The sequence below is a fragment of the Leifsonia aquatica genome (assembly GCF_014190775.1).
GTDB lineage: Bacteria > Actinomycetota > Actinomycetes > Actinomycetales > Microbacteriaceae > Leifsonia > Leifsonia aquatica.
Genome location: NZ_JACHVP010000002.1, coordinates 281617 through 692419 on the forward strand (window position 1 = coordinate 281617; position 410803 = coordinate 692419).

General features: G+C 70.6%; 414 protein-coding genes, 3 tRNA genes, 3 pseudogenes and 1 riboswitch (1 of these 421 cut by a window edge). Of the genes and pseudogenes, 267 read left to right on the forward strand and 153 right to left on the reverse strand.

Annotated features, from left to right (window positions below; all coding sequences use genetic code 11):
- A protein-coding gene (locus tag FHX33_RS11195) for a MarR family winged helix-turn-helix transcriptional regulator (RefSeq protein WP_021763621.1) crosses the window boundary here: on the forward strand, positions 1-56 show its 3' portion. The gene continues 382 nt to the left of window position 1, outside the view; the window shows 56 of its 438 coding nt (coding positions 383-438); the start codon falls outside the window, past its left edge; the stop codon is at positions 54-56.
- A gap of 27 nt (positions 57-83) precedes the next feature.
- On the opposite strand, the gene FHX33_RS11200 is transcribed toward FHX33_RS11195, so the two are convergent.
- Positions 84-311 (reverse strand): hypothetical protein, encoded by a 228-nt coding sequence (locus FHX33_RS11200; protein WP_183428517.1) that lies wholly within the window; start codon positions 309-311, stop codon positions 84-86.
- Between the two features lie 91 nt (positions 312-402).
- On the opposite strand from FHX33_RS11200, the gene FHX33_RS11205 reads away from it, so the two are divergent.
- Complete coding sequence (locus tag FHX33_RS11205) at positions 403-801, forward strand: MerR family DNA-binding transcriptional regulator (protein WP_039924366.1); 399 nt, start codon at positions 403-405, stop codon at positions 799-801.
- On the opposite strand, the gene FHX33_RS11210 is transcribed toward FHX33_RS11205, so the two are convergent.
- Positions 788-1837: a hypothetical protein gene (locus tag FHX33_RS11210; protein WP_021765636.1), complete on the reverse strand. Its 1050-nt coding sequence runs from the start codon at positions 1835-1837 to the stop codon at positions 788-790. The genes FHX33_RS11205 and FHX33_RS11210 overlap by 14 nt on opposite strands.
- Before the next feature lie 169 nt (positions 1838-2006).
- Between FHX33_RS11210 and FHX33_RS11215 the strand changes: the two genes are divergently transcribed.
- Both FHX33_RS11215 and FHX33_RS11220 read left to right on the forward strand, forming a co-directional pair.
- Positions 2007-2264: a hypothetical protein gene (locus FHX33_RS11215; protein WP_039924367.1), complete on the forward strand. Its 258-nt coding sequence runs from the start codon at positions 2007-2009 to the stop codon at positions 2262-2264.
- 38 nt (positions 2265-2302) lie between these two features.
- Entirely contained in the window at positions 2303-2869 is a 567-nt protein-coding gene (locus FHX33_RS11220; RefSeq protein ID WP_021765638.1) for a dihydrofolate reductase family protein, read from the forward strand.
- Here FHX33_RS11220 and FHX33_RS11225 read toward each other — a convergent pair.
- The gene (locus tag FHX33_RS11225) at positions 2850-3413 is read right to left on the reverse strand and encodes a hypothetical protein (RefSeq protein WP_021765639.1); all 564 of its coding nucleotides are present in this window, start codon (positions 3411-3413) and stop codon (positions 2850-2852) included. The two genes, FHX33_RS11220 and FHX33_RS11225, sit on opposite strands and share 20 nt — an antisense overlap.
- 105 nt (positions 3414-3518) lie before the next feature.
- Here FHX33_RS11225 and FHX33_RS11230 point away from each other — a divergent pair, with 105 nt between their 5' ends.
- The 15 genes from FHX33_RS11230 to FHX33_RS11300 all read left to right on the forward strand — a co-directional run bounded on the left by FHX33_RS11230 (position 3519) and on the right by FHX33_RS11300 (position 17291).
- Entirely contained in the window at positions 3519-4286 is a 768-nt protein-coding gene (locus FHX33_RS11230) for an HAD family hydrolase (RefSeq protein WP_183428518.1), read from the forward strand.
- Between the two features lie 67 nt (positions 4287-4353).
- On the forward strand, positions 4354-5379 hold the full coding sequence (phnD, locus tag FHX33_RS11235; protein WP_183428519.1) for a phosphate/phosphite/phosphonate ABC transporter substrate-binding protein: 1026 nt from the start codon (positions 4354-4356) through the stop codon (positions 5377-5379).
- An 86-nt stretch (positions 5380-5465) separates the two neighbouring features.
- On the forward strand, positions 5466-6278 hold the full coding sequence (gene phnC, locus FHX33_RS11240; protein ID WP_021763288.1) for a phosphonate ABC transporter ATP-binding protein: 813 nt from the start codon (positions 5466-5468) through the stop codon (positions 6276-6278).
- The gene (gene phnE / locus FHX33_RS11245) at positions 6275-7072 is read left to right on the forward strand and encodes a phosphonate ABC transporter, permease protein PhnE (protein WP_021763287.1); all 798 of its coding nucleotides are present in this window, start codon (positions 6275-6277) and stop codon (positions 7070-7072) included. Before phnC ends, phnE (FHX33_RS11245) begins: the two co-directional genes overlap by 4 nt.
- The gene (phnE, locus tag FHX33_RS11250) at positions 7069-7983 is read left to right on the forward strand and encodes a phosphonate ABC transporter, permease protein PhnE (protein ID WP_183428521.1); all 915 of its coding nucleotides are present in this window, start codon (positions 7069-7071) and stop codon (positions 7981-7983) included. The genes phnE (FHX33_RS11245) and phnE (FHX33_RS11250) overlap by 4 nt, the downstream gene beginning before the upstream one ends.
- On the forward strand, positions 7980-8828 hold the full coding sequence (locus FHX33_RS11255; RefSeq protein WP_021764070.1) for a metallophosphoesterase family protein: 849 nt from the start codon (positions 7980-7982) through the stop codon (positions 8826-8828). The genes phnE (FHX33_RS11250) and FHX33_RS11255 overlap by 4 nt, the downstream gene beginning before the upstream one ends.
- Entirely contained in the window at positions 8825-9712 is an 888-nt protein-coding gene (locus FHX33_RS11260) for a MurR/RpiR family transcriptional regulator (RefSeq protein WP_183428523.1), read from the forward strand. Before FHX33_RS11255 ends, FHX33_RS11260 begins: the two co-directional genes overlap by 4 nt.
- A gap of 277 nt (positions 9713-9989) precedes the next feature.
- Positions 9990-10724, forward strand: coding sequence for a hypothetical protein (locus tag FHX33_RS11265; RefSeq protein WP_021762988.1), 735 nt, complete (start codon positions 9990-9992; stop codon positions 10722-10724).
- Positions 10725-11048: 324 nt separating this feature from the next.
- Positions 11049-11315, forward strand: coding sequence for a helix-turn-helix domain-containing protein (locus FHX33_RS11270; RefSeq protein WP_021762989.1), 267 nt, complete (start codon positions 11049-11051; stop codon positions 11313-11315).
- A 157-nt stretch (positions 11316-11472) separates the two neighbouring features.
- Positions 11473-12057 (forward strand): 8-oxoguanine DNA glycosylase, encoded by a 585-nt coding sequence (locus FHX33_RS22265; protein ID WP_420870876.1) that lies wholly within the window; start codon positions 11473-11475, stop codon positions 12055-12057.
- A 340-nt stretch (positions 12058-12397) separates the two neighbouring features.
- Positions 12398-13681: a PfkB family carbohydrate kinase gene (locus FHX33_RS11280; RefSeq protein WP_081703958.1), complete on the forward strand. Its 1284-nt coding sequence runs from the start codon at positions 12398-12400 to the stop codon at positions 13679-13681.
- Positions 13669-14301, forward strand: a complete 633-nt coding sequence (locus FHX33_RS22270; RefSeq protein WP_021762993.1) for a 7-cyano-7-deazaguanine synthase — start codon at positions 13669-13671, stop codon at positions 14299-14301. Before FHX33_RS11280 ends, FHX33_RS22270 begins: the two co-directional genes overlap by 13 nt.
- Positions 14302-14948: 647 nt before the next feature.
- Positions 14949-15362: a 6-pyruvoyl trahydropterin synthase family protein gene (locus tag FHX33_RS11290; protein ID WP_081703959.1), complete on the forward strand. Its 414-nt coding sequence runs from the start codon at positions 14949-14951 to the stop codon at positions 15360-15362.
- The gene (locus FHX33_RS11295; protein WP_021762996.1) at positions 15359-16069 is read left to right on the forward strand and encodes a 7-carboxy-7-deazaguanine synthase QueE; all 711 of its coding nucleotides are present in this window, start codon (positions 15359-15361) and stop codon (positions 16067-16069) included. Before FHX33_RS11290 ends, FHX33_RS11295 begins: the two co-directional genes overlap by 4 nt.
- Positions 16070-16085: 16 nt before the next feature.
- Positions 16086-17291, forward strand: coding sequence for a hypothetical protein (locus FHX33_RS11300; protein ID WP_021762997.1), 1206 nt, complete (start codon positions 16086-16088; stop codon positions 17289-17291).
- A gap of 118 nt (positions 17292-17409) precedes the next feature.
- Here the strand turns inward: FHX33_RS11300 and FHX33_RS11305 are convergent, their stop codons facing one another.
- Positions 17410-19332: a hypothetical protein gene (locus FHX33_RS11305; RefSeq protein WP_155829018.1), complete on the reverse strand. Its 1923-nt coding sequence runs from the start codon at positions 19330-19332 to the stop codon at positions 17410-17412.
- Between the two features lie 128 nt (positions 19333-19460).
- On the opposite strand from FHX33_RS11305, the gene FHX33_RS11310 reads away from it, so the two are divergent.
- Positions 19461-20297, forward strand: a complete 837-nt coding sequence (locus FHX33_RS11310) for a hypothetical protein (RefSeq protein WP_155829019.1) — start codon at positions 19461-19463, stop codon at positions 20295-20297.
- A 210-nt stretch (positions 20298-20507) separates the two neighbouring features.
- On the opposite strand, the gene FHX33_RS11315 is transcribed toward FHX33_RS11310, so the two are convergent.
- A tRNA-Leu gene (locus FHX33_RS11315) sits at positions 20508-20591 on the reverse strand.
- A 195-nt stretch (positions 20592-20786) separates the two neighbouring features.
- Here FHX33_RS11315 and FHX33_RS11320 point away from each other — a divergent pair.
- The 7 genes from FHX33_RS11320 (at position 20787) to pknB (ending at position 29746) form a co-directional block, all read left to right on the forward strand.
- On the forward strand, positions 20787-21527 hold the full coding sequence (locus tag FHX33_RS11320) for an FhaA domain-containing protein (protein ID WP_021763000.1): 741 nt from the start codon (positions 20787-20789) through the stop codon (positions 21525-21527).
- Positions 21524-22120 carry an FHA domain-containing protein FhaB/FipA gene (locus FHX33_RS11325; RefSeq protein ID WP_183428527.1) on the forward strand — a complete coding sequence of 199 codons (597 nt, stop codon included), beginning with the start codon at positions 21524-21526 and terminating at the stop codon, positions 22118-22120. The genes FHX33_RS11320 and FHX33_RS11325 overlap by 4 nt, the downstream gene beginning before the upstream one ends.
- A 2-nt stretch (positions 22121-22122) precedes the next feature.
- Positions 22123-23373 (forward strand): Stp1/IreP family PP2C-type Ser/Thr phosphatase, encoded by a 1251-nt coding sequence (locus FHX33_RS11330; protein WP_039921683.1) that lies wholly within the window; start codon positions 22123-22125, stop codon positions 23371-23373.
- Complete coding sequence (locus FHX33_RS11335) at positions 23357-24769, forward strand: FtsW/RodA/SpoVE family cell cycle protein (RefSeq protein ID WP_021761974.1); 1413 nt, start codon at positions 23357-23359, stop codon at positions 24767-24769. Before FHX33_RS11330 ends, FHX33_RS11335 begins: the two co-directional genes overlap by 17 nt.
- A 3-nt stretch (positions 24770-24772) precedes the next feature.
- Entirely contained in the window at positions 24773-26227 is a 1455-nt protein-coding gene (locus FHX33_RS11340; protein WP_021761972.1) for a peptidoglycan D,D-transpeptidase FtsI family protein, read from the forward strand.
- Positions 26224-27948, forward strand: coding sequence for a serine/threonine protein kinase (locus tag FHX33_RS11345; protein ID WP_183428529.1), 1725 nt, complete (start codon positions 26224-26226; stop codon positions 27946-27948). The genes FHX33_RS11340 and FHX33_RS11345 overlap by 4 nt, the downstream gene beginning before the upstream one ends.
- Before the next feature lie 103 nt (positions 27949-28051).
- Positions 28052-29746 carry a Stk1 family PASTA domain-containing Ser/Thr kinase gene (gene pknB, locus FHX33_RS11350; protein ID WP_155829042.1) on the forward strand — a complete coding sequence of 565 codons (1695 nt, stop codon included), beginning with the start codon at positions 28052-28054 and terminating at the stop codon, positions 29744-29746.
- On the opposite strand, the gene FHX33_RS11355 is transcribed toward pknB, so the two are convergent.
- From FHX33_RS11355 to FHX33_RS11365, 3 genes are read right to left on the reverse strand one after another with little or no spacing between them, the layout of a single operon-like run.
- Complete coding sequence (locus FHX33_RS11355; RefSeq protein WP_021763524.1) at positions 29747-30385, reverse strand: anthranilate synthase component II; 639 nt, start codon at positions 30383-30385, stop codon at positions 29747-29749.
- The gene (locus FHX33_RS11360; RefSeq protein WP_021763525.1) at positions 30382-30540 is read right to left on the reverse strand and encodes a hypothetical protein; all 159 of its coding nucleotides are present in this window, start codon (positions 30538-30540) and stop codon (positions 30382-30384) included. The genes FHX33_RS11355 and FHX33_RS11360 overlap by 4 nt, the downstream gene beginning before the upstream one ends.
- A 1-nt stretch (position 30541) precedes the next feature.
- Positions 30542-31372, reverse strand: a complete 831-nt coding sequence (locus FHX33_RS11365; protein ID WP_221209567.1) for a class E sortase — start codon at positions 31370-31372, stop codon at positions 30542-30544.
- Positions 31373-31436: 64 nt separating this feature from the next.
- Between FHX33_RS11365 and FHX33_RS11370 the strand changes: the two genes are divergently transcribed.
- Positions 31437-31688, forward strand: a complete 252-nt coding sequence (locus FHX33_RS11370) for a cell division protein CrgA (protein ID WP_021763527.1) — start codon at positions 31437-31439, stop codon at positions 31686-31688.
- A gap of 234 nt (positions 31689-31922) precedes the next feature.
- On the opposite strand, the gene FHX33_RS11375 is transcribed toward FHX33_RS11370, so the two are convergent.
- On the reverse strand, positions 31923-32759 hold the full coding sequence (locus FHX33_RS11375; protein WP_021763529.1) for a rhomboid family intramembrane serine protease: 837 nt from the start codon (positions 32757-32759) through the stop codon (positions 31923-31925).
- A gap of 23 nt (positions 32760-32782) precedes the next feature.
- Positions 32783-33322 carry a peptidylprolyl isomerase gene (locus FHX33_RS11380; protein WP_021763530.1) on the reverse strand — a complete coding sequence of 180 codons (540 nt, stop codon included), beginning with the start codon at positions 33320-33322 and terminating at the stop codon, positions 32783-32785.
- 125 nt (positions 33323-33447) lie between these two features.
- Between FHX33_RS11380 and FHX33_RS11385 the strand changes: the two genes are divergently transcribed.
- Both FHX33_RS11385 and FHX33_RS11390 read left to right on the forward strand, forming a co-directional pair.
- Complete coding sequence (locus FHX33_RS11385; RefSeq protein ID WP_021763531.1) at positions 33448-33990, forward strand: hypothetical protein; 543 nt, start codon at positions 33448-33450, stop codon at positions 33988-33990.
- A 101-nt stretch (positions 33991-34091) separates the two neighbouring features.
- A complete protein-coding gene (locus FHX33_RS11390; protein WP_021763532.1) occupies positions 34092-34292 on the forward strand; it encodes a PspC domain-containing protein in 201 nt (66 codons plus the stop codon).
- Positions 34293-34316: 24 nt separating this feature from the next.
- On the opposite strand, the gene FHX33_RS11395 is transcribed toward FHX33_RS11390, so the two are convergent.
- On the reverse strand, positions 34317-34733 hold the full coding sequence (locus tag FHX33_RS11395; RefSeq protein ID WP_021763533.1) for an NUDIX hydrolase: 417 nt from the start codon (positions 34731-34733) through the stop codon (positions 34317-34319).
- 47 nt (positions 34734-34780) lie between these two features.
- Here FHX33_RS11395 and FHX33_RS11400 point away from each other — a divergent pair, with 47 nt between their 5' ends.
- Positions 34781-35644 (forward strand): Fpg/Nei family DNA glycosylase, encoded by an 864-nt coding sequence (locus FHX33_RS11400; protein WP_039922625.1) that lies wholly within the window; start codon positions 34781-34783, stop codon positions 35642-35644.
- Positions 35645-35659: 15 nt separating this feature from the next.
- Here the strand turns inward: FHX33_RS11400 and FHX33_RS11405 are convergent, their stop codons facing one another.
- Complete coding sequence (locus tag FHX33_RS11405; protein ID WP_021763535.1) at positions 35660-36091, reverse strand: rhodanese-like domain-containing protein; 432 nt, start codon at positions 36089-36091, stop codon at positions 35660-35662.
- Between the two features lie 93 nt (positions 36092-36184).
- Between FHX33_RS11405 and FHX33_RS11410 the strand changes: the two genes are divergently transcribed.
- Complete coding sequence (locus tag FHX33_RS11410; protein ID WP_021763536.1) at positions 36185-36658, forward strand: Lrp/AsnC family transcriptional regulator; 474 nt, start codon at positions 36185-36187, stop codon at positions 36656-36658.
- Here the strand turns inward: FHX33_RS11410 and FHX33_RS11415 are convergent.
- From FHX33_RS11415 to dnaA, 10 genes are all read right to left on the reverse strand, one after another.
- A tRNA-Ala gene (locus FHX33_RS11415) sits at positions 36649-36721 on the reverse strand. The genes FHX33_RS11410 and FHX33_RS11415 overlap by 10 nt on opposite strands.
- A gap of 11 nt (positions 36722-36732) precedes the next feature.
- Positions 36733-36809, reverse strand: a tRNA-Ile gene (locus FHX33_RS11420).
- A gap of 67 nt (positions 36810-36876) precedes the next feature.
- Complete coding sequence (locus tag FHX33_RS11425) at positions 36877-37290, reverse strand: DUF3566 domain-containing protein (RefSeq protein WP_021763537.1); 414 nt, start codon at positions 37288-37290, stop codon at positions 36877-36879.
- Entirely contained in the window at positions 37280-39838 is a 2559-nt protein-coding gene (gene gyrA / locus FHX33_RS11430; RefSeq protein ID WP_021763538.1) for a DNA gyrase subunit A, read from the reverse strand. The genes FHX33_RS11425 and gyrA overlap by 11 nt, the downstream gene beginning before the upstream one ends.
- Before the next feature lie 31 nt (positions 39839-39869).
- Positions 39870-41891, reverse strand: coding sequence for a DNA topoisomerase (ATP-hydrolyzing) subunit B (gene gyrB, locus FHX33_RS11435; RefSeq protein ID WP_021763539.1), 2022 nt, complete (start codon positions 41889-41891; stop codon positions 39870-39872).
- 123 nt (positions 41892-42014) lie between these two features.
- Positions 42015-42506 (reverse strand): DciA family protein, encoded by a 492-nt coding sequence (locus tag FHX33_RS11440; RefSeq protein ID WP_021763540.1) that lies wholly within the window; start codon positions 42504-42506, stop codon positions 42015-42017.
- The gene (gene recF, locus FHX33_RS11445) at positions 42499-43665 is read right to left on the reverse strand and encodes a DNA replication/repair protein RecF (RefSeq protein WP_021763541.1); all 1167 of its coding nucleotides are present in this window, start codon (positions 43663-43665) and stop codon (positions 42499-42501) included. Before recF ends, FHX33_RS11440 begins: the two co-directional genes overlap by 8 nt.
- 14 nt (positions 43666-43679) lie before the next feature.
- Positions 43680-44567 (reverse strand): phosphogluconate dehydrogenase (NAD(+)-dependent, decarboxylating), encoded by an 888-nt coding sequence (gnd, locus tag FHX33_RS11450; RefSeq protein ID WP_021763542.1) that lies wholly within the window; start codon positions 44565-44567, stop codon positions 43680-43682.
- Positions 44568-44603: 36 nt separating this feature from the next.
- Entirely contained in the window at positions 44604-45749 is a 1146-nt protein-coding gene (gene dnaN / locus FHX33_RS11455) for a DNA polymerase III subunit beta (protein ID WP_021763543.1), read from the reverse strand.
- Between the two features lie 428 nt (positions 45750-46177).
- Positions 46178-47602, reverse strand: coding sequence for a chromosomal replication initiator protein DnaA (gene dnaA, locus FHX33_RS11460; RefSeq protein ID WP_021763544.1), 1425 nt, complete (start codon positions 47600-47602; stop codon positions 46178-46180).
- A 455-nt stretch (positions 47603-48057) separates the two neighbouring features.
- On the opposite strand from dnaA, the gene rpmH reads away from it, so the two are divergent.
- The 6 genes from rpmH to rsmG are packed head-to-tail and all read left to right on the forward strand — an operon-like array spanning position 48058 to position 51111.
- A complete protein-coding gene (rpmH, locus tag FHX33_RS11465) occupies positions 48058-48195 on the forward strand; it encodes a 50S ribosomal protein L34 (protein ID WP_021763546.1) in 138 nt (45 codons plus the stop codon).
- 9 nt (positions 48196-48204) lie between these two features.
- Positions 48205-48573, forward strand: coding sequence for a ribonuclease P protein component (gene rnpA / locus FHX33_RS11470; RefSeq protein WP_021763547.1), 369 nt, complete (start codon positions 48205-48207; stop codon positions 48571-48573).
- 17 nt (positions 48574-48590) lie between these two features.
- A complete protein-coding gene (gene yidD / locus FHX33_RS11475) occupies positions 48591-48917 on the forward strand; it encodes a membrane protein insertion efficiency factor YidD (RefSeq protein WP_021763548.1) in 327 nt (108 codons plus the stop codon).
- 9 nt (positions 48918-48926) lie between these two features.
- Entirely contained in the window at positions 48927-49901 is a 975-nt protein-coding gene (yidC, locus tag FHX33_RS11480; RefSeq protein ID WP_021763549.1) for a membrane protein insertase YidC, read from the forward strand.
- 8 nt (positions 49902-49909) lie between these two features.
- On the forward strand, positions 49910-50467 hold the full coding sequence (locus tag FHX33_RS11485) for a Jag family protein (RefSeq protein ID WP_021763550.1): 558 nt from the start codon (positions 49910-49912) through the stop codon (positions 50465-50467).
- A 14-nt stretch (positions 50468-50481) separates the two neighbouring features.
- Positions 50482-51111: a 16S rRNA (guanine(527)-N(7))-methyltransferase RsmG gene (gene rsmG / locus FHX33_RS11490; protein ID WP_021763551.1), complete on the forward strand. Its 630-nt coding sequence runs from the start codon at positions 50482-50484 to the stop codon at positions 51109-51111.
- A 237-nt stretch (positions 51112-51348) separates the two neighbouring features.
- Here the strand turns inward: rsmG and FHX33_RS11495 are convergent, their stop codons facing one another.
- Positions 51349-51756 carry a RidA family protein gene (locus FHX33_RS11495; RefSeq protein ID WP_021763552.1) on the reverse strand — a complete coding sequence of 136 codons (408 nt, stop codon included), beginning with the start codon at positions 51754-51756 and terminating at the stop codon, positions 51349-51351.
- A 1444-nt stretch (positions 51757-53200) separates the two neighbouring features.
- Here FHX33_RS11495 and FHX33_RS11500 point away from each other — a divergent pair.
- Together FHX33_RS11500 and FHX33_RS11505 are read left to right on the forward strand one after the other, a co-directional pair.
- The gene (locus FHX33_RS11500; protein ID WP_039922619.1) at positions 53201-54118 is read left to right on the forward strand and encodes a ParA family protein; all 918 of its coding nucleotides are present in this window, start codon (positions 53201-53203) and stop codon (positions 54116-54118) included.
- Positions 54118-55053, forward strand: coding sequence for a ParB/RepB/Spo0J family partition protein (locus tag FHX33_RS11505; RefSeq protein WP_021763554.1), 936 nt, complete (start codon positions 54118-54120; stop codon positions 55051-55053). Before FHX33_RS11500 ends, FHX33_RS11505 begins: the two co-directional genes overlap by 1 nt.
- Before the next feature lie 41 nt (positions 55054-55094).
- On the opposite strand, the gene FHX33_RS11510 is transcribed toward FHX33_RS11505, so the two are convergent.
- The 6 genes from FHX33_RS11510 to FHX33_RS11535 form a co-directional block, all read right to left on the reverse strand.
- Positions 55095-56060 carry a D-alanine--D-alanine ligase family protein gene (locus tag FHX33_RS11510; protein ID WP_021763555.1) on the reverse strand — a complete coding sequence of 322 codons (966 nt, stop codon included), beginning with the start codon at positions 56058-56060 and terminating at the stop codon, positions 55095-55097.
- A 28-nt stretch (positions 56061-56088) separates the two neighbouring features.
- Positions 56089-57411, reverse strand: a complete 1323-nt coding sequence (locus tag FHX33_RS11515; RefSeq protein WP_021763556.1) for an aminotransferase-like domain-containing protein — start codon at positions 57409-57411, stop codon at positions 56089-56091.
- A 138-nt stretch (positions 57412-57549) separates the two neighbouring features.
- Complete coding sequence (trxA, locus tag FHX33_RS11520) at positions 57550-57876, reverse strand: thioredoxin (RefSeq protein WP_021763557.1); 327 nt, start codon at positions 57874-57876, stop codon at positions 57550-57552.
- Positions 57877-57889: 13 nt separating this feature from the next.
- Positions 57890-58876 (reverse strand): thioredoxin-disulfide reductase, encoded by a 987-nt coding sequence (gene trxB, locus FHX33_RS11525; RefSeq protein ID WP_021763558.1) that lies wholly within the window; start codon positions 58874-58876, stop codon positions 57890-57892.
- Between the two features lie 85 nt (positions 58877-58961).
- Complete coding sequence (gene murJ / locus FHX33_RS11530; protein ID WP_039922628.1) at positions 58962-60572, reverse strand: murein biosynthesis integral membrane protein MurJ; 1611 nt, start codon at positions 60570-60572, stop codon at positions 58962-58964.
- Positions 60565-62847, reverse strand: coding sequence for a DUF6049 family protein (locus FHX33_RS11535; RefSeq protein ID WP_021763560.1), 2283 nt, complete (start codon positions 62845-62847; stop codon positions 60565-60567). Before FHX33_RS11535 ends, murJ begins: the two co-directional genes overlap by 8 nt.
- Before the next feature lie 94 nt (positions 62848-62941).
- Between FHX33_RS11535 and FHX33_RS11540 the strand changes: the two genes are divergently transcribed.
- From FHX33_RS11540 to FHX33_RS11575, 8 genes are all read left to right on the forward strand, one after another.
- Positions 62942-64366, forward strand: a complete 1425-nt coding sequence (locus tag FHX33_RS11540; RefSeq protein WP_039922620.1) for a CCA tRNA nucleotidyltransferase — start codon at positions 62942-62944, stop codon at positions 64364-64366.
- A 272-nt stretch (positions 64367-64638) separates the two neighbouring features.
- Entirely contained in the window at positions 64639-65016 is a 378-nt protein-coding gene (gene rpsF, locus FHX33_RS11545) for a 30S ribosomal protein S6 (protein ID WP_021763562.1), read from the forward strand.
- Between the two features lie 4 nt (positions 65017-65020).
- Positions 65021-65530 carry a single-stranded DNA-binding protein gene (locus tag FHX33_RS11550; protein ID WP_021763563.1) on the forward strand — a complete coding sequence of 170 codons (510 nt, stop codon included), beginning with the start codon at positions 65021-65023 and terminating at the stop codon, positions 65528-65530.
- A 63-nt stretch (positions 65531-65593) separates the two neighbouring features.
- Positions 65594-65857 (forward strand): 30S ribosomal protein S18, encoded by a 264-nt coding sequence (gene rpsR, locus FHX33_RS11555; RefSeq protein ID WP_018189012.1) that lies wholly within the window; start codon positions 65594-65596, stop codon positions 65855-65857.
- Positions 65858-65868: 11 nt separating this feature from the next.
- Positions 65869-66321, forward strand: coding sequence for a 50S ribosomal protein L9 (gene rplI / locus FHX33_RS11560; RefSeq protein WP_021763564.1), 453 nt, complete (start codon positions 65869-65871; stop codon positions 66319-66321).
- A 514-nt stretch (positions 66322-66835) separates the two neighbouring features.
- Positions 66836-68212 (forward strand): replicative DNA helicase, encoded by a 1377-nt coding sequence (gene dnaB / locus FHX33_RS11565; RefSeq protein ID WP_021763566.1) that lies wholly within the window; start codon positions 66836-66838, stop codon positions 68210-68212.
- Between the two features lie 20 nt (positions 68213-68232).
- A complete protein-coding gene (locus FHX33_RS11570) occupies positions 68233-68640 on the forward strand; it encodes a hypothetical protein (RefSeq protein WP_039922621.1) in 408 nt (135 codons plus the stop codon).
- The gene (locus tag FHX33_RS11575) at positions 68637-69089 is read left to right on the forward strand and encodes an HTH domain-containing protein (RefSeq protein ID WP_021763568.1); all 453 of its coding nucleotides are present in this window, start codon (positions 68637-68639) and stop codon (positions 69087-69089) included. Before FHX33_RS11570 ends, FHX33_RS11575 begins: the two co-directional genes overlap by 4 nt.
- Here the strand turns inward: FHX33_RS11575 and FHX33_RS11580 are convergent.
- Complete coding sequence (locus tag FHX33_RS11580; protein ID WP_021763569.1) at positions 69086-69367, reverse strand: Tat pathway signal sequence domain protein; 282 nt, start codon at positions 69365-69367, stop codon at positions 69086-69088. The genes FHX33_RS11575 and FHX33_RS11580 overlap by 4 nt on opposite strands.
- 228 nt (positions 69368-69595) lie before the next feature.
- Between FHX33_RS11580 and FHX33_RS11585 the strand changes: the two genes are divergently transcribed.
- Complete coding sequence (locus tag FHX33_RS11585; RefSeq protein ID WP_183428530.1) at positions 69596-72424, forward strand: Ig-like domain repeat protein; 2829 nt, start codon at positions 69596-69598, stop codon at positions 72422-72424.
- Between the two features lie 110 nt (positions 72425-72534).
- Positions 72535-73071 carry a hypothetical protein gene (locus FHX33_RS11590; RefSeq protein WP_051337063.1) on the forward strand — a complete coding sequence of 179 codons (537 nt, stop codon included), beginning with the start codon at positions 72535-72537 and terminating at the stop codon, positions 73069-73071.
- On the opposite strand, the gene FHX33_RS11595 is transcribed toward FHX33_RS11590, so the two are convergent.
- The gene (locus FHX33_RS11595) at positions 73072-73773 is read right to left on the reverse strand and encodes a Pr6Pr family membrane protein (protein WP_021765233.1); all 702 of its coding nucleotides are present in this window, start codon (positions 73771-73773) and stop codon (positions 73072-73074) included.
- 97 nt (positions 73774-73870) lie between these two features.
- On the opposite strand from FHX33_RS11595, the gene FHX33_RS22135 reads away from it, so the two are divergent.
- Positions 73871-74470 (forward strand): DUF308 domain-containing protein, encoded by a 600-nt coding sequence (locus tag FHX33_RS22135; RefSeq protein WP_021765234.1) that lies wholly within the window; start codon positions 73871-73873, stop codon positions 74468-74470.
- Positions 74467-74772 carry a hypothetical protein gene (locus tag FHX33_RS11605; RefSeq protein ID WP_021765235.1) on the forward strand — a complete coding sequence of 102 codons (306 nt, stop codon included), beginning with the start codon at positions 74467-74469 and terminating at the stop codon, positions 74770-74772. Before FHX33_RS22135 ends, FHX33_RS11605 begins: the two co-directional genes overlap by 4 nt.
- Before the next feature lie 115 nt (positions 74773-74887).
- Here FHX33_RS11605 and purB read toward each other — a convergent pair whose 3' ends face one another.
- Together purB and FHX33_RS11615 are read right to left on the reverse strand one after the other, a co-directional pair.
- Positions 74888-76267: an adenylosuccinate lyase gene (gene purB, locus FHX33_RS11610; protein ID WP_021765236.1), complete on the reverse strand. Its 1380-nt coding sequence runs from the start codon at positions 76265-76267 to the stop codon at positions 74888-74890.
- 78 nt (positions 76268-76345) lie between these two features.
- Positions 76346-76729, reverse strand: a complete 384-nt coding sequence (locus FHX33_RS11615) for a phage holin family protein (RefSeq protein WP_021765237.1) — start codon at positions 76727-76729, stop codon at positions 76346-76348.
- A 92-nt stretch (positions 76730-76821) separates the two neighbouring features.
- Between FHX33_RS11615 and FHX33_RS11620 the strand changes: the two genes are divergently transcribed.
- From FHX33_RS11620 to FHX33_RS11635, 4 genes are all read left to right on the forward strand, one after another.
- A complete protein-coding gene (locus FHX33_RS11620; RefSeq protein ID WP_021765238.1) occupies positions 76822-77931 on the forward strand; it encodes a histidinol-phosphate transaminase in 1110 nt (369 codons plus the stop codon).
- A 4-nt stretch (positions 77932-77935) separates the two neighbouring features.
- On the forward strand, positions 77936-79075 hold the full coding sequence (pdhA, locus tag FHX33_RS11625; protein ID WP_021765239.1) for a pyruvate dehydrogenase (acetyl-transferring) E1 component subunit alpha: 1140 nt from the start codon (positions 77936-77938) through the stop codon (positions 79073-79075).
- A 329-nt stretch (positions 79076-79404) separates the two neighbouring features.
- A complete protein-coding gene (locus FHX33_RS11630; RefSeq protein ID WP_039923930.1) occupies positions 79405-80379 on the forward strand; it encodes an alpha-ketoacid dehydrogenase subunit beta in 975 nt (324 codons plus the stop codon).
- 25 nt (positions 80380-80404) lie between these two features.
- Positions 80405-81892, forward strand: a complete 1488-nt coding sequence (locus tag FHX33_RS11635) for a dihydrolipoamide acetyltransferase family protein (RefSeq protein WP_183428532.1) — start codon at positions 80405-80407, stop codon at positions 81890-81892.
- Positions 81893-82013: 121 nt separating this feature from the next.
- Here FHX33_RS11635 and FHX33_RS11640 read toward each other — a convergent pair whose 3' ends face one another.
- Positions 82014-83456: an APC family permease gene (locus FHX33_RS11640; protein ID WP_039921081.1), complete on the reverse strand. Its 1443-nt coding sequence runs from the start codon at positions 83454-83456 to the stop codon at positions 82014-82016.
- A 65-nt stretch (positions 83457-83521) separates the two neighbouring features.
- Positions 83522-84619: a zinc-binding dehydrogenase gene (locus FHX33_RS11645; protein WP_021758108.1), complete on the reverse strand. Its 1098-nt coding sequence runs from the start codon at positions 84617-84619 to the stop codon at positions 83522-83524.
- 153 nt (positions 84620-84772) lie between these two features.
- On the opposite strand from FHX33_RS11645, the gene FHX33_RS11650 reads away from it, so the two are divergent.
- From FHX33_RS11650 to rpsN, 8 genes are all read left to right on the forward strand, one after another.
- Complete coding sequence (locus FHX33_RS11650) at positions 84773-85888, forward strand: PucR family transcriptional regulator (RefSeq protein WP_183428534.1); 1116 nt, start codon at positions 84773-84775, stop codon at positions 85886-85888.
- Positions 85889-85987: 99 nt separating this feature from the next.
- Positions 85988-86896 carry a metal ABC transporter solute-binding protein, Zn/Mn family gene (locus FHX33_RS11655; protein WP_021760149.1) on the forward strand — a complete coding sequence of 303 codons (909 nt, stop codon included), beginning with the start codon at positions 85988-85990 and terminating at the stop codon, positions 86894-86896.
- The gene (locus FHX33_RS11660; protein WP_021760151.1) at positions 86893-87753 is read left to right on the forward strand and encodes a metal ABC transporter ATP-binding protein; all 861 of its coding nucleotides are present in this window, start codon (positions 86893-86895) and stop codon (positions 87751-87753) included. Before FHX33_RS11655 ends, FHX33_RS11660 begins: the two co-directional genes overlap by 4 nt.
- Complete coding sequence (locus FHX33_RS11665) at positions 87750-88637, forward strand: metal ABC transporter permease (RefSeq protein ID WP_021760153.1); 888 nt, start codon at positions 87750-87752, stop codon at positions 88635-88637. Before FHX33_RS11660 ends, FHX33_RS11665 begins: the two co-directional genes overlap by 4 nt.
- A gap of 9 nt (positions 88638-88646) precedes the next feature.
- Positions 88647-89054: a Fur family transcriptional regulator gene (locus tag FHX33_RS11670; RefSeq protein WP_021760154.1), complete on the forward strand. Its 408-nt coding sequence runs from the start codon at positions 88647-88649 to the stop codon at positions 89052-89054.
- A gap of 140 nt (positions 89055-89194) precedes the next feature.
- Positions 89195-89431: a 50S ribosomal protein L28 gene (gene rpmB / locus FHX33_RS11675; protein WP_021760156.1), complete on the forward strand. Its 237-nt coding sequence runs from the start codon at positions 89195-89197 to the stop codon at positions 89429-89431.
- Positions 89431-89598: a 50S ribosomal protein L33 gene (gene rpmG / locus FHX33_RS11680; protein WP_021760158.1), complete on the forward strand. Its 168-nt coding sequence runs from the start codon at positions 89431-89433 to the stop codon at positions 89596-89598. Before rpmB ends, rpmG begins: the two co-directional genes overlap by 1 nt.
- Positions 89599-89600: 2 nt before the next feature.
- Positions 89601-89906, forward strand: coding sequence for a 30S ribosomal protein S14 (rpsN, locus tag FHX33_RS11685; protein ID WP_021760160.1), 306 nt, complete (start codon positions 89601-89603; stop codon positions 89904-89906).
- Between the two features lie 68 nt (positions 89907-89974).
- On the opposite strand, the gene FHX33_RS11690 is transcribed toward rpsN, so the two are convergent.
- A complete protein-coding gene (locus FHX33_RS11690) occupies positions 89975-91078 on the reverse strand; it encodes an epoxide hydrolase family protein (RefSeq protein WP_021760162.1) in 1104 nt (367 codons plus the stop codon).
- A gap of 56 nt (positions 91079-91134) precedes the next feature.
- Here FHX33_RS11690 and FHX33_RS11695 point away from each other — a divergent pair, with 56 nt between their 5' ends.
- The 3 genes from FHX33_RS11695 to FHX33_RS11705 all read left to right on the forward strand — a co-directional run bounded on the left by FHX33_RS11695 (position 91135) and on the right by FHX33_RS11705 (position 94646).
- Entirely contained in the window at positions 91135-92103 is a 969-nt protein-coding gene (locus FHX33_RS11695; protein ID WP_021760164.1) for a helix-turn-helix transcriptional regulator, read from the forward strand.
- Positions 92104-92254: 151 nt separating this feature from the next.
- Positions 92255-92542 (forward strand): HU family DNA-binding protein, encoded by a 288-nt coding sequence (locus FHX33_RS11700; RefSeq protein ID WP_021760167.1) that lies wholly within the window; start codon positions 92255-92257, stop codon positions 92540-92542.
- A gap of 130 nt (positions 92543-92672) precedes the next feature.
- The gene (locus FHX33_RS11705; RefSeq protein WP_211235388.1) at positions 92673-94646 is read left to right on the forward strand and encodes a bifunctional copper resistance protein CopD/cytochrome c oxidase assembly protein; all 1974 of its coding nucleotides are present in this window, start codon (positions 92673-92675) and stop codon (positions 94644-94646) included.
- Between the two features lie 12 nt (positions 94647-94658).
- Here FHX33_RS11705 and FHX33_RS11710 read toward each other — a convergent pair whose 3' ends face one another.
- The gene (locus FHX33_RS11710; protein WP_021760171.1) at positions 94659-95699 is read right to left on the reverse strand and encodes a hypothetical protein; all 1041 of its coding nucleotides are present in this window, start codon (positions 95697-95699) and stop codon (positions 94659-94661) included.
- Between the two features lie 92 nt (positions 95700-95791).
- Between FHX33_RS11710 and FHX33_RS11715 the strand changes: the two genes are divergently transcribed.
- On the forward strand, positions 95792-97114 hold the full coding sequence (locus tag FHX33_RS11715) for an ATP-dependent DNA helicase (protein WP_021760173.1): 1323 nt from the start codon (positions 95792-95794) through the stop codon (positions 97112-97114).
- Positions 97115-97124: 10 nt separating this feature from the next.
- Positions 97125-97475, forward strand: coding sequence for an FHA domain-containing protein (locus tag FHX33_RS11720; protein WP_021760175.1), 351 nt, complete (start codon positions 97125-97127; stop codon positions 97473-97475).
- Positions 97476-97494: 19 nt separating this feature from the next.
- Here the strand turns inward: FHX33_RS11720 and FHX33_RS11725 are convergent, their stop codons facing one another.
- The 4 genes from FHX33_RS11725 to FHX33_RS11740 form a co-directional block, all read right to left on the reverse strand.
- Positions 97495-98145 (reverse strand): biliverdin-producing heme oxygenase, encoded by a 651-nt coding sequence (locus tag FHX33_RS11725; RefSeq protein WP_021760177.1) that lies wholly within the window; start codon positions 98143-98145, stop codon positions 97495-97497.
- Between the two features lie 121 nt (positions 98146-98266).
- Complete coding sequence (locus FHX33_RS11730; protein ID WP_183428536.1) at positions 98267-99394, reverse strand: nuclear transport factor 2 family protein; 1128 nt, start codon at positions 99392-99394, stop codon at positions 98267-98269.
- A gap of 172 nt (positions 99395-99566) precedes the next feature.
- Entirely contained in the window at positions 99567-100073 is a 507-nt protein-coding gene (locus FHX33_RS11735) for a hypothetical protein (RefSeq protein ID WP_039920936.1), read from the reverse strand.
- A gap of 29 nt (positions 100074-100102) precedes the next feature.
- Complete coding sequence (locus FHX33_RS11740; protein WP_021757536.1) at positions 100103-100516, reverse strand: DUF4383 domain-containing protein; 414 nt, start codon at positions 100514-100516, stop codon at positions 100103-100105.
- 155 nt (positions 100517-100671) lie between these two features.
- Here FHX33_RS11740 and FHX33_RS11745 point away from each other — a divergent pair, with 155 nt between their 5' ends.
- Positions 100672-101949, forward strand: a complete 1278-nt coding sequence (locus FHX33_RS11745; protein WP_021757534.1) for a serine hydrolase domain-containing protein — start codon at positions 100672-100674, stop codon at positions 101947-101949.
- A 17-nt stretch (positions 101950-101966) separates the two neighbouring features.
- On the opposite strand, the gene fliW is transcribed toward FHX33_RS11745, so the two are convergent.
- Genes fliW through flgN form a run of 4 tightly spaced genes read right to left on the reverse strand, consistent with a single transcriptional unit; the run spans position 101967 to position 105155 of the window.
- Positions 101967-102350, reverse strand: a complete 384-nt coding sequence (gene fliW / locus FHX33_RS11750) for a flagellar assembly protein FliW (RefSeq protein ID WP_021757531.1) — start codon at positions 102348-102350, stop codon at positions 101967-101969.
- Positions 102347-103231 carry a flagellar hook-associated protein FlgL gene (flgL, locus tag FHX33_RS11755; RefSeq protein ID WP_039920935.1) on the reverse strand — a complete coding sequence of 295 codons (885 nt, stop codon included), beginning with the start codon at positions 103229-103231 and terminating at the stop codon, positions 102347-102349. Before flgL ends, fliW begins: the two co-directional genes overlap by 4 nt.
- 3 nt (positions 103232-103234) lie before the next feature.
- Positions 103235-104659 carry a flagellar hook-associated protein FlgK gene (flgK, locus tag FHX33_RS11760; protein WP_021757528.1) on the reverse strand — a complete coding sequence of 475 codons (1425 nt, stop codon included), beginning with the start codon at positions 104657-104659 and terminating at the stop codon, positions 103235-103237.
- Positions 104660-104663: 4 nt separating this feature from the next.
- Complete coding sequence (gene flgN / locus FHX33_RS11765) at positions 104664-105155, reverse strand: flagellar export chaperone FlgN (protein ID WP_021757526.1); 492 nt, start codon at positions 105153-105155, stop codon at positions 104664-104666.
- 421 nt (positions 105156-105576) lie between these two features.
- Here flgN and FHX33_RS11770 point away from each other — a divergent pair, with 421 nt between their 5' ends.
- The 17 genes from FHX33_RS11770 (at position 105577) to FHX33_RS11850 (ending at position 120160) form a co-directional block, all read left to right on the forward strand.
- On the forward strand, positions 105577-106401 hold the full coding sequence (locus FHX33_RS11770) for a sigma-70 family RNA polymerase sigma factor (protein ID WP_179700712.1): 825 nt from the start codon (positions 105577-105579) through the stop codon (positions 106399-106401).
- 117 nt (positions 106402-106518) lie between these two features.
- A complete protein-coding gene (locus FHX33_RS11775) occupies positions 106519-107352 on the forward strand; it encodes a flagellin N-terminal helical domain-containing protein (protein ID WP_021762908.1) in 834 nt (277 codons plus the stop codon).
- A 148-nt stretch (positions 107353-107500) separates the two neighbouring features.
- A complete protein-coding gene (gene fliD, locus FHX33_RS11780; protein WP_039922147.1) occupies positions 107501-108883 on the forward strand; it encodes a flagellar filament capping protein FliD in 1383 nt (460 codons plus the stop codon).
- On the forward strand, positions 108883-109311 hold the full coding sequence (gene fliS / locus FHX33_RS11785; protein ID WP_183428537.1) for a flagellar export chaperone FliS: 429 nt from the start codon (positions 108883-108885) through the stop codon (positions 109309-109311). Before fliD ends, fliS begins: the two co-directional genes overlap by 1 nt.
- Positions 109301-109627: a hypothetical protein gene (locus tag FHX33_RS11790; RefSeq protein WP_246397259.1), complete on the forward strand. Its 327-nt coding sequence runs from the start codon at positions 109301-109303 to the stop codon at positions 109625-109627. Before fliS ends, FHX33_RS11790 begins: the two co-directional genes overlap by 11 nt.
- 551 nt (positions 109628-110178) lie before the next feature.
- Positions 110179-110520 carry a flagellar basal body rod protein FlgB gene (locus tag FHX33_RS11795; RefSeq protein WP_021763781.1) on the forward strand — a complete coding sequence of 114 codons (342 nt, stop codon included), beginning with the start codon at positions 110179-110181 and terminating at the stop codon, positions 110518-110520.
- Between the two features lie 14 nt (positions 110521-110534).
- Positions 110535-110927 (forward strand): flagellar basal body rod protein FlgC, encoded by a 393-nt coding sequence (locus FHX33_RS11800; protein WP_021763782.1) that lies wholly within the window; start codon positions 110535-110537, stop codon positions 110925-110927.
- Entirely contained in the window at positions 110927-111238 is a 312-nt protein-coding gene (fliE, locus tag FHX33_RS11805) for a flagellar hook-basal body complex protein FliE (protein WP_021763783.1), read from the forward strand. Before FHX33_RS11800 ends, fliE begins: the two co-directional genes overlap by 1 nt.
- Entirely contained in the window at positions 111238-112824 is a 1587-nt protein-coding gene (fliF, locus tag FHX33_RS11810; RefSeq protein WP_021763784.1) for a flagellar basal-body MS-ring/collar protein FliF, read from the forward strand. The genes fliE and fliF overlap by 1 nt, the downstream gene beginning before the upstream one ends.
- Entirely contained in the window at positions 112821-113798 is a 978-nt protein-coding gene (fliG, locus tag FHX33_RS11815) for a flagellar motor switch protein FliG (protein WP_183428538.1), read from the forward strand. The genes fliF and fliG overlap by 4 nt, the downstream gene beginning before the upstream one ends.
- On the forward strand, positions 113788-114447 hold the full coding sequence (locus FHX33_RS11820; RefSeq protein ID WP_183428539.1) for a FliH/SctL family protein: 660 nt from the start codon (positions 113788-113790) through the stop codon (positions 114445-114447). The genes fliG and FHX33_RS11820 overlap by 11 nt, the downstream gene beginning before the upstream one ends.
- Positions 114444-115757 (forward strand): FliI/YscN family ATPase, encoded by a 1314-nt coding sequence (locus tag FHX33_RS11825; protein WP_183428540.1) that lies wholly within the window; start codon positions 114444-114446, stop codon positions 115755-115757. The genes FHX33_RS11820 and FHX33_RS11825 overlap by 4 nt, the downstream gene beginning before the upstream one ends.
- A complete protein-coding gene (locus tag FHX33_RS11830; RefSeq protein ID WP_179700719.1) occupies positions 115757-116203 on the forward strand; it encodes a hypothetical protein in 447 nt (148 codons plus the stop codon). Before FHX33_RS11825 ends, FHX33_RS11830 begins: the two co-directional genes overlap by 1 nt.
- Positions 116200-116862: a C40 family peptidase gene (locus FHX33_RS11835; protein ID WP_021765331.1), complete on the forward strand. Its 663-nt coding sequence runs from the start codon at positions 116200-116202 to the stop codon at positions 116860-116862. Before FHX33_RS11830 ends, FHX33_RS11835 begins: the two co-directional genes overlap by 4 nt.
- Positions 116859-118442: a flagellar hook-length control protein FliK gene (locus FHX33_RS22140; RefSeq protein ID WP_183428541.1), complete on the forward strand. Its 1584-nt coding sequence runs from the start codon at positions 116859-116861 to the stop codon at positions 118440-118442. The genes FHX33_RS11835 and FHX33_RS22140 overlap by 4 nt, the downstream gene beginning before the upstream one ends.
- A gap of 49 nt (positions 118443-118491) precedes the next feature.
- Positions 118492-118953, forward strand: a complete 462-nt coding sequence (locus FHX33_RS11845; RefSeq protein ID WP_021764560.1) for a flagellar hook capping FlgD N-terminal domain-containing protein — start codon at positions 118492-118494, stop codon at positions 118951-118953.
- A gap of 37 nt (positions 118954-118990) precedes the next feature.
- Positions 118991-120160 (forward strand): flagellar hook protein FlgE, encoded by a 1170-nt coding sequence (locus FHX33_RS11850; RefSeq protein WP_021764559.1) that lies wholly within the window; start codon positions 118991-118993, stop codon positions 120158-120160.
- 112 nt (positions 120161-120272) lie between these two features.
- Here FHX33_RS11850 and FHX33_RS11855 read toward each other — a convergent pair whose 3' ends face one another.
- Genes FHX33_RS11855 through FHX33_RS11865 form a run of 3 tightly spaced genes read right to left on the reverse strand, consistent with a single transcriptional unit; the run spans position 120273 to position 121755 of the window.
- Positions 120273-120794, reverse strand: coding sequence for a P-loop nucleotide/nucleoside kinase family protein (locus FHX33_RS11855; protein ID WP_021764558.1), 522 nt, complete (start codon positions 120792-120794; stop codon positions 120273-120275).
- A 32-nt stretch (positions 120795-120826) separates the two neighbouring features.
- On the reverse strand, positions 120827-121237 hold the full coding sequence (locus FHX33_RS11860; protein WP_021764557.1) for an arsenate reductase ArsC: 411 nt from the start codon (positions 121235-121237) through the stop codon (positions 120827-120829).
- A 47-nt stretch (positions 121238-121284) separates the two neighbouring features.
- Positions 121285-121755 (reverse strand): hypothetical protein, encoded by a 471-nt coding sequence (locus FHX33_RS11865; RefSeq protein ID WP_155829083.1) that lies wholly within the window; start codon positions 121753-121755, stop codon positions 121285-121287.
- A gap of 123 nt (positions 121756-121878) precedes the next feature.
- On the opposite strand from FHX33_RS11865, the gene FHX33_RS11870 reads away from it, so the two are divergent.
- Both FHX33_RS11870 and FHX33_RS11875 read left to right on the forward strand, forming a co-directional pair.
- On the forward strand, positions 121879-122223 hold the full coding sequence (locus FHX33_RS11870) for an ArsR/SmtB family transcription factor (protein WP_021764555.1): 345 nt from the start codon (positions 121879-121881) through the stop codon (positions 122221-122223).
- Positions 122190-122975: a cation efflux transmembrane domain-containing protein gene (locus tag FHX33_RS11875; RefSeq protein WP_081704062.1), complete on the forward strand. Its 786-nt coding sequence runs from the start codon at positions 122190-122192 to the stop codon at positions 122973-122975. The genes FHX33_RS11870 and FHX33_RS11875 overlap by 34 nt, the downstream gene beginning before the upstream one ends.
- A gap of 129 nt (positions 122976-123104) precedes the next feature.
- Here FHX33_RS11875 and FHX33_RS11880 read toward each other — a convergent pair whose 3' ends face one another.
- Positions 123105-124394 (reverse strand): Sodium/calcium exchanger protein, encoded by a 1290-nt coding sequence (locus FHX33_RS11880; RefSeq protein WP_021764553.1) that lies wholly within the window; start codon positions 124392-124394, stop codon positions 123105-123107.
- Between the two features lie 321 nt (positions 124395-124715).
- Positions 124716-125144 (reverse strand): DUF2000 domain-containing protein, encoded by a 429-nt coding sequence (locus FHX33_RS11885; protein ID WP_039923390.1) that lies wholly within the window; start codon positions 125142-125144, stop codon positions 124716-124718.
- Positions 125145-125193: 49 nt separating this feature from the next.
- Between FHX33_RS11885 and FHX33_RS11890 the strand changes: the two genes are divergently transcribed.
- Both FHX33_RS11890 and FHX33_RS11895 read left to right on the forward strand, forming a co-directional pair.
- A complete protein-coding gene (locus tag FHX33_RS11890; protein WP_183428542.1) occupies positions 125194-125997 on the forward strand; it encodes a helix-turn-helix transcriptional regulator in 804 nt (267 codons plus the stop codon).
- A gap of 9 nt (positions 125998-126006) precedes the next feature.
- The gene (locus FHX33_RS11895; protein ID WP_039921946.1) at positions 126007-126756 is read left to right on the forward strand and encodes an ABC transporter permease; all 750 of its coding nucleotides are present in this window, start codon (positions 126007-126009) and stop codon (positions 126754-126756) included.
- Positions 126757-126774: 18 nt separating this feature from the next.
- Here the strand turns inward: FHX33_RS11895 and FHX33_RS11900 are convergent, their stop codons facing one another.
- From FHX33_RS11900 to FHX33_RS11910, 3 genes are read right to left on the reverse strand one after another with little or no spacing between them, the layout of a single operon-like run.
- Positions 126775-127602, reverse strand: coding sequence for an OmpA/MotB family protein (locus FHX33_RS11900; protein WP_021762675.1), 828 nt, complete (start codon positions 127600-127602; stop codon positions 126775-126777).
- A gap of 1 nt (position 127603) precedes the next feature.
- Positions 127604-128422, reverse strand: a complete 819-nt coding sequence (locus FHX33_RS11905) for a motility protein A (RefSeq protein ID WP_021762676.1) — start codon at positions 128420-128422, stop codon at positions 127604-127606.
- Between the two features lie 15 nt (positions 128423-128437).
- Complete coding sequence (locus tag FHX33_RS11910) at positions 128438-128719, reverse strand: flagellar FlbD family protein (protein ID WP_021762677.1); 282 nt, start codon at positions 128717-128719, stop codon at positions 128438-128440.
- A 135-nt stretch (positions 128720-128854) separates the two neighbouring features.
- On the opposite strand from FHX33_RS11910, the gene FHX33_RS11915 reads away from it, so the two are divergent.
- Together FHX33_RS11915 and fliN are read left to right on the forward strand one after the other, a co-directional pair.
- A complete protein-coding gene (locus tag FHX33_RS11915) occupies positions 128855-129742 on the forward strand; it encodes a FliM/FliN family flagellar motor switch protein (protein ID WP_183428543.1) in 888 nt (295 codons plus the stop codon).
- A gap of 4 nt (positions 129743-129746) precedes the next feature.
- Positions 129747-130466, forward strand: coding sequence for a flagellar motor switch protein FliN (gene fliN, locus FHX33_RS11920; RefSeq protein WP_179700734.1), 720 nt, complete (start codon positions 129747-129749; stop codon positions 130464-130466).
- A 70-nt stretch (positions 130467-130536) separates the two neighbouring features.
- On the opposite strand, the gene FHX33_RS11925 is transcribed toward fliN, so the two are convergent.
- Positions 130537-131286, reverse strand: a complete 750-nt coding sequence (locus tag FHX33_RS11925) for a formylglycine-generating enzyme family protein (protein ID WP_183428545.1) — start codon at positions 131284-131286, stop codon at positions 130537-130539.
- A gap of 209 nt (positions 131287-131495) precedes the next feature.
- On the opposite strand from FHX33_RS11925, the gene fliO reads away from it, so the two are divergent.
- From fliO to FHX33_RS11965, 8 genes are all read left to right on the forward strand, one after another.
- Positions 131496-132020, forward strand: coding sequence for a flagellar biosynthetic protein FliO (fliO, locus tag FHX33_RS11930; protein ID WP_021754836.1), 525 nt, complete (start codon positions 131496-131498; stop codon positions 132018-132020).
- Positions 131981-132895: a flagellar type III secretion system pore protein FliP gene (gene fliP, locus FHX33_RS11935; protein WP_183428547.1), complete on the forward strand. Its 915-nt coding sequence runs from the start codon at positions 131981-131983 to the stop codon at positions 132893-132895. Before fliO ends, fliP begins: the two co-directional genes overlap by 40 nt.
- A complete protein-coding gene (locus FHX33_RS11940; protein WP_021758882.1) occupies positions 132895-133170 on the forward strand; it encodes a flagellar biosynthetic protein FliQ in 276 nt (91 codons plus the stop codon). Before fliP ends, FHX33_RS11940 begins: the two co-directional genes overlap by 1 nt.
- A complete protein-coding gene (locus tag FHX33_RS11945; protein WP_021758880.1) occupies positions 133170-133931 on the forward strand; it encodes a flagellar biosynthetic protein FliR in 762 nt (253 codons plus the stop codon). The genes FHX33_RS11940 and FHX33_RS11945 overlap by 1 nt, the downstream gene beginning before the upstream one ends.
- Entirely contained in the window at positions 133928-135022 is a 1095-nt protein-coding gene (locus FHX33_RS11950) for an EscU/YscU/HrcU family type III secretion system export apparatus switch protein (protein ID WP_021758878.1), read from the forward strand. The genes FHX33_RS11945 and FHX33_RS11950 overlap by 4 nt, the downstream gene beginning before the upstream one ends.
- Positions 135019-137076: a flagellar biosynthesis protein FlhA gene (locus FHX33_RS11955; protein ID WP_021758876.1), complete on the forward strand. Its 2058-nt coding sequence runs from the start codon at positions 135019-135021 to the stop codon at positions 137074-137076. The genes FHX33_RS11950 and FHX33_RS11955 overlap by 4 nt, the downstream gene beginning before the upstream one ends.
- 4 nt (positions 137077-137080) lie before the next feature.
- A complete protein-coding gene (locus tag FHX33_RS11960) occupies positions 137081-137749 on the forward strand; it encodes a hypothetical protein (protein ID WP_221209570.1) in 669 nt (222 codons plus the stop codon).
- A gap of 92 nt (positions 137750-137841) precedes the next feature.
- Positions 137842-138078 (forward strand): carbon storage regulator, encoded by a 237-nt coding sequence (locus tag FHX33_RS11965; RefSeq protein ID WP_021763348.1) that lies wholly within the window; start codon positions 137842-137844, stop codon positions 138076-138078.
- 125 nt (positions 138079-138203) lie between these two features.
- Here the strand turns inward: FHX33_RS11965 and FHX33_RS11970 are convergent, their stop codons facing one another.
- Genes FHX33_RS11970 through FHX33_RS11990 form a run of 5 tightly spaced genes read right to left on the reverse strand, consistent with a single transcriptional unit; the run spans position 138204 to position 145156 of the window.
- Positions 138204-138962, reverse strand: a complete 759-nt coding sequence (locus tag FHX33_RS11970; protein WP_183428550.1) for an SDR family NAD(P)-dependent oxidoreductase — start codon at positions 138960-138962, stop codon at positions 138204-138206.
- Positions 138953-140101, reverse strand: a complete 1149-nt coding sequence (locus tag FHX33_RS11975; protein ID WP_183428552.1) for an ATP-NAD kinase family protein — start codon at positions 140099-140101, stop codon at positions 138953-138955. The genes FHX33_RS11970 and FHX33_RS11975 overlap by 10 nt, the downstream gene beginning before the upstream one ends.
- Positions 140098-141738, reverse strand: coding sequence for an aminomethyl-transferring glycine dehydrogenase subunit GcvPB (gcvPB, locus tag FHX33_RS11980; protein ID WP_183428554.1), 1641 nt, complete (start codon positions 141736-141738; stop codon positions 140098-140100). The genes FHX33_RS11975 and gcvPB overlap by 4 nt, the downstream gene beginning before the upstream one ends.
- A complete protein-coding gene (gcvPA, locus tag FHX33_RS11985; RefSeq protein WP_021764661.1) occupies positions 141735-143111 on the reverse strand; it encodes an aminomethyl-transferring glycine dehydrogenase subunit GcvPA in 1377 nt (458 codons plus the stop codon). The genes gcvPB and gcvPA overlap by 4 nt, the downstream gene beginning before the upstream one ends.
- Positions 143108-145156 carry a beta-galactosidase gene (locus FHX33_RS11990; RefSeq protein ID WP_183428555.1) on the reverse strand — a complete coding sequence of 683 codons (2049 nt, stop codon included), beginning with the start codon at positions 145154-145156 and terminating at the stop codon, positions 143108-143110. Before FHX33_RS11990 ends, gcvPA begins: the two co-directional genes overlap by 4 nt.
- Positions 145157-145323: 167 nt before the next feature.
- On the opposite strand from FHX33_RS11990, the gene FHX33_RS11995 reads away from it, so the two are divergent.
- The gene (locus FHX33_RS11995; protein ID WP_021761802.1) at positions 145324-145983 is read left to right on the forward strand and encodes a GntR family transcriptional regulator; all 660 of its coding nucleotides are present in this window, start codon (positions 145324-145326) and stop codon (positions 145981-145983) included.
- Positions 145984-146018: 35 nt separating this feature from the next.
- A complete protein-coding gene (locus FHX33_RS12000) occupies positions 146019-147086 on the forward strand; it encodes a toll/interleukin-1 receptor domain-containing protein (RefSeq protein ID WP_021761804.1) in 1068 nt (355 codons plus the stop codon).
- Here the strand turns inward: FHX33_RS12000 and FHX33_RS12005 are convergent.
- Genes FHX33_RS12005 through FHX33_RS12020 form a run of 4 tightly spaced genes read right to left on the reverse strand, consistent with a single transcriptional unit; the run spans position 147004 to position 151922 of the window.
- Complete coding sequence (locus tag FHX33_RS12005; protein ID WP_021761806.1) at positions 147004-148767, reverse strand: amylo-alpha-1,6-glucosidase; 1764 nt, start codon at positions 148765-148767, stop codon at positions 147004-147006. The two genes, FHX33_RS12000 and FHX33_RS12005, sit on opposite strands and share 83 nt — an antisense overlap.
- Entirely contained in the window at positions 148764-149654 is an 891-nt protein-coding gene (locus FHX33_RS12010; protein WP_021761808.1) for a carbohydrate ABC transporter permease, read from the reverse strand. Before FHX33_RS12010 ends, FHX33_RS12005 begins: the two co-directional genes overlap by 4 nt.
- On the reverse strand, positions 149651-150616 hold the full coding sequence (locus FHX33_RS12015; protein WP_021761810.1) for a carbohydrate ABC transporter permease: 966 nt from the start codon (positions 150614-150616) through the stop codon (positions 149651-149653). Before FHX33_RS12015 ends, FHX33_RS12010 begins: the two co-directional genes overlap by 4 nt.
- 10 nt (positions 150617-150626) lie before the next feature.
- Positions 150627-151922: an ABC transporter substrate-binding protein gene (locus FHX33_RS12020; protein ID WP_021761812.1), complete on the reverse strand. Its 1296-nt coding sequence runs from the start codon at positions 151920-151922 to the stop codon at positions 150627-150629.
- Positions 151923-152026: 104 nt separating this feature from the next.
- Between FHX33_RS12020 and FHX33_RS12025 the strand changes: the two genes are divergently transcribed.
- From FHX33_RS12025 to FHX33_RS12050, 6 genes are all read left to right on the forward strand, one after another.
- Positions 152027-152617 carry a cysteine hydrolase family protein gene (locus FHX33_RS12025; RefSeq protein WP_338092028.1) on the forward strand — a complete coding sequence of 197 codons (591 nt, stop codon included), beginning with the start codon at positions 152027-152029 and terminating at the stop codon, positions 152615-152617.
- A 190-nt stretch (positions 152618-152807) separates the two neighbouring features.
- A complete protein-coding gene (locus FHX33_RS12030) occupies positions 152808-154385 on the forward strand; it encodes an MFS transporter (protein ID WP_021765760.1) in 1578 nt (525 codons plus the stop codon).
- 2 nt (positions 154386-154387) lie between these two features.
- The gene (locus FHX33_RS22145; RefSeq protein WP_183428557.1) at positions 154388-155620 is read left to right on the forward strand and encodes a histidine kinase; all 1233 of its coding nucleotides are present in this window, start codon (positions 154388-154390) and stop codon (positions 155618-155620) included.
- Positions 155617-156255: a response regulator transcription factor gene (locus tag FHX33_RS12040; RefSeq protein WP_183428558.1), complete on the forward strand. Its 639-nt coding sequence runs from the start codon at positions 155617-155619 to the stop codon at positions 156253-156255. The genes FHX33_RS22145 and FHX33_RS12040 overlap by 4 nt, the downstream gene beginning before the upstream one ends.
- Positions 156256-156259: 4 nt before the next feature.
- Positions 156260-156883 (forward strand): TMEM175 family protein, encoded by a 624-nt coding sequence (locus tag FHX33_RS12045; RefSeq protein ID WP_021756504.1) that lies wholly within the window; start codon positions 156260-156262, stop codon positions 156881-156883.
- Positions 156884-156951: 68 nt separating this feature from the next.
- Positions 156952-157119, forward strand: a complete 168-nt coding sequence (locus FHX33_RS12050; RefSeq protein ID WP_021756506.1) for a hypothetical protein — start codon at positions 156952-156954, stop codon at positions 157117-157119.
- A 31-nt stretch (positions 157120-157150) separates the two neighbouring features.
- On the opposite strand, the gene FHX33_RS12055 is transcribed toward FHX33_RS12050, so the two are convergent.
- Entirely contained in the window at positions 157151-157372 is a 222-nt protein-coding gene (locus FHX33_RS12055; RefSeq protein ID WP_021756508.1) for a hypothetical protein, read from the reverse strand.
- Between the two features lie 109 nt (positions 157373-157481).
- On the opposite strand from FHX33_RS12055, the gene FHX33_RS12060 reads away from it, so the two are divergent.
- The 4 genes from FHX33_RS12060 to FHX33_RS12075 all read left to right on the forward strand — a co-directional run bounded on the left by FHX33_RS12060 (position 157482) and on the right by FHX33_RS12075 (position 163295).
- Complete coding sequence (locus FHX33_RS12060) at positions 157482-160364, forward strand: hypothetical protein (protein ID WP_246397261.1); 2883 nt, start codon at positions 157482-157484, stop codon at positions 160362-160364.
- 83 nt (positions 160365-160447) lie between these two features.
- Positions 160448-162691: a glycoside hydrolase family 3 C-terminal domain-containing protein gene (locus FHX33_RS12065; RefSeq protein WP_183428559.1), complete on the forward strand. Its 2244-nt coding sequence runs from the start codon at positions 160448-160450 to the stop codon at positions 162689-162691.
- Positions 162692-162760: 69 nt separating this feature from the next.
- A complete protein-coding gene (locus FHX33_RS12070) occupies positions 162761-162973 on the forward strand; it encodes a hypothetical protein (protein WP_021764498.1) in 213 nt (70 codons plus the stop codon).
- Positions 162974-162998: 25 nt separating this feature from the next.
- Positions 162999-163295, forward strand: coding sequence for a hypothetical protein (locus tag FHX33_RS12075; RefSeq protein WP_021764497.1), 297 nt, complete (start codon positions 162999-163001; stop codon positions 163293-163295).
- 159 nt (positions 163296-163454) lie between these two features.
- Here the strand turns inward: FHX33_RS12075 and FHX33_RS12080 are convergent, their stop codons facing one another.
- From FHX33_RS12080 to FHX33_RS12090, 3 genes are all read right to left on the reverse strand, one after another.
- Positions 163455-163652 (reverse strand): hypothetical protein, encoded by a 198-nt coding sequence (locus FHX33_RS12080; protein ID WP_021762919.1) that lies wholly within the window; start codon positions 163650-163652, stop codon positions 163455-163457.
- 44 nt (positions 163653-163696) lie between these two features.
- A complete protein-coding gene (locus tag FHX33_RS12085; protein ID WP_021762920.1) occupies positions 163697-164002 on the reverse strand; it encodes a hypothetical protein in 306 nt (101 codons plus the stop codon).
- An 86-nt stretch (positions 164003-164088) separates the two neighbouring features.
- Complete coding sequence (locus tag FHX33_RS12090) at positions 164089-164301, reverse strand: hypothetical protein (RefSeq protein ID WP_021762921.1); 213 nt, start codon at positions 164299-164301, stop codon at positions 164089-164091.
- Between the two features lie 142 nt (positions 164302-164443).
- Here FHX33_RS12090 and FHX33_RS12095 point away from each other — a divergent pair, with 142 nt between their 5' ends.
- Complete coding sequence (locus FHX33_RS12095) at positions 164444-165370, forward strand: phosphodiesterase (RefSeq protein ID WP_039922159.1); 927 nt, start codon at positions 164444-164446, stop codon at positions 165368-165370.
- On the opposite strand, the gene FHX33_RS12100 is transcribed toward FHX33_RS12095, so the two are convergent.
- Positions 165354-166949, reverse strand: a complete 1596-nt coding sequence (locus FHX33_RS12100) for a stealth family protein (protein ID WP_021762923.1) — start codon at positions 166947-166949, stop codon at positions 165354-165356. The two genes, FHX33_RS12095 and FHX33_RS12100, sit on opposite strands and share 17 nt — an antisense overlap.
- A gap of 59 nt (positions 166950-167008) precedes the next feature.
- Here FHX33_RS12100 and FHX33_RS12105 point away from each other — a divergent pair, with 59 nt between their 5' ends.
- From FHX33_RS12105 to FHX33_RS12155, 11 genes are all read left to right on the forward strand, one after another.
- Positions 167009-167770 carry an alpha/beta fold hydrolase gene (locus FHX33_RS12105; RefSeq protein ID WP_021762924.1) on the forward strand — a complete coding sequence of 254 codons (762 nt, stop codon included), beginning with the start codon at positions 167009-167011 and terminating at the stop codon, positions 167768-167770.
- Positions 167771-167966: 196 nt separating this feature from the next.
- Positions 167967-168698 (forward strand): hypothetical protein, encoded by a 732-nt coding sequence (locus tag FHX33_RS12110; protein WP_021762925.1) that lies wholly within the window; start codon positions 167967-167969, stop codon positions 168696-168698.
- Between the two features lie 62 nt (positions 168699-168760).
- Positions 168761-169450, forward strand: coding sequence for a hypothetical protein (locus tag FHX33_RS12115; RefSeq protein ID WP_021762926.1), 690 nt, complete (start codon positions 168761-168763; stop codon positions 169448-169450).
- A 94-nt stretch (positions 169451-169544) separates the two neighbouring features.
- The gene (locus tag FHX33_RS12120; protein WP_155829013.1) at positions 169545-170192 is read left to right on the forward strand and encodes a hypothetical protein; all 648 of its coding nucleotides are present in this window, start codon (positions 169545-169547) and stop codon (positions 170190-170192) included.
- Entirely contained in the window at positions 170189-170773 is a 585-nt protein-coding gene (locus FHX33_RS12125) for a hypothetical protein (RefSeq protein WP_021762928.1), read from the forward strand. The genes FHX33_RS12120 and FHX33_RS12125 overlap by 4 nt, the downstream gene beginning before the upstream one ends.
- Positions 170770-171420 (forward strand): signal peptidase I, encoded by a 651-nt coding sequence (locus FHX33_RS12130; RefSeq protein ID WP_021762929.1) that lies wholly within the window; start codon positions 170770-170772, stop codon positions 171418-171420. The genes FHX33_RS12125 and FHX33_RS12130 overlap by 4 nt, the downstream gene beginning before the upstream one ends.
- A 65-nt stretch (positions 171421-171485) precedes the next feature.
- The gene (locus tag FHX33_RS12135; RefSeq protein WP_039922171.1) at positions 171486-172820 is read left to right on the forward strand and encodes an RCC1 domain-containing protein; all 1335 of its coding nucleotides are present in this window, start codon (positions 171486-171488) and stop codon (positions 172818-172820) included.
- 8 nt (positions 172821-172828) lie between these two features.
- Positions 172829-174463, forward strand: coding sequence for a hypothetical protein (locus tag FHX33_RS12140; RefSeq protein ID WP_155829015.1), 1635 nt, complete (start codon positions 172829-172831; stop codon positions 174461-174463).
- Entirely contained in the window at positions 174463-174870 is a 408-nt protein-coding gene (locus FHX33_RS12145) for an Ig-like domain-containing protein (protein ID WP_021762932.1), read from the forward strand. The genes FHX33_RS12140 and FHX33_RS12145 overlap by 1 nt, the downstream gene beginning before the upstream one ends.
- Before the next feature lie 78 nt (positions 174871-174948).
- The gene (locus FHX33_RS12150; protein ID WP_021762933.1) at positions 174949-175284 is read left to right on the forward strand and encodes a hypothetical protein; all 336 of its coding nucleotides are present in this window, start codon (positions 174949-174951) and stop codon (positions 175282-175284) included.
- A 91-nt stretch (positions 175285-175375) separates the two neighbouring features.
- Positions 175376-175798: a hypothetical protein gene (locus FHX33_RS12155; RefSeq protein ID WP_051336964.1), complete on the forward strand. Its 423-nt coding sequence runs from the start codon at positions 175376-175378 to the stop codon at positions 175796-175798.
- Here FHX33_RS12155 and FHX33_RS12160 read toward each other — a convergent pair.
- From FHX33_RS12160 to FHX33_RS12185, 6 genes are all read right to left on the reverse strand, one after another.
- Entirely contained in the window at positions 175716-178157 is a 2442-nt protein-coding gene (locus FHX33_RS12160; RefSeq protein ID WP_021762934.1) for an HAD-IC family P-type ATPase, read from the reverse strand. The two genes, FHX33_RS12155 and FHX33_RS12160, sit on opposite strands and share 83 nt — an antisense overlap.
- 66 nt (positions 178158-178223) lie before the next feature.
- Positions 178224-181238, reverse strand: a complete 3015-nt coding sequence (locus FHX33_RS12165) for an alpha-mannosidase (protein ID WP_183428560.1) — start codon at positions 181236-181238, stop codon at positions 178224-178226.
- Positions 181239-181246: 8 nt separating this feature from the next.
- Entirely contained in the window at positions 181247-182536 is a 1290-nt protein-coding gene (locus FHX33_RS12170) for a glycoside hydrolase 5 family protein (RefSeq protein WP_021760397.1), read from the reverse strand.
- Positions 182536-183465, reverse strand: a complete 930-nt coding sequence (locus FHX33_RS12175) for a carbohydrate ABC transporter permease (RefSeq protein WP_039921491.1) — start codon at positions 183463-183465, stop codon at positions 182536-182538. The genes FHX33_RS12170 and FHX33_RS12175 overlap by 1 nt, the downstream gene beginning before the upstream one ends.
- The gene (locus FHX33_RS12180; RefSeq protein ID WP_021760401.1) at positions 183462-184340 is read right to left on the reverse strand and encodes a carbohydrate ABC transporter permease; all 879 of its coding nucleotides are present in this window, start codon (positions 184338-184340) and stop codon (positions 183462-183464) included. The genes FHX33_RS12175 and FHX33_RS12180 overlap by 4 nt, the downstream gene beginning before the upstream one ends.
- Positions 184341-184346: 6 nt before the next feature.
- Positions 184347-185651 (reverse strand): ABC transporter substrate-binding protein, encoded by a 1305-nt coding sequence (locus FHX33_RS12185; RefSeq protein WP_021760403.1) that lies wholly within the window; start codon positions 185649-185651, stop codon positions 184347-184349.
- Between the two features lie 135 nt (positions 185652-185786).
- Here FHX33_RS12185 and FHX33_RS12190 point away from each other — a divergent pair, with 135 nt between their 5' ends.
- Positions 185787-186842 carry a LacI family DNA-binding transcriptional regulator gene (locus FHX33_RS12190; RefSeq protein WP_021760405.1) on the forward strand — a complete coding sequence of 352 codons (1056 nt, stop codon included), beginning with the start codon at positions 185787-185789 and terminating at the stop codon, positions 186840-186842.
- A gap of 28 nt (positions 186843-186870) precedes the next feature.
- Here the strand turns inward: FHX33_RS12190 and FHX33_RS12195 are convergent, their stop codons facing one another.
- Positions 186871-187815: an endo-beta-N-acetylglucosaminidase H gene (locus FHX33_RS12195; protein WP_039921493.1), complete on the reverse strand. Its 945-nt coding sequence runs from the start codon at positions 187813-187815 to the stop codon at positions 186871-186873.
- 220 nt (positions 187816-188035) lie between these two features.
- Between FHX33_RS12195 and FHX33_RS12200 the strand changes: the two genes are divergently transcribed.
- The 3 genes from FHX33_RS12200 (at position 188036) to FHX33_RS12210 (ending at position 191129) form a co-directional block, all read left to right on the forward strand.
- The gene (locus tag FHX33_RS12200) at positions 188036-188353 is read left to right on the forward strand and encodes a DUF7882 family protein (RefSeq protein WP_021760412.1); all 318 of its coding nucleotides are present in this window, start codon (positions 188036-188038) and stop codon (positions 188351-188353) included.
- Between the two features lie 20 nt (positions 188354-188373).
- Positions 188374-188538, forward strand: a complete 165-nt coding sequence (locus tag FHX33_RS12205; protein ID WP_155828981.1) for a hypothetical protein — start codon at positions 188374-188376, stop codon at positions 188536-188538.
- Between the two features lie 236 nt (positions 188539-188774).
- Entirely contained in the window at positions 188775-191129 is a 2355-nt protein-coding gene (locus tag FHX33_RS12210) for a M1 family metallopeptidase (RefSeq protein ID WP_021760416.1), read from the forward strand.
- A 66-nt stretch (positions 191130-191195) separates the two neighbouring features.
- Here FHX33_RS12210 and FHX33_RS12215 read toward each other — a convergent pair whose 3' ends face one another.
- Entirely contained in the window at positions 191196-191630 is a 435-nt protein-coding gene (locus tag FHX33_RS12215) for a tautomerase family protein (RefSeq protein ID WP_051336878.1), read from the reverse strand.
- A gap of 95 nt (positions 191631-191725) precedes the next feature.
- Between FHX33_RS12215 and FHX33_RS12220 the strand changes: the two genes are divergently transcribed.
- The 3 genes from FHX33_RS12220 to FHX33_RS12230 all read left to right on the forward strand — a co-directional run bounded on the left by FHX33_RS12220 (position 191726) and on the right by FHX33_RS12230 (position 193516).
- Entirely contained in the window at positions 191726-192304 is a 579-nt protein-coding gene (locus tag FHX33_RS12220) for a TetR/AcrR family transcriptional regulator (RefSeq protein ID WP_155828935.1), read from the forward strand.
- Positions 192305-192377: 73 nt separating this feature from the next.
- Positions 192378-192638: a DUF7218 family protein gene (locus FHX33_RS12225; RefSeq protein WP_021755016.1), complete on the forward strand. Its 261-nt coding sequence runs from the start codon at positions 192378-192380 to the stop codon at positions 192636-192638.
- 38 nt (positions 192639-192676) lie between these two features.
- Positions 192677-193516 (forward strand): hypothetical protein, encoded by an 840-nt coding sequence (locus FHX33_RS12230; protein ID WP_021755018.1) that lies wholly within the window; start codon positions 192677-192679, stop codon positions 193514-193516.
- A gap of 93 nt (positions 193517-193609) precedes the next feature.
- Here FHX33_RS12230 and FHX33_RS21595 read toward each other — a convergent pair whose 3' ends face one another.
- From FHX33_RS21595 to FHX33_RS12245, 3 genes are read right to left on the reverse strand one after another with little or no spacing between them, the layout of a single operon-like run.
- Positions 193610-194338, reverse strand: a complete 729-nt coding sequence (locus FHX33_RS21595; protein WP_246397263.1) for a hypothetical protein — start codon at positions 194336-194338, stop codon at positions 193610-193612.
- A gap of 33 nt (positions 194339-194371) precedes the next feature.
- Positions 194372-195913, reverse strand: a complete 1542-nt coding sequence (locus FHX33_RS12240; protein ID WP_183428562.1) for an FAD-dependent oxidoreductase — start codon at positions 195911-195913, stop codon at positions 194372-194374.
- Positions 195914-195929: 16 nt separating this feature from the next.
- On the reverse strand, positions 195930-196208 hold the full coding sequence (locus FHX33_RS12245) for a hypothetical protein (RefSeq protein WP_021763848.1): 279 nt from the start codon (positions 196206-196208) through the stop codon (positions 195930-195932).
- Between the two features lie 165 nt (positions 196209-196373).
- Here FHX33_RS12245 and FHX33_RS12250 point away from each other — a divergent pair, with 165 nt between their 5' ends.
- Both FHX33_RS12250 and FHX33_RS12255 read left to right on the forward strand, forming a co-directional pair.
- Positions 196374-196985 carry a flavodoxin family protein gene (locus FHX33_RS12250; protein ID WP_021763849.1) on the forward strand — a complete coding sequence of 204 codons (612 nt, stop codon included), beginning with the start codon at positions 196374-196376 and terminating at the stop codon, positions 196983-196985.
- A gap of 23 nt (positions 196986-197008) precedes the next feature.
- Positions 197009-197815, forward strand: coding sequence for a putative protein N(5)-glutamine methyltransferase (locus tag FHX33_RS12255; protein ID WP_183428564.1), 807 nt, complete (start codon positions 197009-197011; stop codon positions 197813-197815).
- Here FHX33_RS12255 and FHX33_RS12260 read toward each other — a convergent pair.
- Together FHX33_RS12260 and FHX33_RS12265 are read right to left on the reverse strand one after the other, a co-directional pair.
- Positions 197787-198779, reverse strand: coding sequence for a CPBP family intramembrane glutamic endopeptidase (locus FHX33_RS12260; RefSeq protein ID WP_021764279.1), 993 nt, complete (start codon positions 198777-198779; stop codon positions 197787-197789). The two genes, FHX33_RS12255 and FHX33_RS12260, sit on opposite strands and share 29 nt — an antisense overlap.
- On the reverse strand, positions 198776-199408 hold the full coding sequence (locus tag FHX33_RS12265; protein WP_221209571.1) for a DUF3887 domain-containing protein: 633 nt from the start codon (positions 199406-199408) through the stop codon (positions 198776-198778). The genes FHX33_RS12260 and FHX33_RS12265 overlap by 4 nt, the downstream gene beginning before the upstream one ends.
- A 74-nt stretch (positions 199409-199482) precedes the next feature.
- Between FHX33_RS12265 and FHX33_RS12270 the strand changes: the two genes are divergently transcribed.
- The 3 genes from FHX33_RS12270 (at position 199483) to FHX33_RS12280 (ending at position 203092) form a co-directional block, all read left to right on the forward strand.
- On the forward strand, positions 199483-200325 hold the full coding sequence (locus tag FHX33_RS12270; RefSeq protein ID WP_183428565.1) for a TspO/MBR family protein: 843 nt from the start codon (positions 199483-199485) through the stop codon (positions 200323-200325).
- A gap of 159 nt (positions 200326-200484) precedes the next feature.
- Positions 200485-201882, forward strand: coding sequence for an APC family permease (locus FHX33_RS12275; protein WP_021764472.1), 1398 nt, complete (start codon positions 200485-200487; stop codon positions 201880-201882).
- 85 nt (positions 201883-201967) lie between these two features.
- Complete coding sequence (locus FHX33_RS12280; protein ID WP_183428567.1) at positions 201968-203092, forward strand: FAD-dependent oxidoreductase; 1125 nt, start codon at positions 201968-201970, stop codon at positions 203090-203092.
- Positions 203093-203096: 4 nt separating this feature from the next.
- On the opposite strand, the gene FHX33_RS12285 is transcribed toward FHX33_RS12280, so the two are convergent.
- Both FHX33_RS12285 and FHX33_RS12290 read right to left on the reverse strand, forming a co-directional pair.
- Positions 203097-203609 (reverse strand): tetratricopeptide repeat protein, encoded by a 513-nt coding sequence (locus tag FHX33_RS12285; RefSeq protein ID WP_021765783.1) that lies wholly within the window; start codon positions 203607-203609, stop codon positions 203097-203099.
- Positions 203610-203619: 10 nt separating this feature from the next.
- The gene (locus FHX33_RS12290) at positions 203620-204192 is read right to left on the reverse strand and encodes a TOPRIM nucleotidyl transferase/hydrolase domain-containing protein (protein WP_338092029.1); all 573 of its coding nucleotides are present in this window, start codon (positions 204190-204192) and stop codon (positions 203620-203622) included.
- Between the two features lie 64 nt (positions 204193-204256).
- Between FHX33_RS12290 and FHX33_RS12295 the strand changes: the two genes are divergently transcribed.
- A complete protein-coding gene (locus FHX33_RS12295) occupies positions 204257-204538 on the forward strand; it encodes a hypothetical protein (RefSeq protein ID WP_021756272.1) in 282 nt (93 codons plus the stop codon).
- Positions 204539-204541: 3 nt separating this feature from the next.
- Here the strand turns inward: FHX33_RS12295 and FHX33_RS12300 are convergent, their stop codons facing one another.
- Together FHX33_RS12300 and FHX33_RS12305 are read right to left on the reverse strand one after the other, a co-directional pair.
- Positions 204542-205087: a hypothetical protein gene (locus FHX33_RS12300; RefSeq protein WP_179700796.1), complete on the reverse strand. Its 546-nt coding sequence runs from the start codon at positions 205085-205087 to the stop codon at positions 204542-204544.
- Positions 205088-205125: 38 nt separating this feature from the next.
- Positions 205126-205401 carry a hypothetical protein gene (locus tag FHX33_RS12305; RefSeq protein WP_039921146.1) on the reverse strand — a complete coding sequence of 92 codons (276 nt, stop codon included), beginning with the start codon at positions 205399-205401 and terminating at the stop codon, positions 205126-205128.
- Between the two features lie 102 nt (positions 205402-205503).
- Between FHX33_RS12305 and FHX33_RS12310 the strand changes: the two genes are divergently transcribed.
- Positions 205504-206433: an aldo/keto reductase gene (locus FHX33_RS12310; protein WP_039921144.1), complete on the forward strand. Its 930-nt coding sequence runs from the start codon at positions 205504-205506 to the stop codon at positions 206431-206433.
- Between the two features lie 89 nt (positions 206434-206522).
- Positions 206523-207734 carry a GDSL-type esterase/lipase family protein gene (locus FHX33_RS12315; protein ID WP_183428570.1) on the forward strand — a complete coding sequence of 404 codons (1212 nt, stop codon included), beginning with the start codon at positions 206523-206525 and terminating at the stop codon, positions 207732-207734.
- A gap of 78 nt (positions 207735-207812) precedes the next feature.
- Here the strand turns inward: FHX33_RS12315 and FHX33_RS12320 are convergent, their stop codons facing one another.
- Positions 207813-208721, reverse strand: coding sequence for a 5'-3' exonuclease (locus FHX33_RS12320; RefSeq protein WP_039923631.1), 909 nt, complete (start codon positions 208719-208721; stop codon positions 207813-207815).
- 108 nt (positions 208722-208829) lie between these two features.
- On the opposite strand from FHX33_RS12320, the gene FHX33_RS12325 reads away from it, so the two are divergent.
- From FHX33_RS12325 to FHX33_RS12360, 8 genes are all read left to right on the forward strand, one after another.
- On the forward strand, positions 208830-209276 hold the full coding sequence (locus FHX33_RS12325) for an SRPBCC family protein (protein ID WP_021764899.1): 447 nt from the start codon (positions 208830-208832) through the stop codon (positions 209274-209276).
- A 167-nt stretch (positions 209277-209443) separates the two neighbouring features.
- Entirely contained in the window at positions 209444-210385 is a 942-nt protein-coding gene (locus FHX33_RS12330; protein ID WP_183428571.1) for a ribokinase, read from the forward strand.
- Complete coding sequence (locus tag FHX33_RS12335) at positions 210382-211383, forward strand: ABC transporter permease (RefSeq protein WP_021762500.1); 1002 nt, start codon at positions 210382-210384, stop codon at positions 211381-211383. Before FHX33_RS12330 ends, FHX33_RS12335 begins: the two co-directional genes overlap by 4 nt.
- 76 nt (positions 211384-211459) lie before the next feature.
- Positions 211460-212485 (forward strand): substrate-binding domain-containing protein, encoded by a 1026-nt coding sequence (locus FHX33_RS12340; protein WP_021762501.1) that lies wholly within the window; start codon positions 211460-211462, stop codon positions 212483-212485.
- A gap of 1 nt (position 212486) precedes the next feature.
- Positions 212487-214016, forward strand: a complete 1530-nt coding sequence (locus FHX33_RS12345; protein WP_021762502.1) for a sugar ABC transporter ATP-binding protein — start codon at positions 212487-212489, stop codon at positions 214014-214016.
- A 31-nt stretch (positions 214017-214047) separates the two neighbouring features.
- A complete protein-coding gene (rbsD, locus tag FHX33_RS12350; RefSeq protein WP_021762503.1) occupies positions 214048-214503 on the forward strand; it encodes a D-ribose pyranase in 456 nt (151 codons plus the stop codon).
- Positions 214504-214555: 52 nt separating this feature from the next.
- The gene (gene deoC / locus FHX33_RS12355) at positions 214556-215260 is read left to right on the forward strand and encodes a deoxyribose-phosphate aldolase (protein WP_021762504.1); all 705 of its coding nucleotides are present in this window, start codon (positions 214556-214558) and stop codon (positions 215258-215260) included.
- A 69-nt stretch (positions 215261-215329) separates the two neighbouring features.
- Positions 215330-216094, forward strand: a complete 765-nt coding sequence (locus tag FHX33_RS12360; RefSeq protein WP_021762505.1) for a GntR family transcriptional regulator — start codon at positions 215330-215332, stop codon at positions 216092-216094.
- Positions 216095-216118: 24 nt separating this feature from the next.
- Here the strand turns inward: FHX33_RS12360 and FHX33_RS12365 are convergent, their stop codons facing one another.
- Entirely contained in the window at positions 216119-216478 is a 360-nt protein-coding gene (locus tag FHX33_RS12365) for a nuclear transport factor 2 family protein (protein WP_021762506.1), read from the reverse strand.
- 32 nt (positions 216479-216510) lie between these two features.
- Here FHX33_RS12365 and FHX33_RS12370 point away from each other — a divergent pair, with 32 nt between their 5' ends.
- A complete protein-coding gene (locus FHX33_RS12370; protein WP_183428572.1) occupies positions 216511-216915 on the forward strand; it encodes an NUDIX hydrolase in 405 nt (134 codons plus the stop codon).
- Between the two features lie 130 nt (positions 216916-217045).
- On the opposite strand, the gene FHX33_RS12375 is transcribed toward FHX33_RS12370, so the two are convergent.
- Positions 217046-217555: a MarR family winged helix-turn-helix transcriptional regulator gene (locus tag FHX33_RS12375; RefSeq protein ID WP_179700809.1), complete on the reverse strand. Its 510-nt coding sequence runs from the start codon at positions 217553-217555 to the stop codon at positions 217046-217048.
- 94 nt (positions 217556-217649) lie between these two features.
- On the opposite strand from FHX33_RS12375, the gene FHX33_RS12380 reads away from it, so the two are divergent.
- From FHX33_RS12380 to araA, 7 genes and pseudogenes are all read left to right on the forward strand, one after another.
- A complete protein-coding gene (locus FHX33_RS12380) occupies positions 217650-218219 on the forward strand; it encodes an NADPH-dependent F420 reductase (RefSeq protein WP_021758322.1) in 570 nt (189 codons plus the stop codon).
- 112 nt (positions 218220-218331) lie between these two features.
- Positions 218332-219162: a mechanosensitive ion channel family protein gene (locus FHX33_RS12385; protein WP_021758321.1), complete on the forward strand. Its 831-nt coding sequence runs from the start codon at positions 218332-218334 to the stop codon at positions 219160-219162.
- A gap of 1 nt (position 219163) precedes the next feature.
- Positions 219164-219880, forward strand: a complete 717-nt coding sequence (locus FHX33_RS12390; protein ID WP_021758320.1) for a GAP family protein — start codon at positions 219164-219166, stop codon at positions 219878-219880.
- A 42-nt stretch (positions 219881-219922) separates the two neighbouring features.
- Positions 219923-220960, forward strand: a complete 1038-nt coding sequence (locus FHX33_RS12395; RefSeq protein WP_021758319.1) for a LacI family DNA-binding transcriptional regulator — start codon at positions 219923-219925, stop codon at positions 220958-220960.
- A gap of 307 nt (positions 220961-221267) precedes the next feature.
- Positions 221268-222959: pseudogene (locus FHX33_RS12400) on the forward strand (xylulokinase); the annotation flags it as partial.
- A gap of 39 nt (positions 222960-222998) precedes the next feature.
- On the forward strand, positions 222999-223724 hold the full coding sequence (locus tag FHX33_RS21365) for an L-ribulose-5-phosphate 4-epimerase (protein ID WP_021765653.1): 726 nt from the start codon (positions 222999-223001) through the stop codon (positions 223722-223724).
- On the forward strand, positions 223724-225256 hold the full coding sequence (gene araA / locus FHX33_RS12405) for an L-arabinose isomerase (RefSeq protein WP_021765652.1): 1533 nt from the start codon (positions 223724-223726) through the stop codon (positions 225254-225256). The genes FHX33_RS21365 and araA overlap by 1 nt, the downstream gene beginning before the upstream one ends.
- A gap of 139 nt (positions 225257-225395) precedes the next feature.
- Here araA and FHX33_RS12410 read toward each other — a convergent pair whose 3' ends face one another.
- Entirely contained in the window at positions 225396-226409 is a 1014-nt protein-coding gene (locus tag FHX33_RS12410; RefSeq protein ID WP_183428574.1) for a helix-turn-helix domain-containing protein, read from the reverse strand.
- A 95-nt stretch (positions 226410-226504) separates the two neighbouring features.
- Positions 226505-227476 carry an alpha/beta hydrolase gene (locus FHX33_RS12415; RefSeq protein ID WP_183428575.1) on the reverse strand — a complete coding sequence of 324 codons (972 nt, stop codon included), beginning with the start codon at positions 227474-227476 and terminating at the stop codon, positions 226505-226507.
- Positions 227477-227707: 231 nt separating this feature from the next.
- Here FHX33_RS12415 and FHX33_RS12420 point away from each other — a divergent pair, with 231 nt between their 5' ends.
- Entirely contained in the window at positions 227708-228562 is an 855-nt protein-coding gene (locus FHX33_RS12420) for an NmrA family NAD(P)-binding protein (RefSeq protein WP_021759459.1), read from the forward strand.
- Positions 228563-228681: 119 nt separating this feature from the next.
- Here FHX33_RS12420 and FHX33_RS12425 read toward each other — a convergent pair whose 3' ends face one another.
- From FHX33_RS12425 to FHX33_RS12435, 3 genes are all read right to left on the reverse strand, one after another.
- The gene (locus tag FHX33_RS12425) at positions 228682-230376 is read right to left on the reverse strand and encodes a phospholipase C (protein ID WP_021764581.1); all 1695 of its coding nucleotides are present in this window, start codon (positions 230374-230376) and stop codon (positions 228682-228684) included.
- A 61-nt stretch (positions 230377-230437) separates the two neighbouring features.
- Positions 230438-231727 carry an iron uptake transporter deferrochelatase/peroxidase subunit gene (efeB, locus tag FHX33_RS12430; RefSeq protein WP_183428576.1) on the reverse strand — a complete coding sequence of 430 codons (1290 nt, stop codon included), beginning with the start codon at positions 231725-231727 and terminating at the stop codon, positions 230438-230440.
- The gene (locus FHX33_RS12435) at positions 231724-232896 is read right to left on the reverse strand and encodes an EfeM/EfeO family lipoprotein (protein WP_183428577.1); all 1173 of its coding nucleotides are present in this window, start codon (positions 232894-232896) and stop codon (positions 231724-231726) included. Before FHX33_RS12435 ends, efeB begins: the two co-directional genes overlap by 4 nt.
- A gap of 350 nt (positions 232897-233246) precedes the next feature.
- On the opposite strand from FHX33_RS12435, the gene FHX33_RS12440 reads away from it, so the two are divergent.
- The 15 genes from FHX33_RS12440 (at position 233247) to FHX33_RS12510 (ending at position 250318) form a co-directional block, all read left to right on the forward strand.
- A complete protein-coding gene (locus tag FHX33_RS12440; RefSeq protein WP_179700821.1) occupies positions 233247-233801 on the forward strand; it encodes a hypothetical protein in 555 nt (184 codons plus the stop codon).
- Positions 233801-234595 carry a lytic transglycosylase domain-containing protein gene (locus FHX33_RS12445; protein WP_221209621.1) on the forward strand — a complete coding sequence of 265 codons (795 nt, stop codon included), beginning with the start codon at positions 233801-233803 and terminating at the stop codon, positions 234593-234595. The genes FHX33_RS12440 and FHX33_RS12445 overlap by 1 nt, the downstream gene beginning before the upstream one ends.
- Positions 234592-236433 (forward strand): serine/threonine-protein kinase, encoded by a 1842-nt coding sequence (locus tag FHX33_RS21965; RefSeq protein WP_183428578.1) that lies wholly within the window; start codon positions 234592-234594, stop codon positions 236431-236433. The genes FHX33_RS12445 and FHX33_RS21965 overlap by 4 nt, the downstream gene beginning before the upstream one ends.
- A gap of 103 nt (positions 236434-236536) precedes the next feature.
- The gene (gene pstC, locus FHX33_RS12455; protein ID WP_021762235.1) at positions 236537-237550 is read left to right on the forward strand and encodes a phosphate ABC transporter permease subunit PstC; all 1014 of its coding nucleotides are present in this window, start codon (positions 236537-236539) and stop codon (positions 237548-237550) included.
- 13 nt (positions 237551-237563) lie between these two features.
- On the forward strand, positions 237564-238877 hold the full coding sequence (pstA, locus tag FHX33_RS12460; RefSeq protein ID WP_021762233.1) for a phosphate ABC transporter permease PstA: 1314 nt from the start codon (positions 237564-237566) through the stop codon (positions 238875-238877).
- Positions 238877-240514 carry a phosphate ABC transporter substrate-binding protein PstS gene (pstS, locus tag FHX33_RS12465; RefSeq protein WP_183428579.1) on the forward strand — a complete coding sequence of 546 codons (1638 nt, stop codon included), beginning with the start codon at positions 238877-238879 and terminating at the stop codon, positions 240512-240514. Before pstA ends, pstS begins: the two co-directional genes overlap by 1 nt.
- Before the next feature lie 282 nt (positions 240515-240796).
- Positions 240797-243280, forward strand: a complete 2484-nt coding sequence (locus FHX33_RS12470; protein ID WP_183428580.1) for a hypothetical protein — start codon at positions 240797-240799, stop codon at positions 243278-243280.
- 77 nt (positions 243281-243357) lie between these two features.
- Positions 243358-244452 carry a type 2 periplasmic-binding domain-containing protein gene (locus FHX33_RS12475; protein ID WP_021763274.1) on the forward strand — a complete coding sequence of 365 codons (1095 nt, stop codon included), beginning with the start codon at positions 243358-243360 and terminating at the stop codon, positions 244450-244452.
- A gap of 29 nt (positions 244453-244481) precedes the next feature.
- Positions 244482-245528, forward strand: a complete 1047-nt coding sequence (locus FHX33_RS12480; RefSeq protein WP_021763273.1) for a hypothetical protein — start codon at positions 244482-244484, stop codon at positions 245526-245528.
- A gap of 137 nt (positions 245529-245665) precedes the next feature.
- A complete protein-coding gene (locus FHX33_RS12485; RefSeq protein WP_021763272.1) occupies positions 245666-246763 on the forward strand; it encodes a WxL protein peptidoglycan domain-containing protein in 1098 nt (365 codons plus the stop codon).
- The gene (locus FHX33_RS12490) at positions 246760-247488 is read left to right on the forward strand and encodes a hypothetical protein (RefSeq protein ID WP_183428581.1); all 729 of its coding nucleotides are present in this window, start codon (positions 246760-246762) and stop codon (positions 247486-247488) included. Before FHX33_RS12485 ends, FHX33_RS12490 begins: the two co-directional genes overlap by 4 nt.
- 98 nt (positions 247489-247586) lie before the next feature.
- Complete coding sequence (locus FHX33_RS12495; RefSeq protein ID WP_081703996.1) at positions 247587-248438, forward strand: sortase domain-containing protein; 852 nt, start codon at positions 247587-247589, stop codon at positions 248436-248438.
- Between the two features lie 10 nt (positions 248439-248448).
- On the forward strand, positions 248449-249330 hold the full coding sequence (locus tag FHX33_RS12500) for a phosphate ABC transporter ATP-binding protein (RefSeq protein WP_021763515.1): 882 nt from the start codon (positions 248449-248451) through the stop codon (positions 249328-249330).
- 73 nt (positions 249331-249403) lie between these two features.
- Positions 249404-249730 (forward strand): hypothetical protein, encoded by a 327-nt coding sequence (locus FHX33_RS12505; RefSeq protein WP_021763514.1) that lies wholly within the window; start codon positions 249404-249406, stop codon positions 249728-249730.
- A 60-nt stretch (positions 249731-249790) separates the two neighbouring features.
- Positions 249791-250318 (forward strand): DUF6328 family protein, encoded by a 528-nt coding sequence (locus FHX33_RS12510; RefSeq protein WP_021763513.1) that lies wholly within the window; start codon positions 249791-249793, stop codon positions 250316-250318.
- Here FHX33_RS12510 and FHX33_RS12515 read toward each other — a convergent pair.
- From FHX33_RS12515 to FHX33_RS12525, 3 genes are all read right to left on the reverse strand, one after another.
- Positions 250272-250838: a gamma carbonic anhydrase family protein gene (locus tag FHX33_RS12515; RefSeq protein ID WP_021763512.1), complete on the reverse strand. Its 567-nt coding sequence runs from the start codon at positions 250836-250838 to the stop codon at positions 250272-250274. The genes FHX33_RS12510 and FHX33_RS12515 overlap by 47 nt on opposite strands.
- Positions 250839-250842: 4 nt before the next feature.
- Positions 250843-251532 carry a class I SAM-dependent methyltransferase gene (locus tag FHX33_RS12520; protein ID WP_021763511.1) on the reverse strand — a complete coding sequence of 230 codons (690 nt, stop codon included), beginning with the start codon at positions 251530-251532 and terminating at the stop codon, positions 250843-250845.
- 143 nt (positions 251533-251675) lie between these two features.
- Positions 251676-252704 carry a LacI family DNA-binding transcriptional regulator gene (locus tag FHX33_RS12525; protein ID WP_021763510.1) on the reverse strand — a complete coding sequence of 343 codons (1029 nt, stop codon included), beginning with the start codon at positions 252702-252704 and terminating at the stop codon, positions 251676-251678.
- 218 nt (positions 252705-252922) lie between these two features.
- Here FHX33_RS12525 and FHX33_RS12530 point away from each other — a divergent pair, with 218 nt between their 5' ends.
- The 12 genes and pseudogenes from FHX33_RS12530 to FHX33_RS12575 all read left to right on the forward strand — a co-directional run bounded on the left by FHX33_RS12530 (position 252923) and on the right by FHX33_RS12575 (position 268766).
- Entirely contained in the window at positions 252923-254212 is a 1290-nt protein-coding gene (locus FHX33_RS12530) for an ABC transporter substrate-binding protein (RefSeq protein ID WP_021763509.1), read from the forward strand.
- Positions 254213-254289: 77 nt separating this feature from the next.
- Positions 254290-255210 carry a carbohydrate ABC transporter permease gene (locus tag FHX33_RS12535; protein WP_021763508.1) on the forward strand — a complete coding sequence of 307 codons (921 nt, stop codon included), beginning with the start codon at positions 254290-254292 and terminating at the stop codon, positions 255208-255210.
- Positions 255207-256124, forward strand: a complete 918-nt coding sequence (locus tag FHX33_RS12540; RefSeq protein ID WP_021763507.1) for a carbohydrate ABC transporter permease — start codon at positions 255207-255209, stop codon at positions 256122-256124. Before FHX33_RS12535 ends, FHX33_RS12540 begins: the two co-directional genes overlap by 4 nt.
- A gap of 2 nt (positions 256125-256126) precedes the next feature.
- On the forward strand, positions 256127-258052 hold the full coding sequence (locus FHX33_RS12545; protein ID WP_183428583.1) for a glycoside hydrolase family 127 protein: 1926 nt from the start codon (positions 256127-256129) through the stop codon (positions 258050-258052).
- 208 nt (positions 258053-258260) lie between these two features.
- Complete coding sequence (locus tag FHX33_RS21620) at positions 258261-258956, forward strand: hypothetical protein (protein ID WP_246397265.1); 696 nt, start codon at positions 258261-258263, stop codon at positions 258954-258956.
- Between the two features lie 14 nt (positions 258957-258970).
- On the forward strand, positions 258971-263167 hold the full coding sequence (locus FHX33_RS22275) for a DUF6531 domain-containing protein (protein WP_021762583.1): 4197 nt from the start codon (positions 258971-258973) through the stop codon (positions 263165-263167).
- Positions 263130-264191, forward strand: a pseudogene (locus FHX33_RS22320) (RHS repeat domain-containing protein); the annotation flags it as partial. The gene FHX33_RS22275 and the pseudogene FHX33_RS22320, both read left to right, overlap by 38 nt.
- A 130-nt stretch (positions 264192-264321) precedes the next feature.
- Positions 264322-265203 (forward strand): RHS repeat-associated core domain-containing protein, encoded by an 882-nt coding sequence (locus FHX33_RS21635; RefSeq protein WP_248616244.1) that lies wholly within the window; start codon positions 264322-264324, stop codon positions 265201-265203.
- A gap of 41 nt (positions 265204-265244) precedes the next feature.
- Positions 265245-265904, forward strand: coding sequence for a hypothetical protein (locus tag FHX33_RS12560; RefSeq protein ID WP_021762580.1), 660 nt, complete (start codon positions 265245-265247; stop codon positions 265902-265904).
- A gap of 45 nt (positions 265905-265949) precedes the next feature.
- Entirely contained in the window at positions 265950-266366 is a 417-nt protein-coding gene (locus FHX33_RS12565; RefSeq protein ID WP_169730327.1) for a hypothetical protein, read from the forward strand.
- A 383-nt stretch (positions 266367-266749) separates the two neighbouring features.
- Positions 266750-266971, forward strand: coding sequence for a hypothetical protein (locus FHX33_RS12570; RefSeq protein ID WP_021762577.1), 222 nt, complete (start codon positions 266750-266752; stop codon positions 266969-266971).
- Positions 266972-268115: 1144 nt separating this feature from the next.
- The gene (locus FHX33_RS12575) at positions 268116-268766 is read left to right on the forward strand and encodes a hypothetical protein (protein ID WP_021762574.1); all 651 of its coding nucleotides are present in this window, start codon (positions 268116-268118) and stop codon (positions 268764-268766) included.
- On the opposite strand, the gene FHX33_RS12580 is transcribed toward FHX33_RS12575, so the two are convergent.
- Together FHX33_RS12580 and FHX33_RS12585 are read right to left on the reverse strand one after the other, a co-directional pair.
- Complete coding sequence (locus FHX33_RS12580; protein ID WP_021762573.1) at positions 268767-269813, reverse strand: cupin domain-containing protein; 1047 nt, start codon at positions 269811-269813, stop codon at positions 268767-268769.
- Positions 269814-270016: 203 nt separating this feature from the next.
- On the reverse strand, positions 270017-270577 hold the full coding sequence (locus tag FHX33_RS12585) for a TetR/AcrR family transcriptional regulator (RefSeq protein WP_021762572.1): 561 nt from the start codon (positions 270575-270577) through the stop codon (positions 270017-270019).
- Positions 270578-270722: 145 nt separating this feature from the next.
- Here FHX33_RS12585 and FHX33_RS12590 point away from each other — a divergent pair, with 145 nt between their 5' ends.
- Positions 270723-271076 carry a UBP-type zinc finger domain-containing protein gene (locus FHX33_RS12590; RefSeq protein WP_021762571.1) on the forward strand — a complete coding sequence of 118 codons (354 nt, stop codon included), beginning with the start codon at positions 270723-270725 and terminating at the stop codon, positions 271074-271076.
- A gap of 29 nt (positions 271077-271105) precedes the next feature.
- On the opposite strand, the gene FHX33_RS12595 is transcribed toward FHX33_RS12590, so the two are convergent.
- The gene (locus tag FHX33_RS12595; protein ID WP_179700842.1) at positions 271106-272143 is read right to left on the reverse strand and encodes a LacI family DNA-binding transcriptional regulator; all 1038 of its coding nucleotides are present in this window, start codon (positions 272141-272143) and stop codon (positions 271106-271108) included.
- A gap of 90 nt (positions 272144-272233) precedes the next feature.
- Here FHX33_RS12595 and FHX33_RS12600 point away from each other — a divergent pair, with 90 nt between their 5' ends.
- Positions 272234-272695: a GNAT family N-acetyltransferase gene (locus tag FHX33_RS12600; protein ID WP_021762622.1), complete on the forward strand. Its 462-nt coding sequence runs from the start codon at positions 272234-272236 to the stop codon at positions 272693-272695.
- A 4-nt stretch (positions 272696-272699) separates the two neighbouring features.
- Here the strand turns inward: FHX33_RS12600 and FHX33_RS12605 are convergent, their stop codons facing one another.
- Positions 272700-272990, reverse strand: coding sequence for a DUF4287 domain-containing protein (locus FHX33_RS12605; protein ID WP_039921893.1), 291 nt, complete (start codon positions 272988-272990; stop codon positions 272700-272702).
- Between the two features lie 132 nt (positions 272991-273122).
- Here FHX33_RS12605 and FHX33_RS12610 point away from each other — a divergent pair, with 132 nt between their 5' ends.
- Both FHX33_RS12610 and FHX33_RS12615 read left to right on the forward strand, forming a co-directional pair.
- Complete coding sequence (locus tag FHX33_RS12610; RefSeq protein ID WP_155829000.1) at positions 273123-273317, forward strand: hypothetical protein; 195 nt, start codon at positions 273123-273125, stop codon at positions 273315-273317.
- Positions 273318-273426: 109 nt separating this feature from the next.
- Positions 273427-274362 carry a hypothetical protein gene (locus tag FHX33_RS12615; RefSeq protein WP_039921895.1) on the forward strand — a complete coding sequence of 312 codons (936 nt, stop codon included), beginning with the start codon at positions 273427-273429 and terminating at the stop codon, positions 274360-274362.
- Positions 274363-274368: 6 nt separating this feature from the next.
- On the opposite strand, the gene rimK is transcribed toward FHX33_RS12615, so the two are convergent.
- Positions 274369-275571, reverse strand: a complete 1203-nt coding sequence (gene rimK, locus FHX33_RS12620; protein WP_021762618.1) for a 30S ribosomal protein S6--L-glutamate ligase — start codon at positions 275569-275571, stop codon at positions 274369-274371.
- 24 nt (positions 275572-275595) lie between these two features.
- Between rimK and FHX33_RS12625 the strand changes: the two genes are divergently transcribed.
- The 3 genes from FHX33_RS12625 to FHX33_RS12635 all read left to right on the forward strand — a co-directional run bounded on the left by FHX33_RS12625 (position 275596) and on the right by FHX33_RS12635 (position 277216).
- Positions 275596-276069: an ATP-dependent zinc protease family protein gene (locus FHX33_RS12625; protein WP_021762617.1), complete on the forward strand. Its 474-nt coding sequence runs from the start codon at positions 275596-275598 to the stop codon at positions 276067-276069.
- A gap of 62 nt (positions 276070-276131) precedes the next feature.
- Entirely contained in the window at positions 276132-276623 is a 492-nt protein-coding gene (locus FHX33_RS12630) for a GNAT family N-acetyltransferase (protein ID WP_021762616.1), read from the forward strand.
- A 416-nt stretch (positions 276624-277039) separates the two neighbouring features.
- Complete coding sequence (locus tag FHX33_RS12635; RefSeq protein ID WP_021762615.1) at positions 277040-277216, forward strand: hypothetical protein; 177 nt, start codon at positions 277040-277042, stop codon at positions 277214-277216.
- Positions 277217-277235: 19 nt separating this feature from the next.
- Here the strand turns inward: FHX33_RS12635 and FHX33_RS12640 are convergent, their stop codons facing one another.
- The 3 genes from FHX33_RS12640 to FHX33_RS12650 form a co-directional block, all read right to left on the reverse strand.
- A complete protein-coding gene (locus tag FHX33_RS12640; protein WP_039921890.1) occupies positions 277236-277853 on the reverse strand; it encodes an HdeD family acid-resistance protein in 618 nt (205 codons plus the stop codon).
- A gap of 203 nt (positions 277854-278056) precedes the next feature.
- The gene (locus FHX33_RS12645) at positions 278057-279589 is read right to left on the reverse strand and encodes an ATP-dependent DNA ligase (protein WP_183428584.1); all 1533 of its coding nucleotides are present in this window, start codon (positions 279587-279589) and stop codon (positions 278057-278059) included.
- A gap of 130 nt (positions 279590-279719) precedes the next feature.
- Entirely contained in the window at positions 279720-279911 is a 192-nt protein-coding gene (locus tag FHX33_RS12650) for a hypothetical protein (protein WP_021758727.1), read from the reverse strand.
- A gap of 229 nt (positions 279912-280140) precedes the next feature.
- Between FHX33_RS12650 and FHX33_RS12655 the strand changes: the two genes are divergently transcribed.
- Positions 280141-281055: a helix-turn-helix domain-containing protein gene (locus FHX33_RS12655; protein WP_021758723.1), complete on the forward strand. Its 915-nt coding sequence runs from the start codon at positions 280141-280143 to the stop codon at positions 281053-281055.
- Between the two features lie 132 nt (positions 281056-281187).
- Positions 281188-282483: an alpha/beta hydrolase-fold protein gene (locus FHX33_RS12660; RefSeq protein WP_183428585.1), complete on the forward strand. Its 1296-nt coding sequence runs from the start codon at positions 281188-281190 to the stop codon at positions 282481-282483.
- A gap of 1 nt (position 282484) precedes the next feature.
- Here the strand turns inward: FHX33_RS12660 and FHX33_RS12665 are convergent, their stop codons facing one another.
- The 3 genes from FHX33_RS12665 to FHX33_RS12675 all read right to left on the reverse strand — a co-directional run bounded on the left by FHX33_RS12665 (position 282485) and on the right by FHX33_RS12675 (position 284590).
- Positions 282485-283195 carry a YceI family protein gene (locus FHX33_RS12665; RefSeq protein ID WP_021763065.1) on the reverse strand — a complete coding sequence of 237 codons (711 nt, stop codon included), beginning with the start codon at positions 283193-283195 and terminating at the stop codon, positions 282485-282487.
- Positions 283196-283274: 79 nt separating this feature from the next.
- Complete coding sequence (locus FHX33_RS12670) at positions 283275-284171, reverse strand: glucose 1-dehydrogenase (protein ID WP_021763066.1); 897 nt, start codon at positions 284169-284171, stop codon at positions 283275-283277.
- Between the two features lie 71 nt (positions 284172-284242).
- A complete protein-coding gene (locus tag FHX33_RS12675) occupies positions 284243-284590 on the reverse strand; it encodes a hypothetical protein (protein ID WP_021763067.1) in 348 nt (115 codons plus the stop codon).
- A 112-nt stretch (positions 284591-284702) separates the two neighbouring features.
- On the opposite strand from FHX33_RS12675, the gene FHX33_RS12680 reads away from it, so the two are divergent.
- From FHX33_RS12680 to FHX33_RS22155, 5 genes are read left to right on the forward strand one after another with little or no spacing between them, the layout of a single operon-like run.
- Positions 284703-285878, forward strand: coding sequence for an alcohol dehydrogenase catalytic domain-containing protein (locus tag FHX33_RS12680; RefSeq protein ID WP_021763068.1), 1176 nt, complete (start codon positions 284703-284705; stop codon positions 285876-285878).
- A gap of 22 nt (positions 285879-285900) precedes the next feature.
- Positions 285901-286905, forward strand: coding sequence for an acyl-CoA dehydrogenase family protein (locus FHX33_RS22150; RefSeq protein ID WP_338092030.1), 1005 nt, complete (start codon positions 285901-285903; stop codon positions 286903-286905).
- Entirely contained in the window at positions 286899-288161 is a 1263-nt protein-coding gene (locus tag FHX33_RS12690) for a PIG-L family deacetylase (RefSeq protein ID WP_021764859.1), read from the forward strand. The genes FHX33_RS22150 and FHX33_RS12690 overlap by 7 nt, the downstream gene beginning before the upstream one ends.
- Entirely contained in the window at positions 288158-288832 is a 675-nt protein-coding gene (locus FHX33_RS12695; protein ID WP_183428586.1) for a glycosyltransferase family 2 protein, read from the forward strand. The genes FHX33_RS12690 and FHX33_RS12695 overlap by 4 nt, the downstream gene beginning before the upstream one ends.
- Positions 288829-289770 carry a helix-turn-helix transcriptional regulator gene (locus tag FHX33_RS22155; RefSeq protein WP_021764821.1) on the forward strand — a complete coding sequence of 314 codons (942 nt, stop codon included), beginning with the start codon at positions 288829-288831 and terminating at the stop codon, positions 289768-289770. Before FHX33_RS12695 ends, FHX33_RS22155 begins: the two co-directional genes overlap by 4 nt.
- Positions 289771-289794: 24 nt before the next feature.
- Here FHX33_RS22155 and FHX33_RS12705 read toward each other — a convergent pair whose 3' ends face one another.
- Positions 289795-290373, reverse strand: coding sequence for a Dps family protein (locus tag FHX33_RS12705; protein ID WP_021764820.1), 579 nt, complete (start codon positions 290371-290373; stop codon positions 289795-289797).
- 124 nt (positions 290374-290497) lie between these two features.
- On the opposite strand from FHX33_RS12705, the gene FHX33_RS12710 reads away from it, so the two are divergent.
- The 4 genes from FHX33_RS12710 to FHX33_RS12725 all read left to right on the forward strand — a co-directional run bounded on the left by FHX33_RS12710 (position 290498) and on the right by FHX33_RS12725 (position 292801).
- A complete protein-coding gene (locus FHX33_RS12710; RefSeq protein ID WP_021764819.1) occupies positions 290498-291073 on the forward strand; it encodes a TetR/AcrR family transcriptional regulator in 576 nt (191 codons plus the stop codon).
- Between the two features lie 46 nt (positions 291074-291119).
- A complete protein-coding gene (locus tag FHX33_RS12715; RefSeq protein WP_021764818.1) occupies positions 291120-291701 on the forward strand; it encodes a sugar O-acetyltransferase in 582 nt (193 codons plus the stop codon).
- 74 nt (positions 291702-291775) lie between these two features.
- Positions 291776-291979, forward strand: a complete 204-nt coding sequence (locus tag FHX33_RS12720) for a hypothetical protein (protein WP_021764817.1) — start codon at positions 291776-291778, stop codon at positions 291977-291979.
- A gap of 9 nt (positions 291980-291988) precedes the next feature.
- Entirely contained in the window at positions 291989-292801 is an 813-nt protein-coding gene (locus FHX33_RS12725) for an alpha/beta fold hydrolase (protein ID WP_021764816.1), read from the forward strand.
- A gap of 34 nt (positions 292802-292835) precedes the next feature.
- Here FHX33_RS12725 and FHX33_RS12730 read toward each other — a convergent pair whose 3' ends face one another.
- Positions 292836-293288, reverse strand: a complete 453-nt coding sequence (locus FHX33_RS12730; protein WP_021764815.1) for a VOC family protein — start codon at positions 293286-293288, stop codon at positions 292836-292838.
- A gap of 102 nt (positions 293289-293390) precedes the next feature.
- On the opposite strand from FHX33_RS12730, the gene FHX33_RS12735 reads away from it, so the two are divergent.
- Together FHX33_RS12735 and FHX33_RS12740 are read left to right on the forward strand one after the other, a co-directional pair.
- Positions 293391-294341 (forward strand): helix-turn-helix transcriptional regulator, encoded by a 951-nt coding sequence (locus tag FHX33_RS12735; protein WP_021764814.1) that lies wholly within the window; start codon positions 293391-293393, stop codon positions 294339-294341.
- 99 nt (positions 294342-294440) lie between these two features.
- Positions 294441-294626, forward strand: a complete 186-nt coding sequence (locus FHX33_RS12740) for a hypothetical protein (RefSeq protein WP_039923584.1) — start codon at positions 294441-294443, stop codon at positions 294624-294626.
- 67 nt (positions 294627-294693) lie between these two features.
- Here FHX33_RS12740 and FHX33_RS12745 read toward each other — a convergent pair whose 3' ends face one another.
- From FHX33_RS12745 to FHX33_RS12760, 4 genes are all read right to left on the reverse strand, one after another.
- On the reverse strand, positions 294694-296796 hold the full coding sequence (locus FHX33_RS12745; RefSeq protein ID WP_183428587.1) for a Fe(3+)-hydroxamate ABC transporter permease FhuB: 2103 nt from the start codon (positions 296794-296796) through the stop codon (positions 294694-294696).
- A gap of 18 nt (positions 296797-296814) precedes the next feature.
- On the reverse strand, positions 296815-297873 hold the full coding sequence (locus FHX33_RS12750; RefSeq protein ID WP_021765756.1) for an iron-siderophore ABC transporter substrate-binding protein: 1059 nt from the start codon (positions 297871-297873) through the stop codon (positions 296815-296817).
- Positions 297870-298754 carry an ABC transporter ATP-binding protein gene (locus FHX33_RS12755; RefSeq protein ID WP_021765755.1) on the reverse strand — a complete coding sequence of 295 codons (885 nt, stop codon included), beginning with the start codon at positions 298752-298754 and terminating at the stop codon, positions 297870-297872. The genes FHX33_RS12750 and FHX33_RS12755 overlap by 4 nt, the downstream gene beginning before the upstream one ends.
- A 152-nt stretch (positions 298755-298906) precedes the next feature.
- The gene (locus FHX33_RS12760; protein WP_221209572.1) at positions 298907-299812 is read right to left on the reverse strand and encodes a helix-turn-helix domain-containing protein; all 906 of its coding nucleotides are present in this window, start codon (positions 299810-299812) and stop codon (positions 298907-298909) included.
- A 104-nt stretch (positions 299813-299916) separates the two neighbouring features.
- Here FHX33_RS12760 and FHX33_RS12765 point away from each other — a divergent pair, with 104 nt between their 5' ends.
- Positions 299917-300849 (forward strand): ROK family protein, encoded by a 933-nt coding sequence (locus tag FHX33_RS12765; protein WP_021763851.1) that lies wholly within the window; start codon positions 299917-299919, stop codon positions 300847-300849.
- A gap of 394 nt (positions 300850-301243) precedes the next feature.
- On the opposite strand, the gene FHX33_RS12770 is transcribed toward FHX33_RS12765, so the two are convergent.
- Positions 301244-302293, reverse strand: a complete 1050-nt coding sequence (locus tag FHX33_RS12770; protein ID WP_183428588.1) for a LacI family DNA-binding transcriptional regulator — start codon at positions 302291-302293, stop codon at positions 301244-301246.
- Between the two features lie 166 nt (positions 302294-302459).
- Here FHX33_RS12770 and FHX33_RS12775 point away from each other — a divergent pair, with 166 nt between their 5' ends.
- Positions 302460-308237 carry a GH92 family glycosyl hydrolase gene (locus FHX33_RS12775; protein ID WP_183428589.1) on the forward strand — a complete coding sequence of 1926 codons (5778 nt, stop codon included), beginning with the start codon at positions 302460-302462 and terminating at the stop codon, positions 308235-308237.
- Positions 308237-308599 carry a hypothetical protein gene (locus FHX33_RS12780; RefSeq protein WP_183428590.1) on the forward strand — a complete coding sequence of 121 codons (363 nt, stop codon included), beginning with the start codon at positions 308237-308239 and terminating at the stop codon, positions 308597-308599. The genes FHX33_RS12775 and FHX33_RS12780 overlap by 1 nt, the downstream gene beginning before the upstream one ends.
- A 12-nt stretch (positions 308600-308611) precedes the next feature.
- Here FHX33_RS12780 and FHX33_RS12785 read toward each other — a convergent pair whose 3' ends face one another.
- The gene (locus tag FHX33_RS12785; protein WP_021763294.1) at positions 308612-310315 is read right to left on the reverse strand and encodes a cytochrome c biogenesis protein DipZ; all 1704 of its coding nucleotides are present in this window, start codon (positions 310313-310315) and stop codon (positions 308612-308614) included.
- A gap of 142 nt (positions 310316-310457) precedes the next feature.
- Between FHX33_RS12785 and FHX33_RS12790 the strand changes: the two genes are divergently transcribed.
- Both FHX33_RS12790 and FHX33_RS12795 read left to right on the forward strand, forming a co-directional pair.
- On the forward strand, positions 310458-311120 hold the full coding sequence (locus FHX33_RS12790; protein ID WP_039922441.1) for a fasciclin domain-containing protein: 663 nt from the start codon (positions 310458-310460) through the stop codon (positions 311118-311120).
- A gap of 125 nt (positions 311121-311245) precedes the next feature.
- Positions 311246-311899 (forward strand): SagB/ThcOx family dehydrogenase, encoded by a 654-nt coding sequence (locus tag FHX33_RS12795; protein WP_021763297.1) that lies wholly within the window; start codon positions 311246-311248, stop codon positions 311897-311899.
- A 30-nt stretch (positions 311900-311929) separates the two neighbouring features.
- Here the strand turns inward: FHX33_RS12795 and FHX33_RS12800 are convergent, their stop codons facing one another.
- Genes FHX33_RS12800 through pdhA (FHX33_RS12810) form a run of 3 tightly spaced genes read right to left on the reverse strand, consistent with a single transcriptional unit; the run spans position 311930 to position 315240 of the window.
- Positions 311930-313102, reverse strand: a complete 1173-nt coding sequence (locus FHX33_RS12800) for a dihydrolipoamide acetyltransferase family protein (protein WP_183428591.1) — start codon at positions 313100-313102, stop codon at positions 311930-311932.
- 36 nt (positions 313103-313138) lie between these two features.
- Entirely contained in the window at positions 313139-314131 is a 993-nt protein-coding gene (locus tag FHX33_RS12805) for an alpha-ketoacid dehydrogenase subunit beta (RefSeq protein WP_021762369.1), read from the reverse strand.
- Complete coding sequence (gene pdhA / locus FHX33_RS12810) at positions 314128-315240, reverse strand: pyruvate dehydrogenase (acetyl-transferring) E1 component subunit alpha (protein ID WP_183428592.1); 1113 nt, start codon at positions 315238-315240, stop codon at positions 314128-314130. Before pdhA (FHX33_RS12810) ends, FHX33_RS12805 begins: the two co-directional genes overlap by 4 nt.
- An 89-nt stretch (positions 315241-315329) precedes the next feature.
- Between pdhA (FHX33_RS12810) and FHX33_RS12815 the strand changes: the two genes are divergently transcribed.
- Both FHX33_RS12815 and FHX33_RS12820 read left to right on the forward strand, forming a co-directional pair.
- A complete protein-coding gene (locus tag FHX33_RS12815) occupies positions 315330-315926 on the forward strand; it encodes a TetR/AcrR family transcriptional regulator (protein WP_021761562.1) in 597 nt (198 codons plus the stop codon).
- Between the two features lie 50 nt (positions 315927-315976).
- Positions 315977-316633, forward strand: a complete 657-nt coding sequence (locus tag FHX33_RS12820; RefSeq protein WP_021761564.1) for a DedA family protein — start codon at positions 315977-315979, stop codon at positions 316631-316633.
- On the opposite strand, the gene FHX33_RS12825 is transcribed toward FHX33_RS12820, so the two are convergent.
- The gene (locus tag FHX33_RS12825) at positions 316599-317609 is read right to left on the reverse strand and encodes an ATP-binding protein (protein WP_183428593.1); all 1011 of its coding nucleotides are present in this window, start codon (positions 317607-317609) and stop codon (positions 316599-316601) included. The genes FHX33_RS12820 and FHX33_RS12825 overlap by 35 nt on opposite strands.
- Positions 317606-318271 carry a response regulator gene (locus FHX33_RS12830; protein ID WP_183428594.1) on the reverse strand — a complete coding sequence of 222 codons (666 nt, stop codon included), beginning with the start codon at positions 318269-318271 and terminating at the stop codon, positions 317606-317608. Before FHX33_RS12830 ends, FHX33_RS12825 begins: the two co-directional genes overlap by 4 nt.
- A 108-nt stretch (positions 318272-318379) precedes the next feature.
- On the opposite strand from FHX33_RS12830, the gene FHX33_RS12835 reads away from it, so the two are divergent.
- Positions 318380-319156, forward strand: a complete 777-nt coding sequence (locus FHX33_RS12835) for a COG4705 family protein (protein WP_021757004.1) — start codon at positions 318380-318382, stop codon at positions 319154-319156.
- A 35-nt stretch (positions 319157-319191) separates the two neighbouring features.
- The gene (locus FHX33_RS12840; protein ID WP_021757003.1) at positions 319192-319866 is read left to right on the forward strand and encodes a phosphatase PAP2 family protein; all 675 of its coding nucleotides are present in this window, start codon (positions 319192-319194) and stop codon (positions 319864-319866) included.
- A 41-nt stretch (positions 319867-319907) separates the two neighbouring features.
- Here FHX33_RS12840 and FHX33_RS12845 read toward each other — a convergent pair whose 3' ends face one another.
- From FHX33_RS12845 to FHX33_RS12860, 4 genes are all read right to left on the reverse strand, one after another.
- The gene (locus FHX33_RS12845) at positions 319908-320126 is read right to left on the reverse strand and encodes a hypothetical protein (RefSeq protein ID WP_155828945.1); all 219 of its coding nucleotides are present in this window, start codon (positions 320124-320126) and stop codon (positions 319908-319910) included.
- Between the two features lie 12 nt (positions 320127-320138).
- On the reverse strand, positions 320139-320390 hold the full coding sequence (locus FHX33_RS12850) for a toxin-antitoxin system, toxin component, PIN domain protein (RefSeq protein WP_021757001.1): 252 nt from the start codon (positions 320388-320390) through the stop codon (positions 320139-320141).
- A gap of 13 nt (positions 320391-320403) precedes the next feature.
- Positions 320404-320856: a helix-turn-helix domain-containing protein gene (locus tag FHX33_RS12855; protein WP_051336885.1), complete on the reverse strand. Its 453-nt coding sequence runs from the start codon at positions 320854-320856 to the stop codon at positions 320404-320406.
- 76 nt (positions 320857-320932) lie between these two features.
- The gene (locus FHX33_RS12860) at positions 320933-321499 is read right to left on the reverse strand and encodes a putative immunity protein (RefSeq protein ID WP_183428595.1); all 567 of its coding nucleotides are present in this window, start codon (positions 321497-321499) and stop codon (positions 320933-320935) included.
- 90 nt (positions 321500-321589) lie between these two features.
- On the opposite strand from FHX33_RS12860, the gene corA reads away from it, so the two are divergent.
- Complete coding sequence (gene corA / locus FHX33_RS12865) at positions 321590-322558, forward strand: magnesium/cobalt transporter CorA (protein WP_021764626.1); 969 nt, start codon at positions 321590-321592, stop codon at positions 322556-322558.
- 229 nt (positions 322559-322787) lie between these two features.
- Positions 322788-323549, forward strand: coding sequence for a hypothetical protein (locus FHX33_RS12870; protein ID WP_183428596.1), 762 nt, complete (start codon positions 322788-322790; stop codon positions 323547-323549).
- Here FHX33_RS12870 and FHX33_RS12875 read toward each other — a convergent pair.
- Positions 323546-325021: a dGTP triphosphohydrolase gene (locus FHX33_RS12875; RefSeq protein WP_183428597.1), complete on the reverse strand. Its 1476-nt coding sequence runs from the start codon at positions 325019-325021 to the stop codon at positions 323546-323548. The two genes, FHX33_RS12870 and FHX33_RS12875, sit on opposite strands and share 4 nt — an antisense overlap.
- 134 nt (positions 325022-325155) lie before the next feature.
- Between FHX33_RS12875 and FHX33_RS12880 the strand changes: the two genes are divergently transcribed.
- Positions 325156-325335: a hypothetical protein gene (locus FHX33_RS12880; protein WP_021764339.1), complete on the forward strand. Its 180-nt coding sequence runs from the start codon at positions 325156-325158 to the stop codon at positions 325333-325335.
- A gap of 47 nt (positions 325336-325382) precedes the next feature.
- Here the strand turns inward: FHX33_RS12880 and FHX33_RS12885 are convergent, their stop codons facing one another.
- Positions 325383-326171, reverse strand: coding sequence for an SDR family NAD(P)-dependent oxidoreductase (locus tag FHX33_RS12885; protein WP_021764340.1), 789 nt, complete (start codon positions 326169-326171; stop codon positions 325383-325385).
- Between the two features lie 71 nt (positions 326172-326242).
- Between FHX33_RS12885 and FHX33_RS12890 the strand changes: the two genes are divergently transcribed.
- The 3 genes from FHX33_RS12890 to FHX33_RS12900 all read left to right on the forward strand — a co-directional run bounded on the left by FHX33_RS12890 (position 326243) and on the right by FHX33_RS12900 (position 328825).
- Positions 326243-326692 (forward strand): DUF5684 domain-containing protein, encoded by a 450-nt coding sequence (locus tag FHX33_RS12890; protein ID WP_155829078.1) that lies wholly within the window; start codon positions 326243-326245, stop codon positions 326690-326692.
- A 7-nt stretch (positions 326693-326699) separates the two neighbouring features.
- Positions 326700-327296, forward strand: coding sequence for a DUF998 domain-containing protein (locus FHX33_RS12895; protein WP_039924409.1), 597 nt, complete (start codon positions 326700-326702; stop codon positions 327294-327296).
- Positions 327297-327382: 86 nt separating this feature from the next.
- Positions 327383-328825, forward strand: a complete 1443-nt coding sequence (locus FHX33_RS12900) for a GGDEF domain-containing protein (protein WP_021765704.1) — start codon at positions 327383-327385, stop codon at positions 328823-328825.
- A 2-nt stretch (positions 328826-328827) separates the two neighbouring features.
- Here the strand turns inward: FHX33_RS12900 and thiD are convergent, their stop codons facing one another.
- From thiD to FHX33_RS12920, 4 genes are all read right to left on the reverse strand, one after another.
- Positions 328828-330996, reverse strand: coding sequence for a bifunctional hydroxymethylpyrimidine kinase/phosphomethylpyrimidine kinase (gene thiD / locus FHX33_RS21970; RefSeq protein WP_183428599.1), 2169 nt, complete (start codon positions 330994-330996; stop codon positions 328828-328830).
- Positions 330993-331763: a hydroxyethylthiazole kinase gene (thiM, locus tag FHX33_RS12910; protein WP_021765109.1), complete on the reverse strand. Its 771-nt coding sequence runs from the start codon at positions 331761-331763 to the stop codon at positions 330993-330995. Before thiM ends, thiD begins: the two co-directional genes overlap by 4 nt.
- A riboswitch (TPP riboswitch) is annotated at positions 331756-331847 on the reverse strand. (Overlaps the previous gene by 8 nt.)
- A gap of 55 nt (positions 331848-331902) precedes the next feature.
- Positions 331903-332670, reverse strand: a complete 768-nt coding sequence (locus FHX33_RS12915) for an SDR family oxidoreductase (RefSeq protein ID WP_021765108.1) — start codon at positions 332668-332670, stop codon at positions 331903-331905.
- Entirely contained in the window at positions 332667-333587 is a 921-nt protein-coding gene (locus FHX33_RS12920) for a helix-turn-helix transcriptional regulator (RefSeq protein ID WP_183428600.1), read from the reverse strand. The genes FHX33_RS12915 and FHX33_RS12920 overlap by 4 nt, the downstream gene beginning before the upstream one ends.
- A gap of 119 nt (positions 333588-333706) precedes the next feature.
- On the opposite strand from FHX33_RS12920, the gene FHX33_RS12925 reads away from it, so the two are divergent.
- Positions 333707-334729, forward strand: a complete 1023-nt coding sequence (locus FHX33_RS12925; RefSeq protein WP_021760562.1) for an aldo/keto reductase — start codon at positions 333707-333709, stop codon at positions 334727-334729.
- 9 nt (positions 334730-334738) lie between these two features.
- Here the strand turns inward: FHX33_RS12925 and FHX33_RS12930 are convergent, their stop codons facing one another.
- On the reverse strand, positions 334739-335080 hold the full coding sequence (locus FHX33_RS12930; RefSeq protein ID WP_021760564.1) for a winged helix-turn-helix transcriptional regulator: 342 nt from the start codon (positions 335078-335080) through the stop codon (positions 334739-334741).
- Between the two features lie 78 nt (positions 335081-335158).
- Between FHX33_RS12930 and FHX33_RS12935 the strand changes: the two genes are divergently transcribed.
- A complete protein-coding gene (locus tag FHX33_RS12935; protein ID WP_021760566.1) occupies positions 335159-335818 on the forward strand; it encodes an FMN-dependent NADH-azoreductase in 660 nt (219 codons plus the stop codon).
- A gap of 138 nt (positions 335819-335956) precedes the next feature.
- Here FHX33_RS12935 and FHX33_RS12940 read toward each other — a convergent pair whose 3' ends face one another.
- Both FHX33_RS12940 and FHX33_RS12945 read right to left on the reverse strand, forming a co-directional pair.
- Positions 335957-336478, reverse strand: coding sequence for a hypothetical protein (locus tag FHX33_RS12940; RefSeq protein WP_021760569.1), 522 nt, complete (start codon positions 336476-336478; stop codon positions 335957-335959).
- Positions 336475-337083: an RNA polymerase sigma factor gene (locus FHX33_RS12945; protein WP_021760571.1), complete on the reverse strand. Its 609-nt coding sequence runs from the start codon at positions 337081-337083 to the stop codon at positions 336475-336477. The genes FHX33_RS12940 and FHX33_RS12945 overlap by 4 nt, the downstream gene beginning before the upstream one ends.
- An 81-nt stretch (positions 337084-337164) precedes the next feature.
- On the opposite strand from FHX33_RS12945, the gene FHX33_RS12950 reads away from it, so the two are divergent.
- Positions 337165-337380 carry a hypothetical protein gene (locus FHX33_RS12950; RefSeq protein WP_021760573.1) on the forward strand — a complete coding sequence of 72 codons (216 nt, stop codon included), beginning with the start codon at positions 337165-337167 and terminating at the stop codon, positions 337378-337380.
- 68 nt (positions 337381-337448) lie between these two features.
- The gene (locus FHX33_RS12955; protein WP_021760575.1) at positions 337449-337847 is read left to right on the forward strand and encodes a VOC family protein; all 399 of its coding nucleotides are present in this window, start codon (positions 337449-337451) and stop codon (positions 337845-337847) included.
- 37 nt (positions 337848-337884) lie between these two features.
- On the opposite strand, the gene FHX33_RS12960 is transcribed toward FHX33_RS12955, so the two are convergent.
- The 3 genes from FHX33_RS12960 to FHX33_RS12970 form a co-directional block, all read right to left on the reverse strand.
- Complete coding sequence (locus tag FHX33_RS12960) at positions 337885-339204, reverse strand: hypothetical protein (protein ID WP_155828982.1); 1320 nt, start codon at positions 339202-339204, stop codon at positions 337885-337887.
- A gap of 70 nt (positions 339205-339274) precedes the next feature.
- On the reverse strand, positions 339275-339847 hold the full coding sequence (locus tag FHX33_RS12965) for an RNA polymerase sigma factor (protein WP_021760579.1): 573 nt from the start codon (positions 339845-339847) through the stop codon (positions 339275-339277).
- A 56-nt stretch (positions 339848-339903) separates the two neighbouring features.
- The gene (locus FHX33_RS12970) at positions 339904-340515 is read right to left on the reverse strand and encodes a TetR/AcrR family transcriptional regulator (protein WP_039921520.1); all 612 of its coding nucleotides are present in this window, start codon (positions 340513-340515) and stop codon (positions 339904-339906) included.
- A 129-nt stretch (positions 340516-340644) separates the two neighbouring features.
- Between FHX33_RS12970 and FHX33_RS12975 the strand changes: the two genes are divergently transcribed.
- Positions 340645-342120, forward strand: coding sequence for an MFS transporter (locus FHX33_RS12975; protein WP_021760583.1), 1476 nt, complete (start codon positions 340645-340647; stop codon positions 342118-342120).
- A 46-nt stretch (positions 342121-342166) separates the two neighbouring features.
- Complete coding sequence (locus tag FHX33_RS12980) at positions 342167-344194, forward strand: hypothetical protein (RefSeq protein ID WP_221209573.1); 2028 nt, start codon at positions 342167-342169, stop codon at positions 344192-344194.
- A gap of 58 nt (positions 344195-344252) precedes the next feature.
- Here FHX33_RS12980 and FHX33_RS12985 read toward each other — a convergent pair whose 3' ends face one another.
- Entirely contained in the window at positions 344253-345722 is a 1470-nt protein-coding gene (locus FHX33_RS12985; RefSeq protein ID WP_039923506.1) for an MFS transporter, read from the reverse strand.
- Between the two features lie 122 nt (positions 345723-345844).
- On the opposite strand from FHX33_RS12985, the gene FHX33_RS12990 reads away from it, so the two are divergent.
- Both FHX33_RS12990 and FHX33_RS12995 read left to right on the forward strand, forming a co-directional pair.
- Entirely contained in the window at positions 345845-346480 is a 636-nt protein-coding gene (locus FHX33_RS12990) for a TetR/AcrR family transcriptional regulator (RefSeq protein WP_021764691.1), read from the forward strand.
- A 253-nt stretch (positions 346481-346733) separates the two neighbouring features.
- Positions 346734-354287: a DUF5979 domain-containing protein gene (locus FHX33_RS12995; protein WP_338092031.1), complete on the forward strand. Its 7554-nt coding sequence runs from the start codon at positions 346734-346736 to the stop codon at positions 354285-354287.
- A gap of 75 nt (positions 354288-354362) precedes the next feature.
- Here FHX33_RS12995 and FHX33_RS13000 read toward each other — a convergent pair whose 3' ends face one another.
- Positions 354363-355565, reverse strand: coding sequence for an MFS transporter (locus FHX33_RS13000; RefSeq protein WP_021762407.1), 1203 nt, complete (start codon positions 355563-355565; stop codon positions 354363-354365).
- A complete protein-coding gene (locus FHX33_RS13005; protein ID WP_211235392.1) occupies positions 355562-356905 on the reverse strand; it encodes an MFS transporter in 1344 nt (447 codons plus the stop codon). Before FHX33_RS13005 ends, FHX33_RS13000 begins: the two co-directional genes overlap by 4 nt.
- A gap of 158 nt (positions 356906-357063) precedes the next feature.
- Here FHX33_RS13005 and FHX33_RS13010 point away from each other — a divergent pair, with 158 nt between their 5' ends.
- The gene (locus tag FHX33_RS13010; protein ID WP_021762409.1) at positions 357064-358014 is read left to right on the forward strand and encodes a helix-turn-helix transcriptional regulator; all 951 of its coding nucleotides are present in this window, start codon (positions 357064-357066) and stop codon (positions 358012-358014) included.
- On the opposite strand, the gene FHX33_RS13015 is transcribed toward FHX33_RS13010, so the two are convergent.
- Entirely contained in the window at positions 357998-359047 is a 1050-nt protein-coding gene (locus FHX33_RS13015) for an amidohydrolase family protein (RefSeq protein WP_021762410.1), read from the reverse strand. The genes FHX33_RS13010 and FHX33_RS13015 overlap by 17 nt on opposite strands.
- A 153-nt stretch (positions 359048-359200) precedes the next feature.
- Between FHX33_RS13015 and FHX33_RS13020 the strand changes: the two genes are divergently transcribed.
- The 8 genes from FHX33_RS13020 (at position 359201) to FHX33_RS13055 (ending at position 367764) form a co-directional block, all read left to right on the forward strand.
- A complete protein-coding gene (locus FHX33_RS13020) occupies positions 359201-359929 on the forward strand; it encodes a dienelactone hydrolase family protein (RefSeq protein ID WP_021762411.1) in 729 nt (242 codons plus the stop codon).
- Positions 359930-359938: 9 nt separating this feature from the next.
- On the forward strand, positions 359939-361222 hold the full coding sequence (locus FHX33_RS13025) for an FAD-dependent monooxygenase (RefSeq protein WP_021762412.1): 1284 nt from the start codon (positions 359939-359941) through the stop codon (positions 361220-361222).
- Entirely contained in the window at positions 361219-361686 is a 468-nt protein-coding gene (locus FHX33_RS13030; protein WP_021762413.1) for a YybH family protein, read from the forward strand. Before FHX33_RS13025 ends, FHX33_RS13030 begins: the two co-directional genes overlap by 4 nt.
- A complete protein-coding gene (locus tag FHX33_RS13035; protein ID WP_021762414.1) occupies positions 361683-362546 on the forward strand; it encodes a fumarylacetoacetate hydrolase family protein in 864 nt (287 codons plus the stop codon). The genes FHX33_RS13030 and FHX33_RS13035 overlap by 4 nt, the downstream gene beginning before the upstream one ends.
- 88 nt (positions 362547-362634) lie before the next feature.
- A complete protein-coding gene (locus tag FHX33_RS13040) occupies positions 362635-363648 on the forward strand; it encodes an ABC transporter permease (RefSeq protein WP_021762415.1) in 1014 nt (337 codons plus the stop codon).
- A 57-nt stretch (positions 363649-363705) separates the two neighbouring features.
- Positions 363706-364866: a sugar ABC transporter substrate-binding protein gene (locus FHX33_RS13045; protein WP_039921740.1), complete on the forward strand. Its 1161-nt coding sequence runs from the start codon at positions 363706-363708 to the stop codon at positions 364864-364866.
- Positions 364863-366461, forward strand: a complete 1599-nt coding sequence (locus tag FHX33_RS13050) for a sugar ABC transporter ATP-binding protein (protein WP_051336932.1) — start codon at positions 364863-364865, stop codon at positions 366459-366461. The genes FHX33_RS13045 and FHX33_RS13050 overlap by 4 nt, the downstream gene beginning before the upstream one ends.
- A gap of 4 nt (positions 366462-366465) precedes the next feature.
- Entirely contained in the window at positions 366466-367764 is a 1299-nt protein-coding gene (locus FHX33_RS13055) for a DUF3500 domain-containing protein (protein ID WP_021762418.1), read from the forward strand.
- A gap of 18 nt (positions 367765-367782) precedes the next feature.
- Here the strand turns inward: FHX33_RS13055 and FHX33_RS13060 are convergent, their stop codons facing one another.
- Genes FHX33_RS13060 through FHX33_RS13070 form a run of 3 tightly spaced genes read right to left on the reverse strand, consistent with a single transcriptional unit; the run spans position 367783 to position 370130 of the window.
- Positions 367783-368451 (reverse strand): GntR family transcriptional regulator, encoded by a 669-nt coding sequence (locus FHX33_RS13060; protein ID WP_183428601.1) that lies wholly within the window; start codon positions 368449-368451, stop codon positions 367783-367785.
- Positions 368452-368487: 36 nt separating this feature from the next.
- Positions 368488-368949 (reverse strand): MarR family winged helix-turn-helix transcriptional regulator, encoded by a 462-nt coding sequence (locus FHX33_RS13065; protein ID WP_021762420.1) that lies wholly within the window; start codon positions 368947-368949, stop codon positions 368488-368490.
- A 47-nt stretch (positions 368950-368996) separates the two neighbouring features.
- Entirely contained in the window at positions 368997-370130 is a 1134-nt protein-coding gene (locus FHX33_RS13070) for an FAD-dependent oxidoreductase (protein WP_021762421.1), read from the reverse strand.
- 103 nt (positions 370131-370233) lie between these two features.
- Between FHX33_RS13070 and FHX33_RS13075 the strand changes: the two genes are divergently transcribed.
- Positions 370234-370635: a RidA family protein gene (locus FHX33_RS13075; RefSeq protein WP_021762422.1), complete on the forward strand. Its 402-nt coding sequence runs from the start codon at positions 370234-370236 to the stop codon at positions 370633-370635.
- 3 nt (positions 370636-370638) lie between these two features.
- Here the strand turns inward: FHX33_RS13075 and FHX33_RS13080 are convergent, their stop codons facing one another.
- Entirely contained in the window at positions 370639-371562 is a 924-nt protein-coding gene (locus FHX33_RS13080; RefSeq protein WP_021762423.1) for a LysR family transcriptional regulator, read from the reverse strand.
- A 125-nt stretch (positions 371563-371687) separates the two neighbouring features.
- On the opposite strand from FHX33_RS13080, the gene hpaD reads away from it, so the two are divergent.
- The 5 genes and pseudogenes from hpaD (at position 371688) to FHX33_RS13105 (ending at position 375944) form a co-directional block, all read left to right on the forward strand.
- The gene (hpaD, locus tag FHX33_RS13085; RefSeq protein WP_021762424.1) at positions 371688-372683 is read left to right on the forward strand and encodes a 3,4-dihydroxyphenylacetate 2,3-dioxygenase; all 996 of its coding nucleotides are present in this window, start codon (positions 371688-371690) and stop codon (positions 372681-372683) included.
- Positions 372684-372700: 17 nt separating this feature from the next.
- Positions 372701-373399, forward strand: a pseudogene (locus tag FHX33_RS13090) (RraA family protein); the annotation flags it as partial.
- Positions 373386-374171: a 2-oxo-hept-4-ene-1,7-dioate hydratase gene (gene hpaH / locus FHX33_RS13095; protein ID WP_021762426.1), complete on the forward strand. Its 786-nt coding sequence runs from the start codon at positions 373386-373388 to the stop codon at positions 374169-374171. The pseudogene FHX33_RS13090 and the gene hpaH, both read left to right, overlap by 14 nt.
- Entirely contained in the window at positions 374156-374926 is a 771-nt protein-coding gene (locus FHX33_RS13100) for an HpcH/HpaI aldolase family protein (protein WP_021762427.1), read from the forward strand. The genes hpaH and FHX33_RS13100 overlap by 16 nt, the downstream gene beginning before the upstream one ends.
- A gap of 31 nt (positions 374927-374957) precedes the next feature.
- Positions 374958-375944 (forward strand): diacylglycerol/lipid kinase family protein, encoded by a 987-nt coding sequence (locus FHX33_RS13105; RefSeq protein ID WP_021762428.1) that lies wholly within the window; start codon positions 374958-374960, stop codon positions 375942-375944.
- Positions 375945-375957: 13 nt separating this feature from the next.
- Here FHX33_RS13105 and FHX33_RS13110 read toward each other — a convergent pair whose 3' ends face one another.
- A complete protein-coding gene (locus FHX33_RS13110) occupies positions 375958-376095 on the reverse strand; it encodes a hypothetical protein (protein WP_021762429.1) in 138 nt (45 codons plus the stop codon).
- Between the two features lie 145 nt (positions 376096-376240).
- Here FHX33_RS13110 and FHX33_RS13115 point away from each other — a divergent pair, with 145 nt between their 5' ends.
- The 9 genes from FHX33_RS13115 to FHX33_RS13155 all read left to right on the forward strand — a co-directional run bounded on the left by FHX33_RS13115 (position 376241) and on the right by FHX33_RS13155 (position 387390).
- Positions 376241-376807 (forward strand): flavin reductase family protein, encoded by a 567-nt coding sequence (locus FHX33_RS13115; RefSeq protein WP_021762430.1) that lies wholly within the window; start codon positions 376241-376243, stop codon positions 376805-376807.
- Positions 376808-376969: 162 nt separating this feature from the next.
- Positions 376970-378610, forward strand: a complete 1641-nt coding sequence (locus FHX33_RS13120) for an ABC transporter substrate-binding protein (RefSeq protein WP_021762431.1) — start codon at positions 376970-376972, stop codon at positions 378608-378610.
- The gene (locus FHX33_RS13125; protein WP_051336933.1) at positions 378607-379590 is read left to right on the forward strand and encodes an ABC transporter permease; all 984 of its coding nucleotides are present in this window, start codon (positions 378607-378609) and stop codon (positions 379588-379590) included. Before FHX33_RS13120 ends, FHX33_RS13125 begins: the two co-directional genes overlap by 4 nt.
- 37 nt (positions 379591-379627) lie before the next feature.
- On the forward strand, positions 379628-380533 hold the full coding sequence (locus FHX33_RS21660; RefSeq protein WP_183428602.1) for an ABC transporter permease: 906 nt from the start codon (positions 379628-379630) through the stop codon (positions 380531-380533).
- Entirely contained in the window at positions 380530-382146 is a 1617-nt protein-coding gene (locus tag FHX33_RS13135) for a dipeptide ABC transporter ATP-binding protein (protein ID WP_183428603.1), read from the forward strand. Before FHX33_RS21660 ends, FHX33_RS13135 begins: the two co-directional genes overlap by 4 nt.
- A 34-nt stretch (positions 382147-382180) precedes the next feature.
- Positions 382181-383542 (forward strand): LLM class flavin-dependent oxidoreductase, encoded by a 1362-nt coding sequence (locus FHX33_RS13140; protein ID WP_021763836.1) that lies wholly within the window; start codon positions 382181-382183, stop codon positions 383540-383542.
- Positions 383539-384729, forward strand: a complete 1191-nt coding sequence (locus tag FHX33_RS22160) for an acyl-CoA dehydrogenase family protein (RefSeq protein WP_021763835.1) — start codon at positions 383539-383541, stop codon at positions 384727-384729. The genes FHX33_RS13140 and FHX33_RS22160 overlap by 4 nt, the downstream gene beginning before the upstream one ends.
- Positions 384726-385946 (forward strand): acyl-CoA dehydrogenase family protein, encoded by a 1221-nt coding sequence (locus tag FHX33_RS13150; RefSeq protein WP_021763834.1) that lies wholly within the window; start codon positions 384726-384728, stop codon positions 385944-385946. The genes FHX33_RS22160 and FHX33_RS13150 overlap by 4 nt, the downstream gene beginning before the upstream one ends.
- 193 nt (positions 385947-386139) lie before the next feature.
- A complete protein-coding gene (locus FHX33_RS13155) occupies positions 386140-387390 on the forward strand; it encodes an MFS transporter (RefSeq protein WP_183428604.1) in 1251 nt (416 codons plus the stop codon).
- Here FHX33_RS13155 and FHX33_RS13160 read toward each other — a convergent pair.
- Positions 387356-388255 (reverse strand): LysR family transcriptional regulator, encoded by a 900-nt coding sequence (locus FHX33_RS13160; protein WP_021763964.1) that lies wholly within the window; start codon positions 388253-388255, stop codon positions 387356-387358. The two genes, FHX33_RS13155 and FHX33_RS13160, sit on opposite strands and share 35 nt — an antisense overlap.
- Before the next feature lie 96 nt (positions 388256-388351).
- Here FHX33_RS13160 and FHX33_RS13165 point away from each other — a divergent pair, with 96 nt between their 5' ends.
- From FHX33_RS13165 to FHX33_RS13185, 5 genes are all read left to right on the forward strand, one after another.
- The gene (locus FHX33_RS13165) at positions 388352-389284 is read left to right on the forward strand and encodes a carbohydrate kinase family protein (RefSeq protein ID WP_021763965.1); all 933 of its coding nucleotides are present in this window, start codon (positions 388352-388354) and stop codon (positions 389282-389284) included.
- Positions 389281-390732: an MFS transporter gene (locus FHX33_RS13170; protein WP_021763966.1), complete on the forward strand. Its 1452-nt coding sequence runs from the start codon at positions 389281-389283 to the stop codon at positions 390730-390732. Before FHX33_RS13165 ends, FHX33_RS13170 begins: the two co-directional genes overlap by 4 nt.
- 98 nt (positions 390733-390830) lie before the next feature.
- Positions 390831-391739 carry a pseudouridine-5'-phosphate glycosidase gene (locus tag FHX33_RS13175; RefSeq protein ID WP_021763967.1) on the forward strand — a complete coding sequence of 303 codons (909 nt, stop codon included), beginning with the start codon at positions 390831-390833 and terminating at the stop codon, positions 391737-391739.
- 74 nt (positions 391740-391813) lie between these two features.
- Entirely contained in the window at positions 391814-392419 is a 606-nt protein-coding gene (locus tag FHX33_RS13180) for a phosphoribosylanthranilate isomerase (RefSeq protein ID WP_021763968.1), read from the forward strand.
- 43 nt (positions 392420-392462) lie between these two features.
- Positions 392463-392762: a hypothetical protein gene (locus FHX33_RS13185; RefSeq protein WP_021763969.1), complete on the forward strand. Its 300-nt coding sequence runs from the start codon at positions 392463-392465 to the stop codon at positions 392760-392762.
- 6 nt (positions 392763-392768) lie between these two features.
- Here the strand turns inward: FHX33_RS13185 and FHX33_RS13190 are convergent, their stop codons facing one another.
- Both FHX33_RS13190 and FHX33_RS13195 read right to left on the reverse strand, forming a co-directional pair.
- Positions 392769-392939, reverse strand: coding sequence for a hypothetical protein (locus tag FHX33_RS13190; protein WP_021763970.1), 171 nt, complete (start codon positions 392937-392939; stop codon positions 392769-392771).
- Between the two features lie 185 nt (positions 392940-393124).
- A complete protein-coding gene (locus FHX33_RS13195; RefSeq protein WP_081704027.1) occupies positions 393125-393766 on the reverse strand; it encodes a TetR/AcrR family transcriptional regulator in 642 nt (213 codons plus the stop codon).
- Positions 393767-393862: 96 nt separating this feature from the next.
- Between FHX33_RS13195 and FHX33_RS13200 the strand changes: the two genes are divergently transcribed.
- Positions 393863-395188, forward strand: a complete 1326-nt coding sequence (locus FHX33_RS13200; RefSeq protein WP_021763973.1) for an MFS transporter — start codon at positions 393863-393865, stop codon at positions 395186-395188.
- A gap of 26 nt (positions 395189-395214) precedes the next feature.
- Here FHX33_RS13200 and FHX33_RS13205 read toward each other — a convergent pair whose 3' ends face one another.
- The 3 genes from FHX33_RS13205 to FHX33_RS13215 all read right to left on the reverse strand — a co-directional run bounded on the left by FHX33_RS13205 (position 395215) and on the right by FHX33_RS13215 (position 398775).
- On the reverse strand, positions 395215-395520 hold the full coding sequence (locus tag FHX33_RS13205) for an NIPSNAP family protein (RefSeq protein ID WP_021763974.1): 306 nt from the start codon (positions 395518-395520) through the stop codon (positions 395215-395217).
- A 55-nt stretch (positions 395521-395575) separates the two neighbouring features.
- A complete protein-coding gene (locus tag FHX33_RS13210) occupies positions 395576-397447 on the reverse strand; it encodes an alkyl/aryl-sulfatase (RefSeq protein ID WP_021763975.1) in 1872 nt (623 codons plus the stop codon).
- Between the two features lie 65 nt (positions 397448-397512).
- Positions 397513-398775 carry an MFS transporter gene (locus FHX33_RS13215; protein ID WP_338092032.1) on the reverse strand — a complete coding sequence of 421 codons (1263 nt, stop codon included), beginning with the start codon at positions 398773-398775 and terminating at the stop codon, positions 397513-397515.
- 55 nt (positions 398776-398830) lie between these two features.
- On the opposite strand from FHX33_RS13215, the gene FHX33_RS13220 reads away from it, so the two are divergent.
- Entirely contained in the window at positions 398831-399784 is a 954-nt protein-coding gene (locus tag FHX33_RS13220) for an ArsR/SmtB family transcription factor (RefSeq protein ID WP_021758596.1), read from the forward strand.
- A 27-nt stretch (positions 399785-399811) separates the two neighbouring features.
- Here FHX33_RS13220 and FHX33_RS13225 read toward each other — a convergent pair whose 3' ends face one another.
- A complete protein-coding gene (locus FHX33_RS13225; RefSeq protein ID WP_021758594.1) occupies positions 399812-400306 on the reverse strand; it encodes a hypothetical protein in 495 nt (164 codons plus the stop codon).
- Positions 400303-401286, reverse strand: coding sequence for an AraC family transcriptional regulator (locus FHX33_RS13230; protein ID WP_021758592.1), 984 nt, complete (start codon positions 401284-401286; stop codon positions 400303-400305). The genes FHX33_RS13225 and FHX33_RS13230 overlap by 4 nt, the downstream gene beginning before the upstream one ends.
- Positions 401287-401548: 262 nt before the next feature.
- Between FHX33_RS13230 and FHX33_RS13235 the strand changes: the two genes are divergently transcribed.
- From FHX33_RS13235 to FHX33_RS13275, 9 genes are all read left to right on the forward strand, one after another.
- Positions 401549-401809: a hypothetical protein gene (locus tag FHX33_RS13235; protein ID WP_039921274.1), complete on the forward strand. Its 261-nt coding sequence runs from the start codon at positions 401549-401551 to the stop codon at positions 401807-401809.
- Positions 401806-402141: a hypothetical protein gene (locus FHX33_RS13240; protein ID WP_021758588.1), complete on the forward strand. Its 336-nt coding sequence runs from the start codon at positions 401806-401808 to the stop codon at positions 402139-402141. Before FHX33_RS13235 ends, FHX33_RS13240 begins: the two co-directional genes overlap by 4 nt.
- A 238-nt stretch (positions 402142-402379) precedes the next feature.
- Complete coding sequence (locus FHX33_RS13245; RefSeq protein WP_039921269.1) at positions 402380-403465, forward strand: nitrilase-related carbon-nitrogen hydrolase; 1086 nt, start codon at positions 402380-402382, stop codon at positions 403463-403465.
- 111 nt (positions 403466-403576) lie between these two features.
- Positions 403577-404674, forward strand: coding sequence for a sugar ABC transporter substrate-binding protein (locus FHX33_RS13250; RefSeq protein ID WP_021758584.1), 1098 nt, complete (start codon positions 403577-403579; stop codon positions 404672-404674).
- Positions 404675-404775: 101 nt separating this feature from the next.
- On the forward strand, positions 404776-406284 hold the full coding sequence (locus tag FHX33_RS13255; RefSeq protein ID WP_021758582.1) for a sugar ABC transporter ATP-binding protein: 1509 nt from the start codon (positions 404776-404778) through the stop codon (positions 406282-406284).
- 55 nt (positions 406285-406339) lie between these two features.
- Positions 406340-407407 carry an ABC transporter permease gene (locus FHX33_RS13260; protein WP_021758580.1) on the forward strand — a complete coding sequence of 356 codons (1068 nt, stop codon included), beginning with the start codon at positions 406340-406342 and terminating at the stop codon, positions 407405-407407.
- Between the two features lie 55 nt (positions 407408-407462).
- Positions 407463-408470, forward strand: a complete 1008-nt coding sequence (locus FHX33_RS13265) for a LacI family DNA-binding transcriptional regulator (RefSeq protein WP_021758578.1) — start codon at positions 407463-407465, stop codon at positions 408468-408470.
- A gap of 17 nt (positions 408471-408487) precedes the next feature.
- Positions 408488-409429 carry an aldo/keto reductase gene (locus FHX33_RS13270; RefSeq protein ID WP_021758576.1) on the forward strand — a complete coding sequence of 314 codons (942 nt, stop codon included), beginning with the start codon at positions 408488-408490 and terminating at the stop codon, positions 409427-409429.
- 45 nt (positions 409430-409474) lie between these two features.
- Positions 409475-410803, forward strand: a 1329-nt coding sequence (locus tag FHX33_RS13275) for a GMC family oxidoreductase N-terminal domain-containing protein (RefSeq protein WP_183428606.1), incomplete at its 3' end; no start/stop codon positions are given.

The window sequence follows — 410803 nt, forward strand, 5'->3', positions numbered from 1 at the left end:
AGAGCCTGCGGGGCAGCCTGCACGGCATCATCGCGGCGGCGACGCAGGCTCAGTGACCCCGCGCCGACCGTGTTCGCGGTCGGTCAGGCGGCGCCCTGCACCTCGGGGCACACCAAGCGGGTCGCGTCGCGCTGACCACCCGGGCGCAGCACCGTGTGCTCGGTCATCGGGCGCCCGCACATCGGGCACGGCGCGGCGGGCGAGCGGCGGTCGGGGCCCTCGGGATGTCCGGCGCCGAGCTGAGCGGGACCGGCGACGCGGATCAGCTTCTCGTTCCAGCGCGCGTACCACCGCGCAAAGCCACCGGCCATGTCTCCTCGATTCATTAGGGCACTAACTAATAGTGTAGCGCGCTTGACCCTGACCTCAGGGGAGAGGTTTACGCTGTCGGCGGAGGCTCCCATGCAGATCAGCGAGCTCGCCGGCCGGGCGGGCGTGACGGTGAAGGCGGTCCGGTACTACGAGCAGCTCGGTCTGGTCGCTCCCGAGCGCCTGCCGAACGGGTACCGGGACTACGACGACGAGCAGCTCCGCGCCGTGCTCGAGATCCGGGAGCTGGCCCTGACCGGCATCCCGCCGGGCAAGGCCGCGCCGTTCATCGACTGCCTCGGCTCCGGCCACGCTCGCAGCGACGAGTGCCCCGCCTCCGTGGCCGCCTACCGCGAGGGGATCGCCGAGCTCGACGCCGCGATCGCCGACCTGGAGCGCCGGCGCGATCAGCTCGCGCGTCGGCTGGCCGACCGCGACGACAGCATCCCGTCGCCGGAGCTCGGCTGCGGCTGCGACGTCACCCCCAGCTGATCGACTGGAAGGTCGCTCCGGCGGGGCCGATGGTCAGGATGGATCCCTGCACCTCGACCTCCCCCGGCGTCGTCGAGTAGATCTCCCCGGTCTCACCGTTGGCCGCGACGCGGTAGTCGGCGTGGAAGTCGGCCGACCCCGACGTCGTGGTCGTCACGGGCCAGCAGCCGGCCGTGAGGACGGTGCCCTGGGTGCAGTCGAAGTCCCACGCGCCGAACGCGACGGCGGGAGGCGCCGTGAGCTCCCACCGGACGTTGGTCCACGTCTCGTCGTCGGGCTTCCCCGAATCCAGGCCGAACGAGCACCCCTGCGGCTGCGCGCCCCCGGCGAGGCAGGTGTTCACCCAGGCGTTCGTCGCCGCCGTCGCCGCCTCGACGCCCGCCGGCGTCAGCGTGCTGCTCGCGCGCAGGTCCGCGCTCTGGCCGAACCCGGTCAGGGCCGCGTCGGCGCCGGTGACCGAGTACCAGGCGTTTCCTCCCGGGACCGTCAGCGAATAGCGTCCGGGGAAGGCCAGCAGCCGCCGTACCTTCCCGTCCCAGTGCAGCGTCGCACCGCCGATCGTCGCATCCACGGCGTCGTGCGTTCCCACCGCGACCGTCACGGTCGAGAGCGAGACCGGCTTCAGCTTCCAGGCGTGCACGCCGAGCCACCCGACCGGCCCGTCGTCGCCGTGCGCCACCGTGAACGACGCCGCCCCCGTCTTCCCACCCGCGACGGTCTGCACGTCGACGCGCAGCTGGTTCTCACCCACGGAACGGACCCGCTCGATGCGGAACGAGGAGAGCTGCTGCGAGACCTTCGCGTACGCGGCGTCGGTGAGGAGCACCTGCGTCGCATCGGGCTTGCGCCCCTCCAGTTTCATCGCGGCCTCGATCTCGCCGTGCTGCACGTGCGTCAGGTAACGCGAAACCAGCGCCTCCGGGCGCGCCGCGTCGCGCGCGGTGAAGTAGAGCGCGAGCGTCGTCGCCCCCAGCCCCAGCACCAGCGCGGTGCCCACCGCGATCACCGCGATCCACAGCGGTCTGCGTGACGTCATCGGCGCCCCCTCGCTCCTGCGCCCCCGACCCTCCGGCGCACGAGGAATCATACCGAGGGATGACACGATCCCGACCGCGGGTGGATGCCCCGCCGCCCGCGCCCGGCTTGACTGGATTCATCGGCCGGACGGGGGTCCGGCCGCTTCAGGGGGAAGCAGGGAGAGAATCATGACGACACTGGACCACCGCCTCACGGCCACTTCGCCCGTCCCTCGGGTGAGCTCGCCGGGCCGCCGGGCACGAGGGGTGCTCGCGGCCGTGGCGGAGAACGCCTACCTCAGGCTGTTCGCGGTCCTCGTCGTCATCGCTGCCGGCGCGGCACTGCTCGCCGTCGGGATAGCCGTCGTGATCGATCTGATCGTGCCGCTGTTCTTCGGCGAGCAGCTCGCCGCGCTGGCCGCGCTCTTCCCGCGGATCGGCGGCTAGGGCTGGCCGCAGGCGGCCCGGCGTCCTAGGGTCGGCGCATGGGCCGCCTCCTCTACTCCGTGAGCGCCTCGCTCGACGGATACACCGCGGACGCCGCCGGTTCCTTCGACTGGACGGCGCCAACCGACGACGTGCACGCCTTCATCAACGAGCGCGAGCGCACGGTCGGCACCTACCTCTTCGGGCGCCGCATGTACGAGACCATGCGCGCGTGGGACGCCCTCCCGGGCCCCGGCGACCCGGCGGTGGTCGCCGGCTTCGCCGAGGTCTGGCGCGGCATCGACAAAGTCGTGTACTCCTCCACTCTCGACACGGTCGACATGGAGCGCAGCCGCCTCGAGCGCTCCTTCGACCCAGACGTCGTGCGGGCGCTGGTCGAGGGATCCGATCGGGACGTGTCCATCGGCGGCCCGACGCTCGCGGCGGCCGCCTTCCGTGCCGGGCTGATCGACGAGTTCTCGCTGTTCGTCGTGCCGGTCACCGTCGGTGGCGGCACCCCCGCCCTCCCGCGGGCTCTGTCGCTCCACCTCGAACTCCTCGACGAGCGGACCTTCTCGGGCGGGACCGTGCTGCTGCGCTACCGCGTCAACCGATCCGCAAGGTGACGCTCGGGAGGCCGAGGCCGCGCCGCAGCTCATCCAGCGTCACTCCGTGCTCGCCGAGGACGGCCAGCGGATAGAAGAAGGAATCGAGGCCGTGCCGACCTCCCGCACCGAGGGCTCCGTCGCGCTCGAACGGCAGCGGATCGCCCGCGGTGCGGGTGACCAGGTCGCCGTCGTCGCCGAGCTCCACCGACACGGTGCGGACCGGCATCCCGCCCTCCAGGTACGCCCAGCTCATCGCCGGCAGCCGCACGTCGATCATCGCGCGGTAGACGTCGCGCCGCTCGCTCAGCTCGGCCGCCACGACGCCGACCGTCTCGCTCGCCCCGTGCAGCAGCATCCACCCGTTCATCGGCGCCGTGAGCACGAGGATCGCGCCGCCCTCGCCGACGTGCGGGTTCTCGCCCCACGCGAACCGGTCGTCGACGATCTCGGCCGTGAGCTCCGCCGCGATCGCCCGTGCCGGAGCCTGGGGCAGGAAGACCCAGCTGCCGGTCCCGAACAGCTCGAACAGCTCCTCGCTCGACGCCGGGATGCCTTCGGTCACGTCCCGAGTCTACGAGCGGGCGGGCGTGTGAACACTGCGTGAACGATCGTTTCATCACGCAGATTTCTATGAACGGAACGTTCATGGACGCCTATGCTGCTGAACGTGACCGACGGAACCACCTCCATCCTGCCCCTGCTCGTCCTCGACTTCGACGGGACGGTGTGCGTCGGCGACGCCCCCGTGTGGGCGTACGCCGAGGCGGTCATCGCGGGCATCCTCGACCGGGACGACATCGCCGGCCGAGAGCTCGACGCGGGACTGCGCGCCCGTCTCGGGGCGTTCCTCGACGGCGAGCCGGGGTCGCCCGCATACGCCGACGGCTATGCCGCGGTCGCCGAGCTCGCCGCCGGCCACGCCGACGAGGAGCTTCTGCAGCGCGCCTACCAGCGCAGCCGGCGCGAGCTGGCCGGCGGCCGCCTGGACGTCTCCGCTCCGGAGGGCCTCGCCGACTTCCTCGAGGGGCTCGCCGGCACGGCCGAGCGGGTGCTGGTGACGAACGCCCCGCTCGACGGTGTGACCGAGACGCTGGAGGCCCTCGGCCTCGCCGGGTCGATCGACCGCGTCCACGCCGAGGCCCGCAAGCCCGCCGGCTGGGCGGATCTCCTCCCGCGGTTGCTCGACGGCCGCGATCCGCGCACCCTGCTCTCGGTCGGCGACATCTGGGGCAACGACCTCGCCGAACCCCTCGCGGCGGGATGCGCGACCGCGCTCATCGACCGGTTCGGGCACCGCGCCGGGCCCGCCCACCTGGTCGCGCCGACGTTCCCGGAGCTCTACCCGGGCATCGCCGCCTGGGCGGACGACCCGATCGCGTTCGCACTCGCACACCCCGTCGACCGCATGGCCCCCTCCCCCATCCCCTCCGCCTGACGACTTCTCCACCGATCCATCGCACCGCACCGTTCGAACCGACCACCCGCACAGAATGGGAACCGCAATGAAACTCCGCACGACCGCCGCCGCGAGCGCCACCGGCCTCGCGCTCCTCACCGTCCTGGCCCTCAGCGGCTGCGGCGTGAGCCAGCAGACCGCCGCCGCGGGCGGCACCAGCACCCCGGCCTCCGTCTGCTCCGGCAGCTCGGACGACACGGCGGCCGACCCCACGCAGCTCACGCTCGCGCTCGTCCCGTCGGGCGACGCCAGCAAGCTCGTCGAGACGGTCAAGCCCCTGGAGGACGCCCTCACCCAGCGCCTCGGCATCCCCGTCAAGGGCGTCATCACGCAGGACTACCAGGCGGCCGTCGAGGCCATCGGCAGCAACCAGGCCCAGATCGGCATGCTCCCGAGCCTGCAGATGAGCCAGGCGTGCGACAAGTACGGCGCGGTCCCCGCCCTGCAGACGCAGCGCAACGGCAAGAGCACCTACGCGGCGCAGTTCTTCACCAACGACCCCGACAAGTACTGCTCCGACAAGCCCGTCGCGGGCGCCAACGGGATGCTCTACTGCAACGGCACCGAGAAGGGCACCGGCCCCGCCGGGCTCGACAGCATCACCAAGATCAAGGGAGCGACCGTCTCGCTGCTCCAGGCGGCCTCCCCGGCCGGCTACATCTTCCCGGTCGCGGCGATGAAGAAGGCCGGTCTCGACGTCGACAAGGACATCAAGACCGTCCAGGTCACGGCCAACGACGCCAGCGTGCTCGCCGTCTACAACGGCGACGCCGAGGTCGGCACCAGCTACTGGGACGCCCGGAGCGTCGTCGCGAAGGACACCCCCGACGTCGGCCAGAAAGTCGTCGTCTTCGCCCTGACCGATGAGATCCCGAACGACGGCGTCTCGATCACCGGCAAGATCAGCGCCAAGTGGCAGACCAAGATCGCCGACGCGATGAAGGACTACGCGGGCACCGAGGAGGGCGTGAAGGCGCTCACCGCGATCTACCAGATCACCGGCCTCGTCGACGCCGACCCGTCCAGCCTCAAGAAGACCCAGGAGGCCGCGGCCAGCATCGGCCTCGGCTGACGACCGCGTCCGACCCCGCCGGCGCCTCTCGCCGGCGGGGTCTTCCGCACGACGCACGAAACACGAGCAGGAGAAGAGGGAGAGACGTGACCACATCCACCGCCGCATCCACCGGCGCCGGCGTCCGGTTCGAGAACGTCGGGGTCACCTACCCCAACGGCTACGTGGGGCTGCGCGACGTGAGCCTCGACATCGCCCCGGGCGAGATGGCCGCGGTCGTCGGCCTCTCGGGCGCGGGCAAGTCGACGCTCATCCGCACGATCAACGGCCTCGTGCCCATCACCTCCGGGGAGATCACCGTCGGCGACGCTCGCCTGCGCGGGCTCGGCGGCCGCAAGCTGCGCGCCCTGCGCAGCGACGTCGGCATGGTCTTCCAGAGCTTCAACCTGGCCAAGCGCACGACCGTGCTCAACAACGTGCTGATGGGCCGGCTCTACCACACGTCCGCCTGGCGCGCCCTGCTCGGCGCGTGGGCGAAGGACGACGTCGAGCTCGCCATGCAGGCCCTCGAGCGCGTCGAGATCGTGCCCAAGGCGTACTCCAGCGCGTCCGAGCTGTCCGGCGGCCAGCAGCAACGCGTCGCCATCGCGCGCACGCTCGCCCAGCGACCGAAGGTCATCCTCGCCGACGAGCCGGTGGCCTCCCTCGACCCGCCCACCTCGCACGTCGTGATGCGCGACCTGCAGCGCATCAACGCCGAGCTGGGCATCACGGTCGTGGTCAACCTCCACTTCCTCGACCTCGCCCGGCGCTACGGCTCCCGCCTGATCGGCCTCCGGAGCGGCGAGATCGTCTTCGACGGCACCGGCGCCGATGCCGACGAGAGCGTGTTCGAGTCGATCTACGGCCGCTCGCTCACCGCCGACGACGTGCTCGACGCCCCCACGGTGCAGCTGTGACGACGGCGCCCGGCTCGCTGCGCCCCGCGCGGCCGCGCACCGGCTGGAAGGCGCTGATCGCCGTCGTCGTCATCGCGGGCATCACCGTGTGGTCGGCGTTCGCCGTGCAGGTCGACGTCGGGGCGCTGTTCGCCAACGCGCAGAACGCCTCGAACACGTTCATCCAGCTCTTCCAGCCCGACTACTCCTTCTTCCCGGAGACCCTGCCCGCCCTCCTCCAGACCATCCAGATGGCGGTCATCGCGACCGCCGTCAGCGTGGTGATCGCTCTGCCGCTCTCGTTCCTCGCGTCGCGCGCGACGAATCCCAACGGGCCGGTGCTCGGCGTCGTGCGCTTCGTGATGAACATCGTGCGCAGCGTGCCCGACCTCCTCTACGCGTCCCTGTTCGTCACCGTCGTCGGCACGGGCGCGCTCTCCGGCATCCTCGCCCTCGTGCTGTTCAACGTGGGCATCCTGGTGAAGCTCGTGTCGGAGGCCCTCGATGGCCTCGACCGCGGCGGCCAGGAGGCTGCGCTCGCGTCCGGCGCCACCTGGTTCCGCGCCAACCGGGCCGCGATGGTCCCGGAGGTCGCACCCACCTACCTCTCGCAGACGATCTACGTGCTGGAGCTGAACATCCGCGCGTCGACCGTCATCGGCCTCGTGGGCGCCGGCGGTCTCGGCATGCTCATCGACAAGGTGCGGACCTTCTACCAGTACCACTACCTGAGCATGATCATCCTGGAGGTCCTGGTGCTCGTCGTGCTGCTCGAGCTGCTCAGCTCCTTCGCCCGCCGGAGGCTGCTCCGATGACCGCGATCACCGACACCGGCGCGGCCTCCGGCGCCGCACCTCGCACGGCGCCGGACGCGCCCCGCCGCCCCGGGCAGGAGCGCCCGAAGCGCCCCCTGCGCATCGGACGCGCGATCGTGTGGGTCGTCGTCACCGCGGTCGTGGTCGCCGCCTTCTGGGGTGTCGACATCTCGTGGGACGCCCTCCTCCAGCTGCCGCAGAAGCTCGCCCACTACCTCGGGCTGATGTTCCTGCCGCCGGCGTGGTCCAAGCTGCCCGACGCCCTCTCCGCCACCATGCTCTCCGTCGCCATGGCGTGGTTCGGTACCGTGCTCGGCGTGATCGTCTCGTTCCCGCTCAGCCTGCTCGCGACCCGCGGGCTCACGCCCGCCTTCGTGCGCTGGCCGCTGCGCGCGGTGTTCGCCGTGCTCCGGGCCGTGCCGGAGGTCGTCATCGCGGTGCTCATGCTGTCCGTGACCGGCCTGACCGCCTACACCGGCGCCCTGGCCATCGCGATCGGCTCCATCGGAACGCTCGGCAAGTGGGGCTACGAGAGCTTCGAGTCGGTCGACCGCGGCCCCATCGAGGCCGCCACCGCGGCCGGCGCCTCCCGGGTGCGCATCATGCGCTGGGGCGTCTGGCCGAGCGCCAAGCCCGATGTGCTCGCGTTCTGGCTGTACCGCTTCGAGATCAACGTGCGCGCGTCCGCCATCCTGGGCCTCATCGGCGCCGGCGGCATCGGCAAGATGCTGATCGACAACATCCAGTTCCGCGTGTGGGACGTCGTCGGCATCCTGATGCTCGTGGTCGTCGTGGTCACGATGATCATCGACCAGCTGTCGGGCATGGTGCGGCACCGCATCATCGCCGGCCGGTGGGAGCTCCCCGTGGTCTCCGCGCTGCGCCGTCGAGCCAGTAGGGTGACCTCGTGACCCTCGCCGAGACGCCCGCCGGCCTCCGCATCCTGCACCTGAGCGACACCCACCTCTTCAGCGACGGCAGCCTCCACTACGGCCGCGTGGACACCCTCGCCGCTCTGGACCGGACGCTCGCGCGGGCCGCCGCGCTCGACGCGATCGACCTCGTCGTCGCGAGCGGGGATCTCTCCGACGACGGCGGCGACGAGAGCTACCGGCTGCTCGCCTCGCGACTGGCGCCCTTCGCCGACGACCGTGGTGCCGATGTCGTGTACGCCATGGGCAACCACGACCTCCGGAGCGGCTTCGAGACCGTGCTCGGCGCACGCGAGACGGTCACCCTCCGGGGTGGATTCCGCGTCGTGACGCTCGACACCTCGGTGCCCGGAGCCGGCTACGGCGCCCTCGACGCCGAGCAGCTCGATCGCCTCGCCGGGATCCTGGCCGTCCCCGCTCCGCACGGCACCGTCGTCGTCCTGCACCATCCGCCTGTGCCCGCGGCGAGCGCCCTGCTCGCCGCGCTCGAGCTGACCAACCCGGAGGCCCTGCTCGACGTGTGCGCCGCCGGCGACGTGCGTCTCATCCTCGGCGGGCACTACCACCACGCCCTCGCGGCCGAGGCCCGCGGCATCCCCGTCATCGTCGCTCCCGGTGTCGCGAACAGCTCCGACCCGATCGCCGCCGCCGGAACCGAGAGAGCCGTCATCGGCTCGGGCTTCGCCGTCGTCGATCTGCCGCTCGAGGGCGAGCCGCGCGCCGTCTTCCTTCCCGCGCCCGGCCCTGAGGACGGCGTGGAGATCTTCGATCTCGACGCCGCGGAGGTCGAGCGCATCGCCGTTGCCGCCGGGAGCGGCGCATGAGCGACCCGACGACACCCGAACCGTCGCGCCCGGCCGAGCAGCGGCCCGGCGCCGTCATCGCGACGATCCGCAGCCTCCTGCCTTCCCTGCTGCCGACCGAGCGCGCCGTCGCGGCCGTGCTGCTCGAGCGCTCCGCCGAGATCGTCGAGCTCAGCTCCCAGCAGGTCGCCGACCTCTCCGGCGCCTCGCGCGCCACCGTCGTGCGCACCTGCCAGAGCCTCGGCTTCACCGGCTACCAGCAGCTGCGCGTGCTGCTCGCCCGGGATGCCGCCGCCCTGCCCGCGTCGGCCGCCGCCTCCCCCACCGGAGCCGCCGGCATCGTCGCGCACACCTTCACCCAGCTGGCCGACCGCGTCTCCGACATGCTCGCCCTGCTCGACCCTGAATCGATCGAGCAGGCCGTCACCCTGCTCGCCGGCGCCCGCCGCGTCGTGGTCGTCGGCAACGGCCTCTCGGCCCCGCTCGCGTGGGATGCCGCCGCCCGCCTGACCAGCATCGGCCGCGCCGCCGAGGCCCAGTCCGACGTCATCGGCCAGCAGATCACGGCCCGCCTGCTCCAGCCGGGCGACCTGCTGCTCGTCATCAGCGGCAGCGGCTCCAACGCCGTGACCCTGCGCACCGTCGCCGCCGCGAACGCAGCCGGCGCCGACGTCATCGCCGTCACCGCCTTCGGCCGCAGCCCGATCGCCCTGGCCGCCACCCTGGCCCTCGTCGTCACCATGCCCGACCTGACGTTCCGCGACGAGATCACCCTCGCCTCACGCCTCCCCCAGGCCATCCTCATCGAGGGCCTCGTCGCCGCAACCACCGACCGCCTCGGCGACGCCGCCCTCCACGCCAAGAGCCTCGCCCTCGACGCGATCAGCACCAACCTGGCGGAGTGACGCGGTTCCGATCCGAGCGCGTGCGATCGCCAAGCCTGAACGCCGAGCGCGGCCAAGCGTCGCCAGTGGAGCAACCCGCCAGGCGCGGGAACCTCGTCCGTGTGTCGCCCCGCCCGCCCGTGGTCTCCCGCGCATCGGGCCGGCTCGCTCACCCACACGACTCCGCACAGACGACCGCATCCTCTGGCTCGGTCGACGAGCGTTCGCGTACGCCCGTTTTGGGGGGAGACTGAGGATCTGTCACGTAGCTACGCTCGGCTCCGAACCGAGGAGCACCATGCCAGATCACCAGAACCACGAATCATCGACCGCTGAGGCGGACGACGCCGGACTCACCAGGGATCAGGTTGGCTCCACCCCGGAGGCTCCCCCGGACAGCACAGTGGAAGATCGCATTCCCCTCGAAGTGACACTCGCCGAGAGCTCTGAGGAGCCTGCTCCCGCTCCCGCGGTGGCGAAAGGCTCGGTCTTCACTCGCACGGTGACCATTCGTGCGGCAGCTATCGCCGCGGCCGCTCTGCTCTTGATCGGCGGTATCGCCGGTGGTGTGATCGGATACGTGGCCCGGCCGGCGGTGGCAACGACTGCCGAGTACAAGGCGATGCAGCACGAGTTACAGCAGGCGCTGTCCGACACGAAGTCGCAACTGGCGATCTCAACGAACGATCTTGACGCCGCGAACCAACACATCAGCGATCTCAGCGCCCGCGAAGCCGCTCTGACTGCGGGCGAGGCGAAGTTGAAAACAGATCAGGCGACCCTCGAGGCTCAGACGAAACAGGTTCAGTCGACCCAGTTCGGGGACGGTATCCACGTCGTGGGTGCTACCGTCACCCCGGGCGTCTACTCGATCAGCAACGCCAGCAACTGCTACTACGCGTGGATGTCCGGCACGGGATCGGATGCCGGCATCATCGACAACAACATCGTTTCCGGACCGTCCGTCGTAACGCTGAAGCCGGGCGACATCTTTGAAACCAGCCGCTGCGGCACCTGGACGAAGATCGGGTAAGACACTTCCGGCTTCCCGCGCGAGCCGATCACCGTCGCCCCCACACCGCACATACAAGAAGGGCCGGTCCGACGTTTCCGTCGTACCGGCCCTTCGTTCGTGGGTGCTTCAGCAAATCCGGGATGCCTTGCGTCTAGGAGCCCGTAGCAAGGTCTGCTGGCGGACGTTCCAGCTTAAGCCGTGAATTTTTCCAGCTGAGATGGAAGGAGCCGATCAAGAGGTCATTCCAACGGGGCCACCTTGCGACGGCTCGTCGCGCTTGTCGCGATGCCCGCTCGGCCATAATGGTGTTGAATGCAATTCAAATACGCGTATAATAATTGCATGGCACGGACCGCTCTTACGGACGATGAGCGAGCAGTTGGTGTCCGCCTGGGCGAGGCGCTACGACAGCGGCGCGGCATTGCACAGCTCTCGCGCGAGGGAGTCGCCCGGGATGCTCACATAAGCGTTGAAACACTGCGCAAGGCTGAGCAAGGCCACAGCCCAGCTATCTCGTTCCTGGTGCTACATCGCATCTGTCGGACGCTGGGGCTCAGCCTCGACGCCCTGGCGCAGACCTTGACCGAACCTGTGGAGGACATTGATTGACGTGACGATCACCCAATTCGGAGCGTCCCGTCTGAAAGACGGTGGGCCTACGGTCCGGCTCGAGCCGTCGTTATCCCAACCCCGTGAAGTCGCATGGGGACAACCCTGGCAGCATGGAACAGCGGCCTACTGGGTACGGGTCGCCGAGCAATCCGCCATGGCGCCCTCAGGACACCGGCTCGGCGACTCTCTCGAGGAGGAAATTGCCGCCTGCATCCTCGGTGGTTATGGATTACCGTACGAGGTCGGCCTAGCAGCGTATGAAGTAGTTCGACGGAACGTCCTCGCGTCGAGTACGCGTCCGCCAGCTGATCTACTCGAACAGCTGCTGTCGGCTCCACTTCGGGTCGGCGGCCGAAGCGTTCGCTACCGGTTCCCCCGGCAACGAGCTCGCCGTCTAGCCGGTGCATTGGATTTCCTTGCCGAGCATGACAGACCAACGTCGCCGCGTGAGATTCGGGACTGGCTCGTCCTCGCCCCTGGTATCGGGATGAAAACCGCCTCGTGGATTGTCCGCAATCATTGGGCAAGCGACGAGATTGCCGTGCTCGATGTTCATGTCATCCGAGCAGGAATTGCTGCGGGCATTTTCCCGAAAGAGGCTGACCCGCGGACGGGGTATCGCGAACTTGAGGAACTCTTCATACTCTGGGCTAACACCGGTGATGTGTCAGCCGCCACGCTAGACGCTGTCATCTGGTCTGAACAGGCATATTGGTCGCGAGTTCAAAAAGGACTCTGACCACGATCGAGGGGGCTCGAATGAGTGGGAGTGACGGACCGTCCGGAACCGGCGGACAACCTGGCGGACAGATAGTCAATGACTGCGCGAGCTTGCAGATCGACGATTGGGTCCAGTCGCCCGAGAGCGGTTACCCCTTCCACGACGGCCTGGTTTTCACTCTCCGTCTGGACCCGGACATTCCCCCGACCATCGCACTCATTGACACGGCAGGTGACGAAGTTGGGGCCGTGCAACCTCGACCTGCTTTGATTCGTTGCCTTCAGCGCGGCGTGGGCTTCCGTGCCATCGTGACTGACACAAGCGGGGGCAGCATCCAGATCCACGTCGAGGCCACCAGTTGATCATCGTCGGGGGCGCCTACTCGGAAGAGGTGGCGTACCCGGAGCGGCTTAACCCGCTAGGTGGGAGCGGCGTGCATGCGGCTCGGATCCTGCGCGATTGTGCGCCGACCTTGATCACCGCCGTCGAAAGTTCGGCGGCCGGGCAACTGGCCGAACTCGCGCGCAATTGGCCGAGCGCACCTCTCAATCTGGGGCGGGATAGCGCGGTGGCCTTCGACTACCTGACACCCGTGAGTACGCCGACGATCACGGGACTGCAAGCGAGGCTTGCCCAAGCGGTGGACGTCGACCACGATGACGTTTTGGCGTATGGGATGATCGAACACGCTCCATCGCGAAAGATCCGCGCACGGCGCGCTGTGATCGACTCGCAGAGCCCCCGAGGCGCTGGCGACCCTTTCATCTCCGAAGTGGACGCCGAGCGAACTGTCCTGTCGGCGAACGCTCGCGAAATCGCCGCATTGGCTGGCGGTGTTTCCGATGTCGCTGTCGCAGCTGCCGCCGTCCGCCAGAGAATGGATTACGAAGCCGTCATCGTGCGCTGCGGAGCTCGAGGTTTTCTCGTAGTCGACGAGCACGGTCCCCTTTGGTCGAATGCTTCACCCACACCACTGGTTTGGTCGCTAGGCACTGGCGATGTGTTCTCTGCGGTTCTCGCGAAGACCTGGTTTGACGGCGCCACCGTCGGCGAGGCGGCCGCGATTGCCTCAACCTGCACCGCCTGGTGGTCAAGCACAAAGAATCCCGACATCCCTGCGGACCTGCTGCAAGGCGGCTCAATTTTCGACCATTTCGGGATACCACGCCCTCAATTGTTCGCCAACGCCTTCAGACCCCGCATCTACCTCGCCGGACCGTTCTTCTCAGCTGCCGAGCGCTGGTTGGTGGAACTGGCGAAGGGCGTCCTGAGCGGGTTGGGCGGTGTGCCTTGGAGCCCGTTCCATCAGGTGGGTACAGGCGGCATGGAGGTCGCAGAGAAGGACATCAATGGCCTCCGTGAGTGCGACGTCGTGTTCGCCTTATTGGACGGGTACGATCCAGGCACGGTTTATGAGCTCGGTTGGGCTCACGCGCTCGGAATCCCTGTTGTGGCTCATTCGTCGCAGGTGAACGACGAGGCAAACAAAATGATTATCGGCATGGGTGGAGAGCTCCACTCCGACCTAACCTCGGCGCTTTACCGCGCGGTCTGGGTGGGACAGGGCGCCAACCATCGGCCTGGCCGGCATGCGTTCCCCGTCGACGCGGAACTTCAGGCGGGAGCAGCATGGCAAAGCTAGTCGGCGACGCCGTCGTGCTCCTTTCGGGCGGCGTCGATTCAGCTGCCCTGGCGGCATTCACGCGGCCGGCGTTAGCGTTGTTCGTCGACTACGGTCAGATTCCAGCGAGAGCAGAAGCGAGAGCGTCGAGAGCTATCGCAGATCGACTCGGGGTTCCCTATCGGGCTGTGCGCCTCCCCCTCAATGATTTTGGCGGTGGCCTCCTGCTTGATGGTGTGCCGCTCGACGACGCACCGAGCCCGGAGTGGTGGCCATACCGCAACCAGTTCCTAGGCACCGCAGGCGCTGCAATAGCGTTACAACACAATCTCACCAAGGTGCTACTCGGCTCGGTCCGAGGTGATGGCGACCGCCACATGGACGGATCACCACAGTTCTATCGAGCCTTGACCACACTGACCTCACTACAGGAAGGCTCAGTCCAGGTAGAAGCCCCTGCACTAGAACTTACGACGGTCGAATTGGTGCGAAAGGCTCGCCTCGATTCTGCGATCCTCGCTCTCACCGTTTCTTGTCATCGCGCAGCCCGCCCATGCGGAGACTGTCCCGGGTGCTGGAAGCGCCAGCAGGTCTTCGCCGAACTCGACGTCTTTCAGCCGACGGTGACATCCAATGCTTGAACGAGCGCCATTGCCAGCCCAGGAACGTAACACTACGGGTCTCGATCTACTCGATGCTTCGTTTCTGATCGGCCGCGAGGGGCCGTCAATAGAGCTCACTCTCAATCGCCGACCCGAGACCACCTTCGGCCATATGCTGGCGACTCGTCGTAGCGTTCGGCCCGACGAACCGTGCAGCCTGTCGGACATCATCGACCTGCTCTGGTACCTGCACCTGCCGACGACATCATGGATTGCAGACGACGGCTATCGCGAACGCCAAATGCCGGCACCGTCGGCCGGAGGACGCCATCCGCTGAGTCTGCTTGTAGTTGCCACTAGCTTGACGGATAGTCCTCCAGGGGTGTGGGCAATAAGCCCAGCCGACAAGCCGGTGCTCGTCCCCGTCGAAATCCCCGCCGAAACAATAGGGAAGATCCTCGCGGCTGCAGCGACCGCTCTACGCGCCTCTGAGCCGCCACCGGTCCTTCTGGTCGCGGTAGCCCGATCTGCGCGCACTCTCTCCAAGTACCCGTGGGGGAAATCTCTTATTTGGCGTGACGCAGGCGCACTACTGAATACAGCGCATCTAGTCGCGCACGACCTCGACCTCGACTCCTGCCTTGTCGGTATATCGGAAACCGTCTGCATTCCCCTCCCCAACACCGATGAGCAGCTTTACGACGTCGGAGCGTTGGCGGTGGGAGGAAGGACCACAAATGCAACCGCTGAGGACTGAGATCAGCTTCGAGTTCACGTTTCAGGCGGCGCACACGTTGCCGTGGCATTCCGGCAAGTGCCGCAATATGCACGGGCACAGCTACCGATGTGAACTCTTCTTTGCCGGACAACTCACCGATGAAGGAATCGTCGTGGACTTCGATGCCGTCGACTCCTTCGTCGCCGGTGAACTGATGCCGGTCCTCGACCACACGTATCTCAACGACAGCATGCCCAACCCCACCGCTGAATTGATCGCCGCCCGCATCTTCCTGATCGCTGATGCTGCCGGCCTCCCCATCAGCGGGGTCAGGCTTTGGGAGACGGCAACCTCGTCGGCGATCGTTCGACCAACCCCATGACAAAGACCGCGCTCCACCTCAACGAGATGTTCGTCAGCATCCAAGGTGAAGGGCCACATGCAGGCGAACCAGCGCTCTTTGTCCGCACCGCCCTCTGTAACTTGAGCTGCGAGTGGTGCGACACCGCCTACACCTGGGACTGGGCCCGATACGACAGAGCCTCCGAAGTCCGAACCGTCGACGTCGAACAAGCGTCGAGGCTCGTCCTGAGTGAGCTGCCCGCGCATGTTCGGCTGGTGATCCTCACTGGCGGGGAGCCGCTCCTTCAACAATTGGCCCTGACGGAGCTCATCTCCGAGGTGCAAGAAGAACGCCCGGATGTGCGATTCGAAGTCGAAACGAACGGCACTCGCGCGCCGTCACCGGGCTTGAGTGCCCTCGTGGCTCTTTTCGTCGTGAGCCCGAAACTCGCACACTCTGGGATCTCCTCCGGGCGCCGCATCCGGCCGGCCGCATTGAACGCTTTTCCTCCCGGACGCTCGGTACTCAAGGTCGTCATCCGTGATGGGGCGGACTTTGCAGAACTCCATACCGTCGTCGAGGCGTGCGGTTTTGATCGGGATGCGGTGTGGGTAATGCCGGAAGGAACAGACCCGGCGCTGCTGCACGCGCGCATGGCAGAACTCGTCCCCTTGTGCATCGAACACGGTTATAAGGTCACCGGGAGGCTTCACGTCACGCTTTGGGGCGACAAGCGAGGCAAGTGAACGAAGGATCAGTGACATGGAACCGTTTGAAGCGCTAGCAACGCTGGCTTCAGATCATCGTGTGCGGTTCGATGGCTCTCCTTCGCTTGCCGCGGCGGTACGGGAAAAGACCCCGAGTTCTCGGCTGAGGCCGGCCATGAACCTTGACGGGGATCAGGTGATGACGCCGGACACCGTCCTCTCACGGCTGGCACTCTCCACACCTTTGGACCTCTTAGATGACCCGTTCCACCTGTTCCGACGTTGGGCAGCGTTGAAGTACCTGGGGGCGTTCGAGAGCGTCTTGGAACCCTTTGAGTATCATCCCCGGCTTGGACTGTCCACGCGGACTCGGAAAGTCCGCGCGAACCAGCGTCGCGTGTTCAGTGAAGAACTTGGTATCGGGTTTGCGATTGAGGCAGGTGTTCGATGGCTAGCCAACGGCATTCCGGACTCAATCATTCGAACGGTCGACGTTGACAACATCGAAGACACAATCCCAGGAATTGCAGGATTGATCACTTCGTCCTCGAATCGGCGTCCCGACTACATCCAACTCCGTAGCGTCCCGTTCCAACCGAATATTCTGCTGGTGACGGCGCTGGAGGCGAAGGGGTCGAAGTTTGACAATCAAAGCCTGCTCCAACTGGGGAACGCATCTGAACAACTCGACGCTCTGACCATCGGCGGAACGCCAGTTCCCGGTTTGGCCTCAGCCGCTGTATTGAACGACTGGTCGGTGAAGGTCAATGTGTTGGAAACGTCGTGGCCGGCCGGCGACCCGCTGCCTGCCGTTGATGCCGCGCACGCGTTCGAGCGCGGGCCCAGGGATGGCGGTCAGACAATCGAAACGTTCACGGCTGCTGCATTGGTCACGTCCTGGGCTACTCAGGCAGCTGTGGTCGGCAACGAAGCCGCCTATCGTCGCTGGTCGCCACAACGCCGGGACGAGCGACGGCTTCCTCCACGAGATGTCGTCCAGACGGACGTGGGTCCTATCGCAGGGGTCAGGTACGTCGCACCAATACTTGGTGGCCTTATCGAAGCGGTGATAGGTCTCCCAGTTGACCTGGACGATGTACTTACAGAGGCTCCACCCGAGTATTTACTCTCAGCGCAAGCCCAGCGTGCCAGGGAGTTGCGAGCGACACTCCAAGAACGCCGGACCAGTGCAGGTGATGAGCCGACTACGGTCCTATCTTCGACGTCGGACGGATTAGTCATGACGCTGCGCGCTCTCTAGCCTCATATGTGGATGAGCTCGCTCGCTGAGCGCGTAAGGTTTTGTGCCCTTGTGTCGTGTTTCGCGAGGCGACGTAGCTTCTGGCGTGCATGCGACACGCTGCCCTGTAATTGCGATGTCACCCGCGCCGCTTTGGTAGGAATTGCGATAGCCGGGCCAAAACCCCACCCAGTGATCCGAACGATGCGCCAGACTGATGGACCCACACAAGACTCCAACGGCGAACAAGCGATGCACCCTGCGCCACGTAGCCGATCGGATCCCGCAGACGGGACAGGACCTCGCTCCGCGAAGCTGCGGTCGCACGAGGCGAGCTGAGTGTCACCAAGAGTGCTGCAACCCGCAACAGTAACGCTGCCTCTTCGCGCCCCAAAGACAATTTGTGCCCGTGCGCAATCGCGTTTCGTAACGTCGCCACTGGATTCCGGAGGGTTCGTAACCAGTCCTGGTCGAATCCGTTCACCTCTAGACGCTCCGCATAGACTTCCAGGCTGGGGAAGTGGCCTTCAGCGTCACCGGTCTCAATCCGGAACAGCGGCTCGCCAATCGCGAGGAGCACCCCTCGAGCGCCAGCTTCCACAAGTGGAAAGGCCGCACGACCGGCATCCGCGTAGCGGCCGTCCCAAAATGATGCAACTGCTTCGCCGAGAGCGGTTGCGAGCTCAAAGTCACTGCCGAACCGAGTGGCGAGGTGTTTCGCGAGCGCTTCTACGGTGGTCTCGCCGTACTCCGTGCGGATCGATTCAAGTTCATTCGCGACCATGATGCTGTAGGTCTTAGCCGCCATCAGCTCTAGCCGCTCCAACATCTCGTTGGCAGCTGATTCGGGGCCTGCGGACGAACGGATGGGAAGTCCCTCCGGGCTGATCTCGATGCGGGAGACCAGTTGAACGGCGCCACCGCTGCTGAGCTCACGCGCCTTCGCTAGGTTCGCTTGGTACGACCCCGTTAGAGGCGGCCCTGCAAGCCAAATCTCGAGCGCCGACAGAGCGTCCCTCGACCATCGAAAGCGCGAGAGGCGCCCGTCGAAAGCATGACGAGGAAGTAACAGATCTGTAGTGATCGAGTTCAATCCGAGGTCGTCGACCGAGATCGTCTGTAGCAAGGTGACCGCTGCTTCTCGCAGATCGGTTAAACCGTACTTCTGGGCCGCGGCCGCTGCTTCCCTCAGCCAACTCATTCTCAATAGACCGTCGCTGGACTCTGCTAGTCCCAGATACCCGTTCACGAGCGAACGCCTCGCGGAGTCCCTCTCTTCCGGCGTTGTTGCAAGCTGCTCTCGGACCTCAAAGACCGCCTCCAGCACCGTCGGTGACGAACCATGCGCATCCTCGATTGCATCTACCAACTCGACGACATCGCTCCGGTCGGGATCAGCGAAGTCAGCAGTTCTCGGAGGCACCGCCAAAGGCTCGACGGGGCGAAACAGGACTCCTGCGGGGACATCCGACGTCACAACGAATCGCTGCGCCAGCTCGAACAGCATTCGCCTCGCGTTTGCCTCGGATGGCAGCGAGAACTGTCGCGCCAGGCTCCATGCCCGCCTCAGACACGAGGCCCGGAAGTATGGTTCGAGATCGCGATCTCCCCCCAGCGCCAAGTACGCTTCCGTTAGCGAAGTTGCGGATGCCAGACCTGTTCTCTTGCCCGTGGTGAGAGCAAGGTCTGAAAACTGAGCCCGGGGAAGCGGATGGGTCAGTCGGTCTGCAAGATCAGCCCAGAAGGTCTTCTCACCGTCGTCGACGACGTCCAGAGCAGGCGGCCAGTCGCCCGCGGCAGAGGAGAACCGAAGTCCCAATGTGATGGCGCCGTACTTAGACGGCTGAGCCTCGAAGTCGTATGACAAGGCACGTTCTGCCATCACCAGCCCAGGAGTCCGTTCGACCTGCAAGCCGGGCTTGGTATGCGCCGTAGTTAGCCGTTGCAAGAGGTCCCACGGGTCGCTAGCGCTCTCGGCGAGTTCGTCAAGTTCCGCGGCCAGGGCATCCAACTCGCCATCCGCGAAGCCAGTAGTTCCGTCTCCGCTGTCGAAATCATCCAACGGTGTTCTGCTCCTCGAGACGTGATGGTCCAGGGCACTCACACTATCGGCGCACGCGGTCTCTGCGGACGGCGTGAAGCTGGCCCTCTCTCGGGATGGTCGGTCAGGCAGCTCGAAGGAGCGCAGCGGTGCCAGCGGCAGGAGTTGTCGGCACGAAGCTCGTGTGCGACTACAAGAAAAACGAGTTCGGCCAGCAGAGCGCTTACGCCGAGGCGGACATCATCATGGTCGACGGTTCCTGGTACGTGAAATGGATGTCCCAGGAACTCGTCAACGCGACCAAGGAGTATCGGCAGAAGCTCGAGGCCCTCAACGCGGGCATCGACCGCCGAGCACTATCGAAAGAAGCACGGGCTGCGCTGAAGGGGAAAAGGAAGGCGCTCGAGACAAACTACGTGGCTCAGCTCGAGTCCCGAGAGGAGTACCGACTCAAGCCGCACGGTCTACCGGACGCTGATGGGTACCAGCGCTTCACCTATCCGAAGCCTGGGTACATGGCGTTCGACCCTGCGACCGGGGAGCGAGTCCCGCCAAGCAAGTTGCCCAAGCTGCCGTCGAGTGTCAGCATTCCCATCGACGTCGGCGTAAGTACGGAGAACTCGACTGGGGAACAGCCGCCTGCTGCTCTCAAGTGGTGGCAGAAGTTTCCACACGCCACCCCGCTCCACCAGCGTTGGTATGGGATGCGGAGCATGGTCGAGAGCTTCAACAAGGTCTTGAAGGGCGCTCGGTACGAGAACCTCGGCGACCCCGGCAAGCGTTCGGGTCGTGGCTTCGCGTTTCAGTACCTCGTCTCCACCCTCATGGCCGTCTCGGCGAACATCCGCAAGATTGCCAAGTTCTTCGAGAAGGATGCCAAACGACAGTTCGGCGGACCTTTGCCTCGTACCCGACGACGCAAAACGGCGACGGGCACTGCGCTTGAGCGTCGGGAAGCCTCTCCCCCGCCCGACCCTCCGCAGTAGCTACCACTCGAACTAACTGCTCCACCACCTGCGCACAGAAGGCGCCAGCCTGCCCTCGGGCAGGCTTTTCGGCTTTCTGGCACCGATTCCGATCACGATCGCCGCGATCAACACGAAAGGCCGGCCCGACGTTTCCGTCGGACCGGCCTTTCCTCGTTCGCTTGGAGCATTTCATGATCCGGTCTCCCGGAAATCCTGAACTACCCTTCGTGCGCGAGGGGGGACTTGAACCCCCACGCCCTTTCGAGCACTGGCACCTGAAGCCAGCGCGTCTGCCAATTCCGCCACTCGCGCGAACCAAGGAAGACTAACACGGCAGCCGTCCCGACCACGAATCCGGGGCGCTCCGTCGGCGGGTGCACCGTGGCCGAGGGGCTCGCGCGCCTGCATCTCGGGGTGTATCTTCACCGGACGGTCAGGCGCCGGGAGGCCTCTTCGCAAGGGTTCCGACTAACATGCATGTAGCTGGCGAGCCGGGAGCGGGAGACTGTGGGCATACTGGACAACTTCGAGCGGGGGCTCGAGCGCGCTGTCAATGGCGCGTTCGCGAAGACCTTCCGTTCCGGTCTGCAGCCGGTCGAACTCACGAGCGCGCTGCGCAAGGAGCTCGACACGAAGGCCGCCGTCGTGGCCCGTGACCGGGTGCTCGCGCCCAACCGTTTCGTGCTGCGGATGTCGCCCGCCGACTATCAGCGCATGCATTCCATGGGCGCCGCGCTGACGGACGAGCTCATCAGCTTCGTGCAGAAGCACGCGACGACCCAGCACTACCAGTTCGCCGGCGGCATCTCGATCGAGCTGGCGCAGGACACGGACATCTCGGTGGGGATGCTGCAGGTCGACTCCGAGAACGTGAAGGGCGACGTCGCCTGGACCCCGGTGCTCGACATCAATGGCACCCACTACCCGATCACGCGCGCCCGCACGGTCGTCGGCCGCGGTGGCGACGCCGACATCACCGTCGACGACACGGGCATCTCGCGCCGCCACGTGATGATCACCTGGGACGGTCACCGCGCCCAGGTCGAGGACCTCGGCTCGACGAATGGCTCGAAGCTCAACGGTGAGCCCGTGCGCAAGGGCATCCTCGAGCCGGAGTCGGTCGTGACGATCGGCCGCACCCGCATCGTGTTCCGCGTGCTGCCGCAGGCCGCGCCGAGCCGCCCGCAGGCGCCCGTCGACGACGCGACCCGCCGCCACGACGCCGGCAACTTCTGGAGCACCTCGTGAACCCGAGCGAGCTGACACTGCTGGTCCTGCGGTTCGGCTTCCTGCTGCTGCTCTGGCTGTTCGTCTTCGGCATCGTCTACGCGCTGCGCACCGACCTCTTCGGGCAACGCGTCCGCAAGCTCCCCGAGGCCCAGGCGGCCGCGACGCCCCCCTCGCCGTTCCCGGCCTCCGCCGCGCCCGCTCCCCCGGTCGGTGCAGCCGCCGCGGCCGCCGTCACCGAGCCGGTGCAGCGCCACGCCCCGGTCTCCAGCCTCCCGTCCGGTGCGAACACCGTCACCGGTGGCACGAACGCGAGCGTGCAGACCGCGCACCGCCTCGTCATCACGTCCGGCCCGCGCGCCGGCACCGAGCTCTCCCTCGGCCGCGACCCCATCACGATCGGCCGCTCCAGCGAGTCCGGACTGGTCATCCGCGACGACTACACCTCCACCCACCACGCCCGGCTACTCCTCTGGAACGACGAGTGGATGATCCAGGATCTGGACTCCACGAACGGCACGTTCCTCGACGGCCGCCGGGTCACCGTCCCGACCCAGGTCCCGCTCGACACCCCGATCAAGATCGGGACGACCACCTTCGAGCTGCGACGGTAGCCGTGGCGAACTCCAACCGAGCGGCGGCGCTCTCGCACGTCGGCAAGATCCGATCGAACAACCAGGACTCCGGCTACGCGGGTCACGGGTTGTTCGTCGTCGCCGACGGGATGGGCGGCCACGCCGGAGGGGACGTCGCCAGCGCCATCGCGGTCAACCGCATCCGCGAGGCGGACACCGAGTACGCATCGGCGACCGAAGCCGAGTTCGCGTTGCAGTCCGCGCTGATCGCCGCGAACTCGCTGCTCGCCGAGACCGTGTTCGAGCACCCCGAACTCACCGGGATGGGCACCACGGTCAGCGCGATGATCCGCGTCGGCGACCAGATCGCGCTCGCCCACATCGGCGACTCCCGCATCTACCTCTATCGCGACGGCGAGCTCAAGCAGGTCTCGACCGACCACACCTTCGTGCAGCGGCTCGTCGACAGCGGCCGCATCACCGAGGAGGAGGCGATGGTCCACCCGCGCCGCTCCGTGCTGATGCGCGTGCTGGGCGACGTGGACGCCTCCCCCGAGATCGACACCTGGGTGCTCGACACCAAGCCGGGCGACCGCTGGCTGATCTGCTCCGACGGCCTCAGCGGAGTGGTCAAGAACGACGAGCTCCAGGCCGCACTGGCGACGCGCGACGCGCCGAAGCAGGTCGCGGAGAAGCTCCTCAAGCAGAGCCTCGACGCCGGCGCCCCCGACAACGTGACCGTGGTCATCCTCGACATCGCGGACGTCACGCCCGGCGACGTCGTGAAGGACCCGGTGACGGTCGGCTCGGCCGCTGCCCCGCTCCAGTTCGGCGAGCCCAAGCCCGCGACCCGGGCGTCGCGGCTGCCGACCCTGCGCCTGCACCCCGTGCGCCCGTCGTCCGGGCCCACCCACTTCGAGCCGCAGTCAGAGGACTACCTCGACGAGCTCATCGAGGAGGATGCCCGCCGCGCCCGCCGCCGCCGCGTCACGTGGATGGTGGGCCTCGTCGTCCTCGTCCTGGCGATCGTCGCAGCGGCTTTCATCGGCTACCAGTGGACGCAGTCGCGCTACTTCGTCGGGGCGTCCTCCGCCGGCAAGGTCGCCATCTTCCAGGGCGTCCAGCAGGACCTCGGCCCCATCAGCCTCTCGCACGTCTACGAGGAGACCCCGGTCGTCGTGAACGACCTCCCGGCCTACGACAAGCAGCTGGTGAAGCAGACCATCAACGCGGACGACCTCACGGCGGCCCGATCGATCGTGGAGCAGTTGAGCGATGCCGTCAAACAGTAGCGTCGCGGAGTCCCGCTCGACCGCCAGAGCCACGTCGAAGGCCGCCACCGGCCCGGTCAAGCGGCTGCGCCTGCCCGCCAAGCTCCGCAACCTCGAGCTCTTCCTGCTCCTCATCGCCTGCGCGATCAACGCGGCCGCGGTCGTGCTCGTGCAGCTCGGAGCGATCGGCCACGTCGACCTCACCCTGGTCTACCTCGGCGCCGGGCTCTCGGCGCTGGTGATCGGGATGCACATCGCCCTCCGCTTCGTGGCGCCGCAGGCCGACCCGTTCCTCCTGCCGATCGCCACGGTGCTCACCGGCATCGGCATCGCAGAGATCTACCGCATCGACATCCACTACGGCGACGCCGGCTGGGACAGCGCGGGCGTCAAGCAGATCGCGTGGACGGCGATCGCGATCGTCTGCGCGCTCGCGGTCATCATCGTCATCCGCAACCACCGCGTGCTGCAGCGGTACACCTACATCTTCGGCTTCGCCGCCCTGATCCTCCTGCTGCTGCCGATGCTGCCCGGCATCGGCAAGGAGATCTACGGCGCGCGGGTCTGGATCGGGATCGGTCCGTTCAGCTTCCAGCCGGGCGAGATCGCCAAGCTGTGCCTCGCGATCTTCTTCGCCGGCTACCTCGTGCAGGCCCGCGACTCGCTCTCCATGGTCGGCAAGAAGATCCTCGGGATCCGCTTCCCGCGCGCCAGGGACCTCGGCCCCATCCTCATCGTCTGGCTGATGTCGATGGCCGTGATCGTGTTCCAGCGCGACCTCGGCACCGGTCTGCTCATCTTCGGCCTGTTCCTCGTGATGCTCTATGTCGCTACGGCGCGCATCAGCTGGGTCATCCTCGGCGTGCTCCTCATCGTCGGCGGCGCGATCGTCGCCAGCCAGGTTCTCGTCTACGTGCACGACCGGTTCGAGAACTGGCTCAACCCGTTCGCGCAGAAGGTCTACGACGCCGACGGCGGCAGCTTCCAGCTGGTGCAGGGACTCTTCGGCCTGGCGCACGGCGGCCTCATCGGCACCGGCCTCGGCCAGGGCCAGCCGTGGGTCACCCCGGTCTCGCAGAGCGACTACATCATCGCCAGCCTCGGCGAGGAGCTCGGGCTCGCCGGCCTGTTCGCGATCTTCGCCCTCTACCTCGTCTTCGTCGCCCGCGGCCTCCGCATCGGCTTCGCCGGCCAGGACGACTTCGGCAAGCTGCTGGCGGTCGGCCTCGCGTTCACCGTCGGCCTGCAGTGCTTCATCGTGATCGGCGGTGTCACCCGCGTCATCCCGCTGACCGGTCTGACCACGCCGTTCCTCGCCGCCGGCGGCTCGTCGCTGGTGGCCAACTGGATCATCGTCGCGCTGCTCCTACGCCTGTCGGACACGGTCCGCAATCAGCCCCGTCTGGTGGTGAGCTAGCCCATGAACCGCGAGATCAAGCGCGTCAGCACGATCGTCCTGGCGATGTTCGTCGCCCTGCTGGTGTCGACGTCGATCCTCGCCGTCTTCCAGGCGGACTCGCTCTCGGCGGACGCGCGCAACACCCGTGCCCGCAACGACAGCTACGCCGCCCAGCGCGGCGCGATCCTGGTCGCCGGACAGCCGATCGCCCAGTCCGTCCCCTCCGACGACGTCTACAAGTGGCAGCGCGTCTACAGCAACGGCCCGCTCTACTCGGCCGTCACCGGCTTCTACCCGATCAACGGCGAGGCCACGGGGCTGGAGGGCGCGCTCGACCAGCAGCTCAGCGGCACCTCCAACTCGCAGTTCTTCGACCGCATCAACTCGATCCTCACGGGCAAGAACCCGCAGGGCGCGACGGTGGAGACGACCATCGACCCGGTCGCCCAGCAGGCCGCGTGGGACGCCCTCGGCGACTACCAGGGCGCCGTCGTGCTGCTGGAGCCCAAGACCGGCCGCATCCTCGCCATGGTGTCCAAGCCGAACTACGACCCCAACGTGCTCGCGTCCCACGACACGGCGGCCGTCAACGACACGTATCAGCAGCTGCTCGACGCGTCCGGCGACCCCCTGATCAACCGCACCATCGGCGGGAACCTGAACCCGCCCGGGTCCACCTTCAAGCCGGTCATGAGCGCGACCGCCTTCGGCACCGGCAAGTACACCAAGGACAGCCAGCTGCCCAACCCGTCGAGCCTCCAGCTCCCCGACTCCCCCACCGTGGTCAAGAACGACTCGCTGACCACGTGCGGCTCGGGCGACACGGTGTCGATCGCGACGGCGCAGATCCTCTCGTGCAACATCCCGTTCGCCGAGCTCGGGATGCAGCTGGACCCGCAGGTGATCAAGGACCAGGCCGACAAGTTCGGCTTCAACCAGGCCCTGAAGATCCCGATCCCGGTCGAGAAGAGCGTGTACCCGCTCTACGAGAACGACGCGTACCGCGCACTCGGCTCCTTCGGGCAGAAGGACGACAAGGCGTCGCCGCTGCAGATGGCGATGGTGTCCGCAGCGGTGGCGAACGGCGGCAAGCTGATGTACCCCAACCTGGTGGACTCCATCCGCTCGTCCGATCTGCAGACGATCGAGAGCTTCCAGGCGAAGCAGCTGTCGGAGCCGATGAGCCAGGAGAACGCCGACACGATCAAGCAGATGATGGTCGACGGCGTCAATGAAGGCGTGGCCAGCAATGCAAGAATAGGTGGGGTCCAGGTCGGCGGGAAGACGGGGACGGCGCAGAACGGCGACGATGAGCCGTACACGCTCTGGTTCACAGGTTTCGCGCCGGCGAACGATCCTCAGTTCGCTGTGGCAGTAGTCGTTGAAAATGGCGGTGGACGAGGTCAGAGCGGCACGGGTAACTCCATCGCCGCGCCGATCGCGAAGAAAGTACTAGAGGCGGTGCTGAATAAATGAGACCCACAGCAGGGCTCACCTTCGGAGGACGTTACGAGCTGCAGTCGCGCATAGCGATCGGCGGCATGGGCGAGGTGTGGCAGGCCACGGACCTCGTGATCGGCCGCACGGTCGCGATCAAGATCCTCAAGGACGAGTACCTCGGCGACCCCGGGTTCCTCGAGCGCTTCCGCGCCGAGGCCCGCCACGCCGCGCTCGTCAACCACGAGGGCATCGCGAACGTCTACGACTACGGCGAGGAGGAGGGCAGCGCCTTCCTCGTCATGGAGCTCGTCCCCGGCGAGGCGCTCTCGAGCATCCTCGAGCGCGAGCACGTGCTCAGCACCGACCGCACGCTCGACATCGTCGCGCAGACCGCCGCCGCCCTCCACGCCGCGCACGCGGCCGGCCTCGTGCACCGCGACATCAAGCCGGGCAACCTGCTGATCACGCCCGACGGCCGCGTGAAGATCACCGATTTCGGCATCGCCCGCATCGCCGACCAGGTGCCGCTGACCGCCACCGGCCAGGTCATGGGCACCGTGCAGTACCTGTCGCCGGAGCAGGCGTCGGGCCACCCCGCGTCGCCCACGACCGACATCTACTCGCTCGGCATCGTCGCGTACGAGTGCCTCGCCGGACGCCGCCCCTTCACGGGCGAGTCGCAGGTCGCCATCGCGATGGCCCAGATCAACGAGGCCCCGCCCGAGCTCCCTGCCACGGTCGCCGAGCCCGTACGCAACCTCGTCTTCGCCTGCATCGCCAAGAACCCGGCCGACCGTCCGGCGTCCGCGGCCCACCTGGCGCGTGCGGCTCAGGCACTGCGCCGCGGCGACGTCCGCGCCGCGGCCGCGTCGGTCCCGGCCATCCTCGGCGGTGCCGCCGCGACGGACGCCGCGACCATGCTCATGCCGTCTCCGGGAGGCTCGCCGACGCAGGCCACCACCGTGCTGCCGTCCGCGGCCGCCGCCCAGGCTGCGGACGAGACGCCGGAGGAGCCGGTCGAGGAGAAGAAGCGCAGCCCGTGGACCTGGCCGCTCATCGCCCTGATCGCGCTGCTCGCGCTGGTGCTGATCGGCACCATCATCGCGCTGGTCGCGCAGCCGAGTGGCACCAAGCCGACGGCGACGACCACCACGAGCCAGACGCCGACGCCCAAGCCGACGACACCGACCCCGACTCCGACCGCCAACACCGCGCAGATCACCGAGAGCGAGTTCCTCGGCAAGACGGCCGATGAAGCGCGCCAGATGCTCCAGGGCCTCGGCATGGTCGCCGACGTGCAGACCGGCTCGCCGGCCACGTCGAAGGATGCGGTCAACACGGTCTACCGCGTGAACCCGACCGGTCCGGTCCCGAAGGGCTCGACCGTGACGGTCCAGGTCTACGGTGACGTCGCCGCCATCCCGACGCCCACCGACACCGTGTCGGCCAACCCGGCGTCGCCGCAGCAGCTGGCCGACCCGGCCACGCAGATCACCGTGACCTTCGGCTCGGCGGGCTGCCCGGCCGGTCAGAACCTGGTCGGCCGCGCGCTCTATGTGAACGGCGCCCAGCAGACTCCGACGTCCGGCAACACCACCGTGTGGGCTCCGACCGCAGCCGGCACGTACAAGCTCTCGTACACGATCTTCTGCGGCGAGTCCGTGGAGTCGGGCCAGTCGCCGACGGTCGACTACGTGATCTCGTCGAGCACCCCTCCGGCGCAGGGCGGCACCGGAGGCGCGAGCGGAAACGGCTGACCCCGGTTCGTCCCACCCGGTACGCCTGGCCCCCGCACGAGGGAGATCTTCAGAAACAGCCCGATACACTATCCGACAGCCACCGCCCGAGAAGGAGTCCGCTTTGAGCCCAGATAGCCGCCTGCTCGCAGGCCGATATCAGCTGGGCGAGCTGGTGGGGCGCGGCGGCATGTCGGACGTGCACCGCGGAACCGACACACGGCTCGGCCGCACGGTCGCGATCAAGCTGCTGAAGCCTTCTCTGGCCACCGACCCGGCGTTCCGAACACGGTTCCGCCAGGAGGCCCAGGCGGCCGCGCGCATGGCGCACCCGACCATCGTCCGCGTGTTCGACGCGGGCGAAGAGACGGTGCGCGAGCCGAACGGCCACGAGGCGCAGCTGCCCTTCATCGTGATGGAGTTCGTCGACGGCATCCTGCTGAAAGACCTCATCAAGAAGGGCCCGCTCGAGGTCTCGGAGGCCGTGCGGATCACCGAGGGCATCCTGACCGCCCTCGAGTACTCGCACCGCGCGGGCGTGGTGCACCGCGACATCAAGCCGGGCAACGTGATGATCACCAAGACCGGCCAGGTCAAGGTGATGGACTTCGGCATCGCCCGTGCGATCAGCGACTCCTCGGCGACCGTCGCGCAGACCACCGCCGTGCTCGGCACGGCCAGCTACTTCTCGCCGGAGCAGGCGAAGGGCGAGTCGGTCGACGCGCGCACAGACCTGTACTCGACCGGTGTCGTGCTCTTCGAGATGCTCGCCGGCCGGCCGCCGTTCCGCGGGGACACCCCCGTCGCAGTCGCCTATCAGCACGTGAGCGAGGCGGCCGTCGCGCCGAGCACGCTCAACCCCAAGGTCTCGCCGGCGATGGATGTCGTCGTCGCCCGCGCACTGACCAAGGACCGTTTCGAGCGCTACCAGACCGTCGCCGAGTTCCGCGCCGACCTCGAAGAGGCCGCCGCTGGACGCGTCCCGGTCCACAAGGAGAGCGACGAGCTCTCCGAGACGCTGTTCGGCGCCCCGCCGAGCTCGGTCTCCGGCCCGGAGGCGGCGTTCCGGCAGCTCGCCGAGGACCAGACGATGACGCGCACGCAGCGCCGTCCCCCGGTCATCTGGATCTGGGCCGGCATCGCCGTCATGGCGGTGGTGATCGTCGCCGTCCTCGCCTGGGTGCTGCGGCTCGCCCCCACGACAACCATGCCCGAGACGTCGCGCACCGTGCCCACCATGGCCGGCCAGACGGTCGACGAGGCGACGGCGACGCTCGAGAAGATGAAGCTCAAGTGGACGCAGACCACCGAGACGAGCGCGACCTACCCCGAGGGGCAGATCATCCGCAGCGACCCCGGTGCCGGCATCGTCGTCGCGACAGGTGACACGATCAACCTCTACGTGTCGACCGGCAAGAAGACCGTCGCCGTCCCGGACGTGCACAACATGAATCTGGACGCGGCCAAGGCGGCGATCACGGCCGCCGGCCTCACCGTCGGCCCGGTCACGACCGAGAACTCCTCCTCTGTCGCCGCCAACATCGTGATCTCGACCGATCCCGATGCGACCGGCAAGGCGCACGAGGGAGATCCGATCTCGCTCACCGTGTCAAGCGGCAAGGTCACCCTCGCCGATCTGACGGGGCAGACGATCCAGGCGGCCACCGGCATCCTGTCGCAGCAGGGTCTCACCGCCAACCCGAAGCCCGATCCTTCCTGCCCGCAGGACAGCGGAGCCCCCCTGGTGCACACGCAGTCCGTGGCGCCCGGCGACGTGCCGCAGGGATCGACGGTCGACCTGACCTACTGCTCGGGCTGATCAGCCCAGCTTGACGAGCGGGTTCAGCGCGCGCGACGCCTCGGCAGCGCCGGCGAGGCCGGCGACCTCGAGCCAGTTGCCCAGCATCCGGTAGCCGCCCTCGGTGAGCACGGACTCCGGGTGGAACTGCACGCCGTAGATCGGTGCGTCGCTGTGCTGCAGAGCCATGATCACGCCCCCGGGTGTGCGAGCCGTGACGACCAGGTCGTCCGGGAGGGTGCCGTCGACGACCGCCAGCGAGTGGTAGCGCGTCGCGGTGAAGGGCTGGGGCACGCCGTCGAAGAGCGTGCTGTCGTCGTGGCCGACCTGCGAGGTCTTGCCGTGCATCAGCTCTTCGGCGTTGGTGACCACGCCGCCGAACGCCTCCGCGATCGCCTGGTGCCCGAGGCACACGCCGAGCAGCGGCTGGCCGGTCGCGAGCGCCTGCTCGACCACCGGGATCGAGACACCGGCGTCGGCCGGCTTGCCCGGCCCGGGAGAGATCAGCACCGCGTCGAACTCGGCGAGACGGGCGGGGATGTCCTCCACCGCGATGTCGTCGTTGCGCACGACCTCCGTCTGCGCGCCGAGCTCCCGGAGGTAGCCGTTCAGCGTGTAGACGAAGCTGTCGTAGTTGTCGATGACGAGTACGCGGGTCACGGGCCCACGGTACCTTCCTGCGGACCCAAGAGCGAATCCACCCAGGGGAAGACCCAGGTCACGAGTGCGAACAGCACGACGGCCACGAGGACCAGCAGGATGATGATGCGCACCCAGACCGGTCCGGGCAGGATGCGCCACAGCGCTGCGTACATGTCAGCCTCCCTGGCTCGTGTTCAGGACGCCGGCGAGCTCGCTGGGCACGTCCTGCGGCGGGGCGTAGTTGTCGAAGACGTTGTAGGCGATGAGTCGCTCGCCGGCCGCGAAGGGCGGATTGCAGGTGGTGATCGTCATCAGTCGCTCGGTCGGCGTCGCCTCGGGCTGGCGCGGGACCGGCAAGAGGACCTGCACGGCGGACGGCTGCACGTACTCGAAGTTGCGGAACGTGTAGGTGTACCAGCCGTCCTGCGTCTGCACGTAGATGTGGTCGCCGATGTGCAGCTTGGAGAGGTCGATGAACGTGTTGCCCCAGCCGCTGTCGTGCCCCGCCACCGCGAAATTGCCGATCTGGCCGGGCATCTGCGTGTCCGCGTAGTGGCCGACACCGGCGGTGTAGCTATTGAGCACCTTCTCCACGTCGACGGTCTGGCGGATCGTCCGCTTCCAGTCCGCGCCGAGGCGGGGGATGTAGATGACCGCGAACGCCTGGTAGTCGGCCGGCTGCGCCATCACGGGGATGTCGGTGACACCGTTCTCGTCCGGCGTCGGCGTCGGGCGGGGTGCCTTGATCGCGTCGTCGATCCACTTCTGGCTCTGGGTCGCGGCCGCGGAGCTCTGCTGGTTGTCGACGACGAGGTTGTTCCACCACATCTGCCAGCCCAGGAAGAGCAGGACGAGCACGCCCGCAGTGATGAGCAGCTCCCCGAGCACCCCGACCACGGTGGGCCTTCGAGTGGGCTTGCGAGCCTTCGTCGTCTTCCGGCCACCGCCTTCGCGCCGGTCGGCGCCGCGCGGGCGTCGCAGCTCGGGTTCGGTCGGGTCGGCCATATGACAGATTCTAAGAGGAAAAGCTGGCGGAACCCTCAGACCGGTCCCGCTACACTGTGGTGCTATGGCACGCAGCAAGTCGAAGATCAAGCCCGAGCGCACCCAGCGGACCGCAGCCGCCTCCGGAGAGGAAGCGCCCAACCCCGTCTGGTTCAAGCCGGTCATGTTCGGCTTCATGCTGCTCGGGCTCGTCTGGATCATCGTGTTCTACGTGAGCCAGAACCAGTACCCGATCCCGGCCCTCGGTGCCTGGAACATCCTCGTCGGCTTCGGCATCGCCTTCATCGGCTTCCTCATGACCACCAGGTGGCGTTGACGCCCCTCCCCGTCACTGACGCTGCGCGTCGAGAAGCCCGGTCCGTCGAGGACCGGGCTTCTTCCGTTTCCACAGTTGTCCACAGGTGCTTATCCACACTGAGGAAAACTCCCCGAGGGCGGTTCTCCCCAGTGTTAATAAGCCTGTGGAGAGTTACACGCGTGTAATTATCCCCACTGTTAACAACCCTGTGGATAACTTATCCACGTCGTGCGGGCGCCTGGGGAGAGCCGCTCAGAGGAAGCGGATGAGGCTCAGCGCGATCAGCAGGACGCTCAGCACGATGATGAGCGGGAGCTGGAGGGCGCGGCGCGACGCCTTGCGCGTCTCCACGTAGATCAGCCCCACCAGCACGCCGCCGATCAGGCCGCCGACGTGCGCCTGCCAGGCGATGTTGAGGCCCGGGAGGAATCCGATGCCGATGTTGAGGGCGACCAGCACCAGGATCTGCGTGGCATTGCCGCCCAGCCGGCGCTGGATGATGAAGAAGGCGCCGAACATGCCGAAGATGGCACCGGAGGCGCCGACGACGGGCTGCAAGGGGTTACCCAGCAGCAGCACGCCAAGTGACCCGGCGAACCCGCTGATGAGGAACAGGCCGAGGAACCTCAGGCGCCCGAGCATCGGCTCCAGGATGCTGCCGAAGATCCACAGCGTGTACATGTTGAGCAGGATGTGGATGATGCTCGCGTGCGCGAACACCGACGTCAGCATCCGCCACGGCTCGAAGGCGCGCGGATCGGAGTACACGCCGGCGTACTGGATCGCCTGTGTGACCTGTCCGCCGATGAACGGCAACGACTGCAGGATGAACACGACGACGCACACCGCGATGATCGCGTACGTGACGACGGGCGCGCCCGCACCCGTCAGGCGTGGGATCCAGGCCGGCTTGGTCTTGGGCGCGGTCGCGCGCTGCTGGGCCATGCACTCCGGGCAGACGAATCCGACCGCAGCGGGCGTCTGGCACTCACCGCAGATCGTGCGCCCGCACCGCTGGCACAGCACGTAGCTGACCCGGTCCGGGTGGCGGTAGCAGTAGCTCGCTCGCGCGTCGACGGGCTGAGACATCCTTCCGACTCGCCCGTCCGGTCTCAGACCTGCTCGATCTCGACCGACTCGATGACGACGTCGTCGAGCGGCCGGTCGCGGGCGTCGGTCGGGACCTCGGCCAGCTTGTCGACGATCTTGCGCGACGCGTCGTCGGCGACCTCGCCGAAGATGGAGTGCTTGCCCTGCAGCCACGTGGTCGGGCCGACGGTGATGAAGAACTGCGAGCCGTTGGTGCCGTGGCCGCCCTGGATGCCGGCGTTGGCCATCGCGAGCATGTACGGCTGGGTGAAGTCGAGCTCGGGGCTGATCTCGTCGTCGAACTGGTAGCCGGGGCCGCCGATTCCCTGACCGAGCGGGTCGCCGCCCTGGATCATGAAGCCGGGGATGATGCGGTGGAAGATGACGCCGTCGTAGAGCGGCGTGGTGGTCTTCTCGCCGGTGGCCGGGTGGGTCCACTCGGTCTCACCGGTCGCCAGGCCGACGAAGTTGCGCACCGTCTTCGGCGCGTGGTTGCCGAAGAGGTTGACCTTGATGTCTCCGTAGTTGGTGTGGAGAGTGGCGACGGCGGTGTGCTTAGACATGAGTCCAATTCTTGCACAGGGGGTTAGCTGGTTATCGGCAGAGGACTTCACCTCTCGGTCCATCCCCAGCCCTTTCGGTGGCAAGATGGAGACGGTTCGCTATTCCGACGCAATGGAGGTCCAGAATGAGCCTGACACGGAAGCGCAAGAAGGAGCTCAAGCGACTGCGCAGCAGCGCGGAGGAGCTGTGGGGCAAGCAGCAGGAGGTGCTCGCGAACGCGAACGCCGTCGCAGCGGAAGCCCGCAAGCAGGCCGCCTACTACACCCGCGAGGAGATCGCACCGCGCGTCCGTGACGGCTACGACTCCTACGTGCGTCCCGCCGCCCAGACGGCCGGCCACGTGGCCGGTGCCGCGCGCGACCGCTTCGTCGGCGACGTGATCCCCGCCGTGGGCTCCGCCGTCGGCACCGCGCTCTCGGTGGTCGACCACGCCCGCGCTGCACGCGCTGCGGCGTTCAACGGCGACTTCACCAAGGCGCGCAAGGAGCTCACCCGCAAGGTGCAGGTCGCTCCGCAGAAGTCCGGCCCGGGTGCCGGCACCGTGATCGCGGTCGGCCTCGGGGTCGTCGCGGCCGCCGGTCTGCTGTATGCGGTCTGGCAGACGTTCCGCGCCGACGACGAGCTGTGGGTCGCCGACGAGGAGCCGACCGCTCCCGCTGCGGAGTAGTCCCCCCGACCAAGAGAAGAGTCCACCCCGGGGTTCGCCCCGGGGTGGATTGGGGGGTTTCCCCGATGGTGGGCAGGGCATCGGGACGCGAGGCTGGAGTCATGAACATTCTCCAGCGTCCACTCCAGGGTCGAGTCCTCGGCGGGGTCTGCGCCGGGCTGGCGCAGCGGTTCGGGCTCACGCCCACCACGGTCCGCGTGCTCTTCCTCGTGTCGTGCCTGTTGCCCGGGCCGCAGTTCATCGCCTACATCGCGATGTGGATCATCATCCCGAGCGAGCGACGCGACGTCGTCACGCTCTGACGCGGGCGCGACGTCGGCGGTGCGTCAGCGGAGCCCGGCCATCCCGAGCGCCACGTCGACGAGGTCGACCCGTCGGTTCGGGATACCCGTCAGCGCGAACCAGGCCGCTTCGTCCGTCGAGCCGTCGAGCTCGTTCGTGAGCTTGCCGCCGGTGACGGTCGCCCGGTAGATGATGCGGAGCGCGTGGAGCGGTCCCGCGTCCGGTGTGAACCTCTGCTCGGCGGGGACGATCTTCGAGTCGATGCCCAGCAGCTCTCCTGCCTGCGCCGCGTAGCCGGTCTCTTCGGCGATCTCTCGCACGACGGCGTCGATCGGATCCTCCCCCGGATCGATCCCGCCACCCGGCAGCGTCCAGCCGGACCGGCCTCCCTCGTTCCAGTGGGCGAGGAGGATGCGGTCGTTGTCGACGATGACCCCGTATGCCGCAACCCTGATATCCATGCCGACACCCTACTGCCGTTGTCGGAGGAGAAGGGCAGACTGGGGTGGTGCCCGAACTTCCGGAAGTCACAGCACTCGCCGCCGATCTCGACGCGCGACTGGCCGGTCGTGTCATCGACCGGCTGAGCGTCGTCGCGTTCGCGGCCCTCAAGACGTTCGATCCCCCGGCGGATGCGCTCCACGGGCTGACGATCGCCGGCGTCTCGCGCCATGGCAAGTTCCTCGACATCGCAGCCGGCGACCTCCACGTCGTGCTCCACCTGGCGCGAGCGGGCTGGATCCGCTGGCGGGATGCGCCTCCGCCTCCGCCCACCGGACGGCCCGGCAAGGGACCGTTGGCCGCCCGTCTCGTCCTCGACGACGGGACCGGCCTCGACATCACCGAGGCCGGTACGAAGAAGAGTCTGTCGATCTCCGTGGTGCACGACCCCGCGGACGTCCCCGGTGTCGCGCGGCTCGGACCCGATCCACTCGACCCCGCCTTCACCCGCGATGTCTTCGCCGGGATCCTCGCGCAGCAGGGCCGTGCGCAGATCAAGGGGGTGCTGCGCAATCAGTCCCTGATCGCCGGCATCGGCAACGCCTATTCGGACGAGATCCTGCACGTCGCGAAGATGTCGCCGTTCAAGCCGGCGGCCATGTCGGACGACGAGCTCGACCGTCTCTACGACGCCGTTCAGTCCACGCTGCGCGATGCGCTGGCGCGAGCGGACGGTCTCGCCGCGTCCGAGCTCAAGAGCGAGAAGAAGTCCGGCCTCCGCGTGCACGGCCGCACAGGGCAGGCCTGCCCGGTGTGCGGCGACACCATCCGTCAGGTGATCTTCGCCGACTCCACCCTGCAGTACTGCCCCACATGTCAGACCGGTGGCAAGCCGCTGGCCGATCGAGTGCTGTCCCGGCTGCTCAAGTAGTGCGCGACGCGGGCGTCAGCACGCGCAGCTGACCTCGTCGACCGGAGCGGTCAGAGGATCGGCGTCGCGCGTCACGACTCCGTGGTCGTCCTCGACGGGGAGGCCTTCGCGCGCCCAGTACTCGAAGCCGCCGATCATCTCGCGCACGTCGTAGCCGAGCAGGCTGAAGGCGAGGGCCGCCTTCGTCGATCCGTTGCATCCCGGACCCCAGCAGTAGACGACCACGGGCGTCCCCGCCGGCACGAGCGATGCCGCGCGGTCCGCGATCTGCGCCGTCGGGAGGTGGATGGCCCCGACCGCGCGGCCCTGCCGCCAGGCCTCCTCCCCGCGGCTGTCGATCAGCACGAAGGCGTGGCCCGCCTCCTGCGCCGACCGCACGTCGGACGGGTCGGTCTCGAAGCGGAGTTTCGCAGCGAAATGACGGGATGCTTCTGAGGTGTCGGTCATGCACACCACGTTAGAGAAGCGGATCCACGATTTGAACAGATGATCCACGGTAATCGTGCGGGTGTGCCGCGCTTCCCGTGGCAGAATCGCCGCATGCCCGCGAATCCCCCATTCATCGCCGATTCCGTCGACCGCGCGCTCCTCACGGAGCTGCAGCGCGACGGTCGTCAGTCGATCGCCGAGCTCGCGCGCACGGTCCACATGTCCGGCAGCGCGGTCGCGGAACGAGTGCGCCGTCTCGAAGACGCCGGCGTCATCAGCGGATACCGCGCACTCGTGGATCCCGAACGCCTGGGCTACGGGATCCTCGCGTTCCTGCGGCTGCGCTACCCGAGCAGCGTCTACGGTCCGCTCCACGACCTCCTGGCCGAGACGCCCGAAGTGGTGGAGGCGCATCACGTCACCGGAGACGACTGCTTCATCCTGAAGGTCGTGGCGACGTCGATGCGGCACCTGGAGCAGGTGAGCGGGAAGATCGGAACGCTCGGCAGCGTGACGACGAGCGTCTCGTACTCGAGTCCGTTCCCGACACGGACGATCGTCCCGCCGGATGAGGGTGGAGCCTAGGAGATTCGAACTCCTGACATCCTGCTTGCAAAGCAGGCGCTCTACCAACTGAGCTAAGGCCCCGGGAGGGTGAATGGTGGGGATACGAGGACTTGAACCTCGGACCTCTTCGTTATCAGCGAAGCGCTCTAACCGCCTGAGCTATATCCCCGAATGGGCAACAGATTAGAGGGTACCTGATCTGTCACCGCAAACGAAATCGAGCGGGGCTCGATCCGTCAGTTGTTGGTGAAGCCGACGAGCAGGCCGCCGGTGATCTTCACGGAAAGGTTGTAGAGGAGCGCGAAGACCGCGCCGAGAGCGGTGACCACGACGATGTCGAGGACGGCCACCACGAGCGAGAAGCCCATCACCTGACCGAGGCCGAGCACGGCGCGCAGGTCGCCGCCTCCGGCTCCGGAGATGTCCTTGACCAGGCTGTTGACCTGGTCGAAGATCCCCGTGCGGTCGAGCACCGTCCAGATGAGGAAGGTGCCGACGACCGCGATGATCGCAAGGCAGATGCCGGCGAGGAACGAGAGCTTCACGGTCGACCAGAAGTCGATGTACACCAGCTTGAGCCGCACCTGCTTGGAGGATGCGGGCCGGCGCGACGACTTCTTGGCCAGTTTCTCGGCGACGCTACTGCTCATCTACGGTCTCTTCCTTCCCGACGGCCTCCGATTCTGACCCATCAGGCTGGTCATCCGCTGGATCCTGCGAATCGAGGTTTCGTTCGGTGTTCTTTGCCAGAGCGATGATCTTGTCGGTCTCGGCGAAACGTGCAAAGACGACACCCATGGTGTCGCGGCCCTTGGCAGGTACCTCGGCCACGGCAGAGCGTACCACCTTGCCGCTGGCAAGAACCACCAAGACCTCGTCGTCCTCATCCACGATCAGAGCGCCCACGAGGTCGCCTCGATCGTCGCTCAGCTTGGCCACCTTGATGCCCAGACCACCGCGCCCCTGGAGGCGGTACTGGTCGGCGGAGGTCCGCTTCGCGTAGCCTCCCTCGGTCACCACGAAGACGTAGCCCTCGTCGGAGACGACCGACGCGTCGAGCAGGCTGTCCTCGCCGCGGAAGTGCATCCCGATCACGCCGGAGGTCGAGCGGCCCATGGGACGCAGCGCCTCGTCGCTGGCGGTGAAGCGGATGGACATGCCCTTGCGCGAGACGAGCAGCAGGTCCGAGTCCTCCTCCACCAGCAGGGCCGAGACGAGCTCGTCCTCGTCGCGGAGCTTGATCGCGATGATGCCGCCGGAGCGGTTCGTGTCGTACTCGCTCAGCGCGGTCTTCTTGATCAGGCCGTCACGGGTCGCGAGCACCAGGTACTTCGCGGCCTCGTAGTCCCGGATGTCCAGGATCTCGGCGATCTCCTCGTCCGGCTGCATCGCGAGCAGGTTGGCGACGTGCTGGCCCTTCGCGTCGCGGCCGGCCTCCTGCACCTCGTACGCCTTGGCGCGGTAGACGCGTCCCTTGTTCGTGAAGAAGAGGAGCCAGTGGTGGGTCGTCGTCACGAAGAAGTGGTCGACGACGTCCTCGCCGCGCAGCTGAGCACCCTTGACGCCCTTGCCGCCGCGGTGCTGCGAACGGTAGTTGTCGCTGCGGGTGCGCTTGATGTAGCCGCCGCGGGTGACGGTGACCACCATCTCCTCTTCGGGGATGAGGTCCTCGACGCTCATGTCGCCGTCGAAGCCGAACATGATCTCGGTACGACGGTCGTCGCCGAAGCGGTCGACGATCTCGGTGAGCTCCTCGCTCACGATCGAGCGCTGGCGCGCCGGGTCCTCGAGGATCGCCTTGAGCTCGGCGATCTCGAGCTCGATCTGGTCGTGCTCCTCGATGATCTTCTGACGCTCGAGGGCGGCGAGACGGCGCAGCTGCATCGTCAGGATCGCGTCGGCCTGGATGTCGTCGACGTCGAGCAGCGTCTTCAGACCCTCGCGCGCGTCGTCGACCGTGGGCGACCGGCGGATGAGGGCGATGACCTCGTCGAGCGCGTCGAGCGCCTTGAGGTAGCCGCGCAGGATGTGCGCCCGCTCCTCCTTCTTGCGCAGCCGGTACCGGGTGCGACGGACGATGACCTCGATCTGGTGGTCGACCCAGGCGGTGATGAAGCCGTCGAGCGCGAGCGTGCGCGGGACGTTGTCCACGATCGCCAGCATGTTCGCGCCGAAGTTCTCCTGCAGCTGCGTGTGCTTGTACAGGTTGTTGAGCACGACCTTGGCGACCGCGTCGCGCTTGAGCACGATGACCAGGCGCTGACCGGTGCGGCCCGAGGTCTCGTCGCGGATATCGGCGATGCCGCCGACGCGGCCGTCCTTCACGAGCTCGGCGATCTTGATCGCGAGGTTGTCCGGGTTCACCTGGTACGGCAGTTCGGTGACGACCAGGCACACGCGGCCCTGGATCTCCTCGATGCTGACGACGGCGCGCATCGTGATGGAGCCGCGGCCGGTGCGGTAGGTGTCCTGGATGCCCTTGACGCCGAGGATCTGCGCGCCGGTCGGGAAGTCCGGGCCCTTGATCCGCTTGATCAGCTCCTCGAGGAGCTCCTCGCGAGACGCGTCGGGGTTGGCGAGGTGCCAGAGCGCACCGTCCGCGACCTCGCGGAGGTTGTGCGGGGGGATGTTGGTGGCCATGCCGACCGCGATGCCGACCGAGCCGTTGACCAGCAGGTTCGGGAACCGCGCCGGCAGCACGGCCGGCTCCTGGGTGCGACCGTCGTAGTTGTCCTGGAAGTCGACGGTCTCCTCGTCGATGTCGCGGACCATCTCGAGGGCGAGCGGGGCCATCTTCGTCTCGGTGTACCGAGGGGCCGCGGCACCGTCATTGCCCGGCGAGCCGAAGTTGCCCTGGCCGAGCGCGAGCGGGTAGCGGAGGCTCCACGGCTGCACGAGTCGCACGAGCGCGTCGTAGATCGCCGAGTCGCCGTGCGGGTGGAACTGACCCATCACGTCGCCGACGACGCGGGCGCACTTCGAGAACGCCTTGTCGGGGCGGTAGCCGCCGTCGAACATGGCGTAGATCACTCGGCGGTGCACCGGCTTCAGGCCGTCGCGCACCTCGGGGAGCGCACGGCCCACGATGACGCTCATCGCGTAGTCGAGGTAGGAGCGCTGCATCTCGGACTGCAGATCGACCTGGTCGATGCGGCCGTGGATGCCGAAGCCTGCGCCGGCGGTCTCTTCGTCGGTCACGATGTTCTCTTCTCCCGGGGTTCCGGTCTCATCAGATGTCAAGGAAGCGCACGTCCTTCGCGTTCTTCTGGATGAACGAGCGGCGCGATTCGACGTCCTCGCCCATCAGCGTGGCGAAGATCTCGTCGGCCGCGGCCGCATCGTCGAGCGTCACCTGGAGCAGCGTGCGCGACTCCGGGTTCATGGTGGTCTCCCACAGCTCCTTGTAGTCCATCTCGCCCAGACCCTTGTAGCGCTGCACGCCGTTGTCCTTGGGGATGCGCTTGCCGGCGGCCAGGCCCTCCGCCAGGTACGCGTCGCGCTCCCGGTCCGAGTAGACGTACTCGTGCTCGGCGTTCGACCACTTGAGGCGGTAAAGCGGCGGCTGCGCGAGGTACACGTAGCCGAGGTCGACCAGCGGCCGCATGTAGCGGAACAGCAGGGTGAGCAGGAGCGTGGTGATGTGCTGGCCGTCGACGTCGGCATCGGCCATGAGCACGATCTTGTGGTACCGCGCCTTCTCGGGGTTGAAGTCCTCGCCGATGCCGGCGCCGAACGCCGTGATCATCGCCTGCACCTCGTTGTTCGCGAGGGCGCGGTCGAGGCGGGCCTTCTCGACGTTCAGGATCTTGCCGCGCAGCGGGAGGATCGCCTGCGTCTCGGGGTTGCGGCCCTGCACGGCGGAGCCGCCGGCCGAGTCGCCCTCGACGATGAAGATCTCGGACACCGTCGGGTCCTTCGACTGGCAGTCCTTGAGCTTGCCGGGCATGCCGCCGCTCTCGAGGAGGCCCTTGCGTCGTGCGGTCTCGCGCGCCTTGCGGGCAGCCAGGCGAGCGGTCGCGGCCTGGAGAGCCTTACGGATGATGTCCTTGGCCTGGTTCGGGTTGCGGTCGAACCAATCGCCCAGCTGGTCGCCGACGACCTTCTGCACGAAGGCCTTGGCCTCCGTGTTGCCGAGCTTGGTCTTGGTCTGGCCCTCGAACTGCGGCTCGGAGAGCTTCACGGAGACGACCGCCGTCAGACCCTCGCGCACGTCGTCGCCGGAGAGGTTGTCGTCCTTCTCCTTGAGGATGTTCTTCTCACGGGCGTACTTGTTGACGAGGGTCGTCAGCGCAGCGCGGAAGCCCTCCTCGTGCGTGCCTCCCTCGTGCGTGTTGATCGTGTTCGCGTAGGTGAAGACGCTCTCGTTGTAGCTCGTGGTCCACTGCATGGCCACCTCGAGCGCGATCTTGCGCTCGGTGTCCTCGGACTCGAACGAGATGATCTCGTCGTGCACGACCTCCGCCTTCTTGGCGGAGTTGAGGTAGTGCACGTAGTCCGTGAGGCCCTGCTCGTAGAGGAACACCTCGCTGCGCGGGGTGAACTCCTCGGCGACCTCGCCGTCGACGACCTCCCCCTCGACGGGCTCGACCTCGCCGAGGTCGGTGCGCTCGTCGGTGATCGCGATGCGGAGTCCCTTGTTCAGGAACGCCATCTGCTGGAACCGCGTGCGCAGCGTGTCGTAGTCGAAGACCGTGGTCTCGAAGGTCTCGGCACTGGGCCAGAAGGTGATCGTCGTGCCGGTGCGGTCCGATGCCTCGCCCTGCTCGAGCGGCGCCTGCGGCACACCGTCGCGGTAGCTCTGCCGCCAGACCGAGCCCTGCCGGTAGACCTCGATGTCGAGTCGCGACGAGAGCGCGTTGACGACCGAGCTGCCGACGCCGTGCAGACCGCCGGAGACCGCGTAACCGCCGCCGCCGAACTTGCCGCCGGCGTGCAGGATCGTGAGCACCACCTCCACGGTCGACTTCTTCTGCACGGGGTGCTCGTCGACCGGGATGCCACGGCCGTTGTCGATGACGCGCACGGCGCCGTCGGGGAGGATGGTCACCTCGATGTTGTCGGCGTGCCCCGCGAGCGCCTCGTCGACGGAGTTGTCGACGATCTCGTAGACGAGGTGGTGGAGACCTCGTGGACCGGTGGAGCCGATGTACATTCCGGGTCGCTTGCGGACCGCTTCGAGACCCTCGAGGACCTGGATCTCATTCGCGCCGTACTCGTGATCCGTCTCGGCGCTGTTCGGTTCCGTCGTCATATGAAATTAGGCTCCTGACCGCACTCAACAGTGACTCTCCATTCTACCAAGAGCGGACTGGAGAAATGGCGGAAAATGCCCTTCTGACGCGTTTTCTTCGCTCGGTCTACCTCTTTTGTGCACTCAACCGTAAGTATCGCGTGGGCCGCGCCCTGGAATCGACCTGGGACCGCGTTTCCAGGTGGGGGCGTCCGGCCCCTGGAAGCGGATCGACTGGATGTCCGCCTCCGGAAACCTCTCGCCGATGCGCACGAGCAGTTCGGAGCGCATCATGCGCAGCTGCGTCGCCCATGCCGTCGACTCGCAGCGCACCACCAGAACCCCGTCGGTGATGGCATCCGGGATGGCGTGCTTCGCCGTCTCCTCTCCGGCCAGTTCGCGCCATCCTTCGAGCAGGTCGGACTGCGCGAGCGCGGAGGTCCAGCCCAGCTGCGACGCGAGGGCGTCGACCACGTCGCCGAGCCCGCGCGGATCGCGCCCGGCGGTGAACGGCTTGCTCCCGCCGACCTCGTCGGGGCGGACTCTGGTACGGCGGCGCGACGGGGAACCGGTGAAGAGCTCCTTCATCCGGAGGTAGACGATGCTCGCCTCGCTGAGGCCGGTGCGCTCAGGCATCCGTAGCCTCCACCACCGCCCCGGCCTCGATCCGGACCGTGTGCGCGGCCAGTTCGGGAGGCACGTCGTCGTAGACCGCAGCGGTGATGAGCACCTGCTCGTAACCGGCTACGGCGGTTGCAAGCATCCGTCTCCGCGCCTGATCCAGCTCGGCGAAGACGTCGTCGAGGATGAGCACGGGGTCGCCGGTGCTGGACTCGTGCCGCAGGAGCTCGGCCGACGCCAGTTTGAGGGCGAGGGCGAACGACCACGATTCCCCGTGGCTCGCATACCCCTTGGCCGGGAGGCCGTTGAGCTCGAAGAGCAGGTCGTCACGGTGCGGCCCGACCAGCGTCAGGCCGCGCTCGAGCTCTTTGCCGCGTACGGCCGCGAGACCCTGTCGGAAGACGGTGACGGTGTCGACACCGGATGATGCGGTTACAGGCTCCGCCTCGTCATCGTCGTCCTCCTCGACGTGCGCCCCGCGGATCGTCAGCTGCGGCAGCAGGCGCGGATGGTGGTCGTCGCCGGCGACGGATCGATAGGCGGCGACGAGCGGGTCGCTCAGTCGCGCGACCAGATCGAGCCGCGCATCGATCAGCTCCGAGCCGAGTGCGACCAGCCGGTCGTCCCAGATGTCGAGCGTTCCGAGCTGGTCGGCTTTGATCCGGGAGGCCCTGGCCGACTTCAGCAGGGTGTTGCGCTGTTTGAGCACGCGCTCGTAGTCGGCGATCACCGCGGCGTACCGCGGATTGCGCTGGATCAGCAGCTGGTCGAGGAACCGGCGGCGGATCCCCGGCTCGCCCCGGACGAGCGCGAGGTCTTCGGGGGCGAAGAGCACGCTCGAGAAGTAGCGCGGCAGTTCGCGGGGCTTGATCGCTCCGCGGTTGACCTGCGCGCGGTTGGGTGAGCTCCGGTTGAGCTGCACCTCCACGAGGAGTTCGCGCCCCTCGTGCTGGATCCGGGAGCGGACGATCGCGGCGTCCGCCCCCTTGCGGATCATGGCCTGGTCGCTCGACACCCGATGCGACCCGAGGGTGCTCAGGTAGCCGAGCGACTCGACCAGATTCGTCTTTCCCTGGCCGTTGCGGCCGACGAAGAGATTCGCGCCGGCCGCGAACGGCACCTCCGCGGTGCGGTAGTTGCGGAAGTCGGTCAGGGAGAGATGTGTAACTCGCACAGAGGGTTAGCTCGTCAGTCGACGGCCTTCACCGCGTGGCCGCCGAACTGGTTGCGCAGCGCGGCGACGGCCTTCATGGCAGGCGAGTCCGTCTGACGGGAGACGAAGCGGGCGAAGATCGAGGCGCTGATCGTCGGCACGGGGACGGCGTTGTTGAGCGCCTCCTCCACGGTCCAACGGCCCTCGCCCGAGTCCTGCACGAAGCCCTCGATGTGCTCGAACTCCGGGTCCTGCTCGAGCGCGCGCACCAGGAGGTCGAGCAGCCAGGAGCGCACGACGGTCCCGCGCTGCCACGCCTTGAAGGTGCCGGTGACGTCGTGGATGATGTCCTTGCGCGTGTCCAGCAGCTCGTAGCCCTCGGCGTACGCCTGCATCAGCGCGTACTCGATGCCGTTGTGCACCATCTTCGCGTAGTGGCCGGCGCCGACGTCGCCGACGTGGACGAAGCCCTCTTCGCGCGGACCCTCCGGACGGAGCGCGTCGAACACCGGCATGACCCGCTCGACCTGCTCCTTGCTGCCGCCGACCATCAGGCCGTAGCCGTTCTCGAGGCCCCAGATGCCGCCGGAGACGCCGGCGTCCATGAAGTCGATGCCCTTGGGGGCGAGCAGCTCGGCGTGCGTGAAGTCCTCGGTGAAACGGGAGTTGCCGCCGTCGATGACGAGGTCGCCCTTCTCCAGCAGCGGCTCCAGGTCGCGGATGACGTTATCGGTGATCTCACCGGCCGGCACCATGACCCAGACCGTGCGCGGCGCGGGGAGCGCGGCGACCAGGTCGGCCAGGGTGGCGACGTCCGACACCTCGGGGTTGGTGTCGTAGCCGGTGACCTCGATGTCGTTCTTCTCGAGGCGGGCACGCATGTTGTTGCCCATGCGTCCGAGACCGATGAGGCCGATGTGCATGATTGTCCTTCTTCTCTCGTGGAGTGGGACCGTGTCCTAGCGCAGGAGCAGGTTGGGCTGCAGCAGGTACTTGTAGGAGTCCGAGCCCGCCTGGTCCTTGGACGTCTGGCTCGTGATGAGCACAGGTCCCGGTTTGTTGGGGTTCTCGGTCTTGGTGAAAGAGATGCGCACGAATTCGGAGTGCACGGCACCGAGACCATCGAGCAGGAACTGCGGCTTCAATGAAACCACGGTCTCCTGGCCTGTGAGGAGAGCGTCGATGCTCTCGGATGCTTGAGCCTGCTCGGAGCCGATCGCTTCCAGCGTCAGTCCGTCGGCGGTGAAGGTGTAGCGGAGCGCGGCCTCACGCTCGAGCACGAGGGCGACGCGACGGGTCGCCTCGATGAGCTCCGCGGTGTTCAGCACCGCGTAGTTGTCGACCTGCTCGGGGAAGAGCCGGCGCACGGGCGGGAAGTTGCCCTTGATCAGCAGCGAGGTCACGGTCTTCTTGTCGGCCGTGAACGCGATGAGCTCACGGTCGTCGCGGTTGGTGATCGAGACCGAGACCGTGCCGCTGTGACCGAAGGTCTTGCCGATCTCGGTGAGGGTGCGGGCGGGGACGAGTGCGGTCTGCGTCTCGCCGGAGGTGGTGCCGTTGTCCCAGTCGATCTGGCGGACGGCGACGCGGTACCGGTCGGTGGCCACGAGGCCGAGCGTGTTGTCGCCGACCTCGAGCTGCACTCCCGTGATGACCGGGGTCACGTCGTCGCGGGAGGCGGCGACGCCGACCTGCGCGACGGCCTCCGCGAACTCCTCGGCCGGGACGAGGCCCGCTTCCCCGCTGACCTGGGGGATGCTCGGGTATTCCTCGACGGGCATGGAGAGCAGCGTGAAGTTGGCGGATCCGGCGCGCACGCTGATCTTGGACTCGTCGGTCGAGAACTGCACGGGGGCGTTCGGGAGCTTCGAGGCGATCTCCGCCAGGAGGCGTCCGGAGACGAGGACGCGACCCGGTTCCTCGACCTCGGCGGGGATCTGCGTCTGAGCGGAGACCTCGTAGTCGAAGGAGGAGAGCTGGAGGCCCGTGTCGGTGGTCTCGATGAGAACGCCGCTGAGGATGGGCAGTGTCGTCCGCTGCGGGAGGAGCTTCACTGCGAAGGAGACGGCCTCGCTGAAGACATCCCGGTTTGCTTGGAACTTCACGAAGACACCCCTGCCAGCTGACGGATACGGATCGAAAGAATCCTAGCGCTTGCCCTCTGGGCGAGGAGTTTGTCATTCGGTCCAGCGCTTGAGGTTGTCGACCGGCCTTAACTGAGAAGAGTTAATCATTAATCGTGTTAACCGCTGTGGAAACTGTGGATAACTCTGTTGAGTCCAGGAAATGACAGGGAACGGCGGGGGTCTCCCCTGTTGATGACCTGAGGAATCCGCTTGTTCACAAGCCGGCGAGCCGAGAGCGCTCCGAAGCGCTTTTCACAGGGCCCGGTCGTTCGTCCCCATTAATCGGCGGAGTTTCCGGAACTTCTCCACAAGTTATCCACACGTGTTAATAACGATCTCTCCCCACTCTGGGGATGAAATTGTGGATAACTCATCCGGAGACGACGGCGTGGCGCGTGTCGAGAGGGCTACTTGCCGTAGCGGTGGTTCTGCTTGATCCGGCTGGTCAGCTCGGTGACCTGGTTGTAGATCGAGCGCCGCTCCTTCATGAGCTCGCTGATCTTCTTGTTGGCGTACATCACCGTGGTGTGGTCGCGGCCGCCGAACAGCTGGCCGATCTTGGGCAGCGAGAGGTTCGTCAGCTCCCGGCACAGGTACATGGCGATCTGGCGAGCCGTTGCCACGGCTTGCGACCGGCTCGAGCCGTAGAGGTCGTCGACGCTGAGCTTGAAGTACTCGGCGGTGTTGGTGATGATGTCCGTCGGCGCGATCACGTTGTCGTCGTCGAGCGTGATCAGGTCCTTCAGCACTGTCTGCACGAGGGGCATGTCGACCGGCGTGCGGTTCAGGCTCGCGAACGCGGTGACGCGGATGAGCGTCCCCTCCAGCTCGCGGATGTTGCTCGACACCTTCGACGCCATGAACTCGAGGATGTCGTCGGGCACCTGGATCTTCTCGCTCTGCGCCTTCTTGCGCAGGATGGCGATGCGGGTCTCGAGGTCGGGCACCTGCACGTCGGTGATCAGGCCCCACTCGAAGCGCGACCGCATGCGGTCCTCGAAGCCTGTGAGGTGCTTCGGCGGCAGGTCGCTGGTGATGACCACCTGCTTGTTGTGGTCGTGGAGGGTGTTGAAGGTGTGGAAGAACGCCTCCTGCGTCTCGACCGCACGCTGGAGGAACTGGATGTCGTCGATCAGCAGGATGTCGATGTTGCGGTAGCGCGCCTGGAAGGAGGAGCCGCGGTTGTTGGCGATCGAGTTGATGAAGTCGTTCGTGAACTCCTCACTCGACACGTACCGGACGCGGATCCCGGGGTAGAGGCTCATCGCGTAGTGCCCGATGGCGTGGAGGAGGTGCGTCTTGCCGAGTCCGGAGTCCCCGTAGATGAAGAGGGGGTTGTACGCCTTGGCGGGCGCTTCGGCCACAGCGACCGCGGCCGCGTGAGCGAACCGGTTCGACTGGCCGATGACGAAGTTGTCGAAGCTGTACTTGGAGTTGAGGCGCGTGTCGCCGTTGCGCGGGGGCGCCGTGATCTCCGTGGGAGGGGACACCATCGGCGACGCGTTCTCGAGGTAGGGGGCGGGTTCTGGCTCGACCGGGCCGGCCATCGTCTCCTGCTGGATCTCGGGATTGACCACGATCGCGAAGGTGTTGACCGCGAGAGCCTCGTCCAGGGCGCCGATCGCGCTCAGGAGGGGGACGCGGCTGCGCTGCTCGATCATGCCCCGGGTGAACTCGTTCGGGACCTCCAGATAGAAGGTCCCGGCCATGATGCCCTTGGGCTCGACCAGGCTGAGGAATCCGTAGAGCTGCGGCGTGATGCGGTCGTCCGTCTCGAGCTTTCCCAGCACGGACTGCCATGCCGCAGAAATGGACTCTTCGCCGCCTGCCATCGTTCCCCGTCTTCGTTCTTCGTGTGGATGCCGTCGCCCGACGGAGACGAGTCGTCCCCCGGAGGGCTCGAGTCAGGCTGCAGCAGATGTGCCGTCGGTGGGTATTCACAGAGTTATCCACTGATGTGTCTGCAATACCGTAGTGATCTCCGGCCTTTTGTGAGCCAGGCTGGGGATAACTTTGGTCCTCACGGTAACTTGTCCACAGGTTGTGGATCAAATTCGACTCCTGGAATACGTCGCCGAAACACGGCGCGTCGCCGCGACGGATCCTGCAAATCCCGTGCATAATCAGTGGATTTGACTCGATCGGTTTGACCTCGGTCCTTTATAGGCCGTAGTTTTAATCAGTTGACTTCAGCCGTTCAGGCTGCCCTGAAACTTTTCTGGCCTCCCCGTGCTGGCGATATCCATCAGCACCGGCCTGCGAAGACACCACCACGGAGATAGAGATTATGAGCAAGAGAACGTTCCAGCCGAACAACCGCAAGCGCGCCAAGACCCACGGCTTCCGCCTCCGCATGCGCACGCGTGCCGGCCGCGCCATCCTCTCGGCCCGTCGCTCCAAGGGCCGCGAGAAGCTCTCGGCGTAGTACCGGCCGGTGCTCGCGAAAGCCAATCGCATCACGCGGGGGGCGGACTACCGGGCGACGGTGCGCAAGGGTGCCCGCTTCACCGCGGACAACACCATCGCGTACGTCCGTCCGAACGCCGACCCCGACGTGGTGCGATTCGGTTTTATCGTGAGCAAGACGGTCGGCAACGCCGTGCGCCGCAATCTGGTGCGCCGCCGCCTGAAGGCAGCTGCGTACGAGGTGCTCCCGGCTCTCCGAGAGAGTGCCGGGACGGTGGGCGGAGTGGACATCGTGATCAGAGCATTACCAGCTTCTGCGGAGGCCCGGTGGGCTACCCTGCACGAAGAGCTCACCCGAGCCGTCAGCCGCTACGTCCGTCGTAGCTCCACCAGATAAAAGGGCAACGTCCGTCCATGTACGCCGCGATCACCGCAGTTCTGCTCGTTCCGCGGAACGTCGCCGTGCTGATCCTGCGGGCGTACCGGGCGGTCATCTCGCCGCTCTATGGAGACGTCTGCCGCTACTACCCGTCGTGCTCGGCCTACGCACTCCAGGCCATCCAGCAGCACGGCGTCGTGGTCGGGAGCGTGCTCGGCGTGCGCCGCATCATCCGCTGCCATCCGTGGGCAGCGGGCGGGGTCGACGACGTCCCCGTGAAGAAGCGCCAGCGCTACCGGGTCACTCCGTTCGGATTCGTCGTCGCCACGGGCGGCAGCAGCTTTAGCCAGAGAAGGGCCTAGCAAGCAGACATGGACATCATCGGTACGATCCTCTGGCCCATCAAATGGGTCGTGGAGCTGATCCTGGTCGCCTTCCACTGGCTGTTCTCGCAGATCGGGCTCGACCCGGCCGCGGGTCTCACCTGGGTGCTGTCGATCGTGGGACTGACCGTCGTGGTCCGTGCCGCCCTCATCCCCATCTTCGTCCGCCAGATCAAGAACCAGCGGCGCATGCTCGAGGTGGCGCCGCAGCTCAAGAAGATCCAGGACAAGTACAAGGGCAAGAAGGACCAGTTCTCCCGCGAGGCCATGTCGCGCGAGACCATGGAGCTCTACAAGAAGACGGGCACGAACCCGCTCAGCTCCTGCCTCCCCCTGCTGCTGCAGATGCCGATCTTCTTCTCCCTCTTCCAGGTGCTCAACGGCGCCCAGAGCGGCAAGGCCGGCGTCGGCCCGCTCAACGAGTCGCTCGCGGTGCAGTTCGGCAACGCGAGCCTGTTCGGCGTCGCTCCCCTGCACCAGAGCTTCCAGGGCGCGATGAACGCCAACCCGCCGCAGGTGGTCGTCATGGTCATCGCGGCCGTGATGGTCGTGCTCATGACCGGCTCGCAGTTCCTGACGCAGCTCCAGATCGTGTCGAAGAACATGTCGCCGGAGACCAAGGCGAGCCCGCAGTTCAAGCAGCAGCGCATCCTCCTCTACCTGCTCCCCTTCGTCTTCCTCTTCTCGGGCTTCGCCTTCCCGCTCGGTGTCATGTTCTACTGGCTGACCTCGAACATCTGGACCATGGGCCAGCAGTTCCTCGTCATCCGCAACATGCCGACCCCCGGCTCGGACGCCGCCAAGGCGCGCGAGGCGCGCCTCGCGAAGAAGGGCAAGCTCGTCGCACAGGACGGTTCGATCGTCCTGACCGTGCAGGAGTCGGAACCGGAGAAGCCCATCACGACGCAGCGCGTTCAGCCGGTGAGCAAGAACCGCGCCAAGAAGCAGGCCGGAAAGAAGTAGGGACAGCCATGACCGACGTGCAGACCGAGACCACCTCCCCCGCCGACGAGGCGCCCGCCGTGGACACCGAGGCGGTGGATGCGCCCGCGACCGCGGCGGAGCCGACGGCCGGCGAACTCGACCGTGAAGGCGACATCGCAGCCGACTACATCGAGGAGCTGCTCGACATCGCCGACATCGACGGCGACATCGACATCGACGCCCGCAACGGACGCGCCTACATCTCCGTGAACGCGGAGGATGGCACCAACCTCCAGCTGCTCGCCAAGCCCGACACCGTGGCCGCGCTGCAGGAGCTCACCCGTCTCGCGGTCCAGAACCAGACCGGCGGCTTCTCGCGGCTCATCCTCGACATCGCCGGCTCCCGCGACGCGCGCCAGGCCGAACTCGGCCAGCTCGTCGCCCGCGCTATCGCGCGGATCGAGGAGGGTGCGGCGGAGGCGGCGCTACCGCCGATGTCCTCCTACGAGCGCAAGCTCGTCCACGACATCGTCTCGGAGCGGGGCTTCGTGTCGAACTCGCGCGGCGAGGGTCGCGACCGCCACACGGTCATCACCGCCGCCTAGTTTCAGCTGAAACCGTGACGGACACGCTGGAAACCGAGCCGCCCGCAGCAGCCGTCCTGTTCGGGGACCGGCTGGATGTTGCTCGAACGTTCACTGGGAACCTCGCGGCCCAGGGTGAGGAGCGCGGTCTCATCGGCCCGCTCGAGCTCCCCCGGCTGTGGTCCCGCCACATCCTGAACTGCGCCATCGTCTCTCCGCTTCTGCGGCCCGGGGTGGTCGGTGACATCGGCAGTGGCGCCGGCCTTCCCGGGTTGGTGCTCGCGATCGCGCGGCCGGATGTCTCGTTCGTGCTGATCGAGCCGATGGAGCGACGGATCGCCTGGCTCAACGAGCAGGTCGACGAACTCGGCCTGTCGAACGTCACCGTGGTTCGCGCGCGCGCGGAAGAGGCGAAGCTCTCCGCTCCGCTCGACCAGGTCACCGCGCGCGCGGTGAGCGCGTTCCGCAAGCTCCTCCCCCTCACCGCGCCCCTGGTTCGTGACGGCGGCGAGCTCGTCCTCATGAAGGGCGCCGGCGCTCAGGCCGAGGTGGATGCGGCGACCAAGGAGATGCGCAAGTACAAGGTGCACGACGTCGTCGTCGAAACGCTCGGCGAGGGTGTGCTGGACGAGGTCACCCGGGTCATCCGCGCCTCCGTACGCTGAGTCCTCTTCCGATTTTCTGGATTTCACGGCGATTCAGGCCGATTTTCCGTTCGGCCGGACTTCGCGATCGCGGCGCAGAATGGCTCTGACAGCGCGGAAGCGGGGTGCTTCGGCGCTGTAGGAGCCATTCTCCGGTCCGTTTCGGCGGGACGGATGGGCCGAATTCGGCGTCCGAATCGGTCGCTTTTGACGATTTCGCGTCTCGGATAGGGTCGAGGCGGATGGGTCGATGCGCTGTCAGTCGACGACGGCCGCCACGGTCTCGATCTCCACGAGCTGATCGTCGTAGCCGAGGACGGTCACTCCGAACAGGGTGCTCGGCACATCGTGATCGCCGAACGCATCACGCACGACCTCCCACGCGGCCACGAGGTCGGACTGTCGGGTCGAGGCGACGAGCACGCGCGTGCTGATCACATCGGTCAGGGTCGCACCCGCTGCGTGCAGTGCTGTCGTCATGGTCTCGATGCACTTCGCGGCCTGGCCCGCGTAGTCGCCCACCGCGGCGGTCGATCCATCGGACTCGAGCGGACACGCGCCGGCGAGGAAGATGAGCCGCGCGTCTTTCGGTGCGGTCGCTGCGTACGCGTACTGCGCGACATCACTCAGTGCGGACGATCGGATCGGGGTGACGGCGCTCGGCATGAATCCATCGTGTCACGCCCGGGCGGTGATCACTCCCCCCGCCTGATCGGGCACTGGCGTGTGCCCTCCCCTGGTTGTGCCAAATGAGGCATCGGGGCTGTGTCACGTGGAGCATGGCCGGTCAATTTGGACTAGGGCTGATCCTCGTCGGCCGCGAGGGACGACTTCGTCGGAGAAGAATGGACTGATTCGACTGGCCCCGGGGCCGGAATGCGTCTGTCGCACCAGTACTGCGAGGCAGAGAGACGGCGCGTGGACGGTCGACGGGACGTGTTAGCGGGAGCGGCTCATGGCGTGCTCACGTCTCGCAGCATCCGGAGGCCGGGCGTGCAGGGCGGGGCCGGGTCCGCCCTTGCTCTCACTCTCCGTTTCACGTGAAACTCGCCGAAGGGCGCTTGCCTTGAATGGCTCTATTGACGGGACATGAGTTGCCCGGACCACACAGTCGCGCCGCGAGGTCATGACGATCGCCAGCCACTCCCCCACGACCCCGCGGGCTCCCGTGCGAACGACGGCCTTCGTGGGCCATGCCGGACCATGGCAGGGCGCCTGGGGAGAGTACCCTTCGAGCGCCGTCACATCACGATGTCGAAGGCGCCTTCCGCGCCAGGTGCCCCGAGTGCCTAACCTTCCACGTGAAACTCGGGCAGAAGGCTCATGCCTGCGAGCTTCGCTCCGCGGCAGATCCTGAGGCCTAGCGTACGGAGGGCCGCCACTCTCACCAACCCGCTCTTCGTTTCACGTGAAACCTTCTGACCAGCGATCAAGCTGGGGCACCCCGCGTGCGATCCCGGGACTGCAGGTGCGACACAGGAGGCGGCTCCGGGCGATGAGGAATCGCCAGCCACTCCCCCGCCGCAAGCCCCCGGCGCACGGTGGCCTTCACGGGTGTACGCCGACCCTTGGGGAGCCGGCTTCGCGTGGCCCGAATGTCCCCATGGTCGGGTCGATACTCCGAGCGGCGCGCGCCTGCCATCAGCACTGACACAGAGCTGGGCCGAGGATGGGTTGGTGGGGCACCGAACCTGGCCAAAGTCTTCAGGTTCCCCTCGACACCGTCGGACCAGGACGTGAGATCACGTTTCAGCAGGTGCCGCCCGTCAGTGCCTCGCGTTTCACGTGAAACCTTGGGCTGTGTGCCCGTGCCCGAGGGGCTCGCTGGCAGGACCGACCTCGCAGCGCTCCGCGGCCGGCAGTGGTGCCGCGACCGGAGTGCCTGGGTCCGCATCATCCAGCCCACGCGTGCGCGCATTCCGGGGGTTTCACGTGAAACATCCCGCGCACCGACACCCAGCTCTCGCCCGATCGGACCCGATTCCCCCAGTTCTCCCCCGGATCGAGGGTCGCGTCAGATGCGCAAGCTAGAGTTGGGAGGAGGCGCAATCGACCCGCGCCGACCCGACCAGACCGGTGCCGCGCACCAGATCGAGCGACGAGGTTTCACGTGAAACAACCGGATCAGGATCCGTCCATCGAGGCGGAGAAGCCTGCCTTCGATGAATCGACACCCCTGGCTCGGGAAATCGAGGATCTGGCGCGCAGGAGGCAAGCGATCGCAGCGACAACCCTTCCCCTCCCCTCACGGACACGGGTGTTCACCATCTCGAACCAGAAGGGTGGTGTCGGCAAGACCACGACTGTGGTCAACCTGTCCGCCGCCCTGGCCAAGTCGGGTGCGCGTGTCCTCGTGATCGACCTCGATCCGCAGGGGAACGCCTCGACGGCGCTGAGTGTCGAGCACCGAGAGGGCACTCCCAGCGTCTACGACGTGATCGTCAACGACAAGGAGCTCGAGGAAGTCATCCAGAAGAGCCCCGAGTTCGACGGGCTGTTCGTGATCCCCGCCACGATCGACCTCGCCGGCGCCGAGATCGAGCTCGTCTCGATGGTCGCCCGGGAGCAGCGCCTGGAGCGCGCCCTGAAGCGCTTCCTCGACGAATACGACATCGACTACGTCCTGATCGACTGCCCGCCCTCCCTGGGCCTCCTCACGATCAACGCGTTCGTCGCGGCGACCGAGGTGCTCATCCCGATCCAGTGCGAGTACTACGCGCTGGAGGGCCTGAGTCAGTTGCTGAAGAACATCCAGCTGATCGAACGGCACCTGAATCCCAAGCTCCGGGTCTCGACCATCCTGCTGACGATGTACGACTCGCGCACCAACCTCGCGCACCAGGTCGCCGCGGATGTTCGCGACCACTTCCCCGACGAGGTGCTCGACACGATCATCCCGCGCTCGGTCCGCATCTCGGAGGCGCCGAGCTACGGCCAGAGTGTCATCAGTTACGACGCCAACTCGTCCGGCTCGCTCTCGTATCTCGAGGCGGCCGCCGAAATCGCACGAAGAGGAGTACCCCGCTAATGGCAGCGAAGCGCACCGGACTGGGCCGCGGCATCGGCGCCCTCATCCCCACGTCCGACCAGTCGGCCCGCCCCGTCGACGTGTTCTTCCCCGACTCCAATGCCGCCGCGGCGGAGGAGCTCGTCGCGGTGCCCGGTGCCCGCCTGGCCTACCTCTCCCCCGCCGACATCGTGCCGAACCCCGTGCAGCCGCGCACCGAGTTCGACCAGGAAGCGCTCGAGGAGCTGGTCGCCAGCATTCGTGAGGTCGGCGTCCTGCAGCCCGTCGTCGTCCGCCCGCTCGCCGGGCAGACCGACAAGTACGAGCTCATCATGGGCGAGCGCCGGCTGCGGGCGACCAAGGAGCTCGGCCTCGCGAACATCCCCGCGGTCATCAAAGACACCGCGGACGACGCGATGCTCCGGGACGCCCTGCTCGAGAACCTCCACCGTTCGCAGCTCAACCCGCTCGAAGAGGCGTCGGCCTACCAGCAGCTCCTCGCCGACTTCGGCATCACGCAGGACGAGCTGGCGACCCGGATCGGACGCTCCCGCCCCCAGATCACGAACACGATCCGTCTGCTGAAGCTCCCCGCCCCGGTCCAGAGCCGCGTGGCGGCGGGAGTCCTCAGCGCCGGCCATGCCCGCGCCATCCTCTCCCTCGGTGAGGGCGAAGAGGCGATGGTCAAGCTCGCGGACAAGATCGTCAACGAGGACCTCTCGGTGCGCGCCGCGGAGGCCGTCGCCAGCAAGTCCCCGAAGCCGGCGCGCTCGAAGGCCACCCCCGGCAAGCACCGCGGGCACCTGGACGAGATCGCCGAGAAGCTCGGCGACCGCCTGAACACGCGCGTCAAGATCACGCTCGGGGCGCGCAAGGGCCAGATCGTGGTCGACTTCGCCACGATCCAGGACCTCAATCGCATCCTCGACGAGATCGGCCAGCCCAGCTACAGCTGACGCTCCGGGCCGGCCGATCCCGGAGCGGCGGATCCGGGAGGCTACCCCTCTGCGATCGCCGCGACCGCGAGGGCGGCGTAGACGTCGCCGAGGTCCCGCCCAGAGGCGGCGATCGCCTGCGGCATGATGGAGGTCTCCGTCAGCCCGGGGAGCACGTTGGCCTCAAGGAACCACGGCACCCCCGCGTCATCGACGATCAGGTCGATGCGGGAGAGATGACGCAGGCCCAGCGCCGTGTGGGCGGTGGAGGCCGCCTGTGCGACGGCCGCTGCGACCTCCGGGGACAGGCGCGCCGGCACGTAGAAGCGGGTCTCCCCCGCGTTGTACCGGGCGTCGAAGGTGTACTCGCCGTCGACCGGCTCGATCTCGACCGCGGGAAGCGCCTCGGCGCCGTCGCCGGTGTCGATCACGGCGACCGAGACCTCCACACCCTCGACCTTGCGCTCGATGAGCGCGACCTCGGAGTAGGTGTACGCATCGACCATCGCCCGCGGAAGCTCCTCTGCGGCGGTCACGATGGTGACGCCCTGTGCCGAGCCTCCCTGCGCCGGCTTGACCACGACGGGCATCCCGAGCCCGTCGATGATCGTCGCGAGGACGCTGTTGGCACCGAGTTCGCGGAACGTCTCCTTCGGCAAGGTGACTGCGTCCGGGGTCGCGACGCCGGCACGGGCGACCACGGTCTTCGCGGTCGGCTTGGACCACGCGAGGCGGGAGGCGTCCGTGCGCGAGCCGACGAACGGGATGCCGGTGAGCTCGAGCAGCGCCCGGAGGGCACCGTCTTCGCCGCTCGCCCCGTGCAGCGCGGGCCACACGACATCGGGGCGCGTCTCGGTCAGGAATCCGAGCAGGGCGCTGTCGGGCTCCCGGACGCTCACGCGGTGGCCCAGCGAGTTCAGGCCGTCGGCGACGCGGCGGCCGCTTCGCAGCGAGATGTCCCGTTCGTGCGAGATCCCGCCGGCGAGCACGACGATCTCCAGGGCTTCGGAGGCTTCTTTTTCTGCCATGATCAGCTCTTTCTTGTGGAGCGTGCGCTCAGCGCAGGTCGGTCGGCGGGTTGGCGCTGGTCCGGTTGGTGCGCGCTGCGGTGAGCGGGCCGGTGCCGGCGAAGGTGTCGAGCAGGTCCTGCTCGCCATTGATCACATTGGCGAGACGGCGGATCCCGACCCGGATGTTCTCCGGCGTGGGATAGCAGAACGAGAGGCGGATGTTCTGGGCGCCGGACCCGTCCGCGTAGAAGGCGGTGCCGGGCGTGTACGCCACGAGCTCGGTGACGGCACGCGGGAGCATCGCCTTGGAGTCGAGATGCGACGGCAGGGTCAGCCAGACGTAGAAGCCGCCGTTGGGGTTCGTCCAGCTGAGCTCGGGCAGGTGCTCCTCGAGCGCGGAGATCATCGCCTCCTTGCGCTCCCGGTACACCCCGCGGAAGGTGTCGATCTGACCCTTCCAGTCGGCGTCGCGCAGGTACTCCGAGATCACCAGCTGACTGAACGAGCTCGGGCTCAGCACGGCGGCCTCGTTCGCGAGGATGAGCTTCTCGCGGATGGCGTGCGGCGCGAGGGCCCAGCCCACCCGGAAGCCGGGAGCGAGCGTCTTCGAGAACGTGCCGAGGTAGACGACGCCCTCCTTCTCGACCGAGCGCATCGCCGCCGGCGGGCGCTCTCCGAAGTAGAGGAGGCCGTACGGGTTGTCCTCGAGCACCAGGATGTCGTTGGCCCGTGCGATCTCGAGGATCTCGAGGCGCCGCTCCCAGGAGAGCGTCACACCGGCCGGGTTGTGGAAGGTCGGCACCGTGTACAGGAACTTCACGCGTCGCCCCGCGGCCTTCAGGCGCGCGATGTGCTCGCGGAGCGCCTCCGGGATGAGTCCGTGCTCGTCCATCGGCACGTGGTCCACCTCGGCCTGGTACGACCGGAAGATCACCATCGCGGTGACGTAGCTCGGCCCCTCGGCGAGGACGACATCCCCCGGGTCGATGAAGAGCTTGCTGAAGAGCTCGAGCGCGTGCTGAGAGCCCGTCGTGACCACGACGTCGTCCGCGCTGCCGCTGATGCCCTCCAGGGCCATCACGTCGAGGATCTGCTCCCGCAGCGCGGGCACGCCCTGGCCGGAGCCGTATTGCAGGGCGACAGGGCCTTGCTCGCGCATGACGCGGTCCATCGCGCCCACGACGAGGTCCTCGGGCAGCGCGGCGACGTAGGGCATGCCGCCGGCCAGTGAGACCACCTCGGGGCGGCTGGCGACGGCGAACAGGGCTCGGACCTCACTGGCGGCCAGGCCGCTGGTGCGCTGCGCGTAGTGGCTGTACCACGGGTCCAGATTGTTGCCCCGCTGTGGCGGGATGCCCTGTTCGGTCACGAGTCATTCCATTTCTAGTGGCGTTTAGTCATGCTATTTGGGTGGTGCGCCCTGCGGAAAATCCGCGGGGCGCGGCGGATACGAAAAAGACCCGCCCGGCGGGTGAGCGCCGGACGGGTCTGCGAAGAGGCTGGTCGGCTACGCGAGGTAGGCGGCCAGGTCGGCTTCGAGGGCGGGCTTCGGCTTGGCGCCGATGACGGTCTTGACGACCTCTCCGCCCTGGTAGACCTTCATCGCGGGGATGGAGGTGATCTGGTACTTCGCAGCGGTCTGCGGGTTCTCGTCGACATTGAGCTTGACGATCTCGATCTTGTCGGAGTGCTCCGCCGCGATCTGGTCGAGGATCGGGCCGACGGCGCGACACGGGCCGCACCACTCTGCCCAGAAGTCCACGAGGATGGTCTTCTCGTTGTTGAGGACGTCCTGCTCGAACGTCGCGTCCGTGACCGAACGTGCTGCTGACATTGTCTGTTTCTCCTTAGACGGTGGTCGAGAGTGAAAGGTCGCTGGAGGCGGGCTCGACCGCCTTCTCCAGCAGGTTCTGGGGGAGGGACGCGAGGAAGTGCTCCGCGTCGAGTGCGGCGACGGTGCCCGACGCCGCAGCCGTGACGGCCTGACGGTAGGTCGGGTCGATCACGTCGCCCGCGGCGAAGACACCGGGGAGGTTGGTCTTCGACGTGCGTCCGTCGACCGCGATGGTGCCTTCGGCCGTGAGGTCGAGCTGACCGTGGACGAGGTGGACGCGGGGGTCGTTGCCGATCGCGATGAAGAGGCCCTGGAGCTCCAGCTCGCTCTCCGCGCCGGTCTCGAGGTTGCGCAGCTTCACGTGCTGCACCTGCTCGCTGCCGCCGATGCCGACGACCTCCGAGTTCCAGACGAACTCGATCTTCTCGTTGGCGAAGGCGCGCTCCTGCATGATCTTGGAGGCGCGGAGGCTGTCGCGACGGTGGATGACGTAGACCTTGTCCGCGAAGCGGGTAAGGAAGTTGGCCTCCTCCATCGCCGAGTCGCCGCCGCCGACGACGGCGATCGTGCGCTCGCGGAAGAAGAACCCGTCGCAGGTGGCGCACCACGAGACGCCGTGGCCGGACAGACGCTCTTCGTCCTCCAGGCCCAGCTTGCGGTACGCGGAACCGGTCGCGAAGATCACGGACAGTGCCTCGTGGACCGCGCCGGAGCCGAGCGTGACGGTCTTGACCTCGCCGGTCAGATCGACCGAGACGACGTCGTCGAGCACGACCTCGGTGCCGAACTTCTCGGCCTGGGCCTGCATCTTGAACATGAGGTCGGGGCCCATGATCCCGTCGGGGAATCCGGGGAAGTTCTCGACCTCGGTGGTGTTCATCAGCTCGCCACCGGCCTCGACGGAGGAGGCGATCAGCAGCGGCTTCAGATTGGCGCGGGCCGCGTAGATGGCCGCGGTGTAACCGGCAGGGCCGGAACCGATGATGATGATCTGCCGCACGGCGGAACTCCTTGACTGTCTGCAGTGCTCCCGGGACCGGAGGCACCGACCTGTAGAACACATCCTAGGCGGATGGTATTCCGTGTCACCCGCTGTGTGGAGTTCGGCGCCGAAGGCGGTCGAGGATTGGTCCGACTCCCGCTTCCAGGTCGCTCGAACGGAAGATCGCGAGGAATCCGACGTACACGACGAGCATCACGACGCCCACGACAGCGGACGAGACGATGGCGCCGAGGATGCCGCTCACCGGGAAGGCGCCCGGCTCCACTCCCCCGAGCAGCACCAGGAAGCCCGCTCCGGCGATCATCGCGGCGAGGGCGGCCAGGAGGAACCGCCACAGCCCGCTGGCGATGCGGCGGCCGTCCACTCCCCCGACCCTGCGCCGGAGCAGCGCGAACGCGAGCACGGCCTGGATGACGCTCGCGATCGACACGACGAGGGCGACGGCCGCGGCGCGGAACTCGGGGCCGACGGTGAAGCAGGCCAGCACGCCGATCACGATCACGATCGACTGCGCGACGGTGAAGAGGAACGGCGTGCGGGTGTCCCCCAGCGAGTAGAAGGCGCGCTGCGCCATGAAGACGAGCGAGAAGGGGACCAGCCCGACCAGATACGCGATGAGGACGAGGCCCAGGGACTGATAGCTGGAGGTGAACACGCGGGCGATGGGATACGCGACGACGATCAGCGCGGCCGACGAGAAGACGATCAGGAACATGATCGACCGCGCCCCGCTGGAGAAGTCGGCGCGGAAGTCGGCGAGGGCGCCGCGGTGGGCGTGCTCAGCCATCCGCGTGTAGTAGGCGGTGACGATCGACACGGCGATGATGCCGTGCGGGAGCATGAAGATCAGCCAGGCGTTGTTCATGACGAACGAGCCCGCGTAGCCCTGGCCGGCCGAGTTCGACACGTTCAGCTCGATGAGGCCGGCGATCTGGGTCACGATCAGCATGCCGAACGTCCAGCCGGCGGCCTTGCCCGCGCTCCCGAGGTTGACGCCGCGCCAGCCGAAGTCGAATCGGAACCTCAGGCCGATGCGGCGCCAGAAGAAGAAGAGCACGAGGGCCTGCACTGCGATGCCGAGCGTCGCTCCCCCGGCCAGCAGGGCGATCATCCCGAGCGACCACGTGTCGTGCGGGTTGCCCGTCTTCGAGTACACGCCGAAGAGCAGGATGAAGCCGCCGAGCATGACGATGGCGACGACGTTGTTCAGCACCGGGGCCCAGGTGAACGGGCCGAACGACTTGCGGGCGTTGAGGACCTCGCCGAGCAGCGTGTACAGGCCGAGGAAGAAGATCTGCGGGAGCGACCAGTAGGCGAAGGTCGTGGCGAGCTGCGCCTGCTCGCCGCGGAGGCCGTAGAGGCTCATGAGGAGGGGAGCGGCCACGGTCGCGACGACGGTCACACCGGCGAAGACGACCATCCCGAGCGTGACCAGTTTGTTGATGTACGCGCGGCCGCCGTCTGAGTTGACGGACGCTCGGACGATCTGCGGCACCAGGATGGCGTTCAGGATTCCCTGGGCGATGATCGCGTAGAGGCTGTTGGGCACCGACGTCGCGGTGCCGTAGGCGTTCGCCGCAAGGCTCAGCGTGCCGATGGCCTGCACCAGCAGCCACGCCTTCGCGAAGCCGAGGATGCGCGAGACGAACGTTCCCGAGGCGAGCATGGCGCTGGCGCGCCCGATGCTAGCCACGCGGGCCGTCCTCCGGCGTCGGCGGCTCGGGCGCATCTGTCGGTTCGGGCGCATCGGTCGGCTCGGCCGCGTCGGCGGCAGGAGTCTCCCCCTCTTCCTCCGGCCGGCGCTCCTTGCGTCGGCGCAGGATGTTGCGCACGATGCCGAAGCCGAAGAGCAGCACCAGCAGGACGCCCAGGATGAGGGCGCCGATGCCCTCCCAGTCGGCGTGGACGTCGACGGTCACCGACGTGGGGTCGCCGATCGGGACGCCGGTGGGGCTGTAGAGGCGCAGGGAGAGCACCACCTGCCCGTTGCCGACCTTGGCCTTCACCGGGATGAGGACCGTGGCACGGGAGTCCTGCGGGATGCGCTTCGTGGCGGTGTCGTCGATCTCGAGCCGGCTGTTCGACGGGGCCGCGGTGAGCGCGACGGTCGCCGCCTCCCCCGTGAGCTCGTTGCTGACCGTGAACGGGATGGACCCCTGCGCGCTCACGAGATTGATGTTCTCGGTCGGCAGGATGCGGATGGAGTGGAGGGTCTTGACGGTCGACTTCTGCGACGCGGTGACAGCGGCCGTCCAGTCCGTGCGCGGGTTCTGCCAGGAGACGGCGAGCAGCGTCAGGAGCTGCGCTCGCACGTGCCCGGTGAGCGTCTCGGGGGCGTCGAGCACGGACGAGAACGCCCCGAGCGATGTTTCGTCGGCGAACAGGGCGCGGATCGAGTCGATGCGCGTCTGCGTTTCGGGGGCGTCCGTGAGTGTGAGCCCGGTCGACGGCGCTGCCGACGTCACGGAGTCGAGCGTCGACGGCGTTGCCCACGGCGAGGAGGACAGTGCGTCGAGGGTCCGTTTGAGCTGGGTGCCGCTCGATGGCCAGGAGCGGTCGAGGCCGATGAGCAGGTGCCGTGGGTCGCCTCCCTCGGCCGTGATGAGCTGCAGCTGCGCGTTCAGCTTGCCCATCGCGGTGTTCCAGGCCACGTCGCTGGGGGCGGAGATCGCGGAGCGGAGGGCGTCGGAGAGTCGCTGATCGGACGACACGACGCTGCTGCCGGTCGCCGTCACTGCGGCGTTCGGGGTCGAATCCAGATCGGCCGCGTTGGTGTTGTCGCCCGAGACGATCACGGTCGACAGACCGGCCGCGGCCAACGGTGCCAGATCGGCGGCACGGGCCGTCTTGTCACCGGGCCACGCGATGCCGGTGAGCGAGAAGTCCCAGGCGGTCAGACCCTCCAGCGTGGGGAGGGTCGGCCCCGATGTCGGAGTGGGTGTCGGGGTGGGTGCGGAGGTGCCGGTCGTCGTGGGGGGCGCGACGGGCTCGCCGATGGAGGTCGGGGTCGGCGAGAAGTTCTTCGGATCGAGCGCGTAGGCGAAGGAGGTGGGCACCAGCGGCGCGGCGGCGCCGGCCTGGATCTGCCCGGTGGGGTCGGCGTCGCCGTAACCGAGTGAGAAGGTTTCGTTGGGGAGGACCGCGAGACGGCGCAGCCAGTCGACCGCCGTGGCCGGTGCGGCATTGCCGAGCGCGCGGATCGACGCGATGATCATCGGATCGATGCCCAGCGTGACGGCGCTGTGCCCCTCCAGGCCGTCGAGATCGCGGGTCAGGACGCCGTTCGCCGCCGTGTAGGTGGCGAGGTCGGCCGAGGAGATGAGGCCGTCTGAGGTGGAGGGGCTGACGATCGGCATCACGACGCCGATGCTCGAACGCGAACCGGTGTCGGCCGCGCTCCAGACGACGGAGCCGCGCGCCTCCGTGGCGGTGGCGCCGGCGGAGACGGTCGCCCCGATGCCGAAGACCGCCGAATCCGGTCGCGTGCCGAACGGGATCGACGCGGGCGGGACGGTGACGCGCACGACGGTGCTCGTCCCGCTCTCCAGAGGAGCGAGCGTGGCCTCCCCGAGTGTCACGGGATTGGAGGCCGGGTCGGCCGATCCGAGCCAGTCCGTGAGGGACCCGCGCGATGCCATCGCCCGCGGGTCGAGCCACACCGACACCGTGCCGGTGGAGACGGGCGAGTCGGTCGGGTTGGAGACGGTCACCGAGACGGTGAGATCTTGCCCGGCGGCCAGCACGCCGGCGTTCTCGGCGGTGACGCTCGCGGTGAGCCCGGAGTCGGAGGCGGCGGACCTGGCCGTCGTCACCGCGGAATCCCTCGGTTCAGGCGCCGCCGACGCGGCCGTGGGCGTCGCGGCGAACAGCGCGGTCGCGGCGGCGAAGGCGGCGATGACCGTCGCAAGACGACCGGTCGCACGCCGGTGACGGGCACCCTGGAGGAGGGTGGGGTCGGCTGCGCTCATGCGACGACGCGCGATCCCTGCTCGGCCTCCATGACGACGATTCTAGATGCCACCCCCTGAGAGGCCGGCCAGCACGCCCGTAAACTGGATGACCATGCAGAGCGTCGCCGAATCCCTCGAACGTCTCGGCGACCTCGCGGCTTCGCCCACGGTCGCCCGACTCGCCTCCCTCTTCGCGGCGGCGGGCTACGAGCTCTCGCTCGTCGGGGGCCCTGTTCGCGACGCCCTGCTCGGGCGCGCCGTACACGATCTCGACTTCACCACCGACGCCCGTCCGGACGACATCCTGAAGGTCGTCTCCCCCCACGCCGACGCCGTGTGGGACATCGGGCGCCAGTTCGGCACGATCGGCGCGCGCTTCGGCGACGACACGGTCGAGGTCACCACGTACCGGAGCGACAGCTACGACGGCGAGACCCGCAAGCCGGACGTCGTGTTCGGGGACTCGCTGGAGGGCGACCTCCTGCGCCGGGATTTCACCGTGAACGCGCTCGCGCTGCGGATCCCGGAGGTCCGCCTCGTCGATCCGTCGGGCGGGGTCGAGCACCTCATGCAGCGCATCATCACCACTCCGTCGAGCCCGGAGATCTCGTTCGGCGACGACCCGCTCCGGATGCTGCGCGCGGCGCGGTTCGCCGCCCAGCTCGGCTTCGCGGTCGACGACGCCACGGTCGACGCGATGACCCGGATGGCCGAGCGCATCCGCATCATCAGCGCGGAGCGCGTGCGCGACGAACTCACCAAGCTGCTCTGCGCCGACGACCCACGCCCCGGCATCGAGCTGCTGGTGCAGACCGGGCTGGCCGACGAGGTGCTGCCCGAGGTGCCCGCCCTGCGGCTGGAGGTGGACGAGCACCACCACCACAAGGACGTCTATCAGCACAGCCTCACGGTGCTGGAGCAGGCCATCGGCTACGAGAAGGAGCGCCACCCGGGCGAGGCGCCCGACCTCGTGCTGCGTCTCGCCGCGATCCTCCATGACATCGGCAAGCCAGCGACGCGTCGGTTCGAGCCGGGCGGAGCCGTCAGCTTCTACCACCACGATGTCGTCGGGGCGAAGCTGGCGAAGAAGCGGCTGACGGCGCTCCGCTTCGACAAGGCGACCGTCGAGGCCGTGGCGCGCCTGATCGAGCTGCACCTCCGCTTCTTCGGGTACGCCGACGCGAGCTGGACCGACTCGGCCGTGCGCCGCTACGTGCGCGACGCCGGGGCGCAGCTCGAGCGCCTCCACATGCTCACCCGGGCGGACGTCACGACCCGCAACCGGCGCAAGGCCGACCGGCTGGGCTTCGCCTACGACGACCTCGAGCAGCGCATCCGCGAGCTCCAGGAGCAGGAGGAGCTGGACGCGGTCCGTCCGGACCTCGACGGCCAGCAGGTGATGAGCATCCTCGGCATCGCGCCCGGGCGTGAGGTCGGGCAGGCGATGAAGTTCCTCCTGGAGCTGCGGCTCGACGAGGGCCCGCTGGGCGAGGAGGAGGCGACGCGGCGCCTGCTGGCGTGGTGGGCCGCCCGCTGAGGCGCTGAGCCCTCCACAAACTGTGGCTGCGCGGAGTTCTCCACGGATCTTCGGGCACCCGCACCCGCGCGGGATGCGGCGGCGATGCTGAGGGCATGACGAACCTCCTCGACTCCCCCGCCACTCAGCTCCCCACCCCCGGCTGGCATGTTCACGCCCCGTCCGGTACCATTGGAAAGTTGCCTGGGCAGAACTCTGCCCGCACAACCGATGTACAACCCTCCTGCTGCAGACCGTCTGCAGCCGCTGAGACCAAGGGAGGTGGGTTAGTCATGCATCAGTACGAGCTGATGGTCATCCTCGATCCAGAGATCGATGAGCGCACCGTTGCTCCCAGCCTTGACAAGTTCCTCAATGTCGTTCGTAACGACGGTGGAACGATCGACAGCGTCGACATCTGGGGTCGCCGTCGCCTGGCTTACGAGATCAACAAGAAGTCCGAGGGCATCTACGCGGTCGTTCAGCTGACCGCCACCGGTGACACCACCAAGGAGCTCGACCGCCAGCTGAAGCTCAGCGAGGCCGTCATGCGCACCAAGGTGCTGCGCGCCGAGGAAGCGATCGCTCAGGTCGCCGCCGCTCAGCAGCGCGCCGACGAGAAGGCTGCCCGCAAGGCCGCCTCCGCCGGCACCGAGAAGGCCGGCGCCTAGTCCGATGGCCGGCGAGACCGTCATCACCGTGGTGGGCAACCTCACGGCCGACCCCGAGCTGCGTTACACGCAGAACGGGCTGGCCGTCGCCAACTTCACCATCGCGTCCACTCCCCGCACGTTCGACCGTCAGGCGAACGAGTGGAAGGACGGTGAGGCCCTGTTCCTCCGGGCGAGCGTCTGGCGTGAATTCGCCGAGCACGTCGCGGGCTCGCTGACCAAGGGGTCCCGCGTCATCGCTCAGGGGCGGCTCAAGCAGCGCTCCTACGAGACGAAGGAAGGCGAGAAGCGCACGTCGATGGAGCTCGAGATCGACGAGATCGGGCCGTCGCTGCGTTACGCCACCGCTCAGGTGACCCGTGCTCAGTCGTCCGGTCGCGCACCGGGTGGATTCGGTGGAGGCGCTCCCGCCGCCGTCGAAGAGCCCTGGGCCGCCTCCGCCCCCGCGGATCCGTCCGCGGGCGCCGACGTCTGGAACACTCCGGGTTCCTACAACGACGAGACCCCCTTCTAAGGGCCCTCTTACATTCATCAGCCCTCCCGGTAGCGCCGGGATGGGCAGAAAGCAAAGGAAATCATGGCTGGAAAGTCGAGCGGCGACCGCCGCAAGCCGATCCGCAAGGGCAAGGACGGCAAGAACGCCGCTCCCGCGAAGTCCGTTCGCGTCGGCGTCATTGACTACAAGGACGTCGCAACCCTGCGCAAGTTCATCTCGGAGCGTGGAAAGATCCGCGCCCGCCGCATCACCGGTGTCTCCGTCCAGGAGCAGCGCCTGATCGCCCGCGCAGTCAAGAACGCGCGCGAGATGGCACTTCTCCCCTACGCCGGCTCGGGCCGTTAAGGAGATCACCCATGTCGAAAGTTATTCTGACGCACGAGGTCACTGGCCTCGGCTCGGCCGGTGACGTCGTCGACGTCAAGAACGGCTACGCGCGCAACTACCTCGTCCCGCAGGGCTTCGCGATCGCGTGGTCGCGCGGTGGCGAGAAGCAGGTCGAGCAGATCAAGGCGGCTCGCGCCGCTCGTGAGCTGCACACCGTCGAGCAGGCCCAGGACCTCAAGGCCAAGCTCGAGGCGACCAAGGTCAAGCTCGTCGTGAAGGCGGGCCGCGAGGGCCGTCTGTTCGGCTCCGTGAAGACCGGCGATGTCGCCGACGCCGTCAAGGCGGCGGGCATCGGCGAGCTCGACAAGCGCAAGATCGAGCTCCCCAACGCGATCAAGGTCGTCGGCGACCACGAGGCGACCGTGCGTCTGCACGACGACCTCTCGGCCGTCATCACCCTGCAGGTGGTCGCTGCCAAGTAGGCGACGAAGAGAGTCAGTGTAGCGGTGGGCGCATGCCCGCCGCTACACCTCGTTAACGGACTTTTCCCCCGATCTTGTACACAGGTCGACACGCCCGGATAACGCGTTTCACCACAGTCCCCGAAGTACTTTCTACACACAACCTGGGGATAGAAAAAGGCCAGGTCAAAGCCGCTTTAGTGACAGAAATATCTTCCCTGTCCACAGACTTCCCCACATGTTCTGCACAAGCACGGCGGCGTTTCGCGCAGATTCTCCACACAGTTATCCACAGGCCGAGTTGTGGACCCCCTGCCGGGTTCGTAGGGTGAAGCGACGCCGATGGATCGCCCGCCGGATGGACCGGTTCTGTCGGTGGTCGGAGAGACCATCGGAGGCGACGGCGCGCGGTTCCCGAGCCGCCCGCGTCGGTCGTCGAACCGGCGGCGCGCCTGCGGGCATCCCGACGCCCCACGGCGAAGCTGAGACCGTGACCACGCCCGCGTGGCTGCTGCGGTCAGAGTGAGGAGAGAACGTGTCGATCGCCCATATCGGCCTCGCCGACGGAGGCGCACCCGCGACCGAGCCGCGGAGCACCGAGCGGACTCCTCCGCACGACCTGCTCGCCGAGCAGAGCGCTCTCGGCGGCATGCTGCTGAGCAAGGACGCGGTGGCCGACGTGGTCGAGGTCGTGCGCGGCACCGACTTCTACATCCCGAAGCACGAGATCATCTACGACGCGATCCTCTCGCTGTACTCCCACGGTGAGCCCACCGACGTGATCACCGTCACCGACGAGCTGACCAAGCTCGGCGAACTCTCCCGGGCCGGAGGCGCCGAGTACCTCCACACCCTGACGAGCCTCGTGCCCACCGCGGCCAACGCCGGCTACTACGCCAACATCGTGACCGAGAAGGCGCTGCTGCGCCGTCTGGTCGAGGCCGGGACCCGCATCACGCAGATGGGCTACAAGGCCGAGGGCGAGGTCCTCGACCTCGTCAACAACGCGCAGGCCGAGATCTACTCGGTGACGGGCGCCCAGGAGGCCGAGGACTACGTCCCGCTGACGGAGGCCGTCACCGTCGCCATCGACGAGATCGAGGCGGCCAAGCACAAGGACGGCTCGATGACGGGCGTCCCGACCGGCTTCAGCGAGCTCGACGAGCTGACGAACGGCCTCCACCCCGGCCAGATGGTCATCGTCGCCGCCCGACCCGCGCTCGGAAAGTCGACGCTCGCGCTCGACTTCGCCCGCGCCGCGGCCATCAAGCACGACATGCCGACCATCTTCTTCTCCCTCGAGATGGGGCGCAGCGAGATCGCGATGCGTCTGCTCTCCGCCGAGGCGACCGTTCCGCTGCAGCACATGCGCAAGGGAACCGTCGACAACCGCGACTGGACGACCATCGCCGCCACCCGGGGCCGCATCAACGACGCCCCCCTCTACATCGACGACAGCCCGAACATGACGCTCGTCGAGATCCGTGCCAAGTGCCGCCGCCTCAAGCAGCGCGTCGGCCTCAAGATGGTCGTCATCGACTACCTCCAGCTCATGACCAGCGGCAAGCGGGTCGAGAGCCGTCAGCAGGAGGTCTCCGAGTTCTCGCGTGCCCTCAAGCTCCTCGCCAAGGAGCTCCAGGTGCCGGTCATCGCCCTCTCGCAGCTGAACCGTGGCCCCGAGCAGCGCGCCGACAAGCTCCCCGCCCTGAGCGACCTCCGCGAGTCCGGCTCGATCGAGCAGGACGCCGACATGGTGATCCTGCTCCACCGCGAGTCCGCCTACGAGAAGGACAACCCCCGCGCCGGCGAGGCCGACCTCATCGTCGCCAAGCACCGCAACGGCCCCACCAAGACCGTCACCGTCGCCTTCCAGGGCATGTACTCCCGCTTCGCCGACATGGCGCCGATGTAGAACGCTGGAGAGCGAGGCCCATGCCTGCACCTCACTTCGTGCGATTCCGTTCGGCCACCGCCAATGCGCGTGGTGTGCGGGTCGGCGTCTTCGCGCTCGCCAACGGCCTCGCGCGAGCCGGGAGGCTGAACGTGGACGAGTACGGACTGTGGAGGCGCAGCAACGACTGGTTCGAGGCCGCGTACGCAGAGCCCACGCGCGCGGACCCGGCCGTCTACGACCGTGCTGTCCATGCCGGTGCCGTCGCGTGGTTCAAGCTCTCCGCCGTCGAGCTGATCGACAGGACGGCGCTCTACACCGAGCTATTGGATGCGCACCAGGTGGCGTGGGAAAGAGTCGAGACCGCGGACCCGGGGCGGATCGTCCACGAAGACGACGTGCACGTCATCGCCGTCCCGTGGCGAGAAGGGACCACCGGTCACCCATGACGACGCAGGCGTTCGACCCCGCGGCCGAACTGAAGGAGCTCCTCGAGGCAGGCGCGATCACCGAGAAGGCGCTGCAGGCCATCACGGGCATCCGGTCGGAGCGGCTGGAGGCGTTCCTCGACGAGCATGCCGGCGCGCCGGTCGGGCTCTCCGCCCGGCCGCAGGTGCTCTCCGACGACGAGATCGTCAGACTGTCCGTCCTGGCCGGGCAGCTGACCGAGGGGATGCAGGTCGGCGACGATGAACGCCTCCGTGCGATCTACGAGTCGTTGACGATCGACTGCCGCCTCACGGCGAGGAACATCGCCGACCTGGCCGGACTCGACGCAGGCGACGTGGATGCCGTGCTGCGTGACCCGGGCAGTCTGCCGGCCGAGAAGAAGTACCGCCTCGCCCTCGCGGGGAGCCACCTCATCAACGCGGTCAACCTGGCGCGGAGAGAACGCTAGTCCGCACCCAGCGCGGCCATCACCGTCTGAACGGCGACGACGATGCCGATGACGACCAGACCGCCCGCGACGGAGGCGGCGAAGGCGATGAGCCCGCGCCGTGTCCGGCGGCCGGCGAGCGTCCCGGGAGTGAAGGCCCCCGCCGAGATCTTGTCGATGTTCGGGGCCACGATGGCCACGTAGGGCTCCTGAGGATCCTCGGGCAGGCCGTACGGAAGCGGGGTGTCCGGGCCCTCGGGCCGGAACACGCCGTCCTCGTCCTGCCGCATCTCGATCACGTTCCCCCGTCGGCCGCAATTGGGGGCAGCCTACACGCGCTCCTGCCCCCAATTCGAGGGAACGTAGGCGATTTCGGGCGTTTCCGAGTCTGAGCGTTCACTAATGTCATAACGACTGAGCACCGAAGTCGCCCCACCGACGATTCGCACCCGACACGATCGACCGAAGGCGGCACGGCTACCCGATTCCGGCGCGTCCTAGCGCCGCCATACCTGCCCGAGGTTTCTTTGCGCCCGAAAACCGGCGACCGTCCCGCAACGGTCACGTCCATATCCCGTTCCCTCTTCTCCGGCGTCGCCGCTCTCGGTGTCGCCGCGCTCGTCCTGACAGGGGCCACGGCGTCGTACGCCGACCCGGTGTCGCCGCCGGCGCAGACCACCTTCGTCAACGAAGGCTTCACCGGCACGACCGCGGGCAGCGGCTACACGCTGCCGGGCGCGCCGTCCGGAGCCAACAAGGCTTGCCTGACCGCGCGCACCACGACCGCGGTCACGGCCACTGACACCATCCCCGGCTGCGGCGGAGCGGCGGATGCGGACGGCAACGGTGCGCTGCGCCTGACGTCCGCGACGCTCAACCAGACCGGCGGCGTCGGCGCCAAGCAGTCGGTGCCGATCACCAAGGGCATCGACGCGATCTTCGACAGCTACCAGTACAACGGCGCCGCCGATCAGACCGGGATCACGGCGGACGGCATCGTCTTCTACCTGGCCGCCACCGACCCGTACAACCCGGCGGTGCCGACCCAGATCGGCCAGCTCGGCGGGTCGCTGGGCTACAGCGGCACGAAGTCCGGCAGCGGCCTCGCGCACGCCTACCTCGGCATCGGCCTCGACCGTTACGGCAACTTCAACCACCCCGACTTCGAGGGCACGGGCTGCAGCCTGACCCCGACGCGCGTGCGGTACCCGGACAGCGTCACGGTGCGCGGCCCGGGCAACGGCACCACGGGCTACTGCGTCGTCAAGTCGACCGCCAACACGCCGCTCACGGGTTCCCTGAGCAAGGTGGGCGCGTCGTCCCGCGCCCAGGCGAAGGTGCCGGTGGAGATCGTCATCAACCCGACCGCGAACCCGATCGCCGCACAGCGGGCGACCACCGTCACGGTCGCCGCGGGTCAGTTCGCCGTGATCTTCACCCCGATCAGCGGAAGCCAGCAGGTCCTCACCGGATCCCTCCCGACGCTCTCGACCACGTCCAACGCCGCCTCCATCCCGGCCTCGTGGATCGACCCGGCCACCGGATACCCGTACAAGCTCACCTACGGCTGGGTCGCCGGCACCGGCGGTGCGTCCGACATCCACGAGGTCAACTACCTCGAGGCGAAGACGGCGGCCGGCCCCGTTCCCGTGCTCTCCGCGGCAGCGGGAGGCGACACCTCCGTCGCCCACGCGGGAACCGGGACCTACACGGTCACCCCGACCGTGACGACGGCCGGTGGAACGGAATCGCAGCTCATCCGTGCGACCACCACCTTCCCGGCGAACGTGCAGCCCACGCAGCCGACCGACCTTCCGACCGGATGGTCCTGCACCATCGCGGGCCAGGTCGAGACCTGCGACTACACGGTCGACGCGGCCTCGCCGATCCAGCCGGGCACGGACCTGCCGACGCTGTCCCTCCCGTACACCGTCTCGGGCAAGGCCCGCAGCGCGACGATCTCCACGGTCCTCGCCTCCACGGACGCCGAAGCCGTCACGGTCTCGAACACGTTCGCCGTGCAGAAGCAGCCGGTGCTCGTCACCGCGGGCGATGTCACGGTCGAGCGCGGCGCAACCGCCACCCTCACGGCGACGGTCGCATCGAGCGCCCCGAACGCGCCCACCCCGCCGACGGGCACCGTGACCTTCACCGACCAGGAATCCGGCGACGTGCTCTGCACGGCGACGATCTCGGGCGGCACGGCCAGCTGCACGACGGCGGCGAGTGAGATCGGTACTCACACCGTCCTGATCGGTTACGCCGGCGACGACGACCACGCCGCCGTCACCGGGACCGACCGTGCGGAACTGACCCTCACGGTGACCAAGGTTTCTACCGCCGTCGCACTGACGGTCGCGCCGACCGAGGTGCCGTACGGCACGGCCGCCACGCTCTCCGCGACCGGCCTGCCGTCCGACGCCACCGGCACGCTCACCTTCACCTCTGGAGGGAAGACCCTCTGCTCCACGACACTTCCCGTGACAAGCTGCCCGACGCTCACCACCCTCGCGGCCGGCGAGTACCCGGTCACGGTCGCGTACTCGGGTGACGACGTCTACACGAAGGCCGACTCCGCCGAGGCGACCCTCGCCGTCCGCAAGGCCGTCTCCACCATCGGCACCGGCGGCCCGGGACAGGGCGGCGGCAACGGCGGACCCGGCCAGGGCGGCGGGGGCACCGGCGGCACCGACCCGGACATCGTCACCGTCGAGCACGGCAAGACCGTCGACGTCACGGTCGACGGCGTGCCGAAGGACGCCACCGGGACGATCTCGTTCGTGCTGGACGACGGCACCGTGCTCTGCACCGCCACGCTCCCCGAGACCACCTGTGCGATCCCGGACACGCTCCGCGGCGGGAAGTACACGGTCCACGCGGAGTACAGCGGCGACGACAACCACGAGCCCGCGACGGGGTCGGACTTCACCCTCGTGGTCGCGCCCCAGCCGACGAAGCTCGCAACGCGGCACGCCCTCGCCAGCGGTGCGGTGACGCTCACCGCCACGGGACTCCCGACCGGCGCCACCGGCACCGTCACGTTCACCGACGCGACCGGGCGCACCCTCTGCACGGTCACGCTGCCGGCGACCTCCTGCCGGACGACGGCCCTCGGCGCGGGAACGCACGCGATCACCGCGACCTACAGCGGAGACGCCTCGTTCGCAGCCTCGACGTCGCAGCTGACCGTCACGGTCGCCGCGATGGCGGTGGCGGGTGACCCGGCGCTGGCCTCCACGGGCTCCAGCCTCGCGATCGGCGCGTTCGGCGCCATCGCGGCCGCGCTCCTCGCGGCCGGCGGCGTGCTGCTGCTCAGCCGGCGCCGCGCAGCGCACGGAGCACGTCGCGACGCCTGACATCGCGGATCCACGGAGGGCCGTCTCGCCACGAGGCGGCCCTCCGTCGTCCCATGCGGATCATCCTGCGGGATGACGCGCTCGCGACCTTCCGGCGCTTCAATGGAGGAATGGACACGATCCTCCTCCCCCTCCTGCAGAGCGCAGGCGCGGTCGCACTCGCGGTGGTCGCGTTCTCCCTGGCGTTCACCTGGACGGCGCTGCGCGCGCCGTTGGACCGCCTCGGCACCGAGCGCTCGCGCCTCCTCGGGTACCTCGGCCTCGGGGTCGTGCTGATGCTCGCGGCGGCCGTCGTCTACCTCGTTCCCGGCCTCCTGCTGCGGGACACGATCGGGCTCGCGCTCGCCTTCCCGCTCGCCGCCGTGTGGCTCATCGCCGCCGCGGCCCTCATCGTCACCGGGCTCGTGCAGACCGGCGCGGCCAGCGCGGTCTCGTACTCTTTCGCCGTCGTGTCGTTCGCCGGCGTAGCGGCGGGGATCGTCTCGGCCCTCTGCGCCCAGCACGGCCTCGCGGACCGGATCACGCCGACCGGCGCCTTCCTGCTCGTCATCGGCGGCATCACCGCCGTCGTCGTGTGGTCGGGGCGAGAGGACGGCACGGCCTCCCGCGCCAGCGAGCCGCGGATCGGACGGCCCGCGGCCCGCTGATCAGGCCGCGGACTCCCCCTCGACCGGCAACGGCCTGGCCCCGCGCCAGCGACGGGAGACCCAGACGACCCCGTATCCGGCGCAGAGGATGACCACCGCGATCAGCACGATGTAGAACGCCACCGAGAGATAGCCGTTGGCGGAGGTCGCCGGGTTGAGGAACGGGTACGGGTACCAGGGCTGCTTGCCGGTGTTGGGGTCGGCCGCGATCGGCGCTCGCAGCAACGTGTAGACCGCCCAGACGATCGGGAACGCCGCGATCCACCAGACGACCCGGCGGCGCAGCGGAGCGCGACCTGGCGCGAACAGCCAGTCGAGCAGCATGTACAACGGGGCGATCACGTGCAGCACCTCGTTCGACCACGCCACCGTCTGCCCCTGCGGCAACGGGAGGTTGCGCAGCAGGAGGTTGTAGACCACGCCGGTCGTGACCATGTAGGTGACCACGGCAGCACGGAGGGCGGTGAACCATCCCGGATCGTCGTCCGAGCGGGTGAAGAGCAGCACGGCGCCGATCGCGAGCACCACGACCGTCGCGACGTTGGAGTCGATCGTGAAGAAGCTCAGAAAGTTCGTGACGAGCCCGGCGACGCTGCCGCCCTTCTCCGTGGTCTGGGCGATGCTGCTCGCGAGCTGGGCGATGATCGCCGCCAGGGTGACCAGGGCCATGACCGCGCGCAGGGCGCCGAAACCGATCCGCATGGCGCGATCGTAGCGGTCGGCGGCCCCCGCGCGCGGCAAACGCGCAGGTAGGCCACGGCTAGACTGGACGGGAAACCTGTATGAGAGAGGTCGCCGAGTGGCACCCGCCGTTCCTGCCCAGATCCAGGGGATTCAGACTCCGAGCCGATACTGGGTCGTCCCCGCCGTGCGCGCCGTCATCGCGCTCATCGCGGCCGTCGTCGTCACCTTCACCCAGGGGGCGCACACCCCGGTCTTCGGGCTCGTCGTCTTCGGCTGCTTCGCGATCGCCGACGGCATCGCCACGGCCGCCCTGACGTTCGTCTTCGGCCCGCGCACGCTGACCCGCACGCTCTTCGTCATCCAGGGCGCCATCGGGATCGTCGCCGGCGTGCTCGCACTGACGCTCGCGAGCAGCGGCCTCGGCCTCTTCCTCTACCTCGTCACCGTGTGGGGCGCCCTCACCGGCTTCCTCGAGCTCTACAGCGGCCTCCGCGACCGCGGCCGTGACGCTGCCGCCCGCGACTGGCTCGTGACGGGAGCCCTCACCGCGGTGCTCGCCCTCGTGCTGCTGCTCGTTCCCGCGGACGCGCTGCTGGCCGTCGGGCTGTTCGGCGCCTGGGCCGTCATCGTCGGCGTGTTCCAGGGCATCGGCGCCGTCTCCCTGCGATCCGCCGCGCGCTCGCACGACGTCGCAGGACGGACGGAGACCTCGTGACCAAGCGCGACAAGAAAGCCCCCAGCGTGACCTCCAGCCTCAAGCCGACCCGCCGCGACCGCTTCCTCCCCGTCGAACTGCTCGCCATCTCGGGCGGACTCGGGATCTTCACCGGACTCATCGTGCTGATGGCGACCAGGGAGTTCCTGCTCGCCGGCATCTTCTTCGGCGTCGCGTTCATCCTCGCGCTCGTGCTGATGGCCCTCTTCGCGCTCGCGTTCAAGCCGAACGCCGCCGAGGTGAAGGACATCCTGGAGCAGGACGCCGAGGCCCGCGACAAGGACAAGCCCTCGGGTCACTGAGCCGTCACCGGCCCGTCACTGTCCCGTCACCGGCCGGCAGACCACCGGGTCGCAGACGTACGAGAGGCCGCCGGCAGGACGCCGGCGGCCTCTCGCGTACGCGGGGCGGGGGCGATCAGAGCAGCGCGACGAGCTCCGACGCGAGACCGACGTAGCCGGCCGGCGTGAGCTCGAGGAGGCGGTTCTTGGCCGCCTGGCTGATGTCGAGGCCGTTCACGAACTCGGTGAGGCCGGCGTGGTCGACCCGCTTGCCGCGCGTGAGCTCCTTGAGCAGAGCGTACGGGTCGGTGATCGTCGAGCGGCCGGCGGTGACCTCGGCGCGGATCACGGTCTGGATGGCCTCGGCGAGCACCTCCCAGTTGGCGTCGAGATCGGCGGCGAGCGCATCCCGGTCGAGCGAGATCTGCCCGAGGCCGCGCTGGATGTTGTCCAGGGCGAGCACCGAGTGGCCGAGGCCGACGCCGATGTTGCGCTGCGTGGTCGAGTCGGTCAGGTCGCGCTGGAGGCGGCTGGTGACGAGCGTCTGCGACAGCGAGTCGAGCACGGCGCTGGAGAGCTCCAGGTTGGCCTCGGCGTTCTCGAAGCGGATCGGGTTGACCTTGTGCGGCATGGTCGAGGAGCCGGTCGCGCCGGGCTCGGGCACCTGGCGGAAGTAGCCGAGCGAGATGTACGTCCAGAGGTCCGTGCACAGGTTGTGGAGCACGCGGTTGGCGTGCGAGATGCGGGAGTACAGCTCCGCCTGCCAGTCGTGCGACTCGATCTGCGTGGTGAGCGGGTTCCAGTCGAGGCCGAGGCTGCTGACGAACTCGCGCGAGATGCGCGGCCAGTCGGCGCCCGGGTCGGCGACGAGGTGCGCGGCGAACGTGCCGGTGGCGCCGCTGAACTTGCCGAGGTACTCGGTCTGCTCCACCTGCTTGCGGATCCGCTCGAGGCGGTGCACGAAGACGGCGAGCTCCTTGCCCATCGTCGTCGGCGTGGCCGGTTGGCCGTGGGTGCGGGCGAGCATCGCGTCGTCGCGGTACTGCAGGGCCTGCGAGCGCAGCTCGGCCACCACGGCGCGGAACTTGGGCAGCCACACCCGGTTGACCGCGGCGCTCACGGTGAGCGCGTAGGAGAGGTTGTTGATGTCCTCGCTGGTGGCCGCGAAGTGCGTCAGCTCGGCGATGTGGTCGAGGCCGAGGGCGTGGAGGCGCTCGCGGACGAGGTACTCGACCGCCTTGACGTCGTGCTTGGTGGTCGCCTCCAGCTCCGCCAGGCGATCGATCTCGGGCTGCCCGAAGCCGTCGGCCAGCGTGCGCAGCGAACGGATCTGCTCGGCCGTCAGCGGCGAGGAGCCGAACATCCGGTGCCCGGTGAGGTAGATGAGCCACTCCACCTCGACCTGCACGCGCGCCCGGTTGAGGCCCGCCTCGGAGAGGTGGTCGCCGAGGTCGACGACGGCGGAGCGGTACCGGCCGTCCAGAGGGCTCAGGGGCTGGGGAGGCAGGGCGGTCATGGGACTCCTCGCGAGGATCGGCGTGTGGGGTTCGCCGCCTATTCTCCCATCACCGCGCGCGCGGCGCTCCCGCCGCCGTCAGCTGCGGTTCGGGCGCACGATCAGGCCGAACAGCCACGCGATGATGCCGAGCACCAGCGCGCCGAGCACGCCTGCCCAGAAGCCGTCCACGTGCAGGCCGAAGCCCATCGCGTCGCTGATCCACGAGACGATCAGCAGCAGGAGGGCGTTCACCACGAGCGAGATGAGCCCGAGCGTGATGATGTAGATCGGGAACGCGACGATGCGGATGGCCGTGCCGATGACCGCGTTCACCACGCCGAAGATGACCGCGATGAGCAGGTACGTCAGCACGGTGGCGGAGGTGGTGTCCTCGTACGGGTGCACGGTGACGCCGCTGACGATGAGCGTCGTCAGCCAGAGCGCCAGGGCGTTGATGATGACCTTGAGCAGGAATCGCATGCGCCCATCATCCCAGGCGCGGCGGATTCGAGACAGGGGCCAGCGACGAAGGAATTCCCCCGGAGGAATGCGGGCGAGACTAAGTTGGTCAGGTGACTTCCGAAGACGCGCTCGGCGTGAAGCTCCGGCCCGAGATCGTGGCGGTCCCCGCCTACCGGCAGGGACGAGCCGCACCGGCGGACGGCTTCAAGCTGTCGAGCAACGAGAACCCGTACCCGCCGCTCCCCTCCGTCGTGGAGGCCGTGGCCGCCACCCTGGGCGAGCTCAACCGCTACCCCAACGCCGGTGGGGCCGACCTGCGCCTTCGCCTGGCCGAGCGCCACGGCGTCGACGTCGGGCAGGTGCACCTGGGCAGCGGCTCGGTCGCGCTGCTCGCGCAGCTGATCTCGGCCGCGGCCGGCGTCGGCGACGAGGTCGTCTACGCGTGGCGGTCGTTCGAGGCGTACCCGGGTCTCGTGACCGTGGCGGGCGCGACCAGCGTGCAGGTGCCGAACCGCGCCGACGGCGGGCACGACCTCACGGCCATGGCGGCGGCGATCACCGAGCGCACGCGCGTCGTGATCGTCTGCACGCCGAACAACCCGACCGGGCCCGTCGTGACCGCGGCGGAGTTCGAGACGTTCATGGCGTCGGTGCCGGGCGACCTCCTGGTGCTGCTGGACGAGGCCTACTACGAGTTCGTCACGGTCGACGGCTCGGTGGACGGCATTCCCCTGCTCTCGCGTTACCCGAACCTCGTCGTGCTGCGCACGTTCTCCAAGGCCTACGGCCTCGCTGCTCTGCGCATCGGCTACGCGGTCGGTCCGGCCGCGGTGCTCGACGCAGCACGCTCGGCGGCCATCCCGCTGTCGGTGACGGACGCCTCCCGCGTCGCGGCCATCGCCTCCATCGAGGCCGAGGACGAGCTGATGGAGCGCGTCGCCCGCGTGGCGATGCGGCGCGACCGGCTCCGGGATGCGCTGGTCGAGCAGGGCTGGGTGGTCCCGCAGGCGCAGGGCAACTTCGTGTGGCTCGCGACCGGCGCGCAGACCGACATCGCGAACGACGCCTTCTTCGATGCCGGGCTCACCGTGCGTGCATTCGCGGGTGAGGGCATCCGGATCAGTGTGGGAGAGCAGGAATCTGTGGACAAACTCCTTGAGGTGGCCGCCGATCTTGTGCGGAACCTACCAAATGACCACCCTGCCAAGCGGTTAGGTTAGAACGGTGGTTGCGACGAACGATACTCCGCGCCCGGCGAACACCGTCCAGCTGCTGACAGCTGACGGCCGGTTCCAGCCGAGCGACGCGGCCGGCGAGTACCTCCCCTACCTGGAGCGCCTCGACGAAGACGACTACCGCCGCTTCTACCGCGACATGGTGCGCGTGCGGGCCTTCGACACCGAGGCGGCGAACCTGCAGCGCCAGGGCCAGCTCGGCCTGTGGGTGCCGAGCGTCGGCCAGGAGGGCGCCCAGGTCGGCTCCGCCCACGCGGCGAAGCCCCAGGACCACCTATTCCCCTCCTACCGCGAGCACGTGGTCGGCATGGTGCGCGGCATCGACCCCGTCGGCATCCTCGCTCTTCTGCGCGGTGTGACGCACGGCGGCTGGGACCCGACGGACCCGGCGGTGAACAACTTCCACCTCTACACGCTCGTGATCGGCTCGCAGACGCTGCACGCGACCGGCTACGCGATGGGCATCAAGTTCGACGGCGCGGTCGGCACCGGCGACCCCGAGAAGGATGCCGCCGTCATCGCCTACTTCGGCGACGGCGCCACCAGCCAGGGCGACGTGAGCGAGGCGTTCGTTTTCGCCGCGAGTTACCAGACCCCGCAGGTCTTCTTCCTGCAGAACAACCAGTGGGCCATCTCGGTGCCGGTGTCGACGCAGTCGCGCACCCCGCTGTACCTGCGCTCGAGCGGCTTCGGCATCCCGGGCGTGCAGGTGGACGGCAACGACGTCCTCGCCTCGTACGCGGTGACGGCGAAGCACCTCGACGACGCCCGCAACGGCGAGGGCCCGAGCATGATCGAGGCCCTGACCTACCGGATCGGCGCCCACACGTCGAGCGACGACCCGACCAAGTACCGCACCGACGAGGAGACCGCCTACTGGGCGGAGCGCGACCCGATCCTGCGCTTCCGGACGTTCCTGGAGCAGCAGGGCATGGGCCAGGCGTTCTTCGACAGCGCGGAGGAGGAGGGGGCCGACCTGGCCGCCGACGTGCGCAAGCGCACCCTCCAGCTGGGCCCCCCGCCCATCCAGTCGATGTTCGACAACGTCTACAGCGAGCCGCACCCCGTCATGGAGGAGCAGCGGCGCTGGCTCGAGGAGTACGAGTCGTCCTTCGGAGGTGACGCGTGAACGAGGTGCGGAGTGAGGCCGAGTACGTGGAGGCCGAACTGATCGACGGTCACGAGGGGCAGCCGGCGCACGACGCGCCGAGCGAGCCGCAGGCCGACACGGAGGCCATCGACGTGGTCGAGATCGTCGAGAGCGACCCGGACTCGCGCGTGCTCGAGCAGCACGTGGCCGAGCAGGAGTGGGCGCGCGAGTTCTCGATCGACGACGTCAGCGCCGCGGATGTCGCGGCCGAGGAGTCGTCGGCCGAGCCGGTCGCCGAGAGCGTGTCCGAGGACGAGACGGAGACCGCGGTCGAGACCCCGGCGGCACCCGCCGCTCCGGAACCGCCGGTGCAGAGCCTCCCCCTCGTCAAGGCGCTGAACGCGGGACTGCGTCGCGCGCTCGCCGAGGACCCGAAGGTCCTCGTGCTGGGCGAGGACGTCGGCCCGCTCGGCGGCGTCTTCCGCGTGACGGAGGGCCTGCAGAAGGAGTTCGGCTCGCAGCGCGTCGTGGACACCCCGCTCGCCGAGGCCGGCATCGTCGGCACCGCGATCGGGCTCGCCATGCGCGGGTACCGGCCCGTCGTCGAGATCCAGTTCAACGGCTTCGTGTTCCCCGGCTTCGACCAGATCACCACCCAGCTGGCCAAGATGACCAACCGTCACAGCGGGGCCGTGTCGATGCCGATCGTGATCCGCATCCCGCACGGCGGCCACATCGGCGCCGTGGAGCACCACCAGGAGGCTCCGGAGGCGTACTTCGCGCACACCGCCGGCCTGCGGATCGTGGCGCCGTCGACCCCGCACGACGCTTACTGGATGATCCAGGAGGCCATCAAGTCCGACGACCCGGTGATCTTCTTCGAGCCGATGAGCCGCTACTGGCCCAAGGGCGAGGTCGACCTGGTCGAGAACGACACCCCGCTGCACGCCAGCCGGGTCGTGCGCACCGGCACCGACGTGACCGTGGTCGCCTGGGCGGGCATGGTGAGCGTCGCGCTGCGCGCGGCCGAGATCGCCGCCGAGGAGGGCCGGAGCATCGAGGTCGTCGACCTGCGCTCCCTCTCCCCCGTCGACTACGGGCCCGTCGTCCAGTCGGTGCAGAAGACCGGCCGCCTGATCGTCGCGCAGGAGGCGCCCGGCAACGTCTCGCTCGGCTCCGAGATCGCGGCGACCGTCTCCGAGCGTGCGTTCTATTCGCTGGAGTCGCCCATCCTGCGCGTGGCCGGATTCGACACCCCGTTCCCGCCGGCGAAGCTCGAAGAGGTCTACCTCCCCGACGCCGACCGCATCCTCGAGGCCGTCGACCGCGCGCTCGCCTACTGAGCGCGCCAACCGAAAGAAGTCGCACATGAGCGAGTCCCAGTTCCTGCTGCCCGATGTGGGCGAGGGTCTGACCGAGGCGGAGATCGTCTCGTGGAAGGTCGCCCCGGGTGAGCCGGTCGCGGTCAACCAGGTGATCGTCGAGATCGAGACCGCGAAGTCGCTCGTCGAACTGCCGTCGCCGTTCGAGGGGACCGTCGGCGAGCTGCTCGTCTCCGAGGGCCAGACCGTCGAGGTCGGCACCCCGATCATCACCGTGACGGGGGAGGCCGCATCCGCCGAGCCCGCCGCTCCCGTGAGCGAGGTGGCGGAGGCCGCCGCCGATGCGGCTGCCAGCGTCTCGCACGAGGTCGACGAGCCGAAGCCGGGGGCCGTGCTCGTGGGCTACGGCTCGGCCGGCCACGGCACGAGCCGTCGCCGCCGGGTCTCCCACCCGGGGACCGCCGCTCTGCCGGTCGTCACGCAGGCGACGGTCGCTGCTGCTCCTGCTTCTGCTCCTGCTGCCGCTGCGCCCGCCGCAGCCCCGGCACCGGCTGCGACTCCAGCGCCCGCTGCGGCGCCGGTCCCCGCTGCAGCCCCGGCTGCCGCCGCTCCCACGTCGGCGCCCGCCTCGCCGAGCGCTCAGGCCCCCGCCGGGCACGCGGTCTCGACCGGTGCCCCCGTGATCGCCAAGCCGCCGATCCGCAAGCTCGCCAAGGACCTCGGGGTCGACCTCACCACGGTCACCCCGACCGGACCGATCGGAGACGTGACGCGGGACGACGTGCTGCGCGAGGCGACCCAGGCGAGCGTCTTCCGCAACATCCAGACCCCGGAGTGGCCGGACGACCGTGAGGAGCGCATCCCGGTCAAGGGCGTGCGCAAGGCCATCGCGAACGCGATGACCACGAGCGCGTTCAGCGCCCCGCACGTCAGCCTCTTCGTCGACGTGGACGCCACGCGCACGATGGAGTTCATCAAGCGCCTCAAGAACTCGGCCGACTTCGTCGGCATCAAGATCTCCCCGCTGCTCATCGTGGCGAAGGCGATCATCTGGGCCGTGCGCCGCAACCCCACCGTCAACTCCACGTGGACCGACGAGGAGATCATCATCCGGCACTACGTGAACCTCGGCATCGCCGCGGCCACGCCGCGCGGCCTGATCGTCCCGAACGTCAAGGAGGCGCAGGGCATGACACTCCTCGACCTCGCGAAGTCGCTCGAGCAGCTCACCCTGACCGCGCGCGACGGCAAGACCCCGCCGTCGGACATGGCGGGCGGCACCATCACGATCACGAACATCGGCGTCTTCGGCATGGACACGGGCACGCCCATCCTGAACCCGGGCGAGGTCGGCATCGTGGCGCTCGGCACCATCAAGCAGAAGCCGTGGGTCGTGGACGGCGGGGTCCGTCCGCGCTACGTCACGACGGTCGGCGCGTCGTTCGACCACCGCGTGGTCGACGGCGACGTCGCCTCGCGCTTCCTCGCCGACGTCGCCTCCATCATCGAGGAGCCGGCGCTCCTGCTCGACTGAGCCTGCGTCGCGGCTCCCGCTGCCACGTCAGCCGCCGGACAGCGAGAAGCCCCGCCCGGGACCGTGAACGATCGACCGGACGGGGCCTCCTCGGTGGGGGATACCGAGGTCTCGCGAGACGTCAGCCGATGCCCTCCAGGACGTCGGTCTCCGTCGAGCCGATGGCGTCGATGACGTCCGGCCGGTTCTTCTTCACCCACGCGTAGCGGCCGACGCCGGCGATGACGGCGACGAGGAACAGCAGCGGGATGATGTTCAGCGGGAAGGCGGGGATCGGCACGACGTTCACCCAGAACACGTACGCCATCCCACCGACGGCCACGACCACGCAGGGCCAGACGAGCCAGTTCTTGATGCCCATGCGGCGCAGGAAGATCGGGGCGGCGATGGCGACGGCCGCGTAGGCGACCATGTAGCCGAACGTGCCGAAGGTGTCGACCCACACGAGGACGTCGTTCGCGTCGACGCCGAACAGGTAGAGCACGACGGGCACCAGGATGACCAGCGGCGCGAAGACGAGCAGCGCGCGGTGCGGGGTGAGCAGCTTGGCGTGCGTGGTGCCGAGGTACTTCGGGGCGACGCCCTCCTTGCCCATCACGTAGACGATGCGTCCGATGACGTTGAGCGGGGCGACGACGACGGCGAAGAACGACGCGGCGATGCCGAGGTTCAGGATGGGGTTGAACCAGCTGGGCAGGCCCACGATCGTCGCGATGTCGTCGAGCGGGCTGACCGACTCGCCGAGCTTGTCGCCCAGCACCACCACCTGCGTGTACGCGGCGAAGACGTAGAGCACGCCGACGCCGAGGGCGCTCCACATGATGGCGCGGGGGATGGCCTTGAAGGGGTTGCGCGCCTCCCGGCCCAGGGCGTCGGCGCTGGAGAAGCCGACGAAGCCGAGGATCGCGAGCACCATGCCGATCGCGACGCCCTGCGGCTCCACGCCCTCGAGCGAGAACTGCGACGGGTCGAACGCGGCCGGCCCGGCGTTCGCCAGGGCGATGACGAGCAGGATCGTGATGATCGTGACGGAGACGATCTCGAGCACCAGGGAGACCCGGGCCGAGACGCGCACGCCCCACACGGTGAAGAGCGCGGCCAGGCCGCCCAGCACCACCGCGATGAGGACCTGCCCGGCGACGCCGCTGATGCCGACGCCGATCTGGTTGAGGAACGCGCCGAAGTGGATGACCGCACCGCTCAGCGAGCCGGCGGCGATCCCGAAGCAGCCGATCACCAGGGTGAGGCCTGTCAGGAACGCACCGAACGGGCCGAGGCCGGCCGCCGCGTAGTTGTAGAGCGAGCCGGCGGAGGCGCGGCGCTTGGCGAACTGCGAGATGCAGTAGCCGACGGCCAGGATGACGACGGTCGCGAGGGCGAACGACAGCCAGGTGCCCTTGCCGGCCGTGACGAAGATGGCGGCGGCGGTGAAGGCGATGACGGCGGAGGGGGCGATGTTGGCGATGGCCTGGGCGACGAGCTCGGCGCCGCCCATGGCGCCGCGGCGCAGGCCGCTCTCACTCGCGTCCGGGCGTGCCGGGGTGGTGGTTTCGGTCGAAGACAACGGTGTCCTGCCTTTCGGGGGATGAGGACGGGAGGAGGTGGGGCTGGATGGGGTGGGGCGGGTGCTCAGGGGATGAGCAGGGTGCGCAGCGCGGTGCCCTCCTGCAGGGCGTCGAGCGCCTGCTCGGCCTCGGCGAGCGGACGGCGTCCGCTGACGAGCAGGTCGAGCTCCAGGTCGCCGTCCATGTAGCGGTCGACGAGCGCGGGGATGTCGATCGACGGCCGCACGCTTCCGTAGTTGGAGCCGAGGATGCGCTGGTCGGCCTCCGCGAGCACGAGCGGCTCGAACGAGGCGCGGGCGCCCGTCGGGGGCAGGCCGACGATGACCGCGGCGCCGCCGAGGCCGAGCATGCGGATGGCCTGCTCGGTGGTGGCGGTGTTGCCGATGGCGTCGAAGGCGTAGTCGACGCCGTCGGGGAGGATCTCGTGGAGCGCCTCGACGGCGTCCTGCTTGGAGGCGTCGATCTCGTCGGTGGCGCCGAGGCGGCGGGCGAGCGCCGTCTTCTCGGCGCGCACGTCGACGGCGACGATGCGCGAGGCGCCGGCGAGGCGGGCGCCCTGGATGACGGAGAGTCCGACGCCGCCGCAGCCGATGACGACGACGATGGAGCCGGGCTCGACGGCGGCGGTGTTGGTGACCGCGCCGACCCCGGTCGCGACGGCGCAGCCGACGAGCGCGATGACGTCGAGCGGGGCGTCGTCGCGCACCTTGATGGCACCGGACGCGGGCACGACCGCCTCCTCGGCGAACGACGAGACGCCGAGGTAGTGGTGGAGGGGCTCGCCGTCGATCGACAGGCGCGAGGTGCCGTCCTGCAGCACGCCGTTCGGGGCGACCACGTTGGCGGCGACCTGGCAGCGGGCCTCGTGGCCGGCCAGGCAGTAGCGGCACTCGTTGCAGGGGGCGACCCAGGAGAGCACGACATGGTCGCCCTCGGCCAGGGTGGAGACGCCGGGGCCGACGGCGGTCACGACGCCGGAGCCCTCGTGGCCCATCACCAGCGGCGACGGTGCGTCCCACTCGTTGCGGCGCACGTGGAGGTCGGAGTGGCAGACGCCGGCGGCCGCGATGCGCACCCGCACCTCCCCCGCGCCGGGTTCGGCGAGGTCGACGTCGGTGTACTCGATGGAGCTGTCGGTGCTGTCGAAGACGATGGCTTTCACTGCGGGTTCCTCAGGGGTTCGGGGCGCGTCATTACGATGGTGGAAATGCTATGAGCCGTGCTCAGCACCGGATACCCGCCGTTTCGTCCACCCCGCGGCCGCGCGCACGCCGAAACGTCATCCCGTGCTTGCGAGCGGGAGGAGAGGAAGGTCATGGACGCCGACGCCGCGACCTCCCCCGTCGTCGACGCGGCCGAGGCGCGGCTGGTCTCCAGCGGCATCATCTCCCTGACCCTGGCCGCGCGCCGTGGTGGCACCGAAGGGGTCGTGACGACCCTCTCGCGCCTCCTGAACGGCTGGGCGGTGCTGGTGGATCGCTACGGCGAGCCGATCGCGGCGGTCGGCGCCGGGCGCATCCACATCGACGACGCCGTCACCGCTGCGACGCAGCGCAGCCGCCGCCAGCGCAATCCCGAGCTGCAGACCTTCCCGGTCGGGCGGGCGGAGGATCCGCGCGCGACCCTGGTCGTCTCGGCACGGCGGGGGGCGACGAGCCGCACGCGCGACCTGTCGACGCAGGCGGCGGCGCTCCTCGACCTCACCTATTTCCCGAAGCGGGATGCCCGCCTCGAGCAGCTCGCCCGGCAGGACGTCGTGGAGGTGCTCCTGAACGCCCCGGCGTCGCTCGCGCGCTCGGTCGCCTCCCGCTGGGGCCTCACCGGCGGCGAGCTGGTGGTCTGCATCGTGAAGTCGCGCTCGCGCGCGGTCGTGCTGGAGACGAAGGCCCTCGACTGGCTCGAGGAGCTGGAGCTGCCGCCGGTCGCCGGGATGCTCGACGGCGACGTGGTGGTGGTGATCGCGCCGGAAGCCGTGCCGGCGTGGATCGACCGCGTCGTGGTGGCGGCGACGACCGAGCTCGTCCCCGTGCGCTGTGGCATCAGCGCCCCGGCCGCTCCCGGTGCGCTCGCCGAGGCGCGATCACAGGCGGACCGCGCGGTCGGGGTCGCGCTGGCGGACGACCGCCCCGCCGTGGAGTTCGCGCGCATGGCCAGCGTCGCGGAACTGCTGCGCGCCCTCCCCTCCTCGGCCGTCACCGCGCTCGTCGAGCCGCTGCGGCCGCTCGCGGCGGAGGCAGACGGGCAGCTGCTGGAGTCGCTCCGGGTGTTCCTCGCCGAGAACGGCAGCTGGGAGGCCGCGGCGACGCAGCTGGGCGTGCACCGGCACACGCTGCGCAACCGGATGCAGAAGATCGAGGAGCTCACCGGGCTGTCGATGACGAGCGCCGAGGACCGGGCACTGGCGTGGCTGGCGCTGCAGGCGCGGAGTTGATTTTGACAATCATTCTCAACAAGGCGTAGTTTCGTAGTGGCCCGATCACCGGTGCCCACGAACACGACACAGCAACGCAGACTTAGACAGGTCCCGCTCATGCAGAAGCGCCCCCTCCTCGCGATCGCCCTCACGGCCGCCGCGGCCCTCGCCCTCACCGGCTGCTCCGCCGCCTCCTCCGGTTCGTCCGCCGACGACGGGAAGGTCCGCATCGTCGCCAGCACCAACGTGTACGGCGACATCGCCTCCACCATCGCCGGCGACGCCGTCGAGGTGACCTCGATCATGGACGACCCCGCGCAGGACCCGCACTCGTTCGAGGCGAGCGCGCAGAACCAGCTCGCCATCTCGAAGGCCGACATCGTCATCGAGAACGGCGGCGGCTACGACGACTTCGTCGGCACCATGCTCAAGGCGGCGCCGAACGACAAGCGCACCGTCCTGAACGTCGTCGACATCTCCGGCAAGAAGGCCGTCGACGGCGAGCTCAACGAGCACGTCTGGTACGACTTCCCGACGGTGCAGAAGCTGGCGGACGACCTGGTCACCGCCCTCTCGAAGGCCGACCCCGCGCAGGCGTCGACGTTCACCGCGAACGCGAAGGCGTTCGGCGAGAAGCTGACCGCCCTCGAGAACCGGACCGCCGAGCTCAAGACCACGTACGCGGGCGAGGGCGTCGCCATCACCGAGCCCGTCCCGCTCTACCTGCTCGAGGCCGCCGGTCTCGAGAACAAGACCCCCGAGGCCTTCAGCGAGGCGATCGAGGAGGGCACCGACGTCTCACCCGCCGTGCTGCAGGAGATGCTCGGCGTGATCCAGGGCGGCTCCGTGAAACTGCTCGCCTACAATGAGCAGACCAGCGGCCCCGAGACCGAGAAGGTGCTCGCCGCCGCCAAGCAGGCCGGCGTCCCCGTCGTGCCGGTGACCGAGACCCTCCCGAGCGGCAAGGACTACATCGGCTGGATGAACGCGAACGTCGACGCCGTGGCCAAGGCACTCGGGGAATGACCGAACCTCTCGCGCGGGTCCCCGCGCCCACCGAGCGAGGTGTCGTGCTGCAGCTGCGCGACGCCTCGCTCGGCTTCGGCGAGCGGACCCTGTGGAGCGGCCTCGACCTCGACGTGCACGCCGGCGAGTTCGTCGCGGTGCTCGGCCCGAACGGCTCGGGCAAGACCAGCCTGCTGCGCGCCATCCTGGGCCAGCAGCGGCTCGACGGCGGATCGATCGCGTTCGACGGCCACCCCGTGCGCCGCGGCGATCGCCGGATCGGCTACATCCCGCAGCAGAAGCTCATTCCCGCCGGGACGCCGATGCGCGCGCGGGATCTCGTGCGCCTGGGTGTCGACGGCCACCGCTGGGGGTTCCCGCTGCCCAACCGCGCCGACCGCGCCCGTACGGACGAGCTCATCGACGCCGTGGGCGCCCGCCGCTACGCGGATGCACCCGTCGGCTCCCTCTCCGGCGGCGAGCAGCAGCGGCTGCGCGTCGCCCAGGCGCTCGCCGGAGACCCGGCCATGCTGCTCTGCGACGAGCCCCTCCTCTCCCTCGACCTGCAGCACCAGCGCGGCGTCAGCGAGCTGATCGACCGGCGCCGGCGCGAGAACGGCAGTGCGGTCGTCTTCGTGACGCACGACGTCAACCCGGTGCTCGGGATGGTCGACCGCGTGCTCTACCTGGCCGGCGGCCGGTTCCGCACCGGCACCCCCGACGAGGTGCTGCGCAGCGAGGTGCTGACGGACCTGTACGGGACGCCCGTCGACGTCATCCGCAGCCGCGGGCGCATCGTCGTGGTCGGCATCCCCGACTCCGAGACGCACGCCCACCACGCTCACACCACCGCACCGCACCCGGAGCCGGCCCCATGATCATGCACCTCGCCGCCTCGGGCGACCTCTGGTCGCAGCTGTTCTCGTTCGCCGACTACGGCGAGCTGCTCGCGCTCGTGAAGAACTCGATCTTCGCGGGCGCCGTGCTGGGCGTCGTCGGCGGTCTCATCGGCGTCTTCGTCATGCAGCGCGACATGGCGTTCGCCGTGCACGGCATCAGCGAGCTCTCGTTCGCCGGGGCCGCCGCCGCGCTGCTCTTCGGGGCGAACGTCGTGGTCGGCTCCCTCTTCGGCTCCCTCATCGCGGCCGTGCTGATCGGCCTGCTCGGCGCGAAGGCCCGGGACCGCAACTCGATCATCGCGGTGCTCATGCCGTTCGGGCTGGGCCTCGGCATCCTGTTCCTGGCGCTCTACCCCGGCCGCAGCGCGAACAAGTTCGGCCTGCTCACCGGCCAGATCGTCTCGGTCGACGACCCGCAGCTCGGCTGGCTGATCGGGATCGGCGTGGTCGTGCTGATCGGGCTGCTGCTCATGTGGCGCCCGCTGACCTTCGACAGCCTGGACGCGGACGTCGCCGCCGCCCGCGGCATCCCGACCCGGTTCGTCGCACTCGCCTTCATGGTGCTGCTCGGCCTCGCGGTCGCCGTGTCGGTTCAGATCGTGGGCGCGCTGCTGGTGCTCTCGCTCCTCGTCACGCCGGCCGCGGCGGCGATGCGCGTCTCGTCGTCGCCGATCGGCGTCCCGGTGCTCAGCGTCGTCTTCGCGCTGGTCTCGGTGGTCGGCGGCATCATGCTGGCGCTCGGGAGCTCGCTGCCGATCAGCCCGTACGTCACCACCATCTCGTTCGTCATCTACGTCGTCTGCCGCGTGATCGGCGTGCGGCGGGAACGCGGTTCACGGCGTCTCGTGAGCCAGGCGGGCTAGCCTGAGACCGTGAAGCGCAACACCTGGCAGCGGGAGGCCGTCCGCGAGGCCCTGACCTCGACGGAGGGCTTCATCAGCGCGCAATCGCTGCACCTCAGCCTCCACGAGACCGGCTCCCCGATCGGCCTCGCCACCGTCTACCGCGCGCTCGCCGATCTGGCGGCCGAGGGCGACGCCGACTCCCTGCAGTCGCCCGAGGGCGAGAGCCTGTACCGCGCCTGCACCGGCGGCCACCATCACCACCTGATCTGCCGCAACTGCGGTCTGACGGTCGAGATCGAGGCCGACGCCGTCGAGGAATGGGCGCGCGCGGCGGCGGCCGCCCACGGCTTCACGCAGGCGCAGCATGTCGTCGACGTCTTCGGCCTGTGCGAGAACTGCTCCGCCGGATTTGCCAGCAGCCCGGGCGTGTCGTAGAGTTGTTCTTTGGCTGAGTGGGCTCCTCCTGCTCAGATCGCGTACGAACCCCTCACACCCTTCCAAGCGTGGGGAAGTCGTGCGCCGACAAGTGACCTTGGGTGAGGCCGTCCGGCCTCACGGTATTGGAGAAGAAAGCAATGGCAGCAGTGTGCCAGGTGACGGGAGCCGTTCCAGGCTTCGGTCACTCGATCTCGCACTCGCACCGTCGCAACAAGCGCCGGTTCGATCCGAACATCCAGAAGAAGACGTACTACGTTCCGTCGCTTCGCCGTAAAGTGACCCTCACCTTGAGCGCCAAGGGCATCAAGGTCATCGACGCCCGTGGCATCGAGGCCGTCGTCAAGGACCTCCTGGCCCGTGGGGAGAAGATCTAATGGCAAAGCAGCAGGACATCCGTCCGATCATCAAGCTCCGTTCGACGGCGGGCACCGGTTACACCTACGTGACCCGCAAGAACCGTCGCAACAACCCTGACCGTCTCGTGCTCAAGAAGTACGACCCCGTCGTGCGCAAGCACGTCGACTTCCGAGAGGAGCGCTAAACATGGCCAAGAAGTCCAAGATCGCCAAGAACGAGCAGCGCAAGGTCGTCGTCGAGCGCTACGCCGCCCGCCGCGCCGAGCTCAAGAAGGCTCTCGTCGACCCGAACGGCTCCGACGAGTCCCGCGAGGCCGCGCGCCTCGGCCTGCAGAAGCTCCCCCGCGACGCTTCGCCGATCCGCGTCCGCAACCGCGACGCCGTCGACGGCCGTCCGCGCGGAAACCTCAGCAAGTTCGGCATCTCGCGCGTTCGCTTCCGCGACATGGCGCACCGTGGCGAGCTGCCCGGCATCACCAAGTCCAGCTGGTAACCAGCGACTGACGCACGAAGGGGCGTCCGGCATCATGCCGGGCGCCCCTTCGGCGTTCTCGGGCGACGTCAGGCGGTGAAGAACGAGCGGATGTCGTCGGCGAGCACCTCGGGGAACTCGAGGGCGGCGAAGTGGCCGCCCTCCGGGAACCGGCTCCAGTGCACGATCCGGGAGTTGTCGCGCTCCGCGAACACCCGGATGGTCTGGAAGTCGTCCGCGAAGACGGCGACCCCGGTGCGCGCGGCGTTGACCGCGGTCGACGGCGGCACGATGGCGTTCTCGTAGTAGGCGCGGCTCATGCCGGCGGAGGCGTTGGTGAACCACGCGATGCTCACCGCCGTGAGCACCGAGTCCAGCGGCACCCGCGACGTGCCGTTGCCGAACGACTCGAACAGCTCGCTGTAGGCGAGGAGCCCGAGCGGGGAGTCGCTGAGCGCCGCCGCGATGGTCTGGGGGCGGGAGGAGTTCATCGCGTTGTAGGCGCCGACGGACTGGAACCACTTCATGTGCTCGAGGCCCGCGTAGTCCTGCGGCTCGAGGCGCTCGAACTCCGAGGGGTCGCCCGACGGGAACGCGAAGAGCTGCTGCACGTGGAGGCCGAGGAAGCCCTCCGGGGAGAGGAGGCCGAGCTCGCGGGCGATCAGGGCGCCGTTGTCGGAACCGTGCACGCCGTAGCTGTCGTAGCCGAGGCCGCGCATCAGGGTGTCGTAGGCCGCGGCGACGCGTGCGGTCGTCCATCCGCTCTCGGTGACCGGCTGCGACCAGCCGAACCCGGGCGCGTCCGGGATCACCAGGGAGAAGTCCGCTGCGAGGGCGTCGATGAGGCCCAGGAAGTCGGCGGAGGAGCCGGGGTAGGTGTGGGCGAGCAGGAGCGCCGGAGCGTCGGGCCGGGATGAGGGCACGTGGAGGAAGTGGATGGTCTGGCCGTCGATCTCCGTGAGGAAGTGCGGCCGTGCGTTCAGCTTCTCCTCGACCGCGCGCCAGTCGAAGTCGTCGCGCCAGCGGTCGATGGCGGCGCTCAGGTAGCTGTTGGGGGTTCCGGTGCTCCAGTCGTCGGCCGGCGCGGGCTGCGGCAGCCGGGTGCGTGCGAGACGCTCGCGCAGATCGGCGAGCTGGGACTCGTCGACGCGGATCGTGAACGGGCGGAGGGCGAGGGTGGTGTTGGTTTCCATAGATCCCACGCTATGGTCGATAACGGCAGTATGACTTCCTGAATTCGGAGAGTGTGATGAGCGATTCCGCGATGCGCATCCTGGCCCTGCTCGGACTGCTCGCGACGCCCTCCGGACGATCGGGCCCCGAGCTGGCGGCCGAGCTCGGCGTCTCCGAGCGCACGGTGCGCACGGACATCGAGCGGCTGCGCGAGCTGGGCTATCCCGTCGACGGCGCGCGGGGCCCGGGAGGCGGCTACCGCTTCGGTTCGGGCGGCCGGATGCCCCCTCTCCTGCTCGACGACGATGAGGCCGTGGCGACAGCGGTCGGCCTGCGTTCGACAGCGCGTCTGCCCGGCATCGGGGAGGCGGGAGGGCGCGCGCTCGCGAAGCTCGAGCAGATGCTCCCGGAGCGGCTGCGACCCGCGGTGGAGGCCGTGTCCACGTCGATGGAGCCGGCGTCCGAGAACACGGGAAGCGACGCGGAGGACCCGGAGGTCTCCCCCGCGGCGCTGCGAGCGGTGGCCGATGCCATCCACCGCCGGCACTGGCTGCGCTTCGAGCACCGCGGCCGCCCGGTGCTGGTCGAGCCGTACCGGCTGCTCAGCTGGCAGCGCCGCTGGTACCTCGTGGCACGCGACCCGGAGGCCGACGCGTGGGCGAGCTACCGGCTCGACCACCTGGAGCTCAGGATGCCGACCAGGCGCGCGTTCGAGCCGGTGCCGTTCCCGCACGGCGACTTCGCGGCATTCGCGGTGCGGCAGGCGGCCCACAGCGGCTGGGACGTGCACGTGCGACTGCGCGTCGACGCCAGCGCCGAGGCCGTCCTCGCGCGGATCAACCCGGCGGTCGGTGCCGTCGAGGCCGTCGACGCGACCCACTCCGTGCTCCTCACGGGCGGCGACAGTCTCCATACGGTCGCCGCATACGTCGGGATGCTGGGCATGGACTTCACCGTCGAGTCGCCCGCGGAACTGGTCCCGTTGCTCCGCGAGATCGCCGATCGGTACCGCCGGGCGGTCGGCCAGGACCCCTCCTCGAGGTGAAAGAGCCGTGAGAAACGCCGAAAATCCGCGTGTTTCCGCGGATTCCTGATACATTCGAGGCGGTCATCCGACCAACCGTTATGGCCCTCCGCGGCCGTGGCTGTTCCACTGCAAGCTGTAGATCCAGCACAACGTCCGAGGAGGACACTCAATGGCTGACAAGTCGCTGAACAAGACCGAGCTCGTCGCTGCCGTCGCCGCGGCGTCGGGGCAGAGCCAGGCCACCGTCTCCGGTGTCGTCGACGCGTTCTTCGCGACGATCTCCGAGACCGTCGCCGCCGGTGGCAAGGTCACCATCCCGGGCTGGCTCGCCGCCGAGCGCACCGAGACCGCTGCCCGCACGGGCCGCAACCCGCAGACCGGCGCCGAGATCTCGATCCCGGCCGGCCACCGCGTCAAGCTGACCGCGGGCTCGAAGCTGAAGGCTGCCGTCAAGTAGTCTCACTCGCTTTGCCCGAGGGCGGCGCCGCGCACAGCGGTGCCGCCCTCGTCGCGTATCCGGGCGCTGTCGCCTCCAGGAGCGATCTGCTGTGGGCGGGCGTCCAGGCCCGGGGACGTAGGCTGGACGGGTGCCCCGTATCGTCCGTGTGATCGGCCCTGCCGCGCTGCTCGTCGCCGCCCTGGTGTCGGTCATCGCCGGTCTCGCCTTCGGCGGCGGGGCGAACGCTCCCCTGCTCGCCGACCCGGGCGCCCTCGTGCGTTGGGGCCTCCCGATCGCGACGCTGCTGGTCAACCTCAGCCTGTCGGGCGTGGTCGGCGCGCTCGTGCTCGTCTGCTTCGTCTTCGCGCCCGACCGCGAGGAGTTCGGCAAGGCGCTCGACTTCGCCGCGGGATGCGCGGCCGTCATGACCGTGGCCGCCGCGGCGACCGGACTCTTCACCTTCGTGAGCGTCTCGAACGTCCCGTGGTCGTTCGACGAGACGTTCAGCAACGGCCTCAGCTCGTTCATCACCAGCGTCTCGCTCGGGCAGGCCTGGCTCGGCGTCACCCTGATCGCCGCCGCCGTCACGGTGCTCTGCTTCGCGGTGCGCAACCACACGGCGCTCATCTTCGTCACCATCCTCGCGATGGCCGCCGTGGTCCCCATGGCGCAGCAGGGGCACAGCGCGGAGGCCGCCGGTCACGACGCCGCGGTCACCTCGTTCGGCCTCCACGTGCTGTTCGCAGCGATCTGGCTCGGCGGCCTGGTGACGATCATCGTGCTGCGCGGCGTCTTCGGCGGCGACCGGCTCGTCACCGTGATGGAGCGGTACTCGTCGATCGCGCTCATCGCGTTCATCGTCGTGGCCGCCTCCGGCTACGTGAACGCCGAGCTGCGCATCGGCAACCTGGCCCAGCTGGCGACGCCGTACGGCATCCTCGTGCTGGTCAAGGTCGCGGTGCTCGTCGTGCTCGGCCTGTTCGGCGTCTCGCAGCGGCGCATCCTGATCGGTCGGCTCAAGGCCGGCGGCAAGCGCGGCACGTTCTGGTGGATCGTCACGGCCGAGCTCGCCTTCATGGGCATCGCCTCCGGCGTTGCGGCGGCGCTCGCGCGCACGGTCACGCCCGTGCCCCAGACGCGCGCGGCGACACCGACGCCGGCCGAGATCCTCACCGGCGAGAAGCTCCCGCCCGAGCTGACCTGGGGCCGGCTCTTCACCAGCTGGAACTTCGACCTGCTCTGGGTGCTCGCCTGCGCCTTCGCCCTCTTCTTCTACCTGGCCGGGGTCTGGCGCCTCCGCAAGCGCGGCGACGCCTGGCCGATCTACCGCACGGTGCTCTGGGTGCTCGGTATCGCCCTGCTCTTCTACATCACCAACGGCGGGGTGAACGTCTACGAGAAGTACCTCTTCTCGGCCCACATGTCGGCTCACATGGTGCTGACGATGGCCGTGCCGCTGCTGCTCGTGCCGGGCGCACCCGTGACACTGGCCGCCCGCTCCATCCGCAAGCGCAACGACGGCTCGCGCGGTGGACGCGAATGGATCCTGCTCGCGGTGCACTCGCGCTTCGCCGGCATCATCTCGAACCCGATCGTCGCCGCCATCCTGTTCGCGGGCTCGCTCTGGGCGTTCTACTACACGCCCATCTTCCGCTGGGCGACGACGGACCACATCGGCCACGAGTGGATGGTCGTCCACTTCCTCATCACGGGCTACCTGTTCGTCCAGTCGCTGATCGGCATCGACCCGGTGAAGTTCCGGCTCCCGTACCCGTTCCGGCTGCTGCTCCTGCTGCTGACCATGGCGTTCCACGCCTTCTTCGGCCTCTCGATCATGCAGATGCACGGCCTCCTGCTGGCCGACTGGTTCGGGGCCATGGGGCGCACGTGGGGTGACTCGCCCCTGGTCGACCAGCAGACCGGCGGGGGGATCGCGTGGAGCATCGGCGAGATCCCGACGGTCATCCTCGCCATCGTGGTGGCCATCCAATGGAGCCGCAGCGACGAGCGGGAGACGCGACGCCGCGACCGCAACGCCGACCGCACGAACGAGGCGGAGCTGCGTGCGTACAACGACCAGCTCGCCCGGCTGGCGGAACGCGACGGGGCCAAGCAGCAGTGACAGCCGGGGCGGCTACTGCCCCACCACGATGTCGAGCGATCCGTCGCTGCGGATCACCACGCTGGTGAGCGAGACGGCGAAGCGCTCGTCGGACTCCCGCTGCGAGACGGTCCCGTCGAAGAGGGACTGGACCGTGACCGAGAGATGGGCGACGCCGACGGCCTGATCCATCGTCCACGCTGTCTGACCGGCGGTGAGGTGCACCGCGGGGTAGGTGGCCATCGTCCACGCCGGGAGGCCCTGCACGCGGTCGTCGATCTCGACGCCGAACGGGCAGCCGGCCGGCTGGAGCACCTGCTGGGTCGCGCACTGGTCCAGGAAGGCGTTCAGCTGCTTCTGGACGGCTGCGGTGAAGGCGGCGGTCGGCTGGGCGTCGACGGTGGTCTCGACCGTGCTGGCGGGCTTCGCGAGGACGACGGCCGGGGCGGCGTCGAGGTACTTCGAGGTGTGACCGAGCTCGTAGCGGCCCGGGGCGAACAGGAGGTAGTCGGCGGCGACGCTGAAGGCGGTCGCGGGCTGATCGGGTGCCGAGGCGCGCGGGCTCACGGTGTGGGATGCGATGGTGAAGTCCTGGGCGTGGGCGACGGTCACGTGCGCGACGCTGAGCGGGGTGGTCGCGAACCGCCAGAGCGGCAGGATGCCGAGCACCGATCCGGACTGCTCGACGGAGAACGTCGCGGTGACGGCGTGGCCGTCGGACTTCGCGCGCACCGTGACGCTGTGCTCGCCGCTCGGGAGCGCGCGGTCGGAGACGACGGCGATGTCGCTGATCCGCGGCAGCAGGTCGGCGCGGAGGAGCTCGTGGGAGGCGTCCGTGGGGAGGCCGGCCTTCGTCAGCGCGGTCGCGGTCGGGGCGGCGCCGGGCATGGCCAGGGCGGAGGCGACGTCGTGGGCGGCGAGCGTCTGCACGTAGCCGGTGACGAACCCGGAGGCGCTGTAGTACGTGCGCTGCACGGCCGCGAACGCGGCGACGAGCGCGAGGATCAGCAGGAGGCCGATCCCGGACCAGAGGATCAGGGCGCGCGTGCGGTGCCCCGACTCATCCCCAGCCATGAGGCCATCCTAGGGGCCTGTGCAGAGAGGGAATCGGGAGGCCGGGCGGGTTAGAGTAGATCGCCAGGTCGCGCGAGGGGAAAGGGACTCGGATGGGCCGACTCTCGCTCTCGCCGGAGCAGCAAGCGGTGTTCGAGCTGATCGAGCACACACGGGAGCACGTCTTCGTCACGGGGCGTGCCGGAACCGGCAAGTCGACGCTGCTCAACCACCTCTCCTGGAACACGGAGAAGTCGATCGTCATCGCCGCGCCGACCGGCGTCGCCGCGCTCAACGTCGGCGGCCAGACCATCCACTCTCTCTTCCGGCTGCCGATCGGGGTCATCGCCGATCACGACATCGAGCAGACCGCCGAGCTGCGCAAGCTGCTCAACACCATCGACACGCTCGTCATCGACGAGGTCTCGATGGTGAACGCCGACCTGATGGACGCGGTCGACCGCAGTCTGCGTCAGGCCAGGCAGCGGCCGGCGGAGTCGTTCGGCGGCGTGCAGGTGGTGCTGTTCGGCGACCCGTACCAGCTCGCGCCCGTGCCGGGCGACCAGGAGGAGCGCGCCTACTTCAGCGACACCTACCGGTCGATGTGGTTCTTCGACGCGAAGGTGTGGCAGGAGGCCGACCTCCGCATCGTGGAGCTGCTGCAGGTGCACCGCCAGCACGAGTCCGACTTCCGCTTCATGCTCAACGCCGTGCGCCACGGGCAGGTCACGAAGGAGATCGCCGACCGGCTGAACGAGGTCGGCGCCCGGCCCGCCCCCGACGACGGCACCATCACGCTCGCCACGCGCAACGACACGGTCAACCGCATCAACGCGCAGGCCCTCGAGCGGCTCCCCGGCCGTGCGCTGACGGCGAAGGCCGAGATCAGCGGCGACTTCGGCGGCCGCAACTACCCCGCGGAGGAGAGCCTCGAGCTCAAGGTCGGCGCCCAGGTGATGTTCCTGCGCAACGACGTCGGCCAGGGGGACGGGCCGCGCTGGGTCAACGGCACGATCGGCACCGTGACGCGCATCGACTCGACGGTGTACGTGGACGTCGACGGCGAGATCCACGAGGTGGAGCCGACCAGCTGGGAGAAGTTCCGCTACAGCTACTCCCCCGAGACCAAGAAGCTCACCAAGGACGTGGTGGCCGAGTTCACGCAGTTCCCGCTGCGACTCGCGTGGGCCGTCACCATCCACAAGTCGCAGGGCAAGACGTACGACGCGGCCATCGTCGACCTGGGCACGCGCGCGTTCACGTCGGGGCAGACCTACGTGGCGCTCAGCCGCATCACGACGCTCGACGGGCTGTACCTGACGCGGCCGCTGCGGCCGAGCGACATCACGGTCGACCCGGACGTCGAGCGCTTCATGAGCGACGCCCGCCCGGTCCACGTGCCGCTGAGCGCGGCGAGCGCCGAGTCGAAGGCGTGAGGAGACGCAGATGATCACGTTCGTACTGGACTTCAGCGACGGTCAGCATGTGGAGACGACCGGCAACGGCGTCATCGGCCGCAACCCGGTCGTCCACTCCCCCGGCACCGAGTTCGACGACCCGGCGCACGTGGAGCTGATCACCGTCTCCGACGACGCGAAGTCCGTCTCGCGCGCGCACCTGGCCTTCGGTCAGTACGACGACGTGTTCTGGGTGATGGACCTCGGGTCGGCGAACGGCACCACCATCGCGTATCCGGGCGACGGCACGTTCGCGTGCGACCCGAACACCCGCCACGAGGTCGACCCGGGCTCGATCGTCCGGTTCGGCAGCGGGAGCTTCGCCCTCAGCAGGCGCTGACCCGCACCGCCGACGTGCGTCAGGCCGCGGCGGCCTTCGCGGCGGCGAGGTCGTTGAAGAGCTCCGTGTTGTAGCGGAAGGCGAGCCCGACCTCCGCGATCACGCGGTCGCGCTCCTCCTCCGTCCAGTCGACGGCGTCGAGCTGCGAGCGGTAGACGTCTTTGAACACCTTGGGCTTCGCGATGTCGGAGAACAGGTAGAAGCCGACGCCGTTCGTCTCGAAGCCGTACTGGCGCTGCAGGAGGGTGCGGATGATCTGCCCGCCGGAGAGGTCGCCGAGGTAGCGCGTGTAGTGGTGGGCGATGAAACCACCCGGCCAGTCGTGCCCGACCTCGCGGATGCGGGCCGTGTAGCGGAAGGTGCTCGGCAGCGGCGAGATGCGGTCGCGCCAGTCGTCGCCGAGCAGGAACTCGAGGTCGGCCTCGATGGCCGGGAGGCGGGTCAGCTTCGGGGTGATGAAGAGCGCCGCGACGGGATCCCCGGCCATGTTGACCGCGGCCTCCTCGAGCGCCTCGTAGATGAAGTAGTGCTGGGCCAGAAGGTGGATGTAGTCCTCGCGGCTGCCCTTGCCGCTCATGAGGTCCTGCATGAAGGTCGCGCCCTCGCTCTCCTCGTGAACGGAACGGGTGCGCTCGCGGAGCGCCTGCGAGAAGGGGATCAGTTCGGCCATTCGGGTCTCCTGGTCAGGTAAGGCTTACCTAAATATGACGGATCCGGGTCCATCCGTCAAGCTGCGCGGACGCGCAGAAGGCCGGACGATGGACTCGCCCGGCCTCCCGCAGATCGCTCCGTCAGTTGAAGGTGACGACGACCTTGTCATCCTTGACCGAGATGTCGGCGCTGATGTAGCCGGCACGGCCGGTCAGGTTCTCCGTCGCCGGATTGCCGCGGTAGTCCGATCCCGTCAGCACGGCGGTGAACGAGCCGTCCCCGATCTTGAACTGGTAGTACGAATCGCTGTCGCCGACCTCGACCTTCGGCGACTCGACGACGGTGACGGCGACGGTCGATCCCGAGGCCGGCATGTTCGACGGGAAGCTGAGGTCGATCCCGCAGTCCTCCACGTCGTAGTAGGCGGTCTTGGTCGCGCACTCCGCGTAGTGGGCGTCGACCTGCTTCTGCACCTCGGCGATGTACGCCGCGGACGGCGTGAGGTCGAGCTTCAGGTCGGCGTAGGATCCCGCCGCGACGGTGAGGGTGGGCGAGCCCGCCAGGTCGTAGTACTTGTTCGGCGCGCCGAGTGAGTAGACGCCCGGGTACGCCGAGACCTCGGAATCGTCGGACGTGATGGTCTGCTTGGCGCCGTCCACCGTGAATCCGGCGATCGACGACGAGACGTATGGCAGCTGGTAGACGAGTCCACGGCTGACGTACCAGCCCTTGTCGTCCTTGTCGAGCTCGATGGTGTCGCGGTACGTCTTGCCCGCGAGCTTGTAGGCGACGGAGACCTGGGTCTGGTCGGAGCTGCGGCTCGAGAGTGTGCGCGTGACGGCCGGGTCCGAGATGTGCTTCGCCTTCGCGAGCACGGCGTCGGTGAGCAGGAAGTCGGACGAGTCGGCGCGGGCGAGTTTGTTGGCCGCCGACGCGTCGCCCTTCGCGATGTCGTGGAGGTACTCCTCGGCGACGCTCTTCGCGCCGTTGCCGCCGAGCAGGGAGATGAAGAGCACGATGGCGACGATGATCACCACGACCAGGGCGACCGCGCCTCCGATCACCCACCACACCCACGGTCGGATCCCCGTCTTCGTGCCGGGCGCGGGGGCGTAGGGGTTGGGCGCCGGAGCGTATGCGGCGGGCGCGTCAGGGGCGGCGGGCGGCGCGGCGGACGCCTCGGGCCCGGCCGGTGCCGCGGGTGCCGCGGTCGGCTCCCCCGTCGGGTTCTGGCTCTGGTCGCCGGGCGGAGTGTTCGGGTCGGTCACGGGATCCCCCTGTCATCGTGTGCTTCTGGTGTCGGCTCATGCCGGGGCCCGGTGCGTGTGCGCGGACATCGGCGTGCGGCCGACGGCCGGCAGGCGGATGACGGAATCCCCGAGTTCCTGTGAACAGCCTATGGGGAGAGTCGTGAGGGGGACAAAGCGGGTGTGCCCGCCGTCAGTGGTGGTGGCCGACCTTCACGGCGGCGTAGCCCGCATCGGTCAGGCCGAGCGCGGGGATGGTGACCGCGCAGACGGCGGAGGCGCTGAGGGCCAGGGCGGCGACGAAGCGCAGCGCTCCGGTGTGCTGGGAGGCAGGGCGGGCCCTCCGCAGCACGACGGCGCTGACGGCGGCGACGGCCACGTCGAGCAGCGACGCGACGGCCATCGGCAGCAGCGGGAGGCTGATCACCGTGCCCGAGCTGGCGGTCGCGCCCACGACGGCGAGAGCCGCCCACAGTCCGACCGGCACGAGGGCCAGGGCGGGGATGAGACCGAAGAGGAGGGGCCGGTCGCGCGCGAGCGTCGAGACCGACCAGCCGAGCTCCGCCACCGCGACGGCCAGGAGCACGACGAGGAGCGGAAGAGGTGCGCTGGGGGCGAGCGCTGCGTGAAGCAGGCCCGCCCCCAGTGCGGCCACGGCGAGGAACGCCCGGGCCGGAGGGGCGACCGGGGTTCCTGACATCCTGCTCAAGGGAGCCGTGGCCATGTCGGTCAGACGGCTGCCGGAGTGGAGCGCACGGTCCGCTCGGCACCGAGACCGACACCGAGGAGCACGATCGCGCTCGCCAAGTGGAGGAAGTGGTCGGGAGTGTTGAGCGCGAGGATGTTCGCGCCCGTCCCGACCAGGAAGAAGCCGACGATGCCGAGTAGCAGGTAGACGGCGCCGACGGTCGTGTTGACCGCCTTCGCGGCTGCGGCCCGGGTGAGGCCGGCGATGAGCAGCGCCGCACCGATCAGCAGGTGGGCGATGTTGTGGAGCGGGTTGACCTCGAAGATGCCGAGGAGCAGCCCACCCTTGGTGGCCACGAAGCCGACGCCGCCGGTGAAGGCGAAGCCGAGCAGGCCGACGAGCAGGTAGACGGCGCCGAAGATGGTGGCGACGAGACGGTTCGGTGATGTGCGCATGGTTCGTTCCTCCTTGGACGGCGCACGGTTGCGCGCCTCATCTGGTCTTCGCAGCACGCACGGAATCGGATTGGCGGACCGGCCGGACGGCTCTTCGCGCCCTCTCGTGCCCGGGCTAGAATCCGTACGACAGCACCACGACGACGGGGGAGTCCATGCGCGGAGCGAACCGGATCGGACGGGCCGTCCTCGCGGCCGCGGCCGGGATGCTCCTGCTCGCCGTGGCAGGCTGCACCTCGTCCGCCGCGACCGATCTGCCCACGCAGCGACCGGGCGGATTCAACGCCGATGTGCAGAAGCGACTGGACGGCGCCCTCACGGACGCCATGACCCTCGCCGACGCGTCGGCCGGGTTCGCCGGGGTGTGGGCTCCCTGGGCCGGCAGCTGGACGGCCGCCACCGGCACGACGACCCGCGGCGGCACGAAGCCCGTCACCGAGGCCATGACCTTCCGCGTCGGGCAGAACACCGTCCCGATGACGTGCTCGGTCCTCCTCGATCTGGTGGATGACGGCACGATGGGCCTCGACGACCCGCTGACCAAATGGGTGCCCGGCCTGGTCGGTGTCGAAGGCGTCACCATGCGGGAGCTCTGCCAGGGGACCTCCGGCCTCGGGGACTATTCCGCCCAGCTGAGCAGCCGCATGCTGATGAACCCGACCCGGCAGTGGCCGCCACTCGAGCTGGCGAGCGAGGGCATCGCCGCTCCGCGGACCGGCAAGCCGGGCGAGAACTACTCCCCCGCCCGCACCAACGCCGTGCTCGTCGGCATGGCCGTGCGCAACGCCGCGGGCAGCGATTGGCCCGACCTCTACGAGTCGCATGTCTTCGGGCCGCTCGGGATGGACGCGAGCGCCCTGCCCGCCTCCTCCATCCTCGCCGTCCCCGGGCCGCATCCCGCCGGGTACGCCGCCGGCGTCGACGGCGCGGGAGCGGTGGTCTGCGAGCCGATGCGCGACGTCTCGCACCTCTCTCCGTCGATGGGCTGGACCGCCGGCGGCGTCGTCTCGAACCTCCACGACCTGAAGGCGTTCAGCGAGGCGCTCGCGACAGGCTCGCTGCGCGGCGACAAGACGGCCGACGCCCAGATGAAGGGCGTGGCGAGCGGAGCCTCCTGGCAGAAGCAGGGGCTCGGCGTGCAGCTGCTCGGACCGCTGCGCGGTAGCAGCGGGGCCATCCCGGGCTATCTGTCGGCGATGTACACGGACCCGGCCTCGGGCCTCACGGTCGTCGTCGCACTGAACAACTCGACACCGGGCGCCGGGTTCGCCCAGGCGCTGGCGCAACGGCTCTCGTCCATCGTCTCCAAGGTCCCGGCCGCGGCGAAGGGGACCAAGGTCGTCGACGCGCTCCCCTGGTCGGAGGCGCAGACGGTGGACGCGATGACGAAGTCGGCGCCGTGCCCGGCGAAGGCGCCGGAAGCGGGCAAGTAGGAGCGGTCGCCCGTCGCTCAGGCGCCCGCGAGGGCGGCCAGCTCGGCGCGTACGGGGAACGCGTCGTCGTCGAGCACGAGCTGCACGGCGGCGCCGGTCTCGCGGTTCACGACGATCGGCGCGAGCAGGTTGACGGTGCTGCCCTGCTGCGACGGGGTCACGACGACCAGGAGCAGTGCCTGCTCCTGGGCCGCGATGCCCAGGTCGACGGCGCGGTCGTCGGGCAGCTCCGGCGAGTAGCCAGGGAGGTGGCGCTCCGCGTCGATCGTGAAGAGCCGGATCTCCGGGCGCTCGGTCGAGGCCAGCGTGTAGAGACCCGCGGCTCCGTCGACGGGGGTCAGCTCGAACGCGGCGAGCGGTTCCAGGCCGGGAGGCGGCGTGACGAACGCGACCGCGCTCATCGGAGGAAGTCCATCAGCGTCGGCTGCAGCACGCGGGCCGTGACGGCGATCGCGGTCTGGTAGTTGACGTCCTGCGTCTTGAGGTCGAGGAGCACCTTGCTCAGGTCGACGTCCTCGAGGCTCGAGCGCTGCGCCTCCAGCGCGTTCGCACCGACGGCGAGGGTGTCCTTCGCCTTGTCGAGGCGCGTCTGCCGACCGCCGATCTCCGCGTGCTCTCCCACGATCGCCTTCATCCTGTCGTCGATCCCGCCCAGGCGGGGGCCGACGTTCACCCCCGTCCGCAGATCGTTCGAGATGCCGTCGATCAGGGCGAACACCGAGCCGGAGCCGGTTCCGAAGACCGCGGCGCCGTCCGCATCCACCCGCACCGTCGTGTCCGGGCCGATCCTGCGCTCCACTGTACTTCCCGCCGCTCCGGTGAAGGAGTAGTCGGGCTGGAAGGCGACGCCGGCGTCGGAGTTGCCGGCGAAGACGGTGCGGCCGAGGTAGGTGGTGTTCGCCAGCGAGAGCAGCGACTTCTTGAGGCCGTCGAGCTCGGTCGCGATGGCCTCCTTGGCCTCCCCCGACAGCGATCCGTCGTTCGCGCCGGTTACGGTGAGGTCGCGCACGCGGCGCATGATGCTCTCGACCGAGGTGAGCGTGGAGTCGGCGGTGGTGAGCCAGGCGTCGCCGTTGTCGACGTTGCGCTGGTACTGCGCCGTCGCGGCCTGGTCGGCCCGCACGCCGAGCGCGCTCGCCGTGGCCGTCGGGTCGTCCGACGGTTTGGTGATCTGCTGGCGGCTGGTCGCCTGGTCGTAGAGCTGCGCCTGACGTTGCAGGCTCAGCTGCAGGTTGCGCTGCGCGGTGAGCGTCTGCGTGGCGTTCGTCACACGGGTGAACACGGATTACCTCCCGACCAGTCCGGTGTGGTTGATGAGCACGTCGAGCGCCTCGTCCACAGCCGTCATCACGCGTGCCGCACCCTGGTAGGCGTGCTGGAACGCGAGCATGTTCATGTTCTCCTCGTCGAGGTCGACGGAGGAGTTGGCCAGCAGCGCACTGGTGGCCGAGCTCGCGGAGAGCGCGGCCAGGTCGCCCTGCTGCTGCGCGACCTTGCTCGCGACGCCGATGCGCACCACGAACGCGGACCACTGCTTGTCGACGGCGTTCGTGCCGGTGCCGAGCTTCGCGATCGCGTCGGCGACGCTCCCGTCGCTGCCGCCGGCTCCCGCCGTCCCCGTGGCGATCTGCGAGACATCCGTCGGCACGACCGAGAGCCCGAGAGCCGCGGGTTTGCTCGCGTCGATGGCGAAGAAGTCGAGGCCGGTCGCGCCGGAGCTCGTCGCGCCGGTGCGGTGGATGTCGTTGACGCGCTGGGCGATCGTCACAGCGAAGCTGTTGTAGCCGGCGGCGGCCTCGGCGAGCACTCCTCCGGTGCCGGACGCGTCGGCGGGGGCGAGTGTCGAGACCGCTCCCGCGATCGAGCCGCCCTCCATCGCGATCGCGACGCCGGGCCGGTACGACCACTCCAGCCGCAGCGGGTCACCGGCCGCGTCGCTCATCCGCTGCGCACCGGCCAGAGCGACGGTCTTCGCTTCGGTGCCCTGCACCAGCGCGTTCCCGGCGACCAGCACGTCCACGGTCCCGTCCTCGTTGGCCCGGACCACTCCCCCCGCCAGCGAGGCGATCTTCGTGGTCAGGGTGTCCCGCTGGTCCATCAACTCGTTGGCCGAGTCGCCTGCGGCCAGAGCCGACCGGATGCGGCCGTTGAGCTCGGCGACGGCGCTCGCCGCGGAGTTCAGGTCGTCGACCATCCCGCTCGCCTGCGTGCGCAGCGCCGTCCACTGGTCGTCGACCGCCTGGTACCCCTGTGCGATCTGAGTGACGAGGCTGCCGGCCTGGCCGAGCAGCACCCCCGCTGGGGCCTGCTCGCCCGCCTGGTTGGAGACATCGCCCCACGCCGACCAGAACTTCTGGAGCTGGGCGGAGATGCCGTTGGTTCCCGGCTCGTTGAGCGAGGACTCGAGGGTGGCCAGCGCCTGGGCCCGGGTGCCGGAATAGCCGGCCACGGCGGACGTCGTGCGAACTCGCGAACTCAGCGCGGCGTCGTCGAGCCGCTGCACGCCGCCGACGAACACGCCCTGGCCGGGCTTCACGCCCCCGCTGAACAGGCCGGTCGATCCGAGCGGCGCGACGGCCGTGGTCGAGACCCGCTGGCGGGTGTAGCCGGCGGTGTTCGCGTTGACCAGGTTCTGCCCGACGACGTCGAGGCCCGCCTTGGCGGCGACGAGGCCGGTGTACGCGGTGTTCAGACCGCTGAAGGTGCTCATCCCTCTACGCCTCCGTGTCGAAGAATCGTGCGCCGCCGTCGCCGGACCGGCTCTCGCCCGCCGACCCGTACAGACCGGGGTCGCCCGCGGCGGAGAGGCCGCTCAGCGTCTCCTGGGTGGAGCGGGAGGCCTCGCGCAACAGGCGCTCGTTGATGTCGCGCACCTCGGCGATCTGGCCGGTCAGCTCGGTCATCGCCGCCAGGTGGGAGCCGAAGATGTCGGACCAGATGCCGTCCGGCGCCGCCGTGGCGAGCTCCCGCAGGGTCGCGTCCGGCCCGAGACCCCAGCCCTCGGCCACCTCGGCGACCTCGACGGTGCGGGTCAGACCGACGACGCGCATCCGCTCCATGACCTGCTCGACCTCACGGGTGGCGTGGGAGATCCAGCGCGACTTGCCGGCGACGAGCAGGAGCTGCTCCTCCTCCAGCTTGAACAGCAGCAGTTCCAGGAGCTCGCGCTCCTTCCAGAGCTGCGCGGACAGTTCGCTCGCGGCCATGTCGCTCCTGACTTCCTCGTGAGTCGTTGTGCGCACGCGGTCCCCTCGGGTGACGAGACGACGGACGGAATGCCCGTCGACACAAGGGACAATCGGCACCGGTGGCCTCGATGTTAGGGGCGGGAGGCTGCGAATACCCTCAGTGCGGAGCGCCGATCCACAGCATCCCCTTATCAGGTTCACAGGTCGTATCCGTGGATGTGAGTATTCCCATTTTTGGGGGTGCGCTCTGCCCTGTAGTGGGGGCATCGGAGGCGCGACCGGAGTGCGTCCGCGTTGTTACCGTGAACACGGAAGACCCCTAGCACCCGCTCGGCACCCGACCCAGCCCGAGCATCAACAGCACCGCCCGAGTACCCGTTCCGCCCGATCCTGGAGGGCCGGATTCGTGGTACCCGTCCGATGAAGAGGGGTCGCACGCGTGAACCGCAACGAACGAAACGCGCTCGTCGTAGACAACCTGCCACTGGTGGGGTACCTGGTCTCCGACCTGGTCTCGCGCGCCACGCACCTGTCCAGAGACGACCTGGCCTCGGCGGGCTCCCTCGCTCTGGTGACCGCCGCCGACGCGTACGACGCATCGACCGGCGTCCCGTTCGGCGCATACGCCCGCACCCGCATCCTCGGCGCCCTCGCCGACGAGCTGCGCGCGAGCGACTGGGCGACCCGCTCGGCGCGCAAGCGCATCAAGGAGACGGTCGCGGTGCGCGAGAGCCTCACGGCCGCCCTCGGCCGCACGCCCACCGTCGAGGAGATCGCCGACGCGCTCGGCGTCGACCGCCAGACGGCCGCGGCCGGCCTCGCCGACGCCGCACGCACCGTCACCGCCCTCGACGAGACCATCGAGCCGCTGCTCGTCTCCGACACCGTCGGGCCGGAGGAATCGCTCATGACGGGCGAGCGCACCGCCTACGTGCGCGCCGCCGTCGCCGCCCTCCCCGACCGGATGCGCTCCATCGTGGAGGCCATCTACTTCGACGACCGCACGGTCACCGAGATCGCGGAGGAGCTCGGGATCACCCACTCCGCCGTCTCGCAGCAGCGCTCGGAGGCCATCCGGCTGATGCGCGAGGGCATGGCGACGCACTACGCCGACGAAGGCGACCCCGAGGTCATCGAGGCCAAGACCTCCCAGGCCCGCCGCAGCGCCTACCTGGCCCGGCTGGCGCAGCATGCCGTCGCGCACCTCGGCGCCCACCCGGCGCCGCTCTCCCCCACTTCACCCACGTCCGTCCGCGCCTCCTGACGGCACCGCCCGCCTGCGCGGGCAGGTGCCTAACGGAGCCGACGGGACGGTCGATAGAAGGGTTTGCGGACCACGGATGGGCCGCGAACATCAAGCCCGGATCATGGAGGAAACATCATGGGTATGCAGATCAACACCAACATCGCGGCCAACAACGCCTACCGCAACCTGAACAACACGCAGAGCGACCTCTCGAAGTCGCTCGAGAAGCTGTCCAGCGGCCTCCGCATCAACCGTGCGGCGGACGACGCGGCGGGCCTGGCCATCTCGGAGGGCCTGAAGTCGCAGGTCGGCGGCATCACCGTCGCCGCCCGCAACGCTCAGGACGGCATCAGCGTCGTGCAGACCGCTGAAGGCCAGCTGACCGAGGTCCACTCGATCCTGCAGCGCGTGCGCGACCTGGCCGTCCAGGCCGGCAGCGACTCGAATAACGCCGACTCGCGCGGCGCCATCAAGACCGAGGTGGACCAGCTCCAGAAGGAGCTCACCCGTATCTCGGGCAGCGCCAACTTCAACGGCATCAAGCTGCTCGACGGCTCCAACGCGACGCTGACCTTCCAGGTCGGCGCCGGCGACGTCGCGGCGAACGACCAGATCTCGGTCGACCTGTCCGGTGCGAACGTCGCGGACGTCGCCACGGCGGTCGGCACGCTGACGTTCGACTCGGCGGCCAACGCCCTGACCTCGATCACGGCTCTCGACACGCAGATCAAGAACGTGTCGACCGCCCGCGCCAGCCTGGGTGCCGTGCAGAACCGCTTCGAGAGCGCGATCCGCAGCCTCAACGTCTCCAAGGAGAACCTGTCGGCTGCGTCGTCCCGCATCACCGACACCGACATGGCGGAGGAGATGGTGAAGTACACCCGCTCCAACATCCTGTCGCAGGCCGGTACCGCGATGCTCGCCCAGGCCAACCAGTCCGGCCAGGGCGTTCTGCAGCTGCTCCGCTAGTCGACGGGCTAGCGCGCTAGCCCCCGTCGAGCCGCAGTGAAGGCGGCCGGGATGCGATGCCCCAAAGCGCATCCCGGCCGCCGCACCGCTCCACCAGCACCACCACCAGCAGCACCAGCCACCGCCGTCCAGCAGGGAGGGATCACCGATGGGAATGGCCGTCGACGGTCTGATCAGTGGTCTGAACACCACGGATCTGATCAACCAGCTCATGCAGGCGGAGGCCGTTCCGCAGACGCTGCTGAAGAACAAGGTCACCGACTCCACCACCTACATCACGGCGATGCAGTCGCTGAACACCAAGGTGGCGGCCCTCGCCGATCTGGCGGGCACGACCGCCAAGCCGGCGGCGAGCGACCTCCACACCGCCACCTCGAGCTCAGACAAGGTCGTCGTGACCGCGGGCACCGGAGCGGTGGACGGCACCATCGACTTCACCGTCGACACGGTGGCGCAGTCGCAGGTCACCGTGACCGGCCCGCTCACACAGTGGCCGGACGAGCCGCCCGTGCTCACGTTCGTCGCCGCCGACGGAACGATGAAGCAGGTCACCGCCAGCAGCTCGTCGCTCGCCGACGTCGCCGCGGCGATCAACAAGGCCGGTGTCGGCGTCACCGCCACCCGCGTGGCCGCGGGCCTCGACCCGTCGACCGGAGAGAAGCTCTACCGCCTCCAGCTCAGCTCGACGAAGACCGGCGTCGAGGGCTCCTTCACCGCCTACCGCGGATCGACCGCCGACGTCTCGGCCGGCACCGCGTCGAACCTGCTCACCGAGCCCGGGGCCGCCCAGGTCCGCCAGGCGCAGGATGCGCAGATCACGCTGTGGAGCGGCACGGGCGCCGCCCAGGCGGTCACCTCGTCGACCAACACCTTCGCCGACGTCCTGCCCGGCGTCTCGATGACGGTGAGCGCGGCCTCCACGACCCCCGTCACGCTGACCGTCGCGCGGGACGACAAGGCGATCTCGGACGTCGCGAAATCCCTGGTCACGAGCCTCAACGACATCTTCGCGCTGATCGCCAGCAAGCAAGCGGTCAGCACGACCACCGACGCCGCCGGCGGCACCGTCGTCACGGCGGGCACGTTCACCGGCGACTCCACGGTGCGCGACGCCAACCAGAAGCTGCTCGACGCGGCTTCCGCGCCCATCGACGGCGTCTCCCCCTCGACCTACGGCATCTCCATCACCAGCGACGGCAACATGACGTTCGACGCGGACAAGTTCGCGGCGGCGCTCGCCGCGGACCCGGAGAAGGTGAAGGCGGCCGTCGGGGCCGTGGCCCAGCGCGTCGCCGATGCGGCCACTGCGGCGAGCGACAAGTACGACGGTTCGATCACCACGAAGATCACCGGCGAGCAGTCGACCGTCAAGAGCCTCAACTCGCAGATCACGGACTGGGACACGCGTCTCGCCGACCGGCGCAGCAGCCTCGAGAAGACCTACGCGAACCTGGAGGTCAACCTCCAGAAGCTCCAGTCGCAGTCGAACTGGCTGACCGGCCAGCTGGCCTCCCTCTCGACGAGTTCGTGATGACGTTGCTCAACTCCGCCGCCGCCAAGCTCTCCGCCTACAACCGGGACAGCGTGCTCTCGGCCAGCCCCGCGCGGCTGCTGACGATGCTCTACGACCGGCTCGTGCTCGACCTGACGCGCGCCGAGGCGGCCCTGACGGCCGACAACTGGCCGATCGCCTGGGAGAACCTGCGGCACGCCGATCAGATCGTCGCCGAGCTCGCCTCGAGCCTGCGCGTCGACCTGTGGAACGGCGCCGACGGCCTCCTGCAGCTGTACACCTACCTGGCCGAGCTGATCGTCGACGTGACCGTCGAGCGCGACGCCGCCAAGGTGCGGGAGGCGATCGACCTCGTCGAGCCGCTTCGCCAGGCCTGGCACGAGGCCGCCGCGGCGGCCCCGGCCGCCGGTGCGGGTGCGAGCGGGAGCGACCTCGGTGTCGCCTGAGCAGGACTCCCCCGCCGTCGAGGCTGCGGCGGTCGACGCCGCCGGGGCCTGGGCCGACGCGCTCGAGCGGATGGAGGCCGAACTCCACCGCGCGCTCGCGCAGGCCGAGCCCGTGCCGTGGCGTCCGCCGATCGCGCTGGGACCCATCCCGCCCGAGCTGCACGACCGTGCCGCTCGCCTGCTGGAGGCTCAGCTGCACACCATCCGCTACCTCGAGGATGTGCGTCAGACGACGGCGAAGCACCTGGCCGCCGTGAAGTCCGTGCCCCGCACCGAGCCGGGCCCGAGACCGGTGTATTTCGACCTGCTCGGTTGATCGAGTGCGTCGCTTCTGCTCAGATGAGCAGCACGCTTAATCGCCGCTCCGGCCCCGCCGAGCGCACCCCGGGCGTGTCCGCGGCGGTCATCGGCCGTTCACGACCCGTTCACTGGGCGAGGGTGAACCGGGGAGTCCACGACGTCTCCCGCTCCCAGAGTTGTCCACCTGTGGATAACTCTGGGGAGAAGTGGTGGATGGAGGGGCGAAAAGTGTGGAGGACACGCGCGAGATGTGTGGAGACTCAGAACACACAGGAAACCAAAAGGCCAACTGATCAGCAAAAACGCGCGAAAATCGCGTGGATCGAACATCCCTTCGAAACCACAGGCGTGTAATTCACACCCCTGTTGAAGCTGTGGATGACCCTGTGGGTATACCTCTTCCGGAGGGGAAAAATCCACACTTTCCACACCGTGATCCTCCGCGCGAGGACGACTCGCGCACATCTTGCTAACGGCCTCGCCGGAGCGGCCGATAGAGCACGCTGAGCACGGATCGCTCGACGACCAGGCCACGGATGAGCCGCCAGACCTCGATGGAGTGCAGCTGTGCTCGAATCCGTGACCAGTGCCGCCCTCGCGAGCGCCCTCGACGGCCTCGCCGCACGGCAGCGGGCGATCGCCAACAACATCGCCAACGTCAACACCCCCGGCTACACCGCCGAGCGCGTCTCGTTCGAGGACGCGCTGGCGCGCTCCGTGGCCGAGCACGACGGCCACACCACCGCGACGACCGCGCGCTCGCTCGAGCCGACGCGTCTCGACGGCAACAACGTGAACCTCGACACCGAGACCCTCTCCAACGTGGACACCGTCCTGCGCTTCCAGTTCGCCTCCCAGGCGGCCGGCGGCACGTTCACGGCGATCCGCTCCGCGCTGCGGACGAGCTGACAGGAGCACCGGCGATGACATTCGACGCGATCGGGATCGCGGGCACGGGTCTCACCCTGCACCGCAAGTGGCTGGACGCCGTCTCGGACAACCTGGCCAACATCAACACCGCGAAGCCCACCGACGGCGCGGCCTTCCAGGCGCGGTACGTCGTGGCCCAGGAGGGCCAGGGCGTCTCGGGCGCGTACGTCGCGGGTGCCGCCTACGGCAGCGCGGAGGGGCGCATGGTCTACGAGCCGGACAATCCGGTCGCCGACGCCGAGGGCTACGTGCGCTACCCCGACATCGACCTCTCCGAGCAGATGGGCGCCCTCATCATGGCGCAGCGCGGCTACCAGGCGAACGCCGCCGTGGTCGACCGCGCCAAGGAGACCTACCAGGCCGCTCTGCAGATCGGAAAGAACTGATGCCCATCCCTGCGATCTCCGCCATCGGCTCGGTCGACGCGACCAACGCCGCCGCCGCCGCCGCCGTCACCGGCACGGCCGGCAGCGGGGGAGCGGCCTTCGGCGACGCCCTCAGCGGCGCCATCGACAACCTCCAGCAGCTGCAGGGCACGAGCGACAAACTCGCGATCCAGGCCGTCACGGGCAACCTCGACGACATCCACGACGCGACGCTCGCCTCCACCCGCGCCCAGGTCACCCTCGAGCTCGTCGCGGGCGTGCGCAACAAGGCCGTCGACGCGTTCAACGAGATCATGCGGATGCAGGCCTGATGCCCCAGCAGGTGACGAGCTTCTTCCGGCGGATCGGCGACTCGATCCGCGGGTTCTCGCTGGCCCAGCGGGTCATCGCCATCATCGGCGTGGCCGTGCTCGCCCTGGGCATCACGGGGATCGCGATGTGGGCGTCCCAGCCCACGTACACGCCGCTGTTCTCGGGGCTGCAGTCCTCCGACGCCTCAGCGATCGTCGACCAGCTGCGCACCGACGGCGTGCAGTACCAGCTGACCGACGGCGGGGGCACCATCCTGGTCCCGCAGCAGAGCGTGTACGACGAGCGGTTGAAGGCCGCGTCGGCGGGGCTGCCGTCGTCGTCGACCGGGGGATACTCCCTGCTCGACAAGATGGGCGTGACGTCGTCCGAGTTCCAGCAGTCGGTCACCTACAAGCGGGCGATGGAGGGCGAGCTCGGCAACACCATCGCGGCGATGAAGGGTGTGAAGACCGCCTCGGTGCGTCTCGCCATCCCGGAGGAGACGGTCTTCGTCTCCGAGAAGAAGGACCCGACCGCTTCCGTCTTCGTCGAGACGCAGAACGGCGTCACGCTGAGTCAGGACCAGGTCCAGGCGATCGTTCACCTGACCAGCGCGGCCGTCACCGGCATGCAGCCGACCGACGTCGCCGTCATCGACGCGAACGGCACCGTCCTGAGCGCCGTGGGAACCGGCGCCGTCGGGGGAGCGGACAAGCAGGCAGGCGACTACGAGGCGCGGGTGAAGACCGCGGTGCAGGACATGCTCGACAAGGTGGTCGGGCCGGGTAACGCCACGGTCGCGGTCGCCGCCGACGTCAGCAAGGAGTCCGCGCAGCGCACCGAGGAGTCGTACACGACGCCGACCGACGCGCCGTCCCTCAGCGAGACGACGCAGAAGGAGACCTACACCGGGTCGGGCGGATCGGCGGCCGGTGTGCTCGGCCCCGACAACATCGCGGTCCCGGACGGCACGAACGGCAACGGCACGTTCAACTCCGAGTCGGCGACGAAGGACAACGCGGTCGACAAGGTCACCGAGCAGCGCACCATCCCGGCCGGCGCGATCAACCGCCAGACCGTCTCAGTTGCGCTCAACTCCGACGCGGTCGGCAGCGTCAGCACCAACGAGATCCGCAACCTCGTGAACGCTGCCGCCGGCATCGACACCAAGCGCGGCGACTCCGTCAGCGTCGAGATGGTGCCGTTCAGCAAGGCCGGGGCGACGGAGGCCGCCAAGGCGCTGCAGGAGGCGAAGGACGCCGCCGCGGCCGACCAGCTCACCGGCATCATCCGCACCTCCATCATCGCGGCGGCGGTGGTGGCCGCCCTGATCATCGTCATCGCCCTGGTGCGCCGCGGCCGGCGCCGGGCGTCGGAGCAGACGGAGATCGAGGAGGAGTCGCTGGCGTTCGAGGCGTCGCCGTTCCCCATCCCGCTCGAGCAGGCCGCGCCGACCGTGCCGATCCCGCTCGAGGCGCCCGACCCCGACAGCCCCGAGCTGGAGGCCGAGCGCCGCCGATCCGAGATCGAGGCGCTCGCCGAGCGCGACCCGCAGAAGACCGCGGAGTACCTGCGCAGCCTCATGGATGATCGGGCCGGCGTATGACGGACGCGAAGACGCCGCTGACCGGCCCGCAGAAGGTCGCCGTAGTGCTGATGAACATGGATCAGCAGCGCGCGGCCCAGGTGATGAAGCAGTTCTCCGACGAGGAGGCCGACGAGATCACCGCCGAGATCATGCGCCTGCGCCGGGTCGACCCGGGGATCGCCGAGAAGGCGATGACCGAGTTCCACGACCTCGCGGTCGGGCTGCTGGAGGCGTCCTTCGGCGCCGAGCGGGCGACCGGCGTGCTCAACCGTGTCGCGTCCAACATGGCGGGCAAGCAGTTCGAGTTCCTGGACGCGGTCGAGCCGGGCCAGGTGCAGATGCTGCTCGCGGGGGAGCTGCCGCAGACGAGCGCGCTCGTGCTCGCGCACCTGCGCGCCGACCAGGCGTCCCGGGTGCTCAGCGGCCTGGACGAGGCGGCCCGCACCGAGGTCGCGCACTCGATCGCGACGATGGGCTCGCCGAGCCCGGACGCGGTGCGCGTGGTCGCCGACACCCTCAAGCAGCGGGCGAGCGCGGTGGTCGCCTCCCGCACCGCGAGCGACGCCGTGGGCGGTGTGCAGCCCCTCGTCGACATCATCAACCGCTCCGATGCCGCCACCGAGAAGGCGCTGCTCGAGGCGCTCGAACTCCGCGACCCCGAGCTGGCCGAAGAGGTGCGCTCCCGCATGCTGACCTTCGACGACATCGTGCGCCTGGAGGCCCGCGACGTGCAGCAGGTGCTGCGCGGGGTGGATGTCGCCGTGCTCGCGGTGGCCATGAAGGGCGCCCTGCCGGCGGTCGAGGAGATCATCACGGCCAACCTCTCGGAACGCAACCGCGAGGTTCTCGCCGACGAGGTGCGGATGCTCGGCCCGGTGCGCCTGTCGCAGGTGGAGGACGCGCGCGCGGCGATCGTCCGCGCCATCCGCGACCTGGAGGCCACGGGCGTGATCACGGTGCAGCGCGGGGACGAGGACGCGTATGTCGAGTGACACCGCCTTCGCTCCGCTCGCGATCCCCGTGCTGGCGGAGACCGCGCAGGAGCAGGCCGCGCTCGCGTCGGCGCGTTCGCGCGGGTATGCGACCGGATTCGCCGACGGCCGCCGGGCGGCCGCCGAGGAGCAGGCGGCCTGGCTGGCCGCGGCCGACGAGGCGCGGGCTCTGCAGGAGGAGCAGGTGTCGGCGCGCATCGGCGTGCTGGCCCAGGCTCTCCGGGCCGCGGCCGTCGAGCTGCGCGAGGCGACCGTCCCGGTGCTTGCCGAGGTGGAGGATGTGCTGGTCGAGGCCGCTTTCGAACTGGCATCGGCCGTGGTCGGCGATGCCCTGGGCGACCGGGTCGCAGCGGCGCGCGCGGCGGTCGCGCGGGCGCTGTCGGGGGAGACCGCGGGGGAGGTCGCCGTCGTGCGCCTGAACCCGGATGACCTGGCGCTGCTCGTGGAGGCGGAGGCGGAAGCGGAGGAGCAGGCCGCTGCGGACGGGAACGATCGCACGAGCAGCGCTCTCGTCACGGGCATCCCCGCCCCGCGCCTGGTGCCCGACCCCTCGATCGCCCCGGGCGACGCCGTCGGCGAACTGCCGGCAGGCTGGCTCGACGCCCGCATCTCGACCGCTCTGGCGCGAGCCAGGGAGGCGCTCTCATGACCGCGACGCTGCCCCGCTGGGATGTCGCCGTGCGCGAGGCCGCGGCCGAACGCGTCGGCCGCGTCAAGGCCGTCGTCGGGCTCGGCGCCGAGGTCGAAGGGGTCCCCGCGGCCATCGGCGACCTGGTGACGATCGGCGAGGCGCCGGGGGTGCACGCCGAAGTGGTCGCGACGACCGCCGACTCCGCGCGGGTGATGCCGTACGGACGACTCACCGGCATCGCGGCCGGTGCGCCCGTCCGCGCCGTGCGCACGCCGCTGCTCGTCCCGACCGGGCGCGGGATGCTCGGCCGCGTGATCGACGCGCTCGGCCGTCCCGTCGACGGCAAGGGCCCGATCGAGCCGGACGGCTTCGTGCCCCTCGACAACCGCGCCCCGGATGCCATGCGCCGGGCGCGCATCCTGACCCCGCTCGGCCTCGGTGTGCGCGTGCTCGACACGATGGTCAGCGTCGGCCGCGGCCAGCGCCTCGGCCTCTTCGCCGGCTCGGGCGTCGGCAAGTCTTCGCTGCTCTCGATGATCGCGCGCGGCACCGAGGCCGACATCTCCGTCATCGCGCTGGTGGGGGAGCGCGGCCGCGAGGTGCGCGAGTTCCTCGAGGACGACCTGGGGTCCGAGGGCCTCGCCCGCTCGATCGTCGTGGTCGCGACCTCCGACGAGCCGGCGGTCATGCGCCTGCGTGCCGCGTTCGCGGCGACGCGCATCGCCGAGTCGTTCCGCGACCAGGGCGCGGACGTGGTGCTCATGATGGACTCCCTGACCCGTGTCGCGATGGCGCAGCGCGAGATCGGCCTTTCAGCGGGCGAGCCTCCCGCCACCCGGGGCTACCCGCCGTCGACGTTCTCCCTGCTGGCCCAGCTGCTCGAGCGCGCCGGCACCGGCGAGCGTGGCTCGATCACCGGCCTCTACACGGTGCTCGTCGACGGCGACGACCACAACGAGCCGATCGCCGACGCGGCCCGCAGCATCCTCGACGGCCACGTCGTGCTCGACCGGCGGCTCTCGGTCGTCGGGCACTTCCCGTCGGTCGACGTGCTCGGCTCCGTCTCCCGGCTCGCGACGCGCGTGACCTCGTCGGAGCAGCGGCAGGCGGCCACGGCGCTGCGCGCCACGCTCGCGGCCAAGGTCGCCGCACAGGACCTGCTCGACGTCGGCGCCTACAAGCCGGGCACCAACCCGCGGGTGGACGCGGCCGTCGCGAACGAGGACGCGATCAACGCGTTCCTGCGGCAGAGCATCGGCGAGCCCGCACCGGCGGGCGAATCGTGGGCGCGCCTCGGCGCGCTCGTCGCGAGGATGGGAGGGCTCTGATGGCACGCACGTTCCCCCTGGCCGGCCTGCTGCGGCTGCGGCAGATCGAGAAGGACCACGCGGCGAGCGACCTCGCCGCCGCCAACGCGCTGCGCCGCGACGTCGGGGAGCGGCAGGTGCGCGCGATCGCCGCGCTGCACGCCGTGCCCGTCGAGGCGATCGATGCGAGCACGCTGTTCGCGCTCGCCGCGGCCCGCGCCTCCAGCAGGAGCATGCTCGCCGACCTCGACGCCCTGGCGACGAAGGCCGAGGCCGAGGCCGCTGAGGCGCAGGAGGCGTTCACCGAGGCGAAGAAGCGCGCGGTCGGGCTGGAGAAGCTGGAGGCCCGGCACGCGTCCGAGCTCGCCGCGAGCGAGCTGGGCGCCGAGCAGGCGGCCATCGACGAGATCGCGACCGGCGCCTGGCAGCGCGACCGGTCGGCGGACGGACGGAGGAGCGGCGCATGACCGTGACCGATGCGATCGGCCGGATCGCGCAGATCCAGGCCACCCTCGTGCAGCTCGACAGCGTGACGTCGGGGACGGCGACCAGCGCCTCCACCTCGGCCTCGTCGTCGACCGGCGCGACCGACTTCGCCTCCGCCCTCACGCAAGCCCTCGGCGGCGCGAGCTCGGCGACCACGTCGACCGGGGGAGTGACCGGCGCGGACGTCGTCGCCGACGCGAAGAAGTACCTCGGCGTGCCCTACGTCTTCGGCGGCACGAGCGCCTCCGGCCTCGACTGCTCCGGCCTCGTGCAGCGCGTCTTCAAGGACCTCGGCATCGACGTGCCGCGCCTCGTCTCGGGCCAGGGCACGGTCGGCACCGAGGTGCCGTCCCTCGCGCAGGCCCAGCCCGGCGACATCATCGTCTGCAACGGCGGCGAGCACATCGTGATCTACGCGGGCGACGGCAAGGTCATCCACGCTCCCAGCGAGGGCCGCAATGTGAGCCTCGTGGACAACTGGCTCACCGACTCCGACATCGTGACCATCCGGCGTGTGGTGCCGCAAGCGAGCACCGCGGCCACGGCCTCCTCCGCTGCGTCGGCCTCCTCGCTCTCATCGGCGCAGTCGGACGCCCTGCGCTCGCTGTTCACCTCCATGCTGCAGGGGAGCTCGCTGTGAACCCCGCGGCCGTGGGCAGCGCGCCGGCGGCGCCGGCGTCGAGCGCGGCGCCCGCGAAGGGGGCCGGCGCGGGCAAGGCCGGCGGGGACGCTTTCGCAGCGCTCCTCAGCGGAGCGTCGGCCGACCGGGCCGACCGGGCAGATCGCCCGGACCGCGCGGGTTCGGCGCAGCACGCTCGCCCGGCGCGGGATGCGCACGGCGCCCGCGAAGCCCACGCGACTCGGCGCGGCGGGGACGCCCGGGATGCCGCACGCGACCGCGCCGCGGACGACGCGAACGCGGCCACCGACCAGGCCACGGATCCGACAGCGGCCGACGCGGCCGACGCAGCCGACGCGAGCGGTGCGAGTGGTGCGGAGACGGGCGCGGCGACGGCGGCGACTGCGTCGTCTGCGGCGGCGTCCGTGACGCTGCCGGTGCTCCCGGCCGTCGTGCCGGCTCCTTCGATCGTTCCCGCGGCCACGACGCCCGCTGCCTCCGCGGCCGGCGAGCCCGGCACCGGGGACGCGAGCGACGGACTCGTCGCGACGACCACCGTGACCGGTACGGACGCAGCGGCGGGGGCGCCTGCGGCTGCGCAGACGCTGGCCGCTGCGGGCGCCGGGCCGGCCGACCGGTCGGCGCGGCCCGCGCAGAGCGGGGGAGCGGCGGAGCGGTTCGGGACGACCGAAACGCCTGCCGACAGCTCGCCGACGGCGGGCGGGACTACGAGCGCGAACACTGGCGCGTCGCAGGGGCGTGCGACCGAAGCCACCCTGGCCCGTCCGACGGTCACGCCCTCGACCACGATGGATGCCGCCGGTGCCGCTCGGAGCGGCGCGACGGCCGCCCCCGCCACTCCCACGGGCGACGCAGTGGCGACGGCTGCGAGCGGCTCCGGGCGCCCCGACGCGGGTGCGGCCGCCGTCGATCGGGCTGTCGCCGAGACTCCAGCCGTGCGAGTCGAGTCGGCCGCGCACCCGGGGGCGGACGCCGCGCGCGGAGCCGAGCCGCAACCCGCACCGGCCGCCCCGCAACCCGCCCCCGCCGCGTCGTCGCCGACGCTGGCTGCTCCGGTGGCCGCACCACAGCCTCCCGTAGCCGCCGCACCTGCAGCGCCCACCGCCGCACCGGCCCCTGCCGCTCCGCACGCGCAGACGCTCGACGCGCAGCTTGCCCGGCCGGTGTTCACGCTCGCCGCCGCCGGCAAGGGGGAGCACGTCATGACCGTGCACGTGACGCCCGACACGCTCGGCCCTGTCACCGTGCGCGCACACGTCGGCGGCGACGGGGTGCGGGTCGAGCTGTTCGCCCCGACCGACGCCGGGCGCGACGCACTCCGCGCGATCCTGCCCGACCTGCGCCGCGACCTCAACGGTGCCGGGCTGAGCGGGACGCTCGACCTCTCGTCGCAGAACCAGCCGTCGGCGCAGCAGAACGCGTCGCAGCAGGACGGTCGCGACGGCCGCCTGCCCACGCCCCCCGAGACGCCGGGAGGCCGGCCGCGCGCCGGATCCGCGCTCGGCGAGCACCTGTCCGCCTCGCCGGGGCACGCCGCACCCGCGGACGGCCTCGCCCACTCCATCGACCTGATCGTCTGATCGCCCGATCGACGAACACCCAGCCAGAAGCCAGTAGAAGGGAGCCACCGTGGTCGACGCCGTCACCGGAACCGACACCGCCACCACGAGCGGGATCTACACCACCCAGCCCACGCGCACGCCGAAGCAGTCCCTCGACAGCGAGGCCTTCATGCAGCTGCTGGTCACCCAGCTGCGCAACCAGGACCCGAGCTCGCCGATGGACACCAACCAGATGATCTCGCAGACGACCAACCTGGCCATGATGGAGAAGCTCACCAACATGGACACGACGAGCCAGGAGGGCTTCGCCCTGCAGATGCGCACGGCAGCGGCCGCGCTCATCGGTCACACGGTCAGCTACCTCGACAAGAACGGCGACACCCAGACCGGGCTCGCCAGTTCGGTCTCGTACGCCGGATCGGTCCCCGTCGTCACCGTCGGTGACGCCAAGATCAACCTCGACGCCATCTTGGGCGTGGTCACCCCGACAGCCGAGCCCTCCGGGTCCGGCCCGACCACCGCCTCCTGAATCCTCCGCCCCGCAGCATCCACAGAAAGGCAGCGTCATGCTCCGCTCTCTCTACTCCGGAATCTCCGGCCTCCGGTCGCACCAGACCATGCTCGACGTCACGGGCAACAACATCGCCAACGTCAACACGACCGCGTTCAAGTCGTCGGCCGTGCAGTTCCAGGACACCCTCTCGCAGCTCGTGCAGGGCGCGGGCGGGCCGCAGGCTCAGACCGGTGGCACCAACCCGGCCCAGATCGGCCTCGGCGTGCTCGTCGCCGGCATCTCGACCAACTTCACCCAGGGCGCCGCGCAGGCGACCGGCCGGTCGACCGACATGATGATCAACGGCGACGGCTTCTTCGTCACCAACGTCGGCGGCGAGACCGTCTACACCCGCGCCGGCTCGTTCGACCCCGACGCCCTCGGCCGCCTCGTCGGCCCCGGCGGCGCCATCCTGCAGGGCTACAACGCCGTGAACGGCGTCATCCAGCAGGGCGGCGCACTCAGCGACATCACCATCCCGCTCAAGGCGGTCACCCCCGCAGCGGCGAGCACCTCGGCGAACGTCAACGGCAACCTCCCCTCGGACGCTGCCGTCGGAGACCAGCTCGTCCGCGACATCTCGGTCTACGACGCCAACGGCACCGAGCGGAAGCTCACCCTGACGTTCACCAAGTCGGCCACCGGCTGGGATGTCGCCGGCACCGACGGCACCGCGAACGCCACCGGCGCGCTCACCTTCACCAACGGCGTCCTGACCGCGGGCGGCGCCCTGACCGTCGGCGGCGTCAACGTGAACCTCAGCACGGTGACCGGCTACTCGGGCCTCTCCACGGTCGCCTTCAAGGACCAGAACGGCCGTGCGGCCGGCACCCTCGAGTCCTTCACCCTGTCGAAGGACGGCACGATCATCGGCCTCTTCTCCAACGGCGACAAGCAGGCGGTCGCCCGCATCGCCCTGGCCACCTTCGTCAACCCGGGCGGGCTCGAGAAGGCCGGCGGCTCCACCTACCGCGCCACCGTCAACTCCGGCGCGGCGCAGGTCGGCGGCCCGGGCGAGGACGGCCTCGGCAACATCCAGGGCGGCTCCCTGGAGATGTCGAACGTCGACCTCTCGCAGGAGTTCACGAACCTGATCGTCGCCCAGCGCGGCTTCCAGGCGAACGCCCGCATCATCACCACCTCCGACGAGGTGCTGCAGGAGCTGACCAACCTCAAGCGCTAGCGCCCGCCTCCGCCTGTCGCCCGCCTCCCGCCTCCGCCGAGGTTCACGACGTTGCGCTCATTCCACCCGGGATGGCCGCAACGACGTGAACCTCGGCGTGCGGTTCAGGGGGTCAGGGGTTCAGGAGGGCACGGACGCGGAGGGCGACGCTTTCGACGTCGACCGGGTGCTCGGTATCCACCCTGAGCACCGGGAAGCCCGAGACGGGCTGCGCGTCGCGGTGGAACAGCTCCCACTCGTCCAGGCGCTGCGCGTCGTCGTGCGCAGGATGACGCGGCCGCGTGAGATATCTCTCGCGGGCGATCTCCGCTGAAGCCTCGCACCAGAGTTCGACGCCGCTGCCGATTCCGGCCGCGTCGAGACCGCGCCGGAGGTATTCGCCATCGCGACCGGAGAACCAGAACGACTCGACGATGACCGTCCCGTCGATCAGACCCACCAGTTGCCACATCGCGTCGGATGCGATCGCACCGACCCGGCTGGTGGGCAGCGGGACGGGGACGGCGTCGGCCAGAGCCTCCTTGATGTCGTCCTTCGTGACGAGGGGAAGCCCCAGCTCATCGCAGAGGCGACGAGCGAGCGTGGTCTTGCCGGACGCGGGGGCGCCGTTGATGAGCAGAGCGCGGTCGGCCATGTCGCGACGCTACCGGAACCCGGCGTCGGCCGTCAGCGGGGGAGGAGCTCGCCCAGCAGCGCTTCGACGCGCTTCTTGATCTCGTCGCGGATCGGGCGGACCTCCTCGATCGGGCGCCCCGCGGGATCGGTGAGGTCCCAGTCCTCGTAGCGCTTGCCGGGGAAGATCGGGCAGGTGTCGCCGCAGCCCATCGTGATGACGACGTCGGAATCCTGCACGGCCTCGGTGGTGAGGATCTTCGGCGCGGCTCCCGCGATGTCGATGCCCACTTCGGACATGGCCTGGACGGCGATCGGGTTGAGCTGGTCCTTCGGCTCGGAGCCGGCGGAGAGCACCTCGACGCGGCCCGCTGCCAATTCGCGCAGGAACCCGGCAGCCATCTGCGAGCGCCCCGCGTTGTGCACGCAGACGAACAGGACGGTCGGAGTGGCGGTGTCGGTCATGGTGTGACCATTCTCCCGTCTTCCTCGACGCCGCGCGCCTCCACTGCTCACATGCAGAGCGCCGTGGCCTGATCGACGTACGCCGTCACGGTGGGTGTGAGGTCGGTGCCGGCGCTCGCCGCGGCGGCGGTCACGTCGTCCCAGAGCGCGTCGAGGTGCGCCGACTGCTCGGCGGTCAGCTGGGGTGTGCACCGGGCCGCGATCGCGGAGGCGAAGTCGGCGACATCCTGAGGCGTCGTTCCCGCCGGTCGCGATGCGTCCGCGTACCCGCCGTTGCTGCGTAGCCCGGAGTCGACGAGCGCCCAGAGCTGCGAGAGCGGTGCGTCCTGAGCGGAGACCGCCGAGTCGTTCGGCTGCGGCGACAGCGACGGATCCGGTGCGCGATTCGACGTCGTCGGGATCGAGTGGTACTCGGGAGTCTGCGACGCGCCGTCCGCCGCCGGTTGCGACGACGCCGAGCAGCCGGCCAGAGCGGCCGCGCTCAGCACGACGGCGAGCACCCCTGCGAATCGCTTCATCATTCCCCCTTCGCGTCGACGCGCTCCTGCGCCGACATCCCCGGGAGGATTCTCGCGGGACGAGCCCGCCGCCGCAAGGGTCCGGCTCTTCCGATGATTCAGCGTTCGCTGTACTGTCGAGCCATGACCCTCACGACTCCCGCGGCGACGGTCACGCACACCGCAGCCCTCGCCCGCTTCGGCCACGCGCTCTCCGATCCGACCCGTGTCGGCATCCTCCTGGCACTCCGCGAGGCCCCCGCCTTCCCCTCCGACCTCGCCGAAGCGCTCGGCGTCTCCCGCCAGGTGATGTCCAACCAGCTGGCGTGCCTGCGCGGCTGCGGCCTGGTCGAGGGGATGCCCGACGGCCGCCGCACCTGGTACCGCCTCGCCGACGGCCACCTCGCCCCCGCCCTCGACGAACTCCTGCGCGTCGTGCTCTACGTCGAGCCGGGATGCTGCGACGGCGACGAGTGCGGGTGCGCGTGAACACGTCCCTGGTCGCCTCCGAGCGGACGCTGGTGCTGCGGCGGCGGATCCGCTGGATCGTCTCCGCGACGATCGCCTACAACCTCGTCGAGGCCGTCGTCGCCCTGATCGCCGGAAGCGCGGCTTCCTCGGCCGCCCTGATCGGGTTCGGGCTCGACTCCACCATCGAGGTGCTCTCCGCGGTGGCCGTCGCGTGGCAGTTCACACGACGCGATCCGGAGAGGTGGGAGAAGGGCACACTTCGCGTGATCGCCCTCGCGTTCTTCGCCCTCGCGGCATACGTCGTCGCGAGCGCCGCGCTCACCCTGATCGCACGGATCGAGGTGCAGCACTCGCCCGTCGGCATCGCCCTCACGGCGCTCAGCGTCGTCGTGATGCCGTTCCTCTCCGCGGCCGAACGCGCGGCGGGACGCGAACTCGGGTCGGCCACGGCGGTCGCCGACTCGAAACAGACCCTCATCTGTGCGTACCTCTCGGTGACAGTGCTCGGCGGCCTCGTGCTCAACTCGCTCTTCGGCTGGTGGTGGGCGGACGCGATCGCCGGCCTCGTGATCGCCGGCTTCGCCGTGCGCGAGGGAGTCGAGGCGTGGCGCGGTGACGCGTGCGCGACCGCGGTCGGCATGGTGCTCGAGGAGCAGGAGCTGCCGGTCACTCATCCACGGAACGCGTTCGATGGGACGCGGGACGCGACGTGGCTACCGGAGCTCGAGGCGCAGCGGGAGGAGCAGGATCTGCGAGACCCTTGGTCATGAACGCTCCGTCGGCAACGTTCGAGCGAGGTCCCGTCGAGGTTCACGTCGTGGCGTCCACTAGACGCGGAATGACCGCGACGACGTGAACCTCAGCGGCTCGGGAGGCGCCCTCCGGGCCCAGGCCCCGGCCTACTCCCGTGCGGCGGCGACGGGCTCCGCCGCGGCCGCGGGCTCCTCGACCGACCGAGAGAACGGCGCGCGGAGTGTCGGCCACAGCGTGCGCCACTGGATCGCGAACAGGACGACCGCGAGCGCCGCGTACACGCCCGAGACGATCCAGCGCGCCTCGGTGCCCGTGAAGACGAACGTCGCGGCGAACAGCACGAAGAGCGCCGTCGCCCAGCGCCCGGCGAATCGCAGGCTCAGCAGCATCGCCACGCCCAGCAGGGTCTGGGTCGCGGTGAGCACGAACTCCTCCACCTGGCGGCCGTCCATCGGGAGGGCCCAGCCTCCACCGCCCAGCGCGTGCGCGATCGGGAGGGTGCCGACCAGCGCCGTCCACTGGTTCACCTTGCTGGCGAGCAGGATGCCGATGCCCATGGCCGCCTTGCCGCGCATCGCGAAGATGATCGCGATGACGAACTCCGGCGCCTCCGACGCCAGCGGGGCGAGCCACTGGACGAGCAGGAAGTCGTCGATGCCGGCGGCCCGGCCGCCCTGGATGAGGCTGTGCGCGAACGGCTCGGCCAGCAGCAGGATGACGGCCGCCGAGAACACGAAGATCGCGATGACGGTCACGCGGCGCGCGACCGTCGGCAGGCCGCCGATCGCGGCGGGCACGCCCACGAGCTCCGGCTCCTCGCTCTCGCCCTGCGCCACCTTCCACAGGTAGTAGACGAACAGTGCGAGGAGCACGACGCCGAGCAGCACGTGGATCTGGCCGGTGAGGGGGATGGTCAGGGTGAGGATCGAGGCGATCATGAGCAGCCCGAGCTCCACGCGGTTGTCGCCGGGGAGGCGCACGGCGAACGGCCGGGGGCTGACATCCGGGTCGACGGGGCGGCGGCGTGCGCGCGCGGCGCGGTAGACCACGAACGCGACCAGCAGGATGAACGGCCACCCGAAGCCGAGGAGCAGCCGGTTCGAGCCGGTCATGTTCGCTGCGGCGTACTGCGCCTGGCTCGGGTCGCTGCCGGCCGTGAAGGCGAAGTAGAGGTCGATCGCGTACTCGGGCAGGATCGCGATGATCGCGAGGAGGCCGACGGCGAGGCCGCCGGAGATGTCGACCTCGGCCGCCTCGCCCGCCCACGCCAGCGCGAACGCGGCGGCGACGATGGCGACGCCGAACATGAGGATGCCGACGACGGGCGCCGCCTCGACGCCGCTGAGGCGCAGGGCGACACCCTGCGCCGCCACCAGGGCGACGATTCCGAGCGGGATCACCAAGCGCCGGGCGCTGCCGGTCGTTCGCGTGTCCATGTAGTGCCTTCCGATCGTGACGACCGGGCAGGTACGACGAGAGGAGCCCGGTCACCGTGTGCTGATGACCGAAGGTCTCGCTCGCCCAGAGACTGGGAGGCACGCCGGGCTGCGTCTTCGCGAGCCAGTATGTCGACGTGCCGCGCGCCCGGAATCGGACGCTGAGCTACTCCCCTTCGCCCGTCAAGCCTGGCAGGAAGGGCCGTGCGGGGCCGAGCCGGGGAGGCGGATTACCAGCATTTCGCGTGCCCTAACTTGCGCGGTAGGCGAGGGGTCCGGAAATGTCGCGCGAGCCGTCAGGCGATGTCCGACCGAGCGACGTCAGTCGTGCAGGCGCGCGCCCTTCGCGATGCGGTCGACCGCGTTGCGCGGGCCGCGGACGGCGATCCCGACCAGGTCGAGGTCGGCGGTGGAGACGGAGGCGACGGCCTCCCGATTCGCCTCGTCGTGACCGGTCGAGAACAGCTCGCGGGTGTAGACGGCGGTCGCGACTCCCCGGGACTCGGCCCGGCCGCGCGCGGTGCTGAGCAGCTCGCCGTCCCCGGTCATCACCACGACGGGCTGGCGCAGCATCGGCAGGTATTCGACACCGTCGGCGTCACGGTACGGCTCCCCGACGAGGCCGGGCGCGCTGGTGGCGACGCCGCTCACGAGGAAGGCGGTGACGTTCAGCTCCTGCCAGGGCGCGAGCCCCTCGCGCAGCAGGACGACGATCTTGGTGTCGAATCGGGGGGAGGCGGCGTCTGTCATGCGTCCAGCCTCCCCGCCGGCGCACGGCCGCGTCTTGTACATTCCTTGCATGGTCGAGTCGGTCCGCGCCTGGCATCCTGCGGTGCCCGACGTGCGCGAAGTGCTGCACGCGACCTTCGACCACGCCTATCCGGCGCACACCCACGACGCGTGGACCGTGTTGCTGATCGACTCCGGCGTCGTCGCCTTCGAGCTCGGTCGCGAGGCGCACCGGGCCGCACCCGGATCCATCGCCCTGCTGCCGCCCGGCGTCGCGCACGACGGGCAGTCCGCTGTCCGCGACTCCGCCTACCGCAAACGCGTGCTGTACCTGGAGCCGGAATGGCTGCCGCGCGGGATGCCCTCCGTCGCCGTCGGCCGGCCGACGATCGGGGCGCGCTCGGCCGTCTCGGCGGTGCGCCGCATCCACGGGGCGCTCGGCTCGCCCGGCGACCTCCTCGCCGCCGAGCACTGGGTGCACGCCCTCCGCCACGACCTCCTCGCGCACCTGGGCTCGCCCGTGGACGAGATCCGGGATGCGCCGCTCGCCCGGCGCCTGCGCGAGCTGCTGGACGACCGTCTGACCGAGACGTTCACCCTCGCCGAGGCCGGAGGCGAGCTCGGCGCGAACCCGAGCCACCTGATCCGCGCGTTCTCGCAGGCGTACGGCATCGCGCCGCACCGTTACGTGACCGGGCGCCGCGTCGATCGCGCTCGCCGCCTCCTGCTCGACGGCCGCACGGCGGCCGAGTCCGCGGTGCTGGCCGGGTTCCACGATCAGGCGCACCTGACGCGGCACTTCCGGCGCACGCTCGGCACGACCCCGGGCGCGTTCGCGCGCGCGGCGGGCACCGCGGGGCCCGGCGCGGCATAGGCTCGCGTCGTGCCGATCGTCCGCGAACTCGCCCCGACGCTCCTGGGCGTCGCGGTGCTCGCGCTCATCGCGACCGCCGTGCTCGCGGTCTACCGGGTGCCGCACCGCTGGGCGCCGGTGCTGGCGATCCTCCGCGGCGCGGCCCAGCTCGCGGTGATCAGCGTCGTGCTGTCCGGTGTGATCACCAGCCCGCTCTGGGTGTCGCTCGCCCTGCTGGTCATGTTCTCGGTCGCGGCGGTGACCGCGACGCGACGGGTCGGCTGGACCGCCGGCCACGCCGCGATGATGGCGTCGGCCATGGCGATCGGCGTCGGCGTGACCTCCGTCGTCGTCTTCGCGACCGGCGCCATCGAGCTGAGCGCCCGCTATGCGCTGGCGATCGGCGGCATCGTGATCGGCAACGCCATGAGCATCGCGACCCTTTCGGGCCGGCGATTCACCGAGGCCGTCGACGACCACTGGGACGAAGTGGAGGGGTGGCTCGCCCTCGGCGCGACCCCTCGGGAGTCGACGCTGCACCAGGCGCGCACCGCGGTCTACTCGGCGCTCATCCCCTCGGTCGACCAGACCAAGACGACCGGTCTGGTGACGCTGCCGGGAGCGTTCGTCGGCGCGATCTTCGGGGGAGTGTCGCCGCTGGAGGCCGGACGGTTCCAGGTCGTCGTACTGGCGGCCATCATGTGCGCGGGAGCCATCACCGCGGTCATCGTCGCCGCGTGGCTCGCGCCGGTGCGAGTACGGCCGGCGCCGCTGCGGTAGGCGCCGCTGCAGGAGGCGTCAGCCGCCGGTCGTGGTCCCGGCGGGGGTGGTGCCCGACTGGAGCGCCTGGGGGATGAGCTCGCGGATGCGGTCCGGCTGTGCCGACAGCACCACGACATCCACGCGCCGGTTGAGGGCGAGATCCTGATCGGTCGTGCCGGTGGCGTTCGCCATCGGGCGGGCGGAGCCGAAGCTGACCGCGGCGATGCGCTCGGCGGGGAAGCCGTCGGACTCGACGAGGTGGCGCAGCACGCTGGTCGCACGGCCCGCCGAGAGCTCCCAGTTGGTCGGGTACGGGGCGCCGGGCTGGCGCACGTCGGCGTGGCCCTCCACCGACACCTGGTACACCTCGGGGGCGATCACCGGGCCGATGTCGTCGAGCACGCGCACGGCGGTGTCGCTCAGCTCGGCATGGTTGGAGTCGAAGAAGGTGGAGCTGCCGACGAGCCCGATCGTGAGGCCGCGGGCGTCGATCTTCATCTGCACCGCATCCTGCAGCCCGTCCCGGGTGAGAGCGGCCTGGATGGCGTCGCGGATGCGCTCGAGGTTCTGCGCCTCCTGCTTGGCGAGCTGGAGGTCGGTGGTGTCGCCCTTCTGATCCACCTGCGCGGGCGGGACCACGACGCCGCTGGCCGTGTCGACCTTCTCGGTCTTCACCTGGCCGAAACCGGTCGCCAGCGAGTTCTTCAGCGCCTCGAACTTCTTCTGATCGACCGTCGACATCGCGAACAGCACGATGAACATGCACATGAGCACGGTGACCATGTCCATGTAAGACGCCATCCAGCGCTCTTCGTTCTCGTGCTCCTCCGGCTCCTCCTGCTTGCGCCGGCGACGGGCGGACACGTCAGGCCGCTTCTTCGGCGGGAGCCTTGGCCGCGGCCTTCGCCGCCTTCTCGGTCTTGCCGCTCTTCGCCTCGGCGCCGCCCGGGACCATCGCGCGCAGGCGCTCGCCGAGGAGGCGGGGCTGGCTGCCGGCCTGCACGGCGAGCACGCCCTCCATCAGCAGGTTCATGCGCTCGACGTCGAGCTCGGAGAGGCGGCGGAGCCGGGCGCCGATCGGCAGCCACAGGAAGTTCGCCGACAGGAGGCCCCAGAGCGTCGCGACGAACGCGCTCGCGATCATCGGGCCGAGGTGGCCGGGGTCGTCGAGGTTCTCGAGCACGTGGGTCAGCGACACGACGGTGCCGATGATGCCGATCGTCGGCGCGTAGCCGCCCATCGACGAGAAGAACTTGGCGGCGACGCGGCTCTGCTTGGAGCGCGTCGCGATCTCGTCCTCGAGCAGGATGCGCAGCTCGTCGCCGTCGGTGCCGTCGGCGATGTTCTGCAGCGCGCCCTTGAGGAACGGGTCGGTGACGCCCTCGGCCTCCTGCTCCATGGCGAGCAGGCCGTTGGACCGGGCCGTCTCGGCCAGGCGCACGACCTCGTCGATCACCTGCTCCGGCGGCTCGATCTTGCCGCGGAAGGCGCTGGGCAGCGCCTTCACCGCGATCAGGAAGTCCTTGATCGTGCCGCTGGCGATGCCGACCGCGATCGTCGCGCCGAACACCAGCACCATCGGGGCGGGCAGCAGGAGCGCGGTCAGGTGGCCGCCCTCCAGCGTCACCATGGCGACGACGGAGCCGAACGCCAGGACGATGCCGATGATGGTTGCCGGATCCATGGGGGTTCTTCCTCGCTACTTCTTGCGTGCGTGCAGGGGGACGGCCCGCAGGCCCTCCTGCTGCTCGGCGGGGGTCGGAACCGGTCGGGGGCCGGAGGCGGGCAGGTCGTGGGCCAGCGCGATCACGCGGGCCCGGTAGGCGGCGATCTTCTCGATCACCTCGGCCATCGATTCCGTGACGATGAACTTCGCACCGTCCACCATCACGAGCGTCGTGTCGGGACTGGCGTGGATGCGCTCGATCAGATCCGGGTTGACCGCGAACTGGCTGTCGTTCAATCGGGTGACGACGATCATGGGCGCGAATCCTGGTCTCGGCTCCGGGTGAGCCGTCACAGGGGAACTATCGGCGGAGGGGGCGTCTGCGTTAGAGGGCGCACAGGATGCGCACAGGCGCTAACGGCCGCCCCGGATCTGCCGATAGACCCTCTCGTGACCTCCCTGCCCGCTCCGACCGCTCCGCTCGCGTCCGAGGCGCCGGTGTACGACTTCCGGCGGCCGACCACGCTGGCGCGGGAGCACTCGCGCGTGCTGGAGCTCGCCTTCGAGACCTTCGCGCGGCAGTGGGCGACGCAGCTGACCGCCAAGGTGCGCGTGCTCAGCCAGGTGACGTGCATGTCGGTGCAGATGCAGACGTACGACGAGTACGCGGCGTCGCTGCCGGCGACCACGGCCATGGTCCTGTGCGAGCTCGACGGGCTGGCGCCGAAGTGCGTGATCCAGTTCCCGACCGTCGCGGCGCTCTCGTGGGTGAACGCGATGCTGGGCGGGACGGGCGTCCCGGTCCCGAACGAGCGGACGTTCACCCAGATCGAGCACGCGCTCGTGCGGCGGCTGATGGACGACGCGCTCGAGGACCTCCGCTACTCCCTCGGTTCGCTGCTCGCGACGCCGATCGCGGTGGACGCCATCCAGTACAACTCGCAGTTCGCGCAGGCCGCGGCCACCGCCGAGTTGATGATCGTCGCCGCGTTCGAACTGCGCGTGGGCGAGAGCGTCGCCGAGGCGACCGTCGCCCTCCCCGCCGTCGTGCTCCTCCCGCAGCTCGGCGAGACGAACCCGACGCACAGCGCCGAGAACGCCCGCGAGCTGGTGGATGCGCAGCTCGCGCGCGTCCCCGTCGACGTCTCCCTGCGGCTCACGCCGGCGAGCGTGAAGCCGAGCGTCGTGCTCGGCCTCGCGGTCGGCGACCTGCTGCCCCTCCCGCATCCGCACCACCGACCGTTCGATCTCGCCGTCGGGGGACACCCCGTCGCCGGCGCCGCACTGGGTTCCAGCGGCTCCCGGCTGGCGTGCGTGATCGTGAAGACAGAGGACTGATCCGATGAACATGGCCACCGCATCCGGCGCCGCTCTCTCCCTCGCGCAGGCCCAGACGGCCGCCCAGGCGCTCGCGGGCGTGCTGCCGACCGGCGCGCCGCTGAGTCCGCTGCTCGAGACCGCGGGCGGCTTCGGCGGTCTGACCGGCTCGGCCGTGGTCGCCAGCTTCGTCGGCGCGTTCTCGGCCGACCTGGCCGTCGTGCTGCTCGAGGCCCCGACCCTCGTCGACGACGGAGCCGATGGCTCGCCGGTCGTCGCGCTGCAGGATGTGCTCCAGCCGGCCCTCGAGGCCGCGAGCGACACCCTCGGCGCCGGCGTGCTCGACGACGCCCGCGTGGAGGATGCGCAGGAGCTGTTCGGCGACGCCTCCACCACCGTCTTCGCCCTGCACGGCGCGAACGGCGTGGCCGGCTGGTTCGCGATCCGCGGACGCGCCCCGCTCGCCGACCGCACGCCCGACTCGTCCGCGATCTCGGGCAAGCTCGCCCGCATCAGCAACGTGGAGATGGCGCTCACGGTCGAGATCGGCCGCACCCGCATGGCCGTGCGCGACGTGCTCGCGATGGAGCCGGGCGCGGTCATCGAGCTCGACCGCTCCGCGGGTTCGCCCGCCGACGTGCTCCTGAACGGCCGCCTCATCGCGCACGGTGAGATCGTCGTCGTCGACCAGGACTACGCGGTGCGCATCACCAAGATCCTCGACGCGGCCGAAGAGCTGGACTAGGCGCCTCCCGAGTACGCGAATTCTCTGCGTACTCGGCGGGTGCGGCCCTATTTTATGCGTACTCGACGGGTCAGCGGCGCGGGGTCCAGCCGGGAGGCAGCGGGCCGGTGACGTCGGCGCGCTCGCGGTCGGCCGCGAGCGACCAGCCCTGAGCCGCGCCCTCGGCGTCGAAGCCGCCGCGCGCGACGCGTAGGCCGACGTCCTCGTGCGTCGATCGCGGCGGGCCGCCGCGTCGGGTGGAGGCGCGCACACTCCACGCATCATCCGCGAAGCCGCCGCCGCGGAACACCCGGTAGTCGTCGTAACGGGCGGGATCGAGCAGGTCCCAGCACCACTCCCACGCGTTGCCGAGCGTGTCGAACAGCCCGTTGAGGTTCGGGAGGCGGCCGCCCACGTCCGCGGGCGCCGAGAGGCCGTCGGCGCTCGTCCACGCGACCTCGGCCAGCGGCCCGTAGTGCGCGCCGGTCGAGCCGGCGCGGCACGCGAACTCCCACTCGGCCTCGGTCGGGAGGCGGAAGCCGTCGGCATCCACGTGCCAGGTCACGTCCTCCCCGTCGAAGGAGTACGCGGGGTCGAGCCCCTCCCACTCCGACGCGGCGTTGCAGAACCGCACGGCGCGCAGCCAGCTCACCCCGGTCACCGGACGGCGGGGATGCGCGGACGGCAGCCCGAGGAGCTCGGCCGCCTGCTCCTCCGTCACCGCGAAGACGCCGATCTCGAACGGCTCGAGCTCGACGCTCCAGCGCTGCTTGCGCCGGGCGTCGTGCAGCGTGACCGTGCCGCCGGCGATCCGCGCCATCTCGATGTCCGTGCCGCTCATCCCGCCAGCCTCCCACGCCCGCGCTGTCGCCCGCTGCCCCGTGTCGGCCCCGAGATTTGTGACGAATGTCGACTTACGGCGCCGCTTTCCCGACATTTGTGCCGAATCTCGGGGTGGGGAGGTGCCTAACGGGTGCGGGAGGTCGGCCGATAGTGCGCTGCGTGACCCTCCGCCGCCCCTCCCTGTCGAACGACGTGGAGGAGTAGGCCGTGGAGACCGTCTTCATCGCTCTGCGGGTGCTCGTCGTGCTCGCCGTGATCGTGCTGGTGCTCTGGTACGTGCAGCGGCGCGTGACGAAGGGCCGCGGCGCCTCCCGGCGCACCAACGCGGTGAACGTCGTGGGGCGTCAGGGCATCGGCCCGAAGGCGTCCGTCGTGGTGGTGGATGTGGACGGCAACCGGTTCGTCCTCGGCGTCACCGAGCGACAGGTCAGCGTGCTGCACACGGGGGAGCGCCCGCACGACGCGGACGTGCGCCCCCTGCGGCCCGTGCGCAAGACGTTCGCCAAGGAACTCCCGGGTGCGGCGGAGTCCGCGCCCGAGGCGACGGGCACCGGCAGCTCCACCAGCTCCACCAGCAGCACCAGCAAGGCCAGCAGTACAGACTCCAGGCAGGATGCCGACTTCCTCACGGCGCAGGGACGCGCCTCGCTCTTCGACGAGGCACTCAAAGGCTCGATCCTGTCCCCGGCTACATGGCGGCAGGCGAGTTCGGCGGTGCGGCCCAAGAAGTGACGGCCGCCGCCGACGCGCGCGCCCTGCGCCCGCGTCCCGTGCCCGGTGAGGCGGTCCGTCGGGCGTCGCGCCTCCCGCGCATCCTCGTCGCGGTGCTGCTCGTCGCGCTGATCGCCGCCGCGTTCCTGCTGCTGAACGCCGCCACCGCCCACGCCGAGCCGACTCCCGTCCCGACGCCGAACGGACCGAACGGCCCCGGCGGGACGGGCGGCATCACCGTCGACATCAACGGCCCGAACGGCACCCCGAGCGCGGCCATCCTGACCCTGCTCGGCATCACCGTGCTGTCGGTCGCGCCGGCGCTGCTGCTGATGATGTCGTCGTTCACGAAGATCTTCGTGGTGCTCGCCATCACCCGCAACGCGCTGGCGCTGCCCTCGATCCCGCCGAACCAGGTGCTCGCCGGCCTCGCGCTGTTCCTGAGCCTGTTCATCATGAGCCCGGTGCTGGTCGACATCAACAACCTCGCGGTGCAGCCCTACCTGGCCGGTCACATCGACTTCACGGCGGCGGTGCACGCGGCGGAGGCGCCGCTGCGCGGGTTCATGGCGGCGCACACCCGCGAGGAGGACATCGCGCTGATGACGCGCGCGGCGGGGCGGCCGAACCCCGAGAACGCGGCGTCCGTCCCGATGCTGACGCTCATCCCGGCGTTCATGATCTCGGAGCTGCGGGCCGCGTTCATCATCGGCTTCGTGATCTTCGTGCCGTTCCTCGTGATCGACATGGTCGTCTCGGCGGCGCTGATGTCGATGGGCATGATGATGCTGCCGCCGGTGATGATCTCGCTGCCGTTCAAGATCCTGCTGTTCGTGCTGGTCGACGGCTGGGGCCTCATCGTCACGAGCCTGATCACGAGCTACCGGGGCGGCTGATGAACGCCAACGCCGTCCTCGACATCGCCATGCAGGGCCTCCTGGTCACGGCGAAGCTCGCCGCGCCCATCGTGGTGACGGCGCTCGTCGTGGGCTTCGCGATCTCGCTGATCCAGTCGATCACGCAGATCCAGGAGGTCACGCTCTCGTTCGTGCCGAAGGCCGCGGCGGTCGCCATCGCGCTGCTCGTGTGCGGCCAGTGGATGATCGCGGAGCTGATCAGCTTCACCAACATGCTCTTCGAGAAGATCCCGTCCCTGCTCGGCGGTGGCTGATGTACATCCCCATCGACCTGGCGTCGATCGAGGCGGTGGCGCTGGCCTCACTGCGGATGGTCGCGTTCCTGGTGATCGCCCCGCCGTTCTCGTACAACGGTTTCCCGGCGCAGGTGAAGGGGATGCTGGCGATCGGTCTCGCGATCGCGGTCGCCCCGCGCGTGGGCGCCGGCTACCAGTCCGGTGACACCGGCGCGTTCCTGCTCGACATGGTGCGGGAGCTGGCGGTCGGCGCGACGCTCGGCTTCCTGGTGTTCCTGGTCTTCTCGGCGATCCAGTCGGCGGGCAGCTTCATCGATCTGTTCGGAGGCTTCCAGCTGGCGCAGGCGTTCGACCCGCAGGCGATGATCAACGGCGCGCAGTTCACGCGCCTGTTCCAGCTGACCGCCCTGGCCCTGCTGTTCGCCTCCGGCGGCTACCAACTCATCATCGGCGGCCTGGTGCGCACGTTCGACGCGATCCCGCTCGCGGGAGGCTTCGATCTGGCCGACCCGGCGAAGGAGATGGTCACCGGGGTGACCCAGATGTTCCTCGCGGCCCTGCAGATCGCGGGGCCGCTGATCGTCGTGCTGTTCCTCGCCGATGTGGGCCTCGGCCTCCTGACCCGCGTGGCGCCCGCGCTCAACGCGTTCGCGCTCGGCTTCCCGCTGAAGATCATGCTGACCGTCGTGCTGTCGGGCATCGTCGTCGTCGCCCTGCCGGGCGTCGTCTCCGGTCTGACCGACACCGCGGTCAAGACGATCCTGGGGGTGACGCGGTGAGCGACGCCCAGGAACGCACCGAGCAGGCGACCGAGAAGCGGATGAAGGAGGCCCGCGAGAAGGGCCGCCTCGGCAAGTCCAACGACCTCACCGCGTGGGTGGGGGTCGGTGCGGCCGCCGTCATGCTGCCGTTCACCATCCAGCTCGGCACGAACGCCGCGGTCGACCAGATGTACACGGTGCGCTCGGTGATCGAGTCGCCCGACCCGGCGAAGGCCGTCGCTGCGCTCGGGGCCGGGCTCGCCAGCATCCTGCCCACCATCGGGGCGCTGCTCGCCGTCGCCGCGATCGCGATCATCGGCGCGGCCGCGGCGCAGGGCGGCGTGCACCTCAAGAAGCTCGAGGGCAAGTACGAGCAGTTCAACATCGTCACCGGCATCGGCCGGGTGTTCGGGATGCGCGCCCTCTGGGAGGGGGCGAAGACCCTCCTGAAGTCCGCCGTCGTCGGCATCGGCCTCTACCTCGTCGTGCAGGGCCTCATGCCCGTGCTGCTGATGGCCGGCAGCCTGTCGCTGTCGTCGCTGCTGGAGGCGGCACAGGCGGGTGCGGCCGGCCTCCTGCAGGCGGCGATCGGCGCGGGTCTCGTGCTCGCCGCCCTCGACGTGCTCGTCGTCATGCGCCGTAACCGCAAGCAGACGCGCATGACAAAGCGCGAAGTGCGCGACGAGAACAAGAACTCCGACGGCGACCCGCTGATCCGGTCGCAGCGCCGCGCGCGGCAGCTCGCGATGAGTCGCAACCGGATGATCTCGGCGATCGGGGGCTCCGACGTCGTGCTCGTGAACCCCACCCACATCGCCATCGCGATCAAGTACGAGCCCGGCAAGTCCGCGCCGCGCGTCGTCGCGAAAGGCGCAGGCGTCATCGCCCAGCGCATCCGTGAGAAGGCGGAGGAGGAGCGCGTGCCGATCGTCAAGGACATCCCGCTCGCCCGGGCCCTCCACGCCGGCTGCAAGCTCGGCGACGAGATCCCGGTCGAGCTCTACAACTCGGTGGCGCGCGTGCTCGCGTTCGTCATGTCGCTGAAGTCGCGCGGCGCCGCCACCGGCATCCACACGATGACCCCCACCCCGCTAGGAGGGCTCACATGAAGTCGAGCAACGGACTCGGTGCCAAGGTCGCCGTGCCGATCGGCGTCGTCGGCATCATCATGCTGCTGGTGGTCCCCGTGCCCGCCTGGCTGCTGGACACCCTGATCATCGTGAACATCATGCTCGCGCTGGTCATCCTGCTGACCACGATGTTCGCGAAGAAGCCGCTCGACTTCTCCGTCTTCCCGTCGTTGCTGCTCGTCGCGACGCTGTTCCGGCTCGGCCTCAACGTCGCGTCGACCCGGCTGGTGCTGGGCGACGGGTTCGCTGGGCAGGTCATCCAGGCGTTCGGTCACGTGGCGGTGGGTGGATCGATCATCATCGGTGCGGTCGTGTTCCTCATCCTCGTCGTCATCCAGTTCATCGTGGTGACGAAGGGCGCCGAGCGCGTGGCCGAGGTGGGCGCGCGCTTCACCCTCGACGCGATGCCGGGCAAGCAGATGGCGATCGACGCCGACCTCAACGCCGGTCTGATCACGGAGGAGCAGGCCAGGCAGCGCCGCGCGGAGGTCTCGGCCGAGGCCGACTTCTACGGCGCGATGGACGGCGCCAGCAAGTTCGTCAAGGGCGACGCGATCGCGGGCATCCTGATCATCATCATCAACGTGGTCGGCGGCATCGCGATCGGCATGATCCAGCGCGGGATGGAGATCGGCGACGCCGTCAACACCTACACGCTGCTGACCATCGGCGACGGCCTGGTCACGCAGATCCCGGCCCTCCTCATGGCCGTCTCGACCGGCATGATCGTGACCCGCTCGAACGCCGAGAGCGACATCGGCACGACCGCGAGCGGGCAGCTCAGCCAGTCGCGCAACGCGCTGACGATCGCGGGATGCGCGGCGATCGTGATGGCGCTCATCCCGGGCATGCCGCCCATCCCGTTCGTGCTGGTCGGGGCGTTCCTCATCCTCGCCGCCCAGCGGATCAAGACCCGCCAGGCGGAGCAGAAGAAGGTGGAGGCGGCCAAGAAGGCCGTGGCCACCGCCGGCACGGGCGAGACCACGGACGACCTGATGGACCAGATGCGCGTCCACGCGCTCGAGATCACCCTCGCGCCCGACCTGGTCGACATCGTCAGCGGCGCCTCCGACGACCTGCTCGCCCGCGTGCGGGCGCTGCGGCGCAAGATCGCCCTCGAGTTGGGCGTGATCGTGCCGCCGGTGCGCACGCGCGACTCGGCCGAGCTGCCCCCCTCCACCTACGTCATCAAGATCGCCGGGGTGGAGGCGGGACGCGGCCAGGCTCCGTCGGGCCGGGTGCTCGCGCTCGGCGACGCGCTCGACTCCCTCCCGGGCACGCCCACCATCGAGCCGGTGTTCGGCCTCCCGGCCAAGTGGATCCCGAGCGAGATGCGGCACAGCGCCGAGCTCGGCGGCGCGACCGTGATCGACCGCGTCTCGGTGCTCATCACGCACCTGTCGTCGATCATCACCGCCAACGCCGGGCGCCTGCTCACCCGGGAGGACGTGCGCCAGCTCACCGAGGGCGTCAAGCAGGTCAACCCGTCGGCGGTCGAGGAGCTCGTCCCCGGACTGCTGTCGCTCGCCGAGGTGCAGCGGGTGCTGCAGGGGCTGCTGGCCGAGCAGGTGCCGATCAACGACCTCCCGCGCATCCTGGAGGCGCTCGCGCTGCGGGCGAAGGTCTCGAACAATCCGGAGGGGCTGATCGAGGCCGCCCGCGCGGCGCTCGGGCCTGCGGTCGTCGCCCCGCATCTCGACGGCGACGTGCTGCGCGTCATCATGATCGACCCGGGCCTGGAGCAGTCGATGCTCGAGGGGCTGCGGCCGTCGGAGCTCGGCACGCAGATCGTGCTCGACCCGGCCCGGTTGGAGGCCGTGATGTCCTCCGTGAAGCAGACCGCCGGCCAGCTCGACGACCTCGGCGTCTCGGCAGTGCTCGTGTGCGCGCCCGCACTGCGACCCGCCATCCGCCGGCTCGTCGCCGGGCAGCTCAGCGGGCTGGCCGTGCTCTCGTATCAGGAGGTCACGGCCGTGCAGGCGAACATCGAGACCGTCGGGGTGGTGAGAGGTGCCGAGTCGATCGCGGCCTGAGTGGTTGGGGCCCGAGACGGACGACATCACGCCGGCCGTCTCGACGTCTTCGCACGCGTTCCAGGCGATCCTCGACGACCTCGTGCGGACGCTGGATGCGCCGGTGGGGCCCGTGGCGCCGGCCGCGGGTGGCGATGGTGATGCTGGCGCCGGTGCCGCGTCGGCCGACGACGCCCCTTCCCTGACGGGGCCGGGCTCAGCGGCCTCACTGTCCGCGTCGCCATCGGCTGACGACGCCGCGCTCGCGGGCCCGCCTCCCGCGCGCCTGCAGGGCAAGGGCGACCTCACGATCGTCGTCGGGTTCGGCAGCGATGCCCGGGAGGCCGCCCGCATCCTGGCCGAGGGCGCGGACGCCGCCGTGCATCCCGTCGCCGACCGCCGTGCCGCCCTGGCCGCCCGGGCTGAGGGTGTGCGTCGCGGCTGCGCGATCGTCGCGCCCGTCGAGCTGGATGCGGTGGATGCGGTGGCGGCGCTCGCCGCGGGCCTCGCCTCCATCGCCCCCGACCAGGTCTGGGTGGCGGTCGACGTCTCCCGCCGCCCCGACGACACGCGCCGCTGGGTCGGCGAGGTGGATGCGGTGCTCGCCGTCGACGGCATCGCCGCCACGGGCGCCCGGCGCACCGCGGGCCCCCACGGCCTCGCCGCGCTCGCCCGCCCCATCCTGTGGCTCTGAGTTCCCCGAGGTGTGAGTAGTTGCGGGTATTCGGGCCCCGATACCCGCAACAACTCACCCCTCGGCGGCTGGTCCCCGGCTAGGCTGAACCAATGCTGGTATTGACGCGCAAGCCGGGCGAGCGGGTGCTCATCGGCGACGACATCGTCGTGACCATCCTCGACGCGCGCGGCGACGGCATCCGGATCGGGATCGACGCCCCGCGCGGCATCCGCATCCAGCGCGACGAGGTCGTCAAGGCCGTCACCGAGGCCAACCAGGAGGCCACCGAGCAGGCCGCCGGCACCGCCGACCCCGAGGCGCTCATCAAGAAGTCGCTCGGCCTCTGACGGCCGCCACCCGCCCGGCCACCTGACCAGACGCAACACGCCCTTCTCCGCGCCGTTTCAGGGCGGAAAAGGGCGTGTCGTGACGTCTCAGCGCCGACGGGGAGGGGCGCGGTGAGGGCGCAGGGCTAGGCGATGCCGCCACCGTCCACGACGAGGGCGGAGCCCGTGACGTACGACGACTCGTCGCTCGCGAGCCACACGACGGCGGCCGCGATCTCGGTCGGCTCGCCCATGCGGCCCAGCGGCCGATCGGCGGCATCGGCGAGGAAGGCGCCCGCCTCCTGGCCGAGCTGGCGGGCCTCGTCGCGCAGCATCCCGGTGTTCACGTCGCCCGGGTTGACGGAGTTGACGCGGATGCCCTGCGGGCCGTGGTCGATCGCGAGGGCGCGGGTCATGTTGACGACGGCGCCCTTGGAGGCGCAGTACGAGATGGCCTGGCCGCCGCCCTTGAGCCCCCAGCCGCTGCCGGTGTTGATGATCGAGCCCTTGCCCTTCGCCGCCATGACCGGGACGACGTGCTTGCACATGAGGAAGATGCCGCGCACGTTGACGCCGAACACGCGGTCCCACTCCTCGACGGTGGTCTCGACGGCGGTGGTGCGGCGGATGATGCCCGCGTTGTTGAAGGCGATGTCGAGACCGCCGAACGCGTCGACGGCGGTGGCGACCGCGCGCTCGACGTCGGCCTCGGCCGAGACGTCGGCCGCGATGGCGACGGCCTCCCCGCCTGCGGCGCGGATCTCGGCGGCGACGGCCTCCGCGGCGTCCTGCTGCAGGTCGACGACCGCGACGCGGGCGCCTTCCGCGGCGAGGGCGAGGGAGGTGGCGCGGCCGATGCCGCCCGCTCCTCCGGTGACGATGGCGGACTTGCCGGCTAGACGCATTCGGGATCTCCTTCGATGGGGGCCGCTGTGGCGGCACTGACAGGGTAGATGCTCGCCGTGGCGGGTCCGGTGACCACCGTGAGGTGGCCGGCCAGCCGTGCGTCGAGCGCGGGGTCGCCGGTGTCGACCAGCAGGGGCCGGCCGGCGAGGTCGATGAGTTTCTGCTCGGTGGCGACCACGAGCAGGGGACGCGGCCCGAGCGCCGCGACGACGCGCGGCGAGAGCTGCTGGTTGCCGCGGCCGAGCACGAAGCCCTGGCCGCCGATGACGGTGACGACGGCCTGCGCAGGGCGTCCGTCGATCGCCGCCAGTGCCTGGTCGGCTGTGACGTCGCCGGCGACCAGGCGGCCGTCCTCGACGACGTCGACGCCGAGCGGGGTGGTGTCGAGGCCGAGTACCCGGCCGAGCTCGGCCGTGGTGCCGCCCGGGCCGAGCAGGTAGCGCACACCGGGGAGCATGCGGGCTGCGGCCCCGGTGGCGGCACGGTGCACGGCCTCCCGCTCGCTCGCGGGGGTGGCGGCCTTGCGCGCCTGGGTGCGGCCGGGAGCGGACGGGACGGGCACGAGGGCGAACAGCCGCGGGTCCGGGCGGCCCGCGCGCATGCGCTCCTCGTCGAGGTCCAGCACCTCGGCCTCCATCGTCGGCAGCGCGCCGTCGGTCCAGGAGGCCGCGAGCGCTCCGGCGGCGGCCGGGGCGACCGCGAAGCACCCCGAGTACATCTTCACGCCGGCCGGGATGCCGAGCACCGGGACGCCCGACGGGAGGCCGCGCGCGACATCCCGGGCCGTGCCGTCGCCGCCCGCGAAGAGCACGAGCGTCGCCCCCGCGCCGTGCAGGGCGGCAGCGGCGCGCGCCGTGTCGTCGGGCGACGTGGAGGTGGAGGGAGAGCTGTAGACGACCCGCGCGACGAGCCCCGCCTCCCGCACCGCGTCCTCGCCCATCGCCCCCGCCGCCGTGAGCACCTCGGCTCCGGGATGCGCGGCCGCGAGCACGCGCAGCGCCTCCACGGCCCGCGACGACCCCCGCGGACGGCCGCCGCGGCGCAGCGCCTCCCGCTGCACCGCGGCGCCATCGCTTCCGGCCAGACCCGCGGGCCCGCCGATCCCCGCGAGCGGGTTCACGACGAGCCCGACGCTCATGCGGCGGCGCCCTCCGAGACGGGAGCCTCGACCGAGGCCGCGCCGGCCGTCGCACCCACGCCCGCAGCCGCGCCCGCACCGAAGTACTTGCGCTGGTATGCGCGCCAGGTGACCGCCCACCGCTCCGGGTCGTCCAGGTCGTCGTGGTGGGTGTGGTGCACGGTCTGGTTGTGCGGGGCGGTGCGCACGACGTCGGGCGTCTCGCGCGCCTCCCGCGCCACCTCGGCGAGCACCGCGGCGTACTCGTCCAGCTCGGCCATCGAGTACGACTCGGTCGGCTCGAGGGTGAACGGCTGCGGCACGACGTACGGGTGGTGGCTGGTCCAGTAGTGCATGCCGAAGTCGGCGGCGCGGATGCCGATCTCCTCCGAGCTGATCCCGGTCTCCTCGAACAGCTCCTGCCACGAGTAGCGCACCTGCTCGATGCGGCGGCGGCCGGTCGCGTAGGGCGCGCTCGCGCCGGGGATCTCCAGGATGCGCTTCATCAGGTAGTTGTTGTTGAGCACGGCGGTCTCGGCGACCGCGCGCAGCCCGGGGGCGCCGAGCGCGCGGATCCACGCGTAGGTGCGCACGATGTTCGGGATGACGCCGTAGAAGGGCGCGACCGACCCGATCGACTGCGGCCGATCGCCGTCGAGCACGTACCGGTCGCCGACCTTCTCGACCACCGGTCCGGGCAGGAACGGCACCAGCGCCTCCGACACCGCGTTGGCGCCTGAGCCCGGGCCGCCGCAGCCGTGCGGGGTGCCGAACGTCTTGTGCAGGTTGAAGTGGCACACGTCGAAGCCGGCGTCGCGGGCGCGGGTGATGCCGAGGATGCCGTTGGCGTTCGCCTGGTCGTACGACGCGAGCGCGCCGACCGAGTGCGCCAGGTCGACCCACTCGCGGATGCGGGGGTTGTAGATGCCCGTGTCCTCGGGGTTGGTGACCATGATGGCGGCCGTGCGGGGCGAGATGGCCGCGCGTAGGGCCTCCACGTCGGGGTAGCCGTCCGCGTCGGGGAAGATCGTGATGACCTTGTAGCCCGCCATCTTCGCAGCGGCCGCGTTGGAGGGGTGGGAGAAGATCGTGGTGATCACCTCGTCCCGCTGCTCTCCTTCGCCGCGGGAGGCGTGGTACGCGCGGATCATGGAGATGTTGGCCCAGATCGCCTCGGAGCCGCCGCTGGTCTGCAGCGACACGCGGCTCATCCCGGAGATCTCGGCCAGCATCCGCTCGGTGCGCCAGACGATCTCGAGCACGCCCTGCGCCGACTCCGTGTCCTGGAGGGGGTGCAGGTCGGTCAGGTCGGGGGTGCGGATGATCGCCTCGTTGACCTTCGGCGCGTACTTCATCGTGCAGGTGCCCTGGCCCACGTCGACGTTGAGGTCGGCGCCGAGGTTCTCCTGGCTGAGCCGCAGGTAGTGCTTGAGCACGCGCATCTGGCCGATCTCGGGCATCGCGGGCGCGACGGGGCGGCGGAGGGAGGCGGGGAGCGCCGCGACCACGTCGCCGACGGCCTCCTGCACCCCCGCTTCCACGCCGGACGGGACCACGCCGCGCTCACCGGCGGCGTGCAGCTCGAAGACGATCGGCTCGTCCCAGCGCGCCTGGTGGAAGCGGCGCAGGGCGGGCTTGGGGGCGATGGGCAGGCTCATCGGTGCGTCTCCTCGAGGGCGGTGCGGACGGCCGCGGTCAGGTCGTCGATGTCGGTCTGGGTGTTCTGCTCGGTCACGCAGACGAGCAGGCGGGTGTCGTCGAGCGCGAGCCCCGGCTCGAAGCCGCGGGCGCGCAGGGCGGCGACGAGCGCCGGTGCGGTGAGGGAGGCCGCGCTCAGGTCCAGCACGAACTCGCGCAGGTGCACGGCTCCGTCGGCGTCGCGCACGCCGGGCAGCGCGGTCAGGGCGCGGCGGGCGTACGCCGTGCGGGCGAGGAGGGTCTCGCCCAGTTCGGCCATGCCCTGCGGTCCCATCAGGGAGAGGTACACGCCGGCGGCGATGCCCCAGAGCGCGGCGGCCGTGCCGACCCACTCCTTCCCCTCCTCGCGCAGTGCGAAGGAGGTGCGGTCGTACGCGACGTCGCCGAAGCCGTACTCGCCGGGCACGTCGGTAGAGGCCAGGCCGAACAGGCGCGACGGCATCTCCATCACCAGGCGCGGGTCGTCGGCGACGGCGATGAAGCCGGCGTGCGCTCCGCCGTACCAGGGGTGCAGGCCGAGCGACTGGATGTCGCCGTGCACGATGTCGGCGCCCGCGTCGGCGGGGGAGGCCAGCACGCCGAGCCCGATCGGGTCGGTCCCCGCGACGAGCAGGGCTCCCGCGGCGTGCGCGGCGTCGGCCAGCTCGGCGATCGCGGTCTCGAGCGCACCGTGGAAGCTCGGGGTCTCGATCCACACGGCCGCGGTGTCCGGGCCGATGAGCGCGCGCGTGGCGGCCACGTCGGCGATGCCGTCCGCGGTCGGCACGACGACGAGGTCGGCGATCGGGCGCACGTAGTCGCGCACCTTGCTGAGCTTGTCGGGGTGGGCGTCGCTGACCAGCAGGATGCCGCGGCGCCCGGTGATGCGGGTCGCCATGGCCAGTGCGGTCGCGGCCGCCTGGTAGCCGTCGTAGGTGGGCACGTTCACGACGTCGGTGTTCAGCAGCTCGCCCATCAGCGACTGGTACTCGAACAGCGCCTGAAAGCGTCCGTGGTCCTCGTACGGCTCGCCGGCGTACGCGGTGAGGAACTCGCTGCGGTTGATCACCTCGTCGACGACGGCGGGCACCGCGTGGTTGTACGTGCCGGCGCCGAGGAAGAGGCGGCCCGGCTCGACCGCGCGGTTGCGGCGCAGCAGGCCGCTCACGTGGCGGGCGAGGTCCTGCTCCGCGATCAGCGGCTCCGGGAGGTCGAGGTCACGACCGAGCCGCAGGTCGGCCGGGACGTCCGCGTAGAACTCGTCGACGCTCGCCGCGCCGACGGCGTCGAGCATCGCCTGACGCGACGCGGGCGCCGTGTTCGGCACGTACGGATGGACGAAGGGGTGGGTCATGCTGGCCTCTCAGTGTTCGCAGGGCGGTTCGCGGGATGCGCGACCACGGCGACGCCGAACGCGTCGAGCGGCAGTCCGGCCCCGGCGTCGACGCCGGTGAGCAGGTCGGTGCCGCCCGGGATGCGCGGCGCGGTCCGCGCCTCCCGGCCGTGGTTGAGCACGAAGGTGTAGTCGGTGGCCCCGTCGGTGCGGGTGACGATCTCGAGCGCGGTGTCGGGCTCACGGATGGCGACGCCGGCGGCGGTGAAGACCGCGGACAGCACGGCACGCATCCCCTGCTCGTCGAGGCCGGCGGCGAGATACCAGGCGGCGCCGGCGCCGTGCGCGCGGCGGGTGAGGGCGGGGAGCGCGGCGAGGTCGCCGTCGGCGAAGCGCGCCAGCACCTCGGTGCCGTCGGCCGGCTCGATCCACTCGCCCCACACGCGGGTCGAGTGCACGCGGCCGCCGAGCTCGACGGTGCGCTGGCCGCCGTCGGGCAGCGGCCACCACTCGTCCACCTCGACGCCGAGGAGGTCGCGCAACGGCCCGGGGGCGCCGCCCTCGTGCACCTGCTCACAGTGATCGACGACGCCGGAGAACGGCCCGACGACGAGCTGGCCGCCGGCCGCGACGAACGCGTCCAGCGCCTCCGCCTGCTCCGCCGTCGCCGCGTAGAGATTGGGGACGAGCAGCACGCGGTGGTCGCCGAACGGGCCGGCGGCGCGGGCGACGTCCACCGGCTGCCCGAGGGCGAACGCGGCCGCGTGCCAGGCGCGCGCCTCCGTCAGCCAGTCCAGGCGCTGCGATGGCATCGACTCGGTCTGCGTGACGCCCCACCAGGAGTCCCAGTCGGCCACGAGCGCGACCTCGGCACGCACGCGGGTGCCGCGCACCGGCTCCAGCCGCCGCAGCTCGGCGCCGAGCGCCTTCGTCTCGCGCCAGGTGCGGCTGCGCTCGCCGCGGTGGCCGAGCATCGCCGAGTGGAACTTCTCGGGGCCGAACTTCGCCTGCCGCCACTGGAAGAACATCACGCCGTCCGACCCGTGCGCGACGGCCTGCAGGCTGCCGAGCCGCATCTGGCCGGGCGCCTTGGGCACGTTGACGTCGCGCCAGCTGACCGCGCTGGGCGCCTGCTCGAGCAGCAGCCAGGGGCGGCCCTCCTTGAGGCTGCGCATCAGCCCGTAGTTGAGCGCGGCGCCCACGTGGGCGCGGGCGTCCGCGGGGTCGGGATACGCGTCGTCGGTCACGAGGTCCTCCGCGTCGGCGAAGCGCCAGTAGTCGAGCTCGCGGAAGAGGCTCATGAAGTTGGTGGTGACGGCGATCTCGGGCGTGACCTCCCGCAGCACGTCGACCTCGGACTGGAACAGCTCCAGGAGGGCGTCCGACGAGAACCGCTCGAAGTCCACGACCTCGGCCGGGTTGATCGGGCCGGTGGCGGTGCGGGGCGGCTCGATCTGGTCGAAGCTCAGGTAGTTCTGGCCCCAGCAGCTCGTGCCCCAGGCCTCGTTGAGCCCCGCGATGCTGCCGTAGCGCGCCTCCAGCCAGCGGCGGAAGTGCCGCGCCGACTCCGGGCACCAGCACCGCGCCACGTGGTCGCCGTACTCATTCGAGACGTGCCAGAGCGCGAGCGCGGGATGCTCGCCGTAGCGCTCCGCGAGGGCGCGCGTCAGTCGCAGCGCCGCCTCCCGGAACACCGGGGAGCTCGGGCAGTACGACTGCCGCGAGCCGAACTCGAGGCGCACGCCGTCGGCGTTCCAGGGCAGCACCTCGGGGTGCTCGCGCACCAGCCAGGCGGGCGGTGTCGCGGTCGCCGTGGCGAGGTCGATCTTGATCCCGTGCTCCCAGAGCAGGTCGATCACCCGATCGAGACCCGCGAAGTCCCAGACGCCGGGCTCCGGCTCCAGCAGCGGCCAGGAGAAGACCGGCAGCGTGACCAGGTTGACCCCGGCCTCCACCATCAGGCGCGCGTCCTCGGCCCAGACCTCTTCCGGCCACTGGTCGGGGTTGTAGTCGCCGCCGTAGGCGAGCGCGTCGAGTCGGATGCTCCGGGGCGCGGGGATCGTCATCGGTCTCCTTCAACGGTGTCGTGCGGGTGCGTACGGGGTCCAGGCGGTGCGGCGTGTCTTGTGCCGCCTTCGTGTGGACTGTATTCTGTATACAGTAACGCTAGAGCGATCGCCACGACGGGTCAACCCCTAAGCTGGCGACCACGAGTCCGGCCGGGAGGGGTCACATGGCGATCGAACGCAAAAACCTGCGTTCCCAGGTGCGCGAGGAACTCATCGCGCGCATGCGCGCGGGGGACGTTCGCCCGGGGGAGAGCATCAACGAGGTCCAGCTCGCCGCCGAGCTCGGCGTCAGCCGCACCCCGCTGCGGGAGGCCCTGATCGCCCTCGAGAGCGAGGGCCAGATCGAGAGCGAGAACGGCAAGGGCTTCCGCTTCGTGCCGCTCAGCGCGCGCGAGTTCGAGGAGCTCTGCCCCATCATCGTGACGCTCGAGGGGCTCGCCCTCGACCTCTCGCCGATCGACGAGCTCGCCGCCCTCGGCGCCCGCCTCGGCTCCCTGGCCGCCGACTTCTCGGACGACGTCGCCCAGCACGCCGTCGTCAACCGCAAGGACGACGAGTGGCACAACCTCATGCTGAGCGCCTGCACCAACCACAAGCTGCTGGAGCAGATCGCGCAGGTGCGCAGCGCCATCCACCGCTACGAGTCCCTGCTCGTCGGCGGCGAGGTGCTCGTCGAGCGCTCCGCCGCCGAGCACGCGATCATCGCCCAGCATCTCGTCGAGCGTGACGTGCCCGCCGCGAAGGCCGCCCTCGCCGAGAACTGGACCAACGGCATGCGCCGACTGCTCGCCGACGCCGGCATCAAGTGGGAGCGCCTGGGGTAGGGCAGCGGCCTCAACGGTGACGCTAAGTTGGCCCTATGGCAGATCATGACTTCGATGTCGCCGTTACGTTCGCAGGCGAGGACAGGGAGTTTGTCCAAGAGGTTGTGAATCTAGTCAAGTCGGCCGGATACACGGTGTTCTATGACCAAGATTTCGAACACGATTTTTGGGGACACGATCTGACTGAATACTTTCCCGATGTATACGAGCGTCGGGCCCGCTTCGCGGTGATGTTCATATCGCAGGCCTATGCAGCCAAGCCCTGGACGCGATTGGAGCGCCGAAGTGTGCTGGCTCGCGCGATGAATGAGGGCTCGCCATATCTGCTTCCGGTGCGCCTCGATTCCACCAAGCTGGACGGAGTCCGGGACTCTATCGGGTATCTCGATGGATGGCGAGAAACCCCAGTTGGAATTGCGCGGGCTTTGGAGGCGAAGCTCGGTACGTCAACCGCGAACGACACGAGGTTGTTCAACGGACGGGTACCGCGGACGGCCGCTGAGGCCTCCATCGTTACCGGTGAGAGGCCGGCGGGCTGGGAGTACCTCTTGTTCTCATACTGTCTTGTCGAAAAGGTCTCGGCGTTGGAATCCCGGTACGACGATCACAGATTTGGGTTCGCGCTTCCTACGTCGTCGATTCCAGACGCCGAACTTTTGGGATATGTCCAAGCTCGGAACGCCCGACTTCGAGCCAGCGTCGCCATGTTCGAAGCTCTCTTGCGAGGCCCTGCGCAGCGAGAAGCGCTGGGTGACCCCGGCGAGCCTGGCGACCCTGAGAGAATCGACGGCCTTTCGAAGCGCCTGGTCGCCGTTTACGCGGACCTCTTGCAGTGGGCTCTAGAAACGCGGTCGATCGCCTCTCACTCGGACGAAGGCGGAGCGCTACTGGCGGCTCTTGCTGCCTATGCTGCACAGCCAATTGAAGCGATGCGAACGTTCGTGTTTGAATTCCGAGGGATCATCGACGAGATGAATGCTCGGCTGCTGACAGGCGAGAATGTTGTGTTGGAGTTGCCGATCAAGTTTGAGATCGATAGTGCGACCTCTCAACGCTTCGCGAAGGCGTTGAAGGGCTTCGAGCGTCACCTGAGAAGCAAATAGACGCTCCTCTATCCGAGACCTGCACAGCGAGGTCGATGAACAGCGCCGCGGACCAGCCGAAGGCGGTCGTCGCGGTGCGCGCCTTCTCGCCCGTCGCCGGGTTGAAGTACTCGTGGGGACCTCCGCCGTGCTGCACGAGCCGGAGGGTCTGCTCGATCAGCGCGCGTGACCGGTCGGCGTGGCCGGAGACGGCCAGCCCCTCCGCGAGCAGCGCGTTGACGTTGACCCACACCGGGCCGCGCCACATCCGCTCGTCCGAGTAGTCCGGATCCCGTCGCGCCACGGTGGGCACGGTCCAGGTCGTCGCGAACCGCGCGGGGTCGTCGAGCGCGGCGAGGATGCCGGCGACGTAGCGCCCGGGCAGCCGGCCGGTGAGCAGCGGCAGGAGGGAGACGACGGCCTCCGCATCCACCGGCTTCCCCGCCCCCGAGGAGCGGAAGAACCCGGCGCACTCGTCCCACATCCCCTCCAGCAGCTCGAGCGTACGGGAGGCGCGCGCGGCGAAGCGCTCGGCGCCGGTCGTGTCGCCCACGCTCCGCGCCCGCGCCGCCAGCAGGTCGTCCTGCAGGATCAGGTAGGCCGCGAGGTCGGGGGAGGCCACCGGCAGCTCGGCGTCGAAGACCGGGCTGTCGTCGAGGCCGGACGAGTAGGGGTGGCCGTATTCGGGCATCCCGTCGCCGTCGAGGTCGGAGTGCGCGTACCACCACTCCTGGCTGCGTGAGACCGTCTTCCAGGCGGCGTCGAACCAGGCCGGGTCGTCGACCAGACCCTCCAGGCGGCGGAGCGCCCATGCGGCCAGCGGCGGCTTCGTGAGCGGGATCGGCGCGGACGGATCGGCGATGGCCGAGCCGGCGCGGCGCAGGTTGTCGCGGTCGCCGGGCGGGAGGTCGTCGCTGGAGGCCAGCACGCCCTCGTCGTGTACGACATCCGGCAACTGGCCGTCGGCGGTCGGGAACGCGAAGGCGAGCTCCAGCTGCTCGCGGGCGAGCTCGGGGTCGCCATGACGGAGGCCGGACGCGATGAAGTACGCGTCCCACTGCCAGAGCCCCACGTACCCGATCTTGGAGGGCACGACGGCCCGGCCGCCGCGGCCGGGCAGCGACACGATGTTGGCGCCGAGCACCCACCAGCAGAAGGCGGTCATGTCGGCGAGGTCGTCGCGCACGGCCGGCGTGCGCGCGAACCACTCCTCCCACACGTGCGCCGTCGCCTCCAGCGCCGTCCGATGCTGGGCAGGAGAGGACTGCTCGATCGCGGCTGTGAACCGCGCGCTCTCCCTGTGCTCGGCGGCGGCGGGGGCCAGCGCGATGCGGATGGGAGCCGAGGTGCGGAGGACGGGCGCGTGCGGCAGGTCGAGCTCGACCGCCCAGTCCGTCGTCCCGTCGCCGCCGAGGCTGAGCGCGTCCGGGCCGTCGAAGGTCAGCGTGACGCCCGCCTCCCCGAACTCGATGCGATCGGGATGCACGGCGCTGACCGGCGCGACGCGTCCGTCCGCGCCGGTCACGCGCAGGGTGCGCACCAGCACGCAGTCGTCCGGGCGACGCTCGTACTCGGCCACGCGCACCGTCACCCCGCCCTCGGCGCGCAGCACGAGGAGGCGCGAGCCCGGAAAGGTGAACGGCGCCGACTCCAGGTCGAGGAACGGCGAGACCCGCGCGCCCGCAGCAGCCGCGACGCTCATCGCCCGCCCAGCCCCGACGCGGCCATCGAGTTCAGGATGCGGCGCTGACCGATCACGAACGCGATCAGCATCGGGATGGTCGCGATGGCCGACGCCGCCATGATCAGCCCGTAGTTGACCGAGCCGTACTGGCCGCGGAAGCTCTGCAGCAGCAGCGGCACCGTGAAGAGGTCCTGCGAGTTGAGGATGACGAGCGGCAGCAGGAAGTTGTTCCAGGTGCTCAGCGCCACGATGATCGCGAGCGCGCCGAGGCCGGGCTTCAGGTTCGGGAGGATGATGCTCCAGAAGATGCGCCAGCGGCCTGCGCCGTCGACGAGCGCGGCCTCCTCCAGCTCGCGCGGCAGCGACAGCACGAACTGGCGCATGAGGAACACCGCGAACGGGTTCGCGAGCGCGGCCGGCACGATCAGCGCGAGGTGCGAGTCCACCCACCCCAGCTTCGCCATGAGGAAGTAGAAGGGGATGAGCGTCACCTGCATCGGGATCATCTGTGTCGCCAGGAACAGCACGAACAGCACCTTGCTGCCGCGGAACGGGATGCGCGCGAACGCGTACCCGGCCATGGCGGCGGTGACCAGCGTGCCGACGACGACGAGCACGGCGATGTAGATCGTGTTCCAGTACGCCTGCCCGAACGGCACGTCGCTCCACGCGTCGGCGTAGTTCTGCAGGGTGAAGGGATGCGGCCAGACGCTCAGGGGGTCGTTCAGCAGCTGGGGCAGCGACTTGAACGAGGTGATCAGCATCCAGAGGAAGGGGAACACCATCGCGAGGCCGCCGAGCAGCAGGACGACGTGCAGCAGCGCCTTGCGGGTGCGGGAGGCTGCGCGGCCCGGGTGCGCGGTGGCCCGGGTGGTGGAGTCGGTGGGGACCGTTGCAGTGGTCATGCGGCATCATCCTCGTAGTGGACGAACTTCTTCTGGGCGGCGAACTGGATGCCCGTGATCACGAGGGTGATGACCAGCAGGATGATCGACGCGGCGGAGGCCGGGCCGAACTGGAACTTGCCGAAGCCCAGATCGTAGATGTGGTAGACGATCGTGCGGGTCGCGTTGTCCGGTCCCGCGTTCGCGGTGAGGATGAACACGGTGTCGAAGGTCTGCAGCGAGCTGATGAAGGCGATCACCGTCGAGAAGAAGATGATCGGCGACAGCAGCGGCAGCCGCACGCGGAAGAACAGGGTGATCGCTCCGGCGCCGTCGAGCCGCGCCGCCTCGATCACGGCCGGTGAGATGTTCTGCAGGCCGGCCAGGAAGATGATCACGTTCAGGCCGACGGACGACCAGATGGTCACGATGCAGACGGCGATGAGCGCGAGGTGCGGGTCGCCCAGCCAGTCCGGCGGCGCGATATGGAACACGTTCGCGATGAAGCCGCTCAGCACGCCGTCCTTGCGGAACAGCTGCTGCCAGATCATCGCCACGGCGACCGACGAGGTGACGACGGGCGCGAAGAAGAGGATGAGGTAGAGCGTGCGCGTCTTCAGCTTCTCCAGCGCCACAGCGAGCACCACGGCCAGGCCGAGGCCGATCGGGACGGTGATGAGGGCGATGAGGAGGGTGTTGACGATCGACCGGCCGAAGAGCGGGTCGCTCAGCTCGGTGCGGAAGTTGTCGAAGCCGACCCAGCTGAGGTCGTTGAGGCCGTCCCATTGCGCGAACGCCAGCACGAGGCTCGCGATGAAGGGCACGACCACGAAGAGGGCCATCCCGAGCAGCTGCGGGCCCACGAACACGTAGCCCCACCGGCGGTCGCGACGCCGCCAGGCGGGCTCCCTGCGGAGCCCGCCCGGCGTCGCGGGAGGGGTCTGGGCCTCGGGGGCGACCAGTGCTTCCCTGACTGCGCTCACGTCCGATGCCTCACTTGCCGCCGGTCTTGGCGGCGATCATCTTCGCGACCTCGTCCAGCGTCTCCTTCGTGGAGGCCTTGCCCTGGTAGAGCGCGAGCATCTTGTCGCTGATGTCGCTGGAGAGGCCGGGGACGGACGCCTCGGTGGCGTTGTCCTCGAAGCCGATGTCGCGCATGTCGAGCAGGGTCTGCGCGTGGGCGGGGTAGCCGTCCAGCACCACCGAGTCGGCGCCCGAGATCGACGGGACGGCGTTGCCGCCGCCCTTGAGGCGGAAGGTCTGGCCCTGGGCCGAGAGGAAGTTCGTCCAGAACTCGAACGCGGCGTCCTTGTTCTTGGTCTTCGCGTTGATGGCGAGGTAGCTGACGGCGACGCCGGTCGGCGCGGCCTTGCCGCTCGGGGTCGGCCACGGGGCGACGTCGTAGTTCTCGGGGTCGCCCGCGGCCTTCACCGTGCCGATCGTGTAGCGGCCCTGCACGAAGAAGCCGGCCTTGTGGGTGACGAACACGCTGTCGGCGCCCGCGCCCTCCGGGAGGGTGTCGGCGACCACGAAGGTGCCGTCCTGGAAGTTCTTGGCCAGCACGTCCATCGCCTTCACGCTGGTCGGGTCGGTGTTGGCGACGAACTTCCCCGAGTCGTCGAACGCCTTGCCGCCCTGGGACGAGATCCAGCTGTAGTGGGTCGACCAGTAGTTCCAGAACATCGAGCCGGTCAGGCCCGCGTCGTGGAGCTTGGCGTTCATGTCGAGGAACGCCTCGGTCGTCCACTTGCCCTCGGCGGCGAGCGTCGCCGGGTCCTCGGTGACGCCGGCCTTCTTCAGCGCCTCCTTGTCGTACCAGAGGGCGTCGGGGTTGGAGTCGTTGGGCGCCGCGTAGATCTCGTCGCCCTTCTTCGTGGCGCCGAACAGGCCCTGCGCGAAGTCCTCCGGCTTGGTCTTGCTGGCCGACGAGTTCATGAGCGACGTCAGCGGCATCAGCGCCTTCGAGTTCACGAACTGGCCGATCTTGTCGTCGCCGATGTAGAAGACGTCGGGGGCGGTGCCGGAGGCCAGCTGCGCGAGCAGCTTGGTGTGGTAGTCGCCGTAGTCGGCGACCGGCTGGAGCACGACCTTGATGTCGGGGTGCTCCTTCATGAACTGGGTGTCGAATTCCTTGTACCGGGTGAGTTCCTCCGGGGTGCCCCAGGTGGACCAGACGACGGTCTTGGACCCGCCGCCTCCCGAGCCGGAGCATGCGGCCATGCTGAGGGCCAGTGCGGCTGCCGCCGTGATGGCCAGCGCCCTTCTCACCGTTGAGTCGACGCGAGACATGAGTACCTCGTTCCTTGAGAGTCTCTGCTGTGGTGGTCTGTATTCTGTATACAGTAGGCAGCGGAGGGACGCAAGCTTTCAGCTGGGCGAGGTAGTTTATATATGTGAACGATCTCGTCATCGACCCGTCCCGTACCGCGCTGCTCCTCATGGACCTGCAGCCCTCCATCCTCGCCTCCCACCCCGACGCCGACGGATTCCTCGCCGAGCTGCGCCGCGCGCGGGAGGCCGCCCGTGCCGCGGGCGCCACGATCGGCTACGTGCGCGTCGCCCTGTCGGAGGAGGACGCGGCCCGCGTCCCCGCGCACTCCCGCTTCGCGACCGCCGCCGAGCGCGTGAGCGAGATCGGCCCCGACCACCCCGCCGTCTCGGTCGACCCGCGCATCGCGCCCGCCGACGGCGAGATCGTGGTGCGCAAGTCGCGCTACGGCGCCTTCAGCACCACCGACCTCCACGAGCAGCTGCAGGCGCGGGGCATCGACACCCTCGTGCTCGCCGGCATCTCGACCAGCGGCGTCGTGCTCTCGACCGCCCGCGACGCGGTGGACAAGGACTACCGCCTCGTCGTGCTCTCCGACGGCACCTTCGACCGCGACCCGGAGGTGCACCGCGTCCTGACCGAGAAGGTCTACCCCGCCCAGCAGGCCGCCGTCGTCACCATCGACGAGCTGATCGCCGCCCTGACCGCCGCCTGACCGCCGCCTGACCGCCGCCTGACTCGGCGACTGCGGCCTCCCGGTACGTCTGCGGTCGCTCGCCGCGGCGCAGACGTACCGCCGGACCGCAGACCCGGCCGCAGGCGTCACCCGTGTCCACCGATCGGCGGACACGGGTGACCACCGGCCGCCGGTGCCGCGCGCGGGCGCCCGCGGCGAGGCTGGGAGCATGAAACCAGGATCCTCGTCGCGGCTGGCGCTCGCCGGCCTCATCCTCGCCGTCTCCATGACGACGATCGACCAGACGATCGTCGCCCTCTCCGCGCCCACCATCCAGCAGAACCTCGGGCTCAGCCACGACGGGATGCAGTGGGCCGTCAACGTCTACCTGCTCGCCACCGCCGCCTTCTTCCTGCTCGGCGGACGCATCGCCGACGTCGTCGGCCACAAGCGGATGGCCCTCGTCGGCATCGCCGGCTTCGGCATCACCTCGCTGCTGTGCGGCCTCGCCCCGACCGGCGACCTCGCCGAGCCGTGGCTGGTCGCCGCCCGCGCCCTCCAGGGCATCAGCGGCGCGATCATGTTCCCGGCCGCGATCGGCATCGTGGTCGAGGGCTTCGCCCGCGAGAGCCGCGGCCGTGCGATGGCGATCTTCTTCGCCATCACCGGCGCGATGACCGCGCTCGGCCCGATCGCCGGCGGCTACCTCACCCAGTGGACGTGGCGCGCGATCTTCTGGGTCAACGTGCCGATCGCCGTCGCCGCGTTCGTGATCGTCGCGATCGCCGCGCGCCCCTCCACCCCGCGCCGCGAGCGCATCGACTGGCTCGGCGCGGTCGTCGTCGCCGCCGGGATGGGCCTGATCGTCTTCGGCCTGCAGCAGGCGAGCCCGTGGGGCTGGAGCAGCCCAGCGGTCCTCGGCTCCCTCGTCGCCGGTGCCGCCCTGATCGTCGTGTTCGTGCTCCTCCAGCGCCGCGCAGCGCAGCCGCTCGTGCAGCTGGCCGCGTTCCGCGACCGCGGGTTCACGCTCTCCACGCTGGCGACGCTGTTCTCGTCGGTCGCGTTCATCGCCACGTTCTTCTTCCTCAGCGTCTACGGGCAGGTCTCGCTCGGCCTCTCCGCCGGCCTCACCGGGGTGCTCTTCCTCAAGTTCTTCATCGGCTTCGTCGTCGCGAGCCGGGGCGGCTCGGTGCGATTCGACAAGTACGGCGCCCGCGGAGTGGTGCTCGCCGGCGGCCTGATCGGCGCCGTCGGCTTCGCCTGGCTCGCGTTGAAGGCGACGGACCTGGACTTCAACCCGGAGTCGTTCTTCAACCAGCAGACCTGGCCGATCCTGATCGCGGGGGCCGGCATCGGCCTGATGTTCTCGGCGGTGTCGACGGATGCGGTCAACCGCGCGATCGGTGCCAGCTACGGCGAGGTGACGGCCATCTCGCAGACGATGAAGAACTTCGGCGGCGCGCTCGGCCTGGCCGTCTTCACGACGATCGTCACCTCCCGGCTCACCGATCTGCTGACCGCGTCGTTCGAGAAGATCGGCGGCACGGCGGCGGACGCGCAGAGCGCGGTCGACCGCATCAGCGGGGCCTCGGGAGACGGCGGCTCCCTCGCGAAGCTGCCCACGGCCGTGCGCGACCAGATCATGCACGCGGTCGCCTCCGACTACGCCGGAGCCGTGCAGTGGGCGTTCTGGGGCATGGCCGGCGCGATGCTGATCGTCGCCGTGATCGGGGTGTTCTACCCGGCGGGTCGCACCTCGGTCGCCGAGGCTTCCTCCGCCCAGCCCGAGCGAGCGACTACAGTCTGACCGTGCACCAGCAGCGCAGCACCGACAGCGAGTTCCTCGAGTTCCGGGCGTGGCTCGCCTACTCCGCGGCGGCCACGCTCGCGACGGTCGTGATCATCCTGGCCAACCCGTACACCGGGGTGGTCCAGGCGATCGTGTCGGCGGCGATCGTGCTCGCGCTGCTGCCGCTGTTCTGGTTGCTGGTGCGCCGCGGCTCCGTGCCGGACGACGCCGCGCGATCGATCGCGTACTGCGTCGTGGCGTCCGTCGGCTACCTGGTCGCGCTCTCCCTGAACGACTGGGTGAACGTCGCCCTGTTCGTCCTGTCGCCGCAGTTCTTCCTGCTGCTGTCGCTGCTCCCGGCGGCCGGCGCGATCGTGCTGGTCAACGCGGGCGGCGTCGTCGTGCGCTGGGCGATCGGCGACATCACGCCGGCGTCGCTCGTGGACGTCGCCGGGATGACGCTGCTCGTGATCGCCTTCTCGATCTTCTTCGGCCACCGCGTCGCGGCCGTCAGCAAGCAGAGCGCCGAGCGCGGGCGGCTCATCGACCGCCTGCGGCAGCAGCAGAAGGAGATCGCCCAGCTCTCCGAGCAGCAGGGCGCGGCGGCCGAGCGGGAGCGCATCGCGCGCGAGATGCACGACACACTCGCGCAGGGCTTCACCAGCATCGTCACGCTCGGGCATGCCGTGCAGGGCGAGCTGGCCGCCGATCCCGTCGCGGCCCGGCGGCACGTGGAGCTGATGACCGAGACCGCGCAGGAGAACCTCCAGGAGTCCCGGCGCATCATCGCGGCCATGTCGCCCGGGAGGCTGAACGGCTCGCCGCTGCCCGAGGTGCTCGAGCGCGTCGTGGCGCGCTTCGCCGAGGAGAGCGGCGTCAGCGCCGGCTTCGTCGTGGACGGGGAGGCGCGCCCGGCGCCGCCCGTCGTCGACGTGGTCGCGCTGCGGCTGCTGCAGGAGTCCCTCTCGAACGTGCGCAAGCACGCTGCGGCGCGCACGGTGGACGTCGAGCTCGCCTACCTGCCCGACGCGGTACGCCTGCGCGTGACCGACGACGGCCGCGGCTTCGACCGCGACGCACCCCGCGGCGGCTACGGACTCGACGGGATGGCGGCGCGGGTCCGCGAGGCGGGCGGCCGCTTCGAGGTCGAGTCGGAGCCCGGCCGCGGCACCGGCATCACGGCGGAGCTGCCCGCCCCGGCCGTCGGCGCGCCCGCGCCCGATCCCACCACCCCCACCGAGGAGTCCGCATGATCCGCATCGTCCTGGCCGACGACCACCCCGTCGTCCGCGAAGGCATCCGCGGGATGCTGACCGGCTACGACGACATCGACGTGGTCGGGCAGGCCGCGAGCGGACCGGAGGCGGTCGACCTCGTCGCCGCGCTGCACCCCGACCTGGTGCTGATGGACCTGCGGATGCCCGGCGGCGACGGTGTCGCCGCGACCCGCGCGATCACGGCCTCCCACCCCGGCACCCGTGTCGTCGTGCTCACGACCTACGAGACCGACCAGGACATCCTGCGCGCGATCGAGGCCGGCGCGAGCGGCTACCTGCTGAAGGACATCGCCCCGGCCGAGCTCGCCCGCTCGGTGCGCGCGGCCGCGACGGGGGAGACGGTGCTCGCCACCTCCGCCGCCTCCGCACTGCTCGGGAGGCTGCGCGCGGGCGGGCCGCCCGCCCCCGCCCTCTCGCCCCAGGAGGTGAAGGTGCTGCGCCTCGCCGCGGACGGCCGCACCAACGCCGCCATCGGCGCCGAGCTCTTCATCGGCGAGGCGACGGTCAAGACGTACCTGAGCCGCGCCTACGAGAAGCTCGGCGCCTCCGACCGGACCTCGGCCGTGCGGCGTGCCCTGGAGCTCGGTCTGCTCGGCGACGCGCCAGAATGAGCGCATGGCAGTGGTGAGGACGGAGCGCGGGCTCGACCGGCTGGTCAACTTCTCCGACGCGACCGTGGCGATCGCGATCACCCTGCTGATCCTGCCCCTCGTCGATCAGGCCGACGACGCCGCCTCCGACATCGGCGCGTGGATCCGCGACAACTACTGGGAGCTGATCGCGTTCGCCGTCTCGTTCCTGGTGATCGCCCGGTTCTGGATGACGCACCACCGCATCTTCGAGTGGGTCGTCAGCTACGACGTCCGCATCATCTGGCTGAACTTCCTGTGGCTGCTGTCCATCGTGATCATGCCGTTCACGACGAACGTGCTCGCCGCGGGCAAGTCCGGCCAGTCGGCGGTCTACGCCCTGTACATCGGGAACATGCTGCTCGTGTCGGTCTCGATGCAGTTCATCGCCATCGTCCTGCGGCGCACGCCGGAGCTGGTGCGCGACGACGCGAAGGACGAGATGGATGCGTCGCGCGGCTGGCTCGCCGACATCCTGCTCCTGCTCGCCCTGGTGCTCGCCGTGCTCTTCCCGCACATCGGCATCTGGTGGCTCTTCGTCCTGTTCCTGCAGGGTCCGCTCAGCGCGCTGGTGAAGGCCGTTCGGCGCAGGCCCGGCGCGACCTCCTGACCATCCCGGGGTTCCGGCCGGGCCGCGTGCGGTCTACTGTCGGCCGCAGACGGATTCAGGAGGACCGGATGCGCTTCAAGACTTTTCTCGTTCTGATCGGGATCGCCGTGGCCTACGTGCTGGGCGCGCGGGCGGGCCGCGAACGCTACCAGCAGATCGTGGGCGCCGTGTCGTCGTTCTGGAACGACCCGAACGTGAAGAAGACGCGCAAGAAGATCAAGAAGGCGACCCGCTAGGCCGCCTCCCCGCCGTCAGCGGCCGAGCGGTTTACGGCTCGTCACTGTCCGTGTACTCGCCCTGGGGCGCGTCGGCCGCTTCGTCGACGTCCGTGTAGGTGCCCTCGACCTCGGTCGTGGGCCCGGGGTCGTCCTCGGTCTCGGTGTACTGGCCGTGGACGGTGCGCTCGTGGGGGGCTTCGCCGTCGACCTCGGTGTAGCTGCCCTCGAGGTCCTCGCGCGGAGTGTCGGCCGGGTCTGCTGGGGTGCTCATGGTGCAGACATTACGCCCCGCAGGCCTCCAGGTGTAGAGCGCCGTCGATTCGCACGGATGCCCAGGCTGGCCGCGCGTCCTCGCCGGGCGGTACCCTGCGCGCGTCGGCATGGCGCGGGAGGCTCTCATGGGCGTGTTCACCACCCTGTTCGGCGCGGCGCGCGAGGGCGCCCGCGACCAGAACATCCTGGAGCTGCGCATCCACGGCATCAAGAACACGCCGCCGGCCGAGATGCTCGGAGTGCCGCCGGGGGAGGTGCGGCCCGACCAGGCCGACGAGAACGGCGGGTTCTTCGTCCCCACCGTCGACCCGGTCGACCCCACCGACCCGGCGTACCCGCCGACGCGGATCCGGCGCGAGGGCTACTCGTGGGGTCTGATGGCGCGGTACGGCGGGGGTGCCCTGGTCATCATCGGGCAGTTCTTCGTGCAGCTGGCCTGGCTGCTCATCCTGCCCTTCGGGCTGTGCAACACGGCGTACTGGACGCGCCGCATCCCCCGGCAGACCGTCGCCGGCGAGTGGAGAGCGGGGCGCGGCGCCGCGTCGCTGCGGGTGTTCGCGCTCTGCCTGACGCTGCTCTACGTGTGCGCCCTGGCCTCGGTCAGCCTCGACCTGATCGGGTCGCAGTGCCTCGCCGGCACGGCGTCGTGCCCGTCGATGCCGGGATGGCTGAACGACTTCTTCGCGCTGCCCGACTTCGATCGGCGCGGCATCCGCCTGGCAATGCTCTCCCTGGTCCCCGTGCTCGGCGTCGTGCTCCTGCTGCTGGTCTCGCACACGGCGCGCACCCGCTACGAGGCGGGCATCTTCGGCACCGTGGACAAGATGCGGCACGCGGAGGAGCGGGGAGGCGCGGCGGCGTCGGCGCCGAACGGCCGCACCCCGCTGGCGACGGAGGGCTTCTGGGGCATGACGCGGGTGAAGCTCCCCTCCGAGCTGCTGCACCTGGCCGGATCGCTCTTCCTCGTCGCCGTGCTGCTCGGCTGGGACAACGTGTTCGCCGCCTGCTCGGGAGGCAGCAGCCGCATCCCCGCCGCCTGCTGGGGCGCCGACCCCGCGCCGCTCACCCGGTGGTGGGTGTCGGCGGCCGTGATCGCCGCGGTCCTCGGCCTCGTCGTCACCATCGCCCGGGTCATGGCCGACACCGACACGGTCACGCGCCGCCCGGGGGAGCTGACGAGCGCCGCACGGCGCAACCGGGTGCGCCGCAAGCTGCGGCGGCGCGAGGCGTGGGCGGGATGGACGCTGCTCGCGGCCGTCGTGGTCTACGTCGCCGTGTTCGTCGCGGTGGCCCTCCCCGACCGGGCGCTGAACTACGCGCGCATCCCCTTCCTCGGCCTGGTGGTCTCCCCGGCGATCGTGACCGGGGTGCTCCTGGCCATCGCGCTCTCGGCCCTCGGCTGGCGCCGGCTGCCCGAGTGGCCCTCCTCCGCCGCGCGGGTGAAGGAGTGGCTGCCGGCGGTCGTGTGCATCGTCCTCGTGGTGGTCGCCGGGCTCTCCGTCGCGCTCGCCGTTGTCCTGACGCCCGACGGGGAGCCGCCGCAACCGCCGTCGATCATGGCGTACGCGGTGAGCGCGGCGGCCCTGCTCGTCCTGGCGCTGATCATCGCGTTCGGGCCGTCCAGAGCGCGCCGTCGCGACGTGCTCCGCTACGAGGGCTGGAGCGGCACCGGGCCGGGTGTCGTCCTCCTGCTCTCGCTCGGCGGCGCCATGCTGCTCTCGACCCTCCTGGTCGTGGGGGCGCAGTGCTGGCTGAGCTCGCCGGGGGCGGTCCCCGCCTGCCCGCTCACTCCCGGTCAGGCGGCCCTCGTCACCCCGGGCGCGTACCGCAACTTCGGGAGCACCGTCCCGGCCCTGGCCGTGCTCCTCCTGCTGCTGATCGCGATCGTGGCCGTCGCCCGGATGAGCACCACGCCACGGCTCACCACCCCGCGCACCGAGGGCGGCCGCCCCCTCCGCGCTCCGTTGCGCCGCTACCGTAACGGCACCGTGCCGCGCGCGGGGTCGACCGGCAAGCTGACGACCCGGATGCTGCGCGCCCGCCGGTTCGCCGGGCTGTTCCACCGCGGCGAGCCCGTCCTCGGCGCGCTCGCCGGCCTGCTCGCCGTGGGCTGCGCCGTGTCGGTGTCGTTCCCCGACACGTGGCGGCCGACCGCCCTGCTCGACTTCGCCCTGCCAGCGCTGGGGCTGGTCGCCGTCACCGCGATCGTCACCATCGCCGAGAACGCGATCACCACCAAGGAGCGGCCGATCGGGATCATGTGGGACCTGATGTGCTTCCTCCCGCGCGCCGGGCACCCGTACGGTCCGCCCTGCTACGCCGAACGGGTCATCCCCGAGCTGCGCGGGCGTGTCGTCGGGTGGCTCGAGACCGACCTGCTGAAGGGCAAGATCGTCGACGGGCGCGACATCCGCACCGAGACGCAGCGGGCCGACGACGAACTCGCCGCGCTGGGCACCGCGCAGCGGCGCAAGGTCGTGCTGAGCGCGCACAGCCTGGGCGGGGTCCTGGCCGTCTCGTGCCTCTTCACCCTGGGGGCCGACGCGAAGGACGGCCTGCGCAACGTCGGCCTGCTCACGTACGGCACGCAGCTGCGCGCCTTCTTCGGCCGATTCTTCCCCGAGCTGTTCGGCGGGGAGGTGCTCGGGGTGCGCAAGAGCCAGGGGCCGTCGCTGTGGGCTGCGGATCCCTGGCTGAAGCAGGTGAACCGCGACCAGACCGCCCCGCCTGTCGTGCGGCCCGGCGACGGGCCGGAGCCCACGCTGCGCGAGCTGCTCACCCAGCCCGACGGCGAGATCGCCTGGATCAACCTCTGGCGCCGCACCGACTACCTCGGCTTCCCCGACGACTCGTACGACGACAACGACATCGACCGCGGCGCCGACGAGTTCGGGCCGACGAGGTACCTCGTGAAGGTCGCGACGCATCCCGGCTACCCCGCGTCGGCGCAGTACATGACGGCGCTGCGCGATCTGGCGCGGAAGATCTGACGAGAACTCCCTGTGAACCCTGGCCCGCTTAAAACCGAGTGTTGTAAGGTATTGCCACCACCCGGCCACATCGAAGGAGAACCATGGTCGACCGTCTCGTCCGCGCAACCGAACTGACCACCGAGGAGAAGGCGTCGATCACCTCCGGCGCGAGCTTCTGGGAGACGGAGGCGGTGCAGCGCGTCGGCATCCCCTCCATCTACCTCACCGACGGACCGCACGGCGTGCGCAAGCAGAGCCAGGGCGGCGACCACCTCGGCATCGGCGACAGCGTGCCCGCCACCTGCTTCCCGCCCGCGGTCGCCCTCGGCTCGTCCTGGGACGCCGAGCTGCTGGAGCGCGTCGGCCGCGCCCTCGGCGAGGAGGCCAAGGCCGAAGGCGTCGGCGTGCTCCTCGGCCCGGGCATCAACATCAAGCGGTCCCCGCTCTGCGGCCGCAACTTCGAGTACCTCTCCGAGGACCCGATCGTGAGCGGCCGCCTCGGCTCCGCCCTCGTCCGCGGCCTCCAGTCGCAGGGCGTGGGCGCCTCCCTCAAGCACTTCGCCGCCAACAACCAGGAGACCGACCGGATGCGCGTCAGCGCCGACGTCGACGAGCGCCCGCTGCGCGAGATCTACCTCCGCGGCTTCCAGCGCGTGCAGGATGCCCAGCCGTGGACCGTCATGTGCTCGTACAACCGCATCAACGGCGTCTACGCCAGCGAGGACCCGTGGCTGCTGACGAAGGTCCTCCGCGACGAGTGGGGCTTCGAGGGCCTCGTCGTCTCCGACTGGGGCGCGGTGAACGACCGCGTCTCCGCGCTCGCCGCGGGCCTCGACCTCGAGATGCCGTCCTCCGGCGGCGTCACCGACGCGCAGCTCGTCGCGGCCGTCCGCGACGGCTCGCTCGACGAGTCGGTGCTCGACACCGGCGCGCAGCGTGTCATCGACCTCGTGCAGAAAGCCGTCGACAACGCGGACGCGGACGCCTCCTACGACGTGGATGCGCACCACGCGCTCGCCCGCGAGGTCGCCGGCCGCAGCATCGTGCTGCTCAAGAACGACGGCGTGCTCCCGCTCGCCGCCGAGGCCGGCCGCCGCATCGCCGTCGTCGGCGAGTTCGCGCGCACCCCGCGCTACCAGGGCGCCGGCTCGTCGCAGATCGTCCCGACCCGTCTCGACAACGCGCTCGACGAGATCCAGGCTCTCGCCGGCGACGCCGAGGTGACCTTCGCCGCGGGCTACGCGCTCGGCACCGAGGGCGACACCGCCGCTCTTACGGCCGAGGCGGTCGCTGCGGCTTCCGCCGCCGACGACGTCCTGCTCTTCCTGGGCCTGCCGGGCGAGGACGAGTCCGAGGGCTTCGACCGCGAGCACATCGAGCTGCCCGCCGCGCAGACCGCGCTCCTGGAGGCCGTGCTCGCCGCCAACCCGCGCGTCGCCGTCGTGCTCTCCAACGGAGGCGTCGTGCGCGTCTCCGGCTGGGCCGACCGCGTGCCCGCGATCGTCGAGGGCTGGCTGCTCGGCCAGGCCGGCGGCGGCGCCGTCGCGGACGTGCTCTTCGGCGTCGTGAACCCGTCCGGCCGCCTGGCCGAGACCGTGATTGCCCACCTCGGGGACACCGCGGCGTCGATCAACTTCCCCGGCGAGAAGGGGCACGTGCGCTACGGCGAGGGCCTGTTCGTCGGCTACCGCGATCTGGATGCGCGGGAGGTGGCCGTCAGCTTTCCGTTCGGCCACGGTCTCTCGTACACGACCTTCGACTTCGGCGCCCCCGCGGTCGAGGCGACGGCCGACGGCGGCATCCGCGTCTCCGTGGACGTGACCAACAGCGGCGGTCGCGACGGCCGCGAGGTCGTGCAGGTCTACGTGGCGCTGCCCGGCTCGGCCGTGACGCGTCCGGTCCGCGAGCTCAAGGGCTTCGCGAACGTCGCGGTCGCCGCCGGCGCCACCGAGAGCGTCGTCATCGAGATCCCCGCCGACGACCTCGCCTACTACGACACCGATCTCGCCGGCTGGATCGTCGAGGGCGGCGACTACGTCGTCTCGGTCGGCGCCTCGTCCCGCGATCTGCGCGGCAGCGCGACGGTGAGCGTCGCCGGCGACGGCAAGGCCGTCCCGCTCTCGGTCGAGTCCACGCTCGGCGAGTGGCTGAGCCACCCGGTCGGCGCGCAGGTGCTCGGAGCTGCCCTCGCCCAGACCGGCGATGCCGCGGTCGCCGGGATGCTGGCCGACCCGGGGCTGCGCCGCATGGCCGAGGGCATCCCGCTCATCCGCGCCATCGGCTTCTCGGGCAACGCCGTCTCGCCCGAGCAGCTCGACCAGCTCGTGGCCGCAGCGAACGCCTAACCTACGCCGCTCCGACGGCACGGTGAACCCCCTTGCGAGAGCAGGGGGGTTCGGCGTTTCGTGGGGCCTATGAGCGATTCGACGGAGCAGGAGCCGGTGGTCGGCCACGATCCCACGAACGGGCTGGCCGGCGACCTCGAAGGAGACGACGGCGGCTCGGCCGAGCCGACCGCCGACCAGAACGTGATCCAGGACGTCATCGCCGATCTCGACCCCGACCGGGTCGACGACGCGGGCGAGGACGAGGCGGTCACCCCGTACAGCGAAGAGGGCGCCCCCTAGTCGGGGCCTCCGGAAGGAGCAGCGCATGAGCGACACGAGCGGACTGCAGAACGCCGACGCCGGGGGCGTCCCGGCGGAGGACCAGCCGGAGCGCTTCGAGGGCGGCGACCACGACGCGCAGGCGTCCGAGCCGGCCGAGACCGAGCCGGGGCAGGATGTCAGCGACGCCGGTGAGACCGGCGTCACCCCTGAGGGCGCCCAGGACGTGACGCCCGAGGCCGATCAGGCCGGTGACGGCGCCGAGCCGCCGCCCGCCGAGTTCGACCCGGCGCAGCAGCCGTCGAATCCCGACCTCGTGAAGAACACCGAGCCACCGGACTGAGCGCCCGGTCACCGCTGCGGCCCCGCCCCGTCATCCCGGGCGGGGCCGCTCTTCGTGCGCCCGCGATCTCGGCGCCGAGGCGGCGGATTCTGCGCCGTCTCGCGCCGAGGCGGCAGACTATTCGCCCACTCGGCGCCGCGCCCGCACTGCGCCGCCCGGTCAGGCGTCGCGGCGGCCGCCGAACATCCAGCCCGCACCGATCGCCAGCCCGGCCACGCAGAGCCCGATGCCGAGGGCGAGCACCGAGATGCCGCCTCCCGTACGCGGCACGATCAGGCCGACGACGAACAGCAGGGCGCCCACGTTCAGCAGCACGGCGGCGATCCAGCCGAGGGTCCTGCGCAGCGCCGCGTTCATCCCCGGTATCGTACTCGCCGCTGCTCCGCGGGGGCTGACCGCGGTCACGACCCGCCGAGGTTGCCCGTGCCTCCCGGTTCCGCTCCCGCGTCCAGGGACTCGTTGATGATCGACCCGACGAGGGTCTTCCAGTCCGAGCCCTCGCGCAGGGTCTCCGTCTCGCCCGGCGGGATGGTGCCGAACACGGGCTCGTGCTCCTCGCCCTCCGGCGCCACCCGCACCAGGGTGCCCAGCTCGGCGTGGGACTCGTCCAGCACGACCCACACTCCGGGCGCCTTCTTCTCGACGTGGAAGATGCGGTCCCGGTAGGGGTACCGGACGCTGGACATCTCGAGCTCACTGGCGGACATTGCTGGCCCCTTCGGTCGGTCTCCCGGTCTCACCAGCATCAAACGCCCGCGAGGCCGCCCTTGGCAAGATCCTCTCCCGCTGATCGCTAGTTGAAGATCGCCCACTCGGCGCGGTTCATCGCCGCCGCCTCGCCGTCGACGATGACGTGCCAATCGGTGTCGTCGCGACGGCGGTACTCGACGAGGAGGGTCGTGTAGGTCCACTCCCCAGCCTCCTTCGTCCACCGGATCAACGAGATGAGCTGCCCCTGGCGCAGATACGGCACGGCGATGAAGTCATCGTGCTTGGCGATGGTCATGCTGCATGCTAACTCCGGGGCGCGGCCGGCGGAAGAGTCTGAAATAAAGAAGATCGCGTTCCACGACCCCTTTCGGGGGTGGTCCCGGCGCCACGCCGCCCGCGTTCACGCTCCGTTCAGGCTGCGGTGGTGGACTGTCCGCGTGAAGACGCGAATCGCGGAGTACCCGCGGCCCGACCACTTCCTGCTGCATATCAGCGATACCCACCTGCTCGCAGGCGGGGCGCAGCTCTATGGTTCCGTCGACAGCGAGGCGCATCTGCGCGCACTGCTCGACGAGGTCGAGGCCTCCGGCGGACGACCCGAGGCGATCGTCTTCACCGGGGATCTTGCCGATCGCGGCGAGCCCGGCGCCTACCAGCGGCTGCGGGAGCTCGTGGAGCCTCTCGCCGAGCGGCTCGGCTCGCACATCGTCTGGGTGATGGGCAATCACGACGACCGCGGCGCCTTCCGCTCGGGTCTGCGCGGCGACGCCGCGACCGGTGAGCCGGTCGACGAGGTGCACTGGATCGGCGGGCTGCGGATCATCGTGCTGGACTCGTCCGTGCCCGGCCACCACTACGGCGATGTGAGCGAGTCGCAGCTCGACTGGCTCGCGGCCGAGCTGGCCAGCCCGGCTCCCGAGGGCACCATCCTGGCCATGCATCACCCGCCCGTGCCGAGCGTGCTCGACCTGGCGGTGTCGGTCGAGCTGCGCGACCAGGCCCAGCTGGCGGAGGTGCTGGAGGGCAGCGACGTGCGCAGCATCCTGGCCGGCCACCTGCACTACTCGTCGACGGCGACCTTCGCGGGCATCCCCGTGTCGGTCGCGTCCGCGAGCTGCTACACGCAAGACCTCAACGTGCCGGTCGGCGGCACGCGGGGCCGGGATGGGGCGCTCGCCTACAACCTCGTCCACGTGTACCCGACGACGGTGCTGCACTCGGTGGTGCCGCTCGGCGCCTTCCCGACCCTCGACTACATCGACGCGGAGGAGTCGGCGCGGCGGCTCGCGGCCGACGGCATCCGCATCCCACCGGCGCGCACCCCCGTGGCGGCGCCGGCGGAGCCCGTCACGCTTCCGGCGTGACCTCCCATGGCGCGGCGAACGGGAAGTAGCGCTCGAGGAAGTCGGTGACGACGCGCGTGCGCACGTCGGCCGGGATCTCGGGCTTCGAGCCGTCGTTCAAGCAGAACATGTCCTGGTCGCGCCGCTTCAGCAGGCGCTTCATGGTGTCGGGCGCCTGGCGCAGGGTCGTCTCGATGTAGAGCACCCGGGCCTGCGTCTGCGTCACGGCCCGGCCGGACATCAGCGCGTAGTAGTGGTACAGCGAGTTGGTGACCGAGATGTCGGTCGCCGACCGGAACGGGCTCGCGGCCGTGCGCCGGAACTCCTCCGCGAACTCCCGCTCCATCTCCTGCAGTACGTCGACCCGCAGCGGGGCTGCGCAGTGCTCGAGGTGCCGGGTCGTCACCGCGCCGAAGCGCTCCCAGAGCAGCCGCCGGTTCACGCGGGCGGCGTTCTCGAAGCCGCTGCGCGCCGGGTCGGACTCGCCGAGACCGATCCGGGTGCCGGCCTCGATGAACTTGGTGACGCCGCCGGGGGAGAAGAACACGTCCGGAGCGATCGGCCGCCCGAAGAACATGTCGTCGTTCGAGTAGAGGAAGTGCTGCGAGATGCCTGGGATGTGGTGCAGCTGCGCCTCGACCGCGTGCGAGTTGTGGGTGGGCAGCGTCGACGTGTCGGCGAAGAAGTCCTCGCTGCGCATGACGTTGATGCGGGGGTGCGAGGCGTCGAGCCATGCCGGGATGGGCGAGTCGGTCGCGATGTAGATGTTGCGCACCCACGGCGCGAACATGTGCACGCTGCGCAGGGCGTACTTGAGCTCGTCGATCTGCCGGTAGCGGGCCTCGTTGTCGTCGCCGTCGCCGACGACGTACGACGCCATCTGCGCGGCGCGCTGCCGCTGGTACTCGGCGCTCGAGCCGTCGACCCACGAGAAGACGATGTCGATGTCGAACGCCACATCGCTGGCGATCGGGTCGAACATGTGCTGGAGGGTGCGCCAGCGCCGCCCGTACAGTTCGACCTCCGCCTCCACGGCCTCGCCGCGCGGGAGGCTGGTGCGCATCAGCGCGTTGGGCCGCGGCGCCTGGATCTCGTCGTCACCGAAGCGCCACAGCTCCAGCTGGAACGCGGTCTCCGACCCGTACCGCAGCCGGCCGACCGGCTCCAGGCGCGGCCGGTACAGGCGGATGACGTCGGCCTTGCGGCGCGAGAGCCGGCCGTCGGCGATGAGCAGGGCCTCGTCGACGGAGCGCCCCTCCGCATCGACGGCGCGGGCGTAGAACGGCTCGCGGGCGAACGCCTCCGCGAGCACGGCCTCCAACTCCTTGCGGCGCCGCCGGTCGACGGCGACGATCAACCGGCCGTCGTCGTCGCGGACGAGCAGGAAGTCGAAGCCGGCCGCTTCGAGGGCGTCGTGGACCGCCAGCAGGTCCTCGATCATCGATTCGCGTGGCGTGAAGGGCCCCGACACCAGGGTGAACAGTCCCTTGCGGCGCACGATGTCCGCGCGCGCGAAGCGGGAGGTCGCTGGGTCGGAGTCGGCGGTGACGACGACGGGTTCGGGCTGGTCGGAGAGGGAGGCGGGAGGATGCTCTGTCATACAGTCCCCACTCTAGGCCGGGCGAGCCACTGCGCCGACCCCGGGTGTAGCCTCTGCGCGTGATCCCCACTCCGCTGCATCACGAATGGCACGGCGACCCGGACTCGCCGCACGCGCCGCTGCTGCTCATCCACGGCGGCGGTTCGACCATCGCGTCCAACTGGGGCCTGCTCCTCCCGCTGCTGTCGCCGACCCGGTCGGTGCTGGCGGTCGAGCTGCAGGGCCACGGACGCACGCCCGCCGGCGACGGCCCCGCGTCGTTCGAGCGCTCGGCGGACGACGTGGCCGCCCTCCTGTCGTCGCTGCACTGCGGCCCGGTGGATGTGCTCGGGTTCAGCAACGGCGGGCAGGTCGGTCTGCAACTCGCCGCACGGCATCCCGGGGCGGTCCGCCGCCTGATCGCCGCGTCCGCGCCCTTCCGCCGCTCCGGCATGGTGGACGGGTTCTGGGAGGGGCTGGAGGCCGGCACGTTCGACGACCTCCCGGCGCCGTATCGTCAGGCGGACTTCGCAGTCAGCCACGACGCCGAGCACGCACGCACGATGTTCGAGCTCGATCGTGCGCTGATGCTCGGCTTCGAGGACTTCCCGGACGACCTCCTCGCCGCGATCGTCGCCCCGACGCTCGTGGTCGTCGCCGATCGCGACGTCGTGCGGGTGGAGGAGGCGGTCGCGCTGGCCGCGCTGCTGCCGGACGCGCGGCTGCTCGTCGTCCCGGGGACGCACGGCGACTACCTGGGCGAAGTGCTCGCGGCGGGTGGGGACGACGGGGCGCTGCGCCGCACCCTGCCGTTCCTGCTCGCGCATCTCAGTGCCAGATAGAGGGCCGGCTCTCTCTCATCGTTACGTAGTAAACGCGCTCGAGTGCTGAAGTTTCACCGCATGCATTCGGAGTTCTGCTCTCGCTCATTGCCGCGCGATTCCGCGGATGGTTGATTGGGTTCGTCCTCGGCGATCTGGAATTTCAGATCCGGTATCGCCGGGAGTGATCCGATCCCATCGACCGCCGGAGCCCCCCATGACGCACCCCAGCCGCACGCGCCGCGATCTGCGACGCCGCGTGCTCGGCGTGCTGCCGGCCGTCGGTGCGGCCGCCATCGTGGCGAGCGCCGTGCTGGTCGTCGCCGGTACACCGCACACCTCGGCGGCCTACCGCGACGACGCGTATCTGAACCTGACCGCAGGAGGGGGCACGCCGATGGGCACGCCCTCGTACGACCTGATGTTCCGGTACCGCACCTCCGGCACCTGGAGCTCGGGCGAGTCCGGTATGTCCGAGTGGATCCAGGCCGACGCCGACGGCGGAATCGACGTGCCGGACGCCGTCAACTGCCGGACGCCGCTCATGGTCGCCGGAAAGACCTCCGACGCGTCGGCGTGCCACGCGGAGATCCAGGTGCGCAACATGAGCCCGCAACTCGCGTCCTTCCTCACGACGACGGTGGCGGCCGGCCCGGACTCGGATCCGGGTATGGCGGCCGCCGTGCGCTACGGGTTGTGGTCTGGGTCCCCCACCTCCCGATTCATCTACGTCGACAACAACCGCCTGGGCGCGGTGACGACGCTGGTCTCCGGCCCGGGCCGCACCGGCCCGCTGCTGACCGCGCACGGGACGGCGAACGACAACGCGCACCTCGAGTTCATCTTCTGGCTGTCCGACCAGGGAGCCGCCGGGAACGCAGCCCTCAAGGGCAAGAGCCTCAGCCTGCAGATCTCATTCGCGGGCCGGTCCGAGGTGCTCGGCCGGTAACGCCTCATCCCATCCCATCCCACCCCACACACGTCCGCGCCAGCTGCGGTACGGGTGCACCCATGCCGGATGCACCGAACTACGAAAGGAACACAGTGCAGACCTCCAAGCACAACGGTCGCCGTCGGGCGATCATCGCCGGCGGCGCCCTCCTCGGCGTTGCGGCCCTGACCACTGCTGCGCTCTTCACGGACAACGCCTACCTGAACCTCGGCGGGTCCGGCGACGGCAACGGCGAATTCAGCACCGGGGGCCGGCTGAACATCCAGGTCGTCCAGACCAAGGCCGACTTCACTCCGAAGCACGAGACCTTCGAGGCGGCCAAGGCGGCGGGAGAGTGGCAGGAGGCGAACGACCCGGCAGGTGTCTCGTTCGCGATCGTCGGTGCCGACGCCCTCATCCCGGGCGACGGGCAGTGGCGTAGCGTCAACATCCCGTTCATCAGCGACGAGGGCGGCTCGCTCGGCTACCTCGACGTCACCCTCGAAGACAAGGGCGGCGACCCCGTTCTGCGCGACGCGCTCCGATTCACCGTGTCCGTGGACGGCGCGCCCCTGCCGGGACTGACGAACGTCCGCTACTCCACGGTTCTGAAGAAGGCCATGGGCGGCGCCATCAACCCCGGTAACGGCGGCGTGCTCAAGGTCGCCGTGAACCTCCCCGACCAGGGCAGCGACGAAGCGAACAACGCGCTCGCCGGCAAGTCGTCCAAGATCCAGGCGATCATCCACGCGGAGAGCGAGCCTCGCTAGTGATCCGACGGTGGCGGGGAGGCGCAGCCGCCCCGCCACCGGTCGATTCCCATCCCCCTTCCCCCATCCCCGCCGAACGAGAATGGACCCGAGCGTGACCTCCCCCTCCACTCCTGCGCGCGCGACCGTGCCGCGCGGACGTCTGCGTGCCGTGCTGACCGCGGGTGTCCTGCTCGGCATCGGCGCGGTCTGCACCGCGGCGACCCTCTCCGGGTCCGCCCCCGTGCTGACCCACCTCGACGGCCGGACCAACTACATCGCGGTCCAGACCGTGGCCGCCGACGCGAATACCGAACTCCCCGCGTGGCCGAGCGAGGCGGAGAACTCCTCGTTCACTCTCGACCTCGGCGGTGACCGGCTCCTCGAGCCCGGCGACAGCCACACGTTCCGGATGGCGGTCCGCAACGCGAGTCCGCGACTCTCGGCCGACCTCACGATGACCATCACGCCGCCGCGGGCCGACACGGCCGCCGGACGAGATGCTCTCCGCATGTTCGAGGCGCTCCAGTTCACCGTTCGCGAAGGCAGCACCGTCCTCGTCGACCACGTCGGCGGCTCTGATGCGGCGCAGCTCGTCCGCCGGCTCCCCGGCACCGTCGGTTCGGGCGGCGTACGCCGGCTCGAGATCGACGTCGCGCTCCCCACGACGGCCGTCGGTGACCTCCAGGGCCTCCGGACGCCCGTCCAGCTCGCCTTCACCGGCACCAGCACCTATCCCGCCGACCGATCGGTCTTCGAATGAACAGGAATCTCGCGTTGCGTGCGTTCTCTCGCCTGCTGCTCGTCCTCGGTGCTGCCACCGTCGCTCTGAGCGTGCCGACGGCAGCGCAGGCGGCCGATCCCTTGCTCTCCGTCGAGAGCACCAGCGTGACGGTTCAAGCACCCGCTCCGGGTGAGACCTGGTCGCAGAGCTACTCCACCCGGAACATCAGCGCGGGTCCCGTGCGCGTGAGCGTCGCCCTCACCGACCGTTCCGGGACCATCTGGACGGGCCCGTTCCCGGTCGCCGTCTCGCACGACTCCGTCCGACTGGGCGACGAGCCGGTCTCCTTGGGATCGGTCGCACCCGGCGAACGCGCGAGCGTGACGCTCGACTTCTCGCAGTCGTACGAGGCGGGCAACGAGTACGCACGGCAGAGCGGCGACGTGACCGTAGTGTTCACCGCCGTCGCCGAGACCGCGTCCCAGCCGGGCGCAGAGGACCTCGCTCGAACGGGTGCCACGACAATGGTTCCGGCGATCGTCGCCGCCGTCGTCCTGCTCACCGCCGGTGCCGTCGTCTTCGTCATCGCGCGACGTCGATCGAAAACGCACGGAGTATGAGTCCCGGCTGGCGCGTGTACGCCGGGATCCGCAATGTGCTGCTCACAGCCGGAGCGGTGGTCGGCGGGGCGTGCATCCTCATCTTCGCGCTCGGAATGTTCCTCGGGGTGAAGCCGGCGATCGTGGTCTCCGGCTCGATGCTCCCCACGATCCCGGTCGGAGCGATGACGTTCTCGCTCGACCGCCCGGCTTCGCAGCTGGAGGTCGGCGACGTCGTCATGGTCGAGCGACCTGACGACCAGGGTCTCGTGACGCACCGGATCGTCGAGCTGGAGAAGACCGGTGGCCGCGCCTCGCTCACCCTCCAGGGTGACAACAACGACGTGACCGACCCCGAGCCGTATCTCGTGAAGCAGGCCGCGGTCGTCGTGTTCACGGTTCCGTTGCTCGGTTACATCGCCGACTACGTGCAGCGCCAGGGCATCCTCGTCGGAGTCATCCTCCTCAGCGTGATCGCGGCGCTGCTGGTGCTCGACCCGGCGAGGCTCGGTCGCCGACGCGAGGGCGAGCCGGAATCCGGGACCCCTTCCTCGCCCGAGACGACCGCCGAACTCGGCGTCGACGACGAACTCGACGTGGCGCAAGCCGACCCCATGACACGCCCTCGATCCGCCCGCCGTGCCGTGCGCAAGGAGAATGCCCAGTGAACAGCACCCCCACACCTCGGCGCAGGCGACGCGTCGCGCGACCAGTGCTCCTCGGAGCGGGTGGCGTGGCGATCGTGGCAGCGCTCGGCATGGTCGCCGTCACGGGCGCCGACTTCACGGATCGTGGTCAGTTCAACTACCGGGTGACCGCCGAGGGGTCCCCGCCCCCGACCACTCCGCCGGCCACCGGCAACGGCGTACCCTCGCAGAACTTCTCGAACCGGCACTCCCTCGCACGCAGCAAGAACGTCCTCTACGGCTGGGGCGGCGGCGTGACGACCGGCACTGGTGCCGGCTCGCAGTCCCTCCTCCCCGTCGTCATGCCGTCCGGCACGACCTTCACGGAGATCGCGGCAGGTCCGAGCCACAACCTCGCGATCGACCAGAACGGTGACATCTGGGGTTGGGGCAACGGTCTCCAGGGCGCGCTCGGACCGGCGGGCAACACCGCGGTGTCCACCCCGATCAAAGTCACGGCGACGTCGACGAAATTCCGCAAGGTGGCGGCCGGCGGCTACGTCAACCTGGGCAACGGGTCGGTCAACACCGGAACGAGCTTCGCGATCGACACCAACGGCAACCTGTGGAGCTGGGGCTCCTGGAACGGCGGCATGTCCACGGCCTGGACGGTGCTGGGCGATGGAAGCCGCGCCAGCAGGAGCACCCCCCGGCAGATCACCACGGGCATCGACTTCGTCGACGTCGCGGCCGGGTGGGAGAAGAACGCGGCCGTCACCCGCGATGGCTACGTGTACACGTGGGGGAGCAACCACTACGCCAGCCTCGCCCTCTCGGACACCTACTCCACGTCGGCGGTGCCGACGCCGACACGGTCCCCGTACCTCAAGAACATCGTGAAGGTCGCCTTCGGCGGACGCACCGCCTACGCCATCGACGGCGAGGGTTTCGCCTGGGTGTGGGGCAACAAGAGTCCGACGCTGGGCGCCAGCACCCTGGGCGGCGCGAGCGCGACCGACTGCAAATGGTCCTCCAGCAGCGAGCAGACGACCGCCTCAGCCGCCGTCTGCGTCCCGGCCCGTGTGCCACGCGGCAGCAATCCTCCGTACACGGACATCTCCGCCGGCGAGTCGAATGTCTACGTTCTGGATGCGGCCGGGGCGGTCTGGAGCTGGGGCGGCAACCGATTCGGCAACACCGGCGACGGCACCCTCGGCACCATCGCGAACAGGGACACCCTCGTCCCGACGAAAGCGATCTTCCCCGCCGGAATCAAGGTGGAGGCGGTCGTCGCCGCGTACTTCGGCGGCGTGGCCGTCGATACGACCGGCGGAGTCTGGACCTGGGGGCGTGTCGGCATGACCGGCACCAACCTCCTCGGCGACGGCCGGAACACGTGGGGGGATCAGGACGGCCAATTGACCCCGAAGAAGGTGAAGTGATGCGACGCGTGAGATCACTCAGACGACTCCCTGTGCTGCTGCTCGGTGTGCTGCTGGCCATCGTGCCCGCAGCGACCGCAACGGCGGAAACCCACGTGTACGGGGAGGTCGCGATCTACTCGTACGACGATCAGGATGTCAGCAAGGTCAGTATGTCCGGCGACCTGCTCGCTGTGAGCCGCACAGGCCGTGCGGTCGAGGTGATGCGTGTCGACGACACGGGGGCCAAGCTGGACTCCGATACGGTCCCGGCGCCGGAGGGCATGACGCGTTTCGGCTACTCGATCGCGATCGACGAGGCGAGCGGTCGTCTGTTCGTGGGGACGAATGACTCCGTCGTGCTCGAGTACGTTCTCTCGACCGGAGGGGGAGGCTGGCGCTGGCTCCCGGGCAGGACCTTCGTCGCGGCCGGATCGAGCGGCTTCGGGGAATCCCTCTCCGTGCACGGCGATCGGCTCGCCGTGGGCGCATACGACACCGATTTCGGCGCGGGCGCCGCCTACGTCATCGACCTCGGATCGGGTGCCGTGCAGCGCGCGGGCGTCACCGGCCTCTATCTGACCGCCGGCATGGGAGACGAAGTCCTCCTCACCGACCGGTACCTCATCGCCAACGCGCACATGATCAAGAAGTGGCCGGGCGATGGCAGGAGCATCCAGACGGGCGGGGTCTACATCTGGGATCTCGCTGACCTGTCCGCCCCGCTCACGTTCCTCGACCATCCGCTCTGGGGGGTCGACGTCGCGGAGCACAAGACGCGCATCTACGAGGACGCGGGCGGAACCGCGGGCTTCGGTTACCAGATCGCGGTGACGGACGATTACCTCTGGGTCTCGTCCCCCGCGGACATCAACTACACCTCCGACGATCTCCGCGATCCGGTCGGCGGCATCGTCCAATCCGCACTCGATTCCGGCACCACGACCCAGGGCGCGATGTACCGCTTCTCGCTGGGCGACTTCACGCAGGTCGGCCCGAGGATCATCCCCCCGCCGCACGAATTCAGCATGGGCCACAACATGACCGCCGTCGGCAACGCCGTGCTCGTCTCGGCCGAGACCAACGCGGACGGGCGAACCGGACGCGTGCATGTCTACGATGCCGACGCGATCCCCACGACGGGGACCCCGGGGGATCTGATGCGTCAGCAGCCCGAACCGGTCCAGGACTTGCAGGGCTCGGACTCACGGCCGGGCGACCGGTTCGGTGCCCTCTACTCGAACGGCGTGCTCGCTGCCGACGGCGGCCGGGCGATCATCGCGAGCAAGGGGTCGGCCGGTGGGTCCCGCGGCAAGGCCTACCTCTTCTCCCCGATCGTCCCGAACGTCGTCGAGTGGCCGATGACCCTCGAGGCCCCGGACATCGTCTACGGCCAGGAGGGACGCGTCGTCGCGAGCGTTCCGGGTCTGACCGGGCCCGTGCGGGTCACGCTCGCACTCGACGGGGACGAACGGGAGGCGGACACGAATGCGGACGGGGTCGCGGAGTTCGTCTTCCGGCCCGCGCAGCATCCCGCCGGGACGTATCCCGCCGAGGTCTCCTTCCTTGCTCGGGGTGGACTGGACTCTGGACATGCGACCGGTGAGTACGTCGTCCGCAAGGCGCCGACCACCGTCGTGAACACGAAGGTGGAGGTGCGCTGATGGTCCGGACGACCTTCGCCCCGCTGATCCGCGCGGCCGTCGGCCTGTCGCTCTCGGCACTGATCGCGGCGGGCATGCTCCTCGCCGGCGGTCTCGGCCCGAGCACGACCACCGCCGCCTACCATGACGACGCCTATATGAATCTCTCGATGACGGTCGTCGACAAGCGCACCGCCGTCGTCACCGGCCGAATCGAGGCGCAGTACGGCACCATCCCGACAGGCACGGTCACCCTGGTGCGCGGCGCGGACACGCTTGCGACGGCGACGCTCGACGCCGGCGCCTATCGGTTCGAGCTCGCCGTGCCGATGACGTGGTCCGGAGACGTGGAGCTGGAGGTCGTCTACGGAGGCGACGCCAACCACGACGCCAGCCGGAGCGCCGTCACGGTCTCCCTGGGCGCCTGAGACGGCCGATTCTGAGGGTTCTCTGAGGATGACTCGGTAAGATGTCAGATTCTCGTTACTGAATCACCGGAGGTGGCCATGAAGACGTTCGTTCGTCGTGTCGGCAAGCTGAGCGCGGACGAGATCGCGCGTCTCGTCGAACTGCAGCTCGCTGCCCAGCGCAATGGCCGGGCGGCACTCGAGAAGACCGCGCGCGTCAAAGTCTCGCGCCTCGACGCGGAGCACGACCTGGTCGCCGAGATCGACGGCGCGTTCCTCGAGTCGGCCCGCGCGGTCGGCTACGTGGGTGCACGTCAGGCGGCCCAGTCGGCGGTCCGGTGGGCCGGCCTCGGCGAGGCCTACCGGGAGCAGCTGGAACCGGAAGAGGTCGAGGCCCTGCAGGCGGTCTGGACGGCGGCGATCGCCAAGCGCTGATACGCAGCGCACGAGCGCAGCAGTCCGGGCCCGCCGACCGCGGGCCTTTTTCGTACGCGGCGGTGACCGTGTCGCGTCATATGATCCGAGCATGACGCGCGTGCGAGTGGAGCGGCCCCCGGCGGAGCTGATCGTCGCCATCGTGCTGTCGTACGTGGTCGGGATCGGGCAGATCGCGGCCGGAATCGTGCTGGTGTTCGTGCGCTACGCCGACGGTCTCGACGGCACCGAACGGTTCATCGTGACGCTGGTCGGCGCGCTGACGATGCTGCTCGGGCTGCTGGTCGTCTCGCTGGCGTCCGGTCTCGGCCGGGCCCGGCGGGACGCGCGCGTGCTGCTCACCGCGCTGATGTCGGTGTCGGCCGCGCTCGGCGTCTACGTGCTGATCACGTCCCCCGGCGACCTGTGGTTCCGCCTCATCGACGTCGTCGTCACGGCCGCGGTGATCGCGGTGCTGTGGACGGGGCGGGTGGCGCGCTTCTTCGCACGAAGCGACGGTGCGCGAACCGGATGATCTCGATCGCCCCGATCGTCGCCAGCGAGGTGACCAGCACGAGCAGAGCCGTCACCAGCGACGGGTCGCTGAACTGCAGGAAGTCGTAGACGATCGGCACCGAGTAGACCAGCACCAGGCCGATCATCATCGCGCCGATGATGAGGATCTTCCAGCCGTCGATCGGCCGCGAGAGCACGGTCAGCACCCACAGTCCGACGATGGTGAGGATGAGCGTCGACCCGGTCCGCAGCTCGGGCTCGTGGATGCCGGCGGAGGTGGCCGCCCAGGCGTACAGCCAGAGGGCGGCGGCGATCACCAGGCCGGCCGGCAGCGCGAAGCTCAGCGACCGGCGCAGGAAGCCCGGCCGGTAGCGCTGCGCGTTCGGCATGAGTGCCAGGAAGAACGCGGGCAGGCCGATGGTGAGCCCGTCGATCACCGAGAGCTGCCGCGGCAGGAACGGGAACTGCATCAGCGTCGCCCCGAAGATCACGGCCAGGGCGGTCGCGTAGGCGGTCTTGGTCAGGAACAGCATGGAGACGCGCTCGATGTTCGCGATGACCTGCCGCCCTTCCGCGACGACCGAGGGCAGGTGCGAGAAGCGGCCGTCGAGCAGCACGAGGCGCGCCACGGCCTTCGTCGCAGGGGAGCCGGTCTCCATCGCGATGCCGATGTCGGCCTCCTTGATCGCGAGGGCGTCGTTCACCCCGTCGCCCGTCATGGCGACCGTGTGTCCCGCGGCTTTGAGCGCGATGACGATCCGCTTCTTCTGCGTCGGGGTGACGCGGCCGAAGACGTTGTGCTCTTCGAGCACGGCGGCGAGGCCGGCGTCGTCCTCCGGCAGCTCGCGCGCGTCGAAGCCGGTGGGCGCGTCGAGCCCGACCTCGCGGGCGATGGCGGCGACCGTCTGCGGGTTGTCGCCGGAGATCACGCGCACGGCGACCTCCTGCTCGGCGAAGTAGCGGAGCGTCTGCGCCGCGTCCTCCCGGATCTTCTCGCGGAAGGTGAGCAGGGTGACCGGCTCGAGGGCGGCCGGCAGCTGCTCGGCGGCGACCAGAGCGGGGGTCAGGACTTCGGGTGAGAAGGCGAGGACGAGGGTCCGTCGCCCGGTCGCGGCGAGCTCGACGGCCTGCGCGCGCAGGTGCTCGCCGCCGGTTCCCGTCGCCGGGAACACCATCTCGGGGCCGCCGAGCACCCAGGTCCCGCCCGCGTCGGTGTCGGACGCGAAGGCGACCGCGCTCCACTTGCGGGCGGAGGAGAACGGGATGCGCGCGACCGGCTCAGCAGGCGGCGGCGTCGAGAAGGGCGCGGCCAGGCAGCGCGCCGTGGCGTTCGCGTCGGGATCGGCGCCGTACCAGGCGAGCACCTCCTGCCAGCCCGCGGGGGGCTCGGCTCCGGCGGGATGCTCGCCGTCGAAGACGATCTCGCCCTCGGTGAGGGTGCCGGTCTTGTCGAGGCAGATCGTGTCGACGCGCGCGAGCCCTTCGACCGCCGGGAGCTCCTGCACGAGGACCTGCTGGCGGGCGAGCTTCACCGCGCCGACTGCGAACGCGATGCTGGTCATCAGCACGAGCCCGAGCGGGATCATCGCGACGACGGCGGCGATGGTGTTGACCGCCGCCTGCTGCCACTTGCCGTCGGCGATGGCCTGCCCCCAGCCGCCGAGGGCGATCATCTGGGCGTTGAGCACCAGCAGCGCGATCGGTCCGACGATCCAGGCGATCCAGCGCAGCACGCGGTCGATGGAGGAGCGCAGCTCGCTGGCGACGAGCGAGAACTTCTTGGCCTCGCTGGCGAGCCGGTTCGCGAACGAGTCCGCGCCGACGGCGGAGACCTGGGCGCTGCCCTCGCCGCCCACGACGATCGATCCGGAGAGCACCCGGTCGCCGGGCGCCTTGTCGACGGCGTCCGATTCGCCGGTGAGCATGGACTCGTCCAGCTGCAGCCGGGACGACGCCGTCACGGTGCCGTCGGCCGGCACCTGGTCGCCGGCGCGGAGCAGCAGGAGGTCGTCGAGCACGACCTCCGCCACGGGGATCTCGTGCACCTCCCCGTCGCGCCGCACCCGTGCCGCCGGGGCGTGCATGAGCGCGAGCTTGTCGAGGGCCGCCTTCGCCCGGAACTCCTGCACCGACCCGATGATCGTGTTGGCCAGGGCGCTGATGCCGAAGAGGGCGTCCTTCCAGTGCCCGAGCACGAGCAGCACGAGGAAGCACGCCGCGATGATGGCGTTGAACAGGGTGAAGACGTTGGCGCGGACAATGCTCCAGGCGCTCCGGCTCGATGCCGCGTCGTATGCGTTCGTCTGCCCGCGCGCGACGCGCTCGCTCACCTGGGCCTGAGTCAGCCCCTCGGCCTCCGCGACCGCCCGATCGGTCATGCGCCCCTCCGCTCTCGCGTCGGTGTCAGCGTACGGCACGGTCCGATCGGGCGGTCCCTCGGGCGGCTAGACCCGGCCCACCGTGAAGCGCAGGGTGCGGACCTCGAACGGTGCGAGGGCGAGGTCGAACGCGCCGTCCTCCGCAGCCGCGAGCGCGTCGAGGGGCTCCTCGAGCAGCGTCGTGGTGCGCGCCTCGCCGACGGCCGCATCCACTCGCACCCGCGCCGTCGCGCGGCGGCCGGCCGGCTCGTACAGCCGCACGACGAGGTCGCCGCTGCGGTCGTCGGCCAGCTTGACGCTGGAGAGCAGCGCGCCTCCCTCCACCGCCACGAGCGGGGCGACCTCCTGTGCGCCGTGCAGCGTCCGGGCATCCTGGTTCAGGAGGATGCCGGCCTGCGTCGCCTCGGTGAGCGTCGTCCCGATCACGAGGCCGTAGCGGTGGGTCTGGACGCCCTGGTCGGTCTCCGGGTCGGGGAACCGCGGGGCCCGCAGCAGCGACAGGCGCAGCGTGGTGGTGACCTCGCCATCCGCCACCGAGCGCTCGGTGTCGTAGCCGTACACGGAGTCGTTGACGAGCGCGACGCCGAATCCCGGCTCCTCGACCAGCACGAAACGGTGCATCGAGGTCTCGAACTTCGCGGCCTCCCACGAGGTGTTCGTGTGCGTCACCCGCTTCTGCGCGCCGAACTGCGTCTCCGCGACGGTGTGCTCGGCGCGCACGTCGAGCGGGAACGCGACCTTGAGGAACTTCTCCGTCTCGTGCCAGTCGGTCGACTGGGCGATGGCGAGCGTCCGGGATCCGGGAGCGAGCTCCAGCGTCTGCTCCACCGTCGACTGCGAGAAGGAGCGCCGCACCGTGACGCGGGCCACTCCGTCCGCGTCGATGCGCGCGTCGAGGGCGTCGACACCGCGGAGGTCCTCGACGCGATTGCGGTAGAACCGGTCGACATCCCACGCGTCCCACATGTTCGGGAAGTCCTGGTGCAGCTGCAGGAGGTTCGCCTCGCGACCGGGTGCGATCGCGTCGCGGCCGGTCGAGAGGTCGATCGCCGACGTGACGAGTCCGTCGCGCGAGACGGTGACCGACACCAGCCCGTTCGCAAGCACGAACCCGTCGGCCGTCTCGGTCAGGGTCGCGGCCGTCTCGTGCGCGGTCGCCGCTCCGATCGCGTGCGCGGCCGTCGCGCCGAGCGTGGCCGCCGCGGGGTTGGCCACCAGCACGCGGTCGCCCTCCCCTGCGAGCGCCTGAAGAGCGGTCTCAATGAGGCCCTCGAGCTCCGCCGCGACGCGTGCGTACGTCTCCACGGCCTCCCGGTGCACCCAGGCGATCGACGTGCCGGGCAGGATGTCGTGGAACTGCAGCAGCAGCACCTGCTGCCACAGGGCGTCGAGGCGTTCGTACGGGTAGTCGACGCCGGCCCGCACCGCGGCGGCGGAGCACCACAGCTCGGCCTCGATCAGCAGGTGCTCTGCCCTCCGGTTGCCCTGCTTGGTGCGGTGCTGCGAGGTGAGCGTCGCCCGGTGCAGTTCGAGGTAGAGCTCGCCCACCCAGACAGGCGCGTTCGGGAGTTCGGCGCGTGCCCGCTCGAAGAAGGCGTCGGGATGCTCCCACGCGACGCGGGCGCTGCCCTCCAGATCGGCGAGGCGAGCGGCCGTCCCCACCATCTCCCGGGTCGTTCCGCCGCCTCCGTCGCCCCAGCCGACCGGTGCGATCGATCCGGTGGCGCGGCGGTTCTCGCGGAACTGGCGGGAGGCCTTGGCCACCTCCTCGCCCGAGAGGCGCGAGTTGTACGTGTCCATCGGCGGGAAGTGCGTGAACACCTGCGAGCCGTCGATGCCCTCCCAGAGGAAGGTGTGGTGCGGGAACGTGTTGACCTGGTTCCAGGAGATCTTCTGCGTGAAGAACCACTCGAATCCCGCGCGACGCATCAGCTGCGGCAACGCGGGGGAGTAGCCGAAGCTGTCGGGCAGCCAGACGCCCCTCGGCGCGATGCCGAACTCCTCGCGGAAGAACCGCTGCCCCTGGCTGAACTGCCGCACGAGCGCCTCGCCCGTCGGCATCACCGTGTCCGACTCGACCCACATGCCGCCGAGGGGCAGGAAGCGCCCGGCGGCGACGGCCGCGACGATCCGCTTCCACACCTCGGGCCGGTGCTCCTTGACCCACGCGTACTGCTGGGCGCTCGACATCCCGTAGACGAAGTCGTCGGTCTGGTCGATGAGGTCGGCCATCGAGGAGGTCGTGCGCGCCACCTTGCGCACCGTCTCGCGCACCGGCCAGAGCCAGGCGGAGTCGATGTGTGCGTGCCCGACGGCGGAGATCCGGTGGGCCGACGCGTCGGCGGGTGCGGCGAGGGCGGGGGCGAGCGCCGCACGGGCCGAGGCCGCCGTCTCCGGGATGCGCTGCAGGTCGAGCGCGTCGAGCGCGTCGTCCAGGGCCTGCAGGATGCGCATGCGCCGTGGCCCCTCGGGCAACTCGGCCTGCAGCTCCAGCAGCACCGCGATGTCGAGACCCAGCTCGTGCACCTGGGGCTCGAACACGGTGAGGTCGAATCGGCGGGTCGTGTAGAGCGGCTTCGGCGACGAGGTCAGGATGTCGCCCTCCTGCGTGGGGAGGAAGGGGTGGTAGTCGAGCAGGACGGGGTTGGCCGCGGCCTCCACGTACAGCTCGACCGGCTCCCCGCCCGCAGCGCTCTCGGCGACCAGCACCCACTGGTTGCGCGGATTGATCGACTTCACCGGCGTCCCGTCCGGCCGGTAGACGAGGCCCTCGCACTGGAAGCCGGGCATGTTCGTGTCGAACCCGAGGTCGGCGACGATCTCGATGCGTCGCCCGGCCCATTCGGTCGGAACCTTGCCGGTCAGCCGGAACCAGGTCGTGCCCCAGGCCGGTCCCCACGGCATGCCGACGACCGTGGGCGTGTACTCCAACGCGAGACCCTCCGCCGGCGGGATGGGCTCCCCCGGCAGCTCGTTCCAGGCCACCTCCAGCGGGACAGAGACGCCGTGCGTCGCCGGCAGGATGCGCTCGTCGAGCACGCGTCGGGCGCGGCCGGTGGTGAGGGTGATGTCGTCGTGCATGCTGGCCTTCAACTTTCTGGGTGGGTCAGGGCGGTCGCGACGGCGAACGGGCCGTCGATGAGTCGGTGGATGCCGCGGGTGCGCAGGGCGGCCTCGTCGGCGGATCGGGAGCGGAGGACGACCTGCGGTCCGTAGCCGAGCTGCTCGGCCGCGTCGAGCCAGGCGAGCGAGAACCGTCCCCCGGGTGCGCAGGAGCGCCGGGCGTCCGGAACGGGGAGCCCGCGCTCATCGACGTCGTCGAGCACGATCGCCGTCTCCGGCGCGGGCGCGGCCGGCGAACCGCGCAGCTCTCCGGCCAGCTCGGCGAAGCGGGCGCCGACCGGTTTCAGGACGCCGTCCGACGTGAACAGCCCGAGGTCGTACTCGAGGTCGGGGAAGTCGACGAGCGCGCGTGAGACGTCGTGCGAGCACCACCAGGTGACGCCGAACGCCTCCTGCACACCGGCGGCGTTCCGGATGGTGCGCTCGACGAACTCCGGAGCGTCGACCGGGGGGATCACGTTGGTGGGCGCGCCGACCTCCTGCAGCCAGTTGGGCCGGAGCGGGTCGCGGTTCCAGGCGGCCGCCAGCTGCATCAGGTACTCACCGTGCCGAACCGATCCGGCACCCAGCGGGCCGTGCACGCGCCCGGCGCCGTTGAACACCCAGGAGTGCGTCACGGTCATGTCGCCGTGCTCGGCGGCGTGGGCGGGCCCGAACGGCTGGTGGTCGTCGTACCAGGCGGCGTCGTACTGGGCGACCGTGACCGCGGGCGCTCCCCGGTGGCTGCCGCCGAGGCCGTCGCGTGCCGCGGCGACCATCGTCCCGAGCCAGCTCTCCGCCTGGCCGGGAGCGACCGCGTGCGGTGCGGGATGCGGCGCGTGCGCGAACTGATTCAGCTCGTTGCCGATGGTCACGCCCAGGAGATTCGGCCGACCGGCGACGGCCGACGCCAGCTGCCGCACGTACGCGGCCGTCGAGCCGACCACGTCCGGGTCGGTGAACAGGTTGCGGCGGTGCCAGCTCTCGAGCCATGACGGCAGGAAGTCGAAGCTCGACAGGTGCCCCTGCAGCGCGTCCACGTTGACGTCCAGGCCGAACGAGGCGGCGATGTCGACCACCTGCACGACGTCGTCGAGCGCCGATGTGCGCACGAGGGAGCGGTTGGGCTGCACGATCGGCCAGAGCGGGAAGATCCGCACGTGGTCGGCGCCGAGGGAGGCGACGGCCTCGAAGTCGCGCGCCACCGCCGTCGGCGAGAAGTCGAGCCAGGAGTGGAACCAATCCACGGAGGGGGTGTAGTTGACGCCGAACCGCATCAGCCCTTCACACCTCCCTCTTCGACGCCCTTGAAGAAGAACCGCTGCAGCACGGCGAAGACGATCGCGATCGGGATGAACGCGATCATGGTGCCGGCGGCGATCAGCCGCTGATCGTTGGAGAAGGTGCCCTGCAGGTATTGCAGGCCGACCGTCAGGGTGAGGTTATCCGGCGACTGGAGCACGATCAAGGGCCAGAGGAAGTCGTCCCACGCGCCGATGAATGCGAAGATCGCGACGACCGCGATGGTGCCCTGCACGACCGGCAGCGCGATGTGCCGCAGCCGTTGCCAGGCGTTCGCACCATCCATCACCGCCGCCTGGTCGATCTCCTCCGGGAGCTGCCGGAACGCGTTGTACATCAGCAGCACGTTGAGCGCCGCGATCATCCCGGGCAGCGCGACGCCGGCGAGGGAGTCGGCGAGCCCGAGATCCTTGATCGTCACGAACTGCGAGATGATCGTCGCCTCGCCGGGCAGCACGAGCGTCGCCAGGAAGAGCCCGAGGACGACCTTGCGCCCGCGCCACCGCAATCGGGCGATGGCGAAGCCCGCGAGGGTGGCGAACACGATGTTGCCGATCACGTCGATCGCCGCGACCACCAGCGAGTTGCCGATGTACAGCCACACCGGGATCGCGTCGGCGACCTTGGCGTAGTTCTCGAGGGTCGGCTGCGCCGGGATGAACGACGGAGACGCCGTGTAGATGTCCTCGCCGCTGCCCTTGAGCGATGTCGAGAGTTGCCACAGGAACGGCCCGACCGTGATGAACAGCACCACGACGAGGAGCACGTAGCGGAAGATGCGCTCGCCGCGGGACATGACGCCCCACGCCCGGCGTCGACGGCGGCGAACAGGGGCGGTGCGCGGCTCCCTGCCGTCCGGCTCGGGCACGGACGGCGCCGGAGTGTCTGCGATGGTCTGGGTCATCGGTCCGCCTTGTTGTTGATCCGGGCGAGGACGAGCATCGGCACGAGCGTCACGGCGAACAGCAGCAGGCTGAGCGCCGAGGCGTAGCCGAGGTTGCCGGTGAAGCCGCGGGCGTACTGCTGGATGAGCATCACGAGCGACTGGTCCTGACCTCCCGGGCCGCCCGTCCCGTTGGTCAGGATGTAGAGCTCGCTGAACACGCGCAGTGCCGAGACGCAGACCAGGATGCCGATGAGCGTCATCGTTCCGCGCACGCCGGGAACGGTCACCGACCAGAACCGCCGCATGGCGCCCGCGCCGTCGATCGCGGCGGCCTCGTGGAGGTCTTTGCCGACGTTCGCGAGCGCGGCCAGGAAGATGATCATGTAGTAGCCGAGGCCTTTCCAGACGGTCAGGCTGATCGCGCTGAACAGCAGGAGCCAGCGGTCGGTGAGGAACGGGATCGGTCCCTGGACGACGCCGAGGGCCTTCGCCATCTCGTTGATCACGCCGCGGTCGTCGAGGATCCACGTCCAGATGAGCCCGACGACGACCGCGGACGCGATCACGGGCGTGTAGTACGCCGTGCGGAAGAACGCGATGCCCGCCATCCGCTTCTCCACCAGCATCGCCATCAGCAACGGGAGGAGCGTCAGCAGCGGCAGGCAGACCGCCATGTAGATGACGCTGTTGAGCAGCGCCTCCCACACCTGCGGGTCGGCCAGCAGCTGCTCGAAGTTCTTCAGCCCGACGAAGTCGGTCGCCCCGCCGAGCGGGCTCGCGTTGGTGAACGAGAGCCGCACGGTGTTGATCGACGGCCAGACGCTGAAGACCAGCAGCCACAGGAGCGCCGGGGCGACCAGGATCCACGGGGTGAACCAGCGGTTCGCGCGCATCGGCGGTCAGCCGTTCGCCAGCAGGCTGTTCATCTTGGCCTGAGCGGTCTGCAGCGCTTCCTTCGCACTCACGTCGCCCTTCATCGCGAGGGCGATCTGCTGGTCGAGGACCGTGGTCATGGCCGAGTTGGCCTGCACGGGGGTGAGGTTCTCGGCGGTCTTCAGCGCCTCGTTGGCGAGTACGCGAGCCTGACCGTTCGTGGTCCCGTCGTCCTTCGAGAAGAACGGGTCGGACTGCGACGACACGGTCGACGGGAAGATGTTCACCAGGCGGGCGAACGCCTCCTGGTTCTTCGCGTTCGTCAGGAACTCGGCGAATGCCTTCGCCGTGGCGGGGTGCTTCGACTTCGCCGAGACGCTGACGCCCTGCACGTAGAGCGGCGGGGTGTCGAGCGCCGCGGAGACGGCGACGTTGCCCTTCAGGGACGGGTTGTTCTTCTCGAAGTCGGCCAGGCTGGTCGCGCCGCCCGTCGTCCAGGCGACCTTGCCCTGGGTGAAGAGCGTGGAGTTGCCGAGGTAGTCGCTGTTCAGCACCGACGGCGGCAGGAAGCCGTCCCGGTAGGCGGCGGCGTAGCGATCGAGCAGGTCGACCGCCTTCTGGGAGTCGGCGAAGACGAACTTCGTGCCGTCGCCGTTGAGCACGTCGACACCGGCGAGGGTGAAGTCGCCGAGGCCCGGCTTGCGGCTCATGAGGTAGTCGTCGGGGCACGCCGCGTGCGTCGTCGCCGCCTGCTCGAACAGCTCGTCGGTGGTGGCCGGCGGTGCGGCCGGGTCGAGTCCGCACGCCGTGAACATGGTCGTGTTCCAGTAGTTGACGTCGGTGTTGAGGTACCAGGGGTAGCCGTACACCCCGTCGAGCCCCTTGTACTCGTAGGCGTCGAGGGCGCCGGCGACATACGTCTTCGCGAGGTCGCCGGATCCCGAGGCGACATCGGCGAGGAAGCCGCGCTTGGCGAGCGGGAGGGCGATGTCCGGCGGGAGGTTGACCACGTCGGGCAGCGAGCCCGCGGCCGCCTGGCTGAGGACCTTCTCCGCATAGCCGTCTCCCGGCTGGTCGACGAGCGTGACCGTGGCGCCGGGGTGCGCCTTCTCGAAGTCGCTCGTGACGCCCTTGAGGTAGTCGGTGAACTTGGGTGTGAGCGCCCAGGTCTGGAGTGTGATGGTGCCGGTGACCGATCCGTCGGAGGCTGCGTCGCCGTCTCCGGCCGAGCAGGAGGTGAGGAGGGCGGCGGTCGCGGCCGCCGCGCCGAGCAGGCCTACTGCGCGGACCAGCGCCGAGCGGCGGAAGGGGGAGTGGGTGCGGTTGCTCATCGTTTCGGACTCCTTCGTTCGCGGATGACTAGAACGCTTTAGTGGCGGAATCATCGATGGTTCCGCCGCACTCTCGTCTAACATTTATGACGCACTAAAGCGGTATAGTCAAGCCTCGCCCGGCATGATGGGTGCGTGGCACCCGACACAGAGGAGAACGACCTGACTCCGCCCAAACGCGCGACGATCGCGGACATCGCGGCGCGAGCCGGCGTCTCGCCGGGCGCGGTCTCGTTCGCGCTCAACAACCGGCCGGGCGTCTCCGAGGAGACGCGCGCCCGCATCGTCCAGATCGCGCAAGAGCTGCACTGGCGCCCCCATTCGGCGGCCCGCGCGCTGGGCGGGGCTCGCGCGGGCACGATCGGCTTCGTCCTGAACCGGCCCGCCCGCACGCTGGGGACGGAAACGTTCTTCGGCGACCTGATCTCGGGCATCCAGCTCGGCCTGAGCGGTTCGCACACCGGCGTCAACCTCCTCGTCGCCCGGGACCTCGCCGAGGAGCTGGACACCTACCAGGAATGGTGGAACGGGCACCAGGTGGACGGCGTGATCGTCGTCGATCCGCGCGAGCAGGACGCCCGTGTCGATCTGCTCGCCGAGCTCGGGATGCCCGCGGTCGTGGTCGGGTCGCGACCGTCGGCCGAAGGCGCGCCTCCCACGGTCTGGATCGACGATTCCGAGGCCGCGATGACGGTGTTCGGATATCTGCACGCGCTCGGTCACACCCGCATCGCCCACGTCGCCGGCGTGGAGGCGTTCGAGCACACCCGGATGCGCACGGCGGCGCTGCAGACCTTCGCGGAGTCGGCGGGTCTGGCGTTCGCGCAGTCCTCCGCGACCGACTATTCGGCCGAGCAAGGAGCGTCCGTGACGCGGACGCTCCTATCTCGCTCCGAGCCGCCGACGGCCATCGTCTACGACAACGACGTGCTCGCCGTCGCCGGGCTCGGCGTCGCCGCCGAGATGGGCGTCGGAGTGCCGGACCGGCTCTCGATCGTCTCGTTCGACGACTCCGTCATGGCGCGCCTCGTGCGGCCGTCCCTCACCGCGCTCCGGCGGGACACGGTGGAGCTGGGCGAGCGCGCCTCCCGGCTGCTCCTCGACCAGATCGAGAGCGGGCGCACGCTGGAGTCGCGACCCGGGCCGTCCCTGACGCTCGAGGTGCGGGACTCCACCGCGCCGCCGGCGTGACGGCGCGGCGGGGCCGCGGCAGCCCGCTTCAGGGCCGGTAGAACGCCGGCTGCCCGTACAGCGCGGTGGTGAGCGCGCTCACGTAGGAGCTGCGGTCGCCGTTCGGCAGGTTGTAGGTCATGAACACGCCGTATCCGTCGGCGAGCGTGCGCTTCGCGAGGCCGGTCGCAGTACTCACCGGTGTCGACTGGATGTCGACGGCCGCGGCCGACAGCTGCGACTTCGACAGGCCCGGGATGGCCGGGGCGCTGTAGCTGCCGTAGTAGGCGTTCCACGCGTACGTCAGCGTGGCCGCCACGGCGGGCGTCGCCGACCGGAGCGCTGTCGACGCCGGGCCGATGTCGTAGAAGGAGAGGACGGCGTCCGGCAAGCGGGTGCGGAGCGAGGTGAGCAGCCACCCGACCGACTGCTGGTTCGGCCGGGCCGTCCCGTTGACCCCGTAGTCGGAGTACTCGTCGTCGAGGTCGACGCCGTCGAGCCCGTACCGGGTCACTGTGTCGGCGACCTGTGCGGCGAAGGCGTCCGCCTGGGTCGGAGTGGTGAAGTTGCTGATCCCGGCGCCCTGGTGGTTGCCGAGCACCGAGAGGAGGACCTTGATGCCTCTCGCCTGCAGGGGCCGGATCTGCGTGGCGGCGTTGTTGAGCGTCCACTGCACGCGTTCGTTCAGATGGAGTTGCGCCTGGACGCCGTCGTGGTTGATGTTCGCGGCGAAGATGATCGCGACGTCGAAGGCGTTTCCGCCGTCGGCGAGGCGGTATGAGCCGACGTTCGCGAGGTCCGCATCGTTCACCTCGACGTAGGCGATGCTGGTGGGTCCGCCCCCGCTCGCGGCGTGCGCGGAGGGGGTGGATGCCGTGGCCGCGCTCGCGGGCCACGCCACCGCAGCGGCGAGGCCTGCTGCCGCGATGGCCAGGAAGGTGCGTCGCGATCGGCGGCGGTGCGGGGATCGGTTCGTCCGTGGATGGTCGGTCATGTCAGGCGCTCCTCGTCGAGTCGTCGTCGGCGGCCCCGATCGGCGACCGCGGCCCCAGGCTGCGAGACTAAAGCGCATTAGTCAAGACATGCTCGACTTTGTATGCCGGTATTCGCATGCGACCGACGACGACCGGCGAGCGACCACGCTTTCCGCATCCTGTCAATCCCCCTGACAACGACGGACGACTGTGGTCCCGGTAGGGCACACTAAGACCATCATGGGAAAACTCGTCTACGGTGCAGGTCAGGAATACGACCTGGATGACCGCGTGCTGAGCCACGTCAAGCTCGCGGTGGTCGCAAAACTCCGGAGGCACGAGAGCTTCCTCCTGAACTGGGATGTGCCTGTCGAGCAGGGCTCCGGCCGCATCTCCCTCTGGATCAGCCGCGAGGTCCCGCTGGCGTTCCAGTTCAGCGGCAGCCGCCCGCCTGCCATCAATTCGCAGTGGCTGGAGGCGCTCATGCACACCTCCCAGCGCACCGGCGGCATGGTCGTCATGTCCGAGGACCAGCTCGAAGCGCACCTGCCCGACTGACCGGCGCGCGACCGATGAGTATGCGTCCCTGGATTCTCTGGGTGATCGGCGCCTGCGGCCTCGTCTTCATCGGCGGCATCTTCGGCCAGCTCGTGGTGCCGTCGTCCGTCCTCATCTGGGTGGGGCTGCCCTTCGGCCTGATCGGTGCGCTCCTCGCGCGGGTGTACGTGATGTCCCGGCGCTGAGCGGACCAGGTGCAGCGGCCCGGCGGTCGCGCCGACTCCTTCGTGAGAAAAGACTCACGTTCGAAACAAACGTCCGTTATGGTGTGATTCACCGAATGTTCACGCGCACATGCAACACCCGTGCGTGAAAGCGAGATTGCTCGCAATGAAACTCCGCCACAAGCGCTCTGTACCTCTGCCATACCTGCGCGCTCGCCGAACGTGCAGTCGGACGAAGCATCCCTGGAGGATCACCGTTGGAACCCCGGAACACCTCACCTCGCCGACGGCTGGCGCGCCCGCTCGCCGCCGTCCTCGCCGCCGCTCTGATCGGCGCGAGCCAGATCGCGCTCAGCACCCCGGCCGTCGCCGCTGACGGCACGCCCGGCGCGACGACGATCGGAGACTCGCTCTTCCGCGGCATCGGCAACGGCGGCTACGACGTCAAGCACTACGACGTCGCGCTCGCGTTCAACGCCGACAAGACGATCACCGCCACGACGGTGATCACCGCCACGGCCACCCAGGCGCTCTCCTCGTTCTCGCTCGACTTCGAGGGGCTGACCGTCTCGTCGGTGCTCGTCAACGGGACCCCTGCGACGTTCAGCAGGACGAGCGATCCGAGCATCACGTCGTACAAGCTCGTCGTCACGCCGGCGGCGACGATCACGGGAGACTTCACCGTCGCTGTCGCCTATGCGGGCACGCCGGTCACCCACGTGGATCCTGACGGATCGAGCGAAGGATGGGTTTCCACCTCCGACGGCGCGACCGCGCTCGGCCAGCCGGTCGGCAACATGACCTGGTTGCCCAGCAACAACACCCCCGCCGATAAGTCGACCTACGACATCACGATCGACGCCCCCACGACGATCGACGGCGTCTCCGCCGCTGCCGTCAGCAACGGTGAGCTGGTCGCCAGAACGCCCAACGGCGACGGCACCCGAACGTCGTGGCACTGGCGGCAGACCCGTCCCATGGCCACCGAGCTGGCGATGATCACCATCGGCAAGTATCTGGTCTACGAGTCGGACATCCCGCTCACGGTGAGCGGGCGGACCATCCACGAGTGGACCTTCGTCGACCCGGCGGTCACCACGGCGAACCAGGCGACGATCCAGACGCGGCGTGCCGCGCTCCCCGAGATCCTCAACTACCTCGAGTCGAAGTACGGCGCCTACCCGGGCGGCAGCACCGGCTTCGTGGTCGACATCACCACCCTCGGCTACGCCCTGGAAACTCAGGACCGCCCCTACTTCGAGCGATCGGTCTCGTTGAACACCTTCGTCCACGAGCTCGCGCACCAGTGGTTCGGCGACTCGGTGACGCCCGCCGACTGGAACAGCATCTGGCTGAACGAGGGTCCCGCCACCTTCATCCCCACCCAGTACAACCAGGACCACGGCAGCACCGCCACGACGGCCTCGTCGCTGTTCAACACCTGGAACACCACGGCGTCGACGAGCGCGCGCTGGACGATCCCTTCCGCGGCGATGACCGACCCGGCCGATCTCTTCGACTGGCAGGTCTACACCCGCGGCGCGATGACGCTGGAGGCGCTGCGCCAGTCCGTCGGACAGACGACGTTCGACGCCATCATGAAGACCTGGGTCCAGCGCTACGCCGGTCAGAGCAAGACGACCGAGGACTTCATCGCCCTCGCCGAAGAGCTCTCGGGTCGCGATCTGGGCGCCTTCTTCCAGGACTGGCTGTACGACGCCGACAAGCCCGCCTGGCCGTCGACGTGGACGCTCGGCCTCGCCTCCGACCCGGTGGACGGTGAGGTCGCACCCGAGCAGGAGATCAGCTACACGCTGACCGCGACCAACACCGGCCAGATCGCGCTGATCGGTGCGACCGCGACGGTCGACCTCGCCGACGTGCTCGACGACGCGACGATCGACACGTCGTCCCTCCCGGCCGGGCTTTCGCTGAGCGGCACGACGCTCACCTGGAGCGTCCCCGACACCGCCACCGGCGGAACGGCGACGGTCACCTTCACCGCCGTGGTCGCGAAGACCTCCTCGGGCGGCACCCTCGCGGCGACGGCCGCGGCCGGTGCGCTCGGCGCGACGTGCGCGACGTGCGCCTCCACTCTCACCACGCCGGTCATCCCGGGTCCGGACCCGATCACCGAGGCCGACCTGACCGACGCGACCCGCGGCCCGGTGCGCCTGCCGGCGACCGCCGTCCCGGGCGGCGTGGTGCACGTGACCCTCCTGGGCGGAGTCAACGAGGGCGAGACGGTCACCCCGGTGCTCTTCTCGACCCCGCGCCCGCTCGCCGCGGCCGTCGTCGACGGCGGAGCCTTCAGCGTCACGATCCCGGCGGACGCGGCGCTGGGCGCGCACAAGCTGGCGATCGTCGACGCGCAGGGTGTCCTGATCGGTTGGGGTGCACTGACGCTCGTCTCCGCACCGGGCGCGACGGACCCGGAGACGGGGCCGGCAGGCACGGGCGCCGACGCGCTCGCCAGCACGGGGTCGTCGGTGACGCTGCCGTTCGGCATCGCCTCCGGTGTGCTCCTGGCAGGCCTCGCCGCGCTCCTGCTCGCCGCATGGCGCCGCCGCACGGCGACCCGAGCCGCGACCGAGGGCTCGTCGCAGGAGTAGCCTTCGCTCGCGTACAGAGGGCCGCCCGGTCGAACGACCGGGCGGCCCTTCGTCTCCGTATGCGGGTCAGCTGCCCGCGGCCGCCGCAGCCGCCGCCTTCGCGAGCGCGGTGAACTCCTCCACGCCGAACGCGGTGCCCTGGATGCCCCAGCCGCCCTCGACCGCCTCGGTGAGGATGACCCAGGTGCGCACGTCGCTGCCGGCGGCCGCGCGGACGATGTCGGTCGCCTCCCGGGTGATGGTGCGCTGTCCCTCGCGGTTCAGGGAGCCGGGCGGGGTCACGATCTGCACGCGCACGATCGGGGCCGAGGGGGTCGCCGCGGTGCCGAGGGCGGTCGTCGGGAGGCGGTGGATGAATGCCGCCGTGTTGTCCAGGTGGAACGCGCCAGGCTGGGCGACGCCCTCCGCGCGGAGGACGGCGTGGGTGAGCTCGTCGACGAGTCGCTCGTCCGCGTCGGCGGGGAAGAGAGTGGTGGGGGCGTAGACATCGATCATGGGCATGGTGGCTGCTCCTGTCAAAACTATGATGATGTGCATAGACGGTAGATTATGACGGTCGTCATAGTCAAGGCCTCCCGTCGGAATGGAGCACGCCCGTGACCGCAGACGTCCGTTCGCGCATGGTCGACGGCGCCATCCGGCTGCTCGCGACCCGCGGCCTCGCCGGGACCTCGTTCTCGGAGGTGCTGGAGCTGACGGGAGCTCCGCGCGGCTCGATCTACCACCACTTCCCCGGCGGCAAGGACGAGCTCATCGCCGCCGCGGTCGACCGCTCGGCCGAGAACGCGGTCACCCTGCTCGACCAGCGTGCGGGGGAGCCGGCCGACCGGGTCGCCGAGCTGTTCCTCGACGCGTGGCGGCTGCTCCTGACGCGCTCCGGATTCGAGGCGGGTTGCGCGCTGGTCGCGGTGACGGTGGACGCCGACACCGAGGTGCTCCGCGAGCGTGCCGCCGTGGCATTCACGGTGTGGCGCGGCCATCTCGCCGAGCTCCTGACGCGTGGCGGCATGCCGCCCGCGACGGCGCAGCGCACGGCCACCCTGCTGCTCGCGGCGGCGGAGGGCGGGGTGATCCTCAGCCGAGCGACACACGACCTCGAGCCGTTCGACACCGTCGCCGCGGCGCTTCTCGACCAGGTGCGGGCCGGCCTGACTCCCAGAACACCGACCCCCTGACGCGCGCGACGCTGCGGGGTACCGTGCGCCACAGATCCACTCACGGAGACCGGATGCACGGAGGGAGCGCATCATGCCGGGACAGCCCCAGCTGAAGGACGAGAAGCTGTACGAGAAGCTGCGCGACGAGGGCGACTCGAAGGAGAAGGCGGCGCGGATCTCGAACGCCGCCGCCGCTCGCGGGCGCTCGTCGGTCGGCCGCAAGGGCGGCGAATCGGGTTCGTACGACGACTGGACCGTGCCGGAGCTCAAGAAGCGGGCGAAGGAGCTCGGCCTCAGCGGCTACTCGAAGAAGAACAAAGCGGCGCTGATCGAGGAGCTCCGCAACCACTGAGCCGCGGGCCGTGGGCGCGCAGCGCGTATGCTCGCGGCATGGATCTGCGGGAGGTCGCCGGCGAGCTCTACGCCGCTGCGCCCGCCGAGTTCGTCGAGCGTCGCAGCGCTGCCGCCGCGGGGGCCGACCGCGACCTGGCGAAGGAGATCCGCGCCTTCCGCAAACCGACCGCCTCCGCGGCGGCGATCAACGCGCTGGTGCGCGAGCATCCCGACACCGTCGAGGACGTGCTCGAGATCGGCGACCGGATGCGGGCCGCCTTCGCCGACCGCGACCGGGCGGCGATCCGCGAGCTGACCCGCGACCGTCAGCGGCTGCTCCAGAAGGCGACCCGCGGTCTCGGCCTGAGTGCAGCGGTCGAGCGCGAGGTCGAGGAGACGCTGCAGGCAGCGGTGGTCGATCCGGCGGCCGCCGCCGCAGTACGCAGCGGGATGCTGCTGCGGGCGCTCGAATCCACCGGCGTCGACCAGGTGGACGTCTCCGACGCCGTCGCGCTGCCGGTGGACGTGGACGCGCCGCCGCCCGAGCGACCCGCACGAACTCGGAAAGCCGCGGACGAGACGCCCGACGTGCCCGAGCGCGAGAGCGCGAGCGAGCGCCGCGAACGGCAGCGACGCCTCCGCACCGCCGAGAAGGCGGTGGAGCGGGCGCGCGCCGAGACGGACGGCCTCGACGACGAACTCGACACCGAGGTCGACCGTCGCAGCGACCTGGAGGCCGAACGCGACACCCTCCAGCGCCGGCTCGAACGCACGACCGAGGAGCTCGCGGAGTCGCGCGCGACGGAACGCGACCTGCGCAAACGCATCTCGGCGGCGCACTCCGCCCTCCGCGCCGCCGAACGCGATCTGCGCGCGGCGCAGGATGAGGACGCCTGACGCAGCAGCCCCTGAACCGCGAAGGCCGGCAACCACGAGGGCGAAACCACGAAGGGCCGCGGCGGATGCCACGGCCCTTCGATGGGGAACGGATCAGGCGCGGGGCGCCTTGGCCGCCTTGACGGCGGCGAAGTAGTCGCTCGAGGGGCGCAGCCAGAGCAGCACCACACCGACGATCGACAGGACGACCTGGAGGGCGCCGACGCCGAAGCTCGTCAGGATGTTCAGCAACGAGAGCGCCGTGAGGATCGTCAGGACGATCCGGGCCCAGCCGGCGCCGCGACGGGCGAAGAACGCGAACAGCACGAAGACGACCGCCCAGAAGATCAGGGTGACGATGGTCCAGATCGTGACGGCCGCGATGGTGGCGTCGATGACCTGGTTCGCGTCCAGGCCGCGCAGGTCGGTGCCGTTGCGCTGGAGGGTGTCGAGCGCCTCCTGACGCGTGCTGCCGATCGACACGATGGTGATGATGCCGCTGATGACGCTGACGACCGCCGAGGCGATGAACAGCCAGAACGCCGTGTTGACGGTGCTCGGCGGCGCACTCGGGGCGACGGCCGGAGCACCCGGTGTCGCGCCGTACGCCGGGAAGGCGGGCGGCGCCGGCGGCAGGTCGGCGGCGGGGGCAGCAGGCGCGGCCGGAGCGGCCGGCGGCGCGGGGGGCTCGACCGGGGCCGCGGGCGGCTCGGGCGATGCGGCCGGTGCGGCGTCCGGAACCGGCGGAGCCGGGGGGACGGGCGGGACCGGCGGTGCGGCGTCCGACCCGGCGGGGGCGCCGGCCGGCTCGTGCGGCGTGTTCTCGTCGTTCGGAATTGTCATGCCGCGACCCTACTGCGGGATGGACAGGTCTGACTAGCCTTCCACGCGGGTCGGCGGATCCTCGCCCTCGTCCGCGTGGGCCAGCGGAGACGGCACCGGGGCGAGCGGCTCGGTGGCCGGCCCCTCGAGCACGGAGCCGTCGGGGGCGAAGCGGGAGCCGTGCAGCGGGCAGTCCCAGGAGAGCTCGGCGTCGTTCCAGCGCACGACTCCGCCGAGGTGCGGGCAGACCGCAGCGACGGCGCAGGTGACCCCGTCGACGGTCGAGATCCCGGCGGGCGCCATGCCGTGCCGGACGACTCTTCCATTCCCCTCCGGAGGCGCGGGGACGTCGACGAGCTCGGGGGCGGTGGCGGCGCCCGTCCAGCCTGCGGCGGCCGACGCGCCGACGGACGCGTTCATCGCGACGCCCTCGGCGAGGTCGCCCGGGCGCGTCACCCGGTGGTGGAGCACGCGCGCCCACTCGAGCGTCTCGCCGGTGAGGTCGGCCGCCAGGCTGAGCGCGGCCGCGACGGCGTTCGTCATGCCCCACTTGGCGTAGCCGGTGGCGAGGAAGACGCGGCCGCGCCCGCGAGGCAGCCAGCCGACGAACGGCACGTGGTTCGCGGAGCGGTAGTCCTGCGCCGCCCACCACTGCGTGCGCTCGGCGCCAGGGAACCGCTCCTCGGCCCACGCCGTGAGCTCCGCGAGCCGCTGCGCGGGGGAGTCCGCGCGGCCGACCGGATGACCGTTGCCGCCGACCAGCAACACGTCGCCCTGGGCGTCGGCCGCCTGGCGCAAGGAACGCGCCGGCGTCTCGGCCGAGAGGTACATCGCCTGCGGGATGTCGCCGGGCACCCGGAAGGCGGCGACGTACGAACGTTCGGCGGCGGTCTTCGCGAAGTAGAGGCCACGGTCCAGGATGGGCGTGCCCGTCGCGAGCACCACCTGGTCCGCCTGCGTGCGGCCCGAGGTGCTGGTGATGACGGCCGGCGCGGAAGCGGAGATGGCCGTGACGCGCTCGCCCTCGACGACGCGACCGCCGAGGCGGCGGAGCTCGGCCGCGAGCGCGGCGAGCACGAGCATCGGGTGCACCTGCGCCTGCCCGCCGAGCGTCAGTGCGCCCGCGACCGCGAACGGCAGCTCGGGCGCGCTCGGCGTCCGGCCGGCGGGCAGCCCGGCCGCTTGCAGTGCCGCGAGTTCGGCCTCCAACTGGTCGACGCCGTCGGCGCTGGTCGCGTACGTCACGGCGTCGCGCATCTCATACGGGACGCCCTGCGCGTCGAGGAAGTCGAGCAGCCACCCCTGACCGGCGGTGTTCCCGTCGACGTAGGCGCAGAGCACACGGTCGGAGGTGCGGCGGCGGATGCCCGCGAGGGTCGTGCCCTGCAGCAGGCTCACCTTTCCGGTGGTGTTCCCGGTCGTGACGGCGCCGACGGTGCGCGCCTCGAGCACCGCGACGCGGCCTCCCGCTCGCGCCAGCATCACGGCGGTCGCGAGCCCCGTGAGCCCGGCCCCCACCACGACCGTGTCGTAGCGGCCGTCCCACTCGAACGGATCGGTGGGGATGGCCGGGGACGTCTCGAGCCAGAGGGACATCGTCAGACCCGGGGCATCAGGAGAGGGAGTCGAAGTCGAACCAGAAGGCGTCGTCCTCGTCCTCGCCGGAGGCGTGATCGGCGGCGGTCTCGCGCGGGATGGTCGCCGTCTCGATGCGCACGCGCGTCTGACACGTCACGAACAACTCGGTCGGCGGGCGGCTCGACTGGGTGATGGCGACGAAGTCACCGTCGCTCCGGCTCGCCTGCACGACCCGCTCTTTGAGCTCGTCGACCGGCGCGCGGTCAACGAACGTGAAGCGGAGGTCGTCGATGTAGACGTGGAACACCTGCATGCCTCTCCCGCTCGCTTTCCGTCTCTCGTCGGATGGGGTCCCGGCCGATAGTACGCGGCGTGGGATGTTTCGCCAGTGCAGTTCTGCATCATCACCGATCGTCCATCCCGGGTGGGGCTGTCAAGCGGGTTGCGCGCGGGTCGTCCAGAGGGTTGCGTGCAGGGTATGACCGATCGCACACGACCCCTGTCCGCCCTGGCCCTCGTCTGCACGCTCAAGCCGTCCCCGGCGGAGTCGAGCAGTCAGCTCCTCGCCACCCAGCTCCTCGACGAGCTCACCACGCACGGCGTCACCGGCACGGCCGTGCGCCTGGCCGACTACGACATCAAGCCCGGCGTCTCGCTCGACGAGGGCGACGGCGACCAGTGGCCGCAGATCCGGGAGCAGGTCATCGCCTCCGACATCCTGGTGATCGTGACCCCGACGTGGATGGGGCACCTCTCGTCGATCGCCCAGCGCGTGCTGGAGCGCCTGGACGCCGAGCTGTCGGAGACCGACGCCGACGGGCGTCCGCTCGTGGAGGGCAAGGTCGCGATCGTCGGCGTCGTGGGCAACGAGGACGGCGCGCACGCCATCATCGCCGATCTCTTCCAGGGGCTGAACGACGTGGGCTTCACCATCCCGTCGCAGGGAGCGACCTATTGGAACGGGGAGGCGATGCAGACCGTGGACTACAAGGACCTCGACGAGACGCCTGAGAGCACGGCCAGCACGAACGCGAGCGTGGCGAAGAACGCTGCGCACGTCGCCCGGCTGCTGGCGTCGACGCCGTACTGAGCCGCCGCAGCTAGCATGACGGGGTGATCGCCCCCTCCACCCCGCCCGATCCCGACCCTGCGCTCGTCGCGCGCCTCCGGGCCGCGGGCTGCGTCTTCGCGGAGGACGAGGCGGCGCTGCTGACGGAGGCCGCCGCCGGCTCGCAGGTGGAGCTGGAACGGCTGGCCGCCCGCCGTGTCGCCGGCGAGCCGCTCGAGCCGCTGCTCGGCTGGGCCGAGTTCGCCGGGATGCGGCTGCGGGTCGAGCCGGGCGTCTTCGTCCCCCGCCACCGGACCGAGTTGCTCGCCGAGCGGGCGGCGCAGGAGGCGGCGGCCCGGCCGGGCGCGACGGTGCTCGACCTGTGCTGCGGGGTCGGCGCCATCGGAGCGGTGGTCCTGCAGCGCGTACCGGGCGTCCGCCTGTTCGCGGCGGACATCGAGCCGGCTGCGGTGCGATGCGCCCGCGCCAACCTGGGGCCGGACGGCCGCGTGTTCGAGGGGGACCTCTTCTCGGCGCTGCCCGGCGCCCTGCGTGGCACGTTCGACGTGATCGCGGTCAACGCGCCCTATGTGCCGACCCGCGAGATCCCCCGCATGCCTCCGGAGGCGCGCGACCACGAGCCCGCTGTCGCGCTCGACGGCGGTGGTGACGGTCTGGACGTCCACCGCCGGATCGCCGCGGAGGCGGCGGATTGGCTGACGCCCGGCGGTGTGCTGCTCATCGAGGCGAGCGACGAGCAGGCGCCCGTGAGCGCGGCGCTCTTCGAGGCGGCCGGGCTCGCCGCCGCCGTCGAGCAGGACGACGAGCGCGGCTCCACCCTCGTCATCGCGCGGGCAGCGGCGTCTTCCTGACCAGAGTGGGCTGACGGCGGAACTGGCCGCAGAGCACCAGCACGACCGCGATGACCGTGCACACGACCCAGCCCGTCCAGCCGAGCGGGAGGAGCGCGAACGGCGAGGCGGGCGAGCCCACGGCCAGCAGCAGCGCACCGATGCCCGCCGACGCGTTGAAGGCGCCGTGCGCGAAGACCGCGGGCCAGACCGAGCCGGAGCGCAAGCGCAGCCAGCCGATGAGTACGCCGTACGCCATGCATCCCACGGTCATGAGCAGCACGCCGAGCAGGTTGGGCTCGGCGAAGTTGTAGCCGAGCAGGATGAGCGGGCTGTGCCAGAGGCCCCACAGCGCGCCGGTCACGAGCAGTGCCGGCCACGTGCCGAGCGGGCGGAGGCTCGGGAGCAGCCACCCGCGCCAGCCGAGCTCCTCGCCGACCGTCGCGAACCCGTTGAACAGCGCGGCGAACGGGATCGTGAGCAGTTGCACGGCCACCAGTACGCCGACCGGGACGGGCAACTGCTGCTCCATGCCCGACGCCGCGAGCTGCGTGTGCAGCAGTTCGGCGAATCCCGAGAATCCCGTCAGATCGAGCTGCACCGCGCCGACCGCCGCCGCCAGGAACACCGCCGCGACCGAAATCGCGATGGAGCCGAAGATGCCCGCGAGCGACAGGCCGATGAGCCGCCACGCCGGACGCAGCGGCCACATCCCGAGGTACTCCGGCACGGAGCGCGGCCGGGGCCGCTGCACCAGGAAGACCGCGACCAGCGCGCCGATCGTGGGCGTGAACATCATCGCGATCAGGATGAGCGGGGCGAACGGATTGCGCAGACCGCCGTCGAGCCAGAGCGGCAGAGCCACCAGCCAGGCCAGCCCGAAGGCGACCACGATGTACGCGGCGACGGCAGGCCACGGCACGCGGGCCGGCCGGTCGGGGCGCACGGTCTCGTCCACGGGCTCCACCGCGGCGGCGGCGGTCATGCGGTGCCTCCCGAGGCGTCCTGAAGCTGGGCCGGGTCGAGGACGAACAGACCGCCCACCCGGCGGTCGGGATGCAGCGAGACGCGCCCGATCAGGTCGCCCGCCTCGAAGCGCAGCGGCACATCCACGACCGTCAGGTCGCCGAGTCGGCGCGACGTCGGCTCGCCGGTGCCCTCGAACGCGCCGACCGCGCTCGCGACCTGCGCCCACACGGCGCCCAATCCGGCGGAGTCCAGGGCGTCCGCCATCCGTTCGTCGAAGCGCGCCGTGACCGCGTCGTAGCGGGCGGCCGCCAGCTCACCGAAGATCTCCGTCGCCAGCTCGGCGGCGCCGGTCAGAGGTGTCGTGTCCATGGGTTCTCCTGTCCGCGGATCCACGGGATGCCCGAAGCGCTGGAAGGCCGCCTGCCGGCTGGTGCCGAGCGTGCGGCCGATGTCCTGCCAGGTCGCACCGGCGTCGCGCGCGGCGTCGACCAGCGCGGCCAGGGTGGCGTCGGCGCGCTCGCGCACGGTCACCGCGCGGGCGACCAGGTCGAGCGCGTGCGCGCGGTCGGCGGTGCCGTCCGCGTGCACGGTCATGCTCCGCACCGCGTCGGCGAGGGCGTCGACCGCATCCCGTTCTGCTGTCATCGTGTCAAGGTTACCTTGACACGTCTCAGCGCGCACCCTTTTCCGCACCGGGCCACCGGTCTACCGTGACGCGCATGAGCACTCTGACCGGGGATCCCGCCCGAACGGCGATCCGTCCCGTCGCAGCCGACCGCGTCCGGCAGATCGTCGTCATCGCCTCGGCCGTCGCCGCCCTCGCGGGCGCTGTCGTCGGCTCGGGACTGGTCGGCGGCACGCCTATCCCCGAGGTCGCCGGCGGTGCGCTGAGCGCCGACGCGACCCTGCTCGCCCCCGCCGGCCCGGCGTTCGCCATCTGGTCGGTCATCTACGCGGGGCTCGTGCTTTACGCGATCTGGCAGGCGCTCCCGTCGCAGGCCGGCCGCGAACGGCAGCGCCGCGTCGGCTACTGGATGGTCGCCTCCCTGCTCTTGAACGCCGCGTGGATCCTGTCGGTGCAGGCCGGGCTCCTCGCGCTGAGCGTCGCTGTGATCGCGGCCCTCCTGGTCGTGCTGATCGTGACGTTCGCCCGCTTGCGGGTCTACCCGGGCGGCACGATGGCGGACGCCATCCTCTTCGACGGCACCACCGGCCTCTATCTCGGCTGGGTCATGGTCGCGACGGTCGCGAACATCGCGGCCGGTCTGACGCAGGCCGGCTTCGACGGCTTCGGCTGGAGCCCGCACGCGTGGGGACTGGTCGTCGTCGCGGTCGTCGCGGTGGTGTGCTGCGCGCTCGCCGTCTGGGATCGCGGGCGATTCGCGCCGGCGGTCGCCTCGGCGTGGGGCCTGGCGTGGATCGGCGTCTCGCGGCTGAACGGCGCGCTGCCGTCGGCCCCCGTCGCCGTCGCGGCCTTCGCGGCCGCGGCGTTGGTCGTGCTGGTCGCGGTCGCGGTCCGGGTGGCGGGGCGTTCGCATCCCTCCGGGCGCCCCCGAGGCTGAGAATTCTCACAGGCGGAATCCGCCGCGAAATCGCCGAATCGCTGCGTTTTCGGTCGTAGACGGCGGATTTCGCAATGCGATCAGTCGAATCACGATTCGACGTCCGCCGCCGGCCGTGCGTACGATGACTCGTCTCGTCGACTGAGCGAAGGAGCTCGCGTGCCCGCCATCACCTCACCCACCTCGCTGCGCCGGTCCCTCGGGCTCTGGGCGATCGTCGGGCTCGGGCTGGGGTATATGACGCCGATGACCGTGTTCGACACGTTCGGCATCGTCACCGGCGAGACGAACGGCGTCGTGCCGTCGGCCTACCTGTTCGCCCTCGTCGCGATGGTGTTCACCGCCCTCAGCTACGGCCGCATGACGCGCGTCTACCCGTCGGCGGGGTCGGCGTACACCTACGCCTCCGAGACCATCCACCCCAACGTCGGCTTCCTGGTCGGCTGGTCGTCCCTCCTGGACTACCTCCTGCTGCCGCTGGTCAACGCGCTCATCGTGCGGCTGTACCTGGAGTCGTTCTTCCCGCAGGTCCCCGGATGGATCTGGGTGGTCGGCTACGTCGCCGCCATCACGGCCATGAACCTCTTCAGCATGTCGTCGACCTCGAAGCTCAACGGCGTGCTCGTCGCGTTCCAGATCGTGCTGATCGGCGTGTTCGTCGCTCTCACCTGGGCGGCACTGAACTCCGGGTCGGGAAACGGGACGGCCTTCAGCCTCACCCCGCTCTTCCATTCGGGCGTGCAGCTGACCGCCGTGATCGGCGGGGCGACGGTCGTGTGCTTCTCCTTCATCGGGTTCGACGCGATCACGATGTACACGGAGGAGGCGAAGGATGCGCGCACCGTGCCGCGCGCGATCGTGCTCGCGCTGCTGATCGGGGGCACGATCTTCTTCGTCGCCGCATGGTTCGCGCAGTCGCGGTTCCCCACCATGGCCGGCTTCCACTTCACCGACGACACCCTGCCCGAGATCGCGCTCAAGACGGGCGGCATGCTCTTCCAGATCCTCTTCATCTCGGCGGCGGTCGCGGCGGCGGTGGCGTCGAGCCTCGCCTCGCACGCCAGCGTCTCGCGGATGATCTTCGTCATGGCGCGCAACGGCAGCGGTCGCCTCTCCCGCTTCCTCTCGTACGTGCACCCGCGTTTCCGCACCCCGTCGACGGCCGTGATCCTCGTCGGCGTGGTCTCGCTGCTCGCCGCCGCCTTCACGCTCGAGTTCGTCTCCTCGATGATCAATTTCGGCGCGCTCGTCGCCTTCACGGTGGTGAACGCGACGGTCATCATCCACTTCGCGTTTCGCCGCAAGGAGCGGCATGGTGCGTCGCAGATCGTGCGCAACATCGTCCTCCCGGGCATCGGGATGGTGCTCACCGGCGTGCTCTGGGCCAACCTCCACCTCGACGCGCTCGAGTACGGGGTCGTCTGGCTGGCCATCGGCATCATCACCCTCCTGGTGCTGACCCGGGCCTTCCGCAAGCCGCTGCGCGTGAAGCTGGACGAGGACGGGGATGCCGCGATCATCACGCGCGAGGGCGCACCGGCGGACAGCGCGCGCTGACCGTTGCCGTTGCCGTCGCCGCTGCCGGCGAAAGGCGGCGTAACGCTGCCGCCGCGCTGCCAGGCGCGGCGGCTAACGTGACGGCATGACCGTCGACACCATCGTCATCGGGGCCGGCGTCGTCGGCGCCGCCGCCGCGCGTTCGCTTGCCGAGGCCGGCTCCCGCGTCCTGCTCCTGGAGGCGTTCGAGCGCGGGCACGACCGCGGCTCCTCCCACGGCGCCAGCCGCATCTTCCGCTACGGCTACGACACCGCCGACTACGTGCAGCTCACGGTGCGCGCCGCCGCCGGGTGGGAGCGGCTGGAGAAGCAGTGCGGCCGCACGGTGTTCGACCGCACCGGGGCGCTCGATCACGGCGATCCGAAGGCCCTGGATGCGATCGCCGCGGCGATGACCGCCGAGGACCTCCCGTCGGAGCGGCTGCGGGGTGCCGAGGCGGCCGAGCGCTGGCCGGGACTGAAGTTCGAGGACGACGTGCTGTTCAGTCCGGGCGGCGGGAGGCTGCGCGCCGACGCCGCGATCGAGGCCCTGCTCGACACCGCCGAGGCGGCCGGAGCCGAACTGCGCTTCGGCGTGCGCGTCACAGGCATCGACTCCGACGGCGACGGCGTCGTCGTCACCACCGCAGACGGCGAGCACCGCGCGGCGCGGCTGGTCGTCGCGGCCGGGTCGTGGACCCCCACGCTCGCGGGCGACTGGCTCTCACACCACGGCGCTGCCCTGCCGGATGTGCGGGTCACGGAGGAGCAGCCCGCCCACTTCCCGCTGCTCCCCGGCCCGGCGGACGACGAGAGCCTGTGGCCCAGCTTCGTGCACCATCCCCTCGACCCGGAGACGCCGAGCGTCTACGGCCTGCTCACCCCGGGCGAGGGAGTGAAGGTCGGCGCCCACGGGTACGGGCCGGTCGTCGACCCCGACGACCGCGACCGCACGATCGACCCGGTGCGGCTGGGGCGACTGCAGCGCTACGTCGCCGAATGGGTGCCCGGCGTGGATGCGTCACGCCCCGACGCGATCAGCTGCCTGTACGACTCGACCCCCGACTCCGACTTCGTGCTCGACCGGGTCGGCCCCGTGACCGTTGCGACCGGCTTCTCGGGCCACGGCTTCAAGTTCGGCCCGGCGCTGGGAGACGTGCTCGCCCGGCTCGCGCTGCACGGCGAGCGCGCGCCCGAGCGGTTCCGGCTCGCGGTGGCGGAGCCGGGATAGCGAGCTACGCGACCGGGTGCTGCTGGCGGTCGACCGACCGCAGGTACTCCGCGTTGCCGCGCAGCGCCGCCTCGTAGCGCAGCAGGTCGGGCGTGCGGATGCGGTCGGCGGCCAGCTCCATCAGCTCCGCGACCGCGGCATCGCTGCGCCCGGCGGCGTGGAGGGAGAGCGCGTGCCAGGTCTGCACCGACTCCGAATCGGGGAACTCGGCACGGGCGCGGTCGAGCACCGCGAGCGACTCCTCGAACCGGCCGAGGTTGCGTAACGTGCTGCCGTACTGCAGCAGGCACTTGCGCAGCGTCTCGCCGGTGAGGCCCCGATCGAGCGCGCGCTCGTAGTACCCGGCGGCCGTCTCCTCCTCGCCCGCGGTGTCGTACGACCCGCCGACCTCGTAGAGCACGTGCGCGTCGTCGGGATGCTCGGCGAGCACCTCCAGGAAGGCCGCGATCGTCGGGGCCATGTCGGCCCGGTCGCGGGCGGCGAAGATGGTGGCGAGGCGGTCGTCGAGCGCAGACATGCGCTCCACCCTATGCGAGGCGCGGCGCCCGCAGCACGGCCAGCAGCGGCGTCGGGAGGCGGTCGGGCGCGAGTGCTGCGGTCAGCAGCCGCCCGTACTGCTCCTTGCGACCGGAGGTCGTGCCGAAGAACCGGTGCAGCTGCGCCTCCGCGGGCCGCCCGCGCTGCGCCGGCTGGTTCTGGAAGGTGCGGAACAGCCGCAGATCGTCCGCCCGCGCCAGCACCTCCTCCACCGCGGCGAGGCCGAGGGCGTCGATCAGCTCGCCTTCCAGATCGGGCCGGCAGACCGCGATCGATGCCTCCGGCAGCCCGGCACGCTCGTAGAACGGGCGCTCGGCCGCATCGCACAGGCCGCGCAGTTCGGGACCGGTGGCCCCGGCATCCGTCGACCCGCCCATCCCGAGCGCCTCCACGTACCGGCGGATGCTCATCGCGCCGCCCATCGGGACCACGGCCGTGCCCTCGGCGGCGAGGTCGCGGCCGAGCACGGCGGCGGCCGCGTGCACCGCGGCACGGTCGCTGGCGCCCTCGACCAGCACGACGATCCGTGCGGCCCGCTCCGGGTCCAGGCTCAGGTCCTTCACGCGGGCCATTCTGCTCCGATCCGCCCCCTGTCGCCTCCCGCCAGGCGCGCGTACCGTTCGCGACATGAAACTACTCATCTTCGTAGCAGGGGTCGCTGTCGGGTTCGTCGTCGGTTCGCGCGCGGGCCGGGGCGCCTACGACGACATGCGCAAGCGGGTGCGGGACTTCACCGGATCCGCACCGGTGCAGCAGGTCAAGGACGACGTGAAGGACTTCGCGTCCCGTGCCGCCTCCGACATCGGCGAGACCGTCGGCGACGCGGTCGGCAAAGCCACCGACAAGGCGGCCTCCAAGATCGACGACATCACCGGCAAGAAGAGCGGCGGGGCCGCGACGGCGAACTGAGCATCAGGCGCCCTGGGGCGGGTGGGCCAGCAGGTCGGCCCGCTCCCTCAGGTAGCCGACGGCGTCGCGGGCGTCCGCGTCCGCGACGGCCGCGCTCCAGCGCACCAGCACGCGCCCCTCGCGCAGGAACAGCGGGCCACGGCCGGTCTCGGCGGCCTCCCGCAGACTCCCGACGTCCAGCGCCACAGGCTCCGCGTCGAAGTTCACCGTCTCGCCGTCACGGAAGTGACCGCGTTCGGCTGCGGCGCGGTAGGCGCGCCGGGTCTCGGCCGACACCGAGACGTACTGGGTCCGCCCCGGCTCGGTGGCGCGCACGATCGACCCCGTCGCGTGGAGGCCGCCGTCGGCGTCGAGCAGCAGGACGCCGAGCCGCCACACCCGTCCAGCGGGTCGCAGCACCGGCTCGCGCATGATCAGGAGCTTGCGCTGCCGATCCTCGTAGGTGGCGAGCGCCTCCTCGCGGGCACCGGCCTCCCGCAGCATCGCTGCGACCTCGGCGATCACCGCCCGGAGAGCCGCCACCGCCTCCTCATCGCCCGCATCCGTCACCCTCCGAGGGTACGACGCGCGGCGGTCGTCGTCCGGACTTACGGCAGGGTCCGGATGCTGAACGAGTTGTCGTCCGTCACCATCAGGAGCTCGACGCCCTCCTCGTGCCGCAGCACCACGAGGGCGGAGCTGTCTTCCACCGCGACGCGCTCGACCTGGCGCACGAAGATCTGCGCCATCTCGTCGCTCACCCGGAAATCCCGGCCCAGCGCGTGGACGATGTACCGCGGACGGGCCGGCGACGGGCGGGCGCCCAGGGCGGTCTCGGTGCGGAAGTCCTCAACGGCGAGCTGCATCTCGGGTGTCATCGTCATGGCTTCCTCCTGTTGATCCGCGGGCATTCTTCTCCCGTGGTTCGAACGGTAGACCGGGTCGTCTCGCAGGAGGAGGGGGTTGACGGGAGGAGGATGGGAGGCATGCGAACCTTCAGCTTCCCCGGCGTCGCCGTCGACGCGTCCACCATCGTCCTCGGCCTCATGCGCATCGAACCCCTGTCCGACGAGGAGATCCGCACCCTGGTGCGCACCGCTCGCGACGAGGGCGTCACGGTGTTCGACCACGCCGACATCTACGGCGAGGAGCGGCACGGGAGCGAGCGTCGCTTCGGCGACGCCGGCGCGATCCCGGCCGCCGAGCGCGACCAGGTCGTCATCCAGTCCAAGGTCGGCATCCGCGACGGCTACTTCGACTTCTCGCGCGAGCACATCCTCGCCACCGTCGACGAGTCCCTCGCCGCCCTGCGGACCGACTACCTCGACCTCCTGCTGCTGCACCGCCCCGACACCCTGGTCGAGCCCGAGGAGGTCGCCGCCGCGTTCGACGAGCTGCAGGCGGCCGGCAAGGTGCGCGCGTTCGGCGTCTCCAACCACACGCCCGGCCAGATCGACCTCCTGCGCCGGTACGTCTCGCAGCCGATCGTCGCCAACCAGGTGCAGCTGAGCATCACGCACGCCCCCCTCATCGCGCAGGGCGTCGCCGCAAACATGGCCGGCCTCCCGCAGTCGATCGACCGCGACAACGGCATCCTCGACCACGCACGCCTGCACGACATCACCCTCCAGGCCTGGTCGCCGTTCCAGAAGGGCTTCTTCGACGGCGTCTTCCTGGGCGACCGCGAGCACTTCGCCGAGTTGAACGACGTGATCGACGAGCTGGCCGCCTCCTACGGCGTCACCCCGACCGCGATCGCCACCGCCTGGATCACCCGCCACCCCGCCGGCATCCAGGTCGTGCTCGGCACCACCAACGCGCAGCGCGTCCGCGACGCCGCCGCCGGCTCCGACCTGCCCCTGACCCGCGAGGAGTGGTACCGGCTGTTCCGAGCGGCGGGGCACATCCTGCCGTAGGGGTGGTTCTGCAGCAGTCCTCACACATTCCGGGTGACCCGGCGAGCCGCCGCTAGTCCGCGGACGTATGCCGGGATACCGTCAACCGAGTGGATGCCGAACGTGTGACGCTGGGGCGTCGCCTCCTGACCCGGGCGCAGCTGCTGCGGGTCGTCGGCGTGCGCAGCGGGTTGGCGCGGCCGGCGGACGCACCGCAGGGATTCGCCGCGGGACGGCGCAACGTGCGCGTGCTGCTGGCGGGCTCGGGGCCGGTCGTCGGCTGGGGTGTCGCGAGCTACGACCTCGCACTGCCCGGCGCGCTGGCCCGGGCGATCGGGTCGTCGACCGGGCGCGGGGCCGTCGTCGACGTCGTCGCGCATCCCTCGGCCGGCGTGCGCAGGCTGCGGTCGCTGGTCGCGGCGGCGGGGCCGGAGCGCTACGAGGTGGTCGTGCTGAGCGCGACGCTCGCCGACTCGCTGCGACTGCCCGACCCGGAGCGGTGGGGCGAGCGGGTTCGCGCGCTGCTGAGGGACGTTCGGGCCGCGCGCGGGGCCGGCGGCGCGGTGGTGTGGCTCGGCGCCCAGCCGATCCGCTCGTTCGACCCCGACGACGCGGGACCGACCCGGATCGCCCAGGAGCACGCCGAGCGTATGAATCTCGTGGCGGAGCGCGTGTGCCGGGAGGAGGGTGCGCTGTTCGTGCCGCTCCCGGCTCCGCCGCATGCCGAATCCGCTCGGCACCGCGGGCCCGCGGACTACTTGTTCTGGGCGAGGCGGATCGCCGACGTGCTCGTGCCCGCGCTCGTCGAGCCGCGCGGGAGCACGCCTCCCTCGTCGCGGACCGCTGCGGAGCGGGTGGAGGCCATCGAGCGTCTGCGCCTGGCCGAGCGGGGCCGGGATGCCCGCCTCGACGGGCTGGTGGGCACGGCGCAGCGCACGCTCGGCACCGAGATCGCCATGTTCACCATCCTCGACGCCGAGAAGGAGTGGGCGATCGCCGCCGTGGGCACGGCGACGCGTGAGTTCCCGCTCGAGGAGTCCGCCTGCCAGTACACGATCGCCTCCGCCGACGGCCTGGTCGTCGCCGACGCCGAGCTCGACGAGCGCTTCGCGTCGAGCCCCGTGGTGACCGGTCCCGCCCACCTGCGGTACTACGCCGGCTACCCCGTGGAGGCGCCGGACGGCACGCGCATCGGCGCGCTCTGCGTATTCGGGCGCAAGCCGCGCGACGCCGAGACCGGCGAGCTCGACCTCGACGTGCTCCGCGAGCTGGCCCTGCTCGCCCAGCGCGAGCTCTGGCGCTGGGAGCCCGACCGCGTCTGACCGGCCGACGGCCGAGTACGCGAATTGTCTGCGTACTCGGCGGTTCGAGCCGTACTTTCCGCGTACTCGGCAGTTGTCTCAGTCGGGGAGGGCCGCGAGGAGGCGGTCGAGCGAGCCGCCGAGGCCCCAGCGGGCGGCGAGTGCGTCGAGGGTCTCGCGCTGCTTCGCGCTCGGCCGGCGCAGCCGCGCATCCACGTCGGGCAGGTCGAGGTCGCGCACGACCTCGACGACGCGCGGCGCGACATCCAGATAATCCGTCGCCGCCGCGAAGCGGGCGCGGACCCCCGGCTTCATCGGGCTGGAGTCGTCGGCCGCCGCGGCGCGGATGCCGTCGAGCGAGTCGTACTCGGCCAGGAGTGCTGCCGCGGTCTTCTCCCCGACGCCCCCAACGCCCGGGAGGCCGTCGGACGTGTCGCCGCGCATGGCCGCGAAGTCGGCGTACTGGTCGGGCCGCACGCCGTACTTGCCCGACACGACCGCGTCGGTGAGCACCTCGAGGTTGCTCATCCCGCGCGCCGTGTAGATCACCCGCACGTCGTGCGCGTCGTCCACCAGCTGGAACAGGTCCCGGTCACCGGTCACGACATCCACCGGGCCGTCGCCTCGGGAGGCGAGGGTGCCGATCACGTCGTCCGCCTCGTGCTGCGCGGCGCCGACGATCGCGAGGCCGAGCGCCTCCAGCACCTCCCGGATCACCGGCACCTGTTGCACGAGCGCCTCGGGAGTCTCCTCGACATCCACCCCGCCGGGCACTTCGCGGGCCACCCGGTGGGCCTTATAGCTCGGGATGAGGTCGACGCGCCACCGCGGGCGCCAGTCGTCGTCCCAGCACGCGACCAGGGAATCCGGCCCGAACTCGCCGATGAGCCGCGCGATGATGTCGAGGAAACCGCGCACCGCGTTGACCGGTTCGCCCTCGGGCGACCGCACCGTGTCGGGCACCCCGTAGAACGCGCGGAAGTACAGCGACGCGGAGTCGAGCAGCATGGTCCGTCCGGTGGCGGACGCGGGCGTGGGCTGGGGCATGGTCGGCACCTCCGGATGCCCACGTTACGCAGGGGTCTCCTCCGGGGCCAGAGGCGTTACCCTGGCGGCATGGCCGGAACGACCGTCGTGGAGCGCACCGAGCGCATCGCCGCGACCCCCGAAGAACTGCAGCGCCGCCTCGCGGACCTCCCGGGCTGGATCGACTGGTCGCCGTGGGAGGGGCTCGACCCCGACCTCCACCGCGAGTACTCCGGCGAGCCGGGAACGGTCGGGTCGAGCTACGCCTGGTCGGGCAACCGCAAGGCCGGAGCAGGCCGCATGGAGGTCACGGCCGTCGACCCGGACGGGGTCGGCATCGCGCTCGACTTCACCAAGCCGTTCCGCTCCACCAACGCCATCCGCTTCGTGCTGACCCCCGAGGGCGACGGCACCCGCGTGATCTGGCGGATGGAGGGCCCCCGCACGCTCATGACCCGGCTCTTCAACGTCGAGAAGCTGGTCGGCCCCGACTTCGAGAAGGGGCTGCGGCAGCTCAAGCAGGTGGTGGAGGGGTAGGGGCCGCGCCCGATCCTCGGCTTCCCGGGGCCGGCCCCGCTGACGTGTTCAGCGTGACCGGCCCCTCTTCGTGCACCGTGCGTGCAGCTTCGGTTGACGAGTGGACAACTATGGACATACACTGCTCATGTTCATAGTTGTCCACGTACAAGGAAGTACTCGAATCGATGAAGATCGCTGTGGTCGGAAGCTACGGAGCGGGCCTCACCATGCGGGTCCCGCGCTCGCCGGAGGCCGGTGAGACGGTCAGCGGAGGCGTCTTCGACTCCGGGCCGGGAGGCAAGGGCTCGAATCAGGCCGTCGCCGCCGCCCGGCTGGGCGCGGAGGTCTCGCTCCTCACCGCCGTCGGCGCCGACGACTTCGGTCGCGCGGCCCGTGAACTCTGGGCCCGCGAGGGTGTCGACGCGAGCAAGACGCTGACCGGCGCCGGCGCGACGATGGTCGGCTTCATCCTGGTCGAGCCGAGCGGTGAGAACCGCATCGCGATCGCACCCGGTGCGCTCGACGAGCTCGACGCCGCCGCAGTCGACGGCTTCCGCGACGAGATCGCCGCGGCGGACATCCTCGTCGTCTCGATGGAGATCCCGCTGGCCGCGGTCGTGCACGCGTTGCGGACGGCCCGGGAGGTCGGAACGACCACCCTGCTCAACCCGGCGCCCGCCCGCGCCCTGCCCGACGAGGCGTGGGTGCTCATCGACATCATCACCCCCAACCAGACGGAGGCGCCGGTGCTGCTCGGCCGCGAGCCCGGCGACGGGGCGACCGAGCACGAGCTCGTCACCGCTCTCCGCGCCCGCACCGGCGGGTCCGTCCTCCTCACCCGCGGCGCGGCCGGCGCGCTCCTGGCCGACGCGGAGGGGGAGCGCGAGATCGCGCCCGTGCCTCCCGTCGCCGTCGTCGACACGACCGGTGCGGGCGACTCGTTCACCGCCGCCCTGGCTGTCGCGGTCGCGGCGGGCGCGTCGCTCGCCGATGCCGCCGCGTACGCCGCCCACGCGGGAGCCCACACGGTCGCGGCGGAGGGCGTCGTCCCCGCCCTCCCGACCGCGGCGCAGCTCCCGGCCCTCCCCTCCCTCCCGACCCCCGGCTCGATTGGACCCACCCGATGACCGCCACCACCGTCCCCGCGCGACGCAGCGCACCGGACTTCCGCAAGCTCCTCCACGCCCGCGAGGCAGGCGTGTTCGCCGCGCTCGTGCTGCTCGTCGTGCTCGGCACCGTGCTCTCGCCGAGCTTCCTCCAGGCGGGCAACCTGCTCTCGGTGGGCCAGCAGGTCTCGCAGATCGGCATCATGGCCGTCGGCGCGACCTTCGTGATCATCAACGGCGAGATCGACCTCTCCGTCGGCTCGATCTACGCGCTCTCGGCGATCGCGACCGGCATGGCGATCGCCGGCGGCGTCGCCTGGCCGCTCGCGATCCTGATCGGCCTGGCCGTCGGAGTCGTCGCCGGGCTGGTGAACGGACTGGCCGTGGTGCTGCTCGGCGTCCCCTCGTTCATCGTCACCCTCGGCAGCCTGAGCGTCTTCCGCGGAGTCGCGCTCCTCATCTCCGACGGCAAGCCGATCTCGCTCAGCACCTCACAGGCCGGCGTCGCCGACTTCAACCTGCTGGGCCAGGGGCGCCTCTTCGGCGTCGTCCCGATGCAGCTCATCGTCTTCGCCGCGATCATCGTGCTCGGCGTCGTCCTGCTCTCCCGCTCGCGGCTCGGCTTCAACACCTATGCCGTCGGCGGCAACAAGGAGGCCGCTCGGCTCGTCGGCATCAACGTCGGCGTGGTCAAGTTGACGGCGTTCGTCCTCTCCGGATTCACGGCGGCCGTCGCCGGCGTGCTCGGTCTGTCGTTCCTCAGCTACGTGCAGGGCGTGACCGGCACCGGCCTCGAGCTGACGGTGATCTCCGCGGTCATCATCGGCGGCGCGGCCCTCTTCGGCGGCTCCGGCACGATGTGGGGCACCGTCATCGGCGTGCTCTTCATCGGCATCCTGCAGAACATCCTCAACATCAACGGGATCTCGTCCTTCTGGCAGACGGTCGTCACCGGTCTCGTCATCGTCGCGGCCGTGGCCGCCGACACCTGGCAGCGCAAGCGCAAGACGCGCGCGTGACCGCCGCGGCATCGATGCCGCGCCCGCGCACCACCCGCATGCACCACCCGAGCACATCACACACGAAGGAGTACTGATGTCTTTCCGCACCCTCACCCGCCGCGTGCTGACGGCCGCCGCCGTCGCCACGACGGTCGCGCTGACCGCCGCCGGCTGCGGCGCGATCACCAACGGCAACGCCGCCGACGCCTCCGGCGGCTTCCACCTCGCCGAGTACATCCAGAAGCGCGTCGACGGCGGTGAGAAGCTGCGCATCAAGCTCAGCTACCACGACCCGTCGCTCGCGTTCGCGACCCCGATCCGCGAAGGGATGGAGAAGGCCGGCACGGAGCTCGGCGCCGACGTGCAGCTGATCGGCCCGACCGGTGGCGACGCCGCGAAGCAGGTCGCCGAGCTGCAGACGCTCATCCAGCAGCAGGCGGTCGACGGGCTCGCGGTCTCGTCCGCCAGCAGCGACGCCTTGAAGCCGGTCATCGCGCAGGCCTATGAGGCGGGCATCCCGATCATCTCGTTCAACACCGACAACCCCGGCTCGAAGCAGATGGGCTTCGTCGGACAGGACCTCGCCGCGTCCGGGACCTCCGAGGCGAAGCAGCTGCGCACCGCCCTCGGCGACACGGCGTCCGGCAAGGTCGTCGTCTTCTCCCTCGACACGGGCGCCGGCTGGTCGAACGACCGCTTCGGCGGATTCAAGAAGGGCATGGAGGGTTCGGGTCTCGAGGTCGTCGGCCCGGTCAACGTCGGCAACGAGCCGAACGCCGCCTACAACACGGTCGACTCGACCATGTCGGGCCAGTCGGGCGTCGTCGCCATCGCCGGCCTCGACTGCTGCAGCACGACGGCCGCGGCCAAGTGGGTCCAGCAGTCCGGCAACGCGGGCACGATCACCATGGTCGGCTTCGACCTCCTCCCGCAGACCGCCGAGTTCATCACCCAGGGCGTGGTGACCTTCACGATCAGTCAGAACCCGTCGGAGCAGGGCTACCAGGCGGTGAAGGTGCTCGCCGACTTCCTGAAGAAGGGCACGAAGATCTCCGGCGTCGACACCGGTGCCCAGATCATCGACGCGAAGAACCTCTCCGACGCGACGGTGGAGGGCTGACATGACGCTCCCGACGCCCGACGCGGCACAGCCGGCCATCCGCATCACCGGGCTCAGCCGCCGGTTCGGACCGGTCACGGCTCTCGCCGACGTCACGATGGAGGTTCCGGAGGGGCGGGTGACCGCGCTGCTCGGAGAGAACGGGGCGGGCAAGTCCACCCTCCTGAAGATCCTCGCGGGCCTGCAGCCGCCGAGCGCCGGGAGCGTCACCGTCCACGGGGTCGAGGTGCAGCGGTTCGATCCGCACTCCCTGCTCACCGACCACGGCGTCGCGATCGTGCCGCAGGAGCTCTCGCTCCTGCCGGAGCGCACCGTGGCCGAGAACATCCTCGTGGGAGTGGAGCCGGGCAGTCGCTGGTTCCCGTCGCGCCGGCGGATGCGGCAGCGCGCCGCCGAGCTGCTTCGCACGCTCGACCTCGACCTCGACCCGGCCGCGCCGGTCGGCGGGCTCGATCTGGCGACGCAGCAGCTCGTCGTGGTGGCGCGCTCCATCGCCCGCGGCTGCCGCATCCTGATCCTCGACGAGCCCACCTCGGTGCTCACGCCCGCGGAGTCCGAACGACTGTTCGCGCTGATGGAGACGCTCACACGCCAGGGCACCACCCTGCTGTACGTCTCGCACCGGATGCCCGAGGTGTTCCGGCTGGCGGATCAGCTCGAGGTGCTCCGGGACGGACGGCACGTCGCCTCCTGGAGCCGGGAGGAGACGACACCGGAGCAGGCGGTCGCCGCGATGGTCGGCCGTGAACTCGGGGATCTGGCGCGCCGCTCCGACACCGTGCGCGCGGAACCGCTGGTCGGCCCGGTGCTGACCGTGCGCGACCTCGCGGGCCGTGGGCACCGGGAGGTGTCGTTCGACCTGCATCCCGGCGAGATCCTCGGCATCGCGGGTCTGCCCGACAGCGGGCGGGTCGAGCTGCTCCGCAATCTCTTCGGCGCCGAACGCGGCGCCGGCGGCCGGATGATGCTCGACGGCCGGTCGTACGACCGTCGGACGCCCGGGGAATCGGTGCGCCGTCGCCTCGGGTTCGTCCCCGGCGAGCGTCGCGCGCAGGGCCTCCTCAGCTCCCTCGGCGTCGGCGACAACATCGGCGTGCTCACGCTCGGCCGCCACACCTCCGGCGGCCTCGTCCGCCGCGGCGGGTTCGACAGGGAGGCCGGTCGGCTGGCGACCGCCCTCACGGTCAAGACCGCGTCGCTGCAGACCCCGATCGTCAACCTCTCCGGGGGCAACCAGCAGAAGGCGATGCTGGCGCGCTGGCTCGCGATCGAGCCGCGCGTGCTCATCCTCGACGAGCCGACGCGCGGCGTCGACGTCGGGGCCAAGGCCGAGATCTACGAGCAGCTCTTCGCGCTCGCCGCGGCGGGCGTCGCCATCCTGTGCTCCTCGTCCGACCTCCCGGAGCTGCTGACCATCACCGACCGCATCGCCGTCATGGCGGAGGGGCGCATCGCGACGGTCCTGCCGACGGCGGAGGCGACGGAAGAGAACATCATGGCCGCTGCGACCGGCGCCGCCGCCGTGGCCTGATCCCGCCTCGCGACCGAACAGAAGGAGAGACATGAAGAAGAACGGCATCCTCAACGCCGAGCTGAGCGGAGCGCTCGCCACCCTCGGCCACACCGACCTGCTGCTGGTCGTCGACGCCGGGTTCCCCATCCCGCGCGACGCGCACCGCATCGACCTCGCGATCGCCGAGAACCTCCCGGACCTGCGCACCGTGCTCGGCCTCATCGCCGACGAGCTGGTGGTGGAGGGCGTCGTCCGCGCCGACGACGTCGTCTCCAACAACCCGCGCCTCGACGACTGGCTCGGCGACCGCTTCGCCGGCGCCGAGTTCAGCACACGCACCCACGCCGACATGCTCGGCGCGGTCGCCGCCCAGGCGAAGGTCATCGTCCGCACCGGCGCCTTCGAGCCCTGGGGCAACATCGGCCTCGTCTGCGGCGTCGACGTGCCCCGCTGGTTCGGCGGGGACGGCGTCGTCGCCCCCGATTACTACGCCGACCGTCTCTGACGGCCGGAACCTCCCACCCCGCACCCGCGGTCCACGCGAAAGGAACACCACCGTGACCACCACCACCGGCGAGAAGACACTCGCCCCCGCCGAGCTGGCCCCGTACATCCAGCACACCAAGATCGAGGTCGGCCTCACCCGCGACGAGATCGTCGCCCACGCCCGCGAGACCGTCGAGCACGGCTTCAACGCGGCGATGGTCCCCGCCTCGTGGGTCGACGTCGTCGCCGCCGAACTGCGCGGCACCGGCGTCGGCATCGCCACCGCGCTCGACTTCCCCACCGTGGGCGTCACCACGAGCGCGGGCAAGGCGGCCGAGGCCGAGTCGATCGCGCGCCTCGGTGCCACCCAGCTCGACATCGGCGTGCAGATCGGCTGGCTCAAGAGCGGCATGTACGACGCGTTCCGCGACGACATCGCCGGGGTCGTGCGCGCCTCGGGCATCCCGGTCAAGGTGATGCTGGAGCTCCCGCTCCTGACGCCCGACGAGCGTCGCGCAGCCGTCGAACTCTCGATGGAGGCCGGCGTCGCGTTCCTGAAGAACGCGTCCAGCGGGCAGATCGAGACCGCCAACCCCGAGAGCGTCCGCTACCTCGTCGGCCTGGCCCGCGACGGCGTGCTCGTGAAGGCGTCCGGCTCGATCAAGAGCTACCCGCAGGCGCTGTCCCTGCTGGAGGCGGGCGCGAGCCTGCTCGGCACCAGCGCGGGCCTCGAGATCATCAGCGACTCCGGCGACGAGAACACCGCCAGCTATTGACCGCGCCGCCGCCGTCCCGCGTGAACTAAGGTCGGGACGGCGGCGCACACCAGGGGAGGACACACGACGGTGACCGTGAACGACGAGCTGTTCGACGAGGGGGACGTCGACCGCGGGGCCCCGATCGCCCTCCATTCGCAGATCTCGGAGCGCATCCGCGGCCGGATCGCGACGGGCGAGTGGCCGGCGCACTACCGGCTGAAGAGCGAGCCCGAGCTGGCGCACGACCTCGGGGTCAGCCGCGGAACGCTGCGCCGCGCCCTGACCACGCTGATCGAGGAGGGGCTGCTGCGGCAGATCCGCGGCAAGGGCACCTTCGTCACCTCCACCACGATCGAGCCCTCGATCGCCCAGAAGCTCAGCACGCTCTCGGAGGACTTCGCCAACCAGGGGATCGTCACGCAGACCGAGGTGCTGGAGTGCGTGCTGCTCGAGCCCCCGCGACCGGTCGCCGCGCTCCTCGACATGCCCGCCGGGGCCAAAGTGCTGAGCCTGCGTCGTCTGCGCCGCACCGAGGACGGCCCCGTCGCCCTGCTCGTCAACTACGTCCGCACCGACCTCACACCGGGGCTGGAGGACACGGACTTCACCACGGCCAGCCTGTTCGGGACCCTGGAGGGTCGCTTCCAGCTGAAGATCGGCAGCGCGCGACGCACCTTCTCGGCCGAGGCCGCCGACGCCGCCACCGCCGCATCGCTGGAACTCGCGACGGGTGCTCCCGTGCAGTACCTGCAGCAGGTGACCTACCTCGCCGACGGCCGCCCGATCGAGTACTCGGACGTGTGGATCCACTCGGGCCGGCTGCGTGTGACCTCGCTGCTGTCGCGCCGCTGAGGGCGGGGCGCGTCACCGGCGGGTTCAGCCCGCCAGATACGTCCCGTGCCCCCGCACGATCACGTCGCCGTCGAACTCGAGCACTTCGCTGACCACGCCGCCGGCCTGATTGCGGTAGCGGATCACGATCGTGCCGACCCCGACGTAGTGGTCGAGCACTTCGAACCGGAGGTCGGGGAGGGCGGCCAGGCCGGCCGTCCAGTACTCGCGCAGCGCAGTCTTGCCGCGCGCGACTCCACCGCTGCCGGGGAGCAGCCGCGCGGCGAGCGGCGAGGTGAAGACGACGTCGTCCGCGTAGTGGGCGAGCAGGGCGTCGAGGTCGTGGGCGTTCCAGTCGGCCAGCCACTGGTCGACGAAGGCGCGGGCGGTGTCGTCGCTGATCATCCGACCAGCATGGCATCGCCTAGCGTGGAGGCATGACCCTCCTGCCGCTCCAGGTCGCCGCCATCGCGCTCATCCGCGATCGCACCGTGCTGATGGTGACCGCGCGCGGGCGCGAGGTGCACTACATGCCCGGCGGCAAGATCGACCCGGGCGAGACCGCAGCGCAGGCCGCGGCGCGCGAGGCGCACGAAGAGGTCTCGCTGACGCTCGACCCGAGCGCGCTCGAGGAGCTGTTCGAGGTGCGCACGCTCGCGCACGGTCAGGAGGAGGGGCGCATGGTGCACATGCGCGTCTTCCGCGCGCGCACCGATGCCGTGCCGGTGCCGTCGGCCGAGGTCGGCGCGCTGCACTGGGTCACGACCGCCGACGCGGATCGCTGCCCGCCCGCGGGCCGCGAGGTCCTGCGCCTCCTCGCCGCCCGCGACCTCATCGACTGACCCGGGGCTGCACCGCCCCCGCCTGCCGAGTACGCGAATTCTCTGCGTACTCGGCGGTTTCGAGCCCACTTTTCGCGTACTCGGCGGTTGCTCGCGGGGTGCGGGGGGAAGGAGGGGGAGGGGGAGGGGGCTAGTCGCTGGTGGCGGCGGCGACGATCGACTCGCAGGCGTCGCTCGGGCGACGCGACGGGTCGATGGCGCCGACGATGGACGACGAGATCTCGGCGAGCTGCTCGACCTGCTCGGGAGTCAGTGCCGCGAGCACGCGCGAGCGCACGGTGTCCAGGTGCCCGGGGGCGGCGGTCGCGACGAACTCGGCGCCCGCGTCGGTGAGCACGGCGTTGGTGGCGCGGCCGTCCTCCTCACAGGGCATCCGCTGCACGAGCCCGCGGGCCTCCAGCCGGGTGATCACGTGGCTAAGGCGCGAGACGGACGCGTTGGTCGCGGTCGCGAGGGCGCTGAGCCGCAGCCGGTGGTTGGGGGACTCCGCCAGTCGCGAGAGCACGAAGAACTCGTAGTGCGTCGCCGCGGAGTCGCGCGAGAGCTGGCCGTCGATGACGGGAGGCAGCAACTGCGTGAGCGCGACGAGGCCGAGCCAGGCATCGCGCTCGCGGCCCGCGAGGTCGTCGCTCGTCGTCATGCCTCCATTCTAGCAATCACTTGACGCTTCAACCTTCGCGACGTACATTAGTTGAAGCATCAACTAAATACGGCGCGAGCCGGGAAGGAATCTCATGAGCACGGTCAGCATCATCGGCAACGGCAACATGGCCAAGGCGATCGGCGGCGTGGCCGCGGCCGGCGGCAGCACGGTCGAGTACCTCGGCCGCGAGGGCGGCGCGGTCGCCGGCGACGTCGTGGTCCTCGCGGTCCCGTACCCCGAGGTGGATGCGGTCATCGCGACCTACGGCGACGCCCTCGCGGGGAAGATCGTCGTCGACATCACGAACCCGCTCGACTTCGCCACCTTCGACGGCCTGACGGTCCCGGCCGACAGCTCGGCCGCCGCCGTGATCGCGGGCAAGCTCCCGTCCTCGACGGTCCTCAAGGCCTTCAACACCACCTTCGCCGCGACCCTCGCCTCCGGCAAGGTCGGCGCCGAGACCACCACCGTGCTCATCGCCGGTGACGACGACGCCGCGAAGGCCACGCTGACCGGCATCGTGACCGCGGGCGGCCTCAACGCCGTCGACGCCGGCTCCCTCAAGCGCGCCCGCGAGCTCGAGTCCATCGGCTTCCTGCAGATCACGCTCGCGGCGGCCGAGCGCATCTCCTGGACGGCCGGATTCTCGCTCGTCGCCTGAGCGCACCGGACGGCACGGGCGGTGGAGGTCGAGCCTCCGCCGCCCGTTCTGCGTCTAGACGCTCCCGTCGCCCGGCCGATACTGTCGCCGCACAGGCGGTGAGGGAGTCGGGATGGTGCGCACGGCGGCAGCCGGGGACGCGGCGGGGTTCTTCGCGGGCCTCGACCAGTGGTCGGTGCTGTTCGCCCTCGTGTCCGTCGCCGCCGGGATCCTCCTCGGCGTGCTCGCCCACCGCGCGACCCTGCGGCTCTGCGCCCGCATCCCGGCCGTCACCGCCGACACCGGTCGCCGCATCGCGCGGGTGGTGCGGCTCACGGTCATCCTGCTCGGGATCGGAGTCGGCATCGCCTTCCTCGGCGCGCCCATTCAGCCCGTCCTGGCGCTCGCCGTCATCGTGGCGGTCGTGGCCGGCCTGGCCCTGCGCGGCATCAGCGAGAACTTCGCCGCGGGCCTGGTGCTGCAGACCCGGCGGCCGTTCAAGGCCGGCGACATCGTCGACGTGGCGGGCTACCGGGGCGCCGTCCGCGAGGTCACCAGCCGCACCGTGGTGGTGCGGACCATGGACGGCCGGGTCGCGCACATCCCGAACGCCGATGTGGTCGGCAACCCGTTCGTCAACGAGTCCGAGCTCGGCGGCCGCCGGTCCGAGGTGGAGGTGCGCGTCAAGGCCGACCCCGCGGATCGGGAGGAGGTCCGCACCCGCATCTCCGACGCCTGCGCCGAGGTGGACGGCGTGCACCACCGCGAGCCGGTGCGGGTGCTGAGCATCGCGCATGAGCCCCACCGCTACACGGTGCGGGCGCAGTACTGGCACCACGCCGGCGACGGGCCGGCCGTGACCGCCGCGGTGGTCGACGCGATCTTCGCCGCGCTCGGCGACCGGGAGGCGACCGTCACGTCCGACGCACCTCCGACGCCGCTCACCCCGCCGCCGGAGGTGTGACGTGGGCGACCTCATCCTGGGCCTCGTCCCGCTGCTCTTCGGCATCCTCCTCAGCCCGCTCGCCCTGATGGCGCTGATCGCGGTGCTGGTCTCGTCCCGCGCCCGGGTGGGTGGCATCGCGTTCGCGCTCGGCTGGCTGGCCGGGATCGCGCTCGTGCTGACCGTGGCGTTCCTCGTGTTCGGGGCGCTGCAGGTGCGGGCGCTGCGGGAGCCGCCGCTGTGGGTGCCGATCCTGCGGCTCGTGCTGGGCCTGCTGCTCGTCGGGGCGGCGGTCGTGGTCTACCGCCGAGGGCGCGCGCGGATCGCGCAGATGGCGGAGGCGCGCTCGCCGCGGGATGTCGCGGCCGCCGCACCGCAGCTGCCGGGCTGGCTGCAGCAGGTGGAGACGTTCCGCCCCGTGCGCACGTTCTTCCTGGGTCTCGGGCTGTTCGTCGTGAACCCGGTGGATGCGTCGTGCGCGATCATCGCGGCGCTCGACGCCCGGGTGGCGGCCGTCGCGACCGGTCCGGCGGTGGTGGTGCTGGTGGTGTTCGGGCTGGTCGGCTCGTTGTCGATCGTGCTGCCCGTCCTGCTCGTCGTCGTGCGGGGCGCCGCCGCCGAACCTCTGCTCGCCCGCACCCGCAGCTGGGTCGCCGGCAACACGCACGTGCTCAACGCCGCCCTGCTGCTCGTGATCGGCGCGCTCCAGCTGCAGAAGGCGCTCTCCGCGTTCGTGTGAGGGGTGCGGCGGCCGCGGGATGCGCGCCGCTAGGGTGAAGGGATGATCGAGAGCGGACGCGCCCCGGGGGTGCGCGAGGTCGCGGCCGCGGCGGGGGTCTCGCGGCAGACCGTGTCGCGCGTGCTGAACGACCACGCCAGCATCCGGCCCGAGACGCGCGACCGCGTGCTGGCCGCGATGGCCGAGCTGAACTTCCGGCCCAATCGCGCCGCTCGGATGCTCACGACCGCCCGGTCGACGACCATCGGGGTGCTCGCGGCCTCCACCTCCTCCCTCTTCGGCCCGGCCTCCAGCATCGACGCGGTGGAGAACGCCGCGCGCGACGCCGGGTACTTCGTCACCGTCGCGCTGGACCGCGCCTCGGTCGAGGCCGCCCTCGACCACCTCCTGGCGCAGGCCGTCGAGGGCATCGTCGTCATCGCCCCGCAGCAGCGGGTGCAGGATGCGATGGCCGCCGTGTCGCTCGCCGTCCCGTCGGTCACGCTGCACGGCGCCGGCGCCGCGGGCGACGACGGCGTCTTCGTCGACCAGGTCGAGGGAGCACGGCTGGCCACGCGTCACCTGATCGAGCGCGGGCACCGGCGGATCGCCCACCTGTGCGGCCCGGGCGACTGGTCGGAGGCGCGTGCGCGTCGGGACGGGTTCCTCGCCGAGGTCGCGGAGCACGGCGAGGGCGGCGCCGGGGAAGTCGCCGGAGCCGGAGGAGTCGTGGGGCTCGTCACCCGGGAGGGCGACTGGACCGCGGCCTCCGGAGCAGAGATCGCCGCCGAGCTGCTCGCCGACGAGAGCGTGACCGCCGTCTTCTCCTCCAACGACCAGATGGCGCTCGGCGTGCTGCACGCCGCCCGCCTCGCGGGTCGCCGGGTGCCGGAGGATCTCGCGGTGGTCGGTTTCGACGACATCCCCGAGGCCGCGTTCTTCGCGCCGCCGCTCACGACCGTGCGGCAGGACTTCGCCGAACTCGGCCGCCGCTGTGTCGCCCGCCTCGTCTCGCTCATCGAAGGCGGGGGAGCGGAGGGTGCGGGCGTCGCCTTCGGTGCGCCCGTCGCGCCAGTGCTGGTGGAGCGCGCGTCGGCGTAGCGGCTGCGCGCCCGCGGCGTCCCGGCCGGCGGCGCGCGGCGTGTTGTGACGAGCGGATGGGCTCGGCAAACGAGTGGTCGAGACGCGCCGCGACTGCGCGTGCCCGCGCGGCGTGTTGCGACAAGTGGATGGGCTGAGTGCCGGCAACGCCGCGCCAGTGAACGAGTGGTCGAGACACGCCGTCAGCGCACGTGCTCGCGCGGCGCGTTGCGACGACTGGATGGGCGCCGCACGGCTTGACGTGCGAGCGCCGCCCACCGCATACTGGAGTCGCAATTGTGACCGGTCACAACGTGGTGAGGAACAGATGACGGCTTCAGAGCGCGCCGGGGGCGACACCCCCGCACAGCCCGCCCCCGCGACCATCCCCGCGCCCGCCGCGCCCGCTGCGCCCTCCGCGCCCGCCGCCCGCGACGCCATCCGGGCCGGCCGCACCTCCCTCGGCATCGAGTTCGGCTCGACGCGCATCAAGGCCTGCCTGGTGGATGCGGCCGACCCGTCCCGCGTGCTGGCCGTCGGCTCGCACGAGTGGGAGAACGAGCTCGTCGACCGGGTGTGGACGTACTCCCTCGACGCGATCTGGTCGGGTGTGCAGGCCGCGTACGCCGACCTGGTCGCCGACGCCGAGCGCAACCACGGCGTGCGTCCGGAGACGTACGGGGCGATCGGCGTCTCGGCGATGATGCACGGCTACCTCGCGTTCGACGCCGAGAATGAGCTGCTCGTCCCGTTCCGCACCTGGCGCAACACGAGCACCGGGCCCGCGGCGGCCGAGCTGACCGACCTGCTGGGCGTGAACATCCCGCTGCGCTGGTCGATCGCGCACCTCCACCAGGCGGTGCTCGACGCCGAGCCGCACCTCCCGCGCCTCGACTCCATCACGACGCTCGCGGGCTACGTGCACCGCCGCCTCACGGGCCGATCCGTTCTCGGCGTGGGCGACGCGTCCGGGATGTTCCCGATCGATCCCGCCACGCGCGACTACGACGCGGACCTCGTCGCGCGCTACGACGCGCTGCTCGCCGAGAAGGCGCCGGCGCTGGCGCCCGGGCTGGCCCTCGGACGTATCCTGCCCGAGGTGCTCGTGGCGGGCCAGGCGGCCGGCGAGCTGACCGCCGAGGGGGCCGCGCTGCTGGACCCGTCCGGCGCGCTGCGCCCGGGCATCCCGCTCTGCCCGCCGGAGGGCGATGCCGGCACGGGGATGGTCGCGACCAGCTCGGTCGCACCGCGCACGGGCAACGTCAGCGCCGGCACCAGCATCTTCGCGATGGTCGTGCTCGAGCGCCCGCTGGCGAGCGTGCACCACGAGCTCGACGTCGTGACGACCCCGGCCGGCGACCCGGTCGCGATGGTCCACTGCAACAACGGGGCGAGCGAGCTCGCGGCGTGGGTCGGCCTGTTCGGCCGGTTCGCCGAGGCCGCGGGCGCGCCGGTGGATGCCGACGCCGCGTACGACGCGCTGTTCCGGGAGGCGCTGGCCGGCGAGAGCGACGCCGGCGGCCTCCTGGCATACAACCACCTGGCCGGCGAGCCGATCGCCGGGCTGGACGAGGGCCGCCCGCTGGTCGTCCGCACGCCGGGCAGCCGCTTCACCCTCGGCAACTTCATGCGCGCGCAGCTCTACGGCGTGTTCGGCACGCTCGCGCTCGGGATGCGCGTGCTCGCCGACGAGGGCGTCGCGCTCGACCGGATGTTCGCCCACGGGGGCATGTTCCGCACCGCGGGGGTCGCGCAGCGCTTCCTCGCGGGCGCGCTCGACGCGCCGGTGTCGGTCGCCGAGACGGCGTCGGAGGGCGGCGCGTGGGGCATCGCCGTCCTGGCCGGCTACCTCGTGGAGGCGGAGCGCGGCGTGAGCCTCGACGACTACCTGCGCCGCCAGGTCTTCGGAGGCTTCGCGTTCGAGACCACCACCCCGCATCCCGGCGACGTCGCGGGCTTCGGCGCCTACATCGAGCAGTACCGTGCCGGCCTCGCCATCGAGCGCGCGGCCGTCGACAGCGATCCCCCTCGCCGCATCCACCCCGGAAGGAGCCACCCGGTGACCGACGCAACCGCCGCCGAGCCGAACCACCCCGAGACCCCCGCCGTCCGGCGGGTGCGCGAGCAGGTCGCCGCGCTGCACGCCGAGCTGGTGCGCTACGGGCTCGTGGTGTGGACGGGCGGCAACGTCTCGGGCCGCGTGCCCGGGGAGGACCTCTTCGTCATCAAACCGAGCGGTGTCGACTACGACGACCTCGCCCCCGAGAACATGATCCTGTGCACGCTGGACGGGGAGGTCGTCCCGGGCTCGCTCGGATGTGACCGGTCCCCATCCTCCGACACCGCTGCGCACGCGTACGTCTATCGCGAGCTGCCCGAGGTCGGCGGCGTCGTGCACACGCACTCCACTTACGCGACCGCCTGGGCCGCGCGAGCCGAGCCCATCCCGTGCGTCATCACCGCGATGGCGGACGAGTTCGGCGGCGAGATCCCGGTCGGCCCGTTCGCGATCATCGGCGACGACTCCATCGGCCGCGGCATCGTCGCGACGCTCGCCGGTCACCGCAGCCGCGCCGTCCTGATGCAGAACCACGGCGTCTTCACCATCGGCCGGGATGCCCGCGACGCGGTGAAGGCCGCCGTCATGGCGGAGGACGTCGCCCGCACGGTGCATCTCGCCCGCCAGGGCGGACCGCTCGTGCCCATCCCGCAGGAGGCGATCGACCGCCTCTTCGACCGCTACCAGAACGTCTACGGACAGAACCCGGAAGGTGCCATCTCCTGATGCCGAAGCTCACTCCGTCCCCGAACTCCGCCACCCTCGACGGCTACGAGGTCTGGTTCCTCACCGGCAGCCAGCACCTTTACGGGCCCGAGACGCTCGCGCAGGTCGCCGAGCAGTCCCGCCAGATCGCCGACCAGCTCGGCGCGTCCGCCGATGTGCCGGTGCGCGTGGTCTGGAAGCCGGTGCTCACCGACTCCGACGCCATCCGCCGCGTGATGCTGGAGGCCAACGCCGACGACACCGTGGTCGGTCTCGTGGCGTGGATGCACACCTTCAGCCCCGCGAAGATGTGGATCACCGGCCTCGACGCCCTCCAGAAGCCGCTCCTCCACTTCCACACCCAGGCGAACGTCGAGCTGCCGTGGGGCGAGATCGACTTCGACTTCATGAACCTCAACCAGGCGGCGCACGGCGACCGCGAGTTCGGGTACATCCAGACCCGCCTCGGCGTGCCGCGCACGACCGTCGTGGGTCACGTGAGCAACCCGACCGTCACCTCCCGCATCGGCACCTGGACCCGTGCCGCCGCGGGCTGGGCCGCCACCCGCTCGCTGAAGCTCGCGCGCTTCGGCGACAACATGCGCTTCGTCGCGGTGACCGAGGGTGACAAGACCGAGGCCGAGCTCGTGTTCGGCGTGCAGGTCAACACCTGGGGCGTGAACGAGCTCGCCGACGCCGTGGCCGCCGCCTCCCCCGCCGACGTGGATGCGCTCGTCGCCGAGTACGAGGAGCTCTACGACGTCGCTGCCGAACTCCGCCGCGGCGGTGACCGTCACCAGTCGCTGCGTGACGGCGCCGCGATCGAGTTGGGCCTGCGCTCCTTCCTCGAGGGCGGCGGCTTCAGCGCCTTCACCACCAGCTTCGAGGACCTCGGCGCGCTGAAGCAGCTCCCCGGCCTCGCCGTGCAGCGGCTCATGGCCGAGGGCTACGGCTTCGGCGCCGAGGGCGACTGGAAGACCGCGATCCTCGTGCGCGCCGCGAACGTGATGGGCGCGGGCCTGCCGGGCGGCGCCTCCCTCATGGAGGACTACACGTACGACCTGACCCCGGGCGACGAGCGCATCCTGGGCGCCCACATGCTCGAGGTCTCGCCGACGCTCACGACCGCGAAGCCGACCCTCGAGGTGCATCCCCTCGGCATCGGCGGCAAGGACGACCCGGTGCGGCTCGTCTTCACGGCGACGCCCGGCCCGGCCGTCGTCGTGGCGCTCTCCGACATGCGCGACCGCTTCCGGCTCGTGGCGAACGTGGTGGAGGTCGTGGAGCCGTCCGCCCCGCTGCCCAAGCTCCCGGTCGGCCGCGCCGTGTGGAAGCCGGCCCCCGACTTCACCACCTCGGCGACGGCGTGGCTGGAGGCCGGCGCCGCCCACCACACCGTGATGAGCACGGCCGTCGGGGTGGAGGCGTTCGCCGACTTCGCCCGCATCGCGCGCACCGAGCTGCTCGTGATCGACGACGACACCACGCTGCGCGGCTTCGAGCGGGAGCTCGACTGGAACGCCGCGTACTACCGCCTCGCCCGGGGCATCTGACCCGGGCCTCCCTCGTCCTGGCCGCCGGCATGTCATCGGCCCGGCGGCCAGGATCCTCCTCGGCCAAGCGCTCGCCGAGACGGCACGAATGTACGGAGAATGCGCCGAGACGGCGGAGAATTCGCCGCCTCGTCGACCGCTACGGGAGGCGGGACTCGAGCAGCGCGAGCAGCTGGCGCGCCGCGGTGTAGCGCATGCGGCCGAGGGTGCTCCGCGGGTCGTAGCCGAGACGGTCGAGCACCCGCGGGAGGCGCGCCTGCACGGTCGAGTGGTGCATCCCCAGCGCCACGGCGGCGGCGCGCACGCTGCCGTGCTCGACCAGCGCGTCCATCGTCGTGAGCAGGTCGCGGCGGTCGTCGCGTGCGTGGTCGTCCCGCAGCGAGAGGAGGGCAGCGACGTCGGGATGCGGCGGTGCGCCCGGTGCAGCAGCATCGGCGGCGAGGGCGGCGTCGAGCACGACACCGAGATCCTGCGCGCGGAAGAGGGGATGCGGCGAGCCGCTCAGCCGCAGGGCCACGACCGCGCTGCGCCACGACCGGGGAAGCGTCTCCCAACCGCCCGCGACCCCCACGCCCGTCGGGTGCGCGGGCGAGGCCGGCGGATCCACGGTGAGCGATGCGCGCAGCACTCCGTACCGTGTCGCCACGATCGCCGCGGGACCGCACCCCGGATCCGGATCGGTCGGGAGGGTCGCGACCACAGCGACAGACGCGCCGGTCAGTCGCAGGGCACCGGCGGCGCGGGCGCGCGCCTCGGGGTCGGCATGGTCGTCCAGCAGCAGTTCCGCGGAGGCCGTGGCCGGCTGCCGCCGTGCGTGGGCGGTGGTGGCGGCGAGGGTCATCCGCTCGACGATGATCGCGTCGTTGGCGTGCGGCTCGCCCTCGCGCTCGAGCCAGCCCGAGGCGTCGCCGACCTCGTGCGCGGCGACGACGGGCGCGGTGCGGCCGCCCTGCGCCCGCCCCTCGGGATCGAAGCGCAGCACGCGGCCGTCGAGCGCGACGCCCGCCGTGGCCCCCGAGAGCACGGCGCCCGCACGAACGATGGCGGGGACCCCGGCCTGGCCGGTGGTCAACGTGTCGAAGAACTCGATCACCTTGAGGCTCTCGCCCGCCTGCGGGTCGACGGCCGCGAGACGCCCGACGAGCTGATGCATCCCATGCTCCCTCGCTCGGCGACGCCCTGCTCAGAGGGTTTCGCCCCACCCTAGTCGCGCCGGAGGTCGGGTGGGGCGAAGCGGATGAGGCGCCCTCAGCCCTCGATCAAGCGCGCGACCCAGTTGGTGCGGGCCTCGAGCATGAGCTGGCTGATCCGCGCGTGCGGCGCCATCATGTCGAACCCGTGGAAGCCTCCCGGCCAGACGTGCAGCTCGGCCTCGCCTCCCGCCGCCCAGATGGCGGAGGCGTACGCGACGTCCTCGTCGCGGAACACCTCGGCCGACCCGCAGTCGATGAAGGCGGGCGGGAGGCCGCCGAGGTCCGTCGCGCGCGCCGGGGCCGCGTAGATGGAGACGTCGTCGCCGCCACGCCGATCGCCGAGCAGCGCGGACCAGCCGGTGATGTTGCTGCCGCGGTCCCAGACGCCGACGCCGTCGATCTGCTGGGTGGAGACGGTCGCGTCGCGGTCGTCCAGCATCCCGTAGATGAGCACCTGGCCGATGAGCGCGGGCCCCTTGCGGTCGCGGGCGAGCAGGGCGGTCCCGGCGGCGAGGCCACCGCCCGCCGAGGCGCCGGCGATGAGGATGCGCTCCGCGTCGATCCCGAGCTCGGCCGCGTGCTCGGCGGTCCAGACGAGGCCGGCGTAGCAGTCCTCGACCGGGTAGGGGTCGGGGAACTCGGGGGCGAGGCGGTACTCGACCGAGACGCAGACGGCGTCGAAGCGCTCGACCCATTCGAGCGGTTGCAGGAGGCCGGTGTAGCGGTCGCCCATGATCATCCCGCCGCCGTGCGTGTGATAGATCCCCGGGCCGTACCCGGTGTGGTCGGCGCGGGCGAAGACGGTCACCTCGATGCTGTCGCCGCCGTGGCCGGGGATGGTGTGCGTGCGATGCACGATGGGGCGGTCGCCGACGAGCTCGTCGACGGCACTGGCGACGACGGTCGACTGCCGCAGCAGCGGGATCATCTCGGGCGTCAGCGTCGGGGGCAGCTGTTCGGCGAGGGCGGTGAGCACGGCGGCCAGTTCGGGGTCGAACGGCGGCCGGGCGATGGTCGTGTCTGTCATGGTCTCCTCCGGGGTGAACGACGGTGTTCGGATGCCGGCAGCCTCAGCCTCGCAGCAGCCGGCCGCCTCCCGCCGCAGCCATTCCGGTCGGTTCCGCCCCTCCCGCCCCGCCGAACGCGCGCTCAACCTCCGCCGAGTACGCGGAAAGTGGGCCGGAAACGGTCGAGTACGCGGAGATTCCGCGTACTCGACGGTCTGGTGCGGGGCGAGCCGGGGAGGTTGGATGGGCGTATGACGGACAACACGGGGATGCCCACGCTCGCGGTGACCGGCGTGACGGGGACGGTCGGGCGGTTGACCGCGGCAGCGCTCGCCGACGCCGCTGTGCCGTTCCGGATGCTCGCCCGCACGCCCGCGAAAGCGCCGCATCTTCCCGGGACGGTGACGCTCGCGTGCACGTACGGCGATGCCGACCAGGCCCGCGCCGCCCTGGACGGCGTCGAGACGCTCTTCATGGTCTCCGCGGCGGAGAACGCCGAGCGGCTGCGCGAGCACTACTCCTTCGTCGACGCCGCGGCGGAGGCCGGGGTGAAGCACATCGTCTACACGTCGTTCGTCGGCGCAGCGCCCGACGCGACCTTCACCCTCGCGCGCGACCACTACGCGACCGAGCAGCGCATCCTGAGCACCGGGATGGCGCACACCTTCTTGCGCGACAACCTCTACCTCGACTTCGTCGAGTTCATGATGGGGGAGGACGGCGTCATCCGCGGTCCAGCGGACGGCGGTCGGGCGGCGATGGTCGCGCGTGCGGACGTCGCCCGCGTCGCGGCAGCGGTCCTGCAGCATCCCGAGCGTCACCGCGACGTCACCTACGACCTCACCGGCCCCGAGGAGCTGACGATGGCGGAGGTCGCCGAGACCCTCTCGCGCCGGCTCGGCCGGGCGGTGTCGTTCCACGACGAGACCGTGGAGGAAGCGTACGAGTCCCGGAAGAAGTGGGACGCACCGCAGTGGCAGTACGACGCCTGGGTCTCGACCTACACGGCGATCGCCGCGGGCGAGCTGGCGGGCGTGAGCGATGCGGTCGAGCGCGTCACCGGCCGCGCTCCGCTCTCGCTCGACGAGCTGCTCCGCGACCGCTGACGAGCGAAACGCCCGCCGAGGTTCACGTCGTGGCGCTCATCCGGGCTGGAATGAGCGCCACGACGTGAACCTCGGCGGGCCGGGCGGTGCGGGCGGGCCGGCGGGTGCGGGAGGCGCGGCTAGGGCTGGGTGGACCAGCCTCCGCGAGGCGGGGTCGGCCAGTGCGGGCGCGTCGAGACGACCTTCGTCACGGCGCCGCTGGTCGGATCGAGCAGCACCTCCCGCTGCTGCGGGTGCCACCAGTCGAACAGGCCGCCGATGGAGCCGGCGCGCGTGTCGAACGATGCGTCGCCGATCCGGCCGGTCAGCCAGTTGTTCTCGATGAAGCGGAGGACGCTGGTCTGCTCGATCGGGGTGTGGTCGACCTTGTTCTGGGCGGCCCACGGCGAGATCAGCAGGAACGGCAGGCGCTGGCTCGGACCGCAGCGATCGGCGTACCCGCCGGCGGTGCGCGAGACGCTGGTGCACACGGCCGAGTCGACCGCCGCATCCTTCGACCCGTTGGTCACCTTCGGCGCCACGTGGTCGTACCAGCCGTCCGAGTCGTCATAGGTGACGACGACAGCGGTGCTCGACCAGCTGTCGGACTTCTGGATGGCGTTGATCTCGTTGACGAGGAACTTCTGCTCGTCCAGCGGGTCGGAGTAGGCGGCGTGGCCGTCCTGCGCCTCCGGCGCCTTGAGGAACGAGACGGCGGGCAGGTTGTCCGCCTTCAGCGCCGCGTCGAACGAGGTCAGGTCGTACTGGTGGTTCGCCTGGTCGGTGTGCCCGATCGCCTTCACGCTGGAGGGTGCGAGGTGGTGCGGGTTCGAGGTCGACTTGTAGTACTGGAACGGCGAGTGGTGCGGCGAGTAGTCCTTCGGGGTCGCGCCGGCCACGTTCGCCGTGGTCTTGTCGCAGGCCGCGTACGAGCCGGACTGGCCGTTCCAGGCGGTGGTCGGCGTGAAGCCGCCCTGGAACCAGCCCCAGGTCACTCCGCGCGCGTTGAGCAGGTCGCCCACGTTCTTGCCCGACATCCCGACGACCGCGGAGGTGGAGGTGTGGTCGTTGTCGGAGCAGTCGTCGTACGCCGGGTCGGGGTCGCCGATCACGGTCCCGACGCCCGCGGCGTTGGGCGACTGGACGGCCGTCGAGGCCGGCAGCACGGCCCCGGTCTTCGGGTCGTAGGCGGTGCCGCCGTGGGTCTGACCCGAGACGAGGTTCAGCGCGCCGGGGGTGGAGGGGCCGAACTCGGTGTCCCAGTTGTTGTCGCTCATGGCGTAGTTCTGGGCGTAGTTCCACATGCCGGTGACGGTGTTGCCGTCGTAGTAGTCCATGACCAGACCGGGTGCGCCGTACGCGCCGGTGCAGGTGTCGGTGCTCGTCTTCTGGACGAACATGTCCATCTTCCCGGCGTCGACGGCGGCCTGCTCGGCTGCGTAGCTGTGGTTCTGGTCGCAGGTCACGGCCTGGTCGGGGGTGAGCCGCTTGGGCGGGTAGAGGTTGGGGTTGCTGGTGAGCGTGCCGCTGCTGGTGAGCGTGTTCGCCGCCGGGGTGCGCGGGGCGGCGGTGAACGGCGTGCCGTCGGTGTTGGCCGCGTTGGGGTAGGTGCCGAAGTAGTGGTCGAAGGAGATGTTCTCGTCGAAGATCACGACGAGGTGCTTGATCGGGGTGACGGTCTGCGCGGAGTGGTCCCCGTGGCCGCCGTAGCCGTTCGCGGAGGCGGAGGCGGGCGAGCCCGCCAGGACACCGGCGCCGACGAGCGCGACGACGCCCAGGAGGGCGGCTCCCGCTCCGGCGAGGGTGGAGCGGCGCAGACGGGAGTGTCTGGACACGATTCCTTCTTTCCTGCTGGTGGTGGGACCGGCGCGGGTGCGCCGGTCGGCCTCGCGACGTTCAGGCGAGCATCGTGCGCCCGAGCCAGTCGGAGGAGTCGCGGACGCCGGGCAGCGCGAAGTAGTACCCGCCGCCGAAGGGCTGGATGTAGTCGACGAGCGGTTCGCCGGCGAGGCGCTTCTGCACGGCGACGAACTGCCGGTCGAGGTCCTGGTTGAAGGCGACGAAGACCAGGCCCATGTCGAGGTTGCCGTTGGCGTCGGTGCCGCCGTCGTAGTTGTACGCACGGCGCAGCAGCCGCTGGTCCGCGGTGTCGGCGGTGCGCGGGTTGGCGAGCCGGATGTGCGCGTCGAGTTGGATGACGTCGCCGGTCGCGTCGAGCTCGTAGTGCGGGTCGTCGAACTCGCGGGAGGCGGTGAGCGGGGCTCCGGAGTCGCGGCGGCGGCCGATCATGTTCTCCTGCTCGTGCAGGTTCACGCGGTCCCAGAACTCGACGAGCATCCGGATGACGCGCACCACGTGGTAGCTGCCGCCGGTCGTCCAGGCGGGTTCGCCTCCACTGCCGCCGCGCGCCCACACGAGCTTCGACATCAGCGCGGCGTCGGTGACGTCGGGGTTGCTGGTGCCGTCCTTGAAGCCCATCAGGTTGCGGGGCGTCCCGCTCGGCCGCGGCGGGGAGACGAAACCGTCCTGCCGCCAGCGCACCTGCATCCCGCCGCGGGTCGCGCGGGCGATCTCGCGGACCGCGTGCGTGACGGTGTCGCGCTCGTCGGCGCAGACCTGCAGCAGGAGGTCGCCGTCGCACACCTCCCTGCGCAGCGCGTCGTCCGGGAACGCATCCATCGCCCGCAGCCGAGCGGGTTTCGCGGCGGCGAGCCCGTAGCGGTCGTCGAAGAGGGAGGCGCCGGCCGACAGGGTGACCGTGAGCGAACCGGGCTCGACCGTCGGGCCGAGCACACCGGAGTCGCGTGGAGGCGCGGTGAGCCCGGGGTCGGGCGGGGTGCCGCCGGCGGTGAGGAACCGGGCCCGCTCGGTGATGGTCTTGAGGAGGTCGGCGAGCTCGGCGCGGTCGGCCGCCGTCGCGTCGAGGGCGACGAACGCCGCAGCGCGCTGCGGGGTGGTGAGCACGCCCTGCTGGTGGGTGCCGTGGAACGGGTACGAGCGCGGAGGCGTCGCCGCCGACGACGAGGAAGGGGCGGACGAGGCGGCCGCGCCGATCCCGGCCCCGGCACCCGCCGCGACGGCCGCTGCAGCGGGCAGAGCCACCCCCGCCGCCAGGAACCCCCGGCGTCCGAGGCGGGTGCTCCGCTCGTCCGTGGCCTGTTCCGCGGCGCGCTCCGTCTCGGTCACGATTCCCTCCTCGGGTCGCAGATGGCGGCGACGGGAGCGAGCAGTTCCGCGTCGTGGTCGAGGGCGGCGTCGAGGCGCTCGCGCTGGCCGCGGTCGAGGCCGGCGAGCGGGGTCCAGGTGCCGTCCGCGGCGCGGAACGACTCGACGAGCGTGCGCGTCTGCTGCAGCTCCTCCGTCGTGCGGTCCAGGTCGGGGTAGCGCGGGGCGAGGATGTCGTGCAGCGGCGCCAGCGCCTGCTCCGCCCCGTCGAGGTTCGCGTCGATCGTGGCCAGCTCGGTGCCGGACCCGGCATCCGCGGCGCCCGTCAGCACGTCCTGGACGGCGACCTCCACGATCTCGTGGGCGCGCAGCGCGATCGCCCCCGGGTCGATCTCGGCGTCGGCGAACGTGCCCGCGAGGCTGCCGACCTCCGTGCCGAGCTGCGCCGCCGACGCGGCGACCGTCGCGGTATCCGCGCCGCCCCAGAGCTGCGATTCGACCAGGTGGAAGCCGGTCAGCCCGTCGCGCGGCAGTCCGTCGATCTGGTCTCCGACATCGCCGAACGCGTCGTACGCGGCGCCGAGGGTCTCATAGGTGGTGTGGGCCGCCAGCCAGTCGCGCTTCGCGGCCGCTAGGTCGCCCTCCTCGGCGTCGGCCGAGAGCGCGGCGACCTGCTGCTGCAGCACGGGCAGGCGGGTGCCCACCCACGTGCCATAGGCGAGTGCGACGGGGATGAGGTCGCCCCTCGTCACCGGGACCATCCCCGGCGTGAGCTGGGCGGAGGCGGGCGCACGGCCGACCGTGACGGTGGGCCCGCGCACCGGGTCGGCGTCGGCGGGCAGGCAGACGAACCGGTACCTCCCGCTGCCCAGCGCGACGTGCGCCTTCGCGTGGGCGCCGGCGCCCAGGTTCTCGAGGTCGAGGTAGACCTTGCCGCCGACGGCCTCCTGGAGGTAGACCTCCATCCCCGCGACGGTCGGGTTGGTGACGGTGAGCTCCTCGTCGCCGCCCGGCGCCGTGCCGTCGTGGCCCCACCCCGCGCCGCAGTCGTCGAGTCCGGCCGAGACGGCGTAGGTGCCGGAGGCCGCTGCGACGGCGACGGGCCGTGCGGCGATCGCGAGCGTCACGGCCACCGCGACGAGCACGCCGACGATCACGAGGATCGCGGTGAGGCGCGTGCGTTTCGACATCGCGGGGAGTCCTTCGCGGGGGAGGTGCGGGGAGGCTGGAGCGCGGCCGGTGGCGCTCCGGCAGCAGCGATCCTAGGAGCCGCCTATGCATCGGGGGAGGGGAGGTCACCCCTTGTTCACCGGACGGTCACGGGGGTGTCCCCGAACGGGGGGTCCCGCCCCGGAGCGGGCTGGGAGACACGGCGTGGACCGGTGAGAATCCCCACAGACTGGGGGTGCGCCGGACACCTCTCCTTCACCTTCCCGTCGCCGCGCCTTCATGGGCGGCCCGCACCGTATGCGTGACGGTCGCCCACCAGAGGCACGAGACCCCGCGTGCCGGCCCCGTCCCCTCTCCCGAAGGCACAGCCATGTCCGCTTCGCCGCGCATCGTTTTCTCCACGTTCCGTTCCAGCGCCGACCCGATGTTCCTGGCCTGGACGCGGTTCCTCCAGACCGTCGAAGGCGCGGCCCGCCGCACGGGCTCGATCGCGGTCTCGCGCCCGGGCACCCCGGCCGCGACGAGCGTCGTGCGCCGGACGCCGATGGCGCACCCCGTCGTGGCGGACGGCGCGTGCGGGGTGTGGCGCATCCTGGCCTCCAACAACCGCGAGCTGGGCCGCAGCGCCCGCGCGTACACCTCCTACGCCAGTGCGCGCGCCCACGTGATCGCGCTGCGCGCCGGCGTGGATGAGCTCCGGCTGACGACCGTGAGCGGCGAGCGCACCGGGATGCACGGCTGGTACCTCTCGCACGGCCGCCAGCCCGTCATTACCTGCGGTCGCTGGTACGGCGCCGCCGCATCCGGGACGACGGCCGCCTTCGCCGCGATCGACGCGCTGCGGGAGGCGGAGATCGAGGACACCGTGCGCCGCCTCGAGCCGCCGCGGCGCACCGGCGCGGTCGCCGACGACGTCGTGTGGTGATGCGGAGGCTGCTGCTCGTCGCTGGGGCCGCCGCGATCGCGGTCGTCGTGGGCGTGTGCGCGCTCAGCTCGGCCCCGGCGCCCCGGGGATGGAGCGTGCCGCCCTCCGATGTCGTTCCGGCGGGGGAGGCGATGCCCGAGGGCACGCCCGCCGACTCGACGGGGCTCGGCGCGCCCGCCACCGCGGCCCCGGCTGACGGCCCACTCGCCGCCGGCAACTCCGCCCGTGTCTCCCGTGCCTGGGCCGCCGACGTCGCGCGCCGCACGGGCATCCCCGGGCGGGCCGTGCTGGCCTATGCCGGTGCGGCCACCGCGATCGCCGCGAAGGACCCGGGATGCCGCCTCGGCTGGTCGACGCTCGCCGGCCTGGGCGCGGTGGAGTCGCACCACGGCACGATCGGAGGCTCGGCGCCGCAGGGGGACGGAACCGTGCAGCCGCCCATCCTCGGGCCGCGCCTCGACGGCACCGACTACGCCGCGATCGATGACACCGATGGCGGACGCGTCGACGGCGACCCACGATGGGATCGCGCGGTCGGGCCGTTCCAATTCCTCCCGTCGACCTGGGAGCAGTGGGGAGCCGACGGATCCGGCGACGGCGTCGCCGACCCGCAGCAGCTGGACGACGCCGCCCTCGCCGCCGGCCGCTACCTCTGCTCCTCCGGGGACCTCTCGCAACCCGCCTCGTGGCGCGACGCGATCTTCGCCTACAACCAACTCGACTCCTACGTCGACGCCGTCGCGGCCGCCGCGAACGCCGCCGCTGCGAGCGCGCGCGGCGCGGGTGGCCGATGAGCGCGTTCGCCGGCCGGTTCGAGCTCGACGGACTGCTCGGCAGCGGCGCGACGGCCTCCGTCTACAGCGCCCGCGACACCACGACGGGCGAGACCGTCGCCGTCAAGGTGCTGCACCCCCGTCTCTCGGGCACGGCCGCCGAACGAAACGCCTTCTTCGCCGAAGCGGCCGCGGCGGCGCGGGTCGACCATCCCGGAGTCCCCGCGGTGCTCGGCCACGGCGTGGACGAGGGAGGCGGTGAGCCGCGCGCCTGGATCGCGACCGCCCGCGCCCCGGGACGCACCCTCGCGCGGCTCGTCGAGGCCGACGGTCCGCTGGATCCCGCCGCGGCCCTCGCGCTCGCGGCACGGCTGCTCGACGCGCTCGCCGCGGTGCACGCGGCGGGGCTGGTGCACCGTGACGTCGCCCCGGGCAACGTGGTCGTCGCCGACGACGGCGCGGTCTCGCTGCTCGACTTCGGTCTCGCGGACGCGCCGGGGCGGGCGGCGGTCGGCGGCGACGTGCTGCGCTCGCGCGCAGGCGCGACCGGAGTCGGAGGCGGGGAGGTGGACGGCGGCGTGATCGGGAGCGTCAACTACCTCTCGCCCGAGCAGGCCCTCGGCGCGCCCGTCGACGAACGCGGCGATCTCTACCAGGCGGCCGGCCTCCTGCACTTCGCGCTGACCGGGCGTCCGCCGTTCCCGCGTGCGACGGCCGCGCAGACCATGGCGGCGCACGTGTCCGCGCCGCCGCCCGTGCCGTCGGCACTGGACTCGCGCATCCCGCGGGCCGCGGACGAGATCGTGGTGCGCGGCCTGATGAAGCAGCCGGAGGCCCGCTACGCGAGCGCCGCGGCGATGGCCGCGGCGGTGCGGGCGGTGCTGGGGGAGGCGGCTCCACCCGCGCGCGGCTCTGGTGGGACCTCCGTGCTCGACACCGGGACCGCTCTGCTGCCGACCACGGTTCCGGTCTCGCCCACCGTGCCCATCGCGCCCTCCGTGTTCATCGGTCCCGGCGGGGTGCCGGTCGATCGGGAGGCGGCGACCACCGTCATCCCGCGCGGGCGTCGCGCGCCTGAGCGCGTGTCCGCGACCCCGGCCCCCACGGTGCGACCGCCGGTGAGGCGTCCGGAGCCCGCCACCGCGCCGCGTCCCCTCCCCGCGCCGACCGGAGCGGCACGACCCGCCGCCGCACCCGCCGCCCGTCTCGGCCGCACCGCCCTCGCCGTCACGGCCGGAGCTGTCGCGGTGGCGGCGACGATCTGGCTGGTCGCCGCCAACGCCGCGCCGACGGCGCCGCCGACTCTCGTGGCGGTCCCGAGCCCGCCGCCGTCCGTCGCACCCGAGACGCCCACCCCCCAACCGACCGTCGCTCCCGCGGTGACCGTTCCACAGGACGTGCCCATCCCGGATCTCGCCGGTCTCTCGCGTGCCGATGCGGCGGCCCGACTCGCAGCCGCGGGCCTGACCGCCGGGTCCGTCACCTCCCGCGACGGCATCGCGGCGGCGGGGACCGTGCTGCAGACCCAGCCGGCGTCGGGCGTCCCCGCGGCGCCAGGGACGGCTGTCGCCCTCGTCGTCGCATCGGGCCGCAACGCCGTCCCCGAACTCCACGGCCAGACCATGCTCGCCGCCGGCGCGACCCTCTCGGCGGCCGGCTTCGCGGTCATCGAGCGGTCGGTCGTCGACTCCACCGTCCCGGACCGCACCGTGCTCGGCAGCGAGCCTGGCGCCGGCACGGTCGTCGCGCTCGGCGAGACGGTCACTGTCGTCGTCAGCCGCCTCCCCGCACAGCCCACCACGACCCCGACACCCGCCCCCACCCCGACGTCGCAGCCCACCCGGCCGCCCGCGCCATGACCCCCATCCGTGCACGGTTGCAGCCCCTTCACCCCCGCGTCTCCGGGCGTTCACCCGCTCTGAGCACGCTGTGCCGAGGCGCACGCCGATCCGAGGAACCCGAATGTCACAGCACACCCTGACCGTCCCGCCCGAGCCGGGCACGCGCCAGCGACCCCGCTCGCTGGCCTCGCGCCCGTCGCGCTCCGACTCCGTCTTCCGCACTGTCAGCTACGGCGCCGGCGCCACGACGGTCGGCATCATGCTCGCCGTCGGCTTCTTCCTGGCGGTACGCGCCGGGGATGCGCTGAGCGTCACCGGGTTCTCGTTCCTCACCGAGCAGCAGTGGTCGCCCGAGACGCAGAAGTTCGGGATCGCCGCGGTGCTGAGCGGCACCGTCACGATCGCGATCATCGCGATGTGCGTCTCCGTTCCCCTCGCCCTCGGCACCTCTCTCCTGATCTCCGAGATCGTGCCGCCGCGGGTCAAGACCGCGCTGATCAGCCTCGTGGACCTGATGGCCGCCGTGCCGAGCGTGGTCTACGGCCTGTTCGGCCTGTTCTTCCTGCAGGAGAACATCATCCCCGTCGCCCGCTGGATCTCGGGGCACTTCGGCTGGATCCCCGTCTTCGCCGTCACCGACGGCAGCGGCCACGCGCTCACCGAGGCGAGCGCGTTCACGTCGTCCGCGTTCATCGCCGGGCTGGTCGTCGCGCTCATGGTCGTGCCCACCCAGACCTCGGTCATGCGCGAGGCGTTCTCGCAGGCGCCGGCCGGCGAGCGCGAGGGAGCGTACGCACTCGGCTCGACCCGGTGGGGGATGATCCGCTCGGTCGTGCTGCCCTTCGGCCGCGGCGGCATCATCGGTGGCACGATGCTGGGCCTCGGCCGCGCGCTCGGCGAGACGATCGCCGTCTACCTGATCATCTCGCCGGTGTTCACGATCAACCTGCAGGTGCTCAAGACCGGCTCCAACTCGGTCTCCGCGCTCATCGCCAACCGCTACGGCGAGGCGAGCTCGTTCGGCCTCTCGGCTCTCATGGCCGCCGGTCTGGTGCTGTTCCTCATGACGCTCGTCGTCAACTTCACCGCCTCCTCCATCGTCGCCCGCTCGCGCTCGGGCGCCCAGACCAACTGACGGCCGGGACCCCATGACCACCACCGAGAACTGGAACGCGCCCACCCTGCTGGTGGACGACATCACGGTCGTCGCCACGCCCGCCGAGCGTCCGGAGCAGCCTGTTGCACCCGCCGCCGACGGGCACACCAGCCTCCCGCCCGAGGACCGCGGCGAGATCGGTCCGCGCCGCGACCTCAGCCAGACCACCTCCGAGGACCGCTTCAACCTGTGGGGCGCGCTCGTCGCCGGGATGGCGCTGGCGCTGCTGCTCTTCGGCTGGTTCGCGCCGCTCACCGGCGAGGTCGGCTGGGCCGTCGTCGCCTTCCTCTCCTTCATCGGCATCTACGCCCTGCTGGTCTCGCTGCGCTCCAACCGCCAGACCGTCGCCGACCGCGTGATGACCGTGCTCTTCGTGAGCTCGGGACTCGTGCTCTTCGCCTCCCTGGTCTTCGTGTTCGTGTTCGCCTTCGTGCGGGGCGCCTCCGCCGTCACGCATGTCAACTTCTTCGGCCAGACGATGGAGTTCGCCGGCCCTCTCGATCCGCTCTCGAAGGGCGGCATCCTGCACGCCATCGTGGGCACGCTGATCCAGATCGCCATCGCGCTCGCGATCACCGTGCCGCTCGGCGTCGCGACCGCGGTCTTCCTCAACGAGATCGGCGGGAGGTTCGCCCGCTTCGTCCGCACCATCGCCGACGCCATGACCGCGCTGCCCTCGATCGTCGCCGGCCTGTTCGTCTACTCGGCGATCATCACGTTCGTGACGCATCAGCGCTCGGGCTTCGCCGCCTCCCTCGCCATCACCGTGATGATGCTGCCGATCGTCATCCGGGCGTCCGATGTCGTGCTGCGGCTGGTCGCCGGCAACCTGCGCGAGGCGTCGTACGCGCTGGGCTCGACCCGCTGGCGCACCGTCTGGCACGTCGTGCTGCCGACCGCGCGCTCGGGTCTCGTGACCGCCGTCATCCTGGGCACCGCCCGCGGGATCGGCGAGACCTCGCCCGTGCTGCTCACCAGCGGTGTCACGGCCGTGATGAATCTCAATCCGTTCAGCGGCCCGATGATCTCCCTGCCGCTGCAGGTCTTCGACTTCGTCAAGAGCCCGGAGCCGAACATGATCGCCCGCGGCTTCGGCACCGCCGTCGTGCTGATCCTGCTCGTGCTGGCGCTCTTCTTCGCCGCGCGCGTGCTCGGCGGCAAGGCGCCGGGACAGCAGTCCGCCGGCAGCAGGCGCCGGACCGCCGAGGCCAGCCACCGCGACCTGATGCGCATCGAGACCGCCGCAGCGGCTCCGAGCCCCAGCCCGATCTCCCTCTCCACCGACCAGAAGGACCCCACGCCGTGATGCCCCGATCCCCCCGACGCATCCTGCGGATCGCGCTGGCCGCGGCCGCCGCCGTGCTCGCCGTCGCCGCGCCGCTCGCCCCGCAGACGGCTCAGTCGGCGCAGGCCGCGAACTGGGCGCCGATCACCGGCACCGGCTCCACCTGGTCGCAGAACGCGCTCGACCAGTGGCGCCGCAACGTCGCCACGAACTACAGCATGACCGTCAACTACTCCGGCACCGGCTCCTCCGCGGGCCGTCGCGACTTCATCGCGCAGACGGTCGACTTCGCGGTGAGCGAGATCCCGTTCCAGTCGGCGCCCGAAGACGGCTCCGCACCTGAGAAGCCCACTTCCGGCTTCGCGTACATGCCGATCGTCGCCGGTGGCACGTCGTTCATGTACAACCTCAAGATCGGTGGCAAGCGGGTCACCAACCTCCGGTTGAGCGGCGACACGATCACGAAGATCTTCACCGGCGTCATCACCAACTGGAAGGACCCGCAGATCGCCAAGGACAACCCCGGTCTCGCCATGCCGGACAAGGCGATCGTGCCCGTGGTCCGCTCCGACGGCTCCGGCTCCACCGCCCAGTTCACGCTGTGGATGTCGAAGCAGCACTCCGCGCTGTGGAACTCGTTCTGCAGCAAGGTCGGCCGCCCGAACCCCTGCGGGCTGACCTCCCAGTACCCGTCGTACGGCAACTTCAAGGCGCAGAGCGGCTCGCTCGGCGTCGCGGGATACGTCAGCCAGTCCTACGGCGAGGGCGCGATCACCTACGTCGAGTACTCCTACGCGCTGAAGTCGGGCTTTCCCGTCGCGAAGGTGCTGAACGCCGCCGGGTACTACATCGAGCCGACCGCGCCCTCCGTGGCCGTCGCCCTGATGAAGGCGGCGATCAACGACAACGCCTCCTCCCCCGACTACCTCACGCAGATCCTCGACGGCGTCTACAACGGCGCCGATCCGCGCACCTACCCGCTGTCGAGCTACTCGTACATGATCGTGCCCACCCAGGTGGCGGGCATCTTCACGGCCGAGAAGGGCAAGACGCTCGGGGCGTTCTCGAACTACATGCTCTGCGAAGGGCAGCAACAGGCGGCGACCCTCGGCTACTCGCCGTTGCCGATGAACCTCGTGCAGGCCGGTTTCACGCAGATCAAGCGCATCCCCGGCGCCGACGTGAGCGGCGTCGACCTCAACAAGTGCAACAACCCCACGTTCAAGCCGGGCGACTCGCCCTCGAGCAACCAGCTGGCGGCCACCGCGCCCCAGCCGGCCGCCTGCGACAAGCAGGGTCCGGACCAGTGCACCACCGGCACGGCCGGCGCGCGCAACACCCCGACAGCGACCACCGGCGGCGGCAAGGGCGGCTCGTCCGCCGAGGCCGGCGGTGGGGCGGGAGCCGGAGGTGCCGGTGCCGGCGCGGGGTCGACCGACGCCGGTGCGGCCGCCACCGACGGGTCGACCGGCACGATCGACGACACCCAGCTCACCAGCGCCAACGCCGCGCGTGCGACGCCGTTCGCGCTGGCGGACGACGGCTGGGGAGGCCAGCAGACCGTGATGCTCATCGCCGCGGGCCTGCTGGTGCTCGCCATCGTGCTCCCACCCCTCCTCTTCGGCCGCCTCCGCCGCTCCCGGGGCACCACCGAGTAGCCCCCACCCCCACCCCCACCCCCACCCCCACCCCCCACAGCCCGCGAGACGTGAGTCGTTGCGGGTGTCCACCCCCGGACACCCGCGACTACTCACGTCTCGACGGGCTGTTTCCTCATGCCCGCGGGCGCGCCCCGGTGCGAACTCCGCTGGACAAGCTCCCGTCGTCAGCCCGTTCCCGGATCGTTCATCGGGATGTCACGAACCGCCCATAGCTTGGCGCCCGGTCGAGGCAGGTTCGGCCGGAGAAACCCCGGGAGAGACATGGAATCGAGCGGTCGCGTGCGGCCTCGCGGAACGATCGCGCGAGCCCTCGTCTTCGGCGCCCTCGTGGGCATCGCGGCCACCGCCGTGTTCGCGGGAGTGGGCGGAGCCGGAGCCGGATCGGCGCGCGCAGCGGACTCCACCGCCGTCACCGCCACGGCCGCGCAGCAGGACAAGGACGCGAAGGACGCGCCCTTCCCCGACCTCGCCGTCACCGTCTCCCAGACCACCGACCTCATCTCGCAGGGCGTCACCGTGTCGTGGACGGGCGGCAAGCTCTCCACCCCGCCGAGCGGAGGCAACGGCGGCGAGAACTTCCTGCAGCTCGCGCAGTGCTGGGGTGAGGATCCGGACAACCCGGGCCACCCCGACCGCACGACCTGCCAGTACGGGGCGTTCAACACTGCCGGCGCCACCCGCGACGGCTACGTCACCGACGACACCGTCGCGACGCAGGACGAGAAGTTCTCGCTGCCGCGCCGTGGACCGTTCACACCCGGCTACACCTCGATCCCGTTCACGAGCGTCGACGGCACGACGGTCGCCTCGATCGTCGACGGCAAGCAGACCGACACGAACGTCAACGTCAACCAGTTCTTCAACCCGAGCCAGTCCAACGAGGTGCCGTGGGCCGGTTCGGCGTCGAACGGCGCGGGATCGGTGCGCTTCGAAGTGCAGACCGCGCTGCAGGCGAACGGCCTCGGCTGCGGAACCCCCGTGAAGAGCGGCAGCACCACCACGCCGCAGACGTGCTGGCTCGTCGTCATCCCGCGGGGGACCGCCGACTCGGGCGAGCCGCACATCACCCAGTCGGGCCTGCGCTGGGATGCGTGGAAGCACAACATCGCGTTCAAGCTGACCTTCAAGCCGCTCGGCGTCTCGTGCAACATCGGCGCGGCCGAGCGCCAGCTGCGCGGGAGCGAGCTCGTCGCCGGCGCCGTCGCCTCCTGGCAGCCGGTGCTGTGCAACTCGCAGGGCGGAGCCATCTACACGATGAGCAACAGCGCGGAGTCGGACGCCGTCCAGGCGGCGAACGGCGCTGACTCGGCTCCACTGGCCCTCACGTCGCGGGCGCTCGGCGGCACGGAGGACGACCTCCGCTACGCCCCCGTCGCCGTGGGAGGCTTGGCGATCGCCTTCGCTGTCGACCGAGCGCCGTCGGCCGCCGACGGCACTCCCCAGGACCAGCTGCTGAAGGCGGGGCTGTTGTTCGACTCGCTCAAGCTCACCCCGCGGCTGATCGCCAAGCTGCTGACCGCGTCGTACCTCGACTCGCTCCCGACATACGCGGACAAGGGGCACCTCGGTGCGAACGCCCGCAACCTCCTGCTCGACCCGGACTTCCTCGACGTGAACGCGGACATCCCGGACTGGAAGTTCCAGGCCATCGTCGCTCCGTCGGTCGCCGACCTCCTCGTGCCGCAGGGTCGCTCCGACGCGGCCATGCAGCTGTGGCGCTACGTGCTCGCCGACCCCGACGCGAAGGCCTTCCTCGCCGGGCAGGCCGACCCCTGGGGCATGAAGGTCAACCCGACCTCGGCGACCGATGCGGCGATCAACCCGTCCGGCGCCGCCCTCGAGCTGCCGCGCGAGGACTTCCCCAAGGCCGACCCGGTCGTGCAGCCGGTGATCAACGGCGCAGCGGAGGTCAACCTCGTGACGTGGCGCCCCTACACGAACGATCTCGACCAGTCCGCCTACCTCACCCTGCGTGGCGACGGCCAGGTGCTGGGCCAGTGGGATCCGACCTCGTCCCCGGCGAAGTACGCCAAGACGCCGCGCAGCCTCCCCGGCTACCAGAAGGTCCTCGCGCTCACCGACACGAGCTCGGCCGCGAAGTACCAGGTCGTCACCGCCGCGCTCCGGAACCCGGCCGGTGCCTACGTCACCCCGTCGACCCAGAGCCTGACCGCGGCCGCCACCGCCATGACGCCGGTCGCGGGCCAGCCGCAGGTCGTCGAGTACGACCCGGCCGGCACCGTCGCGAAGTCCGCCGCCGCCGCCTACCCGTTGACCATGCCGGTGTATGCCGCGACGAACCCGGCCCGCGGGGATGCGGCCACCCGCGCCGACTACGCCGCGTTCATCCGGTTCGCCGCCACCACCGGACAGGCACCGGGCGTCGAGGCCGGCCAGCTGCCTCCCGGCTACGCGCCGATCCCGGCCGCCTGGAAGGCGCAGGCCATCGCGGCCGCCGCGGCCATCCAATCCGGCGCGACCCTGGACTCGCCCTCGGACGGCGAGGGCGATGGCTCCTTCGGCGACAGCGGGAGCACGGGAGGCTACGGTGCGGACGCCTCGACCGGCGCGACGATCGACACCGCCTCGGCCCCGACCACGCCTCAGGCCCTCGGCAGCGCGGCCGGAAGCCTCAGCGGCGACAAGACCGCGAAGGACCCGGACACCGGAGCCCTCGCCGCCGTCCTCCCCGGCGGCCTGCTCGGCGGTCTCGCCGCGGCCGGCGCCGTCCCCGTCATCGCCCGCCTCCGGCGGTTCCCGTGACGGCACCAGAGCCCGGGTCGGCATCGACCCGACGAGCGCGTTCCGACCGGTCCGCGCCCAACCCGAAAGGAACCAGAGTGAAGATCAAGAAGGCTGCGGCTCTCTGCGCTGTCGTCGGCACCGCCGTCGCCGGTCTCGTGCTCGCCACCCCGGCGAACGCCGACCCCGTGTCGAGCAGCTACGTGCTGGCCGGCTCGGACACCCTGCAGGACGTCAGCAACGCGCTGGCGAACGGCACCCAGCTCACCGGTCCGTTCGTGCGGTCGGTCGCCGACAACGGCACCATCGCCTCCTACGACGCGTTCGGCTCGGCCGCCATCCAGACCAAGCCCAACGGCCCCTACTTCGCCCGTCCGGCCGGCTCCGGCGACGGCGTGAAGGCCCTCAGCCGTTCCATCGACGGAGCCAACTTCTCCATCTCCGGCAACACCACTCCGGCCACGGCGATCAGCGGCCAGGTCGACATCGCCCGTTCCTCCTCCGGTCCTGGTTCCGCGGCCAACCCCACCGGTCCGCTCGCCTACGTGCCGTTCGGCCGCGATGCCGTCTCGTTCGCGATCGCCCCGGGCACGGCCGCGGGCCTCGAGCAGCTCACCACCGCTCAGCTCACGCAGATCTACAACTGCACCCTGACCACCGTCAACGGCGTCGCCGTCAAGCCGGTGCTGCCGCAGTCGGCGTCGGGCACCCGCAAGTTCTTCCTGTCGGCGATCGGCGTCAGCACCCTCGGCTCGTGCGTCAACGACAGCACGCTCGCCGAGAACGACGGCAGCGTCCTCACCCAGCCCGGCCAGATCATCCCGTTCTCGGTCGCCAGCTGGGTCGCCCAGAAGAACGGCGCGGCGCAGAACCGCACCGGCTCGTCCACACTCGGCAGTGCGCTCGGAGCCACTGCTCCGTTCACCGGCACCGGCAACGCGCTCGTCCCGAACGCGGCCTACTACAACAACTCCACCTGGGGCCGTGACACGTTCGTCGTCGTCGAGTACGCGCGCATCGACTCCGCGAGCGCGACCTACGACGCCGCCCTCGCGGCGCTCGTCGACCCCTCGAAGGCGAAGAGCCTGACGAACTTCGGCACCCTCGCCGGGACGTCCGGCGCGGTGAAGTCGAAGTTCGGCTTCCTCGCCCCGTCGAGCACCACGCCGCAGCGCGCGAACCTCTCCTCCTAGTCCAGACCCGAACTGAGAAAAGGACGATCATGAAGACATCCAAGATCGCCATCGTCGCCGCGACGATGGCCGCCACCGCGACGCTGGTCGCCGTGGCCGCCGCCCCGGCCCTCGCCGCCACGCAGGCGAACGGCTCCGACGGCCCGGCGTACCTGTTCAACAACGACGCGGGAGACTTCTCCGCCAACGGATCGACCATCCAGTGGCTGGACGACATCTCGCTCACGCCGGTCACCTCCGACCCGTATGCGGCGTTCCAGTGCTCGGCCGACGCCACCGGCTACCGCACGTTCTGGACCGACCCGGGCAGAGAGCGTCAGCCCACCGCATACAAGGCGTACTCGTCGCTCCTGCCCCTCAACCCGGGCAAGACCGTGATCGGCCCGAACACGCGCCCGCAGGGCCAGCTCGGCGCGATCGCGCAGATCAAGGCCAACGGCGGCAACTACTCGATCGGCTTCGCCTGCCTCAAGGACAACGGCGTGAACCTCGCGGCGAGCGGCGTCTGGTACTTCACGGCGCACATCACCGCGGGCACCGGCGTGTACACGTTCGACGCGCAGAGCGAGACGCCCACCAACCCGGGCAACCCCGCTCAGACGGGCGACATCGCCCTCGAGGCGACCACCGTCGCCGCGCAGGACGGCACCCTGAGCCTCGTCGTCCCGTCCGGCGCCAAGGCGACCCTCGGCACGGCCAGCCTCGTGAACGGTCTGTCGACCTCCACGGGCACCCTGCCGGCGTTCACGGTCGACGACCAGCGCGTCGTCAGCAAGCCGGGCTGGAACCTCACGGCCAGCACGGCGAACTTCGTCAACGGCGCGGACTCGTCGAAGACCATCGACGCGAAGCAGCTCGGCGTGAAGCCGACGATCGCCACGAACCCGGGAGGCGTGGTCGCGGGGACCGAGCACGTCGCCGGAGACGCGACCGCGTTCAGCGGTTTCGCGTCCGCCCCCGCCGGCACCGGAACCGGTGCGACCAGCCTCAGTGCAGACCTGAAGCTCGTCGCCCCGTCCGGCACCCCGGCGGGTACCTACGCCTCGACGATGACGCTGACGCTCGTCTCGAAGTAGCCGTGGGAATCGGGAGGGGCCGTCGAGAGACGGCCCCTCCTGCCCGTTCCCGCCCCCGTCCTCACCCCGACAGTCCTGTTTTCACCCAGTTAACGCCGGCGACACACCCCGGCCACCCGGATTCGGATCAATGTAGCGTGCCCTCCACACAGACCCTGCCGCTGCGGCCCGTCCGCGCCGTGGCCGCCCTGCTCGCCGCCCTCGCGGCCGCACTCCTCGGCGTCGGCCCGGCCTTCGCCGACGACGTCGACAGCATCTCCGCCGGACCAGGCGACGACCGCACGCGGCTCAGCTACCAGCTCCAGCCCGGCCAGCACCTCGAGGACGAGTACGTCGTCCGCAACACCGGCACCACGCCGCAGAATGTCACGCTGTTCGCCACCGACGCCTTCAACACCGACGAGGGGGAGTTCGCACTCCTCGACACGGCGAAGAAGCCGACCGCTGCGGGCACGTGGGTGCTCTTCGACGGCTCGCAGCCGAGCGAGGCCTTCGCGCTCGCTCCCGGTGAGCAGCGCACCGTGCCGTTCACGCTCACCGTGCCGGCCGATGCCGGCCCCGGCGACCACGCCGGCGGCATCGTCGTCTCCAGCCAGAAGGGCGACGGGCAGATCCTCGTCGACCGCCGTGTCGCCACGCGCCTCTACGTGCGCGTCCCCGGCGATCTGCAGCCCGCGCTGACGATCGCCAACGTCTCCGCCGACTACCAGGCCGAGTGGAACCCGTTCGCCGGCTCCACCGCCGTCACCTTCACCGTGCGCAACAGCGGCAACGTCGCCCTGGGCGCCACGATGCTCGTCGGCGCGAAGGCGCTCTTCGGCATCCCCGCCGGCACCGCGGTGCGCCAGGACCTGCCGGAGCTGCTCCCGGGCAGCACCCGCACCCTCACCGTCGTGGTGCCCGGCACCGCGCAGGTCGGCTACCTCAACCCGTACGTGCAGCTGCAGCCGACCGTCGAGAAGGACGCCCTCAACCCGGGTCCGCTCGCGCTCGTCTCGCGCGACACCGTCATCGCGGCCGTGCCGTGGTGGATCCTCGTGATCGCCGCTCTCGCCGCCGGCTTCTTCCTGTTCCGCCGCTGGCGCCGCCGCAGCGACGGCAAGCGCGCCGAGGCGTGGATCGCGTACACCGAGGAGGAGGCCCGCCGGAAGGCGCGCGAGGAGCAGGACGCCGCCGCCGTGGAGGCGGAGCCGGTCACCGCCTCCACCGCCCCGGGCGAGGACTCCGGCCGATGAGCCGCACCGCTCGCACCCTCGCCGCCGCCGTCGTGCTCGGCCTCGGGATGCTGCTGGCCGGCGCGGGCGCGGCCGCGGCCGACGACGGCGGCATCGGGATCTCGATCGACATCCCGTCCACCGGCGACGCCCCGGCCGACGGGACCGGCGGGACCGGCTCGACCGGCACCGGCGGCTCGGGCTACCCCGACACGACCGCCCCCACCGACGCGCCGCCGAGCGACGTCGCGGCTCCCGGCGCCACCCCCGCACCTGCCGTCGCCGTCGACAACGGCCCGTTCAACGTCGGCGGCCTGAACGCCAAGTTCGTCCCGTCCCTGAACCCGGGCGCGGGGAAGATCGTCGTCTCGTTCTCGGTCCACAACGGGTCCGCCTCCACCTGGTCGTCGACCGTCCGCGTCTGGCTGACCGGCCCGTTCGGCAACCCGCTCGACGACTCCGGCGATGTTGCGGTCAAGAACCTCAAGCCCGGCTCCACGATCACGTACAGCCGCACGCTGACGGGAGTCGGCCAGTGGGCCGTCGTCACGGCGCACGCGAAGTTCACCCCGCCGGCGACCATCGACGGCATCGCGACGAAGTCCGCGCTGCGCGAGGCGACGGTGTTCGCGTTCCCGTGGCTCGGGAGCGTGGGGGCCGTGCTGGCCGCCACCGCGCTCGCCATCCTGCTCGCCCTCCGTGCGTCCGTCGCGGTCCCGGTCGCCGTCGCGGCGGTGCGGGCATGAGCCGGACCGTCCACGGGCAGAAACCGCCGACACCCGCGAAGCCACCGACGCCCCCGAAGCCACCCCGCCGCCCGCCTGCGCCCCCGCGCGAGCCGGTCGTGCAGACCCCACGGCAACGGCTCGCGCGCGGGATGGTCGCCCTCGGCGCGACGCTGCTCATCGCCTTCGCCGCGAACATGCTCCTGATCAGCCATCTGCACCACCTGATCGGCCAGCAGATCGCCGGCGACACCTTCCGCGAGCAGCTCGCCGCGGCGACCGCGCCGGTCAGCGAGGGCACGACCGACGACGTGCTCGTCTCCGACGGCGCCCCGGTCGCGAAAATCTCCATCCCCTCCATCGACGTGTCGGAGTACGTGCTCGAGGGCTCGTCGTCGGGCGTGACCGCCGACGGCCCCGGCCACCGCCGCGACACGGTGCTGCCCGGCCAGCCCGGCACCAGCGTGATCCTCGGCCGGACCGCGGCCTACGGCGGGCCGTTCTCGCGCATCCAGGAGCTCGCTCCCGGCGCGACGATCAACGTGGTCACCGGCCAGGGCAAGAGCGTCTACCGGGTGATCGGCGTCCGCTACGCCGGCGACCCCGACCTCCCCGCGCTGCGCGGCACCCAGGCGCGCATGACGCTCGAGACCGCGCGCGGCCTCCCGTACGTGCCGGCCGGCGTCGTGCGCGTGGATGCGGAGCTCGTCACCCCGGTCAAGGACCGCGGACTGCGCCAGACCACCGCCAACACCCTCCCCCTCGCCGACCGCGAGCTCGCGAGCGATCCGAGCACCGCGTGGCTGCTCGTGTTCGCGCTGCAGGCGCTGGTCGCCGCGCTGCTCATCGGCACGCGCGCCCTCGACCGGTTCGGCGCCCAGCGCACCTGGATCGTGTTCGCCCCCATCCTGGTCGCGGCGGGTGTCATCGCCGCCGACCAGGTCTCCCGTCTCCTGCCCAATCTGCTCTGAGAGAGAACCCATGTCCGAGCTCTTCGCCCCCCTCGACCGCACGGCGGTCCTCCCCGCATCCGGCGCGTTCGCGGACCAGACCGCCCCGCTCCCGCTGCTCGCGCCCCTCCCGGGCGAGCTCGCCGCCCTCGAGGCGCGCGGCATCACCGCCTGGTTCGGCGACCACCAGGTGCTCGACCGGGTCTCGCTGACCATGGAGGCCGGTGAGATCACGGCGCTCATCGGGCCGTCCGGCTGCGGCAAGTCGACCTTCCTGCGCATCCTGAACCGCATGCACGAGCTCATCCCGAGCGCCTCCCTCGCCGGCGAGGTGCTGCTCGACGGCGACGACATCTACGACCCGCGCAAGCGCCTCGTCGACGCCCGCAAGTCGATCGGGATGGTGTTCCAGAAGCCCAACCCGTTCCCGGCGATGTCGATCTACGACAACGTCGTCGCCGGCCTCAAGCTCACCGGGACCCGCGTGAGCCGCGACCAGAAGGACGAGCTGGTCGAGTCCTGCCTGACGAAGGCGGGCCTCTGGAAGGAGGTCAAGGACCGGCTGCGCTCGCCCGGCGGCGGCCTCTCCGGCGGCCAGCAGCAGCGCCTGTGCATCGCGCGCTCGCTCGCGGTCAAGCCGCGCGTGCTGCTGATGGACGAGCCGTGCTCGGCGCTCGACCCCACCTCCACCCGCGTCATCGAGGAGACCATGCTGGAGCTCGTCTCCGAGGTCACCATCGTGATCGTCACGCACAACATGCAGCAGGCCCAGCGGGTCTCGAGCAGCTGCGCGTTCTTCCTCGCTGCGGGCGGCAAGCCCGGCGCGATCGTCGAGCACGGCGACACGGAGGCGATGTTCTCGAATCCCCTCGACCCGCGGACGTTCGACTACGTCAACGGTCGGTTCGGATGATCGCGCTCTCACGTCGATACAGTTCTGGATCGAAAACGGGTGCAAATCAGCCGTTTCGTGCGATCCTGGGGATATGAAGGATTCTCAAGGTAGCGAGGCGGCCCAGCCGGCCTCCGCGCACGGCCCCGGTCGTGCGCCTGCAGGAATCCCGCTGACCTTCCGCCTGGGCGAGCGGGAGTACGCGGCCCTCGTACGCATCGCGCGCCATCGGGACACGACGGCGGCCGGCCTCGTCGAGCAGCTCGTGCTGCACGCGCTGAGCAAGACCGACGTGCCGCCGCCGGCCGAGTCGCATCCGGCCCGCAAGCACACCACGTACGAGGAGGCGACCGCCGGCTTCCGCCAGGACGCCCTGCACGTCGCCCCCGCCCCCGAACCGGAGCCCGAGCCGACGGCCTGAGCCCGCCTCCGCCCCGTCGACGCCCTTGACCCGCGCCCGGAACCCACGGATGCTCGTCTCATGGACGAACCCCGCGCGGCCGACGACCGCGATGTCGATCCCGATGACGGACGACTCGAGACCGCGAGCCAGCGCGCCGACCGCAACTGGAACGAGCTCCTCCAGGAGTTCCGCGTCTTCCAGACCGGAACGCAGATCGTCGCCGCGTTCCTGCTCACGCTGCCGTTCCAGCAGCGGTTCCGCGAGCTGCCGCCGTTCGACGTCGGCGTCTACCTCGTGCTGGTCCTGCTCGCCGTGGCCATCACCCTGCTGGCCCTCGCGCCGGTCGCCCTGCACCGCCTCCTCTTCCACCACCGGCTGAAGGAGGAGCTCGTCGCCTACGGCAGCCGGCTGCTGATCGTGTGCCTCGCGGCGGCATCCCTGCTCTTCACCGGGATCGTGATGTTCATCGTCGACTTCCTGCTCACGCCGGGCGCGGGAATCGTCGCCGCGGTGGCGGTGTTCGCTGTGGTCGTGGTGCTGTGGATCGCGGTGCCGCTGGTCATCCGTCGGCGCGCTCTCCATACGCCGCGCTCTGGCGCCGCATGATCTCGCGCATGGACGTGCCGCGCGGCACCCCGTACATGAGGCCGGGGAAGTCGAGGGTGCTCTGCACCTCCCACAGCTCGTCGTGCCGGTCGGGCGAGAAGAGCTGAGCCGGGCTCCCCGCGGCGATCCAGCCGATCGGGACGACCGAGTCCGGCGGCAGCACCGAGCCGGCGTGCAGCACCGCGTGGATGCGGAGTTCCGAGCGCGCTCCGACCACCGCGCCGGCGAAGACGCACGAGCCCGTCGCGATGAAGGCCTCGTCCTCGATGCGCGCGCCGGTGAGGTTGGTGTGCGGGCCGATGAGCACGGCGTCGCCGACGAGGAGGGGATGGCCGGGCCGCCCGCGCAGCACGGCGTGCTCCATCACGAGCGAGTCCGCGCCGATCGCGACCGCACCGCGAGTCCCGTCGACGACAGCCCCCGCGAGCACGCGCGCGCCCGGTCCGAGGGTGACGTCGCCGGTCACGGTCGCGGTCTCGGCGACCGAGGCGGACGGGTGGATGACCAGGCCGGATGACATGGGGTCAGTGTAGGGGCGCGGGCCGCTCAACCGCGGAGTCGCCGCCGGTGGTCGGGTCGGAGGTCAGCTCGGCGATCAGCAGGTCGTCGGCCCCGTCGGTCCACCGGTCGTGGCGGGCGACGCGCAGCCCGACCGGCGCGAACGTCTCGTCCAGCACCTCCGGCGTGCGGAACGGCTCGTGGTGCAGCATCGCGCTCGGCGGCGCCGCGCGATGGCGGGTGGGATCGAACGCGACGAATGTCGCCGTCACCACCCGGCCTCCCGGCCGCAGCACGCGCGCCCACTCGCGGATCGCGGCCGGCGCGTCGGTGAACAGCTGCAGGCCGGTCACGCAGGTGACGAGGTCGACGCAGTCGTCCGGGAGGGGGAGGGAGGCGGCATCCGCCTCGATGAGCTCGGCCTCCGGCAGGTGGGTGCGCGCCACCTCCAGCATCCGGGGCGCCAGGTCGACGCCGATCATGCGTCCGCGCGCGCCGCGGTCGCGCAGGGCGCGCAGCACGAGACCGGTGCCCGTGGCCACGTCGCCCGGGCCGCCGCCCGCATCCCCCGCCAGCACGAACTCCGCGACGGCGTCTGCCAGCCCCCGGTGCATCGCGCTCTCGTCGTAGGTCGGTGCGCGGTCGTCGAACCGCCGCCGCACCTCGGCGCGCGCCTCCTCGGCGGTGGGGATCTGGTCATCGTCGGGCGCGCTCACGCGCCCAGGCTACTCGCCGTCCGCCGTCCTGGCGGTGGCGAACGGAGGACGAGCACAGCCCGGCGGCCCCCGACCTCCTCCGTTCCCTGCGACACACCACGCGCCGTGGCCAGATCTCCTCCGCCAGCCACGCGCCCCAGTCGCTACAGGTGCGGGATGGTCGACCCGCGGATCACGAGCCGCACCGGCAGCTTCTCTGTCCCGGGCTCGAGGCCGCGGCCGTCGATCGCGTCGAACAGGCGGCGGGCGGCGAGCCGGCCGAGCTCTTCGAGGTTGTTGTCGACGCTGGTGAGCTCGGGCCGGGAGTTGGTGGCGAGCACCTGCCAGTTGTCGTAGCCGATCACGGCGACGTCGTCCGGCACGCTGCGGCCGTGGTCGCGCAGGGCGTCGATCACGCCGCGGGCGATCTGGTCCGACCCGCAGACCACGCCGTCGATGTCAGGGTGGCGGCGGAAGAGCAGGGTCGCGGCGTCACGGCCCCAGCTCTCCGTCCAGCTGGCGAACATCGGCTCGGCCGGCGACTGCAGGCCGGCGTCGGCCATGGCCTCCCGGAACCCGATGGCGCGGTCCTGGGCGGCCGCATAGGTGGGGTCGCCCGTGATGTGGACGATGCGGGAGCGCCCGCAGGTCACGAGGTGCTCCACGGCCATCCGGCCGCCGACGCGGTTGTCGGGCGTGAGCGAGTGATCGGCGGGGTCGTCGGAGGGGGAGTACGCGTAGACGACCGGGACGGGGAGCTCGTGGCCCAGCGAGGGCCGCGGGTCGGTCTGACGCCCCACGACGATGATTCCGTCGACCCGCCGGTTGAGCAGGGCTTTCAGGTGGTACTGCTCGCGGATGGCGTCGCCGCGTGCGTCGCACAGGAACACGTTGACCTGGCCGGCGCCGAAGGCGTCCTCCGCGCCCATGAGGATCGGGATGACGAAGCGGCCCTCGAGGTCGCTCGTCAGCAGCCCGACGGTGCCGGTGCGTCCGGCGGTGAGGCTCTGCGCCAGCGCGTTGGGGGTGAAACCGACCTCCTCGGCGACGGCCAGCACGCGGGCGCGGGTGCGCTGGGCGACCTCGTCGCGGCCGTTGATGGCCTTGGAGGCGGTGGCGATCGAGACGCCCGCCAGGCGTGCCACGTCGCCGAGCGTCGCCGCGCGGCCCGTGCCGGTGCTGCCGTCGGCCATCGCGCCCCCTGTTCCTTCGATGCGTCGGTCGTGTTTTCCGAGGTTTTCGGTCGTTTCGAAACCATACACCCAAGTTCTGCTTGACAGACAAGCGGACTTCGCGGTTGACTGTCCACCACATTCCGAAACCCGTTTCGGGAATTTCACCAGCCGATGACGTTACCCGCACCACTCTCAACGATGAGCACCGACTCAATGAAGAGCACCGAGGAGATGCAATGACAGTATTCACTCGTCGCACGCGACGCCTGGCGGCCGTAGCCGTCGCCGGCGCGCTGGCGATCACGCTGGCCGCCTGTTCGGGCGGGGGCGGATCGTCCGCGCCCCAGTCCATCAGCAAAGACGGCACCGACGACGGATCCAAAATCACGCTCTGGACCCGCGCACCCCTGGAGAAGCAGGCCAAGCTCCTGGTCGAGGCCTACAACGACAGCCACAAGAACCAGGTCGAGCTGACGGTCGTCCCCAACGACGACTACGTGGCGAAGGTGGGCGCGGCAGCCGGTTCGGGCGGACTGCCCGACCTCTTCGCCGCCGACATCGTCTACGTGCCCAACTGGGTCAAGCAGGGCCTCTTCCAGGACATCAGCTCCCAGATCGACGGTCTCAGCTACAAGGACAGCATCAACAAGGGCCACCTCAAGGCGGGCACCGCCGACGGCAAGGAGCACGTGCTCCCGTTCGTCCTCGACCTCTCGATGATGTTCTGGAACAAGGAGCTGTTCAAGGAGGCCGGCCTCGACCCCGAGAAGGCCCCGGCCAACCTCGAGGAGTACGCCGACGCCGCCAAGAAGGTCCAGGCTCTGAACAAGCCCGACACCTACGGCACCGCGACGGGCCTCGCCTGCGGCGGCTGCCTCGTCTTCACCTGGTTCCCGAGCGTGTGGGCCGACGGGCAGCAGGTCATGAACGACGAGGGCACGAAGTCCCTCCTCGACAGCGACACCGCCAAGGGCGTCTACAGCACCTGGCAGGACATGTGGAAGGCGGGCGCCGTGCTCCCGGCCTCGAAGGACGAGACCGGTCCCACGTGGACCGCGGCCTTCACCGAGGGCAAGGTCGGCGTCATGATGTACCCGGCCACCCTGCTCTCGTCGACGACGTTCAACGTCGGCGTGGCGGGCATCCCCGGCCCCAAGGGCGGCGGCTCCACCTTCGTCGGCGGTGACGGCATCGGCATCTCGAAGGACTCCAAGAAGTCCGCCCAGGCGTGGAACTTCCTCAACTGGATGATGTCAGAGGACGCCCAGGTCGGCGTACTCGCCAAGGACAACGACGTCGTCTCCCGCTCCGACCTCGCCACGAACCAGTACTCGGAGAAGGACCCGCGCCTGGTGACGATCAACGAGGTGGCCGGCAAGGGCGAGACCCCGTTCTCGCTCAACTTCCAGGAGGCGTTCAACGCACCGAACAGCCCGTGGCTGACCCTCATCCGCAACGCGGTGCTGGGCGACGGCAACTCGGTCGACGCCGACAACAAGGAGATCACCTCGGTCCTCTCGCAGTAGCGGACCGACCTCGCGGGGCGGGCGCCGTGCTGCGCGCCCGCCCCGTCCCCTTCCTCCCTCCCGACGAAAGGCTCCCCATGACCGCCGGTGCAACGGTGGCCCAGCGGCCCCCGCGTCCCGCCCGCTCGCGCAAGCGCGGCTCCGGCCGCTGGCTGGGCTGGCTCTACGCCTCCCCGACGGCGCTGTTCGTCGTCCTCCTCTTCCTCCTGCCGCTCCTGCTGGTGCTGCAGATGTCCGGCTCGGACTGGCCGCTGCTCGGCGGCAACCAGGGCGTGAACTTCCCCGACAACTACGTCAAGGCGTTCAGCAACCGGTTCTTCATGGAGTCGGTCGGCTTCACCCTGCTCTACACCGTCATCACGACGGTCATCCTGCTCGGCCTGGCCCTCGGGCTCGCGATGCTGGTGCAGGAGTCGTCGCGCTGGAAGGGCTTCCTGCGCACGGCCATCCTCATCCCGAGCGCCCTCGGCCTCGCGTCGGCGTCGCTCCTCTTCTACGTGCTGTACTCGCCGATCGCCGGCCCCTTCGCCGACCTGATGAAGGCGTGGGGCTTCACCTTCCTCGGCACACCGGAGGGTGCGCTCTGGTCGACCGTGTTCCTCATCGTCTGGCGCTACGCCGGCTTCTACATGCTGCTGATGCTCGTCGGCCTGCAGGGCATCCCGGAGGAGGTCTACGAGGCCGCCCGCATCGACGGCGCGAGCCGCTGGCAGACCTTCCGCGGCGTCACCCTGCCCCTGCTGAAGCCGACGCTCGCCCACACCACCGTGCTGTGCGTGACCGGCTCGCTGCTGGCGTTCGAGCAGTTCTACATCCTGACCAAGGGCGGCCCCGACAACAGCACGATCACCGTCGTGCAGCTGATCTACAGCGTCGCATTCCAGGGGCCGAACAACCTCGGCGTCGCCGGCGCCCTGTCGGTGATCGTGCTGGTCGCTCTCATCATCGTGAACATCGCGCAGATCCGCGCGTTCGGCCAGAAGGAGGACGCCCTGTGAGCGCCGACACCCTCGCGCGCCAGACGGAGTCCGGCCGCGGTTCCGCGACGCGAGCCGACACCCGCGGCTCCGCCCGCCGCCGCAAGCCCACCCGCCTGCTCGGCATCGCCACGCGCACCCCGTACTGGGTGCTGACCGGCGGCCTCGCCCTCATCTTCCTGTACCCGCTGATCTGGACGGCGGTCTCGTCGCTCGCCCCGCGGGCCGGCACCAGCCAGACCGAGGGCTGGGGCCTGGGAAACTACGCCTCCCTCGCCAACTACCAGGCCGGCATCTGGGTCTACATCGGCAACTCGCTGTTCGTGTCGCTGCTGACCGTGCTGCTCACGCTCCTCGTGTCCCTGTTCGGCGGCTACGCGTTCGCGCGGTTCCGGTTCCCGGGCCGCAACGTGCTCTTCATGGCCACGCTGGCCATCCTGATGGTGCCGTACGCGACGCTGCTCATCCCGCTCTACGTGCTGCTGAACCTGGTCGGCCTGTCGAACTCGCTCGTCGGGGTCGCCCTCGTGCTGACCATGTTCCAGCTGCCGTTCGCGACCTTCATGATGCGCATCTCGTTCGAGTCCATCCCGAAGGAGATGGACGAGGCCGCGATGGTCGACGGCTGCTCCACCTTCGGGGCGCTCTGGCGGGTGCTGCTGCCGGCCGTGAAGCCGGGGCTCATCACCGTCGGCCTGTTCGCCTTCCTGGCCGCGTGGAACGACTTCATCGCGCCCCTCATCCTGATCAACGACTCCAACCGGATGACGCTGCCGCTGGCGGTCTCGAACCTCCGCGGTCAGGTGCAGGGCGTCGTCGACTACGGCGCCACCGAGGCCGGCGTGATCGTGCTCGCGCTGCCGTGCGTGCTGCTCTTCCTGCTCCTGCAACGACACTACGTGCGCGGCTTCCTGTCCGGCGCCTTCAAGGGATGACCATGACCTTCGATCAGACCACCACCGCCACGCTCCCCATCGCCCCGGCGGTCCCGTCGACGGGACGGCTGCGCCCGCTCGGGCTGGGGGAGGTGCGCATCACCGGCGGCCACTGGGCCGACCGGCAGCGCGTGAACGCGACGGCGACCCTCGCCCACATCGAGCACTGGCTCGAGCGCGAGGGCTGGCTGGGCAACTTCGACCTGGCGGCGGGCGGAGCGCTCCCCGCGGGCCGTCGCGGCCGCGAGTTCGCCGACTCCGAGGTCTACAAGTACCTCGAGGCCGTCGCCTGGCAGCTCGGCCGCGACGACGACCCGGAACTGGAGGCCCGCTTCCGCCGCACCGTCGCCCGCGTCGCCGCCGCTCAGGAGGCCGACGGCTATCTCGACACCAATTTCGGCCGCTCCGGGCAGGGGGCCCGCTGGTCCGATCTCGAATGGGGGCACGAACTCTACTGCGCCGGTCACCTCTTCCAGGCCGCCGTTGCCCGCGAGCGCACGCGTCCGGGGTCGGACGACGGCCTCCTCGGCGTCGCCACCCGGCTCGCCGACCTCGTGTGCGACGTGTTCGGTCCCGACGGCATCCCCTCGGTCTGCGGGCACGCGGAGGTCGAGACCGCGCTCGTCGAGCTCGGGCGCGTGACCGGCGAGCGCCGCTACATCGAGCAGGCCCGCCTGTTCGTCGAGCGCCGCGGCACGGGGGTGCTGCGCGACATCGAATGGGGCCGCTCCTACTACCAGGACGACATCCCGGTGCGGGAGGCCGATGTCATGCGTGGCCATGCCGTGCGCGCCAACTACCTCGCCTCCGGTGCCGCGGACGTCGCGGCCGAGACCGGAGACGCCGAGCTCTCGGCTGCGCTGCGGCGCCAGTGGGCGAACACCGTCGCCCGTCGCACCTACGTGACGGGCGGCCAGGGGTCGCACCACCAGGACGAGGCGTTCGGCGACGACTTCGAGCTGCCCTCCGACCGGGCGTACTCCGAGACCTGCGCCGGAATCGCGTCCGTGCAGTTCAGCTGGCGGATGCTGCTCGCCGAGGGGGATGCGGCCTACGCCGACCTCGTCGAGCGCACGCTGTACAACGTGGTCGCGACCTCCCCGTCGGCCGACGGCACCGCCTTCTACTACGCGAACACCCTCCACCGCCGCACCCCCGGCGAGGCCGCCGACCCCGACGTGGTCTCCCCGCGCGCCGAGGCCTCCCTGCGCGCGCCCTGGTTCGAGGTCTCCTGCTGCCCGCCCAACGTGGCGCGCACGCTGGCCAGCCTCGACGCGTATCTGGCGACCGCCGGCCACGACGGCTCGCTGCAGCTGCACCAGTACGCCCCGGCGCGCATCCGCACCGTGCTCGGCACCGGCCAGGAGGTCGCGCTCGCCGTCGCGACCGAGTACCCGGCCGACGGCCGCATCGCCGTCACCGTCGAGAACGACGCGACCGAGCCCTGGACGCTGCAGCTCCGCGTGCCCGCCTGGGCGGCCGGCGCCACCCTCACCGTCGGCGGCGAGACGCGGGAGGTCGCTCCCGGCTACGCCGAGGTCCGCCGCGCCTTCCGCGCCGGCGACGTCGTGACCCTCGACCTGCCCGTCTCCCCGCACTTCGTGCGCGCCGACCCCCGCATCGACGCCGTGCGCGGCAGCCTCGCCGTCGAGCGCGGCCCCGTCGTCTACGCGCTCGAGTCCGTCGACCTCCCGGCCGGCTGGGAGGGCGTGGACGACGCGGTGCTGGATGCGGAGGTCGCCCCGCGCGACGCCGACGGCCGGGTGCTCGTCCGCCTCGCGCACCGCGTCTCCGGCGACGGCCCGTGGCCCTACGCGACGGCCCCCGCCGGCTCCGCCGCCGAACCCGCCGACGTCGCCCTCGTGCCGTACAACGAGTGGGCTGAACGCGGCCCCTCGACGATGCGCATCTGGATCCCGGAGAGCTAGGGGCTGCGGGGCTGCTGCGTTCCGGGGCTGTGCGCGGATGCGGTAACAGCCCGCTGGGCCAGCGCCGTACTTACCTAGAAGGTCCGGTCTACTCAATTCCATACCGATAGGTACTGAACCCTCCCGATCTGCATCGAGCGCGTCCTCCGGCTCCGCCAGGCTGACGCTCGTGAATTCTCGGGGGCGTGCAGGCGGTCGTGTTCGTTGGGTGCTGGGAGTCGTGGCGTCGGTGACGCTGGGGCTCGCACCACTGGCGATGGGGGTCTCCGCGGATGCGGCGACGGCAGTGCCGACGACGCTCGCAGCCGCGCCGGCGCCGGTCTCGTCCTCGGCGGCAGCCGACACCCGCAGCTACGTCCCGTGCCCGGCACAGGGCGAGGTGTCGTCGTGCGACTCCGACGGCGACACCATCCCGGACGTCGTGGAGCGTGTCGTGTGCGGCACGGCCACGTGCGCGACGGGCCGTGAGGACCGGGACGAGGACGGCATCGCCGACTGGGTCGAGGTCATGGCCTGCGGCACGACGACGTGCGCGTCCCCGACGAAGGACAGCGTCCGCGACGGCATCCCGGACTACGCCCGCCAGATCGTCTGCGGCTCGGCGACCTGCTGGACCGACAACCGCGACGTCAACTCCCACGGCGTGCCGAAATGGGCCTCGGTCGTGATCTGCGGCACCACCGGCTGTGCGACCGGCCACGAGGACTACGACGGCGACGGTGTCTCCGACGCGATCGTGCTCGCCTCCTGCGTCAGCGCGCGCAACCCGCTGGCGTCCACAGGCTCGATGATCGCCATCGGCGTCATCCTCGCTCTCGCGGCCGCCCTGATCGGCACCGGCATCGTCCTCTCACGTCGTCGCGGCCTGTATTCGGCGGCTCTCGAGCAGGGCGCGGCCGTCTGATGCGGGCGCGACGGATGCGGGGACGGTTCGTCACCCGCCTGGTACACGCGCGCGTCGTCATGGCCGTGATCGCCTCCGCTGCGGTCGCCGGGCTGACCCTGGTCGGCACCGTGACGCCTGCTCAGGCGTCCCCGATGCAACTGGCGAGGCGGACGGCGGCAGCGACGCTGGCCGAGGTGCGCTCGGCGGCGGGGGTGCAGGACGCGCGGGTGACGGCTGAGACCGAGGCGCCGGCCCCTGCCGCCACCGGCGACATCGCTCCCGGCAAGAAGGCCACGATCGACGCGAGCGATCTCGGCGCCTCCGTAACGTTCTCCGGCAACAAGGTCGAGTCGAAGCTGTCGGTGGCGGTCGGCGCGGCGCCCGCGAACGCGCTGCGCGCTGCCCGCTCCGAGCAGCCCGGTGGCGGCACGCCCGTCTCCGACCCGGTCGAGATCACAGCGACCGATGGCGACGGCAAGCCGGTGACCCAGTTCCCGGCGAAGGCGGTCAACACCCGCGGTGGAGGGGACAAGGGCCCGGTCGTCTCCGACGTCGTCCCCGGCGTCGCCCTCGAGCTGAAGCCCGACCTGGAGCGTGTGACGGAGAACGACCTGGACCCGGCGACACTGCAGATCTACACGCGCGAGAACGCGGGTGAGCAGTGGACGGTGCTGCCGTCGTACTACGACGCCGAGGCGGGCGTGGTGAAGGGCGTCTCGACGCACCTGTCGCAGTTCGTGGTCATCGGCACGCCCTTCCCGGTGCCGGATCGGCCGGTGATCGTGCTCGACCCCGACAACGACGAAGGCCACGTCACGACTCCGGCCCCGCCGGTGACCGAACTGCCGTACAACATCCAGCTTGCGCAGCAGATCGCGTCGCGACTGCAGAACCTGTGCCTCGCGACCGTACACATCACGCGCGAGGACCCGGGCAACCCGATGATCCCGCGCGAGATCCGAGCCGGCCAGATGGCAGCGTGGAACCCCACGCTCTCCCTCGGCATCGGCTTCAACACCTGGGAGGGCGTCGCATGGGGCGGCGAACATCCCGAGCAGGGCGGCTCGCAGGTGTTCTCGCGGGGAGGTGCGGCCGATAACGCGGTGTCCGATTCGCTGGTGGGCAACCTGCCGACCTACACCGGACGCCCGGCGAGGAACGTCGGCAACAACGGCAACTTCCCAGGTGACGAGTTCGCCGGGGTCCCGAACGCGTTCACTCATCTCGAAGCCCTCTACCTCGACAACCACTACGACCGCAGCTACATGGACAACGGCGGGATGCCCCACCTGGCCGACGGCGTCTTCACCGGCCTCGGCATATACCTCGGGACGCAGGGCTTCGACTGCACCGACCCGGTGACGGGCGGCTGGCCGACCCCTCCCTCGGCTGCGGACTTCGCGCGTTGGCGGATGCTCGGGCTGCAGAGCTACCTGACCTACGGCGGCGAGCCCTTCTCGTTCTCCACCGGCAACCTCTTCGAGCAGGAGAAGCTCTTCTCCCTCCCGGGTGCGGGCGGTTCGAGCACGGACATCACCCTCACCTACAACAGCCAGGACGGACGTCTCTCACGCGTCGGCGCGGGTTGGTCGTTCGGAATGGGTGCTCGGGCGCAACGTTTCATCGACGGTACGGTCATGGTGGTCCGCGGCGACGGCGCCTCGTTCGTCTTCGCAGGCAACGGCAGCGGCGGCTATACGACCTCTGACCCGGGCCTCCATCAGACTCTGACGGAGGCGGGCGGCGGCCGACTGAAGCTGACCGACGTGTCCGGCGAGAGCTGGGTGTTCGACACCGCCAACATCGACGGCATCGGCAACCTCGTCTCGTACTCCGACGCCGAGGGGCGTACGACGACCCTCTCGTACGGGCCGCCCGCGGACATGGCGACGTCGCAGTTCTATCCGCTCGCCTCCATCACGGACTCGTCGGGCCAGACCATCCAGGTCGACTCCGACGCGCTGGGCCGGGTCACCGGGTTCACCCGACCGGGTGGCGATCGCTGGTCGCTCTCGTACGACGGTGCCGGCAACCTGACCACCATCACCCTTCCGGATGGCCGCACGAAGCAGTTCACCTACGACGACATGCACCAGCTCCTGACGGGCACCGATGCGACGGGCGCGACGTACCTGAAGAACCAGTACGACGACCAGGGCCGCATCGTGAAGCAGTGGGATGTCGAGGGCAATCTCCGTTCGCTGGACTACTCGACCGCCGGGCAGACCACTTACACCGACAACCTCGGCCGGACGAGCGTCTACTTCTTCGACGACCGGTTCCGGATCACGAAGGTGAAGCATCCAGACGCGACCACGGCGACCTTCTCGTACGACGCCGACAACAACGTCCTCTCGTCGACCGATGAGAACGGCGCGAAGACGAAGTACGCCTACGACGCGGCCGGCAACCTCACCACGGCGACCGCTGCGGACGGGATCGTCACCAAGTACACGTACACGCCGACTGGTCTTGTCGCGACCAAGACCGACACCGGCGGCCCCTTCGTCGGGTCCGCCTCCGGCCACGCACCGCAGGGCTCGCAGCGGACCTGGTCGTACGACTACGACGGCAGCGGTCATCTCGTCGCGGTGCACCAACCCGACGGCACGACGATCGCGAACGAGTACGACGCGGGCGGCAACCTGGTGAAGACGACGCAGCCTTCGGGGGCAGCGACGACCTTCGGGTACGACTCCGCGGGAAACGTGACCTCCAGCACGGACGCGATCGGCCGGACCACTCGGTACGCGTACGACGCCGCCGGTCGCATGACGGCGCAGACGGACCCGGGTGGACACACCACCAGCTACGCCTGGGATTCCGGCGACCGCATGGTCAGCACCACCGACGCCGCAGGCGGGACGTTCGGCTACGGCTGGGAGCCGAACGACCACCTCGCTTCGCTGACCGACCCAACCGGGGCGGTGACGAAGTACTCGTGGGATGCCATGTTCCACCTCACCGACTCCACCAGCCCGTCCGGTGGCGTGACGAGGTACGGGTACACCGCCGAAGACGCTCTGGCGAAGCAGACCGATCCGCTCGGCGCCACGACCACGAACGCGATGGACGACCGGGATCGCGTCATCACGACCGTCGACCCGAACGGCGGCGAGTGGCGGTACACCTATGACGGGGTCGGGAACATCCTGAGCTCCACCTCGCCGTCGGGGGCGAAGACGACCTTTACGTACGACAGCAACGGCAACCTCCTGACGCAGAAGGATCCGACCGGCGGCACGACGACGTCGGTGTACGACTCCGTCGGGCGCGTGATCAAGCAGACCGATCCCGACGGCATCGTGTCGAAGTTCGAGTACGACGCGATGGACCGCGTCGTCCGGATCATCGACGGCCTCGGCAAGCGGACCGACCTCGCCTACGACGTGGATGGCAATGTGACGAGCGTCGTCGACCGGCAGGGCAACCCGTGGACGTTCACGTACGACGCAGCCGGCCAGCTCCTCACCACGAAGACCCCTCTCGGCGAGGTGACGGGCTACGCGTACGACGCCGACGGCAATCTCACCGCCGTGACGGATCCGCTCGGACGCACGACCGCGAACGCCTACGACGCCCTCGACCGGCTCGCGTCGACCACCGACCCGGCCGGCAACACCACCTCGTACGCGTACGACCCGAACGGACGCACCGCCTCGATCACCGACCCGAACGGTCACACCACCTCGTTCGCCTACGACGCCGACGGTAACCAGACCTCGACGACGGACGCCACCGGCGCCGTCACCGCGTACGGCTGGGACGCGGCCGGCAATCAGACGTCGATGACGGATGCGAACGGGCACGTCACCCGCTACGGCTACGACCCGGCCGGGCAGCTCGTCCGCGTGACCGAGGGGTATCGGGAGGGTGCCGCGGCATCCGCGGACGTGAACGTCGTGTCGATGTACGGCTACGACGCGGACGGCGCGCTCACCAGCGTCACCGACCCCAACGGCCACGACCGAATACACCGTCGATGCCGCCGGCCGCACCACCAAGGAGATCGACCCGGTCGGCACCACCACGAAGTGGTCGTACACGGCCGCCGGCCGCCTGGCCGCGATGGTGAACGGCAATGGTGCGAGCACGACCTACACCTACGACGGCCGCGGGGATCTGAAGCGCCAGAATCAGGCCGGCGCGGTCGCGACCTTCGAGTATTCGGCGAACCAGCAGCTCATCGCCATGACCGACCCGACCGGCACCTCGGGCTGGACCTATGACAAGGACGGCCGCACCACCACCCAGATCGATCAGCGCGGCGGGCACCTGAAGACCGCGTACGACGCGGCCGGACAGACCACTCGAATGACCCTCCCGACTGGGCAGAGCCTCGACTACACATACGACGCCACGGGCAAGGTCACCTCGCAGACATCGCCGTGGGGTGGTCTGACCTATGCGTGGGATGCGGTGGGCAATCTCACCGAGCTCGCCCGCTCGACCGGCGTCGCCACGAGCTACGCGTACGACGCCGTGAACCGTGTCGTCGATGTCCTCCACACCACGCCTGCGGCGGCCGCGCCCGCATCGCCGTCACCGTCTCCGAAGCCTGCTGCGTTCGCCGCGAGCGACGTGCAGCCGGAGAAGTGTGCGACGGTCGCCGGCTACCTCAGCGCGCGGTCCGCGCCCGCCGCCGGCGAGAACGGCATGTGCAAGCACACCAACACCTACCTGAACGGCCGCACCGTCCCGACGCCGGAGAACCCGGTGGCCGACGGCGGCGCGCTCCGCTACCAGTACGGGTACGACCCGGACGGCAACGTGACGAAGGCGACCCGGACGATCACCCCGGCGCCGCCGGTCGCGTCCACGACCGACGGCTCGGGCCACGCTTCCGCGCCCGCGCCTGGTGTGCCGTCCGCCGACGTGCCGCCCGCGAAGGCGAAGGTGACCTCCAACAGCTACGGTTACGACGGTCTGGACCGCTTGACCTCCTCGAAGACGACGTCCGGCGAGAAGAACACCTACAGTTACGACCCGGCGGGTAACCGGACCGGGTGGGCTCGTTCGGGAGCTGCGGATGGGAACTTCTCCCAGTCCGCCTCCTTCAACGACGCGAACCGGCTGATGCAGTCGGTCACGTCGGGTTCGGGTCGTGGAGTGTCCGGCGGCGTGGCTTCGTACTCGTATGACGGTGCCGGGAACCGGGTGTCGCAGTCGGTGGCCGGTGAGGGGACGTCGTTCGCGTATAACGCGTCCGGTCAGGCGACGCAGGTTGCCCGTGATGGCCGGTCGACGTCGTATGTGTATGACGGTCTGGGTCGTCAGGCGTCGAGTGCTGATGAAACGAAGTACGGCACACAGACGACCTCGAACGTCTACGACGGCACCTCCCTGATGCAGTCGACGAGTTCGGCGCAGCACGAGTACGTTGGTGCGGGATGCGGCCGGTTCTCTGGCCGAGCATGTCTCCGCTTCCGGGGAGGCGACCTGGGATCTGTTGGATGGTCTGGGTTCGACGATCGCCGGCGTCACCGCTGGGTCGATCACCCAGCTGACGTCGTACGACGACTGGGGTGCCCAGGCGTTCGAGACCGAGGGGTGGAGTGCGCCGGAGGGCTACACCGGTCACGCCCAGGATGCGACGCAGGGTCTGATCCATACGTTCGCCCGCAGCTATGACGTGGCGACGGGGACATGGACGACTCCGGACACCTGGCGGGGGCTGCTGACCCAGCCGAAGTCGTTGGCCCGGCACCAGTACGCGGCAGGCAACCCGACCACCAATTGGGACCCGGACGGGCACCTCTGCGCGAAGCGGGGCAGCACCGACGCGCTGCCGCTCGGCTGCGGGGCTCCGCCGCATCAGGCATGGCAAAAAGCGGGGCCACCGCCTCCCACGACGGAGAGCACGCCGACGACGCCGGCGAGCCCCTCCGCGGGCGGGCCGAACGATCAGAACGACCTACCAGACACTCATGGGTGCCCCGAAGGAAAGGTGCGGTACATCAGCCCATACGTGAGCCCACAGTGCGTCGACGCGAAGAATCTCAAAGACTCTGAGCAACGGGCGCGCCTCTGGCTTGAGTGCAACAAGTTGTGTGGAGACGCGTGGATAGCCTTCATCGACGTTGTGGTGGATGGGATTGGTGTCGTTCCTGGTCTAGTCCTCTGCGGCACTTCGTTGCCCGTCGGTGGCGGTGCCTGTATCAATCTCGATCCGCAAGATGTGGCATCCTTCCTCGATTCGCTATACGGCTGGCAGGATGCTGAATACGAGTTGTGGGCGGACCAGTTGGCCCGGTGGAGGAGTTGATCGTGCCAAAAGCTCAAACCACTACAGCATCCGCTCGGGAGGTGGCGTTCCTCAACCTCGCCATTTGGGGGCTCATCGCCGCCGCAGCCCTCCATGTGGTGGGCCTGGCGATCACTCTCGTAGTACTGGACTGGAACTCGATTCTGGGCAGCATCAACCTCAAGGTGATCGTCCTGATTGTCCCGATCGTGTTGGGGTGTGCGTTTTCAGCGGGCGTGTTGGTCGCTCTGCCGATCGCGATTGTCTGTGAGTTGGTTGCGAGGGGCGGCAGAGCAGTAACTCTCGCTCTCATCCTCAGCATCCTCAGCGTCCTAGCGATTCTCCTCTTGGGCTGGCGCGCGATCCCAACAGCGGTCGTGTACGTTCTGGTGTCGCTTCTTGTATGGCGATTGAAACCTCTGCTGAAGCTCGAATCAGGCGCTTCGCGACGCTATTCGACTGCTGTGGGTTACGTTCTTCTCGTCGCCGGCGGACTCCTGGGCGTGCACAACTATTACTTGTCGCGGGCGTGGGCGGGAATTCTTTACTTCACTTTCCTTTTGCTCGGCACCGCCGCGCTTGGCACCTTCTTTACGTACGTCTTCTTTCTCCTTCTTGGCGGCCTCTTGGTCGCTGACGCAGCGCTGATGCCGTCGCGAATTCAACGTCTTCGACGGCAATGGGGATCGTCGCCGCAAGCAGGACGAAGACAGGTGTTCTGATCCTTTGGGGTCGCGAAAGGTGGGGTTGAGTTGAAGGCGAATGAAATGTGGGAGTGGCAGGATCTACTGCCCGGAAGAACGGGTTTCATAAAGGTTTGGGATCCGCTGGTGGGAGAAGTCTTCGCGCGGAACCTTTTCCGAACTCACCTACTTCTGGTGGCGGCTTCGATCGCGATCCTCTTGTCCTGGATCACCGGAGTATTGAACGTTATCGGTGTCGCGACTGTGATCGTCGGCTTGGTCAATGCCCTCTTGGCGCTCGAAATGGTAGTCAGCCTCGTTGCTTGGGCTAGTGGGTTAGCGAGACGGCGCAGCGAGATCGTGCGGAGCCTGGGTGCACAGGGATTGAGTGTCTCGCGTCGGCCTGCCATCTGCACTCCGAAGCGGTTCTCGGGCTGGCTGGAACAGCAAGGCATCCAACGACCGCTCATCGTGCGGGTGCTGTCTGGCTCTTCGCGCTAGCTCGTGGGTGACCGATTAGCGTGCCCGCCGTGCCCCGCCTACACGCTCAGGCTCGCAGAAACGTCCGCAAGGGCGGCGCTACGTTGGTCCGCACCTCGGCGGGCCGCTGGCGGTTGCTTTCCGTCCCCGACGGAGCGTGCGCCCGCGTCGATCATGAATAGAACCGGCGGGTCACATCCTGGCCGGTCCCACCGCAGGGCGAGCGCCACCATCTGCCTGTTGTGCATTGCCGCAGCCCTGCACCTTGTCGTCGGTGCATCTCCGTCGTGCTGTTCGATTGGGCCTGGCGATGGGGGTTGTCGGACTGGTCCTCGGCGTCGCCATTCTCATCTCCACCGCGGTCATCGCGCCATGAGTGAGACAACAGTCGAAGCGGGGCATGGATGATCAACATCGGAGCGCAGATCGCGTTCACAGTCGTGCTCGCGGTCTTGGGAGTCTGCGGTGGCATCGTCGCCGTGAGACGTCGGGGTGACTGGACGACATGGGCGAAGTCCCCCTCCACCGCACGTCAACCCGGGCTTTTCCTCGTCAGCACGATCCTCTGCACCGGCGCCATCGTTCTCGTGCCGCTCTTTGTCGTCGTCCTCTTCGTCAGCTGGTGAAGATCGGGGTTACGGACGCCATGAAGGCAAAGAGATCTGAGGTGGATGCGTCGTGAGCGGTGATGGAGCGTACGTCGTGTTGAACGGGGTGACCCTCCTGGCGATGGGACCGCCTTCCTCGGAATCTCTCGTGGGATTCCTCGCGATGGGTCTGTTGGTGGTGGTTCTTGGGGGCGGTCGTCGCGGTCAGGCCCGAAATAGCGCCGAACCTCACTGCCGTCAACCTCCGAGTACCGAACTAAGGATGGCTCTCTACGCAACGTCGTCGCCGCGAGCGTATGCCGTTGAAAGGGAGTCGTAGCGTCGGTTCCAGGTGGACACGAACCTGATTCGGTCAGAAATGGGAGAGGTGGGGTAGCGATGCCAGGCGCTCGACTATGGAAGCGGGTCCTGGCCCGTCGCCGTGTTATCGGCTTCTGTCTCACCGTCGTCGGATCAGTCGCTGTCATTGCTGTGGCGCTGGTTTCTCCACGGTTGGACTGGGCGTTGCAGACATCCGCGGGATTGGACGCGCTGTGTGGGCTCGCCGTCGCTATTGGGATTCGATTGACTTGTCGAGGTGATGTCCGGTCGGACCCCGTCGAGGGAGTTCGCAGCCGGTCGCTACCGCCGAGCACCTCACGGACGAAGGAACATGATGCTGAGCACTGAGGCTCTGATCGGTCTCCCTCTCTTCGTCGTCGGTGCGACGAGCATGGGCGGCTGGATGATTGTCCGTGCGGAATCCGTGGCCAAAAGTCAACGAGAGCGCATGCCGTGATCAACCTCTTCACTTTGATCCGGGGGCTGTTGGGCTGAGGGCTTCATTCCCCGGGTTCGCCTCAGTTGATTCGCACGACGGACGCACCAACCTCGTAGCTAGACTGCGCAGTCTACGTAAAGTGCGCCGTCCGCTCACGCAATTCGACCGAATGCGGATGCTCGGGTCGCGAGGATACGCTTTGCTTGACAGCAATCCGGCGCGCGAGCGGCGGTTAGAGGGGGAATACGGGGGGAGCCCTGTGGCATCGAAGTACCTTCGAAATGCGAGCGAGGGGGACCACCTGGGGCGGTGGCTCGGTCGCAGCCACAGGGCTCATGCCCGTTTCCTGGATGTCGGGCTCGTCCCTCGGCGGGCCTCGGCATCGTGGACGGAAGGCCAGGAATGAGCACCGACAGGCGCGCCGTATCGGCGACAGGCATTCCTCGGTCGGGGTGGCGGCGGGAATGGTCGCTCCTCCTCATCCTTCCCGGTGCCGCTCTCGTCGCGACGGTGGCTCGAGGTCGCGGCCCGAGCCTGCCTTTCGGATGGATACTCGGCGTCGCGCTGGCCGCAGCCGTGATCGTGATCGTGGGGCTCGGTGCCCGTCGGCTCGTGGCGCATCGCAGGCTCGCCCTCGCGGCCGCGATGGTGCCCGGCGCCGTCATCCTCGAGGCGACGCGCTCGAAACAGTCCGATGCGATTCTCCGAAGCCTGAGCGGTGGCATGCGTCCGGCGATGTGGACGATCGTCGCCATCGATGAGGCCGGGGTCCACTGGTATCTGGAGGATCCGGTCGAGGGCAGCTGTGTTTTCATCGCCGCAGCCCACGTCGTGAGTCTCGAATCGGTAGCGACTCCTGTGCGCGACGGACGAGGGGGCAGAAGCGTGCCGGCCATCCTGATACGCGTCGACTCGGGCGAGTCGTGGCAGATTCCGCTCGTACCCCGCTCGGAGCGATGGTATGCGCCATACGTCTACGCAGCGTCCGCCTCCGACCGCGATGAACTCCTTCGCACGCTTCGGCGCCGGCTCGCCGCGAACGTCACCGAGTGATCAGCCTTCCCCCTCCACCGGATCCCTCGGGTTCGACCGCGCCACGATCAGCGGGTCGACCGGCGTGAACGGGAAGGTCGGCAGGTCCCGCTCCGGCACCTTGAAGGCCGCCGAGAGCACCTCCCGCGAGAAGGCGGAGGCGGTGGCGCGGTAGCCGACGTCGCCGGGGGTGGGCTGGTCGAAGAAGATGAGGAAGCGGATGCCCTCGTCGCCGAGCGCCTCGATGTGGTGGGGGTAGGCGCGCGGCACGAAGTAGGCCTCGCCGGGGTGCAGCTCGTAGGTGTCGAGGGTCCCGTCGGGGTCGAGCACGGTCATGCGGGCGTGGCCGCTCTGCACATACCCGAGCTCGCCGGTGACGGGGTGCCAGTGCGGTTCGCGCATCCCGTTGCCGCCGATCAGCAGCTCGTACATCGAGAGGTCGTCGAGCGCGGCCCAGAACTGCTTGCGGGCGAGGCGGGCCTTGCCCCACTCGTACGACAGGGGCGCGTTCTGGCCCTCCATGTCGAAGAGGCGGGCGTTGGGGAGGCCGGCGGTGCCCGGGATGCGGGCGGGGCCGTCGCGGTGCACGATCTGCGAGGAGTGCTGGCGGTCGAAGGCGGCGAACGCGGCCGAGGGGAGGTCGTAGGTGTTGCCGAGCACCGCATCCGACATCGCATTGACGCTGTCTTGCAGCGAGAAGTGCTGCGGGCGGTCGGTGCGGAGCGCGGCGATGATCTCGGCCTCCCCGTCCCCGACGTTCTCGATGTGATAGACCGCGCCTGACTCGACGTGGTACATCTGGCCGGTCTGCACGACGAAGGTGGAGAACGAGTCGCCGTTGCCGAGGGTGGAGACGAGCACGGTGCCCTTGACCACGTAGGCGATCTGGTTGGCGTTGACGTTCCACTGCGGTTCGCGCAGGGCGCCCGGCGCCAGCGTGATCCGCTTGACCGAGAGCCCGGTCAGGATGGGCAGGGAGCTCGACGTCACCTGGGTGATGCTGCCGAACTCGTTCTCGAAGACGCCTTCGCCGCCGATCAGCGGCGCGACGTGCCTGGACTCCGACATTGCGACCCCTTGTCTCCCGGACGCTGCTCCGGGCTTCCGATGCGGTGCGTACAGCAGGAGCGTAGGCCGGCGCCGACGGGGCACGGCAGCCCTGTTCGTCGCATCCCGCTTCGACATCTGTCGAATACGGCGTCCGCACATTTGGACCGAATGTCGCGAATAGGGCGGCGAAAGCCGACATTCGGCACAAATGTCGGCAGGGGTTACGCCGGGATCGCCTCGGTGGCGGCCCGTGCCGTGCTGCGGAGGCGCCGCTCGCTGACGCCGAGCCGGCTCAGCTGGATGAGGCCCTGCGAGAGCGCGACGATGTGCGCCGCGAGGCTGTCGGCGGAGGGATCCTGCGGCAGGCGCTCGCGCACAGCGGCCTCCATCGCGTCCACCGTCTCACTGCTGATGCGCGTGACGTCGGGATGGTCGGCGGCGAGCTCGCCGATGCTGTTCAGCATGAGGCAGCCGCGCCGGTCGGGCTGCCCGGCGCAGTCGTCCACGATGGCGGCGAGCATCCGTTCGGCGACGTCGCGGCGGGTGCCGTCGCCGTTCGCGACCGCGGCGCGCACGATGGCGACCCGGTCGGCGCAGTAGCGCTCGAACGCGGCGAGGAAGAGACCCCACTTGCTGCCGTAGGCGGCGTAGATGCTGCTGGTGCCGACGCCGCTGGCGGAGGCGATGTCGCTCAGCGCGGTGGCGGCGTAGCCGCGGCTCCAGAAGACATCGGTCGCGGCGTCGAGGAGCGTCTGCTCGTCGAATTCACGTCGTCGGGCCATTTCGGCACCATAGCACCGGGACACGCGACTCGACATTCGTCGCAACCGCTGTCGACATCCCGCTCTGCCGCGAACGCCGCGACCGTTGTAGCTTCGGCATGTGGCGGAGGACCTGCTCGCGCTGCCCGCACCTCGAGGAGGACCCATGACCGACACCAGCCGCAACGGCATCGACCCCGCCGTTCCGCCCTCCGGCCCCGGCTGTGTGGAGTGCACGCGCGACGGCTCCTGGTGGTTCCACCTCCGCCGCTGCGCGGAGTGCGGGCACATCGGATGCTGCGACCAGTCGCTCGGCAAGCACGCGACCGCGCACGCCCGGGAGTCCGGGCACCGGGTCATCCAGAGCTTCGAGCCCGGCGAGGACTGGTTCTGGGACTACGTCACCGATCGGTTCATCGGCGGCCCCGAGCTCGCCGCGCCGCACAGCCACCCGCTCGACCAGTCCACTCCCGGCCCCGCCGAGCGCGTCCCCGCCGACTGGCAGCGACTGCTCGCCTGATCCGGCCCGAGCCAGGCGGGTCAGCCCGCTCAGCCCGCGGGTGCGGTGGAGTCGCGGGTCACGAGCCGGCACGCCACCCGGTGCGATCCGCTCCCGGGGCGACCGTCGATCGCCTCGACGAGCAGCTGCGCGGCGACCCGGCCGACCTCCTGCAGCTCCATGTCGATCGTGGTCAGCGGAGGCCGCGACTGGGTCGCCAGCGGCTCCCAGTTGTCGTGCCCGATCACCGCGATGTCGTCCGGGACCGTCCGGCCCGTCTCGTGCAGCACGTCCAGCACCCCGCGGGCGATCTGGTCGGACCCGCAGAGGATGGCGTCGACCTCCGGAAAGCGCGTGAGCACCGTGCGGGCGGCACCCCGCCCCCAGACCTCGCTCCACGCGCCGTAGAGCGCTTCGCCGCCGAGGAGCTGCAGGCCCGCCTCGCCGAGCACCGCGGCCGCGCCGGCGACCCGCTCCCGCGCGACCTCGTACGTCACGTCGCCCGAGATGTAGGCGATGCGCGAGCGGCCGCAGGCGAGCAGGTGCTCGGCGGCCATGCGACCCGCGCCGAGGTTGTCGCTCACGACCGAGACGTCGCCGGGGTCGGTCGAGGGCGCGTACGCGTAGACGACGGGCACCGGGAGGTCGTGGCCGATGGAATCGCGCGGGTTGGCGGAGTCGCCGAGCACGATGATCCCGTCCACCCGCCGCGACAGCAAGGCCCGCAGGTGGTGCTGCTCGCGGATCGCGTCGCCGCGCGCGTCGCACAGGAACACCGACATGCTCCCGGCGCCGAAGGCGTCCTCCGCGCCCATCAGGATGGGGATGGAGAACCGGCCGTCGAGGTCGCTCGTGATGAGCCCGACCGTGCCGGTGCGCCCGGCGAAGAGCCCCTGCGCGAGTGTGTTCGGCGAGAAGTGGAGCTGCTCGGCCGCCCGCTGGACGCGCTGGCGGGTCTCCTCCCGCACGTGCTCCCGCCCGTTGAGCGCCTTCGAGGCGGTGGCGATCGAGACGCCCGCGAGCGCGGCGATGTCCTTGAGGGTCGCCGGCCGGTGCGGGGTGGCGACGGCAGCCTCCTCGTCCGTCATCCGGCCATGATATCCGCCGGGGATCCGTGGCATCCTGTCCCCGAACGGGATCGCCCCACGGATCCACTCGACGACGAGAAGAGGACGCGCATGCCCTGGCTCCCCCGCACCTTCGAGCACCCGCCGCGAGCGGACGTCGGCTCCACCCACCATCTGCGGCCGATCGCGCCCGGCGACGTCGACCTCGACCTGGCTGCGGTGATGGGTTCCCGCGAGCGGCTGTTCGCGATCTACGGCGAGCACTGGGGCTGGCCGCCCGAGGGCATGACGCGCGAGCAGGACCTCGAGCACCTCGAGCACCACGCCGCCGAGATGCGCACGAACGAGTCGTTCAACTACGCCCTCTTCGACGACGCCGAGACCCGTCTGCTCGGGTGCGTCTACATCGATCAGGCGGACGACGAGGCGCACGATGCGGTCGTGAGCTGGTGGGTCGTGGATGCCGAGGCCGGCGGTCCGCTGGAGGCCGAGCTGGCGGCGGCGGTCCCGCGCTGGCTGGCGTCGGAGTGGCCGCTGCAGCGGGTGCGTTACGGGGTCTGGGCGGGCGAGTAGCGCGTCAGCTCGGCTTGGTGGCGGCGCCGTCGAGCCACAGCGTCTCGGACTCGTCGGAGTGGGTGCCGTCGGTCCCGACGTGCTTGCTGCTGATCTGGGGGCCCTTGGTGATCACGTGGACCAGCGCCATCCCGTGCCCGCGGCCGAGGTCGTAGTCGTCCTTGAGCCACGCGAGGATGTCGCCGGCCTTCGTGCCCGGTGCGTCGAGCCCGCGCTCGTGGGCCAGCTCGATGAACTGCCGCGGGGTGAGCCCCGTCTTCGCCTCGATGTTGTCGAGATACGCCTGGAACGACATCGTCATCCTCCGTGGTCGCGGTCGTCGTGGTCTGTCGAGCTTGGCGGACGCGCGCGGGTCGCGGCAACGAAAACGGAGAAAATCCCGATGCCGACTTGCGCGACGGCACGGGGAAGGACGACAGTGGCACACATGCCTCCCGCTTCGACGCCCGGTGGCGTGCCCGCGAGCATGCCGCTCGTCGTGCCGTGCCCGCGCTGCGGCGGCCGCATCGTCGTGATCGGCCGCACGGTCGGCGACACCCTCAAGCTGACCGCGGGCGGCACGTGCACGGAGTGCGGGGGCGCCGTGTACTCGGCCCTCGACGTCGAGAACGCCCGGCGATAGCGCGGCCACGCCTCCTCTCGCCCGCGGACATTCGTGCCGAATGTGGCGAATGCGGCGCCGTTTCCCGACATTCGGCACGAATGTCCGCGGGCTGAGTACCATGTCGGCCATGACCGCCATCGACTGGCTGCTCGACGCCGACCCCGCCCTCCGCTGGCAGGCCCTGCGTGACCTGACGGACGCGACCGACGAGGAGGTGGCGACCGAGCGTTCGCGCGTCGCCCGCGAGGGCTGGGGTGCCGAGCTCCTCGCTGCGCAGGATGCGGACGGCCGCTGGGACGGCGGCACCTACCGCCCCGGCTGGGTCGACGAGAGCCGTCCGTTCTTCGACGCCTGGACGGCCACGCACTTCGTCCTCCAGCAGCTGGCCGACTTCGGCGTCGACCCGGCCGCTCCGGAGGTTCGGGAGGCGATCGCGCGCGTCCGCGAGAACGTGCGCTGGGAGCACGCCGGCGAGCGCTACTTCGACGGCGAGGTGGAGCCCTGCATCAACGGGATGGCGCTCGCCGCGGCCGCCTACTTCGGCGAGGACGGCTCCCGCATCGCGGCCACCCTCGTCGATGGTCGCCTCGTCGACGGGGCGTGGAACTGCTGGGCCGAGTACGGTGCCCGCGTCTCCTCGTTCCACTCGACCATCTGCGTGGTGGAGGGCCTGGCCGCCTGGCGGGGCACCGGCCGCGCCGACCCCGCGGTCGCCGAGGCGCTCGCCTCCGGCGAGGAGTACCTGCTCGAGCGCGGGCTGTATCGCCGCCGGTCCACGGGGGCCGTCGCCGATCCGCGCATGACGATGCTGTCGTATCCCGTGCGCTGGTACCACGACGTGCTGCGCGGGTTGGAGCACTTCCGCACCGTCGATCGGCGTGATCCACGCCTCGCCGACGCGGTCGAGCTGCTGCGCGGCAAGGCGGACGAGCGCGGTCTCTGGCGACTCGAGAACCACCACGAGGGCCCTGCCTGGAACGACTGGGGCGAGGGGGAGGGGCACCCGAGCCGCTGGATCACGCTGCGGGCGCTGCGCGTCCTCCGCTGGTGGGACGACGCCTGACGGCTCTCACGACGCGGCTTCGGTCTCGGGCAGCGGCTCCTTGGGCAGCTTGCGGACCTTCGCGCGGCGCTTGCGGCGGTCGGGGATCATCGAGCGCATCTCCTCCAGCTTGCCGAAGCAGAGGAGGCGGTCACCGGGCTCCAGCAGCACGCCGCTGCGCGGGTTCGGGATGACGGAGCTGCCGCGGTGCACGGTCAGCACCGTGATGTCGCGGTCCCACAGCCCGGACTCCTTGATCGTCTTGCCGACGAGGTCCGCGTTGGTGTGCACGAGCAGCTCGGCGACGCCGTAGCCGGTGGAGACGGTGAGGCGCTGACGCACGTCGATCTCGGGGAAGGCGACCTGGTTGTCGATGAAGTCGATGATCGCGCCGGCGACGTCGAGGCCGGTCGCGCGCTCGATGCCCTCGAGCCCGGGGGAGGAGTTGACCTCCATCACGAGGGGGCCGTCGTTGCCCTCGAGCATGTCGACGCCCGCGACGCGCAGGCCCATGATCTGCGCCGAGCGGACGGCCGCCTGCTCGTACTCGGGCGTCAGCTCCACCTTCTCCACCGTGCCACCGCGGTGCACGTTGGAGCGGAACTCGTCGCCGTTCGCGATGCGCCGCATCGCCGCGACGACCCGGTCGCCGACCACGAGGGCGCGGATGTCGCGCCCTCGGCTCTCGCGGATGAAGCTCTGGATGAGCACGTTCTGCTTCGTCGAGTGCAGCGTCTCGATGATCGACTCGGCGATCTTCACCTCGGGCGCGAGGATCACGCCGATGCCCTGCGTGCCCTCGAGCAGCTTGATGACGACCGGGGCGCCGCCCACCTGCTCGATGGCGCGCCGCACGTCGTTGCGGTTGTTGACGAACGTCGTGGCCGGCATCTGGATGTTGTGGCGGGAGAGGATCTGGCTGGCCCGCAGCTTGTCGCGGGAGTTGGTGATCCCGTTGGCGGTGTTCGGCGTGTAGACGTCCATCTGCTCGAACTGGCGCACCACGGCCGTGCCGAAGTAGGTGATCGAGTTGCCGATGCGGGGCAGGATGGCGTCGTAGTCAGACAGGAGCTTGCCGCGGTACTGCAGATCGGGCTCGTCGCCCGAGAGATCGATCGCGAAGCGCAGGGTGTTGAGCACCTTCACCCGGTGGCCGCGTTGCAGCGCTGCCGCGCGGAGCCGTTGCGTCGAGTAGGCGTGCGGGGCGCGCGAGAGGATGGCGAGTTTCACCGGTGCTCCTGCCAAGATGGGGGAATGGCTGACGACCTCCATTCAAACACCGTGGCGGTCGGCTGGCGTGAGTGGGCAGGGCTTCCCGGCGTCGGCGTGCCGTGGATCAAGGTCAAGATCGACACGGGCGCCCGCAGCTCGGCCCTCCACACCTTCGACATCGAGGAGCTCGACGGCAACCGGGTGCGGTTCACGGTGCACCCGTGGCAGGACTCCGACGCGGATGCGATCGCGGTCGAGTGCGACATCCACGACCGCCGCGTCGTGCGCAGCTCCTCGGGCCACACCGAGGAGCGGATCGTCGTCCTCCTCGACCTCGCCCTCGCGGGACGCACCGTGCAGGCCGAGACCACGCTGAGCAACCGCGACCAGATGGGCTTCCGGATGCTGGTGGGCCGGGAGGCGCTGCGCCAGGGGTTCCTGGTCGACCCGGGCAAGTCGTTCCTCGGCGGCCGCGCGCCCCGGGATGTGCGCCGCCGCAACCGCGGCCGCGCGTAGCGTCTCGTCGCAGCACTGACCCGCAGCGCCACTGCGGCGTCCGCCCGTCGTAGGGTGTCGGGATGAGCGACGTCGACGTGCATCCCGCCGGGCCTGACGAGTGGGCGGAGGCCGGCGGCCTGCGCTGGGACTCCCTCCTCGAGTTCGGCGGCGAGCCGGACGATGTGCGCGAGGTGTTCGCGGCGCGATTCTCCGAGTGGGCGGCGGTCAACCAGGCCACGCACGAGTGCTTCGTGGCCGTCGCGGACGGCGTGGTGGTCGGGATGACCTGGCTCGCTCGCACGGCCCGGGTGCCGAGCGCCCGTTCCTTCGACCGTGCGTCGGGCGATCTCCAGTGCGCGTACGTCGTGCCGCGGCTGCGGGGCCGGGGGATCGGGGGCCGGCTCATCGACGCCGTCCTAACGCGCGCCGCGGAGCACGGGCTCGAACGTGTCACCGTGCACTCGAGCCCGCGGGCCGTCGTCGTGTACGAGCGCCACGGCTTCGCGTCCGAGGGCCGGCTGCTCCACACCTCCGTGTCGCATGAGGATCTCTTCAGCCGGAACGAACGGTAGACCGCGGGGTCCACCGTCAACCATTGACGGTTTCTGTCCTCCAGATTGAGGACACGGCCCGCGAGGCCATAGCGTGGTCTCAGCCCGGGGATGCCGCCGCGATGTGGATACGAAATCCGAACAGCGATGACGTCTCAACCCGACACGGAGCAGTCGGCATCCCCTGGGGGCTCTCTTCTTCCGGGTGGCCGAGGCGCGCAGCGCCCCCACCCGCCCCGGTTCCGCTCCGACAACCCGAATGCGGAGCGGCCGCCGTCGTCGACGGGCCGGCCCGTGGTCCCTCACGGAGCGCGGCCCGTCGCGACTGCCTCGCGCACGGCAGACGAACCGATTCGCTCGAGTTCGCGTCATGGATCGCCCGAACCGTCGTCTCACCTCGTGGAGGGGTGCATCCCTCCGTCGAGAGAGGACGAGCCATGACGAAGACCGCGACGACCGGGCCGACCACCGCCGAGGAGGAGCTGGGCAACCCGCTCGACTTCCACGTGGAGGTCTACGAGAGCACCCTCACGCACGAGGAGATCCTGGTCGGCTGCTGGTGCCCGATCGGCCGCACGCACACGTACGCCGAAGCGGTCGGCGCCGCCGCCTGAGTCGCCGGGAGAACCGTCGCTAGACGGCCGGTGACGAGGGGGTCGCGACCCCGCGGCCGAACGTGATCGCCCGGATGATCTGGATGATGCCGAGCACGATCAGGCTGATGCCGGTGAGCACGAACAGCACCACGATCCCCCACAGCGGGGTGAAGAGCAGCACGATACCGGCGATGATGCTCAGGATGCCGAAGAAAACCGCCCAGCCGCGCGACGGGGAGTCGCCGAGCTGAGCGAGGGTGACCGCGCCCTCCACGATCCACGCGATGCCGACCAGGATGCCGATGAACACGGCCAGGAAGGCGGTCGTGCCGCTGAGGTTCGCGAAGGCGATGATCGCGCCGATCACGAGCAGCACGCCGAACACGATGTCGAGCGCTCGCGAGCCTCCGCTGAGGCCCTTGGCGAAGATCCCGATGCTGAGGTACGCCAGGCCCGACACGAGCAGGGAGATGGCGATCAGGATGGTGAGGCCGACGGCGGCGGTCTTCGGCCAGAACACGATGATGACGCCGATGATCAGCGCCACCGTGCCGCTGATCCCGAGTGCGACCCGCACGCTGTTGATCACCGAGCCGGTCATGTCCTTGCCGTTGAGCGAGAAGGCGGCGAAACCCGAAGGCTGAGAAGTGGACATCGCGAGCATCCTTTCCGTGGATGCTTCGGACGCTAGCGCTCAGCGCACCCGCCTGTCTATGACCGGCGTCACACAGCAGTGGCGGGGGTCAGCGCAGGCGCTCCTCCTCTTCGCGCTCCAGGCGCTCCTTCTCGGCGACCTTCGCCTCTTCGGTCTTCTGGATCTCTTCTTCGCGCGGGGTCTTGTTCGTCATGCCCGGGAGCCTACTCCGGAGTGCCGCGCAGGAGTCCGCGGAGGTTCGTTATCGTGTCGGCCTCGGCGGCCGTCTTGTCGTCGCGGTACCGCTTGACGCGCGCGAACCGCAGCGCGATGCCGCCGGGGTAGCGGCTGGAGCGCTGCACGCCGTCGATCGCGATCTCGACGACGGTCGTCGGCGCGACCCACACCGTGCCGGGGGTGCGCCGCACCTCGATCTCCTGGAACAGCTCGGTCTGCATCCGCAGCATCTCGTCGGTCAGGCCTTTGAAGGTCTTGCCGACCATGACGAAGCCGCCCGGCTCGCCGTACTCGCCGTCCGGGTCGAGCGCGCCGAGGTGGAGGTTGGAGAGCAGGCCCTGCCGCCGGCCCGATCCCCACTCGCAGGCGAGCACGACCAGGTCGTAGGTGTGCACCGGCTTGACCTTGATCCAGCTCGATCCGCGCCGTCCCGCGGCGTACGGCGAGCCCAGCGCCTTGACGACCACGCCCTCCTGCCCGGCCGCGAGGGCGTCGCGGGCGACCTGCTCGGCGACCTCGGGGTCGTCGGTCACCCGGCCCGGGATGCGGTGCTCGCCCGCCACCCGCTCCAGCTCGGCGCGGCGCATCGAGAGCGGCTCGTCGAGCAGGTCGCGGCCGTCCACGTGCAGGATGTCGAAGAACCAGGGGTGCAGCACGGTCTCGCCGACCGACTCGGAGCCGAAGCGCGACATGGTCTCCTGGAACGGGCGCGGTCCGCCGTCCTCGTCGAGGGCGAGCGTCTCGCCGTCCAGGATGAGGTCGCGCGCCGGCATGGAGCGCACGACCTCCACGACCTCGGGCACCCGGTGGGTGATGTCGGCGAGCGTGCGGGTGAAGACGCGCACCTCGTCACCGTTTCGGTGCACCTGGATGCGCGCCCCGTCGAGCTTGAACTCGACCGACGCCTCCCCGGTCGTCTCGAGCGCGGCGCTCGCGCTCGCGGCGGTCGCCGCCAGCATGGGCAGCACCGGTCGCCCGACGACGAGCCCGACGTCGTCGAGCTCGTCGGCCGTGCCGGTCAGTGCGAGGAGGGCGGTCTCGCCGAGATCGCCCGACAGCATCGCCGCCCGGCGGACGCTCGGGGCCGGCCGGTCGGAGGCGCGAGCGATGGCGTCGAGGAGCACCCCCTCCAGCGCGCCGGTGCGCATCTCGCCGAGCAGCACGCGACCGATGAAGTCCTGCTCGGCCGCGGTCGCGCGCCCGGTGAGGTCGCGCAGGGCGGCGGTGCGCTCGGCGGCCGAGCCCGCCCCGGAGAGGGTGAGCATCCGATCGAGGAACGCGTCCAGGTCGCCGACGGTGAGCGTGGCCTCTGCGGCCGGCTCACCCATCGCGGCGCCGAGCCCGCGCCAGCCCACGCCGACGCGGCCCTGTCGCGGGCGGCCCACGAGCATCCCGACGGCGGGCGCGACCTCATCGGGGGCGAGCCGGTTCAGCAGTTCGGCGAGGGCGTCGACCTTCGCCAGCCGCGACCGCGTGGCGGCGACGGTGTCTGCGGTGGTCACGAGCGCATCGAGGAGCACGCCGCCCAGTCTCCCACCGCCCCCCGACAGCACCACCCCCGTCCGCGTGCCGGTCGAAGTTCACGAAGTGGCGCCCATTCTCGCCCTTTTGACCGCAACGACGTGAACCTCGGCGGCAAGCCCGATCGCGTCAGCGGGCGCCGAGGATGCGTTCGATGCGGTGCCACGTGCGCTGATCCACCCGGCGGCGGTCCTCGTCCACGGCGGACCGCAGGACGGTGTGCCGTGCGTCGCCCGCCTCGCTCGCGGCGATCTCGGTGACGCAGGTCACCAGACCGTAGCCCGGGACGAGAAGTGTGCAGGTCACGGATGGATCCGACATGGGCTGCTCCTTCGCTGGATGGCCGACCGTGCGACCGAGTTTCGCCAGCGGCGCGTCGATGGAGAGGCCGGTTGCGCGTTCTGCGAGTCCGCTTGCGGTTTCTGCTCGCGTCGAGGACGGTTCGGCCTCTACGTCTCCGCATTTGCGAGCCGACCGTCCGGTGGTTCACTGGGACCAGACCCGGGATCGGAGGAGCACGGTGACGTCGCGGCGGTCGAGGTGGGACGCAATGCCACCCGTTGAGGGACTGCGGCTCGCCGTCCGGGGCATCGCGGCGGTGGAGGCGAACCCGGCCCTGTCGGATTACCTGACGTCAGCCAACCTGAGGATCGTCCGGCTGGAGGAGTCCGACAGCCTGCGGATCCGGATGACGCGCTTCCCCGAGCTCACCTTCGCCCACGCGAACCTGCCGCGCGCACTCGTCGAATGGCCGCGCGACGCACTTTCGCTCACGCGCGCCGCCGTCATCCTGTGCATCAGCGGCCGGATCGCGGTGACCTCCACCTCGACGGTCATCGAGCGGCGCCCCGGGATGTACCTGGTGCCGCCGGGCGATGCTCCGCTCACGTTCGAGACGCTGGACGACCTCAACGAGGTGCTCTACATCAGCGCCCCGGCCTCCCTGGTGAGCGACATCGATGTGCGGCGGGGGCGCAGCTCCACGCGACCGGAGGTACCCGCGAACGTGCTCGCCCCGTTGCTCGCCTTCGCGACCTCCCTCAGCGCGGGATCCGTCGGCAACTCGCTCATCGTCGGCCCGCTGCGCTCGGTGGCGATGGAGGTGGGGCGTGCGCTCGCGCGGCTGATCGCCGAGGGCGACCCGAGCGAGCTCACCCTGTTCTCGCGGACGATGCGCCTCATCGTGGAGAACCATGCGGACGCCCGGCTGTCGGTGCCACGCCTGGCCGAACTCGCGGAGGTGTCGCCGCGCAGCCTCCAGGCCGCCTTCGCGACGGAAGGCACGACGGTGGCGGGAGAGGTGCGGGCGACCCGCGCCCGGGAGGCGAGGGAGCTGCGTGACCGCAACCCGTCGATGCCGGCCGCGCAGATCGCCCGGAGCGTCGGCTTCGGCTCCGTGTCCTCGCTGTACCGGGCGCTGGAGGCGGAGGCCCGGCCGTCGGCTCCGGACGATCGGCCGTTCTGAGCGGACGCGCAGATTCCGTCGGACGAATCTCAGCGATGGACGGCTGTCCATCCGCTTGAATGAGCGGGGGTCCGAAAGCGGATCCGAGGAGGGGCCGAGCATTCGCGGGGCCGGTCTGACGGGGGTCGTCGCGTGTTCGATGGGGTGCTGTCGCTCGATGTGCTGAGCGGCCCGTTTCCGGTGCTGCTGTTCGTGGCGGCCGCAGGCGTCCTGATCGCGCTCCTCGTGAGACGCCCGTCGGCACGCTGGCTGCGCAGGGTCGCGCTCGCCGCGGTCGGCGGACTCGCGGCGGCGATCGTGGTGTGGCTCGTCTGCGTCCGTTGGCTCAACCTGTTCGGGGAGTCGCTCGGGGCGGGCAACTACGCCTGGCTCGCGGCAGCGTTCTGCGGAGTGGCTTTGTGCGCGGTGAGCATCGGGAGCCGGCCGCGCTGGCGGACCGTGGTCGCGATCGTGGGAATCCCCGTGTTCCTGGCCGCGGCCACCGTCGGGATCAACGCCAACTACGGCCTCAACCGCACGCTCGGCGGCCTGCTCGCCATCACCGTCCCCAAGCCCATCGCGCTGACGCCGCCGACCAGCGCCGCGCACCGCTACGACACCGAGCTGTGGAAGCACTGGCGTGCGCCGAGCGACATGCCGGCGCGCGGAGAGGTCGGCACCGTCCGCATCCCGCCCACCGCGAGCGGGTTCCGGGCGCGCGAGGCGGGCCTGTACCTGCCGCCCGCCGCCCGCGTCGCCCACCCGCCGACGCTGCCGCTCGTCGTGATGATGATGGGGCAGCCGGGAAACCCCGACCCTGAGCCGATCGCCGGGGTGCTGGACCGCTTCGCCGCCTCCCATCACGGATTGGCGCCGATCGTGATCGTCGCCGACCAACTCGGGGATCCGACGCACGACACCCTCTGCCGCGACACCAAGCGCTTCGGAGCCGTGGAGACCTACATCACGCGCGACGTTCCGGCGTGGGCCGAGAAGAACCTCGCCGTCACCCACGACCACCGCTTCTGGACCGTCGCGGGCTATTCCAACGGCGGCCTGTGCGCGCTCTCCTTCGGCATCGGCCATCCCGACCTGTTCACGAACATCCTCGACATCTCTGGTGAGGAGTTCCCGGGTGCCGAGCATCCGGATGCGACCCTCCACGACGAGTTCGGAGGCGACCAGGCGGCGTACGACCGCGCCAAGCCCTTCACCCGGCTGCGGGCGTCCTCGTTCCCGGGGACCACGGCGATCTTCACGGCGTGCGCCGACGACCCCGGTTACCACGCCGTCGCGCTGCGCGCCTCGCAGCTGGCTCGGGCGGCCGGCATCAACAGCGCGTTCGTCAGCCTCCCGACGGGCGGCCACGGGATCGGTGCGCTGGATGGCGGGCTGAACGGCGGCTTCGCGGACCTCTACCCCTTGCTGGGGCTCGAGGCGCCGCGCTGAGTCAGCCGGCCGCCTTCTCCAGGTTGAGCAGGAACTCCACCGATCCGGTCTTCTCGACCTTCACGAAGCCGAGGCTCGGCGCCGTCACGCCGTAGTCCGCGAAGGTGATCGGGATGCTGCCGCTCAACTGGCCGCCGTTGCCGTTCAGGCCCACCTGGAGGTCGGCCGTCACCGTCTTCGACACCCCGTGGAGGGTGAGCGTGCCGGTGGCCTTCACTGTCTGGGCCGCGCCCGACGCGGGAGTGCTGACCGTGACGGGCTGGGTGAGCTCGAAGGTCGCCTCGGGGTAGGTGTCGGTCTGGAGGGCGGTGGAGCGGAAGTAGTCGTCGCGGTTGGGCTCGTCGGTGGCGATCGTGGCGACCTTGACGGTGACGGTCGCCTTCGTGAGGGTGAGCTTGTCGACGGTGAAGGATCCGGTGACGTCGGACGTGCGCCCGGTGACCGTGACGTTCACGCCGTTGAGCACCTCGTCCACCCGGTAGCCGGCGAACGACGACGCCCCGACCTGCCAGTCTCCACTGAGGTCGGAGGTGTCGATCGTCGTCTTCGCTTCCGGGTCCGTGGTGAGCGCGACCGTCGGCACCGCGTCCGCCGGACCCGCGATCAGGTCGCGATAGACGTACGGTGCGGCGATCGCACCGGCCACGCCGAGCACGACGACTCCCGCGGCGACGGAGATCCAGACCTTCGAGGACTTCTTCATCGGGGACATGTCAACAAACCTACGGAGTCCCGCCCCGCGGGTGGCTGGGAGTCGTCGATGATCCGTCTGGGAGAGCCCTGGCCGTCCGTTACGGCGTCGGCATCCCTCCGTTGACCGAGAGCGTCTCGCCGATCACGTAGCTCGACTCGGGGGAGGCGAGGAAGACGTAGGCCGGAGCCAGCTCCGCGGGCTGCCCGGCGCGACCGATCGGGGTCTGGGATCCGAAGTCCGGCAGCTCCTCCGGCGGCTGGCCGGCGCTCGGCTGCAGCGGCGTCCAGATCGGCCCGGGCGCGACCGCGTTGACGCGGATGCCCTTCGGCGCGAGCTGCTGGGCGAGCGCCTTCGTGAACGCGTTGATGGCGGCCTTGGTCGTCGCGTAGTCGACGAGCTGCTCGCCCGGCGTGTACGCCTGCACCGAGGTCGTGTTGATGATGGTCGCGCCCGGCTTCAGGTGCGGGAGGGCGTCCTTGGTGAGCCAGAACATCGCGTAGACGTTCGTCTTCATCGTGAGGTCGAACTGGTCGTCGGGGAGCTCCGCGAGGTCGGTGCAGAAGATCTGCTTGCCCGCGTTGTTGACCAGGATGTCGAGCCCGCCGAAGGTGTCGACGACGCGTTCGACGACCTCAGCGGAGAAGGCGCGATCGGTCAGGTCGCCCGGGATCAGCAGCGCCTCCCGGTCGGCCGCGCGGATCTGCTCGGCGATCGCCTGGGCGTCCACCTCCTCGTCGGGCAGGTAGACGATGGCGACGTCGGCGCCCTCGCGGGCGAACGCGATGGCCGCAGCGGCGCCGATCCCGGAGTCGCCGCCGGTCACCAGCGCTTTGCGACCGGCGAGCCGGCCGCTGCCGACGTAGCTGGTCTCGCCGTGGTCGGCGGGCGGGTCGAGCTCGCTGTCGCGGCCGGGCTCGGAGACCTGCTTCTCGGGCGGCTCGATGTGCGGGTAGCGGTCGACGGGGTTGTCGAAGGTGTACTGGTTCTGAGGCATGGTCCCAGCGAACCACCGCGTCGGCACGCTCCCCAGGGGGTTTCCTCCCGCGGCGAGAGGGGTACTTTGGCTCAGTCGCCGTCCAGCTCGTCGAGCAGCTTCTTCGCGGCGCGGGCGATCTCGTCGTGGTCGTTCTGGGCGGCGCGGCTCTCGAGGGAGATCACGGCGCAGCGGTGCAGGCGCGCGAAGTCGCCGAACGGGAACGTGTAGCGCCCCTTCGTCTCCTCCGACGCGTCCGGGTCCTCGCCCAGATGCCAGAGCGCGAACTCCGTCCAGCCGTGCTTGTCGATGAACGCGTTCTCGTCGTCGGCGCTCGGCGCGTGCTCGCTCCAGTCGTCGCGCTCGTCGCGCACGATCCGGCTCTTCGCGATCAGCTCCCGGGCGTGTTCGAGCGCGGCCCGGTTCAGTCTCGTCGTCATCGTCGGTCCTCTCCTGCCGGGTGCCGGATGCCCCTGGGCAATCATTGATCCACGGATGGCCCCGATTGTGAACCCCTGTCGGAGACCTGTACGACGGCGTACTTGTCGAGTCATGAGAGCACTCACCTGGCAGGGGAACAAGAAGCTCGCCGTCGTCGACGCCCCCGACCCGCGCATCCAGGAGCCGACGGACGTGATCGTGCGCATCACGTCGTCCGCGATCTGCGGCTCCGACCTCCACCTGTACGACGTCCTCGGGCCGTTCCTGAGCGCCGGCGACATCCTGGGCCACGAGCCGATGGGGATCGTGGAGGAGGTCGGCGCCGACGTGCGCGAGCTCGCGGTGGGCGACCGGGTGGTGATCCCGTTCGTCATCGCGTGCGGGCACTGCCACATGTGCCGGCTGGGCCTCACGACCCAGTGCGAGACGACGCAGAACTACGACCAGGGCACGGGTGCCGCGCTGTACGGCTACACCGAACTCTACGGCTCCGTGCCCGGCGGCCAGGCCGAGCGCCTGCGCGTGCCGCTCGCCGACTTCAACGCGCTCAAGGTGGGCACCGAACTGCCCGACGAGCGGTACCTCTTCCTCAGCGACATCCTCCCGACCGCCTGGCAGGGCGTGCAGTACGCGAACCTCCCGGAGCGCGGCGTGCTCGGCGTCATCGGCCTCGGGCCGGTCGGGCAGTTCGTGAGCCGGATCGGCGTGCACCTCGGTCACCGGGTCGTCGCCGTCGACCCCGTCCCCGAACGGCGCGCGATGGCCGAGCGGCACGGCGTCGACACCTTCGACCTCTCCGACGACGCGGCCTCGTGGCTGCGCGAGGCCACCGACGGCCGCGGTCCGGACGCGGTCGTGGACGCGGTCGGGATGGAGGCCCACGGCAATCCGACGACCGCCCTCACGCAGTCGGCGGTCGGTCTGCTGCCCGACCCGGTCGCCAAGAAGCTCATGACGACCGTCGGCGTCGACCGGCTCGCCGCGATGATGCTCGCGATCGACTCGGTCCGGCGCGGGGGCACGGTCTCGCTGAGCGGCGTCTACTCCGGCGTCGCCGACCCCATGCCGCTCATGAAGATGTTCGACAAGCAGCTCTCGCTGCGGATGGGGCAGTGCAACGTCCACTCCTGGCGCGACACCCTGCTCCCGCTCGTCGACGACCCGTCGGATCCGCTCGGCACCGAGGACCTCGTCACGCATCACGCTTCGATCGACGACGCTCCGGGCATGTACGACCTGTTCCGCGACAAGAAGGACGGCTGTGTCAAGGTCGTACTCCATCCCTGAGGCGGCAGTGCAGCAGGCGGCCGTGACCACGGACGGCGCCTCGTTCGCGCGCTTCCTCTCCGCATCGTCGTCGTGGGGAGGCAGCGTGGCGCCGATGCTCGCCGTCCTCCGTGCCGTCGAGCCAGGGTCGCTGCTCCCGTCGCCGGGTGCGGGGCAGACGGACGAGCGCCTCCGCCGGTTGGCGCGCGTCGCTGAGAGCGACGTGACCGCCGCCCGGGTCCTCGAGCCGCACGTGGACGCCGTGGCCATACTCGCGGAGGCCGGGGAGCCGGCGCCCGAGCGCGGCACGACCTGGGGCGTGTTCGCCGCCGAGGCTCCGGACGCGGTGGTGCAGGCGATCCCCACCGCCGACGGCTGGCTGCTGCGCGGGCGCAAGGCGTGGTGCTCGCTCGCCGGCGAGCTGACCAATGCGCTCGTCACCGCGACGACCCTGACCGGCGAACGGCGGATGTTCGCGGTCGACCTCACGGCCGCCGAGGTCACCGCGGAGCCGGCCCACTGGGTCGCCCGCGGCCTGGCTGAGGTGGTGAGCGGCCCCGTCCGGTTCGACGGAGCGCTCGCGACGCCCGTGGGCGGCGACGGGTGGTACCTGGATCGTCCCGGCTTCCGCTGGGGCGCCGTCGGGGTCGCCGCCTGCTGGTGGGGCGGCTGCCTCCCGATCGCGGAGGCGCTGGCGGCGCGGGTGCGCCGTCGCCCCGACGATGAACTCGGCGCGGCTCGCGCCGGCGAGCTGCACCGCGCGCTCGACGCCGGACGGCTCGCCCTCCGCGACGCCGCCGCGCGCATCGACAGCGGAGCGGTCGACGACGCGGCTTTGCTCGCGCACGGCGTGCGCGGCACCGTGGCGGACGCCGTCGTGCTCGCCCTCGCCGCCGCCCGCGACGTGCTCGGACCGGCCGCCCTCGCCTTCGACGAGAGCCTCGCCCGGCGCTGCGCCGACCTCGAGCTGTACGTCGCCCAGTACCACCGGGGCCGCGACGACGCCTCCCTCGCCCGTCACCTGCCCGAAGCCGGGCTCGCGTGGTGAGCTTCGACCCGCTCGTGACGGTGACGCCGCACGAGGAGTGGGAGGAGGAGGCGCGTCGCCGGGAGGTCCCGCGCCGGACGGCCGAGTGGCTGGCCGGGTTCGACGCGGTCACCGTGCTCGCCGCGCATCCCGATGACGAGACCCTGGGCGCCGGCGGTCTGATCGCCTCGTGCGCGGAGGCGGGCATCCCCGTGTCCGTGGTGGTCGCCACGGTCGCCGAGCCGGCCCGGGCCGCGGAACTGGCCGAAGCGCTCGACCGCCTCGGCGTCACGACCGGACCCGTCCTGCTGGGCCTGACCGACGGCCGGCTCAAGCACGAGGCCGACGCCCTGCGGAGCGGCCTGGAGCAGGTCCTCCGTGCCGACGGCACCCGGCGGCTCGTGCTCGCGCCCTGGCCCGGCGACCGCCACGGAGACCACCGCACACTCGGCCGGGAGACCGCCGAGGTGTGCGCGGCGGCCGGTCACACCCTCCGCTACTACCCGATCTGGCTCTGGCAGTGGGGGACGCCCGACGACCTCCCCTGGTCGCGCGCGTCGGAGGTGGAGCTGACCGGGGAGGCCCGCAAACGCAAGGGGGCGGCGCTCGCCGCGTTCCCGTCGCAGGTGCATTCGTCCGCCAACCCGTCCGGCGTCCTCCCCGCGGGTCTCCTCGAGCGTGCGGCCGCGGGGCGGGAGCTGCTGATCGAGCCGCAGGAGGATCCGCTCGGCGAGCACTTCGAGCGGCTGCACCGCGCCAGCGCGGACCCCTGGTCGGTGCGCACCCGCTGGTACGAGCGGCGCAAGCGCGCACTGACGCTCGCGTCCCTGCCGGCGGAACGCTACGGCCGTGCCCTCGAGCTCGGCTGCTCCAACGGCGAGCTCTCGGCCGCGCTCGCCCAGCGGTGCGATTCCGTGCTGGGGATCGACGCCTCCGCAGCCGCCGTCGAGCTCGCCACCCGTCGCACGGCGGAACTCCCCACCGTCCGCGTCGAGCGGATGCGGGTGCCCGGCGAGTGGCCTGGCGGGGCCTTCGACCTGGTGGTCGTCTCCGAACTGGCCTACTACCTCGCGGCCGACCAGTGGAAAGCGACGATCGACCGGATCGTGACCTGCCTCGCCCCGGGCGGCGCGGTGCTGCTGTGCCACTGGTCCGGCATCGCGGACGACTTCGCGCAGACGGGTGCGGAGGCGCATGAGCGTTTCGCCGCACAGTCGGGCCTGCGCCGGCTCGTCGGCCATGTCGACGAGTCGTTCCGGCTGGAGGTCTACCGATGACCGTCGAGCATGTGATCGTCGCCGTGCCCGCGCGCGACGAGGAGGAGACGCTGGCGGCCTGCCTCGAGTCGGTGCTCGTCGCCTCCGCGCACGTGGAGGTGCCGGTGACCGTGGTGGTCGTCCTCGACGGCTGCGTGGACGCCTCGGCCGAGATCGCCCGGGGCTTCGCCGGAGTGCTGATCGTCGAGCGCGACCACGGCAACGTCGGCCGAGCGCGGCAGGACGGCGTCGCGGCCGGCCTGGCCCAGGCCGCGTCCGCGCCGGAGCGGACCTGGATCGCCTTCACCGACGCCGACACCGTGGTCCCGCGCATGTGGCTGCAGGCGCATCTGGCGGCCGCCGAGAGCGCGGACCTCTTCGTCGGCGCGGTCGTTCCGCGCCTGGACGACCTGGATGCGGCCCGACGCCACGCCTGGACGCGCAGCCATCCGCCGGGCGCGACCCTGGGGCACGTCCACGGCGCCAACCTCGGGGTGCGCGCCAGCGCCTACGCGGAGGCGGGCGGTGTCCTTCCGCTCGTGGTGGGCGAAGACGTCGATCTCGTGGCACGGGTGAGGGCGTCCGGTCGCCCGGTCGTCGAGAGCGAGCAGCATCCCGTCCTCACCTCGGCACGTCTCGATGGCCGGGCGCCGGACGGGTACGCGGCCCACTTGCGCGCCCTGGTCTCGTGACGACCCGCGAGGAGCTGCGGACGTCGGACCCTGATGTCGCCCTCGACCTGCTCCGCGGGGTCTACCGCGGGGTCGAGCTGACCGTCCCGGCGAGCAGGCGGTTCAGCTGCGACCTCTCGGTCGTGGGCGACGAGCGCTTCTCCCTCGTGAGCGTCGACTTACGCTCGTCGGGCCGAGCCGCCATGGAAGCCCAGACCGCCTTCGTCGTCGGCGAGTCCGAGCTCCCGGTGCAGGTGTCGGCGGGCCGGCGCGTTCTCGACACGACGCAGCCGTACCTTCATCCGGTCGCGCCCGCGGAGGCGGAGTGGGAGGCGCACCTGCTGCTGAACGCGACCCAGCTCGAGGAGCGTCCGGTGCGGGAGCTGCTCGCCCAGCACTACGGGCGGGACGATCTCCCGGTGCGCTTCGCCGACGCTGCGCCCGTCTCTCCGGAGCGCGCCCGGCTCTGGTCGGCCGCCACCGCGCATGCCCGCGCCGTCGCGGCCGATCCCGAGGTGTTCTCGAGCGAGCTGGTGCGGGATGCGCTCTTCCGCAGTCTCACCGCCGCTCTGGTGTCCGTCTTCCCCAGCGACCTGCTCGACCTGCCCGCTGCGCGCGACGGGGCGACCGCGACCCCCGCGGCCGTGCGGCGGGCGATCGCGTACATGGAGGAGAACGTCGCGGACCCCATCAGCGTCGCCGACATCGCGAAGGCCGCGCGCCTGTCGGCCCGCGGGCTGCAGGAGGCGTTCCGCCGCGTGTTCGGCGACACCCCCACCCGCTACCTGCGCCGGATGCGGCTGGAGGCGGCCCGCGCCGACCTCCAGCGCCGCGAGCGGACGGACGGCGCGACGGTGGCGCAGATCGCGAGGCGGTGGGGCTTCAGCCATCTCCCGCGGTTCGCGACCTACTACCGCGAGACGTTCGGCGAGAGCCCGCGGGACACCCTCGACACGTGATCGAGGGGCCCGCGGGCGGCCGGCTCAGGCCTTGGCCGGCGTGCGGTTCTCGGCGCTGACCATCCAGGCGAGCTGCTCGAGGCGCTCGATGATCGCGTGGAGCTGGTCGGCAGACGTCGGGTCGGCCTCGTCGACGTCGTCGTGCACCGAGCGCATCGTGCGGACCACGGCCTCCAGACGCGCGGTGATGAGGTCGATGGCGACGGCCGTGTCGATCTCGCCGTTCGGGAAGTCGTCGAGCGTGGTGGACTCGGCGACCGTGCGGGAGCGGCCGTCCGGCGTGGCGTGGAGGGCGCGCATGCGCTCGGCGATGTCGTCGCTGAACTCGCGTGCCGCCTCGACGATCTCGTCGAGCTGGAGGTGCAGGTCGCGGAAGTTGTGCCCGACGATGTTCCAGTGCGCCTGCTTGCCCTGCAGGTGCAGTTCGATCAGGTCGACGAGCACGCGCTGCAGGTCGGCGGCCAGGGACGCGGGTGCGACGAAGCCGTGCTCCGCGTTCTCGCGACGGGTGGTGTGCTCGCCGGCCGCTTCGCCGCGCGGGCGAGAGGTGCGGGGCGCGGCGGCCGCGGTGGTCTTGGTGGTCTTCTTGGCGGTGGTGGCCATCGGTATCGCTCCTTGGACTCGATTCCCCACGGACGGTAGGCCGGTCGACCGGGCTTGTGAACGGGGTTGACGGGTCGGAATCGACCGTCCGGCCGCCGGATTGGTACATGTGTACGCTGGCGGGATGGCCGACAGCTCCCCTGCCGAGGCGCGCAGACCGCGGCGCCACGACCCCGCCCGGCGCGACCGGATCATCGACGCCTGCCTCGATGTGATCGCCGAGCGCGGGGTCGCGGGCACGACGCATCGCCGGGTGGCGGAGGCCGCCGACGTCTCCCTGGGCTCGATGACCTACCACTTCACCGGCATGGATGCCCTGCTCGGCGAGGCGTTCGACCGGTTCGCGCGCACCTTCAGCGCCGGGTTCGACGCGAGCATGGCGGCGTGCACGTCGGCCGCCGAGGCGCGGGAGGCGCTCGCCCGCCACATCCTGCACGAGGTCTTCGGCACCCCGCGGGAGCTCGTGCTGACGCAGGAGCTGTACACGCTGGCGGCACGGGACCCGCGCTACCGGACCATCACGAACGCCTGGATGGGTCGGAGCCGCGCCGTGCTCGAGCGGCTCTTCGACCCGGTGACGGCGGGCATCCTGGACGCACTCGTCGAGGGGATGACGCTGCACCGGGCGCTGGACGTCGAGCCGTACGACGCCTCGGCGGTGCGCGCCGCGATCGACCGGGTCGCGGGCGGGGCGGCCTGAGCATTCGCTGCATGCACGGGTTCACCCGCAATGTACGATCGTACACATGAGTCACGACTACTTCGCCGGCGACCCCCGCACCAACCGTGAGCGCATGCTCGCCGGTGACCTCTACATCTCGGACGACCCGGAGAGCGAGCGCCTAGCCCTCCACGGGGCGCAGCTCGCCGACGCCTACCACCGCGCCTACATCGCCGGTGACGACGGGGCCCGCGCGATCCTCGAGGACCTCCTCGGAGCTTTGGGCGAGGATGCGTTCGTCAAGCCTCCGCTGTTCGTCGACTACGGCGCGCACATCACCGTCGGCGCCCGCACCTTCGTCAACTACAACCTCGTCGCGCTCGACGTGGCGAGCATCACGATCGGCGAGGACTGCCAGATCGGCCCCAACGTCCAGCTGCTGACCCCCACCCACCCGGTCGACCCGCAACCGCGCCGCGACAAGCTGGAGGCGGCGGAGCCGATCGTCATCGGCGACAACGTCTGGTTGGGCGGCGGTGCGATCGTCTGCCCCGGCGTCACGATCGGCGACAACAGTGTGATCGGGGCCGGCTCGGTCGTCACCCGTGACGTCCCGGCGAACGTGGTCGCGGTCGGCAACCCCGCGAGAGTCCTCCGCGAGATCTGAGTGTCGTGCCCGGAGGTACTTAACTTGGCGACGATTCCACTGCCCGCGGCTCGCCGCCGTGCGAGCCTGGCGGTATGGCTGCCGGTTCCGAATCCATCATCGTCGGGTCCCTCTGGGAGCGGAGGAGCGATCACCGCCGGGTCGTGGTGACCGGGCACGTCGAGCTGGGCTACGGCATGTCCGACGTCTACTGGGCGGGGACGGGCGGCTACATCGGCACCGGCCGGTGCGGCTCGCACGTCTGGCTGTCCCGCTACCGTCCGGTCGAAGCCGCCTAGGCTGGGGCGATGCCGCACCTTCGCATCGCCGACATCGACGTCTACGAGGAGGTCGCCGGCGCCGGCGACCCCGTCGTCCTGCTGCACGGCGGGTTCTGCTCGCTCGAATCGTTGCGGGCGCAGAGCGACGCGCTCGTCGCCGACCACCGCGTCTTCGCCTTCGAGCGGCCGGGCCACGGTCGCTCGGCGGACGTGGAGGGCGAGTACAGCTACGAGCGCGGGCTCGCCGAGACGGTCGCGTACCTCGACGCGAAGGGGATCGAGCGGGCCGACATCATCGGGTACAGCGACGGCGCCATCCTCGGCCTGCTGCTCGCGCTGGAGCATCCCGAACGGGTGCGGTCGCTCGTCGCGATCAGCGCCAACCTCGACCCGTCGGCATTCACGCACTCGCCCGAGGCGGCCGACGCCGTGGTGCTCGAGCCGCTCGGGCTGCCCGCGCACGTCGCGGACGCCGGGGAGCCGGAGCCCGACACGGAGCGCATGCACTACGACCGGCTCTCGCCCGACGGGCCCGAGCACGCGGACGTCGTCCTGGCGAAGCTGTTCCGCCTGTGGACGTCCGAACCGCGCATCGATCCGGCCGACCTCGGCCGCATCACCGCGCGCACGCTCGTCATGTCGGGCGACCGCGACACCATCCGGCCCGACCACAGCCTCCTGATCGCCTCGTCGATCCCGGGCGCGCAGCTGGCGATCGTGCCGGGTGCGACGCACGGTCTCGTGGCCGAACGGCCCGAGCTGATCGCGACGATCGTGCGCGCCTTCCTCGATGACGTGCGGCTCGACGAGGCGCAGACGGCCGGGCGCCCGTCGAGCTGAGCGCCTGTCGAGCCCAGTACCCGGACGCGCCCGGTCAGCCCGCCGCCGGTGCCTCGACGTCGACGACCCAGGTGACGCCGAACCGGTCGGTCAGCATCCCGAAGCCGGCGCTCCAGGCGGAGGCCGCGAGGGGCTCGACGATGCTCGCGCCCTCCGCCAGCCCGTCCCAGTAGCCGGTCGCCTCGTCGAGGCTGCCGGCGCGGACGGAGACGAAGAACGGCTGGTCCGTGATCGTGGCACCGTTCTCGCGCCCCGTCCTGCCTGCGAAGGCGTCGGTGCGGCCCGGGATGTCGTACGCCATGACGCGGAAGCCGTTCTCCGACTGCAGCGCGCCGAACACGACCTTGCCGGCGTCGGGGAGCTCGGCCGGCATCCCGAGCTCGCCGTAGGTCGTGGCGAAGACGTCGCCGCCGAAGACACCCTGGTAGAAGTCGAGAGCGGCCCGCGCCGTTCCGGGGAAGTTGAGGTGGGTGGTGGTCGTGAGCATGAGTCCTCCTGGTCGGTGTGATCGCGGCGCCATCGGCCGCAGAACCGATGGTCACAGGAGTGGAGGACAGTTGGAGTCCTCGACTGCGAGCAGAATGGACGCATGATCGAGACCTCGTCACGGCTGCTCGCGCTGCTGTCGCTGCTGCAGACGCGCCGCGACTGGCCGGGCGGCGCCCTCGCCGAACGGCTCGACGTCACCACGCGGACCGTCCGTCGCGATATCGATCGACTGCGGGAGCTGGGCTACCACATCGATGCCGTCATGGGTCCGGACGGTGGCTACCGACTCGCCGCCGGCTCGGAGCTCCCGCCGCTGCTGCTCGACGACGAGCAGGCCGTCGCGATCGCCGTCGCCCTGCAGAACGCGCCCGCGAGCGGCGCCGACATCGCTGAGGCCGCCGAGCGGGCCCTGCTCACGGTGCGGCAGGTGATGCCGTCGCGGCTGCGGCACCGGATCGACGGCGTGCGCTTCACCGGCGCGAGCGCCGCGGTGCGGGTCGACCCCGCCGTGCTCGAGACGGTCAGCGAGCACGTGCGTCTGCACCGCACCCTCCGCTTCGACTACGGCGACGGGCATCGGGAGGCTCCGCCGCGCCGGGCGGAACCGCACGGCCTGGTCGCCCGCGACGGCTTCTGGTACCTCGTCGCCTGGGACGTCGACCGTGACGACTGGCGGATCTTCCGCCTAGACCGGCTGACCCCGCGCATCCCGCCGGGCCCGTCGTTCGCGCCGCGACCCGTGCCGACCGGCGACGTCGACACCTTCCTCTCGGCCCGGTTCAAGGGCTCGACGGACGCGGACCGCTGGCCCTGCGTCGGCCGCGTCGAGCTCGACCTGCCGCTGCGGGAGGTCGTGCCCTGGGTCGGCGACGGTGAGGCCGCGGCGCTGTCGGAGCGGACGACGCTCGTCACGCTCGGGTCGTGGTCGTGGACCGGCCTGCTGGCGTCGGTGCTGCGGTTCGACGCGCCGTTCCGTATCGTCGGACCGGAGGAGCTGGTCTCCGCCGCCGACGAGCTGGCCCGGCGACTGGTCGCGTCGCACACCGCGTGAACGCGGTCGAATCGCCCCTGATTGCGGGCTTGTCCCGCCGTCTGCCATGCACGGAAACTATACGAATGCATGGGGATGGAAGGGCGGGGGTGCGTTTCGATGCCGTTCGAACGAGTCGCTGAGGAGATGCGCGACATCTACGCGAACGCGATCGCTCGAGCGGTCCACGACGGAGACAGCCCGCCCGACGACATCGTCGCCTCCTGGGCGTTCTACGATGCGGCACTGCGGGAGGGCCGGACGGCGGTCGTCCTCCGGGACCGGCCGGCTCCGGACCACACCTGATCTCTTCCGGAGTTCTGCACGGTGCCGCTCGGCGTGTTGCGTACAGAAGTCCGGAACGGTTGGGGGGCTACGCCCGTGACCGCCGCAGCAGCCAGACGAAGTAGGGTGCCCCGACGAGGGCGATCATCAGGCCGGCGGGCAGCTGCGACGGTGCGATGAGGGTGCGGCCGAGGGTGTCGGCGACGCAGACGAGCAGCGCTCCGAGCAGCATGGCGACCGGGATGGTGCGGCCGTGGCGCGCTCCGACCAGCCCGCGCGCGAGGTGCGGGGCGATCAGGCCGACGAAGCCGACCACGCCGACCGCCACGACGCTCACGGCGGCGAGCACGGCGGCGACGGCGAGGACCGTCACGCGGGTGCGCTCCAGGCGGAGGCCGAGGATGCGCGGGGTGTCCTCGTCGACGGCGAGCAGGTCGAGGCGGCGCCGCATCCCGAACAGCACGGGAACGGCGATCAGGAGCGCGATGGCGACCGGCGCCACATCGGGCAGGGTGCGGCCGTAGGTCGTGCCCGAGAGCCACGTGAGGATGCGCGGAGTCTGCCACGGATCGGCGCGCAGCAGCAGGAACGCGGTGATGGCGGTGAGGCCGTAGCCGCAGCCGATGCCGACCAGGACGAAGCGGTCGGGCAGGAGGCCGCCGCGCCAGGCGAGCAGGGCGATCAGCCCGAAGGTGGCCAGGCCCATCACGACGGCCATGACGATGAGCAGGGGGCGGCCGCCGGCCATCCCGGACGTCACGACGATGACCGCGCCGAGCCCCGCCCCGGCGGTGATGCCGAGGATGCCGGGTTCGGCCAGCGGGTTGCGCACGGTGCTCTGCACGACGCAGCCGGCCAGGGCGAGGGCGGCTCCGGCGAGGGCGGCGGCCAGGATGCGCGGGAGGCGCTCGTCCAGCGCGCGGGCCACGAGGTCGGGGGCTCCGCCCTGCAGCCAGAGCGCGATGTCGCCGGTGCGCAGCCAGAGACTCCCGGCCAGCATCCCGACCACGGCCGCGGCGACGAGCAGCACGCCGGCGACCACGAGCACGATGACGAACCGGCGGCGGGAGCGCACGGCGATGCGCGCGCCGGGCGGCTGGCGCACCGATCCCGAGTCGCGCAGCCGCATCGCCAGCGCCACGATGATCACCGCGCCGAGGACGGCGGTCGGGATGCCCGTGGGGATGGCGGCGGCGGCCTCGGCGCCGAGGATCGCACGCAGGGTGGCGTCGGCGAGGAGGATGAGCAGCGCACCCATCAGGCCGGAGGCGGGGATGAGCAGCACGTGCCGGTTGAGCGACGGCACCCGCGCGGCGATGAGACGGGTCAGCACCGGGGCGCCGAGCCCGACGAAGGCGATCGGGCCGGCGACGGTCACGGCGACGGCCGTCAGCAGCACCGCGCTCACGACAGCGAGTAGGCGGGTCGAGCGGATGGGCACGCCGAGGGAGGCGGCGGTGTCGTCCCCGAGCCGCAGCACATCGAGCCGGCGGGAGAGCAGCATGACGAGGGCGACGACCGCGACGATCAGCGGGATGGCGCGCGTCGACGCGTCGAGGTTGAGCTGGGCGAGGGAGCCGCTGCCCCAGGCGAACAGCCCGGTGGTGCGCTCCTTGAACAGGATGAGGAGCATCGCCGTCGCCGCATCGAGCGCCATCGCGATGGCCGAGCCGGCGAGGATGAGCCGGGTGGTGCCCGTCCCGGCACCGCGACCCGCCACCCCGAGCACGAGCGCGGCCGCGGCCAGCCCGCCGACGAAGGCGACGCCTCCCGACGCCCAGAGCGGCACGGAGAGCCCGAACGCGGCGACCGCCGAAAGAGCGAAGTACGAGCCCGCGCTGACGGCCAGCGTGTCCGGCGAGGCGAGCACGTTGCGCGTCACCGACTGCAGCAGCGCACCGGCCGCGCCGAGCGCGATGCCGACCGCGATGCCTGCGAGCAGCCGGGGGAGGCGGGAGCCGGTCAGCACGTCGGCGACCGGCACGCCGCCGACCGTCTCGCGCGCGCCGGCGGCGTAGCGCAGGAGGTCCCACATCCCGATCCCCGACGTGCCCTGCGTCACGTGCCACATCCCGACCAGGACGACGGCGACGAGCAGCGCGACCAGCACGGCCGCCCCGCCCGCCCCGCCGCGGAGCCCGGTATCGGCGATCGGGCGCGGCCCGGTCGCTGCGATCCGGGAGGTGCTCACTGTGCGGTCACCGCGCGGTCAGCTCGCGGTGAGCGCGTCGACGTAAGCGTCGATCGCCTGCTCGTTCGAGAGCGGGCCGCCCGCGCCCCACACGCCGGAGGGGAACGCGTGCGCGCGCCCCTCCTTCACGGCGGGGAGGGAGGTCCAGATCGCGCTCTTGTCGAGTTCGGTCACGTAGCTGTCGGGCGTCTTGTCGTCCGAGTAGAACAGGTTCGCGTCACCGACCGCGGTGAGACCCTCGATGTCGGTCTGGGCGAGGCCGTACGCCGGGTCGACGCCGCCGTTGCCATACGCCTTGTCGATCTCGTCGGTCCAGGCCGAGGTCATCCCGAGCTGCTCGCCGAGCGCGGTGAAGAGGGCGCCCTTGCCGTAGGGGCGGATCGCGACGTTGCCGCTCTCGATCCAGCCGTCGAAGAAGAGGAAGCTCTTCGTCGGGAGGTCGACGTTCTCGACCTTCTTCTTGGCTGCGGCGAGGTGCTCGTCGAACTGCTTCAGGACGACGTCGGCGCGCTGGGTGCGGCCGGTCGCCTTCGCGATCATCGTGAAGACGCTCTTCATGTTGCCGATCGGGTCGGCGGCGTTCGCGCCCAGGGTGACGAGCACCGGCACGTCGCGCTTCTCGAGCTGAGTCACGATCTCGTCGTCCGCCTTGAAGCCCTCGACGATGATGAGGTCCGGCTTGGCGCCGTAGAGGGCGTCGAGGTCGGGCTCGCCACGCTCGCCGGCGTTGACGACGCCCTTCGGCAGCTTCTCGGCGCTCACGTAGGTGGTGTAGCCGTCGGGGTCGGCGACCGCGACCGGGCCGACGCACAGGGTGAGAGCGTCCTCGATCTGCTGCCACTCGAGCACCGCGACGCGCTTGGCCGGTGCGTCCAGCTTCACCGTGCGGCCGACGCCGTCGGTGATGGTCACCGGGCCGGTGGAGGTGGCGGTCGTGTCGTCGGCGCACGCCTGCGAGGTCGCCTTCGGGGCGGCGGTGCTCGCGTCGCTGACGGCCGTGGTGCCGCAGGCGGTGAGGGTGAGTGCGACGGCGGCGACGGTGGCCGCGACGGTCGCGAGTCGGTGGGCTCGGATCATGGGTGGTCCTCTCTGATGGGGGATGCGGGGGACGGTGCGGGGCGGGCCGGTCGCGCGGCGTGGCGACCGACCGGGTCGATGCGCAGGCGGCCCGACCGCGGGTCGACCTCCACCTCGACGCGCAGGTCGTAGACCTCGCCGATGTTCTCCGCGGTGAGGACGTCGTGCGGGTGGCCGGCGGCGTGGATGCGGCCGTGGCGCATGAGGAGCAGCGAGTCGGCGATGCGGGCGGCATGGTCGAGGTCGTGCAGCACGATCCCGACGGCGGCACCGTGCTCGTCGGCCAGGTCGCGCACGAGGTCGAGCGTCTCGATCTGGTAGCGCAGGTCCAAGTGGTTGGTGGGTTCGTCGAGCAGCACCACGCCGGTCTCCTGGGCGAGGCAGGCCGCGAGCCAGACGCGCTGCACCTCACCGCCGGAGAGCTCGCCGGCGGCACGGCCGGCCATGTCGGTCACGCCGGTCGCGTGCATCGCGTGGTCGATGGCGCGGCGGTCGTCGGCGGACAGACCGGAGAAACCGCGGCGGTAGGGGTGCCGCCCGAAGGCCACGACCTCCTGCACGGTGAGTCCCTGCGGCGCCGGCCGGGACTGCGAGAAGAGGGTGACCTCCCGGGCGAACTGGCGGGGGCTGAGGAGGGCGGCGCGGCGATCGGTGCCGGCGGTGTCGCGCAGGTTGACGGCACCCTCCGCGGCACGATGCAGGCGCGCGAGCGAGCGCAGCAGGGTCGACTTGCCGCTGCCGTTGGGCCCGACGAGCGCGGTGACCCGGCCCGGCTCGAGGGTGATCGACACCCCGTCGACGACCGTGGTCGCGCCGAACCGCAGGACGAGCCGCTCCCCGCTGAGGCCGGTGGCGGCGCGCGGGGGAGGTGTGCTGGGCATAGGGGATCTCGTCCGGGTGGAGTGGGGGCGTCGGTGCGGAATCCTCGGGGGGAGGTTAGGTAAGGATTGCCTAAGTCAGAATATGTTCGACCGGGACTGTCTGCAATCCAGACTTAAGGACAGTGGATACGGGTTTCCGGACAGGGATCCGGCTACGGTGTCCCCGCGTACGCGCCGGGGGTGGTGCCCATCACGCGGCGGAAAGCGGCGATGAACGTGCTGGGCTGGGCGTACCCCAGACGCTCGGAGGTCTGCTGCACGTCCCATCCCTCCGCCAGCAGCGCGAGCGCTTGGTGCACCCGCAGCGCCTGCCGCCACTGCACGAACGAGAGGCCGGTGGTCTGGCGGAACGCACGCGTGATCGTCCGCTCGCTCAGGCCCAGCTGCCGTGCCCACTCCTCGAGTCCGCGGTCGTCGGCCGGATCGGCGAGCAGGGCCTCGGCGATGGCGTCGATGCGGGAGTCCCCGGGGACCCGCAGGGCCAGCGGCTGCTCGGCGGGTGCGAGCACGTCGAAGACGACCGCCTCGGCCCGCGCGCGAGCCGCCGCGTCGAGGTCGGTGCGCGCCAGGTGGGTGAGCAGTGACTCCAACAGCGGCGACATCGCGATGACCGTCGGGCCGTCGAACGCGACCGGGGTGCGCTCGGGGGCGAAGAAGGCGTCGAAGAACTCCACCCCGGCGGTGAGCCGGCCGGCGTGCTCCGCGCCCGCGGGCAGCCAGAGTCCGGAGCCCTCCGACACCGTGAAGACCCGGCCTCCGACGCGCGTGGTCATCGTGCCGCCGCGCACCCAGACGAGCTCGTGCAGGGGATGCGCGTGCGACTCCCACTCCAGGGGGCCCGGGGGTACTTCGGACTCGGCGCGGATGATCGAGCCCTCCGCCGCACCGGCCGGCATCCGGCCCGTGCGGCGGACGACGGTGTCGGGTTCGCGGCGCCACGACCCGGAACCCGCGGAGTGCTCGGGCGCGACCGTCGCGCCGGGCCACGCGGGTGTCGCGTCGGGCTCGGCGGCGCCGGCGTCGGCGGCGGGGTCGGGGGTGGGAGGGAGTGCGGGCATCCCGACCAGCCTATGACTATGATTTACCGATGCGACAGCGCTGTCACCCCAGAGCTGGCCGCGATTCGAGGAGGTAGCCGGTGGTCGCGCAGGGCGGACAACACATGGTGGTCGACGTCGGCGGGAGCCATGTCACCGCCGCCGCCGTCAGCACCGCGGCGCCCGGCGGCGCGGCCCTGCTGAGCCGGATCGAGCGGTCCGTCGACTCCCACGCTTCCAGCGCCGTCGTGCTCGACTCCTGGGCCGCCGCGTGCGTCGACGCCGCCGAGGGCGCGGGCATCGATCCGGGAGGTCGCGACTGGGGCCTCGCGATGCCCGGCCCCTTCGACTACGACCAGGGCATCGGCCACTACGCCCGCGTCGGCAAGTTCGAGCGCCTCGCGGGGGTCGACATCCGCTCGGGCCTCGCCGATCGTCTGGGCGTGGACCCGGCGCGGGTGCGGTTCGTGCACGACGCCGGCGCGTACGGCATCGGCGAGTGGAGGTACGGCTCGCCGACCCGTCATGCGCGCTTCGTCTGCGTGACGCTCGGCACCGGCGTCGGCTCGGCCTTCGTCGACGACGGTGCGCTGGTGTTCGATCGTGCGGACGTCCCGCCCGGCGGCGAGGTGCACCGGCTGCCGTTCGACGGCCGCGATCTGGAGGACACGATCTCGACCCGCGCCCTCCTCGCCCGCTACGCGTCTCCCGATCCCGGGCTCAGCGTGAAAGAGCTCGCGTCGCGCGCCCGTTCCGGGGACGAGCGCGCCCAGGGTGCTTTCGACACCGGGATGGAGGCGCTCGCGCTGGCCGTCGGGCCGTGGCTCGCCGCCTTCGGCGCCACCGCACTGGTCGTCGGCGGCTCCATCTCGCGCTCATGGGACGTGCTCGAGCGCGGCTTCCGCACCGGCCTCGAAACCAGCGCGCCCGAGCTGGCCGTGACGCTCGACATCGCGCCGTCCCGCCTGCTCGCCGATGCACCGTTGTACGGTGTGGCGCACCTCTTGGAGCGGTCGGCCGCCGGCGCCCGCTGCGTCACGGCGCCAGCGCTGCCGTAGGCGCGGGCCGCATCCACTCGTCGCAACACGCCGTCTGAGCGCGTGCGCTGGCGGCGTGTTGTGTCGACTGGATGGAGCGGGCAGATCCAGTTGGCGAGACACGCCGTCTGAGCGGCCACGCTGGCGGCGTGTTGCGACCACTGGATGGGTGCGGTGACCACTGGATGGGGGCCCACACCTAGTTGGCGAGACGCGCCGTCGGGGCAGGTGCGCAAACGGCGTGTTGCGACCACTGGATGCGTGCGGTGACCACTGGGTGAGGGGGTGGCGGCATGTCGTGACCACTAGATGGCTAGCCCTAGCGTGTCAGCCCGCCCACCCGCGCACCCGCGCACCCGCACTCACGCGCCTCAGCCGCGCCTCAGCCGCGCCTCAGCCGCGCCTCAGCCGCGCCTCAGCCGCGCGGCAACCGCTCGCCCGAGCCGCGCTGCACCAGGCGCGTCGGCAGCACGATGCCGGACGGCCCCTCGTGGCGCCGGTCCATCGCACCGAGCGCGAGCCGCGCGGCCGTGCGCCCCATCTCCACCGGGTCGTGCGCGACGACGGTGACGCCCAGCACGTCGGCGAGCTCGAAGTCGTCGAAGCCGACCAGTGCGGGCCACGCGTCGAGCTCGATCATGGCGCGCAGGGCGCCGATCGTGATGCGGTTGTTGCTGGTGAAGAGCGCGGTCGGCGCGTCGGGCTGTGTGAGCAGGTCGCGCGCCTCGTCCAGGGCGGCCTGCACGTCGTGGGCGTCGTGGCGCACCCAGCGTCCGGGGTCGAGGGAGGCGGCGCGCATGGCGTCCTCGAAGCCCGCGAAGCGCTCGCGGTGCGTGTCGAGGCGTGAGAGGTCGCCGATGAAGCCGATGGAGGTGTGGCCGGCGGCGAGGAGGTGCTCCACCGCATCCCGCGCCCCGCGCCGGTTGTCGAGCAGCACCGAGTCGGCGTCGATGCCGACGCCCGGGCGGTCGACGAAAACGACGGGGATGCCGCGGGACTGCACGCTCGACAGATCGCTGTGGTCGGTGATGGTGGAGACGAGGATGAGCGCGCGCACCTGACGGTCGACGAACTCCCCGATCAGACCGCGTTCGCGCGCCGGCTCCTCGTCCGAGCTGGCGACGGTGAGTTGCATCCCGTGCGAGCGCAGTTCCTGCTCGACGCCCTTCGCCACGGCCGAGTAGAACGGGTTGGCGAGGTCGCCGGTGATGAGCCCGACGAGGTTCGAGGTGAGGCCGCGGGCCAGGAGGCTGGCCGCGCGGTTGAGCTGGAAGCCGAGCTGGTGCGCGGCGTCGAGCACGCGCTCGCGGGTGGCCTCGGCGACGCGCGGCTCGCCGTTGACGGCACGGGAGGCGGTCTTGAGGCTGACGCCGGCGCGCTCGGCCACCTGGGCCAGCGTGGGCGCGGAATGCGGGCGGTCGGGATGCGGCTGCGGAGAGGTCGCGCCGGAGGGATCCGTGGCCATGGGCGTCGCCTTCCTCGTCCAGCTGGACCCGCCGCGCCGACCGGGTGTCGGAAATTCGTGCTTGACCGCGGTGACAGCGTAGGACAAAATCTACCAGTGACAGCGCTGTCACATGCGGGGTCACCAGAGTTCGATATTTCCTTCACCAGCCAGGAGTTCAGCCAGAATGCTCCGCATTTCGCACTACCGGTCCGCGCATCGCGCCCGCCGCTCCCTCCTCCGCACCGCCGCCGTCGCGGCCGCCGTCGCCCTCGTGGGCTCCGGCGCCGGCCTCGCGGCGCTGCCCGCCGCGGCCGCCTCGACGCCGTTCCTGTCGTCGTTCGAGACGGCGGACCCGCAGCCGCTCGCGAGCACGCCGTTCGGCACGCAGACCAACGTGACGGGCAAGGTCCCGCCGGGCAGCCTGTCGGCGTACATCGGCAACGTCACCGCCTCCGCCGAGAACGCGCCGGGGGAGACCGCGGTCAAGCTGACCGACAACAACTCCAGCACCAAGTGGCTCACCAAGGCGGCGACCGGCTGGGTGATCTACACGTTCGCGAAGCCGACGCTGGTCACCGACTACGCGCTGACCTCCGGCAACGACTCCGCCGGCCGCGACCCCAAGAACTTCACCATCGAGGGCTCGAACGACGGCAGCACCTGGAGCCCGGTCGACACCCAGACCGGCCAGACCTTCAGCAACCGCCAGACGACGAACGCGTACCACCTGGCGACGCCGGTCACGTTCTCGCAGTACCGGTTCACGGTCACCCAGAACAGCGGTGACGCGTACCTCCAGCTCGCCGACTGGGACCTCCGCGACGCCACCCCGGGCGCGACCCCGATGCTCTCGGTCGTCGGCGCGGGCCCGACCAACGGCTACAACGCCAAGGCGGGCGCCGGCTTCAGCGGCACCCACGCGCTCCGCTACGGCGGAAAGCACCTCGCCGACGGCGCGGCCGCGGCGACGAACGTGCTCTACGACGGTGTCGGCGCGACGATCGGCACGAAGACCGAGCTCTCGTACAAGGTCTTCCCCGACCGCGGCACCGACCTCGCCGTGCCGTCGTCGTGGGTCGCCGTCGACCTCGTGCTGGATGACGGCACGACCCTGTCGAGCAAGCAGAACCTCACCGACGCCAACGGCTTCGGCGTGACCGCCCGTGCCCACGGCGAGCAGAAGTCGCTCTTCGAGAACGAGTGGAACAACATCCAGATCGACCTCTCGAGTCTCGCCGGACGCACGGTGCAGAAGGTGCTCCTCAGCTACGACTACCCGACCGGCAGCGCGAGCACCGTCTTCTCGGGCTGGATCGACGACGTGCGCATCGGCGACGCCGCACCGGCCGCCGACGCGTCCAGCAAGGTGAAGCTCGTCGACACCCGCCGCGGCACGCTCTCGAGCTCGTCCTTCTCGCGCGGCACGAACATCCCCGCGACCGCGTGGCCCAACGGCTTCAACTTCTTCACGCCGTTCACCAACGGCGGCAGCCAGGGGACGCTGTACGAGTACCAGCGTGCCAACAACGCCGACAACCTGCCCACGCTGCAGGCCATCGGCATCTCGCACGAGCCGAGCATCTGGATGGGCGACCGCGACCAGCTCGGCATCATGCCGTCGACCTCGGGCACCCCGAACGGCGACCTGACCACGCGTGCCCTGGCGTTCAGCCACTCCGACGAGATCGCGCGCCCGGACCTCTACAGCGTCAAGTTCCAGAACAACCTCGTCACCGAGGTCACGCCGACCGACCACGGCGGCATCTTCCGCTTCCAGTTCCCCGGCACGACCGGCAGCGTGATCGTCGACCGGGTCGGCGGATCCTCCTCGCTCAGCGTCGCGGCCGACGGCACCGTCTCGGGCTGGACCGACGGGGGCAGCGGCAGCGGCGTGAGCCGGATGTTCATCTCCGGCGCGTTCGACAAGACCCCGAGCGCGGTCGGCACCGCCGCGGGCAGCCGTACCGGTGCCCGCTACGCGGCCTTCTCGACCACCGCGGGCGAGACGGTGCAGCTGCGCCTCGCCACCTCCTTCATCTCGGCCGCGCAGGCCAAGAAGAACCTCGACCTGGAGGTCACCGGCAAGAGCTTCGACGACGTCAACACGGCGGCGGCGAACGCCTGGAACGACCGCCTCGGTGTGATCGACGTGGAGGGTGCCACGGCCAACCAGCTGACCACCCTGTACTCGAACCTCTACCGCATGAACCTCTACCCGAACTCGCAGTTCGAGAACACGGGTACCGCGGGCGCCCCGGTCTACAAGCACGCCAGCCCGGTCGCCCCGCAGACGGGATCCGCGACGGACACGGCCACGAACGCCAAGGTCGTCGACGGCAAGATCTACGTCAACAACGGGTTCTGGGACACGTACCGCACTGTCTGGCCGCTGTACTCCCTGCTGTACCCGAAGCTCACTGACGAGCTGGTCGACGGTTTCGTGCAGCAGTACCGCGAGGGCGGCTGGGTCTCCCGCTGGTCGTCGCCGGGCTACTCCGACATCATGACCGGCACCAGCTCGGACGTCGCGTTCGCCGACGCCTACATCAACGGGTCGGTCTCCACGGCGGTCGCGCTCGACGCGTACGACGCGGCGGTCAAGAACGCGACCGTGCTCGCGCCGTCGAACAACGTCGGCCGCAAGTCACTCGACACGTCGATCTTCCTCGGCTACACGCCCGACTCGCAGGGCGAGAGCGTCTCGTGGGGGCTCGAGGGCTACATCAACGACCACGGCATCGGCCAGATGGCGGCGAAGCTCGCGGAGGACCCGGCCACGCCGGACGCCCGCCGCGCGCAGCTGAAGGAGGAGTCCGCGTACTTCCTCGACCGCGCCACCAACTACGTGCAGATGTTCGACCCGGCGACCGGGTTCTTCCGGCCGAAGACCGCGTCGGGCGCCGTCTCGGGCGACGCGAGCTTCGACCCGAAGACCTGGTGGGGCCCGTACACCGAGACGAACGCCTGGAACTTCGCGTTCCACGCGCCCTTCGACGTCGACGGCCTCGCCTCCCTCTACGGCGGATCGCAGGGCCTCGTCGACAAGCTCGACCAGTTCTTCGCGACGCCGGAGGACGGCGGCGGCGGGACGATCCACGAGATGATCGAGGCCCGCGCGGTGCGGATGGGTCAGCTCGGCATGAGCAACCAGCCCTCGCACCACATCCCGTACCTCTACGCCGCGGCCGGTGCGCCGAGCAAGACGCAGGCCGTCGTGCGCGAGGTGCAGAAGCGCCTCTTCGTGGGCAGCGAGATCGGACAGGGCTACCTGGGCGACGAGGACAACGGCGAGATGTCGTCGTGGTACATCTTCTCGGCGCTCGGCTTCTACCCGCTCCAGCTCGGCAGCGGCGACTACACGATCGGCTCCCCGCTCTTCACGAAGACGACCGTGCACCTCGCCGGCGGCAAGTCCCTCGTGGTCAACGCGCCGAACAACAGCGACAAGAACGTCTACATCGCCTCGGCGAAGCTGAACGGGCAGGCGCTCGACACCGCGGCTCTCCCGCACGACATCCTGAGCACGGGAGGCACGGTCGACTTCACGATGAGCGCCACCCCGACGTCGTGGGGCGCGCACACCAGCTCGACGCCCGTCCCGACCCCGGCGACGGACGTCACGAAGGCCGGCTACGGCACGACGACGGTCTCCGACGGCAGCCAGATCGGCTCCCTGACCGACGACAACTCGCGCAACGTGGCCACCTTCGCGACCGCGACACCGGCCATCAGCTGGACGTCGTCGAGCGGTGCCGTCTCGGTGAACAGCTACACGCTCACCTCGCCGGCCACGGGCGCCGTCCCGACCGCCTGGCACCTGGAGGGTTCCGCCGACGGCACGAGCTGGATGCCGCTGGACACCCGCACGGGCCAGACGTTCACCTGGGCGACCCAGACGCGTCCGTTCGAGCTCGCGCATCCCGGATCGTTCACGCACTACCGCCTGACGATCGATGCGACCACGACCGGTGACCCCGCGTCGCTGGCCGAGCTCGAGCTGCTCGCCACCCCGGGCACCGTCGGCGACCTGGCCATCACCCCGGCCGAGGGCGTGAAGGCGGCCGTCGGAGCGTCCGTCGGCGCGACCCTCGCTACCGTCTCCGGTGGCGACGCGAAGACCGCGGACGACCTGACGGTCACGGCCGACTTCCACGACGGCGCCGGCCCGAAGCCGGCCGCCGTCTCGAAGACGCCGCTCGGCACCTGGGCGATCACCGCACCGCACGCGTTCGACGCGGTCGGCGAGTACGCCGTGACCATCACGGCGGGTGACGGCACCTCGCAGGTCAGCGCGGACGTGCCCGTCTCGATCAGTCGCGACAACACGCTCGCCGGATCGTTCGACAGCACCTGCATCGGAGACGCCGGAGTCGGCGCCAACTGCGACGCGAAGGCGTGGGCGTTCAACCGCGCCCTGCTGAAGAACACCGGCTTCGTGCAGGGGACGACGGTGGCGGTGCCCGGCACCGCGCTCACCTTCGACCTCCCCGCGGCCGTCGCCGGCCAGCCGGACAACGCGACCGGCAACGGCCAGACCATCCGGTTCGACGCGGGCCAGGGCGCCACGAAGCTGTCCGTGATCGGCACGGCCACGCAGACCGCGCAGCACGTCACCGCCACGATCACCTTCACGGACGGCAGCACCGCGCCGCTGGCGATCGATTACGGCGACTGGGTGGGCGCGGCGAACAGCCCGATCAACGGCGGCATCTCCGTCGGCACGTCCGCGGGCCGCCTGAGCGGATCGAGCGCTGCGGACGGCCAGACCGCCGGCATCTTCTCGACCGCGCCGTACGCGATCCCCGCGGGCAAGACCGTCCAGTCGATCACGCTGCCGGTGCAGACCGGCGACCCGGGATCGGCGGGCCGCATCCACGTGTTCGCCTTCGCCTCCGACGGTGCGCGCACCGCTCTGCCGGCGCTGACGGCCACGGGCACGGCTCTGGATGCGCAGAAGACGGGCGTCGAGTTCACCGCGCCGCTCGCCACCGCGACGGGCGGAGCCCCGAGCACGCCGGGCGCCTACGCCGCCCGCGTCAACTGGGGCGACGGCTCGCCGGTCGCCGATGCGACGGTCACCCCGGGCACGGGAACGGACCCGGCGACCGTCGCCGGTACCCACACCTACACGACCGCCGGCGACTTCACGGTCTCGGTCACGGTGGACGACGGGCTGAAGAGCACCGCCGTCACCACCACGGTCCACGTCGAGCGGGCCTACCAGCCGAAGCTCGATGCGGTGGCGGGGACGTTCCTCCCCGGCGCGGACGCGACCATCACCGGGCACGGGTTCGCCGCGGGCGAGCCGGTGACGGTCACCCTGGGCACCACGCCGGCCACGCCGGTCTCGACGACGGCCGACGGCTCCGGTGCGATCAGCACCACGGTGACGATCCCGGCCGGCACCGCCGACGCCACCTACACGGTGACGGCGCGCGGTGACACGTCGCAGACCGACGCGACGACCTCGGTCGTCGTGAAGGCTCCGGTCGCGCCGGGTGCGGACGCCACGCTGAGCCTCTCCGCCGGGTCCGCCGTGCGCGGCGCGACGGTGGTGGCCTACGGCGACCACTTCCCGGCCGGCGAGACGGTGGCCTTCACGCTCCACTCCGACCCGATCGCGCTCGGGACGGCGACGGTCAACGCGCAGGGCGTCTTCGCGGCGCCGCTGGTGGTGCCTGCGGGAGCGGCCACCGGAGCGCACGAGATCGAGGCGACCGCCGGCGGTGTGACCGTCCGGGTGGCGTTCACGGTGCTCGACGCCGCACCGGTCGACCACGGCACCGCGCCCACGCAGGGCGGCGCCTGGACGGGACTGGCCGACACCGGCTCGAACGCGCAGGGTGCGCAATCGGCCGCGGCGATGGGCGCATGGCTCGTCCTCGCGGGCGCACTGCTCGCGGGCGCCGGGTACCTGCTGAACCGCCGCATCCGCCGCACCCGCGGAGGATCGGCCGAGTGATGGAGGCGACGATCGCGCAGGCGCATGCCGCGGCCGAGGAGGAAGGGGAGAGCGAGCGCCCGTATGCCTGGGTGCTCCCCGCCCTCCCTGCCGAGGCCGAGCGCGTCGTCGTCGCCCTCCAGCAGCGGCAGTGGGAGCGCAGCCGGAGCACGTGGTGGCGTCGGGCCGCCCCGCGCCGGCTCGCCCCGCTCGACCGCGAGATGGCCGCCGTGCGCGAGCTCCGCGAGCTCGCCACGGCGGTCCTGGACCGCCGTGGCGGCAACCGCTACGGCGCGATCGTCCCGGTCTCCGAAGTGCTCCTGCTCCTGTCCGACCCGATCGCCTGGGGCGAGCTCCTCAGCCTGAGCGGGCTCGACCGCTAGCAGAGCGTCGGTTTATCCGAAGGTGAAGGAGTAGGCGGTCACGCCCTGCGGCACGGTCACGGTCAGGGTCCCGCTCCCGGTGTCCTTGGTCGAGAGCAGCTGCCGCGCGTTCGGGACTCCCGAGACGTGCACCGTCTGCTTCTTGCCGTCGCGCTCGACCGTGACGTCACCGGTGCCCGAGAGCACCATCTGCACGACCTTCGCCGTGTACGAGAGGCGGATGGTCGCGGGCCCGGCCGACGGGGTGATGGACTGGGTGCCCACGTTCCAGCCGCCCTCGAGCGCGAAGGAGTTCGCCGCCTGCTTCTCCGGCAGGCTGAACGTCTGCGTGCCGCTCGTGTACTTCTCGGGGCCGTCGTAGTTGCGGACCTTGGTGTAGCCGAGGTAGGTCTCCGGGGTGATCTTGCTCACCTGCGGTGTCGCGTCGGCGACCTCGGTCGGGGCGGGCAGCTTCACCGACGGGTTGGCCTGCTGCAGCAGCTGGCGGATGAGCGACTCGGTCTGGGCGTAGTTGCCCTCACCGAACTGCACGTTGCGCACGGTGCCCTTCGCGTCGATCAGGTAGTGGGCCGGCCAGTAGCGGTTGCGGTAGTTGGTCCAGGTCGACAGGTTGTTGTCGATCGCGACGGGGTAGGTGATCCCGAAGCCCTTCGCGGCCGACTCGACGTTCGCCGGCACCTTCTCGAACGCGTACTCGGGCGAGTGGACGCCGATGATCTGCAGCCCGGCCGCCTTGTACGCCTTCTCCCACGCGACGACGTGCGGGATGGAGCGTTCGCAGTTGATGCAGGAGTAGGCCCAGAAGTCGATGAGGACGACCTTGCCCTTCTCCTGGTCCAGCGCGATCGGCTTGTTCCCGGGGGTGTTGAACCACTGCTGGATGCCTGTGATGTCCGGGGCCGTGCCGCACGACTGGAGTTTGTCGGCGTCGTTGCTGCACTTCGAGAGGTTCTTGTTCTGGTCGTTGACCAGGCCGCCGAGGTTGAGGGCCTGGCTCACCTGGTCGGAGGACGAGAAGTTGTCCTGCAACGCCGACGTGTAGTCGGGGATGAGTCGCTGCAGCGCCTGCGGGATGTTGAAGAAGAGCCCGACGGCCAGCGCCACCATCAGCACGCCGCCCGTGATGCGGATGCCCTTCTGGTGCTTGCGGAACCCCTTCACCCGCTCGGAGACCCGCCGGCCCGCGAGCGCGAAGATCAGCAACGGGATGGCCGCGCCGATCGCGAACGACAGCGTCAGCACGATCGTCTCCACGCCGATCTTGCCGGTCGAGCCCGCGACCGTGATCGCCGCCAGCACCGGCCCCGCGCACGGCACGTAGACCGCCCCGAGCGCGATGCCGAGCACGAAGCCGCCGCGGTCGGTGCCCACGTTGCGCTGCGGGATCCACGAGAACGGCTTCTCCAGGATCTCCTCGAACTTCGGCACGATCAGGCCGATGCCGATCAGCACCAGCACGACGATGCCCGCGTACCGGAGCACGTCCTGCGGCAGGTGCAGCAGCGCGAGGAGGAGCGAGCCGAGCAGGGTGAACACGCTGAACGACACCACCAGACCCAGGATCACCTGGTACGGCCGCCACCGGGAGGCGCCGGAGGCGCGGTCGCTCTGCGCGCCGCCGGAGAAGAAGATCACCGGCAGCACGGGGAGGATGCACGGGGAGATGCCCGTGATGAGGCCGCCGAGGAATCCGATCAGCGCGAGTGTCAGGTACATGCCCTGCGTTCGGCGGCGGCATCCCGATCGGATTGGCCGGAAGACGTTCCAATCCGATCGTGAGCGACGCTCCGAAGCCCCGTCGTAGCAAGCACGTCGAAGCATGTCACATCACTGCATGAACGCACGAAGGAGTCTCACAATGCGCACTTCCAAGATCTCGCTCGCGGTCGCCGGAACGGTCGCGGCCCTCGCCCTCGCCCTCACCGGTTGTTCGTCCGGCTCGGGCACGGGGTCGTCCTCGACCTCCTCCTCGGGCTCGTCGATGACGACGCCGTCATCCTCCGCCATGGCCGACCCGGCCGCCGACCTCGTCGGCCCCGGCTGCGCCGCCTACGCCAAGCAGGTCCCGTCGGGCGCCGGCTCCGTCGCCGGCATGTCGCAGGACCCGGTGGCGACCGCCGCCTCCAACAACCCGCTGCTGACCACGCTGGTCGCCGCGGTCTCCGGCAAGCTCAACCCGAAGGTCAACCTCGTCGACACCCTCAACGGTGGCGAGTTCACCGTCTTCGCCCCGGTCGACAGCGCCTTCGCGAAGATCGACGCGGCCACCCTCGACACCCTGAAGACCGACGCGGGCGCCGACACGCTCAGCAAGATCCTCACCTACCACGTCGTCCAGGGTCAGATCGCCCCGACCGACATCGACGGCACCCACAAGACCGTCGAGGGCGGCGACCTCACGGTGACCGGCTCCGGTGACTCGATGAAGGTCAACGACGCCTCCGTCATCTGCGGCGGCGTCCACACCGCCAACGCCACGGTGTACCTGATCGACTCCGTCCTGATGCCGCCGGCCATGTGATCCTGAGCCGACGAACGACCGAAGCGCCCGGACTCGAACCGGGCGCTTCGTCGTGCGCGCGGGAGTGCCGCTTTGTTCCGGTGTTCGCCCGCCCGCGTGGCCGCCGCCGCGGATTGACTGGTCCCGTGACGCGAACCATCCCCCTCCCCTCGCCCGACCTCTACTACCCGGCGTCGGGAGTCAGCGCCGTCACCGCGCTGCGCGAGCGCCGGTCGCAGCACGAGTTCGCGGCCGAGCCCCTCTCGCTCACGACGCTCGCCACCCTGCTCAACGAGTCGGCAGGCATCACGGAGCTCTTCGGTCGTGGGACGCCGTCGCCCGGCCGGGCGTACCCGGTCGCCTGCGTCGTGGCAGCCTGCGCCGTCGACGGGCTGCCCGCCGCCTTCTACCGGTACGACCCGCGCGCACACACGCTGTCTCCGCTCGCGACCGAGGCCGATCCGCGCGAGTGGGTGCTCGGGGCGCTCGCCAACCGGGCCATCGCCGAGACGGAGGCCGCGCACGTCTTCGCGGTCGGCGACGCCGACTCCGCGCAGCAGCACTTCGGGGAGAACGCCGACCGCTTCCTCCTGCTCGAGGCCGGCCACCTCATCCAGAGCATGCTCCTGGTGGCGCAGCACCAGAAGATCGGCGCATGCGCGATCGGGAAGTTCGATCGCGCGGCGGCCGAGGCTCTCCTCGGCACGGCGACGGGCGGCGGGCTCGTGCTGCACAGCGCGGCCTTCGGCCACTACTCCGAGGCGCGGGTGCAGGCGCCGGCTCACCGGACGGCGGCCTGACCGTTCCCGCGCCTCGGGAGGCCGCCGCCGTCAGGCGATGACCCGCAGCGGGTGCTCCAGGAGGCTCACCAGCGTCGCGAGGAACCGCGCGGCGAGCGCCCCGTCGATGATGCGATGGTCGGCGGTGATCGTGAGCCGCATGCGCGTGCGGCTCACGATCTCCCCGTCGACGAGGGCGAGCTCGTCGCGCCCAGCGCCCACCGCGAGGATGGCGCCCTGCGGCGGGTTGATGATCGCCGTGAAGTGCTCGACGCCGTACATCCCGAGGTTGCTGACGGTGAAGGTGCCCTCGGCCATCTCGGCGGCGGAGAGCGTGCGATCGGCGGCCTTCGCGACCAGCGCGCGGGTGATGCCGGAGATCGTGGAGACGGAGGCGCGGTCGGCGTCGGGCACGACCGGTACGACCAGCCCGGCCGGGGAGGCGACGGCGATCCCCACGTTCACCCGCCGGTGCAGCAGGGTCGCGCCGCCGTCCTCCGCCGAGTAGGACGCGTTCACGCCCGGGTGCTCGCGCAGGGCGAGGGCGACGGCACGCACGAGGAGGTCGTTCACGCTGATCCGCGGGTTGTCGCCGACGGCGGTGTTGAGTTCGGCGCGCAGCGCCAGCACGGCCCCGACGTCGGCGGAGGCCGTGGCCGTGAAGGTCGGGATTGTCGTGGCGCTCTCGGTGAGCCGCGCGGCGATCGCCCGCCGGATGCCGTCGAAGGGAATCCGATCGGCCGAGGGCTCGGCGGGAGGCTGCTCCTGCATCCGGACGGGTTCGACCGCCGGCGCGACCGGCACCGTGTCCAGGTCGGCGCGGACGATCCGGCCGCCCGGCCCGGTGCCGGGGATCGCGGCCAGATCGAGGCCGCGCTCGCGGGCGATCTTGCGGACGAGCGGCGACGCGGGCCGCCGATCCGGGGACGCGGAGGCCGGGGCGGGAGCGGACGTGGAAGCGGCAGCCACGGCGGGCGCCTCCTCCCCGCTCCCGTCGTCGAGCCGGGCGATCGGCGTGCCGATCGCGACATTCTCGCCCTCGGCGACGAGGATCTCGGCCAGCACGCCCGCCTCGTACGCCTCCTGCTCCATCAGCGCCTTGTCCGTCTCGATCTCGACGAGCACGTCGCCGGGTGCGACGGCGTCTCCCGGCTTCTTGTGCCACGCGGCGATCGCCCCCTCGGTCATGGTGTCGGACAAGCGGGGCATGAGGATGTCGATCATGGTGTTCTCTTCTCGGTACGGGGGCCGGTGGCCGGCTCAGCGGCGGCGCGCGACGGCGTCGAGGGTCTCGCGGATGGCGGTGATCGCGTCGTCCGCCGAGGGCAGGGCGGCCGTCTCCAGCGGTTTGGCGTAGGGCAGCGGCACCTCCGCCATCGCGACGCGGCGCACGGGGGCGTCGAGCCAGTCGAAGGCGCCGTCGGAGATCGTCGCTGCGATCTCCGCTCCGATGCCGTAGGTGAGCCAGTCGTCTTCGAGCACGACCGCGCAGTTCGTCTTCCGCACCGACGCGATCACGGTGTCGCGGTCGAGCGGGCGGAGGCTGCGCAGGTCGACGACCTCCACGTCGATGCCCTCCCCGGCCAGCCGCTCGGCGACCTCCAGGGCGACCGTCGCCATGCGCGAATACGCGACGACCGTGATGTCCGCGCCCGCGCGGGTGACCGCGGCCCGGCCGATCTCGGCGGGCTCGTCCTCGTCGGGCACCTCGCCGACGGTGTTGTAGAGGGCGAGGTTCTCCAGCACGAGCACCGGGTCGTCGTCGCGGATCGCCGCGAGCATGAGCGCCTTCGCGTCGGCGGGGGTGGAGGGGGCGACCACCTTCATCCCGGGCACGAACGCGTAGTAGAGCTCGATGTTCTGGGAGTGGGTGGCGCCGAGCTGCTGGCCGCCGCCGCCCGGGGTGCGGATGACGAGCGGCACGCGCGTCTGCCCGCCGAACATCCCGAAGATCTTCGCCGCGTGGTTGACGATCTGGTCGAGGGCGAGCAGTGAGAAGTTGATCGTCATGATCTCGACCACCGGCCGTAGGCCGAGCATGGCCGCACCGATCGCCGCGCCGGTGAAGCCCTCCTCGGCGATCGGGGTGTCCCGCACGCGCTTCGGCCCGAACTCGTCGAGCATCCCCGCGGTGATCTTGTACGAGCCCTCGAACAGCCCGATCTCCTCGCCGATCAGGAAGACGTCCTCGTCGCGGAGCATCTCGCTGCGCAGGGCGTCGTGCAGCGCCTGCCGGTAGCTGATCCGGCTCATGCGCGCACCCCCGCCCGCGACGGCACGACGGGACGCGGTGGTTGCGGGAACAGCGCCTCGCCCGGCAGGCGCCGCGAGTCGTTCGGGACCGGCGTCGCGTACGTGTAGTCGAAGAGGGTCGAGACATCGGGATGCGGGCTCGCCTCGGCGAACGCCGCGGCGTCGGTCACCTGCGCCACGACCTCCGCCTCCAGCTCCGCGAGGAGCTCGCCGGTCACAGCGCCGTCGGCCAGCAGGCGCGCGGCGAGGGCGGCGACCGGATCGGCCGCGCGCAGCACCTCCACCTCGTCGCCCGCGCGGTACCGGGCCGGGTCGACCACCGAGTGGCCCTTCAGCCGTCCGGAGGTCGCCTCCAGCAGGAACGGCCGTCCCGCGCGTGCACCGGCGATCGCCGCCTGCGCGGCTGCGAACACGGCCGCAGGATCGTTGCCGTCGACACGCGCGGAGTCCATCCGGTACGCCGCCGCCCGCTTGTAGAGCTCGGGCTCGGCCGACGACTGGTCCACCGTGGTGCCCATCCCGAGGCCGTTGTTGACGACCACGTAGACGATCGGCAGCCCCCACAGGGCGGCGAGGTTGAGCGACTCGTGGAAGGCGCCGATGTTCGTCGTGCCGTCGCCCATCAGGCAGAGCACGACCTCGTCCCCGCCGCGGTAGTCGATCGCGAGAGCGGCGCCGGTGGCGAGGGGGAGCTGGCCGCCGACGATCCCGTAGCCGCCCATGAAGCGGGCCGCGACGTCGAACATGTGCATGGAGCCGCCCCAGCCGCGCGAGACGCCGTCGGTGCGGCCGTAGAGCTCCGCCATCACGCGGCGGGGCTCGATGCCGCGGGCGATGGCGTAGCCGTGCTCGCGGTAGTTCGTGAAGACGTAGTCGGTCGGCTCGAGGGCCGACATCAGGCCGACGACGGTCGCCTCCTCGCCGAGGTTGAGGTGGCAGTACCCGCCGATCCGGGCCTCGGTGTAGGCGCGGGCGGTGCGCTCCTCGAAGCGTCGAATCAGCAGCATCCGGCGGTAGAAGGCCAGCAGCTGGGCGGCGTCGGCGGCCGGGCGCGCGGGGGTGGTGCGCGTGGCGGGCCGCTTGCGAGTGGATGCGGTGGATGGGGGCATGCGGGTTCTCCTCGTCGTCCCATAATGATACGAAACTCGTTTCATTGTAGAATGGGAGTCGCACCCGCGACGACCACGAAGGAGGCGCGATGGCCTCCCGAGGCGCACCGGCGGCCGAGCGAGCCCCGCGCAAGAAGGGCCGCCCCACCGAGCAGGAGCGCGCCCAGCGCCGCGACGACATCCTCGACGCCGCTGTGCGCCTCCTCATCGCCGACGGGTTCCACCAGGTGACGCTCGACACCATCGCGGCCGAGGCGCACGTCACCAAGCGCACCATCTACAGCTACTTCGGCGACCGCACGGACATCGGCATCGCCGCCGTCGACCGGCTGCGCGAGCGCGTGCTCGGCGCACCGGACGACGCGCACGATCTGGCCGAGCTCGCGGCCGCCATCGTCTTCACCCTCCACTCCGACGAAGCGGTCGGCCTGCACCGGCTCATGATCGCCGAGGCGGGCACCCTCCCCGGGCTGGCCGAGCGCTTCTACGCCGACGGCCCGCGGTCCTACATCGCCGCCCTCGACCGGAGGCTGCCTGACTCCGACCCGGAACGCGCGACCGCTCTCTTCGCCCTCCTGCTCGGCGAGCCGCACCGCCAGCGCCTGCTCGGCCTGCGGGAGGCGCCGACGCGGCGGGAGGCCGCCGGGCACGCCGCGTCCGCGCTGCGATTGCTCGGGCTGGACTGAGGCGCAACGTCCTTGGAGGTTTCTGAGGGCGCCGCGGATTGACTGGTCGCATGACCAGCAGCGGACTCCTCGCCACCGGCCTCATCGACCCGCAGGGCATCATCCAGGCCGCCGGCCCGTGGGCCCTTCTCGGCGTGTGCGCGATCGTGTTCGTCGAGACCGGCCTGCTCGTCGGGTTCTTCCTCCCCGGCGACACGCTCCTCTTCTTCACCGGGGTGCTCGTTCTCACGGGCCACTTCGCCGAGCCGTTGTGGGTGATCATCATCGCGGTGATCGTCGCGGCGGCGCTGGGCGACCAGGTCGGCTACGCGATCGGCCGGCGCACCGGTCCGGCGGTCTTCGAGCGCAGGGAGTCCGGCTTCTTCAGCCGCGCGAGCGTGGACCGTACGCAGCAGTTCTTCGACCGGTTCGGCGGCGCAGCCGTCACGGTCGCGCGATTCGTGCCCGTCGTGCGCACGTTCGCCCCGGTCGCCGCGGGAGTCGGACGAATGCGCTGGCCGCTGTTCACCGTCTACAACGTCGTCGGTGCTGCCATCTGGGCGACGGCCGTCATCCTCCTCGGCTACGGGCTCGGGCACATCCCGGGCGTCGCCGACTTCGTCGCGCAGTACCTCGACCTGGTGCTGATCGGCATCGTCGTGATCTCGGTCGTGCCGGTGCTCGTCCGGGTGCTCACACTGCGTCGCCGGTCGCGCGCGGACTCGTAGCCGCCGGGACCCGCATCGCCAGGACCGTCCCGCTCGGCCCGGTCGCCGTCACGGCGACACTGCCGCCGTGACGGCCCGCGATCTCGCGCACGAGGGCGAGACCGATGCCGAACCCGGCGCCCGCGCGGCGCGGGACGTCCGGCTGCGCCCGGGCGAAGCGGTCGAAGATGCGCGACGGGTCGATGCCGGTGATCCCGGCGCCCTGGTCGGCGACGGTCAGCACGGCGTCCGCGCCGTCGCGGGCGACGCCGATGGTCACGCGGCTGCCGGCCGGGGAGTGAGCGAGCGCGTTGTCGATGAGGGCCGTGGCGCAGCGCTGCAGGCTCGCCGGAGGGACGGTCGTGCGCACCTCCGGGTCGGCCTCGAGCAGCAGCTCGACCCCGGCATCCCGCGCGAGCACGCCGAGGGACTCGACGGCGCGGCCGACCGGTCCGGCCATCGGTGACGGCGCGACCGCGGCCTCCCGCTCGGGGTCGGCGGCGAGCAGCAGGTCGTTCACCACGTCGATCAGGGTGCGGGTGTCGGCACGCAGCTCGGCGACGGTCGCGGTTGAGGGGTCGCCGTCGGGCAGGCCGCGCTGCAGCACCTGGAGGCGGGCGTCGAGCACGGCGAGCGGGGTCCGCAGCTCGTGGCTGGCGTCGGCGACGAAGTCCCGTTGCACCTGCAGCGCGCGACCCAGCGGGCGCACCGCGCGACGGGTCACGATCATGCTGAGCACGCCGGCGATCGCGACGGCCAGCACCCCCACGACGACGAACGCGATCATCGCCTCCACGGTGTCGATGTAGATCTTGTGCTCGCCTGGTTTCGGCGGTTCGTCCACCTCCGACGGCCGCAGCTGGTCGAGCACGAAGAAGAACGCCACCCCGATCGCGGCGACGACCAGCGCGCCCGACGCGATCGCGAGCTGCAGTCCGACCGAGCGGGAGGCGGCGCGCACCTCGCGCAGGTCGGCGTCCTGCGCCTGCCGCCTCACAGCTGCCCCAGCCGGTAGCCCTGACCGCGAACGGTCGAGATGATGTCGGGGTCCGTCTTGCGCCGCACGTAGTGCACGTAGGTGTCGACGGTGCCGTCCTGCTCGTCCGCCGCGAAGACCGCCTCGAGGATCTGCCGCCGTGAGAAGGTGCGCAGCGGATTCTCCGCCAGCAGGCGCAGCAGCGCGTTCTCCCGGTCGGTCAGCAGGATGCGCCCGTCGTACGGAGAGTAGATGGCCCGGCTCTCGGGGTGGAACCGCCACTCGCCGATCGCGAGCTCCGTGCCCTCGCCCGTGAAGACGCGCGTCAGCGCGCGCAGCCGGGCGAGCAGCTCGTCGAACTCGAACGGCTTGACCAGGTAGTCGTTCGCTCCGGCATCCAGACCGTCCACGCGGTCGCGCACGGTGCCGAGCGCGGTGAGCATCAGGATGGGCGCCACGACCCGCCGCTCGCGCAGCGCGGTCACGACCTCCGCGCCGTCGAGCCCCGGCAGGCGCCGGTCGACCACCAGCGCGTCGAAGTCCCCGGCCAGCCCGACGGCCAGACCGGCCTCGCCGTCCTCCACGCGCGTGACGTCGTAGACCTCGGCGAGGACCTGCTCGATCAGCGGGCCGAGCCGCGGATCGTCCTCGATCAGGAGCACGCGCAGTCTGTCCGTCGCCACTCGCCACCTCCACTCGCCGGCCCCAGCTTGCCGGACGGGCTCCCAGACGGCACTAAGAAGCGCCACCGTCTCAGAGATTTCTGGGAGCCGTCCGCCGATGCTGTCCCCATGCTGCGCAACACGGTGCCCGAGGTGACCGCCCTCTTCTGGGCGACAAAGCTGCTCACCACAGCGATGGGCGAGACGGCCTCCGACTTCCTGGTGAAGACCTTCGATCCGTATCTCGCGGTCGGCGTGACCTTCGTCGTCTTCGCCGGAGCGCTCGCCCTGCAGTTCGCGGTGCGCCGGTACATCCCGTGGGTCTACTGGCTGGCCGTGCTCATGGTCGCGGTGTTCGGCACGATGGTCGCGGACGTGCTGCACGTGCAGTTCGGCGTGCCCTACCTCGTGTCGACCGTCGGGTTCGCGGTCGTGCTCGCGGCGGTGTTCTCGCTGTGGTGGGGCACGCAGCGCACGCTCTCGGTGCACCGCATCGACACCCGCCCGCGCGAACTCTTCTACTGGTGCGCGGTGCTCGCGACCTTCGCGCTCGGCACGGCGATCGGCGATCTCACGGCCATCACGTTCGGCCTCGGCTATCTCGCCGCCGGCATCCTGTTCGGCGCACTGTTCGGGATCCCGGGTGCCGCCTACCGGTGGTGGGGGATGGGGGCCACGGCCGCCTTCTGGACCTCGTACGTGCTCACCCGTCCGTTCGGCGCCTCCCTCGCCGACTGGTTCTCGCGCTCCCACGCGCTCGGCGGCCTGGGTCTCGGCACGGGACCGGTCAGCCTCGTGCTGCTCGCGGCGATCGTCGTCTGCGTGGCGGCGCTGTCGGCGCGTCCTCGCGGATCCTCAGGGTCGGGTGCGGCGTCCTTAGAAGTTCCTCAGGGGCGCTCCGCTTGACTGTCCTGGTCGACCGAACCGAAGGGACACCCTGCGTGAACTCCGCCCTCCTGCGCATCCCGCGCCACTGGATCGTCTGGACCGTCGTGCTCTTCGCCGTGACGTTCGTGCTCGGTTTCGCAGCCAAGGCCGCTCCGGTGCTGCGGTTCGCCGGGCTCGACGACACGATCAACCGGGCGCATTCGCCGTTCGCCGATGGGATCGTGCTGGTGCTCGACGAGCTCGACCGGCCGGTCGTCGTCGCGGGGATCCTGGTGGTCGTCTTCGTCGTCCTGCTGTTCGTGCGCGGGTGGAGGCTCGCTCTCGGCGCCTGCGCCGTCACCGGTCTCGGCTGGCTCACCACGCTCGTCGTCAAGACGGTCGTCGCGCAGCCGCGCCCCACGACCGGCGGCCTCGTGCACACCCTCCATGTGAGTCCCGCGACGCTGAGCTACCCGAGCGGGCACGTCGTGTTCGCGACCGCTTTGGTGACTGCGCTGGTCATGGTCTGCCGGGGCCCCGCCTCCCGCGCGGTGGTCGTCGTGCTCGGCGTCGTCTTCGTGCTGGTGGTCGGCTGGTCGCGGCTGTACCTCGGCGTCCACTTCGCGACCGACGTCGTCGGCGCGGTGCTCAACGGGGTCGCCGGCGTCCTGCTGTTCGCGGGGCTGTGGAACCTCGCCGCGTCGCGCGTCTTCGCCGAACAGCGGGAGACGGCGCGCGTCACGGTCTGAGGTCCTCGACTGGCCCGAGCGACCGCTCTGGGCGAACTGGATCAGGGGCCGAGGACACCGGTCGGCCACCCGTGGCGGCCGAAGTAGTCGCGAAGGCGTTCCAGCACCTCGCTGTCCGTGGCGTTGGGGTCCCTCAACCAGCGCCGACGGGCCATGTCGATGTGTTGTGCGTCGAGGAGGTGCCTTCGGTTGACCTCGTTGTGAAGGTCCTCATCCTCGGTCAGGAGGACATCGGCATGGCCCCAGAGCGCCGCGGCCACCACATGACGGTCCTACTCATTCACGTCCAGGCGGACCTCGATATCGACCGCGCCGGGCCATTCCACCAGAGCCTCAGGGAATGCCCCATTCATAGCCCCGAACAGGACGGCGCGGGCTTCGGCGTCCATACCGGCGGGAAGGTGTCGATCGACTTCCTCCAGCACGAGAGGGCTCCAGAGGATTTCGAACAGGTCGGCCTCGGCGAGGGTCAAGACGATGTCGCGCCAACGCCCCGGGACGAGGACGTTGGCGTCGACGAACACTCGAAACGGCACGTCAGAACGGGTCTCCGTCGTAGCCGCCGGTCTCGGCCGTCACCTCGGCGATCGCGTCGAGCTTGGCTCGACGCTCCCGCTTGGACTCCTCGAGGTAGCGGACGGTCTCGGTCAACGACACCCGGCGGTGCGTCCCGCGGAATTCGTAGTCGAGCTGTCCGTCGTCGATCAGATGGACCACGAACGACCGCGATACCCCGAGAAGGTCTGCGACCTGCGAGGTCGTCAGCAGAGTGCGCGCGGAGCCGATGACGACACTGTCGCCGTTCGCGAATCGTGTCAGTAGGTCCTGAACGGCGTCGACGACTTCGCTGGGAAGGGTGATGACCTCCTCGCCGACCAGGATCCGGGGAGGAATGACGGAGTCGTTCACTCGGGCCGCGGCTGACTTCAGCGCGCTCAACTCCGACGCATCCACGACCGCCTCTGTCGCGTGCGGGCTCAAGAGCGTCATCTCAACCTCCAACCGGTCCGACGTGAGACACCAGAATAACCGACACTACCGCCATAAACGCCATAACTCACTTAACTCATACCAAGTGCTGACGGTCGTCCCCAGAGGCCGGGCTGTCGATCCCCGCCTGCAGCCGCCGAATGGCGGGGCCGAGCACGCCCCGCGCGAGGAGGCCTGGGCCGAGGGGGCCCGCCGTGTCCTCCCCGAGCGGCGGCAGCTGTGCGAGGGCCACCCGCGCCTCCGGGGTCAGGCGGTCGAGTTGCCAGCGGATCTCGTCGTCCATCGCGTCGGGTCGGTCGGGGGCCGCGAGACCCGCGGCGTCGGCCGCGTAGGCGGCGGCGCCGAGCGCGTGCGCGCCCATGTGGGCGACGCCGGCGGCCTGCGCGGCGGAGCGGGCGGCGGCGATGGCGGCCCGTCCGGTCACGGCGTGCGCCGCATGGCCGGCGACGAATCGACGCCGGATCTCCCCGGCGGCGTCGAGTTCGCCGCGGGCGAAGGCGCGGGTGCGCGCGATCGCGTCGCGCGGCCGGTCGTCGTCCGGGGCCTCCGCCTCGAACAGCCCGAGTGCCCGCTCGGCGCAGTCCGCCGCCCAGGCGGCGACGATGCGCCGATCCTGCTCGCTCAACGACTGCGAAGATGCCACCCGAGCACACTCTCATACCGCGTCCGCAGCGTGCACGTCATCCGCAGCTGGGCCCTCGATTCCCGGCGTAAGGTGCAGGGGAGGAGGCACATGATCGTCGACAATGCCGTGTACGTGAACGGCGAACGCACCCCGACGGTGTCGCTGGAGGACACCTGCGAGACCGTCCGCGACCGCGGAGGATTCGCCTGGATCGGCCTCTACCGGCCGACGGAGCAGGAGCTCGGCGCCGTCGCCACCGAGTTCGGCCTCCCATCGCTCGCCGTGGAGGACGCGCTCGCCGGCCACCAGCGGGCCAAGATCGAGAAGTACAGCAGCACCTCCTTCGTCGTGCTGCGCCCGGCGAACTACGTCGACGAGACCGAGAAGGTCGAGTTCGGCGAGGTCCACGTCTTCCTCGGCTCCGACTTCCTCATCACGGTCCGGCACTTCGACTCGCCCGACCTCGGCGCGGTCCGCCACCGGCTGGAGGCCGAACCCGAGCTCCTGGACCACGGGCCCATGGCCGCGCTCTACGGCATCCTCGACCAGGTCGTCGACGAGTACGCGCCGGTCATCGCCGGCCTGGAGAACGACATCGACGAGATCGAGGACCAGCTCTTCAACGGCGACCGCGGCGTCTCGCGGCGCATCTACGAGCTGTCCACCGAGGTGATGATGTTCCAGCGAGCGGTCAACCCGCTCCGGGATGTGCTGCAGTCGTTGCGGGAGACCCTCGCCGCGGGAGGGGCGGACGACGTGCTCCTCGACGGGATCCGGGATGTGCAGGACCACGCCATCCGCGTCATCGAGCGGGCCGACGGCTTCCGGCAGATCCTCCAGAACGCCCTCACCGTGCACACGACCCTCGTCGGGCAGTCGCAGAACGACGAGGTCAAGAAGGTCTCCGGCTGGGCGGCCATCCTCTTCACACCGACCCTGGTCGCCTCGGTCTACGGCATGAACTTCCGCATCATGCCCGAACTGCACTGGGCGCTCGGCTACCCGTTCGCCATCCTGCTGATGCTGGCCATGGGCTTCGGCCTCTACGCGGTCTTCAAGCGCAAGAACTGGATCTGACGACGGTGCTGCGGGCCGATCCCCCCGGATCGGCCCGCAGCCACTCGGCGATGCCCGGGCCGCGTGCGGCCCGACCCCCTGTCGCGGGCGTCGCGGGTGAGATCGGCGTCCCCCTGAACGTTTCGCTCTCATAGGGGAATGTCCGGATGGCGGCAGGGGTTCCCTCGCGCTGCATCCCGGGCGTGTCGCGCGTGCTCGTCGCGCCGGCCTCGGGAGTAGCGTCCTGACCATGAGCGCCTCCTCCGACGGCGAGGTCGTCGTCACCGACGGCCCGTCCTCCCGCTACTCGCGGCTGTACCACTGGGTGCTGGACCACCTCGCGAAGTTCCCCGGGCGGGTCACCGTCGTCACGTTCGTCGCGGGTGTGGTCGTGACGGTCGTCGTCGTGCTGCTCGGCGGCGACGGGAGCCCGACGTCGGTCGTCGGGCTGGTGGCGACCCTCTGGGCGCTCTTCTTCGGCGTCATGATCTACCTGCTCACCGCGCGCGACACGGACACCGTGCTGGAACAGATCGCCGACCTGCACGAGCAGCTCTCCACGGCGCTGGCGTCGCCCGACGATGCGGGTGAGGGAGGCGACGGCACGCAGCCGTCGGAGGAGGCGCCGCCGACGACTCCCGCGCCGACGACTCCCGCACCGCGCCTTCCCGCGCCGACGACTCCGGCGCCCGCCACGCCCGGACGCACCCGCCAACCGGGTGGACCGCGCGGCGAGACCCGCGTCCTGACCGGCGCGGCCGACATCGCCGCCGGCGTGCCGCCGGAGCTGCTCGCCGCGTGGACGTCGGCGACGGGCGGCGCCACCGCCGACCTCGCACGGGTCTGGACCCGCGACCCCCGCTCGGAGCGTCAGTGGGTGTTCGAGGCGACGGACGGCGAGCGCTGGGTCGTCTTCAGCCGCGGTGCTCAGGGGGCGGGCGTCATCTCGCTCTCGCACCCGCCCACCGGGCAGCGCCGTCGCCCGGCGCGCGTGCAGCGGGGGAACCGCTAGACGCGGTGCCCGAGCGACCAGATGCGGTCACCACGGCCCGACAGCGCGTCGGAGAGGTCGGCCGCCTGCGCGTCGGAGAGCGACGCCACGTAGTCGATCACGCCGCGGCCGCGGGCGAGGTCGTCGACGGGCCGCCAGGCGGCGATCGCACGGTAGCGCGCCTGGTCCATCGCGGAGTAGTCCTCACGGGCGAGTTCGATCAGCTCGCGCAGGCGCCGTGGCACCCGCTGCCGGTCGTGCTCGTCCTCCATCCATTCGATCAGCGAGCGGACCGTGCGGGAGATGACGGTGCTGAGCCCGCGCTGCTGGATGGCGAGATCGGGCCGGCTGAGCACGAACTGCCGGTGCAGGAACTTGAGGATCTCGACCCGGTGCCAGGCGGCTGTGCCGAGGCTGATCGGACCGGTGCGCAGCGACTCCACCTGCGTGATGCCCACCGAGTCGACGAACCCGCGGATCCAGCGGCCCGTGAAGGCGGCCAGCTCGCGCTCGAGCCCGAGCGAGCCGTCGAAGGGGCGGATGAGGAGCGCGTCGACCAGCTCGGCGTTGACCGCCCAGACCGCGTCGTAGAAGGCGTCGTCCGTCGCGATCCAGGGATCGTCTCGGTCGATCTTGCGGCGCAGGCGCTCGAGGGCGGCGCCCGGCGCGTTGCTCGCGGCGAGGTCGCGGGCGTCCGCGATCGCCCAGGTCGGCACGGCGTCGAGCCAGCCGTGGAACTCGGCGGTGACCGACGCGTGGTCGAGGATCCCGGCCCGGTAGAAGTCGTCGATGTCGTGCACCGAGTAGGCGATGTCGTCGGCGATGTCCATGATCGCGCCCTCGACCGTCTGCCGCAGCGGCCGCGCCTCCACCTCCCGCCGCGCCTCGTCGAGGTCGGCCTCGTCGACGAAGTAGGTGGAGTACTTGAACACGTCGTAGTCGGCGCCGGCCCGATGGATGCCGCGCGGCACCCCGTCCGCGTGGTGCAGCTCGCGCGCGTCCACCCGCGGCGACCACGGGTACTTCGCGATGGCGGCGCGCGTGGCGGCGGTGAGGTCGAGCCCGCTCGGGGCGTGCTCCACCACGTCGAGCGACGCGATGATCCGGTAGGTCTGCGCGTTGCCCTCGAAGCCGTCCGTCAGCCCGAGCTCGTCGCGCGCGATGCGGTTCAGCACGGACTCGCCGAGGTGCCCGAACGGTGGATGCCCGAGGTCGTGCGCGTTCGCGGCGGCCTCCACGACGGTCGGGTCGCAGGGTCCGGCGGCGCTCGTCCCGATGCCGTCGGCGATGGAGCGAGCGACCGACGCGACCTTCAGCGTGTGGGTGAGCCTGTTGTGCACCGGTGCCCCGGCCGTCGACGGCGACACCACCTGCGTGACGGCCGACAGCCGCGAGAAGTACGGCGAGAACTGCACCCGCTCGAGGTCGACGATGAAGGGGCTCTGCTCGGGCTCGGCATCGCGCTCGGCGAACCGGCGGGTCTCTCTGGGCACGGCGTATCCGATCTGTGGTCTTCCCGTAGATGTACCACGATCCGACGAGGGGCGCATCGGGAGCCGTCGGTCGGGACGCGACAGCCGCCCGGCTCCGGCACTAGCCTGAGGGCACCCTCAGATCGGAGGATCCCATGGAACAGGCGCGACGGCGTTCGGTCCTCGTCCGCATCGGACGGGTGGTCGGAGCCGTGATCAGCCGCATCGTCGGAGCGCTCATGATCGTGGGCAGCTCGCTCGGCGATGCCCGCGGCGCCGGCGATCCGCAGGCCAGGAAGGGCTACGAGCCGCCTCCGCCCGAGTACCGTCCCTGAGCGACGGAGCGAAGGCAGGACTCGCGACGCCCGCGGCCGCTGCGCGGTCAGCGCGCCGTCCAGCCTCCGTCGATCGCGAGGGTCTGGCCGGTGACGAGGGAGGCCGCGGGCGACGCCAGGAACGCCACCGCACCCGACACCTCGGCGGGCACCCCGATGCGGTGCAGGGCGGCGATCCGGTCGATCGTGTCGGCGCGGAAGGCGTCGTCCGAGAGAGCCGCAGCGGTCCCGTCCGTCTCGATGAAGGTCGGCGCGACGGCGTTGACGCGGATGCCGTACTCGCCCCACTCGACCGCCAGGCAACGGGTGAGGTGGACGACCGCGGCTTTGGCGGCGCAGTAGGACGCCTCGCCGGGAAGAGCGACGAGCCCGGCCTGCGAGGCGACGTTCACAATCGCTCCCCCACCGTTCGCCAGCATGCTCTTCGCGACGTGCTGGGAGAGGAAGAAGGTCGACCGGGTGTTGAGCTGCCAGACGCGGTCGAAGTCCTCCTCGGTGATCTCGAGGGCGGGGGCGTCGACACCACCGCCGGCGTTGTTGACCAGGATGTCGAACGGTCCGAACTCCGCGGTGGCCGCATCGATGGCGGCGCGGCTCGCGGCAAGGTCGAGGACGTCCAGGCGGATCGCCGCCGCGCGCACCCCGAAGGCGGTGAGCTCGTCGACGAGCCCCGCGGACCCGTCCGGGTCGCGCACGCCGATCACGACATCCGCCCCCTGCCCCGCGAGCTCGAGCGCGATCTCCCGGCCGAGGCCGCGGCTCGCAGCCGTGACGAGGGCGCGCGAGCCGGTCAGATCGAAGGGGGTGCGGGTCGTGGAGGCCGAAACGAAGCTCATGCTGCGACCATACTTCGCGGCATACTGGTCGCGAGTGCGCGCACGGGGCGCGCCCGGGTTGGGGGAACACGGTGGATGCGTCGACGACGGCGGACATGACGATGGCGTACTCGTGGTCGGCGGTGAGCGGCCTCGTCGCCTACCTCTTCTACGGCTTCGCGCTGATGGGGATCTTCCGCAAGGCGGGCCTGAAGGCGTGGCCCGCGTGGGTGCCGCTTTTCAACATGTGGAGGCTGCTGCAGCTGGGCGGCCAGCGCGGCTGGCTGGTGCTCATCGGGTTGATCCCGATCGTCGGCACGCTGATCTACCTGGTGTTCCTCATCATCGCCGGGGTCAGGATCCAGACCGGCTTCGGCAAGCCCGGTGTCTTCTACCTGCTCGCGATCCTCCTCACGCCGGTCTGGTACGGGATCCTCGCCTGGGACGGCTCGCGCTGGAACCCGAAGCACACGCCGATCGTGCCGCCGTCCGGCTACGCGGCGCCGGCCTCCCCGAGCGCGCCCACGGCGCCCGCGGTCTGAGGCGGCGGTGCTCGCCGTCCTCTGCGTCGTCGCGCTCGCCGCAGTCGCGGTCACGCTCGGCGCCCTCGTGGTCCTGCACCTCGCCCCGAGCGGGCTGTCGCCCCTGCGCGATCCGGTCAGTGCGTACGGGATCTCGCGCTTCAGCCTCCTCTACCGCGCGCAGACCCTGGGCACGGCCGTCTCCGCGGCTGCGCTCGCCGTCGCGCTGCCCGTCGCCGGGGTCGGCGCAGTGACGGCCGCGGTGATCGCGCTCATCGTGCTGGCCGTGACGCGCGGCGTCATCAGCTGGGTGCCGATGGATGCGGAAGGGGCGCCTCGCACCTCCACCGGCCGCACCCACAACCTGCTCGCGTTCGGCGCGTTCGCCGCGGCCTCGGTCGGCGGCTTCATGGTCGGGATCGCGTTCGGCTCCACCGGCGGCCTCGCCGTGGCCGCACCGCTCGCGACGACGTTCGGCTGGATCATGTCGGTGGCGAGCGCGCTCACCATCCTCGCGTCCCTGATCGGCGCTCTGCGTCCGATCTTCGGCCTCGCCGAGCGTCTCATCTATGTCGGGATGCTCGCCTGGCTCGCCACTACGGCTGTCGCCCTGATGGGTCGCTGACGGCGACCAGTGACCGGGAGAACGATGCGCGAACTTGACGATTGCGGAGCCGACCGCCACGCTCTAGTCATGAGCCGTGAGCTGCCATGTCGTTGAGCGACATCGACGTCGACATCGACTTCGGCGAAGTCGCGCGCATGCAACCCTTCCCGCGAGCCCTGATCGACCGGTCGCACGTCGTGCTGGATGCCAACGTGGCGTTGGAGGTGTGGGCTGCGCGCCCCGCTGCCGAGCTGGTCGGCACGCCGCTCGCGACCGTCCTCGGCGTCGACGAGGGGGGGCTGTCTGCCGCGCTGGCGACGGGCAACCCCGGGGGCATCCGCCTGGGCACCACCGCCCACGGGTACCAGGGGACGCGGAGCTCGGTGGTGATCCGGGCCGTGCGGGTGTCGGGCGGTCGCACCATCGTCGCCTTCGATCCTGAGCTGGCCGCCGTCGGCGAGTGGACGCAGGCCCTCGGCCGACGGGAGAGCGACCGGCTGCAGTTGCTGCTCTCCGCATCCGTCGCGTTCGCCAAGACCCGCTCCGAGCTCGAGCTCGGCGAGCTCCTCTCGGAGACCGCGCGGCGCGCGTTCAACGCGACCGCCTGCAGCGTGCACACCGGCGCACCCGGGAGCTACGAACTCGTCGCCGGGGAGAACCTGCTCGCGTCCGAGTGGCCGGCTGACGCTCCGCCCCGAGCGGGGTTGACGGTCGAGCTCGGTCGGGTGGTGACGATCGAATCCCCCGACGAGGGCGATCTGGTCGTGCCCGGCATGGGGTTGAGCGATGTCTTCCGGCGAGCGGGTGTGTTCTCCGTCATCGGCGCCCCGATCATCGAAGACGGGACACCCTTCGGCGCCTTCGCGTGCTACTTCGACCAGCCCCGGACCTTCGACGACCAGGCGGTGCCACTGGCCGAGGCACTGGCCGAACTCGCCGGGCAGGTCCTGGTGCGGTTGCGACTGGAGGAGCGGTTGCGCCGTGCCGCGATGCTCGACGAGGTCACGGGACTGTCGAACAGGCGGCTCTTCGACCAGAACCTGCAGCGAAGGGAGCGCGCGCAGGCCGATCAGGTCGCCGTGCTCTTCGTCGACCTCGACGGGTTCAAGGCCGTCAACGACTCGCTGGGGCACGCGGCGGGGGATGAGGTCCTCAGGGTGGTGGCGGAGCGTCTGACGCGCGTCTTCCGCGCGGAGGACGAGATCGCCCGCTACGGCGGCGACGAATTCGTGGTCGCCCTCCACGTCGCCGACACCTCCGACGCCCTCGAGCTCGCCGACCGCGCCCGAGCCGCCATCGCCGAACCGATCGACGGCATCCCCGCCGGGCTGACGATCACGGCGAGCGTCGGCATCGCGATCACCGAGGGTCCCGCGGCCGACCAGCCGGTCGACTACCTCATCCGCCTGGCGGACCAGGCGATGTACGCGGCGAAGCGCAGCGGCGGCGACCAGGCGGTCGTCTACCACGGCCACCAGCACTCCCAGCGGCTCGACGTCGTCGACCCGGCCGCGATCTCCCGGAGGGAACGGGTCTCGGAGAGCTGACGTCAGCCCTCGCGATCCAGCGGCGCCCGAAAGAACGCATCCTCGAGTTCGGCTGACGCCCGGAAGGCGTCCCACGCGCGGGAGCGGGTGCTCGCGTCCGCCGAGTTCCACGCCGAGGCCACATACCCGATCGCGCGACGAGTGCTGTCGTGGAACGCCGCCGCGCCATACGCCTCCAGCCACTCCCGATACGGGTGACCGGTCGGCGCGGGGGATCGCCCCGCCCCGACGTCCGCGTAGATCCAGAAGCAGGGCAGCACTGCTGCGATCAGCACCGCATGCTCCGCGTGTGAGGCCGCTGCCCGCAGATGACCGAGGTAGGCGGCGGTGACGGGTGAGAGGGAGTGCGCCTCGTCGCCGAGCTCGTCGCGGTGGAGGCGCAGCTCCTCCTCCCGGCACGCACGGGCCGCCTCCGCCCAGAAGGTGGACTCGTCCACCGTCGGGGCGGACGCGGAGGCGCGATCGAGCAGGTCGGCGTATCCGGCCAGGTAGAGGGCATCCTGCCCGAGGTACCAGCGGTAGGCGGACCGCTCCAGGCGTCCGTCGATGAGCCCGCGGACGAAAGGGGAGGAGTGGATGCGGTCGCGCACGTCCGCGATCCCCGGCCACCAGGATTCGCGCGGCGAGGTCGGTGTCGCAACGGCCGTCGCCTGACCCCAGAGTCGTGCGAAGTGATGGATGGGGCCGGCGCCGCCTCCCACCTGCAGGTCGTCCGCCGCTGCGAGGCTCTCCGTCAGCCATGCTTTCGCGTCGGAGATCGGCTGCTCCCAGTCGTCGGCGCCCGCGAGCCGGGTGGCGACGGCGGAGGAGAGCGAGCAGCCGGTCCCGTGGGTGCTGGTGGTCACGACCCGGGCCGTCCGGAACTCCCGAATGTCCGGGTGACCGGGCTCGGCGCCCGCGGCGTCGACCAGCGCGTCCGGGGCGTCGGTGTCGCGCAGATGGCCGCCCTTCGCCAGCACCCGGACGCCCAGCTCGCGGGAGACCTGCTCGGCCTGTCCGAGCGCCTCCGTCCAGTCGCGGGCGATCGACGTGCCCGCGAGGACGGCCAGCTCCGGGATGTTCGGCGTGATCAGATCCACCCGGCGGGCCAGACGACGCACCGCGTCGACCGCGTCCTGTTCCAGCAGCCGGTCGCCGCTGGTCGCGACCATCACCGGGTCGAGGACCGTCAGCGGCGGCCGGACGCGGCCGAGCCATTCGTCGACGACGTCGGCGATCTCCGCCGTGGCGAGCATGCCGATCTTGACGGCGTCGATCACCACATCGTCCGAGACGGCATCCAGCTGCTCCCGGAGGAAGCCCGCCGGCGGCACGTGGACGGACCGCACACCACGCGTGTTCTGGGCGACCAGGGCGGTGACGACGGCCATCCCGTAGCCGCCGTTCGCCGCGATCGACTTCAGATCGGCCTGGATGCCCGCGCCTCCGGTCGGGTCGGTGCCCGCGACCGCGAGCACGCGCGGCGGACGGGGAGAGAACGGCGCCCTGCCCGGTTCGGCGCCGAGGGAACGGCGCGCAGGGGCCGTGCCGGCCCACGCCGCCGCCAGCTCGGCCGCAGCGTCCTGCGGATCGGGCGCCGCGCACACCGCCGACACGACGGCGGCCCCCGCCGCTCCGGCCGTCCGCAGTCGCGGCAGGTCCGCCGCCGTCACGCCCCCGATCGCCACGGCGGGGAGGGCGCTCACCGCGCACAGCTCCGCGAAGCGCTCGATCCCGAGCGGCTCGGGGGCGTCCTTCTTCGTCGCCGTCGGATGCAGTGCGCCGATGCCGACGTACGCGACGCCGGCCGGATCGGCCGCGGCCGCGGCGAGTTGCGCCGGCGTGGACGCGCTCAGGCCGATCACGGCCTCCGGCCCCGCGATGGCGCGCACGGTCGACACCGGGAGGTCGGACTGGCCGACGTGGATGCCGGTGACGCGCACCCCGCGGGCTCGGGCCGCCGCGTACACGTCGACGCGATCGTTCACGAACAGGGCGACGTGCTCGGGCAGGACCGCCGACACCGCCGTCACCAGTTGCAGGAACGCGCGCGTCGAGCTGTCCTTCTCGCGCAGCTGCACGGCGGTCGCGCCTCCGGCGGCGGCGGCGGCGACGGTCTCGACCACGCTGCGTCCGGCACTCCGACAGATGTCGGTGTCCGTCACGAGACAGACGGAGAGGTCGAGGGTCATCGTCCCGTCACCGCCAGCTCATCGAGGAAACGCGCCGCGAACGTGCCGGGCCCGCTCGCGGCGGCGGCTGCCCGTTCTGCCGCGGCCGAGTAGACGGCGTGGGCCGTGGCCACAGCCTCGAGGTCGTCCACTCCGCGCGCGCGGCCTGTCGCGACGAACGCGGCGACGACGGCTCCGAGCGCGCATCCACCACCCGTCACCCGCGTGAGGAGCTCGTCCCCGCCGGGGACCCGCACAGTCGAACTGCCGTCCGTGATGAGGTCGACGGCCCCGGAGACCGCGACGATGCCTCCCGAGCGCCGGGCCAGGGCGGCGGCGGCCCCGCCGGCCGACTCCACGTCATCCACGGCGTCCACACCGCGACCGCCTGCACCCGCTCCCGCGAGTGCTCGGATCTCGCTCGCGTTGCCGCGGATCACGGTGGGTCGCAGTGCGAGCAGCTCCTCGGCGAGAGCCGTCCGGACGCTCAGAACCCCGATCGCGACCGGGTCGAGCACCCAGGGTGTGCTGGCGGCGGACACGGCCTCCCGCATCGCGACGCGCTGCTCCTCCCGCGGCGTGCCGAGGTTGATCAGCACGGCCCCGGCGACGCGGGCGAATGTGCCGGCTTCGCCCGGGATGTCGACCATCGCCGGCGCCGCTCCGACGGCGAGCAGGACGTTGGCGGTGAAGTTGGAGACGACCGCATTCGTGAGGCACTGCACGAGCGGAGTGCTCTGGCGGAGCGCCGCGTGCAGGCGTGGAGGTTCGACAATGGTGCGCGACATGGCGCGACATCCCTTCGCTAGTCCGAACTAGATCAGGTTCGACGGGTGTGATCTCAGCCCTCGCGGGCACCCCGTGTCACGTGTTGAGGTCAGCGTAGCAGCGACGCAGCGACGACGTCGTGCGCGGTCAGGCGGCGCCCTACCGCCCCCTGACCGCCTCGAGATCCCGGCGGACGGCCTCGGGTTCGTGGTCGAGCGGGAGGACGGAGGCGTCCTTCGCTCCGTCGAGGGAGTCGGGCGCATCGTGCGCCAGGGCGGCGAAGAGTGGAGTCAGGTCCTCCTGCTCCTGGCCCTTCTCGGCGACGAGCTCGAAGGTGGTGTGATCGGCGGCGTCGATGCGGAGAGCGTCGATCAGCACGCGCGCGATCTCGTCGCGGGCGATCACGCCGTCCCGGGGAGTGCCGGACTGCCGGGTGTCGCCCTGCAGCAGGTGGATGGCGCGCTGGTCGTCGTCGTTGTAGTCGAACCAGCCGGGGCGGACGATCGTGTACGAGTTGCCGCTGGCGCGGACGAGGCGCTCGGCGCGCAGCTTCCACTGCGCGTACGGGGCGCCGGGCCGGGTGGTGCCGATCGCGGTCATCAGGGCGATGCGCACGCGGCGACCGCCGAGGGCTTCGAGGACGTTCGTGACGCCGGCGTAGTCGATGGCGCGCACGTCGCGCTCGTCGGTGGTGGAGCCGTGGACGAACACGACGGCGTCGACACCGTCGACGGCGGGCGGCAGGGTGGCGGGCTGCGTCAGGTCGCCGATCACGACCTCCACCTCCTCGGGCAGGCGGCGCGCTCGCTCGGCATCGCGAGCCAGCGCGCGCACGCGGTAGCCCTGACGGAGGGCTTCCGCGACGGCATGGGTGCCGATGCTGCCGGTGGCGCCGACGACGAGGACGGTGGCGGGACGGTCGGTCATTTCTTCTCCACGGTGGTCGGGTCGGCATCCCGCGCAGCCTGATCCTGGGCGGCCTGATCCCGGGCGGCCTGCTCCTGGGTCGCCGCCCAGCTGGCGAGGACCTTGAGCGCGTCCTCGGACGGGGTGCCGGGGTCGGCGGTGTAGACGTTCACGCGCAGCCCGGGGTCGCCGGGCAGCTCGAACGCCTCGAACGCGAGGTCGAGGTCGCCGACGATCGGGTGGTGGACGCGTTTGCGCCCGGTCCGGTGGTGGCGCACGTCATGCCGCGCCCAACGCGTGCGGAACTCCTCGCTGCGGGTGCTCAGCTCGCCGATGAGGTCGGTGAGGTCCTTGTCGAACGGGTTGCGGCCCGCGGCCGAGCGCAGGATGGCGACGATGTCGTCGGCCGCCTGCTCCCAGTCGACGTAGAACTCGCGGGCCTTCGGGTTGAGGAAGGTGAAGCGGGAGTTGTTCGGCGGCTGGACGGTCTCGGCCAGCAGATCGACGTAGAGGGCGCGCCCGAGCTGGTTGGCGGCGAGCACGTCACCGCGGTCGTTGCGGATCCAGGCGGGAGCGGACTCGATCGCGTCGATGACGCGCTGCAGGCCCGGCCGGACGGTCTGCGGGCTGCGCTTGCGCCGCACCCGCGGGGCGACGGAGGCGGCGCGCGCCAGATCGTAGAGGTGCGCGGTCTCGGCGTCGTCCAGCTGCAGGGCGCGGGCGAGTGCTTCGAGCACGCTGTCGGAGGCGCCGGAGAGGTTCCCGCGCTCGATGCGCGTGTAGTAGTCGACGCTCATCCCGGCGAGCATCGCGACCTCCTCCCGGCGCAGCCCCGCGACGCGGCGGTTGCCGCCGTACGCGGGCAGGCCGGCCTGCTCGGGGGTGATCTTCGCGCGACGGGAGGTGAGGAACTCCCGCACGTCGTCGGTGTGGGTCATGGCCCCGACCCTACGCTGCGCGCCGCTGGGCAGGGAGGCACTGACAGCACCTCCCACCGGGGCGGACGGGCTCCTAGCGTGAGAGGACAGTGAGCCCGTCCAGAGAGAAGGAACCACCCATGCAGTACCGCACCCTCGGCCGCACCGGCGTGCAGGTCAGCCCGCTCTGCCTCGGCGCGATGATGTTCGGCCCGTGGGGCAACGACGATCGCGCCGACGCGATCCGCATCATCCACCGGGCGCTGGATGCCGGCATCAACTTCATCGACACCGCCGACGTGTACTCGGGCGGGGTGTCGGAGGAGATCGTCGGCGAGGCTCTCGCCGGCCGACGCGACGACGTGTTCCTCGCCACGAAGTTCTTCATGCCGATGGATGCCGACGACCCCAACCAGCGCGGTGGATCCCGTCGGTGGATCATGCGCGAGGTCGAGAACTCGCTGCGACGCCTGAACACCGACCACATCGACCTGTACCAGGTGCATCGTCCCAGCCCCGACACCGACGTGGAGGAGACCCTCGGCGCCCTGACCGACCTCGTGCGCCAGGGCAAGGTGCGGTACCTCGGCTCGTCGTCGTACTCCGGGTCGCAGATCGTGGAGGCGCAGTGGGCGTCGCGTTCGCGCAACCTCGAGCGATTCGTGACCGAGCAGCCGCCGTACTCGATCCTCGTGCGCGGCATCGAGGAGGACGTGCTGCCGACCCTGCAGCGGCACGGGATGGGGTCCCTCACCTACAGCCCGCTCTCCGGCGGCTGGCTCTCCGGGCGCTGGCGCAAGGATGCGGCGGCCGCGCCGACCTCCTCCGCCCGTCCGAGCGCGCGGTTCGACATGAGCAGCCCGGCCAACCAGCGCAAGCTCGACATCGTGGAGGAGCTCGCCCTCCTCGCCGAGCAGGCGGGGCTCACACTCATCGAGCTGGCGATCGCCTTCGTCATCCGGCATCCCGGCGTCACGTCGGCGATCGTCGGCCCGCGCACGATGGAGCAGCTGGAGTCGTACCTCCCGGCCGCGGAGGTGGTGCTGACGGCGGACGTGCTCGACCGCATCGACGAGCTCGTCGCCCCGGGCGTCACCCTCAACCCCGACGACAACAGCTACGGCGCCGCCGAGCTGGTCCCGTCGGCGCGACGTCGGCCGTGAGGGTAGCGGTCAGGCGTCCCTGGTCGCCGCGAGGTTGGCCGACGCCCAGTCGCCCAGCTGCTGCAGCACGGGGAGGAGCCGCTCACCGGCTGTGGTGAGCGCGTAGGTGACGGCGACCGGAGGGCCCGGGTCGACGGTGCGCGTCACGAGCAGTGCCTCGGCCAGCTCGGAGAGCCGGTCGGCGAGCACGGCATCGCTGATGCCGGTGACCGTGCGGCTCAGGCCGGTGAAGGTCGTCGGGCCGCCGCCGAGCGCGTCGATGATCATCCCGTTCCAGCGCTTGCCCAGGATCGTGAAGGCGAGGCTGACGGCGGCATCGCACTGATGCAGTCCGTGGGGCTCGGGATCCATCCCACGATTCTATCGTGCTAGTGTTCGCGTAGTCACTCTGAAAAACAGAGTGACTACGAAAAGACGATTGGAGCCCCCGTGTCGCTGTTCCGTCTGGATGCCAGCCTTTTCCCCGCCACCTCCGCCAGCCGCGCCCTCGCCGACCTCGTCGAGGAGCAGTGGGTGACCGCCCACCCGGACGCCGGTGTCGTGCGCCGCGACCTGACCGCGGACCCCATCCCCGCGACCGCGTGGCAGAACGCCGTGACCGGAGGCTTCACCCCCGAGGCCGACCGCACGGACGACCAGCGCGCCGCGATCGCGCTCGCCACCGCGCTCTCCGACGAGCTGGTGGAGGCGGAGGCGCTGCTCTTCGCGGTCCCGCTCTACAACTACGGCGTCTCGCAGCACTTCAAGACCTGGTTCGACCTGGCCTACACCGACCCGCGCACCAACCCCCAGGGCACGGCGCTCCAGGGCAAGCCCGCCACTCTCGTCACCGTGCTCGGCGGCAACTACAACCCCGGAAGCCCCAAGGAGGGCTGGGACCACTCGACGCCGTGGCTGCGCCGCGTACTGGCGGACGTGTGGGGGCTCGACCTGCGCGTGGTGGAGCGCCCCTTCACGCTGGTCGGCGTGAACCCGGCGCTCGACGCCTTCACCGAGACGGCCGAGGCGATGAAGGCCGAGGCCGAGACGGGCGCCCGCCGCTCGGGACGCGAGATCGCCGAGCTGCGCGGCAAGCACTCCGCCGCCTGAGGCGACGGAGGCAGGGAACCGAACGCCTCCTGGCGGCCCTTCTTCGGCGCGCAGCTGCTGTGCATACCGAACGGCGCGTCGCTCGGGTCGCTGAACGACCGGGTGCTCTCACTGGTGTTCCGCCCGGCGAGCTGACGGCTACCGTTGCGGGGCGAGCCCTGCCGCCTGGCAGATCCCGGGCCGTCCCGGGACGACGGCAGGGCTTCCGTCATCCATCACGCACACCTGAAGGTGCGCGGGGACGGCGTGCACGCCCGGTGTCGCCGCGAGCTGGTCGGTGTTCTCGTCCAGCGCGCCGCGGCGCCACATGTCCTGGCAGACGCCGATCGGGTCGGCGACCGCTCCCGAGTCGGTCGCCTCGTTGTGGAGGGTCGCGGCCGCATACCTGAACTGTCCGTCCGCGCCGCGGTGCGCCGAGGCGAGGCAGTAGACGATGTCGGAGTTCGTGACCCGCTGGGCCTGGACGATCGCGGTGGCCGCGGTGGCGGCACCGCCGATGACCAGGACGCCGATGCCGCCCCAGATCGCGAGCCGACGTCGCAGGGTGAGCCGGCGGCGGCTCGGCTCGGTGCGGGCATGGTCCAGCAGCGTGTCCCGGATCGCGTCGGTGCGGGCGTCCGTCATCGCGGGCATGTCGTCGTTGTCGTAGAGAGGCGTCACTGGGATGCTCCGTCCAGTCGGGCGGTGAGCTCGCTGCGCCCTTCGGGCATCAGGTGGCTGGGGATGCGCCGACGGATCTTCTCGCGGGCGCGGTGCAGTTTCGATTTCACCGTTCCTACGGGTATGTCCAGCACGGCCGCGACGGTTGCGGCGGAAAGCTCTTCGACCACGCACAGGTCGATGATCGAGCGCTCCTGACGGCTCAGCGCGGACATCGCCTCGTAGACGGCCTGCAGCCTGGCGCTGTGGTCGAACCGATCGAGCACCTCGTCGGCATGGTCGGACTGCTGTTCCGGCTCCGGGAGTGCGGCGAGGAGCCGACGCCAGCGGCGCGTGCTCCGGTCGTGGTTCAGGAGCACGTTGCTCGTGACGCTGAGCAGCCACGGAAGCACCGAGCCGTCGACGATACGGACCGTGTCGCGCTGTCGCCAGGCCTCGAGGAACACCATCGCGACGACGTCTTCGGCGTCGGGAACGCTCGTCAGCCGGGAGTACGCCTTGCGGAAGACGCGCGTCCGGTAACGGTCGAAGATCACCGCGAACGAGCGCTCGGTTCCCGCCGTCGCCTCCAACCAGAGGGCGGCGTCATCTCGCTCGTCGACCACCCGCGGAACCCCCTGTCCAGAACGGACAGAGGCTAACACGAAGAGCGGGGGTCACCCGGACGGGCTGTTAGCGTGCACGGGGTGTACACCGATTCCTCCTCTCTCATCGGCCTCGTGTCGGCACTCTGGTTCACCGTCGCCATCCTCGCCGGCGGCTACGCCCGCACGCGCAACCGCTCCGCATGGACCTGGTTCCTGCTGGTCCTCTTCTTCGGTCCGTTCGCGGCCGCTCTGCTGGTGAGCTGGCCGCCGCGCGTCGTGAGCGGCGCCACCTCCCCGGACGCGCCGTCGTCCTGACGCGCAACGCTCCGACGCCTCTCGCACAGGTCTTGCCCCGCCGAGCGCGACGGGGTGAGGATGGCGGCATGCCACTCAGCGATTTCCCGATGCGTGCCTCCATCGCGGTCTCCGATATCGGCCGGGCCGTCGAGTTCTACGAGGGGAGGCTCGGTCTGCCCCTGGAGCACGCCGCCCCTAGCGCGACGATCGCCGACGGGTCCCGCATCTACCGGTCGGGCGGCGACGTCGCGCTGAACGTGTTCCAGTCCGGCACCGCCGGCTCCTCGGAGGCCACCATGGCGACCTGGTACGTCGACGACCTCGACGCGATCGTCGACGAGCTCACGTCGGCCGGCGTCCGCTTCGCCCGGTACGACGGGCTCGTCCACGACGCCCGCGGCATCACCGAGCGAGCCGGCGGCGGCCGGATCGCCTGGTTCCGCGACCCGGACGGCAACACGTTCGCGATCGAGTCGGACGTCTGACCCCGGAGGGTCAGAGGGCCTCCTGCCGTCAGCCGCCCTACTCGACCGCGAAGTCGAGTTTCGCGTCGGCGACGGCGATGACCGACCAGGTCCCGCCGTCGGAGTCGGTGAGCTCGTAGGCCGGCAGGACGAGGACGCTGCCGTCCGGCTGCCACTGGCTGGCGAGGCCGAGACGGGCGCTGACGATGTGCACGTCGTTCACCGGCCACGACGGCGAGACCCCGGAGCCGGGGAGTGCGGGAGGCTGCGTCGGAGCGTCCGTGGGTGCCGGAGCCGTGGACTGCTCCTCGGCGCGGAGTGCGAGCGGCATGGCGGTCTGCTGGGCGCCGAAGCGCGGGTCGGAGAGACGCTCGAACGCCGTCTGCGCGCTCACGACGGGGTACTCACCCATGCTGACGAGCGGCGCCAGCGAGCCGGACGCGCTGAAGACGCCGTCCGCCGTGAACTCGACGGTCCAGGGCTGGTCGACGCGCTGGCCGTCGATGACGGGCCACGCCTGGGCCGTCATCGCGTGAACGCCGCTCGAAGGGTCGGAGGCGTACTCGAAGGCATCCGGATCGCGTCCCGCCGAGGAGATGATCGCTCGCAGCTCCGCAACGGCGGCGTCTGCTGACGGAACCGCGGGAGGCGCACCACATGCATGGGCGGAGTCGCCGTCACAGACCATCGGGTCGATGGCGGAGTCGTAATAGGAGAAGCTCAGCGTCCCGTCCAGTCCGACGGTGAGGGAGGGGGCGGTGCCGTCTTGGGGCCCGGCCTGCCAGCTGCCGTCCTTCAGCGCGGGTGCCATATCGATCCCGAGTGCCTTCGCGAGCGCGCCCACCGTCTTCGCATCGGAGGCGGCGCGCGCGTCGAAACCGTACGCGCGCGCGGTGCCCGCCGACGTGGAGAGGCCGGAGGCCGTGAAGCTGTTGCGGCCGTAGCCGGAGCGGTAGACCTGATCGAACGCCCCGGGGGCCGCGATCTTCTGCCCGGCGGTGGGCCCCGAGGCGGCACTCCGCCCTTCCGCCGTCTGGGCACCGCCGCCCTCGAGCGAGATCGGCGCCGCCGCACCTCCAGCGACGCTCGACGCCGTGGTGACCGAGCCGACCGCGAAGCCGGCACCGCCGAAGACGACCACGGAGGCCGCGACCGCCGCGATCGGCAGCCAGAGGCGGCGGCGTCGCGTACGCGCCGAGGTGATCTCCGTGACAGTCGCCTCCTGCTCCGGCGCCTCCTGCTCCGTCGATTCGCGCCCGGCGTCCGCTGTCGCCTCGGCCACGACCCGTGCCGCGAACCCGTCGGGTGCCTCCACCTCCGCGGCAGGGTCGGCGGCGCGCAGTCGCGCCAGCGGGTCGAGCTCGTTGTCGTCGGTCATGTCCATCACCCTCCGTGGGAACGCTTCATCAACGCTTATGTCCGGCGCGCCGGTGACCTTGCAGGGCTGGTCAGAACGACAGCCGCGCACCCCAGGCGTCTCGCAGCCGCTTGCGGGCGCGCGAGAGGGCGGCGTCGGCTCCGGACCGCGAGATGCCGAGCGCGGCGGCCAGCTCCTCTCCGCTCAGCCCCTCCCAGGCGTGCAGCAGCAGGATGTCGCGGTCGCGCTCGCCGACGCTCGCCAGCGCCCCGCGCAGCTCGGCGTCGAACAGCGCCTTCAGCTCGGGGTCGTCGGCCACCCGGGTCGTGCCCGCCTCCGGCACCTCCTCGACGGGGAGGTCGACCGTCTTGCGGCGGTGGTTGGCGAGGGTGAATCCGGCGGTGCGGTACAGCCACGGGAGCACGGCTTCGTCGGGGACGTCGGCCCGGCGGCGCCAGGCCGTGGTGAAGACCTCGGCGGCGAGATCCTCCGCATCCTGACGGGGGCCGCGGCGGGCGAAGTACCGCACGAGGGCCGTGGAATGCTCCTCGACGACCGCGGTGAACCAGGCCACATCGTGCTCGGGGGCGTGCGGGAGGTCGTCGTCGGGCATCCCGTCCCCCTCGGTCGTCTCGGCGTCGGCTGCGGTCCTGGCGATCCTCACACCCTGGCTGTGTCGAGTATCCCGCGGATCTTGCAGGCGGCGTCGACGAGCCGGCGCTACGCGGGGGTGTTCCGCGCCCCGACCGTGATGCCGAGCGCCCGCAGCAGGTAGGCCATGTGGGCGCGCAGGTCGATGGACCTGTCGTACATCCACTGGATGCGCAGCCCGTCCCAGCTGGCGTAGACGAGGGCGGCCACGGCGTCGGGATCGATGTCGGGGGCGAGCCGCTCCTCGGTCTGGAGCTGGACGATCGCGTCGCGCACGACGACGCGCACCAGCTCGTAGCGGTGGCGGATGAACTCGTGCGCGAGATGGTCGGGCTCGGTCGCCTCGCCGGTGACGCGCAGAGCGAGCTGAGCGAGGCCGGGGGAGGAGGTCTCGGCGTCGAGCGCGCTCAGCAGGGCCTCGACCATGTTCTCGGCGAAGCCCTCTCGCTGCACGTCGATCTCGATCTCGGAGAGCTCGTCGCGGCGCCGGAGGATCTCGGCGAACAGCGCGTCCTTCGAGCCGAAGTAGTGCAGGAGGCCGTTCTGGCTGAGGCCGACGGCGTCCGCCAGCTCTTTGACGGTCGCCGCGCTGTAGCCCTGCTCGTCGATCACCGCGAGCGCGGCGTCGAGGATCTCGGCGCGCTTCGCCTTGCCCTTCGCGTAGGGACCTCGTGCTGCCATAACCAGCATGATATGCGGTTTTGGCTTGCGAAAGCTGAAACCCGTATGTCATGCTGCTTTCGCCGACACGATGCAGCCCTGCTGCGTCACCCCGAGCGTCGGCCATCACCGACGATGGGACCCCTTCGAATGAGCGACACCCTGGCGCCCGAACCGAGATCCAGCACCCCCGAGCCCGACGGCCCCGTGAAGAAGAAGGGCAACGTCGTCCTCGAACCGGCCGAGCCCGGCACGTCGCCGATCCTGATCCGCGGGCGCAGCTCGCGCCGCTATCTCACTTGGTACACGATCCTCACCATCGCGATCAGCGCGGTGTGGGGCGCCGTGCTCGGGATCCTGCTGCCGAACCACGTGCAGATCCTCGAGTTCGGCCAGTGGTTCACCGGGAGTGACGCCGGCCTCGACCTCCAGAAGCTCACCCTCCTGCAGCAGGCGGTCGACGCGGGCACCACGACGGCGAACGCCGCGCAGGCGCACCAGCTCGAACTGCTGAAGGGGTTCAACTCCGCCCGCGCCCAGTCCCTGGCGATCATCACCTCCATCGGCGTCGTGCTCACGATGCTGATCCAGCCGGTCGTCGGCGTGCTCGCGGACCGCACCCGCAGCCGCTGGGGCCGGCGCGCACCGTGGATCCTCTTCGGGAGCCTGATCGGCGCGCTGCTGCTCGTGCTCATGCGGTTCTCGCCCACCCTCGTGGTGCTGGCGATCGTCTACATGTTCGCGCAGGCGTTCATCAACGCGGCCGTCGGCCCGCTCGCCACCACGGTCGCGGACCGCATGCCCGAGAACCGCCGCGGCACGGCGTCCGCGCTCGGCGGCTTCGGCAACTTCTTCGGCGGACTGCTCGGCGGCCTCGCCGCGGGTTCGCTCTTCGCCGTCCTCGGCCTCGACATCTACTTCATCGTGGCCGCGTTCGTCGCGTTCGCGGGTGTGATGTTCGTGCTCTTCGCCAAGGACCGCTCGTCGAAGAACCTGCTCGTGCCGAAGATGAACTGGAGATCGTTCTTCGTCGGCTTCACCATCGCCCTGCGGTCGCGCGACTTCCGCTGGGTGTGGGTGGCGCGCATCCTGCTGAGCTTCGGCTACACGGTGTCGACCGCGCTCAGCCTCTACATGCTCCAGAGCTACATCCGCCCCGCGCTGAGCCAGACCCAGGCGACGCAGCTGGCGCCGCTGCTCACCCTGGTCGGGGTCCCGGTGACGATCATCGCCCTGTTCATCGCGGGCAGGCTCTCGGACAAGCTCGGCAAGCGCCGCATCTTCGTCATCATCTCGTCGGTGCTCATGGCGTTCTCGATGCTCATCCCGATCGTCTCGCCCACGATCCTCGGACTCTTCCTGCAGGCGGTCGTCGGCGGCATCGCGTTCGGGATCTACCTGCCGGTCGACCAGGCCCTCTTCATCGACGTGCTGCCCGACGAGAAGGCGGCGGGCCGCGACCTCGGCGTCGCGGGCCTGGGCTCCAACCTGGGCCAGGCGCTCGGCCCGATCCTCGCCGGCGCCGTCGTCGCGACGACCGGCGGCTACGTCGGCGTCTGGATCGCGGCGTTCGGCCTGGTGCTGCTCGCCGGCGTCGCACTCTTCCCGCTCAAGGGCATCAAGTGACGAGGCGCACGGCGCCCGAACCATCCCGAACAGAAGGAGTAGCACGATGAGTGCAGAGCAGACCACGACCGCGAGCGAGACCCTGGTCGGCGCGGAATGGGATGCCGTGGGCGACGACGAGCTGTTCGCGCAGCCCTACGTCGACCTCGACGAATGGCGCGACACCCCGGTCCGCCACCGCCACGTGCACGGCGGCTTCGCGGGCACCGACACCCGGTTCTCGTTCTACTTCCCGGCAGCCGACGGCTATGAGGGCCGCTTCTTCCAGCACGTGACGCCCGTCCCGCAGAGCGAGAACCTCGCTCCGGAGCTCGACGGCGAGTACAACAAGATCGCGTTCGCGGTCGACAGCGGCGCGTACTTCGTCGAGACCAACGGTGGAGGCCCCGACGCCGCCGACCCGTTCTCGGGCATGGACCCGACGATCGGCGCGTACCGGGCCAACGCCGCGGCCGCCCGGTTCTCCCGCGTGGTCGCGGTCGCCCTCTACGGCGACCACCGCCCCTTCGGCTACCTCTACGGCGGCAGCGGAGGCGCGTACCGCACCATCGGCGCGGCCGAGAACACCACCGGCGTGTGGGACGGCTTCGTCCCGTACGTGCCGGGCAGCCCCATGTCCATCCCGAACGTGTTCAGCGTGCGCATGCACGCGCAGCGGATCCTGCGCGACGTGTTCCCGGCCATCGTCGATGCGTACGACGCCGGCGGCGACCCGTCGGCGCTGCGACTGGACGACGAGCAGGCCGCGGCGCTCGCCGAGGTGACGAAGATGGGGTTCCCGCCCCGCTCCTGGTTCGGCTGGGAGACGATGGGCATGCACGCCTTCAGCGTGCTCTTCCCGGGCGTGCTCGCCGCCGACCCCGGTTATCCCGCCGACTTCTGGTCGGTCGACGGCTACCTCGGCGCCGATCCGGAGGCCTCCGTGCACCGCGACCGCGTGCAGCTCTCGACCGCGGTGGCCGAGCTGGTCGCGGACGCCGCAGCGCCCGCGGGCGACCTCGCCGCGGGCGGCGTCGACGAGTCGTTCCTCCACACGTCCGGCGCCGGAGCGGCGATCTCCGCCGTCCGTCTGGGCGAGGCTCCGACGGGATGGATCCTCGGAGCCCAGCTGGCCGTGACGAGCGGCGCGGCGGCGGGCGGCGTCCTCCGCCTCTCCGGCGTCGACGGCGATCTCGCCCGCGTCGAGCCGGGCCAGGAGGAGCTCCTCGCGGCGCTCGCGATCGGAGACGAGGTCGTGCTCGACAACTCGAGCTTCCTCGCCGCGCAGACCTACCACCGCCACCAGGTGCCGGGCCCGGAGTACGCCGTGTGGGACCAGTTCCGCGCCGCAGACGGCGCGCCGCTGCCCCCGCAGCGGCCGATGCTGCTCGGGCCGCTCTTCACGATGGCCGCCTCCGGCACCGTGCCGACCGGCGCCGTGTCGGGCAAGATGATCGCCGTGTCGTGCCTGCTCGACCGGGAGGCGTTCCCGTGGCAGGCCGACTGGTACCGCTCGCGGGTCGCCGAGCACGCGGATGGGGCGGAGGACGGCTTCCGCCTCTGGTACGTCGACAACGCGCTGCACGGCGACGACGACCCCCAGGAGTTCCCGACCCGGACCGTGACCTACGTGGGCGCGCTCGAGACGGCGCTGCGCCAGCTCGCCGCCTGGGTGGAGCGCGGCGTCGAGCCCGCGCCGACCACGTCGTACGCGGTCGTCGACGGCCAGATCGTCGTCCCGCCCGCAGCGGCCGAGCGCCGGGGCGTCCAGCCCGTCGTCTCGCTCACCGTCGACGGCGGCGCGAGCACGACCGTCGGCGTCGGGCGGCCCGTCGCGGTGCGGGTCGAGGCGGAGGCGCCCGGCGCCGGGGTCATCGTGGAGGTGCGCGTCGACCTCACGGGGGCCGGCGACTTCGGCTCCCCGCGCGAGGTCGAGCCCGGCGCACGACTGGTGCTCGACGACGAGATCTCGTTCGACGCTGCGGGCACCTACTTCGTGGCCGTGCAGGTCGCGGCGCAGGCCGAGGGCGACGCGGCGTCCACGCACGCCCGCGTCCAGAACATCGCGCGGGCCCGGGTAGTCGTGACCGCCTGACGCCGGAACGCACGAACGGCCGGGGACGAGCTGTCCCCGGCCGTTCTGTCGTGCAGGGTCAGTCGAAGTCCTCGACCCCGAGCGCGAGTGCCTGCTCGCGGCGCTTGCGCATCGACGGCGCGATGAGCGCGGCGACGATGGCGAGCACGGCGACGCCGGCGCAGACCCAGAACCCGATGGTGAAGGCGTCGTCCGACGGCAGGCCCTGCGGCGAGCTGTTGGAGGAGATGATCGCGGCGATCACCGCGGTGCCGATCGAGCTGCCGATGGTCCGGGCGATGGTGTTGACGCTCATCGCCTCGCCGGTCTGGCCGGCGGGCACGCTCTCGATGATGGCGTTCGACATCGACGCGAAGGCCAGGCCGATGCCCGCACCGGTGAGCACGCCGGAGGCGACGACCTGCCAGAGCTCGCCGTGCGAGATCGCCGGCAGCACGAACGCGGCGGTCACCAGGATGCCGCCCGCGATCATCGGCGGCTTCGGCCCGACCTTGCGGACCAGGATGCCGGCGACCGGCCCGAAGATGACCATCATGATGACGGTCGGGAGCAGGAACAGCCCGGCGGACGAGACGCTCTCGCCGAAGCCGTACCCCGTCAGCTTCGGCAGCTGGAGGAGCGTGGGCACGAGCACGAACGTGCCGAACATCGCGAAGCCGAAGATCAGGGCGACCGCGTTGGCCGTCCACACGCCGCGCACCTTGAACAGGCGCATGTCGATGAGGGGCTCCTTGACGCGCAGCTCCACGAGGACGAACACGATGAGCGCGACGGCGCCGACGATCAGCAGGGTGATCGTGCCGCCCGCATCCCAGCCCCATTCCTCGCCCTTGCTGATGGCCAGGAGGAGCGAGACGAGCGATACCGAGAGGATGAGCGCGCCCACCACGTCGAGGCGTCCGGGCTTGCGGACCGGCGACTCCGGCATCCCGAAGATGACGCCGAGCAGGGCGATGGCGATCAGGATGCCCGGCAGCCAGAACAGCCACGGCCAGGAGAGGTTCTCGATGATCGGGCCGGCGGCCACGATGCCGATGCCCGCGCCGACGCCGAAGATGGCGGAGAGCAGGCCGATGGTCACACTGACGCGGTCGTGCGGGAGCTCGTCGCGCACGATGCCGATCGACAGGGGCATGACCGCGCCGGCCGCACCCTGGAGGGCCCGGGCGACGATCAGCACGCCGAGGTTCGGGGCGATCGCCGCCAGCACGGCGCCGACGAGGGCGAGCGCGAGCACGACGATCAGGATGCGGCGCTTGCCGACCATGTCGCCGAGGCGACCGAGGATCGGGGTCAGGACGGAGGCCGAGAGCAGGTAGGCCGTGATGATCCAGCTGGCGTCGCTGGTCGTGGCGTGCAGGTCCTTGCCCATGGTCGAGAGCGCGGGTGCGACCAGGGACTGCAGGACGGAGAAGGCCAGGCCGCCCAGGGCCAGGTAGACGACGATGAGGGTGGTCCTGCGCTTGGCAGGGGAGGCGGCGACCGCCGGGACGGAGCCCGTCGCGGGCTCGTCGATGGTGTGAGACATGTCTCTCCGGATCGATGTAAACATTTGCTGACTTATGAAGGATAGCCAGTGCATGCATTAAGTCAATGCGCGTTTACATGACTCGCAGGCAACGGTAACGTGGAGGAAACGGAGGGACGGTCATGGCACCCGTATCTGCAGCGCGAGGCATCGGCGACGAGGAGGTCGTCGAGGCCTCCGCCGCCCGTGCTCGCGACGCTGCGAACACCCAGTCGCTGCTGCTGGCCGCGGCTCGGCGCCGATTCGCGCTCGACGGCTACTCGGCGACCACCGTGCGGGAGATCGCCGCGGACGCCGGAGTGAACGTCGCGCTGATCAACCGCTACTTCGTCTCGAAGGAGGGACTGTTCGAGGCGTGCCTGACGCGCGCCGTCGAGGGGCTCGAACGGCTCGACCCGGGTGAGGCGCCGCTCGAGATCCTCGTCCACGACATCGTCGCGCAGGTGAGCGAGCCCCTCAGCAGCGAGAACTCGCTGCGGCTGCTCCTGCTGCTGCGGTCGTCGGGGGATCCCGTCACCGAGCGCATCCGGCGCGAGACCTTCCGTCGCTTCGCGGAGCGGATGGCCACCGCGGCCGGCTGGCGTGCCGACGATGACGGCACGACGGACGTCATGCTCCGCGCCGAGATCGCCATGGCGGCCACCTTCGGCATCGTGCTGCTGCGTGCCACCTCGGGCCTCGAGCCCCTGACGTCCGCGAGCGCGGACGACCTCCGGGAGCCCCTCGCGGAGGTTCTCGGCGCCCTCCTGACGCGGTAGCGCTCGCCCCTTTCGGGGTACAGAACGGTCCCCCATGCGACGGACTGTCCCCAGCAATGGGGTGATCGACCCACTACAGGTGTGATCGAAATTCCGATAGGAAAGACGGGAGGGATTTCTCACCGGACCCGACCGGCGAGCCGCTACCCGAACGACACCCGTCGATCCACCCGAACGACGCTGCCGATGCGGACTGGGATCCTTCGTCCTGCCTGGGGGACCCGCCTTGCTTACCCGAATCCGGTCTTTTTTCGTGCGCCCGCGCGGCCGTCACTCCGCCGCCCGCCTGGCCCTGCGGACACCGGTCAGCGTCGCCGCCGCACTCGCTCTGGTGCTGCTCGGCTCCTCCGTGATCGGCGTGCAGGCGGCCAACGCCGACGACCTTGGCTCCGGCGTGCTCAACCTGTCGAAGACCACGACGGTCACGGATGTCGCGCCCGGCCAGCAGTTCGTCTACACCCTCAACTTCGGCTGCTCGTCGACGACGACCGGGTGCGTCGACGCCACGATCACCGACCCGCTGCCGGCCCCGCTGACCATCGTCGGAACCCCCACCGTCGTCGGCGGCAGCGGCGCCGTCTCGCTCGACGGCAGCACGATGAAGATCGTCTTCGGCGACGTCGTCCCCAACACCACGCCGGCGAGCACGGGGCTCGCCGCGGGTGCGACCGGCACGGTCCAGCTCGTCGTCAAGGTCCCCGACGACATCGCCAAGTCGTACGACGGCCAGACCCTCACCAACACGGCGACCTTCACCGCGAAGAACGCGGCGACGGTCCAGGCCTCCGCCCCGGTCGTCGTGCACGTCCCCGATGTGCTCGCCGCGACCGCGGCCAAGACCTGGACGCCGGCGGCCACGCAGTACAACGCCGGCGAGCAGTCCACGGCCACGCTGAAGGCGACCAGCACCTCCAACATCGCCGCGAGCGCACTGACCATCGCCGAGCCGGGCGACCCGTCGGTCGCGGGCGGCGTCTTCGACTTCTACGACTTCGCCGGTTTCGGCGCCGTGACGTTCCCCGCCGGCGCGGACCAGGTGCAGGTCATCGCGATCACCACCGGTCAGGACGCCCCCAGCAGCGAGGTCGCCGGTCCGGTCGGGACGACACCGGTCCTCGCCTCCACCGTGGACCCGGGCGACGTGATCGGGCTCAAGCTCGTCTTCAGCTCGTCGCAGGGCGCCACCATCACGCCGGGTGCGAACGGCTCGGCCGACGTCGTGTTCGCCCAGCGCGCCACGAACCGGCGGACCGACGCGCCCCTCGTCACGGGCGGCACCCGCGTCAACTCGATCACCGCCGCGGTCACGACGCCGAAGGGCGACGCGACCTCCGCACCGGCCACCGCCTCGCAGGAGATCGCTCCGCTGACCGTCAGCGTCTCCGCCGACAAGAGCTTCAGCGTCCAGCAGCTGCCCGCCGGCCAGTCCACCACCGCCACGCTCACCGCGACGAACACCTCCACCGGTCCGCTGACCAGCCTGTCGGTGCGCGAGCCCGGCACCGGCACATTCTTCTCCGACAAGATCTCGTTCGGTGGTTTCGCGTCCGGAGCGGCGTGGCCGGACGGCGCGACCGGCGCGACGATCTCGTGGTCGGTCAACACCGGGGCGGCGCCGGCCGACTCGACGTTCACCGCGGCCTCCGGTCTGCCCACGACCCCGACGCTCGCGAACGGCCAGTACATCACCGCGTTCCAGGTGACCTACACCGGGACCATCGCCACCGGCGCCACGGCGAAGCTGCCGTTCGCGGTCGGCACCACCACGAACGCAGGCCCTGCAGGCTCCGGCTTCGTCACCTACCCGAACGCCGCGACCGTGACCGGCACGAACGCCGCGGGCACCGGCACCGACACCGCGACCGCCGACCTGCAGGTCTACTTCCCCGAGGTCATGCTGTCCCTCGCCAAGACGATCACGCCGCAGACGGTCATCCCGGGCGGCGCGAGTCTCGTCCAGCTCTCGGCGCAGACCCCCACCGGCACCAGCTCCGTCCGCCCGAACACCATCGTGGTGAGCGAGCCGCAGGACACCGCCTCCGCCCCCTACTGGCAGGCCTTCGACGCCACCGCCATCGCGCCGACCTCGGTGCCCGCCGGTTCGACGCTGACGATCGAGTACACGACCGACGGCACCACCTGGAAGACGCTCTCCACGGTGGATGCGACCTCCGGCGCGAAGACCTACTCGGCCGTCCTCGACAGCGTGCTGCCCAGCGGCACCACCCATTCGCAGGTGCGTGGGCTGCGCTTCACCTTCACCGACCCGGCAGGATTCGGCCAGGCCACCAACGTCAAGCCGGGCATCGTCTTCGTCGCCCGCGGCCAGCTCCGCGACACGAACGCCCCGACGAACCCGGGCACCTACCCGGCGCTGACGGCCTACGAGAACTGCTCCGTGAGCAGCGCGAGCGGCAGCGTCAACGGCGGCACCACGATCACGAGCCGTCCCGCCACCTCCTGCGCCACCGCGAACGTCCAGGCCACCGACGGCGGCCCCGGCCCGCTGATGGCGAGCAAGTCGTGGGACGGCACCAAGGTGCTGCAGGCGCAGTCCGGCGTCACCACCGGCGTCACGCTCGGCTGGGGCACCCAGACCACCGGCATCGGCTCGATGGTCGTGCAGGACCCGGCGACGCCGTCGCCCCTGACCGGCAGCGTGTTCCAGGCGTTCGACCTGACGCGCATCGACGCGATCACGCCGACCTCCACGGGAGGCGCCACCTTCGACCCGCTGATCCGCTACGACAAGGTCTCGAAGGTCGAGCTGTTCGACGGCACCGCCTGGAACGACATCACCGCCAAGGCGTGCACCACCGCGAACGCCTGCGACGGGACCTTCCCGGGCTACACGCTGACCGCCGCCGAGCGCAGCTCCACCCAGGGTGTGCGCCTCACGTTCATCGAGAGCCCGAACCGCGCCGCCGCGATCGCCGCCACTGGCGACCCGATGGCGCCGACCGTCGGCAGCGGCGTCGCCAGCGCCTCCGCCGGAGCCTTCCCCGGCGCGAACGCGAACGCGCGCACCATCCACCTCGCCCTGAAGCTCCGGAACGCCGTGCGCGGCAGCACCGCCACCGACTGGGTGACCGGGACCCGCGAGTACAACATGGCCGGCTCGGCCGGAGCGGTCGACAACACCGTCCTGGTGCGCGGCATCCCCGTCACCGGCGACCCGTTCGAGCGGACCGCGGACGACCACGTCACGATCATCGACCCGACCTTCACCACCAAGGTGACGAAGACCGCGAACCCGACGTCGCTCGTGATCCCGCAGCCCGACGTGCCCGCGGCCTCCTACCCGACCACGGTCTACACGACGACGATCGCCAACACCTCCACCAGCAGCACCTGGCAGCTGCGGATCAACGACCCGATCGACTGCACCAACGCGGCCACCACCGCTCCGTGCGTCTTCGGTGCCTACGACCCCGCCGCCAACCCGCTGGACAAGCTGAATCTGACGAAGATCGCTGTCGACCTCACCTCGGCGACCGGCGTGCAGACCTCCCTCAGCGTGGTCTCGCTGCTGCACCGCGCCGCCGACGGGACCCTGTCGACGACGACGCACACGATCGCGCAGGCCACCGCCCTGACCGCCGCGCAGCTCGCCGACGTCGTCGGCGTCAGCGTGCTGCTCCGCGGCACGAACGCGCAGGGGACCGACGGCACCGGCGCGACCATCGCATCGGGCCAGAAGGCCACCGTCACCCTGACCACCCAGCTCCGGCCGACCAGCCGGGCCACGGGCGTCGCGCCCACCGCCGGCACCTTCGTCAACACCGTGTACGGCGCCCTCCACGACGACGTCTACCCGACGGTCCAGGCGACGGACACGCAGAGCGCCTCCGTGACATTGGCCAACGGCAACCTCCAGGTCGCCACCGCCAAGACGTTCACGCCGACCAGCACCCTGCAGGCGAGCCCGACCAACCCCATCCAGGTGAACCTGCGGGCCCGCGCCACGGGCACGCTCGCGCCGAAGTCCCTCGTCATCGAGGACTCGACGCCCACCTTCTGGAACGCGTTCACCCTGACCGGGTTCGCCATCCCGAACGTGCCCACCGGCGCCGACCGCGTGACCATCGACGCGCAGACCGGCCAGGGCGCGTCCGCGACCTGGAACCCCGGCACGGCGACGACCATCGCGACCGCGTCGCTCCCCTCGGGAGTCGCTGCGGCGGACGTGACCGGCCTCCGCTTCACCTTCACGAAGGCGGACGGCACCAGCTTCGCCGCCTCGAACAACGCGGACAACGTGCGCCTCAGCGTGAGCCTGCGCTCGCAGCTGCGCGACGGCTCCGGCCCGGTCGCCTCCACGGCCGTCACCACGCCGATGCCCGGTGAGACCGCCGCGGGCACCATCACGGACACGGTGTTCGCCGACGCCTCCTACAACGACGTGAAGGCCACGCGCGCCACGGCGACCGCCACCTTCACGGTCAACCCCGGCACCGCCGCCATCGCGGTGGAGAAGACGAGCCCCGGCCAGGCGGCCTCCGGCAAGGAGGTCAACTGGACCCTGCGGTTCAAGAACACCGGCACCGGCTACCTGCCCAACCCGGTCGTGACGGACACCCTCCCGGGCGACGGCTCGCTGCTCTTCGTGCCGACCAACGTGCCGGTCTACAGCACGTCGACGGGCGGCACGCTGCCCACCGACGCGACCAAGGTGACCCGCGCCTACGATGCGGCCGCCGGGACCATCCGCTTCACCTGGCCGGCCGGATCCCAGCTGGCCCCTGGTGAGACCTACAGCATCACCATCTCGCTGCAGATCAAGCCCGGCCTGGCACCTGCAACCGTCGCGACCAACCGCTTCGGCGTAAGCACCGACCGCGCGCTGACCGCCGGCGTCTGCACCGCGCTCAACCCGGGCAACGGGCGCGCCGTCACCTTCGCGACGAACACGTGTTCCACGAGCAATGTCGTCACGACGCTGTCGCAGGGCTCGTTCACCGCCTCCAAGGGCGTGCGCTCCGACAGCGGTGCCGCGCAGAACATCAACAACCCGGCCGTGCCCTGCACCTCCGACGCGGACGGCTACTACCGGTACCCGTGCGCGGCCGTCAGCGCGATCGGCGACACCGACCACTGGAAGCTCGAGATGGTGAACGGCGGGAACGTCGCCGCCAAGAGCCTCACCGCCGTGGACGTGTTCCCCTACCCGGGCGACGTCGGCGTGGTCGACCCGTCGCAGCGCGGCTCGGTCTACACCCCGCGGTTCAACGGCGACATCGCCTTCCAGACCTCGGGCGGTCAGGACGGCAGCCGCATGGACTGGTACGTCACCACCTCCGCGAACCCCTGCACCAAGGAGATCACCCCCGGCGCCGGCACGTGCCCGGCGGGATCGTGGCTGCCGTCGAGCGTCGTCGGCACGACCGTCGACCCGGGCGCGGTCACCGCGGTCAAGCTGGTCTTCGACTTCAGCGGCGCTCCGGGGGCCGTGCTCCCGGCCGGCGGCTCGCTGAAGGTGACGTACTCGACGACCAACGTCCCGACCACCCAGGCGGGCGACGACCGTGCGCCGGTCACGGCCCCGGTCACCGGCGTGCGCGCCTGGAACTCGTTCGGCTTCTACCCGACCTACGTGTCGGGATCGCAGCCCGCGGGTCCGCAGGAGCCGATCAAGTCCGGCGTCATCCTCACCGGCGGCCCGCTGCAGATCACGAAGACGATCACGGGAGACGCCGCCCAGTACGCGCCGACCAGTTTCGTCGCCGACGTGGTGTGCACGATCGACGGCGTGAAGGTCGATCTCGGCAGCGCCTCCTCGGTGACGCTGAGCAAGGCCGGCGGCTACACGGCCCGCATCGACGGCATCCCGGTCGGCTCCTCCTGCGCGGTGACCGAGCACGGCGCGGACGGCTCCTACGGCGAGTCCAGCCGCACGGTCACCCCGTCGAGCGTGGTCATCGCGACCGCGGCCGACGCGACGGCCGCCGTCCCGGCCGGGCAGAGCGTGGCCATCGCGAACGACTACGCGACCACGCAGCTCACCGTGACCAAGCACGTCGACACCGCGGCGACCGCCGGATCGTTCGGGCCGTTCGGGATGACGCTGGTCTGCACCAGCGCCCTCGGCGCGCGGATCCCGCTCGCGGCGGGCGACGCGGCCTTCACGCTCGCCGATGGCGCGTCGCGCACCGTGACCGGCCTGCCGATCGGCGCGACGTGCGTCGTCAGCGAGACCGACGCCGACGGCGCCGCCACCGCCCCGAACCACGTCGGCATCGCGTTCGACGGCGCTGCCGAAACGACCGGCGACACCGCGACCGTGACCCTCACGAACGCCGCCGAGGGCGACACCGTGCTGGTGACGAACCACTACGCGGCCGGCACCCTGACGATCACCAAGACCGTCGACGGCGACGCTGCGGGCGACTACGGCAACGGCCCCTTCACCGTCCACGCCACCTGCGTGTACGCCGGAGACCAGACGCTGTTCGACGGTGACGTGACGATCCGCGGCGGCGAGACCGTGACGGTCCCGGGCGTGTACCCGGCCGGCACCGTCTGCGATGTGACGGAGACGGCGACCGGAGGCGCGACGGACAGCACCGTCGACACGCCCTCGGTCACCATCCCCGGCGCCCTCGACGGCAGCGTGCAGAACGTGACGGTCGACGTGACCAACACGTTCTCCGCCGGCTCCGTCGCGATCGAGAAGGTCCGCACCGGTGACGGCGCCGCGACCTACGGCTCCGGTCCGTTCACCGCCCAGCTCACCTGCACCTGGGTCAAGGACGGCGTCACGCTCACCATCCCGCTGCCCGACGCCGGACGGGTGGTCCTGGACGACGCGAACGGCTACAAGGCCACCGTCACCGGGCTCATCCAAGGCGCGCACTGCGACACCGCCGAGACGGCAACGGGAGGCGCGACCTCCGTCGCGATCGCCCCGGCTGCGGGTGTGACGGTTCCGGCGGGCACCCCCGCCGCGGTCACGATCACGAACACCTTCGACACCGGGTCGCTCACCATCGACAAGAAGCGCGTCGGCGACGGCGTCGCCCTCTTCGGGGCCGGGCCTTTCACGATGCAGGTGACCTGCACCTACGACGTCGACGGCGTAACCACGCCGATCGACCTCGGGACGGACGGGACGCTGACCCTCTCGAAGGCGAACGGCTACACGGCGACGATCGACGACCTGATCGCCGGCGCCTCCTGCTCGGTCGAGGAGACGGATGCGGGCCTCGCCACGCAGACGACCCTCGACCCGGCGGACGGCATCGTCGCGATCCCGGCCGGCTCGGCCGCCACGGTCACGGTCACCAACCGCTTCGACATCGGGCACCTCTCGATCCTGAAGAGCGCGGACCGGGCCTCGGCGTCCGTGGGCGACACGATCGTCTACACGATCGTCGTCACCAACGACGGCCAGATCGACGCGGTGGACGCGACGGTCAGCGACCTCCTGCCGAAGGGCCTGCGCGTGGTCAGCACCAACCCGCTCTCCACGGCGTCGGCAGGCAAGCTGACCTGGAAGATCCCGGCCCTCGCGGTGGGCAAGTCCGTGACGTTCACGGTGACCACCGTGCTCGACGAGCCGCTCGACACCACCAACCGCGCGACGGTCACCACCCCGCCCGGGCCGTGGGAGCCGTCCACCGGCGAGGGCGGCTGCGGTGACGCGGGCGTGGCGTGCGCCGTCGTACTCGACCCGCCGCGGGCCGCCGGGCTCGCGAGCACCGGCTCCGACCAGCGCACCGGGATGCTGTGGGCCCTCGGCCTGCTGATCGGCGGCGCCGGCGGACTCGTGGCGACGCGCCTGCGCCGCCGCCACCCCCGGCACGGCTGAGACCGGCACGGTTGACACCGCAGCGGCGGGATGAGGGCGACACCCCTCGTCCCGCCGCTGCGGTGTTTCGCGTGGTCAGGCCGTGCGTCGTCGTGCCCGCCCGGCCATGACCAGCAGGACGGCCAGTCCGAGGACCGCCATCGCGATCCCGATCAGCACGGGTCCGACCGCGCCGAACGGCGACGCGATCGCGCCGGCCCCGGCCGCGGTTCCGATCGCCGTCCCGCCGTTGAACGCGGCGACGGAGACCGCCGCCGCGAGGGTGGGTGCCGCGCGGGCGTAGCCCACGGCGAGGCCCGTGCCGACGGGCGGGATCCCCATCCCGGCGACGCCCAGGAGGAACAGCAACACGAAGGTCGCGAGGGCGTCGGTCGACAGCGGGACAAGCGCCACGAGGACGACGACGCTGCCGGCCGTCGCCGTGATGAAGGTCGTGAGCGGCCGCTCGTCGGCGAAGCGCCCGGCGAGGTTCGTGCCGAGGACGGCTCCGACGCCGAACGCGACGAAGAGCAGGGGCACGGCCGCCTCGGGGATCCCGGCGCGTCCGGTGGCCAGCGGCGAGAGGTAGCTGAACGCGGTCATGTACCCGCCGGTGGCGAGGACGGTCGCGACCAGGAGGATCGCCATGCGTCCGGTGGCCACCGCGCGGAGCTCGCCTCGAATCGACGACGCCGTGTGCTCCTCGTCGCGGGGCGTGAACCGGGCGATCACCGGAGCAGCGAGTGCGGCGAGCCCGGCGAGGGCCCAGAAGGTCCCGCGCCATCCGAGCAGCTGGCCGACGACCGCGCCGAGAGGCACTCCCGCCACGGTGGCCAGCCCCACGCCGGTCATCATCACACCCAGGGCGCGGGAGCTGTTCGCCGGTCCGGCGGCGGTCGTCGCGACCGCCGAGGCGACCGCCCAGAAGGCACCCGCCGCAAGTGCCGTGATCACTCGCGCGACGAGCACGACCCCGAACGCCCCGCTGACCGCCGCGAGCACATGACCGGCGGCGAAGACGAGCAGGGCGAGCACGAGGGTGGCCCGCCGTGGTAGCCGGAGGGTGGCGAGCGCCACGAGCGGCGAGCCCACGATCATGCCGCCGGCGAAGGCGGTGATCAGCAGCCCGGCCTGCGCGATCGAGACATGCAGGTCCGCGGCGATCTCCGGGAGCACGCCGGCGACGATGTACTCGGTCGTGATCATGAGGAACGTGCCGAGCGTGAGCAGCGGGACGACGAAGGGCAGCCGATCCCGGCGAGGGGGAGTGTCCGTGGAGGCGGTGGAGGGTGCGGTCATTCGGTACCGGCCTTTCGGGGCTGTTGCGCACGGATGCGGAGGCTGAGGAGTGCCGCGGCGAGCAGGGCGGCCGCAGTGATCGCGAAGGCGAGCTGCATGCCCTGCACGAACGTCGCCGGGTTCGCGACGAACGCGCCGAAGACGGCGATGGCGACGGCGCCTCCGATCTGACGGAAGGTGTTGAACACGGCGCTCGCCGCTCCCGCCCGCTGGGCGGGAGCGCTGGAGAGGACGACCGAGGTCACCGGCGGCATGGCGATCGAACCGCCCGCCCCGGTGAAGACGAGGAAGAGTCCCGCCGGCAGCGGTGAGCCGGTCGGCGCGCAGGCCAGCAGGCCGACGAATCCGAGCGCCATCAGGCCGAGGCCGACGGCGACCGGCATCCGTGGGCCGTACCGGTTGGCGAGGCTGCCGCTGACGACGTTGCCGGTGATGCTGAACGCGGCCGACGGCAGGAACACCAGGCCGGCGAGCAGCGGCGACATCCCGAGGTGCTGCTGCAGGTAGAGGCTGACCACGAAGACCGAGCCGAAGTTGCCGACCATGAAGACGAATCCGTCGAGCAGCGCGATGCGCATCCCCGCCGGACGGAACAGCTCCAGCGGCATCATCGGATGGCGCACGCGGGCCTGGACGAGTACGAAGGCGGCAGCTCCGGCCACCGCGGCGACGAGGGACGCGATCACCTCCGGTCGGCCGAACCCGCGGTCGCCACCGGTGATGAGCCCGTACAGGAGCGCGGTCAGCGCGACCGCGGCGAGCGCCTGGCCGGCCCAGTCGAACGGCGTCGGCCGGGACGGTGACGCGGCGACCACGGTGAGCAGGGCGAGCATCGCGACGCAGACGGGGAGGTTGATCGCGAAGACGAGCCGCCAGTCCACCGTCGTGAGGAGGCCGCCGACGAGTGGCCCGACGGCCCCGGCGACCGCGCCGCCGACCGCCCAGATCCCGAGCGCGTGCGTGCGCTGTCGCGGGTCCGGGTACGCCTCCCGGATCAACGCCATCGAGGCCGGGAGCATGATCGCCGCACCGGCCCCCTGGACGACGCGGGCAGCGACGAGCAGGCCGAGCGACGGGGCGAGCGCGCATGCGATCGACGTCAGCAGGAACAGGGCGATCCCGGAGCCGAACGCTCGCTTCGCGCCGACGCGGTCGGAGAGGTTGCCCGCGAACAGGAGGAGGACGGCGAAGGTCAGCGTGTAGCCGTCGATCACCCACTGCCGTCCCGAGGCGCCTCCGCCGAGCTCGACGCCGATCTGCGTCAGGGCGAGGTTCACGATCAGGATGTCGAGGGTGATCAGGAAGAAGCCCAGCGACGCCAGCAGCAGGGTCGCGCGCATTCGCCGAGTCGTCTCCTGGCGGTACATGGTGCTCCCTCGGTCGGCGGGTGGTGGTCGGCCTCCAGCCAACCGGCGTTCCCGCGCGCGAGGGAGTCTCCGGTGAGAGGTGTTCCGCCAGGGCACCCCACGGCGGCCGATCGGCTCGTACGGTTGGAGGCATGACGACGAACCGTGACGAGGTCCGTGAGTTCCTCACGAGCCGCCGGGCCAAGGTGCGGCCCGAGCAGGTCGGCCTGCCGGCCGGGCCGAATCGCCGCGTCCCCGGTCTGCGTCGCACCGAGGTGGCGATCCTCGCCGGCGTGAGCGTCGAGTACTACTCGCGACTCGAGCGGGGTGACCTGGCCGGTGCGTCGGAGTCCGTGCTGCACGCCGTCGCGACCGCGCTCCAACTCGACGAGGCCGAGCGCGACCACCTCTTCGACCTCGCGCGCACCGCGAACGGATCGTCGGCGCGCCGTCCGCGCGCGCGTTCCCGGACGGCGTCGGTGCGGCCGTCCCTGCAGCTGATGCTCGACGCCGTGTCGGCCGGTCCGGCGCTGATCCGCAACGGGCGCATGGACATCCTGGCGACGAACCTGCTCGCGCGGGCCCTCCATGTGGAGGCGCTCGCCGCCGTCCCGGAGCGTCCGCTCAACATGGCGCGCTTCGCCTTCCTGCACCGGGAGAGCGCCGAGCGGTTCTACCCCGACTGGGATGTCGCCGCCGACATGATCGTCGCCATCCTGCGCACGGAGGCCGGCCGTGACCCCTACGACCGCGACCTGCAGGACCTCGTCGGCGAGCTCTCCACGCGCAGCGCCGAGTTCCGCACGAAGTGGGGCGACCACAACGTGCGGCGGCACGTCACCGGCGTCAAGCGCTTCCGGCACCCCGTGGTCGGCGACGTGGAGTTCCTCTTCGAGGGCACGGAGCTCCCCGGCACTCCCGGGTGGAACCTGAACATCTACCTGGCCGAGCCGGGCACCCCGACGGAGGACGCACTGCGGCTCCTCGCCTCCTGGGCGGCGACCCGGGAGCAGGAGGCGTCGACAGGCACCCCGGAGGGGAAGGCGGCAGGTCCGGCCACCGCCACTCCACCGGCACCCGGAGCCGCTAGATCGGCAGGTTGAACAGCCGCTTCGCGTTCCCGGAGAGCACGAGCTCGCGATCGGCGTCATCGAGTTCGAGCTCGTTCTGCACGAAGTCGACCCCCTGGTTCATCCAGGAGCGGAAGACGGGGAACGACGAGCCGAACAGGTAGTGGTCGGCGCCGCTGACCTCGATCGCCGCCTCGACCTGCGTCTTGCCCCAGGAGTGCGGGTGCGTCAGGTCGAAGAAGATGTTCTCGTCGAGGTACTGCTTGATCTTCTCGCCGCCCGTCGGGTCGAGTCGTGACATCGCCTCCGCCTTGTTGGGGGCGTGCGGGGTGAGCAGCGCCGCGTTCGCGAACCAGTTGCCGCCGAGCATCGTGTGGATGAAGCGGAGGTTCGGGTACTTGTCGAACATCCCGCTGAACAGTTCGCGGCCGACGGCGGTGGCCTGGTCGACGATGCGGCCGTACTCGCGGCGGAGGTTCGTGTAGTCGATGACCGACTTCCACTCGACCGGGAGTGGGGTGTGGTGCACGATGACCGGCACGTTCAGGTCGTTGAGCACCTTCAGGTACGGGTCGAACGCCTCGTCGTCGAGGTAGAGCTGGCCGTAGTGGCAGGCGAGCTGGACGCCGACGACGCCGAGCTCCTTGATGCAGCGCTCGAGCTCGTAGATGTTCTCCTTGCCGCCCCACGGCGGCACGCACGCGGTGGAGAACAGCCGGCCGTTCGACTTCTGCACGATCTCGGCCGCATTGTCGTTGACCGCCTTGCAGGTCTCCAGGCCGAGCCACTCCTGCCACACGGGGACCCGCATGATGCCGTAGTCCACGCCGGCCTCGTCCATCGCGGCCAGCTTCGCCTCGGCCGAGTAGTCGCCCTCGATGTAGTTGAGGTTCTGGAAGCCGGCCGGCTTCTCGAGGATGAGCTGCTTCTTGCCGCTGTCCATCGTGATGACGCGAGCGATCTCGCCGAAGCCGCGAGGCGCGGAGTCGAGGAACCCGTTGAGGATCTTCTCGTTCGTGAAGAGATCCTCCGGCAGGTGGTGGATGTTGATGTCGACGACCGTCATGGTCTGAACTCCCTTGTGTCATAACCCGTGGTGCGATCAGCATACGGGATCCGAGCACGATCGCAGTGGAAATCGTGTGCGATCCTGTGTACGATCGCACTGCGCCTCATGGTCGAGCGACGACGCCCGACCGCTGCGCGGAAGGGCAGAGCAGTGAGCGACCTCATCGAGCGGGACGTCGAGTACTCGACGGCCGGCGTGGCCATGACGGGCTACTTCTGCGCACCGCGCGCCGACCACCGCCTCCCCGGCGTCGTCCTCCTGCATGACGCCTTCGGGCTGACCGCGGAGGCGCGCACCGCCGCGGTTCGCCTTGCGGACGAGGGACGCGCCGTCTTCGCGGCCGACGTCTGGGGTGGCCGACGGAGCCCGGGCGGCGGCGCCGAGATCAGGGAGCTCATCGGCTCGATGACGGCGGACCGCGGAGCCTGGATGGCCAGAGTCGCCGCCGCGCACGCCGCCGCCGGCCGCCAGCCGGAGCTCGACACCGATCGTGTCGCGACGCTCGGCTACTGCGTCGGCGCCTCGGCCGCGCTGGAGTACCTCCGGGTCGGCGGACGCACCCGGGGTGTCGTCAGCATCCACGCGGGGCTCGACCTGCTCTCCCCGGGGTGGGAGGCGTCCACCCGCGACGCGCGCGTGCTCGTGTGCTCCGGTTCCGAGGATCCGATGGCCACCCCCGCGCAGTGGCAGGCGCTCAAGTCGGCGCTCACCGAGCGCGGCATCGGCTGGGAGCTCGACCTCTACGGCGGAGCGAAGCACGCGTTCACCGACCCGCGCTCGGACAGCCTCGGCATGCCGGGCGCAGCCTACGACGCGTACGCCGCGGAGCGCTCCCGCGGCTCCGCCGACCGATTCCTCGACGAACTGCTCGCACAGTAAGGGACACGAATGCTCGATATCGCCATCATCGGAGCGGGGCCGGCCGGCCTCCTCACAGCCCTCAGGCTGCACCAGGCGGGGTACAGGCCGACGATCTACGAATCCGTCCAGGAGCTGAGACCGCTCGGTGTCGGCGTCGACATCAAGGTCTACGGCACCAAGGAGATCGAGGAGATCGGGCTGCTCGACGAGTTCCGCGCCCTCTCGGTGGACGCGGAGGACTCCATCTTCTTCAACGCCCACGGGCAGGAGATCTACGCCGAGAAGTGCGGCGTGCACATGGGGTACCTGAACGAGCAGCGGTTCGTCCACCGCGGTCGGCTGCAGATGCTCTTCCTGCGGACCGTGCTCGAGCGCCTGGGCGCCGACGCGGTGAAGGCCGACACCCGGGTCACGGGATACAGCCAGGACGACGACCGGGTGACCCTCCAGATCCAGCACGGTGACGGGACGACGGAGGAGGTCTCGCACGACGCCGTGATCGCGGCCGACGGCATCAACTCCGCCGTCCGCCGGCAGATGCGTCCCGAGAGCTCCACGCCGCACTACTCGGGCATCACGATGTGGCGCGGCGTCACCGTGCACCCGCCGTTCCTCAACGGCCGCACCATCCTGCACATCGGCGATCCCCGGGTCTCGTCGATGATCATCTACCCGATCCAGGACGACGTGGACGGCAACGGCAACCAGCTCATCAACTGGGTCGTGGAGTACGAGCGCGACGAGACGGTCGAGGACTGGAACCAGCAGGGCACGGTCGATGAGATCCTCCCCCTGTACGACACGGTCGAGCTCCCCTTCCTCGACGTCCAGCAGCTCATGCGAGACGCCCGCGAGGTCTACCTCTTCCCGCTCATCCGCCACGATCCGCTCGACGACTGGGTCGACGGCCGGGTCGTCCTGCTCGGCGACGCCGCCCACGCGATGTACCCGCGCGGAGGCAACGGCATCTCCCAGGCCCTCGTGGACGCGCATGTCATCGTGGACCAGCTCGTCGCGCACCCGGACGACCCGCACGCGGCGTTCACCGCGTACGACGCGATCCGGCGCGAGCCCGTCAACCGCATCGTCATGAACATGCGCGGCGAGGGGTACGAGGTGATCCGCCGCATGGTCGCGGAGCGCACGGACGGGCGTCCGTTCGACGACATCGAGACCGTGCTCCCGCTCGCCGAGGCGGACGCGATCTTCAGCAAGTACCACGCGCTCGTCGGAGCGCCGCGCCCCGGCCGCGACGCCGGCGAGGCGACCGGCTACCGCACCTGGGCCGCACCGAAGGCCCCGGCATCGTGAGCGGGGTCCAGGAGGTCGACGGCGAGACGCGCGAGGCGATCGTCGCCGTCGAGGACGTCCGGCGGCGTGCGCTCGTCGACGGTGACGTGGCGGCGCTCGCCGCCATCTTCGACGACGCGCTGATCCACATCCACGCGCCCGGACTCGTCCACACCAAGGCCATGCTGCTCGAGCACGTCGCGACGCGGCGCGCCTACCTGTCGGTCGAGCGCGGCGAACTCGTGATGCGCCGGGTCGGAGACGTCGTGATCGTCGTCGGCCCGATCACGAACCACCTGCGGAACCCGGACGGCTCGACGAGGGTCCAGACGGGGACCGTGACCCAGGTGCTCCGCCTCGGCGACGACGGGGCGTGGCGGTTCATCAATTTCCAGCTGACGCCGACCGGCGAGGAGATCTGGGGCGCACTGCCGTCCGAGGGCGCTTCCGAGACAGCTGCAGAGACCGGGGAGGACGCGGCATGAGACTCGCGCGCTACCGCATCGACGGCCAGGTCCGCATCGGACGGGTGGACGGGACGGACACCGTCACCGTCACCGATCTGACGGGCGTGCCCGGCGTCGGCACCTCCCTGCGGGGGATGCTGCCCCGGCTGAGCGAGCTGGCTCCGGCGATCCTCTCCGCCACGGGCGAGACGCACGCGCTCGCAGACGTCGACCTCCTCCCCACCATCGACGATCCGCAGAAGTTCCTGGGCATCGGCATGAACTACAAGGAGCACGCGGCGGAGGCGGCGCTCGCGGGCATCCCGACGCCGACGAGCCAGCTCTGGTTCAACAAGCAGGTGTCGTGCATCGTCGGGCCGTACGACGACGTGGTGAAGCCGGACGTCTCCGATCAGCTCGACTACGAGGTCGAACTCGGCGTGGTGATCGGGCAGCGGTGCAAGAACGTGGCCGTCGAGGACGCGCGCTCGGTCATCGCCGGCTACGTGGTGCTCAACGACTTCTCGGTGCGCGACTGGTTGCAGAAGCGCTCGCCCACGTTCACGCTCGGCAAGTCGTTCGACACCCATGGCCCGATCGGGCCGTGGCTCACGACGGACGACGAGATCGCCGACCCGCTCGCGCTGCGGATGACCCTCTCTGTGAACGGCGAGGTCCGTCAGGACCACGTGACCGACGACATGATCTACGACATCTACGAGCAGATCGCGTACCTCACGCAGGTCATGACGCTCATGCCGGGAGACGTCCTCGCCACGGGGACGCCGCAGGGGATCGGCGCGCCGACGGGCGCCTTCCTCCGGGTCGGCGACGTCGTCACCGCCACCATCGACGGCCTCGGCACGATCGAGAACCGGATCGTCACGGAGAAGCCGTGAAGATCGCATACGATGTCACACACGATAAAGATCCGGACGCCTCCGGATCGATCGTGACCGCAACGACGCGAACCAGGGAGCACGACCGATGACCACACACGAGAGCGCGACCGCCGCGATATCGCGCGTCACACCGGACCGCGAACGCCACGGCTTCGGCTGGTGGTCGTCGCGATACGCCGTCATCGTCGTCTGGCTCGCGCTCATCATCCTGTTCAGCCTCCTCGAGCCGTCCACGTTCTTCACGGCCGGTGCGTTCCGGGTGATCTTCGGGGGCCAGCTCGAACTCGTCTTCCTGTCGGCGGGCCTGCTGTGCACGATCATCGTCGGCGAGTTCGTCGACATGTCCGTCGCCTCGAACTTCGGCCTCTCCGCCGTGCTCATCTCCGTGCTCAATGTGAACTACCACTGGGACGTCTGGGTCGCCGCCGTCGTCGCGGTCGCGGTCGCGGCGCTGGTCGGGGTGATCAACGGCCTGCTCGTCGTGCGCGTCGGCGTCAACACGATCGTGGTCACGCTCGGGATGAGCACTGTGCTGCTCGGACTGGCGATGTGGGTGACGAACCTGCAGCCGATCAGCGGACTCCCGCAGAGCTTCGCTCAGATCGCGCTGTTCACCTTCGGCATCAAGGGAGGACTGCCGATCGGCTTCTTCATCGGTCTCGTGCTCATGCTCGGGTTCGCGTACATCCTCCAGTTCACCCCGCTCGGCCGGAACATGCGCTTCGTCGGCGAGAACCGCGAGGTCAGCCGCCTCGCCGGCGTGCGGGTCAACCGGATCAGGCTGGGAGCGTTCGTCGCTGCCGGCGTCATCGCGGGGATCGGCGGTGTGCTCGCCGCCGCGAAGACCGGCGGCTTCGACTCCTCCGTCTCGCAGACCTACCTGCTTCCGATGTTCGCCGCGGTCTTCCTCGGCACGGCGATCCTGCAGCCCGGACGCTTCAACCCGATCGGGACGCTCATCGCGGTCTACTTCCTCGCGACGGGTGTGCTCGGTCTGCAGCTCCTCGGCGCCACCTCGTGGGTCGCGAACGTCTTCTACGGGGCGGTGCTCATCACCGCCGTGACGCTGTCGACCATTCTCAACCGACGCACGAGATAGCGCCGGTCGCACCATCCCATCCGCATTGCCAATGCTGTCAAGAAGGAGCCACAACACATGACCACCACAGCACTCCGGGCGCGCCGGACACTGATGCTCGCCAGCGGCGTCGCCCTCGCGGCGCTCGCCCTCGCCGGCTGCTCGTCGAGCGACGCCGCGGCTCCGACCTCCAGCTCCGGCGGAGGCAGCTCCGAGTTGGCCAAAGCGGTCGCCGCGGCCGAGGCCCTGCCCACGTCGTACCCGATCCCCACCGACCCGATCCCGGGCGTGAGCGCGCTCGCGGGCAAGACGATCTACTACATCCCGATCACCCAGCAGGCCCCGCAGTTCGCCGTCACCGGCGCCGCCCTCAAGAAGGCGCTCGCCACCGTCGACATCTCCGTCCAGACCTGCGACGGCAAGGGCACGCCGACCGACATCGGCGCCTGCATCGGCCAGGCCCAGGGCGCCGGGGCGGCGGGGATCGTCCTCGACGCCGTCCCGTACGAGCTCGCCGCCAACGGCATCGACGCCGCCCGCGCGGCCGGGATCCCCGTGATCGTCTCCGACCAGGGGCCGACCGACGACAAGTACCCGGCGGACGCGACCCTCGCCTACCTGCCCGCCCCTGCTCCGGCGACCGACACCGCGCTCCTGCAGTGGATCGCGCAGGACTCGGGCGGCAAGGCCAACATCCTGATCAACCAGGATGCGGACGGCCCGTGGCCCGCGGCGTACATGAAGACGGCGCTCGCCCAGCTGAAGAAGGACTGCCCCGACTGCAAGACGACGATCAACAAGGTCTCGTCCGCGAACTTCCCGCAGGTGGCGCCGTCGACCTCGGCCGCGCTCCTCGCCGATCCGTCCATCGACTACGTCTTCACCGACTTCGCGCAGTTCCTCCAGCCGACGCAGGGCGGCATCCAGTCCGCCGGTGTCGCGGACACCGTGAAGGTGGTCTCCGGCGCGGCCGTGCTCGGCACCTACCAGGCGGTCAAGTCGGGCCAGCTGGCCGCGGCGGCGGGCCAGGCGGCATCGTTCCAGGGCTGGCAGTCGGCCGACATCATCCTGCGGCTCATCACGAAGACCAAGGTGGGGGAGTACGCGATCCCGACCCGCCTCTTCAGCCCGACCAACATCGGCAGCGTCTCGCTGACCGCGGCGGCCGAGGCGTCCGGCGAGTGGTTCGGACCGACGACGTTCCCCGACGACTTCGCGAAGCTGTGGAGCGCGGAGTGACGGACGAGCACTCGGCACCGGGGTGGGCGGCGACGCCCGCCCCGGCGCTCGCGCCTCGGCTGTCGGTCGAGTCGCTGTCCAAGACCTTCGGCAGCAACCGCGGTCTCTCCGACGTGGCGTTCGACGTCAGGCCGGGAGAGATCCACGCGCTGGTCGGGCAGAACGGCTCCGGCAAGTCGACCGTCGCGAAGATCCTCTCCGGTCTGTACACCCCGGACCCCGGCAGCACCGTCTCGATCGACGGCGAGCCGTTCCCCCTCCCGGTCCAGCCGGCCCGTGCGCTCGAGCGGGGGATGGCCGTCGTGCACCAGAGCCTCGGCCTGGTCGACTCGTTCACGGTGCTCGAGAACCTCCGGGTCGGACGCTTCAACGCTTCGCGGGTGTTCCGGCGCATCGACTGGAAGCACGAGCGGGCCGAGGCGGAGAAGGTCTTCGAGAGCATCGGTAGGACGGTGCCGCTCGACGCACTGGTCGGATCGCTGCGCGAAGAGGACCGCGCGACCGTGGCGATCGCGCGGGCCCTGCAGGATGCGACACCCGGCCGCGGCCTCATCATCTTCGACGAGTCGACGCGCGCGCTCGGGCGACGTTCTCTGGAGCACTTCTTCCACATCCTCCATGACATCGTCGCGACCGGCACCTCGGTCCTGCTCATCACCCACCGCCTCGAAGAGGTCGTCGACGCCGCGGACCGCGTGACCGTCCTCCGCGACGGAGCCACCGTCGTCAGCGGCAAGGACGTGGACGGCATGACGGAGGCGGAGCTGACGTCCCTCATCCTGGGCCGCGGGTTGGAGGTCTTCGGCGCGAAGACGGTGAGCCACGCGACCCCCGGCGCGCCGTCGGTCCGCGTCACGGGTGTCACCGGACTCGGCGTGGAAGACGTCGCCTTCGACGTGCGTCAGGGGGAGATCGTCGGGCTGACGGGCCTCGCGGGCTCGGGCTACGACGACATCCCCTACCTGCTGAGCGGCGTGAGCAGGGCGGAGGCCGGTTCGCTCGCGCTGCCGGAGAAGATCGTCAACCTCTCCGGCCTCACCCCTCCGGCCGCGATCGAGTCCGGGATCGCGCTGGTCCCGGAGGGGAGGGAGCACTCCGGCATCGCGGCGGGCATGTCGATCGAGGAGAACATCGCCTTCCCCCGGACGGCGCGCGCGAAAGCCTCCCTCCTGCCGATCAGGAGCAAGGGCCAGCGCGCGCTCGCCGAGGAGTGGATCGGCCGGCTCGACGTGCGGCCGCCGCGGGCCTCGGCGCACGTCGGCACGCTCTCCGGCGGCAACCAGCAGAAGGTCTTCATCGCGAAATGGCTCGCGACCGATCCGACTCTGCTCCTGCTGCACGAGCCGACGCAGGCGGTGGATGTCGGCGCCCGGCAGACGATCGCGATGGCGGTGCGGGAGGCGGCGGCCGCGGGCCGGTACGTCGTCGTCGCGGGCTCCGACGAGAACGAGCTCGCCCTGATCTGCGACCGGGTGCTGGTCTTCGAGGCCGGCGTGATCGCACGCGAGCTCACCGGTTCCTTCACCCCCGACGACATCGTCGGGGCGATCTACACCAACGGCTCGCGCGCACGCCTGCGGAACGACCGGAGGTGACGCCGTGACCCGGCAGGACGACGACATCGACGGGTTCTTCTCGACGGCCCGCGTCAGCGCCAGGGACGAAGCGGTCGTGCTCGGGACCGAGGACTACCGCGACTTCCTGAAGCGGCACGACGACCCGGAGCTCGCCGCGCTGCGCGGACTGACCTACGAGAAGTTCACGGCGGTGCGGCAGCAGAACGAGTTCCTCGCCGCGCTCCTGCGCGACTGGGACGCGTTGTACGCGGAACCCTTCGTCGGCGTCACCGCGGACGGCGTCGTGCAGGAGGGGCTCTACCGCCTGCAGCGCGGGGGCACTGCCGATGACACCCTGGTCTCCGCGGCCGAGCGCGCGCTGTCCGTGCTCTCCGACGACCAGCGCCGACGCGTCCGCTACCCGGTCGACGCACCGGACTGGCGGGGCTGGAGCAACCCGGAGTTCGTGTTCCATCGCAACGGCCTGCGCTTGGAGGACGTCGCCGACGACCAGGCCGACGCCATCCTCGATCTCGTCGCCGCGTCGCTCAGTGCGGAAGGGTATGCGCGAGTGCGCGAGGCGATGGCGCTCAACGGGCTGCTCGGCGACCTCACCGACCTGCCGAACGTCATGAACGAGCGCAGCTACTGGTTCGCGCTCTTCGGGACCCCTTCCCCGGCCGAGCCGTGGGGCTGGCAGCTCTACGGCCACCACGTCTGCGTGAACTTCGTCACGGTCGGCGGCCGGGACGTCATCGCTCCGGCGTTCATCGGCGGCGAGCCGGCCACGACCGGCGACCGGCCGCCCCTCTTCGACGAGCGGGAGCGTCTCGCCGTGCGGCTGGCGTCGTCGTTGACGCCCGAGCAGCGCGCCGAAGCGGTCGTCTACGAGTCGGTCCTGGATTCCGCCATGCCGGAGGGGCGGCTCCATCCGGCGGACGAACGGCACGTCGGCGGCGCGTTCCGCGACAACCGCGTGGTGCCGTACGAGGGCATCCCGGCCGGACGGCTCTCGGCCGAGCAGGTCGCACTGCTCCGCGCGATCGCGGACGACTCCCTGCTGCTGCTGCGCGAACCGCAGCGCCGGCGGACGCTCGCCGAGTTCGACGCCCACCTCGCCGAGACGCGGTTCTCCTGGTACGGCGCCACGGACGGCTCGCAGCCGGTGTACTTCCGCATCCAGAGCCCGGTCATCCTCGCCGAGTACGACAACCACGCCGGGGTGTGGCTGAACAACCGGCTCCCGGCCCGGTTCCACGTGCACACGACCCTGCGGATGCCGAACGGGAACGACTACGGCACGGCGACCATCGCCTCCTGGGAGGCGGACGGGCGCCCCTGACGGAGGGGCGGCGGCTTCTCAGCCCTGCGCGCGCTGGTCGGAGAGGTCTTCGTCATACTTGGTGATCGCCTCGAGCGTCTTCACGTCGTGATCACGCGCCGCGGCCTCGATGGTGTCGGCGTCGCTGCCGGCCTCGATGAGGTCGAGGATGCCGTCGTGCTCGTCGACCGACTCCATCGCGCGTCCGGGTGCGTACCAATAGGCGGATCGGCGGATGAGGTCCATGCGCACCCACTCGGCCATGACGAGCTCGTTGAGCCTCGGGTCATCGCACTTGGAGCAGACCAGCTCGTGGAACTGCCGGTTCAGGACGCCGAACTGCATCGTGTCCAGGTTGCGCAGCGCCTCGCGCATCCGCACGTTCATCTGCCGCGCGGCGGCGATGTCCTCCGGGGTGAGGTTGGGTGCCGAGAGCGCCGTGGCGAGGCCTTCGAGCCGCGCCAGCAGCCGCATGGTGCGCTGCCACGAATTGGTGTCGAACGTCTTGACCGTCGCGCCGGCGTTCTGCACGATGTCGACCCAGCCTTCGGCTTCCAGCCGTCGCAGCGCCTCGCGCCAGGGGACGGAGCTGATGTCGTGCTCGCGCGCGAGCTGGTCGATGACGAGCCGGTACCCCGCGCCGTAGGTGCCGTCCATGATGCGGGATCGCAGAATGTCGTAGGCCTGCACCGCTCTGCTCGACGCCATCGTCCGCCCTTTCGTCCCGCGCGATACTATCAGAAATCACATGCGATCCGGGGTCGCCGGGCCGCTCCGCACCAGCCGGGTGAGCTCGGCCATGGCTCCGGCCGCCGCTTCGAGCGACGCCCGTTCGGCCGGGGCGAGCTGCGCGATCGCCTCCGCGACGGAGGCGGCCCACCCCGTGGCGATCGCTTCGTGCTCTGCGCGCCCGACATCGGTCGCAACGATCCGGACGGTCCGTCGGTCGGCGGCGTCCGGGACCCGTTCCACCAGCCCCCGCTCGACGAGCGTCCGGATGGCCGCGCTGGCGTTCGGCTGGTGCAGGCCGAGGGTGGCCGACAGCTCGCCGACGGTCGCCCCGGGGGTGTCGATCACCTGTTTGAGCAGGGCGACCTCCACGGTCGGCAGGGGGCCGACGCCCGCGCGGTCGGGCGTGCGCTTGTGGATGGTCCAGGCCAGTTCGCGCAGGATGATCGGCAGTCTCGCGCTCGCAGTCTCGGCCATGGCGTCATTCTCCCAGAGCCCGGCCGCTTCGCGCGGGGTCTCCCGGGTCAGAGCGGTCGCGCCATCGCATCGAGGACGTGCCTCGTCGCGGCGACGTTGTCGAAGCCGGGGAGGCGGCCCATCTCCCATTCCGCGATGCGGAGTGACGTCTCGACGACGAGGCGGCAGCGTTCGAGGCGACGATCGGTGTACTCGGTGAACGCGTCGTCGAGCTCGTCGTGCGTGCTCAGCGTCTCGGCGAGCACGACGCCGTCCTCGATCGCCTGCGCGGCGCCCTGCCCGAGGTGCGGCGTGATCGTGTGCACGGCATCGCCCATCAGGACCACCCGACCGCGGTGCCACGGGGTCGGCACGCCCATGGTCTCCTCCGGGCGGAGCACGATGTCGGCGTCGTCCGTGACGAACTCGTCACGCACGCGCCCGGCGAGACCTCCGAACGGTGCGAGGTAGGCGCGGAGCCGCGAAGCCAATCGGTCCTGGGGGATGCGCTCGGGCACCTCCATGTGCGCGTTGTAGAACATGTAGGCGAGGTCGGGACCGATCGGCACGAAGCCCGCCATGTCGCCCGTCGGGGCGACCTGGAGCACGATCCTGTCGATCTCCGGCAGGCGCGGGATGTTGAGGCGGAAGGCCGACTGGCCGATGTAGGTGGTCTCGATGTCGTCGCCGAGCACGTGACGCCGCACCTTCGAGCGGACGCCGTCCGCGCCCACCACGACGTCGACCTCGAACACGCCGCGTGCGGTGGTCACGGCGACGCGGTCCCCCCGGTCGTCGAGGTCCTCGAACGCGGTCGCGTAATGGACGACGACGCCCACCTCGGCCGCGCGGGCGGTCAGGATGTCGTGGAGCTGCGGACGGGTCACTCCGTTCATCGGGGGGAACCTCGTGCCCTCGATGCGGATGCCCTGGATGTCGTGGAGGTGCACGCCGTCGACGTCCACCATCTCGCCCCACGCTGCGGCGCCGTAGCCGACGGCGACGCAGGCGTCCGCGCAGCCGATCGCATCCAGTGCGCGCAGGGCGTTGCCCGGCTGGATGATGCCGACGCCGTGGATCGAGCTGTGCACGTCGGCCGACTTCTCGATGACCACGACGTCGTGGCCTGCCTGACGCAGCGCGATCGCCGCGGAGAGGCCTCCGATTCCGGCGCCGACGACGAGGATGCTGAGGTGTGGCATGGGTGGTCCCTACTTCGCTGTAGTGGAGCGGACGCGGTCGCGTCATCGCATATGTCAAAATATATATCGATCCATATGGAGTGAGTCAAGTACGATCGCCACCATGTCGCGCCGCACCAGCATCCACATCGCCGGATTCGCCCACGCGAACCCGGTCCCGGTCGCCAGCCGCATCGACCGGCACGTCTACTCGGGCGTGCTCACGGGCCGCGACCCGGAGACGAAGGCGTTCCCGGCCGACCTCGACACCCAGATGGCGAACGTCTTCGACCGCGTGCGCGAGCTGATGACCGCCGCGGGCGGGACGACCGACGACATCATCAAGCTGACCTTCTGGCTGGCGGACTACCGCGACAGGGACGCGCTCAACCGGCAGTGGCTGGCGATGTTCCCCGATCCGGACGACAGCCCCGCCCGCCAGGCGATGTCGGCGCAGCTCGACAACGGCGCCCTGGTGCAGTGCGACCTCGTCGCGATCCTGCCGGAGGCGTATCCCGCTCCGTGAGCGTCAGCCGGTGGCGGCGGCCGACGGCCAGCGCGAGATGCGCTCGAGCAGGCGCCCGACGACCGGGTCGGCGGCAGCGCCCGCCCGGGCGAGGACGAGGGCCCGAAGACTCCCCGGGTTCGGCTCGATCCTCCGCACGACGACGTCGAAGCGGGCCAGGCTGGCGTGATCGGGGTCGGGCAGGATCGCCCATCCGGCGCCGGCTTCGATCAACGGCAGGGACGTCTGGATCGTCTCGACCGTCCTCGTGGCTCCCGGGATCACACCGTGCTTCCGCAGCGCCTCGGTCACCGCTTCCGGAAGGCTCGGCACCGCGGAGGTCCGGCGAGGGAGCAGCAGGGTCGAGCCGTCGAATGCCTTCAGCGGGAGCGGATCGGGCGCGTCCTCCTCGCCAGGGGGCAGCGCCGCGACCAGGGGGACGCTGCCCCAGTCGACCACGTCCACGGCGCCGCGGTACCGGCGGACGAAGCGCCGCGGATCCGCGACCATGATCGCGGCGAGGTCGACCTTCCGCTGCTGGAGCATGTCGATCGCGGTCCACGGGGGAGGGTCGACCAGGCGCACCTCCACCTCGGGGGCGTCCGCGAGATGCGCCTTGAGCAGCTGGGGCAGCCGATGCCACATCAGCGCGGGGACCGCCGCGAAGGTCAGGGACCCGGCGACGCCGGTGCCGAAGCGTCCCAGGGCGGCGACGACCTCGTCGACCTCGCTCAGGATGCGCGAGGACGCGTCGAGCAGGAAGCGCCCGGCGCTGGTGGGTTCGACGCCGCGCGGGCTGCGGACGAGAAGGGGCACGCCGACATCGGCCTCCAGCTTCGCGATCGCGACCGACAGCGGCGGCTGGGACATCCGCAGCTCAGCGGCGGCGGCGGTGAGCGACCCCGCTTCGACCACGGCCGAGAAGTAGCGAAGATGGCGCAGCTCCATGCGGCGAGTGTATCGCGAAGCCCTGGCCATATCCCATCGCTATGGCGCGCAGAGCGAAGGGATAGTTCCCGCGGCGCCGGCCGGCTGGGAACCTGGATCCACGATCCCCACCGAAGGAGTCAGCGATGCTGCCGACCGAGAACCTGGACCCGCCCTTCGCCATCACGCGCGCCAGCCACGTGGCGCTCGCCGTGACGGACCTCGAGAAGAGCCGCGACTTCTATCGCGACACGATCGGCCTCGTCGTCACGACGGAGACCGACGACGCCATCCACCTGCGCGGCCTGGAGGAGGCCTCCCACCACAGCCTGACCCTGGAGCGGGCCGACGAGGCGAAGGCGCTCGTGATCGGCCTCCGGGTGCGCACCGACGCCGACATCATCGCGGCGGAGAATCACTTCAAGGCCGTCGGCGTCGAGTACGAACGCGTCGAGAGGGACCACCAGGGGCCGACCATCCGGTTCCGGGATCCGGTCGGCACGCACATCGAGCTCACCTCGTCGATGGAGGTCGTCCACCGCAAGATGCAGGACTTCGACGAGTTCCGCGCCGGCTTCCCGCAGCGCCTCGACCACTACCAGGTCGTCACCTACGACGTGCAGGCGGCGACCGACTTCTGGACCGGTCTCGGCATGCGGTTGTCCGAGTACACCGCGACGGACGGAACCGACGAGCTCTGGGGGAGCTGGATGGAGGTCAAGGGCAACACCCACGACCTCGTCTTCACGAACGGCCGCGGCCCGCGCCTCCACCACTTCGCGTACACGGTGCCAGACGCGACCTCGCTGCTCAACGCGGCCGACGTCGCCGGCGCGCGCGGATTCGGCGAGGAGATCGATCGCGGGCCCGGCCGCCACGGCATCAGCAACGCCCTCTTCCTCTACCTGCGCGACCCCGATCAGCACCGGATCGAGCTGTTCACGACGCACTACCAGTTCATCGACCTGGAGACCCCGCCGCTGCGGTGGGACGTCAGCAATCCACGACGCGCCCAGCTCTGGGGCATGCCGGCCTCGCGGCGCTGGTTCTTCGAAGCGAGCGAGTTCCCCGGCGAGCCGGTGCGCGAGCCGCTGTTGCAGGCGAACCCTGCGACGCTCGAGGACTACCTGAGCATCCACTGATGGCCGCCGTCGAACCGCTCGGGCCGGAGCTCCGCGCCGCCCTGGAGCAGACGCCGGTGGCCGCACTCTCCGGGCAGTTGCGCGCACGCGGCCTCCATCACATGACGATCGACGGCGTCCGCCGGTTGCGACCGGGCGAGAGGCTCGTGGGCAGTGCCAAGACGCTCCGGTACCTGCCCCTGCGCGAGGACCTCTTCGACGCCCACGGCGGCGGGATGAACGCGCAGAAGGCCGCGTTCGACAGCGTCGAGCCCGGCGAGGTCATCGTGATCGAAGCCCGCGGGGAGGCCGGGTCGGGCACCCTGGGAGACATCCTCGCCCTGCGGGCCCGAGCGCGCGGTGCGGCCGGGATCGTCACCGACGGAGGGGTGCGCGACTGGGACGCGGTCTCCGCCGCCGGCATCCCGGTCTACGCCGCCGGCCCGCATCCCGCCGTGCTCGGCCGCAAGCACGTGCCCTGGGAGGCCGACGTCACCATCGGATGCGGAGGGACCGCGGTCCAGCCCGGCGACGTGATCGTCGGGGACGCCGACGGCGTGATCGTGCTGCCGCGCGGGATCGCCGAGGAGGTCGTGGCGGCCGCGCTCGAGAAAGAGCGCGAGGACGCCTGGATCGCCGCGCGGGTGGGGGAGGGCGCGTCGCTCGACGGTCTCTTCCCGATGAGTCCGGCCTGGCGGGCCCGATTCGAGGCGGAGGCGTCCCGTGCTCCCCGCTGAGACCATCGCGCGGATCGCCGACGAGCTGGCGGAGGCGGAGCGCGAGCGCGTCGTCGTTCCGCTGCTGACGGCACGCCACCCCGGGATGACCGTGGACGACGCGTACGCCGTGCAGAACGAGTGGCGGCGACGCGGTGTCGCGGCCGGGCGGCGTCCGGTCGGCCACAAGATCGGGCTGACCAGCAAGGTGATGCAGACCGCGACGGGCATCACCGAACCCGACTTCGGCGTCCTCTTCGACGACGTCGTGTTCGAGAGCGGAGCCGCCATCGAGCACGCGCGCTTCTCGAACGTCCGCATCGAGGTGGAGCTCGCGTTCGTCCTGGGCCTGCCGCTCGAGGGCCCGCACACCACGATCTTCGACGTCCTCCGGGCGACCGAGTACGTCGTCCCCGCCCTGGAGGTCCTGTCGAGCCGCATCGAGCTGCCCGGCCGCACGATCGTCGACACCATCAGCGACAACGCCGCGTTGGGCGCGGTCGTCCTGGGCGGCTCGCCGACGAGACCGGACGCGGTCGACCTGCGCTGGGTCAGTGCACTCCTCTACCGCAACGAGACGATCGAGGAGTCGGGGGTGAGCGCGGCCGTCCTCGGCCACCCCGCGAACGGTGTGGCCTGGCTCGCGGGCAAGCTGGCCGGTCACGGCGACCGCCTCGAGGCCGGCGAGATCGTCCTCTCCGGTTCGTTCACGCGCCCGATGTGGGTGGAGAGAGGGGACACGGTGTTCGCCGACTACGCGGAGCTGGGATCCGTCACATGCCGCTTCAGCTAGCGCCGACCCTCCGCGATCGGCTGCGGGAGGCGTCGCGCCCGCTGGCCGGCCTGTGGGTCTGCAGCGGATCGCCGCTCGTCGCGGAGATCTGCGCCGGGAGCGGGATCGGCTGGCTCCTCATCGACATGGAGCACGCTCCGAACGGCCTGGAGTCCGTGCTCGCGCAGCTCACCGCGGTGGCGCCCTACCCGTGCGTCCCGGTCGTCCGCGTCCCGCAGAACGACCCGGTCACGATCAAGCAGGTGCTCGATCTAGGGGCGCAGAACCTCCTCGTCCCGATGGTCTCGTCCGCCGACGAGGCGCGTGCAGCCGTCGCTGCGGTCCGCTACCCGCCGCGCGGTGTCCGCGGTGTCGGCTCGGCGCTCGCGCGATCCGCGCGCTGGAACCGCGTGCCGGACTATCTCGCACGGGCGGACGAGCACGTGGCGCTGTACGTCCAGATCGAGACCGGGGCGGGCATCGGAGCGGCAGCCGAGATCGCGGCGGTCGACGGCGTCGACGGGGTGCTCGTCGGCCCGAGCGACCTCGCGGCGTCGAAGGGCCTTCTCGGCCGGCAGACGCACCCGGAGGTCGTCGACGCGGTGCTGCGTGTGTTCGCAGCGGTGCGGCAGGCGGGGAAACCGGTCGGCGTCAACGCCTTCGATCCGGTGGTGGCGCGTTCGTACGCCGATGCCGGCGCCTCGTTCATCCTCGTCGGCGCCGACGTCGTCCTGCTGGCGCGAGGGTCGGAGACCGCCGCGGCGGCGTGGGAGTAGACCCGTCCCCGATCCCGCGTAGCCTGGGCGGATGAGCGCTGACATCGAGGGGGCGTCGCGGCAGCGGCGCGCGGCCGTCGTCGTCAACCCCACCAAGGTGCGGATGTCCGCGCTGCAGAGCGCCGTGGCGGCGCAGGAGGCGAAGGGCGGCTGGGCGGCCGCGGAGTGGTTCGAGACCAGCGCCGACGACGATGGCCGGGCGGCCGTCGAGCGTGCGGCAGCCTCCTCCCCCGACCTCATCGTCGTCGCGGGCGGCGACGGCACCCTGCGCGCGGCGGCAGCGGTGCTGGCCGGGTCCGGGATCGCGATCGGGGTCATCCCCTCGGGCACGGGCAACCTCTTCGCCCGCGAGCTCGGCCTCCCGGTGAACAACCTCGGCTCGGCCGTGGCGACCGCGTTCGACGGGGACGACCGCCCGGTGGACCTCGGCTTCGCCCGGCTGGAGCGCGATGGCGGCGAGAGTGAAGAACGCGCGTTCCTCGTCATGGCCGGCATCGGCCTCGACGCCCACATGGCCGCGCACACCAACCAGAAGCTGAAGAAGCGGATCGGCTGGCTCGCCTACTCGGACCCCATCGCGCGGAGCATCCTCGGCAACCGCCGGTTCGACATGACCTACGGCCTGGACGACAAGCCCGACGTCGAGATGCGGGCGCACACGGTCATCGTCGGCAACTCGGGCAGTCTGACGGCCGGGATGCTGCTCATCCCGGACGCCGTCATCGACGACGGCCTGCTCGACGCGGTCGTCATGCGGCCGAAGGGCGGGGGAGGCTGGACCAACATCGGCTACCGCCTCGCCTTCAACCGCGTGCTGCACCGCACCCGGTTCGGCCGGTTCATCGGCCGGCTGACGCCCAAGCCGCGCGCCATCCTCTACGCGCAGGCGAAGACCCTCCGCGTGCGGTTCCGCGAGCCGCAGGAGATCCAGCTCGACGGCGACCCCAACGGCTCGGTCATCGCCGTGCACCTGCGGGTGGAGCACAGCGCGCTGACCATCCGCGTGCCGCAGGGCTGAGCGGCCGCCCGGTTCAGCCGGGCTCCTCCTCCGACTCCAAGGTCTCGTCCGCGTCGACGCCCGAGTCGTCCGTCTCCGTCGCCTCCATCGCGGCCTCCGCCTGGGCCTCCGCTTCTGCGGCAGCGGCCTCGCGGCGCTTCTCTCTGCTCATGCCGTCGTTCCCCTCTCGAGTCGTGCGTGTGCAGACAGTTTCTCGCGGATCCGTAAGAGCGCGTAATGAAAAGACGTGCCGGGACGATCGCGCGACGACGATGGGCAGTTCCGGACACCGACCGCGAACGAGGAGACGAGCCGTCATGAGCGATGCGCAGACGATCAGCACCGAGGACCCCGACCAGGGCTCGCGCCGCGCGGGCTTCTCGGTCGGCCTGAGCCCGGACGAGTTCAAGCGGGCGTTCCGCAACCACGCGGCCGGTGTCGCCGTGATCACAGCGGACGACGGCAACGGGCCGGTCGGCCTCACGGCGACGAGCGTCTTCTCGGTGAGCGCCGAGCCCGCCCTCCTGGTCTTCTCCGTGTCGGCGCAGTCGTCGAGTGCGCCGACGCTGTTGCGGGCCGAGCACGTGGTCGTGCACCTGCTGGCGGAGGGCCAGCGCGACCTGGCGCAGCTGTGCGCGACGAGCGGCATCGACCGGTTCGCCGACACGAGCATCTGGACGCGCCTGATCACCGGCGAGCCCTACTTCCCGGCCGCCCACTCGTGGATCCGCGGCCGGGTGGTCGACACGATGAGCGCCGGCACGTCGACGATCGTGGCGGTCCAGGCTCTGCAGGCGCAGGTCCCGGAGGGGGAGGCGGCGCCGCTGGTCTACCACAACCGCACCTGGCACAGCCTCGGGGATGCCTCGCGCATCGAGCTCTGACCGCGCGCACCTTACAAGATCACGCCCGTCATCCCATATCGCCGCTTCATCGACGGACACAAGTTGAAACGTTCGTAATGCGATGACGTCGCGGCGCGGGATCCCTTGCAGGATCGGTGCCTGCACCCCCGAGACCCCCGCACTGCTACAGGAAGGCAGACCTTGCGCATCACGAAGACCCTGATCGCGGCGATCGCGCTCGTCGGAGGCACGGCCCTCCTCAGCGGCTGCGCCGCAGGCGGCGACGCGGCGGACAGCACCGCGGCCACCGCCAAGACCGGCGGCACGCTCGTCTACGCGACCGGCGACGACGAGCCGCCGTGCCTCGACTCCGCGAACCGCGGCAACGTGCCCCAGGCGCTCCTCGCCTCCCAGTACCTCGAGACGCTCTTCTACCAGGACAAGGACGGCACGATCGAGCCCTGGCTCGCGAAGAGCTGGAAGGTCGCGGCCGACGGGCTCAGCGTCGACGTGACCGTGCGCGACGGCGTGACGTTCTCCGACGGCACCCCGCTCACCTCGGAGGCCGTGAAGGCCAACATCGAGCGCGTGGTCGACGGCTCCACCCAGTCGACGACCGGCCGGCTGGCGCTCTACGCGGTGAAGGGCGTCGACATCGTCGACGCCACCACGGCGCGGATCAACCTGAGCACCCCCGACAGCGCCCTGCTCGAATCCCTGTCGCAGATCTGGCTGCCCATCGAGTCGCCGACGGCGATCAAGCGCTCCCTCGAGGAGAACTGCGTCAGCCCGGTGGGCACCGGCCCGTTCGTCGTCCAGAGCTGGACGAAGCAGGACAACGTCACGCTGGTCAAGAACCCGCACTACACGACGCCCCCGCCCGGCGCCGCTCACACCGGAGCCGCCTACCTCGACAAGATCGTCTGGAAGTTCGTGCCCGACGCGTCCGCCCGGTTCGCGGCACTGCAGAGCGGCGACGCCGACGTGATCGACACGCTGCAGCCCGAGAACGCCGTCGCCGCGAAGGGCGACCCCGCGCTGGCCGTCCTGATCGGCTCCCGCCCCGGCGCCCCCGTGCAGCTCACGCTGAACACCACGCGCGCGCCGTTCGACGACGCGAGCGTGCGCAAGGCCTTCTTCGAGTCCCTGGATGTCGACAGCGCGCTGAAGAGCGTCTACCTCGGCACCGTCGACCGGTCGACGTCGCTCCTCAGCACCTCCACGCGGTACGGCGTCTCCGACGTCTCGGTGAAGTACGACCCGAAGGATGCGGGCAAGCTGCTCGACGCCGCCGGCTGGAGCGCGCGCGACAGCGACGGCTACCGGGTCAAGGACGGCAAGCGCCTCACCGTCGTGATCCCGACCACCGTCTTCGTTCCGCTGTCGCAGGCCGTGTACGAGCAGTTCCAGGCCACCGCGAAGAAGGTCGGCTTCGACGTGCAGCTGAACCCGCAGGACTCGGCCGGCTGGTGGAGCCAGAACTACGCCTGGAACTACGACGCCATCCCGATCTACTACACGAAGAACTCGGCCGACGTGCTGCGCATCATCTACTGGTCGAAGAACGCCACCTCCACCACGGTGAACGGCTACCACTCGAACAACGCGGGCGACCTCGGACCCGAGATCGACGGGTACCTCACGCAGGCGGAGGCGACCACCGACGACGCCCAGCGCGCCGCCCTCTACAAGAAGGCGCAGGACGCGATCGCCGCCCTGAACGTCACGCTGCCGATCTACGACCAGCAGACGCGCCTCGGCTACCGGGCCGACGTGAAGGGCATCCGTTTCCTCCCGTCGCTCACGCTGCCGTCGTTCTACGACGCCTGGCTCGACAAGTGACAGCCGTCGCCGCCCCGGCCGGTGCACCCGCCGCGCGACGCTTCGGCGCCGCGCGGTGGGTGGCCGGCCGTGCCATCGGCGCGGTCTTCGTGCTGTGGGCGGTGGCGACGGTCACGTTCTTCGGGATCCGGCTGATCCCGGGGGACCCGGCGGAGGCGGTCCTCGGCGGTCCGGGTTCGCGCGCGACCGCGCAGGCCCTCGCCCAGGTGCGGGCGGAGTATGGCTTCGACCGTCCGCTGTGGCAGCAGTACCTCTCCGAGATCGGCCGGCTCGCGACGGGCGACCTCGGCACCTCCTACGCCCTGCGCACCAAGGTCACGACCCTCATCGGCGAGCAGCTGGGCAACACGCTCATCCTCGCGGCGGTGTCGCTCATCGTCGCGTGGCTGCTGGCGATCGGGCTCGCGCTCTGGGCGACGCGCGGTGGCCGCATCGCCGCCGGCGTCGCGACCGTGCTCGAAGTGACGGCCGCGGCCGTGCCGCACTTCTGGCTCGGCACGATGCTGATCATCGTCTTCAGCGCGACCCTCGGCTGGCTGCCCGCCACCAGCGTGCCCGGGCCGGCGGGACTCGTGCTCCCGGTCATCACGCTGGCGCTTCCGCTCGCCGGGTTCCTCGGCCAGTCCATGCGCGAGTCCATGCTGGCGGCGCTCGAAGCCCCGTTCGTCACGTCCGCCCGGGCGCGCGGCGAGAGCGAGACCGGCGTCCGCCTCCGGCACGCGCTGCGGCACTCGGCGCTGCCCGGCATCGCGCTCTCGGGATGGGCGTTCGGCTCCCTGATCAGCGGCGCCGTCGTCGTCGAGACGGTGTTCTCGCGCCCCGGACTCGGCCGCTCCCTGCTCAGCGCGGTGCTCGTCCGCGACATCCCGCTGGTGATGGGGATCGTGCTGGTCGTCGCGCTCGTCTACATCATCGTCACCCTCGTCGGCGACCTCGCGGAGCGGATCGCCGACCCGCGTCTGCGCCAGGTGCAGCGGTGACCGCCCGCACGCACCTCCGGCCCCCTCGGGAGAACCCATGACCATCGACCTCGACGCCGACCGCCCGGCGGTCGCGCCCGCGCCCGACGCCGGCAGCGTCCCGGCTCCCGCCGCTCCGCGCCGGGCCCGTCGGCTGCGCCTGCCGCGCGCCGGAGAGACGATCGCCGGACTGATCCTGCTCGTGCTCCTGCTGGCCGTGTTCGTGCCCCAGCTCTTCACGCACGCCGATCCGCTGGCGATCGCCCCCGCCGACGCCTTCCAGGCTCCCTCCGCCGCCCACCTGTTCGGTACGGACGAGTCGGGCCGCGACGTCTACACCCGCGTGATCTACGGCGCCCGCCCGTCGCTGCTCATCGGCTTCTCGGCCACGGCGATCGGGATGGTGCTGGCCGTGGTGCTGGGCGGCCTCGCCGCGCTGGGCGGCCGCGCCGCCGACTTCACCGTGAACCGCTTCCTCGAGGTGATGTTCGCCTTCCCCGGTCTGCTGCTCGCCCTGGTGTTCATCGCGATCTTCGGAGCCGGAGTGGTCACCTCGACGATCGCGGTCGGCCTGGCGACGGCCCCCGGCTACGCGCGCATCCTGCGCACGCAGATCCTGTCGGTGCGCCGGTCGGGCTACGTCGAGGCGTCGCGGGTGCTGGGACGGTCGCCGGCGACCATCCTGCGCCGCACCATTCTCCCGAACGTGCTGACCTCGGTGTTCGTGCTCGCGACGCTCGGCATCGGGCAGGCGATCGTGTGGGCGTCCTCGCTCAGCTTCCTCGGCCTCGGGTCGGTGCCGCCGGCCGCCGAATGGGGCGCCATGCTCGCCGCGGGGCGGACCTACATCGGGAACGCCTGGTGGCTGACCGTCTTCCCCGGCATCGCGATCGTGCTGAGCGCCGCCTCGGCGACGGTGCTCGGGCACGCCCTGCAGAAGCGCGTCAGAGAGGCACGACCGTGACCGAACCCATTTTGGACGTCCGCGGGCTGACCGTCGGGTTCCGCGCCGACCGCGCCGTCACCCCGGTCGTGCGCGGCGTCGACCTGCGCATCGAACCCGGCCGGTGCCTCGCCCTCGTGGGCGAGTCCGGGTCGGGCAAGTCGGTCACCGCCCGCAGCATCGTGGGGCTGAACGGTCCCGCGGCGCGCACCGAGGCCGACCGCCTCTCGGTGGGCGACCGCGACATCCTGCGCCTCAGCGACCGCGGCCTGCGCCGGGTGCGCGGCAAGGAGGTCGGCTACGTGCTGCAGGATGCGCTGGTCTCCCTCGACCCGCTGCGCCCCGTCGGGCGCGAGATCGACGACGCTCTGCGCCTGCACACCCGCCTCTCCCCGGCGAAGCGGCGCGAGCGCGTGCTCGAGCTGCTGGCCTCCGCCGGCGTCCCGGAGCCCGCGCAGCGTTCCCGGCAGCGCTCCGGCGAGCTGTCCGGCGGCCTCCGGCAGCGTGCCCTGATCGCCTCGGCGATCGCGCTGCAGCCGCCCCTGCTCATCGCCGACGAACCGACGACGGCGCTCGACGCGACCGTGCAGGAGCAGATCCTCGCACTGCTGGAGGAGCTCAAGGAGCGCGGCACCGCCATCCTCCTGATCAGTCACGACCTCGCGGTGGTGGGCCGGGTCGCCGACGACATCTCCGTGATGAACGGCGGCGAGATCGTCGAGCACGGTCCGGCGGAGCAGGTGCTCTTCGACGCCCGCGACGCCTACACGCGGCGCCTGATCGCCGCCGTGCCGGCGGATCGCCCGCGCGGCACCCGGCTCAGCGAGACGGCGCCTCCTCCGCGCGAGGCGGCCCCGGCGCCGGCCGCGCCCGCCGAGGTCGTGCTGCAGGCGCGCGACCTGGTGAAGCACTACCGCAACCCGGACGGCACGGCGCGGCTCGTGCTCGACCGGGTCTCCTTCGACCTGCACCGGGGCCGCACCCTCGGGCTCGTGGGGGAGTCGGGCTCCGGCAAGACCACCGCGGCGCGCGTCGCGCTCGGGATCACCGAGCCGGAGTCGGGCGCCGTGACGCTGTTCGGCGCACCGTGGACGGCCGCCTCCGAACGCGACCGCCGGCGCGAGCGGCACCGCATCGGCGCCGTCTACCAGGACCCGCTCGGCTCTTTCGACCCGCGCCTGTCGGTGGAGGACATCCTCGCCGAGGCGCTCGGGTCCCGGCCCGGTCCGGCGACCGCGGACATCGCCCGGCTGCTCGACGAGGTGGGGCTGCCCTCGACCGTGCTGCGCCGCCGCCCGCTGCACCTCTCGGGAGGCCAGCGCCAGCGGGTCGCCATCGCGCGCGCCCTGGCGCCGCGCCCCGAGATCATCGTCTGCGACGAGCCCGTCTCGGCGCTCGACGTCTCGGTGCAGGCCCAGGTACTCGATCTGCTGGACGACCTCCAGCGCGAGCTCGGCCTCAGCTACCTCTTCATCTCGCACGACCTCGGCGTGATCCAGCACGTCAGCGACGAGGTGGCCGTCATGTCCGCCGGCCGCATCGTCGAGACGGGATCCGCCGAGCAGATCTTCCGGTCGCCCGCCGACCCGTACACGCGGGCGCTGCTCGAGGCAGCCCCGCGCCTCGTCCGCTGACGGCCCCCGCGCACCGCACCCCCGAAAGGAATCCATGTCCGCCCTCCACTTCAACGCCTTCGTGATGAACACCGCGTCGCACATCAACCACGGCCAGTGGCGCCACCCCGACTCCCGGCAGACCGACTTCGAAGACGTCGACGTCTGGATCGACCTGGCCAAGCGGCTCGAGGACGGCCTGTTCGACGCCATGTTCTTCGCCGACGTGGTCGGCGTGTACGGCCCGGCGGACGGCGACTACACGCCGAACGCGCGGCAGGGCCTCCAGATCCCGAGCAACGACCCCGCCGTGCTGCTGTCGGCGCTCGCCGTCAACACCCGCGACCTCGGCTTCGCGTTCACGAGCAGCGTGCTGCAGGAGCACCCCTTCGCGTTCGCCCGCAAGGTCTCGACGCTCGACCACATCAGCCGGGGACGCATCGCCTGGAACATCGTGACGAGCGCGCAGGAGAGCGCGGCGCGCAACTTCGGTCTCCCGGGCCTCGTCGAGCACGACGAGCGCTACCGCTGGGCCGAGGAGTACGTGGACGTGACGTACAAGCTGTGGGAGGGGTCGTGGGACGAGGGCGCCCTCGTCAAGGACCGCGAGGGCGGCGTCTACGCCGACGCCTCCAAGATCCACCGGATCAACCACGTGGGCGAGCGCTACCGCGTGGAGGGTCCGCACCTCCCGTCGCCGTCGCCGCAGCGCACCCCTCTGCTGTATCAGGCGGGCGCCTCCGGTGCCGGCCGCGCCTTTGCCGCCCGCAACGCCGAGGCCGTTTTCCTGGCCGCGCCCACTCCGGCGATCGCCGCCGAGACGATCGTCGAGACCCGCCGTCTCGCGGTCGAGGCGGGCCGCCGCCCGGAGGACATCAAGTTCTTCCAGGGCATCAGCTTCGTCATCGGCTCGACGGAGGAGGAGGCGCGCCGCGCCGAGGCCGAGCTGGACGAGTACGCCAGCCTCGAGGGCTACCTCACCCACATGAACTTCGGCACCCGGCCCGACGGCACGCCCTACCCGCCGGAGACGCAGCTCAAGGACATCCACACCAACGCCAGCCAGTCCATCCTCGAGTGGCTGCGCCGCTCGGTGCCCGACCGCGAGGCCACCGTCGCCGACCTCGGCAAGGTGCTCCTGAGCCGGGGCCGCCTGGTCGGCACGCCCGAGACCATCGCGGACAAGCTGGAGGAGTGGCAGCGCGCCGGGGTGGACGGCATCAACGTCGTCAACTGGCGCATCCCCGGCTCCTACATCGAGTTCATCGACCACGTCCTGCCCGAACTGCAGCGACGCGGGCTCGCGCAGACGGAGTACACGCCCGGCACGCTGCGCCGCAAGCTCTTCGGCCGCGACCACCTCGACGAGCGGCACCCGGCCTCCCGTTACCGCGGCGCCTTCGGTGGTGAGGCGTGAACGCGGTGCCGTACGAGCAGCTCGCGGCGCGCTTCCGCCCGCTCTTCGCCGAGATCGCTGCGGGGGCGCCCGACCGGGAGCGGGATCGCACGCTCGCCCACGACGCGGTCCGTGCGCTCGCCGCGGCCGGGTTCGGGGCGGTCCGTCTGCCGGTCGAGGAGGGCGGTGCGGGGGCGTCGGTGTCGCAGCTCATCCATCTGCTGATCGAGCTCGGCGCAGCCGATTCGAACCTCCCGCAGGCGCTGCGCGCCCACTTCGGGATGGTGGAGGAGCGTCTCATCGATCCCGACGGCCCGGCCCGCGCGAAGTGGTTGCGGCGCGTCGCCGACGGGGCGATCCTCGGCAACGCCGTGACCGAGATCGGCGGCGGCAAGGTCGGCGCCACCGGCACCCGCCTCGACACCGCGGGCGACGAGTGGACCATCACGGGCACGAAGTTCTACAGCACCGGCAGCCTCTACGCCGACTGGCTCGCGATCGGCGTCTCGGACGAGCGCGACGAGCGGGCGTTCGCCGTGGTGTCCGCGACGCATCCCGGCCTGCAGCTCGTCGACGACTGGAACGGCTTCGGCCAGCGCCTCACCGCCTCCGGCACGACCCACCTCGATGCGGTCGCCGTCGAGCGGGACGACGTCTTCTGGTACGCAGACCGCATCCCGCACTACATGATCGCGTTCTACCAGCAGGTGCTGCTCGCCTCGCTCGCGGGCATCGGGCGTGCGATCGTCGCGGACGCCGTCGGCTACGTGCAGCATCGCACGCGCGTCTTCAGCCACGCGCAGGCCGACCTGCCCCGGGAGGACCCGCTCGTGCAGCAGGTCGTCGGTCGCCTGGCCGCGGCCTCCTTCGCCGCCGACGCCGTCGTCCTCGCCGCCGCCGATGCGCTGGAGGCGGTCGCCACCGCGCGCGCCGCCGGCGAGCCCGTCGAAGACCTGATCGATGCCGCCGAGCTCGCCACGTCGAAGGCGCACAGCACCGTGGTCGACACCGTGCTCGGCGCCGCGACGACGCTCTTCGAGGTGGGAGGCGCCTCCGCCGTCGACCGCGACCGCACGCTCGACCGGCACTGGCGCAACGCCCGCACCATCTCGGTGCACAACCCCGGCATCTACAAGCAGCGCACGGTCGGCGACCACCTGCTCAACGGCACCGCGCCGACGCACGCCTGGGTGGTGGGCACCCGATGAGCCGCTTCGACCTCCTGCCCGATCCGTCGGACATCGGCGGCGACCACGACCGGTACGCGGAGTGGATCGCCGTGGCGCGCGAGGTCGCCGGCCTCCTCGCCGTCGACGCGCTCGAACGCGACCGCGGCAACCGCCTCCCGACCGCCGAGATCGAGCTGCTGCGCGAGCGTGGACTGCTCACCATCGGCATCCCGGTGGAGTTCGGCGGGGCGGGCGTGCCGTGGACGATCACGGCCCAGATCGTCCGGCTGATCGCCCGCGCCGACTCCTCGATCGCCCACCTCCTCGGCTACCACTACGTCTGGCTGCGGTTCATCCAGTCGTTCGACACCGACCAGTCGCGCCGCGCGCTCGTGGACAGCGCCGCCGGCCGCTGGCTCTGGGCGAGCCCCGGCAACAACCGCGCGTCCGGCTATCCGCCGATCGTTCCGGACGGCGACGGGTTCGTCATCACCGGCGACAGCGGATTCGCCTCCGGCGGGCCCGTCGCCGACCGCCTCTTCGCGATCGCCCTGCGCGACGGCGACCGGATGACCGTCGTCGAACTCGACCCGGCGGACGCCGGCATCACCTTCAGCGGCGACTGGGACGTGCTCGGTCAGCGCCTCTCGGCCAGCCAGTCGATCACCCTCGCCGACGTGCGCGTCGACGAGTCGCGCATCCTGCGCCGCTTCGGGCCGATCCGCGAGCAGGAGGCGCGGCAGTCGGTGCAGGTGCTGCACTTCCAGCTCACCTTCGGCATCCTCCACCTCGCCATCGCCGAGGGAGCGCTGGAGGCCGCCACGGCCTACACGCGCGAGCACACCCGCCCGGCGTTGCACTCGACGGTGGAACGCGGCCGCGACGAGCCGTACATCCTCGCCGGCTACGGCACCCTCGTCGCGAAGGTCCAGGCCGTGTCCGCGCTGGTCGAGCGCGCGATCCACGCGCTCGACTGGCTCTACGCCCTCGGCGACGAGGTCACGGCCGAGCAGCGGGCGGCCGTCGCGGAGATCATCGCGAGCGCCAAGATCGTGTCGACCGACACGGCCCTGGAGGTGACGAGCGCGATCTTCGAGTACACCGGCGCCCGCTCGACCGCCGCCGCGTTCGGGCTGGACCGTTTCTGGCGCAACGTCCGCACGATCTCGCTGCACGATCCCGTCGCCTACAAGCGCGACGAGGTGGGCCGGTACGTGCTCAACGGAGAGGCTCCGACACCGTCGGGCGTGCGCTGACGCGCTGATAGGCGGAACCTATCAATGCGGGCGCGGATGCTGCTTGATCCGCTTTCCGCCGCCGACCTAGCGTTGTCGTATCCCGGGTCGCTGCCTGTCATCGGCGTCGGCGACCCGGGATCGATAGCCTCCATCGATCAATGACCCTCGACTTCTTATTGAGGGCGGAAGAATCGAAACCTAGCGTGGACGGGTGACCGTCCTCTCCCCTTCCCGCCGTCGCGTCCGTCCGCCGAGCGTCCTCTCCCTCATGGGCCTCCGCTACATCGCGCTCGCCCTGATCGCCCGGCTGCCGTTCGCCATGATGGTGGTCGGCGCGCTCACGATGATGGTCGAGCTCGGCCGGTCGGTCGCCGAGGCCGGCATCGTCTCGGCCGTGGCGGGGATCGGCACCGCGCTGGGCGCGCCCCTCCTCGGGCGCTCGATCGAGCGGTTCGGCCAGCGCCCCGTGCTGCTCGTGATCGGGCCGGTCTTCGGCCTCCTGCTCGTCGGTTTGACGGCGCTGGTCTGGTTCGGCGCCGCCACCGGGGTGCTCGTCGGTGTCGCGGCGCTCGCCGGCGTCGTCAGCCCGCAGGTCGCACCGCTCTCGCGCTCGCGGGTCGCGGCGGCGGTGCTCGACACCGAGTCGGGTCCGCGGCTCGATGCGGCGATGGGCTACGAGTCGATGGCCGACGAGGGCGCGTTCGTCGTCGGGCCGGTGCTCGTCGGCGCCCTCTCCCTGGCCCTGGGCCCGTGCGCGCCGCTGCTGGTCGCCGCCGGGCTGACCTTCACCGCGGTCGTCGCCTTCGCCCTCCATCCGACGGCCGTCGGGCTGGCCGGGGCGACCAGCGGAGCGGGCGGGCGCCGTCACCGCCTCTGGTCCGGGAGGTTCGTCATCCTGGTGGCGGGCATGTCGTGCGTGGGCGCGATCTTCGGCGCCACCCTCACCGCGCTCACGCGGGAGCTGGAGGTCGCCGGCATCCCCGGCTGGACCGGGCTCGTCTACGGTCTGATGAGCGTCGGGTCGATCCTCTCGGCGGCCTCGCTCGCCCACATCCCGCAGACGCTCCTCCCGCGTCGCGCACGCTGGATCGTCGCCGCGAGCGTCGCCGTCGCGGGGGCGGTCGTCCTCGCACTCGGCGCCGCACTGGTGTGGACGTGCATCGGGCTCTTCCTCCTCGGCTGCGGGATGGGCGCCGCCCTCGTGACCGTGTTCGCCCTGACCGCCGAGGACGTGCCCGCGTCGCGTCGCACGACCGCGTTCGCCGTGCTCAGCAGTGCGCTGATCGTCAGCCAGGCGGTCGTCACGGCCGGAGCGGGTCAGCTGGTCTCGTCGGCCGGCGCCGCGCTCGGCTTCCTCGTCGCCGTGGCCGCCGGCGTCGTGCTCCTGGCGCTGGCGGTCACCCACCGGTTCGTGCCCGCTCGGAGCGTCAGCGAAGAAGCTGCGAGGCCGTCGAACGGATGAGCTCCACCGTCTCGTGCAGGCTCTCGCGCGGGTCGCGGTCCCGGTAGATCATCTCGAGCGGCAGCGCGCCCGGCGGATCCAGCGGCACGGCGACGACCTCCGACGGCAGTGACGGCACCGCCGACCGAGGCACGAGGCTGAACGCGCGTCCCTCCCCGAGCAGGTAGCTCCGCGACCCGACGATGCGGGGAGGCGAGACCAGGATCATCGGGCTCAGCCCCCGGTCGTGGCACAGCGCGAGGAGGGCGTCGTAGTACGCAGGCGCCTGCTCGCGGGACCACAGGAGCAGCGGCAGGTCGCCCAGGTCCGCCGGGTCGATCGAGGCCGAGCCGGCGAGGGGATGCGCTGCCGAGACGACCGCGAGGAACTCCTCCTGCAGCAGCACCTCGGTGGCGAAGCGCGGCGGCGGGGTCAGGAACCGGCCGATGCCGATGTCCGCGGTCTGCCGCAGGACCTCGGCGACGACGGCCCCGCTGTCGGCCGCGATCTCCTCGATGCTCGTGTCGGGCGTCTCCTGCTCCGCGCGCCGGATGACGGCCGGGAGCAGGGTGTTGATCACGCTCGGCGACGCCACGACGCGCACGCGCTGGAGGTGCTCGGTCTGGAAGAGGCGGGCGCGATCGGTGAAGCGGTCGGCGGAGTCGAGCAGTGCGCGCGCCTCCTCGACCAGGGCCTCGCCGGCCGGCGTCAGGCTGGCCGTGCGCGTGGATCGTGTGAACAGTCTCAGGCCGAGCGCGACCTCCAAGCGCTTCAACTCCTGGCTCGCCGTAGCTTGGGCGATGTGCAACCGATCCGCCGCGCGCCCGAAGTGGAGCTCGGTGGCGAGGGCGAGGAAGATCTCGACCTGGCGGAGAGTGACAGCCATAGCGCGAGCCTATCAATTGGTCGTCTTTTCCGCCTTGGTCGAATCACCAAGCGTCATTAGCGTTGACCTCGCTCGAACGAAAGAACAGAGGCAAGGATGCTGGCTGTAGTAGGTGACCTGGTGGAAGACATCGTCGTGTGGCCGAGTGGCGCACTGCGACGAGGGACGGACAACCAGGCCGAGATCTATCGCACCCGGGGCGGGTCGGCGGCGAACGTCGCCGCGTTCGCCGCGGGGCTCCACCCGACCCGCTTCATCGGCTGCGTCGGCGACGACGCGACCGGCGAGAACCTGGGCCGCGTGCTGTCGGAGTCCGGGGTCGACGTGCGCGTGCAGCGCCGCGGGACGACCGGCACGATTGTCATCCTGATCGAACCGGACGGGGAGCGCACGATGCTCCCGAACCGCGGGGCGGCGACGAAGCTCGAGCGCGTCGCGGACGCGTGGCTGGACGGCGTGGAACTGCTGCACATCCCCGCCTACTCGTTCGACGGGGACCCGGTGCGGCAGAGTGTCGAGGCGATGATCGACGTCGTGCGGGGGCGCGGCGGGCTCATCTCGGTCGACGCCTCCTCGACCCAGGTCATCGAGACGTTCGGCGTGCAGCGGTTCCGCGACTACCTCGAGCGCATCGCCCCGGACTTCCTCATCGCGAACGGCGACGAGGCCGAGCTCCTGGGCTTCGGCAGCGCGGACGCCACCGCGGAGAACCTGCGCCGCAACCCGTCGACGACCTTCGTCCTCAAGGCGGGCGCGCAGCCCACCCGGGTGCTCTCCGCCCATGCCGAGCCGCTGACGGTCGACGTGCCGCCGGTCACGGTGATCCGTGACTCCACGGGAGCGGGCGACGCGTTCGCCGCCGGCTTCCTCACCACCTACCTCACCAGTCGCGACCTCGTCGCCTCCTGCCGCGGCGGCCACCGCAGCGCGCAGGCCGTCCTCGGCTCGCCGGGCGCCACCACCCCCATCCCCGTCGTCGGCGCGTCCACCCCCGGTGCGCCGGCGCCCAGTGCAAGGACGAAGCAATGACGCAACTCCATCCCGCGGACACCTCCGCACCGACCGGGTCCGCCTCCATCAGGCGGATGGTCTTCGCCCTGCTGGTGGCGTGCGCCGCCTTCCAGCTCAACGCCAGCATGCTGGCGCCGGCCCTCGTCACGATGGCCCACGAACTCGACGTCAGCGAGGCCAGTGCGGCGCTCGCGCAGACGGTCTTCTTCACCGCGACGGCGGTGTTCGGGATCTTCCTCCCCCGCTGGAGCGACATCGTCGGCCGCAAGCGCATCATGCTCCTGATGCTGGCGGCGATGACCGTCGGCAGCGTCGTGGCCGCCCTCGCGCCGACCCTGCCGATCCTGCTCGTGGCGCGGGCGCTGCAGGGCGCCTCGGGCCCGATCGTCGCCGTCAGCCTGCTCATCCTGCGGGCCGAGGTGAAGGACGCGCGCCGGTACGGCTACCTCATGGGGCTCGTCGCCGCCGTCAACGGTGGAATCGCCGGGGTGGATGCCATCGCCGGCGGGTTCATCACCAGCCTCTGGGGATTCCGGCCGATCTTCTGGGTCATCACCGTGCTCGGCGTCCTCGCGCTCGTCTTCACCCGCTCGTGGACTCCCGAGTCCCGTCCGTCCGCCCGCGCGCGGATGGACTGGTGGGGCGTGATCACGCTGGTCGGCGCGATCCTGTCGTTCCAGCTCGCGATCAACGAGCTGCAGCAGCTGGGCGACGCGAACTGGTGGCTGATCGGCGGACTCGCCGTCCTCGGTCTGGTGTTCGGCGCGGCTTTCCTCACTGTCGAGCGCATCGTCCCCGTTCCGCTCGCATCGATCTCGCTCCTCAAGCAGCGCTCGGTGTGGGCGCTGCTGCTCACGACATCGCTCACCATCGCCGGGGTGGTCCCCGTCGTGAACGCGGTGGCCCTCTCGCTCGCGCAGAACCCGACGAATGGGTTCGGGCTGGCTGCGGACACGACCTCGCTGATCCTGCTCACCCCGTACGCGCTGCTGGGCTGGATCGTCGGTCCGTTCGCCGGGCGGCTCGCGCCGGTGGTGGGCTACCGCACGATCCTGCGGGTCGGACTGGCCGGGTCGGTGCTCGGCATCGTCGGCCTGGGCTTCCTCGGCACGCAGAGCCTCCCCTTCCTCATCGGCGCGGTGCTCTTCCTCGGCGTGGTCTACGCCGGGATGGCGAACATCATGCTCAACGGCCTCGGCGTCGTGCTGAGCCCGCCCGAGAACCCCGGGTTCCTGCCGGGCCTGAACTCGGCGGCCTTCGGGTTCGGCGCCGGTATCGGCTTCACGGTGATGCCCGCACTCCAGATGCTCGGCAGCGGTCCCACCGGAGTGCCGACCCACCTCGGCTACAGCGTCGCGATGTTCGCCGCCGCCGGGATCACCGCCCTGGCGCTCGCGGTCTCGCTGCTGCTGCCGAAGCCCCGCGGGGTCGAGCTGAACACGACCTCGGTCTCCGCCGTCCACTAATTGTTAAAACCTATCAATCGTCGAACATTTGCTTGTTGATCCGGCCTAATAGCGCACCCGAGACTGGCATCACCACCGCAAGAAAGCAGGAAGACACCATGAGCTCCATCCGCATCTCCGACGAGGTCCGCGAGGCCGTCGCCGCCGGCCGGCCCGTCCTCGCCCTCGAGTCGACCATCTTCACCCACGGGCTGCCCCGCCCCCGTAACCTGCAGGTCGCGACCGAGTCCGAGGCCCAGCTGCGCGCCTCCGGCGTCACCCCGGCGACGATCGGCGTCGTCGCCGGCGAGCTCGTCGTCGGGCTGTCGTCCGCCGAGATCGAGCTGCTCTCCAACGACGACTCCGTCGTCAAGGCCTCGATCCGCGACCTCCCGATCGCCGCCGCCAAGCAGCTCAACGCCGGCACGACCGTCGCCGCGACCGCCTACGCGGCGCACGCCGCCGGCATCAAGGTGTTCTCGACCGGCGGTCTCGGCGGGGTGCACCAGGGCGCCGCCCAGACCTTCGACGAGTCGGCGGACCTCGGCGCCCTCGCGACCCTGCCCATCGTCGTCGTGAGCGCGGGCGTGAAGTCGATCCTCGACATCGGCCTCACCCTCGAGCGGCTCGAGACGCTGAACGTGCCGGTCGTCGGCTGGAAGACCACCGACTACCCCGGCTTCTACATCACCGACTCCGGCTTCGACATCGAGTACTCGGTGGACAGCACGGACGAGATCGCGAGCATCGCCGCCAGCCGCGACGAGCTGGGGCTCGCCTCCACGGTGCTCGTCGCCAACCCGATCCCCGCCGAGAAGCAGCTCTCGCCCGAGAAGCTCGAGCAGGTGCTCGTCTCCGCGCACGCCGCGGCGGCCGACGCGAACATCGTGGGTCACGACACCACGCCGTTCCTGCTCGACTACATCCAGCGCGCCACCGGCGGCGAGAGCCTCGAGGTCAACATCGACGTGTACCGCAACAACGTCGCGCTGGGTGCGGAGATCGCCCGCTCGATCAGCGCCCGTTAGGCTACGGAATCGGCCAGGCGCGACGGCCTCGCCCCGACCGGGGCGGGGCCGTCGCTCATGAACGAGGAGTCCCGATGTACGTGAAGATCTGCGGTCTCTCCACGATCGAGTCGGCCAGGGTCGCGCTCGACGCCGGTGCGGACGCCGTCGGCGTGGTCATGAGCAGACGCAGCCGTCGCACGGTCTCCGCCGACGTCGCGCGCGAGATCGCCGGCTTCGTCGGGGGCGCCGCCGACGTCGTGCTCGTCGTGGACGAGCTCCCCGCGGTGGAGGCGGCTTCCGTCGCTGGTGGGATCGGCGCCGACGTGGTCCAGCTGCACGGCACTGGGTACCGACCGGACGACGTCGCAGCGGCCGCCGGTGCCGGTCTTCGCGTCTGGCGCGCGACCTCCGTCACCTCGGCCGACGAGGTCGACGTCGGATCCTGGGGCGAGGAAGCCCTCCTCCTGGACTCACCCGACCCCGGCTCCGGCCGCCGCTGGGACTTCGCCGTGCTCGAGGACCGACCCCTGCGCGGCCGGTGGATGCTCGCGGGCGGACTCGACCCCGAGAACGTCGCGGAGGCCGTCGCCTCCGCGCGCCCGTGGGGAGTCGACGTCTCGAGCGGCGTCGAATCCGCGCCCGGGGTCAAGGACCTCGACCGCATCCGCGCCTTCGTCGCGGCGGCGAAGACGGGCTGAATGTTACATTCGACGTCGGGCTGGAATCGAGCGTGGAGGAAACATGGCGAAGCCGCTGCAGGAACTGACCGCCGCCGATCTGGCGTCGGTGCTGTCCGTGATAGCGCATCGTCAAGCCAGCGATGGCTCGCGCGAGTCGTGGGACGTCTCGCTGTTCACTTCGAGGTCGGATTCACCGATTGCCACAGACGTCGTCGGTCTACCCAGCCCCGTCTCTGAGGACCTCGTCACCGAGCATGTCGTCTTCGTGCTGGGCAGAGAAGGTGTGAAGCTTGAGCTTCCGTGGCGTACCCGTCGCGAGGGCTACTTCATGTCAGGAGTATCCGCGCCCGAGGCTGCCTGAGGCCCATCAGTCTCCTGAGTACGCCCCGCCCAGGATGTCCCCGATCAGCGTCGGCCCGGTCGGCTCCCAGCCGAGCAGTTCGCGCGTGCGTGCGCTGGTGCCGGTCATGGTGGCGCCGAAGAAGTGGCCGACGACGCCGAAGTGCGCGGTCGCGTCCGCCGGGTCGATGGAGGTCACGGGCAGGCCGAGAGCCTCGCCGAGCGCCTCCGCGCGCCCTTGGGGAGTCGACGTTTCCAGCGGCGTCGAATCCGCTCGGGGTCAAGGACCTCGACCGCATCCGCGCGTTCGTCGCGGCGGCGAAGGCGGCCCGAACCAGACCAGGGTCGTCTCTCGCGTGGGCGCCCCGCAGCACTCGCTCGTGCCTAGGCCTGCGAGCCGAATGCGGCGAGGAAGGTCGCGACTCCGGCGCGCACCGAGCCGTCGAGTTCGGAGCTCGTGATGCGGCGGGTGCCGTATCCGCTGGCGGGGAGGGCGCCGTCCGTGACGAGCGCCATGAAGTGAGAAGCTGCGCGCTCCGGGTCGGGGAGTCGCAGGAGGCCGCGCGCACTGTACTGCGCGAGCTTTCCGGCGAGCTGATCGAGATTCGACGCGCGGGACCGCTCCGACGTCTCGTCGAGTTCCGGGAAGCGCGAGCGCTCGCCTGCCTGGAGGCGGAGGATGGCCGACCCCTCCTCGTCGGTGACGCATTCCACCAGCGCGTGCCCGAGGGCGACGAGCGTGCGCTCGAGGTCGTCCGGTCGCGGATCGGCCGCCTCGATCGCCCGCTGGACCCGGTCTCGGGATCGCAGCGCACCGGTGGTCCACGCGCGGACGAAAAGCGAGCGCTTGTCACCGAAACGGTTGTACACCGTGGGCTTCGCAACTCCCGCGGCGCGGGCGATGTCGTCCACGCTGGCATCGGCGTAGCCGGATCTGCCGAACTCCGCGAGCGCCGCCGTCAGGATGGCGGCCTCGCGGTCCGCCACGGCGCCACCTGTGCGTCGCGAGGGAGGCGGGGTTGTCATGCCTCGATGCTACTCGAGGGTTGCGAAGAGTGAACCGATGTGTATATTGAACTCGTGAGTTTAATAATCTTGTCGCGACGATACAGCCTCGGTCGGGTGGCGGCACTCCTCATCCCGGGAGGGATCCTCGCCCTGCTGAGTGTGACCGTCGCCGGGGTGATGATCCCCTCGATGCGGGCCGAGTTCCCCGCCGCGGGGGAAGCCGTCCCGTGGGTCACCACCGTCTATCTCCTGGTCAGCGCGACGGCGATCCCGGTCGGCGGCTGGGCCGGGACGAGGTTCGGCGTCCGGCGAACATGGCTCATCGCGCTCGCCGTGTTCGCGGCCGGTTCCCTAGCGAGCGCCGTCGCCCCCGACGTGTCCCTCCTCATCGCGGCGCGTGCCCTGCAGGCTGCCGGCGGCGGAGTGCTCGAGCCCTTGATGCTCACCGCGCTGGCGCGTGCCGCCGGGCCGGCACGGATGGGGCGGGTGATGGGGGGTGTCGCGGCGGCGATGTCGATCGGCCCCCTGGCCGGTCTTGCCCTGGCGGCCGCGGTCGTCACCCTCGCCGGCTGGCGGACGGTGTTCCTCGTCATCGCCGCGGTGGCGGCCGTGCTTCTCGCGTGCGCGGCGCTGTGGCTGCCGACGGGAGCGGATACTGAGGGCGACGGGTCGCGACGGCTCGATGGCCTTGGTCTGCTTCTGCTGATCGCAGGAGTCGTCGGCATCCTCGTCGCGCTCGGCCAGTCCGTGCTCTGGGCGGGCATCGCCGGTGTCGCGGGTCTCGGCGGGTCGATCGCGTGGATGCGACTCCGCGGGGACGAAGCCTTGATCCCGCCGCGGACGTTCCTGCAGCGGGGATTCGGTCCGGCCGTCGTGATCATGGTCGGCCTGGGTGCGGCGATCTTCCCACTCTTCTTCGCCGTCCCGCAGTACCTCGGTGCTGTAGTCGGCGTGCCGGTCGTCGCCGCGGGCTCCCTCCTGATCCCGTACGGGATCGGGACGGTGATCGCGATGCCGGCCGTCGGGGCCCTCAGCGACCGCATCGCGCCTCGCAGGCTGGTCACCGTCGGGGCGGGGGTCGCGGCCCTGGGGTTCGTCGGACTCGTCGTCGCTCCATCGCTGCCCGTCGCGCCGGTGGCTCGAGGAGCCCTTCTCGTCGGGAGCCTGCTCCTGGTGGGGCTCGGTCTCGGCGCCGTCGGGAGCCCGACCGTCGCCACGCTGTACCGCGTCCCCCCACCCGACCTGCTCGGCACGGGATCGACGGTGCTGTTCGTCGGAAATCAGATCGGGGGCGCTGCAGGTGTGGCCGTGGTCGCCGCCCTGATCGGTTCCGACGGTTGGACCGTTACTGACGGCGCCGTCCCGCTTCTGCTCCCGCTGGCCGCTGTGGCGCTCATCGCCGTGCTGGCGCAGCGGCTCCCCGCGCCGACGCCGGCGTGACACCGGCGGTCCGATCGGGATGCGTCCTACTCGAAGACCGGCGTCAGGAAGCGGCGCTCGTAGCGGCGGATGCAGCCGGTCTCGCGCGCGAACTGGAAGGCCTCCTGGCATTCGGGGTCCGTCGCCGATGCCTCCCGGTACCGCTCGTACTCCGCCAGCGACGGGAAGGTGAACAGCGCGAACGCCTCGTCGCTGTCGCCTTCGCTGGGCATGAAGTACCCGTGGTGGTCGCCGCCGAGCCTGTTGACGAGGCGGATCCAGCGCTGCCCGTAGTCGGTGAACTCCGCCAGCTTGTCGGCATCGATCTCGTAACGCAGGTGGACGGTGATCACGGGTGCTCGCTCTCGTCGGCAGGCAGGGACGACCTCATCCTGACAGAGCGCGGGATCACGGCGTCACGATGTCGAACCCCGTGTCTCCCTGGTCGAGCACACCGAGCAGCGCCTGGAGGGCGCCCTGGTCGCCGGCGAGCTCGATCCCGGGGCCGGCCAGATCCCCTCCGGCGAGCTGGATGAGTCGCGGCTTCGTGAGCGTCAGGTGCACGTCGGCATCGGCGTCCGCGGGCTGCCGCGTGTAGATGAGCACCCCGTTGTGGAGTTCGAGCCGGTAGTTCGCGTCCAGGTCGGTGAGGGTGACGTCGATGGCGAGCGTCAGATCCCACGCCTTCGGCCCGTCGACGGAGAGGGAGAGGGAGTCGAAGAGCTGCTCGGGCGTCAGCTGGGCGACGATCGCCGGCGAGGCCGCGACCGTCGGTGTGCCGAAGTTGCCGTCGCGCAGCTCGGTCGCGCCGGAGAGGAAGAAGTTGCGCCAGGTGCCGTTCTCCGCTCCGTACGCGAGCTGTTCGAGCGTGTCGGCGTAGAGCTCGCGTGCGGCCGCGTGGCCGGCATCGGCGAAGACCGCATGGTCGAGCAGGGTCGCCGCCCAGCGGAAGTCCGCGGCGTCGAACGCGGTCTGCGCGAGCTCGACGACGCGGTCGACCCCGCCGAGCGCCTCCACGTACCGGGCGGCGAGCTCCGTCGGCGGGTGCGGCCAGAGCCGGGCCGGGTTGCCGTCGAACCAGCCCATGTACCGCTGGTAGACCGCCTTCACGTTGTGGCTCACCGACCCGTAGTAGCCGTGCGCGTTCCACGCCTTCTCGAGCGCCGGGGGCAACTGGAACATCTCGGCGATCTCCGGCCCGGTGAACCCCTTGTTCAGGAGGCGGAGGGTCTGGTCGTGCAGGTAGGCGTACAGGTCGCGCTGGGTCGCCAGGAACTCGACGATGCGGTCCGACCCCCAGGTCGGCCAGTGATGCGAGGCGAACACGACATCGCTGCGGTCGCCGAAGCTGCCGATCGCCTCGGTGAGGTAGATCGACCAGATGTGCGGGTCGCGCACCAGCGCACCGCGCAGGGTGAGGAGGTTGTGGAGGGTGTGCGTCGCGTTCTCCGCCATGCACAGAGCCCGGAACCGGGGGAAGTAGAAGTGCATCTCCGCCGGGGCCTCCGTTCCCGGTGCCAGCTGGAACTCGATCTCGACGCCGTCCACGGTGAGGGTCTCGCCCGTCTCGGTGATGGACACCGTGGGCGGGATGATCCCGACCTCGCCGATCGAGGTCGTCTGGCCGAGGCCCGCACCGACCTGGCCCTGCGGCCCGCGGGCGAGCGCCGCCCCGTACATGTAGCCGGCCCGGCGGCCCATCGCGACGCCCGCGTACACGTTCTCCTCGACGGCGTGCCCGAGGAACCCGTCGGGGGCGATGATCTGTACGCGCCCCGCATCCACGTCCTCCACGCTGGTCACCCCGAAGACCCCGCCGAAATGGTCGACGTGGCTGTGGGTGTAGATCACCGCGACGACCGGGCGCTCGCCGCGGTGCTCGCGGTAGAGCGCCAGCGACGCAGCAGCCGTCTCCGTGGAGATCAGCGGGTCGATAACGATGACGCCGGTGTCGCCCTCGACGAACGTGATGTTGGACAGGTCGAATCCGCGCACCTGGTAGATGCCCTCGACCACTTCGTAGAGCCCGTGCTTGGCCACGAGTCTGGACTGCCGCCACAGGCTCGGGTTCACCGAATCGGGTGCGGCGCCGGTGAGGAAGTCGTAGCTGCTGAAGTCCCAGACGGTCCGCCCGTCGGCCCTCGTGATCGTCGGTGCGTCCACCGTCCCGAGGAACCCGCGATCGGCGTCCTCGAAGTCGGTCTCGTCGTCGAACGGCAGAGACTGCAGCAGCGCCGCGTTCGCCTTCCTGATCGCGTCGGTCGGCGGCTTCTGCTCCATGGCGTCCCCATCCACTCGTCTGATGGGACCGACTCTGTACCTCGTGTCGTCGCCGCGGCAAGGGGTCACGTGAGCCGGCGGCGCCGTTCCACCGGGGACAGCCGCGTCAGCGCCCGCACCCCCAGCGCCGATCCGAGGAAGACGGCGGCGAGGGCGATCCAGCCCGGCATCCCGTGGTCGAGGGCGGTCGCGGTGACGACCAGCGGCGCCAGCATGCTCCCGAGCGAGAAGCCCATGGCGAAGACCCCTTGATACGCGCCCGGGCGCGCTCGGTCGGCGAGCTCGAAACTGAGACTCCAGGTGCCTGCCGACGACAGGATCTCTGCGAACGTGTGGAGGAGCACGGCGGCGAGGAGGAGCGCCACGGCGAGCGGTGCGACGACCCCGGCCGACCCGCCGTACGCGACGCACGCAGCCGCCATCAGCGCACCGGCCAGCCCGGTCATGCTTCCGGCGCGGCGGAGGTCCTCGGATCCGCGCGACAGCGGGATCTGCAGCAGGATGACTCCCGCCGTGTTGACGATGAGAGCGATCGAGACGATGACGTGGGGCGCTCGCGTGTCCGAGACCACCCAGATCGGGAGGCCGACCTCGGCCACGCCGAACTGCATCGCGAAGACGCCCGCGAGCAGTGTGAGCGCGAGGTAGCGCGGGTCGCGGAACGGCGAGCGGCCCAGCGGAGCGGTCGCGCGTGGGCCGGCGCCGGCGGGGGAGGCCGCGTGGCCGTCGAGGGAGCGCGGGAGGGCGAGCAGCGTCACCGCTCCGGCCAGCGTGATGCATCCCGCGACGAGGAAGGCGACGCGGTAGGCCGCCGGCGTGCCGATGAGCACGGGGACGCCGGCTGCGGCCGATCCGATAGCGATCCCCAGGTTGGCGGCGGTGCGCAGGATCGCCCGCGTGCCCGCCCGGGAGGCGCCCTCGAAGGCGCGCGCCACGATCGCGGAGCGGACCGCGTTGGAGGCACGGTTGGCTCCGATGGTGAGGGAGGCGACCGCGGCCACGACGGCGACCGCCGGGGACCACGTGAACGCGATGAGGGCGCATCCCTCGACCGCGACGAGCGCGACGAGCAGCAGGCGGGCCGAGACGCGGTCCGCCAGGTGGCCCGCGACCACCGACGTGAGCACGCCGACCCCGCTGGCAATGGTGAGGACGACGGCGACGACGGTCGTCGACAGCCCCGCGGACAGGGTCAGGTAGAGGATCGACAGGGTGAGGAACACGCCGCGCCCGAGGGCGTTCACGAGCGCGGCGGACACGAGGATCCGCAGCACAGGGTCGGCGAGAGCGGAGGGGACGGGCGGGCGGAGGCGCGGGAGGCTGGACACCCGTCCGTTATTCCAGCGACGGCGCTCGCAGCGAACTGATGTAGCGTATTGCTTCATGCTGACGTACGAGCTCGACGAGGACGACGTCGGCGCGGTCCGCCTCGCACTCTCGCCGCTCTGCGAGCTGGGGCTCTCGATCCGGGCGCTCACGCGGCCCGAGCTGTACCCCCTCCAGCTGCCGTGGGTCCGGCTCACAGAAGAGGCCCGGCACGAGCTCGACCAGGATGCCCTGCTCGCGCTCGTGAACGACGGCCTCTCCACCCCCGACTTCCTCAACCCGCGGCCGACCTCCCCGCTCACGCGCATCGACGACGAGCTCGACGCCCTGCGCCACCTCGACGCCGACCGCTTCCGGCAGCAGCTCGTCGAGGTGCACGGCGAGCTGCCCGCGCCGTTCCGCGGCGACCCGCGCCAGGCGATCGATCGCATGGTCGACGCGCTCGCCGAGTACTGGAGCGTCGCGTTCGCGCCGCACTGGCCGCGCATGCGCCGCATCCTCGAGGCGGACATCGTCTACCGCGGCCGCGAGGTCGCCCGGGCCGGCCTCACCGGCATGCTGAACGGCATCTCCCCGAACCTCCGCTTCGCCGACCGGGTGCTGTCCGTCACGCTGCACACCCGCCTCCACCGGCACGAGGTGATCGGCGGCCACGGCCTGACGCTGGTCCCGACGATGTTCTCCCGCCGGGTCTCGGCCCCGATCGCGGCAGGCGAGCCCCCGATGATCCTCTACGCGGCCCGCGGCCAGGGCGTGATGTGGGAGGTCGGGGAGGCCGTCGACGATCGCGCCCTCGTCGCCCTGATCGGCCGCACCCGCACGACCCTGCTGCACGCGATCGCCGAGCCCGCGTCGTCGACCGAGCTCGCCGCGCGCTTCGGCGTCACCACCACCGCGGTCAACCAGCACCTCCGCGCGCTGAGGGATGCACGGCTCCTGACGTCGGCGCGGTACGGGCGGAGCGTGCTCTACTTCCGCACCGACCTGGGGAACGCCCTGCTCGGCGGCTGACGGCGCGGCGCGGCGGCCCTGCAGTGCTCAACCGCCGGGAGGCACCTCGGGCTCCGGGCTGCCGTCGACCGTCCCGATCGTCCAGGACCGGTGGTCCTGATCCCAGTACATCCACCAGCTGCACGAGCCCGCGCGCGGGACCGTGTACGCCGGCTGGCCGTCCGCGACGATGAGCACCGCCTGTGGACCGTCCCCCTCGCTGAGGTTCGGGTGGATGCGCGAATCGCGCTGGCCCGCGCACAGGCCCATCACTTCGTCGACCTCGACTGCCGGGGAACCGGGTACCAGTCTGTCGACGGCATCCCGATCGCCCGCCTCCAACGCCCGCAACAGGCGGGGCGCGAGTTGCGCGGCGCTGTCCCGCGGCGGCACCGAGCCGCTCGCGACCTGATCGGAGAAGTATCCGGAGGCCATCAGATAGGCGAGGTACCCGGCACCGGCCAGCACCAGCACGGCGAGACCGACCGTGATGGCGATCGGGAGGCGGCGACCGGGGGCGGTCCGGGATACCCGCGCCGTCATCGGCGCAGAGTCTCCGACGGGCGTTCGCCGAACGCGCGGGAGTACGCCCCGGCGAATCGGCCGAGGTGCACGAAGCCCCACCGCGCGGCGACCTCGGTCACGCTGACCGAACCGGGCTCCGCCGCGGACAGGGTGTCGCGGACCTTCTCGAGCCGGAGGGCGCGGAGGTACGCCATCGGCGTGGTGTCGAGCGACCGGCGGAAGCCTTCCTGCAGGCTTCGGACGCTCACGGAGACGGCCGCCGCCAGCTCGGCGACGGTCCACGGATGCGCGGGGCTGTTCCGCAGCAGGTCCACCGCCCGCGAGACGGGCCCGCCCCCCGCTGCCGGAGTCGGGATGGCGAGCCGGGTGGAGTAGTTGTGGGGCTGTGAGAACAGCAGGCTGTGCACCAGCACCTGCTCGAAGCGCTGCGCGGCCAGCGGGTGGGCCAGCGCTCCGCCGTCCTGTGCGGAGGCGTGGTCGATCATCCGGAGCGTCTGCATCACCAGCCGGCCGCCGGGGGTCGACAGGCTCAGTTCTGCCGAGAATTCCAGGGGGCCGGCGGCGCGGGAGCCGAGCAGGTGCTCGAGCTCCCGCTGCAGTTGATCGCGCGGGATCATCAGGGCGAGCTGGGAGAACCGTTCGCCGCAGTCGAGCTCGACCGGCCGCCCGGGCATGAAGATCGCGGCCGTCTGGGGAGTGCCGTAAACCGGAGTCGACAGGGCTGCTCGCATGGTCGCGCGGCCGCCCACCGGGATGTCCACGTGGTAGTTCTCCGCCTCCGCGGTCCTGATGCGCACGGCCTCCTCGAACCGCATGAAACCGCAGGTGGTCCGGCCCACCGTCACCGCGTTGAGCTTCAGGTCGATGACGCTCGCGGGAGCCGCCGAGGGGAAGTCCACCGGCAGGAAGACGTCGGACAGGGCATATCGCGCCTGCTCGACACCGCGTCCCGCCGCGATGCGGCGGCTGCCGAACATCTCGTTCACGTCGGATCGCATTCCGCGATTGTATGCGTCGGATCTCGACGCCGGACGACCCGTCCGCGCACATCGGACAGGACTCCGCGCCGACCGGATATCGATGCCGGAGCGCCGTGCATAACGTGAAATCGTCACCGCCTCCCCGGACGGCGACGATCTCCGGTGATCCTCCCCTTCGGGTGGGGAGGGTCACCGGGGCCCTCCCACCCGTGCACCCGCAGGCACCGAACCACCCCGAGGCGGCAGCACATGCACCACCGAACCGCACGCGAGACGTCCCATGGCTGAGCCGGACGTGCCGAGACGTCCGCGCCGGTGCGTGCGATGCGGTGCGGCGGTGCGGGTCGTGGCCAATCCGTACTACGGCGTGGGCCTGGCGGTCCATCGCCAGCTGTCCAGCTGCACGCGGTGCGACCTCGTCGAGTTCATGCCGGCCGGGCGGGACGGCGACGAAGTCCCCGCTCGGGGCGAGGTGCTCCGGTCGTCGCGCTGGCAGCGGCTGCGCTGGAGCATCGTGCGCCTGCTCCGGCCGGGCGGATGACGCACGAGTCCCACTTCGTCGACGCCGACTCGTGGGTCGCCGCGGTGGATCACGTCGTCGGGCACCCGGCCGCGCGACCGATCCTGGACGAGACCGGGATGGAGCCGGGCACCCTCCTCGCCGTCGCGCGGGTGGAGGCCGTGCGGGCGGACGCCGGCGGCATCGCCCTGCTGAGCCACGAACAGCTCGCGGAGTGCACGGGCCTGCCGCGTGCGACCGTCCTCCGCGCACGCCTGGCGCTGATCGAGTTGGGGCTCGAGCATCTGGCGACCGCGCCGGGTGCGCCGGGGACCATCCGGCGGCTTCTCTGCCTCCACTGCGCAACCGCGTGAGTGCGCTCACTTGAGCCGATTCTATCAACCACCCAGGGTCGGCGGTGGCGATCGACCGTGACATGCTCGCGCGATCGAAAAGGCATTTGACCAGGAATTTACTGCATTTACGATATCCGCCACCGAAGGTCGACCCGACTCACCTCAGCAACACCAACGAGCCGAAAACTCCCGTTTGACAGAATCTGATAGTGCGCTAACATGAACGCACGAACCCCAATCAACAAAGGAGTTGGACGTGACTGAGCCGTACACAGTCGTAGCGCTCTCGCCGCTGCAGATCCCGATCGTCGAACCGGAGGACGCGCTGAAGAACACCAAGCGCATCATCTCGTTCATGAAGACGGCGGTCGGCGTGGCCGCGACCGAGGGCCACCCGGTCAAGCTGGTCGTCATCCCCGAGATGGCGATCCAGGGGATGCACATGGCATTCACTGCGGGCAACCGCGAGGCGGAGAAGAAGTTCGCCCGGACGATCCCCGGACCGGAGACCGACGAGCTCGGCAAAGCCGCTCGTGAGCTGAACACCTACATCGCCGGCGAGCTCTACCTGGTCGCCGACGACGACTTCCCGGACCGCTACTTCAACTGCGCGTTCATGATCGACCCGAACGGCGACGTCATCTACCGTCGCGCGAAGGCGACCAGCGACGGCTTCGAGGGCGGCACCCTCGGCACCACCAACCCGCACGACCTGTGGGACGAGTGGATCCAGAAGAAGGGCGACGGCAACGTGATGGACGCCATCTACCCCGTCGCGAAGACCCCCGACATCGGCAACATCGGCTACGTGATCTGCCACGAGGGCGCGTACCCCGAGATCGCCCGTGGCCTGGCGATGAACGGCGCCGAGGTCATCATCCGCGCGACCCTCATCGAGCCGCAGACCTCGCAGGGCATGTGGGAGGTGCAGAACAAGGCGCACGCGCTGTTCAACAACGCGATCGTGGTCGCTCCGAACCTCGGCCCCGAGCTCGGTCCGGACGGCGTCATCAACGACCTCTTCGGTGGGCGCTCGATGATCGTCAACCAGCGCGGCAAGATCATCACGGAGACCCCGGGAGTGACGGCGGGCGACACCTTCGTCAGCACGACGATCGACATCGACGCCCTGCGGCGCGACCGCCAGGCGAACGGCGTCTTCAACGGCTTGAAGGACCTGCGCACGGAGCAGTACGCGGCGATCTACGAGAAGCCGATCTACCCGAAGAACCAGTACCTCGACGCCCCTCCCGGCGAAGGCTGGCTCGCCCGCGAGCGCGAGACGCGCGCCCGCAACATCAAGCTGCTCGAGGAGCGCGGCGTCTTCACGCCGCTCGACTGAGCCCCCCTGTGTGGCGGTCCCACCCCGAACGGGGCCGCCACACTCTCCCCCGGCACCACCTGCACCACCCAGCTGTCCCCAGCACCGATCACCTCACAAGGAAGTGGAACAATGATCAGTCCCAACAGCACCACGAAGCGCACCCGCACCCGATCCCTGCTCGCCGTCGCCGCCCTCTCCGCGGTCACCGCCCTCCTGTTCACCGGATGCGCCCGCGGAGGAACCGACGGTTCCGCCGCCAGCGACGCGGACAAGAAGACGGGCAAGGGTCTCGTCATCGGCTGGAGCCAGCGCGGCATCAGCGGAAGCGACTGGTGGAAGACCCTCGTCGAGGGGGGCCAGGCCGAGGCGAAGAAGCTCGGCGCGACCATCCAGCTCCTCGACGCGAACGGGGACACCGTCCGGCAGAACGCGGACGTGCAGACCCTGATCACGAAGAACGTCGACGTCGTGATCATGAACCCGAACGACCCCATCGGAGTCGGGTCCTCCGTGGCGGCACTGCAGAGCGCGGGCGTCCCCCTCGTCACCGTCAACTCGAACCTCGACCCGTCGCTGGTCAAGGACATGTACTGCTACGTCGCCGAGGACCAGGGGTACACGGGCTCGCTCGCGGGCGAGGTCGCGGCGAAGAAGGCCATCGCCAAGTTCGGCGAGACCGGTGAGATCAAGGTCGTCGGCATCGGCGGCTTCCCGGGCGACGTGCTCAGCGACCTGCGGTTCAACGGGTTCATGAAGGGCTACGAGAGCGTGATGAAGGCCTACCCCGGCATCACGACGAAGAAGCTCGAGACCAAGTACGGCGAGTGGAAGCCCGACAAGGCGCTCGCCCCGATCCGCGACGTCGCCACGGCCAACCCCGACCTGAAGATCGTCTACAGCATGAGCGACGTGATGGAGGGCGGCATCGAGCAGGGCCTCCAGCAGGCCGGCATCTGGGGCGACGGCGTCATCGTCGCCGGGTACGACGGCGGGATGAACGTCGTGAAGGAGATGGTGGACAACCCCACCGGTCCGCTCCAGGCGACCGCGTCCAACCAGCCCTGGGACCAGGGCGTCGCCGCCGTGAAGATGGCCGTCGCCGCCTACAACGACGACAAGACCGCGTGCCCGAAGAAGGAGGTCTACATCAAGACCACCGTCGTCACGCCGGAGAACGCCCAGCAGTACTACAAGCCCGGCGACACCTACGTCCGGGCCAACGACTAGGCACCTGCGGGTACCACGAGGAGTCGCTGCGCCCGATGTCATCGGTTCGGGCGCAGCGACCGGTTCACACGACCACGTCACGAAGAAGTGCAGAGGAAAACATGGACGAGCTTCAGCTCGACGGCATCACCAAGGGCTACCTCGGCGTCCAGGCGCTCAAGGGGGTCAGCCTCTCGGTCAAGCGGGGCAGCATCCACGCCCTCGCCGGGCAGAACGGCGCCGGCAAGTCGACCCTGGTGAAGATCCTCTCCGGGGCCGAGACGCCCGACGGCGGGACCATCCGCCTGGGTGGCGAGGTCGTGAAGTTCCGGGAGCCCACGGACGCGCAGAACGCGGGCATCCACACCATCTATCAGGAGCTGAGCCTCGTCCCGTCCCTCTCGGTGGCGGAGAACATCTTCCTCGGCACGCTTCCGACCAAGGGGACCGTCGTCGACTGGAAGGAGATGCAGGCTCAGGCACGGGATGCGCTCGCCCGCGTCGGATTCGACCTCGACGTGCGCCAGCCGGTCTCCTCCTTCTCGGTGGCCGAGCAGCAGGCCGTCGAGCTCGCCAAGGCGTTGCACAAGGACGCTCGGATCCTCCTGCTGGACGAGCCCACCTCCACGCTCCCGCTCCCCGATGTGGAGCGCCTCTTCACCGTGCTGCGCCGGCTCGCGGCCGAAGGCGTGACCCTGCTCTACATCTCGCACCGCATGGACGAGCTGTACAGTCTGTGCGACGCGGTCACCGTGCTGCGCGACGGCGTCGCCGCGGCCGATCTGACCACGGCGGACACCCGGCCGGCCGACGTCGTGACGGCGATGGTCGGCAAGAGCCTCGAGGGCTCGATCGCGGATGCCGCCCTGCGGGGCGAGCGCAGCCCGCGACTGGGTGCCGGACGCACCGACACGGTCCTTCTCTCGGCGCGGGGCCTCGGCGAGGACGACCGGGTCGCGGACGTCGACTTCGACCTCTATCAGGGGGAGGTGCTCGGCATCGCCGGCCTCATCGGCTCCGGTCAGTCCGAGCTGGCGAGCCTCCTCGCCGGTGCGCGCAGGAAGACGGACGGCCACCTCGTGATGGACGACAAGCCTGTCGCCTTCGCATCCCCGCGGGACGCCATCCGGCGCGGGATCGGCCTGCTGCCTCAGGACCGCAAGACGCAGGGCTTCATCCCCGATATGGGCGTCGCCGGCAACATCACGCTCGCGAGCATGCCGATGTTCAGCAGGCTCGCGGTCATCGACCGCAAACGGGAGAAACGTGCCGCCCAGGACATGGTGACGAAGCTCGGCATGAAGGTCTCGAGCGTGAACCAGCCGATGAAGACCCTGAGCGGCGGGACGCAGCAGAAGGGCATCCTCGCCCGCTGGCTGGTGCGCTCGTCGCGCCTCCTGATCTGCGACGAGCCCACTCGCGGTGTCGACGTCGGCGCCAAGGAGGACATGTACGAGCTGATCCGCGACTTCGCCCGTTCCGGCGGGACGGTGATCATCGCGAGCTCCGAGATCTCGGAGGCGATGATGTGCGATCGCGTCCTCGTCATGGCCCGCGGCCGCGTGGTCGCCGAGTTCGACCACGACGAGATCGATCCGCAGGGGCAGCGGATCCTCCAACTGCTGGCCTGAGCCGCGCCCGAATCCAGAGAACCCACCTGACGGAAACCCAACGACGGGAAAGACAATGTCGAACAAGACCCTCCACGAGCCGGAGAAGACCAGCGGCTCGCCTTCGGCTCCGCACGCGCGCTCGACCTGGGGAGGCATGCTCAAGCGCATCCTGCCCAAGAGCTACCTGCTGCTGGTGCTCGTCGTCATCATCGTGATCGGGTACTACGTCTCGGCCGACTTCCTCACGCTGCGGAACGCGGAGAACGTCATCGCGGCCGCCTCCATCGTGGCGGTGCTCGCGGTCGGTCAGTTCTTCGTCATCCTCACCGGCGGCATCGACCTCTCGGTCGGCTCGATCCTGGCGATGTCGACCGTGATCGTCGCACTGACACTGCAGGCCGGGATGGCCACCGGCCTCTCGGTGGCGTTCACCTTGTTCTGCTGCGGGATCGCGGGGCTGGTGAACGGCCTGCTCGTGGTGTGGTTGCGCATCCCGCCGTTCATCGCGACCCTCGCCATGATGAGCGCGGTCAAGGGTTTCAGCTACATCATCCAGTCGACCAGCCTGATCCAGATCACCGACCAGACGTTCATCGACCTGTTCGCCCGCGGGACGAGCCTCGGCCTCCAGAACCCCGTCATGATCTTCCTCGTCGTGATGATCCTCGCGGCGCTGGTGGCGAAGTTCACCACGTTCGGCCGCTCGCTGTACGCGATCGGCGGCAATCCAGAGGCCGCCCGTCTCTCGGGGCTGCCGGTGGCCCGCAACCTCATCATCACGTACACGATGTCGGGCCTGCTCGCCGGCCTGGCCGGTCTCATCGCGGCGGCGCAACTCCGGCAGGGCAGTTCGCTCATCGGTGTCGGCTACGAGCTGGACGCGATCGCCGCCGTGGTCGTGGGCGGCGCCTCCCTCATGGGCGGCAAGGGCGATCCCATCAGTGCCGTGATCGGCGTGTTCGTCCTGGCCACGATCATCAACGTCATGAACCTGGTGGGCATCTCCTCCGAGCCGCAGCTCGTGATCAAGGGCGCGGTGATCGTGATCGCCGTCTTCCTCTCCAGCGCGGGAGGCGTGCAGCGCATCTCCGGGTTCTTCCGGTCGCACTTCGGCCGTCGCACCCCGCGGGCAGCGAGCTGAGCCCGTGTCGGCGCCTTCGAGCAACGCAGAGCAGTCGACCACTCGCGGCGCCAGGATGATCGATGTCGCACGTCTCGCCGGTGTGTCCCAGCAGACCGTCTCCCGCGTCGTCAACGGGAGCCCCAACGTGGCTCCCGAGCTCCGGGAACGCGTGGAGCTCGCCGTCCGGCAGCTGCGGTACCGGCGCAATCCGGCCGCGCGGGCACTGGCGAACGGGCGGACGATGAACCTCGGCATCGTGAGCTTCGGCCTCGCCCAGTACGGCCCGTCGGTCGCCCTCAGCGGCATCGCCGACGAGGCCAGGAGCGAGGGATACGCGACCAACCTCGTGACCCTCGGTGACGTGGACCGCGCGGCGATGAAGGCGGCGCTCGACCACCTGGCCGAGGACGCGGTCGACGGGATCGTCGTCCTGGCGCCGGTGCAGGCCGCGCTCGAGGCGATCTCGGGGCTCGAGGCCGACGTGCCGCTCGTGTTCTTCGAACCCGGGGCGCCCGACGGGACCGTCAGCGTCGCGACGGACGAGATCGGCGGCGCGGAGCTCGCCACCCGGCACCTCCTGGACCTGGGGCACGACACGGTCTGGCAGGTCGCCGGACCGCCCGGATGGCTCGGTACCGACGCCCGCCTGCGGGGCTGGTCCCGCGCCCTCGCGTCGAGCGGCCGGGTGACGAACCCGGTCTTCACCGGCGACTGGACCACACGCTCGGGATACGACGCCGGATGCCGGATCGCACGCGACCCGCGCATCACCGCCGTGTTCGTTGCCAACGACCAGATGGCGCTCGGCGTCGTCAAAGCGCTCGCGGATCACGGAGTATGCGTGCCCGAGGACGTCAGCGTGGTCGGCTTCGACGACGTGCCCGAGTCCCGGTACTACCGGCCGGGACTCACGACCGTCCATCTCGACTTCGAGGAGGTCGGCCGGCTGGCCGTCGACCGCATCCTGCACCTCATGCGCGGCGGACGGGCCGACGCGCTGCCGCGTGTGCTGCCGACGCTCGTCGTCCGCCAGAGCACCGCGCCGCCCTCCCGCACCCCACGAACCATCAACCCCACCTGACAGAGAAAGCGAAGCGCATGACCATCACACAACTCGGGCGCACCGGTCTGACCGTCTCCGACGTCTGCGTCGGGACGAGCGCCCTCGGCAGCTTCCCGGCCCAGTACGGCTACGAGGTCGACACCGAGACCGCCGTCGCGACCATCCACCGGGTCTTCGAGGGCCCCTTCACCTTCATCGACACGTCGAACGAGTACGGAGGCGGCGAGAGCGAGAAGCGCATCGGCCAGGCGATCCGCGAGCACGGGGGAGTCCCCGAGGGCGTCGTCGTGGCCACGAAGGTGGACCCGCTCCCGGGCACGACCGACTTCTCCGGCGACCGCGTGCGTCGCTCGGTGGAGGAGAGCCTCGACCGGCTCGGCCTCGACCGGCTGCCGCTGGTCTACCTGCACGACCCCGAGAAGATCACCTTCGAGGAGGGCGTCGCGCCGGGTGGGCCCCTGGAGGCGCTGATCGCCCTCCGCGATGAAGGCGTCATCGGCCACCTCGGCGTCGCCGGCGGCCCGATCGACCTCGAGCTCCAGTACCTGGCGACGGAAGCCTTCGACGCTGTCATCAGCCACAACCGCTTCACCCTCGTCGACCAGTCGGCGGAGCCGCTGCTCGACGACGCCCAAGCGCGCGGCGTCGCATTCGTGAACGCGGCCCCGTTCGGCGGCGGGATGCTCGTGAAGGGCCCCGACGTGGTCCCCACCTACTGCTACGCCCCCGTCTCCGACGAGGTCCTCGACCGGGTGCGGCTGATGGAGGCCCTCTGCGCCGAGCACGGTGTCCCCCTCGCCGCCGCCGCGCTGCAGTTCTCCCTGCGCGACCCGCGTGTGACCTCCACGATCGTCGGCATGTCGGAGCCGAAGCGCGTGGAGCAGACGGTCGAGCTGGCCGGCTTCGAGATCCCCGATGCGCTGTGGGATGCGCTGCTGCCGATCGCGCGCCGGGGTCGCGCGGGTGTGCTCGCCTAGTCGGTCCGTCCAGAACCAGATCCGTCCAGAAGGAAAGGACACAGAATGACCACCCTCAAGAACCCCGAGCCCGTCGACGTCGTCATCGTCGGCGCCGGTGCCGGCGGGGCGACCGCCGCCAAGGTGCTGACCGAGGCCGGGCTGCGCGTCGTCGGTCTCGAGCGCGGACCGTGGCTGAAGCCCGAGCACGCGTCCGGGGACGAGCTCAAGTTCCTCAACCGCAACTTCATCTGGCAGGACCCGAAGCTCAAGCCGCGCACGTACCGCCAGAACGACAGCGAAGAGGCTGTCATCACGAACTTCTCGGCGACCCCGCAGGTCGTCGGGGGCGGGACCACGCACTGGGGCGGCATGGTGCCCCGGATGACGGTGAACGATTTCCGTCTGCGGTCCCTGCACGGCGACGTCGAGGGCGCGAGCCTCGTCGACTGGCCGATCAGCTACGACGATCTGGAGCCGTATTACACCCGCGTGGAGTGGGAGTTCGGCACCTCGGGCCTCGGTGGCGCCAACCGATGGGAGGGGCGTCGCACCCGCGACTACCCGACCAAGCCGGCCCCGCTCAGCCAGATCGGGCGCAAGTTCGCCACGGCCATGAACTCGATGGGGCACAGCACATTCCCCATGCCGCAGGGGATGGTGACGGAGCCCTACCGCGGGCGCGAGCCGTTCAGCGAGAACGGCTTCTGGCAGCAGTACCCCGACCCGGGCACCGGCAAATCCTCGACGCTGATCAGCTTCATCCCGGATGCCGTGAACACCGGCCTCTACGACCTCCGTTCCGACTGCTACGTCAGCGAGATCCTGGTCGACAAGACGGGCAAGGCGACCGGTGTGCGATACCAGGACGAGAACGGCAACGAGTTCGTCCAGAACGCCAAGGCCGTGATCGTCTGCGGCGGCGGCATCGAGACCCCGCGTCTGCTGCTCATGTCGAAGTCGGCCCTGTTCCCCGACGGCCTCGGCAACGGGAGCGGGCAGGTGGGCAAGAACGCGACGTTCCACCAGTACTCGTTCTCGGTCGGCCTGTTCGACAAGGAGCTGCACGACCCGCTCTACGGTTGGTCGGGCCACTACATGAACCTGTGCTCGTTCGACTTCTACGAGACGGACGAGTCGCGAGGGCACATCCTCGGCTCGCTGATCTTCCCGTCGATGCTCGGCCACCCCGTGAACTGGAGCTTCCCGGGCCGCCCCACGTGGGGCCAGGCCGCGAAGGACGCCGACCGCGACCTGTTCAACTACAGCATGAAGATCGGGATCCTGCTCCACGATCTGCCGGTCGAGTCCAACCGCGTCGACCTCGACCCGACGGTGAAGGACGCCTGGGGCCTCCCGGTCGCCCGCATCACCCACACGCCGCACGCGAACGAC

What these genes read in the sequence shown, in the direction of transcription:
- FHX33_RS11200 (WP_183428517.1), bottom strand. Translation starts at nt 311, where the DNA reads ATGGCCGGTGGCTTTGCGCGGTGGTACGCGCGCTGGAACGAGAAGCTG.
- FHX33_RS11205 (WP_039924366.1), top strand. Translation starts at nt 403, where the DNA reads ATGCAGATCAGCGAGCTCGCCGGCCGGGCGGGCGTGACGGTGAAGGCG.
- FHX33_RS11210 (WP_021765636.1), bottom strand. Translation starts at nt 1,837, where the DNA reads ATGACGTCACGCAGACCGCTGTGGATCGCGGTGATCGCGGTGGGCACC.
- FHX33_RS11215 (WP_039924367.1), top strand. Translation starts at nt 2,007, where the DNA reads ATGACGACACTGGACCACCGCCTCACGGCCACTTCGCCCGTCCCTCGG.
- FHX33_RS11220 (WP_021765638.1), top strand. Translation starts at nt 2,303, where the DNA reads ATGGGCCGCCTCCTCTACTCCGTGAGCGCCTCGCTCGACGGATACACC.
- phnD (WP_183428519.1), top strand. Translation starts at nt 4,354, where the DNA reads ATGAAACTCCGCACGACCGCCGCCGCGAGCGCCACCGGCCTCGCGCTC.
- phnE (WP_183428521.1), top strand. Translation starts at nt 7,069, where the DNA reads ATGACCGCGATCACCGACACCGGCGCGGCCTCCGGCGCCGCACCTCGC.
- FHX33_RS11260 (WP_183428523.1), top strand. Translation starts at nt 8,825, where the DNA reads ATGAGCGACCCGACGACACCCGAACCGTCGCGCCCGGCCGAGCAGCGG.
- FHX33_RS11265 (WP_021762988.1), top strand. Translation starts at nt 9,990, where the DNA reads ATGCCAGATCACCAGAACCACGAATCATCGACCGCTGAGGCGGACGAC.
- FHX33_RS11270 (WP_021762989.1), top strand. Translation starts at nt 11,049, where the DNA reads ATGGCACGGACCGCTCTTACGGACGATGAGCGAGCAGTTGGTGTCCGC.
- FHX33_RS22265 (WP_420870876.1), top strand. Translation starts at nt 11,473, where the DNA reads ATGGCGCCCTCAGGACACCGGCTCGGCGACTCTCTCGAGGAGGAAATT.
- FHX33_RS22270 (WP_021762993.1), top strand. Translation starts at nt 13,669, where the DNA reads ATGGCAAAGCTAGTCGGCGACGCCGTCGTGCTCCTTTCGGGCGGCGTC.
- FHX33_RS11290 (WP_081703959.1), top strand. Translation starts at nt 14,949, where the DNA reads ATGAGCAGCTTTACGACGTCGGAGCGTTGGCGGTGGGAGGAAGGACCA.
- FHX33_RS11295 (WP_021762996.1), top strand. Translation starts at nt 15,359, where the DNA reads ATGACAAAGACCGCGCTCCACCTCAACGAGATGTTCGTCAGCATCCAA.
- FHX33_RS11300 (WP_021762997.1), top strand. Translation starts at nt 16,086, where the DNA reads ATGGAACCGTTTGAAGCGCTAGCAACGCTGGCTTCAGATCATCGTGTG.
- FHX33_RS11335 (WP_021761974.1), top strand. Translation starts at nt 23,357, where the DNA reads ATGCCGTCAAACAGTAGCGTCGCGGAGTCCCGCTCGACCGCCAGAGCC.
- FHX33_RS11340 (WP_021761972.1), top strand. Translation starts at nt 24,773, where the DNA reads ATGAACCGCGAGATCAAGCGCGTCAGCACGATCGTCCTGGCGATGTTC.
- FHX33_RS11345 (WP_183428529.1), top strand. Translation starts at nt 26,224, where the DNA reads ATGAGACCCACAGCAGGGCTCACCTTCGGAGGACGTTACGAGCTGCAG.
- FHX33_RS11360 (WP_021763525.1), bottom strand. Translation starts at nt 30,540, where the DNA reads ATGTACGCAGCGCTGTGGCGCATCCTGCCCGGACCGGTCTGGGTGCGC.
- FHX33_RS11365 (WP_221209567.1), bottom strand. Translation starts at nt 31,372, where the DNA reads ATGGCCGACCCGACCGAACCCGAGCTGCGACGCCCGCGCGGCGCCGAC.
- FHX33_RS11370 (WP_021763527.1), top strand. Translation starts at nt 31,437, where the DNA reads ATGGCACGCAGCAAGTCGAAGATCAAGCCCGAGCGCACCCAGCGGACC.
- FHX33_RS11375 (WP_021763529.1), bottom strand. Translation starts at nt 32,759, where the DNA reads ATGTCTCAGCCCGTCGACGCGCGAGCGAGCTACTGCTACCGCCACCCG.
- FHX33_RS11380 (WP_021763530.1), bottom strand. Translation starts at nt 33,322, where the DNA reads ATGTCTAAGCACACCGCCGTCGCCACTCTCCACACCAACTACGGAGAC.
- FHX33_RS11385 (WP_021763531.1), top strand. Translation starts at nt 33,448, where the DNA reads ATGAGCCTGACACGGAAGCGCAAGAAGGAGCTCAAGCGACTGCGCAGC.
- FHX33_RS11390 (WP_021763532.1), top strand. Translation starts at nt 34,092, where the DNA reads ATGAACATTCTCCAGCGTCCACTCCAGGGTCGAGTCCTCGGCGGGGTC.
- FHX33_RS11395 (WP_021763533.1), bottom strand. Translation starts at nt 34,733, where the DNA reads ATGGATATCAGGGTTGCGGCATACGGGGTCATCGTCGACAACGACCGC.
- FHX33_RS11405 (WP_021763535.1), bottom strand. Translation starts at nt 36,091, where the DNA reads ATGACCGACACCTCAGAAGCATCCCGTCATTTCGCTGCGAAACTCCGC.
- FHX33_RS11410 (WP_021763536.1), top strand. Translation starts at nt 36,185, where the DNA reads ATGCCCGCGAATCCCCCATTCATCGCCGATTCCGTCGACCGCGCGCTC.
- FHX33_RS11425 (WP_021763537.1), bottom strand. Translation starts at nt 37,290, where the DNA reads ATGAGCAGTAGCGTCGCCGAGAAACTGGCCAAGAAGTCGTCGCGCCGG.
- gyrB (WP_021763539.1), bottom strand. Translation starts at nt 41,891, where the DNA reads ATGACGACGGAACCGAACAGCGCCGAGACGGATCACGAGTACGGCGCG.
- FHX33_RS11440 (WP_021763540.1), bottom strand. Translation starts at nt 42,506, where the DNA reads ATGCCTGAGCGCACCGGCCTCAGCGAGGCGAGCATCGTCTACCTCCGG.
- gnd (WP_021763542.1), bottom strand. Translation starts at nt 44,567, where the DNA reads ATGCACATCGGCCTCATCGGTCTCGGACGCATGGGCAACAACATGCGT.
- dnaA (WP_021763544.1), bottom strand. Translation starts at nt 47,602, where the DNA reads ATGGCAGGCGGCGAAGAGTCCATTTCTGCGGCATGGCAGTCCGTGCTG.
- rpmH (WP_021763546.1), top strand. Translation starts at nt 48,058, where the DNA reads ATGAGCAAGAGAACGTTCCAGCCGAACAACCGCAAGCGCGCCAAGACC.
- yidD (WP_021763548.1), top strand. Translation starts at nt 48,591, where the DNA reads ATGTACGCCGCGATCACCGCAGTTCTGCTCGTTCCGCGGAACGTCGCC.
- yidC (WP_021763549.1), top strand. Translation starts at nt 48,927, where the DNA reads ATGGACATCATCGGTACGATCCTCTGGCCCATCAAATGGGTCGTGGAG.
- FHX33_RS11485 (WP_021763550.1), top strand. Translation starts at nt 49,910, where the DNA reads ATGACCGACGTGCAGACCGAGACCACCTCCCCCGCCGACGAGGCGCCC.
- FHX33_RS11495 (WP_021763552.1), bottom strand. Translation starts at nt 51,756, where the DNA reads ATGCCGAGCGCCGTCACCCCGATCCGATCGTCCGCACTGAGTGATGTC.
- FHX33_RS11505 (WP_021763554.1), top strand. Translation starts at nt 54,118, where the DNA reads ATGGCAGCGAAGCGCACCGGACTGGGCCGCGGCATCGGCGCCCTCATC.
- FHX33_RS11510 (WP_021763555.1), bottom strand. Translation starts at nt 56,060, where the DNA reads ATGGCAGAAAAAGAAGCCTCCGAAGCCCTGGAGATCGTCGTGCTCGCC.
- trxA (WP_021763557.1), bottom strand. Translation starts at nt 57,876, where the DNA reads ATGTCAGCAGCACGTTCGGTCACGGACGCGACGTTCGAGCAGGACGTC.
- FHX33_RS11535 (WP_021763560.1), bottom strand. Translation starts at nt 62,847, where the DNA reads ATGAGCGCAGCCGACCCCACCCTCCTCCAGGGTGCCCGTCACCGGCGT.
- FHX33_RS11540 (WP_039922620.1), top strand. Translation starts at nt 62,942, where the DNA reads ATGCAGAGCGTCGCCGAATCCCTCGAACGTCTCGGCGACCTCGCGGCT.
- rpsF (WP_021763562.1), top strand. Translation starts at nt 64,639, where the DNA reads ATGCATCAGTACGAGCTGATGGTCATCCTCGATCCAGAGATCGATGAG.
- FHX33_RS11550 (WP_021763563.1), top strand. Translation starts at nt 65,021, where the DNA reads ATGGCCGGCGAGACCGTCATCACCGTGGTGGGCAACCTCACGGCCGAC.
- rpsR (WP_018189012.1), top strand. Translation starts at nt 65,594, where the DNA reads ATGGCTGGAAAGTCGAGCGGCGACCGCCGCAAGCCGATCCGCAAGGGC.
- rplI (WP_021763564.1), top strand. Translation starts at nt 65,869, where the DNA reads ATGTCGAAAGTTATTCTGACGCACGAGGTCACTGGCCTCGGCTCGGCC.
- FHX33_RS11570 (WP_039922621.1), top strand. Translation starts at nt 68,233, where the DNA reads ATGCCTGCACCTCACTTCGTGCGATTCCGTTCGGCCACCGCCAATGCG.
- FHX33_RS11575 (WP_021763568.1), top strand. Translation starts at nt 68,637, where the DNA reads ATGACGACGCAGGCGTTCGACCCCGCGGCCGAACTGAAGGAGCTCCTC.
- FHX33_RS11590 (WP_051337063.1), top strand. Translation starts at nt 72,535, where the DNA reads ATGGACACGATCCTCCTCCCCCTCCTGCAGAGCGCAGGCGCGGTCGCA.
- FHX33_RS11595 (WP_021765233.1), bottom strand. Translation starts at nt 73,773, where the DNA reads ATGCGGATCGGTTTCGGCGCCCTGCGCGCGGTCATGGCCCTGGTCACC.
- purB (WP_021765236.1), bottom strand. Translation starts at nt 76,267, where the DNA reads ATGACCGCCCTGCCTCCCCAGCCCCTGAGCCCTCTGGACGGCCGGTAC.
- FHX33_RS11615 (WP_021765237.1), bottom strand. Translation starts at nt 76,729, where the DNA reads ATGCGATTCCTGCTCAAGGTCATCATCAACGCCCTGGCGCTCTGGCTG.
- FHX33_RS11635 (WP_183428532.1), top strand. Translation starts at nt 80,405, where the DNA reads ATGAGCGAGTCCCAGTTCCTGCTGCCCGATGTGGGCGAGGGTCTGACC.
- FHX33_RS11650 (WP_183428534.1), top strand. Translation starts at nt 84,773, where the DNA reads ATGGACGCCGACGCCGCGACCTCCCCCGTCGTCGACGCGGCCGAGGCG.
- FHX33_RS11655 (WP_021760149.1), top strand. Translation starts at nt 85,988, where the DNA reads ATGCAGAAGCGCCCCCTCCTCGCGATCGCCCTCACGGCCGCCGCGGCC.
- FHX33_RS11660 (WP_021760151.1), top strand. Translation starts at nt 86,893, where the DNA reads ATGACCGAACCTCTCGCGCGGGTCCCCGCGCCCACCGAGCGAGGTGTC.
- FHX33_RS11665 (WP_021760153.1), top strand. Translation starts at nt 87,750, where the DNA reads ATGATCATGCACCTCGCCGCCTCGGGCGACCTCTGGTCGCAGCTGTTC.
- rpmB (WP_021760156.1), top strand. Translation starts at nt 89,195, where the DNA reads ATGGCAGCAGTGTGCCAGGTGACGGGAGCCGTTCCAGGCTTCGGTCAC.
- rpmG (WP_021760158.1), top strand. Translation starts at nt 89,431, where the DNA reads ATGGCAAAGCAGCAGGACATCCGTCCGATCATCAAGCTCCGTTCGACG.
- rpsN (WP_021760160.1), top strand. Translation starts at nt 89,601, where the DNA reads ATGGCCAAGAAGTCCAAGATCGCCAAGAACGAGCAGCGCAAGGTCGTC.
- FHX33_RS11690 (WP_021760162.1), bottom strand. Translation starts at nt 91,078, where the DNA reads ATGGAAACCAACACCACCCTCGCCCTCCGCCCGTTCACGATCCGCGTC.
- FHX33_RS11695 (WP_021760164.1), top strand. Translation starts at nt 91,135, where the DNA reads ATGAGCGATTCCGCGATGCGCATCCTGGCCCTGCTCGGACTGCTCGCG.
- FHX33_RS11700 (WP_021760167.1), top strand. Translation starts at nt 92,255, where the DNA reads ATGGCTGACAAGTCGCTGAACAAGACCGAGCTCGTCGCTGCCGTCGCC.
- FHX33_RS11710 (WP_021760171.1), bottom strand. Translation starts at nt 95,699, where the DNA reads ATGGCTGGGGATGAGTCGGGGCACCGCACGCGCGCCCTGATCCTCTGG.
- FHX33_RS11715 (WP_021760173.1), top strand. Translation starts at nt 95,792, where the DNA reads ATGGGCCGACTCTCGCTCTCGCCGGAGCAGCAAGCGGTGTTCGAGCTG.
- FHX33_RS11720 (WP_021760175.1), top strand. Translation starts at nt 97,125, where the DNA reads ATGATCACGTTCGTACTGGACTTCAGCGACGGTCAGCATGTGGAGACG.
- FHX33_RS11725 (WP_021760177.1), bottom strand. Translation starts at nt 98,145, where the DNA reads ATGGCCGAACTGATCCCCTTCTCGCAGGCGCTCCGCGAGCGCACCCGT.
- FHX33_RS11735 (WP_039920936.1), bottom strand. Translation starts at nt 100,073, where the DNA reads ATGTCAGGAACCCCGGTCGCCCCTCCGGCCCGGGCGTTCCTCGCCGTG.
- FHX33_RS11740 (WP_021757536.1), bottom strand. Translation starts at nt 100,516, where the DNA reads ATGCGCACATCACCGAACCGTCTCGTCGCCACCATCTTCGGCGCCGTC.
- FHX33_RS11745 (WP_021757534.1), top strand. Translation starts at nt 100,672, where the DNA reads ATGCGCGGAGCGAACCGGATCGGACGGGCCGTCCTCGCGGCCGCGGCC.
- fliW (WP_021757531.1), bottom strand. Translation starts at nt 102,350, where the DNA reads ATGAGCGCGGTCGCGTTCGTCACGCCGCCTCCCGGCCTGGAACCGCTC.
- flgK (WP_021757528.1), bottom strand. Translation starts at nt 104,659, where the DNA reads ATGAGCACCTTCAGCGGTCTGAACACCGCGTACACCGGCCTCGTCGCC.
- flgN (WP_021757526.1), bottom strand. Translation starts at nt 105,155, where the DNA reads ATGGCCGCGAGCGAACTGTCCGCGCAGCTCTGGAAGGAGCGCGAGCTC.
- FHX33_RS11775 (WP_021762908.1), top strand. Translation starts at nt 106,519, where the DNA reads ATGGGTATGCAGATCAACACCAACATCGCGGCCAACAACGCCTACCGC.
- fliD (WP_039922147.1), top strand. Translation starts at nt 107,501, where the DNA reads ATGGGAATGGCCGTCGACGGTCTGATCAGTGGTCTGAACACCACGGAT.
- fliS (WP_183428537.1), top strand. Translation starts at nt 108,883, where the DNA reads ATGACGTTGCTCAACTCCGCCGCCGCCAAGCTCTCCGCCTACAACCGG.
- FHX33_RS11800 (WP_021763782.1), top strand. Translation starts at nt 110,535, where the DNA reads ATGACATTCGACGCGATCGGGATCGCGGGCACGGGTCTCACCCTGCAC.
- fliE (WP_021763783.1), top strand. Translation starts at nt 110,927, where the DNA reads ATGCCCATCCCTGCGATCTCCGCCATCGGCTCGGTCGACGCGACCAAC.
- fliF (WP_021763784.1), top strand. Translation starts at nt 111,238, where the DNA reads ATGCCCCAGCAGGTGACGAGCTTCTTCCGGCGGATCGGCGACTCGATC.
- fliG (WP_183428538.1), top strand. Translation starts at nt 112,821, where the DNA reads ATGACGGACGCGAAGACGCCGCTGACCGGCCCGCAGAAGGTCGCCGTA.
- FHX33_RS11820 (WP_183428539.1), top strand. Translation starts at nt 113,788, where the DNA reads ATGTCGAGTGACACCGCCTTCGCTCCGCTCGCGATCCCCGTGCTGGCG.
- FHX33_RS11825 (WP_183428540.1), top strand. Translation starts at nt 114,444, where the DNA reads ATGACCGCGACGCTGCCCCGCTGGGATGTCGCCGTGCGCGAGGCCGCG.
- FHX33_RS11830 (WP_179700719.1), top strand. Translation starts at nt 115,757, where the DNA reads ATGGCACGCACGTTCCCCCTGGCCGGCCTGCTGCGGCTGCGGCAGATC.
- FHX33_RS11835 (WP_021765331.1), top strand. Translation starts at nt 116,200, where the DNA reads ATGACCGTGACCGATGCGATCGGCCGGATCGCGCAGATCCAGGCCACC.
- FHX33_RS11850 (WP_021764559.1), top strand. Translation starts at nt 118,991, where the DNA reads ATGCTCCGCTCTCTCTACTCCGGAATCTCCGGCCTCCGGTCGCACCAG.
- FHX33_RS11855 (WP_021764558.1), bottom strand. Translation starts at nt 120,794, where the DNA reads ATGGCCGACCGCGCTCTGCTCATCAACGGCGCCCCCGCGTCCGGCAAG.
- FHX33_RS11860 (WP_021764557.1), bottom strand. Translation starts at nt 121,237, where the DNA reads ATGACCGACACCGCCACTCCGACCGTCCTGTTCGTCTGCGTGCACAAC.
- FHX33_RS11865 (WP_155829083.1), bottom strand. Translation starts at nt 121,755, where the DNA reads ATGAAGCGATTCGCAGGGGTGCTCGCCGTCGTGCTGAGCGCGGCCGCT.
- FHX33_RS11870 (WP_021764555.1), top strand. Translation starts at nt 121,879, where the DNA reads ATGACCCTCACGACTCCCGCGGCGACGGTCACGCACACCGCAGCCCTC.
- FHX33_RS11875 (WP_081704062.1), top strand. Translation starts at nt 122,190, where the DNA reads ATGCTGCGACGGCGACGAGTGCGGGTGCGCGTGAACACGTCCCTGGTC.
- FHX33_RS11880 (WP_021764553.1), bottom strand. Translation starts at nt 124,394, where the DNA reads ATGGACACGCGAACGACCGGCAGCGCCCGGCGCTTGGTGATCCCGCTC.
- FHX33_RS11885 (WP_039923390.1), bottom strand. Translation starts at nt 125,144, where the DNA reads ATGACAGACGCCGCCTCCCCCCGATTCGACACCAAGATCGTCGTCCTG.
- FHX33_RS11890 (WP_183428542.1), top strand. Translation starts at nt 125,194, where the DNA reads ATGGTCGAGTCGGTCCGCGCCTGGCATCCTGCGGTGCCCGACGTGCGC.
- FHX33_RS11905 (WP_021762676.1), bottom strand. Translation starts at nt 128,422, where the DNA reads ATGGATCCGGCAACCATCATCGGCATCGTCCTGGCGTTCGGCTCCGTC.
- FHX33_RS11910 (WP_021762677.1), bottom strand. Translation starts at nt 128,719, where the DNA reads ATGATCGTCGTCACCCGATTGAACGACAGCCAGTTCGCGGTCAACCCG.
- fliN (WP_179700734.1), top strand. Translation starts at nt 129,747, where the DNA reads ATGAACATGGCCACCGCATCCGGCGCCGCTCTCTCCCTCGCGCAGGCC.
- FHX33_RS11925 (WP_183428545.1), bottom strand. Translation starts at nt 131,286, where the DNA reads ATGAGCGGCACGGACATCGAGATGGCGCGGATCGCCGGCGGCACGGTC.
- fliP (WP_183428547.1), top strand. Translation starts at nt 131,981, where the DNA reads ATGGCGGCAGGCGAGTTCGGCGGTGCGGCCCAAGAAGTGACGGCCGCC.
- FHX33_RS11940 (WP_021758882.1), top strand. Translation starts at nt 132,895, where the DNA reads ATGAACGCCAACGCCGTCCTCGACATCGCCATGCAGGGCCTCCTGGTC.
- FHX33_RS11945 (WP_021758880.1), top strand. Translation starts at nt 133,170, where the DNA reads ATGTACATCCCCATCGACCTGGCGTCGATCGAGGCGGTGGCGCTGGCC.
- FHX33_RS11955 (WP_021758876.1), top strand. Translation starts at nt 135,019, where the DNA reads ATGAAGTCGAGCAACGGACTCGGTGCCAAGGTCGCCGTGCCGATCGGC.
- FHX33_RS11965 (WP_021763348.1), top strand. Translation starts at nt 137,842, where the DNA reads ATGCTGGTATTGACGCGCAAGCCGGGCGAGCGGGTGCTCATCGGCGAC.
- FHX33_RS11970 (WP_183428550.1), bottom strand. Translation starts at nt 138,962, where the DNA reads ATGCGTCTAGCCGGCAAGTCCGCCATCGTCACCGGAGGAGCGGGCGGC.
- FHX33_RS11975 (WP_183428552.1), bottom strand. Translation starts at nt 140,101, where the DNA reads ATGAGCGTCGGGCTCGTCGTGAACCCGCTCGCGGGGATCGGCGGGCCC.
- gcvPB (WP_183428554.1), bottom strand. Translation starts at nt 141,738, where the DNA reads ATGAGCCTGCCCATCGCCCCCAAGCCCGCCCTGCGCCGCTTCCACCAG.
- gcvPA (WP_021764661.1), bottom strand. Translation starts at nt 143,111, where the DNA reads ATGACCCACCCCTTCGTCCATCCGTACGTGCCGAACACGGCGCCCGCG.
- FHX33_RS11990 (WP_183428555.1), bottom strand. Translation starts at nt 145,156, where the DNA reads ATGACGATCCCCGCGCCCCGGAGCATCCGACTCGACGCGCTCGCCTAC.
- FHX33_RS11995 (WP_021761802.1), top strand. Translation starts at nt 145,324, where the DNA reads ATGGCGATCGAACGCAAAAACCTGCGTTCCCAGGTGCGCGAGGAACTC.
- FHX33_RS12000 (WP_021761804.1), top strand. Translation starts at nt 146,019, where the DNA reads ATGGCAGATCATGACTTCGATGTCGCCGTTACGTTCGCAGGCGAGGAC.
- FHX33_RS12005 (WP_021761806.1), bottom strand. Translation starts at nt 148,767, where the DNA reads ATGAGCGTCGCGGCTGCTGCGGGCGCGCGGGTCTCGCCGTTCCTCGAC.
- FHX33_RS12010 (WP_021761808.1), bottom strand. Translation starts at nt 149,654, where the DNA reads ATGACCACTGCAACGGTCCCCACCGACTCCACCACCCGGGCCACCGCG.
- FHX33_RS12020 (WP_021761812.1), bottom strand. Translation starts at nt 151,922, where the DNA reads ATGTCTCGCGTCGACTCAACGGTGAGAAGGGCGCTGGCCATCACGGCG.
- FHX33_RS12030 (WP_021765760.1), top strand. Translation starts at nt 152,808, where the DNA reads ATGAAACCAGGATCCTCGTCGCGGCTGGCGCTCGCCGGCCTCATCCTC.
- FHX33_RS12040 (WP_183428558.1), top strand. Translation starts at nt 155,617, where the DNA reads ATGATCCGCATCGTCCTGGCCGACGACCACCCCGTCGTCCGCGAAGGC.
- FHX33_RS12045 (WP_021756504.1), top strand. Translation starts at nt 156,260, where the DNA reads ATGGCAGTGGTGAGGACGGAGCGCGGGCTCGACCGGCTGGTCAACTTC.
- FHX33_RS12050 (WP_021756506.1), top strand. Translation starts at nt 156,952, where the DNA reads ATGCGCTTCAAGACTTTTCTCGTTCTGATCGGGATCGCCGTGGCCTAC.
- FHX33_RS12055 (WP_021756508.1), bottom strand. Translation starts at nt 157,372, where the DNA reads ATGAGCACCCCAGCAGACCCGGCCGACACTCCGCGCGAGGACCTCGAG.
- FHX33_RS12060 (WP_246397261.1), top strand. Translation starts at nt 157,482, where the DNA reads ATGGCGCGGGAGGCTCTCATGGGCGTGTTCACCACCCTGTTCGGCGCG.
- FHX33_RS12065 (WP_183428559.1), top strand. Translation starts at nt 160,448, where the DNA reads ATGGTCGACCGTCTCGTCCGCGCAACCGAACTGACCACCGAGGAGAAG.
- FHX33_RS12070 (WP_021764498.1), top strand. Translation starts at nt 162,761, where the DNA reads ATGAGCGATTCGACGGAGCAGGAGCCGGTGGTCGGCCACGATCCCACG.
- FHX33_RS12075 (WP_021764497.1), top strand. Translation starts at nt 162,999, where the DNA reads ATGAGCGACACGAGCGGACTGCAGAACGCCGACGCCGGGGGCGTCCCG.
- FHX33_RS12080 (WP_021762919.1), bottom strand. Translation starts at nt 163,652, where the DNA reads ATGAACGCGGCGCTGCGCAGGACCCTCGGCTGGATCGCCGCCGTGCTG.
- FHX33_RS12085 (WP_021762920.1), bottom strand. Translation starts at nt 164,002, where the DNA reads ATGTCCGCCAGTGAGCTCGAGATGTCCAGCGTCCGGTACCCCTACCGG.
- FHX33_RS12090 (WP_021762921.1), bottom strand. Translation starts at nt 164,301, where the DNA reads ATGACCATCGCCAAGCACGATGACTTCATCGCCGTGCCGTATCTGCGC.
- FHX33_RS12100 (WP_021762923.1), bottom strand. Translation starts at nt 166,949, where the DNA reads ATGACAGAGCATCCTCCCGCCTCCCTCTCCGACCAGCCCGAACCCGTC.
- FHX33_RS12110 (WP_021762925.1), top strand. Translation starts at nt 167,967, where the DNA reads ATGACGCACCCCAGCCGCACGCGCCGCGATCTGCGACGCCGCGTGCTC.
- FHX33_RS12115 (WP_021762926.1), top strand. Translation starts at nt 168,761, where the DNA reads ATGCCGGATGCACCGAACTACGAAAGGAACACAGTGCAGACCTCCAAG.
- FHX33_RS12125 (WP_021762928.1), top strand. Translation starts at nt 170,189, where the DNA reads ATGAACAGGAATCTCGCGTTGCGTGCGTTCTCTCGCCTGCTGCTCGTC.
- FHX33_RS12130 (WP_021762929.1), top strand. Translation starts at nt 170,770, where the DNA reads ATGAGTCCCGGCTGGCGCGTGTACGCCGGGATCCGCAATGTGCTGCTC.
- FHX33_RS12145 (WP_021762932.1), top strand. Translation starts at nt 174,463, where the DNA reads ATGGTCCGGACGACCTTCGCCCCGCTGATCCGCGCGGCCGTCGGCCTG.
- FHX33_RS12150 (WP_021762933.1), top strand. Translation starts at nt 174,949, where the DNA reads ATGAAGACGTTCGTTCGTCGTGTCGGCAAGCTGAGCGCGGACGAGATC.
- FHX33_RS12155 (WP_051336964.1), top strand. Translation starts at nt 175,376, where the DNA reads ATGACGCGCGTGCGAGTGGAGCGGCCCCCGGCGGAGCTGATCGTCGCC.
- FHX33_RS12160 (WP_021762934.1), bottom strand. Translation starts at nt 178,157, where the DNA reads ATGACCGATCGGGCGGTCGCGGAGGCCGAGGGGCTGACTCAGGCCCAG.
- FHX33_RS12165 (WP_183428560.1), bottom strand. Translation starts at nt 181,238, where the DNA reads ATGCACGACGACATCACCCTCACCACCGGCCGCGCCCGACGCGTGCTC.
- FHX33_RS12170 (WP_021760397.1), bottom strand. Translation starts at nt 182,536, where the DNA reads ATGCGGTTCGGCGTCAACTACACCCCCTCCGTGGATTGGTTCCACTCC.
- FHX33_RS12175 (WP_039921491.1), bottom strand. Translation starts at nt 183,465, where the DNA reads ATGACCCAGACCATCGCAGACACTCCGGCGCCGTCCGTGCCCGAGCCG.
- FHX33_RS12180 (WP_021760401.1), bottom strand. Translation starts at nt 184,340, where the DNA reads ATGCGCGCGAACCGCTGGTTCACCCCGTGGATCCTGGTCGCCCCGGCG.
- FHX33_RS12185 (WP_021760403.1), bottom strand. Translation starts at nt 185,651, where the DNA reads ATGAGCAACCGCACCCACTCCCCCTTCCGCCGCTCGGCGCTGGTCCGC.
- FHX33_RS12195 (WP_039921493.1), bottom strand. Translation starts at nt 187,815, where the DNA reads ATGACCGACCATCCACGGACGAACCGATCCCCGCACCGCCGCCGATCG.
- FHX33_RS12200 (WP_021760412.1), top strand. Translation starts at nt 188,036, where the DNA reads ATGGGAAAACTCGTCTACGGTGCAGGTCAGGAATACGACCTGGATGAC.
- FHX33_RS12205 (WP_155828981.1), top strand. Translation starts at nt 188,374, where the DNA reads ATGCGTCCCTGGATTCTCTGGGTGATCGGCGCCTGCGGCCTCGTCTTC.
- FHX33_RS12215 (WP_051336878.1), bottom strand. Translation starts at nt 191,630, where the DNA reads ATGCCCATGATCGATGTCTACGCCCCCACCACTCTCTTCCCCGCCGAC.
- FHX33_RS12225 (WP_021755016.1), top strand. Translation starts at nt 192,378, where the DNA reads ATGCCGGGACAGCCCCAGCTGAAGGACGAGAAGCTGTACGAGAAGCTG.
- FHX33_RS12230 (WP_021755018.1), top strand. Translation starts at nt 192,677, where the DNA reads ATGGATCTGCGGGAGGTCGCCGGCGAGCTCTACGCCGCTGCGCCCGCC.
- FHX33_RS21595 (WP_246397263.1), bottom strand. Translation starts at nt 194,338, where the DNA reads ATGACAATTCCGAACGACGAGAACACGCCGCACGAGCCGGCCGGCGCC.
- FHX33_RS12240 (WP_183428562.1), bottom strand. Translation starts at nt 195,913, where the DNA reads ATGTCCCTCTGGCTCGAGACGTCCCCGGCCATCCCCACCGATCCGTTC.
- FHX33_RS12245 (WP_021763848.1), bottom strand. Translation starts at nt 196,208, where the DNA reads ATGCAGGTGTTCCACGTCTACATCGACGACCTCCGCTTCACGTTCGTT.
- FHX33_RS12250 (WP_021763849.1), top strand. Translation starts at nt 196,374, where the DNA reads ATGACCGATCGCACACGACCCCTGTCCGCCCTGGCCCTCGTCTGCACG.
- FHX33_RS12260 (WP_021764279.1), bottom strand. Translation starts at nt 198,779, where the DNA reads ATGACCGCCGCCGCCGCGGTGGAGCCCGTGGACGAGACCGTGCGCCCC.
- FHX33_RS12265 (WP_221209571.1), bottom strand. Translation starts at nt 199,408, where the DNA reads ATGACAGCAGAACGGGATGCGGTCGACGCCCTCGCCGACGCGGTGCGG.
- FHX33_RS12270 (WP_183428565.1), top strand. Translation starts at nt 199,483, where the DNA reads ATGAGCACTCTGACCGGGGATCCCGCCCGAACGGCGATCCGTCCCGTC.
- FHX33_RS12280 (WP_183428567.1), top strand. Translation starts at nt 201,968, where the DNA reads ATGACCGTCGACACCATCGTCATCGGGGCCGGCGTCGTCGGCGCCGCC.
- FHX33_RS12285 (WP_021765783.1), bottom strand. Translation starts at nt 203,609, where the DNA reads ATGTCTGCGCTCGACGACCGCCTCGCCACCATCTTCGCCGCCCGCGAC.
- FHX33_RS12295 (WP_021756272.1), top strand. Translation starts at nt 204,257, where the DNA reads ATGAAACTACTCATCTTCGTAGCAGGGGTCGCTGTCGGGTTCGTCGTC.
- FHX33_RS12305 (WP_039921146.1), bottom strand. Translation starts at nt 205,401, where the DNA reads ATGACGATGACACCCGAGATGCAGCTCGCCGTTGAGGACTTCCGCACC.
- FHX33_RS12310 (WP_039921144.1), top strand. Translation starts at nt 205,504, where the DNA reads ATGCGAACCTTCAGCTTCCCCGGCGTCGCCGTCGACGCGTCCACCATC.
- FHX33_RS12320 (WP_039923631.1), bottom strand. Translation starts at nt 208,721, where the DNA reads ATGCTGCTCGACTCCGCGTCGCTGTACTTCCGCGCGTTCTACGGGGTG.
- FHX33_RS12325 (WP_021764899.1), top strand. Translation starts at nt 208,830, where the DNA reads ATGGCCGGAACGACCGTCGTGGAGCGCACCGAGCGCATCGCCGCGACC.
- FHX33_RS12330 (WP_183428571.1), top strand. Translation starts at nt 209,444, where the DNA reads ATGAAGATCGCTGTGGTCGGAAGCTACGGAGCGGGCCTCACCATGCGG.
- FHX33_RS12335 (WP_021762500.1), top strand. Translation starts at nt 210,382, where the DNA reads ATGACCGCCACCACCGTCCCCGCGCGACGCAGCGCACCGGACTTCCGC.
- FHX33_RS12340 (WP_021762501.1), top strand. Translation starts at nt 211,460, where the DNA reads ATGTCTTTCCGCACCCTCACCCGCCGCGTGCTGACGGCCGCCGCCGTC.
- FHX33_RS12345 (WP_021762502.1), top strand. Translation starts at nt 212,487, where the DNA reads ATGACGCTCCCGACGCCCGACGCGGCACAGCCGGCCATCCGCATCACC.
- rbsD (WP_021762503.1), top strand. Translation starts at nt 214,048, where the DNA reads ATGAAGAAGAACGGCATCCTCAACGCCGAGCTGAGCGGAGCGCTCGCC.
- FHX33_RS12365 (WP_021762506.1), bottom strand. Translation starts at nt 216,478, where the DNA reads ATGATCAGCGACGACACCGCCCGCGCCTTCGTCGACCAGTGGCTGGCC.
- FHX33_RS12370 (WP_183428572.1), top strand. Translation starts at nt 216,511, where the DNA reads ATGACCCTCCTGCCGCTCCAGGTCGCCGCCATCGCGCTCATCCGCGAT.
- FHX33_RS12375 (WP_179700809.1), bottom strand. Translation starts at nt 217,555, where the DNA reads ATGACGACGAGCGACGACCTCGCGGGCCGCGAGCGCGATGCCTGGCTC.
- FHX33_RS12380 (WP_021758322.1), top strand. Translation starts at nt 217,650, where the DNA reads ATGAGCACGGTCAGCATCATCGGCAACGGCAACATGGCCAAGGCGATC.
- FHX33_RS12385 (WP_021758321.1), top strand. Translation starts at nt 218,332, where the DNA reads ATGGTGCGCACGGCGGCAGCCGGGGACGCGGCGGGGTTCTTCGCGGGC.
- FHX33_RS12395 (WP_021758319.1), top strand. Translation starts at nt 219,923, where the DNA reads ATGATCGAGAGCGGACGCGCCCCGGGGGTGCGCGAGGTCGCGGCCGCG.
- araA (WP_021765652.1), top strand. Translation starts at nt 223,724, where the DNA reads ATGCCGAAGCTCACTCCGTCCCCGAACTCCGCCACCCTCGACGGCTAC.
- FHX33_RS12410 (WP_183428574.1), bottom strand. Translation starts at nt 226,409, where the DNA reads ATGCATCAGCTCGTCGGGCGTCTCGCGGCCGTCGACCCGCAGGCGGGC.
- FHX33_RS12415 (WP_183428575.1), bottom strand. Translation starts at nt 227,476, where the DNA reads ATGACAGACACGACCATCGCCCGGCCGCCGTTCGACCCCGAACTGGCC.
- FHX33_RS12420 (WP_021759459.1), top strand. Translation starts at nt 227,708, where the DNA reads ATGACGGACAACACGGGGATGCCCACGCTCGCGGTGACCGGCGTGACG.
- FHX33_RS12435 (WP_183428577.1), bottom strand. Translation starts at nt 232,896, where the DNA reads ATGTCGAAACGCACGCGCCTCACCGCGATCCTCGTGATCGTCGGCGTG.
- FHX33_RS12440 (WP_179700821.1), top strand. Translation starts at nt 233,247, where the DNA reads ATGTCCGCTTCGCCGCGCATCGTTTTCTCCACGTTCCGTTCCAGCGCC.
- FHX33_RS12445 (WP_221209621.1), top strand. Translation starts at nt 233,801, where the DNA reads ATGCGGAGGCTGCTGCTCGTCGCTGGGGCCGCCGCGATCGCGGTCGTC.
- FHX33_RS21965 (WP_183428578.1), top strand. Translation starts at nt 234,592, where the DNA reads ATGAGCGCGTTCGCCGGCCGGTTCGAGCTCGACGGACTGCTCGGCAGC.
- pstC (WP_021762235.1), top strand. Translation starts at nt 236,537, where the DNA reads ATGTCACAGCACACCCTGACCGTCCCGCCCGAGCCGGGCACGCGCCAG.
- pstA (WP_021762233.1), top strand. Translation starts at nt 237,564, where the DNA reads ATGACCACCACCGAGAACTGGAACGCGCCCACCCTGCTGGTGGACGAC.
- pstS (WP_183428579.1), top strand. Translation starts at nt 238,877, where the DNA reads ATGCCCCGATCCCCCCGACGCATCCTGCGGATCGCGCTGGCCGCGGCC.
- FHX33_RS12480 (WP_021763273.1), top strand. Translation starts at nt 244,482, where the DNA reads ATGAAGACATCCAAGATCGCCATCGTCGCCGCGACGATGGCCGCCACC.
- FHX33_RS12490 (WP_183428581.1), top strand. Translation starts at nt 246,760, where the DNA reads ATGAGCCGCACCGCTCGCACCCTCGCCGCCGCCGTCGTGCTCGGCCTC.
- FHX33_RS12500 (WP_021763515.1), top strand. Translation starts at nt 248,449, where the DNA reads ATGTCCGAGCTCTTCGCCCCCCTCGACCGCACGGCGGTCCTCCCCGCA.
- FHX33_RS12505 (WP_021763514.1), top strand. Translation starts at nt 249,404, where the DNA reads ATGAAGGATTCTCAAGGTAGCGAGGCGGCCCAGCCGGCCTCCGCGCAC.
- FHX33_RS12510 (WP_021763513.1), top strand. Translation starts at nt 249,791, where the DNA reads ATGGACGAACCCCGCGCGGCCGACGACCGCGATGTCGATCCCGATGAC.
- FHX33_RS12515 (WP_021763512.1), bottom strand. Translation starts at nt 250,838, where the DNA reads ATGTCATCCGGCCTGGTCATCCACCCGTCCGCCTCGGTCGCCGAGACC.
- FHX33_RS12525 (WP_021763510.1), bottom strand. Translation starts at nt 252,704, where the DNA reads ATGGCCGACGGCAGCACCGGCACGGGCCGCGCGGCGACGCTCGGCGAC.
- FHX33_RS12530 (WP_021763509.1), top strand. Translation starts at nt 252,923, where the DNA reads ATGACAGTATTCACTCGTCGCACGCGACGCCTGGCGGCCGTAGCCGTC.
- FHX33_RS12535 (WP_021763508.1), top strand. Translation starts at nt 254,290, where the DNA reads ATGACCGCCGGTGCAACGGTGGCCCAGCGGCCCCCGCGTCCCGCCCGC.
- FHX33_RS12545 (WP_183428583.1), top strand. Translation starts at nt 256,127, where the DNA reads ATGACCTTCGATCAGACCACCACCGCCACGCTCCCCATCGCCCCGGCG.
- FHX33_RS22275 (WP_021762583.1), top strand. Translation starts at nt 258,971, where the DNA reads ATGCGGGGACGGTTCGTCACCCGCCTGGTACACGCGCGCGTCGTCATG.
- FHX33_RS12565 (WP_169730327.1), top strand. Translation starts at nt 265,950, where the DNA reads ATGTGGGAGTGGCAGGATCTACTGCCCGGAAGAACGGGTTTCATAAAG.
- FHX33_RS12570 (WP_021762577.1), top strand. Translation starts at nt 266,750, where the DNA reads ATGATCAACATCGGAGCGCAGATCGCGTTCACAGTCGTGCTCGCGGTC.
- FHX33_RS12575 (WP_021762574.1), top strand. Translation starts at nt 268,116, where the DNA reads ATGAGCACCGACAGGCGCGCCGTATCGGCGACAGGCATTCCTCGGTCG.
- FHX33_RS12580 (WP_021762573.1), bottom strand. Translation starts at nt 269,813, where the DNA reads ATGTCGGAGTCCAGGCACGTCGCGCCGCTGATCGGCGGCGAAGGCGTC.
- FHX33_RS12585 (WP_021762572.1), bottom strand. Translation starts at nt 270,577, where the DNA reads ATGGCCCGACGACGTGAATTCGACGAGCAGACGCTCCTCGACGCCGCG.
- FHX33_RS12590 (WP_021762571.1), top strand. Translation starts at nt 270,723, where the DNA reads ATGACCGACACCAGCCGCAACGGCATCGACCCCGCCGTTCCGCCCTCC.
- FHX33_RS12595 (WP_179700842.1), bottom strand. Translation starts at nt 272,143, where the DNA reads ATGACGGACGAGGAGGCTGCCGTCGCCACCCCGCACCGGCCGGCGACC.
- FHX33_RS12600 (WP_021762622.1), top strand. Translation starts at nt 272,234, where the DNA reads ATGCCCTGGCTCCCCCGCACCTTCGAGCACCCGCCGCGAGCGGACGTC.
- FHX33_RS12605 (WP_039921893.1), bottom strand. Translation starts at nt 272,990, where the DNA reads ATGTCGTTCCAGGCGTATCTCGACAACATCGAGGCGAAGACGGGGCTC.
- FHX33_RS12610 (WP_155829000.1), top strand. Translation starts at nt 273,123, where the DNA reads ATGCCTCCCGCTTCGACGCCCGGTGGCGTGCCCGCGAGCATGCCGCTC.
- FHX33_RS12615 (WP_039921895.1), top strand. Translation starts at nt 273,427, where the DNA reads ATGACCGCCATCGACTGGCTGCTCGACGCCGACCCCGCCCTCCGCTGG.
- FHX33_RS12625 (WP_021762617.1), top strand. Translation starts at nt 275,596, where the DNA reads ATGGCTGACGACCTCCATTCAAACACCGTGGCGGTCGGCTGGCGTGAG.
- FHX33_RS12630 (WP_021762616.1), top strand. Translation starts at nt 276,132, where the DNA reads ATGAGCGACGTCGACGTGCATCCCGCCGGGCCTGACGAGTGGGCGGAG.
- FHX33_RS12635 (WP_021762615.1), top strand. Translation starts at nt 277,040, where the DNA reads ATGACGAAGACCGCGACGACCGGGCCGACCACCGCCGAGGAGGAGCTG.
- FHX33_RS12640 (WP_039921890.1), bottom strand. Translation starts at nt 277,853, where the DNA reads ATGTCCACTTCTCAGCCTTCGGGTTTCGCCGCCTTCTCGCTCAACGGC.
- FHX33_RS12650 (WP_021758727.1), bottom strand. Translation starts at nt 279,911, where the DNA reads ATGTCGGATCCATCCGTGACCTGCACACTTCTCGTCCCGGGCTACGGT.
- FHX33_RS12655 (WP_021758723.1), top strand. Translation starts at nt 280,141, where the DNA reads ATGCCACCCGTTGAGGGACTGCGGCTCGCCGTCCGGGGCATCGCGGCG.
- FHX33_RS12665 (WP_021763065.1), bottom strand. Translation starts at nt 283,195, where the DNA reads ATGTCCCCGATGAAGAAGTCCTCGAAGGTCTGGATCTCCGTCGCCGCG.
- FHX33_RS12670 (WP_021763066.1), bottom strand. Translation starts at nt 284,171, where the DNA reads ATGCCTCAGAACCAGTACACCTTCGACAACCCCGTCGACCGCTACCCG.
- FHX33_RS12675 (WP_021763067.1), bottom strand. Translation starts at nt 284,590, where the DNA reads ATGACGACGAGACTGAACCGGGCCGCGCTCGAACACGCCCGGGAGCTG.
- FHX33_RS12680 (WP_021763068.1), top strand. Translation starts at nt 284,703, where the DNA reads ATGAGAGCACTCACCTGGCAGGGGAACAAGAAGCTCGCCGTCGTCGAC.
- FHX33_RS12695 (WP_183428586.1), top strand. Translation starts at nt 288,158, where the DNA reads ATGACCGTCGAGCATGTGATCGTCGCCGTGCCCGCGCGCGACGAGGAG.
- FHX33_RS12705 (WP_021764820.1), bottom strand. Translation starts at nt 290,373, where the DNA reads ATGGCCACCACCGCCAAGAAGACCACCAAGACCACCGCGGCCGCCGCG.
- FHX33_RS12710 (WP_021764819.1), top strand. Translation starts at nt 290,498, where the DNA reads ATGGCCGACAGCTCCCCTGCCGAGGCGCGCAGACCGCGGCGCCACGAC.
- FHX33_RS12715 (WP_021764818.1), top strand. Translation starts at nt 291,120, where the DNA reads ATGAGTCACGACTACTTCGCCGGCGACCCCCGCACCAACCGTGAGCGC.
- FHX33_RS12720 (WP_021764817.1), top strand. Translation starts at nt 291,776, where the DNA reads ATGGCTGCCGGTTCCGAATCCATCATCGTCGGGTCCCTCTGGGAGCGG.
- FHX33_RS12725 (WP_021764816.1), top strand. Translation starts at nt 291,989, where the DNA reads ATGCCGCACCTTCGCATCGCCGACATCGACGTCTACGAGGAGGTCGCC.
- FHX33_RS12730 (WP_021764815.1), bottom strand. Translation starts at nt 293,288, where the DNA reads ATGCTCACGACCACCACCCACCTCAACTTCCCCGGAACGGCGCGGGCC.
- FHX33_RS12735 (WP_021764814.1), top strand. Translation starts at nt 293,391, where the DNA reads ATGATCGAGACCTCGTCACGGCTGCTCGCGCTGCTGTCGCTGCTGCAG.
- FHX33_RS12740 (WP_039923584.1), top strand. Translation starts at nt 294,441, where the DNA reads ATGCCGTTCGAACGAGTCGCTGAGGAGATGCGCGACATCTACGCGAAC.
- FHX33_RS12750 (WP_021765756.1), bottom strand. Translation starts at nt 297,873, where the DNA reads ATGATCCGAGCCCACCGACTCGCGACCGTCGCGGCCACCGTCGCCGCC.
- FHX33_RS12755 (WP_021765755.1), bottom strand. Translation starts at nt 298,754, where the DNA reads ATGCCCAGCACACCTCCCCCGCGCGCCGCCACCGGCCTCAGCGGGGAG.
- FHX33_RS12760 (WP_221209572.1), bottom strand. Translation starts at nt 299,812, where the DNA reads ATGCCCGCACTCCCTCCCACCCCCGACCCCGCCGCCGACGCCGGCGCC.
- FHX33_RS12765 (WP_021763851.1), top strand. Translation starts at nt 299,917, where the DNA reads ATGGTGGTCGACGTCGGCGGGAGCCATGTCACCGCCGCCGCCGTCAGC.
- FHX33_RS12770 (WP_183428588.1), bottom strand. Translation starts at nt 302,293, where the DNA reads ATGGCCACGGATCCCTCCGGCGCGACCTCTCCGCAGCCGCATCCCGAC.
- FHX33_RS12775 (WP_183428589.1), top strand. Translation starts at nt 302,460, where the DNA reads ATGCTCCGCATTTCGCACTACCGGTCCGCGCATCGCGCCCGCCGCTCC.
- FHX33_RS12780 (WP_183428590.1), top strand. Translation starts at nt 308,237, where the DNA reads ATGGAGGCGACGATCGCGCAGGCGCATGCCGCGGCCGAGGAGGAAGGG.
- FHX33_RS12785 (WP_021763294.1), bottom strand. Translation starts at nt 310,315, where the DNA reads ATGTACCTGACACTCGCGCTGATCGGATTCCTCGGCGGCCTCATCACG.
- FHX33_RS12790 (WP_039922441.1), top strand. Translation starts at nt 310,458, where the DNA reads ATGCGCACTTCCAAGATCTCGCTCGCGGTCGCCGGAACGGTCGCGGCC.
- FHX33_RS12800 (WP_183428591.1), bottom strand. Translation starts at nt 313,102, where the DNA reads ATGATCGACATCCTCATGCCCCGCTTGTCCGACACCATGACCGAGGGG.
- FHX33_RS12805 (WP_021762369.1), bottom strand. Translation starts at nt 314,131, where the DNA reads ATGAGCCGGATCAGCTACCGGCAGGCGCTGCACGACGCCCTGCGCAGC.
- pdhA (WP_183428592.1), bottom strand. Translation starts at nt 315,240, where the DNA reads ATGCCCCCATCCACCGCATCCACTCGCAAGCGGCCCGCCACGCGCACC.
- FHX33_RS12815 (WP_021761562.1), top strand. Translation starts at nt 315,330, where the DNA reads ATGGCCTCCCGAGGCGCACCGGCGGCCGAGCGAGCCCCGCGCAAGAAG.
- FHX33_RS12820 (WP_021761564.1), top strand. Translation starts at nt 315,977, where the DNA reads ATGACCAGCAGCGGACTCCTCGCCACCGGCCTCATCGACCCGCAGGGC.
- FHX33_RS12835 (WP_021757004.1), top strand. Translation starts at nt 318,380, where the DNA reads ATGCTGCGCAACACGGTGCCCGAGGTGACCGCCCTCTTCTGGGCGACA.
- FHX33_RS12855 (WP_051336885.1), bottom strand. Translation starts at nt 320,856, where the DNA reads ATGACGCTCTTGAGCCCGCACGCGACAGAGGCGGTCGTGGATGCGTCG.
- corA (WP_021764626.1), top strand. Translation starts at nt 321,590, where the DNA reads ATGATCGTCGACAATGCCGTGTACGTGAACGGCGAACGCACCCCGACG.
- FHX33_RS12870 (WP_183428596.1), top strand. Translation starts at nt 322,788, where the DNA reads ATGAGCGCCTCCTCCGACGGCGAGGTCGTCGTCACCGACGGCCCGTCC.
- FHX33_RS12880 (WP_021764339.1), top strand. Translation starts at nt 325,156, where the DNA reads ATGGAACAGGCGCGACGGCGTTCGGTCCTCGTCCGCATCGGACGGGTG.
- FHX33_RS12885 (WP_021764340.1), bottom strand. Translation starts at nt 326,171, where the DNA reads ATGAGCTTCGTTTCGGCCTCCACGACCCGCACCCCCTTCGATCTGACC.
- FHX33_RS12900 (WP_021765704.1), top strand. Translation starts at nt 327,383, where the DNA reads ATGTCGTTGAGCGACATCGACGTCGACATCGACTTCGGCGAAGTCGCG.
- thiD (WP_183428599.1), bottom strand. Translation starts at nt 330,996, where the DNA reads ATGACCCTCGACCTCTCCGTCTGTCTCGTGACGGACACCGACATCTGT.
- thiM (WP_021765109.1), bottom strand. Translation starts at nt 331,763, where the DNA reads ATGTCGCGCACCATTGTCGAACCTCCACGCCTGCACGCGGCGCTCCGC.
- FHX33_RS12915 (WP_021765108.1), bottom strand. Translation starts at nt 332,670, where the DNA reads ATGACCGACCGTCCCGCCACCGTCCTCGTCGTCGGCGCCACCGGCAGC.
- FHX33_RS12920 (WP_183428600.1), bottom strand. Translation starts at nt 333,587, where the DNA reads ATGACCCACACCGACGACGTGCGGGAGTTCCTCACCTCCCGTCGCGCG.
- FHX33_RS12925 (WP_021760562.1), top strand. Translation starts at nt 333,707, where the DNA reads ATGCAGTACCGCACCCTCGGCCGCACCGGCGTGCAGGTCAGCCCGCTC.
- FHX33_RS12930 (WP_021760564.1), bottom strand. Translation starts at nt 335,080, where the DNA reads ATGGATCCCGAGCCCCACGGACTGCATCAGTGCGATGCCGCCGTCAGC.
- FHX33_RS12955 (WP_021760575.1), top strand. Translation starts at nt 337,449, where the DNA reads ATGCCACTCAGCGATTTCCCGATGCGTGCCTCCATCGCGGTCTCCGAT.
- FHX33_RS12960 (WP_155828982.1), bottom strand. Translation starts at nt 339,204, where the DNA reads ATGACCGACGACAACGAGCTCGACCCGCTGGCGCGACTGCGCGCCGCC.
- FHX33_RS12970 (WP_039921520.1), bottom strand. Translation starts at nt 340,515, where the DNA reads ATGGCAGCACGAGGTCCCTACGCGAAGGGCAAGGCGAAGCGCGCCGAG.
- FHX33_RS12975 (WP_021760583.1), top strand. Translation starts at nt 340,645, where the DNA reads ATGAGCGACACCCTGGCGCCCGAACCGAGATCCAGCACCCCCGAGCCC.
- FHX33_RS12980 (WP_221209573.1), top strand. Translation starts at nt 342,167, where the DNA reads ATGAGTGCAGAGCAGACCACGACCGCGAGCGAGACCCTGGTCGGCGCG.
- FHX33_RS12985 (WP_039923506.1), bottom strand. Translation starts at nt 345,722, where the DNA reads ATGTCTCACACCATCGACGAGCCCGCGACGGGCTCCGTCCCGGCGGTC.
- FHX33_RS12990 (WP_021764691.1), top strand. Translation starts at nt 345,845, where the DNA reads ATGGCACCCGTATCTGCAGCGCGAGGCATCGGCGACGAGGAGGTCGTC.
- FHX33_RS13000 (WP_021762407.1), bottom strand. Translation starts at nt 355,565, where the DNA reads ATGACCGCACCCTCCACCGCCTCCACGGACACTCCCCCTCGCCGGGAT.
- FHX33_RS13005 (WP_211235392.1), bottom strand. Translation starts at nt 356,905, where the DNA reads ATGCGCGCGACCCTGCTGCTGGCGTCGCTGGGCTTCTTCCTGATCACC.
- FHX33_RS13010 (WP_021762409.1), top strand. Translation starts at nt 357,064, where the DNA reads ATGACGACGAACCGTGACGAGGTCCGTGAGTTCCTCACGAGCCGCCGG.
- FHX33_RS13015 (WP_021762410.1), bottom strand. Translation starts at nt 359,047, where the DNA reads ATGACGGTCGTCGACATCAACATCCACCACCTGCCGGAGGATCTCTTC.
- FHX33_RS13025 (WP_021762412.1), top strand. Translation starts at nt 359,939, where the DNA reads ATGCTCGATATCGCCATCATCGGAGCGGGGCCGGCCGGCCTCCTCACA.
- FHX33_RS13035 (WP_021762414.1), top strand. Translation starts at nt 361,683, where the DNA reads ATGAGACTCGCGCGCTACCGCATCGACGGCCAGGTCCGCATCGGACGG.
- FHX33_RS13040 (WP_021762415.1), top strand. Translation starts at nt 362,635, where the DNA reads ATGACCACACACGAGAGCGCGACCGCCGCGATATCGCGCGTCACACCG.
- FHX33_RS13045 (WP_039921740.1), top strand. Translation starts at nt 363,706, where the DNA reads ATGACCACCACAGCACTCCGGGCGCGCCGGACACTGATGCTCGCCAGC.
- FHX33_RS13060 (WP_183428601.1), bottom strand. Translation starts at nt 368,451, where the DNA reads ATGGCGTCGAGCAGAGCGGTGCAGGCCTACGACATTCTGCGATCCCGC.
- FHX33_RS13065 (WP_021762420.1), bottom strand. Translation starts at nt 368,949, where the DNA reads ATGGCCGAGACTGCGAGCGCGAGACTGCCGATCATCCTGCGCGAACTG.
- FHX33_RS13070 (WP_021762421.1), bottom strand. Translation starts at nt 370,130, where the DNA reads ATGCCACACCTCAGCATCCTCGTCGTCGGCGCCGGAATCGGAGGCCTC.
- FHX33_RS13075 (WP_021762422.1), top strand. Translation starts at nt 370,234, where the DNA reads ATGTCGCGCCGCACCAGCATCCACATCGCCGGATTCGCCCACGCGAAC.
- FHX33_RS13080 (WP_021762423.1), bottom strand. Translation starts at nt 371,562, where the DNA reads ATGGAGCTGCGCCATCTTCGCTACTTCTCGGCCGTGGTCGAAGCGGGG.
- hpaD (WP_021762424.1), top strand. Translation starts at nt 371,688, where the DNA reads ATGCTGCCGACCGAGAACCTGGACCCGCCCTTCGCCATCACGCGCGCC.
- FHX33_RS13100 (WP_021762427.1), top strand. Translation starts at nt 374,156, where the DNA reads ATGCCGCTTCAGCTAGCGCCGACCCTCCGCGATCGGCTGCGGGAGGCG.
- FHX33_RS13105 (WP_021762428.1), top strand. Translation starts at nt 374,958, where the DNA reads ATGAGCGCTGACATCGAGGGGGCGTCGCGGCAGCGGCGCGCGGCCGTC.
- FHX33_RS13110 (WP_021762429.1), bottom strand. Translation starts at nt 376,095, where the DNA reads ATGAGCAGAGAGAAGCGCCGCGAGGCCGCTGCCGCAGAAGCGGAGGCC.
- FHX33_RS13115 (WP_021762430.1), top strand. Translation starts at nt 376,241, where the DNA reads ATGAGCGATGCGCAGACGATCAGCACCGAGGACCCCGACCAGGGCTCG.
- FHX33_RS21660 (WP_183428602.1), top strand. Translation starts at nt 379,628, where the DNA reads ATGACCATCGACCTCGACGCCGACCGCCCGGCGGTCGCGCCCGCGCCC.
- FHX33_RS13140 (WP_021763836.1), top strand. Translation starts at nt 382,181, where the DNA reads ATGTCCGCCCTCCACTTCAACGCCTTCGTGATGAACACCGCGTCGCAC.
- FHX33_RS13150 (WP_021763834.1), top strand. Translation starts at nt 384,726, where the DNA reads ATGAGCCGCTTCGACCTCCTGCCCGATCCGTCGGACATCGGCGGCGAC.
- FHX33_RS13160 (WP_021763964.1), bottom strand. Translation starts at nt 388,255, where the DNA reads ATGGCTGTCACTCTCCGCCAGGTCGAGATCTTCCTCGCCCTCGCCACC.
- FHX33_RS13165 (WP_021763965.1), top strand. Translation starts at nt 388,352, where the DNA reads ATGCTGGCTGTAGTAGGTGACCTGGTGGAAGACATCGTCGTGTGGCCG.
- FHX33_RS13170 (WP_021763966.1), top strand. Translation starts at nt 389,281, where the DNA reads ATGACGCAACTCCATCCCGCGGACACCTCCGCACCGACCGGGTCCGCC.
- FHX33_RS13175 (WP_021763967.1), top strand. Translation starts at nt 390,831, where the DNA reads ATGAGCTCCATCCGCATCTCCGACGAGGTCCGCGAGGCCGTCGCCGCC.
- FHX33_RS13180 (WP_021763968.1), top strand. Translation starts at nt 391,814, where the DNA reads ATGTACGTGAAGATCTGCGGTCTCTCCACGATCGAGTCGGCCAGGGTC.
- FHX33_RS13185 (WP_021763969.1), top strand. Translation starts at nt 392,463, where the DNA reads ATGGCGAAGCCGCTGCAGGAACTGACCGCCGCCGATCTGGCGTCGGTG.
- FHX33_RS13195 (WP_081704027.1), bottom strand. Translation starts at nt 393,766, where the DNA reads ATGACAACCCCGCCTCCCTCGCGACGCACAGGTGGCGCCGTGGCGGAC.
- FHX33_RS13210 (WP_021763975.1), bottom strand. Translation starts at nt 397,447, where the DNA reads ATGGAGCAGAAGCCGCCGACCGACGCGATCAGGAAGGCGAACGCGGCG.
- FHX33_RS13220 (WP_021758596.1), top strand. Translation starts at nt 398,831, where the DNA reads ATGCTGACGTACGAGCTCGACGAGGACGACGTCGGCGCGGTCCGCCTC.
- FHX33_RS13225 (WP_021758594.1), bottom strand. Translation starts at nt 400,306, where the DNA reads ATGACGGCGCGGGTATCCCGGACCGCCCCCGGTCGCCGCCTCCCGATC.
- FHX33_RS13230 (WP_021758592.1), bottom strand. Translation starts at nt 401,286, where the DNA reads ATGCGATCCGACGTGAACGAGATGTTCGGCAGCCGCCGCATCGCGGCG.
- FHX33_RS13235 (WP_039921274.1), top strand. Translation starts at nt 401,549, where the DNA reads ATGGCTGAGCCGGACGTGCCGAGACGTCCGCGCCGGTGCGTGCGATGC.
- FHX33_RS13240 (WP_021758588.1), top strand. Translation starts at nt 401,806, where the DNA reads ATGACGCACGAGTCCCACTTCGTCGACGCCGACTCGTGGGTCGCCGCG.
- FHX33_RS13250 (WP_021758584.1), top strand. Translation starts at nt 403,577, where the DNA reads ATGATCAGTCCCAACAGCACCACGAAGCGCACCCGCACCCGATCCCTG.
- FHX33_RS13255 (WP_021758582.1), top strand. Translation starts at nt 404,776, where the DNA reads ATGGACGAGCTTCAGCTCGACGGCATCACCAAGGGCTACCTCGGCGTC.
- FHX33_RS13260 (WP_021758580.1), top strand. Translation starts at nt 406,340, where the DNA reads ATGTCGAACAAGACCCTCCACGAGCCGGAGAAGACCAGCGGCTCGCCT.
- FHX33_RS13265 (WP_021758578.1), top strand. Translation starts at nt 407,463, where the DNA reads ATGATCGATGTCGCACGTCTCGCCGGTGTGTCCCAGCAGACCGTCTCC.
- FHX33_RS13270 (WP_021758576.1), top strand. Translation starts at nt 408,488, where the DNA reads ATGACCATCACACAACTCGGGCGCACCGGTCTGACCGTCTCCGACGTC.